Origin of the sequence: Streptomyces sp. NPDC093111, from assembly GCF_040683955.1 — a bacterium.
Lineage (GTDB): Bacteria > Actinomycetota > Actinomycetes > Streptomycetales > Streptomycetaceae > Streptomyces.
Genome location: NZ_JBFBNW010000008.1, coordinates 1 through 389719, shown reverse-complemented (window position 1 = coordinate 389719; position 389719 = coordinate 1). Strand labels below are relative to the sequence as shown.

At 72.8% G+C, this 389719-nt stretch carries 361 protein-coding genes, 4 pseudogenes and 1 riboswitch; of the genes and pseudogenes, 218 read left to right on the top strand and 147 right to left on the bottom strand.

The window, feature by feature from the left end; all coding sequences use genetic code 11:
- Positions 1 to 137: 137 nt before the first annotated feature.
- The 3 genes from AB0Q96_RS16920 to AB0Q96_RS16910 are packed head-to-tail and all read right to left on the bottom strand — an operon-like array spanning position 138 to position 1436.
- Positions 138 to 347 (bottom strand): hypothetical protein, encoded by a 210-nt coding sequence (locus AB0Q96_RS16920; RefSeq protein WP_365326032.1) that lies wholly within the window; start codon positions 345 to 347, stop codon positions 138 to 140.
- Positions 341 to 1084 (bottom strand): hypothetical protein, encoded by a 744-nt coding sequence (locus tag AB0Q96_RS16915; protein ID WP_365326029.1) that lies wholly within the window; start codon positions 1082 to 1084, stop codon positions 341 to 343. Before AB0Q96_RS16915 ends, AB0Q96_RS16920 begins: the two co-directional genes overlap by 7 nt.
- Positions 1077 to 1436 carry a WhiB family transcriptional regulator gene (locus AB0Q96_RS16910; RefSeq protein WP_365326027.1) on the bottom strand — a complete coding sequence of 120 codons (360 nt, stop codon included), beginning with the start codon at positions 1434 to 1436 and terminating at the stop codon, positions 1077 to 1079. The genes AB0Q96_RS16915 and AB0Q96_RS16910 overlap by 8 nt, the downstream gene beginning before the upstream one ends.
- A 244-nt stretch (positions 1437 to 1680) precedes the next feature.
- On the opposite strand from AB0Q96_RS16910, the gene AB0Q96_RS16905 reads away from it, so the two are divergent.
- The 6 genes from AB0Q96_RS16905 (at position 1681) to AB0Q96_RS16880 (ending at position 9632) form a co-directional block, all read left to right on the top strand.
- Positions 1681 to 2130, top strand: coding sequence for a helix-turn-helix transcriptional regulator (locus AB0Q96_RS16905; RefSeq protein ID WP_365326025.1), 450 nt, complete (start codon positions 1681 to 1683; stop codon positions 2128 to 2130).
- A 312-nt stretch (positions 2131 to 2442) separates the two neighbouring features.
- Entirely contained in the window at positions 2443 to 2814 is a 372-nt protein-coding gene (rpsL, locus tag AB0Q96_RS16900; protein WP_003948652.1) for a 30S ribosomal protein S12, read from the top strand.
- 2 nt (positions 2815 to 2816) lie between these two features.
- A complete protein-coding gene (gene rpsG / locus AB0Q96_RS16895) occupies positions 2817 to 3287 on the top strand; it encodes a 30S ribosomal protein S7 (protein WP_329423203.1) in 471 nt (156 codons plus the stop codon).
- A gap of 39 nt (positions 3288 to 3326) precedes the next feature.
- A complete protein-coding gene (fusA, locus tag AB0Q96_RS16890; protein ID WP_365326023.1) occupies positions 3327 to 5453 on the top strand; it encodes an elongation factor G in 2127 nt (708 codons plus the stop codon).
- 150 nt (positions 5454 to 5603) lie between these two features.
- On the top strand, positions 5604 to 6797 hold the full coding sequence (gene tuf, locus AB0Q96_RS16885; RefSeq protein ID WP_046908240.1) for an elongation factor Tu: 1194 nt from the start codon (positions 5604 to 5606) through the stop codon (positions 6795 to 6797).
- Between the two features lie 180 nt (positions 6798 to 6977).
- Positions 6978 to 9632, top strand: coding sequence for an N-acetylmuramoyl-L-alanine amidase (locus tag AB0Q96_RS16880; RefSeq protein ID WP_365326021.1), 2655 nt, complete (start codon positions 6978 to 6980; stop codon positions 9630 to 9632).
- A 60-nt stretch (positions 9633 to 9692) separates the two neighbouring features.
- Here AB0Q96_RS16880 and AB0Q96_RS16875 read toward each other — a convergent pair whose 3' ends face one another.
- Entirely contained in the window at positions 9693 to 11666 is a 1974-nt protein-coding gene (locus AB0Q96_RS16875) for a PIG-L family deacetylase (protein WP_365326077.1), read from the bottom strand.
- 224 nt (positions 11667 to 11890) lie between these two features.
- Here AB0Q96_RS16875 and AB0Q96_RS16870 point away from each other — a divergent pair, with 224 nt between their 5' ends.
- From AB0Q96_RS16870 to truA, 32 genes are all read left to right on the top strand, one after another.
- Entirely contained in the window at positions 11891 to 13087 is a 1197-nt protein-coding gene (locus tag AB0Q96_RS16870) for a hypothetical protein (protein WP_365326019.1), read from the top strand.
- 463 nt (positions 13088 to 13550) lie between these two features.
- Entirely contained in the window at positions 13551 to 13859 is a 309-nt protein-coding gene (gene rpsJ / locus AB0Q96_RS16865; RefSeq protein WP_003948644.1) for a 30S ribosomal protein S10, read from the top strand.
- A gap of 11 nt (positions 13860 to 13870) precedes the next feature.
- A complete protein-coding gene (gene rplC, locus AB0Q96_RS16860; RefSeq protein ID WP_329423208.1) occupies positions 13871 to 14515 on the top strand; it encodes a 50S ribosomal protein L3 in 645 nt (214 codons plus the stop codon).
- 7 nt (positions 14516 to 14522) lie between these two features.
- A complete protein-coding gene (rplD, locus tag AB0Q96_RS16855) occupies positions 14523 to 15173 on the top strand; it encodes a 50S ribosomal protein L4 (protein WP_365326017.1) in 651 nt (216 codons plus the stop codon).
- On the top strand, positions 15173 to 15496 hold the full coding sequence (gene rplW, locus AB0Q96_RS16850) for a 50S ribosomal protein L23 (protein ID WP_024755407.1): 324 nt from the start codon (positions 15173 to 15175) through the stop codon (positions 15494 to 15496). The genes rplD and rplW overlap by 1 nt, the downstream gene beginning before the upstream one ends.
- Before the next feature lie 40 nt (positions 15497 to 15536).
- Complete coding sequence (gene rplB / locus AB0Q96_RS16845; protein ID WP_329423211.1) at positions 15537 to 16373, top strand: 50S ribosomal protein L2; 837 nt, start codon at positions 15537 to 15539, stop codon at positions 16371 to 16373.
- Positions 16374 to 16385: 12 nt separating this feature from the next.
- A complete protein-coding gene (gene rpsS, locus AB0Q96_RS16840) occupies positions 16386 to 16667 on the top strand; it encodes a 30S ribosomal protein S19 (RefSeq protein WP_015035577.1) in 282 nt (93 codons plus the stop codon).
- A 42-nt stretch (positions 16668 to 16709) separates the two neighbouring features.
- Entirely contained in the window at positions 16710 to 17057 is a 348-nt protein-coding gene (gene rplV, locus AB0Q96_RS16835; RefSeq protein WP_004571827.1) for a 50S ribosomal protein L22, read from the top strand.
- A complete protein-coding gene (gene rpsC, locus AB0Q96_RS16830; RefSeq protein ID WP_046908247.1) occupies positions 17057 to 17890 on the top strand; it encodes a 30S ribosomal protein S3 in 834 nt (277 codons plus the stop codon). The genes rplV and rpsC overlap by 1 nt, the downstream gene beginning before the upstream one ends.
- 5 nt (positions 17891 to 17895) lie before the next feature.
- A complete protein-coding gene (gene rplP / locus AB0Q96_RS16825) occupies positions 17896 to 18315 on the top strand; it encodes a 50S ribosomal protein L16 (protein WP_015035580.1) in 420 nt (139 codons plus the stop codon).
- A complete protein-coding gene (gene rpmC, locus AB0Q96_RS16820) occupies positions 18315 to 18539 on the top strand; it encodes a 50S ribosomal protein L29 (RefSeq protein WP_046908248.1) in 225 nt (74 codons plus the stop codon). The genes rplP and rpmC overlap by 1 nt, the downstream gene beginning before the upstream one ends.
- Positions 18539 to 18820 (top strand): 30S ribosomal protein S17, encoded by a 282-nt coding sequence (rpsQ, locus tag AB0Q96_RS16815; RefSeq protein ID WP_046908249.1) that lies wholly within the window; start codon positions 18539 to 18541, stop codon positions 18818 to 18820. Before rpmC ends, rpsQ begins: the two co-directional genes overlap by 1 nt.
- Before the next feature lie 98 nt (positions 18821 to 18918).
- On the top strand, positions 18919 to 19287 hold the full coding sequence (rplN, locus tag AB0Q96_RS16810) for a 50S ribosomal protein L14 (protein ID WP_003956455.1): 369 nt from the start codon (positions 18919 to 18921) through the stop codon (positions 19285 to 19287).
- A 2-nt stretch (positions 19288 to 19289) separates the two neighbouring features.
- Positions 19290 to 19601, top strand: coding sequence for a 50S ribosomal protein L24 (rplX, locus tag AB0Q96_RS16805; protein WP_329423212.1), 312 nt, complete (start codon positions 19290 to 19292; stop codon positions 19599 to 19601).
- Positions 19598 to 20155, top strand: coding sequence for a 50S ribosomal protein L5 (gene rplE, locus AB0Q96_RS16800; RefSeq protein ID WP_329428483.1), 558 nt, complete (start codon positions 19598 to 19600; stop codon positions 20153 to 20155). The genes rplX and rplE overlap by 4 nt, the downstream gene beginning before the upstream one ends.
- 5 nt (positions 20156 to 20160) lie before the next feature.
- The gene (locus AB0Q96_RS16795; RefSeq protein WP_003948630.1) at positions 20161 to 20346 is read left to right on the top strand and encodes a type Z 30S ribosomal protein S14; all 186 of its coding nucleotides are present in this window, start codon (positions 20161 to 20163) and stop codon (positions 20344 to 20346) included.
- Between the two features lie 223 nt (positions 20347 to 20569).
- Positions 20570 to 20968 carry a 30S ribosomal protein S8 gene (rpsH, locus tag AB0Q96_RS16790; RefSeq protein ID WP_015035585.1) on the top strand — a complete coding sequence of 133 codons (399 nt, stop codon included), beginning with the start codon at positions 20570 to 20572 and terminating at the stop codon, positions 20966 to 20968.
- A gap of 21 nt (positions 20969 to 20989) precedes the next feature.
- Positions 20990 to 21529 carry a 50S ribosomal protein L6 gene (gene rplF / locus AB0Q96_RS16785; protein ID WP_329423213.1) on the top strand — a complete coding sequence of 180 codons (540 nt, stop codon included), beginning with the start codon at positions 20990 to 20992 and terminating at the stop codon, positions 21527 to 21529.
- A 3-nt stretch (positions 21530 to 21532) separates the two neighbouring features.
- Positions 21533 to 21916, top strand: coding sequence for a 50S ribosomal protein L18 (rplR, locus tag AB0Q96_RS16780; RefSeq protein WP_329423214.1), 384 nt, complete (start codon positions 21533 to 21535; stop codon positions 21914 to 21916).
- A 45-nt stretch (positions 21917 to 21961) separates the two neighbouring features.
- Positions 21962 to 22564, top strand: a complete 603-nt coding sequence (gene rpsE / locus AB0Q96_RS16775) for a 30S ribosomal protein S5 (RefSeq protein ID WP_135332562.1) — start codon at positions 21962 to 21964, stop codon at positions 22562 to 22564.
- Positions 22564 to 22746: a 50S ribosomal protein L30 gene (gene rpmD, locus AB0Q96_RS16770; RefSeq protein ID WP_005313525.1), complete on the top strand. Its 183-nt coding sequence runs from the start codon at positions 22564 to 22566 to the stop codon at positions 22744 to 22746. Before rpsE ends, rpmD begins: the two co-directional genes overlap by 1 nt.
- A 1-nt stretch (position 22747) precedes the next feature.
- Positions 22748 to 23203: a 50S ribosomal protein L15 gene (rplO, locus tag AB0Q96_RS16765; protein WP_365326011.1), complete on the top strand. Its 456-nt coding sequence runs from the start codon at positions 22748 to 22750 to the stop codon at positions 23201 to 23203.
- A 214-nt stretch (positions 23204 to 23417) separates the two neighbouring features.
- The gene (gene secY / locus AB0Q96_RS16760) at positions 23418 to 24737 is read left to right on the top strand and encodes a preprotein translocase subunit SecY (protein ID WP_365326009.1); all 1320 of its coding nucleotides are present in this window, start codon (positions 23418 to 23420) and stop codon (positions 24735 to 24737) included.
- Positions 24737 to 25384: an adenylate kinase gene (locus AB0Q96_RS16755; protein WP_365326007.1), complete on the top strand. Its 648-nt coding sequence runs from the start codon at positions 24737 to 24739 to the stop codon at positions 25382 to 25384. The genes secY and AB0Q96_RS16755 overlap by 1 nt, the downstream gene beginning before the upstream one ends.
- A gap of 104 nt (positions 25385 to 25488) precedes the next feature.
- Positions 25489 to 26340, top strand: a complete 852-nt coding sequence (gene map, locus AB0Q96_RS16750; RefSeq protein WP_365326005.1) for a type I methionyl aminopeptidase — start codon at positions 25489 to 25491, stop codon at positions 26338 to 26340.
- A 173-nt stretch (positions 26341 to 26513) separates the two neighbouring features.
- A complete protein-coding gene (gene infA, locus AB0Q96_RS16745) occupies positions 26514 to 26735 on the top strand; it encodes a translation initiation factor IF-1 (protein ID WP_003956442.1) in 222 nt (73 codons plus the stop codon).
- Between the two features lie 63 nt (positions 26736 to 26798).
- The gene (gene rpmJ, locus AB0Q96_RS16740; protein ID WP_003956441.1) at positions 26799 to 26912 is read left to right on the top strand and encodes a 50S ribosomal protein L36; all 114 of its coding nucleotides are present in this window, start codon (positions 26799 to 26801) and stop codon (positions 26910 to 26912) included.
- A 206-nt stretch (positions 26913 to 27118) separates the two neighbouring features.
- Positions 27119 to 27499 (top strand): 30S ribosomal protein S13, encoded by a 381-nt coding sequence (gene rpsM, locus AB0Q96_RS16735; protein WP_030214048.1) that lies wholly within the window; start codon positions 27119 to 27121, stop codon positions 27497 to 27499.
- A 66-nt stretch (positions 27500 to 27565) separates the two neighbouring features.
- Positions 27566 to 27970 (top strand): 30S ribosomal protein S11, encoded by a 405-nt coding sequence (gene rpsK, locus AB0Q96_RS16730; protein WP_003956432.1) that lies wholly within the window; start codon positions 27566 to 27568, stop codon positions 27968 to 27970.
- A gap of 140 nt (positions 27971 to 28110) precedes the next feature.
- The gene (locus AB0Q96_RS16725) at positions 28111 to 29133 is read left to right on the top strand and encodes a DNA-directed RNA polymerase subunit alpha (protein WP_361166044.1); all 1023 of its coding nucleotides are present in this window, start codon (positions 28111 to 28113) and stop codon (positions 29131 to 29133) included.
- 204 nt (positions 29134 to 29337) lie between these two features.
- Positions 29338 to 29802: a 50S ribosomal protein L17 gene (gene rplQ / locus AB0Q96_RS16720; protein ID WP_015035596.1), complete on the top strand. Its 465-nt coding sequence runs from the start codon at positions 29338 to 29340 to the stop codon at positions 29800 to 29802.
- A gap of 81 nt (positions 29803 to 29883) precedes the next feature.
- Positions 29884 to 30741: a tRNA pseudouridine(38-40) synthase TruA gene (gene truA / locus AB0Q96_RS16715; RefSeq protein ID WP_365326002.1), complete on the top strand. Its 858-nt coding sequence runs from the start codon at positions 29884 to 29886 to the stop codon at positions 30739 to 30741.
- On the opposite strand, the gene AB0Q96_RS16710 is transcribed toward truA, so the two are convergent.
- A complete protein-coding gene (locus tag AB0Q96_RS16710) occupies positions 30712 to 31707 on the bottom strand; it encodes a hypothetical protein (RefSeq protein ID WP_365326000.1) in 996 nt (331 codons plus the stop codon). The genes truA and AB0Q96_RS16710 overlap by 30 nt on opposite strands.
- A 56-nt stretch (positions 31708 to 31763) precedes the next feature.
- Here AB0Q96_RS16710 and AB0Q96_RS16705 point away from each other — a divergent pair, with 56 nt between their 5' ends.
- The 4 genes from AB0Q96_RS16705 to glmM all read left to right on the top strand — a co-directional run bounded on the left by AB0Q96_RS16705 (position 31764) and on the right by glmM (position 36110).
- Positions 31764 to 33386, top strand: a complete 1623-nt coding sequence (locus AB0Q96_RS16705) for an ATP-binding cassette domain-containing protein (RefSeq protein WP_365325998.1) — start codon at positions 31764 to 31766, stop codon at positions 33384 to 33386.
- A 226-nt stretch (positions 33387 to 33612) separates the two neighbouring features.
- Complete coding sequence (gene rplM, locus AB0Q96_RS16700; RefSeq protein WP_365325996.1) at positions 33613 to 34056, top strand: 50S ribosomal protein L13; 444 nt, start codon at positions 33613 to 33615, stop codon at positions 34054 to 34056.
- A 44-nt stretch (positions 34057 to 34100) separates the two neighbouring features.
- Positions 34101 to 34613: a 30S ribosomal protein S9 gene (rpsI, locus tag AB0Q96_RS16695; RefSeq protein WP_030750225.1), complete on the top strand. Its 513-nt coding sequence runs from the start codon at positions 34101 to 34103 to the stop codon at positions 34611 to 34613.
- A gap of 138 nt (positions 34614 to 34751) precedes the next feature.
- A complete protein-coding gene (gene glmM, locus AB0Q96_RS16690) occupies positions 34752 to 36110 on the top strand; it encodes a phosphoglucosamine mutase (RefSeq protein ID WP_365325994.1) in 1359 nt (452 codons plus the stop codon).
- Between the two features lie 128 nt (positions 36111 to 36238).
- On the opposite strand, the gene AB0Q96_RS16685 is transcribed toward glmM, so the two are convergent.
- Positions 36239 to 37216: a DUF389 domain-containing protein gene (locus tag AB0Q96_RS16685; protein ID WP_365325992.1), complete on the bottom strand. Its 978-nt coding sequence runs from the start codon at positions 37214 to 37216 to the stop codon at positions 36239 to 36241.
- Between the two features lie 2 nt (positions 37217 to 37218).
- Positions 37219 to 38220 carry a type I pantothenate kinase gene (coaA, locus tag AB0Q96_RS16680; protein ID WP_365325990.1) on the bottom strand — a complete coding sequence of 334 codons (1002 nt, stop codon included), beginning with the start codon at positions 38218 to 38220 and terminating at the stop codon, positions 37219 to 37221.
- A 104-nt stretch (positions 38221 to 38324) separates the two neighbouring features.
- On the opposite strand from coaA, the gene AB0Q96_RS16675 reads away from it, so the two are divergent.
- The 9 genes from AB0Q96_RS16675 (at position 38325) to AB0Q96_RS16635 (ending at position 47226) form a co-directional block, all read left to right on the top strand.
- Positions 38325 to 39068, top strand: coding sequence for a hypothetical protein (locus tag AB0Q96_RS16675; RefSeq protein ID WP_365325988.1), 744 nt, complete (start codon positions 38325 to 38327; stop codon positions 39066 to 39068).
- Positions 39069 to 39108: 40 nt separating this feature from the next.
- Positions 39109 to 40956 carry a glutamine--fructose-6-phosphate transaminase (isomerizing) gene (glmS, locus tag AB0Q96_RS16670; RefSeq protein ID WP_365325986.1) on the top strand — a complete coding sequence of 616 codons (1848 nt, stop codon included), beginning with the start codon at positions 39109 to 39111 and terminating at the stop codon, positions 40954 to 40956.
- Positions 40957 to 40964: 8 nt separating this feature from the next.
- Complete coding sequence (locus AB0Q96_RS16665) at positions 40965 to 41333, top strand: holo-ACP synthase (RefSeq protein WP_365325984.1); 369 nt, start codon at positions 40965 to 40967, stop codon at positions 41331 to 41333.
- 115 nt (positions 41334 to 41448) lie between these two features.
- On the top strand, positions 41449 to 42888 hold the full coding sequence (locus tag AB0Q96_RS16660; RefSeq protein ID WP_365325982.1) for an NAD(P)H-hydrate dehydratase: 1440 nt from the start codon (positions 41449 to 41451) through the stop codon (positions 42886 to 42888).
- 359 nt (positions 42889 to 43247) lie between these two features.
- Positions 43248 to 44066: a L,D-transpeptidase family protein gene (locus AB0Q96_RS16655; RefSeq protein WP_365325980.1), complete on the top strand. Its 819-nt coding sequence runs from the start codon at positions 43248 to 43250 to the stop codon at positions 44064 to 44066.
- 32 nt (positions 44067 to 44098) lie between these two features.
- On the top strand, positions 44099 to 45247 hold the full coding sequence (gene alr, locus AB0Q96_RS16650; RefSeq protein WP_365325978.1) for an alanine racemase: 1149 nt from the start codon (positions 44099 to 44101) through the stop codon (positions 45245 to 45247).
- Between the two features lie 16 nt (positions 45248 to 45263).
- Entirely contained in the window at positions 45264 to 46400 is a 1137-nt protein-coding gene (locus AB0Q96_RS16645) for an alpha/beta hydrolase (protein WP_365325976.1), read from the top strand.
- 44 nt (positions 46401 to 46444) lie between these two features.
- Positions 46445 to 46948 carry a tRNA (adenosine(37)-N6)-threonylcarbamoyltransferase complex ATPase subunit type 1 TsaE gene (gene tsaE / locus AB0Q96_RS16640; RefSeq protein WP_365325974.1) on the top strand — a complete coding sequence of 168 codons (504 nt, stop codon included), beginning with the start codon at positions 46445 to 46447 and terminating at the stop codon, positions 46946 to 46948.
- A 110-nt stretch (positions 46949 to 47058) separates the two neighbouring features.
- On the top strand, positions 47059 to 47226 hold the full coding sequence (locus AB0Q96_RS16635) for a hypothetical protein (RefSeq protein ID WP_365325972.1): 168 nt from the start codon (positions 47059 to 47061) through the stop codon (positions 47224 to 47226).
- 143 nt (positions 47227 to 47369) lie between these two features.
- Here the strand turns inward: AB0Q96_RS16635 and AB0Q96_RS16630 are convergent, their stop codons facing one another.
- The gene (locus AB0Q96_RS16630) at positions 47370 to 47915 is read right to left on the bottom strand and encodes a L,D-transpeptidase (RefSeq protein WP_365326075.1); all 546 of its coding nucleotides are present in this window, start codon (positions 47913 to 47915) and stop codon (positions 47370 to 47372) included.
- A 144-nt stretch (positions 47916 to 48059) separates the two neighbouring features.
- Between AB0Q96_RS16630 and tsaB the strand changes: the two genes are divergently transcribed.
- The 8 genes from tsaB (at position 48060) to AB0Q96_RS16590 (ending at position 53952) form a co-directional block, all read left to right on the top strand.
- Positions 48060 to 48716, top strand: a complete 657-nt coding sequence (gene tsaB / locus AB0Q96_RS16625) for a tRNA (adenosine(37)-N6)-threonylcarbamoyltransferase complex dimerization subunit type 1 TsaB (RefSeq protein ID WP_365325970.1) — start codon at positions 48060 to 48062, stop codon at positions 48714 to 48716.
- A 20-nt stretch (positions 48717 to 48736) separates the two neighbouring features.
- Entirely contained in the window at positions 48737 to 49216 is a 480-nt protein-coding gene (gene rimI / locus AB0Q96_RS16620; RefSeq protein WP_365326073.1) for a ribosomal protein S18-alanine N-acetyltransferase, read from the top strand.
- Positions 49206 to 50321: a tRNA (adenosine(37)-N6)-threonylcarbamoyltransferase complex transferase subunit TsaD gene (gene tsaD / locus AB0Q96_RS16615; protein WP_365325968.1), complete on the top strand. Its 1116-nt coding sequence runs from the start codon at positions 49206 to 49208 to the stop codon at positions 50319 to 50321. Before rimI ends, tsaD begins: the two co-directional genes overlap by 11 nt.
- A 14-nt stretch (positions 50322 to 50335) precedes the next feature.
- Entirely contained in the window at positions 50336 to 50596 is a 261-nt protein-coding gene (locus tag AB0Q96_RS16610; protein WP_365326071.1) for a hypothetical protein, read from the top strand.
- A gap of 37 nt (positions 50597 to 50633) precedes the next feature.
- Positions 50634 to 51479 (top strand): polysaccharide deacetylase family protein, encoded by an 846-nt coding sequence (locus AB0Q96_RS16605; RefSeq protein ID WP_365325966.1) that lies wholly within the window; start codon positions 50634 to 50636, stop codon positions 51477 to 51479.
- Between the two features lie 97 nt (positions 51480 to 51576).
- Positions 51577 to 51942 (top strand): YciI family protein, encoded by a 366-nt coding sequence (locus tag AB0Q96_RS16600; RefSeq protein WP_365325965.1) that lies wholly within the window; start codon positions 51577 to 51579, stop codon positions 51940 to 51942.
- Positions 51943 to 52022: 80 nt separating this feature from the next.
- A complete protein-coding gene (locus tag AB0Q96_RS16595; protein WP_365325963.1) occupies positions 52023 to 53273 on the top strand; it encodes a sigma-70 family RNA polymerase sigma factor in 1251 nt (416 codons plus the stop codon).
- A gap of 10 nt (positions 53274 to 53283) precedes the next feature.
- Positions 53284 to 53952, top strand: a complete 669-nt coding sequence (locus AB0Q96_RS16590) for a hypothetical protein (protein ID WP_365325961.1) — start codon at positions 53284 to 53286, stop codon at positions 53950 to 53952.
- Here AB0Q96_RS16590 and AB0Q96_RS16585 read toward each other — a convergent pair.
- On the bottom strand, positions 53897 to 55081 hold the full coding sequence (locus AB0Q96_RS16585) for a class I SAM-dependent methyltransferase (protein WP_365325959.1): 1185 nt from the start codon (positions 55079 to 55081) through the stop codon (positions 53897 to 53899). The genes AB0Q96_RS16590 and AB0Q96_RS16585 overlap by 56 nt on opposite strands.
- A gap of 101 nt (positions 55082 to 55182) precedes the next feature.
- Here AB0Q96_RS16585 and AB0Q96_RS16580 point away from each other — a divergent pair, with 101 nt between their 5' ends.
- The 4 genes from AB0Q96_RS16580 (at position 55183) to groL (ending at position 58633) form a co-directional block, all read left to right on the top strand.
- Positions 55183 to 56106 carry a polysaccharide deacetylase family protein gene (locus tag AB0Q96_RS16580; protein WP_365325957.1) on the top strand — a complete coding sequence of 308 codons (924 nt, stop codon included), beginning with the start codon at positions 55183 to 55185 and terminating at the stop codon, positions 56104 to 56106.
- Positions 56103 to 56405, top strand: coding sequence for a hypothetical protein (locus AB0Q96_RS16575; protein ID WP_365325955.1), 303 nt, complete (start codon positions 56103 to 56105; stop codon positions 56403 to 56405). The genes AB0Q96_RS16580 and AB0Q96_RS16575 overlap by 4 nt, the downstream gene beginning before the upstream one ends.
- 174 nt (positions 56406 to 56579) lie before the next feature.
- Positions 56580 to 56888, top strand: coding sequence for a co-chaperone GroES (groES, locus tag AB0Q96_RS16570; protein ID WP_329423246.1), 309 nt, complete (start codon positions 56580 to 56582; stop codon positions 56886 to 56888).
- A gap of 116 nt (positions 56889 to 57004) precedes the next feature.
- Positions 57005 to 58633, top strand: a complete 1629-nt coding sequence (groL, locus tag AB0Q96_RS16565; RefSeq protein WP_365325953.1) for a chaperonin GroEL — start codon at positions 57005 to 57007, stop codon at positions 58631 to 58633.
- Positions 58634 to 58973: 340 nt separating this feature from the next.
- Here the strand turns inward: groL and AB0Q96_RS16560 are convergent, their stop codons facing one another.
- Positions 58974 to 59672, bottom strand: coding sequence for an ester cyclase (locus AB0Q96_RS16560; RefSeq protein WP_365325951.1), 699 nt, complete (start codon positions 59670 to 59672; stop codon positions 58974 to 58976).
- 73 nt (positions 59673 to 59745) lie between these two features.
- Here AB0Q96_RS16560 and AB0Q96_RS16555 point away from each other — a divergent pair, with 73 nt between their 5' ends.
- Positions 59746 to 63195, top strand: a complete 3450-nt coding sequence (locus AB0Q96_RS16555; protein WP_365325949.1) for a hypothetical protein — start codon at positions 59746 to 59748, stop codon at positions 63193 to 63195.
- Between the two features lie 8 nt (positions 63196 to 63203).
- Here the strand turns inward: AB0Q96_RS16555 and AB0Q96_RS16550 are convergent, their stop codons facing one another.
- The 5 genes from AB0Q96_RS16550 to AB0Q96_RS16530 all read right to left on the bottom strand — a co-directional run bounded on the left by AB0Q96_RS16550 (position 63204) and on the right by AB0Q96_RS16530 (position 68545).
- The gene (locus AB0Q96_RS16550) at positions 63204 to 64223 is read right to left on the bottom strand and encodes a hydroxyacid dehydrogenase (RefSeq protein WP_365325947.1); all 1020 of its coding nucleotides are present in this window, start codon (positions 64221 to 64223) and stop codon (positions 63204 to 63206) included.
- A gap of 17 nt (positions 64224 to 64240) precedes the next feature.
- Entirely contained in the window at positions 64241 to 65095 is an 855-nt protein-coding gene (locus AB0Q96_RS16545; protein WP_365325945.1) for a carbohydrate ABC transporter permease, read from the bottom strand.
- The gene (locus AB0Q96_RS16540; RefSeq protein ID WP_365325943.1) at positions 65092 to 65994 is read right to left on the bottom strand and encodes a sugar ABC transporter permease; all 903 of its coding nucleotides are present in this window, start codon (positions 65992 to 65994) and stop codon (positions 65092 to 65094) included. Before AB0Q96_RS16540 ends, AB0Q96_RS16545 begins: the two co-directional genes overlap by 4 nt.
- 4 nt (positions 65995 to 65998) lie before the next feature.
- A complete protein-coding gene (locus AB0Q96_RS16535; protein WP_365325941.1) occupies positions 65999 to 67327 on the bottom strand; it encodes a sugar ABC transporter substrate-binding protein in 1329 nt (442 codons plus the stop codon).
- A 114-nt stretch (positions 67328 to 67441) separates the two neighbouring features.
- On the bottom strand, positions 67442 to 68545 hold the full coding sequence (locus AB0Q96_RS16530) for a substrate-binding domain-containing protein (RefSeq protein ID WP_365325939.1): 1104 nt from the start codon (positions 68543 to 68545) through the stop codon (positions 67442 to 67444).
- A 190-nt stretch (positions 68546 to 68735) separates the two neighbouring features.
- Between AB0Q96_RS16530 and AB0Q96_RS16525 the strand changes: the two genes are divergently transcribed.
- Positions 68736 to 70595, top strand: a complete 1860-nt coding sequence (locus AB0Q96_RS16525) for a DUF2264 domain-containing protein (protein WP_365325937.1) — start codon at positions 68736 to 68738, stop codon at positions 70593 to 70595.
- A complete protein-coding gene (locus AB0Q96_RS16520; RefSeq protein WP_365325936.1) occupies positions 70592 to 72124 on the top strand; it encodes a right-handed parallel beta-helix repeat-containing protein in 1533 nt (510 codons plus the stop codon). Before AB0Q96_RS16525 ends, AB0Q96_RS16520 begins: the two co-directional genes overlap by 4 nt.
- A gap of 109 nt (positions 72125 to 72233) precedes the next feature.
- Here AB0Q96_RS16520 and AB0Q96_RS16515 read toward each other — a convergent pair whose 3' ends face one another.
- On the bottom strand, positions 72234 to 73007 hold the full coding sequence (locus tag AB0Q96_RS16515; protein ID WP_365325933.1) for an SDR family oxidoreductase: 774 nt from the start codon (positions 73005 to 73007) through the stop codon (positions 72234 to 72236).
- Between the two features lie 125 nt (positions 73008 to 73132).
- A complete protein-coding gene (locus AB0Q96_RS16510; RefSeq protein ID WP_365325930.1) occupies positions 73133 to 73798 on the bottom strand; it encodes an MOSC domain-containing protein in 666 nt (221 codons plus the stop codon).
- A gap of 87 nt (positions 73799 to 73885) precedes the next feature.
- Between AB0Q96_RS16510 and AB0Q96_RS16505 the strand changes: the two genes are divergently transcribed.
- On the top strand, positions 73886 to 74806 hold the full coding sequence (locus AB0Q96_RS16505) for a LysR family transcriptional regulator (RefSeq protein WP_365325928.1): 921 nt from the start codon (positions 73886 to 73888) through the stop codon (positions 74804 to 74806).
- A gap of 445 nt (positions 74807 to 75251) precedes the next feature.
- Here AB0Q96_RS16505 and AB0Q96_RS16500 read toward each other — a convergent pair whose 3' ends face one another.
- On the bottom strand, positions 75252 to 75599 hold the full coding sequence (locus tag AB0Q96_RS16500; RefSeq protein WP_329423259.1) for a WhiB family transcriptional regulator: 348 nt from the start codon (positions 75597 to 75599) through the stop codon (positions 75252 to 75254).
- A gap of 462 nt (positions 75600 to 76061) precedes the next feature.
- On the opposite strand from AB0Q96_RS16500, the gene AB0Q96_RS16495 reads away from it, so the two are divergent.
- From AB0Q96_RS16495 to AB0Q96_RS16480, 4 genes are all read left to right on the top strand, one after another.
- The gene (locus AB0Q96_RS16495) at positions 76062 to 76673 is read left to right on the top strand and encodes a response regulator transcription factor (protein WP_003948568.1); all 612 of its coding nucleotides are present in this window, start codon (positions 76062 to 76064) and stop codon (positions 76671 to 76673) included.
- 246 nt (positions 76674 to 76919) lie between these two features.
- On the top strand, positions 76920 to 77522 hold the full coding sequence (locus AB0Q96_RS16490; protein WP_046908296.1) for a sigma-70 family RNA polymerase sigma factor: 603 nt from the start codon (positions 76920 to 76922) through the stop codon (positions 77520 to 77522).
- 139 nt (positions 77523 to 77661) lie between these two features.
- Positions 77662 to 79161 (top strand): IMP dehydrogenase, encoded by a 1500-nt coding sequence (gene guaB / locus AB0Q96_RS16485; protein WP_365325925.1) that lies wholly within the window; start codon positions 77662 to 77664, stop codon positions 79159 to 79161.
- 129 nt (positions 79162 to 79290) lie between these two features.
- Positions 79291 to 80415: a GuaB3 family IMP dehydrogenase-related protein gene (locus tag AB0Q96_RS16480; RefSeq protein WP_365325923.1), complete on the top strand. Its 1125-nt coding sequence runs from the start codon at positions 79291 to 79293 to the stop codon at positions 80413 to 80415.
- 74 nt (positions 80416 to 80489) lie between these two features.
- Here AB0Q96_RS16480 and AB0Q96_RS16475 read toward each other — a convergent pair whose 3' ends face one another.
- Complete coding sequence (locus AB0Q96_RS16475) at positions 80490 to 81731, bottom strand: nucleotide sugar dehydrogenase (RefSeq protein WP_365325921.1); 1242 nt, start codon at positions 81729 to 81731, stop codon at positions 80490 to 80492.
- 302 nt (positions 81732 to 82033) lie between these two features.
- Here AB0Q96_RS16475 and AB0Q96_RS16470 point away from each other — a divergent pair, with 302 nt between their 5' ends.
- The 6 genes from AB0Q96_RS16470 to AB0Q96_RS16445 all read left to right on the top strand — a co-directional run bounded on the left by AB0Q96_RS16470 (position 82034) and on the right by AB0Q96_RS16445 (position 94908).
- The gene (locus tag AB0Q96_RS16470; RefSeq protein WP_365325919.1) at positions 82034 to 83740 is read left to right on the top strand and encodes a glycerol-3-phosphate dehydrogenase/oxidase; all 1707 of its coding nucleotides are present in this window, start codon (positions 82034 to 82036) and stop codon (positions 83738 to 83740) included.
- 152 nt (positions 83741 to 83892) lie between these two features.
- The gene (locus tag AB0Q96_RS16465; protein ID WP_365325917.1) at positions 83893 to 86130 is read left to right on the top strand and encodes a serine/threonine-protein kinase; all 2238 of its coding nucleotides are present in this window, start codon (positions 83893 to 83895) and stop codon (positions 86128 to 86130) included.
- A gap of 75 nt (positions 86131 to 86205) precedes the next feature.
- Positions 86206 to 89469, top strand: a complete 3264-nt coding sequence (locus tag AB0Q96_RS16460) for a protein kinase (protein WP_365325915.1) — start codon at positions 86206 to 86208, stop codon at positions 89467 to 89469.
- A 143-nt stretch (positions 89470 to 89612) separates the two neighbouring features.
- Positions 89613 to 91301: a protein kinase gene (locus tag AB0Q96_RS16455; protein WP_365325913.1), complete on the top strand. Its 1689-nt coding sequence runs from the start codon at positions 89613 to 89615 to the stop codon at positions 91299 to 91301.
- Between the two features lie 104 nt (positions 91302 to 91405).
- Positions 91406 to 93034 carry a succinic semialdehyde dehydrogenase gene (locus AB0Q96_RS16450; protein ID WP_365325911.1) on the top strand — a complete coding sequence of 543 codons (1629 nt, stop codon included), beginning with the start codon at positions 91406 to 91408 and terminating at the stop codon, positions 93032 to 93034.
- Positions 93035 to 93084: 50 nt separating this feature from the next.
- Entirely contained in the window at positions 93085 to 94908 is a 1824-nt protein-coding gene (locus AB0Q96_RS16445) for a GMC family oxidoreductase (protein ID WP_365325909.1), read from the top strand.
- Positions 94909 to 95523: 615 nt separating this feature from the next.
- Here AB0Q96_RS16445 and AB0Q96_RS16440 read toward each other — a convergent pair.
- Positions 95524 to 95880 (bottom strand): chorismate mutase, encoded by a 357-nt coding sequence (locus AB0Q96_RS16440; RefSeq protein ID WP_365325907.1) that lies wholly within the window; start codon positions 95878 to 95880, stop codon positions 95524 to 95526.
- A 323-nt stretch (positions 95881 to 96203) separates the two neighbouring features.
- Between AB0Q96_RS16440 and guaA the strand changes: the two genes are divergently transcribed.
- The 4 genes from guaA to AB0Q96_RS16420 all read left to right on the top strand — a co-directional run bounded on the left by guaA (position 96204) and on the right by AB0Q96_RS16420 (position 100925).
- Entirely contained in the window at positions 96204 to 97796 is a 1593-nt protein-coding gene (guaA, locus tag AB0Q96_RS16435; protein WP_365325905.1) for a glutamine-hydrolyzing GMP synthase, read from the top strand.
- Between the two features lie 188 nt (positions 97797 to 97984).
- Positions 97985 to 98773, top strand: coding sequence for a class II aldolase/adducin family protein (locus AB0Q96_RS16430; protein WP_365325903.1), 789 nt, complete (start codon positions 97985 to 97987; stop codon positions 98771 to 98773).
- Positions 98774 to 98912: 139 nt separating this feature from the next.
- Positions 98913 to 100151 (top strand): hypothetical protein, encoded by a 1239-nt coding sequence (locus AB0Q96_RS16425; protein ID WP_365325901.1) that lies wholly within the window; start codon positions 98913 to 98915, stop codon positions 100149 to 100151.
- 324 nt (positions 100152 to 100475) lie between these two features.
- Entirely contained in the window at positions 100476 to 100925 is a 450-nt protein-coding gene (locus tag AB0Q96_RS16420) for a DoxX family protein (protein WP_365326070.1), read from the top strand.
- On the opposite strand, the gene AB0Q96_RS16415 is transcribed toward AB0Q96_RS16420, so the two are convergent.
- Positions 100835 to 101095 carry a hypothetical protein gene (locus tag AB0Q96_RS16415; protein ID WP_365325899.1) on the bottom strand — a complete coding sequence of 87 codons (261 nt, stop codon included), beginning with the start codon at positions 101093 to 101095 and terminating at the stop codon, positions 100835 to 100837. The two genes, AB0Q96_RS16420 and AB0Q96_RS16415, sit on opposite strands and share 91 nt — an antisense overlap.
- The gene (locus AB0Q96_RS16410; protein WP_365325897.1) at positions 101082 to 102554 is read right to left on the bottom strand and encodes a PspC domain-containing protein; all 1473 of its coding nucleotides are present in this window, start codon (positions 102552 to 102554) and stop codon (positions 101082 to 101084) included. The genes AB0Q96_RS16415 and AB0Q96_RS16410 overlap by 14 nt, the downstream gene beginning before the upstream one ends.
- A 167-nt stretch (positions 102555 to 102721) precedes the next feature.
- Here AB0Q96_RS16410 and AB0Q96_RS16405 point away from each other — a divergent pair, with 167 nt between their 5' ends.
- Entirely contained in the window at positions 102722 to 103990 is a 1269-nt protein-coding gene (locus AB0Q96_RS16405) for a PspC domain-containing protein (protein ID WP_365325895.1), read from the top strand.
- Positions 103987 to 104697, top strand: coding sequence for a response regulator transcription factor (locus tag AB0Q96_RS16400; RefSeq protein WP_365325893.1), 711 nt, complete (start codon positions 103987 to 103989; stop codon positions 104695 to 104697). The genes AB0Q96_RS16405 and AB0Q96_RS16400 overlap by 4 nt, the downstream gene beginning before the upstream one ends.
- A 38-nt stretch (positions 104698 to 104735) precedes the next feature.
- On the opposite strand, the gene AB0Q96_RS16395 is transcribed toward AB0Q96_RS16400, so the two are convergent.
- Positions 104736 to 105824 carry an NlpC/P60 family protein gene (locus tag AB0Q96_RS16395; protein ID WP_365325891.1) on the bottom strand — a complete coding sequence of 363 codons (1089 nt, stop codon included), beginning with the start codon at positions 105822 to 105824 and terminating at the stop codon, positions 104736 to 104738.
- Between the two features lie 341 nt (positions 105825 to 106165).
- Between AB0Q96_RS16395 and AB0Q96_RS16390 the strand changes: the two genes are divergently transcribed.
- Both AB0Q96_RS16390 and pcrA read left to right on the top strand, forming a co-directional pair.
- Entirely contained in the window at positions 106166 to 106519 is a 354-nt protein-coding gene (locus AB0Q96_RS16390; RefSeq protein ID WP_365325889.1) for a hypothetical protein, read from the top strand.
- A gap of 158 nt (positions 106520 to 106677) precedes the next feature.
- Complete coding sequence (pcrA, locus tag AB0Q96_RS16385) at positions 106678 to 109128, top strand: DNA helicase PcrA (protein WP_365325887.1); 2451 nt, start codon at positions 106678 to 106680, stop codon at positions 109126 to 109128.
- Positions 109129 to 109191: 63 nt separating this feature from the next.
- Here the strand turns inward: pcrA and AB0Q96_RS16380 are convergent, their stop codons facing one another.
- Both AB0Q96_RS16380 and AB0Q96_RS16375 read right to left on the bottom strand, forming a co-directional pair.
- Positions 109192 to 110799: a M23 family metallopeptidase gene (locus AB0Q96_RS16380; protein ID WP_365325885.1), complete on the bottom strand. Its 1608-nt coding sequence runs from the start codon at positions 110797 to 110799 to the stop codon at positions 109192 to 109194.
- A gap of 198 nt (positions 110800 to 110997) precedes the next feature.
- Positions 110998 to 111855: an alpha/beta fold hydrolase gene (locus tag AB0Q96_RS16375; protein WP_365325883.1), complete on the bottom strand. Its 858-nt coding sequence runs from the start codon at positions 111853 to 111855 to the stop codon at positions 110998 to 111000.
- Between the two features lie 224 nt (positions 111856 to 112079).
- On the opposite strand from AB0Q96_RS16375, the gene AB0Q96_RS16370 reads away from it, so the two are divergent.
- Complete coding sequence (locus AB0Q96_RS16370) at positions 112080 to 112487, top strand: cobalamin B12-binding domain-containing protein (protein ID WP_365325881.1); 408 nt, start codon at positions 112080 to 112082, stop codon at positions 112485 to 112487.
- Positions 112488 to 112604: 117 nt separating this feature from the next.
- Here the strand turns inward: AB0Q96_RS16370 and AB0Q96_RS16365 are convergent, their stop codons facing one another.
- Both AB0Q96_RS16365 and AB0Q96_RS16360 read right to left on the bottom strand, forming a co-directional pair.
- Complete coding sequence (locus AB0Q96_RS16365; protein ID WP_365325879.1) at positions 112605 to 114197, bottom strand: DUF5691 domain-containing protein; 1593 nt, start codon at positions 114195 to 114197, stop codon at positions 112605 to 112607.
- Between the two features lie 50 nt (positions 114198 to 114247).
- On the bottom strand, positions 114248 to 115597 hold the full coding sequence (locus tag AB0Q96_RS16360; RefSeq protein WP_365325876.1) for an SWIM zinc finger family protein: 1350 nt from the start codon (positions 115595 to 115597) through the stop codon (positions 114248 to 114250).
- A 138-nt stretch (positions 115598 to 115735) separates the two neighbouring features.
- Between AB0Q96_RS16360 and AB0Q96_RS16355 the strand changes: the two genes are divergently transcribed.
- From AB0Q96_RS16355 to sucD, 5 genes are all read left to right on the top strand, one after another.
- Positions 115736 to 116869, top strand: coding sequence for an AAA family ATPase (locus AB0Q96_RS16355; protein WP_365325874.1), 1134 nt, complete (start codon positions 115736 to 115738; stop codon positions 116867 to 116869).
- Positions 116866 to 119220 (top strand): DUF5682 family protein, encoded by a 2355-nt coding sequence (locus tag AB0Q96_RS16350; RefSeq protein ID WP_365325872.1) that lies wholly within the window; start codon positions 116866 to 116868, stop codon positions 119218 to 119220. The genes AB0Q96_RS16355 and AB0Q96_RS16350 overlap by 4 nt, the downstream gene beginning before the upstream one ends.
- Positions 119217 to 120386, top strand: coding sequence for a VWA domain-containing protein (locus AB0Q96_RS16345; protein WP_365325870.1), 1170 nt, complete (start codon positions 119217 to 119219; stop codon positions 120384 to 120386). Before AB0Q96_RS16350 ends, AB0Q96_RS16345 begins: the two co-directional genes overlap by 4 nt.
- A 406-nt stretch (positions 120387 to 120792) precedes the next feature.
- A complete protein-coding gene (gene sucC, locus AB0Q96_RS16340) occupies positions 120793 to 121971 on the top strand; it encodes an ADP-forming succinate--CoA ligase subunit beta (protein ID WP_365325868.1) in 1179 nt (392 codons plus the stop codon).
- Between the two features lie 17 nt (positions 121972 to 121988).
- Positions 121989 to 122873, top strand: a complete 885-nt coding sequence (gene sucD / locus AB0Q96_RS16335; RefSeq protein WP_361166264.1) for a succinate--CoA ligase subunit alpha — start codon at positions 121989 to 121991, stop codon at positions 122871 to 122873.
- Between the two features lie 118 nt (positions 122874 to 122991).
- On the opposite strand, the gene AB0Q96_RS16330 is transcribed toward sucD, so the two are convergent.
- The gene (locus tag AB0Q96_RS16330; RefSeq protein WP_365325866.1) at positions 122992 to 124395 is read right to left on the bottom strand and encodes a sigma factor-like helix-turn-helix DNA-binding protein; all 1404 of its coding nucleotides are present in this window, start codon (positions 124393 to 124395) and stop codon (positions 122992 to 122994) included.
- A gap of 120 nt (positions 124396 to 124515) precedes the next feature.
- Here AB0Q96_RS16330 and AB0Q96_RS16325 point away from each other — a divergent pair, with 120 nt between their 5' ends.
- Positions 124516 to 126174 (top strand): DUF6350 family protein, encoded by a 1659-nt coding sequence (locus AB0Q96_RS16325; protein ID WP_365325864.1) that lies wholly within the window; start codon positions 124516 to 124518, stop codon positions 126172 to 126174.
- Between the two features lie 47 nt (positions 126175 to 126221).
- Here the strand turns inward: AB0Q96_RS16325 and AB0Q96_RS16320 are convergent, their stop codons facing one another.
- Positions 126222 to 126908, bottom strand: a complete 687-nt coding sequence (locus tag AB0Q96_RS16320) for a hypothetical protein (RefSeq protein WP_365325861.1) — start codon at positions 126906 to 126908, stop codon at positions 126222 to 126224.
- Between the two features lie 249 nt (positions 126909 to 127157).
- On the opposite strand from AB0Q96_RS16320, the gene purN reads away from it, so the two are divergent.
- Together purN and purH are read left to right on the top strand one after the other, a co-directional pair.
- Positions 127158 to 127784 (top strand): phosphoribosylglycinamide formyltransferase, encoded by a 627-nt coding sequence (gene purN, locus AB0Q96_RS16315; protein WP_365325859.1) that lies wholly within the window; start codon positions 127158 to 127160, stop codon positions 127782 to 127784.
- Positions 127762 to 129324, top strand: coding sequence for a bifunctional phosphoribosylaminoimidazolecarboxamide formyltransferase/IMP cyclohydrolase (purH, locus tag AB0Q96_RS16310; RefSeq protein WP_365325857.1), 1563 nt, complete (start codon positions 127762 to 127764; stop codon positions 129322 to 129324). The genes purN and purH overlap by 23 nt, the downstream gene beginning before the upstream one ends.
- Before the next feature lie 119 nt (positions 129325 to 129443).
- Here the strand turns inward: purH and AB0Q96_RS16305 are convergent, their stop codons facing one another.
- The 5 genes from AB0Q96_RS16305 to AB0Q96_RS16285 form a co-directional block, all read right to left on the bottom strand.
- Positions 129444 to 130742 (bottom strand): ABC transporter permease, encoded by a 1299-nt coding sequence (locus AB0Q96_RS16305; RefSeq protein WP_365325855.1) that lies wholly within the window; start codon positions 130740 to 130742, stop codon positions 129444 to 129446.
- On the bottom strand, positions 130732 to 131427 hold the full coding sequence (locus AB0Q96_RS16300; RefSeq protein WP_365325853.1) for an ABC transporter ATP-binding protein: 696 nt from the start codon (positions 131425 to 131427) through the stop codon (positions 130732 to 130734). Before AB0Q96_RS16300 ends, AB0Q96_RS16305 begins: the two co-directional genes overlap by 11 nt.
- Positions 131420 to 132772 (bottom strand): hypothetical protein, encoded by a 1353-nt coding sequence (locus tag AB0Q96_RS16295; RefSeq protein ID WP_365325851.1) that lies wholly within the window; start codon positions 132770 to 132772, stop codon positions 131420 to 131422. The genes AB0Q96_RS16300 and AB0Q96_RS16295 overlap by 8 nt, the downstream gene beginning before the upstream one ends.
- A 1-nt stretch (position 132773) precedes the next feature.
- Complete coding sequence (locus AB0Q96_RS16290; protein ID WP_365325849.1) at positions 132774 to 133790, bottom strand: hypothetical protein; 1017 nt, start codon at positions 133788 to 133790, stop codon at positions 132774 to 132776.
- Between the two features lie 162 nt (positions 133791 to 133952).
- Positions 133953 to 134336 (bottom strand): peptidase inhibitor family I36 protein, encoded by a 384-nt coding sequence (locus AB0Q96_RS16285; RefSeq protein WP_365325847.1) that lies wholly within the window; start codon positions 134334 to 134336, stop codon positions 133953 to 133955.
- A gap of 381 nt (positions 134337 to 134717) precedes the next feature.
- On the opposite strand from AB0Q96_RS16285, the gene AB0Q96_RS16280 reads away from it, so the two are divergent.
- Positions 134718 to 136142: a DUF2079 domain-containing protein gene (locus AB0Q96_RS16280; protein WP_365326068.1), complete on the top strand. Its 1425-nt coding sequence runs from the start codon at positions 134718 to 134720 to the stop codon at positions 136140 to 136142.
- A gap of 80 nt (positions 136143 to 136222) precedes the next feature.
- On the opposite strand, the gene AB0Q96_RS16275 is transcribed toward AB0Q96_RS16280, so the two are convergent.
- Entirely contained in the window at positions 136223 to 136813 is a 591-nt protein-coding gene (locus tag AB0Q96_RS16275; protein ID WP_365325845.1) for a DUF4064 domain-containing protein, read from the bottom strand.
- Between the two features lie 237 nt (positions 136814 to 137050).
- Between AB0Q96_RS16275 and AB0Q96_RS16270 the strand changes: the two genes are divergently transcribed.
- From AB0Q96_RS16270 to AB0Q96_RS16245, 6 genes are all read left to right on the top strand, one after another.
- The gene (locus tag AB0Q96_RS16270; protein ID WP_365325843.1) at positions 137051 to 137911 is read left to right on the top strand and encodes a bifunctional methylenetetrahydrofolate dehydrogenase/methenyltetrahydrofolate cyclohydrolase; all 861 of its coding nucleotides are present in this window, start codon (positions 137051 to 137053) and stop codon (positions 137909 to 137911) included.
- Positions 137912 to 137913: 2 nt separating this feature from the next.
- Positions 137914 to 138597, top strand: coding sequence for a DUF3017 domain-containing protein (locus tag AB0Q96_RS16265; RefSeq protein WP_365325841.1), 684 nt, complete (start codon positions 137914 to 137916; stop codon positions 138595 to 138597).
- Positions 138598 to 138908: 311 nt separating this feature from the next.
- Entirely contained in the window at positions 138909 to 139898 is a 990-nt protein-coding gene (locus tag AB0Q96_RS16260; RefSeq protein WP_365325839.1) for a malate dehydrogenase, read from the top strand.
- A 157-nt stretch (positions 139899 to 140055) separates the two neighbouring features.
- Positions 140056 to 141792 carry a hypothetical protein gene (locus AB0Q96_RS16255; protein WP_365325837.1) on the top strand — a complete coding sequence of 579 codons (1737 nt, stop codon included), beginning with the start codon at positions 140056 to 140058 and terminating at the stop codon, positions 141790 to 141792.
- The gene (locus AB0Q96_RS16250; RefSeq protein WP_365325834.1) at positions 141785 to 142186 is read left to right on the top strand and encodes a hypothetical protein; all 402 of its coding nucleotides are present in this window, start codon (positions 141785 to 141787) and stop codon (positions 142184 to 142186) included. Before AB0Q96_RS16255 ends, AB0Q96_RS16250 begins: the two co-directional genes overlap by 8 nt.
- 1 nt (position 142187) lies before the next feature.
- Positions 142188 to 143075, top strand: a complete 888-nt coding sequence (locus tag AB0Q96_RS16245; protein WP_365325832.1) for a serine/arginine repetitive matrix protein 2 — start codon at positions 142188 to 142190, stop codon at positions 143073 to 143075.
- Here AB0Q96_RS16245 and AB0Q96_RS16240 read toward each other — a convergent pair.
- Complete coding sequence (locus AB0Q96_RS16240; RefSeq protein WP_365325830.1) at positions 143065 to 143790, bottom strand: isocitrate lyase/phosphoenolpyruvate mutase family protein; 726 nt, start codon at positions 143788 to 143790, stop codon at positions 143065 to 143067. The two genes, AB0Q96_RS16245 and AB0Q96_RS16240, sit on opposite strands and share 11 nt — an antisense overlap.
- Complete coding sequence (locus AB0Q96_RS16235; RefSeq protein WP_365325828.1) at positions 143787 to 144299, bottom strand: carboxymuconolactone decarboxylase family protein; 513 nt, start codon at positions 144297 to 144299, stop codon at positions 143787 to 143789. The genes AB0Q96_RS16240 and AB0Q96_RS16235 overlap by 4 nt, the downstream gene beginning before the upstream one ends.
- Before the next feature lie 47 nt (positions 144300 to 144346).
- Between AB0Q96_RS16235 and AB0Q96_RS16230 the strand changes: the two genes are divergently transcribed.
- Complete coding sequence (locus tag AB0Q96_RS16230) at positions 144347 to 145753, top strand: PLP-dependent aminotransferase family protein (RefSeq protein ID WP_365325826.1); 1407 nt, start codon at positions 144347 to 144349, stop codon at positions 145751 to 145753.
- Positions 145754 to 145795: 42 nt separating this feature from the next.
- On the opposite strand, the gene AB0Q96_RS16225 is transcribed toward AB0Q96_RS16230, so the two are convergent.
- Complete coding sequence (locus tag AB0Q96_RS16225; protein ID WP_365326066.1) at positions 145796 to 146635, bottom strand: hypothetical protein; 840 nt, start codon at positions 146633 to 146635, stop codon at positions 145796 to 145798.
- Between the two features lie 111 nt (positions 146636 to 146746).
- On the opposite strand from AB0Q96_RS16225, the gene AB0Q96_RS16220 reads away from it, so the two are divergent.
- Positions 146747 to 147046 carry a hypothetical protein gene (locus AB0Q96_RS16220; protein ID WP_365325824.1) on the top strand — a complete coding sequence of 100 codons (300 nt, stop codon included), beginning with the start codon at positions 146747 to 146749 and terminating at the stop codon, positions 147044 to 147046.
- Between the two features lie 7 nt (positions 147047 to 147053).
- Positions 147054 to 148271, top strand: coding sequence for a glutathionylspermidine synthase family protein (locus AB0Q96_RS16215; protein WP_365325822.1), 1218 nt, complete (start codon positions 147054 to 147056; stop codon positions 148269 to 148271).
- On the opposite strand, the gene AB0Q96_RS16210 is transcribed toward AB0Q96_RS16215, so the two are convergent.
- Both AB0Q96_RS16210 and rocD read right to left on the bottom strand, forming a co-directional pair.
- The gene (locus AB0Q96_RS16210; protein ID WP_365325820.1) at positions 148256 to 148954 is read right to left on the bottom strand and encodes a polysaccharide deacetylase family protein; all 699 of its coding nucleotides are present in this window, start codon (positions 148952 to 148954) and stop codon (positions 148256 to 148258) included. The genes AB0Q96_RS16215 and AB0Q96_RS16210 overlap by 16 nt on opposite strands.
- Positions 148955 to 149202: 248 nt before the next feature.
- Entirely contained in the window at positions 149203 to 150411 is a 1209-nt protein-coding gene (gene rocD, locus AB0Q96_RS16205; protein WP_365325818.1) for an ornithine--oxo-acid transaminase, read from the bottom strand.
- A gap of 109 nt (positions 150412 to 150520) precedes the next feature.
- A riboswitch (ZMP/ZTP riboswitch) is annotated at positions 150521 to 150611 on the top strand.
- A gap of 78 nt (positions 150612 to 150689) precedes the next feature.
- On the opposite strand from rocD, the gene glyA reads away from it, so the two are divergent.
- From glyA to AB0Q96_RS16190, 3 genes are all read left to right on the top strand, one after another.
- On the top strand, positions 150690 to 151997 hold the full coding sequence (glyA, locus tag AB0Q96_RS16200) for a serine hydroxymethyltransferase (protein WP_365325816.1): 1308 nt from the start codon (positions 150690 to 150692) through the stop codon (positions 151995 to 151997).
- A 207-nt stretch (positions 151998 to 152204) separates the two neighbouring features.
- A complete protein-coding gene (gene trpS / locus AB0Q96_RS16195; RefSeq protein ID WP_365325814.1) occupies positions 152205 to 153218 on the top strand; it encodes a tryptophan--tRNA ligase in 1014 nt (337 codons plus the stop codon).
- A 95-nt stretch (positions 153219 to 153313) separates the two neighbouring features.
- The gene (locus AB0Q96_RS16190; RefSeq protein ID WP_365325812.1) at positions 153314 to 153910 is read left to right on the top strand and encodes a 2'-5' RNA ligase family protein; all 597 of its coding nucleotides are present in this window, start codon (positions 153314 to 153316) and stop codon (positions 153908 to 153910) included.
- Between the two features lie 64 nt (positions 153911 to 153974).
- On the opposite strand, the gene AB0Q96_RS16185 is transcribed toward AB0Q96_RS16190, so the two are convergent.
- Together AB0Q96_RS16185 and AB0Q96_RS16180 are read right to left on the bottom strand one after the other, a co-directional pair.
- Positions 153975 to 154730 carry a decaprenylphospho-beta-D-erythro-pentofuranosid-2-ulose 2-reductase gene (locus AB0Q96_RS16185; RefSeq protein WP_365326064.1) on the bottom strand — a complete coding sequence of 252 codons (756 nt, stop codon included), beginning with the start codon at positions 154728 to 154730 and terminating at the stop codon, positions 153975 to 153977.
- A 98-nt stretch (positions 154731 to 154828) separates the two neighbouring features.
- On the bottom strand, positions 154829 to 156178 hold the full coding sequence (locus AB0Q96_RS16180; RefSeq protein WP_365326062.1) for an FAD-binding oxidoreductase: 1350 nt from the start codon (positions 156176 to 156178) through the stop codon (positions 154829 to 154831).
- Positions 156179 to 156453: 275 nt separating this feature from the next.
- Here AB0Q96_RS16180 and AB0Q96_RS16175 point away from each other — a divergent pair, with 275 nt between their 5' ends.
- The 4 genes from AB0Q96_RS16175 to AB0Q96_RS16160 all read left to right on the top strand — a co-directional run bounded on the left by AB0Q96_RS16175 (position 156454) and on the right by AB0Q96_RS16160 (position 159534).
- On the top strand, positions 156454 to 156993 hold the full coding sequence (locus AB0Q96_RS16175) for a phosphatase PAP2 family protein (protein WP_365325810.1): 540 nt from the start codon (positions 156454 to 156456) through the stop codon (positions 156991 to 156993).
- Between the two features lie 56 nt (positions 156994 to 157049).
- Complete coding sequence (locus AB0Q96_RS16170; RefSeq protein WP_365325808.1) at positions 157050 to 158009, top strand: decaprenyl-phosphate phosphoribosyltransferase; 960 nt, start codon at positions 157050 to 157052, stop codon at positions 158007 to 158009.
- 119 nt (positions 158010 to 158128) lie between these two features.
- A complete protein-coding gene (locus AB0Q96_RS16165; protein WP_365326060.1) occupies positions 158129 to 158554 on the top strand; it encodes a GtrA family protein in 426 nt (141 codons plus the stop codon).
- Positions 158542 to 159534, top strand: coding sequence for a YihY/virulence factor BrkB family protein (locus tag AB0Q96_RS16160; protein WP_365325806.1), 993 nt, complete (start codon positions 158542 to 158544; stop codon positions 159532 to 159534). The genes AB0Q96_RS16165 and AB0Q96_RS16160 overlap by 13 nt, the downstream gene beginning before the upstream one ends.
- Before the next feature lie 307 nt (positions 159535 to 159841).
- Here AB0Q96_RS16160 and AB0Q96_RS16155 read toward each other — a convergent pair.
- The 3 genes and pseudogenes from AB0Q96_RS16155 to AB0Q96_RS16145 all read right to left on the bottom strand — a co-directional run.
- Positions 159842 to 160612, bottom strand: a pseudogene (locus AB0Q96_RS16155) (D-alanyl-D-alanine carboxypeptidase); the annotation flags it as partial.
- A gap of 397 nt (positions 160613 to 161009) precedes the next feature.
- Positions 161010 to 161306, bottom strand: coding sequence for a hypothetical protein (locus tag AB0Q96_RS16150; protein WP_365325804.1), 297 nt, complete (start codon positions 161304 to 161306; stop codon positions 161010 to 161012).
- A 39-nt stretch (positions 161307 to 161345) separates the two neighbouring features.
- Positions 161346 to 161582, bottom strand: a complete 237-nt coding sequence (locus AB0Q96_RS16145) for a hypothetical protein (protein ID WP_365325802.1) — start codon at positions 161580 to 161582, stop codon at positions 161346 to 161348.
- 152 nt (positions 161583 to 161734) lie between these two features.
- Here AB0Q96_RS16145 and AB0Q96_RS16140 point away from each other — a divergent pair, with 152 nt between their 5' ends.
- The 4 genes from AB0Q96_RS16140 to AB0Q96_RS16125 all read left to right on the top strand — a co-directional run bounded on the left by AB0Q96_RS16140 (position 161735) and on the right by AB0Q96_RS16125 (position 166549).
- Positions 161735 to 163078: a metallophosphoesterase gene (locus AB0Q96_RS16140; protein WP_365325800.1), complete on the top strand. Its 1344-nt coding sequence runs from the start codon at positions 161735 to 161737 to the stop codon at positions 163076 to 163078.
- Positions 163079 to 163314: 236 nt separating this feature from the next.
- Positions 163315 to 164874: an ABC transporter substrate-binding protein gene (locus AB0Q96_RS16135; protein ID WP_365325798.1), complete on the top strand. Its 1560-nt coding sequence runs from the start codon at positions 163315 to 163317 to the stop codon at positions 164872 to 164874.
- Between the two features lie 302 nt (positions 164875 to 165176).
- A complete protein-coding gene (locus AB0Q96_RS16130; protein WP_365325796.1) occupies positions 165177 to 165683 on the top strand; it encodes a SigE family RNA polymerase sigma factor in 507 nt (168 codons plus the stop codon).
- Positions 165684 to 165733: 50 nt separating this feature from the next.
- Positions 165734 to 166549 (top strand): hypothetical protein, encoded by an 816-nt coding sequence (locus AB0Q96_RS16125; RefSeq protein WP_365325795.1) that lies wholly within the window; start codon positions 165734 to 165736, stop codon positions 166547 to 166549.
- 74 nt (positions 166550 to 166623) lie between these two features.
- On the opposite strand, the gene AB0Q96_RS16120 is transcribed toward AB0Q96_RS16125, so the two are convergent.
- Both AB0Q96_RS16120 and AB0Q96_RS16115 read right to left on the bottom strand, forming a co-directional pair.
- Positions 166624 to 167403 (bottom strand): TetR family transcriptional regulator, encoded by a 780-nt coding sequence (locus AB0Q96_RS16120; protein ID WP_365325793.1) that lies wholly within the window; start codon positions 167401 to 167403, stop codon positions 166624 to 166626.
- Between the two features lie 11 nt (positions 167404 to 167414).
- Complete coding sequence (locus tag AB0Q96_RS16115; RefSeq protein ID WP_365325791.1) at positions 167415 to 168674, bottom strand: MFS transporter; 1260 nt, start codon at positions 168672 to 168674, stop codon at positions 167415 to 167417.
- Positions 168675 to 168761: 87 nt separating this feature from the next.
- On the opposite strand from AB0Q96_RS16115, the gene AB0Q96_RS16110 reads away from it, so the two are divergent.
- On the top strand, positions 168762 to 169289 hold the full coding sequence (locus AB0Q96_RS16110; RefSeq protein ID WP_365325789.1) for a MarR family transcriptional regulator: 528 nt from the start codon (positions 168762 to 168764) through the stop codon (positions 169287 to 169289).
- Between the two features lie 19 nt (positions 169290 to 169308).
- Here AB0Q96_RS16110 and AB0Q96_RS16105 read toward each other — a convergent pair whose 3' ends face one another.
- The 6 genes from AB0Q96_RS16105 to AB0Q96_RS16080 all read right to left on the bottom strand — a co-directional run bounded on the left by AB0Q96_RS16105 (position 169309) and on the right by AB0Q96_RS16080 (position 174039).
- Positions 169309 to 169797 (bottom strand): hypothetical protein, encoded by a 489-nt coding sequence (locus AB0Q96_RS16105; RefSeq protein WP_365325787.1) that lies wholly within the window; start codon positions 169795 to 169797, stop codon positions 169309 to 169311.
- 88 nt (positions 169798 to 169885) lie between these two features.
- Positions 169886 to 170644 (bottom strand): succinate dehydrogenase iron-sulfur subunit, encoded by a 759-nt coding sequence (locus AB0Q96_RS16100; RefSeq protein ID WP_329423332.1) that lies wholly within the window; start codon positions 170642 to 170644, stop codon positions 169886 to 169888.
- Complete coding sequence (gene sdhA / locus AB0Q96_RS16095; RefSeq protein ID WP_365325785.1) at positions 170644 to 172398, bottom strand: succinate dehydrogenase flavoprotein subunit; 1755 nt, start codon at positions 172396 to 172398, stop codon at positions 170644 to 170646. The genes AB0Q96_RS16100 and sdhA overlap by 1 nt, the downstream gene beginning before the upstream one ends.
- 24 nt (positions 172399 to 172422) lie before the next feature.
- Positions 172423 to 172896 carry a succinate dehydrogenase hydrophobic membrane anchor subunit gene (locus tag AB0Q96_RS16090; RefSeq protein WP_351664634.1) on the bottom strand — a complete coding sequence of 158 codons (474 nt, stop codon included), beginning with the start codon at positions 172894 to 172896 and terminating at the stop codon, positions 172423 to 172425.
- A gap of 8 nt (positions 172897 to 172904) precedes the next feature.
- Positions 172905 to 173285 (bottom strand): succinate dehydrogenase, cytochrome b556 subunit, encoded by a 381-nt coding sequence (sdhC, locus tag AB0Q96_RS16085; RefSeq protein ID WP_123954581.1) that lies wholly within the window; start codon positions 173283 to 173285, stop codon positions 172905 to 172907.
- A 247-nt stretch (positions 173286 to 173532) separates the two neighbouring features.
- On the bottom strand, positions 173533 to 174039 hold the full coding sequence (locus AB0Q96_RS16080) for a 2-oxo-4-hydroxy-4-carboxy-5-ureidoimidazoline decarboxylase (RefSeq protein WP_365326058.1): 507 nt from the start codon (positions 174037 to 174039) through the stop codon (positions 173533 to 173535).
- A gap of 210 nt (positions 174040 to 174249) precedes the next feature.
- On the opposite strand from AB0Q96_RS16080, the gene AB0Q96_RS16075 reads away from it, so the two are divergent.
- The 3 genes from AB0Q96_RS16075 (at position 174250) to AB0Q96_RS16065 (ending at position 177258) form a co-directional block, all read left to right on the top strand.
- Positions 174250 to 175869 (top strand): glycoside hydrolase family 20 protein, encoded by a 1620-nt coding sequence (locus AB0Q96_RS16075; RefSeq protein ID WP_365325782.1) that lies wholly within the window; start codon positions 174250 to 174252, stop codon positions 175867 to 175869.
- 138 nt (positions 175870 to 176007) lie between these two features.
- Entirely contained in the window at positions 176008 to 176652 is a 645-nt protein-coding gene (locus AB0Q96_RS16070) for a DUF4328 domain-containing protein (RefSeq protein WP_365325780.1), read from the top strand.
- A 69-nt stretch (positions 176653 to 176721) separates the two neighbouring features.
- The gene (locus AB0Q96_RS16065) at positions 176722 to 177258 is read left to right on the top strand and encodes a hypothetical protein (protein WP_365325779.1); all 537 of its coding nucleotides are present in this window, start codon (positions 176722 to 176724) and stop codon (positions 177256 to 177258) included.
- A gap of 11 nt (positions 177259 to 177269) precedes the next feature.
- Here the strand turns inward: AB0Q96_RS16065 and AB0Q96_RS16060 are convergent, their stop codons facing one another.
- Positions 177270 to 178010, bottom strand: a complete 741-nt coding sequence (locus AB0Q96_RS16060; protein ID WP_365325777.1) for a Clp protease N-terminal domain-containing protein — start codon at positions 178008 to 178010, stop codon at positions 177270 to 177272.
- 546 nt (positions 178011 to 178556) lie between these two features.
- Between AB0Q96_RS16060 and AB0Q96_RS16055 the strand changes: the two genes are divergently transcribed.
- Both AB0Q96_RS16055 and AB0Q96_RS16050 read left to right on the top strand, forming a co-directional pair.
- Positions 178557 to 179246, top strand: coding sequence for an RNA polymerase sigma factor (locus tag AB0Q96_RS16055; RefSeq protein WP_365326056.1), 690 nt, complete (start codon positions 178557 to 178559; stop codon positions 179244 to 179246).
- The gene (locus AB0Q96_RS16050; RefSeq protein WP_365325776.1) at positions 179246 to 180343 is read left to right on the top strand and encodes a hypothetical protein; all 1098 of its coding nucleotides are present in this window, start codon (positions 179246 to 179248) and stop codon (positions 180341 to 180343) included. Before AB0Q96_RS16055 ends, AB0Q96_RS16050 begins: the two co-directional genes overlap by 1 nt.
- A gap of 171 nt (positions 180344 to 180514) precedes the next feature.
- On the opposite strand, the gene AB0Q96_RS16045 is transcribed toward AB0Q96_RS16050, so the two are convergent.
- A complete protein-coding gene (locus tag AB0Q96_RS16045; protein WP_365325774.1) occupies positions 180515 to 181408 on the bottom strand; it encodes a L,D-transpeptidase family protein in 894 nt (297 codons plus the stop codon).
- A 199-nt stretch (positions 181409 to 181607) separates the two neighbouring features.
- On the opposite strand from AB0Q96_RS16045, the gene AB0Q96_RS16040 reads away from it, so the two are divergent.
- The 3 genes from AB0Q96_RS16040 to AB0Q96_RS16030 are packed head-to-tail and all read left to right on the top strand — an operon-like array spanning position 181608 to position 184771.
- Positions 181608 to 183188: a methylmalonyl-CoA mutase family protein gene (locus tag AB0Q96_RS16040; RefSeq protein ID WP_365325772.1), complete on the top strand. Its 1581-nt coding sequence runs from the start codon at positions 181608 to 181610 to the stop codon at positions 183186 to 183188.
- 59 nt (positions 183189 to 183247) lie between these two features.
- Positions 183248 to 183901 (top strand): leucine efflux protein LeuE, encoded by a 654-nt coding sequence (gene leuE / locus AB0Q96_RS16035; RefSeq protein ID WP_365325770.1) that lies wholly within the window; start codon positions 183248 to 183250, stop codon positions 183899 to 183901.
- A gap of 48 nt (positions 183902 to 183949) precedes the next feature.
- On the top strand, positions 183950 to 184771 hold the full coding sequence (locus AB0Q96_RS16030; RefSeq protein WP_365325768.1) for a MerR family transcriptional regulator: 822 nt from the start codon (positions 183950 to 183952) through the stop codon (positions 184769 to 184771).
- Positions 184772 to 184799: 28 nt separating this feature from the next.
- Here AB0Q96_RS16030 and AB0Q96_RS16025 read toward each other — a convergent pair whose 3' ends face one another.
- Both AB0Q96_RS16025 and AB0Q96_RS16020 read right to left on the bottom strand, forming a co-directional pair.
- On the bottom strand, positions 184800 to 186104 hold the full coding sequence (locus AB0Q96_RS16025; RefSeq protein WP_365325766.1) for an alpha-2,8-polysialyltransferase family protein: 1305 nt from the start codon (positions 186102 to 186104) through the stop codon (positions 184800 to 184802).
- On the bottom strand, positions 186101 to 187147 hold the full coding sequence (locus tag AB0Q96_RS16020) for a glycosyltransferase family 2 protein (RefSeq protein ID WP_365325764.1): 1047 nt from the start codon (positions 187145 to 187147) through the stop codon (positions 186101 to 186103). Before AB0Q96_RS16020 ends, AB0Q96_RS16025 begins: the two co-directional genes overlap by 4 nt.
- A gap of 198 nt (positions 187148 to 187345) precedes the next feature.
- Here AB0Q96_RS16020 and AB0Q96_RS16015 point away from each other — a divergent pair, with 198 nt between their 5' ends.
- The 12 genes from AB0Q96_RS16015 (at position 187346) to AB0Q96_RS15960 (ending at position 201544) form a co-directional block, all read left to right on the top strand.
- Entirely contained in the window at positions 187346 to 188638 is a 1293-nt protein-coding gene (locus tag AB0Q96_RS16015) for a DUF6716 putative glycosyltransferase (RefSeq protein WP_365325762.1), read from the top strand.
- Positions 188638 to 189843 carry an acylneuraminate cytidylyltransferase gene (locus AB0Q96_RS16010; protein ID WP_365325760.1) on the top strand — a complete coding sequence of 402 codons (1206 nt, stop codon included), beginning with the start codon at positions 188638 to 188640 and terminating at the stop codon, positions 189841 to 189843. Before AB0Q96_RS16015 ends, AB0Q96_RS16010 begins: the two co-directional genes overlap by 1 nt.
- 51 nt (positions 189844 to 189894) lie before the next feature.
- Positions 189895 to 190788, top strand: coding sequence for an N-acetylneuraminate synthase family protein (locus AB0Q96_RS16005; RefSeq protein ID WP_365325758.1), 894 nt, complete (start codon positions 189895 to 189897; stop codon positions 190786 to 190788).
- Entirely contained in the window at positions 190785 to 191972 is a 1188-nt protein-coding gene (locus tag AB0Q96_RS16000; RefSeq protein WP_365325756.1) for a hypothetical protein, read from the top strand. Before AB0Q96_RS16005 ends, AB0Q96_RS16000 begins: the two co-directional genes overlap by 4 nt.
- A 116-nt stretch (positions 191973 to 192088) precedes the next feature.
- Positions 192089 to 193321, top strand: a complete 1233-nt coding sequence (locus tag AB0Q96_RS15995) for a M20 family metallopeptidase (RefSeq protein WP_365325754.1) — start codon at positions 192089 to 192091, stop codon at positions 193319 to 193321.
- A 321-nt stretch (positions 193322 to 193642) separates the two neighbouring features.
- Positions 193643 to 194701: a BMP family ABC transporter substrate-binding protein gene (locus AB0Q96_RS15990; RefSeq protein ID WP_365325752.1), complete on the top strand. Its 1059-nt coding sequence runs from the start codon at positions 193643 to 193645 to the stop codon at positions 194699 to 194701.
- A 291-nt stretch (positions 194702 to 194992) separates the two neighbouring features.
- Positions 194993 to 196705 (top strand): ABC transporter ATP-binding protein, encoded by a 1713-nt coding sequence (locus AB0Q96_RS15985; protein ID WP_365325750.1) that lies wholly within the window; start codon positions 194993 to 194995, stop codon positions 196703 to 196705.
- Positions 196702 to 197820 (top strand): ABC transporter permease, encoded by a 1119-nt coding sequence (locus tag AB0Q96_RS15980; protein ID WP_365325748.1) that lies wholly within the window; start codon positions 196702 to 196704, stop codon positions 197818 to 197820. The genes AB0Q96_RS15985 and AB0Q96_RS15980 overlap by 4 nt, the downstream gene beginning before the upstream one ends.
- Positions 197817 to 199079: an ABC transporter permease gene (locus AB0Q96_RS15975; protein ID WP_365325746.1), complete on the top strand. Its 1263-nt coding sequence runs from the start codon at positions 197817 to 197819 to the stop codon at positions 199077 to 199079. The genes AB0Q96_RS15980 and AB0Q96_RS15975 overlap by 4 nt, the downstream gene beginning before the upstream one ends.
- Positions 199076 to 199480, top strand: a complete 405-nt coding sequence (locus AB0Q96_RS15970; RefSeq protein WP_365325744.1) for a cytidine deaminase — start codon at positions 199076 to 199078, stop codon at positions 199478 to 199480. Before AB0Q96_RS15975 ends, AB0Q96_RS15970 begins: the two co-directional genes overlap by 4 nt.
- Before the next feature lie 91 nt (positions 199481 to 199571).
- The gene (locus AB0Q96_RS15965) at positions 199572 to 200849 is read left to right on the top strand and encodes a thymidine phosphorylase (protein WP_365325742.1); all 1278 of its coding nucleotides are present in this window, start codon (positions 199572 to 199574) and stop codon (positions 200847 to 200849) included.
- A gap of 116 nt (positions 200850 to 200965) precedes the next feature.
- On the top strand, positions 200966 to 201544 hold the full coding sequence (locus AB0Q96_RS15960; protein ID WP_365325740.1) for a Uma2 family endonuclease: 579 nt from the start codon (positions 200966 to 200968) through the stop codon (positions 201542 to 201544).
- Here AB0Q96_RS15960 and AB0Q96_RS15955 read toward each other — a convergent pair.
- Positions 201537 to 202187, bottom strand: coding sequence for an HAD family hydrolase (locus AB0Q96_RS15955; RefSeq protein WP_365325738.1), 651 nt, complete (start codon positions 202185 to 202187; stop codon positions 201537 to 201539). The genes AB0Q96_RS15960 and AB0Q96_RS15955 overlap by 8 nt on opposite strands.
- Positions 202188 to 202211: 24 nt before the next feature.
- Here AB0Q96_RS15955 and AB0Q96_RS15950 point away from each other — a divergent pair, with 24 nt between their 5' ends.
- On the top strand, positions 202212 to 202517 hold the full coding sequence (locus tag AB0Q96_RS15950) for an STAS domain-containing protein (RefSeq protein WP_365325736.1): 306 nt from the start codon (positions 202212 to 202214) through the stop codon (positions 202515 to 202517).
- A gap of 3 nt (positions 202518 to 202520) precedes the next feature.
- On the opposite strand, the gene AB0Q96_RS15945 is transcribed toward AB0Q96_RS15950, so the two are convergent.
- The 3 genes from AB0Q96_RS15945 to AB0Q96_RS15935 form a co-directional block, all read right to left on the bottom strand.
- Entirely contained in the window at positions 202521 to 203480 is a 960-nt protein-coding gene (locus tag AB0Q96_RS15945) for a sigma-70 family RNA polymerase sigma factor (protein ID WP_365325734.1), read from the bottom strand.
- A 96-nt stretch (positions 203481 to 203576) separates the two neighbouring features.
- On the bottom strand, positions 203577 to 204272 hold the full coding sequence (locus AB0Q96_RS15940; RefSeq protein WP_365325731.1) for a L,D-transpeptidase: 696 nt from the start codon (positions 204270 to 204272) through the stop codon (positions 203577 to 203579).
- A 67-nt stretch (positions 204273 to 204339) separates the two neighbouring features.
- Positions 204340 to 205611, bottom strand: coding sequence for an MFS transporter (locus tag AB0Q96_RS15935; RefSeq protein WP_365325729.1), 1272 nt, complete (start codon positions 205609 to 205611; stop codon positions 204340 to 204342).
- A 62-nt stretch (positions 205612 to 205673) separates the two neighbouring features.
- On the opposite strand from AB0Q96_RS15935, the gene AB0Q96_RS15930 reads away from it, so the two are divergent.
- The gene (locus tag AB0Q96_RS15930) at positions 205674 to 206627 is read left to right on the top strand and encodes a LysR family transcriptional regulator (RefSeq protein WP_365325727.1); all 954 of its coding nucleotides are present in this window, start codon (positions 205674 to 205676) and stop codon (positions 206625 to 206627) included.
- Positions 206628 to 206685: 58 nt separating this feature from the next.
- Here AB0Q96_RS15930 and AB0Q96_RS15925 read toward each other — a convergent pair whose 3' ends face one another.
- Both AB0Q96_RS15925 and AB0Q96_RS15920 read right to left on the bottom strand, forming a co-directional pair.
- Entirely contained in the window at positions 206686 to 207459 is a 774-nt protein-coding gene (locus AB0Q96_RS15925) for an alpha/beta hydrolase (RefSeq protein ID WP_365325725.1), read from the bottom strand.
- A 98-nt stretch (positions 207460 to 207557) separates the two neighbouring features.
- Entirely contained in the window at positions 207558 to 208376 is an 819-nt protein-coding gene (locus tag AB0Q96_RS15920) for a GNAT family N-acetyltransferase (protein ID WP_365325724.1), read from the bottom strand.
- A gap of 105 nt (positions 208377 to 208481) precedes the next feature.
- Here AB0Q96_RS15920 and AB0Q96_RS15915 point away from each other — a divergent pair, with 105 nt between their 5' ends.
- Together AB0Q96_RS15915 and AB0Q96_RS15910 are read left to right on the top strand one after the other, a co-directional pair.
- The gene (locus AB0Q96_RS15915; RefSeq protein WP_365325722.1) at positions 208482 to 209636 is read left to right on the top strand and encodes an adenosine deaminase; all 1155 of its coding nucleotides are present in this window, start codon (positions 208482 to 208484) and stop codon (positions 209634 to 209636) included.
- A 141-nt stretch (positions 209637 to 209777) separates the two neighbouring features.
- Complete coding sequence (locus AB0Q96_RS15910; RefSeq protein WP_365325720.1) at positions 209778 to 210227, top strand: hypothetical protein; 450 nt, start codon at positions 209778 to 209780, stop codon at positions 210225 to 210227.
- 84 nt (positions 210228 to 210311) lie between these two features.
- On the opposite strand, the gene AB0Q96_RS15905 is transcribed toward AB0Q96_RS15910, so the two are convergent.
- The 5 genes from AB0Q96_RS15905 to afsQ1 form a co-directional block, all read right to left on the bottom strand.
- Positions 210312 to 210512 (bottom strand): PspC domain-containing protein, encoded by a 201-nt coding sequence (locus AB0Q96_RS15905; RefSeq protein WP_365325718.1) that lies wholly within the window; start codon positions 210510 to 210512, stop codon positions 210312 to 210314.
- Between the two features lie 91 nt (positions 210513 to 210603).
- Positions 210604 to 211119 (bottom strand): VanZ family protein, encoded by a 516-nt coding sequence (locus tag AB0Q96_RS15900; RefSeq protein WP_365325716.1) that lies wholly within the window; start codon positions 211117 to 211119, stop codon positions 210604 to 210606.
- Between the two features lie 154 nt (positions 211120 to 211273).
- Positions 211274 to 211855: a hypothetical protein gene (locus AB0Q96_RS15895; protein WP_365326054.1), complete on the bottom strand. Its 582-nt coding sequence runs from the start codon at positions 211853 to 211855 to the stop codon at positions 211274 to 211276.
- Positions 211856 to 211911: 56 nt separating this feature from the next.
- A complete protein-coding gene (locus tag AB0Q96_RS15890; protein WP_365325714.1) occupies positions 211912 to 213606 on the bottom strand; it encodes a HAMP domain-containing sensor histidine kinase in 1695 nt (564 codons plus the stop codon).
- Complete coding sequence (gene afsQ1, locus AB0Q96_RS15885) at positions 213603 to 214280, bottom strand: response regulator transcription factor (protein WP_205628185.1); 678 nt, start codon at positions 214278 to 214280, stop codon at positions 213603 to 213605. Before afsQ1 ends, AB0Q96_RS15890 begins: the two co-directional genes overlap by 4 nt.
- Before the next feature lie 169 nt (positions 214281 to 214449).
- On the opposite strand from afsQ1, the gene AB0Q96_RS15880 reads away from it, so the two are divergent.
- Entirely contained in the window at positions 214450 to 215172 is a 723-nt protein-coding gene (locus tag AB0Q96_RS15880) for a SigE family RNA polymerase sigma factor (protein ID WP_365325712.1), read from the top strand.
- Between the two features lie 178 nt (positions 215173 to 215350).
- On the opposite strand, the gene AB0Q96_RS15875 is transcribed toward AB0Q96_RS15880, so the two are convergent.
- Positions 215351 to 216046, bottom strand: a complete 696-nt coding sequence (locus tag AB0Q96_RS15875) for a uridine kinase (RefSeq protein WP_365325710.1) — start codon at positions 216044 to 216046, stop codon at positions 215351 to 215353.
- Positions 216047 to 216098: 52 nt separating this feature from the next.
- Here AB0Q96_RS15875 and AB0Q96_RS15870 point away from each other — a divergent pair, with 52 nt between their 5' ends.
- Positions 216099 to 216500, top strand: a complete 402-nt coding sequence (locus AB0Q96_RS15870) for a hypothetical protein (RefSeq protein WP_365325708.1) — start codon at positions 216099 to 216101, stop codon at positions 216498 to 216500.
- Positions 216501 to 216696: 196 nt separating this feature from the next.
- Here AB0Q96_RS15870 and AB0Q96_RS15865 read toward each other — a convergent pair whose 3' ends face one another.
- From AB0Q96_RS15865 to deoC, 3 genes are read right to left on the bottom strand one after another with little or no spacing between them, the layout of a single operon-like run.
- The gene (locus tag AB0Q96_RS15865) at positions 216697 to 217590 is read right to left on the bottom strand and encodes an aldehyde dehydrogenase family protein (protein ID WP_365325706.1); all 894 of its coding nucleotides are present in this window, start codon (positions 217588 to 217590) and stop codon (positions 216697 to 216699) included.
- Positions 217583 to 219019 carry an aldehyde dehydrogenase family protein gene (locus AB0Q96_RS15860; RefSeq protein WP_365325704.1) on the bottom strand — a complete coding sequence of 479 codons (1437 nt, stop codon included), beginning with the start codon at positions 219017 to 219019 and terminating at the stop codon, positions 217583 to 217585. Before AB0Q96_RS15860 ends, AB0Q96_RS15865 begins: the two co-directional genes overlap by 8 nt.
- 5 nt (positions 219020 to 219024) lie before the next feature.
- On the bottom strand, positions 219025 to 219984 hold the full coding sequence (deoC, locus tag AB0Q96_RS15855; protein ID WP_365325702.1) for a deoxyribose-phosphate aldolase: 960 nt from the start codon (positions 219982 to 219984) through the stop codon (positions 219025 to 219027).
- A 263-nt stretch (positions 219985 to 220247) separates the two neighbouring features.
- On the opposite strand from deoC, the gene AB0Q96_RS15850 reads away from it, so the two are divergent.
- The 3 genes from AB0Q96_RS15850 to AB0Q96_RS15840 all read left to right on the top strand — a co-directional run bounded on the left by AB0Q96_RS15850 (position 220248) and on the right by AB0Q96_RS15840 (position 222836).
- Complete coding sequence (locus tag AB0Q96_RS15850) at positions 220248 to 221423, top strand: hypothetical protein (protein ID WP_365325700.1); 1176 nt, start codon at positions 220248 to 220250, stop codon at positions 221421 to 221423.
- A 110-nt stretch (positions 221424 to 221533) separates the two neighbouring features.
- Entirely contained in the window at positions 221534 to 222154 is a 621-nt protein-coding gene (locus AB0Q96_RS15845; protein WP_365325699.1) for a class F sortase, read from the top strand.
- Positions 222155 to 222188: 34 nt separating this feature from the next.
- Positions 222189 to 222836 carry a PH domain-containing protein gene (locus AB0Q96_RS15840; protein ID WP_365325697.1) on the top strand — a complete coding sequence of 216 codons (648 nt, stop codon included), beginning with the start codon at positions 222189 to 222191 and terminating at the stop codon, positions 222834 to 222836.
- A gap of 99 nt (positions 222837 to 222935) precedes the next feature.
- On the opposite strand, the gene AB0Q96_RS15835 is transcribed toward AB0Q96_RS15840, so the two are convergent.
- From AB0Q96_RS15835 to AB0Q96_RS15815, 5 genes are all read right to left on the bottom strand, one after another.
- Positions 222936 to 226265 (bottom strand): FlgD immunoglobulin-like domain containing protein, encoded by a 3330-nt coding sequence (locus AB0Q96_RS15835; protein WP_365325695.1) that lies wholly within the window; start codon positions 226263 to 226265, stop codon positions 222936 to 222938.
- Positions 226266 to 226503: 238 nt separating this feature from the next.
- A complete protein-coding gene (locus AB0Q96_RS15830; RefSeq protein ID WP_365326052.1) occupies positions 226504 to 227619 on the bottom strand; it encodes a hypothetical protein in 1116 nt (371 codons plus the stop codon).
- 252 nt (positions 227620 to 227871) lie between these two features.
- On the bottom strand, positions 227872 to 229527 hold the full coding sequence (locus tag AB0Q96_RS15825; RefSeq protein WP_365325694.1) for a phospho-sugar mutase: 1656 nt from the start codon (positions 229525 to 229527) through the stop codon (positions 227872 to 227874).
- A 134-nt stretch (positions 229528 to 229661) separates the two neighbouring features.
- Positions 229662 to 230465: a purine-nucleoside phosphorylase gene (locus AB0Q96_RS15820; RefSeq protein WP_365325693.1), complete on the bottom strand. Its 804-nt coding sequence runs from the start codon at positions 230463 to 230465 to the stop codon at positions 229662 to 229664.
- Between the two features lie 219 nt (positions 230466 to 230684).
- The gene (locus tag AB0Q96_RS15815; protein WP_046908459.1) at positions 230685 to 231122 is read right to left on the bottom strand and encodes a gamma-glutamylcyclotransferase; all 438 of its coding nucleotides are present in this window, start codon (positions 231120 to 231122) and stop codon (positions 230685 to 230687) included.
- Positions 231123 to 231373: 251 nt separating this feature from the next.
- Here AB0Q96_RS15815 and AB0Q96_RS15810 point away from each other — a divergent pair, with 251 nt between their 5' ends.
- Positions 231374 to 232813 (top strand): NAD(P)H-quinone dehydrogenase, encoded by a 1440-nt coding sequence (locus AB0Q96_RS15810; protein WP_365325692.1) that lies wholly within the window; start codon positions 231374 to 231376, stop codon positions 232811 to 232813.
- Between the two features lie 222 nt (positions 232814 to 233035).
- Positions 233036 to 234013 (top strand): DeoR/GlpR family DNA-binding transcription regulator, encoded by a 978-nt coding sequence (locus AB0Q96_RS15805; RefSeq protein ID WP_365325690.1) that lies wholly within the window; start codon positions 233036 to 233038, stop codon positions 234011 to 234013.
- A 41-nt stretch (positions 234014 to 234054) separates the two neighbouring features.
- On the opposite strand, the gene AB0Q96_RS15800 is transcribed toward AB0Q96_RS15805, so the two are convergent.
- Entirely contained in the window at positions 234055 to 234600 is a 546-nt protein-coding gene (locus tag AB0Q96_RS15800; protein ID WP_365325688.1) for a helix-turn-helix domain-containing protein, read from the bottom strand.
- 99 nt (positions 234601 to 234699) lie between these two features.
- A complete protein-coding gene (locus AB0Q96_RS15795; protein ID WP_365325686.1) occupies positions 234700 to 236454 on the bottom strand; it encodes a biotin carboxylase N-terminal domain-containing protein in 1755 nt (584 codons plus the stop codon).
- Positions 236455 to 236827: 373 nt separating this feature from the next.
- Between AB0Q96_RS15795 and AB0Q96_RS15790 the strand changes: the two genes are divergently transcribed.
- Positions 236828 to 237253, top strand: a complete 426-nt coding sequence (locus AB0Q96_RS15790; protein WP_365325684.1) for a hypothetical protein — start codon at positions 236828 to 236830, stop codon at positions 237251 to 237253.
- Here AB0Q96_RS15790 and AB0Q96_RS15785 read toward each other — a convergent pair.
- From AB0Q96_RS15785 to AB0Q96_RS15765, 5 genes are all read right to left on the bottom strand, one after another.
- Positions 237192 to 241316, bottom strand: coding sequence for a caspase family protein (locus AB0Q96_RS15785; RefSeq protein WP_365325682.1), 4125 nt, complete (start codon positions 241314 to 241316; stop codon positions 237192 to 237194). The two genes, AB0Q96_RS15790 and AB0Q96_RS15785, sit on opposite strands and share 62 nt — an antisense overlap.
- Positions 241313 to 242215: an antibiotic ABC transporter ATP-binding protein gene (locus AB0Q96_RS15780; protein WP_365325680.1), complete on the bottom strand. Its 903-nt coding sequence runs from the start codon at positions 242213 to 242215 to the stop codon at positions 241313 to 241315. Before AB0Q96_RS15780 ends, AB0Q96_RS15785 begins: the two co-directional genes overlap by 4 nt.
- 25 nt (positions 242216 to 242240) lie before the next feature.
- Positions 242241 to 242846 carry a nucleoside triphosphate pyrophosphatase gene (locus AB0Q96_RS15775; RefSeq protein WP_365325678.1) on the bottom strand — a complete coding sequence of 202 codons (606 nt, stop codon included), beginning with the start codon at positions 242844 to 242846 and terminating at the stop codon, positions 242241 to 242243.
- Between the two features lie 22 nt (positions 242847 to 242868).
- A complete protein-coding gene (locus tag AB0Q96_RS15770; RefSeq protein ID WP_329423388.1) occupies positions 242869 to 242997 on the bottom strand; it encodes a hypothetical protein in 129 nt (42 codons plus the stop codon).
- A 70-nt stretch (positions 242998 to 243067) separates the two neighbouring features.
- Positions 243068 to 243727 carry a TetR/AcrR family transcriptional regulator gene (locus AB0Q96_RS15765; protein ID WP_365325676.1) on the bottom strand — a complete coding sequence of 220 codons (660 nt, stop codon included), beginning with the start codon at positions 243725 to 243727 and terminating at the stop codon, positions 243068 to 243070.
- Between the two features lie 152 nt (positions 243728 to 243879).
- Between AB0Q96_RS15765 and AB0Q96_RS15760 the strand changes: the two genes are divergently transcribed.
- Positions 243880 to 245229 (top strand): MFS transporter, encoded by a 1350-nt coding sequence (locus AB0Q96_RS15760; RefSeq protein ID WP_365326051.1) that lies wholly within the window; start codon positions 243880 to 243882, stop codon positions 245227 to 245229.
- A gap of 133 nt (positions 245230 to 245362) precedes the next feature.
- Here the strand turns inward: AB0Q96_RS15760 and AB0Q96_RS15755 are convergent, their stop codons facing one another.
- Together AB0Q96_RS15755 and AB0Q96_RS15750 are read right to left on the bottom strand one after the other, a co-directional pair.
- Entirely contained in the window at positions 245363 to 245575 is a 213-nt protein-coding gene (locus AB0Q96_RS15755) for an acyl-CoA carboxylase epsilon subunit (protein ID WP_365325674.1), read from the bottom strand.
- Positions 245576 to 245595: 20 nt separating this feature from the next.
- Complete coding sequence (locus AB0Q96_RS15750) at positions 245596 to 247197, bottom strand: acyl-CoA carboxylase subunit beta (protein ID WP_365325672.1); 1602 nt, start codon at positions 247195 to 247197, stop codon at positions 245596 to 245598.
- Between the two features lie 134 nt (positions 247198 to 247331).
- On the opposite strand from AB0Q96_RS15750, the gene AB0Q96_RS15745 reads away from it, so the two are divergent.
- The 5 genes from AB0Q96_RS15745 to AB0Q96_RS15725 all read left to right on the top strand — a co-directional run bounded on the left by AB0Q96_RS15745 (position 247332) and on the right by AB0Q96_RS15725 (position 252811).
- The gene (locus tag AB0Q96_RS15745) at positions 247332 to 248183 is read left to right on the top strand and encodes a biotin--[acetyl-CoA-carboxylase] ligase (RefSeq protein WP_365325670.1); all 852 of its coding nucleotides are present in this window, start codon (positions 247332 to 247334) and stop codon (positions 248181 to 248183) included.
- Between the two features lie 181 nt (positions 248184 to 248364).
- Entirely contained in the window at positions 248365 to 249678 is a 1314-nt protein-coding gene (locus tag AB0Q96_RS15740; RefSeq protein WP_365325668.1) for an adenylate/guanylate cyclase domain-containing protein, read from the top strand.
- Between the two features lie 40 nt (positions 249679 to 249718).
- Positions 249719 to 250516 carry an enoyl-CoA hydratase-related protein gene (locus tag AB0Q96_RS15735; protein ID WP_365325665.1) on the top strand — a complete coding sequence of 266 codons (798 nt, stop codon included), beginning with the start codon at positions 249719 to 249721 and terminating at the stop codon, positions 250514 to 250516.
- 87 nt (positions 250517 to 250603) lie between these two features.
- Positions 250604 to 251719, top strand: a complete 1116-nt coding sequence (locus AB0Q96_RS15730) for a GGDEF domain-containing protein (RefSeq protein WP_365325663.1) — start codon at positions 250604 to 250606, stop codon at positions 251717 to 251719.
- Positions 251720 to 251881: 162 nt separating this feature from the next.
- A complete protein-coding gene (locus tag AB0Q96_RS15725) occupies positions 251882 to 252811 on the top strand; it encodes an NmrA/HSCARG family protein (RefSeq protein WP_365325661.1) in 930 nt (309 codons plus the stop codon).
- A 22-nt stretch (positions 252812 to 252833) separates the two neighbouring features.
- On the opposite strand, the gene AB0Q96_RS15720 is transcribed toward AB0Q96_RS15725, so the two are convergent.
- A complete protein-coding gene (locus AB0Q96_RS15720) occupies positions 252834 to 253727 on the bottom strand; it encodes a hypothetical protein (RefSeq protein ID WP_365325659.1) in 894 nt (297 codons plus the stop codon).
- Between the two features lie 394 nt (positions 253728 to 254121).
- Between AB0Q96_RS15720 and hutH the strand changes: the two genes are divergently transcribed.
- Positions 254122 to 255663 carry a histidine ammonia-lyase gene (gene hutH, locus AB0Q96_RS15715; RefSeq protein ID WP_365326049.1) on the top strand — a complete coding sequence of 514 codons (1542 nt, stop codon included), beginning with the start codon at positions 254122 to 254124 and terminating at the stop codon, positions 255661 to 255663.
- Between the two features lie 85 nt (positions 255664 to 255748).
- On the opposite strand, the gene AB0Q96_RS15710 is transcribed toward hutH, so the two are convergent.
- The gene (locus AB0Q96_RS15710) at positions 255749 to 256036 is read right to left on the bottom strand and encodes a hypothetical protein (RefSeq protein ID WP_365325657.1); all 288 of its coding nucleotides are present in this window, start codon (positions 256034 to 256036) and stop codon (positions 255749 to 255751) included.
- 109 nt (positions 256037 to 256145) lie between these two features.
- Here AB0Q96_RS15710 and AB0Q96_RS15705 point away from each other — a divergent pair, with 109 nt between their 5' ends.
- Positions 256146 to 256553 (top strand): hypothetical protein, encoded by a 408-nt coding sequence (locus AB0Q96_RS15705; RefSeq protein ID WP_365325655.1) that lies wholly within the window; start codon positions 256146 to 256148, stop codon positions 256551 to 256553.
- Positions 256554 to 256744: 191 nt separating this feature from the next.
- Positions 256745 to 258010, top strand: coding sequence for an Ig-like domain-containing protein (locus AB0Q96_RS15700; protein WP_365325653.1), 1266 nt, complete (start codon positions 256745 to 256747; stop codon positions 258008 to 258010).
- Between the two features lie 99 nt (positions 258011 to 258109).
- Here the strand turns inward: AB0Q96_RS15700 and AB0Q96_RS15695 are convergent, their stop codons facing one another.
- Positions 258110 to 258973 carry a helix-turn-helix transcriptional regulator gene (locus AB0Q96_RS15695; RefSeq protein WP_365325651.1) on the bottom strand — a complete coding sequence of 288 codons (864 nt, stop codon included), beginning with the start codon at positions 258971 to 258973 and terminating at the stop codon, positions 258110 to 258112.
- Between the two features lie 129 nt (positions 258974 to 259102).
- On the opposite strand from AB0Q96_RS15695, the gene AB0Q96_RS15690 reads away from it, so the two are divergent.
- From AB0Q96_RS15690 to AB0Q96_RS15675, 4 genes are all read left to right on the top strand, one after another.
- Positions 259103 to 260146 carry an NAD(P)-dependent alcohol dehydrogenase gene (locus AB0Q96_RS15690; protein ID WP_365325649.1) on the top strand — a complete coding sequence of 348 codons (1044 nt, stop codon included), beginning with the start codon at positions 259103 to 259105 and terminating at the stop codon, positions 260144 to 260146.
- A gap of 74 nt (positions 260147 to 260220) precedes the next feature.
- Entirely contained in the window at positions 260221 to 260571 is a 351-nt protein-coding gene (locus AB0Q96_RS15685; RefSeq protein ID WP_365325647.1) for a DUF1330 domain-containing protein, read from the top strand.
- Positions 260572 to 260757: 186 nt separating this feature from the next.
- Positions 260758 to 261183 carry a hypothetical protein gene (locus AB0Q96_RS15680; protein WP_365325645.1) on the top strand — a complete coding sequence of 142 codons (426 nt, stop codon included), beginning with the start codon at positions 260758 to 260760 and terminating at the stop codon, positions 261181 to 261183.
- 84 nt (positions 261184 to 261267) lie between these two features.
- Positions 261268 to 262608, top strand: coding sequence for a VanZ family protein (locus AB0Q96_RS15675; RefSeq protein WP_365325644.1), 1341 nt, complete (start codon positions 261268 to 261270; stop codon positions 262606 to 262608).
- Positions 262609 to 262699: 91 nt separating this feature from the next.
- Here AB0Q96_RS15675 and msrA read toward each other — a convergent pair whose 3' ends face one another.
- Together msrA and AB0Q96_RS15665 are read right to left on the bottom strand one after the other, a co-directional pair.
- A complete protein-coding gene (gene msrA, locus AB0Q96_RS15670) occupies positions 262700 to 263359 on the bottom strand; it encodes a peptide-methionine (S)-S-oxide reductase MsrA (RefSeq protein WP_365325642.1) in 660 nt (219 codons plus the stop codon).
- Positions 263360 to 263466: 107 nt separating this feature from the next.
- Positions 263467 to 264573 (bottom strand): hypothetical protein, encoded by a 1107-nt coding sequence (locus AB0Q96_RS15665; protein WP_365325640.1) that lies wholly within the window; start codon positions 264571 to 264573, stop codon positions 263467 to 263469.
- Between the two features lie 72 nt (positions 264574 to 264645).
- Between AB0Q96_RS15665 and AB0Q96_RS15660 the strand changes: the two genes are divergently transcribed.
- Positions 264646 to 265800, top strand: a complete 1155-nt coding sequence (locus AB0Q96_RS15660; protein WP_365325638.1) for a cystathionine gamma-synthase — start codon at positions 264646 to 264648, stop codon at positions 265798 to 265800.
- Between the two features lie 112 nt (positions 265801 to 265912).
- Here AB0Q96_RS15660 and AB0Q96_RS15655 read toward each other — a convergent pair whose 3' ends face one another.
- The 3 genes from AB0Q96_RS15655 to AB0Q96_RS15645 are packed head-to-tail and all read right to left on the bottom strand — an operon-like array spanning position 265913 to position 267175.
- Positions 265913 to 266164, bottom strand: coding sequence for a hypothetical protein (locus AB0Q96_RS15655; protein ID WP_365325636.1), 252 nt, complete (start codon positions 266162 to 266164; stop codon positions 265913 to 265915).
- Positions 266161 to 266616: a sigma factor-like helix-turn-helix DNA-binding protein gene (locus tag AB0Q96_RS15650; RefSeq protein ID WP_365325634.1), complete on the bottom strand. Its 456-nt coding sequence runs from the start codon at positions 266614 to 266616 to the stop codon at positions 266161 to 266163. The genes AB0Q96_RS15655 and AB0Q96_RS15650 overlap by 4 nt, the downstream gene beginning before the upstream one ends.
- Before the next feature lie 31 nt (positions 266617 to 266647).
- Entirely contained in the window at positions 266648 to 267175 is a 528-nt protein-coding gene (locus AB0Q96_RS15645; RefSeq protein WP_365325631.1) for a MarR family transcriptional regulator, read from the bottom strand.
- 169 nt (positions 267176 to 267344) lie between these two features.
- Between AB0Q96_RS15645 and ilvA the strand changes: the two genes are divergently transcribed.
- Positions 267345 to 268577: a threonine ammonia-lyase gene (ilvA, locus tag AB0Q96_RS15640; protein WP_365325629.1), complete on the top strand. Its 1233-nt coding sequence runs from the start codon at positions 267345 to 267347 to the stop codon at positions 268575 to 268577.
- Positions 268578 to 268671: 94 nt separating this feature from the next.
- On the opposite strand, the gene AB0Q96_RS15635 is transcribed toward ilvA, so the two are convergent.
- Positions 268672 to 270870, bottom strand: a complete 2199-nt coding sequence (locus AB0Q96_RS15635) for a DUF4157 domain-containing protein (RefSeq protein ID WP_365326047.1) — start codon at positions 270868 to 270870, stop codon at positions 268672 to 268674.
- A 437-nt stretch (positions 270871 to 271307) separates the two neighbouring features.
- On the opposite strand from AB0Q96_RS15635, the gene AB0Q96_RS15630 reads away from it, so the two are divergent.
- Both AB0Q96_RS15630 and AB0Q96_RS15625 read left to right on the top strand, forming a co-directional pair.
- Complete coding sequence (locus AB0Q96_RS15630; protein WP_365325627.1) at positions 271308 to 272393, top strand: ATP-binding cassette domain-containing protein; 1086 nt, start codon at positions 271308 to 271310, stop codon at positions 272391 to 272393.
- Positions 272394 to 272398: 5 nt separating this feature from the next.
- Positions 272399 to 273247 (top strand): ABC transporter permease, encoded by an 849-nt coding sequence (locus tag AB0Q96_RS15625; protein ID WP_365326045.1) that lies wholly within the window; start codon positions 272399 to 272401, stop codon positions 273245 to 273247.
- Between the two features lie 25 nt (positions 273248 to 273272).
- Here AB0Q96_RS15625 and AB0Q96_RS15620 read toward each other — a convergent pair whose 3' ends face one another.
- From AB0Q96_RS15620 to AB0Q96_RS15605, 4 genes are all read right to left on the bottom strand, one after another.
- Positions 273273 to 275564, bottom strand: a complete 2292-nt coding sequence (locus tag AB0Q96_RS15620) for a protein kinase (protein WP_365325625.1) — start codon at positions 275562 to 275564, stop codon at positions 273273 to 273275.
- A 23-nt stretch (positions 275565 to 275587) separates the two neighbouring features.
- The gene (locus tag AB0Q96_RS15615; RefSeq protein ID WP_365325623.1) at positions 275588 to 277999 is read right to left on the bottom strand and encodes a PQQ-binding-like beta-propeller repeat protein; all 2412 of its coding nucleotides are present in this window, start codon (positions 277997 to 277999) and stop codon (positions 275588 to 275590) included.
- Between the two features lie 100 nt (positions 278000 to 278099).
- Positions 278100 to 278597, bottom strand: coding sequence for a transcription elongation factor GreA (gene greA / locus AB0Q96_RS15610; RefSeq protein ID WP_365325622.1), 498 nt, complete (start codon positions 278595 to 278597; stop codon positions 278100 to 278102).
- A gap of 190 nt (positions 278598 to 278787) precedes the next feature.
- Complete coding sequence (locus tag AB0Q96_RS15605; protein WP_365325620.1) at positions 278788 to 279189, bottom strand: DUF4307 domain-containing protein; 402 nt, start codon at positions 279187 to 279189, stop codon at positions 278788 to 278790.
- Between the two features lie 111 nt (positions 279190 to 279300).
- Here AB0Q96_RS15605 and mca point away from each other — a divergent pair, with 111 nt between their 5' ends.
- Positions 279301 to 280182 carry a mycothiol conjugate amidase Mca gene (mca, locus tag AB0Q96_RS15600; RefSeq protein WP_365325618.1) on the top strand — a complete coding sequence of 294 codons (882 nt, stop codon included), beginning with the start codon at positions 279301 to 279303 and terminating at the stop codon, positions 280180 to 280182.
- Between the two features lies 1 nt (position 280183).
- On the top strand, positions 280184 to 280417 hold the full coding sequence (locus AB0Q96_RS15595; RefSeq protein WP_365325617.1) for a hypothetical protein: 234 nt from the start codon (positions 280184 to 280186) through the stop codon (positions 280415 to 280417).
- A gap of 57 nt (positions 280418 to 280474) precedes the next feature.
- Here the strand turns inward: AB0Q96_RS15595 and AB0Q96_RS15590 are convergent, their stop codons facing one another.
- The 4 genes from AB0Q96_RS15590 to AB0Q96_RS15575 all read right to left on the bottom strand — a co-directional run bounded on the left by AB0Q96_RS15590 (position 280475) and on the right by AB0Q96_RS15575 (position 288554).
- The gene (locus AB0Q96_RS15590; protein ID WP_365325615.1) at positions 280475 to 281446 is read right to left on the bottom strand and encodes a hypothetical protein; all 972 of its coding nucleotides are present in this window, start codon (positions 281444 to 281446) and stop codon (positions 280475 to 280477) included.
- Complete coding sequence (locus tag AB0Q96_RS15585; protein WP_365325613.1) at positions 281443 to 282747, bottom strand: CHAT domain-containing protein; 1305 nt, start codon at positions 282745 to 282747, stop codon at positions 281443 to 281445. The genes AB0Q96_RS15590 and AB0Q96_RS15585 overlap by 4 nt, the downstream gene beginning before the upstream one ends.
- Before the next feature lie 21 nt (positions 282748 to 282768).
- Entirely contained in the window at positions 282769 to 285285 is a 2517-nt protein-coding gene (locus AB0Q96_RS15580) for a tetratricopeptide repeat protein (protein ID WP_365326043.1), read from the bottom strand.
- A gap of 95 nt (positions 285286 to 285380) precedes the next feature.
- Positions 285381 to 288554, bottom strand: a complete 3174-nt coding sequence (locus AB0Q96_RS15575) for a tetratricopeptide repeat protein (RefSeq protein ID WP_365325611.1) — start codon at positions 288552 to 288554, stop codon at positions 285381 to 285383.
- Positions 288555 to 288847: 293 nt separating this feature from the next.
- On the opposite strand from AB0Q96_RS15575, the gene AB0Q96_RS15570 reads away from it, so the two are divergent.
- The gene (locus AB0Q96_RS15570; RefSeq protein WP_362472959.1) at positions 288848 to 289243 is read left to right on the top strand and encodes a rodlin; all 396 of its coding nucleotides are present in this window, start codon (positions 288848 to 288850) and stop codon (positions 289241 to 289243) included.
- A 155-nt stretch (positions 289244 to 289398) separates the two neighbouring features.
- Positions 289399 to 291432, top strand: coding sequence for a thioredoxin domain-containing protein (locus AB0Q96_RS15565; RefSeq protein ID WP_365325609.1), 2034 nt, complete (start codon positions 289399 to 289401; stop codon positions 291430 to 291432).
- A gap of 27 nt (positions 291433 to 291459) precedes the next feature.
- Here AB0Q96_RS15565 and AB0Q96_RS15560 read toward each other — a convergent pair whose 3' ends face one another.
- Complete coding sequence (locus AB0Q96_RS15560) at positions 291460 to 292476, bottom strand: LCP family protein (RefSeq protein ID WP_365325607.1); 1017 nt, start codon at positions 292474 to 292476, stop codon at positions 291460 to 291462.
- Between the two features lie 476 nt (positions 292477 to 292952).
- Between AB0Q96_RS15560 and AB0Q96_RS15555 the strand changes: the two genes are divergently transcribed.
- Entirely contained in the window at positions 292953 to 293186 is a 234-nt protein-coding gene (locus tag AB0Q96_RS15555; protein ID WP_365325605.1) for a chaplin, read from the top strand.
- Between the two features lie 71 nt (positions 293187 to 293257).
- Here AB0Q96_RS15555 and AB0Q96_RS15550 read toward each other — a convergent pair whose 3' ends face one another.
- Complete coding sequence (locus AB0Q96_RS15550) at positions 293258 to 294514, bottom strand: FAD-dependent oxidoreductase (RefSeq protein WP_365325603.1); 1257 nt, start codon at positions 294512 to 294514, stop codon at positions 293258 to 293260.
- Between the two features lie 180 nt (positions 294515 to 294694).
- Positions 294695 to 296008 carry an ATP-grasp domain-containing protein gene (locus AB0Q96_RS15545; protein WP_365325602.1) on the bottom strand — a complete coding sequence of 438 codons (1314 nt, stop codon included), beginning with the start codon at positions 296006 to 296008 and terminating at the stop codon, positions 294695 to 294697.
- Positions 296009 to 296171: 163 nt separating this feature from the next.
- On the opposite strand from AB0Q96_RS15545, the pseudogene AB0Q96_RS15540 reads away from it, so the two are divergent.
- Positions 296172 to 297290: pseudogene (locus AB0Q96_RS15540) on the top strand (glycosyl hydrolase); the annotation flags it as partial.
- Positions 297291 to 297905: 615 nt separating this feature from the next.
- Here the strand turns inward: AB0Q96_RS15540 and AB0Q96_RS15535 are convergent.
- From AB0Q96_RS15535 to AB0Q96_RS15495, 9 genes are all read right to left on the bottom strand, one after another.
- Positions 297906 to 299048, bottom strand: a complete 1143-nt coding sequence (locus tag AB0Q96_RS15535; protein ID WP_365325600.1) for a GNAT family N-acetyltransferase — start codon at positions 299046 to 299048, stop codon at positions 297906 to 297908.
- Entirely contained in the window at positions 299045 to 299692 is a 648-nt protein-coding gene (locus AB0Q96_RS15530; protein WP_365325598.1) for a lipopolysaccharide biosynthesis protein, read from the bottom strand. Before AB0Q96_RS15530 ends, AB0Q96_RS15535 begins: the two co-directional genes overlap by 4 nt.
- A gap of 12 nt (positions 299693 to 299704) precedes the next feature.
- Complete coding sequence (locus tag AB0Q96_RS15525) at positions 299705 to 300841, bottom strand: glycosyltransferase (protein ID WP_365326041.1); 1137 nt, start codon at positions 300839 to 300841, stop codon at positions 299705 to 299707.
- An 8-nt stretch (positions 300842 to 300849) separates the two neighbouring features.
- Positions 300850 to 301641: a polysaccharide deacetylase family protein gene (locus tag AB0Q96_RS15520; protein ID WP_365325596.1), complete on the bottom strand. Its 792-nt coding sequence runs from the start codon at positions 301639 to 301641 to the stop codon at positions 300850 to 300852.
- On the bottom strand, positions 301556 to 303355 hold the full coding sequence (locus AB0Q96_RS15515) for a lipid II flippase MurJ (RefSeq protein ID WP_365326039.1): 1800 nt from the start codon (positions 303353 to 303355) through the stop codon (positions 301556 to 301558). Before AB0Q96_RS15515 ends, AB0Q96_RS15520 begins: the two co-directional genes overlap by 86 nt.
- Positions 303356 to 304112: 757 nt before the next feature.
- Positions 304113 to 305444 (bottom strand): O-antigen ligase family protein, encoded by a 1332-nt coding sequence (locus AB0Q96_RS15510; protein ID WP_365325594.1) that lies wholly within the window; start codon positions 305442 to 305444, stop codon positions 304113 to 304115.
- Between the two features lie 2 nt (positions 305445 to 305446).
- Positions 305447 to 306883, bottom strand: a complete 1437-nt coding sequence (locus tag AB0Q96_RS15505) for a sugar transferase (protein ID WP_365325592.1) — start codon at positions 306881 to 306883, stop codon at positions 305447 to 305449.
- Positions 306880 to 307989: a glycosyltransferase family 4 protein gene (locus tag AB0Q96_RS15500; protein ID WP_365325590.1), complete on the bottom strand. Its 1110-nt coding sequence runs from the start codon at positions 307987 to 307989 to the stop codon at positions 306880 to 306882. The genes AB0Q96_RS15505 and AB0Q96_RS15500 overlap by 4 nt, the downstream gene beginning before the upstream one ends.
- A gap of 1 nt (position 307990) precedes the next feature.
- A complete protein-coding gene (locus tag AB0Q96_RS15495) occupies positions 307991 to 309079 on the bottom strand; it encodes a DUF3344 domain-containing protein (protein ID WP_365325588.1) in 1089 nt (362 codons plus the stop codon).
- Between the two features lie 400 nt (positions 309080 to 309479).
- Here AB0Q96_RS15495 and AB0Q96_RS15490 point away from each other — a divergent pair, with 400 nt between their 5' ends.
- The 5 genes from AB0Q96_RS15490 to AB0Q96_RS15470 all read left to right on the top strand — a co-directional run bounded on the left by AB0Q96_RS15490 (position 309480) and on the right by AB0Q96_RS15470 (position 313066).
- The gene (locus tag AB0Q96_RS15490; RefSeq protein ID WP_365325586.1) at positions 309480 to 309719 is read left to right on the top strand and encodes a chaplin; all 240 of its coding nucleotides are present in this window, start codon (positions 309480 to 309482) and stop codon (positions 309717 to 309719) included.
- A gap of 522 nt (positions 309720 to 310241) precedes the next feature.
- On the top strand, positions 310242 to 310508 hold the full coding sequence (locus tag AB0Q96_RS15485) for a hypothetical protein (RefSeq protein ID WP_365325584.1): 267 nt from the start codon (positions 310242 to 310244) through the stop codon (positions 310506 to 310508).
- A 251-nt stretch (positions 310509 to 310759) separates the two neighbouring features.
- A complete protein-coding gene (locus AB0Q96_RS15480; protein WP_365325582.1) occupies positions 310760 to 311872 on the top strand; it encodes an LPXTG cell wall anchor domain-containing protein in 1113 nt (370 codons plus the stop codon).
- Positions 311873 to 312003: 131 nt separating this feature from the next.
- On the top strand, positions 312004 to 312498 hold the full coding sequence (locus AB0Q96_RS15475; RefSeq protein WP_365325580.1) for a hypothetical protein: 495 nt from the start codon (positions 312004 to 312006) through the stop codon (positions 312496 to 312498).
- A 295-nt stretch (positions 312499 to 312793) separates the two neighbouring features.
- Positions 312794 to 313066 (top strand): chaplin, encoded by a 273-nt coding sequence (locus AB0Q96_RS15470; protein WP_365325578.1) that lies wholly within the window; start codon positions 312794 to 312796, stop codon positions 313064 to 313066.
- A gap of 49 nt (positions 313067 to 313115) precedes the next feature.
- Here AB0Q96_RS15470 and AB0Q96_RS15465 read toward each other — a convergent pair whose 3' ends face one another.
- Both AB0Q96_RS15465 and AB0Q96_RS15460 read right to left on the bottom strand, forming a co-directional pair.
- The gene (locus tag AB0Q96_RS15465; protein WP_365325576.1) at positions 313116 to 313982 is read right to left on the bottom strand and encodes a tyrosinase family protein; all 867 of its coding nucleotides are present in this window, start codon (positions 313980 to 313982) and stop codon (positions 313116 to 313118) included.
- Positions 313966 to 314403, bottom strand: a complete 438-nt coding sequence (locus AB0Q96_RS15460) for a tyrosinase family oxidase copper chaperone (RefSeq protein WP_365325574.1) — start codon at positions 314401 to 314403, stop codon at positions 313966 to 313968. Before AB0Q96_RS15460 ends, AB0Q96_RS15465 begins: the two co-directional genes overlap by 17 nt.
- A gap of 149 nt (positions 314404 to 314552) precedes the next feature.
- On the opposite strand from AB0Q96_RS15460, the gene AB0Q96_RS15455 reads away from it, so the two are divergent.
- From AB0Q96_RS15455 to AB0Q96_RS15445, 3 genes are read left to right on the top strand one after another with little or no spacing between them, the layout of a single operon-like run.
- Entirely contained in the window at positions 314553 to 315056 is a 504-nt protein-coding gene (locus tag AB0Q96_RS15455; protein WP_365325572.1) for a DUF5949 family protein, read from the top strand.
- A gap of 19 nt (positions 315057 to 315075) precedes the next feature.
- Entirely contained in the window at positions 315076 to 315723 is a 648-nt protein-coding gene (locus AB0Q96_RS15450) for a vitamin K epoxide reductase family protein (RefSeq protein WP_365325570.1), read from the top strand.
- Between the two features lies 1 nt (position 315724).
- Positions 315725 to 316759, top strand: a complete 1035-nt coding sequence (locus AB0Q96_RS15445; protein WP_365325569.1) for a glycosyl hydrolase — start codon at positions 315725 to 315727, stop codon at positions 316757 to 316759.
- Here AB0Q96_RS15445 and AB0Q96_RS15440 read toward each other — a convergent pair.
- Both AB0Q96_RS15440 and AB0Q96_RS15435 read right to left on the bottom strand, forming a co-directional pair.
- Positions 316713 to 317345, bottom strand: a complete 633-nt coding sequence (locus AB0Q96_RS15440; protein WP_365325567.1) for a TetR family transcriptional regulator — start codon at positions 317343 to 317345, stop codon at positions 316713 to 316715. The genes AB0Q96_RS15445 and AB0Q96_RS15440 overlap by 47 nt on opposite strands.
- Positions 317346 to 317363: 18 nt before the next feature.
- Positions 317364 to 318056, bottom strand: a complete 693-nt coding sequence (locus AB0Q96_RS15435) for a hemolysin III family protein (RefSeq protein WP_365325565.1) — start codon at positions 318054 to 318056, stop codon at positions 317364 to 317366.
- A gap of 211 nt (positions 318057 to 318267) precedes the next feature.
- On the opposite strand from AB0Q96_RS15435, the gene AB0Q96_RS15430 reads away from it, so the two are divergent.
- Positions 318268 to 320091, top strand: coding sequence for a phosphoenolpyruvate carboxykinase (GTP) (locus AB0Q96_RS15430; protein ID WP_365325563.1), 1824 nt, complete (start codon positions 318268 to 318270; stop codon positions 320089 to 320091).
- Between the two features lie 150 nt (positions 320092 to 320241).
- On the opposite strand, the gene AB0Q96_RS15425 is transcribed toward AB0Q96_RS15430, so the two are convergent.
- The 6 genes from AB0Q96_RS15425 to AB0Q96_RS15400 form a co-directional block, all read right to left on the bottom strand.
- The gene (locus AB0Q96_RS15425; RefSeq protein ID WP_365325561.1) at positions 320242 to 320832 is read right to left on the bottom strand and encodes a hypothetical protein; all 591 of its coding nucleotides are present in this window, start codon (positions 320830 to 320832) and stop codon (positions 320242 to 320244) included.
- Positions 320819 to 322423 (bottom strand): VWA domain-containing protein, encoded by a 1605-nt coding sequence (locus AB0Q96_RS15420; protein WP_365325559.1) that lies wholly within the window; start codon positions 322421 to 322423, stop codon positions 320819 to 320821. Before AB0Q96_RS15420 ends, AB0Q96_RS15425 begins: the two co-directional genes overlap by 14 nt.
- Positions 322420 to 323610 (bottom strand): toxic anion resistance protein, encoded by a 1191-nt coding sequence (locus AB0Q96_RS15415; protein WP_365325557.1) that lies wholly within the window; start codon positions 323608 to 323610, stop codon positions 322420 to 322422. The genes AB0Q96_RS15420 and AB0Q96_RS15415 overlap by 4 nt, the downstream gene beginning before the upstream one ends.
- Positions 323607 to 324737 (bottom strand): hypothetical protein, encoded by a 1131-nt coding sequence (locus tag AB0Q96_RS15410; RefSeq protein ID WP_365325555.1) that lies wholly within the window; start codon positions 324735 to 324737, stop codon positions 323607 to 323609. The genes AB0Q96_RS15415 and AB0Q96_RS15410 overlap by 4 nt, the downstream gene beginning before the upstream one ends.
- A 138-nt stretch (positions 324738 to 324875) precedes the next feature.
- The gene (locus AB0Q96_RS15405) at positions 324876 to 325268 is read right to left on the bottom strand and encodes a hypothetical protein (protein WP_365325553.1); all 393 of its coding nucleotides are present in this window, start codon (positions 325266 to 325268) and stop codon (positions 324876 to 324878) included.
- A gap of 104 nt (positions 325269 to 325372) precedes the next feature.
- Positions 325373 to 326584, bottom strand: a complete 1212-nt coding sequence (locus tag AB0Q96_RS15400) for a pyridoxal phosphate-dependent aminotransferase (RefSeq protein WP_365325551.1) — start codon at positions 326582 to 326584, stop codon at positions 325373 to 325375.
- A 120-nt stretch (positions 326585 to 326704) separates the two neighbouring features.
- On the opposite strand from AB0Q96_RS15400, the gene mptB reads away from it, so the two are divergent.
- Positions 326705 to 328198 (top strand): polyprenol phosphomannose-dependent alpha 1,6 mannosyltransferase MptB, encoded by a 1494-nt coding sequence (gene mptB / locus AB0Q96_RS15395; protein WP_365325549.1) that lies wholly within the window; start codon positions 326705 to 326707, stop codon positions 328196 to 328198.
- 56 nt (positions 328199 to 328254) lie between these two features.
- Here mptB and AB0Q96_RS15390 read toward each other — a convergent pair whose 3' ends face one another.
- Both AB0Q96_RS15390 and AB0Q96_RS15385 read right to left on the bottom strand, forming a co-directional pair.
- Positions 328255 to 329829, bottom strand: a complete 1575-nt coding sequence (locus AB0Q96_RS15390) for a D-aminoacylase (RefSeq protein ID WP_365325547.1) — start codon at positions 329827 to 329829, stop codon at positions 328255 to 328257.
- Positions 329830 to 329845: 16 nt separating this feature from the next.
- Positions 329846 to 331111 carry an alanine racemase gene (locus tag AB0Q96_RS15385; RefSeq protein WP_365325545.1) on the bottom strand — a complete coding sequence of 422 codons (1266 nt, stop codon included), beginning with the start codon at positions 331109 to 331111 and terminating at the stop codon, positions 329846 to 329848.
- A 164-nt stretch (positions 331112 to 331275) separates the two neighbouring features.
- Here AB0Q96_RS15385 and AB0Q96_RS15380 point away from each other — a divergent pair, with 164 nt between their 5' ends.
- The 5 genes from AB0Q96_RS15380 to AB0Q96_RS15360 all read left to right on the top strand — a co-directional run bounded on the left by AB0Q96_RS15380 (position 331276) and on the right by AB0Q96_RS15360 (position 335753).
- Positions 331276 to 332400, top strand: a complete 1125-nt coding sequence (locus AB0Q96_RS15380) for a sugar kinase (RefSeq protein WP_365325543.1) — start codon at positions 331276 to 331278, stop codon at positions 332398 to 332400.
- Entirely contained in the window at positions 332397 to 333155 is a 759-nt protein-coding gene (locus tag AB0Q96_RS15375) for an IclR family transcriptional regulator (RefSeq protein ID WP_365325541.1), read from the top strand. The genes AB0Q96_RS15380 and AB0Q96_RS15375 overlap by 4 nt, the downstream gene beginning before the upstream one ends.
- Positions 333156 to 333168: 13 nt before the next feature.
- Positions 333169 to 333579 carry a RidA family protein gene (locus AB0Q96_RS15370; protein WP_365325539.1) on the top strand — a complete coding sequence of 137 codons (411 nt, stop codon included), beginning with the start codon at positions 333169 to 333171 and terminating at the stop codon, positions 333577 to 333579.
- Positions 333580 to 333690: 111 nt separating this feature from the next.
- Entirely contained in the window at positions 333691 to 335157 is a 1467-nt protein-coding gene (locus tag AB0Q96_RS15365; RefSeq protein WP_365325537.1) for a gluconate:H+ symporter, read from the top strand.
- Between the two features lie 47 nt (positions 335158 to 335204).
- Positions 335205 to 335753: a hypothetical protein gene (locus tag AB0Q96_RS15360; RefSeq protein ID WP_365325536.1), complete on the top strand. Its 549-nt coding sequence runs from the start codon at positions 335205 to 335207 to the stop codon at positions 335751 to 335753.
- Between the two features lie 51 nt (positions 335754 to 335804).
- Here the strand turns inward: AB0Q96_RS15360 and AB0Q96_RS15355 are convergent, their stop codons facing one another.
- Together AB0Q96_RS15355 and AB0Q96_RS15350 are read right to left on the bottom strand one after the other, a co-directional pair.
- A complete protein-coding gene (locus AB0Q96_RS15355) occupies positions 335805 to 337154 on the bottom strand; it encodes a M14 family metallopeptidase (RefSeq protein ID WP_365325534.1) in 1350 nt (449 codons plus the stop codon).
- 226 nt (positions 337155 to 337380) lie between these two features.
- The gene (locus AB0Q96_RS15350) at positions 337381 to 339039 is read right to left on the bottom strand and encodes a glycosyl hydrolase family 18 protein (RefSeq protein ID WP_365326036.1); all 1659 of its coding nucleotides are present in this window, start codon (positions 339037 to 339039) and stop codon (positions 337381 to 337383) included.
- 360 nt (positions 339040 to 339399) lie between these two features.
- On the opposite strand from AB0Q96_RS15350, the gene AB0Q96_RS15345 reads away from it, so the two are divergent.
- The 14 genes and pseudogenes from AB0Q96_RS15345 (at position 339400) to AB0Q96_RS15280 (ending at position 349271) form a co-directional block, all read left to right on the top strand.
- Complete coding sequence (locus tag AB0Q96_RS15345) at positions 339400 to 340260, top strand: hypothetical protein (RefSeq protein WP_365325532.1); 861 nt, start codon at positions 339400 to 339402, stop codon at positions 340258 to 340260.
- A gap of 80 nt (positions 340261 to 340340) precedes the next feature.
- A complete protein-coding gene (cpaB, locus tag AB0Q96_RS15340; RefSeq protein WP_365325530.1) occupies positions 340341 to 341045 on the top strand; it encodes a Flp pilus assembly protein CpaB in 705 nt (234 codons plus the stop codon).
- Between the two features lie 8 nt (positions 341046 to 341053).
- Positions 341054 to 342307 carry an AAA family ATPase gene (locus AB0Q96_RS15335; protein ID WP_365325528.1) on the top strand — a complete coding sequence of 418 codons (1254 nt, stop codon included), beginning with the start codon at positions 341054 to 341056 and terminating at the stop codon, positions 342305 to 342307.
- 1 nt (position 342308) lies between these two features.
- A complete protein-coding gene (locus AB0Q96_RS15330) occupies positions 342309 to 342677 on the top strand; it encodes a TadE/TadG family type IV pilus assembly protein (protein WP_365325526.1) in 369 nt (122 codons plus the stop codon).
- Between the two features lie 30 nt (positions 342678 to 342707).
- Positions 342708 to 342839, top strand: a pseudogene (locus tag AB0Q96_RS15325) (pentapeptide repeat-containing protein); the annotation flags it as partial.
- A 47-nt stretch (positions 342840 to 342886) separates the two neighbouring features.
- Positions 342887 to 343243 carry a TadE/TadG family type IV pilus assembly protein gene (locus AB0Q96_RS15320; protein WP_365325524.1) on the top strand — a complete coding sequence of 119 codons (357 nt, stop codon included), beginning with the start codon at positions 342887 to 342889 and terminating at the stop codon, positions 343241 to 343243.
- Entirely contained in the window at positions 343240 to 344583 is a 1344-nt protein-coding gene (locus AB0Q96_RS15315; protein ID WP_365325522.1) for a CpaF family protein, read from the top strand. The genes AB0Q96_RS15320 and AB0Q96_RS15315 overlap by 4 nt, the downstream gene beginning before the upstream one ends.
- Before the next feature lie 15 nt (positions 344584 to 344598).
- On the top strand, positions 344599 to 345543 hold the full coding sequence (locus AB0Q96_RS15310; RefSeq protein WP_365325519.1) for a type II secretion system F family protein: 945 nt from the start codon (positions 344599 to 344601) through the stop codon (positions 345541 to 345543).
- 12 nt (positions 345544 to 345555) lie between these two features.
- On the top strand, positions 345556 to 346443 hold the full coding sequence (locus AB0Q96_RS15305) for a DUF5936 domain-containing protein (RefSeq protein ID WP_365325517.1): 888 nt from the start codon (positions 345556 to 345558) through the stop codon (positions 346441 to 346443).
- Positions 346444 to 346451: 8 nt separating this feature from the next.
- The gene (locus AB0Q96_RS15300; protein ID WP_365325515.1) at positions 346452 to 347042 is read left to right on the top strand and encodes a response regulator transcription factor; all 591 of its coding nucleotides are present in this window, start codon (positions 346452 to 346454) and stop codon (positions 347040 to 347042) included.
- 90 nt (positions 347043 to 347132) lie between these two features.
- Positions 347133 to 347342: a Flp family type IVb pilin gene (locus AB0Q96_RS15295; protein WP_365325513.1), complete on the top strand. Its 210-nt coding sequence runs from the start codon at positions 347133 to 347135 to the stop codon at positions 347340 to 347342.
- A 38-nt stretch (positions 347343 to 347380) separates the two neighbouring features.
- Positions 347381 to 348022: pseudogene (locus AB0Q96_RS15290) on the top strand (pilus assembly protein TadG-related protein); the annotation flags it as partial.
- A gap of 72 nt (positions 348023 to 348094) precedes the next feature.
- The gene (locus tag AB0Q96_RS15285; RefSeq protein ID WP_365325511.1) at positions 348095 to 348631 is read left to right on the top strand and encodes a hypothetical protein; all 537 of its coding nucleotides are present in this window, start codon (positions 348095 to 348097) and stop codon (positions 348629 to 348631) included.
- A 10-nt stretch (positions 348632 to 348641) separates the two neighbouring features.
- A complete protein-coding gene (locus tag AB0Q96_RS15280; protein WP_365325509.1) occupies positions 348642 to 349271 on the top strand; it encodes an OmpA family protein in 630 nt (209 codons plus the stop codon).
- Here the strand turns inward: AB0Q96_RS15280 and AB0Q96_RS15275 are convergent, their stop codons facing one another.
- A complete protein-coding gene (locus tag AB0Q96_RS15275) occupies positions 349272 to 350213 on the bottom strand; it encodes a hypothetical protein (protein WP_365325507.1) in 942 nt (313 codons plus the stop codon).
- Positions 350214 to 350382: 169 nt separating this feature from the next.
- On the opposite strand from AB0Q96_RS15275, the gene AB0Q96_RS15270 reads away from it, so the two are divergent.
- Positions 350383 to 350739 carry a hypothetical protein gene (locus AB0Q96_RS15270; RefSeq protein WP_365325506.1) on the top strand — a complete coding sequence of 119 codons (357 nt, stop codon included), beginning with the start codon at positions 350383 to 350385 and terminating at the stop codon, positions 350737 to 350739.
- A gap of 63 nt (positions 350740 to 350802) precedes the next feature.
- Positions 350803 to 351900 carry a glycosyltransferase family 39 protein gene (locus tag AB0Q96_RS15265; RefSeq protein ID WP_365325504.1) on the top strand — a complete coding sequence of 366 codons (1098 nt, stop codon included), beginning with the start codon at positions 350803 to 350805 and terminating at the stop codon, positions 351898 to 351900.
- Here AB0Q96_RS15265 and AB0Q96_RS15260 read toward each other — a convergent pair.
- On the bottom strand, positions 351861 to 352220 hold the full coding sequence (locus AB0Q96_RS15260; protein WP_365326034.1) for a DUF192 domain-containing protein: 360 nt from the start codon (positions 352218 to 352220) through the stop codon (positions 351861 to 351863). The two genes, AB0Q96_RS15265 and AB0Q96_RS15260, sit on opposite strands and share 40 nt — an antisense overlap.
- 155 nt (positions 352221 to 352375) lie before the next feature.
- On the opposite strand from AB0Q96_RS15260, the gene AB0Q96_RS15255 reads away from it, so the two are divergent.
- Together AB0Q96_RS15255 and AB0Q96_RS15250 are read left to right on the top strand one after the other, a co-directional pair.
- Positions 352376 to 353122, top strand: coding sequence for a prepilin peptidase (locus AB0Q96_RS15255; RefSeq protein WP_365325502.1), 747 nt, complete (start codon positions 352376 to 352378; stop codon positions 353120 to 353122).
- A 25-nt stretch (positions 353123 to 353147) separates the two neighbouring features.
- On the top strand, positions 353148 to 354674 hold the full coding sequence (locus tag AB0Q96_RS15250; protein WP_365325500.1) for a DUF2079 domain-containing protein: 1527 nt from the start codon (positions 353148 to 353150) through the stop codon (positions 354672 to 354674).
- A gap of 268 nt (positions 354675 to 354942) precedes the next feature.
- Here the strand turns inward: AB0Q96_RS15250 and mgrA are convergent, their stop codons facing one another.
- Positions 354943 to 355980: an L-glyceraldehyde 3-phosphate reductase gene (gene mgrA, locus AB0Q96_RS15245; RefSeq protein WP_365325498.1), complete on the bottom strand. Its 1038-nt coding sequence runs from the start codon at positions 355978 to 355980 to the stop codon at positions 354943 to 354945.
- A gap of 110 nt (positions 355981 to 356090) precedes the next feature.
- On the opposite strand from mgrA, the gene AB0Q96_RS15240 reads away from it, so the two are divergent.
- From AB0Q96_RS15240 to AB0Q96_RS15220, 5 genes are all read left to right on the top strand, one after another.
- On the top strand, positions 356091 to 356852 hold the full coding sequence (locus AB0Q96_RS15240) for an isoprenyl transferase (protein WP_365325496.1): 762 nt from the start codon (positions 356091 to 356093) through the stop codon (positions 356850 to 356852).
- A gap of 338 nt (positions 356853 to 357190) precedes the next feature.
- Complete coding sequence (locus AB0Q96_RS15235) at positions 357191 to 358513, top strand: PhoH family protein (RefSeq protein WP_365325494.1); 1323 nt, start codon at positions 357191 to 357193, stop codon at positions 358511 to 358513.
- Positions 358514 to 358855: 342 nt separating this feature from the next.
- A complete protein-coding gene (locus AB0Q96_RS15230; RefSeq protein WP_365325492.1) occupies positions 358856 to 359566 on the top strand; it encodes a transglycosylase SLT domain-containing protein in 711 nt (236 codons plus the stop codon).
- Positions 359567 to 359662: 96 nt separating this feature from the next.
- Complete coding sequence (locus tag AB0Q96_RS15225; protein WP_365325490.1) at positions 359663 to 361144, top strand: AI-2E family transporter; 1482 nt, start codon at positions 359663 to 359665, stop codon at positions 361142 to 361144.
- Positions 361141 to 361830, top strand: coding sequence for a hypothetical protein (locus AB0Q96_RS15220; RefSeq protein WP_365325488.1), 690 nt, complete (start codon positions 361141 to 361143; stop codon positions 361828 to 361830). The genes AB0Q96_RS15225 and AB0Q96_RS15220 overlap by 4 nt, the downstream gene beginning before the upstream one ends.
- 63 nt (positions 361831 to 361893) lie before the next feature.
- Here AB0Q96_RS15220 and AB0Q96_RS15215 read toward each other — a convergent pair whose 3' ends face one another.
- Together AB0Q96_RS15215 and AB0Q96_RS15210 are read right to left on the bottom strand one after the other, a co-directional pair.
- Positions 361894 to 362427, bottom strand: coding sequence for an alkyl hydroperoxide reductase (locus tag AB0Q96_RS15215; RefSeq protein ID WP_365325486.1), 534 nt, complete (start codon positions 362425 to 362427; stop codon positions 361894 to 361896).
- A gap of 2 nt (positions 362428 to 362429) precedes the next feature.
- On the bottom strand, positions 362430 to 362984 hold the full coding sequence (locus tag AB0Q96_RS15210; protein WP_046909806.1) for a peroxiredoxin: 555 nt from the start codon (positions 362982 to 362984) through the stop codon (positions 362430 to 362432).
- Positions 362985 to 363136: 152 nt separating this feature from the next.
- Between AB0Q96_RS15210 and AB0Q96_RS15205 the strand changes: the two genes are divergently transcribed.
- Positions 363137 to 364072, top strand: a complete 936-nt coding sequence (locus tag AB0Q96_RS15205; protein WP_365325484.1) for a LysR substrate-binding domain-containing protein — start codon at positions 363137 to 363139, stop codon at positions 364070 to 364072.
- A 29-nt stretch (positions 364073 to 364101) separates the two neighbouring features.
- Here the strand turns inward: AB0Q96_RS15205 and AB0Q96_RS15200 are convergent, their stop codons facing one another.
- From AB0Q96_RS15200 to AB0Q96_RS15190, 3 genes are read right to left on the bottom strand one after another with little or no spacing between them, the layout of a single operon-like run.
- Complete coding sequence (locus AB0Q96_RS15200; RefSeq protein WP_365325482.1) at positions 364102 to 366447, bottom strand: FtsX-like permease family protein; 2346 nt, start codon at positions 366445 to 366447, stop codon at positions 364102 to 364104.
- Entirely contained in the window at positions 366444 to 367127 is a 684-nt protein-coding gene (locus tag AB0Q96_RS15195; RefSeq protein ID WP_365325480.1) for an ABC transporter ATP-binding protein, read from the bottom strand. The genes AB0Q96_RS15200 and AB0Q96_RS15195 overlap by 4 nt, the downstream gene beginning before the upstream one ends.
- The gene (locus AB0Q96_RS15190) at positions 367124 to 367648 is read right to left on the bottom strand and encodes a PadR family transcriptional regulator (RefSeq protein ID WP_046909803.1); all 525 of its coding nucleotides are present in this window, start codon (positions 367646 to 367648) and stop codon (positions 367124 to 367126) included. Before AB0Q96_RS15190 ends, AB0Q96_RS15195 begins: the two co-directional genes overlap by 4 nt.
- A gap of 229 nt (positions 367649 to 367877) precedes the next feature.
- Here AB0Q96_RS15190 and AB0Q96_RS15185 point away from each other — a divergent pair, with 229 nt between their 5' ends.
- Positions 367878 to 370067: a transglycosylase domain-containing protein gene (locus tag AB0Q96_RS15185; RefSeq protein ID WP_365325478.1), complete on the top strand. Its 2190-nt coding sequence runs from the start codon at positions 367878 to 367880 to the stop codon at positions 370065 to 370067.
- A gap of 73 nt (positions 370068 to 370140) precedes the next feature.
- On the opposite strand, the gene AB0Q96_RS15180 is transcribed toward AB0Q96_RS15185, so the two are convergent.
- The 3 genes from AB0Q96_RS15180 to AB0Q96_RS15170 form a co-directional block, all read right to left on the bottom strand.
- The gene (locus AB0Q96_RS15180) at positions 370141 to 372003 is read right to left on the bottom strand and encodes an ATP-binding SpoIIE family protein phosphatase (protein ID WP_365325476.1); all 1863 of its coding nucleotides are present in this window, start codon (positions 372001 to 372003) and stop codon (positions 370141 to 370143) included.
- 348 nt (positions 372004 to 372351) lie between these two features.
- Complete coding sequence (locus AB0Q96_RS15175; protein WP_365325475.1) at positions 372352 to 373017, bottom strand: DUF402 domain-containing protein; 666 nt, start codon at positions 373015 to 373017, stop codon at positions 372352 to 372354.
- 184 nt (positions 373018 to 373201) lie between these two features.
- Positions 373202 to 374602 (bottom strand): class II fumarate hydratase, encoded by a 1401-nt coding sequence (locus AB0Q96_RS15170; protein WP_365325473.1) that lies wholly within the window; start codon positions 374600 to 374602, stop codon positions 373202 to 373204.
- Positions 374603 to 374745: 143 nt separating this feature from the next.
- On the opposite strand from AB0Q96_RS15170, the gene AB0Q96_RS15165 reads away from it, so the two are divergent.
- Positions 374746 to 376302: a ricin-type beta-trefoil lectin domain protein gene (locus AB0Q96_RS15165; RefSeq protein ID WP_365325471.1), complete on the top strand. Its 1557-nt coding sequence runs from the start codon at positions 374746 to 374748 to the stop codon at positions 376300 to 376302.
- A 207-nt stretch (positions 376303 to 376509) separates the two neighbouring features.
- Positions 376510 to 377013 carry a dirigent protein gene (locus AB0Q96_RS15160; RefSeq protein WP_365325469.1) on the top strand — a complete coding sequence of 168 codons (504 nt, stop codon included), beginning with the start codon at positions 376510 to 376512 and terminating at the stop codon, positions 377011 to 377013.
- Between the two features lie 25 nt (positions 377014 to 377038).
- Here the strand turns inward: AB0Q96_RS15160 and AB0Q96_RS15155 are convergent, their stop codons facing one another.
- Together AB0Q96_RS15155 and AB0Q96_RS15150 are read right to left on the bottom strand one after the other, a co-directional pair.
- Positions 377039 to 377671, bottom strand: coding sequence for an HAD family acid phosphatase (locus AB0Q96_RS15155; protein WP_365325467.1), 633 nt, complete (start codon positions 377669 to 377671; stop codon positions 377039 to 377041).
- A gap of 207 nt (positions 377672 to 377878) precedes the next feature.
- Positions 377879 to 379549, bottom strand: coding sequence for a fumarate hydratase (locus tag AB0Q96_RS15150; RefSeq protein ID WP_365325466.1), 1671 nt, complete (start codon positions 379547 to 379549; stop codon positions 377879 to 377881).
- A 220-nt stretch (positions 379550 to 379769) separates the two neighbouring features.
- On the opposite strand from AB0Q96_RS15150, the gene AB0Q96_RS15145 reads away from it, so the two are divergent.
- Positions 379770 to 380480: a DUF1707 domain-containing protein gene (locus AB0Q96_RS15145; RefSeq protein ID WP_365325464.1), complete on the top strand. Its 711-nt coding sequence runs from the start codon at positions 379770 to 379772 to the stop codon at positions 380478 to 380480.
- 407 nt (positions 380481 to 380887) lie between these two features.
- Positions 380888 to 381256 carry a WhiB family transcriptional regulator gene (locus tag AB0Q96_RS15140; RefSeq protein WP_365325462.1) on the top strand — a complete coding sequence of 123 codons (369 nt, stop codon included), beginning with the start codon at positions 380888 to 380890 and terminating at the stop codon, positions 381254 to 381256.
- A gap of 108 nt (positions 381257 to 381364) precedes the next feature.
- Here the strand turns inward: AB0Q96_RS15140 and glpX are convergent, their stop codons facing one another.
- Complete coding sequence (gene glpX, locus AB0Q96_RS15135) at positions 381365 to 382396, bottom strand: class II fructose-bisphosphatase (RefSeq protein ID WP_365325460.1); 1032 nt, start codon at positions 382394 to 382396, stop codon at positions 381365 to 381367.
- 117 nt (positions 382397 to 382513) lie between these two features.
- Here glpX and AB0Q96_RS15130 point away from each other — a divergent pair, with 117 nt between their 5' ends.
- Positions 382514 to 383047: a DUF4245 domain-containing protein gene (locus AB0Q96_RS15130; protein ID WP_365325458.1), complete on the top strand. Its 534-nt coding sequence runs from the start codon at positions 382514 to 382516 to the stop codon at positions 383045 to 383047.
- 108 nt (positions 383048 to 383155) lie between these two features.
- On the opposite strand, the gene AB0Q96_RS15125 is transcribed toward AB0Q96_RS15130, so the two are convergent.
- The 4 genes from AB0Q96_RS15125 to AB0Q96_RS15110 all read right to left on the bottom strand — a co-directional run bounded on the left by AB0Q96_RS15125 (position 383156) and on the right by AB0Q96_RS15110 (position 387596).
- Positions 383156 to 383749 (bottom strand): malonic semialdehyde reductase, encoded by a 594-nt coding sequence (locus tag AB0Q96_RS15125; RefSeq protein WP_365325456.1) that lies wholly within the window; start codon positions 383747 to 383749, stop codon positions 383156 to 383158.
- A 133-nt stretch (positions 383750 to 383882) separates the two neighbouring features.
- Positions 383883 to 384140 (bottom strand): exodeoxyribonuclease VII small subunit, encoded by a 258-nt coding sequence (locus AB0Q96_RS15120; RefSeq protein WP_365325454.1) that lies wholly within the window; start codon positions 384138 to 384140, stop codon positions 383883 to 383885.
- Between the two features lie 644 nt (positions 384141 to 384784).
- Entirely contained in the window at positions 384785 to 385996 is a 1212-nt protein-coding gene (xseA, locus tag AB0Q96_RS15115; protein WP_365325453.1) for an exodeoxyribonuclease VII large subunit, read from the bottom strand.
- Positions 385997 to 386228: 232 nt separating this feature from the next.
- Positions 386229 to 387596 carry an APC family permease gene (locus AB0Q96_RS15110; protein ID WP_365325452.1) on the bottom strand — a complete coding sequence of 456 codons (1368 nt, stop codon included), beginning with the start codon at positions 387594 to 387596 and terminating at the stop codon, positions 386229 to 386231.
- A gap of 54 nt (positions 387597 to 387650) precedes the next feature.
- On the opposite strand from AB0Q96_RS15110, the gene AB0Q96_RS15105 reads away from it, so the two are divergent.
- Both AB0Q96_RS15105 and ppgK read left to right on the top strand, forming a co-directional pair.
- Positions 387651 to 388670 carry a 4-hydroxy-3-methylbut-2-enyl diphosphate reductase gene (locus AB0Q96_RS15105; protein ID WP_365325450.1) on the top strand — a complete coding sequence of 340 codons (1020 nt, stop codon included), beginning with the start codon at positions 387651 to 387653 and terminating at the stop codon, positions 388668 to 388670.
- A 30-nt stretch (positions 388671 to 388700) separates the two neighbouring features.
- Complete coding sequence (gene ppgK, locus AB0Q96_RS15100; protein WP_365325448.1) at positions 388701 to 389447, top strand: polyphosphate--glucose phosphotransferase; 747 nt, start codon at positions 388701 to 388703, stop codon at positions 389445 to 389447.
- The last annotated feature ends 272 nt before the right edge of the window (positions 389448 to 389719 follow it).

Here is a 389719-nt window from a genome sequence, read left to right as displayed (position 1 = left end):
CTTTTTGGGGGCTGGGTTGGGGGGGGTACCCCGTCACCCCGGCCCCCCCCGCCAAACCCCTCCGCCCCGTGTCTCGGGTCGAGACACGGGGCGCTTCGGCGTTCCCGGGGGGCCGGGGCTCCGGGGGTCCGGGGCTTTCAGGCGGTACGTGGGCGGCGGCGGGCCGCTCGTTCGGCGGCGAAGACGTCCTCCAGGCGGAACAGCTGGGCCCGGCCGGCCCTGCCCGCGGCCACCAGGTGGCCCAGCTGGACCCACTTGCGGATCGTCGCCGGGGCGACCCCCGCCTCCACGGCGGCGAGCGGGCCCGGGATCAGCGCCGGCAGGGAAAGCGCGGTCGAGCTCAGCATGAGGTCTCCTTCGTGTCGTCCATCGCCGCTTCGATCTCGTCCGTCCGCGCGCCCGACGCGTCCGCCAGCTCCGCCCACGCGTCCTCCGGCCACAGGTGCCGGTAGGCCGGGTCGTCCTGGCAACCGCAGGCCCCGTCCGTGCACAGGCAGGCCGGGTTCACGCACAGCACCGCCCGCCGGTCCGGGAAGGCCCGCAGCGACACCGAGTCGCACCAGGGGCAGCGCCCCGACACCCGGACGACGGTCTCCGCGTCGCCCAGCGTCCGCGCGCAGCGGCGGGCCATCCGGCGGATCTCGTCCCGCACGTGCCGGGCCAGCACCGGGTGGGCGGCGATCGTGTCGAGCGTGCCGGTGACCCGGCGCAGGCGCTCCACGACGCCCGCCCGCCGCGGCCGGGGCAGTCCGAGCCGGGCGCAGACGGCCTCCTCCAGCTCCACCACGCCGTCGGTGATGTCGCGGATCGCGTCGGAGATGTGCAGCCGGATCGGGGCGGCGCCGTGGCCCGGTACGGAGAGGCCGTGCCGCTGTTCGAGCAGCAGTGCCTCGCGGCGCTCGGCGCGGATCAGCTCGTCCCGCCCCGGGTGGGGGGCGGTGGGCGCGGTCCCGGCGGGGGAGCGGCGGCCGGGGGCGAGCTCCTCGGCGAGCTCGGGGAACTGGCGGGCGAGGGAGGCGGTCCAGAGCACGATGTCCCGCACCACGCGCTCGTCGGCGGGGCCGCCGGTCGCGTGCTCAGCCACGGTCGCCTCCGGCGAGGGCGGCGCCGGCGGCGTCCAGGGCGGCGTGGTCGGTGAGGGCGGCGAGGGCGGTGCCGGCGGTCGGCTCGGCGGCGGCGTCCGCCGGGGCCGGCTCGCCGCGGCGGCGGCGGGGCTTCACCGGGCGTCCGTTGCGCCACAGGCGGCCGGCGCAGACGCCGTCGAACCAGCTCTCGGCGGGGGCGACGGCCGTCTCGCACTCGCGGCGGACGGGGCAGGCGGCGCAGGCGCGCAGGGCCGGGGCCGCCTCTTTGCCGCGGCGTGAGAACACGACGGACGGGGAGAGGTCGGCACACGCGGCGGCGGCCTGCCATGGGGAGGAGTCGTACTGGTGCAAGGAGGTTCTCCACGTTCCGGGGCCCCAGACGCCCCTGGGGCCGGTGGGGCCCCTGGGACTCAGGAGGCCGACGAGTGCGGCGGCGAGAACACTGACATGTTGCGTGCGAGCTCGCAACTACCTTTGTGGGGGCCCCTTCACCGATTCGACACGATTGCGTGCCCGAAAGCACGTAATTCCGTGCGCGCAAGCACGCTAAAGTGAGGGGCCCGAAAGGTGGGGGAGTTAAGGGAGCGGTACACACATGAGCACTCAAGGGCTCGACGCGTTCGCAGGCTGGGTCGAGCGGCTGATGCGAGCGCGCGGCTACGACATCGACAGCCCCCGCGGCGGAGGGAAGTCCCGGATCGCGGACGAGGCCGGAGTGCACCGTGCCGCCGTGACCCGGCTGCTGCAGCGGCAGAGCATGCCCGACCTGGAGACCATGCGCAGGATCGCCCCGCTCCTCGGGGTCTCCGTCCGTGACATGCTCATCCGGTCCGGCCGGGTCACCCCCGAGGAGCTGCCGCTCGCGGAGGACCTCCTGGCGCCGAACGACTGGCAGCCGACCATGGAGGACTTCGCCCGCTGGCTCGGTGTCCCCGACGAGCGGATGGACGTCTTCGTGAAGGTCGTCACGCAGTTCCTGGAGCCCGACGCGGAGGGCTCCGACGTGCGCGGCGCGGGCGAGTCCCGCCGTGCCGCCCAGGACTGACCCGCGCGCCCGCCGCCCCGTCGTGCCGCCTGCCCGTCCGGGTGACGCCCGCCCGTGTCGCCCGGACCGGCCTGCGCGTGGGCATTTGTTTTGACCGGAGTCCATGCGATAGGTACGCTCATGCCTTGTGCCTGGGGTGTGCCCGGACTCGTATGCGTGTCTTCAACCGCAGACCGAGTCCGACATCGGCCGCCGCAATCAGCGCCCCTCTCCGCCTCTGGCGGGGGGTCGCTGGATTCGACACACCCGACCGCGTGGGTCGGCGATGTTCCAGGTTAGTTTTACCGACGGCACACAGAAACCGGAGAAGTAGTGCCTACGATCCAGCAGCTGGTCCGTAAGGGCCGGCAGGACAAGGTCGAGAAGAACAAGACGCCCGCACTCGAGGGTTCCCCTCAGCGCCGCGGCGTCTGCACGCGTGTGTTCACGACCACCCCGAAGAAGCCGAACTCGGCCCTCCGTAAGGTCGCGCGTGTGCGTCTGACCTCGGGCATCGAGGTCACGGCCTACATCCCGGGTGAGGGCCACAACCTGCAGGAGCACTCGATCGTGCTCGTCCGCGGTGGCCGCGTGAAGGACCTGCCGGGTGTTCGTTACAAGATCATCCGCGGTTCCCTCGACACGCAGGGCGTCAAGAACCGTAAGCAGGCTCGCAGCCGCTACGGCGCCAAGAAGGAGAAGTAAGAATGCCTCGTAAGGGCCCCGCCCCGAAGCGCCCGGTCATCATCGACCCGGTCTACAGCTCTCCTCTTGTCACCTCGCTGATCAACAAGATCCTGCTGGACGGCAAGCGTTCCACCGCCGAGCGCATCGTGTACGGCGCCATGGAGGGCCTCCGCGAGAAGACCGGTGCTGACCCGGTCGTCACGCTGAAGCGCGCTCTCGAGAACGTCAAGCCGTCCCTCGAGGTCAAGTCCCGCCGTGTCGGTGGCGCCACCTACCAGGTGCCGATCGAGGTCAAGCCGGGCCGCGCGTCCACGCTGGCCCTCCGCTGGCTCGTCGGTTACTCCCGCGCCCGTCGCGAGAAGACCATGACCGAGCGCCTCATGAACGAGCTCCTCGACGCCTCGAACGGCCTCGGTGCTGCGGTCAAGAAGCGCGAGGACACGCACAAGATGGCCGAGTCCAACAAGGCCTTCGCGCACTACCGCTGGTAGTCGCAACCCACATCGAGACCGAGAGAAGACTGAGCCGATATGGCTACCACTTCGCTTGACCTTGCCAAGGTGCGCAACATCGGCATCATGGCGCACATCGACGCGGGCAAGACGACCACCACCGAGCGGATCCTGTTCTACACCGGCGTCTCGTACAAGATCGGTGAGGTCCACGACGGCGCTGCCACGATGGACTGGATGGAGCAGGAGCAGGAGCGTGGCATCACGATCACCTCTGCTGCCACCACCTGCCACTGGCCGCTCGAGGACGTCGATCACACGATCAACATCATCGACACGCCGGGCCACGTCGACTTCACCGTCGAGGTGGAGCGTTCGCTCCGCGTGCTCGACGGTGCTGTCACCGTGTTCGACGGCGTGGCCGGCGTCGAGCCCCAGTCCGAGACCGTCTGGCGTCAGGCGGACCGCTACGGCGTTCCGCGTATCTGCTTCGTCAACAAGCTCGACCGGACCGGTGCCGAGTTCTTCCGCTGCGTCGACATGATCGTGGACCGCCTCGGCGCGACCCCGATCGTCATGCAGCTCCCGATCGGCGCCGAGATGGACTTCCAGGGCGTCGTCGACCTCGTCCGCATGAAGGCGCTCGTCTGGTCCGCCGAGGCCAGCAAGGGCGAGATGTACGACGTCGTCGACATCCCGGCCACGCACACCGAGCTCGCCGAGGAGTGGCGCGGCAAGCTCATCGAGGCCGTCGCCGAGAACGACGAGGAGCTCATGGAGCTCTTCCTCGAGGGCACCGAGCCCACCGAGGAGCAGCTCTACGCCGCGATCCGTCGCATCACCATTGCCTCGGGCAAGGGTGGCGAGACCACGGTCACCCCGGTGTTCTGTGGCACCGCGTTCAAGAACAAGGGTGTTCAGCCCCTGCTCGACGCGGTCGTTCGCTACCTCCCGTCCCCCCTCGACGTCGAGGCCATCGAGGGCCACGACGTCAAGGACGCCGAGCTCGTCGTGAAGCGCAAGCCTTCCGACGACGAGCCGCTGTCGGCCCTCGCGTTCAAGATCGCGAGCGACCCGCACCTCGGCAAGCTCACCTTCGTCCGGATCTACTCCGGTCGCCTGGAGGCCGGCACCGCGGTGCTGAACTCCGTCAAGGGCAAGAAGGAGCGCATCGGCAAGATCTACCGCATGCACGCGAACAAGCGTGAGGAGATCGACTCGGTGGGCGCCGGCGACATCGTCGCCGTCATGGGCCTCAAGCAGACCACCACCGGTGAGACGCTGTGTGACGACAAGAACCCGGTCATCCTGGAGTCCATGGACTTCCCGGCGCCGGTCATTCAGGTCGCCATCGAGCCCAAGTCCAAGGGTGACCAGGAGAAGCTGGGTGTAGCCATCCAGCGTCTCGCGGAGGAGGACCCCTCCTTCCAGGTCCACTCGGACGAGGAGACCGGCCAGACCATCATCGGTGGTATGGGCGAGCTTCACCTCGACATCCTCGTCGACCGCATGCGTCGCGAGTTCAAGGTCGAGGCGAACGTCGGCAAGCCGCAGGTCGCGTACCGCGAGACGATCCGCAAGGCCGTCGAGCGACTGGACTACACCCACAAGAAGCAGACCGGTGGTACCGGTCAGTTCGCCAAGGTGCAGATCGCGATCGAGCCCATCGAGGGTGGCGACGCCTCGTACGAGTTCGTGAACAAGGTCACCGGTGGCCGCATCCCGAAGGAGTACATCCCTTCGGTCGACGCCGGTGCGCAGGAGGCCATGCAGTTCGGCATCCTGGCCGGCTACGAGATGACTGGCGTCCGCGTCATCCTTCTCGACGGTGGCTACCACGAGGTCGACTCCTCCGAGCTCGCGTTCAAGATCGCCGGTTCGCAGGCCTTCAAGGAGGCCGCGCGCAAGGCCTCCCCGGTCATCCTCGAGCCCATGATGTCCGTCGAGGTCACCACGCCCGAGGACTACATGGGTGAGGTCATCGGCGACATCAACTCCCGCCGTGGCCAGATCCAGGCCATGGAGGAGCGCAGCGGCGCTCGCGTCGTGAAGGGCCTCGTGCCCCTCTCGGAGATGTTCGGCTACGTCGGAGACCTCCGCAGCAAGACCTCGGGTCGCGCAAGCTACTCGATGCAGTTCGACTCCTACGCCGAGGTTCCGCGGAACGTCGCCGAGGAGATCATCGCGAAGGCCAAGGGCGAGTAACTCTCCCGAGTTCACGCTTTAGGCTTGACACCAGTCGCCGGGGTTTCGCCCCGGAACCCGGAGGAACGGGCCCCGGCGACTGGCATCCCAGCAAAGATCACCTGGCGCCGATGAAGCAAGGCGTACAGAACCACTCCGCAGGAGGATCAAGTGGCGAAGGCAAAGTTCGAGCGGACTAAGCCGCACGTCAACATCGGCACCATCGGTCACATCGACCACGGTAAGACGACCCTCACGGCCGCCATTACCAAGGTGCTGCACGACGCGTACCCGGACCTGAACGAGGCCTCGGCCTTCGACCAGATCGACAAGGCTCCCGAGGAGCGCCAGCGCGGTATCACGATCTCGATCGCGCACGTCGAGTACCAGACCGAGTCGCGTCACTACGCGCACGTCGACTGCCCCGGTCACGCGGACTACATCAAGAACATGATCACGGGTGCCGCGCAGATGGACGGCGCCATCCTCGTGGTCGCCGCCACCGACGGCCCGATGCCGCAGACCAAGGAGCACGTGCTCCTGGCCCGCCAGGTCGGCGTTCCGTACATCGTCGTCGCCCTGAACAAGGCCGACATGGTGGACGACGAGGAGATCCTGGAGCTCGTCGAGCTCGAGGTTCGTGAGCTCCTCACCGAGTACGAGTTCCCGGGCGACGACCTGCCGGTCGTCCGCGTCTCGGCGCTCAAGGCGCTCGAGGGCGACAAGGAGTGGGGCGAGAAGCTGCTCGGCCTCATGCACGCCGTCGACGAGGCCATCCCGCAGCCCGAGCGTGACGTCGACAAGCCGTTCCTGATGCCGATCGAGGACGTCTTCACGATCACCGGTCGTGGCACCGTCGTCACCGGTCGTATCGAGCGTGGTGTCCTCAAGGTCAACGAGACCGTCGACATCATCGGCATCAAGACCGAGAAGACCACCACCACGGTCACCGGCATCGAGATGTTCCGCAAGCTGCTCGACGAGGGCCAGGCCGGTGAGAACGTCGGTCTGCTCCTCCGTGGCATCAAGCGCGAGGACGTCGAGCGCGGCCAGGTCATCATCAAGCCCGGTTCGGTCACGCCGCACACCGAGTTCGAGGCCCAGGCCTACATCCTGTCGAAGGACGAGGGTGGCCGTCACACCCCGTTCTTCAACAACTACCGCCCGCAGTTCTACTTCCGTACCACGGACGTGACCGGCGTCGTGACCCTCCCCGAGGGCACCGAGATGGTCATGCCGGGCGACAACACCGCCATGTCGGTCGCGCTGATCCAGCCGATCGCCATGGAGGAGGGCCTCAAGTTCGCCATCCGTGAGGGTGGCCGGACCGTCGGCGCCGGCCAGGTCGTCAAGATCACCAAGTAAGTTCTCACGAACTTCGGTGGTTTGACCTGGTAGCTCGACAGAGCTGCTCGGAAGGGCCCCGCACCGCTTCGGCGGCGCGGGGCCCTTCTGCGTACCCACCCCGGTGGCAGCCGCAAACCTGACGTCCCGTAGCATGCGCCGTTCAGCCGTGTCATGGGCACATACAGGGGTGGAGACGACTTGAGTTCGGGACGTGGAGTACGTCGCAAACAGAGCAAGCGGGTACGTCGTACGGCGATCGCGGCGGGTCTCGCCGCGGCGACGGTGCTGGGGTTCCAGGCCGCCGCGAACGGCGCCGTGTTCGGCGAGGAGGGCCCCACGCCCAACCCGCCCAGCGTCTACAGCGCCACGGGGGAGGAGACCGGACCCGTCAAGAGCGAGGTCCAGAAGCTCGCTCTGACCGACAAGGGTCACGGCGAAGCCGTCCTGTCCCAGCGTGACACCCAGCGCTTCGGCCTCCTCGGCGTGTCCTGGACGGACCCCGAGGCGAAGATCAAGGGCAAGATCCAGGCCCGCTCCCGCGACGCCGAGACCGGCGCGTGGACCGAGTGGATGGACCTGGAGCCCTACCCCGCGCTGCTCGACGGCAAGCGGGCCGGCGCCCGCGGTTCCACCGAGCCCGTCTGGGTCGGTGCCTCCGACGGCGCCGAGGTCCGGGTCACCGACGGTGCCGCCAGCGGCATCCTCCCGGCCGGCCTCCGGCTGGACCTGGTCGACCCCGGTGCGCCCGCGAAGGCCGCCACCGGCGACCTGAACGCGGAGACCGCCGCCTTCAAGGCCGACGTCCCGCCGACCCCGACCGGCCCCGAGTCGACGGCCCCGCGGCCGACGATCGTCAGCCGCGCCGAGTGGGGCGCCGACGAGTCGCTGAACAACGAGGGCCCGATCTACCTGCCCGGCGGGAAGATCAAGGCCGCGTTCGTGCACCACACGACGGACGCGGACTACGACTGCGCCCAGTCCGCCGCCCTGGTCAGGGCGATCCACGTGTACCACGTGAAGACCAACGGCTGGCGCGACCTCGGCTACAACTTCCTCGTCGACAAGTGCGGCACGATCTTCGAGGGCCGCCAGGGCGGCGTCGACCAGCCGGTCCTGGGCGCGCACACCTACGGCTGGAACTCCGAGTCGACCAGCGTCTCCATCATGGGCGACTACACCAGCAAGGCCGCGCCCGAGGCCGCGCTGATCTCGGCGTCCAAGGTCATCGCGTACAAGCTGGGCCAGTACGGCGTCGACCCGGGCGGCAAGGCCACGCTGACCGCCGGTGCCACGCAGAACAACTTCTTCGGCGAGAAGTTCACCCTCGGCCAGACGTACAGCTTCGACGCCGTCTCCGGGCACCGCAACGGCTTCAACACCCAGTGCCCCGGCAACATGCTGTACCCGCAGCTGCCGCAGATCCGGGCGTTCGCCACCGGCTCCGTCGCCGGCCTCAAGGTCGACTCGCTCACCGGCGGCGCCACCGCGGTCGGCAGCGGCTACGAGACCCCCGGGCCGGTCACCGTGAACTGGTCGACCAGCACCGCGCCGAACAGCCTCATCAGCAAGTTCGAGGTCCTCGTCGACGGCCAGGTCGCCACCACGAGCTGGGGTCACATCCGCAGCTCCGCGCTGAACGTCAGCGGCTACGGCGACCACAGCGTCGCCGTCCGCGCCACGCACACCTCCGGCAAGGTCACGACCTCGGCCCCGGTCACCGTGACGGTGCCCGGTCCGAAGACGTACAAGCCGCTCACGCCCACCCGCCTGATGGACACCCGCTCCGGGCTCGGCGTGGCCAAGGCCAAGGTCGGTCCGGCCGGCGAGGTCACCCTCCAGGTCGCCGGCCAGGGCGGCGTCCCGGCCACCGGCGTCGGCGCCGTCGTGCTCAACGTGACCGCGACCGGTCCGACCGCGACCAGCTTCGTCTCCGTGTACCCGAACGGGACGGCCCGCACCAGCGCGTCGAACCTGAACTTCACCGCGGGCAAGACGATCCCGAACCTGGTCGTCGTGCCCGTCGTCGACGGCAAGGTGAAGTTCTACAACCACGCCGGCTCGGTCGACCTGCTCGCCGACGTCACCGGCTACTACGCCAAGGACACCAGCGGCTCGACCCACGTGAACCTCGGCCCGCTGCGGCTGATGGACACGCGGTACGGCACCGGCGTCGCCAAGGCGAAGGTCGGCCCGGACAGCACCGTCGACCTCCAGGTCGCCGGCGTCAGCGGCGTCCCGGCCGACAAGGTCACCGCCGTGGTCCTGAACGTGACCGCGACCAACCCGACCGCGGGCAGCTTCGTGTCGGTCTTCCCGCACGGCACCGCCCGCACCAGCGCGTCGAACCTGAACTTCACCGCCGGCCAGACGATCCCGAACCTGGTGGTCGTGCCCGTCGTCGACGGCAAGGTCAGCTTCTACAACAAGTTCGGCACGGTGGACCTGCTCGCCGACATCACCGGCTACTTCACGTCGGAGAACACCGGCGCCTCGCACATCAACCTGGGCCCGAAGCGCCTGATGGACACCCGCTCCGGCCTCGGTGTCCGCAAGGGCGCCATCGGCGCGGACAGCTTCGTCACGCTCGACGTGGCGGGCGTGCAGGGCGTCCCGGCGACCGGCGTCACGGCCGTCGTCCTCAACGTGACGGCGACCAACCCGACCTCGGGCAGCTTCGTCTCCGTCTACCCGGACGGCACCGAGCGCACCAGCGCCTCGAACCTGAACTTCACCTCCGGCCTGACCATTCCCAACCTGGTGGTCGTGCCCGTCGTCAACGGCAAGGTGAACTTCTACAACAGGTCCGGCTCGGTCGACCTGCTCGCCGACATCACGGGCTACTTCACCAAGTGACCTGAGAACGGCTCGCGTTGAGGGCCCGTCTCCCTTCGGGGAGGCGGGCCCTCGGCGTTGCTACGGACGCCACACCCAGGGCCGCGCGTCCGCCCCGAGGCCGACCACCGCCCCCTCGTGCGGCACCGCGTCGCCGACCGGTGCGGGACCTCCCGTACGGGTGTGCGGACGCCCCGCGCGGTACAGCTGGACCCGGTGGTCCTGGTCCCGGCCCACCAGCACCGGGCCGCCGGGGCCCGGCTCGGCGGACAGCAGGCCGTAGCCGTCGAAGAGGGGGGCGGTGCCGCTCGTCGCGCGCAGCCGGGCCTCCGCCGGGCGCCGGTAGAACACCTGGACGCCGCCCGGGGCCGGGACCGCGGCCACCGGGTCGCCGGCGAGCGGGAGCGGGGCCGCGGGGGAGCCGTCGATCCAGTGGCGTACGGCGTCCCGGCCGGCCGCCAGGACGTGCACGCGGCCGTCGGCGCCGGTCAGCGCCGTCAGACCGTCCTGGAGCTCGCCCCGCGCCGGGAGCGCCCGCCACGGACCCCAGGCGCCGTCGGCGGCCCGTACCCGGGTGGCGACGCCCTGCTCGGCGTCCCGCACGAAGAGGTGGACCCGCCCGTCGGGCGCGGTGACGGCCACCGGCGCGCCGATCCGGCGCCCGAGGTCGTCGCCGCGCTCCGGATTGCCGAGGCCCCGCCAGGCGAGGAACGGGCCGCCGGGGGAGCGCTGCTCCAGGACGACGAGCTCGCGCCGGTTCGGGCCGCCGCGGCCGGCGAGGGCGGCGAAGCGCACGCCGAAGAGCAGCACCCGGCCGTCCCGGAGCACCGTCCGGGCCAGGGCGGGCGCCAGCGGGCCGCCGCCCAGGTCCTCGGGCGCGCCGAGGCGGCCGGAGCCGGGGGCCGTCTCGCGCCAGCGGACCGCGCGCAGCCCGAGGACGCCGTACGCGGCGAGCCGCCCGTCCGGTTCGGTGGTGACGGCGGGCGCGGGGGCGGGCCAGCGGTAGTGGGTGGAGCGCACCCAGCCCTTCTTGTTGGTGAGGGGCCGGTCGCCGCCGACGCCGTAGTCGCCGCAGCCGGAGGGGTTGCCGCACTCCCAGGAGGGGTCGCCGCCGTAGGGGACGAGGTGGGCGGCCTTCTCGGCGAGGACCCGCGGCGGGAGGTTCTTGGGCCAGTGCCGGTTGTAGTAGCCGCGGAAGGCGGTGACGGTGAACGCCGGGACGGGCCCGCCGCCGGCGGTGGCGTCGGCGACCCGGCGCAGCAGCGCCGCCCAGGTGAAGCAGGCGACGGCGGTGTGGTCGCCGTGGTCGGAGTAGCCGGGCTGCTCGCTGTCCCGCTTGCGGGTGGCCTCGTCGCTGTGCTGGAGGTCCGGGTCCGGGTCGAGGGTGTGCACGACGGTGGGCCGGTACGTGGCCAGGAGCCCGGCGAGGACCTCGGTCAGGCCGTCGTGGTCGTAGCGGTCGGTGCGGGTCAGGGGGGAGTCCGCGGACAGCTGGGTGCGCAGTTCGAGGGCGCGGTCCTCCCAGAGCGCGGGGAGCGCCATGTAACGGCGGGAGGTGTGCATGGGCAGGTTGAGGAAGACCAGCTCGACCCGGCGCCCGTCGTGCGCGAGGGTGTCGACCTCGGCCCGCCGCCCGCCGGCGAGCGTGGAGATTCGTTTCTCCCACGGGGTGAACCGGTCCGCACCGAGCGCTTCCGCGTACGCCTGCCGCAGGCCCTGGTGGCGGGCGGAGGAGTAGGCGGCCCGGTCGGGAGGGGTCTCGGGCATGCCCTTGATCCGGTTGACGCCGGTGTGCTCGCCCGCCGTGACGTACACGGAGACGACCGGGACCCCGGCGTCGAGCAGCCGCTGGGTGTCGGGGTTCATGAAGTACAGGTCGTCGTCCGGGTGCGCGGCGAACTGCATCAGCAGCGCCCCGCCGTCCCGCGCGGCCACCGGCAGCCCCGGCTTCGGGTCCGCGCTCCGCTCGATGCGCGGTCGCGGCGGTACGGAACACCCCGCGGCCGTCGCGGCGGCGACCGCCACCGCACCCGCGAGAACACCGCGCCGCGCCACTCTTCTGCTGTCCACCGGTCGTACGTCCCCCGTGCGTCGTGCTGCGGTACCGGGCCTCGTGCGTCCGACTAGACGGTTATCCGACGACCCGGGTTCTACGGTAAGCGGCCGGATGCGGTCACGAACTGATCAAGAGGCGCTGACCAGGCTTTTCCGCCCGTCCGGCGGCGTGAGAGCGTCCGGATCGCAGGACGAGACGCAGCAGCACCCGGGGTGGGAAGCACATGAGTGAGAAGCCGTCGGTCTCCGACGAGGAATGGGCCTCGTTCGTCGAGGGCGCGCGCGAGCAGGGGCTCGGGACTCCGGAGCAGGAGAAGCTCCTGAGGAAGGCCAGGCCGCCGAAGCGGGAGAAGCCGCCCAAGCCCCCGAAGCCCCCGAAGACACAGAAGCGGTCGAAGCGCGAGGAGCCCGCGGGCTGGCGCACCGGGCCCGCCTGGCAGGAGATGAACGGCACCGCCCGCCGCCGGGGCCGGGCCAAGGCCGCGCTCGGCATCACCCTGGTGGCCGCGCTCGCGCTGGTCGCCGTACGCCCCCAGCTGCTGACCGAGCACCTCCCGGAGGGCGTGACCTCCGCACTGCCGTCCAGCTGGACCGACCGCCCCGAGGACACCACCCCGCTCGCGGCCGAGACGGCCCGCCCGACCGCCGCGCCGGACGCGGTGGACCCGCACCGGCCGACCTTGAAGGAGCCCTTCAGGGGCTCCCCGGCGCTGCGCTGGGCCGACGGGGCGGCGGGGATCGAGCTGCCGCCGGCGAAGGCGGTGGGCGGCCTCTCGCGGGCGCAGGTGACGGCGGCGCTCCAGCGGACCAGGAGCTATCTGATCGAGACCAACCTCGACACCGGCACCCTCAGGGGCGAGCGCCCGGCGGCCGCGATCGCGCTGGTCGAGCCGCGGCAGAAGGAGCTGCACGGCTGGTTCGAGGACGCGCTGCGCAAGCCGACGGAGAAGCTGGACCCGCTGTTCTGGTTCACCCGCTTCGGCCCCGAGGTCCGCCCGGTGGGCCAGGTGGTCAAGACGCGGGGGCACCTGACCTTCGCGGCCGGCGACCGGCCCGGCATGGTCGTGATCAAGGCCGACTACAGCTTCGTGTACCCCTTGGTGAAGTCCCGCCCCGGCGCCGACGAGGTCGCGCGCACGATCGTCCGCCGCACGCTGGAGATGGGCGTCTACCAGCCCGGCCGGTGGCAGGTCACGCCGGGCGCGCTGACCCTGATCGACACGACGTACGACGTCGCCAACAGCTCCTGCACGATCGACGACGGGTTCCTGCACCCGCAGTTCGACGAGGACGCCCCGGACCCGGGGCGGGGCCCGACCGGCGAGGCGGTGGACCCGTACGACCGGAGCGTCGCCCCGAGGCGGGCCGGCGGGAAGGACGCCCCCGCGCAGGCCGAGTGCGGGCGGGCCACCCGCACCTGAGGCGGCCGTCCCGGGGTACCCGCGGGGACGCGACCCCTCCCGTCGTGCCCCTGCGTGTACCCCGACGTGACGTGGGGTACAGTCTTCGCCGCCGATTGGCGGCGGGATGGCCTCGTATGGCAGACTGTCGGGGTTGCTCGGTTGAGTGCCGATGCTGCGCGCCTCCCGCCGGGAGGACCGGAAGCGAGTCCCACAGTACTCGTCGCCCCCCTGGGGCGGACGTACGGGAATCTTCCGGGAAGTGCCAGCGGGGCCTCCACCAGGCACCCGGTGGGTGTTCCACCCCCGCCTCGCGGTCCATGGCCCGCACCCCCTTGGTTGGGAATTCCTCTGGGAATTCTTCGTAGAGGGAGTGCGACACGCCCGACCGCGTGGGTCGGAGGAGGAGCGGTGTTCTCGCGAGAGGGCACAGCCGCCCGGGTTCCAGAGCGTTTACGACAGAGAACAGGACTACTGAGTAGCCATGGCGGGACAGAAGATCCGCATCCGGCTCAAGGCCTACGACCACGAGGTCATCGACTCCTCGGCGAAGAAGATCGTCGAGACGGTGACGCGCACTGGTGCGTCGGTCGCGGGCCCGGTGCCGCTGCCCACTGAGAAGAACGTGTACTGCGTCATCAAGTCGCCGCACAAGTACAAGGACTCGCGCGAGCACTTCGAGATGCGCACGCACAAGCGCCTCATCGACATCCTCGACCCCACGCCGAAGACGGTTGACTCGCTCATGCGCCTCGACCTCCCGGCGGGCGTTGACATCGAGATCAAGCTCTGAGGGCGCGCGAGATGGCTAAGAACATCAAGGGCATCCTGGGCGAGAAGCTCGGCATGACGCAGGTCTGGGACGAGAACAACCGGGTCGTCCCGGTGACCGTCGTCAAGGCCGGCCCGAATGTCGTGACCCAGGTCCGCACGAACGACAACGACGGCTACGAGTCGGTCCAGATCGCCTTCGGCGAGATCGACCCGCGCAAGGTGAACAAGCCCCTCAAGGGTCACTTCGCCAAGGCCGACGTCACCCCGCGCCGCCACCTGGTGGAGCTCCGTACCGCTGACGCCTCCGAGTACACGCTCGGCCAGGAGATCACCGCTGAGCTCTTCGAGGCCGGCGTGAAGGTCGACGTCACCGGTAAGAGCAAGGGCAAGGGCTTCGCCGGTGTCATGAAGCGCCACAACTTCCGTGGTGGCAAGGCTTCTCACGGTGCCCACCGCGTGCACCGCAAGCCTGGTTCGATCGGTGGCTGCGCCACTCCGGGCCGCGTCTTCAAGGGCATGCGCATGGCCGGCCGTATGGGCAACGAGCGCGTGACCACCCAGAACCTGACCGTCCACGCCGTTGACGCGGAAAAGGGACTGCTGCTCATCAAGGGCGCCGTTCCCGGCCCGAACGGTGGCCTCGTCCTGGTCCGCACCGCGGCCAAGGGGGTTTGAGGAACCGATGAGCACCATTGACATCCTGTCGCCCTCCGGCGACAAGGCCGGCACCGTCGAGCTCCCCGCGGAGATCTTCGGCGCGAAGGTCAGCGTCCCGCTGATCCACCAGGTCGTCGTCGCGCAGCTGGCCGCGGCCCGTCAGGGCACGCACAAGGTCAAGTCCCGTGGCGAGGTCCGTGGTGGTGGCCGCAAGCCGTACCGCCAGAAGGGCACCGGCCGCGCCCGTCAGGGCTCGACCCGCGCGCCGCAGTTCGCCGGTGGTGGCGTCGTGCACGGTCCCGTGCCGCGTGACTACTCGCAGCGGACCCCGAAGAAGATGAAGGCCGCCGCCCTCCGCGGTGCCCTCTCGGACCGCGCGACCCACTCCCGCATCCACGTCGTCACCGACGTGGTCGAGGGTGGCGTCTCCACCAAGGCCGCGAAGACGCTGTTCGGCAAGATCTCGGAGCGCAAGAACCTGCTCCTGGTCGTCGAGCGCTCCGACGAGGCCGCGTGGCTGTCCGCCCGCAACCTGCCCCAGGTGCACATCCTGGAGCCGGGCCAGCTCAACACGTACGACGTGATCGTCTCCGACGACGTGGTCTTCACCAAGGCCGCCTTCGAGTCCTTCGTGTCTGGCCCCCAGACCGCTGAGACCGAAGGGAGCGACGCCTGATGACTGAGGCCGTCGTCACCAGCAAGACCTTCTCGGACCCGCGCGACATTCTCGTCAAGCCGGTCGTCTCGGAGAAGAGCTACGCTCTGCTGGACGAGAACAAGTACACGTTCATCGTCGCGCCTGGCTCCAACAAGACCCAGATCAAGCAGGCCGTCGAGGCGGTCTTCTCGGTCAAGGTCACCGGGGTCAACACGATCAACCGCCAGGGTAAGCGCAAGCGCACCAAGGCCGGTTTCGGCAAGCGCAAGGACACCAAGCGCGCCATCGTGACCCTTGCTGAGGGCAACCGTATCGACATCTTCGGCGGTCCGACCGCCTAAGGGCGGTCTGGATCGTCCGGAATCGGACGAGGACTGAGAAATGGGAATCCGCAAGTACAAGCCGACTACGCCGGGCCGTCGTGGCTCCTCCGTAGCCGACTTCGTCGAGATCACGCGGTCCACGCCGGAGAAGTCGCTGGTTCGCCCCCTGCACAGCAAGGGCGGCCGTAACAACACCGGTCGGATCACCGTTCGCCACCAGGGTGGTGGACACAAGCGCGCCTACCGTCTGATCGACTTCCGTCGTCACGACAAGGACGGCGTGCCGGCCAAGGTCGCGCACATCGAGTACGACCCGAACCGCACCGCGCGCATCGCGCTGCTCCACTACGCGGACGGCGAGAAGCGCTACATCATCGCCCCCAAGGGTCTGACGCAGGGTGACCGCGTCGAGAACGGCCCGGGCGCGGACATCAAGCCCGGTAACAACCTGGCCCTCCGCAACATCCCGGTCGGTACCACGATCCACGCGATCGAGCTCCGCCCCGGTGGCGGCGCCAAGTTCGCGCGTTCCGCTGGTGCCTCCGTGCAGCTGCTGGCGAAGGAGGGCACGATGGCCCACCTTCGTATGCCGTCCGGTGAGATCCGTCTCGTCGACGCCCGCTGCCGCGCCACCATCGGCGAGGTCGGCAACGCCGAGCAGTCGAACATCAACTGGGGCAAGGCCGGCCGTAAGCGCTGGCTGGGCGTTCGCCCGACCGTCCGCGGTGTGGCGATGAACCCGGTTGACCACCCGCACGGTGGTGGTGAGGGCAAGACCTCCGGTGGTCGCCACCCGGTCTCCCCGTGGGGTCAGAAGGAGGGTCGTACTCGTTCGCCGAAGAAGGCTTCGAACAAGTACATCGTCCGCCGCCGCAAGACGAACAAGAAGCGCTAGGAGCGGGTTTAGATGCCGCGCAGTCTCAAGAAGGGACCCTTCGTCGACGGCCACCTCGTCAAGAAGGTGGACGCCCAGAACGAAGCCGGTACCAAGAACGTCATCAAGACCTGGTCCCGTCGCTCGATGATCATCCCGGCCATGCTCGGCCACACGATCGCGGTGCACAACGGCAAGACCCACATTCCGGTGTTTGTCACCGAGTCGATGGTCGGCCACAAGCTCGGCGAGTTCTCGCCGACGCGCACCTTCCGGGGTCACGTGAAGGACGACCGGAAGTCGAAGCGCCGCTAGTAGCGGGGTGGAATGACCATGACAGACACTGGAAGGACAACCATGGAAGCCAGGGCCCAGGCGCGGTACATCCGCGTCACGCCCATGAAGGCCCGCCGCGTGGTGGACCTTATCCGTGGCATGGACGCCACGGAGGCTCAGGCGGTCCTGCGTTTCGCCCCGCAGGCCGCGAGCGTGCCGGTTGGCAAGGTGCTGGACAGCGCCATTGCCAACGCCGCGCACAACTACGACCACACCGACGCCTCTTCGCTGGTCATCAGCGAGGCGTACGTGGATGAGGGCCCGACCCTGAAGCGGTTCCGTCCGCGTGCTCAGGGCCGTGCCTACCGGATCCGTAAGCGGACCAGCCACATCACCGTGGTCGTCAGCAGCAAGGAAGGAACCCGGTAATGGGCCAGAAGGTTAACCCGCATGGGTTCCGGCTCGGCATCACCACGGACTTCAAGTCCCGGTGGTACGCCGACAAGCTGTACAAGGACTACGTCAAGGAAGACGTCGCCATCCGTCGGATGCTGACGTCCGGCATGGAGCGCGCCGGCATCTCGAAGGTTGAGATCGAGCGCACCCGTGACCGCGTCCGCGTGGACATCCACACGGCTCGCCCGGGCATCGTCATCGGTCGCCGCGGCGCCGAGGCCGACAAGATCCGTGGCCAGCTGGAGAAGCTGACCGGCAAGCAGGTCCAGCTGAACATCCTCGAGGTCAAGAACCCCGAGATGGACGCTCAGCTGGTGGCCCAGGCCGTCGCCGAGCAGCTGTCCTCCCGCGTCTCCTTCCGTCGCGCCATGCGTAAGAGCATGCAGGGCACGATGAAGGCCGGCGCCAAGGGCATCAAGATCCAGTGTGGTGGCCGTCTCGGCGGCGCCGAGATGTCCCGCTCGGAGTTCTACCGCGAGGGCCGTGTGCCCCTGCACACGCTCCGCGCGAACGTCGACTACGGCTTCTTCGAGGCCAAGACGACCTTCGGCCGCATCGGTGTGAAGGTCTGGATCTACAAGGGCGACGTCAAGAACATCGCCGAGGTCCGCGCCGAGAACGCTGCTGCCCGCGCTGGCAACCGCCCGGCCCGTGGCGGCGCTGACCGTCCGGCCGGCCGCGGTGGCCGCGGTGGCGAGCGTGGCGGTCGCGGTCGCAAGCCGCAGCAGGCTCAGGCTGCCGAGGCCCCCAAGGCCGACGCTCCCGCCGCCGCTCCGGCTGCTGAGAGCACCGGAACGGAGGCCTGACCGAAATGCTGATCCCCCGTAGGGTCAAGCACCGCAAGCAGCACCACCCCAAGCGCTCTGGCATGAGCAAGGGTGGCACGCAGGTTGCGTTCGGCGAGTACGGCATTCAGGCCCTCACGCCGGCGTACGTGACCAACCGTCAGATCGAGGCCGCGCGTATCGCGATGACCCGCCACATCAAGCGTGGCGGCAAGGTCTGGATCAACATCTACCCGGACCGCCCGCTCACGAAGAAGCCTGCCGAGACCCGCATGGGTTCCGGTAAGGGTTCGCCGGAGTGGTGGATCGCGAACGTCAAGCCCGGTCGGGTGATGTTCGAGCTGTCCTACCCGAACGAGAAGATCGCGCGTGAGGCTCTGACTCGTGCGGCTCACAAGCTGCCGATGAAGTGCAAGATCGTTAAGCGCGAGGCAGGTGAGCTGTGATGTCGGCCGGTACCAAGGCGTCCGAGCTGCGCGAGCTGGGCAACGAGGAGCTTGTCGCCAAGCTCCGCGAGGCCAAGGAAGAGCTGTTCAACCTCCGCTTCCAGGCGGCGACGGGCCAGCTCGAGAACCACGGCCGGCTCAAGTCCGTCCGTAAGGACATCGCCCGGATCTACACCCTGATGCGCGAGCGTGAGCTGGGCATCGAGACGGTGGAGAACGTCTGATGAGCGAGAACAACGTGACTGAGAAGACCGAGCGCAACGCTCGCAAGGTCCGCGAGGGCCTCGTCGTCAGCGACAAGATGGACAAGACCGTCGTCGTCGCTGTCGAGGACCGCGTGAAGCACGCGCTGTACGGCAAGGTCATCCGCCGTACGAACAAGCTCAAGGCTCACGACGAGCAGAACGCTGCGGGCGTCGGCGACCGTGTCCTCCTCATGGAGACGCGCAAGCTGTCCGCCTCGAAGCACTGGCGCGTCATCGAGATCCTCGAGAAGGCCAAGTAAGCACCTGAGGATTCCCTCAGGTTCGTTCCGCCAGGCTCCGCCGGGGGCCGAGTGATCGGCCCCTGGCGGGGAACCGGCAGACAAATCAGGAGATAGACGTGATCCAGCAGGAGTCGCGACTGCGTGTCGCCGACAACACTGGTGCCAAGGAGATCCTTTGCATCCGTGTTCTCGGTGGCTCGGGTCGCCGCTACGCGGGCATCGGTGACGTCATCGTCGCCACCGTCAAGGACGCGATCCCCGGTGGCAACGTGAAGAAGGGTGACGTCGTCAAGGCGGTCATCGTTCGCACCGTCAAGGAGCGCCGCCGCCAGGACGGCTCGTACATCCGCTTCGACGAGAACGCCGCCGTCATTCTGAAGAACGACGGCGACCCTCGCGGCACCCGTATCTTCGGCCCGGTGGGCCGTGAGCTGCGCGAGAAGAAGTTCATGAAGATCATCTCGCTCGCGCCGGAGGTGCTGTAAGCATGAAGATCAAGAAGGGCGACCTGGTCCAGGTCATCACCGGTAAGGACAAGGGCAAGCAGGGCAAGGTCATCACGGCCTTCCCTACTGAGAACCGCGTCCTGGTCGAGGGTGTCAACCGGGTCAAGAAGCACACCAAGGCCGGCCCCTCGCAGGCCGGCGGCATCGTGACGACCGAGGCTCCGGTCCACGTCTCCAACGTCCAGCTGGTCGTGGAGAAGGACGGCAAGAAGGTCGTCACGCGTGTCGGTTACCGCTTCGACGACGAGGGCAACAAGATCCGCGTTGCCAAGCGGACGGGTGAGGACATCTGATGGCTACCACCACTCCGCGTCTCAAGACGAAGTACCGCGAGGAGATCGCGGGCAAGCTGCACGACGAGTTCAAGTACGAGAACGTCATGCAGATCCCCGGCCTCGTGAAGATCGTGGTCAACATGGGTGTCGGCGACGCCGCCCGTGACTCGAAGCTCATGGACGGTGCCGTCCGTGACCTGACCACCATCACCGGTCAGAAGCCGGCCGTCACCAAGGCCCGCAAGTCCATCGCGCAGTTCAAGCTGCGCGAGGGTCAGCCGATCGGTGCGCACGTCACCCTCCGTGGCGACCGCATGTGGGAGTTCCTGGACCGCACCCTGTCGCTCGCGCTTCCGCGCATCCGCGACTTCCGCGGCCTGTCCCCGAAGCAGTTCGACGGCCGTGGCAACTACACCTTCGGTCTCACGGAGCAGGTCATGTTCCACGAGATCGACCAGGACAAGATCGACCGTACCCGGGGTATGGACATCACCGTGGTCACCACGGCGACCAACGACGACGAGGGCCGCGCGCTTCTCCGTCACCTCGGCTTCCCGTTCAAGGAGGCGTAAGCGAGATGGCGAAGAAGGCTCTTATCGCGAAGGCTGCCCGCAAGCCCAAGTTCGGCGTGCGGGGTTACACCCGCTGCCAGCGCTGCGGCCGCCCTCACTCCGTGTACCGCAAGTTCGGCCTGTGCCGCGTGTGCCTTCGTGAGATGGCTCACCGTGGCGAGCTGCCGGGCGTGACCAAGAGCTCCTGGTAATTCCCCTTCGCCCTTTGGGCGTTGGTGAATGACCGGAGTCTCTCGGTAAGCACTGGGTTGGCGGCCGTCCGGCCCCGCATGGCTTAGGCTAGTGGGGTTGGGCGTCCGCCGCCCGTACGACTTACTACGCCGTAGGTCCCCGCGCCGCACCCGTCCCGCCCCTGTGTGGGGAGAGGGATGGCGCATACAGGAAACCCCGGCGAGAGAGGCCGAAGGCCAATTCATGACCATGACTGATCCGATCGCGGACATGCTGACTCGTCTGCGTAACGCGAACTCGGCATACCACGACTCCGTGACGATGCCGCACAGCAAGATCAAGTCTCACATCGCGGAAATCCTCCAGCAGGAGGGCTTCATCACGGGCTGGAAGGTCGAGGACGCCGAGGTCGGCAAGAACCTCGTCCTCGAGCTCAAGTTCGGTCCGAACCGTGAGCGCTCCATCGCGGGCATCAAGCGGATCTCGAAGCCCGGCCTCCGGGTTTACGCGAAGTCCACCAACCTGCCGAAGGTTCTCGGCGGCCTGGGCGTGGCGATCATCTCCACGTCCCACGGCCTCCTGACCGGCCAGCAGGCAGGCAAGAAGGGCGTAGGTGGGGAAGTCCTCGCCTACGTCTGGTAGTCGGGAACGGAGGAATAGCTAATGTCGCGTATTGGCAAGCTGCCTATCCAGGTTCCCGCCGGCGTGGACGTCACCATCGAGGGCCGCACGGTCACGGTGAAGGGTTCCAAGGGCACCCTGAGCCACACCGTCGCCGCGCCGATCGAGATCGTTAAGGGCGAGGACGGCGTTCTCAACGTCACCCGTCCGAACGACGAGCGTCAGAACAAGGCCCTTCACGGCCTGTCCCGCACGCTGGTGGCCAACATGATCACCGGTGTGACCCAGGGTTACGTCAAGGCGCTCGAGATCAGCGGTGTCGGTTACCGCGTGGCCGCGAAGGGCTCCGGTCTGGAGTTCCAGCTCGGCTACAGCCACCCGATCATGATCGAGGCGCCCGAGGGCATCTCGTTCAAGGTCGAGTCGCCGACCAAGTTCGCGGTCGAGGGCATCGACAAGCAGAAGGTCGGCGAGGTCGCCGCCAACATCCGCAAGCTGCGCAAGCCCGACCCGTACAAGGCCAAGGGCGTCAAGTACGCGGGCGAGGTCATCCGCCGCAAGGTCGGAAAGGCTGGTAAGTAAGCCATGGCATACGGTGTGAAGATCGCCAAGGGCGACGCTTACAAGCGCGCTGCCAAGGCGCGCCGTCACCTGCGCATCCGCAAGCACGTGTCGGGTACGGCGGAGCGTCCGCGCCTCGTCGTGACGCGTTCCAACCGCGGTATCACCGCTCAGGTCATCGACGACCTCAAGGGCCACACCCTTGCGTCCGCGTCGAACCTGGACGCGTCGATCCGTGGCGGCGAGGGTGACAAGTCCGCGCAGGCCAAGCAGGTCGGCGCCCTGGTCGCTGAGCGCGCCAAGGCCGCCGGTGTCGAGACCGTCGTGTTCGACCGTGGTGGCAACAGGTACGCCGGGCGCATTGCCGCTCTGGCTGACGCCGCCCGCGAAGCCGGGCTGAAGTTCTAAGCCCCGGTTCCGGGACTAACGGACGTAACAGAGAGAGGTAATCCAATGGCTGGACCCCAGCGCCGCGGAAGCGGTGCCGGTGGCGGCGAGCGGCGGGACCGGAAGGGCCGCGACGGTGGCGCTGCCGCCGAGAAGACCGCGTACGTTGAGCGCGTTGTCGCGATCAACCGCGTCGCCAAGGTAGTCAAGGGTGGTCGCCGCTTCAGCTTCACCGCGCTGGTCGTGGTGGGCGACGGTGACGGCACCGTGGGTGTCGGTTACGGCAAGGCCAAGGAGGTGCCGGCCGCCATCGCCAAGGGTGTTGAGGAGGCCAAGAAGCACTTCTTCAAGGTCCCCCGTATCCAGGGCACCATCCCGCACCCGATCCAGGGCGAGAAGGCCGCGGGCGTCGTCCTGCTCAAGCCGGCTTCCCCCGGTACCGGCGTTATCGCCGGTGGCCCGGTGCGTGCCGTGCTCGAGTGCGCCGGCGTTCACGACATCCTGTCGAAGTCGCTCGGCTCCGACAACGCGATCAACATCGTGCACGCGACCGTGGCGGCCCTCAAGGGCCTGCAGCGTCCCGAGGAGATCGCGGCTCGCCGTGGTCTGCCCCTCGAGGACGTCGCCCCCGCGGCTCTGCTTCGTGCGCGTGCCGGGGCGGGTGCCTGATGGCCCGCCTCAAGATCACGCAGACGAAGTCGTACATCGGCAGCAAGCAGAACCACCGCGACACGCTGCGTTCGCTCGGGCTCAAGCGCCTGAACGACGTGGTTGTCAAGGAGGACCGCCCCGAGTTCCGCGGCATGGTGCACACCGTCCGCCACCTCGTGACGGTCGAGGAGGTTGACTGACATGGCGGAGACCAACCCGCTGAAGGCCCACAACCTCCGTCCCGCCCCCGGCGCCAAGACCGCGAAGACCCGTGTGGGTCGTGGTGAGGCGTCGAAGGGTAAGACGGCCGGTCGTGGTACCAAGGGCACCAAGGCCCGTTACCAGGTTCCGGAGCGCTTCGAGGGTGGCCAGATGCCCCTCCACATGCGCCTCCCGAAGCTCAAGGGCTTCAAGAACCCGTTCCGCACCGAGTACCAGGTCGTGAACCTGGACAAGCTGGCCGCGCTCTACCCGCAGGGTGGCGAGGTCACGGTGGCCGATCTGGTCGCCAAGGGTGCGGTTCGTAAGAACCAGCTCGTCAAGGTGCTCGGCGCCGGCGAGGTCTCCGTGGCGCTGCAGGTGACGGTCGACGCCGTCTCCGGCTCCGCCAAGGAGAAGATCGCCGCTGCCGGCGGCACTGTCACCGAGCTCGTCTGAGACGACTCGATGGCCTGAACATCCGACCGGGGATGCCTCTCAAAAGGGGCATCCCCGGTTGGTCGTTCCTAGGGGGCCATAGTCGCCGGTAAGGTGGCGTCCACTGTCTAGAGTGCGTGCGGTATGCCCGCGGGTTTCTCCGGACGGATTCATATTCGTCGAACCTCAAGACCGTCACCTCTGACGCACGCGCGCGGGGGTCGCAGGAGGCACCGTGCTCACCGCGTTCGCCCGGGCGTTCAAGACGCCCGACCTGCGCAAGAAGCTGCTCTTCACGCTGGGCATCATCGTGCTGTACCGCCTCGGGGCACACATCCCCGTGCCGGGCGTCAGCTACGAGGCCGTGCAGCAGTGTGTGGACCAGGCGAAGCAGGGCAACAACAGCCTGTTCGGCCTGGTCAACATGTTCAGTGGCGGGGCGCTGCTGCAGATCACCATCTTCGCGCTCGGCATCATGCCGTACATCACGGCGAGCATCATCCTGCAGCTGCTGACCGTCGTCATCCCGCGCCTGGAAGCCCTCAAGAAGGAGGGGCAGTCCGGCACCGCCAAGATCACGCAGTACACGCGTTATCTGACGGTCGCCCTCGCCATCCTCCAGGGCACCGGCCTCGTCGCCACCGCTCGGACGGGCGCGCTCTTCAGCGGCTGCTCCGTCGCGAACCAGGTGGTCCCCGACCAGTCGATCTTCACTACCGCCACCATGGTCATCACGATGACCGCCGGCACCGGTGTGGTCATGTGGCTCGGTGAGCTCATCACCGACCGCGGCATCGGCAACGGCATGTCCATCCTGATGTTCATCTCGATCGCCGCCGGCTTCCCCGGTGCCCTCTGGGCCATCAAGGAGAGCGGCAAGCTCGCCAAGGGCTGGATCGAGTTCGGCACCGTCATCATCATCGGCTTCGTCATGGTCGCCCTCGTCGTCTTCGTCGAGCAGGCCCAGCGCCGCATCCCGGTGCAGTACGCGAAGCGCATGATCGGCCGGAGGTCGTACGGCGGTACGTCCACGTACATCCCGCTCAAGGTGAACCAGGCAGGTGTGATTCCTGTCATCTTCGCCTCGTCGCTGCTCTACATCCCGGCGCTGGTCGCGCAGTTCTCGAACTCGACCGCCGGGTGGAAGACCTGGATCGAAGCCCACTTCGTCAAGGGTGACCACCCCTACTACATCGCCGCGTACTTCCTCCTGATCGTGTTCTTCGCCTTCTTCTACGTGGCGATCTCGTTCAACCCCGAGGAAGTTGCCGACAACATGAAGAAGTATGGTGGCTTCATCCCGGGTATCCGGGCCGGTCGTCCTACTGCCGAGTACCTGAGCTACGTGCTCAACAGGATCACTTGGCCGGGCTCGCTGTATCTGGGTCTGATCGCTCTTGTGCCGACGATGGCGTTGGCAGGCTTCGGTGGCGCCAATGCCAACTTCCCGTTCGGCGGGACGAGCATCCTCATCATCGTGGGTGTGGGTCTTGAGACCGTGAAGCAGATCGAGAGCCAGCTCCAGCAGCGCAATTACGAAGGGTTCCTCCGCTGATGCGAATCGTCCTCGTCGGACCGCCCGGGGCCGGCAAGGGAACGCAGGCCGCGTTCCTTGCCAAGAACCTGGACATCCCGCACATCTCCACGGGTGACCTGTTCCGTGCCAACATCTCGCAGGGCACCGAGCTGGGCCTGAAGGCGAAGGCGTTCATGGACGCCGGTGACCTCGTCCCGGACGAGGTGACCATCGGGATGGCCAAGGACCGCATGGAGCAGGCCGACGCCGTCAACGGCTTCCTGCTCGACGGGTTCCCGCGCAACGTGGCCCAGGCCGAGGCTCTGGACGCTGTCCTGAAGGCCGAGGACATGCAGCTGGACGCGGTCCTGGACCTGGAGGTCCCCGAGGACGAGGTCGTGAAGCGGATCGCGGGTCGCCGCATCTGCCGCAACGACTCTTCGCACGTGTTCCACGTGTCGTACAACGCGCCGAAGGCCGAGGGCGTCTGCGACGCCTGCGGCGGCGAGCTGTACCAGCGCGACGACGACTCCGAGGAGACCGTCCGCCGGCGCCTGGAGGTCTACCACACGCAGACCGAGCCGATCATCGACTACTACCGGGCGCAGAACCTGGTCGTGACGATCTCCGCGCTCGGCAAGGTGGACGACGTCACGGCGCGGGCGATGGACGCGCTGAAGAAGTAACCCACGGTTCGTGCGATACGGCCGCGGTGCCCTTCCGGGGTGCCGCGGCCGTATCGTTGTTCTGTCCCGTACACGCAGTACTCGCAAGGAAGGCCCCCGTCACGATGGTGCAGATCAAGACCCCCGAGCAGATCGCGAAGATGCGCGAGGCGGGACTGGTCGTCGCGGCCATCCACGCGGCCACCCGTGAGGCGGCGGTGCCCGGCGCGACCACCCGGGACCTGGACGAGGTCGCCCGCAAGGTGATCGCCGACCATGGCGCCAAGTCGAACTTCCTCGGGTACGGCGGCTTCCCCGCCACGATCTGTACCTCGGTCAACGAGGTCGTCGTCCACGGCATCCCCGACGAGAAGACCGTCCTGAAGGACGGGGACATCATCTCGATCGACGCTGGCGCGATCATCGACGGCTGGCACGGCGACGCGGCCTACACGGCCTTCGTGGGCACCGGGCACGCGCCCGAGCTGGTCGAGCTCTCCCGGGTGACCGAGGAGTCGATGTGGGCCGGTATCGCGGCCATGAAGCTGGGCAACCGGCTCGTGGACATCTCGAAGGCCATCGAGACGTACATCAAGCGCCAGCCGCGGCCGGCCGTCGGTGACCACAGCCTCGGCCGCTACGGGATCATCGAGGACTACGGCGGCCACGGCATCGGCACCGAGATGCACATGGACCCGCACCTGCTGAACTACGTCGCCCGCAAGCGCGGCAAGGGCCCGAAGCTGGTCCCCGGCCTCTGCCTGGCGATCGAGCCGATGGTCTCGCTCGGCACCCCGCGGACCGAGGTCCTCTCCGACGACTGGACGGTCATCACGACCGACGGCACCTGGTCCTCGCACTGGGAGCACTCGATCGCCCTGACCGAGGAGGGGCCTCTGGTCCTGACCGCGGTCGACGGCGGCAAGGCCAAGCTGGCGGAGCTGGGTGTCGTCGCGGCGCCCGATCCGCTGGCGTAGCAAGGGCGGGGGCGCTTTGTGCGTCCCTGCGTAACGATCTTCTGCGGTGGGCAGACTTCCCGGATTCGTCTTTTGGAAGGCCCTGACGTAGACTGATGCGTCGGCTCTCGTGTACCCGTGTGTCCGCACCCGGAGCGAGAGTCGATCAAGGTAGCCGATTCGAAAGGCGAAGCGTGGCCAAGAAGCAAGGTGCCATCGAAATCGAGGGCACCGTGATCGAGTCCCTCCCGAACGCCATGTTCAAGGTGGAGCTCCAGAACGGTCACAAGGTCCTCGCGCACATCTCCGGCAAGATGCGGATGCACTACATCCGAATCCTCCCGGACGACCGGGTCGTCGTGGAGCTCTCTCCGTACGACCTGACGCGTGGCCGGATCGTCTACCGGTACAAGTAGATCTTGCCCGCACCCGCGCGTCTGCGCGGGTCGTGAGCACTGACCCGGAGAACCTCACATCCCATGAAGGTCAAGCCGAGCGTCAAGAAGATCTGCGACAAGTGCAAGGTGATCCGCCGCCACGGCCGGGTCATGGTCATCTGCGACAACCTGCGCCACAAGCAGCGCCAGGGCTGACGCACGCCGACCGACCTGCATTTCGCAGTCTTCGCGCGACGCATAGCAACACGTACATACGCAGAGCCCGTCGGGCCGTGATCGCACGGTTGACGACACCTCCGGCGGGGGCCGGGGACCCGGTTCGTACCACTTCCCTGGAAACAGGGCGGTCGGCGATCGGGAGCGGTTCTGCAGCAGACCCCCGAGAACACAGGAGCCATTGAATGGCACGCGTTTCCGGTGTTGACATCCCGCGCGAAAAGCGCGTGGTGGTCGCACTCACCTACGTCTTCGGCATCGGGCGTACCCGGTCCGAGGAGATTCTCGCCGCGACCGGCGTGAACCCGTCCACCCGTGTCCGCGAGCTTGCCGAGGAAGACCTCGTCAAGATCCGCGAGTACGTGGACGCCAACCTCCAGACCGAGGGTGACCTCCGTCGCGAGATCGCCGCCGACATCCGCCGCAAGGTCGAGATCGGCTGCTACCAGGGTCTGCGCCACCGTCGTGGCCTGCCCGTCCGCGGCCAGCGCACCAGCACGAACGCTCGTACCCGCAAGGGCCCGCGTCGCGCCATCGCCGGCAAGAAGAAGCCGGGCAAGAAGTAGTCCTCAGCGGACGCTTGACCAAGCGGTCTTCGCTGTAGGACCGACCACCTCCCGTAGGAGTAAGAGATGCCCCCCAAGGGTCGTCAGGGCGCTGCCAAGAAGGTGCGCCGCAAGGAAAAGAAGAACGTCGCTCACGGGCACGCCCACATCAAGAGCACGTTCAACAACACGATCGTCTCGATCACGGACCCCTCGGGCAACGTGATCTCCTGGGCCTCCGCCGGCCACGTCGGCTTCAAGGGCTCGCGCAAGTCCACCCCCTTCGCCGCGCAGATGGCCGCCGAGTCGGCCGCCCGCCGCGCGCAGGAGCACGGCATGCGCAAGGTCGACGTCTTCGTCAAGGGTCCCGGCTCCGGCCGTGAGACCGCGATCCGCTCCCTCCAGGCCACCGGCCTCGAGGTCGGCTCGATCCAGGACGTCACCCCCACCCCGCACAACGGCTGCCGTCCGCCGAAGCGCCGCCGCGTCTGACGCAGCGACGCCTGTGCGTCTTTGAGTGTCCGGGCGGTACGACCCCGTAAAGGGGACGTGCCGCCCGTACCCTTGGCTGTACCTCGCAGTACCTGTCGGACGTCAAATAGTGGGCGTCCACAAACGAAGGAAACGAAGACATGCTTATCGCTCAGCGTCCTTCGCTGACCGAAGAGGTCGTCGACGAGTTCCGCTCCCGGTTCGTCATCGAGCCGCTGGAGCCGGGCTTCGGCTACACCCTCGGCAACTCTCTCCGCCGCACCCTCCTCTCGTCGATCCCCGGCGCTGCTGTCACCAGCATCCGTGTCGACGGTGTCCTGCACGAGTTCACCACCGTGCCGGGCGTCAAGGAGGACGTCACCGACCTCATCCTGAACATCAAGCAGCTGGTCGTCTCCTCGGAGCACGACGAGCCGGTCGTGATGTACCTGCGCAAGCAGGGTCCGGGTCTGGTCACCGCCGCCGACATCGCGCCCCCGGCCGGTGTCGAGGTGCACAACGCCGACCTCGTCCTCGCCACGCTCAACGGCAAGGGCAAGCTGGAGATGGAGCTGACCGTCGAGCGCGGTCGCGGCTACGTCTCCTCCGTGCAGAACAAGCAGGTGGGCCAGGAGATCGGTCGCATCCCGATCGACTCCATCTACTCGCCGGTGCTGAAGGTCACGTACAAGGTCGAGGCGACCCGTGTCGAGCAGCGCACCGACTTCGACAAGCTGATCGTCGACGTCGAGACCAAGCAGGCCATGCGCCCGCGCGACGCCATGGCGTCCGCCGGCAAGACCCTGGTCGAGCTGTTCGGTCTGGCGCGCGAGCTCAACATCGACGCCGAGGGCATCGACATGGGCCCGTCCCCCACGGACGCCGCCCTGGCCGCCGACCTCGCGCTGCCGATCGAGGAGCTCGAGCTCACCGTTCGTTCGTACAACTGCCTCAAGCGCGAGGGCATCCACTCCGTGGGTGAGCTCGTGGCGCGTTCCGAGGCCGACCTGCTCGACATCCGCAACTTCGGTGCGAAGTCGATCGACGAGGTCAAGGCGAAGCTGGCCGGCATGGGCCTGGCCCTCAAGGACAGCCCGCCCGGATTCGACCCGACCGCCGCCGCCGACGCCTTCGGCGCCGACGACGACGCGGACGCGGGCTTCGTCGAGACCGAGCAGTACTAAGAGCTCGGACCTCACGGTCCGTACCCGGGCGCGGGTGCGCTGTGCTTGATCGCGCCCACACGGCGGAGCCGTAGATCGACTCCGCCCCGCGCCCCTTCCGGGGCGCCCCTTCGGGGCGTCTCCGGATCTCCGACGGGTGACCGCCCGCTCGGACACTGACCCCGGTACCTCATACGGCCAGGGCAGACACCAAGGAGAATCACCATGCCGCGTCCCGCGAAGGGTGCCCGCCTCGGCGGTTCCGCCGCTCACGAGAAGCTGCTGCTCGCCAACCTGGCGAAGTCGCTGTTCGAGCACGGCCGCATCACGACGACCGAGGCCAAGGCCCGTCGCCTGCGTCCCGTCGCCGAGCGCCTCATCACCAAGGCGAAGAAGGGCGACATCCACAACCGTCGCCTGGTGCTGCAGACGATCACCGACAAGGGCATCGTCCACACCCTCTTCACCGAGATCGCCCCGCGCTACTCGGAGCGTCCGGGTGGTTACACCCGTATCACCAAGATCGGCAACCGTCGTGGCGACAACGCCCCGATGGCCGTGATCGAGCTGGTCGAGGGCGAGATCGCCAAGAAGGCGACCGTCGCCGAGGCCGAGGCCGCCACCGTGCGCGCCGTCAAGGAGGCCGACGCGGCCGCCGAGGCTCCGGCCGAGGAGTCGAAGGACGCGTAAGCGTCTTCCGGCATTTCTCGTGGACGGGTCCGCACCCCTTGGGGTGCGGGCCCGTTCCCGTGTGTTTGAGAGGATTTCCGCGTGAGCGATGACGTACAGCCCGGTTTCGTACGGGTACGGCTGGACCTTTCGTACGACGGCAAGGACTTCTCCGGCTGGGCCAAGCAGGCCCAGGGGCGGCGCACCGTGCAGGGCGACATCGAGGACGCCCTGAGGACGGTCACCCGCTCCCAGGAGACGTACGAGCTCACCGTCGCCGGCCGCACCGACTCGGGTGTGCACGCCCGGGGCCAGGTCGCCCACGTCGATCTGCCCGTCGCGCTGTGGGAGGAGCACCACGACAAGCTGCTGCGGCGGCTCGCGGGGCGCCTCTCGCACGATGTGCGGGTGTGGAGGGTGTCCGAGGCCCCGGAGGGCTTCAACGCGCGTTTCTCGGCGATCTGGCGCCGCTACGCCTACCGCGTCACCGACAACCCCGGCGGCGTCGACCCGCTGCTGCGCGGGCACGTCCTGTGGCACGACTGGGCCCTCGACATGGACGCCATGAACGCCGCCGCCGAGCGGCTCGTCGGCGAGCACGACTTCGCCGCCTACTGCAAGCGGCGGGAGGGCGCCACCACCATCCGCACGCTCCAGGAGCTGCGCTGGGAGCAGCGCCCGGACGGGGTGCTGGAGGCCACGGTGAAGGCCGACGCCTTCTGCCACAACATGGTCCGCTCGCTGGTCGGCGCGCTGCTCTTCGTGGGCGACGGGCACCGGCCGGTGGAGTGGCCCGGCAAGGTGCTCGCCGCGGGCGTGCGGGACTCGGCCGTGCACGTCGTACGGCCGCACGGCCTCACCCTCGAAGAGGTCGGCTACCCGGCCGACGACCAGCTCGCCGCCCGCAACAAGGAGGCGCGCAACAAGCGCTCACTCCCCGGGAGCGCCGGCTGCTGCTGAGGCCTGGGCGCGGCCCCGGGCGTAGATCTGGTTGAAGGTGAAGGTGCCGAGGTCGTCGGCGGCCTGGAAGACCGGCTTGTCGCCGGTGGTGACCTTCTTGCCGCTGGTGAAGCCGGTCTGGGTGAGGTAGACGTACCGGCCGACCGCGTTGGTGCGGCGCAGGCAGACGGTCTGGTGGCAGAAGTCGCCGACGCCGGAGCCGGTGAGCGGCGCGATGCCGCCGCTCGCCTGCTTCTTCGCCTTGAGCGCCTGGTCGTCGGTGGGGAAGACGGCGACGCCGACGGTGACGGCGACGCCGTCCCGCACGTACGTGGCGCGGATCACCCGGGTGCAGCCGTTGGCCTTCAGGACGGAGCCGAGTCGGCCCTGGGTGACGGCCGCGCAGTTCGTCGTCGAGGCGGTCGCGCCCTTCTGGTACGGGCGCCCGCTCATGGTCAGCTTCTTGCCCGGGAAGAGGCCCTCGGCGCTCAGCGGCGCCTTGTCCTTCTTCGCGTCGTCGAGGAAGTCCATCGGGTTCGGCGGGGGCAGCGGGGCGACCGAGGAGAAGGTCGGCGCGGGGCCGGCGGAGTGGCTGGGGGCGGCGGAGCCGGTCGCGGTGATCGGCCTGTTCGTGGCCTCGTTGTTCTTCTTGTTGGTCAGGACCACGGAGGTGGCGACGACCGCGCCCACGGCGACCACGGCGAGGGCGCCGCCGCCTATCAGCAGGCCGCGCCTGCGCTTGTTACGGGCGGCCGAGGCGTCGGCGAGGGCGCCCCAGTCCGGGGTGTGGCCCTGCTGGGCCCCCGGGAAGGGATTCGGCTGCTGCGGCACCTGCTGCGGCACCTGCTGGGGCTGCGGGCCCGGCTGCCAGGGCCCCTGGGCGCCCCCCTGCGGCCCGTTCTGCCACGCCTGCGGCGGCGGCTGCTGTCCGTACGGCTGCTGCTGTTCCGGGCCCTGCTGCGGCCACTGTGGTCCCCCGAAGCTCATGCCGCGCATCCTAATCCGCTTGGGATCGGACGGGTGGGGCGGTGACAATGCCCCTCATGGGACATGTCGAGGCCGCGCATCTGGAGTACTACCTTCCGGACGGGAGGGTCCTGCTCGGGGACGCCTCCTTCCGGGTCGGAGAGGGCGCCGTCGTCGCCCTGGTCGGGGCCAACGGCGCCGGCAAGACGACCTTGCTGAGGATGATCGCCGGCGAGCTCCAGCCGCACGGCGGCACCGTCACCGTGAGCGGCGGGCTCGGCGTCATGCCGCAGTTCGTGGGCTCCGTGCGGGACGAGTCCACCGTCCGTGACCTGCTGGTCTCGGTGGCGCCCGCGCGCATCAAGGCCGCCGCGAAGGCGGTCGACGAGGCCGAGCACCGGATCATGACCGTCGACGACGAGGCCGCGCAGATGGCGTACGCGCAGGCCCTCAGCGACTGGGCCGAGGTCCACGGCTACGAGTTCGAGACCCTCTGGGACATCTGCACGACGGCCGCGATGGGCGTCCCGTACGACAAGGCGCAGTTCCGCCAGGTGCGCACGCTCAGCGGCGGCGAGCAGAAGCGGCTGGTCCTGGAGTACCTGCTGCGCGGCAACGACGAGGTGCTGCTGCTCGACGAGCCGGACAACTATCTGGACGTCCCCGGCAAGCGCTGGCTGGAGGAGCGGCTGCGGGAGACCCGCAAGACCGTGCTCTTCATCTCCCACGACCGGGAGCTGCTCTCCCGGGGCGCGCAGAAGATCGTGGCCGTCGAGCCGGGCCCGGCCGGGTCCGACGTGTGGGTGCACGGCGGTGGCTTCGACACCTTCCACGAGGCGCGGCGGGAGCGGTTCGCCCGCTTCGAGGAGCTCAAGCGGCGCTGGGAGGAGAAGCACGCCCAGCTGAAGAAGCTGGTGGTCAACCTGCGGCAGGCGGCCGCGGTCAGCCACGAGATGGCCTCGCGCTACGCGGCCGCGCAGACCCGGCTGAGGAAGTTCGAGGAGGCCGGCCCGCCGCCGGAGCCGCCGCGCGAGCAGGACATCCGGATGCGGCTGCGCGGCGGACGCACCGGCGTGCGGGCCTTCACGGCGGAGAACCTGGAGCTCACCGGCCTGATGAAGCCGTTCTCGCTGGAGGTCTTCTACGGGGAGCGGGTCGCGGTCCTGGGCTCGAACGGCTCCGGCAAGTCGCACTTCCTGCGGCTGCTGGCCGGCGACCCCTCGGTGGCCCACACGGGGACGTGGAAGCTGGGCGCGCGGGTCGTGCCCGGGCACTTCGCGCAGACCCACGCCCACCCGGAGCTCTTCGGCCGCCCGCTCGTCGACATCCTGTGGTCGGAGCACGCCAAGGACCGCGGCGCGGCGATGTCGATGCTGCGCCGCTACGAGCTGGAGGGCCAGGGCGACCAGCCCTTCGACAAGCTCTCCGGCGGTCAGCAGGCCCGTTTCCAGATCCTTCTCCTGGAGCTGGCCGGCACCACGGCCCTGCTCCTGGACGAGCCGACGGACAACCTGGACCTGGAGTCGGCGGAGGCCCTGCAGGACGGGCTGGAGTCGTACGACGGGACGGTGCTGGCGGTGACCCACGACCGGTGGTTCGCGAAGAGCTTCGACCGGTTCCTGGTGTTCGGCTCCGACGGCGTGGTGCGCGAGACGACGGAGCCGGTGTGGGACGAGCGCCGGGTCGACCGGGCGCGGTGACCTGGGGTCCCGCCGCGTTTTGACCCGTCGGGGGTCGCGCGGGTACCGTTGCGCTTTGTTGTGCGTATTGGCTTCGTCGTTCTCACGCGAAGGGCCGCTACGCAGGTTCCCTGGAGCAGTTACCAGTGGCTCGCATACGGGCGGTGTCCCGGCAGTGCAGGCCCCAGCTGCATGATCGCTTCAGGTGTGTCTGGACTCCATCCACTGAAGAAGCGAAGGCTACGAAGTGCGTACGTTTAGCCCCAAGCCCGGCGATGTCACTCGCCAGTGGCACATCATCGACGCGCAGGACATCGTCCTGGGCCGTCTGGCGACCACGGCTGCGAACCTCCTGCGAGGCAAGCACAAGCCGGTCTACGCCCCCCACATGGACATGGGCGACTTCGTCATCATCATCAACGCCGACAAGGTTCACCTGTCCGGCAACAAGAAGACCCAGAAGCTGGCGTACCGCCACTCCGGCTACCCGGGTGGTCTGCGCTCCGTCCGCTACGACGAGCTGCTGGCCAAGAACCCCGAGAAGGCCGTCGAGAAGGCCATCAAGGGCATGATCCCCAAGAACACCCTGGGCCGTCAGATGCTCTCGAAGCTGAAGGTCTACGCGGGCGAGAACCACCCGCACGCTGCCCAGCAGCCGGTCCCGTTCGAGATCACCCAGGTCGCGCAGTAGTTCCGGCCACACCCCCTAAGAACGAAAGAAATCTGAGGAGCATCGTGGCCGAGACCACCCCCGAGACCCCCGTCGACGAGTTCGAGGGCGTCGAGGAGTACACCACCGAGACCGAGATCGTCGAGGGTGACTACACCTCCGAGTCCCTCGCGTCCCGCTTCGGCGACCCGCAGCCGGCCGCCGGCCTGGGCCGTCGCAAGAACGCCATCGCCCGCGTCCGGATCGTTCCGGGCACCGGCAAGTGGAAGATCAACGGTCGCACCCTTGAGGACTACTTCCCCAACAAGGTGCACCAGCAGGAAGTCAACGAGCCCTTCAAGGTGCTCGAGCTCGACAACCGCTACGACGTCATCGCCCGCATCGCGGGTGGCGGCGTGTCCGGCCAGGCCGGCGCCCTGCGCCTCGGCGTGGCCCGTGCGCTGAACGAGGCGGACGTCGAGAACAACCGCCCGGCGCTGAAGAAGGCCGGCTTCCTCTCCCGCGACGACCGTGCGGTCGAGCGCAAGAAGGCCGGTCTCAAGAAGGCCCGTAAGGCTCCGCAGTACAGCAAGCGTTAATCGCCTGCTCGGTCTGCTTGTACGTACGCCCCGGCGGCACTGTCCGTGCCGCCGGGGCGTACGGCTTTTTCACACCTTGGTTTCATATTCTTGGGCAGGACCCCGGACACCCTGGGCACGTACTTTCGGAGGACAGCTGTGGGACGACTCTTCGGCACGGACGGGGTCCGCGGTGTGGCCAACGCCGACCTGACGGCGGAGCTGGCGCTCGGCCTGTCGGTCGCGGCCGCGCACGTGCTCGCCGAGGCGGGCAGCTTCGAGGGCCATCGGGCGACCGCCGTGGTCGGGCGGGACCCGCGGGCCTCGGGGGAGTTCCTGGAGGCCGCGGTCGTCGCGGGCCTCGCCAGCGCGGGCGTCGACGTCCTGCGCGTCGGCGTGCTGCCGACCCCCGCCGTGGCGTACCTCACCGGCGCCCTCGGCGCCGACCTCGGCGTGATGCTGTCGGCCTCGCACAACGCCATGCCCGACAACGGCATCAAGTTCTTCGCGCGCGGCGGGCACAAGCTGGCCGACGAGCTGGAGGACCGGATCGAGTCCGTCTACGAGGAGCACCGCACCGGCGCCCCGTGGGACCGTCCGACCGGCTCCGGCGTCGGCCGGGTCCGCGAGTACGACGAGGGCTTCGACAAGTACGTCGCCCACCTCATCGCCGTCCTCCCCAACCGGCTCGACGGGCTGAAGATCGTCCTCGACGAGGCGCACGGCGCCGCGGCCCGCGTCTCGCCCGAGGCCTTCTCCCGGGCCGGCGCCACCGTCGTCACCATCGGCGCCGAGCCGGACGGCCTCAACATCAACGACGGCTGCGGCTCCACCCACCTGGGCCTGCTGAAGGCCGCCGTCGTCGAGCACGGCGCCGACCTCGGCATCGCGCACGACGGCGACGCCGACCGCTGCCTGGCCGTGGACGCGACCGGCGCCGAGGTCGACGGCGACCAGATCCTCGCCGTGCTCGCGCTCGCCATGCGCGAGGCGGGCACGCTGCGCGGCGACACCGTCGTCGGCACCGTCATGTCGAACCTCGGCTTCAAGCTGGCCATGGAGCGCGAGGGCCTCGCCCTCGTCCAGACCGCGGTCGGCGACCGCTACGTCCTGGAGTCCATGAAGGAGCACGGCTACGCGCTCGGCGGCGAGCAGTCCGGCCACGTCATCGTGCTCGACCACGCGACCACCGGCGACGGCACCCTCACCGGCCTCATGCTGGCGGCCCGGATCGCGGCCACCGGCAGGTCCCTCGCCGAGCTCGCCGCCGTCATGGAGCGGCTGCCGCAGGTCCTGGTCAACGTGCCCGACGTCGACAAGTCCCGGGTCGGCACCTCGGCCGAGCTGGCCAACGCCGTCGCCGACGCCGAGCGCGAGCTCGGCTCCACCGGCCGCGTGCTGCTGCGCTCCTCCGGCACCGAGCCGCTGGTACGCGTCATGGTCGAGGCCGCCGACATCGAGCAGGCCCGCTCGGTGGCGGGCCGGCTCGCGGACGTCGTGAAGTCGGCGCTCGGCTAGACCCGCTGACGGGCCGTCCGGCGACGGGCGGCCCGCCCCCTGACACCCCGTCGGCCCCCGCCCCCGGTTCTCCGGAGCGGGGGCCGACGCCGTGTCGGCCGGGGCCGCCACCGGCCCCGGACACCGTGTCAGCCGGTGCCGCCGCCCACCCCGTTGCCGGGGGTCCTCGCCTTGCGCACCCACCGCCCGCGCTGGGTGCGCCACAGCAGCACCTGCCCGACGAGGGTGACCGTGCCCGCGAGGATGATGCCGGTCAGGTTCAGCGCCAGCTGCTCGACCGAGCCCCACATCTGCGCGTACTGCCCGTAGCTGAGCGCCACGGCCGCGTTCGCGCCGGCCGGCACGGTGGTCACGGAGATCGCGACGCCGATCAGCGCGCCCGACTTCGTCGAGGTGAGCGAGAGGGTGCCCGCCGCGCCCGCGAGGAGGGCGACGACGAAGGAGAACGGGTCCGGCTTCCAGATGAAGCCCGTGTTCACCCGGGGCGCGTCCAGCTTCTCCACGCTGAACAGGCCGAGCGCGTCCATCCCGAGGCTGAAGACGGTCGTCGCGACGATCGCCGCCGCGAAGCCGACGACCAGCGCGTACGAGGAGCGCAGCACCAGCCGGGCGGAGCGCCGCACGATCCCCGTGCAGATGCCGGCGAGCGGGCCGAACTCCGGGCCGACGGCCATCGCGCCCACGATCAGGATCGCGTTGTCGAGGACCACACCGCAGGCCGCGATCATCGTCGCCAGGATCATGAACGCGCTGTAGGTGATGGTGAGGGTCGACTCCTCGTGGGTGGCGTCGGTCAGCTGCTCCCAGATGACCGCGTCCGCGGCCTGCCCGGGGGCCTCCTCCTCGGCGGCGGTCGCGCGGTTCGACAGCGAGAGGTCGATGTCCTGGACGGCGATCGACCCGTCCTGATCGATCTTCAGGTCCCGCATGCCGTGGATGAGTTCCTGGCCGGCCTCGCGCGCCACGTCGCACATCACGACGTCCCCGGCCGGTTCCCGGGCGGCGCCCGGCAGGACCACCACGTGGGTGGTCCCCACCGTCCGGTCGATGAGGGCGACGGCCGCCGCTGTGCGGTCGGCCGGGACGATCATGCGAAGGTGCAGCATCCTCAGAGCTTACGGAGGCTCAGCCGCTGCACCTTGTGATCGGGGCCCTTGCGCACCACGAGCGTCGCCCGGCCGCGGGTGGGGGCCACGTTCTCCAGCAGGTTCACCTTGTTGATGGTCCGCCACATCGTGCGGGCGTAGTCCAGGGCCTCGTCCTCGGAGACCCGGGTGTAGCGCTGGAAGTACGAGGACGGGTCCTGGAACGCGGTGTCGCGCAGCTTGCGGAAGCGGTTGAGGTACCAGCGCTCGATGTCCTCCGGGCGCGCGTCCACGTACACGGAGAAGTCGAAGTAGTCCGCGAGCCCGACCCGGGTGCGCCCGTCCTTGCCGGGCAGGGCCGGCTGGAGGACGTTGATCCCCTCGACGATGAGGATGTCGGGGCGGCGCACGACGAGCCGCTCGCCCGGCACCCGGTCGTAGATCAGGTGCGAGTAGACGGGCGCGGTGACCTCCTCCTTGCCCGCCTTGATGTCCGCGACGAACCGGGTCAGCGCCCTGCGGTCGTACGACTCGGGGAAGCCCTTCCGGGACATCAGCCCGCGGGCCTTGAGCTCCTCCATCGGGTACAGGAACCCGTCGGTGGTCACCAGCTCCACCCGCGGGTGCTCGGGCCAGCGCGCGAGCAGCGCCTGGAGCAGGCGCGCCACGGTCGACTTGCCGACCGCGACGGATCCGGCGACCCCTATGACGAACGGGGTGCCGCGCTGCTCGGCCCGCTCCCCGAGGAAGGTGTTGAGAGCCCCGCGCAGCCCGCTGGTGGCCTGCACGTACAGGTTGAGCAGGCGCGACAGCGGCAGGTAGACGTCCCGTACCTCGTCGAGGTCGATGACGTCGCCGAGTCCGCGCAGCCGCTCGACCTCCTCGGCGGTGAGCGGCAGCGGGGTCTTGTCCCGCAGCGCGCTCCACTCGGCCCGAGTGAGATCGACGTACGGCGTCTGCTCGGCCCCCCGCCTGGCTCCGTTGCCGGCGGGACCGTTCGGGCTTCGTGGCGGCGAAGTGATCACCCCGCCATTGTCCTGGGTGCGGGGCGGCCGTGGGGGGTGGGGTGGGTCACGCGCCGCACGGGTTGTGGGCCGCGGTCCCGGGCCGTGATCATTCGGTCATGCGCATGCCTGTACGTACCGCCCTCACCGCCGCCACCGCCGCCTCCCTGGCCCTTCTCCTCACCGCCTGCTCGGGAGACGCGGGGGACGGGAAGCCGAAGGGGGACAACGACGCCTCCGCGTCCGCCGCCGCCAAGCCCGACGTCAAGGCGCTGACCGCGGCGCAGCTGGACAAGCTGGTCGTCGCGCAGGCGGACCTCGCGGGCTACCTGGTGCAGAAGACGGACGCGGCGGACGTCGTGAACGGCGGGGACGTCGGTGCCGACAAGGCGGCCTGCGAGCCGCTCGCCGAGGCCATGTCCGCGGTGGCCCCCGGCACCCCCGGGGCGAGCGTGCAGCGCAAGGCCGTCCAGGCGAAGAAGGCGACCGGGGGCTCCCCGGCCGACATCCGGAACGCGCTCGGCGCCCCGGCGACCGCGATCACCCTCGGCTCGTACGCGGGGGAGGGCGCCCAGCAGGCCCTCTCCTCGCTCAAGGCGGCCGGGGACGCCTGCGGCGCCGGGTTCACCATCAGCGCCAGCGGGGAGAAGACGAAGGTCGACCGGGTCACCCCGGAGCCGCTGACCGCGGGCGACGAGGCGGTGGCCTTCACCGTGATCAGCGAGATGGAGGGAAAGCCCTTCGTGAGCACGCTGGCCGTCTTCCGCAAGGGCAACAACCTCGCCGCGTTCTCCACCATCAGCCTGACCGGCAAGGTCAAGGAGCTGCCGCAGGACGTCGTCGACGCGCAGGCGGCCAAGCTGCGCTGAGTCCGGCCGGTGGGAGCCGTTCCGCCGTAGGCTGCGCGGTATGTGCGGAATCGTTGGCTATGTGGGCGGACAGTCGGCACTCGACGTCGTGATCGCCGGTCTCAAGAGGCTCGAATACCGGGGCTACGACTCGGCCGGGGTCGCGGTGCTCTCCGACGGGGGGCTCGCCGCGGCGAAGAAGGCCGGCAAGCTGGTCAATCTGGAGAAGGAGCTGGTGGACCGCCCGCTGTCGAGCGGCTCCACCGGCATCGGCCACACCCGCTGGGCCACCCATGGCGGGCCCACCGACGCCAACGCGCACCCGCACCTCGACAACGCGGGCCGGGTCGCCGTCGTCCACAACGGCATCATCGAGAACTTCGCCGTGCTGCGCACCGAGCTGGCCGAGCGCGGCCACCGCCTCACCTCCGAGACGGACACCGAGGTCGTCGCCCACCTGCTCGCCGAGGAGTTCTCCTCCGTCGGCGACCTCGCCGAGGCCATGCGGCTGGTGTGCAAGCGCCTCGACGGGGCCTTCACCCTGGTCGCCGTCCACGCCGACCAGCCGGACGTCGTGGTCGGCGCCCGGCGCAACTCCCCGCTGGTCGTCGGCGTCGGCGAGGGCGAGAACTTCCTCGCCTCCGACGTCTCCGCCTTCATCGCGCACACCCGCTCCGCCATCGAACTCGGCCAGGACCAGGTCGTCGAGCTCACCCGCGAGGGCGTCACCGTCACCGACTTCGACGGCGCCCCCGCCGACGTGCGCGCGTTCCACGTCGACTGGGACGCCTCCGCCGCCGAGAAGGGCGGCTACGCCTCCTTCATGCTCAAGGAGATCGCCGAGCAGCCCAAGGCCGTCGCCGACACCCTGCTCGGCCGGATCGACCCCGAGGGGCGGCTGCGCCTCGACGAGGTGCGCATCCCCGACGCCGTGCTCCGCGAGGCCGACAAGATCGTCATCATCGCCTGCGGCACCGCCTTCCACGCCGGCCTCATCGCCAAGTACGCGATCGAGCACTGGACCCGGATCCCCTGCGAGGTGGAGCTGGCCAGCGAGTTCCGCTACCGCGACCCGATCCTCGGGCAGCGCACCCTGGTCGTCGCGATCTCCCAGTCCGGCGAGACCATGGACACCCTCATGGCGCTGCGGCACGCGCGCGAGCAGGGCGCCAAGGTGCTCGCCGTGTGCAACACCAACGGCTCGACCATCCCCAGGGAGTCGGACGCCGTGCTCTACACGCACGCCGGACCCGAGGTCGCCGTCGCCTCCACCAAGGCCTTCCTCACCCAGCTCGTCGCCTGCTACCTCCTCGCGCTCTACCTCGGCCAGGTACGCGGCACCAAGTGGGGCGACGAGATCCACGCCGTCGTCCGCGAGCTGGCCCGGATCGCCGACGAGGTCGAGCGGGTCCTGGAGACGATGGAGCCGGTCCGCGCCCTCGCCCGCTCGCTGGCCGACCGGGACACCGTGCTGTTCCTCGGCCGGCACGTCGGCTACCCCGTGGCCCTCGAAGGCGCCCTGAAGCTGAAGGAACTCGCGTACATGCACGCGGAGGGCTTCGCCGCCGGCGAGCTCAAGCACGGCCCGATCGCCCTGATCGAGGAGGGCCTGCCGGTGGTGGTGGTCGTGCCGTCCCCGCGGGGCCGGTCCGTCCTGCACGACAAGATCGTCTCCAACATCCAGGAGATCCGGGCCCGGGGCGCCCGGACGATCGTGATCGCCGAGGAGGGCGACGAGGCCGTCGTCCCGTACGCCGACCATCTCATCCGCATCCCGGCTACGCCTACGCTTCTCCAGCCGCTGGTCTCCACGGTGCCCCTCCAGGTCTTCGCCTGCGAACTGGCGACGGCCCGGGGCAACGAGGTCGACCAGCCGCGCAACCTGGCCAAATCCGTGACAGTGGAGTGAGTGGACAGATGATCATCGGGGTGGGGATCGACGTGGCCGAGATCGACCGCTTCGCGGCGTCGATCGAACGGACGCCGGGGCTGCTCTCACGCCTCTTCGTCGAGCGCGAGCTGCTGCTGCCCAGCGGAGAACGGCGGGGGAACGCCTCGCTGGCGGTCCGGTTCGCCGCCAAGGAGGCCCTCGCGAAGGCGCTCGGCGCGCCGGCGGGGCTGCACTGGACCGACGCCGAGGTGTACGTCGAGCAGACCGGGCAGCCACGGCTGCGGGTCCGCGGGACGGTCGCCGCGCGGGCCGCCGAACTCGGCGTCCGGCACTGGCACGTCTCGCTCAGCCACGACGCGGGCGTCGCCTCGGCGGTGGTGATCGCGGAGGGCTAGCGCCTCTCGCGGCCTGCCCCCGGGGCGGACGGGAGCCTGACGACGGGCCCCGGCGGCGCCCGCCACGCCGGACCGAGGGTGGCGGGCCGGGCGCCGAGCGGACAGGGTGGGTGCCATGCGTACCGCTCATCGTGTGGAGACCGTACGGGCCGCCGAGGCCGAACTGATGGCCCGCCTTCCGGAGGGCACGCTCATGCTGCGGGCCGCCGCCGGGCTCGCCGCCGCCTGCTGCGCGCTGCTGCCCCGGGTGTACGGGGCGAGGGTCGTGCTCCTCGTCGGGAGCGGCGACAACGGCGGCGACGCCCTGTACGCCGGGGCCCGGCTCGCCCGGCGCGGGGCCGGGGTGACGGCCGTCCTGCTCGGGGCGCGGGCCCACGAGGGCGGGCTCGCCGCGCTGCGGGCGGCCGGCGGACGGGTCGTCGGCGAGCACGACGACCCCTACGACGTGCTGGCCGTCGCCGACCTCGTCCTCGACGGGATCACCGGCATCGGCGGGCGGGGCGGGCTGCGCCCCGACACGGTGCCCGTGGCCCGGGCGGCCCGCGGCTCCGACGCGGTGGTCGTCGCCGTCGACCTGCCGAGCGGCGTCGACGCGGACACCGGCGAGGTCACGGGGGAGGCGCTGCGGGCCGACGCGACCGTCGCCTTCGGCACGTACAAGCCGGGGCTGCTGATCGACCCGGCGCGGGAGTACGCGGGCGCGCTGCGGCTCGTCGACATCGGGCTCGGCGCGACCCTGCCCTCGGTCCCCGACCTGGAGGCGCTCCAGCACCAGGACCTGGCGCGGATGCTGCCGGTGCCCGGGGCGGAGAGCGACAAGTACCGGCGCGGGGTCGTCGGCCTCGTCGCCGGTTCCGCCCGCTACCCCGGCGCCGCCGTCCTCGCCGTCGAGGGCGCGCTGCGCGGCGGCGCGGGCGCCGTCCGGTACGTGGGCCCGGCCGGCGAGGCGGTGATCGCCGCCCGCCCCGAGACGCTGGTGCACGCGGGGCCCCCGGCGAAGGCGGGCCGCGTCCAGGCCTGGGTCGTCGGGCCCGGGCTCGGCGACGGGCCGGGCGTCGCCGAGGTGCTGGCGACGGACGTCCCCGTCCTGGTCGACGCGGACGGCCTGCGGGACCTGTCCCCGGAGGTGGTGCGGGCCCGCCCCGCCGCCACCCTCCTCACCCCGCACGCGGGCGAGGCGGCGGCGCTGCTCGGCGTCGCCCGCGAGGAGGTGGAGGCGGGGCGGCTCGCGGCGGTCCGCGAGCTGGCGGCCCGGTTCGGCGCGACGGTCCTGCTGAAGGGCTCGACGACGCTGGTGTGCGGGGCGGGCGGCGCGGGACCGGTCCGGGTGAACCCCACCGGGACGTCCTGGCTCGCGACGGCGGGCAGCGGCGACGTGCTGTCCGGCCTCGCCGGCTCGCTGCTGGCCGCCGGCCTGCCCGCCCTGGAGGCCGCCTCGGCCGCCGCCTACCTGCACGGCCTCGCCGCCCGCCGCGCCTCGCGGGGCGCCCCGGTCACGGCGGGCGACGTGGCGGCGGCGCTGCCGGGGGCCTGGCGGGACGTCACGGGGGGCTGAACGGGGCCTCCGGCGGACGAGGCTTCTCCGGCGGACGGGGCCTCCGGCGGACGGGACCGCGGGCGAACGGGGCCTCCGGCGGACGGGGCCTCCGGCGGACGGGGCCTCCGGCGAACGGGACCGCGGGCGAACGGGGCTTCCGGCGGACGGTGCATCCGGCGAACGGGACCTCCGGCGGACGGCTCCCGCGGGCAACCGGTCCCGCGGCGGCTCCCGGCGGCTCCCGGCGGTGGGGCGCGCCCGCGCCGCCACTCGGCGGAACGTGTGGGGCCGCAGGTGGTGCACCGCAGGCGCGGGCGGGCGGGGCGGCGTGGGATGGGCGGGTGACCAGATGGAGAAGGCGCCGGCGAGGCGTCACCGTGTTGTTGTTCGCCCTGGCCCTCGTGGTGCCGTCGCCCGCGCTCGCCGACGCGCCGGAGGGCGGTGAGGACCTGTTGCCGGGCGGGGTCGGCGCCGCGCGGGCCGAGTACCCGATGGACACGCCCGACCAGGTGTTGCCGCCGCTTCGGCCGGACGGGGAGACGCCGGTGCCCGAGCCCGGGGAGGAGGTGGACGAGCTCGTCGAGTTCCTGCCGCGCGCCGCCGCCGGGGCCGCCTGCACCGCGAAGGCCGGGCCCCATCAGCGGCGGGTGGAACGGCTGCTGCGGCTGAAGGCCGACGGGAAGCAGTCCGCGGCGGACTGCCGGGCCATCCGGGCGTTCCAGCGGGTCCAGAAGATCAAGCCGGCCACCGGGTACGCGGGGCCGGTGACCTGGGGCCGGGCCGAGCTGCTCGCCGCCCGCGCGAACCCCAACGCCGCCGGGAGGTGCCCGGTGCGCGCGTACCCCGTCGCCTGCGTCGACCTCGACCGCGAGCTGATGTGGGTGCAGAAGGGGAAGCGGGTCACGTACGCGGTGGTCAACGTGCGCAGCGGGCGGGCCGGATACCGGACGCGGACCGGCTGGCACACGGTCTACTGGCGCCACCGGGACCACTGGTCGTCGATCTACCGCACGCCCATGCCGTACTCCCAGTTCTTCAGCGGCGGCCAGGCCTTCCACGCCGTCTACGGGCAGATCGCCACGCCCACCGGCAGCCGCGGCTGCGTGAATCTGAGCAACGCCCACGCGAAGAAGCTGTGGGGCGTCCTGCGCAAGGGCGACCGGGTCTACGTGTGGGGCAGACGGCCGGAAGGCTGAGCGGGCCCGGGGACCTGAGAGACTGGGCGGCGATGACTGAGACACCACCGCCCCGCCGGGCCCGCGCCGAGATCGACCTCGGCGCGCTGCGCGCGAACGTCCGCGCGCTGCGCGCCAGGGTCGCCCCGCACGTTCAGATCATGGCCGTGGTCAAGGCCGACGCGTACGGGCACGGGGCCCTGCCCTGTGCCCGCGCCGCCGTCGAGGCCGGCGCGACCTGGGTCGGGACGGCGACTCCGCACGAGGCGCTCGCGCTGCGCGCCGCCGGTCTGACGGACGTGCGGATCATGTGCTGGCTGTGGACGCCGGGCGACCCGTGGGCCAAGGGCATCGAGGCCGGGCTCGACATGTCGGTGAGCGGCATGTGGGCGCTGGCCGAGGTCGTCGAGGCGGCCCGGGAGACCGGCCGCCGGGCCAGGATCCAGCTCAAGGCCGACACGGGCCTCGGGCGCAACGGCTGCCAGCCCGCCGACTGGCCGGAGCTGGTCACCGAGGCGCTGAAGGCGGAGGCGCAGGGGCTGGTCAAGGTGACCGGACTCTGGTCGCACTTCGCGTGCGCCGACGAGCCGGGGCATCCGTCGATCGCCGCCCAGCTCGACCTGTTCCGCACCATGCTGGACTTCGCCGAGAAGGCGGGCGTCGCGCCCGAGGTGCGGCACATCGCCAACTCGCCGGCCACCCTCACGCTCCCCGAGACCCACTTCGACCTGGTGCGCCCCGGCATCGCCATGTACGGCGTCTCGCCCGCGCCCGAGGTCGGCACCTCCGCCGAGCTGGGACTGCGGCCGGTGATGAGCCTCAAGGCGAGCGTCGCCCTGGTCAAGGACGTGCCGGGCGGCCACGGGGTGTCCTACGGGCACCACTACACGACCCCCGGCGACACCACCCTCGGGCTCGTCCCGCTGGGGTACGCGGACGGCATCCCGCGGCACGCCTCCGGGCGCGGCCCGGTGCTCGTCGACGGCAGGGTCCGCACCGTGGCCGGACGGGTCGCCATGGACCAGTTCGTGGTGGACCTCGGCGGCGACCGGCCGGAGCCCGGTACCGAGGCGGTGCTGTTCGGGCCCGGCGACCGGGGCGAGCCGACGGCCCAGGACTGGGCCGACGCCGCCGACACCATCGCGTACGAGATCGTCACCCGGATCGGCGCGCGCGTCCCGCGCGTCTACCTGGGCGCGTAAGAGGGGCGGGGCGGCCGTGGGCGAGGAGACCTGGCGGCGGGCCGGCTGGGCCGGTGCCGCGATAGGGGTGCTCGCGGCCGGGGCCGCCGCCGGTGTCGCGGTGGAGCGGCTGACCGTCGGGCGTTCCGTACGGGAGAAGGCGCGGCTCGCGCTGGACGCCGAGGGGCCCTACGGGGCGCTGCGCGGCGCCCCGGGGTGGGCGGTCGCCGACGATTCCACGCGCCTGTACTTCGAGGTCGACGAGGTCGAGGGCGACGCGCCCGCGCCGCGCAGACGGCGCCTGTTCGGGCGGAAGGAGCCCGCGCCGGTCACCGTCGTCCTCAGCCACGGCTACTGCCTCAACCAGGACTCCTGGCACTTCCAGCGGGCCGCGCTGCGCGGTCTGGTCCGCACCGTGTACTGGGACCAGCGCAGCCACGGACGGTCCGGCCGCGGGGTCGAGCAGGCCGGTCCCGACGGCGTGCCCGTCTCCATCGACCGGCTGGGGAGCGACCTCAAGGCCGTCATCGACGCCGCCGCCCCTGAGGGTCCGCTGGTGCTGGTCGGGCACTCGATGGGCGGGATGACGATGATGGCGCTGGCCGACCGGTACCCCGAGCTGGTGCGCGAGCGGGTGGTCGGCGCCGCCTTCGTGGGGACCTCGGCCGGGAAGCTGGACGAGATCAGCTACGGGCTGCCGATGGCCGGGGTGAACGCCGTGCGCCGGGTGCTGCCCGGGGTGCTGCGGGCGCTCGGCTCGCAGGCGGAGCTGGTGGAGCGGGGGCGGCGGGCCACCGCCGACCTGTTCGCCGGGCTCATCAAGAAGTACTCGTTCTCGTCGAAGGACGTGGACCCGGCGGTCGTCCGCTTCGCGGAACGGATGATCGAGTCGACCCCGATCGACGTGGTCGCCGAGTTCTATCCGGCGTTCGTCGAGCACGACAAGGCGGCGGCGCTGGCGGCCTTCCGCGAGCTGCCGGTGCTCGCCCTGGCCGGCGACCGCGACCTGGTCACGCCCAGCTCGCACACCGAGGCCATCGCCGACCTGCTGCCGGACGCGGAGCTGGTCATCGTGCCGGACGCCGGGCACCTGGTGATGCTGGAGCACCCGGAGGCGGTCACCGACCGGCTCGCCGACCTCCTCGGGCGGGTGGGGGCGGTCGCCGTCGGCTGACGGGTCGGCGGAGGGGGCGCCGCCGGGTGGGTAGGTTGGCGGACATGGACACTCCGCACATCCAGGCCACCCTCGACGTCGACTCGCCCGAGCGCATGCAGGAGCTCGGCCGCCGCCTGGCGAAACTGCTGCGCCCCGGCGACCTCGTGATGCTGACCGGCGAGCTCGGCGCCGGGAAGACCACGCTCACCCGCGGTCTCGGCGAGGGCCTGGGCGTCCGCGGGGCCGTGACCTCGCCGACCTTCGTCATCGCGCGCGTCCACCCCTCGCTGGTCGGCGGCCCCGCGCTGGTCCACGTCGACGCGTACCGCCTGGGCGGCGGCCTCGACGAGATGGAGGACCTGGACCTCGACGTCTCGCTGCCCGACTCGGTGGTGGTCGTGGAGTGGGGCGACGGCAAGGTCGAGGAGCTGACGGACGACCGGCTGCACGTGCTGATCCACCGGGTGGTCGGCGCGACCGAGGACACCGCCGACGACGACCGCCGGACCGTGGTGCTCCACGGGATCGGCGCCCGGTGGGCCGACGAGGACCTGCTGCTGGGCTGAACGTACGTAGGTTCCGACAACGTGTCGGGAAAATGTTGCGTCAGTGCTCCGCGCCGTGGTCACATGGACTCACGAGCTGGTTAGGTGTACCTAACCTACGGGAGGCATTCATGGCGACGCCGGAGCACGCCGTTCGGATCGAGCGCACCGCGGACGGCGTCTCGATGAGAGACCTGCTGGCCTCCTGCGCCGCGGCCAGCGCCGTCTCGACACCGCCGCGCGAGCCCGAGGCGACGACCGACGCCCAGGAGCCCCCGGTCCGCGAGGAAGCCGCTTAGGCGGTACGGGCGGGGGGCGGCGGCAGCGGCATCCGCAGGCGGAGGGGCGCGCCAGGGCTTCGGCAGGGGTCGCGTCAGGGCTGAGTCAGGGCTGCGGGAGGAGTCGCGTCAGGGCCGCGCCAGCGCCCCGCGAAGGGGTCGCGTCAGGCGACGACGACGATCTTCGCGCCGATCACCGCGAACGCCCACAGCGCGTCGCCGTCCGCCCGCTTCATCCGCACGCCGCCGGTCTTCTTCGACGGGTCCGGCTTCGGCGTCGAGCCGTCCACCGCCGCGCTGAAGCCGACCGACACGTCCTGGACGGTCGCGAACCGCACCACGTGCTCGATCTGCACGCCGTCCGAGCCGCGCACCGCGCCGGAGCGCGAGGTCACCGCGTACACGCCGGGCGGCGGCGAGACCGTGCTGGGCATCACCGAGAAGGTGTGGGTGACCTGGTTCTTCTCGTCCACCAGCCACACCCGGTGGTCGGCGAGGGCGTAGACCACGCGCTCGCCCTTGCCGGAGGCGGCGGGCAGCGCCAGCGGGTCCTTCGGCGGCGGCTTCGGCCTGCCGCTCGTGGTGGCCGAGGGGGCCGAGCTCGGGGTCTGCGGCCTGGCCGCCAGATCGGCGGCCGACGGCGCGGCGGCCGAGGCCTGGTAGGCGAGGAAGCCGATCACGGCCACGGCGGCCGCGGTGAGCCCGGCCACGAATCCCGAGCTGCTCCTTGCCACCGCGTGCCCACCTTCTGTCGTACCTACGTATCGGTGCCTGACCGTAGCAGCCGCCGCCCCGCACCAGCCGGGCGCCGTACGCCGGACACGCCCTGCGCTCCGGCGCCGTAGGCTGTTCGCGTGCTCTTGCTCGCCATGGATACCGCCACCCCCGCCGTCACCGTCGCCCTGCACGACGGCGACTCCGTCGTCGCCGAGTCGAGTCAGGTCGACGCCCGCCGGCACGGGGAGCTGCTGCTGCCCGCCGTCGACCGGGTCCTGAGGCAGGCCGGGCTGACGCTGGACGCGGTGACCGGACTCGTGGTCGGCGTCGGCCCCGGCCCGTACACCGGTCTGCGCGTCGGCCTCGTCACCGCCGCCTCCTTCTCCTCCGCGCTCGGCGTGCCGGTGCACGGCCTGTGCACCCTCGACGGACTCGCGTACGCCTCCGGCATCGAGGGGCCGTTCGCCGTCGCGACGGACGCGCGCCGCAAGGAGGTCTACTGGGCGCGCTACGCCGACGCCCGCACCCGGGTGACCGACGCGGCCGTCGACCGGCCCGCCGACATCGCCGAGCAGCTCGCCGGAGTGCCCGTGGTCGGCGCCGGCGCCCGGCTGTACCCGGAGGCGTTCCCCGACGCCCGCGACCCCGAGCACCAGTCCGCCGCCGCGCTCGCCGCCCTCGCGGCCGAGCGGCTCGCCGCGGGCGGGGACGGCTTCCTCGACCCGCTGCCGATGTACCTGCGCCGCCCCGACGCGCAGGTCCCCAAGAACTACAAGGTGGTCACGCCGAAGTGAGCGGCGTGGCACTGCGCGAGATGCGCTGGTGGGACATCGGCCCCGTGCTCACCCTGGAGGCCGAGCTGTTCCCCGAGGACGCCTGGTCCGCGGGGATGTTCTGGTCGGAGCTCGCGCACTCCCGCGGCCCGCGCGCGACCCGCCGCTACGTGGTGGCCGAGTCCACCGAGGGCGGCACCGGCCGGATCGTCGGGTACGCGGGACTCGCCGCGGCCGGCGGGCTGGGCGACGTCCAGACCATCGCCGTCGCCCGCGACCAGTGGGGCAGCGGCCTCGGCGGGCGCCTCCTCACCGATCTGCTCCAGCACGCCACGGCCTTCGAGTGCGACGAGGTCCTGCTCGAAGTGCGCGTGGACAACACCCGGGCCCAGAAGCTCTACGAGCGCTTCGGCTTCGAGCCCATCGGTTTCCGGCGCGGCTACTACCAGCCCGGAAACGTGGACGCGCTCGTGATGCGACTGACCGTTCAAGGAACTGAGACTGATTCTGATGGCTGCTGACGAACCGCTCGTGCTCGGCATCGAGACCTCCTGCGACGAGACCGGCGTCGGCATCGTCCACGGGACCACCCTCCTCGCGGACGCCGTCGCTTCCAGCGTCGACACCCACGCCCGCTTCGGCGGCGTCGTGCCCGAGATCGCCTCCCGCGCCCACCTGGAGGCGATGGTCCCGACGATCGAGCGCGCCCTGAAGGAGGCCGGCGTCTCCCCGAAGGACCTCGACGGCATCGCCGTCACCGCGGGCCCCGGCCTCGCGGGCGCGCTGCTCGTCGGCGTCTCGGCGGCCAAGGCGTACGCGTACGCCCTCGGCAAGCCGCTCTACGGCGTCAACCACCTCGCCTCGCACATCTGCGTCGACCAGCTGGAGCACGGCCGGCTGCCGGAGCCGACGATGGCCCTGCTGGTCTCCGGCGGGCACTCCTCGCTGCTGCTGTCCTCGGACATCACCTCCGACGTGCGTCCGCTGGGCGCGACCATCGACGACGCCGCCGGCGAGGCCTTCGACAAGATCGCCCGCGTGCTCGACCTCGGCTTCCCCGGCGGACCGGTCATCGACCGGCTGGCCCGGGAGGGCGACCCGAAGGCGATCGCCTTCCCGCGCGGCCTGTCCGGTGCCAAGGACCCCGCGTACGACTTCTCCTTCTCCGGTCTGAAGACCGCCGTGGCCCGCTGGATCGAGGCCAAGCGGAACGCCGGCGAGGACGTGCCCGTACGGGACGTCGCCGCGTCCTTCCAGGAGGCCGTCGTCGACGTGCTCACCCGCAAGGCCGTACGGGCCTGCAAGGACGAGGGCGTCGACCACCTCATGATCGGCGGCGGCGTGGCCGCGAACTCGCGGCTGCGGGCGCTCGCCCAGGAGCGCTGCGAGCGGGCCGGCATCCGGCTGCGGGTGCCGCGGCCGGGCCTGTGCACCGACAACGGCGCGATGGTCGCGGCCCTCGGCGCCGAGATGGTCGCCCGCAACCGGCCGGCCTCCGACCTGGAGCTGTCCGCCGACTCCTCGCTGCCGGTGACGGACCCGCACGTACCGGGGGCGCACGCCCACGACCACGTGCACGACCACGATCACGTGCACGAGGTCAGCAAGGAGAACCTGTACCCGTGACCACGGTGACCCTCATGTGGGAGGCCCGCGCCGCCGAGGGGCGCGGCGCCGAGCTGCTCGCCTGGGCGCGGACCCGGGAGCTGCCGGCCGTGCCGCTGCGCCGCGAGACCTTCCGCGCGGCGCAGGACCGGGTGCTGGTGCTGACCTGGTGGGAGACGGCGGACGGCCCGGAGGCGGAGCTCCCCGAGCTGCCGGAGCCGGACGCGGGGCTGGTCACCCGTCCGGTGCACCGCTGGCGCTTCGAATCGATCGAATCGATCGAATCCGCGACATAGGGGCAACCGTTCGAACGGTTCGCGCATCACACAGCGTGTGAAGAAGACGATCGCGCTGTGGGCGGCGCTGACCGCCGTGGCCCTGCTCGCCACGACCGGCTGCACGACGACGGCCGACGCGGAGAGCCCCGCCGCCGGCACCGGCACGGTGACACCCTCGGCGTCGGCGTCGGCAGGGACCTCGCAGGCGCCCGACGCCCGGGCCGCCGCGTACCGCAAATGGGGCCTCAAGCCCCTCCCGGCCCCGCCCGCCCCACCCGCGAAGAAGCCGGTGACCCGCGGGCCCGGCGGGCCCGTGCCCGTGGTCAGCGACATCCCCACCCGCGAGAAGATCGTCTTCCTGACCATCGACGACGGCGCCGAGAAGGACCCCGAGTTCGTCGCGATGATGCGCGACCTCCGGATCCCCGTCACGATGTTCCTCACCGACGCGGCCATCCGCACCGACTACCGCTACTTCGCCCCGCTCGTCGCGCAGGGCCACGGCGTCGCCAACCACACCCTCAGCCACCCCAACCTGCGCACCCTCTCCGAGGACGCCCAGCGCCGGGAGATCTGCGGCCAGCAGGAGAAGCTGACCAAGGAGTACGGGAAGCGGCCGCGCCTCTTCCGCCCGCCCTACGGCAACTGGAACGAGTCCACCCGCGCCGCCGCCGCCCAATGCGGGATCGACGCGATCGTGCTGTGGCGCGAGTCCATGCAGATCAAGAACATGCAGTACCAGCGCGGCGACAAGAAGCTGCACCCCGGCGACATCATCCTGGCCCACTTCCGCGGCCCGTCCGAGCTCAAGGGCACCTCGATGACCGAGATGACGGCCAACCTGCTCCGCCACATCCAGGAGCAGGGGTACACGGTGGCGCGCCTGGAGGACTACCTCTGAGAAAAAGAACCGGCCCGTTGTCGATGCGGCCGGCTCCCGTTCGACGTATGAGTGTGAAGGCGGGGAACGGCCCCGCCACCGCACCCGAGGAGCCACCATGCCCCGCTACCTCTCCCTCGTCCGCATCGAGGAGAACACCATCGACATGGCGTCCGCCGACCCCGGCTTCGAGCAGCGCATGGGCGCCCTCTTCGAGGAGATCACCAAGGCCGGCGTCATGCTGGACACGGCCGGTCTCAAGCCCACCTCCGAGAGCACCCGGGTCTCCTGGCAGGACGGGAAGCTGTCGTACACCGACGGCCCCTTCACCGAGACCAAGGAGGTCGTCGGCGGCTACGCCATGATGCAGTGCAAGGACATGGCCGAGGCGATCGAGTGGGGCAAGCGCTTCCTGGAGGTCCACCCGCCGGAGTGGACCGTGGGCCTGGAGATCCGCGAGGTCGAGGAGATGCCGGGCGGCTGAACCACCGCGACCGGCCGCGGTCGGCGGCGGTTGGCCGTGGTTGGCCGTGGTTGTCAGTGGGCTGTGCTGTCATGTGAGGCGTGACGGCACAGACGGTCGAGGAGACCCTGGACACGGTCTTCCGGATGGAGTCCGCCCGGATCATCGCCACCGTGGCGCGGATCGTCCGGGACGTCGGGATCGCCGAGGAGATCGCGCAGGACGCGCTGGTCGCCGCCCTTGAGCAGTGGCCGCGGGCGGGCGTCCCGGACCGGCCGGGCGCCTGGCTGACGGCCACCGCCAAGCACCGCGCCGTCGACCTCGTACGCCGCCGCGAGACGTACGCCCGCAAGCTCGCGGAAGCCGGCCGCGAGCTGACCGAGGAGGCGTACGACCCCGAGCCCTCGGGCCCCGGGGACATCGACGACGACCTGCTGCGGCTGGTCTTCACCACCTGCCACCCGGTGCTCTCCGCCGACGCCCGCACCGCGCTCACCCTCCGCCTGCTCGGCGGGCTGCGCACGGACGAGATCGCCCGCGCCTTCCTCGTCCCGGAGGCCACGGTCGCCGCGCGCGTCACCCGCGCCAAACGGACCCTCGCCCGCTCCGGCGTCACGTTCGAGGTCCCCTACGGGGAGGACCGGGCGGCCCGCCTCGGCTCCGTCCTGGAGGTCATCTACCTGATCTTCAACGAGGGGTACGCGGCGACCGCGGGCGACGACCTGCTGCGCCCCGCCCTGTGCGAGGACGCGCTGCGGCTGGCCCGGGTGCTCGCCGCGCTGATGCCCCGGGAGGGCGAGGTCCACGGCCTGGCCGCCCTGCTGGAGATCCAGGCATCCCGGACGGCGGCCAGGACGGGACCCGACGGACAGCCCGTGCTCCTCGCCGACCAGGACCGGCGGCGCTGGGACCGGCTGCTGATCCGGCGCGGCTACGCGGCCCTGGGACGGGCCGTCGAGGCGGACGGCGCCACCGGCCCGTACGCCCTCCAGGCCGCCATCGCCGCCTGCCACGCGCGCGCGACGCGGTACGAGGAGACGGACTGGGCGACCATCGCCGCGCTCTACCGGCGGCTCGCCGCCGTCGCCCCTTCCCCGGTCGTCGAGCTGAACCGGGCGGTCGCCGTGTCGATGGCCGAGGGCCCGGAGGCGGGCCTCGCGCTCGTCGACGCCCTCGCCGCCGCCCCGGCCCTCGACCGCTACCACCTGCTGCCCAGCGTCCGCGGCGACCTGCTGGCCCGGCTCGGCCGGCAGGCGGAGGCGCGGGCCGAGTTCGCGCGGGCGGCCGAGCTCACGCGCAACGAGCGGGAGCGGGCGCTGCTGCTCAAGCGGGCGGCCGGAGCCGCCGGTTAAGCTCCCCGGCATGTCCCCCCGCACCCCGCTTCCGCCGCCCCCGCCACCCGTCGAGATACGGAACTGGCCCGACCGGGAGGCGCGGCTGGCCGACCGGGCGCTGGCCATGGACGAGCTGGCGCGCCGGCTGCTCGGCGGCGGCCGGCTCGTGCTGTTCCTGGTCTGGTTCGGGATGCTCCAGCTGGGCTGGTCGTTGGTGGGCGTGCCGCTGGTGTCCTTCGGCGGCGCCGGCGGGGTGGCGGACCCGATCAGCATGCTGCTCGCGCTGTTCTGCGGGGCCGCCGGGATCGCCGTGCTCGTCCCAGCCGTGTGGCTGACCGTGCGCAGCCTGCGCCGCGACCGGGTGGCGCGCGAGCGGCTGGCGGGCTGGGCCGCCATCGACCGGCACGGGCCCTCCGACGCGCGGCTGCGCCTGCCGCTGCTGAGCGCGAGCTGGCTGGTGCTCTCCTTCGCGCTGTGCGCGGTCGGCCTCTGGACCGCCTTCGCCGTCCCGCTCAACACCGGCCCGGACGACGGCGGTTACGGCGCCGTCGCCTACGGCATGGGCGCCGCCCTCATCCTGTGGATCACCGGCCTGACCGGCCTCGCCAAGGCCGTCGGGCACTACCGCATGGCCGTCCGCCTCACCGGCCGGCCGGGCGCCCGATCAGCATCGTCGGAGCTCCCGCGACCCGAGTGAGCAACACCGTCGCGGAGTGGGGACCCTTGGGCTTCACCCTGCGGCGGATCTCCTCGGGCTCGACGGCGGAGCCGCGCTTCTTCACGGTCAGCGTGCCGACCTCGCGCTCACGCAGCAGGGCCTTCAACTTCTTCAGGTTGAAGGGGAGTTCGTCGGTGATCTCGTAGGCGGCGGCGTACGGCGTCGGGGTCAGCGCGTCGGCCGTGACGTACGCGATGGTCGGGTCGATCAGCCCGCCGTCCAGCTCCCGCGCCACCTCCGCGACCAGATGGGCGCGGATGACGGCACCGTCCGGCTCGTAGAGGTAGCGGCCGACGGGCCGGACCGCCGGGTCGGGCAGGGTGCCGCCGGTGAGGGTCGCCCCGCCGGGCAGCAGGGTCGCGCGGCGGGCGCCGGGCTCGGTGCCGAACCAGAGCACGGCCTCCTTCACGTCCCCGCCGTCCGAGATCCACTCCGCCTCGGCCTCCTCGGGCACCGCCTCGTGCGGGATGCCCGGGGCGATCTTCAGGGCCGCGTGCGGCGCCTTGCGGGCCGCCTCGACCGCCCAGGACAGCGGCGGCGAGTAGCCCTCCGGGTCGAAGATCCGGCCCCGGCCGCCGCGCCGCGCCGGGTCGACGAAGACGGCGTCGTACGGGGAGGTGTCGATCTCCGTCACGTCCGCGCAGCGCACCTCGATCAGGCCGTCGAGGCCGAGCGCCGCCGCGTTGGCGCGGGCCGCCTCGGCGGTGAGCGGGTCGCGGTCGACGGCGAGCACCGAGATCCCGGCCCGGGCGAGCGCGAGCGCGTCGCCGCCGATGCCGGAGCAGAGGTCCGCGACGCCGCGCACGCCGAGCTCCTTGAGGCGGGCCGCCCGGTAGGCGCCGACGGTGGCCCGGGTGGACTGCTCGACGCCGTTGGGCGTGAAGTACATGCGGTACGCGTCCTCGGCGCCGAACTTCGCCACCGCCCGCTGCCGCAGCCGGGCCTGGCCGAGCGCCGCCGAGACCAGTTCGGCGGGGTGGTCGCGGCGCAGCCGGGAGGCGACCGCCAGCTCCTGGGCGGGGTCGTAGTCGCGCAGGGCGGCGAGGAGGGCCTGCCCCTCGGGGGCGAGCAGGGCGGCGAAGGAGGCGAGGTCGGTCACCCGTCCCATTCTGGGGGGCGCGGGAGGTGTGGGCCGCCCGGGGGACCGTGCGGGCGGCGCCGGTGGTGTCGGGGCCCGGGAGGGCCTCGGCGCTGACAGGATGCGGCGCCATGCAGCTAGTACGACAAAAGGCCCAGAATCGCACCTTCCGCTCCGTGCGCGTGGTCGGCGCCGCCCTCCTCGTGGCCGCCCTCGGCTCCGCCTGCGCGGGCCCCGGCGCCGACGGGGAGTCCGCGCCGCCGAAGCCCGCCGCCGGCCGGCCGGGCGCGCAGAACGCGGCCGGCGCCCTGAACGCCTACGTCGAGCGGGTCCGGGCGGCACGGGCCGCCCGGGTGGCCGCCGCCAAGAAGTGGGGGCTGGCCCAGCCGCCGCTCGAAGCGCCGGCGCCGCCCGCCGTGAAGCCGAAGATCACCACCCGCAAGGGCTTCGAGACCGACGGCGAGGGGCTGCCGCCGGTCTTCACCACCGTGCCGACCAAGCAGAAGGTGGTCTTCCTGACCATCGACGACGGCGCCGAGAAGGACCCCGCGCTGCTGCGGATGATGAGCGAGCTGAAGATCCCGTACAGCGCGTTCCTCAGCGACTACCTGGTCAAGGAGGACTACGGCTACTTCCGCACGATGCGCGACTCCGGCGTCTCCCTGCACAACCACACCCTCCACCACCGCTATCTGCCCGGGCTCGACTACGCCGACCAGAAGCGCGAGATCTGCGGCATGCAGGACGTCATGCAGAAGCAGTTCGGCAAGCGGCCGGAGCTCTTCCGTCCGCCGTACGGCAACTACAACGAGGACACCCTGCGCGCGGCCGGGAGCTGCGGGGTCAAGGCCGTACCGCTGTGGGCCTCCGAGGCGTTCCCCGACCACATGGAGTGGCGCGAGTGGGACCGGGACCTGCACCCCGGCGACATCGTCCTCACCCACTTCCGCGGCAAGGAGGACTGGAAGGGCTCCATGCCGGACATGATCCGCCAGGTCATGAAGACGATCACGGCGAAGGGGTACGCGGTGGCCAGGCTGGAGGACTACGTATGAGCCGGGCGCGCCGGCTGGCAGCCGCCCTGGCCCTGACCGGCGCGCTGTTCTCCCTGACCGCCTGCGCGTCCTCGGCCGACCCGATCGACCCGATCGAACGGCTGGGCCGCAAGGCGGCGGAGAAGGTCTCGCCCCGGGCGCCCCGGGTGCCGCATCCGCCGCACCGGCCGCGCGCGGCCCGGGGGCCGACGGCCGCTCCGTCCGGCTCCGCGGTCCCGGTGAGACCCCTCGCACGGAACCGCGGGCTCCGTCCGCGCGTTCTTCCCGACGTGCCCTCCGCTCACGCCACGGGGTCGTGAATTGGCACTCCGCTTGACCGAGTGCTAATCGCGGTCATAGTCTCGGCTCTGGCACTCCCCACTGGAGAGTGCCAACGCAGCGACAGGCAGGTCCGGCACCCGCGACGACGGATCGACCTGGTCGCCACCTCAGACAGTTAACCCCGTGAGATCTCCGAAGGGGGAGGTCGGATCGTGACGACCACCAGCTCCAAGGTTGCCATCAAGCCGCTCGAGGACCGCATCGTGGTCCAGCCGCTCGACGCCGAGCAGACCACGGCCTCCGGCCTGGTCATCCCGGACACCGCGAAGGAGAAGCCCCAGGAGGGCGTCGTCCTCGCCGTGGGCCCGGGCCGTTTCGAGAACGGCGAGCGCCTGCCGCTCGACGTCCAGGTCGGCGACGTGGTGCTCTACAGCAAGTACGGCGGCACCGAGGTCAAGTACAACGGTGACGAGTACCTCGTCCTCTCGGCTCGCGACGTGCTCGCGATCATCGAGAAGTAGTCCACCGAAGCACCTGTAAAGCAGACGCTTCACGCCGCGCCCCTGACCCCCTGGTTTCTCCGGGCGTTCAGGGGCGCGGTTTTTTCCACGATTTCCGAGAGGGCTGAACCGCTTCCATGGCGAAGATCCTGAAGTTCGACGAGGACGCCCGTCGCGCCCTTGAGCGCGGCGTCAACAAGCTGGCCGACACGGTGAAGGTGACGATCGGCCCCAAGGGCCGCAACGTCGTCATCGACAAGAAGTTCGGCGCCCCCACCATCACCAACGACGGTGTCACGATCGCCCGCGAGGTCGAGATCGAGGACCCGTACGAGAACCTCGGCGCCCAGCTCGTGAAGGAGGTGGCGACCAAGACCAACGACATCGCGGGTGACGGCACCACCACCGCCACCGTGCTCGCCCAGGCGCTCGTCCGCGAGGGCCTGCGCAACGTCGCCGCCGGCGCCTCCCCGGCCGCCCTGAAGAAGGGCATCGACGCCGCGGTCAAGGCCGTGTCCGAGGAGCTCCTCGCGACCGCCCGCCCGATCGAGGACAAGTCCGACATCGCCGCCGTCGCCGCGCTCTCCGCGCAGGACCAGCAGGTCGGCGAGCTCATCGCCGAGGCGATGGACAAGGTCGGCAAGGACGGTGTCATCACCGTCGAGGAGTCCAACACCTTCGGCCTGGAGCTGGAGTTCACCGAGGGCATGGCCTTCGACAAGGGCTACCTCTCGCCGTACATGGTCTCCGACCAGGAGCGTATGGAGGCCGTCCTCGACGACCCGTACATCCTGATCAACCAGGGCAAGATCTCCTCCATCCAGGACCTCCTGCCGCTGCTGGAGAAGGTCATCCAGGCCGGCAGCTCGAAGCCGCTGCTGATCATCGCCGAGGACGTCGAGGGCGAGGCGCTCTCCACCCTCGTCGTCAACAAGATCCGTGGCACCTTCAACGCCGTCGCCGTCAAGGCGCCCGGCTTCGGTGACCGCCGCAAGGCGATGCTCCAGGACATGGCCACCCTCACCGGTGCCACGGTCATCTCCGAGGAGGTCGGCCTCAAGCTCGACCAGGCCGGTCTGGACGTGCTGGGCACCGCCCGCCGCGTGACCGTCTCCAAGGACGACACCACGATCGTGGACGGCGCCGGCTCCTCCGAGGACGTCCTCGGCCGCGTCAACCAGATCAAGGCCGAGATCGAGTCCACGGACTCCGACTGGGACCGCGAGAAGCTGCAGGAGCGCCTCGCGAAGCTGGCCGGCGGCGTGTGCGTGATCAAGGTCGGCGCCGCCACCGAGGTGGAGCTGAAGGAGAAGAAGCACCGTCTCGAGGACGCCATCTCCGCGACCCGCGCCGCGGTCGAGGAGGGCATCGTCTCCGGCGGTGGCTCCGCGCTCGTCCACGCCGTCAAGGTCCTCGAGGGCAACCTCGACAAGACCGGCGACGAGGCCACCGGTGTCGCGGTCGTCCGCCGCGCCGCCGTCGAGCCGCTGCGCTGGATCGCCGAGAACGCCGGCCTCGAGGGCTACGTCATCACCTCGAAGGTCGCCGAGCTCGACAAGGGCCAGGGCTTCAACGCCGCCACCGGCGAGTACGGCGACCTGGTCAAGGCCGGCGTCATCGACCCGGTGAAGGTCACGCGCTCCGCCCTGGAGAACGCCGCCTCGATCGCCTCCCTGCTCCTCACGACCGAGACCCTGGTCGTCGAGAAGAAGGAAGAGGAGCCGGCGGACGCGGGCCACGGCCACGGCCACGGTCACTCGCACTGACGCACCGAGGAGCCGACGCGCTGAACCACTGACGCGCTGAAGCACCGACGTCACCGAGGCCCGGTGCCCCCGTCGCGGGGGCACCGGGCCTCGGCGCGTCCGGCGCGTCCGGCAGCGAAGTCCGGCGCGTCCCGGCGGCGAAGCCCGGCGTGCCCGGTGCGTCCCGGCAGAGCCCGGCGTCCCGGCGGCGAAGCCCCGCGCGTCCGGTGCGTCCTGGCAGAGCCTGGCGCGTCCCGGCAGCGGAGCCCGGCGCGTCCCGGCGGCGGAGCCCGGCGCGTCCCGGCGGCGGAGCCCGGCGCGTCCGGCAAGGCCCGGCCAAGCCCGGTGGCGTCCGGCCGCCCTACGCCTCCACGGCCCCGAGCTGACCCATCAGCCCGAGCATGTCGTACTGCCACCACCCCGCGACGGCCTTCCCGTCCTCCCGGAAGCGCTGGATCAGCGTGCCGGTCATCTCCACCGCGATCCCGCTCGGCTGGAGCCCCATGAAGTCGCCGGTGTGGGTCCCGTTCCAGGTCCACCGGGTGCACACCCGGTCACCCTCGGCGATCTGGTCCTCGACCGTGAACGCGAAGTCGAAGCCGCCCCGCCACGCCTCCACCTCGCGGCGCACCGCGTCCATGCCGATGGCGTCCACCGGGTTGGACGGATCGTGGTCGTGATACCCCTCGGCGATCACCCCGTCCAGCAGCGCCACGTCCTCCCCGCCGCCGAGCAGCGCGAGGAAACGGCGCGAGTTCCCCTTGTACAGGGCCTCGTCGCGAACCACGTCCAGATCGGTGAAGGTCGGCATCTCGTCGCAGAGCGCCACCATCTCCCGGAAGATCCGGTCGGTCTCCGGAAGCTGCGAGTTGCGCATGGCCACGTCGTACGAGGGGAACTCGACGATCTCCACCACATGGGAGGCGTCGGAGCGGTCCGTGCCGACGATGCTGTGGGTGGCGGTGCGCTTGCCCTTGGTCTGTTCGACCCATTCGTCCATGAGCCGGTTCAGGTCGTCGATCCGGCTGGTCTTGCAGTCGATTATCTGTACGAAACTCATGACGCCTCCCGGGCCGGGACGGACCCTTCCAGTCTAGGTCCGCCCGCCCCCGGTGCCCTGGCAGCATGGGGCCATGCGCGCCATGGGGGAGGAACCGGGGGAGCGGCCGGTCACCGTCGAGAACGGCACGGGGGTCGTGGTCGTCGGGGACGGGAACCGGGTCGTGGTGGGCGCGGCGCCGCCGGTCCGGTCCGCGTACGAGAAGCAGGTCGAGCTCCTCGCCCCGGCCGAACTCGTCGACCGCGAGGGCGAACTGGCGGAGCTCGCCGCCTTCTGCCGGGCGGACGGCCCCGGTTACCTGTGGTGGCGGGCGGACGCGTGGGCCGGCAAGACGGCGTTGACGGCCTGGTTCGCCCTGCACCCGCCGCCGGGCGTGCGGATCGTCCCCTTCTTCGTCACCGCCCGCTGGGCCGCCCAGAACGACGCGGCGGCCTACCTGGACGTGGTCCTGGAACAGCTCGCCGAACTGGCCGCCGAGCCGCTGCCCGCCCTCCTCACCGCCGCCACCCGTCAGGCCCACCTGCTGCGCCTGTACGGAACGGCCGCCCGCGCCTGCGCGGCGCGCGGTGAACGGCTCGTGCTCCTCGTCGACGGCCTCGACGAGGACCGGGGCGTCACCACCGGGCCGGACGCCCACTCGATCGCCGCCCTCCTCCCGTACGACCTGCCGGTCATCGCCACCGGCCGCCTCAACCCGCCGCTCCCGGCCGACGTCCCCGACACCCACCCGCTGCGCGACCCGGAGGCCGTCCGCTTCCTTGCCCCCTCCCCGTCCGCCCGCGCGATCCGGGTGGAGGCGGAACGCGAGCTGAAGCACCTCCTGACGGCGGGCGGCCTGCCGTACGACCTGCTGGGCCTGCTCACCGCGGCGGGCGGCGGCCTCACGGCGGACGACCTCGCGGAGCTCACCGACGACGTGCCGTACCGGATCCGCGACCTGCTCCGTACCGGCCCCGGCCGCACCTTCGCCCCGGCCGGCCCCGCCTACCTCCTCGCCCACGAGGAACTCGCCGCCCAGGCCCGGGAGATGCTGGGCACACGAGAACTGGACCGCTTCCGGGACCGGTTGCACGCCTGGGCGGAGGACTGGCGGGACCGCGGCTGGCCGGAGGGGACGCCGGAGTACCTGCTGCGGGGGTACGGGGCGATGCTGCGGGCGGCGGGGGACGTGGACCGGCTGGTGTCCTGCGCCCTCGACGCCGTACGGCACGACCGGCTGCTTGCGGCGACCGGCGGCGACGGGGCGGCCCTCGACGAGGTGCGGGGGGCGTCGGAGGCGCTCCTCGGCCGGGCGGCGGTGCCGGGTGCCCTCGGCTCCCTGCTGCGGCTCGGGCTGCGGCGCGCGGCCCTGCGGAACCGGAACGGCCAGATCCCGGCGGAGCTGCCGGCCGCGTGGGCGGAGCTGGGCGAACCGGACCGGGCGCTGGCCCTCGCGCGGGGCCTCGATCCGGCGAACCGGGTCGACGCGCTGTGCGCGCTCGCGGAACCGCCGGGCGGCGGTCCCGACGCCGCCGGGCGAGTGCGGGCCCTCCTCTCGGAGGCGGAGGCGGTGGCCCGCGAGACCCGCGAGGCCGAACGCACCTTCGCGCTCTGGACGGTCGGGGCCGCCTGGATCCGGGCGGGGGAGACGGACCGGGCGGCGGATGTGCTGCGGGCCCTGCCGGAGGGCATCCCGCGGCACCGCCCCGGACTCGACCTGATCGGGCTGTGGGCCGCGACGGGTGCGTTCGAACGGGTGCTGGACGCGGTGCGCGGCGAGCGGGACCGGCGCACCCATGACGAGGGCCTGGCGACCCTCTGCGGCGCCCTCGCGGCGGCGGGCCGCGCGACCGAGGCGCTGGAGCTGGCCCGTGCGGCCCCGGGCCGGGGGCGGGCGCTCGCCCTGATCCGGATCGCGGGCGCGTCGCGCGGCGCCGGGCCAGGGCCCGACCGGGCCGCGGACCTGCTGGTCGGGGAAGGGCTGGCGGCCGTCGGGTGGAAGGAGCTCGACCGGGACAGCCGTTTCGCGGGCGAACTGGTCGCCGCCCTCGTGGCGAGCGGCGCGGCCGGGCATGCCGAGCGGCTGGTGGCCGAGGCGCAGGGCCGGTGGGAGGCGCGGGACCGGCAGCGCCCTGCGGACGGCATCCTGCCCGCGGCCATGCGGTCGGCCCTGGCGCTCGGCCTCGTGGCGGGGGGCGATCCGGACCGCGCCGAGGCGCTGGCGCGCGACCTGCGCGCGGTGCACGACCGGGAGCAGGTCCTGACGGCGCTCGCCGAGCACTGGGCCCGGGCGGGCGCCGTCGAGCGCATCGAACCCCTGCTCGCCGAGGTGTCCGACGGGGTCCGTCGCCTCCGGGTGGCGAGGGCGCTCGTCGAGGCCCTGGTCGGGGCCGGGCGGTGCGAGGAAGCGGAGGCACTGGCGTGGCGGGAGGCGGCGGCGGGCGACCGGCGGGCGTTCGTGCTCAAGGTGGGTCTGGTGCGCGCCCTCACCGCCGCCGGTCGGAGGGACCGGGCGGCGGAACTGCTCGGCCGGATCGAGGCGGAGAGCCGGGCGCCCCGCCCGGATGAGGCCGCCTGGGTGCTCGGCTCCGTCGCGGAGGCGCTCGCGCTGAGCGGCCGGCGGGAGGCGGCCCATCGGCTCACCGAGGGGCTGGTGGCCGGGACCGTGGTGGAGCGCCGGGTGCTGCGGGTGGTGCGGGGACTGGTCGCCGCCGGCCGGTACGAGGAGGCGGCGGGGGCGGCCCGCGGGGCCCGGTCCAACCAGCGGGACCACCTCCTCGACCTGATCGCCCGGTGCCGGAGCGCGCGCGGACCCCGGGAACTGGCCGAGGAGTTCGACCGGCCGGTGCCCGGCCGGGGCTGCGTGCGGGTCGAGATACGGGAGGAGGCGCCGCGCCCGCTGCCCGCGCCGCTGGAGGGGGCCTCGCCCCGGCAGGCGGAGGGGGCGGCGGCCGCCGCCCGCGCGCTGCACGGGGCGGGTCGCCACCGGGAGGCCGTCGCCGAACTGACCCGTGCCGTGGCCGCCATGCGCTGGGTGCTGCGCACCACGCTCGCGCCGCTGCCCGCCGTGGTCGGGGCCCAGCGGGAGCTGGGCGGGGCGGGGGTGACGGAGCTCCTGGACGAGGCGGAGGCGTACCTGCGGTACTTGTCCGGCAGGCGCGAGACCGCGTTCCTGGCCCGGGCGTGCGTCGCCGGCGGGTTGCCCCACCGGGCCGTGACCCTGGTCGGCGGGTCCGGCCCGCCGGATCTCGGGCGGGACGCCGACGACGCGCTCGACCTCGTCAAGGTGCTGGCGAGGGCGGGGGAGCACGACCGCGCGGAGCGGCTGCTCGCCGAACTCGCCCCGCTCGGCACGCTGTGCACCCCCGCGTACACCGTGCTGGCCGTCGAGCACCCCGACCCCGTGCGGGCCCGCGCGTTCGCCGCCCTCGCCCTGCACCTGGGGCCCTGGTACGAGGCCCTGCCGGCCGTGCTGGCGCGGGAGCCGGGGGCGGTGGGTCTGGTCGTGGCGGAGGGGGAGCGGCTGCGGGGCCTGCTGCGCTAGGCCGGCGGTCAGGCCGACCGCTGGAGGTCGGAGGCCCGTACCTCCTCCGCGAAGGGCTCCCCCCGCCCGTACCGCGCCACCTCCTCGATCGCCTGGTCCGCCATCCGGTGCAGCTCGTTGCCGAGGGAGCCGGCGACGTGCGGGGTGAGGAGGACGTTGGGGAGGGTCCACAGGGGGGAGTCGGGGGCGGGGAGTTCGGGGTCGGTGACGTCGAGGACGGCGTGCAGGCGGCCCGAGCTCAGGTGGGGGAGGAGGGCGGTCTCGTCGACGAGGGAGCCGCGGGCGGTGTTGATGAGGGTGGTGCCGTCGGGCATCGCGGCGAGCTGGGCGGGGCCCAGCATGTGGTGGGTGGCGGGGAGTTGGGGGGCGTGGACGGAGACGACGGTGGAGCGGGCGCAGAGTTCGTCGAGGGGGACGAGTGTCACGCCGGGCGGCGGGGCCGTCGCGTACGGGTCGTAGAGCAGGATCTCGAAGTCGAAGGGGCGCAGGAGGTCGATGACCCGGCGGCCGATGCGGGAGGCGCCGATGATGCCGACGGTGCGGCGGTGGTTGCCCCAGCCGGTCGACTCGTCGAGCCAGGCCTGGTCGGTGCGCAGCTCGGCGTACTGCTGGGCGGAGCGCAGGACCCGTTTCCCGGCGAAGAGGATCGCGGCGAGCGTGTACTCGGCGACGGGCAGGGCGTTGGCGGCGGCGGCCGAGGTGACCCGGAGGCCGCGGGTCCAGCAGGCGTCGGTGATGTGGTGTTTGACCGAGCCGGCGGCGTGGACGACGCCCTTCAGGCGGGGGGCGCGGGCCAGGACGTCGGCGGTGAGGGGGGTGGTGCCCCAGCAGGTGAGGAGGAGTTCGGCTTCGGCGAGGGCGGCGGCCACCTCGGGCGAGGGGTCGGCGAGGTCGTGGGCGACGAGCCGCGGGTCGGTGCGGGTGAGTGCGGCGAGGCGGTCGCGGTGGGCGTCGGTGAGGAGGCGTTCGGCGATGCCGGGGCCCATCGCGAGGAGGAGGGCGGGGCGGTTGTCGGTGGTGTGGTGCATCGTGGGATCTGTGCTCCTCACTTGACGCTGCCGGCGGTCAGGCCCGCTTTCCAGTGGCGCTGGAGGGAGACGAAGGCGACGACGAGGGGGACGACGGCGAGCAGGGATCCGGTGACGACGAGGGGGTAGAAGTCGGGTTCGGCGTGGGCGTTGCTGTTCCAGGAGTAGAGGCCGAGGCTCAGCGGGAACAGCTTCTGGTCGGAGAGCATCACGAGGGGGAGGAAGAAGTTGTTCCAGATCGCGGTGAACTGGAAGAGGAAGACGGTCACGAAGCCGGGCATGACCATGGGCAGGCCGATGGACCAGAAGATGCGCAGTTCGCCGGCCCCGTCGATGCGGGCGGCTTCGAGGGCCTCGTCGGGGATGTGGCCGGCGCTGAAGACGCGGGCGAGGTAGACCCCGAAGGGGTTGACGAGGACGGGCAGGAGCACGGCCCCGTAGGTGTTGACGAGGCCCACTTCGCTGGCGAGCAGGTACATGGGCAGGGCGAGCGCGGTGGTGGGGACGAGCACGCCCAGCAGGACGACGCCGAACAGCTTCTCCTTGCCGGGGAAGGCGTACTTGTCGAAGGCGTATCCCGCGGCGACGCTGATCAGGGAGCAGGCGAGGGCGCCGAAGCCGGCGTAGAGCAGGCTGTTCAGGTACCAGTGGAAGTAGACGCCGTCGTTGTAGTCGGCGAGGCGGGTGAGGTTGCCGCCGAGGTCGAAGCCCTCGAAGGAGAAGGCGTTTCCGGCGAGGAGCCCGCCGGCGTCCTTGGTGGCGGCGGTGAGCAGCCAGACGAGCGGGAAGAACATGTAGCCGGCGGCGAGGACGAGGGCGCCGTTGACGGCGGTCTTCGACAGCCAGACGGAGGGCGTGCGGGGCGTGCTCATGCGGCCTTTCCCTTCCGGCGGCCGCCGCGACGGCCGGTGAGGCGCGTGACGGCGAAGGAGAGCAGGGCGGCGGTCAGGGCGAGCAGGACGGAGGCGGCCGCGGCGAGGCCGTAGTCGTTGCGGTCGAAGGCCGCGGTGTACGCGTACATGGTGGGCGTCCAGGTGGAGGTGACGGCGGATCCGGTGCCCTTGTTGAGGATCAGCGGTTCGGTGAAGAGCTGGAGCGAGCCGATGACGGTGAAGAGGGCGACCATCGCCAGGGAGGCCCTGATCAGGGGGAGTTTGATGGAGAAGGCGATCCGCCAGGCGCCGGCGCCGTCGACGGTGGCGGCCTCCAGGACGGAGCGGTCGATGGCCTGGAGGGCGGCGTAGAAGATCACCATGTTGTAGCCGAGCCACTCCCACAGCGCGATGTTGACGACGGAGGGGAGGGCTCCGTCGGGGGAGAAGAAGTCGAAGCCGACGCCGCCGGCCTCCATGGCCTGGACGACCGGGCTGAGCTGGGGGGTGTACAGGTAGACCCAGATCAGCGCGGCGATGATGCCGGGGACGGCGTGCGGCAGGAACAGCGCGAGCTGGAAGAAGCGGCGGGCGCGGGCGAGCGCCGAGTCGAGCAGCAGGGCGAGGCCGAGGGCCCCGGCGAGCAGCAGCGGGATGTAGAGCAGGCAGTATCCGAGCAGCACGCCGAAGCCTTCGAGGAAGGCCCGGTCACCCAGCGCCGCGGTGTAGTTGTCGAGTCCGCTGAAGACGGTCTCGGCGCCGCCGAAGCCGAGCCCCGACTGCTTCTCGGTGAAGAGGCTGAGCCAGACCGCGTATCCGATCGGCACCACCATCACCAGGGTGAACAGCAGGAAGAACGGGGTCAGCAGGGTCGCCGCGGCGCGGGTGCGGGCCTTCACCGGATCAGCCCTCGACCTTCAGTCCGCGCTTGGTGAGCTCGGCGACGGTGGCGTCGTGGCCGGCCTTGATCGCGTCGGTGATGCCGGGACCGCCCTGGGTGATCTTGCCGAACCGGTCCTTGATGGTGGTGTTGGTGGTGCCGGTGGTCGGTCCCCAGGCCCAGCCGGGGGCGATGGAGGCGCCGGACTTCTCGAAGAGGGCGTAGATGTCCTGGCCGCCGTAGTAGCTCGCGTCGAAGACCTGCTTGGCGACCGGGCGCAGCGCGGTGGCGGCGGGGAAGGCGCTGGAGGTGCCGGAGGCGATGCGGGCCTTCACGCCGGCCTCGGTGGTGGACATCCACTCGGCGAACTCGACGGCCGCGGCCTTCTTCGCGCTGCCCTTGGTGACGGCGAAGGAGGTGCCGCCGAGCATGCCGCTGGCGGGGGTGCCGTCCCAGTTCGGCATGGGGGCGACGGCCCACTTGCCGCTCTGCTCGGGCAGGGTGCCCTTGAGGACGCCCGCGCCCCAGGAGGCGCCGAGGTAGCCGATGGTGGTGCCGTTCTTCAGGGAGCCGGTCCACTCGGGGCTGAAGGAGGCGTTCTTGTGGACGAGGTCGGCGTCGAGGAGGCCCTGCCAGTAGGCGGCGACCTTGGTGGTGGCGGCGTCGGTGGTGTCGATCTTCCAGGTGTCGTTCTCGGCCTTGAACCACTGGGCGCCGGCCTGCCAGGCCATGGCCTCGAAGGTGGTCGGGTCGTCGGGGAAGAAGGTGGCGATCCGGGCCTTGGCGTCGGCCTTCTTCACCTTCTCGGCGGCGGACCTGAACTGGTCCCAGGTCGTGGGGACGGCGACCTGGTACTTGGCGAAGAGGTCCTTCCGGTAGAAGAACGCCTGCGGGGCGGCGTCGAAGGGCACCGCCCAGCTCTTGCCGCCGAGGGTGGTCAGCTGCACGGCCTGCGGCAGCAGCTTGGCGCGGTCCTGTTCGGTGAACTCGTCGCCGATGTCCTGGAGGGCCCCGGAGGAGACGAACTCGGGGAGCGAGGAGTACTCGATGGAGACCAGGTCGGGGGCGTTGCCCGCCTTCACGGCGTTGGAGATCTTGGCGTAGCCGCCGGCGGTGCCGGAGGGGATCTCCTCGAAGTTCACCTTGATGTTCTGGTGGGAGGCGTTGAACGCGTCGACCACGTCCTTGGAGCCCTTGGCCCAGCCCCAGAAGGTGAGGGTCACGGGTCCGGTGGGCTTGGCCGCGGAGTCGTCGCCCCCGCCGCCGCAGGCCGTGAGGACGGCGAGGGCGGTGGCGGTGACGGTGGCGGCTATGAGGTGGGTGGTTCGTCGACCAAGGGGCCTACGGGGCACGGGACGGCTCCTGACACGGCGGCACGGACGGGGTTGGCCGTGATCCTGTGACCGTTCATGACCGAAGTCAAGAGCGAAAGATTGAATGATCGAAAATAGATCAGAATCAATAGGTCAGAACCCGGTGCCGGCGGACGCCCCGCAGGAGGACCGCACCCGCAGGCTCGGCAGCAGGCTCAGATGCCGCCGCGCCTCCTCCTCGCCGGCCTCCCCGCCCGCCTCCGACACGCGCTCCACCAGCAGCTCCATGGCGTGCCGGCCCACCTGCCGCTTGGGCGGGGCGACCGCCGTCAGCGGGGTGTCGGCGAGCGCGGCGACCTCGTCGTCGTACGCGATCAGGGCCAGGTCCTCCGGCACCCGCACCCCCAGCTCGGCCAGCCGCTGCACCACCTGGATCGCGTCCACGTCGTTGTGCACCAGGGCCGCGCTCGCCCGCCCCGACCCCACCGCCTCGTGCAGGGCCCGCACCGCCCGCTCGAAGCCCTCGGGATCGCGCTCGGCCGGTACGGAGTCGATCACCGTGTGCGGCGCCTCCAGGCCCAGCGTGCGCAGCGCCTCGGCGTATCCCGCGCGCACCGCGAGCGCCGTCGGGCTGTCCCCGCGCGCCACCAGCAGTGGCGTCGCGTGGCCGAGTCCGAGCAGGTGGCGCAGGGCGAGCAGCACCCCGTGGGCGTGGTCCGACACCACCCGGTCCAGGCCGTCGAGCGGGGTGCCCGGGTCGGCCCGGCGCTCCAGGAGCACGGCGGGCACCGGCAGTTCGGCCAGCCAGTCCCCGTACGCGAGCCGGTCCTCCGGGCCCCGCCAGCCCGGCGCGACCAGCACGCCCTCGGCGCCCGCCGCGAGCAGGCCCTCGGTGCGCGCCCGGTCCTCCTCGGGCCGGTAGTCCGAGATCCGCAGGATCAGCCGGGCGCCGGCCCGGGCCGCGGCCTCGTGGGCGCCCCGGATGACCTCGGCGAAGTAGTACGTGGCGGAGGGCGCGAGCAGTCCCAGCACCAGACCCCCGCCGGCCCGCGGACCCGCCGGGCCCTGGCCGCGGGGCCAGGAGACCTGGCCGTGCACCCGGTCCAGCAGGCCCCGGGCGGCCAGTGCCTCGACGTCCCGGCGCGCGGTGACGGGGGAGACCCCGAGCAGTCCGGCCAGGTCGGAGACGCGGGCCGTGCCGCGCTCGCGCACCAGGGCCAGCAGTCGGTCGTGTCGTTCGGCAGCACTCTCGCGCACGGTGCGGTTCCCCTCGGTTCCCCTGGCGGTGGTGGTCGTTCCCCGACCTTAGAGCAGCACGGCCCCGAATGATCGAACGGAGGGAGTTTCGATCATTCGCTCCACATCCCCTTGACGTTCGATCGAAGCGTCTTCAGGATTCCGGGCGACGCCGCCGTCCCCTCCGCAGCACGGAATCCCAGGGAGCATCATGCCCACGCCACCCGAGAACCGTGAGCTCAGCCCGTACACCGGCTGGACCCGGGCCCACTGGGAGACCACGGCCGACGACCTCCTGCTCGCCGTACGTCCGTACGCCTCGCCCCGCGCCGCCCTCATCGGCCTCCCGGGCCCCCGCCCCAGCTGGTCCGGCCCCCGCTCCGACGGCCTGGAGGGCTACGCCCGCACCTTCCTCCTCGCCGCCCTGCGCACCGCGCACGGCGACGACCCCCACGGACACCTCGACCGCTACGCCGAAGGACTCGCCGCCGGCACCGAGCGGCCCGGCACCACGGACCCCGACTTCTGGCCCCGCCCGGCCGACACCCGGCAGGCCGTCGTCGAATCCGCCTCCGTCGCCCTCGCCCTGCGCCTGACCCGCCGCCACCTCTGGGACCGCCTCGACACCCGCGTCCGCGAACGCGTCGTCGACTGGCTGCTCCCCGCCCTCGGCCCCTCGCCCGTCGACAACAACTGGTGGCTCTTCGGACTCACCGTCGCCGGCTTCCTCCAGGACGCGGGCATCGAGACCGACCGCGCCGCCGCCACCGTCGACCGCGCCCTCGAACGCATCGAGCACTGGTACCTCGGCGACGGCTGGTACAGCGACGGCGACAACCGCGCCTTCGACCACTACAACCCCTGGGCCCTGCACTTCTACCCCGTCCTGCACGCCCACCTCGCCGGCGACCGCGCCCTGCTCGACCGCTACGGCCCCCGGCTGCGCGCCCAGCTCGACGCCCACGTCCACCTCTTCGACGGCAACGGCGCCCCCCTCCCGTACGGCAGGTCCCTGACCTACCGCTTCGCCGCGGCCGCCGCCCCCTGGCTGGGCACCCTCACCGGACACACCCCGCTCACCCCCGGCGCGACCCGCCGCCTCGCCTCCGGCAGCCTCCGCCACTTCCTCGACCGCGGCGCCACCGACGCCCGCGGCCTGCTCACCCTCGGCTGGCACGGCCCCTACGAGCCGGTCCTGCAGAGCTACTCGGGCCCCGGCTCCCCCTACTGGGCCGCCAAGGGCTTCCTCGGCCTGCTGCTCCCCGACGGCCACCCCGCCTGGACCGACCCCGAGGAAGCCCTCCCGGCCGAACGCGCCGACACCGTACGGGCCTTCGGCCCCACCGGGCTCCTCGTCCAGACCACCGCCGCCGACGGGCTGGTCCGCCTCCACAACCACGGCAGCAACCACGTGGGAGACCCCGGCACCGACGACCCCGGCTACTCCCGCCACGCCTACTCCACCCGTACCGGCCCCACCCACGCCCCCGACCCCGCCGACAACCACTTCGCCCTGCTCGACGCCGCCGGCCGGGCCACCCGCCGCGGCCCCGTCACCCCGCTCGGCACCGGCCCCGACCGGGCCCTCTCCCGGCACACCCCGCTGCCCGGCGACCCCAGTGACACCGGCGACCCCAGCGAGCCCTGCGCCCCCGGCGTTCAGGTCCTGTCCGCCGTCCTCGTCCACGGCCGCGCGGAGGTCCGCGCCCACCTCGTCCTCGGCGCCCCCGAGGGAACCCCCGTACGGCAGACCGGCTGGGCCGTCCACCCGGGCGGCCCCGCCTCCCAGCTCCACCCCGTCCACGGCTACGCCCCCGACGTCACCGAACTCCCCACCGGCGACACCCTCCAGGGCCCGGGCCCCACCCGTACCCCCGCCCTGCACGGCACCACCAGCGGCCCCGCGACCCTCTTCGTCGCCCTCGCCTCCCTCACCGCCGAAGCCGACCCCGCCCCCGTCGCCACCCTCGCGAACGTCCAGGTCGACGACGCCCGCACCCTGCGCGTGACCTGGCAGAACGGCACCACCGCCCGCCTCGCCCTCGACGCCCCCGACCCGGAGGACCAGTGACCCAGCGCCGTACCCGCGCGGCCCTCGCCGCCGCCGCCCTGGCACTACCGCTCCTGACCACCGTCCCCGCCGCGGCCGCCCCGCGCACCGGCGACCGCCACTACGTCGACTGCTCGGCCACCGGCCCCGGCGACGGCAGCGTCCGACGCCCCTGGACCACCCTGGCCGCGGCCAACGCCCACCCCTACGGACCCGGCGACCGCCTCCTCCTCAAGCGCGGCACCACCTGCACCGGCACCCTCGCCCCCCAGGGCGCGGGCGCACCCGGAGCCCCCTTCACCATCGCCGACTACGGCGACGCGCCCGGCCGCGCGGTCGTCGACGGCAACGGCGCCCACGACGCCGTCCTCCTCGCCAACACCCGGTACCTCCGGCTCACCCGCCTGGAGATCACCAACGCCGCCGCCCCCGGCACCGAACGCAACGGCGTCCGCCTGCGCCTGGCGGACTACGGCGCCGCCCAGGGCATCACCCTCGACCACCTCTCCCTCCACGACATACGCGGCGGCGACGCCAAGACCCTCACCGGCTCCAGCGCCATCCACGTCGCGGTCGAGGGCACCACGGTCCCCAGCTGGTACGACGGCCTCGACATCGGCCACAACGACATCCGTGACGTCGACCGCGAGGGGATCTACTTCAAGTCCCGCTTCTCCAAGCGCGACCTGGTCGGGAACCAGCAGGACCCGGTCGCCTTCCCCGGCGCCTGGACCCCCAACCTCCGCGTCCGCGTCCACCACAACACCCTGACCTCGATCGCCGGCGACGGCATCAAGATCGACACCACCAGCGGCGCCCGCGTCGACCACAACCGCGTCGACGGCTTCCAGCTGCGCTCCAAGGCGGCCAACGCCGGCATCTGGACCTTCAACACCGACGACACGACCGTCGAGTACAACGAGGTCTCAGGCGGCGGCAACACCAAGGACGGCATGTCCTTCGACGCCGACGGCGCCTCCAAGGGGACCGTCTTCCAGTACAACCACAGCCACGACAACGCCGGCGGCTTCCTGCTGATCTGCCCCTACAGCGGCGCCCAGACCCTCGACACCGTCGTCCGCTACAACCTCAGCGTCGACGACGGAGCCCGCCTCATCCAGAACTGCTGGGGCCCCATCCTCAACACCCGTATCTACAACAACACCTTCGTCAACCGGACGACCGTCCCCGCCCACCTCGTCCAGGACGACGCGGGCAGCCCCGCCACCACCCGCCACGAACTCGCCCTCACCAACAACCTCTTCGTCAACGAGGGCACCCCCGGCGGCTACGCCTTCAAGAACCCCACCCCGGGCCTGGCCTTCTCGAACAACCTCTTCCACGGCATCACCATGACCCGCCCCAACCCGGGCGGCCTGACCGCGGACCCCCTGCTCAACCCCGACCTGACGCTGGCCCCCGGCTCCCCGGCCCGGTCCGCCGGCACCCCCGTCGAGGACAACGGCGGCAGGGACTGGTTCGGGAACGACGTGTCGGCGACATCGCCCCCGAACATCGGGGCGTACGAGGGCCCGGGCGAGAACCGGTAAACCGGGGAGGCCCCTGCCCGGACCCCGAATCGGACCCCGACTCGGACCCCGACTCGGACCCCGACTCGGACCCAGGTCCGGGCCCCGACCCGGACCTCTGTCCGGGCCCCTACTCGGGCCCGTACTTGCGCCCCGCCCGGGAGGACACCCCGCCCAGCAGCCCGCGCGGAGCCAGCTTCACCACACCCATCAGGGCCTTGTAACGGGGATCGGGGATGGACAGCGTCCGCCCCCGGGCCAGATCGGCGAGCGCCGCGGAGACCAGCTTGTCCGCGTCGAGCCACATCCAGCCCGGGATGTTGTCCGTCCCCATCCCCGCCCGCTGGTGGAACTCCGTCCGCACGAACCCCGGGCACAGCGCCATCAGCCGCACCCCGCTGCCCGCGAGGTCCCGCGCCGCGCCCTGCGTGAACTGCACGACCCACGCCTTCGACGCCCCGTAGGTGCCGCGCGGCAGGAACGCCGCCACCGAGGCCACGTTCACCACCCCGCCGCGCCCGCGGGCCCGCATCGCCTTCGACGCCGCCGAGGTCAGCCGCAGCACCGCCTCGCAGTGCACCTTCAGCATCTTCAGCTCGTCGTCCATGGAGACTTCCAGGAACCGGCCCTTGTTGCCGAACCCGGCGTTGTTCACCAGGAGGTCCACCGGCTGCTTGGCGTCCGAGAGCCGCGCCACCACGGCCTCGATCCCCTCCTCCTCGGAGAGGTCGGCCGCCAGCACCTCCGCCTCGATCCCGTGCCGGTCGTGCAGCTCCGTGGCCTGGTCCCGAAGCCGCTTCACGTCGCGCGCCACGAGCACCACGTCATGCCCGTCCGCGGCCAGCCGCCGGGCGAAGGCGGCGCCGATGCCGGCGGTCGCTCCCGTAATCAGTGCAGTCGTCATACGCGGCACGTTAACCCGCGCCGTGTGGAGGCCGTGTGGGGGAACGGGCCCGTACTTCCCCCGCACCTCGCCCCGTCCCGGTCGCCGCCCCGATGGGCGTCCGACTCCCCGTCCTACTCCCCGTCCTACTCCCCGTACTTCTCCGCGTAGTTCCGCGCCAGCGCCAGCAGCCCCGACTCCATCCACTCGGCCGCCACCAGGGTGCCCGGCAGCTGGGAGCGGTCGGTGGTCGCGGCGTGGTGGAGGCGGGTGATGGTGATGGGGTGGGCGGGGCGGTGGATGACGGTGATGGGGTCGCCCGCGCGGATCTCGCCCGGTTCGATCACGCGGAGCAGGGCGCCGGGTCCCGCCGCCGACTGGTTGAGGCGGCGGACCCAGGCGTCCTCCTGGACGAAGCCGGCGAAGGTGCGGCAGGGGATGCGGCCGCCGGTGACCTCCAGGACGAGGTCGGGGCCGATCCGCCAGCGCTCGCCGATGAGGGCGCCGTTCACGTCGAGGCCGCGGGTGGTGAGGTTCTCGCCGAACGAGCCGGGGGGCAGCGGGCGGCCGAGCTCGCGCTCCCAGGACTCCATGTCCTCGCGCGCGAAGGCGTGCACGGCCCGGTCGGCGCCGCCGTGGAAGCGCAGGTCGCACACGGCGTCCCCGGCGACGCCACTGGACCCGCCGGGCACCGGGGCGGCGACCCGTACGGGGCCGTCGACCGGGCGCTTGTCGATGCCGGTCAGGCCCGCGGGGGCGTTGGTGTAGTCGACGGCCTTGGGGCGTCCCACGTTCACGCTCAGGAGTTCCATGGGGGGCAGCCTAGGTCGGGTGACGGCATCCTCAAAGGTCAGTGCGGAAATTCTGCGTCGTACCCAAGGAGGGCTTATGCTAGGCGCATGATCGAGGCCCGCCACCTCCGCGTCCTGCGCGCCGTCGCCGCCACCGGCTCCTTCTCCGCCGCCGCCCGCGAACTGGGCTGCACCCAGCCCGCGGTGAGCCAGCAGATGAAGGCCCTGGAGAGCTCCGCCGGCACGCCCCTGCTGATCCGCACCGGCCGCGAGATGCGCCTCACCCAGGCGGGCGAGGCCCTGGTGCGGCACGCCTCCGGGATCCTGGCCGGGCTGACCGCCGCCGAGGAGGAGGTCGCGGCCATCGCCGGGCTGCGGGCCGGACGGGTGCGGCTCGTCTCGTTCCCCAGCGGCAGCTCCACCCTCGTCCCCACCGCCCTCGCGGCCCTGCGCGCCGCGCACCCCGGCACCCGGGTCTCCCTCGTGGAGGCCGAGCCGCCGCGCTCGGTGGAGATGCTGCGCGAGGGCGACTGCGACGTGGCCCTCGCCTTCCGGTACGGGGCGGGCCCGGACGCCTGGGACGACCTGGTGGTCCGCCCGCTCCTCGCCGACCGGCTCGTCGGCCTGGTGCCCGCCGGGCACCGGCTGGCCGGGGCGGAGTCGGTGGCCATCGGCGAGCTGGCCGAGGACCCGTGGATCGCGGGCTGCCCGCGCTGCCGCCGCCAGCTGGTGGACGTCTGCCGGGAGGCCGGCTTCACCCCGCGGATCGACTTCGCCACCGACGACTACCCGGCCGTGATCGGCCTGGTGGGCGCGGGCCTCGGCGTCGCCGTCCTGCCGCAGCTCGCCATCGAGTCCGTACGGCCCAAGGGCGCCGTCACCGTCACGGTGGAGCCCGCCGTGGAGCGCGAGATCGTGGCGCTCACCCTTCCGGACCTGGCCCAGGTCCCGGCCGTCGCGGCCACCCTGGACGAGCTGACCCGGGCCTCGGACCGCGCCGCCGAGCGCCCGGCGGCGACACACGCCTAGCCCGCCTGGGCCGTACGAGTGAAGCCGGGGCGCCGCCGTACGGGTGGTCCGCACGCCGCCGTACGGGGGACCTCGGTACGGGACGGGGGACGCCGTCCGGATGAACCGGGTCCGGCCGTACGAGTGCGGGCGCACGCCCGTAGGGGTGAGTGCGCTGGGCCGGACGGGTGAGAGCCCCGCGCCCGTGCGGGTGAGGGCGGCGGTATCGGTCGGACGAGCGCGTGCCGAAGGCGTGCGGTACACGCCCGCCGTCCGGGTCACGGGCCGGGCCCGCGGCCTCTCCCGTGGCCGTGCCGCGCGGCGGGCGCGCGGGGCGGCGCGACGCGGCGCGGTCGCCGGGGCCGCACGCCCCCGGGCCGCGTGCGGCGCGGTTCCCGGGGCCGGGTGGGGGCCGGCCCGCTCGGTGTCGTCCGGTTGTGCCGAGTCGTAGTGCAGAAACGTTACTTCAGGCGTGACCCACGCCTGCCGTGCTCGTGTGGGACGCCCGCGCGGTGGCGGACGTCGTGACCAGGCGATTGCGGGCTCGACCCATGAGCTCTTCGCGTTCGTCCTCGGTGAGGCCGCCCCAGACGCCGTAGGGCTCCCGTACGGCGAGCGCGTGTGCCGCGCACTCCGCGCGTACCGGGCACCGCATGCAGACCTCTTTCGCCGAGTTCTCGCGCGCACTCCGTGCCGCGCCGCGCTCTCCCTCGGGGTGGAAGAACAGGGAGCTGTCGACCCCGCGGCAGGCCGCGAGCAGTTGCCAGTCCCACAGATCGGCGTTGGGTCCGGGAAGGCGGGAGAAATCTGCCATTGCGCTAGTCCCCTTGAAACCGTGTCGAACGGATTGGTGGGCGGGTTGTGGCTGGCTGATCGACGGGGCCCTTCGTCCCCCGTCGGATGTCGCGTACCCGCTCTCGCGGGTTCGATCCGACCGTACAACTACTGTCTAAGTAGATGTAAATATGACTCATTGCGAATCTAGCCACAGACACCGCGAAAAGGGAAGAAAACCCGCTAAATGGGGCATACCTTCGGGTGAAGGACGGATGACCTGCGACGCTCTCCTCCGCGTACGGGCCCTCACGTAGAGTGCCGAAGGCGGCCGTCCGACCCGTAACTCTTTCGAGTGACCGTCGTTGAGAGTGCGGAGGCGGTTGAAGGAACAAGCGCTCGGACAGATGTCCGGGGGTGTCAACCGCACAGGTGACGATACGTACCAGCCCTGGAGGCTCAAGGTGACGCGCTTCAGCTGCGAGAGCCACGGAGGTCAGGCATGACTTCCGTCCTCGTCTGCGATGACTCCCCGCTTGCCCGAGAGGCGCTTCGGCGGGCGGTCGCGACCGTGCCCGGCGTCGAGCGCGTGACCACCGCGGCCAACGGCGAGGAAGTCCTCCGCCGCTGGGGAGCGGACCGCTCGGACCTGATTCTGATGGACGTGCGCATGCCCGGCCTGGGCGGCGTGGAGACCGTCCGCCGGCTGCTCTCCGCGGACCCCGGCGCCCGCATCATCATGCTCACCGTCGCCGAGGACCTGGACGGTGTCGCGCTCGCGGTCGCCGCGGGTGCCCGTGGCTATCTGCACAAGGACGCCTCGCGCGCCGAGCTGCGGGCCACCGTCACCCAGGCCCTCGCCGACCCGACCTGGCGGCTGGCCCCGCGCCGGCTGCGCTCGGCCGAGATGGGCGCCGCGCCCACCCTCACCGCCCGCGAGATCCAGGTGCTCGAAGGCATGAGCCACGGCCGGTCCAACGCGGAGATCGGGCGCGAGCTCTTCCTCTCCGAGGACACGGTGAAGACGCACGCGCGCAGGCTGTTCAAGAAGCTGGGCGCCTCCGACCGGGCGCACGCCGTCGCGCTCGGATTCCGCTGGGGCCTGGTGCGCTGACCTGCGGCCATCGGCCGCATCCCCGTCCGCCGAGCGGCGGACGGGGTGGGCTTGTGTCACTTCTCCGCGGAATGCCGCATCCTTGATGGTGTGGAGTTCCTCGGGGACGAGACGAACGAGCCAGCGGACAACGAGCGGAAGGGGAGGGCGCAGGAGATGAGTGCCGGCGCACCTGCTCATAACGCTTCGGTGCACAACTACGGACGCGGTGCCGCGAACGGGCAGGCGTCAAGGCACCATGGAGCGATGCGCGACGACGAGACCATGGGGTCCCCCGTGCCCGCAGGGCAGGGGGAGATCGGTGCACTCGTTCACCGTGCCGTCGAGGGGGACCAGCAGGCGACGCACGACCTCCTCGCGCGCGTGCACCCCCTTGCCCTGCGCTACTGCCGTACGCGGCTGAACCGGCTGCCCGGTGACGCCCGTCACTTCGTGGAGGACCTGGCCCAGGAGGTCTGCGTCGCCGTCCTGATGGCGCTGCCGCGCTACAAGGACACGGGCAGGCCCTTCGAGGCCTTCGTCTTCGCGATCGCCGGCCACAAGGTCGCCGACCTGCAGCGGGCCGCCATGCGGCACCCGGGTTCGACGGCCGTGCCCTCCGACGAGATGCCCGAGCGGCCGGACGACTCGCTCGGGCCCGAGGAGCGGGCGCTCCTCAGCGACGACGCCGAATGGGCCAAGAAGCTGCTCGCCAACCTCCCGGAGAACCAGCGCGAGCTGCTCGTCCTCCGGGTGGCCGTCGGACTGACCGCCGAGGAGACCGGGCAGATGCTCGGGATGTCCCCGGGCGCGGTCCGGGTGGCCCAGCACCGTGCGCTGAGCCGGCTGCGGGCGTTGGCCGAGCAGTAAGGGTTCGGAGGGGCGGGTGTCCCTCACGTACACGTGCGAACGTCCAAAGCTGCTCGCTGATCTTGATCGTGGAATGAGACACGGCTGCGGCCCGTTAGCATGGACATCCGCACCGATCAAGGCCATTGGGGAAGGTGTCATGACCAACATCGACGGAGTGCCCGAGAAATTCGCGACACTCGGGCTGACCTACGACGATGTACTGCTGCTGCCGGGCGCGTCCGACATGGCGCCCGACCAGATCGACACCTCTTCGTACATCTCGCGGAACGTCCGGGTGAACATCCCGCTGCTCTCCGCCGCGATGGACAAGGTCACCGAGGCCCGGATGGCCATCGCCATGGCCCGTCAGGGCGGCGTCGGCGTCCTGCACCGCAACCTCTCCATCGCCGACCAGGCCAACCAGGTCGACCTGGTGAAGCGCTCCGAGTCCGGCATGGTGACCGACCCGATCACCGTGCACCCGGACGCCACGCTCGCCGAGGCCGACGCGATCTGCGCCAAGTTCCGCATCAGCGGCGTCCCGGTCACCGACCCGGCGGGCAAGCTGCTCGGCATCGTGACCAACCGTGACATGGCCTTCGAGTCGGACCGCAGCCGCCAGGTGCGCGAGGTCATGACCCCGATGCCGCTGGTCACGGGCAAGGTCGGCATCTCCGGCGTGGACGCCATGGAGCTGCTGCGCCGCCACAAGATCGAGAAGCTGCCGCTGGTCGACGAGGCCGGGCTGCTCAAGGGCCTCATCACGGTCAAGGACTTCGTCAAGGCCGAGAAGTACCCGAACGCCGCCAAGGACAAGGGCGGCCGGCTGCTCGTCGGCGCGGCCGTCGGCGTCGCCGGCGACTCGTACGAGCGCGCGCAGGCCCTGATCGAGGCGGGCGCCGACTTCATCGTCGTCGACACCGCGCACGGTCACTCCCGGCTGGTCGGCGACATGATCGCCAAGATCAAGTCGAACTCCTCGGTCGACGTCATCGGCGGCAACGTCGCCACCCGCGACGGCGCCCAGTCGCTCGTCGACGCCGGTGCGGACGGCATCAAGGTCGGTGTCGGCCCCGGCTCCATCTGCACCACCCGCGTGGTCGCCGGCATCGGCGTCCCGCAGGTCACGGCCATCTACGAGGCCTCCCTCGCCGCCAAGGCGGCCGGCATCCCGGTCATCGGCGACGGTGGCCTGCAGTACTCCGGCGACATCGCGAAGGCGCTCGTCGCCGGTGCCGACACGGTGATGCTCGGCTCGCTGCTCGCGGGCTGCGAGGAGTCCCCGGGCGAGCTGCTCTTCATCAACGGCAAGCAGTTCAAGTCGTACCGCGGCATGGGCTCGCTGGGCGCCATGCAGACCCGCGGCGACCGCAAGTCCTTCTCCAAGGACCGCTACTTCCAGGAGGGCGTCGCCTCCGACGAGCAGCTGATCCCCGAGGGCATCGAGGGCCAGGTGCCCTACCGCGGCCCGCTCGCCTCGGTCGTGCACCAGCTGACCGGTGGTCTGCGTCAGTCGATGTTCTACGTCGGCGGCCGCACGGTCCCGGAGCTTCAGCAGAACGGCCGGTTCGTCCGGATCACCTCGGCGGGCCTCAAGGAGAGCCACCCGCACGACATCCAGATGACCGTCGAGGCGCCGAACTACAGCCGTAAGTAAGCAGCCGTACGTAACGCAGCGCGATCCACGGATCCCCAGGGGGTGGTTCCGGCATATGGCCGGAGCCGCCCCTTCGGCGTGTGTCGGGGATACTGGTAGGCGCAGACCAAGAGGGAAAGGCCACACAACGTGACTGAGATCGAGATCGGGCGCGGCAAGCGCGGCCGCAGGGCGTACGCGTTCGACGACATCGCCGTCGTACCGAGCCGGCGCACCCGGGACCCGAAGGAGGTCTCGATCGCCTGGCAGATCGACGCCTACCGCTTCGAGCTCCCGTTCCTGGCCGCTCCCATGGACTCGGTCGTCTCGCCGCAGACCGCCATCCGCATCGGCGAGCTCGGCGGCCTGGGCGTGCTGAACCTCGAGGGCCTGTGGACCCGCTACGAGGACCCGCAGCCGCTGCTCGACGAGATCGCCGAGATGGACGAGGACACCGCGACCCGGCGTCTGCAGGAGATCTACGCGGCTCCGATCAAGGAGGAGCTGATCGGGCAGCGCATCAAGGAGGTGCGCGACGCGGGTGTGGTCACCGCCGCCGCGCTCTCCCCGCAGCGCACCGCGCAGTTCTCCAAGGCCGTGGTCGACGCCGGCGTGGACATCTTCGTCATCCGCGGCACGACCGTCTCCGCCGAGCACGTCTCCGGCGCGGCCGAGCCGCTGAACCTCAAGCAGTTCATCTACGAGCTCGACGTCCCGGTCATCGTCGGCGGCTGCGCCACGTACACCGCGGCCCTGCACCTGATGCGCACCGGCGCGGCGGGTGTCCTGGTCGGCTTCGGCGGCGGCGCCGCGCACACCACGCGCAACGTGCTCGGCATCCAGGTCCCGATGGCCACCGCCGTCGCCGACGTGGCCGCGGCCCGCCGCGACTACATGGACGAGTCCGGCGGCCGGTACGTGCACGTGATCGCCGACGGCGGCGTGGGCTGGTCCGGCGACCTGCCGAAGGCGATCGCCTGCGGCGCCGACGCGGTCATGATGGGCTCCCCGCTGGCCCGTGCCACGGACGCGCCCGGCAAGGGCCACCACTGGGGCATGGAGGCCGTCCACGAGGACGTGCCGCGCGGCAAGCTGGTCGACCTGGGCATCGTCGGCACCACCGAGGAGGTCCTCACGGGCCCGTCGCACACTCCGGACGGCTCGATGAACTTCTTCGGCGCCCTGCGCCGCGCGATGGCCACCACGGGCTACAGCGAGCTCAAGGAGTTCCAGCGCGTCGAGGTGACGGTCGCGGACGCGCAGCACAAGCGCTGACCCGAAGCCCGTACGGGCAGGCGGTACGTACGCGAGGGGCCCCGCACCGGGTGGTGCGGGGCCCCTCGCGCCGTTCACAGCCGGTGCGCGGCGCCCCCCGGAGTGGCGCCCCGGGTGTCGAGGAGCAGCTGTGCCTTCACGGACAGGCCCTGGAGGTCGTACGTGCGGTGGTGCTGGAGCAGGATCGTCAGGTCGGCGTGGGCGGCGGCCTCGTAGAGGGAGTCGGCGCGGGGGACCGGCAGGTCGCGGACGCGCCAGTCGGGGACGTGCGGGTCGTGGTAGCTGACGGCGGCGCCCAGGTCCATCAGGCGGCGGGCGATCTCGTCGGCGGGGGAGCCCTGCCGGTCGGCGAGGTCGGGTTTGTAGGTGACGCCGAGCAGGAGGATCCGGGCGCCGCGGGCGGACTTGCCGTGTTCGTTGAGGAGGGTCGCGCAGCGCTGGACGACGTACTGCGGCATGCGCTCGTTGACCTGGCCGGCGAGTTCGACCAGGCGCAGCGGGCGGTGGGCGCCGATGGTGTCCACGGGGACGCCGTGGCCGCCGACGCCGGGGCCGGGGCGGAAGGCCTGGAAGCCGAAGGGCTTGGTCTCGGCGCAGCGGATGACGTCCCAGAGGTCGACGCCGAGTTCGTGGCAGAGCACGGCCATCTCGTTGACGAGGGCGATGTTGACGTGCCGGAAGTTGGTCTCCAGGAGTTTCACGGTCTCGGCCTCGCGCGGGCCGCGGGCGCGGACCACCTTGTCGGTGAGGCGGCCGTAGAACGCGGCGGCGGACTCGGTGCAGGCGGGGGTCAGCCCGCCGATGACCCTGGGGGTGCCGGCGAAGCCGTGGGTGCGGTTGCCGGGGTCGAGGCGGCCGGGGGAGTAGGCCAGGTGGAAGTCGCGCCCGGCGCGCAGTCCGGAGCCCGTTTCGAGGAGCTCGCGGAAGGGCCCTTCGGTGGTGCCGGGGGGTACGGGGGACTCCAGGAGGACCGTCGTGTGGGGGCGCAGCCGGGCGGCGAGGGCGCGGGCGGCGTCGGTGACGGCGGTGAGGTCGAGGGCGCCGTCCGGTCCCGGCGGGGTGGGTGCGCAGACGACGGCGGTGCGGACCCGGCCGAGCTCGGCGGGGTCGGCGGCGGGGCGGAAGCCCGCGGCGAGCATCCGGCGGATCTCGGCGGCGGTGAGGGAGCCGTCGACGGGGGGCCGTCCGGCGGCGAGTTCGGCGACGGGGCGGGGGTCGGTGTCGTAGCCGACGGTGCCGACGCCGGCCGTGGTGGCCGCCTGGGCGAGGGGGAGACCGTGGTGGCCGAGGCCGATGACGGCGAGATCAGCGGGCATGGAGGTGGGCCGTCCTTCCCTGGTGCCGGAGGGGGTGTGAGGCCGGGGCCGCTAGGGCCTGTCTGGTGGATCAGGGCCGGACAGGCCCTAGCCGGAGGGGACACGACGCGCAAGCCCTGTGGACAGAACGGGGCGAGCGCAATGTCAGACTAGGCGTAAATATGACCGATATGCGGCATTGTGGAGCCGAAGATCGCGAGTGTTATCCACAGGCCGCGGTTCAGGCGGTGGCTGAAGTCGCGGGGCCGGTCCAGAATCGAAGCCGTGAGCCCGACCACACAGGGGGACGACGGGAGGCAGCGGTGAGGACAGCGACACTGGGACCCGCCGAGCGCACGGCGGCGCTCGCGGCGATGGCCGAGCGCGAGCTGGACGTGCTGGTCGTCGGCGCCGGAGTCGTCGGCGCGGGCACCGCGCTCGACGCGGTCACCCGAGGACTCTCCACCGGCCTCGTCGAGGCGCGCGACTGGGCCTCCGGCACCTCCAGCCGCTCCAGCAAGCTGATCCACGGCGGCCTGCGCTATCTGGAGATGCTCGACTTCGCCCTCGTCCGCGAGGCCCTGAAGGAGCGCGGCCTGCTCCTCGAACGGCTCGCGCCCCACCTGGTCAAGCCCGTCCCGTTCCTCTACCCGCTCCAGCACAAGGGCTGGGAGCGCTGGTACGCCGGCTCGGGCGTCGCGCTGTACGACGCGATGTCCGTCTCCTCGGGCCACGGGCGCGGCCTGCCCGTCCACCGCCACCTCAGCCGCGGCCGCGCCCTGCGGGTGGCGCCCTGCCTCAAGAAGGACGCCCTCGTCGGCGCCCTCCAGTACTACGACGCCCAGATGGACGACGCCCGCTTCGTCACCACCCTCGTCCGCACCGCCGCGAGCTACGGGGCACAGGTCGCCAGCCGGGCCCGCGTCGTCGGCTTCCTGCGCGAGGGCGAGCGGGTGGTCGGCGCCCGCGTCCAGGACGTCGAGACCGGCGGGGAGTACGCGATCCGGGCCCGCCAGATCGTCAACGCCACCGGCGTGTGGACGGACGACACCCAGGCCCTCATCGGCGAACGCGGCCAGTTCCACGTCCGCGCCTCCAAGGGCATCCACCTCGTCGTGCCCAAGGACCGCATCCACTCCACCACCGGACTCATCCTGCGCACCGAGAAGTCCGTGCTGTTCGTCATCCCCTGGGGCCGCCACTGGATCATCGGCACCACCGACACCGACTGGGACCTCGACAAGGCCCACCCCGCCGCCTCCAGCGCCGACATCGACTACCTCCTGGAGCACGTGAACGGGGTCCTCGCCACCCCGCTGAGCCGCGACGACGTCCAGGGCGTCTACGCGGGCCTGCGCCCGCTGCTCGCCGGCGAGTCCGACGCCACCAGCAAACTCTCCCGCGAACACACCGTCGCCCACCCCGTCCCCGGCCTCGTCGTCGTCGCCGGAGGCAAGTACACGACCTACCGGGTGATGGCGAAGGACGCCGTCGACGAGGCCGTCCACGGCCTCGACAAGCGGGTCGCCGCCTGCGTCACCGAGGACACCCCGCTCATCGGCGCCGAGGGCTACCGCGCCCTGTGGAACGCGCGCGCCGGGATCGCCGCCCGCGCCGGACTGCACGTGGCCCGGGTGGAGCATCTCCTCAACCGCTACGGCTCCCTGACGGAGGAGATCCTCGACCTGATCGCCGCCGACCCCTCGCTCGGCGCGCCACTGCCCGCCGCCGAGGACTACCTGCGCGCCGAGGTCGTCTACGCGGCCTCCCACGAAGGCGCCCGCCACCTCGACGACGTCCTCACCCGGCGCACCCGCATCTCCATCGAGACCTTCGACCGGGGCACCCGCAGCGCCCGCGAGTGCGCCGGACTCATGGCGACGGTCCTCGGCTGGGACGCGCACCAGGTCGACAAGGAGGTCGAGCACTACGAGAAGAGGGTCCAGGCGGAACGCGAATCGCAGCGCCAGCCCGACGACCTGACGGCGGACGCGGCCAGGCTGGGGGCGCCCGACATCGTGCCGCTCTGACCGGCGCGGGCACGGGAATGCTTCTCGGAGTACGGACCCGGGGGAGGCATCGGTCCCGGAGTGAGGGACAATGAGCTCTCTTCCAGGGCGGGTTGCCGCATCGTGCGGGAGCGGCGGACGCGGGCGCAGATCAGGGATCGACGAGGGGACGCATGTCGGAGGCGGAGCAGTCGCGGGACACGGGGCAGGACCCCCGACGGGACGCCCCTGCGGGGGCCGCCACCGACGGCGACCGGGGCGCGGTTCCGGCCGCGCGCACGGCGGACCGGGACGGGGCGGCACCGGGCGGGACGCGGGACGCGTCACCGGACGCCGAGGGCACGGAGCGGGACTCCGCGTCCGGGGCCGCGGCGGCGTCCGGGGCCCGGAGCGGAACCGGCGCGCGGACCGGAGCCGACCTGACCAAGAAGCCGGCGGCCACGGGCACCCCGGCCGCGAGCGGGTCGACCGACGGGGCCGCGCCGGCCACCGGCTTCGGCGCGGACGTCGCCGACGTCGACGCGAAGCGCGCCGCCGGAACGGCCGGGCGCACCGGCGGTGCTGACGCGGCGTCCACCGAAGGACGGCTGCTCGCCGGGCGCTACCGCCTCGGCGTCGTCCTCGGCCGCGGCGGCATGGGCACCGTGTGGCGGGCGGTCGACGAGACGCTCGGACGGACCGTCGCCGTCAAGGAGCTGCGCTTCCCCACCAGCATCGACGACGACGAGAAGCGACGCCTCATCACCCGGACCCTGCGCGAGGCCAAGGCCATCGCCCGGATCCGCAACAACGGCGCCGTGACCGTCTACGACGTGGTCGACGAGGACGACCGGCCGTGGATCGTCATGGAGCTCATCGAGGGCAAGTCCCTCGCCGACGCCGTCCGCGAGGACGGCACCCTCACCCCGCGCCGCGCCGCCGAGGTCGGCCTCGCCATCCTCGACGTGCTGCGCTCCGCGCACCGCGAGGGCATCCTGCACCGCGACGTGAAGCCGTCCAACGTGCTGATCGCCGAGGACGGCCGGGTCGTCCTCACCGACTTCGGCATCGCCCAGGTCGAGGGCGACCCCTCGATCACCTCCACCGGCATGCTCGTCGGCGCCCCCTCGTACATCTCGCCCGAGCGGGCCCGCGGCCACAAGCCCGGCCCGGCCGCCGACCTCTGGTCGCTCGGCGGACTCCTGTACGCCGCCGTCGAGGGCAGCCCGCCCTACGACAAGGGCTCCGCCATCGCCACGCTCACCGCGGTGATGACCGAGCCGGTCGACCCGCCGAAGAACGCGGGCCCCGGGCTGGAGCAGGTCATCTACGGCCTGCTCGCCAAGGACCCCGACCAGCGGCTCGACGACGCCGGAGCCCGGGTGCTGCTGCGCGCCGTCCTCGACGCGCCCGAGGCCCCGCCCGAGCCGTCCCCCGAGGCGACCAGGATCGTCCCGCTGCCGCCGATCCCCGAGCGCCCGCCGCTGGCCCCGCCGACGCCCGCCCGGGAGAAGACCGGCGAGGCCGCCGACCGCATGCGCGGCGCCCTGAAGTCCGTACGGAACGCGGCGTCCGCGCCGAAGCCGGAGCCCGAGCGCCGCACCGGCGCCGGAGTGCCCGACCGGCCCGCGCAGGCCCGCGCCTCGCTCACCGACGTCGTCCCGCGCCGCACCCTCGTGATCATCGGCGCGGTCGTGCTCGCCGCCCTGCTCGGCACGATCCTGTACGTCGCCCTCGGCGGCGGCCAGGACGGCGCCACCGACAACGGCAAGGGCAAGGGCACCGGAGGCACGACGGCCTCGGCCGGATCCACGGCCGGCGGCGGCAGCGACCCGAGCACCGACACCGGCACCTCGGGCGGCGACCCGGACCAGCAGGGCGGCGGCGACAAGCCCACCGGCGACACCGCCGGCCGGAACGGCACCACGCCGAGCGGCACGCCCGGCGGCGACAAGCCGGCCGGCCCGCAGCTGCCCGCCGGCTACGTGATGGTGACCAACGGCCGCTTCCACTTCCAGATGGCGATGCCCTCCTCCTTCAAGCTGGCCGCCATCGCGGGCCAGAACTCGGGCGGCATCTTCCACGCCGGCGGCAGCGGCTTCCCGCGCGTCCAGGTCGACTTCAACGACAGCCCCCGCGACGACGCCGCCAGCGCCTGGCGCGCCGCCGTCGCCGCGGTGGCCGCGTCGAGCAACGGCTACAAGCACATCGCCATCCGCCCGGTCGAGTACAAGGGGTATCCGACCGTCGCCGACTGGGAGTTCGAGCGCAACCAGAACGGCATGCGGATCCGGATACTCAACCGCGGCTTCAAGGTCGACGCCGGACACGGCTACTCGATCATGATCAGTTGCAAGGCCGACGCGTGGGACGCGGCGGACTGCAAGACGCTGCGCGAGACCGCGTTCGCCACGTTCAGCCCCAAGGATTGACCGGCGCACGTATCGTGAAAGGCCCCGGGCCCGGAGTCCGGGGCACGGGGGACGGCGGGCGCGGGGGGAGGCGTCATGGACGAGTACGCGGGAAGGGTGCTGGCGGACCGTTATCGCCTGCCCGTGCCGCCGGCCGACGCGTACGACCTCGTCGAGACGCGCGCCTTCGACACCTACAGCGGACAGGAAGTCCGGATGCGGCAGGTGCCGCTGCCGGAGATCGTCGACGCCGAACTCGTCGGCGACGAACCGTACGCCGCACCCGGCCGGGCGACCCGACGCCCCGCCGACCCCGGCGTCCGCCGCGCCCTGGAGGCCGCCCAGGCCGCCGCGCAGATACCCGACCACCCCCGCCTCGACCAGGTCTTCGACGTGTTCGCCGAGGCGGGCTCGCTCTGGATAGTGAGCGAGTTCGTGACGGCCACCCCGCTCTCCGAACTCCTCGCCGACGCACCGCTGAGCCCCTACCGGGCCGCCGAGATCGGCTCCGACCTGCTCACCGCCCTGCGCGCCCTGCACGCCCACGGCTGGACCCACCGGAACGTCACCCCGCGCACGGTCCTGGTCTGCGAGGACGGCCGCGTCGTCCTGACCGGCCTCGCCGCCGGCGCCGCCGAGGAAGCCCTCTGCGGCTACGCCCCGGTCCCCTTCCCCGACGACGAGGAACCGTCCTTCGGCCCGCGCCCCGCGGCCCGTGAGGACGAGGGCGCCTATGACGACGGCGACGACGCACACGACGAGCACGACGCGGCCGACGGCGAGGCCGACGGCCCGTACGAGGCCGAGTACGGGGACGCGTACGAGGACCGGGACGGCCACCTGATCGAGGACCTGGCCGGAGACCCGGCCGAGGATCTGGCCGAGGGTCAGGACGGGGGCGGGGGAGCGGGATACGGGCCGCAGGCGTACGCGACCGAGGAGTACGAGCCGGGGCCGTACGTCGCCGAGGCCACCGGCTCCGGGGACCACCGGGCCGAGCTCTACGGGGCGGGCCCCGCCTACGCGACCGGTGTCCCCTGGGAGCCCGTGCCGGCCTACGAGCCCGCGCCCGTCCACGAGCCGGAGGCGCTTCCGCCGGGCGGGTACGAGGCCGCCGGGTCCGGCTTCGGCGCCGAGGCGGACTCCGTCTCCGGGGCCCCTGACGCCCAGGACCCCGACCGGGACCAGGGCCACGACCCGGACCGTGATCAGGACCCGCGCCCCTCGTTCTACGGCCCCGAGCCCACCGGCACCCCCTACGGCCCCGGCGAGGGTGCGGGCGCCCGGCCCGAGCCGCCCGCCGCGCCCGTCGTGCCCGCGCCCGCCACGCCGTCCGCCGCGGAGGTGCGCGCGGCCCGGGCCGGGGCCATCGCCGCGTACCGGGCGGGAGCCCGCGCCGCCGCCCGGCTCGGCGAGACCGGGGCGCTGCCCGTCCAACGCCAGGCCGCGTCGACGCCTCCGGCCGACCTCCCGGCCGAGCCCCCCGCCGATCCGCCCACCGAACCCCTGCCCACGCAGCCTCCCGGCCCGTCCGGCACCTCCGGCCCGTCCGACACTTCCGGCCCGCCCGGCCCTCCCGCCGTGTATCCCGCGCCGCAGTGGTGGTCGCGTACGGACGACGACGATGACGACGACGAGGACGACGGCGACGACGAGACGGGCGGGGTGTACGGCGGGACGCCGCCGCCGCGCGCGTACCTCTCGGGGACCTGGAGCGACGGCCCGCACGCCTCTCGCGACAGCTCCCGCCCCGTCCCGGCGGGCGGCGGCCCGCTGCCCGCGCTCCCCGCCGGGTACACGGCGGCGGCCCCCGCGCCCGTGCCCGCGCCCGCCCCGGGCGCCCCGACGGGCGGAGTCCCGGCGTACCGCGGCCCGGTGACCCGGCTCGCGGCCGAGCGGGCCCGCCAGGCGCGGATCGCGGTCATCGGCGCCGTCACCGAGCGCTGGGCGCCCGAACAGGCGGGCCCGGTCCACGAGCACTGGCGGCTCGCCCCGCCGATCGGTCCGGCCACCGACCTGTGGGCGCTGGGCGCGCTGCTCTACCGGGCCGTCCAGGGGCACGCCCCGTACCCGGAGGACAGCGCCGCCGAGTTGGTGCAGCTGGTCTGTTCCGAGCCCCCGGCCTTCGCCGAGGAGTGCGGTCCGCTGCGCCCGGTCGTGGAGTCGCTGCTGCACCAGGACCCGACCGAGCGCCCCGACGTCGAGGTGCTGAGCGGCTGGCTGCGCTCGCTGGTGCGCTCGGCGCCCGAACCGGAGGCCGGGCTCGGTGTCGCGGCGCCGCCGTCCCCCGACGCGACCCGGCTGCCCATCGTGCGCCGCCGTGGCGAGTTGGTGCGCCGGCGGCGCGGGGGCGGCGCGGCGGGTGGCCGCCACCGGCACGCGAAGGGTGCCGTCCCGCGCCAGGGCCGCCGTCACGAGGACGCCCACACCGCCCACGAGCCGCTGGACGCCCAGCAGCCTCCGTACCCGTATCCGGACGAGACCGGGTCCGGCTTCCCGTCCGGCTTCCGGAACGACTTCGGGAGCGCCCACCAGGACGCCCACCAGGACGCCCACCGCAACGACCAACGGCACGAGTACCGCGGTGACCACCCCGAGGACGACTTCCGCGAGGAGATCCCCCAGCGCGCCGCGCGCCGCCCCGCCGCCCCGCGCGGCTCGGGCGCCCCGCGCTCGCTCGGGCGGATCCTGCTGGTCCTGATCCTCCTGCTGCTGGCCGGAGCCATCGCGTACGCCGTGCTGTTCATGCCCGGCGAAGGCGAGGGGAAGAACCCGACGGCGACGCCGCCCCCGGCCGGCAGCACCACCCCGCCGCCCGCGTCGACGAAGCCGGCCAGCCCGTCGGCCACCCCCTCCGCCAAGCCGTCCAGCGTCCCGCCGCCGACGTCCGCCACCGCCCCCGCGCTCGACGCCGGGTACGTGCTGCGCAAGGACACCGAGGGCTTCGAGGTCGGCGTGCCGCGCGACTGGCGGCGCAGCCCGATCAACGACGCCGGGCAAGTGCGCTACACGGGCGGCGACTTCACGCTGATCGTGGTCCCGGGCCGGGACACCGTCCGGGCGAACGGCGCCGACCCCATGGCGTACCAGCGCACGAAGGAGCGCGAGCTCCAGCCCTGGCGGGACTCCTCGTGGTCCGGCGCCTCGGGGCTGCGCCGTATCGACATCGGCCGACAGGCCATGGCGGTGGGGCAGTTCACCTGGCAGGACAGCACCGGCCGGGAGGTGTTCGTGCGCAATCTGGCGCTGATCGACCGGGGCCGCTACCACGTCGTCCAGGTCATCGGTCCGGAGAACGAGCGGGACAAGGTGTCCGAGATCTACGACCAGGCGGTGAAGGCGTACCGGGCGACCCGCTGATCGAACCGCCGGGCGAGGGGAGGAACGAACCGCCGAGTCCCCGACGCCCCGCCGGTCACAGTGTTGTTCCACAAGCCGCCCCGAGGTTCCGCGCCCCGCACCCCCCTCCGTAACCTTGCTTCCGAGCAAACAGGCGGGGGCACGTGGAACATTCTGAGAGCACCGGCACCGGACTTCTGCTCGCCGGCCGCTATCGGCTGGGCGAGTCCATCGGGCGCGGCGGCATGGGCAAGGTCTGGCGCGCCCATGACGAGGTGCTGCACCGCGTGGTGGCCGTCAAGGAGTTGACGGCTGGCCGGTTCGTGGCCGAGGCCGATCGGCTGGTTCTGCACGCCCGGACGCAGAAGGAGGCGCGCGCCGCGGCCCGGATCACCCACCCGGGCGTGGTCACCGTGCACGACGTCCTGGAGCACGACGACCGCCCGTGGATCGTCATGCAGTACGTGGACGGGCCCTCGTTGGCCGACGCGGCCAAGGAGACCGGCACGATCGAGCCGCGCGAGGCGGCCCGGATCGGCCTGCACGTCCTGGGCGCGCTGCGGGCCGCGCACGCCGCCGGTGTGCTGCACCGTGACGTGAAGCCCGGCAACGTGCTGCTCGCCCGCGACGGACGCGTCCTGATCACCGATTTCGGGATCGCGGCGATCGAAGGCGATTCGTCCATCACTCGGACGGGTGAACTCGTCGGCTCCATCGACTATCTGGCGCCCGAACGGGTGCAGGGCGGTGACCCGGGTCCCGCCTCCGACCTGTGGTCGCTGGGCGCCACGCTGTACACGGCGGTGGAGGGCGGTTCGCCGTTCCGCCGTAGCTCGCCGATCAGCACCATGCAGGCCGTGGTGACGGAGGAGCCGCCGTACCCCGAGAAGGCCGGGCCGCTCGCGCCGGTCATCGTGGCGCTGCTGCGCAAGGACCCGGCGCACCGCCCGCGCGCGGACGAGGCCGAGCGGATGCTGCTCGACGCGATGGAGGGGCGTTCGCCGCAGGCCGCGCAGGCGTACGTGCCGACGCAGCGGGTCCAGGCGGAGGAGCTGGTCGCCGCCTCCCCGTCGACGACCGCGCAGCTGCCGACGCCGTACGACGACCCGGCGGCCGACCCCGTTCCCGCGTCGGCCGGGCGGCCCGCTGCCTCCTCCGCGGGCGCCACCGTTCCCGGGCTGCCGACCGGCTCCTCCGGCGGCCGGGGCCGCTGGCGGGCGACGCTGCTCGCGGCCGTGGTCGCGGGGCTGCTCGCGGGCGGCGCGGTCTTCGCGGCGATGACCCACATGGGCGGCGGCGGGGACAAGAAGACCGACACCCCGGTCACCCAGGCGACGGGCAAGGACGGCAAGGCCGGCAAGGACGGCAAGGATCCGGCCAAGGGCGGGGTCCCGGCCGGCTGGCAGCGGGTCGAGGACCCGGAGGGCTTCAGCCTCGTCGTCCCCGAGGGCTGGAAGCGCCGGATGGACGGCGACCAGATCGACTACACGCCGGACGACGGCCGCCACCGCATCCGCGTCAGCATCGACCGGTCGCCCGACTTCGAGAACCCGTACATGCACATGCTCGATCTGGAGAAGATCGTGGCCAGGCGGGCGGAGTACCAGCGGGTCCGGCTGACCCAGAACACCTTCCGCGACCAGGTGGATTCCGCCATCTGGGAGTTCACCTGGATCGAGAAGCAGACCCACCCGGGCCCCCGCCACGCCATCGACCAGGTGTACTACGACGACGACGGCGTCGAGTACGCCCTGTACATGGCGTCGCCGGAGGAGAGCTGGGAGCGGACCCGCGAGCAGTTCGACATCGTGAAGAAGTACTGGCGGGCCCCGGGCGACGCCGTAAGCCCCTGATCAGGACTTATGTGCCAGCAATCGCTGGCGCGGTTGTGAGTACCCGGTGAAAACGCGTTACTGACGGGTACCCAAAGGCGGGAATGCGGCCTACCCTCGGGCTCATGACGGACTCGCAGGCGCTCACCACAGCGGCCCCCGCCCCCCTCGGTACCAACCCCGTCGCCCCCGCGCCCGCAGGGGCGCGCACGGCCGCCGACGTGGTCACGCCCGAGCTGGTCGCCCGGCTCACCCGCGGGGTCGCGGGCTCCGGCCGTACCGCCAACCACACCCCCTTCACCGGGGCGAAGCTGGCGGACCTGCCCGAGTCCACCCCCGAGGACGTCGCCGCGGCCTTCGCGCGCGCCCGCGCCGCCCAGGGCGCCTGGGCCGCCACGCCCGTCAAGGTCCGCGCGGCCGTGCTGCTCCGCTTCCACGACCTGATCCTCCAGCGCCAGGGCGAGATCCTCGACCTGATCCAGCTGGAGACCGGCAAGGCGCGCCTGCACGGCCACGAGGAGGTGCAGTCGGTCGCCGTCGCCGCCCGCCACTACGGCCGCAAGGCCCCCGCGTACCTGCGGCCCAAGCACCACACGGGCGTCGTGCCCACCCTCACCAAGGTCACCGAGCTGCGCCAGCCGCGCGGGGTCGTCGGCCAGATCGCGCCCTGGAACTACCCGCTGGAGCTGTCCGTCGGCGACGCGCTGCCCGCCTTCGTCGCCGGCAACGCCGTCGTGATGAAGCCGGACACCGAGACCGCGCTGACCGCCCTGTGGGCCCGCGACCTGCTGATCGAGGCCGGTCTGCCCGCCGAGGTCTTCCAGGTCGTCATCGGCGAGGGCCCGGTCGTCGGCCCCGAGGTCGTCCGCCACGCCGACTACGTGTCCTTCACCGGCTCCACCCGGACCGGCCGTGAGGTCGCCCAGGGCGCCGCGGCCCGGCTCATCGGCGTCACCCTGGAGCTCGGCGGCAAGAACGCCATGATCGTCCTCAAGGACGCCGACATCGAGAAGGCCGCCGCGGGCGCCGTCCGCGCCTGCTTCTCCTCCGCGGGCCAGCTCTGCATCTCCATCGAGCGCCTGTACGTCCACGAGTCGGTCGCCGACGCCTTCCTGGACCGCTTCGCCGCCCGCACCAGGGCCATGCGGCTCGGCAACTCCCTCGCCTACGGCTCCGACATGGGCTCCCTCGTCGGCGAGCGGCAGCTGGAGACCGTCACCCGGCACGTCGACGAGGCCGTCGCCAAGGGCGCCAAGCTGATCGCCGGCGGCGTCGCCCGCCCCGACATCGGCCCCCTCTTCTACGAGCCGACCATCCTCGACGGCGTCGAGGCCCCGATGGCCGTGTGCACCGAGGAGACCTTCGGACCGGTCGTCTCGATCTACCGCTTCACCGACGAGGACGAGGTCGTCGACCGGGCCAACGGCACCCCGTACGGCCTGAACTCCTCCGTGTGGACCACCGACTCCCGCCGCGGCCACGCCGTCGCCGCCCGGCTGCGCACCGGCACCGTCAACATCAACGAGGGCTACGCGCCCGCGTACGGCAGCGTCCGCGCCCCCATGGGCGGCATGAAGGACTCCGGCCTCGGCCGCCGCCACGGCTCCGAGGGCATCCTCAAGTTCACCGAGGCGCAGACCGTCGCCCAGCAGCGGCTGATGCCGCTCGCCCCGTCCTTCGGGATGGACGACGAGAAGTACGCGGCCTTCATGAGCACCTCCCTGAAGGTGATGAAGGCCCTGCGCCTGCGCTGACCGCACCCCGTCCGAGTCCCCTTCGCAGTCCTTTTCGTCCGAGGAGAGCCATGACCGCGGTACCCCCTGCCCAGAACCAGGCCGAGGACGGTTCGTCCGACGACGCGTACGACTACGACGTCGTCGTCGTCGGCTCCGGTTTCGGCGGGTCGGTCACCGCCCTGCGCCTGACCGAGAAGGGCTACCGGGTCGGTGTCCTGGAGGCCGGCCGCCGCTTCACCCGGGCGACCCTCCCGAAGAACTCCTGGGACCTGAAGAACTTCCTCTGGGCCCCCACGCTCGGCCTGTACGGCATCCAGCGCATCCACCTGCTCGGCAACGTCATGGTGCTCGCGGGCGCGGGCGTCGGCGGCGGCTCGCTCAACTACGCCAACACCCTGTACGAGCCGCTCGCGCCGTTCTTCGAGGACCCGCAGTGGAAGGACATCACCGACTGGCGGGACGAGCTCACCCCGTACTACGACCAGGCCAAGCGGATGCTGGGCGTCCGGCTCAACCCGACGATGACCCCCTCCGACGTGCACCTCAAGGCCACCGCCCAGGCCATGGGCATCGGCGACACCTTCCACATGGCCCCGGTCGGGGTGTTCTTCGGGGACGGCAAGGACGCGGCCGGCGCGGAGCGGGCGAAGGCGAAGCCCGGCGGCGAGGTCGCCGACCCGTACTTCGGCGGCGCGGGCCCCTCCCGCAGGGCCTGCACCGAGTGCGGCGAGTGCATGACCGGCTGCCGCCACGGCGCCAAGAACACCCTCAACGAGAACTACCTCTACCTCGCCGAGAAGGCCGGCGCGGTCGTCCACCCGATGACCTCGGTCGTCGCCCTCACCGAGGACTCGCGCGGCGGCTACGCCGTGAAGACCCTGCCCACCGACAACCGCAAGAAGGGCGCCGGCCGCACCTTCACCGCCCGCCGGGTGGTCGTCGCGGCCGGCACGTACGGCACCCAGACCCTGCTGCACCGGATGAAGGACACCGGCCTGCTGCCCCGGATCCCGGACCGGCTCGGCGAGCTCACCCGGACCAATTCGGAGGCGCTGGTCGGCTCGCAGACCACCGACCGCCGCTACCGCAGGCGGCACGGCAAGGACCGGGTCGACTTCACCCGGGGCGTCGCGATCACGTCCTCGATCCACCCGGACGAGAACACCCACATCGAGCCGGTCCGCTACGGCAAGGGCTCCAACTCCATGGGCGGCCTCACCGTCCTCCAGGTGCCCTACGGCGCGCACCGGGTCCGCAACTGGCTCGCCGAGATCGTCAAGCACCCCTCGCTGGCCGTGCGCTCGCTCTCCAACCGGCGCTGGTCGGAGCGGACCATCATCGGCCTGGTCATGCAGTCCCTGGACAACTCGCTGACCACCTTCCGCAAGCCCGGCGGCCTCGGCAAGGGCCTGCTCACCGCCCGCCAGGGCCACGGCGCGCCCAACCCGACGCAGATCGAGGCGGCCACCCGGGCCGCCGCCCTGATGGCCGAGGAGATCAACGGCTTCGCCGGTTCCAACATCGGCGAGCTGATGGGCACCCCGCTCACCGCGCACTTCCTGGGCGGCTGCCCGATCGGCGCGGACGCGGAGTCGGGCGTCATCGACCCGTACCACCGCCTCTACGGGCACCCGGGCATCTCCGTCGTCGACGGCGCGGCCGTCTCCGCGAACCTCGGCGTCAACCCGTCGCTGACGATCACGGCGCAGGCGGAGCGGGCCATGTCGTTCTGGCCGAACAAGGGCGAGGAGGACCGGCGGCCGCGTCAGGGCGAGGCGTACGTGCGGCTGGCCGCCGTCGAGCCCAAGTCCCCGGCGGTCCCGGCGGAGGCGTTCGGCGCGCTCAGGCTGCCGTTCCTGGGGATGCCGGCGATGCCGCCGAAGCAGGACTGAGGAAGGTTCCAGATCAGTGGAAAGGGCGCTGCACCCCCCTCCGAGTGCAGCGCCCCTCCAGTTTCTGGGTGGTGCTGCATAGATGACCGGTGACCTGGGGGATTGGTTGTAGCGTTCTCACCCGATCTTTATGTGACGCGCGTCACGTATTCCGGGGCCGGGCAACGCAGGGGCCCCGCGTCGCGATTCCGGTCGCGGTCGCGGGGCCCCTGGGGAATGCGGCGCCGGGGGGAGTGGAGTGCGCCGCTGCGGAGGAAAGCGGAGGGTGTGGACGGTGCGGGGAGGGGACGGTGTGGGGAGGGGACGGTGTGGGGGTCTCGGATCGGTGGTGCCGGTTGCGGCCGACCCCGGGCGTCCCCGGGGCCGACCGCCCTTGATGGGTGACCGGGCTGCTGTCCCCTGCCGTCCGGTCACATGCGCTGGCGCGAGGTCCCACGACGTACCAGCGGTACGTCACACGCCCCAGCGAAGCCACGCGTGGTCTTCTTCGGGCCCGCCCCTGGCTGGCACGGACAACACGCCCAACGAAGCGGCGCCCGGCCCGGTCACGCGCCGTACGGGTGAGGACGCGACCGAACTCGGGTGCGGGGGTGCACCCCCGGGCGTCCGCGCCGGTCAGATGCGGCCCCGGCACAGCTCCAGCATCGTCATCGCGAGCGCGGTGCCCGGCTTGCCCAGCGCGTCGCGGTAGTGGGCGAGGACCTCCATCTCGCGGGCCAGGTTCACCCGGCGCCCGCCGGAGGAGATCCGGGCCTCCTGGATCACGGCCGAGACGGCCACCCGTTCCTGGATCAGCCCGATGATCCGGTCGTCGAGCGTGTCGATGCGCTCCCGGGCGTCGCCGATCAGCACGGCGGCCTCGTCGGTGCGGGCCCCGGTCCTCTCGGTCGGGGTCAGGGTGGTGGGGGCCGGGGTGGTCGGGGCGGCGGCCGGGGCGACGGTCCGGGTGGCGGTCTGGGTCGTGGCGGTCATGTCGGGGCTCCTGGAGGTGTCGGGAGGCCCCGGGCGCTACGGCCCGGAAACGACAGACGCCCCGGGCCTTGTCGGCCCGGGGCGCCTGGGAAGTCGCTTGTCAGTTGCTCAAGCAGCACGACCATGGCAGCCGGTGGGCCGGTTGCCATAGGTAAAGACGTACGTCGTGAGCTTGCGCATGGGGACAGTATGGACCCCTTTGCGAGCGGCGGGGCAATCCGGGTTCGGATGGTGAGACGAAAACCGGCCGTGGCTCGCCGGTAGAATCGACAAATAACCCCCCCCTTCGGGGGAACCGCTCCTACCGCCGGAAGGCCGCCGTAGTGTCATCAGCGACCCCCGCTGCCGCGCCCGACGTCACCAACCCGGACGTAGTCCTCGTTGTCGACTTCGGCGCCCAGTACGCCCAGCTCATCGCCCGCCGCGTCCGTGAGGCCCGGGTCTACAGCGAGATCGTCCCGTCCACCATGCCGGTGGCCGAGATGCTGGCCAAGAACCCGAAGGCGATCATCCTCTCCGGCGGCCCCTCCTCGGTGTACGCCGAGAACGCCCCGCGCCTCGACCGCGCGATCTTCGAGGCCGGAGTCCCCGTCTTCGGCATGTGCTACGGCTTCCAGCTGATGGCGACCGTCCTCGGCGGCACCGTCGACAACACGGGCGCCCGCGAGTACGGCCGTACGCCGCTGCACGTCTCCAAGGCCGGCTCGACCCTCTTCGAGGGCACCCCGGTCGAGCAGTCGGTGTGGATGTCGCACGGCGACGCCTGCTCCGCCGCCCCCGAGGGCTTCACCGTCACCGCGTCCACCGACGTCGTGCCCGTCGCCGCCTTCGAGAACGACGAGAAGAAGCTGTACGGCGTCCAGTACCACCCCGAGGTGCTGCACTCCACGCACGGCCAGCAGATCCTGGAGCACTTCCTCTACCGCGGCGCCGGCATCGAGCCCAGCTGGACCACCGGCAACGTCATCGAGGAGCAGGTCGCGGCCATCCGCGCCCAGGTCGGCTCCAAGCGCGCCATCTGCGGCCTCTCCGGCGGTGTCGACTCCGCCGTGGCCGCCGCGCTCGTGCAGAAGGCCATCGGCTCGCAGCTCACCTGCGTCTACGTCGACCACGGCCTCATGCGCAAGGGCGAGACCGAGCAGGTCGAGAAGGACTTCGTGGCCGCCACCGGCGCCAAGCTGGTGGTCGTCGACGCGCAGGAGCGCTTCCTCGACGCGCTCGCCGGCGTCTCCGACCCGGAGACCAAGCGGAAGATCATCGGCCGCGAGTTCATCCGCGTCTTCGAGCAGGCCCAGCTGGAGATCCTCCAGGAGGAGGGACCCGAGGTCGCCTTCCTCGTCCAGGGCACGCTCTACCCGGACATCGTCGAGTCCGGCGGCGGCACCGGCACGGCCAACATCAAGTCCCACCACAACGTGGGCGGCCTGCCCGACGACATCGAGTTCGAGCTCGTCGAGCCGCTGCGCCAGCTGTTCAAGGACGAGGTCCGGATGGTCGGCCAGGAGCTCGGCCTGCCGGAGGAGATCGTCCAGCGCCAGCCGTTCCCCGGCCCCGGCCTCGGCATCCGCATCGTCGGCGAGGTCACCAAGGAGCGCCTGGACCTGCTGCGCGACGCCGACGCCATCGCCCGCGAGGAGCTGACGTCCGCCGGTCTCGACCGCGAGATCTGGCAGTGCCCGGTCGTGCTGCTCGCCGACGTCCGCTCCGTCGGCGTCCAGGGCGACGGCCGCACCTACGGCCACCCGATCGTGCTGCGCCCGGTCTCCTCCGAGGACGCCATGACCGCGGACTGGTCGCGCCTGCCCTACGAGGTGCTGGCCCGCATCTCCACCCGGATCACCAACGAGGTCGCCGACGTCAACCGCGTCGTCCTCGACGTGACCAGCAAGCCGCCGGGCACCATCGAGTGGGAGTGACCCCACCCGGCGCGTGAGCGCGTGAGGAGCGAGCCTCCTCGTGGCCCGCGCGTGAGCCCGTGAGACCGCCGTCCCTGTACGTCAGGGGCGGCGGTTTCGCTTTGACCCGTACGTGAGGGGGGCGGCGGTTTCGCTTTGACCCGTACGGGCTCTGGTGACTTGTGGGAGCGGGCGTTACCTTCCGGCGCATGACCCAGATACCGGCGCCCGTCCCCGTCGAGCAGCTCCATTTCGCCATGCCGCCCGTCCACGCGACGGCCGCCGAGGAGCGCGCCCACCGCAAGCAGCGGCTCGCCGCCGCGCTCCGGGTCTTCGGGCGGCTCGGGTACGAGGAGGGGGTCTCCGGGCACATCACCGCCCGCGACCCGGAGCATCCCGACTGCTTCTGGGTGAACCCCTTCGGCGCCCCCTTCGCCGAACTCACCGCGAGCGACCTGATCCTGGTCGACGGCGGCGGACGGGTCGTCCACGGCGTCCACCACGTCAACCAGGCCGCGTTCACCACGCACGCCGAGGTCCACCGGGCCCGCCCCGACGTCGTCGCCGTCGCCCACACCCACTCCCTGAACGGGCGGGCGCTCGCCGCCCTCGGCGAGCTGATCGACCCGATCACCCAGGAGTCCTGCGCCTTCTACCAGGACCACGTCCTCTACGACGCCTACACCGGCGTCACCGTCGACCCCGAGGAGAGCCGGCGCGTCGCGGTCGCCCTCGGGCCCTTCAAGGCGATGGTGCTGCGCAACCACGGGCTGCTCACCGTGGGTTCCTCCGTGGACGCGGCGGCCTGGTGGTTCATCGCCATGGAGCGCTGCGCCCAGGTCCAGCTGGCCGCGCGGGCGGCGGGCAAGCCGGTCCTGATCGACCACCGGGACGCCGTCGCCACCCGGGAGCAGCTCGGCAGCGATCTGGTGGCCTGGATCAACTACCAGCCGCTGTGGCGCCGGATCAGCCGCGCGGAGCCCGAACTCCTGTCGTAGAAGGTGCCTTTACGTCAATGTGATGACTCTTCAATCACTCCCGTGCGGGGTGTGCACAGCCCTCCGGGCAGGTGGTCGGTGCGGCACAATTCCCAAGAATCAACTGCCAGTTGACGAAGACAGGGAAGTGGGCGGCGCCGTGGCGGTGCAAGAGGCCAGACAGTGCGGGGCGGATGCGGACGGCGGCGGCTGTCCGCACTGCGAGGGGTCCGGGCACCGGCGTGCCGTCGCCGCCTTCCTCGCGCGCCGCGACGAACTCGCCACGGGCCACGGTGTGCCGGCCGCCCTCGCCCACTCGCCGGTCGCCTCCCGCCAGTGGGTCTCCGACGAACTCGCCCAGTCCGCCCGCACCGTCACCGCACGGGGCCGGGAGGCCGGCGCGGCCCGGCTCGGCCGGGTGTACCGCGGCACCCTCGGCGCCGTGTGGGGCGCCGTGCTCGCCCTGCTCCTCGGCCAGGCCCTCACCGCCGTCGGCACGGGCTGGACCGGGACCCGCACGGCCGCGCTCGGCGCCGCCGTCCTGCCCGCCCTCGCCCTCACCGCGGCGGCCGGGCTGCACCGGCACCGGGGCGGGGTCCTCGCCCCGCTCGTCGGCGAGGACCGGCGCTACTCCACCTCCCGCACCGTCGCCGCCTGCTGGCTCCTCCTCTGCGTCTTCGCCGTGCTCCAGCTCTCCCTCCTGCTGGCCGCCGGGGCCCCGGGGGTGGACCTCGGGCTGCGGCGCGGCGCCGGGCTGCTGGCCGTCTTCGCCCTCGTCTCGGGCGTGACCGTCACCGCCCGGCTGGTCGTGTCGCTGCGCGTCGCGGCCCGGCGCCTGCAGAAGGTGCGCGCCGACCGGCCGCGCCCCGCCGACCTGCTCTGCGACGACGACGGCCACGCCAGCCTCGCCGACGTCCAGTACGTCCTGGTGTCCGGCGCCGTGCTGCTCCTGGCCGCCGTCCGGCTCGGCCGCACGCCCGACCGGCTGCCCGAACTGCCCTGGGCCCTGGTCCTCCTCCTCGCCGTCTCCGCCGCGGTCTACCTCGCCGGCAAGTGCGCGGAGGGCGGCCGGCCGAAGGTCTTCTCGGTGGTCCGGGCCCGCGAGGCGGGCGACCTGGACGCCCCGATCAGGACCGGCGACGACATCGAGATCCGCGGCTCCGGCTTCGTGCCGCCCGGGGCGGCCGGACCCGAGCCGCTGACCCGGCTGGTCGTCCGGATCGGCGCCGTCCACGCCCACGTCCCGCTCGTCCCGGTCCCCGGCGGCTTCGCCAACCCGGCCGACACCGCCCTGACCGTGCCGCTGCCCGCCGACGTCGAGCCCGGCCGGGTCGAGGTGTCGGTCGTGACGGCCGCCGGCGTCGAGACCAACCGGGTCACGATCGACGTCGTCGACTGAGCCCCCCTGCCCGCCCACAGGGAATCCGGGGAGAATCGTTCCTCGGACCTTGTGGTGCGAACAGTGGCGTGGGGCGTGGAGAGGCGGCCGGAGATGACGGGACGGGCGGACGACGGAACGACGGGTCAGGGCGGCGCCCCGGGTACGGGGTCGGGGGACGGGCCGGGGTCGGGGTCGGGCCTGGGCCGGGTCCCCGGCTTCGGCGGGACGGGTGGCTCCGGTCGGGCCGACGGCTTCGGCGGGGTCGGTGGCTCCGACGGCTTCGGTGGGGTCGGTGGCTTCGGTGGGGCCGACGGATTCGGCCGGGACGGCGGCTGGAAGGCCATCGCCTCGCGGTACGCGCTCGTTCCGCTGCGGATCTTCCTCGGCGTCACCTTCGTCTACGCCGGGCTCGACAAGCTGACCACCGCCGGCTTCCTCGCCGACACCGGCCCCGGCTCGATCGGCGAGGTCATGCGGGGCGTCCGGGACACCTCCGCCCTGCCGGCCCTCGTCGACCTGGCGCTCAAGAGCCCCGTCGGCTTCGGCTACGCCATCGCGCTCGGCGAACTGCTGGTCGGCCTCGGGGCCCTCTTCGGCCTGTACACCCGGGTCGCCGCGCTCGGCGGGGCGCTGATCTCGCTGAGCCTCTGGCTGACCGTGAGCTGGCAAGTCAACCCGTACTACCTCGGCAACGACCTCGCCTATCTGATGTCCTGGCTTCCGCTGCTGCTCGCCGGGGCCTCCGTGCTCTCGCTCGACTCGCTGCTCTCCGCGCGCCGGCGTATCCCGTAGGCGATCCAGGTCGTGAGCGCGGCGACCCCGAGGGCGGAGCCCAGGACCGGGAACACCGCGTACCAGGGGACCGACCAGCGCCCGGCCGCGTCGCCCGCGTAGAGCGCCGCCAGGGCCAGGGCGGCGAGGCCCAGGACCAGCCGGCCGGGGCGGAACTCATGAACCAGCACGGATGACCTCCACCTGTCCGAGCCCGACCTTCAGGAAGAGGTCGATGGTGCCGCCCGGGGTGACCCCCGGCGACGGCGGGAACGTCCGGGTCTCGTCGAGGTCCGGGGCGATGTCGATGTCGTCGGGCGAGCGCGAGTGCGCGGGCTGCGGGGACGGGGGTGCCGGCGGGGACGGCTGCAGGGACGCCGACGGCGCGGGGGCCGTGGGCCGCGCAGGGGACGCGGAGGGCGCCGGCGGGGCCGTGGGCGCCCCCGGCTCCAGCAGGTGGAGGTCGCCGAGGCCCGCCTGGGCCCGCACCTTCAGCGTCACGTTCCTCGGGACGATCACCTTCAGCCGTCCCGCGCCGACCTCGCCCTGTGTCACCACCGTCGTCCCGGCGGGAACGGCCAGGCCCGACAGGTCCAGCGTGCCGACCCCGAGGCCCAGCTCGTAGCGCGGCTGCACGGCCGCGACGCTCGCCGGGCGCCAGGTCTCCCGGATCCACTCGGTCGAGATCTCCTTCGGCAGCGACGAGGCCGCCGCGAGCAGTCCCGCCGTCACGAGCGTGAGGAACACCGTGCCGAAGCCGGTCCTGCCGATCAGGCTGCTGACGACCAGGCCGAGGCCGAACACCGCCAGCGCTGCGACCAGGCCGATCTGCAGGCTGGTGCCCAGCGGATGCCCGTGCCACGAGAGGCCCGTGCCGAGGCCGCCCGCCACCAGGGCGAGCAGGAACACCAGCCCGCCGATGGACGGCGGACTCGGCCGCACCCGCGTCGAGGGCGTGGGCCGTTCGGGCGCGGCGCGCGGCGGGCCCCACTGGCTGCCGGGCGTCGGCACCACCCCGTCGATCTTGCCGTCCTCGTCGAGGATGCCGTGCGGCCCCCACATGTAGCCGATGGCGACCTTCCCGGTCGAGCCGTCCTTCACGATCGGGTCGCGCCACCAGGACGGGAACTCCACCAGCGGCGGGGCCTTCGTCTCGGGCGGGGCCTCGGCGACCGCGAGCGCGGCGGCGGCGTCTATCCGGCCGCCCTCCTCGGCGGTCGCGGCGACCGAGGGGCGCCGCTGCGACCACACCGCCGCGCCGCTCACCGCCACCGACAGGACCAGCGCGAACGCCAGCGTCCCGCCGTTGTGCAGCATCGACAGGAAGATGCCGCAGCCCACCAGGGCCGTCAGCACCGCCGTCAGCGAGGAGCCGGACACCCGGCCGGTCAGCAGCCGGCGCCCCTCGCTCTCCTCCTCGCCCGCGAGCGGGACCAGCAGCCACGCGAAGCCGTAGACGAGCAGCCCGACGCCGCCGGTCACCGCGAGCACGCCCAGCGCGATCCGGAAGACCACCGGGTCGAGGTCGAAGTGCCGGCCGAGACCGCCGCACACGCCGGCCACCACCTTCTGCCCGCGCGACCTGCGCAGGGGCGGGGCGGCCTCGGCCGGCGGCGGGGCCTCGTGGTGCGAGGGCGTCGAACTCGTCATGGGTCCATGGTGACGGCCCGTGACGCCCGGCGGCACCGGGACCGACCCTGCCTTGACCCTGATCTTCCGCGGGCCCCGGACCCCACCGTGACCCCGAGACGGTTCGGGGGCCGATATCCGGGCGGACCCTGATGCCCGGGGCGGGCCGGACGTGTGACGATCAGTGCATGTCCGCAGCCGCCCGTGTCGCAGAGACCGACGAACCGCCCGTCCGCAGGCTCTACCGGAGCGCCGACGGCCGGTGGCTCGGCGGTGTCGCGCGCGGTCTCGCCGGACATCTCGGGCTGCCCGTGATCTGGGTCCGCGCGTTCTTCGTGGCCCTGCTCCTCACCGACGGCCTGGGCGCCCTGCTGTACGCGGTGTTCTGGATCGTCGTCCCGCTCGGCGTCGGCGGCCGGGCCGCGCCCCGGCCCGTCTTCGAGACCACCGCGGACGGCCGCAGACGCCTCCGCAAGCCCGACAAGGGCCAGGTCTTCGCCCTGGTCGCGCTGGCGATCGGCATCTCCACGTTCATCGGCAGCATCAACGTCGACAAGCAGGCCGGGCGCTACGTCTGGCCCTCGCTGCTGATCGGCATCGGCGTCGTCCTGGTCTGGCGGCAGGCGGACAACGCCCGCCGGGCCAGCTGGACCGACCCCGGCCGCAGGAGACGGGTCCTCCAGCTCGTCCGCGGCCTCGTCGGCGTCGCGCTGGTCGGCACGGGCCTCGCGGTCTTCCTCGTGGTCCGCGGCTCCGTCGCCCAGCTCGGGACGGCGCTCACCGCCGCCGTCGCGGTCCTCACCGGCATCGCGCTGCTCGCCGGGCCCTGGCTGGTGCGCATGTCGCAGGACCTCAACGAGGAGCGCACGCTGCGCATCCGCGCCCAGGAGCGCGCCGAGGTCGCGGCCCACGTCCACGACTCCGTCCTGCACACCCTGACCCTGATCCAGCGCAACGCCGACGACCCGGGCGAGGTCCGCCGGCTGGCCCGCGCCCAGGAGCGGGAGCTGCGCAACTGGCTGTACAAGCCGGAGGGCACCGGCAAGGACGAGGACGAGGAGCCGGCCACCGTCGCGGAGGCGGTCAAGCGGGCCGCCGCCGAGGTCGAGGACAAGCACGGCGTGCCGCTGGAGGTCGTGGTCGTCGGCGACTGCCCCCTCGACGAGAAGCTGGGCGCACAGATGCAGGCCGCGCGCGAGGCGATGGTCAACGCCGCCAAGTACGGTGGCGAGGGCGGGGCCGTGCAGGTCTTCGCGGAGGTCGAGGGCCGGACGGTCTTCGTCTCGGTGAAGGACCGCGGTCCCGGCTTCGACCTGGACGCGGTCCCCGACGACCGCATGGGCGTACGAGAATCGATCATCGGCCGGATGCAGCGCAACGGCGGATCGGCGCGGCTGAGGTCCGTGCCGGGCGGGGGCACCGAAGTGGAGCTCGAGATGGAGAGGGCGGACGGATGAGCGACGGGACCGGGACCGGGAGCGGGGCGGCGGAGCGGGGGACGGAGCGCCGGGTGCGGGTCGTGCTCGTCGACGACCACCGGATGTTCCGCACGGGGGTCCAGGCCGAGATCGGCCGGACCGAGGTGACGGGTGTCGAGGTGGTCGGCGAGGCCGCCGACGTCGACCAGGCGGTGACGGTGATCACCGCCACCCGCCCCGAGGTCGTCCTGCTCGACGTGCACCTGCCGGGCGGCGGCGGCGTCGAGGTGCTGCGCCGCTGCGCCGCGCTGATGGCGGCGGCCGAGGACCCGGTGCGCTTCCTGGCGCTCTCGGTCTCCGACGCGGCCGAGGACGTCATCGGCGTCATCCGTGGCGGCGCCCGCGGCTACGTCACCAAGACGATCACCGGCACCGACCTGGTCGACTCGGTCTTCCGGGTCCAGGAGGGCGACGCCGTCTTCTCCCCGCGGCTCGCGGGCTTCGTCCTCGACGCCTTCGCCTCGACGGACGCGCCGCCGGTGGACGAGGACCTGGACCGGCTGACGCAGCGGGAGCGGGAGGTGCTGCGGCTGATCGCCCGCGGCTACGCGTACAAGGAGATCGCCAAGCAGCTCTTCATCTCGGTGAAGACGGTCGAGTCCCACGTCTCGGCGGTGCTGCGCAAGCTCCAGCTCTCCAACCGGCACGAGCTGACCCGTTGGGCGACCGCCCGCCGCCTCGTCTAGCCCCCCACCCGGCCGCCCATCCGGCCCCACCCGGCCGCTCAGCCCACCCGGGTCGCTCCCGCGAACGGCATCTCGTCGATGGGGGCGATCCGGACCGGGGCGCCCGGCCGGGGGGCGTGGATCATCTGGCCGCCGCCGATGTAGAGGCCGACGTGGCTGATCCCGGAGTAGAAGAAGATCAGGTCGCCCGGGGCCAGCTCGGAGCGGGAGACCCGGCTGCCGGCGTTGATCTGGGTGTAGGTGGTGCGCGGGAGCGAGACGCCGGCCGCGCGCCAGGCCGCCTGGGTGAGGCCGGAGCAGTCGTAGGCGGAGGGCCCGGTCGCTCCCCACACGTAGGGCTTGCCCAGCTGGGCCTGGGCGAAGGCGATGGCCTCGGCCGCGCGCGTGGTGGGCGCCGTGAGGGGCCCGCGGATCGCCGAGGAGCGGTCGGCCCTGGCCACCGTCGCGGAGCCGCCGGGGGCACTGTCGGCCCCGCCGTGCCCGCCGGCGGCGACGGCCGCCTCGTAACGGGCCCGTTCCTCGGCGGTGAGCCGGTCGAGCAGGGTCCGCGCGGCGCTCAGCTTGCCCTGCACGGTCGCCTTCTGGCGCCGCAGCTCCGCCTCCTGCGCCCGCAGCTCCCGCAGCCGCCCCTCGGCCTCGCCGCGCAGCTGCCGTACGGCCGCGAGCTCACGCCGTACGGCGGTGACGGCCGCGGCCTGCCGGTCCCCGGCCTTCTCGGCGAGCGCGGCCCGCTCCAGGTACTGGTCGGGGTCGGAGGTGAGGGCGAGCTGGAGGGCGGGGTCGAGTCCGCCGGAGCGGTACTGCGCGGCGGCGACGGCGCCCAGCGCGTCCCGGGACCGGTTCAGCCGCTCGGTCCTGCGGGCCGCCTCGCCGCGCAGCCGGTCGAAGGCGGCCCGGGCCCGGTCCACCTTCTCCTTCGCCCCGTTGTACTTCTCGGTGGCGGCCTCGGCCTGTTCGTAGAGCCGGTCGACCTCGGTCTTGACCTGCGCGGGGGTCGGCCGCGGCGCGGCGTGCCCGGAGCCCTCGAAGACGGTCGCGGTCGCCGCGGAGGCGAGGGCCAGCGTGACGGCCGTGCGGGCCGCCGGGCCGCCGAAGGGGGACTGCTTGGGCTTGCGGTGCGCTGCCACGAGGGCGGGTCACATCCTCTCCCTGTGGGGGACGCTGCCCGCCGGGGCCGGCGACGGTCCGCACAGGGGGACGGACCGCCGCCGGTCTTTCTCGGCGGGGGTGACCGGCAGCCGCCGGAGTGGCGGAGGTGGGGAGCCGGCCACCTGGGGCAGGACGCTAAACCTGGCCGCCGTACGGCTGCGGGGAGTTGACCGCTATTGGCATCAGTTGATGTGTTCCGACTGTTTCTTTTCGCACTGGGACGTGCTCGGGCGGTGCTCGCGGCGGGCGCTGACCGAAGTCCGGGACAAGGTGGACCCGCCCGGAGGCCGGTGCTATGGCCCCGGTTAGGCTCCGCCTCATGGACGCCCTCATCAATGTCTTCGTCGCCCTGCACATCATCGGGATCGCCAGCCTCCTCGGCGGCTTCCTCACCCAGATGAAGGCGATGGGCGCGGGCACCGCCCGCTTCGTACCGGCGATGCTGCACGGCGCCCTGACGATGCTCGTCACCGGTATCGCCCTCGTCGGGCTCAACCAGGCCGACGACCACACGGTCAACAACCTCAAGGTCGGCATCAAGCTGGCCATCCTCGTGGTGATCCTCGGCCTGGTCTACGTCAAGCGCGACGAGGAGAAGGTCGACAAGGCCCTCTTCGGCGCCGTCGGCGGCCTCACCATGGCGAACATCTTCATCGCCACCCTCTGGGTCTGACCCGCAGCGGCAGCCGCAGTCGGCCCCGGCCCGGGCCCGGCCCCGGTGCCAGCCCCGGCCCGATACCCGCCCGCCGGGGCGCTCGCCCTCCGTGCTTCTCCGGTCACTTCCGGAGGCGGCAGCGGACTGTCGGTCCGGCGTCCTAGACTCGTGAGGCGATGAGCAGCCTCTTTGACGACAGTTTCCTGGCGAGCCTCCAGAACCACTCTTCGGAGGAGCCCCCGCCCCCGCCCGAGGACCACGAGCCCGGCGCCCCGGCCGCGGAGGAGGTCCCGCACGCCCTCTTCGGGGAGCACTGGGACGCGCCCCCGCCCGAGCGGGAGGCGTACTACCGCGACGGCGCCCACCGGCCCGTCGTGGACGCCGCCGCGCTCCTGGACGGGCTCAACGAGCAGCAGCGCGCCGCCGTCGTGCACACGGACACCCCGCTGCTCATCGTCGCCGGCGCCGGCTCGGGCAAGACCCGGGTGCTCACCCACCGCATCGCCCACCTCCTGGGCTCGCGGCACGTCCACCCCGGCCAGATACTCGCGATCACCTTCACCAACAAGGCCGCCGGCGAGATGAAGGAGCGCGTCGAGCAGCTCGTCGGCCCGCGCGCCAACGCCATGTGGGTCATGACCTTCCACAGCGCGTGCGTGCGCATCCTGCGCCGCGAGTCGAAGAAGCTGGGCTTCACCTCGTCCTTCTCGATCTACGACGCCGCCGACTCCAAGCGCCTGATGGCGCTGGTCTGCCGCGACCTGGACCTCGACCCGAAGAAGTTCCCGCCGAAGTCCTTCAGCGCCAAGATCTCCAACCTGAAGAACGAGCTGATCGACGAGGAGACCTTCGCGGATCAGGCCGCTGATGGTTTCGAGAAGACGCTCGCCCAGGCGTACCGGATGTACCAGAGCCGGCTGCGCGAGGCCAACGCGCTGGACTTCGACGACATCATCATGACGACGGTCCACCTGCTCCAGGCGTTCCCGGACGTCGCCGAGCACTACCGCCGCCGCTTCCGGCACGTCCTCGTCGACGAGTACCAGGACACCAACCACGCCCAGTACACCCTGGTCCGCGAGCTCGTCGGCACCGGGTACGAGGACCTCGGCCCGGCCGAGCTGTGCGTGGTCGGCGACGCCGACCAGTCGATCTACGCCTTCCGCGGCGCGACCATCCGCAACATCCTCCAGTTCGAGGAGGACTACCCGGACGCGACGACGATCCTCCTGGAGCAGAACTACCGCTCCACCCAGACGATCCTCTCCGCCGCCAACGCGGTCATCGAGCGCAACGAGTCCCGCCGCCCGAAGAACCTGTGGACCAACGCGGGCGCCGGCGCGCAGATCACCGGCTACGTCGCGGACACCGAGCACGACGAGGCGCAGTTCGTCGCCGACGAGATCGACCGGCTCACCGACACCGGCGCGGCCAAGGCGGGCGACGTCGCCGTCTTCTACCGCACCAACGCCCAGTCCCGCGTCTTCGAAGAGATCTTCATCCGCGTCGGACTGCCCTACAAGGTCGTCGGCGGCGTGCGCTTCTACGAGCGCAAGGAGGTCCGCGACGTCCTCGCCTACCTGCGCGTCCTCGCCAACCCCGAGGACACCGTGCCGCTGCGCCGCATCCTCAACGTCCCCAAGCGGGGCATCGGCGACCGCGCCGAGGCGATGATCGACGCCCTCTCGCTGCGCGAGAAGATCACCTTCCCGCAGGCGCTCAAGCGCGTCGACGAGGCGTACGGGATGGCGGCCCGCTCCTCCAACGCCGTGAAGCGCTTCAACACGCTCATGGAGGAGCTGCGCACCATCGCCGAGTCGGGCGCCGGCCCGGCCGTCGTCCTGGAGGCGGTCCTGGAGCGGACGGGGTACCTGGCCGAGCTCCAGGCCTCCACCGACCCGCAGGACGAGACCCGCATCGAGAACCTCCAGGAACTCGCCGCGGTGGCCCTGGAGTTCGAGCAGGAGCGCGGCGAAGAGCCCGCCACCCTCGCCGAGTTCCTGGAGAAGGTCGCCCTCGTCGCCGACTCCGACCAGATCCCCGACGAGGACGAGGAGGGCTCCGGGGTCATCACCCTGATGACCCTGCACACCGCCAAGGGCCTTGAGTTCCCGGTGGTGTTCCTCACGGGCATGGAGGACGGCGTCTTCCCGCACATGCGGGCGCTCGGCCAGACCAAGGAGCTTGAGGAGGAACGCCGCCTCGCCTACGTGGGCATCACCCGCGCCCGCGAGCGGCTCTACCTCACCCGCTCCTCGATGCGCAGCGCCTGGGGCCAGCCCTCGTACAACCCGGCCTCGCGCTTCCTGGAGGAGATCCCCGCCGCGTACCTGGAGTGGAAGCGGACCGGCCCCATGGCCAAGCCCGCCGGGCCGACCTCGGGGATCACCTCCTCGCTGTCCTCCTCCCGCTCCCGCTCCGGCCCCTCGGGCTTCGCCACCCGGCGGACCAGCGACAAGCCGGTGATCTCGCTCAAGGTCGGCGACCGCGTCACCCACGACCAGTTCGGTCTGGGCACGGTCATGGGCGTCACGGGCGTGGGCGCGGACGCTCAGGCCACGATCGACTTCGGCGACGAGAAGCCGAAGCGCCTCCTGCTGCGGTACGCGCCGGTCGAGAAGCTGTAGGGCTCACGGAAAGGGGCCCCTGCCGGATGTCGGCGGGGGCCCCTTCCTCGTACGCGGGTGGTGTCAGCCGGTCGGGTCGAGACCGCGCTGGAGCAGCCAGGGCAGCGGGTCGATCGCCGCGCCGCCGCTCGGCCGGACCTCGAAGTGGAGGTGCGGGCCGGTGGAGTTGCCGGAGTTGCCGGAGTACGCGATGACCTCGCCGGCCTTGACCTTGCCGGAGCGGATCTTGGTGCTGCTGAGGTGGCAGTACCAGGTCTCGGTGCCGTCCTCCATGGTCACGATCGCCATGTTGCCGTAGGCGCTGTTCCACTGGGTGCGCACGGTGCCGTCGGTCGCGGCCATCACCGGGGTGCCGTACTGCACCGGGAAGTCGATGCCGGTGTGCACGGACATCCAGTTGACGCCGGACTGGCCGAAGCGGGCGCTGAGCTGGTGCAGCTTGACCGGAAGGAGGAACTTCGGCCGCAGGGCCTCCTTGCGGGCCGCCTCCTCCTCGCGCTTCTTCTTGTCCGCCTCCTGGCGCGCCCGCAGGTCGATGCGCTCCTGGGTGCGGCTGGCGCGGTCGCCGAAGTCGCGGGCGTCGGCGCTGAGCGCGGCGAGCTGGGTGTCCAGCTTGTTGTTGGCGGCGACCTGCTTGACGGAGGCCGGGTCGGCGGCGGCGAGGGCGACCGTGTCGTCCTTCGTGTCCGCGCCGGGGTCGGTGAGCCCGCCGACCGAGGCGGCGGCGATGCCGGCGACGCCCATCACACAGGCGGACGGGACGGCGACCGTCAGGAGCGCGGACCGCTTGGCGGGCGTACGGCGCCGGCCGCGGCCGCCGCCATTGGTGGAGCGGCGCGCGGGGCGGGCGGCGACGGGCGGGAGCTCGTCGGCGGCACCCTCGGGGAGGACTTCGAGGCCGATCATCGTCTCGGCGTCGTGGAAGGCGTGGAACTCGGGCTCCGGCTCCCCTTCGGCCGCCTCCGCGTCCGCGTCCGCCTCGGCCTCGGGACCGAGGTCGTACACGGGGACCTGCGTGGTCTCGGTGTACGCGGGGACCTGGACGGTCTCGGAGTACGCGGGGTACGCGTCGAGGTCGAACTCGAACTCGGCGGTGTGCTCGGGGCCCGGCGAGTACTGCTGGGGGACGACCGGCTCGGGCGTCGCGGCCTGCTCCCAGGCGGGCGCGTCGGCCGCGTCGGAGAGGGTGCCCGTGGCGGTCACGGCGGTCAGGTCGTAGCCGCCGGTCTCGAAGCCCGGCGTCGTCCACTGGCCGGTGGTGTCGTACGAGGCGAAGGCGGCGGCCTCGTACGGGGCGGCCTGCTGGGCCTCGGTCCAGGCGGTGGCGTCCCACTGGCCGGTGGTGGCGTACGAGCCGTGGGAGCCGGTGTCCCACTGCCCGGTGTGGCCGCTCTGGTCGGTGTGACCGGCGTAGCCGCCGTACCCGTGCGGTTCGGGCTGCCCGGCGTACTCGGTGTGCCCGGTGTACTGGGCGTGTCCGGCGTACTCGGTGTGCTCGGCGTACCCGGTGTGCCCGGTGTGCCCGGTGTGCTCGCCGTACGTGCTCTGACCTGCGCTGTGACCTGCTGCGTAACCGGCGTCGTAGCTGCCGAACAGTGGGTCGACGGTGAAGCTCCCGGTGGTCTGGGCACCGTCCGTGACGTACCCGGCGTGGGGATGCTGGTCGTTCACCAACAACTTCTCTCTCGCCTCGACAGCAGGGGGTCAAGCAGTGGCGTGACTGTACCCGGCGGTATGCGCGCCCGACAATCTTCCGCGGGTTTCGAGCCGCCAGGAAACGGGCAATCGGCCGTCTTTCGGCGGGTAGCGGAGACAGCTTTGGCCCTGTGTTCGAGAAGCGTTCGAAGGGCGGGGCCCGGGGGGCGTCCGTCAGGCCACCGAGCTCTCCCCGGGCGCGGCACCCGCGGCTCCCGCGGCTCCCGGGGCCGGGCCGTCGGCGTCCAGCGCGTCGAGGACGCCGGCCGCGACCGTCGGGTGCACGGGCAGCGCGAGATGGCCGATCCCGCTCACCCGCACGTTGTGGACGATCAGGTCCGGGTGGTCCAGGCGGGCCGTCTCGACCGGCACCATCACCTGGTCCAGCTCGCTCCAGAAGCTCACGAAGCGGGTACGGACGCCCGGCGCGGGCCCGGCCAGCTCGCGCAGCACCTCCGAACCCGGCCGCATCTGGCGCACCAGCGGGTGCGCGTCGGCCAGCGGCACGAAGGTGGTGCCGGAGTGCGGGGTGCCCAGCATGACGAGCGTCCGCACCCGGGCGTCACCGCCGAGCCGCTGTACGTAATAACGCCCGATCAGACCGCCCAGGCTGTGCCCCACGAGGTCGACCTCGTGGTGGCCGGTCCGGTCCCGGATGTCCGCCACCCGGCGCCCGAGCAGCTCGGCGGCGGTCCGCAGGTCGCCGGTGAGCGGGGAGTAGTCGAGCGACTCGACGCAGTCCCGGCCGTGCCGGGCCAGGACGCGGCGGAGCAGGACGAAGACCGAGCGGTTGTCAGCGAAGCCGTGCAGCAGCACGACCGGGCGGCCGGTGACGGCTCCTCCGGCACTCCCGGCGCCTCCGTCACCCGCGTCACCTGTGTCACCCGTGGCGGGTCCGGCGGCCACCGGGCGGCGCGGATGACGTTCGGCGACGAGCCCGGAGGGGTAGAGGACCAGGTGTCCGGCGAGGACCGCCAGCTCCAGAGCGGCGGCCTTCACCCGGTCGGCGACGTCGGTGGGGGTGAGCTCCATCGTCGGCCTCCGTCCCGGGACGGAGGTGCGCCGCACCTCCGTGCCGTGCGGCTGGCGGCGCGGTGATCCGGCGACCCCGTGGCGGCTCCTTCGCGGAGCGAACGATGTCCCACGTGTGATTTCCCCCTCGCTGTCCACCGTGAAACGGCCGCTTGCGGGATGCTGGCGATAACGTTCGTTCACTTTCCCGCGGCCAGGCGCGGGGGTCGCATGTGGAGGCACTGATGGGTGTGACCGGTCCGATCCGAGTGGTGGTGGCCAAGCCGGGTCTCGACGGCCACGATCGCGGGGCCAAGGTGATCGCGCGGGCGCTGCGCGACGCCGGTATGGAGGTCATCTACACGGGGCTCCACCAGACGCCCGAGCAGATCGTGGACACCGCGATCCAGGAGGACGCCGACGCGATCGGCCTCTCCATCCTCTCGGGCGCGCACAACACGCTGTTCGCGAAGGTGCTGGAGCTGCTGAAGGAGCGCGACGCGGAGGACATCAAGGTCTTCGGCGGCGGCATCATCCCCGAGGCGGACATCGCGCCGCTGAAGGAGAAGGGCGTGGCCGAGATCTTCACCCCGGGCGCGACGACCGGCTCGATCGTGGCGTGGGTCAACGCGAACGTCCGCGTGGCGGCGTAACGACACCACGGGACCCGAGACCCGGGTACGACCCGGGTACGAGAAGGGCGGGCGGCGCGCGGGACGCGCCGCCCGCCCTTCTCGCACCCGTGGTCCCGTACTTCGGGTTTCGTGCCCTCAGGTCTCCGTCAGTTCCGCGTGCATCGCCGCCCGTAGTTCCAGTGTCGCCACGAGTCGCTGGAATGCCTCCGACCAGTAGCCGCCGGCGCCCGGGGACGCGTCCTCCGGCTCGGCCGGGAGGGTGGTGAGCGCGGCGAGCTGCGGTGCGGCCTCGGGGGAGAGGCACCGCTCGGCGAGGCCCATCACCCCGCTGAAGCTCCACGGGTAGCTACCCGCGTCCCGGGCGATGTCCAGGGCGTCGACCACCGCCCGACCCAGCGCCCCCGCCCACGGCACCGTGCACACCCCGAGCAGCTGGAACGCCTCCGACAGGCCGTGCGCCGCTATGAACGAGGCCACCCAGTGGGCCCGCTCCTGCTGCGGGAGCGTCGACAGCAGCTTGGCCCGCTCCGCGAGCGAGGACGTGCCGGGGCCGGTGGCCTGCGGGGCCGCCGGGGCGCCCAGCAGGGCCCGCGACCACTCCGCGTCCCGCTGCCGCACCGCCGCCCGGCACCAGGCCGCGTGCAGCTCGGCCTGCCAGTCGTCGGCGACCGGCAGCGCCACGATCTCCTCGGGCCGCCGCCCCCCGAACCGGGCCGGCCAGCAGCCCAGCGGCGCGGCCTCGACGAGCTGGCCGAGCCACCAGGAACGCTCGCCCCGGCCGGTCGGCGGCGTGGCCGTCACCCCGTCGTGCTGCATGCCCGCGTCGCACTCGTGCGGCGCCTCCACGACGATCGCCGTCGCCCCCTGCGTACGGTCCAGCGACACGCACGACGCGGCCCGCTCCGCCATCCGCCCGGCCAGCGCCGACCCCGGCAGCGCCGAGAGCAGCTCGGCGCCCGTCGCGCGCACATTGCGGCTGCGGTCCGCGAGGGCCGCCTCCAGGAACTCCTCGTCCGCCCCCGACAGACCCGCGCGCAGCGAGTCCAGGAACATCAGCCGGTCCTCCGCCCGCTCGGTCGCCCAGGTCGAGGCCAGCAGCGCGCGCCCGGCCGCCGCGTCCCGCGCCCGCACCGCGGTCAGCAAGGCCACCCGCTCCGCGAACAGGCCCTCCTCCCACAGGGCCGACACGGCCTCAGCGTCCCCCGGGTCGGGCAGCGCGCCACCGCCGCCCGCACCGCGCAGCGCGAACTTCCACTCCGGGTTGAGCCGGGCCAGCCACAGCCCCCGGGGCCCGGCGAAGGCCAGCGCCTGGGGCCGCAGATCGGTCCGGGCGCGGGCCGCGTCGAGCAGCGCGGGCAGGGCCGCCGCCGGGGCGCGGTAGCCCCGCTCGTGCGCGGCGGCCAGCCACTGCGGCAGCAGCTCCGTCAGATCGGGCGTCGCCCCGCGCCGCCCCCCGGACGGCGCGGGCGCGGCCCGGCCGGCGAGCAGCCGGGCCAGCCGGCGCCGGGCCGCCTCGGGCAGCGGTCTGCGCCCGTCCTCCGGCGCGGCCTCCAGTGGTGGCGCGGCGGGACCGGGCCGCAGCCCCGCCCGGCGCCGTACGGTGTGCACGGCGGCGGCGTCGAGCAGCGCGACGGGCGCCGCCTCCCCGGAGGCACTCCCGTACGGTCTGCGGTCGGTGCCCAGCAGCGCCGACGTGACGAGCTCTTCCCAGGCGTCCTTGGCCACCATGGCCTCCTCCAGAAGTGGGTTCCGAGACGGATCGGGGCGGGTGCCGGGCGTCAGACCAGCGGCACCGTCTCCCCTGGGGCGTCCCCGGACCAGGCGGCCAGCGGGGTGAAGCCCTGGTGCCCGCACTCGCCGAAGACCGTGAGCGGCGCGCCGCCCGACAGGGCCACCAGACGCCACAGGCCCGGCCGGTCCTGGGCGGCGCGGGTCAGCGGCACCGCCTCCCGCTCCGCGCCCCGGGCGTCCGCCAGCTGCCAGCCGTACTCCGCGCGGGCCGGCACGACACCGGCCAGGGTCACCGGCCAGGCGTCCAGCCATGGATCGTCGCGCAGCGCCCGCCCGTACGCCGTGAGGGCCGCGCCGACCGTCCCGCCGCGCGGCGGGGGACCGGACGGCGCGGGGACGCCGAACTGCTCGACCAGCTCCGCGCGCAGCCCGCCGCCGCCCTCGTGGGGCCGCAACTCCGCGTCGAGCACCGCCCCGACGGGGAAGGCGAGCTGCGGGGCGCGGCCCCCCGCGCCGAAGGAGAGCAGCAGGGCCGTGCGCCCGCTCGCCTCCCCGTGCAGCCAGATCCGCCGGGTCGTCAGCCGGGTGTCCGCCGCGTCGTACTGCGCGAGGACCAGCCAGCGGTCCCGCAGCACCGGGCCGTCCGGCGGGACCGTCAGCCCCACCCGGGTCCGCACGGTCGCCGCCAGCGGGCCGGGCAGCCGGTCGGCCGACAGCCAGGCCCGGTCCAGGAGATGGGTCAGCGCGCACTCCTCCAGGAGCCGCACCGGCCAGCCGGGACCCGAGCCCGCCACCGCCCCCAGCTCCCGCACCCGGCCCGCGAGGCCCGGCGCCTGCGCGTCGACCATGCGGGCCGCGGTCTCCTCCCACAGCGCGGGCCCCGACCGCTCCGCCGCGGCGAGCCCCCCGCGCAGCAGATCGGCCAGCCGCTGCTCCAACTCCCGCGCCCCCGCGCTGATCCGGGCCGCCCGCCGCTCGGCGCGGCGGCGCGCCGCCTCCGGGTCGGCGGGACCCGGCTCCACGGTGGTCCTGGCCGTCTCCGCCCGGTCCCGCCGGCCCGCCAGCCAGGTCTCGGCCCACTCGGGCGCCCCGGCGGCGTCCGGGTCCCGCGGCACGTCGCCGCCGGACCAGAGCAGCAGCAGCCCCAGCGCGTGCTTGCACGGGAACTTCCGGCTCGGGCAACTGCACTGGTACGCCGGGCCCGTGGTGTCCACGACCGTCCGGTACGGCGTGCTGCCGCTGCCCTTGCACAGGCCCCAGACGGCCCCGTGGCCGCCGCTGCCCGCGCCGGACCACGGACCGGCCGTGCCCAGCTTGCTTCCCGCTCTGCGTGAGGCTTCGTCAGGAGCCAGTGCCAGCACCTGATCAGCCGTCCAGAGCGCCCCCTGATCGTCCATGGGAACGACCGTACGACCCTCCACTGACAAACACCCTCACCTGCGGATTCCACGGCCGGTCCGACCGCCGGGGCCGATTGTCAGTGGCATGGTGCACCGTGGTTCGCACAGCAGGTCGAACGATCTGGAGGGGGACCCATGACCCTGCCCGAAACCACCACGGACACCGCCGCGCGCACCGCCGGTACCGCCGGCGAGGTGCTGCGGCCGCACGCCGAGGACGCCTTCGGCCATGAACTCGCCGCGCTCGCCGCCGCCGACGACCGGCCGCGCCCCACCCGCTGGCGGCTCTCGCCGTGGGCCGTCGCCACCTATCTCCTCGGCGGCACGCTGCCCGACGGCACCGTCATCACACCCAAGTACGTCGGCCCGCGCCGCATCGTCGAGGTCGCCGTCACCACCCTCGCCACCGACCGGGCCCTGCTGCTGCTCGGCGTGCCCGGCACCGCCAAGACCTGGGTCTCCGAGCACCTGGCCGCCGCCGTCAGCGGCGACTCCACCCTGCTCGTCCAGGGCACCGCCGGCACCCCCGAGGAAGCCATCCGGTACGGCTGGAACTACGCCCGGCTGCTCGCCCACGGCCCCAGCCGCGACGCGCTCGTGCCCAGCCCCGTCATGCGCGCCATGGCCCAGGGCATGACCGCCCGGGTCGAGGAGCTCACCCGCATCCCCGCCGACGTCCAGGACACCCTCATCACGGTGCTCTCCGAGAAGACCCTGCCGATCCCCGAGCTGGGCCAGGAGGTGCAGGCCGTCGGCGGCTTCAACCTCATCGCCACCGCCAACGACCGCGACCGGGGCGTCAACGAGCTGTCCAGCGCCCTGCGCCGCCGCTTCAACACCGTCGTGCTGCCGCTGCCCGCCACCCCCGACGCCGAGGTCGACATCGTGGCCCGGCGGGTCGACCAGATCGGGCGCTCCCTCGACCTGCCCGCCGTGCCCGAGGGCGTCGAGGAGATCCGCCGGGTCGTCACCGTCTTCCGCGAACTGCGCGACGGGGTCACCACCGACGGCCGCACCAGGCTCAAGTCCCCCTCCGGGACCCTCTCCACGGCCGAGGCGATCTCCGTCGTCACCGGCGGCCTCGCCCTCGCCGCGCACTTCGGCGACGGCGTGCTCCGCCCCGCCGACGTCGCCGCCGGCCTCCTCGGCGCCGTCGTCCGCGACCCGGCCGCCGACCGCGTCGTGTGGCAGGAGTACCTGGAGACCGTCGTCCGCGAGAGAGACGGCTGGAAGGACCTCTACCGCGCCTGCCGCGAGGTGACGGCGTGACCCGACCCGACGCCCCGCCGGGGCCCGCGCCCGGGCCCCTCCTGCTCGGGGTGCGGCACCACGGGCCCGGGTCCGCCCGGGCGGTGGCCGCGGCCCTGGAGGCGGGGCGGCCCAAGGCCGTCCTGATCGAGGGCCCGCCCGAGGCCGACGCGCTCGTCGCGCTCGCCGCCGACGAGGGGATGCGGCCGCCCGTCGCGCTGCTCGCGCACGCCGTGGACGACCCGGGACGCGCCGCGTTCTGGCCGATGGCCGAGTTCTCGCCCGAGTGGGTCGCCCTGCGCTGGGCCCTCGACCACGGCGCCGAGGTCCGCTTCGTCGACCTGCCCGCCGCCCACACCCTCGCCGCCCCCGAACCGGCCGCGGAGGAGGACGGCAGGGGCCAGGGCCTGCGCGTCGACCCCGTCGCCGAGCTGGCCCGCGCCGCCGGGTACGACGACGCCGAGCGCTGGTGGGAGGACGTGGTCGAACTGCGCGGCACCACCGACCCGTTCGCACCCTTCGACGCCCTCGCCGAGGCCATGGGCGCCCTGCGCGAGGCGTACGGACACGGCGGACACCCGCGCGACCTGGTGCGCGAGGCGCACATGCGGCTGCGGCTGCGCGCCGCGCGCAAGGAGTACGGCGACGACCTCGCCGTCGTCTGCGGCGCCTGGCACGTGCCCGCGCTGCGCCGCGCGACCACCGTCACCGCCGACCGGGCCCTCCTGAAGGGACTGCCCAAGGTCAGGACCGAGCTCACCTGGGTGCCCTGGACCCACCGCCGGCTCGCCCGGCGCTCCGGCTACGGCGCGGGCATCGACGCGCCCGGCTGGTACGCGCACCTGTTCACCGCCCCCGACCGCCCGCTCGAACGGTGGATGACCAAGGTCGCCGGGCTGCTGCGGGCCGAGGACCTGGCGGTCTCCCCCGCCCACGTCATCGAGGCCGTCCGCCTCGCCGACACCCTCGCCGCGATGCGCGGACGCCCGCTCGCCGGACTCGGCGAGACCACCGACGCCGTCCGGGCCGTGATGTGCGACGGCTCCGACGTCCCCCTCGACCTGGTCCGCGACCGGCTCGTCGTCGGCGACGTCCTCGGCGCCGTCCCGGACGCCGCCCCCGCCGTGCCGCTCCAGCGCGACCTCGCCCGGCTCCAGCGCGGCCTGCGCCTCAAGCCGGAGGCCGAGCCGCGCGAGCTGGAGCTCGACCTCCGCAAGGACAACGACGCCGCCCGCAGCCGGCTGCTCCACCGGCTCCGGCTGCTCGGCGTCGACTGGGGAACCCCCGCCGCGGGCCGCGCCTCCACCGGCACCTTCCGGGAGAGCTGGCGGCTGCGCTGGGAGCCCGAGCTGCACGTGCAGGTCGCCGAGGCCGGCGTGTGGGGCACCACCGTCGAGGCCGCCGCCACCGCCCGGGCCGAGGCCCGCGCCGGGGCCGCCCGGGACCTCGCCGCGCTCACCGCCCTCGCCGAGCAGTGCCTCCTCGCCGGGCTCGCCGACGCCCTGCCCGCCGTCCTCGGCGCGCTCGCCGACCGCGCCGCGCTCGACACCGACGTCGCCCACCTCGCCCAGGCGCTGCCCGCCCTCGCCCGCTCCCTCCGCTACGGCGACGTGCGCGCCACCGACACCACCGCGCTCCGCGAGGTCGCCGCCGGACTCGCCGAGCGCATATGCGTCGGCTTCCCACCGGCCTGCACCGGCCTCGACACGGACGCGGCCACCGAGATGCGCGCCCACCTGGACGACGTCCACACAGCGATCGCCCTTCTCCCGGCCGCTCCCCGGCCGGACGTACCCGGGCCGGGCGCCCCTCTCCCGTACACCCCCCAGCCCGACACCCCCCAGCCCCCCGCCGGCCCCCCCGCCGCCGAGCGCTGGGTCGGGGTCCTGCGGCGGCTCGCCGGGCGGGAGCGGGTGCCGGGGGTGCTGCGAGGGCGGGCCACGCGGCTGTTGCTCGACGAGGGGCGGCTTCCGGAGGACGAGGCGGCTCGGCTCATGGGGCTCGCGCTGTCGCCCGGCACCCCGCCCGCCGACGCCGCCGCCTGGATCGAGGGCTTCGTCGGCGGGGCCTCCGGCGGGGGGCTGCTCCTCGTCCACGACGAGCGGCTGCTCGCCCTCGTCGACGGCTGGCTCGGCGGCGTACCGGCCGACGCGTTCACCGACGTGCTGCCCCTGCTGCGGCGCACGTTCTCCGCGTACGAGCCCGGGGTGCGCCGCACCCTGGGCGAGCTCGCCGCCCGCGGCCCCTCGGCCGGCGGCCCCACCCCGGCCACCGCCACGGCCCCCGGCTTCGCCACCGACCCCGACCAGGAGCGCGCCGACGGCGTCCTGCCCCTGCTGCACCTCATCCTCGGCACGGAGGCCCCCGCATGACCCTCAGCCCCGACCGGCAGGGACCCGACGGCGAGCGCCTGCGCCGCTGGCGGCTCGTCCTCGGCGGCGGCGCGGCCGACGGCACCGGCCACGCCCTCTCCGGCACCGACGCCGCCATGGACGGCGCCCTCACCGCGCTCTACGACCGGAGGAAGGGGGAGGGGGACGCCGGCCGTGACCGTTCGGCGGGGCTCGGCGGCTCCGCGCCCTCCGTCGCCCGCTGGCTCGGCGACATCCGGACGTACTTCCCCAGCTCCGTCGTCCAGGTCATGCAGCGCGACGCGATCGACCGGCTCGGACTGGCCACGCTCCTCCTGGAGCCCGAGATGCTGGAGGCCGTCGAGGCGGACGTCCACCTCGTCGGCACCCTGCTCTCCCTCAACAAGGCGATGCCGGAGACCACCAAGGAGACCGCGCGGGCCGTCGTCCGCAAGGTCGTCGACGACCTGGAGAGGCGCCTCGCGACCCGCACCCGCGCCACCCTCACCGGCGCGCTGGACCGCTCGGCCCGGATCAGCCGGCCCCGCCACCGGGACATCGACTGGGACCGCACCATCCGCGCCAACCTCAGGAACTACCTCCCCGAGCACCGCACGGTCGTGCCCGAACGGCTCGTCGGCCACGGCCGGGCCGCGCAGTCGGTGAAGAAGGAGGTCGTCCTCTGCGTCGACCAGTCCGGCTCCATGGCCGCCTCCGTCGTCCACGCCTCCGTCTTCGGCGCCGTCCTCGCCTCGATGCGCGCGCTCGCCACCCGCCTGGTCGTCTTCGACACCGCCGTCGTCGACCTCACCGACCGGCTCGACGACCCCGTCGACGTCCTCTTCGGCACCCAGCTCGGCGGCGGCACGGACATCAACCGGGCGCTCGCCTACTGCCAGTCCAGGATCACCCGCCCCGCCGACACCGTCCTCGTCCTCATCAGCGACCTCTACGAGGGCGGCATCCGCGACGAGATGCTGAAGCGGGTCGCCGCGATGAAGGCCTCCGGAGTGCAGTTCGTGTCCCTGCTGGCCCTCTCCGACGAGGGCGCGCCGGCCTACGACCGGGAGCACGCCGCCGCGCTCGCCGCGCTCGGCGTCCCCGCCTTCGCCTGCACCCCCGACCTCTTCCCGGAGATCATGGCCGCCGCCCTGGAGAAGCGCCCGCTCCCGGTACCCGAGCCCTGACCGGGCCGGGGGACGAGCTGCGGAATCCGTCGTGCGTGTGCCACCCGGACGGGTGCCCGGGAGCCGATTGAGGTCCATATCACAGTCGCCTCCCGGCGCCCCTCACCTCGCGCCCCGGCGCGCCGTGAGGGGCGCAACCCCCGCTCCCCGCCTGCCACAAGGGGGTACGGGGCACCCGCCGCCCCCTCCACGGAACGCCCCCTGGCCCCTACGTTCTGTGACCCGTATCACCGCTCCGTTGTGATCTGCGATTTAGGGACCAACGTCCCACGGGGATAACCTGCGAGACGGACATGCCGCGTCCACGGACACCGTGTACGCCTCCCTAGTGACAGCGCAGTCACGTTGCCCTTCGCGGCACGCCCACGCAGACAACGAACCGCGATCATCTAGAAAAGGGACGCGCGTGGACCTGTTCGAGTACCAGGCGAGGGACCTCTTCGCCAAGCACGGTGTACCGGTGCTGGCCGGTGAAGTCATCGACACGCCGGAGGCGGCGCGCGAGGCCACCGAGCGGCTTGGCGGAAAGTCGGTCGTCAAGGCGCAGGTGAAGGTCGGCGGCCGCGGCAAGGCCGGCGGCGTCAAGCTGGCCGCCACCCCGGACGAGGCCGTCGCCCGCGCGACGGACATCCTGGGCATGGACATCAAGGGCCACACGGTCCACAAGGTGATGATCGCCGAGCTGTCCCCGGAGATCGAGGCCGAGTACTACGTCTCGTACCTCCTCGACCGCACCAACCGCACCTTCCTGGCCATGGCCTCGGTGCAGGGCGGCATGGACATCGAGGAGGTCGCGGAGAAGACCCCCGAGGCCCTCGCGAAGGTCCCGGTCAACGCCAACGACGGCGTCACCCTGGAGAAGGCCCGCGAGATCGTCGCCCAGGCCAAGTTCCCGGCCGAGGTCGCCGAGAACATCGCCGAGGTCCTGGTCACCCTGTGGGACACCTTCGTCGCCGAGGACGCGCTCCTCGTCGAGGTCAACCCGCTGGTGAAGACCAAGGACGGCCGCATCCTGGCCCTCGACGGCAAGGTGTCCCTCGACGAGAACGCCGACTTCCGTCAGCCCGAGCACGAGGCGCTCGAGGACAAGGCCGCAGCCAACCCGCTCGAGGCTGCTGCCAAGGCCAAGGGCCTCAACTACGTGAAGCTCGACGGCTCCGTCGGCATCATCGGCAACGGCGCCGGCCTGGTCATGTCGACCCTGGACGTCGTCGCGTACGCCGGTGAGAACCACGGCGGCGTGAAGCCGGCCAACTTCCTCGACATCGGTGGCGGCGCCTCCGCCGAGGTCATGGCGAACGGCCTGGAGATCATCCTGGGCGACGCGGACGTCAAGTCCGTGTTCGTCAACGTCTTCGGTGGCATCACCGCCTGTGACGAGGTCGCCAACGGCATCGTCCAGGCCCTGGAGCTTCTCGCCTCGAAGGGCGAAGAGGTCACCAAGCCGCTCGTCGTGCGACTCGACGGCAACAACGCCGAGCTGGGTCGCAAGATCCTGTCGGACGCCAACCACCCGCTGGTTCAGCGCGTGGACACCATGGACGGTGCGGCCGACAAGGCCGCCGAGCTCGCGGCTGCGAAGTAAGGGACGAGGACACAGCCATGGCTATCTTCCTCAACAAGGACAGCAAGGTCATCGTCCAGGGCATGACCGGTGCCACGGGCATGAAGCACACCAAGCTCATGCTGGGTGACGGCACCAACATCGTCGGTGGCGTGAACCCGCGCAAGGCCGGCACCTCCGTCGACTTCGACGGCACCGAGATCCCGGTCTTCGGCACCGTCGCCGAGGCGATGAAGGAGACCGGCGCCAACGTCTCGGTCCTCTTCGTCCCGCCGGCCTTCGCCAAGGCCGCCGTGGTCGAGGCGATCGACGCCGAGATCCCGCTCGCCGTGGTCATCACCGAGGGCATCGCCGTCCACGACTCCGCCGCGTTCTACGCGTACGCCGTGGAGAAGGGCAACAAGACCCGCCTCATCGGCCCGAACTGCCCCGGTCTCATCACCCCGGGCCAGTCCAACGCCGGCATCATCCCGGGCGACATCACGAAGCCGGGCCGCATCGGCCTGGTCTCGAAGTCCGGCACGCTGACGTACCAGATGATGTACGAGCTCCGTGACCTCGGCTTCTCCTCCGCCGTCGGCATCGGTGGCGACCCGGTCATCGGCACCACGCACATCGACGCCCTGGCGGCCTTCGAGGCCGACCCGGACACCGACCTGATCGTCATGATCGGCGAGATCGGCGGCGACGCCGAGGAGCGTGCGGCCGACTACATCAAGGCCAACGTCACCAAGCCGGTCGTCGGCTACGTCGCGGGCTTCACCGCGCCCGAGGGCAAGACCATGGGCCACGCCGGCGCCATCGTCTCCGGCTCCTCCGGCACCGCCCAGGCGAAGAAGGAGGCCCTGGAGGCCGCGGGCGTCAAGGTCGGCAAGACCCCGACCGAGACGGCCAAGCTGGCGCGCGCGATCCTCGCGGGCTGAATCCAGGCACAGGCACAGCGGTAGGCGGCCGGTCCGGCCGGCCCGACCGCACGCGAGCGGGCCCCGCCCCTCCCGGGACAACCGGGTGGGGGCGGGGCCCGCTCGTTTCCGCGCGGCGTTACTCCGCCCGGGGGATCAGCCGCTCCGGGCCGGGGTTCGGCTCGGACCGCAGCCGGTCGCGCAGCTCCTTGTCCTCCGGGCCCAGCTTCTGCGGGCCGCCGCGGACCGGGACGCCCTCGACGATCTCGCCGGGCGCGTTCACCGGGATGTAGTGGGTCGGCGCCGTCGACACGGTGAAGGCCGTGACGCAGATCAGCGCCGCCGTCACCCCGAAGACGGCCCTGGTCAGCAGCCGGCTCCGCCGCTCGCTGCCGCTGCGCACACTGCGCGCCGCGGGCAGCGTCGCCGTCGGCGCCTCCTCGACGAGGGCGCTCAGCCGCTGTTGCAGGGCCTCGGGGTCGGCCAGTCCGGGGACCCGCTGCCCGATGACGGTCCGGGCGTGCAGCAGCCGGTTCCCGGCCGCCGGGGTGCTGGCCTCGGTCTCGGCCGCCGTCTCGGGCAGGTCGAGGCCGAGCCCGTCGTACAGCAGGACGGTCCGCCGGTACGGGGCCGGCAGCTCCAGGAGCGCCGTGAGCAGGGCGCGCCGGGACGCCTCGGTCGGCGCGGAGTCCGGGTGCCGGTGGCGGCGCCGGAAGCGGTGCCAGGGGGAGAGCGCGTACTCGTACGCGGCGGCCCGCACCCAGCCGACCGGGTCCCGGTCGACGGCGACCTCCGGCCAGTGCTGCCAGGCGTGGTGGAAGGCCTGCTCGACGGCCTCGCGGGAGAGGCCGCGGCGCCCGGTGAGCAGGTAGGTCTGGTGGACGAGGCCGGGCGCGGCGTACGCGTACAGCGCGTCGAACGCCTCCTCGGGCGTGAGCCCGGGCCCGACGGCCTCGGGTGTGAGCCCGGGCCCGACCTCCTCGGGCGTGAGCCCGGGCCCGGCCGCCGGCGGAGCACCGGTGTCCGGCGCGTCGGTGTCCGGCACGTCGGTGTCCGGTCGCCGGTCCGCGGCCGGCTGCGGAGCCGGTTTCAGTCGCTCCTGGCGGGACGCGGGGGATTCGGCCGTTCGGGTGTCCCGAAGGGCCTGGCGGGACGCGGCGGGCGGGGCGGCGGGTGCCGTGGCGGGTGCCGCCTTCGCCGTCGGTGCCGGGGTCTTCGCCGTGGGCGCCGGAGCCGGTGCCGGTGACTTGGGCGGCCGGGCCGGGCCCTTGGCGGCCGGGCGGGGCCGGGTGCCGGCGGGGGCCGGCCGGGCGGGCTGCTCCGTACGGGGCGTGGTGGGCTCCTCGTACACGCCGAGCAGCTTCGCGTACGCCTCGCGCTTGCGTCCCCTGGGGGCGCTGCGGCCGGTCTCCCAGGAGCGGACGGTGGCACGGGTGACGCCCATGGCCTCCGCGACCTGCTCCTCGCTCAAGGAGAGGGCCTCGCGCAGGCGCCGCTGCTCCTTGGGGGAGGGCAGCGAGACGGTCGGGCTCGTGGGGCTCATCGGTGTCGACCTCCCGCGATGCAGCCGGTGCGGCTCTGGGCCGAAAAGTACATAAACGTATCTTGAGCGACACAACGGCCATTCGCCTGTTACGCGAGCAAACCGCGTGTCGCTGGCAGCATGGGCCCCGTGACGCAAGTGACCGAGCACCGCCCGCCGTTGTCACCCGACGCCCCGACCCAAAGGGCCCGTACCGCCGCCCTGGCCACGGCTTTCGTGCGCGGCGGGGTCGCCGCGGGCCTCGGGCTCGGCGCGCTCGCCGTCCTCGTGACGGCGGCCTGGATCGCCTCCCCGTTCCCGGACAGCGGCCCCGGCGGGGCCCTGCACGCCGCCGCCGGCCTCTGGCTGCTGGCCCACGGGACCGACCTGCTCCGCACCGACACGACGAGCGGGGTCCCCGCGCCCCTCGGCGTCACCCCGCTGCTGCTCACGGCCCTGCCGCTGTGGCTGGCGCACCGGGCCGCCCGGGACACCCTGGACGCCGACGACGGGCGCCCCGCGCCCTCCACGGCGGGCGCCGTGGCCGCCGTGTCGGGGGGATACCTGCTGGTCGCGGCCGTGGTCGTGGTCTACACGGAGAGCGGAACCCTGCCCGCCGACCTGCTCACCGCCGGGGTGTGGACGCCGCTGTCCGTCCTGGCCGCCGCCACCGCGGGCGCCTGGACCGCGCACGGCAGGCCGCTGCCGGGCCGGCCGGAGACCGTCGTGGCCCTGCGCGCCGCCGGACGCGCCCTGGCCGTCCTGCTGGGCGGAGGCGCCGCCCTCGCGGCGGCCTCGCTGCTCTGGCACGCAGGCGACGCCCGGGCCTCCCTCGACGCCCTCGCGGGCGAGTGGTCCGGGCGGGCGGCGGTCCTGCTGCTGGGCCTGGCGCTGCTGCCGAACGCGGTCGTGTGGGGCATGGCGTACGGCCTCGGCCCCGGCTTCTGCGTCGGTACGGGCGCCCTGGTCACCCCGCTCGGCTTCGCCGGCACCCCCGCCCTGCCCGACTTCCCGCTGCTCGCCGCGCTGCCCGCCGAGGGCCGGGGCACGTGGCTGCACTGGACGGCCGCGGCGGTCCCGGTCGCCGCCGTGCTGCTGCTCGGGCACCGGGTGGGGCGCGCGGCCCGCGCCTGGCCGGTCCGCGAGGCGGTCCAGGCCGCGCTCCTCGCCTCCTGGGCGTGCGGGGCGGCGGTGGCGCTGCTCGCGGCGGCGGCCGGCGGCCCGCTCGGCGCGGGGCGGCTGGCCTCCTTCGGCCCGGTGGGCTGGCAGGCGGGCGCGGCGGCGGTGCTGTGGGGCTCGGCGCTCGGCGTGCCGACGGCGCTGGCCGTACGGTCCTGGGGCCTGCGCCGTCGTGGGCGCGGCGCGGCGGCCCTGGCGGCGGCCAAGGGCGTACCGGTCGCGGCCGGAGCGGCGGTCCTCGCCCTGCTGCCGCTGCCCCTGCCCGTACCGGCCGAGGCGGCGCAGGACCCCCGGGGCGCCGGCGCGGGCCCGGAGTCCGACGACCCCGCCGGCCCGGCGGACGCCACCCGGTCCGCCGAGGGCACGGCCGGCACCGCCCCGCTGGGCGCGCTCGCCGCCCTGGACGCGCTGGAGGCCATGGACGACCTCGCCGGTCTCGCCGACCTGGACGAGCGCGCGGGCGACGGCGCGTACGGCTTCCTGCCGGCCGCCTGGGAACCCCCGGCGGAGCCCGCCTGGGAACCCCCGGCGGAGCCCGCCGGGGGGCCGCCGTCCGCGTCCCCGGCCCCAGCCTCAGCCCCGGAACAGGGCCCGGAACGGGGCCCGGAAGCCGCCTCCTGACCGCTCCCCGCGCGCGCGACCGGGGCGGCTCCCCTGCTCCTTACCAGCTACTCCCGCACCCCGAAGGTGTCCTGCAGCGGCTTCGGCAGCAGGTCGTTGCAGGCCAGCTGGGCCTGCTTGGTCAGGGCGTCGTCGCGGCACTCGTAGAAGTCCCGGTAGACGAGGTGCATCGCGAAGCCGCTCGCGACGATCGCCAGCGCCACCGCGGAGGCGGCCAGGCCGCTGATCGCCGCCGTCCGCTTCGAGCGGGCCGCGCCGGCCGCCGCCGCGACCTGGACGGGCGTCGGCGGGGCGTCGGTGCCCTCCGGGGCCTTCACCCGCGTGCGCAGGGCGCTGATCGACCAGTACAGGCCGAGGGCGCCGAGCAGCAGGGCCAGCTCCGGGATGTTGAAGATCGCGAAGAAGAACGCCCACATGCCCGAGAGCACCGCGTACCGCGCCCGCCGCTGCGCCGGGTCGGTCGGATCCCAGCGCAGGCCGGGGCCCTGACCGCTCTCGGGCCCGCCCGGTCCGCCGCCCTGCCCGCCCGAGGGCTGCTCCGGGCGTCGGCCCCAGCCGTCGGAGGAACGCCCCGGCTGGCTGCTGCTCCAGCCCGGACCGGACGTCGGACCGTCCGCCGGGCCGTCGGAGGAGTCCGAGCCCTCTGGGCGCCGCGGCTGCCACGGCTGGTCCGGCTGCCCCTCCGGCGGCGGCGCGAACGGGTTGTTGTCGTTCGTGGACTGGCGATCCGGCATGTGCTGGACGTCTTCCCTCTGTCTGTCGTGCGCGGGTGTGGCCTGCTGTCGCGTGGCTTCGGGGTGCTGTGGCGTGGCTGTGGCGTGTCGTCGGACCTTGACGCTACCCTCCGGCCCCGCCCCCGTCCCGTGGGGGCCGTCCGGTGTGCCGGTATCGTTGCTGACGGCCGAGCCCTTCGTAGGGTTCCCCGTATCGCGGGATGCGATTCGTTCGTACGACCGCACAAACACCACGGAAAGAGTGACCCAGTGGCTGCCGCCCGCCTCGTCGTCCTGGTCTCCGGCTCCGGCACGAACCTCCAGGCCCTGCTCGACGCCATCGCGGCCGACCCCGAGGGGTACGGCGCCGAGGTCGTCGCCGTCGGGGCCGACCGCGACGGGATCGCCGGCCTGGAGCGGGCCGGGAAGGCCGGGCTGCCCACCTTCGTCTGCCGGGTCAAGGACCACGGCAGCCGCGAGGAGTGGGACCGGGCGCTCACCGAGGCCACCGCGGCGTACGAGCCGGACCTCGTCGTCTCGGCCGGATTCATGAAGATCGTCGGCAAGGAGTTCCTCGCCCGCTTCGGCGGCCGCGTGGTGAACACCCACCCGGCGCTGCTCCCCAGTTTTCCCGGTGCCCACGGGGTGCGCGACGCCCTCGCCTACGGGGCGAAGGTCACCGGATGCACCGTCCACTTCGTCGACGACGGCGTCGACACCGGCCCGATCATCGCCCAGGGCGTGGTCGAGGTGCGGGACGAGGACGATGAGGCCGCGCTCCACGAGCGCATCAAGGACGTCGAGCGCTCGCTGCTCGTCGAGGTCGTGGGGCGCCTCGCCCGCAACGGCTACAGCATTGAGGGACGAAAGGTTCATGTCGGTGAACGACACCGTTAAGCCCATCCGCCGCGCGCTGGTCAGCGTCTACGACAAGACGGGGCTCGAAGAGCTGGCCCGTGGACTGCACGAGGCCGGGGTCGAGCTCGTCTCCACCGGCTCCACCGCCTCGAAGATCGCCGCGGCCGGCGTCCCGGTCACCAAGGTCGAGGAGCTCACCGGCTTCCCCGAGTGCCTGGACGGCCGCGTCAAGACCCTCCACCCGCGCGTGCACGCCGGCATCCTCGCCGACCTGCGCCTGGAGTCCCACCGCGAGCAGCTGGCCGAGCTGGGCGTCGAGCCCTTCGACCTGGTCGTCGTGAACCTGTACCCGTTCCGCGAGACCGTCGCGTCCGGCGCCACCCCGGACGAGTGCGTCGAGCAGATCGACATCGGCGGCCCCTCCATGGTCCGCGCCGCCGCCAAGAACCACCCGTCCGTGGCCATCGTCACCGAGCCCGCCGCCTACGGCGCGGTCCTCGACGCGGTCAAGGAGGGCGGCTTCACGCTGGGCCAGCGCAAGCGCTTCGCCGCCCTGGCCTTCCAGCACACCGCCGCGTACGACGTGGCCGTGGCCTCCTGGTTCGCCGACGACTACGCGGCTGCCGACGACAGCGGCTTCCCCGACTTCCTGGGCGCCACCTACACGCGCAAGAACGTCCTGCGCTACGGCGAGAACCCGCACCAGGGCGCCGCGCTCTACGTCGACGGTACGGGCGGCCTCGCCGAGGCCGAGCAGCTGCACGGCAAGGAGATGTCCTACAACAACTACACGGACACCGACGCCGCGCGCCGGGCCGCGTACGACCACGCCGAGCCGTGCGTCGCGATCATCAAGCACGCCAACCCGTGCGGCATCGCGATCGGCGCGGACGTCGCCGAGGCGCACCGCAAGGCGCACGCCTGCGACCCGCTCTCCGCGTTCGGCGGCGTCATCGCCGTCAACCGCCCGGTGTCGGTCGCGATGGCCGAGCAGGTCGCCGAGATCTTCACCGAGGTCATCGTCGCCCCGGCGTACGAGGACGGCGCGGTCGAGGTCCTGGCCAAGAAGAAGAACATCCGCGTGCTGCGCGCCGACGGCGCCCCGGCCAACCCGGTCGAGGTCAAGCCCGTGGACGGCGGTGCCCTGCTCCAGGTCACCGACCGCCTGCAGGCCGAGGGCGACGACCCGGCGCACTGGACCCTCGCCACCGGCGACGCGCTCTCCGCCGAGGAGCTCGCCGAGCTCGCCTTCGCCTGGAAGGCCTGCCGCGCGGTCAAGTCCAACGCGATCCTGCTCGCCAAGGGCGGCGCCTCGGTCGGCGTCGGCATGGGCCAGGTCAACCGCGTCGACTCCGCGAAGCTGGCCGTCGAGCGGGCCGGCGAGGAGCGCGCACGCGGCTCGTACGCCGCCTCCGACGCGTTCTTCCCGTTCCCGGACGGCCTGGAGATCCTCACGGCCGCGGGCGTGAAGGCGGTCGTGCAGCCGGGCGGTTCGGTCCGCGACGAGCTGGTCGTCGAGGCGGCGGCGAAGGCCGGCGTGACGATGTACTTCACGGGGACGCGCCACTTCTTCCACTGAGCACTGAGCACTGAGCACGGCGCATTGAGCACCGCGCGCTGAACAGTGAGTGGTGAGGGCCCGCCGGTACGCGACGCGTACCGGCGGGCCCTCGTCGTGCGGGGCGGCGCCTCCGCCGCTCACCCCCGCAGCGTCTCCGCCGGGGCCACCCGGGCCGCCGCGAGGGCCGGGTAGACGCCGGCCAGCATGCCGACCGCGAGGCCCAGGAGGGGCCCCGCCGCCGTCAGGCGGGGGTCGAGGACCACGAGCCAGCCCTTCGCGAGGGCGGTGCCGGCCGTCACGTCCACGCCGACGGCCGTGCCGAGCACCCCGCCGACCAGCCCGAGCAGCCCGCACTCCACGAGGAACTGCGCCGCCACCGCCGCCCGGCCCGCGCCGACCGCCCGCCGCAGGCCGATCTCGGAGCGCCGCTCGACGACCGAGACGTACGTGGTGTTGCTGACGCCCAGCGCGCCGATCAGCAGCGACACCCCCGCCAGGCCCAGGAACAGGGCCCGGGTCTCGCTCTCCACGCCGCCGCGGAAGCTGCCCAGGTCGGCGGGGACGATCGAGGCCAGCCGACCGGGGCCCTCGGGGTAGAGCGCGAGGGGTGCCTCCAGGCCGACCTGCTGGGCCGCGCCGAGTTCGGTGCGCAGCACGGCCTCGGTGGGGCCGAAGACCAGCCGCCCGCCCTCCTTGCCGCCGGCCGCGTCGGCGCCGGACGGCGGCTGGGGGCGGGCCAGCACCCCGCCGTCGCCCGCGCAGTTCGCGTACGGGACGACGACGCTGCCGGTGAGCCGGGTCTCGCCGGCCGGGGCGCGGAAGGTGCCGATCACGGTGAACGGGCGGCCCGCGACGTAGACCGCCGGCGCGGCCTCCGGGTCCTGTTCCAGCAGGGCGTCCAGGCCGAGGGCCTTGGCGGCGACGGTGTCCACGACGGCGACCGCGTCCCCGCGCGCGTCGTGCCCGGCGTCGGGGAGCCGCCCGGAGCGGGCGGTCACCCCGAGGGCGGCGAGCGCCCCGTCGTCGGCGGCCAGCACCCGCAGCTCCTGCGGGGTGGCCCGGTCGAAGCGGGGGTCGAGCGCCGAGACGGCGGGCCGTTCGTCGGCGGCGCAGAGCAGGCCCGCCGACCGTACGCCGTTGAGCTTCCTGGCCCGGGCCACCGCCGCCGGGCCGGGCCGGGCGGCCTCGTTGTGGAAGCGGACCGTCACGGCCGTCGCCTTGAGCGCGTCGAAGCGCCCGGACACGGCGTCCGCCGCGCTCGCCGTGATGCCGGTGGTGGCGAGGGCGGCGGCGATGCCGAGGGCGATCCCGAGGACGGTGAGCAGCGAGCGCAGCCGGCGCCCGAGCACGGCGTACACGGCCTGGACGGCGATGTCCGTGAACGTCGTACCGGCCCCGGCGCGCCCGCCCCGCCCCCGGCGCCGCTCAGCCGACAACGCGGCCGTCCACGACCCGCAGCTCCCGGTCGGCCCGTTCGGCCACGTCCCGTTCGTGGGTGACGACGACCACCGTCCGCTCGGGGGTGACCAGTTCGCGCAGCAGGTCCATCACCTGGCTCGTGTTGGCGGAGTCCAGGTTGCCGGTCGGCTCGTCGCACAGCAGGACCGACGGCTGGTGCACGACGGCCCTGGCGAGCGCGACCCGCTGGCGTTCGCCGCCGGACAGCGTCGTCGGCCGGGCCGCGATCCGGTGCCCGAGACCGACCGAGCGCAGCGCCCGCTCGGCGAGTTCGCGGCGCTCGGCGCGCGGGTGGCGGGTGTGCACCAGCGGCAGCTGCACGTTGCGCAGACAGCTCAGGTACGGCACGAGGTGGAAGGACTGGAAGACGAAGCCGAGCCGGGTGGCCCGCAGCCGGGTCCGCTCCCGCTCGCCGAGCGTGCGGACGTCGACGCCGTCCATCGCGTACCGGCCGCCGGTGGCGGTGTCGAGCAGGCCGAGGATGTTGAGCAGGGTCGACTTCCCGGAGCCGGAGGGGCCGGTGAGGGCGACCATCTCGCCGGTGCTGATCTCCAGCGTCGCGTCGACCAGGGCGGTCACCGGGCGGGCCGCCGGGTACGTCTTGGAGACGCCCGCCATGGAGATCACCACCCGCCGCGCGTCCGGTGAGGAGGCGTCAGCCAAGGCCGGCCTCCCGGTACGCGTAGCCGACGAGCAGCGGCGCCCCCGCCTTGAGGACCGGGTCGGTGAAGGTCACGGCCGCCCGGCCGCCGACGGTGAGGGCCACCTCGACGGGTACGTGCCGGCGCCGGTCGCCGCTCTGGAGGACGGTCACCGAGACCACCCCGGCGGGGTCGGTCCACAGCGCGGAGACCGGGACGACGAGCGCGTCCGGCGGGCTGGTGCGGCGGACCACCTCGACCGTGACGGAGCTGCCGAGCGCGCCGTCGGGGACGCTGCCGCCGATGTCGAAGTACGCGGTCCGCGCGGTGCCGCCGGTGCTCAGCCGGTCGTACGAGCCCGTCAGACGCCCCTTGCCGAGCCCGCCCCCCTCACCGCGCGCCTCGGCGCGGGTGCCCCGGGGCAGCGCGGTCAGGTCGGGCAGGTCCGCCTCGGTGACGGGGACCCTGACCTGCCAGTGGCCGCCGGTGACGGTGAACAGCGCCTCGGCGGCGCCCGTCCCGACCCGGCCGGGCACGTCGCCGACGACGGCGGGCAGCGAACCCAGGTACGTCACCTCGGACATGGGGAGGGTGACGACGGTACGGGCGGAGGGCGGCGGCGCGGACGACCCGCCACCGGAGTCGGAGCCGGAGCCCTTCCCGGTCCCGGTCCCTGTCCCACTCCCCGTCCCACTCCCCGTCCCGCTTCCCCCGCTCCCCGTCTCGCTTCCCCCGCTCCCCGTCCCGCCGTCCGTGGCCGCGCCGCCGTCGGGAGTCCCGCTCCCCGTCCCGCCCTCGGGGCCGAGCTGGGCCCGGTAGCCCGCCCTGCGGTACAGGCGCTTCAGGTCGCGGGCGGTCCGGTCGTCGAAGGTGCCGGTCACGGGGGTCCCGTACAGCTGCTCCAGGGCCTGCTGGAGCTGGCGCACGTCGGGGCCCTCCATGCCCTCGGTCAGGTCGCGGTACGCGGGGAACGCGCCCTCCAGGAGGAAGAGCGGGCGGCCCGAGATCTCCGCGGCCACGGCCCCGTTCGCCAGGCGCTGTCCGGGTCTCAGGGAGAGCCGGGTGACGACCTGCCGGGCCGCGCCCGCGCCGGAGTCGGGGCCCTTCACGGTCAGGGTGCTGCTGCGGGTCAGGGTGCCGTCCCAGCGCTTGCGGTCGACCAGGGGGCCGGCCTCGGCGGGCACGGTGACCTGGGAGCGCGGCGGCGCGGCGGCCGAGGAGGCGCGCTGTGCGGGGGTGCGGGCCTGGGAGGCGGCGATCCAGGCGCCGCCGCTCGCGGCGAGCGCGAGGACCAGACCGGCCGCGCCGGCCACCCGGCCCCAGCGGCGCTTCGGGGGGCCGGCGGGGGCCGCGTCCGTGCCGTCCATCTCAGGACTCCAGCATTTTCTGGGCCTTCTTCTGAGCCTCGTTCAGAATCTGCTGGTAGGCGACGAGATCGGGTTCGTTCTTCACGTACAGCGCGGTCAGGGATTTCTGGTAGGCGGACCGCCAGAAAGTGTCGTACCTGGCGGAGTCGGCGCATCGCGCGTCGGCTTTCGCCTGGGCGATCTCCTTTTTCCTTCCGGATTCCACGGCGGCGGCGTCCAAGGTCTTTCCGGCGTCCTTTCCGCCGTAATAGCCCTTGGCCTTCTTGATGGCCTCGGTCGGCGATTTCATTCCGCCGTATCCGGCCTTCTCCATGCAGCCGGCCCAGGTGCCGACGGCCTTCAGGAAGGCGTCGGAACTCTCGGCCTGCCGGCCGGCCTCGTGGCGCATGCCGTTGTCGGTGAGCCACATGAGGCGCAGGTACTTGGGCATGTCGCCGTAGAGGGCCTTGCGGGTCTCGCCGATGCAACCGCCGCTCGGCGAGGAGAACTTGCCCTCGCCGGTCTCGTAGCTGACGAGCTGGTCGGGGTCGCCGTTCTTGGCGACGGTGTAGCGCCGCTTCTCGCTGTCCGGCAGGTCCGCCCACGGGCCCGGCCTGTCGCTGGTCGAGTCCTGGGGGGCGGCGGTGTCGCCGCCCGCGTCCGGGGCGGCGCCGTAGCCGTGCCGCGCGGCCTCCCGGGCGGTGGGGGAGACCCGGCCCTCGGGGGCGTCGGAGCCGCTGTCGGCGGCCATCGGCGCGGGGTCCGGCGGGTGCACCGTGAAGCCCTTGGAGACCATGCACCTGCGGGTGAGCTGGAGCTCCATCGCGCCGACCTGGCGGGAGAGCTCCTTGGCCGAGTCGAAGGCCGAGGTGGCCTTGGCGGCACTGGCCGCGTCGGGTGCGGACACCCCGCCGCGGGTGGCGTCGGGACCGGCCTGCGGGCCGTCGTCCGGGCCGGCCTCCGGGCCCGATCCGCAGCCGGTGAGCAGGGCGAGGGCGGCGGCGGCCAGGGTGGCGCCGATCCGATGACGGGGGTGCATGCGGGTCCCTTCGGAGGGTCCTGCCGGTCCGGCGGCGCTGCCGGGCGGGCCCTTTCGGGCGGTCCTGCCGAGCGGTCGTGCCGGGCGGTATGGTGGCGGCGGGATGCCTCCCCCTCCTGCGATGAGGGGGAGGCATCCTGTGTGTTCACCGCTGACGTGACGTCAGCACCAGCCGGTGCCGTCGTACTTGTGCGAGCGGCCGTTGTCGTTCTGCGAGCTGCCGCCGGCGCCGAGCTGGTAGCCGGGGTTGAAGCAGGTGTTCACGGTGGAGTAGTTGGCGTAGGCGTACACCTTCACCGTGACGCTCCACTTGTTCATCCAGGAGCTGTCGTTGTCGTAGATCGCGGACTGGTCGGACCAGTTGGAGTCCGCGCCGCTGAAGCGGTACATCGGGTAGTTCTGGTTGAACTCCTGCGCCTGGTAGACGCAGAAGTAGCCGTCGTAACAGTTGCGGTCGACCGCCGAGGCCGGGGACGTGACGGCCATCGTCAGGCCGGCCGCGGCGGAAACGCCCAGGAGTGCGGAGATCATTCTGCGCTTGACCATGTGCTCTTCCTTTCACGTGGAGTGTCGGGAGAAACGGGTCGTGCGGTCGAGGAAGCTAGCACAGCAGTGGCGGCCCCTGTTCGGAACTGTTTGCTCCGAAGGACGAGTTCGGGCCAGCAGGGCCGAAATACGCCAGAAATATTCGAGATCGACCATCCGATTCCGGTCATGACCATTCCGTGTGCGATGCATCCGGTCGGGGCCCGCACCAGCGTCAATTCCTCCCCGCTTCGGCGATCATGAGCGTGGAGCACTGAATTCCGTACGGAGTCAATGTGATTTGGGTCACATCGGGTCATTCTTTAGGGGACTCTGGTCTAATGGGTTGCTCTTTTGTCGGCGGTCCCTGGGGGCGCGGTGTTGGATGTCCGGAACGGATCCCTGGCGGAGCCCTCCGCCCCCGAGGCGGGCGGCGCACCGCCGGACGGGCTCGCGGTGGCGCCCCTGCGCCCGTACGCGATCCTCGCGGGCGTGCTGTGCGCCCTCTACTTCCTGTACTCCTGGGTCCAGTACACGCAGTTCCGCAACCCGTCCTGGGATCTCGGGATCTTCGAGCAGTCGGTCCGGGCCTACGCCGAGCTGCGCGCCCCGATCGTCGACATCAAGGGCCCCGGCTTCCTCATACTCGGGGACCACTTCAGCCCGGTGACCGCGCTCCTCGCGCCGCTCTACTGGGTCTGGTCCTCCCCCCTCGCCCTGCTCTTCGCGCAGGCGGCGCTCTTCGCCGCCTCCGCCGCCGTCGTCGGCCGCACCGCCCAGCAGGTGCTCGGCAGCCGGGCGGCCGGCATCGGCCTCACCGTGGCGTACGGGCTCTCCTGGGGCCTCCAGGAGGCGGTCAAGTCCGACTTCCACGAGATAGCCTTCGCGGTCCCGCTGCTCGCCCTCACCTGCCGGGCCCTGCTCCTCGGCCGCTGGACCGCCGCGGCCGCCTGGGCCGTGCCGCTGGTCTTCGTCAAGGAGGACATGGGGCTCACCGTCGCCATGGTCGGCGCGGTCCTCTTCGTGAAGGGGCAGAAGCGGCTCGGCGCCGCGCTGGCCGGTTTCGGGGTGGCGTTCTTCGCGCTCACCGTGCTCGTCCTCATCCCGGCCGCCAGCAGGGTCGGCCAGTACGACTACTGGGCCAAGATCGAGAAGACCGGTGAGGGCGCGGACGTCTCCCTCCTCGACTCGGTCCTCGGCGCCTTCGGTCCCGGCGACAAGTGGGAGATGGTCTTCTTCCTCGTCGGCATCACCGGCTTCCTCGCCCTGCGCTCCCCGCTGATGCTGCTCGTCCTGCCGACGCTCGCCTGGCGCTTCCTCTCCCAGGACCCCAACCACTGGGGCATGATCTGGCACTACAGCGCCCTCCTCATGCCCGTCGTCTTCCTGGCCCTGGTCGACGCGGTCCGCGCGGTGCGCAGCTCGCCGCGCCCCTGGCTCGTCGCGTACGGGAAGGTCGTCGTCCCCGTCGTCACCGCGATCGCCGTCGTGCACGCCATGGACCTGCCGCTGCGCGAGCTGCTCCGCTCCGAGACCTACCGCACCGACGCCCGCACCCTGGACGCGCGCCGCGCGGTGGCCGCGGTGCCGGAGGGGACCAGTGTCGAGACGAACGTGACGCTCATGGCGCACCTCACCGCGGACCACAAGGTCTACTGGGTCGGCGGGGCGACCGGCGTCAGCCCCGACTACCTCGCCCTCGACCTCGACTCCGGCTGGTCCCAGCCCATCACCGACCCGGTCCAGCTGGCCTCCCAGCTCCACCCGGAGGCGCGCTACGCGGTCGCCGCGCAGTCGGGGCAGTTCGTGGTCCTGAAGCGGAGCTAGCCGCCCCCGTACGCCGAAGGGGCCCGGTTCCGTCCTGGAACCGGGCCCCTTCGCCGTACGGGGATCCGTACGGCCATGGATCAGTACTGCTGGCGCTGGCGGTTGAACCAGGCCGAGCCGTCGCCCTTGGCGCACATCACGATGATGACGATGCCCAGCGCGAGGCTGACCACGCCGAGCGGCAGCGAGAAGACGCTGAACAGCACGATGAAGGCCGCGTACACGATGGCGCAGATGCGCACGCCGTTGCCGCCGGACTTGAACTTGGCGGCGAGGACCATGCCGAGCACGGCGAAGATGATCGAGAAGATGCCGACGCCGATCATCAGGCCCTGGCCCAGGCTGGCGAAGGCCTCCGCGTCGGCGGTGGACGCGCCGGACTTCTCCAGCTCGCTGTTGAGCGCGAAGGAGAAGCCGATCGCGGCGAGGCCGCCGATCAGGTTGAGGCCGCCGATGACCCAGAGCATCACGCGGGCCGCCTTCACCCCGCCCGGCATCTCGACCGGGCCGGCCGGGAAGCCGCCGTACTGGTTGACCGGCGGGGCGGCCGGGTAGCCGTAGCCCTGCTGCGGCGGGACGCCCTGGGGGGTCTGCTGCGGGTAGCCGTAGCCGGGCTGCTGGCCGCCCTGGGGCTGCTGTCCGTAAGGGTTGTTCGGGTCGCCGAAGCTCATCGAGGGGTTCCTCCGTGTAAAGACGTGCGGGGACGACGCGGTCCGCGCGGAGGAAGTTGCACCACGTGTTTCACCACATATGAGCGGTTTTGCCCCCCGGCACTGCCCGCGGCACTGCGCGGATCATCGTCGTCAATACGTCGACTGCTTGTCCAGTCGATACGCAGCGGAGTTGTGCAAGTGCAACCATCGGTTCCGAATTGGAAACGGCGGGGGGTCATCCGGGAGGATGGCCGCATGAGCGCCCAGATTCTCGACGGCAAGGCCACCGCAGCCGCGATCAAGTCCGATCTGACCGCCCGTGTGGCGGCCCTCAAGGAGCGGGGCGTCACGCCCGGTCTCGGCACCGTCCTGGTCGGCGACGACCCGGGCAGCCAGAAGTACGTCGCCGGCAAGCACCGCGACTGCGCGCAGGTCGGCCTCGCCTCCATCCAGCGCGAACTGCCCGCCACCGCCACGCAGGAGGAGATCGAGGCCGTCGTCCGGGAGCTCAACGAGGACCCCGAGTGCACGGGTTACATCGTCCAGCTGCCGCTGCCCAAGGGCATCGACGAGAACCGCATCCTGGAACTGATGGACCCGGCCAAGGACGCCGACGGCCTGCACCCGACCAACCTCGGCCGGCTGGTCCTCAACGAGCCCGCCCCGCTGCCCTGCACGCCGTACGGCATCGTCCGGCTGCTGCGCGAGCACGGCGTGGAGATCAACGGCGCCGAGGTCGTGGTCGTCGGCCGCGGCGTCACCATCGGACGTCCGATGCCGCTGCTGCTGACCCGCCGCTCCGAGAACGCGACGGTCACCCAGTGCCACACCGGCACCCGCGACCTCTCCGCGCACCTGCGCCGGGCCGACATCATCGTCGCCGCGGCCGGCGTACCGCACCTGATCAAGCCGGAGGACGTGAAGCCGGGCGCCGCCGTCCTCGACGTCGGCGTCTCCCGCAACGGCGAGGGCAAGATCCTCGGCGACGTCGACCCCGGTGTCGCCGAGGTCGCCGGCTGGATCTCGCCGAACCCCGGCGGCGTCGGCCCGATGACCCGCGCCCAGCTCCTCGTCAACGTCGTCGAGGCCGCCGAGCGCGCGGCCGGGGTGCTCTGACCGTGCCGCCCGCCGGCACCCCGAAGGAGCCGACCGGGGCAGCGGACCCGCAGACCGCGCCCCAGGCGGACGCGCTTCCGGTGGAGGACACCCCGCCGGCGCCCGGCGACTCGGCGTCCACCGACGCCACGCCGGACGCCCCGGCCTCCGCGGACGCCGCACCCGGCGACGCCACGCCCGGCGTCGACGCCACCCCCGGCACCGACGCCACGCCCGGCGTCGACGCCACCCCCGGCACCGACGCCACGCCCGGCGTCGACGCGACGTCCGCCGACTCCGCGCCCGTCTCCCGCCGCCACCCCCGCGCGACGCTCACCACCGGGACCACGCGCCCCGAGGGCGGCGGCCGGGCGGCGCCCGGGGACGCCTCGGCGCCGGCGCGTCAGTGGCCGCTGCTGACCGTGCTCGGGCTGGCCGCGCTCGGGCTGCTGATCGTGGGCACCGACCTGTTCCCGCAGGCGTTCCGGGTCGGCACGCTCCTCGTCGGCGTCGCGCTGCTGACCGGCGCGGTGCTGCGGCGCACGCTGCCGTCGGTGGGCATGCTGGCGGTCCGCTCCCGGTTCACCGACATGATCACGTACGGGGTGATGGGCGGGCTGATCGTGCTGCTCGCGCTCATGGTGCAGCCGCAGCCCTGGCTGAAGATCCCGTTCCTGGAGGACATCCTCCACCTCACGGTGACGTAGCCGCCCCGCACCACCGCACGCACCACGGCGCCCGTCCTCTCCCCCGAGGGAGGACGGGCGCCGCTGTGATCAAGGGTCATGTACGCGCCAACACCGTTCAAGGGCCGCCGGACCGTTGTGGCACGGAAGTGACCGTTCCGGTACGTGGGTGGCAGTGAGCCGTCCCACAAGGGGTCGGGGATTCCGAAGGGCCCGGGTCGGATAGCCTGGCCGACGGATATCTCTTCACGTCGAGACAAGGATCGATCAAGAGGGGTATCCCGCACCCGGGGCAGGGACCCCCCACCGCCAGCTGTCTTACGGAGATCGCCATGACCCGCACTCCCGTGAATGTCACCGTGACCGGCGCGGCCGGCCAGATCGGCTACGCGCTGCTCTTCCGCATCGCCTCCGGCCACCTGCTCGGCGCGGACGTGCCGGTCAAGCTCCGCCTCCTGGAGATCCCGCAGGGCGTCAAGGCCGCCGAGGGCACCGCGATGGAGCTCGACGACTGCGCCTTCCCGCTGCTCAAGGGCATCGACATCTTCGACAACCCGAACGCGGGCTTCGAGGGCGCCAACATCGGCCTGCTCGTCGGCGCGCGTCCGCGTGGCCCGGGCATGGAGCGCGGCGACCTGCTCGCCGCCAACGGCGGCATCTTCAAGCCGCAGGGCGAGGCCATCGCCGCCCACGCCGCCGACGACGTCAAGATCCTGGTCGTCGGCAACCCGGCCAACACCAACGCCCTGATCGCCCAGTCGGCCGCCAAGGGCGTCCCGGCCGAGCGCTTCACCGCGATGACCCGCCTGGACCACAACCGCGCCCTGACGCAGCTGGCCCAGAAGACCGGCTCCTCGGTCACGGACATCAAGCGCCTCACCATCTGGGGCAACCACTCCGCGACCCAGTACCCGGACATCTTCCACGCGGAGATCGCCGGCAAGAACGCCGCCGACGTCGTCAACGACGAGGCGTGGCTGGCCGACACCTTCATCCCGACCGTCGCCAAGCGCGGCGCCGCGATCATCGACGCCCGTGGCGCCTCCTCGGCCGCCTCGGCCGCCAACGCCGCCATCGACCACGTCCACACCTGGGTCAACGGCACCGCCGAGGGCAACTGGACCTCCATGGGCGTCCCGTCGGACGGCTCCTACGGCGTCCCGGAGGGCCTGATCTCCTCCTTCCCCGTCACCTGCAAGGACGGCAACTACGAGATCGTCCAGGGCCTGGAGATCAACGAGTTCTCCCGCACCCGCATCGACGCCTCCGTCAAGGAGCTCTCCGAGGAGCGCGACGCGGTCCGCGAGCTCGGCCTCATCTGATCCGAATCTGATCCGATCGGGCCCACCCGGTCCTTTCGCACCCCGACGCCCCCGGCCCATTCGGCCGGGGGCGCCGTGCGTTCTATGCTGTCCCCTCGCGCGGCCCGGTCGCCAAATCCGCCGCGCGCACGCGCAGTTCGACACCATCGGGGGAACCATGGCGCAGGCGTTCGTACCTCAGCAGCCCGGACCACCACCCGCCGCGGACCCACGCCCCGCACCCGCCGCGAGCGAGGCCACCCGGCTGCTGTGCGCCGGGACCTACCTCGACGACCGGTTCCGCGACACCGTCATCGACGAGCTCTACGTCCACGAGGAGCGCGTCGCCGCGCCCTCCCTCGGCATCGACGCGGCCCGCGTCCTCGCCCACGCCCTGCGCGCCCGCCGCATCGAACTCGGCTGGGCCGCCGCGATCCTGGCCCTGTGGATCATCGCCTTCCCGGTGACCAAGGGCCTGGTCATGCTCTTCGTCCTGCCCTTCCTGCTGCTCGGGATCGCCCGCTGGGTCCGCGGCCGTTCGGCCCGCGCGCCCTTCTACCGGACCGTCTCCGCCTTCCTGCTGCGCTGGTACGGACGGCTCACCCTGATCCAGTCCGTCCTGCTCCTCCTCGTCCTGGCGCTCGCCGGCGAGGAGACCCGCTGGGAGCTCCTCGGCGGCCTCGGCGAGTGGGGCGAGGTCTTCGGCCTCGTCCTCAGCGGCGCCGCCCAGGAGATGTGGGGCATCGGGCGCCTGGAGGTCTGGCTCACGATCGCCGTCCCGCTGCTGCTCGCCTGGGCGGTGGCCACCCAGCGCGGCCAGTTCGCCCGGTCGCTCACCGGCGAGCTGTCGCGGGACCACTTCGCGAACCTCGCGGCGGACCCGGCGGAGCAGGCCCAGGGCGCCCGCTTCCGGCGGCTGCGCGACCGGATCAGGATCGAACAGCACTCCCGGCTCGTGATGTACCGCTCCGAAAACCCGTTCTGCGGCGCGGGCGAACCGTACGAGCCCTGGTCGCTCTCCGTCGAGCTGCGCCCCCGCAAGAACCTGGAGGGCACGGCGCCGGAACCGCTCGACAACAGCGCGATCATGCGGCACATCGTGCCGCTCGTGGAGGCCCTGCGGGTGCCGTCCCCGCACAGCACCCCGGAGATCACCGCCGCCGTACGGGACCGGCTGCGCGAGCTGGAGATCGACGAGGTCGTCCACCTGCCCGTCGACGGCCTGAAGGCGGCGCGGGGCGCCGTCCCGTACACGCCCGAGTTCTTCGAGCTGCACCGTTCCGCCGCCATCGAGGAGGGCGGCGAACCCCGCCGGCACTTCCTGCGGATCAGGGTCGGCGGCTGGGGCGAGGAGATCGTCACCACCGTGTTCGTACGGGTCCACACCCAGGGCGGCATGCTCATGCTGGAGGTCGCCCCGCACGTCCTGCGGCCGGTCGCCCCGCTGTACCGGTACGCCGACCGGGTCGCCCACCGCTACCGCCACAACCACCACTTCGGCAAGGCCGTCTGGGCGCTCGGCCAGGCCCCGAGCTCGGCGGGCCAGGCCCTGATCACGATCGGCCGGGCCCTCGCCCACCTGTGGCGGCAGAGCACCGGCGGGCACGCGGGAGCCCTGCCCGAGGGGCCGCGGCTCTCGGTCCGCGAGCTCGGCTCCGACGACGAGGCGTCCCTCTTCCAGGAGATGGACGTCAGCCGCTACCTGAAGAGCATCCAGGACCGGGTGGCGAACGGGGTGACCGTGGCGCTGCGTCAGGCCGGTTACGAGACCGCCGAGTTCGAGCAGAAGATCGTGCACGTCGCCGAGGGCGGCACGTTCATCGAGAACACCAAGGGGAACGTCACCATCGGCGACCACAACACGGTCACCAGCAAGACCTTCACCACGACGAAGACCGGAGGCGACCGTGGCTGACCAGGATCAGGACCGGGGCCAGGGCCGGAACAGGCCCGTGGCGGGCGGCATCAGCATCACCAACACCCAGGGCAACGTCACCATCGGCGACCAGAACACCGTGTCGTACACGGTGCAGGGCACCGAGCCCGCGCGCGACCCCGCGCAGGAGGAGCTGCTCCAGGCCATCCGCAGGCTCCGCGGCGACCTCGGCGGGGTCGTCGCCTCCGAGCAGACGACCGCCCTCGACGCCGAACTCTCCGACGCCGAGGACGAGATCGAGGGCACGGGCTCCGCCGGCCCGGGCCGGCTCACCCGGCTCCGCCAGGCCCTGACCGACGCCGGTGCCGTGACCGGCATCCTCGCCTCGGGCGTCGCCGTCGGCCAGGCCGTCGCCGCCCTGCTCGGAGCGTGAGATGAGCGGGTACGGGGGAGAGGTGCGCTGGAACGACGAGAAGCAGAGCTGGGAGACGGTCACCGGACCCCCCGCCCCCCGGCCGTCCCCGCCCGCGGCGCAGCCGGCGCCGCTCCGGATCCAGCCCGTCCAGCCCCTGCCGGGCCAGCCGCCGCTGCCCCCGACGTACGACCCGACCGTGGGCCTCGACCCCGGTCCGGCCTCCCCGCCCGGCGCCTTCGCGCCCCCGGCGCCCGGCCGGTCGCGGAACGCGGTGGTCGCCGGGGTCGTGGTCGCGGTGCTGGCCGCCGGGGGCGTCGGCAGCTGGCTGGTGTGGGGCCGCGACGGCGACCCGAAGGGGGCGGCGGGTTCGCCGGGCACCTCGGTCAGTGCGCCCGCCGATCCGGGGCGGACCTCGGACCCGGCCTCCGCCTCGCCGTCCGACTCGCCCTCGCCGTCGGACAGTTCGGCGCCCATGGACGACATGCCGCCGCCCGGCTTCCGTGCGGTCGAGGACCCGGAGGGCTTCGTCATCGCCGTCCCCGAGGGCTGGAGCAGGACCTCCTCCAAGGAGGGCGTCTTCTACCACTCGCCCGACGGGAAGAGCCTGTTCCAGATCTTCACCCTCGCCGCCCCGGACACCACACCGTACGAATCGCTCCAGCAGACCTCCCGGACCCTCGCCGGGAACCCGGGGTACGCGGAGATCTCGCTGGAGCGGACCGGCGAGGGCGACACCGCGGAACTGGTGTACGCGTACGACCGGCAGGAGGGCCGCCGCAAGGTGGTCGACCGGGCGTTCACCGGCACCGACGGGCGCCAGCACGCGATCCTGGTCGCGGGCCCGGAGACCGACTGGCCCAAGCAGCGCGAGGACCTGACCATCGCCCTGCAGTTCTTCAGGCCGTGAGCAGCTCCGCCGCGAGCTCCTTCGTCCCGGCGAGGGTGCGAAGGAGCAGGCCCTGCCCGAAGGTGATCCGGGTGGCGCCGAGCCGGCCGAGCTCGGCGAACGACGGATCGCCGGGCCGGGCGAGGAAGTTGAGCGGCCCCTCGACCCCGGCGGCCCGCAGCCGGGGCAGGTCCTCGGCCGGGGCGAGGATCGGGAAGACGCAGTCCGCGCCCGCCGCCGTGTAGAGGCGGGCGCGCGCGGCGGCCTCGTCGAGGGTCCCGCCGTGGAGGTACGTGTCCACCCGGGCGTTCAGGAACAGCCCGGGCCCGGCCTCCGCCCGTACCTCCGCGAGCCGTTCGGCCTGTTCGCGGGGGTCGCGCGGGCCGTCCGTACGGTCGGAGTCCTCCAGGTTGAGGCCGACGGCGCCGGTCTCCAGGACCCGGGCGACCAGCTCGTTCGCGGAGAGGCCGTAGCCCCCCTCCAGGTCGGCGGTGACCGGGACGGAGACCGCCCGGACGATCCGGGTCACGGCCGCGAACATCTCGTCGGCCGGGGTCCGCCCGTCCTCGTGGCCCAGCACGGCGGCGATGCCCGCGCTCGGCGTGGCCAGGGCGGGGAACCCGGCCTCCTCGAAGACCCGCGCGGAGGCGGCGTCCCACGGCCCCGGCAGGACCAGGGGAAGCCCGCCGGCCGGGACGCCGGTGTGCAGCGCCCGCAGCTCCTCGACGCGGCTCACCGCTTGTGCGCCCCGGCGGTGTAGTGGCCCGGGGCCATGCGGGTGCTGACGCCGATCCGGTTCCAGGAGTTGATGACCGTGATGGCGCCGATGAGGTGCGCGAGCTCGGTCTCGTCGAAGTGCTCGGCGGCCCGCGCGTACACCTCGTCGGCCACGAAGCCGTCGGTGAGGACGGTGACCGCCTCGGTGAGGCCGAGGGCGGCCAGCTCGCGCTCGGTGTAGAAGTGCCGCGACTCGCGCCACGCGGAGAGCTGGACGATCCGCTGCACGGTCTCGCCGGCCGCGATCGCGTCCTTCGTGTGCATGTCGAGGCAGAAGCCGCAGTTGTTGATCTGCGAGGAGCGGATCTTGATCAGCTCGTACAGGGTGGGGTCGACGTGCTTCGCGGCGGCGATCTCCAGGCCGACCATGGCCTTGTAGAACTCCGGGTGGAGCTTGGCGAACGCGAGGCGGGGGGCGTGCTCGTGGGCGTAGGCGGTCTTCTCGGCGGGCTGTGTCGTGGTCGTCATGAGATTCACCGTACGGGCCGGATGGTGCCCGGGTATGGTCCATTTCCATGGCAAACGAGTGGGCCACTTTCGGGTCCGACCTGCATCTGGAACTGGGCGGACAGGGCCTGCGCGACGGCCTCATGCACGCGCTGCGGGAGGCGGTGCGCAGCGGGCGCCTGGAGGCGGGGGTGCGACTGCCCTCCTCCCGCTCCCTCGCGGCCGACCTGGGGGTGGCCCGCAACACCGTCGCCGACGCGTACGCGGAGCTCGTCGCGGAGGGCTGGCTGACCGCCCGGCAGGGCTCGGGCACCCGGGTGGCCCGCCGCTCGGTGCCGCGCCGCCCGGTGCAGTCCCGGGCCGCCACGGCCCTCCACTCCGCGCCCGGCAAACCCACGTACAACCTGCGCCCCGGCACCCCCGACCTCGCCTCCTTCCCGCGCGCCGACTGGCTGAAGGCCGCCCGCAAGGCACTGACGACCGCACCGAACGAGGCCTTCGGCTACGGGGACCCGCGCGGCCGGATCGAGCTGCGCACGGTGCTCGCCGAGTACCTGGCCCGGGCGCGGGGCGTGTACGCGCGGCCCGAGCGGATCGTGGTCTGCTCCGGGTTCGTGCACGGCCTGATGCTGATGGGGCAGGTGCTGAAGGCGCGGCGGGTGCGGGAGGTGGCGGTCGAGGCGTACGGGCTGGACGTCCACTGGGACATCCTGGCCGGGGCGGGCCTGCGCATCCCCGGGCTGCCCTTCGACGAGCGCGGCACCCGCACGGAGGGGCTGGCCGCGATGGCCGGGGTGGGGGCGGTCCTGATGACCCCCGCGCACCAGTTCCCCATGGGCGGCGCGCTCCAGCCGGACCGGCGGGCGGCGGCGGTCGACTGGGCGCGGGCGTCCGGGGGCCTGATCCTGGAGGACGACTACGACGGGGAGTTCCGCTACGACCGCCAGCCGGTCGGCGCCCTCCAGGGCCTCGACCCGGAGCGGGTCGTCTACCTCGGCACCGCGAGCAAGTCGCTGGCGCCGGGGCTGCGGCTGGCCTGGATGGTGCTGCCGGAGCACCTGGTCGGCGAGGTGACGGAGGCGAAGGGGGCGGTGGACTGGGTGTCGAGCGTGACGGACCAGCTGACCTTCGCGGAGTTCCTGGGCTCGGGGGCGTACGACCGGCATGTGCGCGCCATGCGGCTGCGCTACCGGCGGCGCCGCGACCAGCTCGTCGACGCGGTGGCGGCGCGGTCGCCGGGGACGCGGATCAGCGGGATCGCGGCCGGGCTGCACGCGGTCCTCGAACTCCCGCCGGGCACCGAACGCTCGGTCACCCAGGCCGCCGCCTTCCAGGGCCTCGCCCTCCAGGGCATCAACCGCTTCCGCCACCCGGACACGCCGCCGACGGCCGACGCGCTGATCGTGGGCTACGGGACACCGACGGACAGCGGGTGGACGGGAGCGCTGGAGGCGCTGTGCAGGGTGCTGCCGTAGCGCTCTACGGGTCGCACGACGGCTCACGCCACCGCTCCCGGCTCATCCCACCGCTTCGGGCGCGGCCTCCGGTGCGGCCGGGGCCTCGCCGAAGCGGGCCAGGGTGAGGGAGCCGGCGATCGCGACGGCGAAGCCGAGGACGGCGAGCCAGCCGTAGCCCTCGCGGGTCTGGTCCCCGAGCCACACGACGCCCACCAGCGCGGGCCCGATGGTCTCGCCGAGCACCAGTCCCGCCGTCGCGGTGGTCACCGACCCGCGGTGCAGCGCGGAGGTCAGCAGCAGGAACGCCGCCCCGCCGCCGACGAGCAGCGCGTACAGCGCCGGGTTGGTGAGGTCGACCGAGTCGATCAGCCGGACCGCGACCTCGACGACGCCGAAGCCGAAGCCGGCCGCGAGGCCCAGGGTGAGGGCGCGGGGCCGCTCCGGCAGCCGCCCCGCGGCCGCGCCGACGGCGAGGACGGCGAAGGCGGCGACGAGCAGCCCCCATTGGAGGGTCGCCGAGTCGGTCCCGTCGTGCCCTTCGCGCCCGGACGCGAGGGCCAGCATGGCGAGCCCGAGGCAGACCACGCCGACCGCCGTCCACTCGATCCGCCGCAGCCGTACGTTCAGCACGCGGGAGGCGATCACCGCCGTCACGGCGAGGCTGGCCGCGAGCGAGGCCCCCACCGCGTAGATCGGCAGGGTCCGCAGGGCGACGATCTGGAGGACGAAGCCGAGGCCGTCCAGGCCGAGCCCGGCCACGTACCGCCACTGGCGCAGGGCCCGCCACAGCAGCGTCACGTCGACGCCGCCGCCCGTGCCGGGCTCGGCGGCCCGGGCGCCGAGCGCCTGAAGTACCGACGCGGCCCCGAAGCAGAGCGCGGATCCGAGCGCACACACCATCCCAAGAAGCACGAAAGGGACTCTAGTGCGAGCGGGAGCGGAGGGCCGCACCGGCCGGGCCTACACTGTGCGATCGCAACAGACATCGGGGAGAGCAGGGGAGGACGGGCCATGCGCAGGCTGAGGTCGGGCACGGTGATACTCGGCGGCGTGAGCGTGCTGGCGGCGACCCTGACGGCGTGCGGTTCGGAGCCGGACCGCCGCTGCATCGACCCGGTGACGTACAAGGAGCTGCCGGACTACAAGTGCGAATCCGGCGGCGGCTCCGGCAACGGCAGCACCACGTCCACGGGCCGCTACTACTACGGCGGCGCGGTCAGCAGCGGCAAGGTGAGCGGCGGCAGCTTCGACCGGGCGGCCGTCGACTCGGGCGGCTTCGGCGGCCACCACTCCGGCTCCGGCGGCGGCTGATCCCGGCGTGGAACGCCATCGCGTCGAGCCCCGCCCCGACTGGCAGCGGACCGTCGAGGAACAGGGTCTGATCTACCCCCTGACCCGCTACCCGGACGACTCGCTCCGCCCGTACTGGGACGAGAGCGCCTACTACTCCTTCAGCCTGCCCGAGGTGGAGGCGCTGGAGGAGGTCGTCGAGGAGCTGCACGCGATGTGCCTGGCCGCGGCGGCGCACATCGTGGCGCGGGACCGGTTCGCCGAACTCGGCATCACCGACCCGCGGCTCGCCGGGCTGGTCGCCGAGTCCTGGCGCCGCCGGGCCGAACTCCCCACCATCTACGGCAGGTTCGACCTCCGCTACGACGGCACGGGCCCGGCGAAGATGCTGGAGTACAACGCCGACACCCCGACCTCCCTGGTGGAGGCGGCGAGCCCGCAGTGGTTCTGGATGGAGGAGCGCTTCCCCGGCGCCGACCAGTGGAACTCCCTCCACGAACGCCTCGTCGAGGCGTGGCGGAGCCAGGCGCACCTGCTTCCCCCGGGCAGCCCGGTGCACTTCGTGCACACCGACGGCGACGAGCTCGGCGAGGACCTGATGACGGTCGCGTACCTGCGCGAGACCGCCCAGCAGGCGGGCCTCGACACGGCGGCGCTCTCGGTCGAGCGGATCGGCTGGGACCGGATCTCGGGCCGCTTCGTCGACGACCGGCTGCGTTTCATCCGCGCCTGCTTCAAGCTCTATCCGTGGGAGTGGCTGGCCACGGACCGGTTCGGCCCGCACGTCCTCGACACGCTGGACAACGGCGGGGGCACCGGCAGCACCTGCTGGATCGAGCCGGCGTGGAAGATGCTGCTCTCCAACAAGGCCCTCCTCGCGATCCTGTGGGAGCTCCACCCGGGCCACCCCAACCTGCTGCCCGCCTACCTCGACGGCCCCCGCGAACTCGCCGCCGCCACCGGCTACGTGGCCAAGCCGCTGCTGGGCCGCGAGGGCGCCGGCGTCACCGTCCACCGGCCGGGCGAGGCGCCCGTCGTACGGGACGAACCCTGCTGCTACCAGGAGCTGGCCCCGCTGCCGGACTTCGACGGCAACCGGGTGGTGCTCGGCGCGTGGACGGTGGGCGACGCGTCGGCGGGCCTGGGAATCCGCGAGTCGTCGGGCCTGATCACGGACGAGTACGCCCGCTTCGTCCCGCACGTGATTCTTCAGGACCCCCTGACGGAGCCCTACTCGGCGACGTAGTCCCGCAACGGCGCGGGCTGGAGTCCGGCGGCGTCGGCGAGGTCCAGGGCCCGCCGCAGATCCTCCTCCAGCGTCTCGTTGAAGTGCAGCAGGATGATGTCGCCGGCCTTCAGTCGGGGGGTGGGCGGCGTCCACTGGCCCCAGGTGGTCAGGTCGTACGTCCAGGTCACGACGGCCTTGGCGCCGCAGGCGCGGGCGGTGGTCCGGGTGGTGGCGTCGTACACCCCGTACGGCGGACGCAGCAGCCGCGGCCCGTCCCCGAACTGGGCGAGGTGCTGGTCGCGCGCCCCGCAGACCTCGGCCTTCTGCCCGGCGGCGTCGAGGGTGGTGAGGTCGGGATGGTTGACGGTGTGGTTCTCGACGCGGGACCGCCCCTGGTCGAGCAGGGTGTGGAAGTAGCCGGAGTCGTACGAGTAGGCGCCCGGCAGCAGGAAGAGGGACGCGGGCACCCGCCGGTCGAGCAGCAGCTTCGCGGCGGCGGGGTCGTGGTACCAGCCGTCGTCGATGGTGATGAAGACGACGGGATCACGGGTCTCCACGTGGGAGACGACCGGGACGGGCTCGGGCCAGCCCGCGAGCGGGGCGGCCTGGGCGGGGGAGCCGCCGAGGCCGCCGAAGAGCGCGAGGGGAACGAGCGCGGCGAGCGCACCACGCAGGGCACGGCTCAGACGAGGTCTGGACATGGCGAAATCATTGGCCTAGACCAACTGGGGTGTCAATGCCGGGAGTTGCACCAAAAGGGGATCCGACGACGACGGCGGGAGGGGGCCGGGGCCGGAGGGTGGGGGTGTCCGGACGTGGCGGCGCCCGTAACGAGCGCAGCGAAGTGAAGGTCGCAGTCCGGACACCCCCACCCGGAGGCCCCGGCCCCCGGCGAACAGAGAGTCCGTCCACTCACCCCCCACCCCCCACCCCCCACCCCCCCCGCCACTCACCCCCCGGCGAGCACCTCCCGCAACTGCTGAAGCCCCCAGTCCAGATCCTCCTTGCTGATCACCAGCGGCGGAGCGATCCGAATGGTCGACCCGTGGGTGTCCTTGACGAGCACCCCCCGCCCCATCAGCCGCTCGGAGATCTCCCGCCCGGTACCCCGGGAGGCCACGATGTCGACCCCGGCCCAGAGCCCGCGCCCGCGCACCGTCTCCACCGCGCCGCCGCCCACGAGCAGCCCGAGCTCCGCGTGCAGGTGCTCGCCGAGCTCGGTGGCCCGCTGCTGGTACTCGCCGGTCTCCAGCATGGCGATGACCTCAAGGGCCACCGCGCAGGCCAGCGGGTTGCCGCCGAAGGTCGACCCGTGCTCACCCGGCCGGAACACCCCGAGCACGTCCCGGTCGGCGACGACCGCCGAGACGGGCACCACGCCGCCCCCGAGCGCCTTGCCGAGGATGTAGACGTCCGGCACGACGCCCTCGTGCTCGCACGCGAAGGTCCGCCCGGTCCGGCCGAGGCCGGACTGGATCTCGTCGGCCATGAACAGCACGTTCCGCCGGGCCGTCAGCTCCCGCACCCCGCGCAGGTACCCGGCCGGCGGGACGAGCACCCCGGCCTCGCCCTGGATCGGCTCCAGCAGGACCGCCACCGTGTTCTCGGTGACCGCCGCCTCCAGGGCGGTGAGGTCCCCGTACGGGACGATCTCGAACCCCGGCGTGTACGGCCCGAAGTGGTCCCGGGCCTCGTGGTCCGTGGAGAAGCTGACGATCGTCGTGGTGCGCCCGTGGAAGTTGTTCCCCGCGACGACGATCTTCGCGTGCCCGTCCGGCACGCCCTTCACCTCGTACCCCCACTTCCGGGCCGTCTTCACCGCCGTCTCGACGGCCTCGGCGCCGGTGTTCATCGGCAGCACCGCGTCCTTGCCGCACAGCGCGGCCAGCCGCGTGCAGAACGCGCCGAACCGGTCGTGGTGGAAGGCCCGCGAGGTGAGCGTCAACCGGTCCAGCTGCGCCCGCGCCGCGTCCAGGAGGCGTGGGTTGCCGTGCCCGAAGTTGAGGGCCGAGTACCCGGCGAGCATGTCGAGGTAGCGGCGCCCCTCGACATCGGTCAGCCACGCGCCTTCGGCGGAGGCGACGACCACGGGCAGGGGGTGGTAGTTGTGGGCGCTGTGCGCGTCCGCGGCTGCGATCTCGTCTTGCGTTCTCGACACGGGATCTCCGATCGTCCTGCGGCCAGGGGCGGGTGTGGCTCCCTTTTCTTATCGTCGCTCGCATGCCGGACGGGGAAACCTGCGCTGACGGCGCGCCCGCTAGGCTGGAAACACGCGTGGCGACTGGCGTACGGGGAAGCGACCCCGGGGGAGCCTCGCGCGGCAGACCACACGAGGTGCCGCCCGCCTGGGCATCACGGGAACCGACCGGGTCCCGTGTGGCGCCGCACGCGCGAGCCGCGACGCTCCGGGACCGTCCCCCGACCCAGGAGCGAAAGATGACCACGCCAGCCACCCCCACCCCGGCCCCCACCTCCACCTCCACCTCCTCCCGGCACCCCGCGCTGACGGCCGCCGACCCCGACCTGGCCGCCCTGGTCGGCGCGGAGGAACGCCTCCAGGCGGAGACCCTGCGCCTCATCCCGAGCGAGAACTACGTCTCCGCCGCCGTCCTGGAAGCCTCCGGGACGGTGCTGCAGAACAAGTACAGCGAGGGCTACCCGGGCCGCCGCTACTACGAGGGCCAGCAGAACATCGACCGGATCGAGACCCTGGCCGTCGACCGCGCCAAGGCCCTGTTCGGCGTGGAGCACGCGAACGTGCAGCCGTACTCGGGCTCGCCGGCGAACCTCGCCGTGTACCTGGCCTTCGCGCGGCCGGGGGACACCGTGATGGGCATGGCCCTGCCGATGGGCGGCCACCTGACCCACGGCTGGGGCGTCTCCGCGACGGGCACGTGGTTCCGGGGCGTCCAGTACGGCGTACGCCACGAGGACGGGCTGATCGACTTCGACCAGGTGCGCGAGCTCGCCCTCAAGGAGCGCCCGAAGGTGATCTTCTGCGGCGGCACGGCGCTGCCCCGCACGATCGACTTCGCGGCCTTCGGGGAGATCGCGAGGGAGGCCGGCGCGGTGCTAGTCGCGGACGTCGCCCACATCGCGGGCCTGATCGCGGGCGGCGCGCACCCGTCCCCGGTGCCGTACGCCGACGTGATCTCCACGACCACCCACAAGACCCTGCGCGGCCCGCGCGGCGCCATGCTGATGTCCCGGGAGGAGCACGCGAAGGCCCTCGACAAGGCGGTCTTCCCGGGCCTCCAGGGCGGCCCGCACAACCAGACCACCGCCGCGATCGCGGTGGCCCTGCGGGAGGCGGCCCAGCCCTCCTTCCGCACCTACGCGCACGCGGTCGTCGCCAACGCCAAGGCGCTCGCCGAGGCGCTGCTGGCCCGCGGCTTCGACCTGGTCTCGGGCGGTACGGACAACCACCTGATCCTGATGGACCTCACGCCCAAGGAGGTCCCCGGCAAGATCGCGGCGAAGGCCCTGGACCGGGCGGGCATCGTCGTGAACTACAACACCGTCCCGTACGACACGCGCAAGCCCTTCGACCCCTCCGGCATCCGCATCGGCACCCCTTCCCTCACCTCCCGCGGCCTGGACACCTCGCACATGCCGCGGATCGCGGAGTGGATCGACCGGGCCGTCACCGCGGCGGGCAAGGGCGACGAGGCCACCCTGACGTCCGTACGCGCCGAGGTCGCCGACCTGATGTCCGCGTACCCGGCCCCGGGCCTGCCGGCCTAGTCGGGCGGCCCGGCCCCGGGCCTGCCGGCCTGGTCGCGCGGCCTCGGCGCCGCGGCGGTCCCGGCACGGACCACCGGACGGCGGCCGCCCCGGAAGGGGCGGCCGCCGTCGTCGCGCTCCGCGTACGGCGCGCGACGTGTGTTCCTCGTCTCACAGGGCCCGATGCCACGTCCGGTTCCGGGTGGCGCACCTGAGAGAATGATGGGCATGGCCTCTGACAGTCCTCGTGTGCTCTCCGGAATCCAGCCCACCGCCGGCTCGTTCCACCTCGGCAACTACCTCGGCGCGGTCCGCCAGTGGGTGGCGCTGCAGGAGTCCCACGACGCCTTCTACATGGTGGTGGACCTGCACGCGATCACGGTCCCGCAGGATCCCGCCGCGCTGCGCGCCAACACCCGGCTCGCCGCCGCCCAGCTGCTCGCCGCGGGCCTGGACCCGGAGCGGTGCACGCTCTTCGTGCAGAGTCACGTGCCCGAGCACGCGCAGCTCGCCTGGGTGATGAACTGCCTCACCGGCTTCGGCGAGGCCTCCCGCATGACGCAGTTCAAGGACAAGTCCGCCAAGCAGGGCGCGGGCAACGCGAGCGTCGGCCTCTTTACGTACCCGATCCTCCAGGTCGCGGACATCCTGCTCTACCAGGCCCACCAGGTCCCGGTCGGCGAGGACCAGCGCCAGCACATCGAGCTGACCCGTGACCTCGCGGAGCGGTTCAACGGGCGCTTCGGCGAGACGTTCACGATCCCGGCGCCGTACATCCTCAAGGAGACGGCGAAGATCTACGACCTGCAGGACCCGTCGATCAAGATGAGCAAGTCGGCGTCGACGCCGAAGGGTCTGATCAACCTGCTCGACGACCCGAAGACGACGGCGAAGAAGGTCAAGAGCGCCGTCACGGACACCGACACGGTGATCCGCTTCGACCCGGAGCACAAGGCCGGCGTCTCCAACCTGCTCACCATCATGTCCGTGCTCACCTCCACGTCGGTCGCCGACCTGGAGAAGAGCTACGAGGGCAAGATGTACGGCGCCCTGAAGACCGACCTGGCCGAGGTCATGGTGGACTTCGTCACGCCGTTCCGGACCCGTACGCAGGAATACCTGGACGACCCGGAGACGCTGGACTCGGTCCTGGCCAAGGGCGCGGAGAAGGCCCGCGCCGTCGCCGCGGAGACGCTGGCGCAGGCCTACGACCGGCTGGGCTTCCTGCCCGCGAAGCACTGAGTCCTAGGACCCTGGCCACGAGGGTGGTGCAGGCCGCACACTGGCGCCTGCACCACTCGTGCACATTTGCTCGACGGACGACGGAGGAGAACGACGTGGGGACCGTAACGCTCGGCGTTTCGATCGCGGTCCCGGAGCCTCACGGCAGCCGCCTTCAGGAGCGGCGCGCGGGCTTCGGGGATCCCGCCGCGCACGGCATCCCCACCCACGTCACCCTGCTCCCGCCGACCGAGGTGGCCGAGGAGCGGCTGCCGGAGATCGCGGCGCACCTGGCCGGGATCGCGGCCGGCAGCGAGCCCTTCGCGATGCGTCTGGAGGGCACCGGGACGTTCCGCCCGCTCTCCCCGGTCGTCTTCGTCAAGCTGGTCGAGGGCACCCCGTCCTGCGACCGCCTCCAGGAGCTGGTCCGCGACGCGTCGGGCCCGGTCCCGCGCGAGCTGCAGTTCCCGTACCACCCGCACGTCACCGTCGCCCACGGCATCTCCGAGGAGGCGATGGACCGGGCGTACACGGAGCTCGCCGGCTACGCGGCGGAGTGGGTCTGCCGCTCCTTCGCGCTGTACGAGCAGGGCGCGGACGGCGTGTGGCGCAAGCTGTGCGACTACGAGTTCGGCAGCGGCCGCACGGTGTCGGCGGTCCCGTCCCAGAGCGGCAGCCCGATCGAGGCCCCGGCGGCGACCCCGGCGGTCTGATCCGGGGCGGGAGCCCGTGGCGCGGCCCGTACCGCGCCCCGGCCCCCGCCCCCCCGTATGACCGTCACACCGGCAGCCGCCGGAAGACCCCCCGCGGCACGTGCCGCAGCGCCGACATCACCACGCGCAGGCTGCCCGGCACCCACACGGTCTCCGAGCGGCGCCGCAGTCCCAGTTCGATCGCCGTCGCGACCGCCTCGGGCGTGGTCGCGAGCGGGGCCGCCGCCAGGCCCTCGGTCATCTTGGAGCGGACGAAGCCGGGGCGTACGACCATCACCTGCACCCCGGTGCCGTGCATCGCGTCCCCGAGGCCCTGCGCGAAGGCGTCGAGCCCGGCCTTGGACGAGCCGTAGATGAAGTTGGCCCGCCGGGCCCGCTCCCCGGCCACGGACGAGAGCACCACCAGCGAACCGTGTCCCTGCGCCTGGAGCGCCTGCGCGCAGACGAGGCCGGCCGAGACGGCGCCGGTGTAGTTGGTCTGGGCGACCCGTACGGCGGCCAGCGGGTCGGACTCGTCGCGCGCCTGGTCGCCGAGGACGCCGAAGGCGAGCAGCACCATGTCGATGTCGCCCTCGGTGAACAGCTTGCCGAGCCGTTCCTCGTGCGACTCGGTGTCGAGCGCGTCGAAGGGCACGGTGTGCACCACGGCGCCGAGCACGCGCAGCGAGTCCGCGGCGGCGGCGAGGGCGGGGGACGGGCGCCCGGCGAGCCAGACGACGCGGGTGCGGCGGGCGATCAGCCGGCGCGCGGTGGCCAGGCCGATCTCGGAGGTGCCGCCGAGAACGAGCAGGGACTGCGGGGCGCCGAAGGCGTCCTTCATGGCGTTCACGCTCCTCAAGGGACGAGTCGTAGGGGACGAGGACAAGAGACGAGACAGGGAAGAGCCGGGGGAAGAGCCAGGGGCGGACGGGGGCGGGGTCACAGACCCAGGCGGCGGGACAGGTCCGACACGAACACGCCCGTGGGGTCGAGCCGCGCCCGCAGCTCGCGGAAGTCGTCGAGCCTCGGGTACATCGCGGCGAGCAGCTCGGGCCGCAGCCGTGCGTCCTTGGCGAGGTAGACCCGGCCGCCCGCGCCGACGACCAGCTCGTCGAGCTCGTCGAGGAAGGCGCCGAGGCCGCTGAGCGAGGCCGGGATGTCGAGGGCCAGGGTCCAGCCGGGCAGCGGGAAGGAGAGCCAGCCGGGGTCGGACTCGCCGAAGCGTTTCAGGACGGCGAGGAAGGACGGGCAGCGGCGGCTGGCGATCCGCTGGACGACCCGGCGGAGGGTCTCCTCCTGCCCGTACCCGACGACGAACTGGTACTGCACGAAGCCGCCGCGCCCGTAGACCCGGTTCCAGTGCGGGACCCCGTCGAGGGGGTGGAAGAAGGAGGTCAGCCGCTGGAGCCGGCCGGTGGAGCGGCGGGGCGCCTTGCGGTACCAGAGCTCGTTGAAGAGGCCGACGGTGTGCCGGCCGAGCAGCCCCTCGGGGACGTACGCGGGGGCGCCGGGCAGCTGTCCGGGCCGGAAGGCGAGCGGGTCGCGGCGGGCCCGGAGCGGCAGGGCGTCGTACGGGGCGTGGTCGCCGCGGGTGAGGACGGCGCGGCCGGTCGCGGCGCCGCGGGCGAGCAGGTCGATCCAGGCGACGGAGTAGCGGTGCAGGTGGTCGGTGGCGTTCAGCCGGTCCATCAGGTCGTCGAGGTCGGTGGCGCGTTCGGTGTCGACGGCCATCAGCGAGGTCGCGACGGGCAGCAGCCGGAGCGTGACGGAGAGGATCACCCCGGTCAGGCCCATGCCGCCGGCGGTCGCGTCGAAGAGGGGCTGTCCGGGCGTGACGGTGTGCACGAGGCCGTCGGCGGTGAGCAGGTCGAGGGAGACGACGTGGCGGGAGAAGGAGCCGGAGACGTGGTGGTTCTTGCCGTGGATGTCGGCGCCGACCGCCCCGCCGACGGTGACGTAGCGGGTGCCGGGGGTGACGGGCACGAACCAGCCGAGCGGCAGCAGCACCTCCATGAGGTGGTGCAGGCTGACGCCCGCGTCGCAGACGGCCAGTCCGGCCTCGGCGTCGATGGCGCGGATCCGGGCGAGGCCGGTCATGTCGAGGACGGAGCCGCCGGCGTTCTGGGCGGCGTCGCCGTAGGCCCGGCCGAGTCCGCGGGCGATCGACCCCCGGGCGCCGCAGGCGCGGACGGCGGCGGCGGCCTCCTCGTACGTGCGGGGGCGGATGACGCGCGCGAGGGTGGGGGCGGTGCGGCCCCACCCGGTGAGGGTGTCGACATCGGCCGGGATGCCGGCGGGGACGCCGACGGGGACCGTGGGGACGTCGGCGGGGACATCGACGGCGATGCCGGTCGGGATGTCGGCGGGGATGTCGGTGGGGATGTCCGTCTCGGCAGCCATGGAGGTGACGGTATCGCCGTGAGTGTCGCTTATGCCGGGATTGGTGGGCGGTTCGTCGAAATGGGTGATTAAACGAGTGTCAGGAAAGCGTCCCGCCCCGTACGCGGCCTCCGCGCGTCAGAGTCGCCCCTGGCCGACGGCGAACCGGGGAGGCGACGAGACGCATGCGATACGGGGACTGGGCCGAGACCGACCACCGGGTCCTGGCCGCCGTACACGCGCAGGGGCGCAGGCCCGCCGTGGCCGCGGCCGCCCGCGCGCTCTCCTTCGGCGGCGAACACGGCGCGGTGTGGCTCGCCGCCGGACTCGCCGGCGCCGCCCTGGACCGGCCGCACCGCGCCGGCTGGCTGCGCGGCACGGCCCTGATCGCGGCGGCGCACCTCGCCAGCATGGGCGTCAAACGGGTCGTACGGCGCCCCAGGCCGCGCCCCGAGGAGTACCCGCCGCTCGTCCGCACCGCCGGCCGGCACTCCTTCCCCAGCTCCCACGCGGCCTCGGCCGCCGCGGCGGCCGTCGCCTTCGCCGCCCTCGGCCCGGCCACCCGCACCGTCGCCGTGCCGGCCGCCGCCGCGATGTGCCTCTCCCGCCTCGTCGCCGGCGTCCACTACCCGACCGACATCGCCGCCGGAGCCCTCCTCGGCGCCGCCACGGTGACGGTCGCCCGGACCTGGCTGACCTCCACCCCGGGAGGCCCCCGTGCCTGACCCCACCACGGCCCCGCCCGCCCGCGCCGGGCGGCGCCGCACCCCGGGAGGCCCCCGTGCCTGACCCCACCACCGGCACCGCGGTCCTCGTCCCGCCCGCCGCCGCGCGCCCGGTCCCCGCCCGCCCCGGCGCCCTCGCCGTCGCCCGGGGGGTCGTCCGGACCGCCCGGCCCCGGCAGTGGGTCAAGAACGCGCTCGTCGTCGCCGCGCCCGTCGCCGCCGGGCAGCTCGTCTCCTGGCCCGTCGGCGGGCGGCTCGCCCTGGTCTTCGCGCTGTTCACGGCCGCCGCCTCCGCCGTGTACCTGGTCAACGACGCCCGCGACGCCGCCGCCGACCGCGCCCACCCGGTGAAACGGCACCGCCCCGTCGCCGCCGGCCTCGTCCCCGTACCCCTCGCGTACGTGACGGGCGCCCTGCTCGGGCTCGGCGCGGCCGTCGCGAGCGCCCTGGTGTGCAACGCCATGACGGCGCTGCTCCTGACCGCGTACCTGGTGATGCAACTCGCCTACTGCGTACGCCTCAAGCACGTCCTCGTCGTCGACCTCGCGGTCGTCTCCACCGGCTTCCTGATGCGGGCGATGATCGGCGGGATCGCGCTCGGGATCCCGCTCTCCCGCTGGTTCCTGATCACCACCGGCTTCGGCGCGCTGTTCATGGTCGCGGCCAAGCGCTACTCGGAAGCCGTGCAGATGGAGGACGCCCAGGGCGCCACCCGCGCGCTGCTCACCCAGTACACGACCGGCTACCTGCGCTTCGTCTGGCAGCTGGCCGCCGGGGTGGCCGTCCTCGGCTACTGCCTGTGGGCGCTGGAGAGCGGCGGTGTCGCCAACGGCTCGCTGCTGCCCTGGCGCCAGCTCTCCGTGGTCGCCTTCATCCTGGCCGTCCTGCGGTACGCCGTCTTCGCCGACCGCGGCACCGCCGGCGAGCCGGAGGACGTCGTCCTGCGCGACCGGCCGCTCGCCGTCATCGGCCTGGTCTGGGCCGCGATGTACGGGATGGCGGTCGTCGACCTGTGAAGGGGAGGGACGTGAGGGGCGTGGGTTGCGCGAGGGGCGCGGGTGGCTCGGGCAGCACGGGGGACGCAGGGGGCGCAGGGGACGCAGGGGGCACGGGCAGCGCGGGTACTCGCCACGAGCTGCTGGGCTTCGCGGTCTCCGGCGCCGCCGCCTACGCGGCCGACCTCGCCGTCTTCCTCGCCCTGCACGGCACCCTCGGCCCGGTCGCCGCCAAGTCGGCCTCGTTCCTGGCCGGTTGCACGGTCGCCTACCTGGGCAACGCGTTCGGCACCTACCGCCGCCGCACCGTCGGAGCCCGCGAGTACGCGGCGTTCTTCGGCGTGAACCTGGCCGGCGCGGGCGTCCAGCTGCTCTGCCTCGGGGTCTCCCACTACGGCCTCGGGCTCACCTCCGCGCGGGCCGACACGGTGTCAGGACTCGGTGTCGGCATGGCGCTCGCCACCTGTCTGCGATTCTGGGGCAACCGGACGTGGGTGTTCCGAGCCGAGACCACCGCATCCGTACCGTCCACCGAGGGAGGGTCGCGCACGACATGGACTGGCTGACCGGACTGCCCGTCATCGGCCCCTGGGTCGTCCGCCTGATGAAGACCCACGCCTGGCACGCGTACGAGCTCCTGGACGAGGTCCGCTGGGCCCGGCTCGCCGCCGCGATCACCTTCCTCAGCTTCCTCGCCCTCTTCCCGCTGATCACCGTCGCCGCCGCGATCGGCGCCGCGCTGCTCAGCACCGAACAGCTCGACAAGATCGAGAACAAGATCGCCGACCAGGTCCCCGGCATCTCCGACCAGCTCGACATCGGCGGCCTCGTCGACAACGCCGGCACCATCGGTCTCGTCGCCGGCGCCGTGCTGCTCTTCATGGGCATCGGCTGGGTCGGCTCGATGCGCGAATGCCTGCGCTCGGTCTGGGGCCTCGACGGCGTAGACGAGGGCAACCCCTTCGCGCGCAAGGGCAAGGACACGCTGGTCCTGCTCGGCCTCGGCGGCGTCGGGCTCTGCTCGCTCGCCGCGTCCTGGCTCGGGTCGACCGCCGTGGGCTGGAGCGCCGACCGGCTCGGCATCGAGAACACCGGGGCGGGCGGCACCCTGCTCCAGGCCGCCGCCCTGATCATCGCGATCGGCGCGGACTTCCTGCTCCTGGCGTACATGCTCACGCTGCTGCCGGGCGTCGAACCGAGGCGCCGCGACCTGGTCGTCGCGGCGCTCCTCGGGGCGGTCGGCTTCGAGCTGCTGAAACTGCTGCTCGGCGGCTATATGAAGGGCGTCGCGGCGAAGTCGATGTACGGGGCCTTCGGCGTGCCGGTGGCCCTGCTGCTGTGGATCAACTTCACCGCGAAACTGCTGCTGTTCTGCGCGGCCTGGACGGCTACGGGTTCACGCTCTCGTCCACCGGAGCGGGAACCGGCTCCTTCCGGCCCCGAGAGCCCTTCCCAGCCCTCCGACGCCCCGGAGCGGCCCCCGACTCCGGCCCGGCCCCCGACTCCCGGCGGCGGGCGGAACCCGCGAGCGGCCAGCGCCGGTTGACCAGGAAGACGGCACCCGCGAGGAGCACCAGCACCCCGCCGGCCACGGCGAGCGCGATGCCCACGCCGCCCGAGTGCTCCTGGGCGGCGGCGGCCTTCTCGACGCCCGTGGGGGCGTTCTTGCCGGGGGCGGGCGCCGTGCCGTCGGAACCCGCGCCGGCCGACGCGCCCGTGTCCGTACGCGCCGACTTCGGCGGCACCAGCTCACCCACCGGCGTCACCTTGCCGGAGGCCGCGAAGCCCCAGTCGAGCAGCCGGGCGGTCTCCTTGTAGACCGCGTGCTGCTCCTTGGAGGACGGGTTCATGACCGTGACGAGCAGCACCCGGCCGTTGCGCTCGGCGACGCCCGTGAAGGTCGCGCCCGCGTGCGTGGTGTTGCCGTTCTTGACGCCGGCGATGCCCTGGTAGGCGGGGACGCCGATGTCACCGGTCAGCAGCCGGTTGGTGTTCTGGATCTCGAAGGTCTCCCGCTTCTTGCCGGGCTTCTGCTCCCCGGGGAAGGCGGCCCGCGGGGTCGCCGCGTACTCCCGGAAGTCGGCCTTCTGCATGCCGCTGCGGGCGATGAGGGTGAGGTCGTACGCGGAGGAGACCTGGCCCGGGGCGTCGTAACCGTCCGGCGTGACGACATGGGTGTCGAGCGCCTGGAGGTCGGCGGCGTGCTCGTTCATGTCGCGCACGGTCTGCGGGACGCCGTTGTTCATCGCGGCCAGCACGTGGACGGCGTCGTTGCCGGAGCGCAGGAAGACGCCGAGCCACAGGTCGTGGACGCTGTACGTCTGCTTCTCCTTGATCCCCACCAGGCTGGAGCCCGCGCCCATGCCGGCCAGGTCCTGCGGCGTGACCGTGTGGTTCTCGGTCTTGGGGAACTTCGGCAGCACGGTGTCCGCGAAGAGCATCTTCAGCGTGGAGGCGGGGGCCAGCGGCCAGTGCGCGTTGTGCGCGGCGAGCACCTGCCCGCTCTCCGCGTCCGCCACCACCCACGACCGCGCGCTGACGTCCTTGGGCAGCACCGGGGCACCCGCCCCCAGCTGCACCTGCGTACCCGGCCGGGACAGCAGCGCACCGCCGACACTGGACATGACGATGGGCGGTTTGGGCTGCTTGTCCTTCTCGTCCGCATGCGCGGGAGCCGAGGCGAGCAGCGGGAGCAGTGCGGCGGCGGCAGTCACCGTCACGGCGACCTTCGCGGTCATCTTCGATGCGGACACGATCGAGAACGTACATCCCCGGAACCGCGTTCCGAGAACCGCGGGGCGGTTCGCCCAGACTCGTCCACCCGTCCGCAGGCCCGCCTCCTGGTTCCCGCTCGCCGTGGGCGCGTGGAGCTGCTTCATCTGGATCGCTTTCTGCAGGTGGCCGGCCGGCTGAGCCGCCACGGCCGGAGGGGGAGGTCGCTCGCGCCTACCAAGACGGCGGAATCGCCGCGCGGGATCCATGCCCGGCCCTTCGGCGTGTGAAGACCTCGTGCCCGCCGGGTCAGCCCGTGGGGCGGCGGCGGGCACGGAGCAGCCGGACGCCCTTGCCGGTCATGGCGACCGTCATGAGCGCGAAGCCGGCGAGGGCGAGCCAGAGCCAGGACTCCGCCACCTGCAGCATCAGCACCAGACCGGCGAGGATCAGCATGCCGCCGAGGGTGTCCACCAGGTCGAGCCGCGCCTTGGCGACGGCCGCGGGGTCCGGCCCGCGCAGCCCGCGCAGGGTGGGGGTGAGGGAGAGGACCTGCAGGACGAGCAGGCCGAGGGCTATCCAGGCGAACCAGTCGGGTATGTCCACGCGGCGGACTGTACCGCCGGTGATCCACTCGTGGTGACGCTATTTCCGGCCCGCGCGGACACCCCGGAGGCCGATCGTGCCGACCACGGTGCCGAGGACGAAGGACGTGACGGCCAGCAGCAGGTGGACCCAGAAGTAGGCGGTCGGGTCGCCCGCGTCGTCGAAGGCGAGGCCGCTGCCGTCCTTCCAGAGGTTCTTCGCGAAGGTCACCCAGATCACCCAGGACCAGGCGCCGAACGCGAGCAGGAACCAGGAGGCGCGGCGGCTGAGCTTCATCGGGTGTCCTTCGGGGTGGGGTGGACTTGCCCTGCCAGTATCGAACGGGCCCGTGGCGGGCTCGCGACAGGGTCTCTGTACGCTCGCGGCCGACGCGGGTATCGCGGACATCGCGGGCCGGCGCGGACAAGCGGACAAGGGGTACGTGGGGCGTGGTCGTCGTCTTCCTGCTGGTGTTGGTCGTGGTCCTCGGTCTGCTCGGTGCGGTCCACTGGTACGTGTGGCGGCGCCTGGTGCGCGATCTGACGGTCCCGGGCGGGCTCGCCCGGCGGGCCGGCACGGTCGCGGCCGTCGTTCTGCCGCTGCTCTCCCTCGGCGCCCTGGTCTCGGGCCGCGCGGGCGCTCCGTTCGGACTCCAGCAGGCATTCGCCTGGCCCGGGTTCCTGTGGCTGGCCCTGCTTCTGTACCTCACCCTCGCCCTGGCGGTGACGGAGCCGCTGAGGCCGCTGCTGCGGCGGGTGCTGGCGCGGCGGACCGGGACGGAGACGGGGACGGAGACGGGGACGGAGACGGGGACGGGGACCGGGGCGGGGGTGGTCGGGACGCCGGTGCCGGTGCCGGTGTCGGCGCCGGTGTCGGCCGCGGGCGCGGACCCGGGCGCGCGGACGGCGGCCTCGGACGGATCCACTGCTCGGCCGCAGGCCCCACAGCCCCCGGCCGCCCCCGACCTCTCCCGTCGTCTCTTCGTCAACCGGGTCGTCTCCGGCACCGCCGCCGCCGTCGCCGTAGGGACGGTCGGGGTCGGGACGTACGGGGTGTTGCGGGGGCCGCGGGTGAAGCGGGTCACGGTGCCGTTGGCGAAGTTGCCTCGGGGGGCGCACGGGTACCGGATCGCGGTGGTGTCCGACATTCATCTCGGGCCGATCCTGGGGCGGGCCCACACGCAGCGGATCGTCGACACGATCAACGCCACCCAGCCGGACCTCGTCGCCGTCGTGGGCGACCTGGTCGACGGCACCGTCCAGGACCTCGGGCCCGCCGCCGAGCCGCTCGCGCGGCTGCGTGCCCGGGACGGGTCGTTCTTCGTGACGGGCAACCACGAGTACTTCTCGGGCGCCGACGCCTGGGTCGACCACGTCCGTGAGCTCGGGCTGCACCCGTTGCGCAACGCCCGCGTCGAGATCGGGGCCGGGTTCGACCTCGCCGGGGTGGACGACGTCGCGGGGGAGAGCGAGGGCCACGGGCCGGACTTCGGCAGGGCGCTCGGGGACCGGGACCGGGCGCGTACCGCCGTGCTGCTCGCGCACCAGCCGATCGTCATCGACGACGCCGTCCGCCACGGCGTCGACCTCCAGCTCTCCGGCCACACCCACGGCGGTCAGCTGTGGCCCGGCAACTACCTCGCCGAGCTGGCTAACCCGACCGTCGCGGGCCTCGAACGCTACGGCGACACCCAGCTCTACGTCTCGCGCGGCGCGGGTGCCTGGGGTCCGCCGGTGCGGGTCGGGGCGCCCTCGGACATCACCGTCGTGGAGCTGGCGTCCCGTCAGGCGTGAGGGCGGGGAGGCGGGGAGAGCGGCGGGCGGGAATGGTGCAGATGTGACGGAGCGCGCCGTTACGGATACGTACCGCTCCGTCCGCTCCGTCCCTTAATTCCCTTCATCCCGGACATATGTGTGCCGTGTGAATGTTTACTCTTCCACTTGTGAAATCCGTGTGATTGGCTGACGCCATCGCGACAGGCCGGGCGCCGTCGTGACAGGGGTGGGAACAAATAAAGGAAGCACGTCTCATGCGGTCGTCCGTCCGTCTGCGGATTCTGATCACTTGTGGAGTTCTGGTGGCCGCCGGGGTTGGAGGGTGGCAACTTCTGCCCTCCGATGACGTGCGGACGGAGCCGATCACCGTCGGCACCACCGACAAGGTGACCTCGCTCGACCCGGCCGGCGCCTACGACGCCGGCTCCTGGGCGATGTACAGCAACGTCTTCCAGTCGCTGCTGACCTTCAAGCCCGGTTTCACCACTCCGGTCCCGGACGCCGCCGAGAGCTGCAAGTTCGTCGGCACGAAGCTGACGACGTACCAGTGCACGCTCCGCAACGACCTCACCTTCGCCAACGGGCGCAAGATCACCGGTGAGGACGTGCGCTTCTCCTTCGAGCGGATGCTGGGCATCAAGACGGACGTCGGTCCGCAGCCCCTCTTCCCGACCCTGAAGAGCGTCGTGGCCGACGGACAGAAGGTCACCTTCAACCTCAGCGGCCGGGACGCGACCTTCCCGCTGAAGCTGGCGACGGGTGCCGGTTCGATCGTCGACCGCACCGCGTACCCGGAGAAGACGCTGCGCACGGGCACCACGGTGGACGGCTCGGGGCCGTACGTCCTCAAGGAGTACAAGCCCGGCGAGAGCGCCCGCCTTGAGCCGAACCCGAACTACCGGGGCGCCATCACCAAGACCGGCCGCACGGTCGTCGTGAAGTACTTCAAGCAGTCCGGGGAGCTGGCCGCCGCCTGGAAGGCCAAGCAGGTGGACGTGACGCACCGGCAGATGCCGCCGGCCTTCATCAACACGCTGAAGGAAGCGACGAAGGACGGCACCCGGATCACCGAGGCCGCCAGCGCCGAGATCCGCAACCTCAACTTCAACGTCCGGCCCGGCTCCCCGATGGCGAAGAAGGCCGTACGGCAGGCCGTCGCCGCCGTCATCGACCGCCCGGCCATCACCACCGGCACCTACCAGAGCACCGTCGAGCCGCTCTACTCCCTCATCCCGCAGGGCTTCGTCGGCCACAGCACGGCCTTCTACGACGTCACCCCGGAGCCGGACAAGGCCAAGGCCAAGCGCCTGCTGAAGGCCGCGGACATCGACACCCCGGTGAAGTTCACCCTCGGGCACAGCGAGGACGCCACCTACGACGCCGAGGCCGCCGAGCTGAAGAAGCAGCTGGAGGAGACCGGCCTGTTCGAGGTCGAGCTCGTCGCCACCGACTGGCAGTCCTTCCAGAAGGGGTACGCGAAGGGCGCGTACGACGCGTACACCGTCGGCTGGCTCCCCGACTACCCGGACTCCGACAACTTCACCGGCCCGCTCGTCGGCACCGCCAACACCCTGCACAACGGCTTCTCCAACAAGCGGATCGACACCCTGATCGCCGCCACGCAGCAGTTCAGCGACCGCTCCCGGGCCACCGGCGACTTCCGGGACATCCAGGCCGAGGTGGCCGACGACGTGCCGCTGGTGCCGCTGTGGCAGAAGAAGGACTACGTCCTGTCGACCGAGGACGTCTCCGGCTCGCAGTTCCTCTCGGACGGCACCGGCAGCTGGCGCCTGTGGGAGCTCGGCTGGATCTAGCCGACCCCTTCCCGAACCGAACCAACCCGCCTCAGGGCCTGTCCACCGGACGGGCCCTGAGGCGTTTCCCGGCTCCCGCGAAAAAGTCGCCGATCCCGCACGACATCCCGCCGCCCCGCGTAGTCATGAGGGGTATGCACGGGGAACTTGGAGCAGTCCGAACAAGCAGACCAATCGCATCGACCGCGTCGAGTGCCTCGACCACGTCGAGAACATCGATCGCATCGATCACCTCGATCCGCGGCGGCCGACGTGGCCGAGTCGTCGGATCCATCGGAACAACCGGAACGGGCGGACAGCGCGTGACATCAGCACAGGAGGACGCCTACCTGGAGTTCGTGGCCGAAAGGGCGCGGGCCCTCTACCGCTCCGCGTACGTCCTCGCCGCCGGTGACGCGCACCTCGCCGAGGACCTGGTCCAGGAGACGCTGAGCCGGGTGTACGTGCACTGGAAGCGGGTGGCCCGCGCGGACAGCCCGGCGGCCTACGCGCAGACGGTGCTGGTCCGCACCTTCCTCAGCCTGCGGCGCCGCCGCAGCACCGGCGAGCGCCCCGTCGGGCAGCTTCCCGACCGCGGGGACGCCGGCCCGGACACCGCGCTCCGGCTCACCCTGCTGGACGCGCTCCACCAGCTGCCGCCGCGCGACCGGGCGGTGCTCCTGCTGCGTTACTGGGAGGACCGCAGCATCGAGGAGACCGCCCGCATGCTCCGGACCAGCAACAGCGCGGTCCGCTCCCAGGGCACCCGGGCCCTCGCGCGGGTCCGCGCGCTGCTCGGCGACAGCCTGTCCGACCTGGTCCCGCGCTGAACAGCGCCGTCCGACCACCCCTCACCGACGTCACAGAAGGCGACACCACCATGCCGTTCGAAGCAGACCTCTCGCACGCCCTGGACCGCACGACCGACTCCCTCGACCCCGATCTCACCGCGCTCACGGACGGGGCCGTCGCCCGCGGACGGAGCCGCCGGCGCCGCCGTACCGCCGGTCTCGTCGCCGGGGTGGGCGCCTGCGCCGCCGTCGCGGTGGCCGGCCTGGTGATCCCCGGCGCGCTCGCCGGATCCCGCTCCGACGGGCCCGGCATGGAGACGGTGGCGCTGGCGATGCCCCGTTCCGCGATCAGCGGCGACCAGATGATCAAGGCCCTGGAGAAGACCTTCCCCGGGGGCAGGTTCAGCCGGGTGACCGGGCAGAGCAACAACCCCTCGGACCCGTCGGCCGGTTACGTGGCCATGGCCGGCCTGGTCGTCGACGACGGGCACGGCGCCGCGAGCGTCGGCGTCTCGGCCGTGCGGCTCAAGCTGCCGCTGCCCGGGGCCGACGGCGACGGGCTGAGCTGCGAGCGGGAGCAGACGCCGCCGCGCGCCGAGGGCGACACCTGCGCGATGAGCGAGCTGCCGAGCAGCGCGGCGCTTCCCGGAGGGGCCCTGGTGATGTCGGAGCGGATCGCGGCCGAGCACCCGGCCGGTCCCCACACCGCGCACCGCTGGACGGTGACGGTGACGGTGAAGTCGACCGGCGCCCAGGTGCAGATGGTGCAGTGGAACAGCCTCGGCGGCGGCGTCGGCGCCGATCTGCCGAAGCCGACCCGCACCGCGCCGCCGCTGACCGAGCAGCAGGCGGTGAAGGCCCTCACCGGCGCCGCCTGGGCCCCGATCCTCGGCGCGGTCGCCTGACCGCCGCAGTCTGACCGCCCGGGCCTGACACCGCCAGGTCCGGCAGCGATCGAGCCCGGACCCCGCCGCAGCCGCTAGCCGCCCTTGGAGGCCCGCCTCGGCTTGCCCGAGGCGGCCATCCCGGCGGCCGTCGGCATCATGTCGGCGAGCAGCTCGTGGGTCTCCTTCACCAGCGGGCGCAGGATCCGGAAGCGGGAGAGCTGGATGGCCCGGGCGGTGACGGGGGAGAGGCGCTCGACGAGGCGGCGGCTGTTGGCGGCGCCCTCGGAGCGGTCGTACACCCAGAACAGCACCAGGCCCATCTGCTGGAGCCACAGCAACTGGGGTAGCGCCTCGGCCAGTTCGGGGTCGACCTTGACCGAGGCCCCGGAGATGACCCGGCGGTGCACCTCGATCGCCGCCTCGCGCGGGCCCTCCGACTCGGGCGAGAAGGGGCTGAGCGGGCTGTCCGGGTCGGCGGCGTTCTTGAAGAACTGGGAGGCGAACTCCTGGTAGGGCTCGGCGATGTCGAGCCAGGCGAGCAGCACGCCGCGGATCCGGGCTGTCAGATCCTTCTCGCCGCTCTCCAGGATGGGCTCGACGGCGGCCTGGTGCTCCTCGGCGATCCGGTCGTAGAAGCCCTGGACCAGGTGTTCCTTGGAGGAGAAGTAGTAGTACGCGTTGCCGACGGAGACCCCGGCCTCCTGCGCGATGACCCGCATCGTCGTCTTGTCGTACCCGCGTTCCTTGAACAGCCGGAGCGCGGTCTCCAGGATGAGCGCGCGGGTCTGCTCGCTCTTGGGCGCCTTGGCGGGCTTCTCCGCCGCCTGCCCGCCCACGGGCCTGCCCTGCTTCTCTTCACTCGCGTCCGTCACAGGGCCTGAGCCTAGTCGGCCGTACCGGAAGCCCCGAACCGGCGTACGCCCGGCACGAGCCCGGTCCCCAGACAGCACCCGCCGACCACCACGGCGGCGGCCAGCAGCGGGACCTCCGGGCCCCAGGCGTCGGCGGCGAGCGGCGCGAGGGCGTACCCGAGCGGCATCGCGGCGAGCGAGAGGAGCCAGTCGTACGAGGTGACGCGGGCCAGCGCGTGGGCGGGCACCGCCCGTTGGACCGCCGTCTCCCAGATGGGGCCGAGGAAGCCGAGCCCGGCCTGGGCGAGCCCGTACGCGGCGATGGTGAGGGGCGCGGGGGCGGCCACCGCGAGGAGGACCAGGGGCAGCGCGTACGTGGCGAGGGCGAGGTTGGCGGTGAGGACCGGGCGCCGGGGCCGGAGCCGGTCGGCGACCACGGAGCCGAGGAGCAGTCCGACGGCGCCGACCTGGAGGAGCAGGACCCAGGCGGTCTTGCCGCCGAGCCGGTCGAGGGCGACGGCCGGGCCGAGGGTCATGAGGACGGCGGCGGCGCCGTTCCAGGCGCTGTGGCCGATGAGGCTGGTCCAGTACCAGTCGCGGGTGCGGACCTCGTGCCAGCCCTCCCTGAGGTCGGCGAGCAGCGCGCGGCGGGGGACGGTGACCCGTGCGACGCGTACGGCGCACAGCAGGGCGGCGCTGACGGCGAAGCTGGCCGCGTCCAGGACGAACGCCCAGCCGGGGCCGACGGTCCAGATCAGCGCGCCGGCGAGGGCGGGGCCGCCGACGCGGCTCGCGCTGTGGGCGATGCCCATGGCGGCGTTGGCCCGCTGGAGTGCCTCCGGGGCCACCGTGCCCTTGATGAGCGGCGCGCTGGTCGGCATCGCGAACGCCCCGGCGGCGCCGCCGGCCACCTCGACGGCGGCGATCACCCAGAGGGTGGGTGAGCCGCTCAACAGCTGGATGCCGACGAGGAGTTGGGTGGCGCAGCGGACGAGGTCCATGGCGAGGGCGACGGTGCGGGCGTCGAAGCGGTCGCCCACCACGCCGCCGAGCGGCAGCAGGAGCAGCTTGGGCACCATCGAGCAGGCGAGGACCAGGGCGAGGGCTGCGGTGGAGCCGGTGGCCTCCAGGACGGCGAGGGCGAGTGCGGCGGGGATGACGGCGTCGCCGAGGAGGGAGAGCGTGCGGCCGGCGAAGAGCAGCCGGAAGGAGCGGGTGCGCAGGGGGTGCGGGGCGGACGGGGTGGACGGGGTGGACGAGGGAGCGGGCGGGGCGGTGCTGGGCAGGGGCATGCCAGGCAGAGTATTTCGTCGCCGAATATTTCGTCAACGAAATACTTCGTCCGTCGGGTGTCCCGCCTCCGGACGTACGATCACCCCATGGCACCCACCGAGGAACCGCGCGACTGGACCGACGAGCACGTGGCCCGGTGGCAGCCCGTACTGCCCGACCTCGATCCGGTCGTCGAAGGCGCGGTCACCCGGATGAAGAAGCTCTCCGTCCACCTGCGCCGGGTCCGCGAGCAGTCCCTCGCCGACTTCGACCTCGAACGCCACGAGTTCGACACCCTCCACAAGCTGGCCGGCCGCGGCGGCAGCGCCGCCCCCTCCGAGCTCGCCCAGGACCTCGACCTGGCCCCCGCCTCCGTCACCGGCCGCCTCGACGCCCTGGAGAAGCGGGGCCTCGTCCGCCGCACCCAGTCCACGACCGACCGGCGCCGGGTCGTCGTCGAGCTCACCCCGGCCGGCCACGAGACCTGGCTCGGCGCCATGGACGTCCTGGGCCACGAGGAGTACCGCCTCCTCGGCACCCTCACCGCCGAGGAACGCACCCAGCTCAACGACCTGCTCCGCCGCGTCATGCTCGTCGCCGAGGAGAACGCCGGCGTGGAGCCCTGGCACGGCTAGACCGGAAGCCCGGCCGGGATCAGATGCTCAGCGAGCGCGCGTAGTTCAGCTGGCCCATGACCCAGTGGAGGGTCTCCGGGCCGGTCGCCGGGATCATCGTCGAGTGGTACCGGCCGCCGCTGGTCACCGTGACCTGGACGAAGCCGGTCGTCTGCTTCTCCTTCATCAGCAGGAACAGCAGGCCCAGGAAGCAGAAGACGAAGAACACCACCGCGAGGACGATGCCCGCGGTCGAGATCTTCTCCTCGGTCCGCGACATGTCCATCACGTTCCACGCCGCGCCCTTGAGCGGCATGGGCCCGGCCGGGGTGATGATCTGGTCCCCGACGACGGTGATGTCGCCCAGCGTGAGCTGCGGCCCCGGCGCGTGCTGCGGCGGCACCGGCGGTGGCACCGGCACCCCCGCCGGCAGCGTCGGCTGCTGCGGATACCCGTATCCCGGCGCCCCGGACTGCCCGCCGGGCCCCCACTCGTACTCCCCGGACTTGTAAGGGTTCGGCTCGCTCATCAGTCCCCGTCCTCCACACGCGAAAAAGCCCGCTCCTGCACGTCGCAGCGTACAGAAGCGGGCTCTCCCGCAGTGCGGGGACCAGGGGTCAGAAGCGGCGGGTGATGAGCGCGCGCTTCACTTCCTGGATCGCCTTCGTGACCTCGATGCCACGCGGGCAGGCGTCCGTGCAGTTGAACGTCGTGCGGCAGCGCCACACGCCGTCCTTGTCGTTCAGGATCTCCAGGCGCTGCTCGCCCGCCTCGTCACGCGAGTCGAAGATGAAGCGGTGCGCGTTGACGATCGCGGCCGGACCGAAGTACTGGCCGTCGTTCCAGAAGACCGGGCAGGACGACGTGCACGCGGCGCACAGGATGCACTTGGTGGTGTCGTCGAAGCGCTCGCGGTCCTCGGCGGACTGCAGGCGCTCGCGGGTCGGCTCGTTGCCCTTGGTGACCAGGAACGGCATGACGTCCCGGTACGCCTGGAAGAAGGGGTCCATGTCGACGACAAGGTCCTTCAGCACCGTCAGGCCCTTGATGGCCTCGACCGTGATCGGCTTCTCGGGGTTGATGTCCTTGATCAGCGTCTTGCAGGCGAGCCTGTTCTTGCCGTTGATCCGCATCGCGTCCGAGCCGCAGATGCCGTGCGCGCACGAGCGACGGAAGGTCAGCGTGCCGTCGACGTCCCACTTGATCTTGTGAAGGGCGTCGAGCACACGCTCCTTCGGGTCGATCTCGATCTGGAAGTCCTCCCAGACCGCGGCGTCCGACACCTCGGGGTTGAAGCGGCGGATCCGCATCGTGACCGTGATGTACGGGGAGGCGGCGGACTCCGCCTCGACCTTGTCCAGTACGGGGGTAGCCATCAGTACTTACGCTCCATCGGCTGGTAGCGGGTCTGGACGACCGGCTTGTAGTCGAGACGGACGGTCTCGGAGCCGTCCTCGCCGACCTCGCGGTACGCCATGGTGTGGCGCATGAAGTTGACGTCGTCGCGGTTCGGGTAGTCCTCGCGGTAGTGACCGCCGCGGGACTCCTTGCGCGCCAGGGCCGAGACGGCCATGACCTCGGCCAGTTCGAGCAGGTTGCCCAGCTCGATGGCCTCCAGCAGGTCCGTGTTGAAGCGCTTGCCCTTGTCCTGGATGGACACGTTCTCGTAGCGCTCGCGCAGCTCGGCGATCTTCTCGACGGCCGTCTTGATGGTCTGCTCCGTACGGAACACCATCACGTTGGCGTCCATCGTCTCCTGGAGCTCACGGCGGATGTCGGCGACCCGCTCGTGGCCCGTGGAGTTGCGCAGCTTCTCGATCTGCGCGACGACGAGGGCCTCGGGGTCCTCCGGCAGCTCGACGTAGTCGGCCTTGGCGGAGTACTCGGCGGCGGCGATGCCGGAGCGCTTGCCGAAGACGTTGATGTCGAGCAGCGAGTTGGTGCCCAGACGGTTGGCGCCGTGCACGGAGACGCAGGCGACCTCGCCGGCCGCGTACAGGCCCGGGACGACGGTGGTGTTGTCCGACAGGACCTCACCCTCGACGTTGGTCGGGATGCCGCCCATGGCGTAGTGCGCGGTGGGCTGGATCGGGATCGGGTCCGTGTAGGGCTCGATGCCGAGGTAGGTGCGCGCGAACTCCGTGATGTCGGGCAGCTTGGCGTCCAGCTGCTCCGGCGGGAGGTGCGTCAGGTCCAGGTAGACGTGGTCGCCCTCGGGACCGCAGCCGCGGCCCTCGCGGATCTCCGTGTAGATGGAGCGGGAGACGACGTCACGGGACGCGAGGTCCTTCATGACCGGCGCGTACTTCTCCATGAAGCGCTCGCCGTCCTTGTTGCGCAGGATGCCGCCCTCACCGCGGGCGCCCTCCGTGAGCAGGATGCCCATGCGCCAGATGCCCGTCGGGTGGAACTGGAAGAACTCCATGTCCTCCAGCGGCAGCCCGCGGCGGTAGCACGCGGCCTGGCCGTCACCGGTCAGGGTGTGGGCGTTGGACGTCACCTTGAAGAACTTGCCGGTGCCGCCGGAGGCGTAGATCACGGCCTTCGCCTGGAAGACGTGGATCTCGCCGGTGGCCAGCTCGTACGCGACGACGCCGGCCGACTTCTTGACCCCGTCCTCCTCGACGATGAGCTGGTCCAGGACGTAGAACTCGTTGAAGAACTCCACGCCCTCCTTGACGCAGTTCTGGTACAGCGTCTGGAGGATCATGTGGCCGGTGCGGTCCGCGGCGTAGCAGGACCGGCGGACCGGGGCCTCGCCGTGGTTGCGCGAGTGACCGCCGAAGCGGCGCTGGTCGATGGTGCCGTTCGGGGTGCGGTTGAACGGCAGGCCCATCTTCTCCAGGTCGAGGACGGCGTCGATGGCCTCCTTCGCCAGGATCTCGGCGGCGTCCTGGTCGACCAGGTAGTCACCGCCCTTGACCGTGTCGAAGGTGTGCCACTCCCAGTTGTCCTCCTCCACGTTCGCCAGCGCGGCGGCCATGCCGCCCTGCGCGGCGCCCGTGTGGGAGCGGGTGGGGTAGAGCTTCGTCAGCACGGCGGTGCGGCTGCGCTTCGTCGCCTCGATGGCGGCGCGCATGCCGGCGCCGCCGGCGCCGACGATGACGGTGTCGTACTTGTGGATCTTCATGACGTGGTTACCTCAGCCCCGTGCCTAGCGGATGTTCGGGTCGAAGGTGAAGATCACCAGCGTGCCCAGAAGGATGGTGAACACCGTGGCGGTGTACAGCAGGCCCTTCAGCCACAGACGCGTGTTGGCGCGCTCCGCGTAGTCGTTGATGACCGTGCGGAGGCCGTTGGCGCCGTGCAGCATCGCGAGCCACAGCATCAGCAGGTCCCAGACCTGCCAGAACGGGGACGCCCAGCGGCCGGCCACGAAGGCGAAGCCGATCTTGGAGACGCCGCCGTCCAGGAAGAGCTGGATCAGCAGGTGGCCGAGGACCAGGACGACGAGGACGACACCCGAGAGGCGCATGAAGAGCCACGCGGCCATCTCGAAGTTGCCCCGGGTCGCCCGCGGGGTCTTGCCCGTGCGCTTGCGGGGGGCCTCGATGTACGGGGCCGGGTTGTCCACGTCGTAGGCAGCGCCCTCGACGGGACCGATGGCGGAAGTGGTGTCAGCAGACATGTCTGGCGTCAGCTCCCGAACAGTTCACGTGCGGCGTGGCCGAGGACGGGGTACAGGGAGCCCGCCATCAGGACGACCCAGATGCCCACGACGGTCCAGAGCATCTGCTTCTGGTAGCGCGGGCCCTTGGACCAGAAGTCCACGGCGATGACACGGAGACCGTTCAGCGCGTGGAAGAGGATGGCGGCGACGAGGCCGTACTCGAGGAGTGCGACGATCGGCGTCTTGTACGTCGCCACGACATCGTCGTACGCCTCGGGGGAGACGCGGACGAGAGCGGTGTCAAGGACGTGTACGAACAGGAAGAAGAAGATGAGGACGCCGGTGACTCGATGAGCCACCCAGGACCACATTCCTTCCCGGCCGCGGTACAGCGTTCCAGCCGGCACGGAAAAACCCTCCGGGAGCGGGGATCGGGGCCGGCCGGCTTCTCTGTCGGTCTGGCCCGGCCGGGTACGGTCCACCGGCCCCGGTCATCGTAGCGACGACTTGTCGGTTCGCTCGCGCGGGGTCCATAGGTGTGATCAAACAGGCACGGACGGACTATCGCCCGAGCCGTCAGGCGGCCCCGTATCGCCGCATTTGGGGCGCTTGTGGAGGAATCGCGGGCCCCTCGCGGCCGGATCGCGGACGGAGTCAGCCGCCCAGGACCGAACGGGTGAGCCGGGAGCGGGCGAGCCGGCGCAGTTCCTCGGCGGCGACCACCCGCTCCTCCTCCCTTTCGTTGCCGAGACGTGACCGGATTCCGGCGAGGACCCGGTCCAGCCGCTCGCCGGCCGGGACCCCGTCCAGGCTGATCAGGAAGGCGTGCCCGAAGCCGCTCTCGTACGCGGCGTGCGCGGCCCGCAGCGCCGTCCGCGCGGCCGGCGGGGCGTCCGGGTGCGGCAGCGCCGCGGTCTCGTGGGAGAGCGCCTCGTCCAGGTCCGGCACCGACAGGTCGTATCCGGCCTCGTCGGCGGCGGCGAGCAGCGCGTCGAGGTCCGGGTACGGGCGGTGCGCGGCCACCCGTTCGGCCCAGCGCCGGCTGCCGCAGCAGCGCAGCAGCAGGGCCTCGGCGAGGGCGTGCGGGGCCGCGTTGAAGCCGGTGAGGCCCGCGGGGTGCCAGTGACGCGCCGCCTGGGCAGGTATGGCGGGGGAGCCCAGGGTCCGGGAGGGTGCGTGAGTGTCGCTGGTGCTGGTCAGCGGTGACTCCGGGAGCGAAAGCCGTGGGGTGGATGTGACGCCACGCTATCGGCGGGACGGGGGAAGTGTCCGACGGATGCGCGAATTTCACCTGGACGAGTGGTTTCGGGCCGGGCGGCGACAGAAGGCCCGGGATGCCATGAATCGCGTGGTGAGGGAGGATTCCGAGTGATGCGGTACTCCATACGGGGGCCCCTCCGGGGCCCCGCACTCCTGGCGGCCGCGGTGGCGCTGGCCACCGCGACGGCCTGCTCCGGCGGTTCCGGCGGCGGTCCGCCCGCCGCCTCCGGCACGGGCACCACGGCCTCCGCCGCCACCACGCCCCCGCCGCCCCCGCCGCCGAGCCCGACGCCCACGCGGACGTACCCGCTCTCCACGGCCCCGCTCACGATCCCGGCGGTCCGCTCCCACCAGGCGGCCCGCGGGCCCGGCTGGAAGCCCGGAGCGGACACCGGCGTCGTCGTCGCCGCGAAGGACGAGGGCGCCCTCGCCGACGAGGCCCGGCTGATCGCGGGCGAGCTGCGCGTCCCGTACCGCGGCACCGCCGCCGCCCGCCCCGGTGACGTGTCCCTCGCCCTCGGCGGGCAGGGCGCCGCCGAGTCGTACACCCTCGCCGTCCAGGGCGGCGGGGTCCGGATCACCGGACCCGACCAGGCGGGCGTGTTCTACGGCACCCGCACGCTCAAGCAGTCCGTCAGGTCCACCGGGGCGATACCCGAGGGCGTGATCACGGACGCCCCGGCGAAGCCGCAGCGCGGGCTGATGGTCGACATCGCCCGCAAGTACTTCTCGGCCGGCTGGATCGAGGCCCGGGTCCGCGAGATGGCCGACCTGAAGCTGAACCAGCTCGGGCTGCACTTCTCCGACGACCAGGGCTTCCGCATCGCCTCCGACAGCCACCCCGAGATCGTCTCGGCCAAGCACCTGAGCAAGGCCGAGGTGCGGCGGATCGTGGACCTCGCGGCGAGCCTGCACATCACCGTCGTCCCCGAGATCGACTCGCCCGGACACCTCGGCGCGGTCATCGACGCGCACCCGGACCTCCAGCTCGTCAGCGCCACCGGGCGCACCCCGCGCGGTGCCGTCGACATCTCGAAGCCGGCCGCCGCGCGGATCGTCGACGAGCTGCTGCGCGAGTACACCGGCCTCTTCCCCGGCGCCTACTGGCATCTGGGCGGCGACGAGTACGTGGCCCTGATGTCGAAGAACCCCGAGGCGAGCTACCCGCAGCTGGCCCGCGCCGCGACCGCGAGGTTCGGCGCCTCGGCCCGGGTCCAGGACCTCGCCACCGGCTGGCTGAACGACCGCGCGGCGGTGGTGCGGCCCACCGGAAAGGCCCTGCGCGCCTGGAACGACGGCTTCTACACCGGCGGGGTCGTCGCCGCCGACAAGGACCTCCAGGTCGCCTACTGGACGGGCAAGGAGATCGGTGCCCGCCCGCCCGTCCCGTATCTGAGCGCGGGCCGCAAGGTGCTCAACTACAACGACGAGTACCTCTATTACGTGCTCGGCCAGCCCAACGACTTCACGTACCCCACCGGCCGCCGCATCTACGAGCAGTGGACGCCGCTGGTGCTGCGCGGCACCGCGCCGGTGCCCGCCCGCTACGACCCGCAGATCCTCGGCGGCAGCTTCGCGGTCTGGTGCGACCTCGCGGGCGCGCAGACCCAGGCGCAGGTGGCCGACGGCATCCGGATGCCGCTGACGGCGACGGCGCAGAAGCTGTGGGACGCCCGGAAACCGGCGCTGACCTGGGACCGCTTCCAGGCGCTCGCGGGCCGGGTGCGCTGACGTACTCAGTCCCGACCAGGTGTTCTGCCCGTGGACGCCGGTCCGCCCGGTCACGTACGGTCCACCCGCTGCGGCCGTCCGGCCGCGCCGGCGTCTCGGGGAGGGGCGCCGCACGCCCCCGGGGGGATCCGCACACCCATGCTCCGCAATCCCAATGGTCTGTCCATCGCCGTCGTGTCGCTGCTCGGCGCCGCCGCCGTCGCCGACGTCGGCAGCCTGATCGCCACCTCCGCCATGCGCGCGGAGCTCACCGGCCCGCTGGCGGACCACCCCGACCCGGCGGGGTACGCGGGCACCCTGGGCGCGGCGGCCGTCTGGACGGCGCAGGGACTGCTGCTGCTCGCGACGGCGGTGGTCTTCATCGTGTGGATGTTCCGGGTACGGGGCAACGCCGACGTCTGGGCCCCGGACCTCCAGCGCCGTGCCAAGGGCTGGATGATCGCCGGCTGGGTCGTCCCGATCGTCTCGTTCTGGTTCCCGCGCGGGCTGATCGTGGACATCTGGCGGGCCAGCCGCGCCGAGCCGTACGGGCCGGACCGCCGGGGCGAGTTCGTCCTGATCAACCTCTGGTGGCTGTTCTTCCTGGTCGGGCGGATCACGGCCGAGGTCGGCGCCCGGATGTTCGACGGCCCCGCGACCGTGGACGCGCTCGTCGAGGCCACCGGGTGGATCCTCGCGGGCGACGCGCTCGACATCGTCGCCGCCGTCCTCGCGATCCTGCTCGTGCGACGTCTCACCTCTATGCAGCACCTCAAGGCGAATGGCATGATTCCGGCCGCGTAGTGACGGAAAAGCGCCGCACGACGCAGTAGGGGAAGTACTGCGTCCGCATCGGGTGGCGAGGAGGCGTCCATGACGTCGGCGACGAGCACGGGCCTGCTGGAACTGATCGGCCAGGCCGACGAACGCGGCCTGGCCGCCGCCGGTCTCGCCTGCCTGGACCGCTGCCTTCCGCTGCTCGCGCCCGAGGGCGCCGACGCGCTGCGGCCCGTCTGGGCCGCCGTCGCGCGCGGCGACGCCGGGGCGTGGGGCGAGGCGGTCGGCGGGGCCCGGACCGCGTTGAAGGACGCGGGCGGCGCGGAGGCGGACGCCGGCGGGATCGTCGCCATGGTCCGCGCGATGCTCGACGGCCTCCCCGAGGAGTGGGCCGCGGGGCCGCTGCGGGAATGGGCCGGACGCTGCTCCGCCGTCGCGCTGACCGTGCACCGGCTGCACGACGCGAACGACGACGGAGGCGGCCCGCTCCACGCGGGCGAACTCCGCCGCCAGCGGGCCGTCCTCGAATCCGTCGCCCACGGCCCGACCGGACTGCGCCGGGCGCGTGAGCTGTCGGCCGAGGGCGGCCGGGTGCTGCGGGCGGTCGTCGCGCGCCAGGCCCGTACCGTCTGAGCCGGCCCGGGCTACACCCCCTCGATCCGCACCGACGCGAGGGCCTCGGTGATCTGCCGCTCGGCCTCCGCCTTGTCGAGGCCGAGACCGGCGAGCGGGCCCTTGCCGTCCTCGAACTCCAGCAGCGCCAGCAGGATGTGCTCGGTGCCGACGTAGTTGTGGCCCAGTCGCAGGGCCTCCCGGAAGGTGAGCTCCAGGACCTTCTTGGCCTCGGCGTCGAACGGGATGAGCGCGGGCCGCTCCTCCGCCGCCGGCGGCAGCGTCGGGGTGAGGGCCGCGCGGAGCGCGTCGGGCGTGACGCCCTGGCGGGTGATCCAGACGGTGGCGAGGCCCTCGGGCTCGGCGAGCAGGCCGAGCGTGAGGTGGGCGGGGGTGATCCGGTCGTTGTGGGCGTTGTTGGCCTCGTTCTGGGAGCCCACCACGACGTTCCGGGCGCGGGGCGTGAAGCGGCTGAAGCCCGCGTTCGGGTCCATCGTGGCCGCGTCGCCCTCCTTGCCGTCCTTGGGGACGAAGCGCTTCTGGGCGGCCTGCCGGGTGACGCCCATGCTCTTGCCGATGTCGGTCCAGGAGGCGCCCGCGCGCCGGGCCTGGTCCACGAAGTGGCCGATGAGGTGGTCGGCGACCTCGCCGAGGTGGTCCGCCGCGATGACCGCTCCGGAGAGCTGGTCGAGGGCGTCCGGGTGGGACTTCTTGATCGCCGCGATCAGTTCGTCGAGTCGCACGGGGTTGTTCACGCCGAGTGGATTCGTCATGAGTGCAACCCTAGGTTGACAGTCCAGGGGGTGTCAACGGTCGGTTGACAGTCGATGGGTAAAGGAGTGGGCAAGGGGGGAGGGCGAGAGGCGGGGCGGGAGGCGCGGGCGGGAGGCCGCGGCCGGGAGGGACCGGCCGGGAAGGGCCGGCCGGGAAGGACCGGCCGGGAAGGACCGGCCGGGAAGGACCGGCCGGGAGGCGCGGGCGAAACGAAAAAGGCGCCCTCGAAGAGCGCCCGGATAGGAAGACGACCGGGGCCGCCACCCCCCACAGGAGAGGCCCCGGTCGTCGTCCGCGGAGCCGCAGCACGGCCCCGTACTCCTAACAGCGCCGCCCCCACGATTTCTGTCACACCCGGGGCGCGCTCCCCTCCGTATCCCCTCGCATCCCGGTCACACCCCGCCGTCTCCGACAGAAGTTGCAGGTTGTACAAAGAGCGGACCCGCGTGGACGCGGCGCCCGAAAAGGACGTAGCGTTCTGCTGCGCCCGGGCGGCGCGCGGCGACGACCAGCCGCGATGGCGCGACGACGAACAGGTGTGGGGAGTGCTGGGGGACGACGCGGAGCTGACCGCCGCAGTGCTCGCCGCGCAGGACGGCGACGAGGACGCCTTCCGCACCGTCTACCGCGCGGTGCACCCCCGGCTCCTCGGCTACATACGCACGCTGGTCGGCGAGGCCGACGCCGAGGACGTCGCCTCGGAGAGCTGGCTCCAGATATCCCGCGACCTCGACCGCTTCGGCGGCGACGCCGACCGCTTCCGGGGCTGGGCCGCCCGCATCGCCCGCAACCGCGCCCTCGACCACATCCGGATGCGCGGTCGCCGCCCCGCGATCGGCGGCGACGAGACCGAACTCGCCGACAAGCCCGCCGACTCCGACACCGCCGGCGAGGCCCTGGAAGCCCTGGCCACCGGCCGCACCATGGACCTCATCGCCCAGCTCCCGCAGGACCAGGCCGAGGCCGTCGTCCTGCGCGTCGTCGTCGGCCTGGACGCCAAGAGCGCCGCCGACACCCTCGGCAAGCGCCCCGGCGCCGTCCGCACCGCCGCCCACCGCGGCCTCAAGAAACTGGCCGAACTCCTCGGCGCGGCCGGTGCCGCGGACCCCGAGGACCCCGAGGCCGACCCCGCCGCCCCGCTGGACGGCGTCCCTCCGCAGCGCGGCCGGCGCCCGGGGGCGACGGCCCCCGGCGGTGTGACGCAATCGCGCGCGCGGACGCAGAAGGACATGTGATGGCCGACGAGCGGTACCAGTGGCTCGACCAGGAGGCCGCGGAGCGGCTGCTGCGCGGAGAGCCGGTCGATCCCGCCGACGACGCGGCCCGTGCGCACGCCCGGCTCCTCGCGCGGGCCCTCGAATCGGCCCGCACCCCCCTCGCCGTCCCCGGCCCGGACGGCGAACTCCCCGGCGAGGCCGCGGCCCTGGCCGCCTTCCGCAAGGACACCGCCGAGCGCGCCGCCGCGGCCACCGCCGCCCGCTTCGCGCCGGCCACCGGGCCCGCCGCCCCCGAACTCGGCACCCTGCGCATCGCCCCCGCCCCCTCCGGGCACCGCTGGGGCCGCTCCCTGCGCTACGGCCTGGCCGCCGCGCTCGCCGCCGTCACCGTCGGCGGGGTCGCCGTCGCCGCAGGCACGGGCATGCTGCCGCTCACCGGCGAGCCCGCGCCCGCCCGTTCCGTGAGCGCCGCCGGCACCCCGGAGGGCTCCAGTGCCACCGGGCCCGCCGTCCTCGGATCGCCCACCGGCGGCGCCGGCTCGGCGATCCCCTCCGTACCGCTGGATCGCGAGAGCGGCACCGCCACTCCCGGCGCGACCGGCGGCCCGGCGACCGCCACGGCCGGACCCGACGGCGGCTCCCCGTCCCCGGGCCGGACCACGGGCGGCCGGAGCGAGGACGAGGACAGCGAGCGCCGGAAGACCCTGAAGGCCTGCCGCGAGTTCCAGCAGGGCAAGCTGGCCGACAGCGGGCGGCAGCGGCTCCTCGGCGCGCTCAAGAACGGCGAGACCGTCAAGCGCTACTGCACCCGCGTCCTCTCCGGCGCCCCCGCCACCGGCACCACCCCCTCCGGCGACGGCGGCAACGGCGGCTCCGGCAACGGCGGCGATACGAACGGCGGCTCCGGCTCGGACGGCGACGACAACGGCGACCGAGGCGGCGACAAGCACCACCCCGACGCCCCGGGCAAGCCCGGCGGAAAGCCAGGAACGAAGCCCGGCGGAAAGCCCGGCGCGAAGCCCGGCGGCGACGGGAACGGCAACGGGAACGCCCACGGCGACGGCGACGGCAAGAGCGACGAGCGCGGCGACGGAAAGCCCGGCCGGCACGGCTAGCCCGACCGGGTGTGACACTTTTCGACCCGCCGGCGCTGTACTGAATGAGCCGACTGGTCATCGGCGAGCGCAACGAGCCGGGGTTCCCCCCGTACCTTCGGCTCAGCGCACCGGCGCGGGTGGGACACGTTCCCCCGGTCCCACCCGCGCCCCTTCCTCCTCAGCCCTCGGCTACCAGTGCACGACGACCTTGTCGCCCACCTTCACCTGGTCGAACAGCTCCGAGAGCTTCGCCTTGTCCCGCACGTTGACGCAGCCGTGCGAGGCGCCCGCGTAGCCCCGGGCGGCGAAGTCCGCCGAGTAGTGCACCGCCTGGCCCCGGCTGAAGAACATCGCGTACGGCATGGGCGTGTGGTAGATCGTCGACGTCCACTTCCGCGCCTTCCACTCGACCGTGAACAGGCCCTCGCGGGTCGGCGTGTTCTCCGAGCCGAAGCGCACGTCCATCGACGAGACGACCTTGCCGTCGATCATCCAGGCCAGCGTCCGGCTCTCCTTGCTGATGCACAGCACCCGCCCGGTCAGGCAGCGCGGGTCCGGGGCGTCCAGCTTGTTGGTGGTGGACGGCTTCAGCTCGTCGGCGGTCGGCTTGTGCGTCATCGCGAGCAGCTTCTGCCAGGTCGCCTCGTCGACCGAGCCGGTCTGCGGCAGCCCCCGCTTCTTCTGGAAGGCGGTCACCGCGCCCGCGGTCATCGTCCCGTAGAAGCCGGTGGGCGCCCGGTCGAAGTAGCCGGCCTGCCGCAGCCGCGCCTGGAGCTCGCGGACCTGCTCGTTCTCGTCACCGTCACCCATCAGCGCCTTCGGCGCGGGGGTCCCGTCGGTGGCGGAGGGGGACGAGGGCTTGCCGTCCGACGACGGGTCCGACGACGGCTTCGAGGACGGGTCCGAGGACGGGGCCGACGAGCTCGCCGGGGGAGTGTCCGTCACCGCGGCCGGCGGCGCCGCCGAGCCGCCGCCACCCCCGCCCGCACCCTGCGGCCCGCAGCCCGCGACGAGCGCGACGGCTGCCACGCCCAGCGCCACTCGGCGCAGCACCACACCGCGTATGACGGACGATCGCTTCATTGGAGCCCCCCGGGAAAGTCGTGTGTACCCAAGGGATGATTCCCAGCCGCGCGCGGTTGCGCACGTGACCGAATCGAGACGGGCATGCTGTGAGGAAGGTCCCAGCGGGCTGCTCTCCTCCCTGTCGTACGGCCGGGGTTACAGTCCGTCGCGTCGGGACCGTACCGCTGAGTAGCAAGCTGATCGGGAGGCACACCACATGGCGCGCGAGTCGGAGTCGGGGCTGCCCATCGAACCGGTCTACGGACCGGACGCCCTGGACGGATGGGACCCCGCCGAGAAGCTGGGCGAGCCGGGCGCCTACCCCTTCACCCGCGGCGTGTACCCCTCGATGTACACCGGGCGGCCCTGGACCATGCGCCAGTACGCCGGTTTCGGCACCGCCGTCGAGTCCAACGCCCGCTACAAGCAGCTCATCGCCAACGGCACGACGGGCCTGTCCGTCGCCTTCGACCTGCCCACCCAGATGGGCCACGACTCCGACGCGCCGCTGGCCCACGGCGAGGTCGGCAAGGTCGGCGTCGCCATCGACTCGATCGACGACATGCGGGTCCTCTTCGACGGCATCCCGCTCGACCAGGTCTCGACGTCGATGACCATCAACGCCCCCGCCGCGCTGCTGCTCGTGCTCTACCAGCTCGTCGGCGAGGAACAGGGCGTCCCGGCCGACCGGCTGACCGGCACCATCCAGAACGACGTGCTCAAGGAGTACATCGCCCGCGGCACGTACATCTTCCCGCCCAAGCCCTCGCTGCGGCTGATCGCGGACACCTTCCAGTACTGCAAGGCCGAGATCCCGAAGTGGAACACCATCTCGATCTCCGGCTACCACATGGCCGAGGCCGGCGCCTCGCCCGCGCAGGAGATCGCGTTCACGCTCGCCGACGGCATCGCGTACGTCCGCACCGCCGTCGCCGCCGGCATGGACGTGGACGACTTCGCCCCCCGGCTCTCCTTCTTCTTCGTCGCCCGGACGACGATCCTGGAGGAGGTCGCCAAGTTCCGCGCCGCCCGCCGGATCTGGGCCCGGGTGATGAAGGAGGAGTTCGGCGCGAAGAACCCCAAGTCGCTGATGCTCCGCTTCCACACCCAGACCGCCGGCGTGCAGCTCACCGCGCAGCAGCCCGAGGTCAACCTGGTCCGGGTCGCCGTCCAGGGCCTGGCCGCCGTCCTCGGCGGCACCCAGTCCCTGCACACCAACTCCTTCGACGAGGCCATCGCGCTGCCCACCGACAAGTCGGCCCGCCTCGCGCTGCGCACCCAGCAGGTCCTCGCGTACGAGACGGACGTCACCGCCACCGTCGACCCCTTCGCCGGCTCCTACGTCGTCGAGCGGATGACGGACGAGGTGGAGGCCGCGGCCCTGGAGCTGATGACGAAGGTGGAGGACCTGGGCGGCGCCGTCGAGGCGATCGAACGCGGCTTCCAGAAGGGCGAGATCGAGCGCTCCGCGTACCGGATCGCGCAGGAGACCGACAGCGGCGAGCGGGTCGTCGTCGGCGTCAACCGCTACACCGTCGAGGTCGAGGAGCCCTACGAGCCGCTGCGCGTCGACCCGGCGATCGAGGCCCAGCAGGCGGCCCGGCTGGCCCGGCTCCGCGCCGAGCGCGACCAGGCGGCCGTGGACGCGGCCCTGACCGAGCTGCGGAAGGCCGCCGAGGGGACGGACAACGTCCTCTACCCGATGCGGACCGCCCTGAAGGCGCGGGCCACCGTCGGCGAGGTCTGCGACGCGCTGCGCGCGGTCTGGGGCACGTACGTCCCCACCGACGCCTTCTGATCTTCCGGCATGCGGAACCCCGAGGCGGATCCTCGCACCCATGTGCGAGGATCCGCCTCATGCTGGGTGTCACCGATCTACCGACCTATCTCGCGGGTCTCGTCCTCATCATTCTCCTGCCGGGGCCGAACTCGCTGTACGTGCTGTCCGTCGCCGCCCGCAAGGGCACCCGGACCGGATACAAGGCCGCCGCCGGAGTCTTCACCGGCGACGCGGTCCTCATGACGCTGGCCGCCCTCGGCGCGGCCTCGCTGCTCCAGACCACGCCCCTGCTCTTCATGATCGTGAAGTACGCGGGCGCCGGCTACCTGGCGTGGATGGCGTACGGGATGCTGCGCTCCGCCCTCGCGATGTGGCGCACCCGGCACGAGACCGCCGCCGAGGCCGCCGCCGAGCCGGACGCGGGCCCGGCCGAGCGCCCGTACCGGAGGGCGCTGGTCATCAGCCTCCTCAACCCCAAGGCGATCCTCTTCCTGATCTCCTTCTTCGTGCAGTTCGTGGACCCGTCCTACGCCTACCCGGCGTTGTCCTTCCTGGTCCTCGGCACCCTGCTCCAGGCCGGCAGCTTCCTCTACCTGACCACCCTCATCTTCGGCGGCACCCGCCTGGCCGCCGCCTTCCGCCGCCGCAAGCGCCTTTCGGCCGGTGCCACGACCGCCGCGGGCGCCCTCTTCCTCGGCTTCGCGGTGAAGCTGTCGACGGCCGGCGCCTGACCACGGCTTGACCCTCACACCGTGTGAGGCCGTTCTCTCAGGGACATCATGTTCGCCATCGGAGACTTCGCCCGGCACGGGCGGGTGTCGGTCCGGATGCTGCGTCACTACGACGCCATCGGACTGCTGCACCCGGCCCGGGTCGACCCGCACAGCGGCTACCGCTTCTACGAGGCGGGGCAGCTCGCCCGGCTCAACCGCGTCATCGCGCTCAAGGACCTCGGCTTCACGCTCGACCAGGTGCAGTCGATCCTGGACGAGCAGGTGGGCGCGGAGGAGCTGCGCGGGATGCTGCGGCTGCGGCAGGCCGAGCTGGAAGCGGCCCTGGAGCAGGCGCGGGCCCGGCTCGCCCAGGTCGGATCGAGGCTCCGAGCCATCGAGAGCGAGGGACGCATGTCCACGCAGGACGTCGTCGTCAAGAAGGTCCCGGCCGTGCGGATCGCGGAGCTGAGCGCGGTCGCGGCCAGTTTCGAGCCGGAGCACATCACGCCCGTCATCGGGCCGCTGTACGAGGAGCTGTGCGGGCGGCTGGAGGGCGCCGGGGTCACCGGCTTCGGGCCCGGCATCGCCTACTACGAGGACGCAGGCCGGGGCGACGGCTCGGTCGTCGTGCACGCCGCGATGACGGTGCCGGAGGGCACCGCCGTCGACGGGGTGGAGGTGCTGGTGCTGCCCGGCATCGAGGAGGCGGCGACGGTCGTGCACCGGGGGCCGATGGAGAACCTGCTGCCGACCGTGCAGACCCTGGCCACCTGGATCGACACCCACGGCTACACCTCCACCGGCTACGCCCGCGAGCTGTACCTGGAGTCCCCGGAGGACCGCACGAAGTGGGTGACGGAGTTCCAGGAGCCGGTCGCCCGGGCCTGACCGGTGGCGGCGGGCCCCGGGCGGGCGGCTAGCCGCCCAGGGCCCGCCGCTTCAGCTTGAGGGCGCGGCGGGCCAGCCGGCGGATCTTCGGGTGGCGGGGGACCGGGAGGCCGCCCGGGAGGCCCAGGGAGGTGAGGCGGCGGCGGGTGAAGTGGTACCGGGTGCGGGCCGCCGACGGGCCCGACAGGTGCCGCACCGCCGCTTCCCGCAGGTCCGCCCGTACCTTCGGCTGCATCGCGAAGCCGACCGCGGCGACCAGGCCCGTCAGCTCCTCCGCGCTCAGCGGGGCGGTCTCCTCCCCGTCCTCCAGGGCTGGGACGAGCGCGTCCACCAGGGCCACCGGGATCCGGTTGCTGTTCTGGTACGGGGTGAGCCGGGCCAGCAGGGGCCGGGTGCCGACGCGGGCGGTGGGGATCCCGTAGAAGGCGCTCGCGGTGAGCAGCGCCGTCGAGAAGCAGCCCACCACCAGCGCGGGCCGCAGCTCCCGGTACAGCACCTCGGCGAGCACCGGCCGGTCCAGGACGGTCAGTTCGGCGCCGAGCGCCTCCGCCTCCCGGACCAGGGCCCGCGACCAGGCGTCGGGGGCCGTGGGGTGCGGCTTGAAGACGAGCCGCCGGTGGCCGAGGGCGACGGCGCCGCGCACCATCCGCAGGTGCAGCTCGCCCTCCTCCTCGGGGGTGAGGAGGGAGAGCGCCGCGAGGTACTGGCCGAGCAGCAGCGCGGGGCCCTCCTGGGCGGCGGCGGGCCCGGCCAGCTCCTCGACGACCTTGGTGAACGCCTCGGTCGGCACGGTCTCGGCGACGGCGCCGAACTCGGCGAGCAGCAGCGGGGCGAGGTCCGGCACCAGGTCGAGGTGGAGGAGCCGGCGCACCCGCTCGCCGACCAGCGGGTCGATCTTGTTGCGGGTCGGCCCGTAGCTCATCAGGCCGTCCGCGTAGACGTGGAGGGCGGCGTCCGGGAAGAGCTGGGCGATCGTCAGCGCGGGCGCCACCTGGAGGGACTCCAGGACGAGTTCGACCCGGTCGGTGCCGAGCCCCCACAGCAGCCGCAGGTGGCGCTGGAGCAGGGGCAGGTCGTCGGGGCGGGGCGTCCAGCCGCCGGGGTGCAGCGGCTCGATCGTCGCGTTCCAGTCCAGGACGGCGTCGAAACGGCCGCGCAGCCGCTCGAAGCCGGGCATCCGGTCGAGCGGGGTGGCGGTCTCGGGGACCGCGGCGTTGGTGGTGACCAGCAGCAGCCGCCGGTCGGCGGGGCGGAAGCAGCCGCTGTCGAGGGCGGCGGCGAGGGTGGCCGCGCCGTAGAGGGTGGAGGCACAGAAGATCTGGGTGGTACTCACGCGGCACCCGCCTCCTTCACGGCCGGGGCGGAGGGGGCGGAGGGGGCGGAGGGGGCGGCCGGGCTGGAGGGAGCGGCCGGGTCCGACGGGCGGCGGCGCTTCAGGCGGCGCAGGGCGCTCGCCCGGTCGTCGCCCATCGCGGTGAGCGCCTCGCCGAGGACGTCCTGGGGGAGGCGCCGCAGCGCCCCCGCGCTCATCGACCGCAATTTCCGCGCCACTTCCGGTTCGAATTTGGCCATGTTCCCGATGTGATGGGAAATCACCGCGCAATAGGTGCGGACAGCCTTCGGGAGAAGCCGGTCCGCATCCGGATCGCCCATTGTTTCCTCGATCACCTGGTCGAATGCGCGAATGAAATCGAGCTGCCGTACGTCGCCGATCTGAGTGAGCGAGGTGGCGACCCCACGCCGGTAGAAGATTCCCAGCTCACCGGTGACGGCGAAGGATTCCGCCGCACGGTGCAGCCGCCAGATCCACGGCCGGTCCTCGGCCGTCCGCAGCCCGTGCGTGAAGTGCAGCAGCCCCCGGTCGAGCAGCCGCCGGTGGTACATCCCGGCCCAGGCGTACGGGTAGTCCACCGAGGTCGTCCGGTCCGCCGGCAGGATCGCGTCCCGCGGCCGCAGCACCTCGCCGCGCCGCCCCACCGGCACCCGCCGCACCGACCGGTTCCGGCCGGTGACCCGGACGTGGTCGGTGCGCAGGAAGTCGCAGCCGAGCCCGTCCAGGGTGCCCACGAGCCGCTCGTAGCAGCCGGGGGCCACCCAGTCGTCACCGTCCAGGAAGGCCAGGTACTCGCCGCGGGCCGCGTCGAGTCCGGTGTTCCGGGCGGTCGCGAGACCCTCGTTGCGCGCGTGCCGGATCAGCACCGCCCCCGGGATCTCGCGCGCGGCCCGGTCCAGGAGCTCCGCGGTCCCGTCGGTCGAACAGTCGTCGACCAGCAGGAACTCGAAGTCCTCGCGGGCGTTGGCGCGCAGGCTTCTGAGGGCGTCGGGGGCATATGTCTGCACGTTGTAGAACGGCACGACGACGGAGAGCTTGACCACACGGCCGACGCTAGGCGCCGCCCCGGCATTCGTCCTGACCGCCAGAGGGATGCCCGGTGAACACAAAGCGGCGGGCCCCTTAACCACCCGGACCCGATCCCCTTTCTGTCCGTTTCCCGCAATGCGTCATGGTGCTGTTAACCATTTGTTGTGGCCCAGTTGGGCCGCGAATCCCCCGGCCCTCCTAGCGTCCTCGACGTGCCATCACGTACCGATCGAGCGGCGCGCGTCGCCGTACTCGCCGACTCCGACACCCGGTGGAAATGGGGCGTGCTCACCGCACGCAGAATCACCACCGGAAGCGCCGGGAACACCGCATCCGAAGGCCCCACGGGATTCGTCCTGCGCGGCAGGGCCACCCCCACCGCACGGCAGCTCGCCGAGACCGGTGTGTCGGACGTGGCCCCGCGCGAGGTCACCGGCGCGGAGTTCCTGCGCGAGGTGCGCGACGGCGCCTACGACGTGGTCGTCCTCGCCCTCGTCGGCGGCACCGTCCGGGCCGTGCTCCAGGGCCTCGCGGAACTCTCCCCGGCCCGCCGCCCGGTCATCGTCACCGGCTATGTCGGGGTCGTCTACGAGAAGCTGGCCGACGGACTGCTGCTGCGCCACGGCGCCGACGTCGTCCTCGCCAACTCCCGGCACGACGCCGAGCGCTTCCGCGCCGTGTACGAGGGGGTCGGCGCCGACCCGGGCTCGGTCGTGGAGGCCGCCCTGCCCTTCCTCGGCGGCGCCCCGTACGCCCCCGAGCCCGGCCGCGACACCCTGGTCTTCGCCGCCCAGCCCTCCGTGCCCGTCACCAAGGCCGAACGCGCCTACGTGCTGCGCCGGCTCGTCGAGCACGCCCGGCTGCACCCGGACCGCGAGGTGCTCCTGAAGCTGCGCTCCAAGCCCGGCGAACACACCACGCACCTGGAGGAGTTCCCGTACCAGAAGCTGGTGCGCGAGCTGTCCGTGCCGGCCAACTTCCGCCTCGTGTACGGGCACATGGGCGAGGTCCTGGACCGCACCGACCTGCTGGTCACCGTCTCCTCGACGGCCGCCCTCGAAGCCCTGCACCGGCGGATCCCCACCGCGATCCTCACCGACCTCGGCGTGCGCGAGGCGCTCGGCAACCACCACTTCATCGGCTCGGGCCTGCTCAGCTCCTTCGACCGCCTCGACGCCCGGGCCGTACCGCGCCCCGACGAGAAGTGGCTGGCCCGCCAGGGCGTCGCCGCCGACGCCCCGTACGAGAGGGCCTTCGACGCCGCCCGCGCCCGGGTCGCCGAACTGCTCGACGGGCCCCCGCTGCCGCCGCCCGCCCCGTATTACACGCCCGAGACCGCGGGCGGCTACCTGCCGACCGTCCTCGCCCGCCACCGGCTCGACCTCACCGCGCCCGAGCCCCGCGAGAGCGGGGTGCGCCGGATCGTCCGCGAGGCCGCGCGCGGCGCCTACCGCCACGGCGTGCAGCGCGTGGCCCCCGTCATCCGCCGTCTGGGAGAGATCTGATGACACCGCCGACGCCGACCGTCCTCGCCGTGATCCCCGCCCGGGGCGGCTCCAAGGGCGTCCCCGGCAAGAACCTGGCCACCGTCGCGGGACTGCCGCTGGTCGCCCGCGCCGTCCGCGCCTGCCTCGCCGCCCCCCGCGTCACCGACGTCGTCGTCTCCACCGACGACCCGGGCATCGCCGACGCCGCCCGCTCCTTCGGCGCGGAGGCGGTGCGCCGCCCCGCCGCCCTCTCCGACGACACCGCCACCAGCGAATCGGCCGTCCTGCACGCCATGGACGCCTTCGAGGCCACCACCGGCCGCCGCCCCGACGTCGTCCTGCTCGTCCAGTGCACGAGCCCCTTCCTCACCCCGGACGAGGTCGACGGCACGGCCGCGAGGATCACCTCCGGCGCGGCCGACACGGCCTTCACCGCCGCCCCCTCGCACGGCTTCCTGTGGCGGGAGGAGCCGGAGGGCCCCGACGGCGCGACCGCCACCGGCGTCAACCACGACAAGGCGCACCGCCCCCGCCGCCAGGACCGCACGCCCGAGTACCTGGAGACCGGCGCCGTGTACGCGATGGCCGCCGAGGGCTTCCGCACCCACCGGCACCGCTTCTTCGGCCGCACCGCCCTCGTCGTCGCCGACCCCGCCCGGGTCCTGGAGATCGACGACCCGCACGACCTGGCCCGCGCCCGCGCCCTCGCCGCGCTCCTCGACACCACGGCCGCCCCGACCTTCGACGACGTCGACGCGGTGGTCCTCGACTTCGACGGCACCCAGACCGACGACCGCGTCCACATCGACGCCGACGGACGCGAGTTCGTCTCCGTCCACCGCGGCGACGGCCTCGGCATCGCCGCCCTGCGCCGGGCCGGCCTCCCGCTGCTCATCCTGTCCAGCGAGCAGAACCCCGTCGTCGCCGCCCGCGCCCGCAAGCTGCGCGTCCCCGTGCTGCACGGCGTGGACCGCAAGGACCTCGCCCTCAAGCAGTGGTGCGACGAGCAGGGCATCGACCCGCAGCGGGTGCTCTACGCCGGCAACGACGTCAACGACCTGCCCTGCTTCCACCTCGTCGGCTGGCCCGTCGCGGTGGGCAGCGCCCACGACTCCGTACGGGCCGCCGCCCGCGCGGTCACCGAGACCCCCGGCGGCTTCGGAGCGATCCGCGAGATCGCCGCCTGGCTCCTCGGACCCGAGCTCCACACCCCCGCACGCTGATCCCCCCGATCCCCCGATCCCCCGATCACCCGATCACCCGAAGGAACCCTCATGAGCACCCGCCTCCGCACCCTCGGCAGCAAGACCGCCGGCCCGGGCCACTCCGTCTACATCACGGGCGAGATCGGCATCAACCACAACGGCGACCTGAACAACGCCTTCGCGCTCATCGACGCGGCCGCCGAGGCCGGCTGCGACGCCGTCAAGTTCCAGAAGCGCACCCCCGAGATCTGCACACCGCGCGACCAGTGGGACATCGAGCGCGACACCCCCTGGGGCCGGATGACCTACATCGACTACCGCCACCGCGTGGAGTTCGGCGAGGACGAGTACCGCGCCATCGACGAGCACTGCGAGAAGCGCGGCATCGAGTGGTTCGCCTCCCCGTGGGACACCGAGGCCGTCGCCTTCCTGGAGAAGTTCGACGTCCCCGCCCACAAGGTGGCCTCCGCCTCCCTCACCGACGACGAGCTGCTGCGCGAACTGCGCGCCACCGGCCGCACGGTGATCCTCTCCACCGGCATGTCCACCCCGAAGCAGATCCGGCACGCCGTCGAGGTCCTGGGCAGCGACAACATCCTGCTCTGCCACGCCACCTCGACCTACCCGGCCAAGGCCGAGGAGCTCAACCTGCGCGTCATCCAGACGCTCCAGGAGGAGTACCCCAACGTCCCGATCGGCTACTCCGGCCACGAGACCGGCCTCCAGACCACGCTCGCCGCGGTCGCCCTCGGCGCCACCTTCGTCGAGCGCCACATCACCCTCGACCGCGCCATGTGGGGCTCCGACCAGGCCGCCTCCGTCGAGCCGCAGGGCCTCCAGCGCCTGGTCCGCGACATCCGCACCATCGAGGCCGCCCTCGGCGACGGCGTCAAGAAGGTCTACGAGTCGGAGCTCGGCCCGATGAAGAAGCTCCGCCGGGTCCAGGGGCTCGTCGCCGCATGACCGGGCAGCTGGCGTTCGTCGAGAGCCCGGTCCAGCTTCTGAACGTCCTGGAATGGGCCCACACCGCGGCCCTCCAGGACCCGCCCCGCCTCCAGGCGGTGCCACCCCAGCCGACCCGCCGCGCCCCCGTGCCGGCGACCGGCGACCGGGACGGCACCCGGCCCGGCGGCCAGGACGGCGGCCGGGCCGGTGCGCCCGTCCCGCCCGTCCCGGCCGCCGGTCCGGGCCGCACCGGCCCCGGCGACCTCACCGTCGTCGTCCTCTCACCCACCGACCCCATGTCCCGCGGCCAGTTGCGCCGGATGGCCCAGCTCGCCCGGGACGAGGGCATCACCGTGAAGTGGCAGGACGCCCGCCAGGGCCGGGGGGCCGTCGTCCGGACGCTCCGGGAGCTCGCCGGGCCGCTGCGCTCGGCGGACCGGGTGATCATCGGGGACCCGTTCTCGCGCTACGTCCAGCTGCTGCTCACCCTCTTCGGCCCCCGCCGGGTCACCGTCGTCGACGACGGCACCGCCACCATGGAGTTCGCCGCCCAACTGGCGCGCGGCGAACGCCTGGTGCGCTGGCACCGGCGGGGCAGCCGGGGCCCGCGCGAACTGGTGCTCGCCCCGGTGACCTCGATGGCCCGCCGCAAGCTGGCCCCCGGCCGGCACCGCACGGTGGAGATCTTCACCTCGCTGCCGGTCGAGCCGCCGCCGGGCACCACCGTGCTCGCCAACGACTTCTCCTGGACCCGGTCCCGGTTCGGCCCGCCCCGGCTGACCCGCGGCGCCGACCTGGTCGGCACCTCGCTCGTGGAGACCGGCGTCGTCGACCCCGACGAGTACCTGCGGGCCGTGACCGTGCTGGCCCGCACCCACGGCGCCACCCGCTACTTCGCGCACCGCCGCGAGAGCGCCGAGAAGCTGCACCGGGTCGCGGTGGAGACCGGCCTGGAGGTGGTCCGCCCCGATCTGCCGCTGGAACTGATCGCGCGTCGCGGCCCCATCGGGCGTACGGTCGTCAGCTTCCCGTCCACGGTCGTGCACACCCTGCCGCTGGCCCTGGCCGGCACGGGGGTGAAGGTGGCCGTCTGCGAGATCGCCCCCGAGTGGCTGCGGGAGAACGCCTCACCGCGCGCCCAGGGCTTCCTCGCGGGGGTCGCCGGGACCGCGACCCGCACCGAAAGGCTCGAATTCGGGTAAGCGTACCCACAGAGGGTGACCACCATGCCTGCGGAACCGGGATTCTTTCCCCTAACGGGCTGAACTTTTCGTGATCAACGGGCAGTTGATCTTTCTTGGGGCCTATCCTTCAAAAGGTGAACCAGTTGAAGTCCCGTGAGCCCGGCCCCGACGCGGCGCCCGCAACGCTGCCCGGAACGCTGTCCGACCCCCTGCGCGGCGAACTGATCGCGTTCCGCAGGGACTTGCACATGCACCCCGAGCTCGGCAAACAGGAGTTCCGGACCACCGCGGCGATCAAGGAGCGCCTGGAGGCGGCCGGCCTCGCGCCACGGGTGCTGGCCACCGGCACCGGCCTGATCTGCGACATCGGCACCCCGGGTCCGGGGCGGGCCATGCTGGCGATCCGCGCCGACATCGACGCGCTCCCCATCCCCGACACCAAGTCCGTGGCCTACCGCTCCACCGTGCCCGACCGCGCCCACGCCTGCGGCCACGACGTCCACACCACCGCCGTCCTGGGCGCCGGACTCGTCCTTGCCGAGCTGGACCGGCAGGGCCGCCTCCCGGCCCCCGTGCGGCTGATCTTCCAGCCCGCCGAGGAGGTCCTGCCCGGCGGCGCCGCCGACGCGATCGACTGCGGCGTCCTGGACGGCGTCGGCCGGATCATCGCCGTGCACTGCGACCCGAGGGTCGACGCCGGACGGATCGGGCTGCGCGCCGGGCCCATCACCTCCGCCTGCGACCGCCTGGAGGTCACCCTCGACGGCCCCGGCGGCCACACCGCCCGCCCGCACCTGACCACCGACCTGGTCACCGCCGTCGCCCGGGTCGCCGCCGACGTGCCCGCGGTGCTCGCCCGCCGGGTCGACGCCCGCTCCGGCCTCTCCCTCACCTGGGGCCGCATCGAGGCCGGCCACGCCCCCAACGTCATCCCGCAGCACGCCGAGCTCTCCGGCACCGTCCGCTGCCTCGACCTGCCGTCCTGGCGGGACGCCCCGGACCTGGTGCACGCGGCGATCGACGAGGTCGCGACCCTGCACCGGGCCAAGTCGAGCGTCGAGTACGTCCGCGGCGTCCCCCCGGTCGTCAATGACGTGATCGTCACCGAACTGCTCCGCGACGCCATGGCCGCCCGGCTCGGCCCGTCCTCGGTCGAGGACACCGAGCAGTCCCTCGGCGGCGAGGACTTCTCCTGGTACCTGGAGCACGTCCCCGGCGCCATGGCCCGGCTCGGCGTCCGGGTCCCCGGCGACACCCGGGTGCGCGACCTGCACGCCGGCGACTTCGACGTGGACGAGCGGGCCATCACGGTCGGGGTGGAGCTCTTCACGGCGGCGGCCCTGCTCGACGCGGACACCCGGAGCTGACGCCCGCGTCCGAGCCGACACCCGATGTTCACAGAAGCGCCGAATACCGGACTTTAAGTACGACTTAATGGCCGGCCGGACGTCGTTCCTCCGTCCGGCCGAGTCCTCGGCGTGTCGATCCGGGGCCCGGCCCGCATACTCGTACCAGCGTGTATGACGGGCCGTATCGGGCCGGATGCCGGGGGTTGCGAGTTGGCCGGTTCGCGTCGATCCGATAACGACTCATGAACGGGTCTTTAACTGACATCTACGCGCGTTACGATCGCCGCGAAACCAGCGCCGGAAGAGGCGCTTTCGGTCAGTCTCGAAGGGACCCTCCTCTTGCGCCGGATCACCAGGATCACCACGGTAGGCATCGCCTCCGCGGCCCTCGCCCTGTCCGCCACCGCCTGTGGCAAGTCGTCGACGGACGCCGGTTCGAGCCCCAGCTCCTCCGCCGGTGCCACCAAGGCCGCCATCGCGTACGACATCGGCGGCCGCGGTGACCAGTCCTTCAACGACGCCGCCTACGAGGGCCTGAAGAAGGCCGAGAGCGAGCTCGGCGTCAAGGGTGCCGAGGCCGAGCCGTCCGAGGGCGAGGGCGACGCCGACAAGGTGCAGCGCCTGACCGCTCTGGCCCGCGCCGGGAACAACCCGGTCATCGGCGTCGGCTTCGCCTACGCCCCGGCCATCGAGAAGGTCGCCAAGGCCTACCCGAAGACCACCTTCGGCCTCATCGACGACACGTCGAAGACCGGCCCGAACATCGCCAACCTCGTCTTCAACGAGGAGCAGGGCTCCTACCTGGCCGGCGTCGCCGCCGCCAAGGCGTCCAAGACCGGCAAGGTCGGCTTCATCGGCGGTGTCGAGGTTCCGCTGATCAAGAAGTTCGAGGCGGGCTTCGTCCAGGGCGTCAAGGCCACCAACCCCAAGGCCACGGTGCTCACCCAGTACCTGACCCAGCCGCCGAACTTCGACGGCTTCTCGAAGCCCGACCTCGGCAAGGCCGCCGCGCAGGGCCAGCTCGACAAGGGCGCCGACGTGATCTACGCGGCCGCCGGTCTCGCCGGCTCCGGCGCGATCGAGGCCACCTCGAAGGCCGGCAAGTGGGCCATCGGCGTCGACTCCGACCAGTACAACCAGAAGGGTCTGGCCGCCTACAAGGACAGCATCCTCACCTCGGTCACCAAGGACGTCTCGGACTCCGTCTTCAACCTGATCAAGTCGGTCAAGGACGGCAAGCCGCAGACCGGTGAGATCCGCTACGGCCTCGCCACGGACGGCGTCGGCCTGGCCGACTCCAACCCGGCCTACAAGAAGATGACCGACCTCATCGCCGCTGTCGACCAGGCGAAGAAGGACATCGTCGACGGCAAGATCACGGTCAAGACCACGCCGTAACGGCACCCAGGTCACGACCTGAGTCCGCGGGCCCGGTCCCAGTGGCATCCCACTGGGACCGGGCCTCGGGCCCTGCCGCCGAGGTGGCGTCTGCCGCGCGGCGCCTGGCACGCGCATCTGCCGCGTTGGAGGCGACAGCCATGGCTCCGCCATTGTCTGTCGCCTCCGCCTTGCAGCTGCACGCGCCAGACACCGCGCGGCCCGCCCTCCGGGCGGACGACGCCACCTCGGCGGCAGGACCCGCCCCATTCCCGTACGGGTTTTCAATTTTCGGCAGCGCTACGCGTGTAGATGTCACACCGGCACGATAACTTCGCCCCGCCCTGCCCCTCCGCTCCCGCTCCTTCCGGCCAAGGAGAGTGCGCCATCAACGCGTCCAGCCCCCCTGCCGTAGAACTCCACGGCATCACCAAGCGGTTCCCCGGCGTCGTCGCCAACAAGGACATCGCCATCACCGTCCGCAAGGGCACCGTGCATGCCCTCATCGGCGAGAACGGTGCCGGCAAGTCCACCCTGATGAAGATCCTCTACGGCATGCAGAAGCCGGACGAGGGCACCATCGCCATCGATGGCGAGCAGGTCTCGTTCGCGAGCCCCGCCGACGCCATCGCGCGCGGCATCGGCATGGTGCACCAGCACTTCATGCTCGCCGACAACCTCACGGTCCTGGAGAACGTCGTCCTCGGCGGCGAGAAGCTCTACGGCATCGGCGCCAAGGCCCGCCGGAAGATCCAGGAGATCTCCGACGCGTACGGCCTCGGCGTCCGCCCCGACGTGCTCGTCGAGGACCTCGGTGTCGCCGACCGCCAGCGCGTGGAGATCCTCAAGGTCCTCTACCGAGGCGCCAAGATCCTCATCCTCGACGAGCCGACCGCGGTCCTCGTGCCGCAGGAGGTCGACGCGCTCTTCGACAACCTGCGCGAGCTCAAGTCCGAGGGCCTCACCGTCATCTTCATCTCGCACAAGCTGGGCGAGGTCCTGAAGGTCGCGGACGACATCACCGTCATCCGCCGCGGCACCACGGTCGGCACCGCCGACCCGAAGACCGCCACCACCAAGCAGCTCGCCGAGCTGATGGTCGGCACCGAGCTGCCCTCGCCGGAGACCCGCGAGTCGACGGTGACGGACGTGCCGATGCTGCGGGTGGAGGGGCTGACCCTGGTCGAGACCGGTGTCACGATCGTCCCGCAGGAGTCCTCCGCCCGGATCATCTCGCCGCTCGACACCTACGTGCACGAGACGGCCGAGGTCGGCCGCAAGCTGCTCGACGACGTCTCGCTGACCATCCACAAGGGCGAGATCCTGGGCATCGCCGGCGTCGAGGGCAACGGCCAGACCGAGCTCATCGAGGCCCTGATGGGCATGAACAGCCCCGACGCGGGCGTCATCAGCCTCGACGGGACCGACATCTCCAAGGTCTCGGTGCGCAAGCGCCGCGAGGGCGGCATCGGCTACATCCCCGAGGACCGGCACCGTCACGGCCTGCTCCTGGAGGCCCCGCTCTGGGAGAACCGGATCCTCGGTCACGTCTCCGAGGCGCCCAACTCCAAGCGCGGCATCCTCGACCCGAAGGCCGCCCGCAAGGACACCGAGCGGATCGTGCGCGAGTACGACGTGCGCACCCCGGGCATCGAGGTCACCGCGGCCTCCCTCTCCGGCGGCAACCAGCAGAAGCTGATCGTCGGCCGCGAGATGAGCCACAACCCCAAGTTCCTGATCGCCGCCCACCCCACCCGCGGTGTGGACGTCGGCGCCCAGGCGCAGATCTGGGACGCGATCCGCGACGCCCGCCGCGAGGGCCTGGCGGTGCTGCTGATCTCCGCCGACCTGGACGAGCTGATCGGCCTGTCCGACACGCTCCGCGTCATGTACCGCGGCAAGCTGGTCGCCGACGCCGACCCCGCCACCATCACGCCCGAGGAGCTGGGGTCCGCCATGACCGGCGCGGCCACCGGCCACCTCGAAGGCGCCGAAGAGCACCCCGAAGACGGTGACGCCCGATGATGAAAATCGACAAGGACAAGCTGATCATCGGGGCCGCGGGCCCCGTGCTCGCCCTGGTCACCTCGTTCGTCCTCACCGTGCTGGTGCTGCTCGCCACGGGCCTCGACCCGATCGAGCCGATCCGGCTGATGATCGAGAACGCCGGGTACTCGGACATCCAGGTCCTGATCGTCAACCAGACGGGGATCTACTACCTGGCGGCCCTGGCGGTGGCCGTCGGCTTCCGGATGAACCTCTTCAACATCGGCGTCGACGGGCAGTACCGCCTCGCCGCGATGGTGTCCGCCGTGGTCGGCGCCTCCATCGAGCTGCCCGGCCCGCTGCACATCCTGGTGATCGTGCTGGTCGCGGCCCTCACGGGTGCTGCCTGGGCCGGTATCGCGGGCATCCTGAAGACCACCCGCGGGGTCTCCGAGGTCGTCTCGACGATCATGCTCAACGCGATCACCACCGCCCTGGTGGCCTGGCTGATCCTGCCGAAGAACTTCGGCGTCCAGCCGGCCGGCTCCAACAACCTCACCACCGGTGACATCGCCGAGTCCGGCTGGTTCCCGGGCATCGACATGGGCGAGGGCAACGGCACGATCTACGGCTTCACCTTCGTCGCGCTCGCGCTCGGCGTCGTCTACTGGTTCGCGCTCAACCGCACCAAGTTCGGCTTCGACCTGCGCGCCACCGGCGCCAGCGAGTCCGCCGCGCAGGCCAGCGGCGTCGACGCCAAGAAGATGATCCTCACCACGATGCTGATCTCGGGCGGTCTGGCCGGTCTGTCCGGCATGCCGACGCTGCTCGGCGAGACCCACACGTACAGCCTCGACTTCCCGGTCGGCGTCGGCTTCACCGCCATCGCCATCGCCCTGCTCGGCCGCAACCACCCGGTCGGCATCCTCTTCGCGGCCCTCCTGTTCGCGTTCCTGGACAAGGCGTCGAGCTCGCTCGACACCGCCGGGTTCCCGAAGGAGATCACCCAGATCATGCAGGGCATCATCGTGATCGCCGTGGTCGTCTCCTACGAGCTCGTCCGCCGTTACGGCCTCCGCCGCCAGCAGCAGAAGGTCGGCGAGCAGCTCGCCGCCGGCGGTGCCATCAAGACCGACAAGGAGGTGGCGGCATGAGCACCGGCACCGTTGCCAAGCCGAGCGCCGCGCCCCGCAGCGCCGGGCGCCGCAAGCTGACCTGGCCCTGGATCCTGCTGATCGTCGCGGGCGGTCTCGCCCTCTTCTCGCTGGTCCGGGTCATCTCCGGGGCCGACGACCTGACCTCCGTCGGCCAGGTCTCCGGCGCGCTCCAGCTCGCCGTGCCGATCGGTCTCGCCGGTCTCGGCGGTCTGTGGGCCGAGCGCGCGGGCGTCGTCAACATCGGTCTCGAAGGCATGATGATCCTGGGCACCTGGTTCGGTGCCTGGGCCGGCTACCAGTGGGGTCCGTGGACCGGCGTCCTCGTCGGCGTCCTCGGCGGCGCCATCGGCGGCCTGCTGCACGCGATCATCACCGTGACGTTCAACGTCAACCACATCGTCTCCGGTGTGGCGATCAACATCCTCGCGGTGGGCTTCACCCGCTACCTGTCGAACTTCACGTTCGCCGAGGCCGAGGGCGGCTCCTCCAAGCAGTCCCCGCGCATCGACCAGATCACCCAGATCACGATCCCAGGGTTGTCGGACTGGCTGCAGGACCTCCAGCAGAAGCACTGGTTCCTGATCTCCGACATCGCCGGCATCCTCGGCGGTCTGGTCACCAACCTGTCGCTGCTGACCGTGGTCGCCATCCTGCTGATCCCGGCCACCTGGTGGCTGCTGTGGCGCACCTCCTTCGGCCTGCGCCTGCGCTCCTGCGGTGAGAACCCGGTCGCGGCGGAGTCGCTGGGCGTCAACGTCTACAAGTACAAGTACATCGCCGTCACCGTCTCCGGCGGTCTGGCCGGCCTCGGCGGCGCGTTCCTCGCGATCGTCGCCACCGGCATCTACCAGGAGGGCCAGACCGGCGGCCGCGGTTACATCGGTCTCGCCGCGATGATCTTCGGCAACTGGATGCCGGGCGGCATGGCGATGGGTGCCGGCCTGTTCGGCTTCACCGACAGCCTCAAGCTGCGCGGCGGCGCCGAGAACGTCCACGCGCTGCTGCTGCTGGTCGCGCTGCTCCTGGTGATCGCCATGCTGTGGCAGCTGTACAAGAAGAAGTACGTGGTCGCGGCGATCTCCGCCGCCTTCGCCGCCGGCTTCTTCCTCTGGTACGCGCTCACCGACGAGGTCCCGAGCCAGTTCGTGGACGCCGCGCCGTACGTCACCACGCTGCTCGTGCTGGCCCTGTCGGCACAGCGGCTGCGGATGCCCAAGGCGGACGGTCTGCCGTACCGGAAGGGCCAGGGCAAGTGACGCCCGTCCTCCCGGAGGCCGACTGGGAGGCCCTGCGGGTGGTCGCCCGCGAGGCGATGTCCCGGGCGTACGCCCCGTACTCGGGCTACCCGGTCGGTGCGGCGGCGCTCGTGGACGACGGGCGGGTGGTCTCCGGCTGCAACGTGGAGAACGCCTCGTTCGGTCTCGGGCTGTGCGCCGAGTGCGGCCTGGTGTCGCAGCTCCAGGCGACCGGGGGCGGCCGGCTGACGCACTTCGTGTGCGTGGACGGCAGCGGCGGCCCGCTGGTGCCGTGCGGTCGCTGCCGGCAGCTGCTGTACGAGTTCGGGGGACCCGAACTCGTCCTGGAGACGCCCGCCGGCCTCACCACGCTGGCGGAGATGCTGCCGCAGGCCTTCGGCCCGGACCACCTGAGCAAGTAGTACGACGGAGCGGCCCTTCCGCCACCATGGAGGGGCCGCTCCGGCCTTCCCACCCGTATCACCTTCTATGCGCGTAGAAAGAGGCTCCACCATGGACGTCATCTCCGTCATCCGCACGAAGCGGGACAAGGGCGAGCTGAGCCCCGAGCAGATCGACTGGGTCATCGACGCCTACACCCGCGGTGAGGTCGCCGACGAGCAGATGTCCGCCCTGGCCATGGCCATCCTGCTCAACGGCATGAACCGGGACGAGATCGCCCGCTGGACCGCGGCGATGATCGCCAGCGGCGAGCGCATGGAGTTCTCCGCCCTCTCCCGGCCCACCGCCGACAAGCACTCCACCGGCGGCGTCGGCGACAAGATCACCCTGCCGCTGGCCCCGCTGGTCGCCGCCTGCGGCGCGGCCGTGCCGCAGCTCTCCGGCCGGGGCCTCGGCCACACCGGCGGCACCCTCGACAAGCTGGAGTCCATCCCGGGCTGGCGGGCGCTGCTCTCCAACGAGGAGATGCTGCACGTCCTCGACACCACCGGCGCGGTCATCTGCGCGGCGGGCGACGGCCTGGCCCCCGCGGACAAGAAGCTCTACGCGCTCCGCGACGTGACCGGCACGGTGGAGGCCATCCCGCTGATCGCCTCCTCGATCATGTCGAAGAAGATCGCCGAGGGCACCGGCTCCCTCGTCCTCGACGTGAAGGTCGGCACCGGCGCCTTCATGAAGAACATCGAGGACGCCCGTGAGCTGGCCTCCACGATGGTGCAGCTCGGCACCGACAGCGGCGTGCGGACGGTCGCGCTGCTCACCGACATGTCGACCCCGCTCGGCCTCACCGCGGGCAACGCCCTGGAGGTCCGCGAGTCCGTCGAGGTCCTCGCCGGCGGCGGCCCCCGGGACGTCGTCGACCTCACCCTCGCCCTCGCCCGCGAGATGCTGACCGCGGCCGGCATCAAGGACGCCGACCCGGCGAAGGCCCTCGCGGACGGCTCCGCGATGGACGTCTGGCGCCGCATGATCGCCGCCCAGGGCGGCGACCCGGACGCGACCCTCCCGGTCGCCCGCGAGCAGCACGTCGTCACCGCCCCGTCCTCCGGCGTCCTGACCCGTCTCGACGCCTACGACATCGGCATCGCCGCCTGGCGCCTGGGCGCCGGCCGCGCCCGCAAGGAGGACCCGGTGCAGGCCGGCGCGGGCGTCGAGCTCCACGCCAAGCCGGGCGACACGGTCACGGCGGGCCAGCCCCTGCTGACCCTCCACACGGACACCCCGGAGAAGTTCGACTACGCCCTGAAGTCCCTGACCGCCGCCTGGGACATCGCCCCGACCGGCACCCCGTTCACGGCGAACCCGATCGTGCTGGACCGCATCGCGTAACCAGGAGATCGCCTCTGGCATGTGCCAGCGACACCTTCGGGTGAACGGGACCGGTGGACCCCCGCCGGTCCCGTTCGGCATGCTGGGATCGGTGACGACCGATTGAGGAGCACACCGTGAGCGCACTCGCCGTTGATGCCGGGCAGGGCTGGGACGATGTCCTCCGCCTCTGGCACGAGATGGACTGGCCCGAGGGCTGCAAGGTGGAGATCATCGAGGGGATCATCACCGTGGCACCGTCACCCGCCAACCATCACAACAGCATCGCCGACAAAATCCAGCGGCGCTTGTACGGCGTGATTCCCGAGGACTGGGGCATCTACCAGACCCTGGCGGTCGCCGTCCCCGCCCGGTCGGGAATGTACGTCCCCGACCTGCTGGTGGCGCCCGAGGCCGTTCTGAGCGAGCCCGGCCACTACATCCCGGCCGCGTCGGCCGAGCTCGTCGTCGAGATCACCTCGCAGTCGAACGCCAATCACGACCGCGTCGCGAAGGCCGCGGGCTACGCGACGGCCGGAGTGCCGTTCTACCTGCTGGTTGACCGGTGGGCACCCGGCGGTCCGACCGTCACGCTCTACGGGGAGCCGAAGGGCGACGTCTACCGCATCCTGCGCGCGGTCCCGTTCGGCGAGGAGATCCGTCTCCCCGCCCCCTTCGGCCTCACCCTCGACACCTCCGACTTCCCCGTCAGCTGAACAGCAGCCCCGGCAGCTTCCGCATGTCGTCGAAGACGACCGTGCCCGGGCCCGTCAGGCGGTCGGGGCGGGTGAGGCCGCCGGCGTAGCCGAAGGCGCGCATGCCGGCGGCGCGGGCGGCCTGGACGCCGTACGGGCTGTCCTCGACGACGGCGCAGCGCTCGGGCGGGACGCCCATGGTGGTGGCGGCGTGCAGGAAGAGGTCGGGGGCCGGCTTCGGGTGGGGGACGTGGCGGGCGCTGAAGAGGCGGTCCTCGAAGCGGTCGAGGAGGCCGGTGCGGGTGAGGTTGGCGCGGATGCTCTCGGGGCTGCCGTTGGAGGCGAGGCAGAACGGGACGTCGAGGGCGTCCAGGACGTCCGTGATGCCCTCGACCAGGGTCAGCTCCGCGTCCAGCGCCTCCTCGTAGCGGTGCCGGAAGGCGTGCTGCCAGTCCGGGGCCAGGGTGCGGCCGGCCCGCTCCTCGACGAGCGCGGTGAGGCCCTTGTGGGAGACGCCGATGAACAGGTCCGCCATCTCGGTCTCGGTGAACTCCGCGCCCACCTCGGCGAAGACCTCCCGGTCCACCCGGCAGTAGACGCGCTCGCTGTCGACCAGAACGCCGTCACAGTCGAAGATCACCAGTTCGACACGATCATGAGTCATGGGCCGACCCTAAGGGGCGGCGCGATGAGTTCCGGCGGTGGCGGCGGTCTGCCTGGTGTGGACATCCCTCGCACTCTCGAACTGCGGCTCACGGCGCGCACCGATCCGGACGAGCTCGGGCGGCTCTGCGCCCTGCTTGCCGCCGCTGCGCCCACCGACGTGGTCTGCGAGCTCGGCGGCCTCGGCCGCCGGGCCGACCTCGGCGTCGTCGACGTCCTGGCCCGGCTGCGGCTGGCCGCCCGGCGGCACGGGCACCGGCTCACCTTCCGGGGAGCCGGGCCCGAGCTGCGCTCCGTACTCGGCCTGGTCGGCCTCGGCGGGCTGCTGTGAGGGCTAGCCCTCCAGCCGCGGCGGCAGGTCGAACAGCGGGAACCAGCGCTTGGTGTCCAGGAAGAAGTCCATCCCGCCGATCTTCCCGTCGTGCAGCTGGAGCACGATCAGCGCCCACGGGGCGAAACCGCCCTCCGGGTCCGGGTGGTAGTGCGCGAAGGCCGGCGAGCCGTTCGCCACGGTCGCCACCAGCTTCGAGCCCCGGCAGACCTCGCCGACCCCGAGCATCCAGCCCACGATGTCCTCGTGGCCGCGCAGCCACAGGTCGTAGGGCGGCATGGACATCGTCGCGTCCTCGTGGAGGAGCGCGGTCAGCGCCTGCATGTCGTAGCCCTCGAAGGCCGCCACGTACCGGTCCAGGAGCGCCTTCTGCTCCTCGTCCAGCGGATCCGCCGCGTCCGAGGTGGCCGGCGCCTGCTCGGCCAGCGTCGCCCGGGCCCGCTGGAGCGCGCTGTTGACCGAGGCGACGCTCGTGTCGAGCAGCTCGGACACCTCGCTCGCCTTCCACGCGAGGACCTCGCGCAGGATCAGCACCGCCCGCTGCTTCGGCGGCAGGTGCTGGAGCGCCGCCACGAACGCGAGCCGCACGGTCTCCCGGGAGACCGCGGTCTCCGCCGGGTCGGCCACCGAGGGCAGCACCCGCCCGTCCGGCACCGGCTCCAGCCAGGTGATCTCGGGGCGCTCGTTGAGCCGGGCCTGTGCCACCGGCGTCGGATCCGTCAGGTCCATCGGACGGGCCCGGCGGTTGCCCGCGTTGAGGGAGTCGAGGCAGACGTTGGTGGCGATCCGGTAGAGCCAGGAGCGCAGCGAGGAACGCCCCTCGAAGGAGTCGAGCGCGCGCCAGGCGCGCACCATGGTGTCCTGCACCGCGTCCTCGGCCTCGAAGGCGGAGCCCAGCATCCGGTAGCAGTAACCCGTCAGCTCCGTACGGTACTTCTCCAGGTCATCGGTCAGCACGTCCATCGGATCCACCCCACTCGCCCCTCACCGGCCGCCGGGTTTCGGGACCGATGAGGGGAAGCTATCGCAGGGCACCGACAACGCGCGGGCCTTCCGGGGTCACGTGCCCGGCTTGCGCCCGTACACGTACACGTCGTCGCCGTTCCTGAGCAGGCTCCAGTACGCCTTGGCGTCGGCGGTCCGCATGTTCACGCAGCCGCCCGAACCCGGCGGGTTCCACATGGACTTGGTGGTCGAGTGGAAGGCCTGCCCGCCGTCGAAGAACTGGGCGTACGGCATCGACACGTTGTAGAGCGTCGACCAGTGGTTGACGCTGCGCCAGTAGATCTTCTTCGCGCCGGTACGGGTCGGCGTGCTCGCCTTGCCGGTGCGCACGGGCACCGGGCCGTACTTCAGCCGGGCGCCGTCCTGGATCCAGGTGAGCTGCCGGGTCAGGTCGACGCAGGCGATCCGGCCCTTGTTCGTCGGACAGGCGCGGTCCTTGTTGGGATTGGTCCCGGCCGCGCGCTGCGCCAGCATGGTCGACATCGTGCGCCAGGTGACCGTCCCGGCGTACCCCTGCGCCGGGGTGATCCCGTGCTTGGCCTGGAAGGACTGGGTCGCCTTGCAGTCGGCGAGCGACTGGCGCCCGTCGACCGGCCGGCCCAGGAACTTCTCCACCTGCTTCTGGTACGGGCCGGTCGTCACGTTGCAGGACGCCGCCGCCGCGGGCGCGGTGCCGAGCGCCACCGTGGTGGGCACCACCAGCGCCGTGACCGCCAGGCCGATGCCGGCCCTTCTCCGTATCGTGCTCATGATCGTCAACTCCCCCTCGAGTCCTGTCCTTTACGACGCTCGGGGGAGTCGAACAGTTGCAGCGGGGTCAGCAGGCGACGCGCAGCCGGCCGGCCTCGATCCGGCGGGCCTCGACGCGCGCGCTGTGCGAGCCGTAGAGGGTGACCGACACGACGCCGAGCACCGCCACCAGACCGATCAGGACCGTCCCGGCCCAGCCGCCCGCGTGGAAGGCGATCGCGCCGAGCGTGCCGCCCACGCTGCTGCCGAGGTAGTACGCGGACTGGTAGAGCGCCGAGGCCTGCGCGCGGCCCGTCTTCGCCGTGCGGCTCACCGAGGAGGAGGCGACCGCGTGCCCGGCAAAGAATCCGGCGGTGATCAGCACCAGGCCCGCGAGGACGGCGGGCAGCGCGTCGGCGAGCGAGAGCAGCAGCCCCGCCGCCGTGGTGGAGACGGCCAGGTACAGCGCCCCGCGGCGGCCCATCCGGCCGACCAGCCGGCCCGCGGCGGCCGAGGAGACCGTGCCGACCAGGTAGACCAGGAAGATCGAGCCGATCACGCCCTGCGGGAGCGAGAACGGCGCCTCGACCAGCCGGTAGCCGATCACCGTGTACACGGCGCCGAACACCGTCATGAACAGCGCGCCGATGACGTAGAGCCGCATCAGCAGCGGGTCCGCGAGGTGCCCCCGGACGGTCCGGCCGAGCGCCCTCGGGTTCAGCGAACCGGGGCTGAAGTGCCGGGCCTTGGGCAGCAGCGCCCGGAAGGCGATCGCGCAGACCACGGCCAGCAGGCCGACGGCCGCCAGACCGGCCCGCCAGCCCCACATCTGCGCGACCCAGCCGGTGACGATCCGCCCGCTCATGCCGCCGATGGAGTTGCCCGCCACGAACAGGCCGATCGCGGCGATCAGTGCCTTCGGCCGCACCTCCTCGGCGAGGAAGGCCATCGCCGAGGCCGGCACGCCGGCCAGCGCCGCGCCCTGCACCGCGCGCAGCGCGACCAGGCTCTCCAGGCTGGGGGCGAGCGGGACGAGGAGTCCGACGACGACGGCGACCGCGAGCGAGGCCGTCATCATCGAGCGCCGCCCGAAGCGCTCGGACAGGGCGCTGAGGGGGAGGACGCACAGGGCGAGCGCGCCGGTCGCGGCGGAGACCGTCCAGGAGGCGGCCGACGCGGTGGCGCCGAACTCGGCCGAGACGGCCGGGAGGAGGGCCTGGGTGGAGTAGAGGAGGGCGAAGGTGGCCACTCCCGCGGCGAACAGCGCGAGGCTCATCCGGCGGTAGCCGGGGGCACCGGGGGAGAGGCGGGTATCGGCGGCCGGGCTGGTGGCGGCCGCCTTGGTACTGGCGGAAGGCATGCCTCGAACGTAGGACGCCCCGGTTCATGCGTCCAATGCACGGAACTGCTGTAATCGTTCCCATGCTGCATGAGTACAGGTCACAGCCTCGCCTGTCACCGAACAGTAACGAAGAAGACATGGGACTGCTGCTCGCGCCGCGGCTCGCGTACTTCGCCGCCGTCGCCCGGCACGAGCACGTGACCCGGGCCGCCGCCGAGATGGGCGTCCCCCAGTCGACCCTGTCCCGGGCGGTGGTCCGGCTGGAGGAGGACCTCGGGGTCGCGCTGTTCGCCCGCCGCGGGCGCACGGTCTCGCTCACCCCGGCCGGCCGCCGCTTCCTCGCCTCCGCCGAGCGGGCCCTCGCCGAGGTCGAGAAGGCCGCCGACTCGGTACGGGCCGACGCCGACCCCACCGCCGGGCGGGTCGCCTTCGGCTTCCTGCACACCATGGGCTCCGAGACCGTGCCCGGCCTCCTGCGCGCCTTCCGGGTCGACCACCCCCGGGTCCGCTTCACCCTGGTGCAGAACTACGGCGAGGCGATGCTCGAACGGCTCCGCGCCGGCGAGCTCGACCTGTGCCTGACCTCGCCCGTGCCGGACGCGCCCGACCTGGTCGGCCGTCGCCTCGACGAGCAGCGGCTGCGGCTCGTCGTCCCCGACGACCACCGCCTCGCGGGCCGCAAGCGCATCCGCCTGGCCGAGGCCGCCGACGAGACCTTCGTGACCCTGGAACCCGGGTACGGGCTGCGCCGCATCACCGACGACCTGTGCGCCCAGGCCGGGTTCACGCCCCGGATCGCCTTCGAGGGCGAGGAGGCCGAGACCCTGCGCGGTCTGGTCGCCGCGGGCCTCGGCGTCGCCCTGCTGCCGCCGCCGGCGGTCGCCCGCCCGGGCGTCGTCGAGCTGGGCGTGACCTCCCCGCGGGCGGTCCGCGAGATCGGCGTGGCCTGGCTCGACGGCCACCCGGACACGCCGCCGGTGGCCGCCTTCAAGAAGTTCCTGCTGAGCCAGCGGGGCAGCCTGCTGCCCGAGTGACGGCGGGGGCGGGGCAGCGGGGCGGCGGCCCGGACGGGCCGGGGCCGCCCGGCGGGCCCTACCGCAGCGAGCGTCCGAAGCCCGCCGCCAGCGGCATCCGCAGCCCCAGCGGCGGCGGCGCGGCCATCGCGTCCGCGAGCGGCCGGCTCTGCGGGTGCGCGAAGAGCGTGGACAGGACGAAGTCGGTTGCCAGGGCGCCGACTTCGTCGTGGTACTGGCGCAGCGCGTGCCCGTCGGCGTGCACCTCGAAGCGGCAGGTGTCCCGGTTGGACTTCTTGGCCCGCTCGGCGAAGCGGTAGGACAGCTCGGGGTCGGTCCGGGCGTCGTTCGTCCCGTGCACGATCAGCACCCGCCGCCCGACGAGCTGCCGCACCGGCTCCGGCTCGGCCGCCCGGTCCTCCTCGGGCAGCCAGGGCGCGAGCGCCAGGACCGCCGTCACCGCCGTGTGCCCGGCCGCGCGCAGGGCCGCCCGGGCCCCCATCCCGCGGCCCAGGAGGCAGACCGGGACGTCGCCGTAGCGCCGTACCGCCTCGGACACCGCCCAGGAGGCGTCCTCGGCCAGCTGGGCGTCCGTGCCGTTCCAGCCGCGGCCCCGGTAGCGGACCACGTGCGCGACCAGGCCGTCGGCCCGGCCCGCGCGGGCCAGCCGGCGGGCCAGCGGCAGTGCCGTCGCGTGGGCGAGGGGCGAGGGGCCCCGTGCGGAGGAGGTCTCGCCGTCCGGGAGCAGCAGGACCACCCCGCCGGCCTCGGTGACCGGGGTCGTCGCTCCTGCGGGCCGCCCGAGCCGGGGTCTCCGGGAGCCGGCCGTCCCTACGAGTGCGTAGTGCGCCATGGCAGAACAGTCTCAGAAGCCGAGGTGTACGCCATCCGTACGCGCGGTCACTGTTACGTATCGTCCGGCGTGCCCTCCCGGGCGAACGGGCGCCCGCCTCACGTCCGTTCGAAGCAGTGCACGCTGCCGACCGGCACGAAGCCGCGCCGCGCGTACCAGTGGCGCGGCCAGTCGTCGGCCAGCGCGACGAGGAAGGTGGTGGTGCAGCCGGCCTCGGCGCCCATCCGCAGCGCGGTGTCCAGGACGACGCCCGCGTGGCCCTGCCCCAGGTGGGCGGCGGCCGTCACCAGGTCCTCGATCTGGGCGACGCCGACGGCCGGGTCCAGATACAGGTCGGCCCAGGAGGCCGGCTCGCCGAACTCGTCGTGCGAGGCGAGGAATCGCACGTCGGGGGCGCCCCGGCGGCGGGCCGCGCGCCGCTCCACCAGGGTGTGGATCACCTCGTCCGGGACGTCCGGCAGGAACCGCCGCTGGCTCTCGGTGAGCGCCCCGCGCAGCGCCGGAAGCTCCACCTCGCGGGCCCCGCCGCGCTCGGGCGGCGGGCCGGTGTGCCGCATCACGACCGTGCGGGTGAGGGTGTACCCGGCCCGGGTCAGCGGCGGCGCGCACGCGTCCCCGGTCGCCGCGTCCAGCACGTACACCGCCCGGTGCGCGAGCGGGGCCAGGGCCGCGTCCACGTGCCCGGGCAGCGCCTCGGGGTCGGTCGGGCCGTCGATCAGGACGTGGTTGTTGCCGTAGGACAGCGCGTACGTGTCGTCGAGCGCGGCGAAGCCGCCGGGCACCGGCAGGGTCCGCTCGGCCTGCCGCCGGGTGAACGCGGACAGGAAGGCGTGGATCCGGCGCAGTTCGGCGGCGGCGTCGGCGGTGTCGGCCGCCTCGGAGTCGGGGGTCCCGGGTGCGGGCGCTTCGGCTGGCATACCGCCAGGCTAGGCGGCCGGGCCGCCCTTCCGCACCGGAAATTCGGGCCGGGCGAAAGGCGCGGAAGGGGCGCGCTCTACGCGCGTAGGCGCTACAGTGCGGAAATGACGAGCCAGATCCCCAGTACCCCCGCCGCGGACCAGATCCGCCGTGCCCCGAAGGTGCTTCTCCACGACCACCTCGACGGTGGTCTGCGCCCCGGCACGATCATCGAACTCGCCCGCGCCCAGGGCTACGAGAGCCTTCCCGAGACCGAGCCCGACAAGCTGGGCGTCTGGTTCCGGGAGGCCGCCGACTCCGGCTCCCTGGAGCGCTACCTGGAGACCTTCGCGCACACCTGCGCCGTCATGCAGACCCGCGAGGCCCTGGTCCGCGTGGCCGCCGAGTGCGCCGTCGACCTCGCCGAGGACGGCGTCGTCTACGCCGAGGTCCGCTACGCCCCCGAGCAGCACCTGGAGGGCGGTCTCACCCTCGAAGAGGTCGTCGAGGCGGTCAACGAGGGCTTCCGCGAGGGTGAGCGCCTGGCCAGGGAGAACGGGCACCGCATCCGCGTCGGCGCCCTGCTCACCGCGATGCGGCACGCCGCCCGCGCCCTGGAGATCGCCGAACTCGCCAACCGCTACCGGGACACCGGGGTCGTCGGCTTCGACATCGCGGGCGCCGAGGCGGGCTTCCCGCCCACCCGGCACCTCGACGCCTTCGAGTACCTGAAGCGGGAGAACAACCACTTCACCATCCACGCGGGCGAGGCGTTCGGGCTGCCGTCGATCTGGCAGGCCCTCCAGTGGTGCGGCGCCGACCGGCTCGGCCACGGGGTGCGGATCATCGACGACATCGAGGTCGCCGAGGACGGCTCGGTCACCCTCGGCCGGCTCGCCGCGTACGTGCGGGACAAGCGCATCCCGCTGGAGATGTGCCCCACGTCCAACCTGCAGACCGGCGCCGCCGACTCGTACAAGGAGCACCCCATCGGGCTGCTCCGCAAGCTGCACTTCCGGGCCACCGTCAACACCGACAACCGCCTGATGAGCGGCACCAGCATGAGCCGGGAATTCGAATTCCTTGTCGAGGCATTCGACTACACGCTCGACGACATGCAGTGGTTCACGGTCAATGCGATGAAATCAGCGTTCATTCCTTTCGATGAACGCCTCGCAATGATCAACGACGTGATCAAGCCCGGTTACGCCGAGCTGAAGTCCGAATGGCTGTTCCAGCAGACGGCCACGACCAGCGAGTCTTCCCGCCAGGCGAGCTGAACGCTTTCCCCAGGATGATCATCGGAGCGGCCGGGCCCACCACGCCCGGCCGCCTTTCGGTGTTTGCGGCCGGGGCTTTCGCTGATTAGTTTGCGTAGCCACTCTGCATTCCCCACTGAGATTCCTGAGGAAGATTTTCTGATGAAGCAGTCTGCCGCCAAGACGCTCGGTGTCGCCGCTCTCGGTGCCGCTTTCGCCGCTGCCGCCGCCGGCACGGCCTCCGCCGCGCCCTCGCTGCCGCTCGGCACCGACGCGCTCGGCACGGTCACCAGCATCGTGCCGCTCGGCGAAGACGTGACCGACCTCCCCTCCGGCGTCGCCGAGACCCTCGGGGCCGGCCAGGGCGCCCTCAACGTCGGTGCCGAGCAGGGTGTCGGGACGCTCCCGCAGATCACCGACCAGGCCGGCAAGGCCCTCCCGCCGGTCACCGAGCAGGCCACCAAGGTCCCCATGGACGGGGTGCAGACCGGCCTCGCCCACACCCCCGCCGGCCAGCTCACCGGCCTCCTCGGCGGCCTCCCGGTCGGCCAGCTCACCGGCGGTCTGCCCACCGGCGGTCTGCCCACCGGTGCCCTCGGCCTGCCGGTCTGATCCCTCCCGGATCACCCCGTACGACGCCAGAGGGCGCCCCTCCCGGACCGGGAGGGGCGCCCTCAGGCGTATCAGGCGATCCGCCTACCAGGCGGTGCTCGGCGACTTCTCCGCCGGCAGCAGCACCCACAGCGCCAGGTAGAGCAGGAACTGCGGGCCGGGCAGCAGGCACGACACCAGGAAGATCAGGCGCATCGTTCCCGAGGAGATGCCGAAGCGCCGTGCCAGCGCCGCGCACACTCCGCCGATCATGCGTCCGTCTCGGGGGCGGACAAGTGCGGCCATGGTGGGCTCCTTCGGAGTCTCGCGGGGGCCGTTTCGTCGGGCCCCCGATGTGACTCCATCCTCGCCCGGGGCCCGGGGACAAAGCGTCGGTCTACGGGGCGATCCCGACCCTGGGAATCGTCGGGGTCGCCCCCTGGGGGGAACGCCCCCGTCTCCTCCCGGAGGAGGACCGCGCCCCCGACCTGCGGCGGAGACGGGCCCGCCCGGCCGGGACCACGAGCAGATGGGCCAGCGCCACGCCCGCGGTGTTCAGGAGCACCGAGTCCACGTCCACGACCTGCCCCGGCACCGCCGTCTGCAACAGCTCGATCGCCGTCGACAGGAGCGCCCCCGCCGCCGTCGTACGCGTCAGCGACGCCCACGGGGACACGGAGAGCCGCCCGTCGGCCATCGGCAGCAGCACCCCGAGCGGGGCCAGGAGCAGCAGCCCCCCGGCGATCCGCCGGGCCGCCTCGGCCGGGCCGAGCGCCAGATCGATCCTGATCCCGGCCAGTGGGGTCAGGTTCGGCGCGGTCACCCAGGCCACGTCGCGTGGGCGGAGCGCCACCCAGGCGACGAAGAGCAGATGAGCGAGGAGGAGGGCGAACCCCGCCGCACGCACGACCACGGCGGCACTGCCGCCCGAACTGTCGGAATCAACCGAACCTTGACGCTGCACGCCCCCCAAGACGCGCACCCCGGCGGAATCGGTTCCGCCACCCCGAAGACCGAGGTCAGGGACGCACCGGAGCCCGATGAGGAAGCCGGGGCCGGGAGCGGGCTCAGGAAGCGGTCGGGACCGGCGTCCCAGAAGGACCCGTCGGCCCGGACGGCAGCGTCGGCACCGTCGAGTCCGGGCGTTCCTTCAGCTCCTGGGTGCACCGGTAGCGGCGCGGCTCGTACGCGCCGGGGCCGCCGAGCACCACCGTGTCGCCGCCCGCGCCCGCCGCGCTCTCCGCGAAGGTGCACACGATCTGCGCGAACGCCGTCGGCGGCAGGTCCTCGGGCTGGCGGCTCAGCCGCAGGGCGCCCTTCGGGTCGCCCCGGTGGCCGGCGGTCACCTGGAGCGGGCCCTTCACGGCCGTGGCGAACCCGGCCTGCCGCTCGTCGTCCGACGGCTCGCTCTCCAGCTGGGCGAGGAGCGCCGAGGCCGTGCGGACGGGATCGCCGACGGCCTTCTCCTCCGGCAGCGGCGAGCGGCGGTCCACCCGCTCCAGCTGCGCCCCGCACAGCAGGTACACGCGCAGCGGCACGCCCTGCGTGCCCGCCACCCGCGTCTCACCGCGCACGTCGCACGGCACCCGCGAGGGCGCCGCGCCCGCGTCGACCGGCACCGAGGTCGTCCGGATCCCGCAGCCGGACATGAGCCCGGCGGCCACGGCCACGCCCGCCGCTATCAGGGCACCCGTACGGTGACGTCTCAACGCTCCTCCACCTCGCCCTGGCTGCTGCGGGTCTGCAGCTCGCGCGCGATCCCGGAGCCGTCCCGGGGCAGCCGCAGCACGAACACCGCGCCGTCCACCCGGCCTTCCTCGTCCGTCGAGTTGGCGGCGCTGATCGAACCGCCGTGGATCAGCGCGTTCTCCATGGCGATCGACAGGCCGAGGCCACTGCCCTCGGACCGCGGCCGGGAGGCGCTCGCCTTGTAGAAGCGGTCGAAGACGTGCGGCAGGACCTCCACGGGGATGCCGGGCCCGTGGTCGCGCACCGCGATCACCAGGTCCTCACCGGGCTCGCCACGCTCGCCGTCCTCGTCCCAGTCGTCCCTGTCGTCCCTGTCGCCCCTGCCGTCCCTGTGGTCCCGACCGTCCCTACCGTCGCCCTCGCGGTCCCCGGCGGTCCCGGCGCCCCCACCGGCCGGGCCGGCCCCGCCGTCCTCGCCGTGCTCGGGCACCTCGGTCCGCACCGAGACCCGCACCGGCGAACCGCCGTGCTTGAGCGCGTTGCCGATCAGGTTGGCCAGGATCACGTCGAGCCGGCGCGGGTCGAGCCGCGCCACGATCCCGCGCTCGGCGTCCAGGTCCACCGCGTCCAGCCAGGCCCGCGCGTCGATGCACGCGGTGATCTGGTCGGCGATGTCCACGTCGTCGAGGACGAGCCGCGCGGTGCCCGCGTCGAAGCGGGTCACCTCCATCAGGTTCTCCACCAGGTCGTTCAGCCGCCGGGTCTCGCTGACCACCAGCGCCACCGCCGGGGCGATCATCGGGTCGAGGGTGTCCTGCTCGTCCTCCAGGACCTCGGTGACGGCCGTCAGCGCGGTCAGCGGGGTGCGCAGCTCGTGCGACATGTCGGCGACGAAGCGCCGGCTCGCCTCGTCCCGGGCGCTCATGTCCGCGACCCGCTTCTGCAGCGATTCGGCGGCGCCGTTGAACGTACGCGAGAGATCGGCCAGTTCGTCGGTGCCGGAGACCTGGAGGCGGGTGTCGAGCTTGCCCTCGCCGAGCTGCCGGGCGGCCTCGCCGAGCCGCTGCACCGGCCGCAGCACGGTCGCGGCGGCGACCTGCGCGAGCAGCACCGAGCCGATCACCGCGAGTCCGGTGGCGATCCCGAGGGACCAGGACAGGGAGTTGAGGTCGGCCTTCTCCGCGGCGAGCGACTTGAACATGTAGCCGGTCGGCCCGCCGCCGTCGATCTTCGTCCCGCCGACCAGGAACGGCGTCGAGCCGCGCTGCGTCCGCTGCCAGAACAGGTGGTACGGGAAGTCGTTGACGTCCGTCACCGGCCGCTTGGTCTCCACCGCGGTCTGCAGCGGACGCGGCACGTCGGCGAGGGTGAACGCGTCCGGGTCGGAGGCGCCGACGATCGGCTTGCCCGCGTCGCGCTCCCCGATGAGCAGCACGCTGTAGCCGGCGCTGCCGCTCGCCATCTGCTCGGCGGTGCGCCGCAGCTCCTCCTCGGTGGGCCGGGTCGGCAGCGTCGCTGCCCGGTTCTGCATCTCCTGGCGGAAGTCGTTGAGCGCCCCGTTCTGGGTGCGCGTGAGCACCGCCTCGCGGTTCAGCCAGTACGCGATGCCGGAGGCGGCCGCGGCGGCGGTGAGCGCGACGAGGGCGAACACGACGACGAGCCGGAGCCGCAGGCTGGTGAGCCGGAGCCCCGCGATGATCCCCTTGCTCACGCAGGGACGTCCAGCCGGTACCCGACGCCCCGCACCGTGCGGATCAGGGTCGGCGAGGACGGCACGTCCTCGACCTTGGCGCGCAGCCGCTGCACACAGGCGTCCACCAGGCGCGAGTCGCCGAGGTAGTCGTGCTCCCACACGAGCCGCAGCAACTGCTGGCGCGACAGGGCCTGTCCGGGCCGCCGGCTCAGCTCCAGGAGCAGCCGCAGCTCGGTCGGGGTGAGCTGGAGGTCCTCGCCGTTCTTCGTGACGGTCATCGCCGAGCGGTCGATGACCAGCGAGCCGAAGCTGGCCGAGTCGGTGGACTCCCGCTCGCCGCGCCGCAGCACGGCCCGGATCCGGGCGTCGAGCACCCGGCCCTGGACGGGCTTCACCACGTAGTCGTCGGCTCCGGACTCCAGGCCCACGACCACGTCGATGTCGTCGCTGCGGGCCGTGAGCAGGATGATCGGCAGCTGGTCCGTCCGCCGGATCCGGCGGCACACCTCGAAACCGTCGATGCCGGGCAGCATCACGTCCAGCACGACCAGGTCGGGCCGCTGTTCCTTCAGCAGCTTCAGACCGTCCTCTCCCGTCGCCGCGGTGGCCACACGGTGGCCCTGGCGGGACAGGGAGAGTTCGAGGGCCGTGCGGATGGCGTCGTCGTCCTCGATCAGCAACAGGAAAGGCACGGACTCATTCTGTCCCATCGGCCGTCCGAGTTCGACCGTCCGGCCGGGCCGCCGTGCGACCCCCCGCCTGTGACACGCCTGTGACAGTCGGGGGACACCGCGATGAAGTGGGCCGGGCAGGCTTTTCCCCATCAAGGACCTACGGACTCCGAACGACGGGGGGCGCGGAATGAACGCACTGCACAGCACCACCTCAAGCGCAGTTGTCACGCGCCTCCACGACGTCACGCGGAGCACCGAGAAGTCCGGCGCGGTGAACGGACGGGGGTGCGTTCGCAGCGTCGGGCGTCAGCACAAGGCGCCGTACATGGTCGCCGTGGCTGACGGGGCAGCGGTGTACGGGGAGGTCACGGGGGAGCGCTCCGGCTGTTCGGAGGCCGAGTTCACGGCCTACGTCCAGGAGCGCCGGGCCTCCCTGTACGCCACCGCCTACCACCTGACCGGTGACCGGTTCGAGGCCGAGGACCTGCTGCAGAGCGCGCTGTTCTCCACGTACCGGGCCTGGGACCGGATCAGCGACAAGGCCGCGGTCGGCGGCTACCTGCGGCGCACCATGACCAACCTGCACATCAGCGCCTGGCGCCGGCGCAAGCTCAACGAGTACCCGACCGAGGAGCTCCCGGAGACGGTGGGCGAGACGGACGCGATGCGGGGCACCGAGCTGCGCGCGGTCCTGTGGCAGGCCCTGGCCCGGCTGCCCGAGCTCCAGCGCACGATGCTGGTGCTGCGCTACTACGAGGGCCGCACGGATCCGGAGATCGCGGCGATCCTGGACATCAGTGTCGGCACGGTGAAGTCGAGCATCTGGCGCTCGCTGCGAAGGCTGCGCGAGGACGAGGTGCTGAGCTTCGGCCGTGACGAGGAGGAGTCCTTCGGGCAGCTTGTCGCCTGAAGGCGGTACGGGGGACCACGGGGGAGAACGGGGGACCGTACGGGGGTGACCGGGCAACCGGGCAACGGGGTAACGGGGGAAATACGGCGAGGGCCGGACAGGATCGGGGGATCCTGTCCGGCCCTCGGCGCGTTCGGGACGCGGGCGACCGGGCGACCGGGCCGACTCGGCCGACCGGTCAGCGGGTCGCGGGGGTGCGGCAGCGGCCGGCCGCTGCGGCGGCCAGGCGGCCCAGGGCCTCGTCCTTGCCGCAGGGGTGGGCGCCCAGGGAGGTCTGGCGGGCGACGATCGCGCGTTCGGCGCGCATCAGGCGCCAGCCGCGGCGCAGCAGGAAGGGCACCGACTTGCGGCCCTCCCTCAGGTCGCGCAGCAGCCGGCGGCGGAAGGTGGTCGACGGACGGCCGCGCAGGCAGAGCGCGTCGGCGAGGACGCCGAGTTCCCGGCAGCGCTCCACGATGTCGGCGGCGAAGATCCCCTCCGCGACGAACAGCGGGGTCCGCTCGATGTCCAGCGTCTCGTGGTCCACGCGCGAGCTGGTGGCGATGTCGTACACCGGGACGGCGGTCCGGCCGCTGCGGCAGAGCTCGACGATCGCGGCGACCGCCGCGTCCCCGTCCCAGGAGCGTGGGGAGTCCCAGTCGATGTCCGTGCTGTCCTCGACCAGCGGCAGCGTGGGGTCGTCGGCCTCCTTGTAGAAGTCGTCGAGGCGCAGCACCGGCAGGCCGGTGAGGGCGGCGAGGGACGACTTGCCGGAGCCTGAGGGGCCCGTGAGCAGGACGACACGGGTCGGGATCGGTTGGGAACTCACGGGACACCAGTGTGAACCATTACCCCGTAAAGGGGACCACCGAGGCGGCCCGTTGGTATCGAGCATCACACCTCCACTACTGTCTGTGCCCGCGCGATCACTCCACGGAAGGATCTTCATGGCACGCCACGCAGAACCCAGGACCTCCCGCCGCAGCGCCCTGCTGAGGGCCGGACTCACCGTCACGGCGGCCGGCGCGGCGGTGCTCGGCGCCGGCGCCGCGGGGGCCCAGGCCGCGGCCCCGCTGCCGCTCCCGGTCGACTCGCTGAGCCGGACGGACCTCGCGGCCGCCGGGTCGGGCGCCGTCGAGGGCGTCGGCCAGGGCCTCGCCCCGCTGACCCGCCTCCAGCTCGACCCGCTCGCCAACACCGGCGTCGACCCGCTCGACAACGGACTCGGCACCCAGGTCGCCGACTTCAAGCCGGTCGGCACCAACCTGCTCACCGACCACGTCACGAAGGGCGGGGCGGTGGCCGACCTCCCGGCCGTCGGGCCGCTGACCCAGGGGCTGCTTCCGTAGCGACCGGTCCGGCGGGCCCGGCGGACCCGGCGGGTCCCACGGGCGCCTCGGGCGCGGCCTCGGGGGCCGCGCGGGGGCGACCCGGCGGGACCCGGCGGGATCTCCCGTACGGGACGCCGGTCCGGGTACGGCGACGGCCCCCGGGGTGTCCCCGGGGGCCGTCGCGCGCGGTGCGGGCCGTGCCTGGCGGCCGTGCCTAGTACGCGGAGCCGCTCGCGCCCAGCGAACCCGTCGGGTGCCAGACGGTCTTCGTCTCCAGGAACGCGGTCATGCGGTCCGTGCCCGGGGACGCGGTGAAGTCCTCGGTGCGCGGGCGCAGGACGCGCTTCAGGTTGTCCGCCGCCGCGATCTCCAGCTCCACGGCCAGCCCGGCGTCCGCGCCGGTCAGGTCGATCGCGTTGACGTCCTGGTGGGCCGCCAGGTGCGGGCCCATCTCGGCGGCCCTGCCGGAGAGCAGGTTGACCACGCCGCCCGGCAGGTCGGAGGTGGCCAGCACCTCGCCCAGGGACAGCGCGGGCAGCGGGGCCTTCTCGCTGGTGACGACGACCGCCGTGTTGCCGGTCGCGATGACCGGGGCGATCACCGAGACCAGGCCGAGGAAGGACGACTCCTGCGGGGCGATCACGGTGACGACACCGGTCGGCTCCGGGGTCGACAGGTTGAAGTACGGGCCCGCCACCGGGTTGGCGCCGCCGACGACCTGGGCGATCTTGTCGGTCCAGCCCGCGTACCAGACCCAGCGGTCGATCGCCGCGTCCACGACGGCCGCGGCCTTCGACTTGGACAGGCCCTCGGCCTCGCCGACCTCGCGCGCGAACTGGTCCCGGCGGCCCTCCAGCATCTCGGCCACGCGGTACAGGATCTGGCCCCGGTTGTAGGCCGTCGCGCCCGCCCAGCCGCCGAAGGCCTTGCGGGCGGCGACGACCGCGTCACGGGCGTCCTTGCGGGAGGAGAGCGGCGCGTTGGCCACCCAGTTGCCCTTGGAGTCCGACACCTCGTACACCCGGCCGCTCTCGGAACGGGGGAACTTGCCCCCGACGTACAGCTTGTAGGTCTTGAAGACGCTCAGCCGCGTCGACGACTCAGACATCGAGGTAGGCCTCCAGACCGTGACGGCCGCCCTCGCGGCCGAAGCCCGACTCCTTGTAGCCGCCGAAGGGCGAGGTCGGGTCGAACTTGTTGAACGTGTTGGCCCAGACGACCCCGGCGCGGAGCTTGTTGGCGACCGCGAGGATCCGCGAGCCCTTCTCCGTCCAGATGCCCGCCGACAGGCCGTACTGGCTGTTGTTGGCCTTGGCGACGGCCTCGTCGGGGGTGCGGAAGGTCAGCACCGACAGGACCGGGCCGAAGATCTCGTCGCGGGCCACCGTGTGCGCCTGCGTGACGCCGGTGAAGAGCGTCGGGGCGAACCAGTAGCCGGCCGACGGGATCTCGCAGGCGGCGGACCAGCGCTCGGCGCCCTCCGCCTCGCCGCGCTCGACGAGCGAGGTGATCCGGGCCAGCTGCTCCGCGGAGTTGATCGCGCCGATGTCGGTGTTCTTGTCGAGCGGGTCGCCGAGGCGCAGGGTGCTCAGGCGCCGCTTGAGCGAGTCCAGCAGCTCGTCGTGGATCGACTCCTGGACCAGCAGGCGGGAGCCTGCGCAGCAGACCTGGCCCTGGTTGAAGAAGATGCCGTTGACGATGCCCTCGACGGCCTGGTCGATCGGGGCGTCGTCGAAGACGATGTTGGCGCCCTTGCCGCCCAGCTCCAGGGTGAGCTTCTTGTCCGTGCCCGCCACCGACTTGGCGATGGCCCGGCCGACCGCGGTCGAACCGGTGAAGGCGACCTTGTTCACGTCCGGGTGCTCGACCAGGGCCGCGCCCGTGTCGCCGTACCCGGGAAGGATGTTGACGACGCCCTTGGGCAGGCCCGCCTGGCGGCAGATGTCCGCGAAGAACAGGGCGGACAGCGGGGTCGTCTCGGCCGGCTTCAGGACGACCGTGTTGCCGGTCGCGAGGGCCGGGGCGATCTTCCACGCCAGCATGAGCAGCGGGAAGTTCCACGGGATGACCTGGCCGGCCACGCCCAGCGGGCGCGGGTCCGCGCCGTAGCCGGCGTGGTCCAGCTTGTCGGCCCAGCCCGCGTAGTAGAAGAAGTGCGCGGCGACCAGAGGGAGGTCCGCGTCGCGGGTCTCCTTGATCGGCTTGCCGTTGTCCAGGGTCTCCAGGACGGCCAGCTCGCGGCTGCGCTCCTGGATGATCCGGGCGATCCGGAAGAGGTACTTGGCGCGCTCGGAGCCGGGCAGCGCCGACCACTTCTCGAAGGCCTTCCGCGCCGCCTTCACCGCGCGGTCCACGTCCGCGGCGCCCGCCTGGGCGACCTCGGACAGGACCTCCTCGGTGGACGGGGAGACGGTCTTGAAGACCCTGCCGTCGGCCGCCTCGACGAACTCGCCGTCGATGAAGAGGCCGTAGGAGGGCGCGATGTCGACGACGGACCGGGACTCGGGCGCCGGCGCGTACTCGAATGCAGATGCCATGTTGATCAGTCCACCGTCACGTAATCGGGGCCGGAGTAGCGGCCGGTCGCCAGCTTCTGACGCTGCATCAGCAGGTCGTTCAGCAGGCTGGAGGCACCGAAGCGGAACCAGTGGTTGTCCAGCCAGTCCTCGCCGACGGTCTCGTTGACCAGGACCAGGAACTTGATGGCTTCCTTCGTGTTGCGGATGCCGCCCGCGGGCTTCACGCCGATCTGGACGCCGGTCTGCGCGCGGAAGTCGCGCACGGCCTCCAGCATCAGGAGCGTGTTGGCGGGGGTGGCGTTGACCGCGACCTTGCCGGTCGAGGTCTTGATGAAGTCCGCGCCGGCCATCATGCCGAGCCAGGAGGCGCGGCGGATGTTGTCGTACGTGGAGAGCTCGCCCGTCTCGAAGATCACCTTCAGGCGCGCGCGGTCGCCGCACTCCGCCTTGATCGCGGCGATCTGCTCGTAGACCTTCAGGTAGTGGCCGGCGAGGAAGGCGCCACGGTCGATGACCATGTCGATCTCGTCGGCGCCCGCGGCGATGGCGTCGGCCGTGTCGGCCAGCTTCACCGGCAGCGCGGCGCGCCCGGCCGGGAAGGCGGTGGCGACCGAGGCGACCTTGACGCCGGAGCCCGCGACGGCGGCCTTGGCGGTGGCCACCATGTCGGGGTAGACGCAGACGGCGGCCGTCGTCGGGGTGCCGCGGTCGGTCGGATCGGGGTTGACGGCCTTGGCGGCGAGCGCCCGGACCTTGCCCGGGGTGTCCGCGCCTTCGAGCGTCGTCAGGTCGATCATGGAGATGGCCAGGTCGATGGCGTAGGCCTTGGCCGTGGTCTTGATCGAGCGGGTACCGAGGGACGCGGCGCGCGCCTCCAGGCCGACGGCGTCGACGCCGGGCAGCCCGTGGAGGAAACGGCGCAGCGTGCTGTCGGACGCGGTCACGTCGGCGAAAGCGTGTGCTGCGGTTGCAGTGGTGGGCATGGTCACCAGTCGAGCATATCTACGCGCGTAGCGGCCTGTACAGGGGGCCGCTCGGACGAGCGTGCGAAAGCGCAGGTGGGTGCGGGGGAGGGGTGGGGCGGGTGAGGTCTGTCACATGCCTGTGACATGGAGCGGACAAGTCCAGAACCGCAGGTCAATAGCGTTTCTTCCGCAGCCAGCGAGAACTCAACGGACACCCGAACGAGACGTCAGCGGCATGCGGCTCTTCCCACCCGACCTGTTCTGACTTCACGGGAGTCGTTATGCGCACCGCCCTCCGCACCGCCGTCGCCACCGCCCTCCTCACGGGCCTGGCGATCACCCCGGCCCTCGCCGCCGGGACCGCCTTCGCCGCGGACGGCCCCGCGGCCACCGCGGAGAGCGGGACGCTCGTCCGGACCGAGACCCTCGCCGACGGCACCGTCGTCAAGATCTACAAGCTGGGCCCGGCGCGGTACCGCGCCGACAGCTCCGTGCGCGGCGAGTCGGTCGGCTCCGTGCACGCCGACGGGCGCCCGGGCGCGGGCAACAACAACGGCGCGTTCCTCGTCCTCTTCGAGGACGGCCGCACGCTCTCGTGGGCGGGCGACAACGCCTACAGCACCCCGCTCGGCCTGTACCGGCTGGCCGACGGCACCGTCCTGGAGCTCGGCAAGAACCCGAAGGACGGGCGCCTGGGCCTCCAGCTGATCGAGAACGGCAAGGGCCGCGGCTTCACCTACACCCACGACCCGGTCCGCACGGTGTGGACGTACGGGAAGGCCGTCGTCGTCCTCGGGACCGGCGGCGGCGAGTTCGCCGCGTACATCCCGGGTTCGGCCAAGCAGGCCGCCCCGGTCTACCTCGGCGCCACGACCGACCCGAAGCCCAACCCCACCCCGCCGCCGGCCGAGATCGTCAGCGGGCCGACCCTCACCTCGATCTGCACCATGACGGAGGACATCCGCTCCTCCTTCGGCAACGGCTGGCGCGTCACCCTCACCAACGACTCCACGAAGGGCCCCACGGCCGTCCTCAAGGACGCCAAGGGCAAGACCGTCGCCAAGGTCGACCGCGCGCACCCCCTCGACACCGTCAACGGCCTGAAGATCGAGCGCGGCGGCACCCTCACCCCGCGCTTCGGGCAGCGGACCCAGGGCGGCGACATGCCGTACCGCTGGAACGACTTCCCGAAGGTCCCCAAGGGCTGCGTGCAGCCGACCTCCGGGGCCAAGCCCACCCCCACCCCCGCGCCCACGCACGCGGCGGGCACGGGCACGGGCACCCAGGGGGGTCAGACCTCCGTCGTGCCCAAGGGCGGGGTCGCCGCCGGTGCCGAGATCGGCAGCGTCGAGCAGGCCAACGACACCGCGCTGCTCGCCTCCGGCGCCGGTGCCGCCGTGGTCGTCGCCGGGCTCGGCCTCACCGTCCTGCGCCGCCGCGCCATCACCCGCGGCTGACCCGGTCCGTACACCCCACTCCGTCCACCTCACCCCGTACACCCCACACCCCTCGGCGGGCCGCCCCTCCTCCTCGGCGGCCCGCCGCACCCCGCTCCCGGAGCACGCCCATGAACCGCCGCCCCCTCCTGCTGACCCTCGCCGTGGCCGCCGCCGCGCTCGCGGGCTGTGCCGCGCCCGCCGGGGCGCCCCAGGGGCCCGTCGTCCCGGCCCCGCGGGTCACCGCGACCGCCGCGCCCGCGCCGGCCGCGCAGCTCGCCACCGCTCCGATGCCCCGCTCCGAGCCCGTACGGGTACGGGTGCCCGCCGCCGGCGTCGACGCCGGGCCGCTGCTGAGCCTCGGCCTCAACCCGGACGGCACGGTCCAGGTGCCCTCGGTCGCCCAGGCCGACCGGATCGGCTGGTACGACAAGGGCGTCACGCCCGGCGAGACCGGCCCCGCCGTCCTGATCGGCCACTTCGACACCGCCGAGGGGCCCGCCGTGCTCCAGGACGTGGCGAGGATCCGCGTCGGCGACCGCATCACCGTCACCCGCGCCGACGGCACCGACGCCGTCTTCCGGGTGCGCGAGCTGGAGCAGGTCGACAAGCGGGCCTTCCCGACCCGGAAGGTGTACGGGGACACCCGGCGGCCCGAGCTTCGGCTGATCACCTGCGGCGGCGAGCTGGTCGACGGGCACCGCCCCGACAACATCGTCGTGTACGCCGATCTGCTCACCCGAGCCGCGTGAGCCGAACGGGGACCGCTGAGGCAGAATCGGCCCCATGACGACCCCCGAGCCGCCTGCCGAGCCCTCCTCCGAGCCCGCCCACGCCGACCGCGTCTTCCGGTCCTCCCTGGGCATCGCGGGCGGGGTCACCCTGCTCGTCCTCGCCGCGCTCCTCGGCGGCGACTCGCTGTTCCGCGGCGAGGGCCGCGTCCCGTGGATGGCGCTCGCCGGGCTGGTGCTGGTGGTCCCGCTGATCGTCGCCTTCACGATCCGGCCGGCCGTCTTCGCCAACGACGAGCGGCTGCGGATCCGCAACCCGTTCCGGACCATCGTGCTGCCCTGGGGCGCGGTCGCCGACATCCGCGCCAGCTACTCCAGCGAGGTCTTCACGCAGGACGGCGACAAGTACCAGCTGTGGGCCATCCCCGTCTCCCTGCGCCAGCGCAAGCGCGCCGCCCGCCAGGCCGCCCGCGCCTCCCAGGACGACCCGCACGGCCGCTCGTCGGTCACCGCCGACGTCACCGACTCCAAGGCGCGGGTCGCCCCCGCCGACCAGACCGTCGCCGACCTGCGCGAGCTGGCCGAGCGCCGCGGCGGGAGCCCCGAGGCGCAGGGCGAGCCGCAGGTCCGCTGGGCGTACGAGATCCTCGCGCCCGCGGCGGCCGGACTCGTGCTGCTCGTCGTGCTGTCCGTGACCGGCTGAGACCGCGTTCGGCGGATCCGTACACCCGAACGGCCGAGGGCCGGGTGCGCACCTCACGGTGCGCACCCGGCCCTCGGGTCTTTCCCACGGCCGCTGGGATCAGGGGCCGTAGTACCCGGCGACGTCGGCGAGGAGGTCGACGCTGCCGTTGCGGTTGTAGAAGGTGACCTTGCCGTCCTGGACGGGGACCACGACGAGGTTCGGGACCGTCTGTCCGGCGACCACGTTCAGGTTCGACGCGCTGGTGCGGGTCGTGCCGTACGGGTAGACGGAGACGAAGGTCGACGCCGTCGGGTTGGTGGCCGTGACGTTGAGGACGACGGCCGTGACGCCGGTGGCGGGGACGCCGCCCTTGCCCGCGACCGTCAGGGTGACCGTCTTGTCCGCGCCGACCTTCGCCTTGGCGACGCCGGTGCCGTTGCGGGTGTCCATCAGCCGGGCCGGGGTCACCGGCTCGTAGAGGGAGCCCGTGGTGCCGCTGGTGTAGTACCCGGCGACGTCGGCGAGGAGGTCGACGCTGCCGTTGCGGTTGTAGAAGGTGACCTTGCCGTCCTGGACGGGGACCACGACGAGGTTCGGGACCGTCTGTCCGGCGACCACGTTCAGGTTCGACGCGCTGGTGCGGGTCGTCCCGTACGGGTAGACGGAGACGAACGTCGACGCCGTCGGGTTCGTCGCCGTCACGTTGAGGACGACGGCGGTCACGCCCTCGGCGGGGACGCCGCCCCGGCCCGCGACCGTCAGGGAGACGGTCTTGTCCGCGCCGACCTTCGCCCTGGCGACGCCGGTGCCGTCGCGGGTGTCCATCAGGCGGGTCGGCGTCACCGGCTCGTACAGCGAGCCCTTGCCCGACAGCGTGTAGTACCCGGCGACGTCGGCCAGCAGGTCGAGCGAGCCGTTGCGGTTGTAGAAGGTGACCTTGCCGTCCTTGACGGGGACCACGACCAGGTTCGGGACGGTCCGGCCGGCGACCACGTTCAGGTTCGACGCGCTGGTGCGGGTCGTCCCGTACGGGTACGCCGAGACGAACGTCGACGCCGTGGCGTTGGTCGCCGTCACGTTGAGGACCACGGCCGAGACGCCCTTCGCGGGCACCCCGCCCCGGCCCGCGACCGTCAGGGTGACCGTCTTGCCCGCGCCGACCTTCGCCTTGGCGACACCGGTGCCGGAGCGGGTGTCCATCACGCGCGTCGGCGTCACCGGCTCGTACCGCCCGGTGGCCAGCGTGGACTGCCCGCGCACGAGCGCCACGTCGCCGGTCCGGGTGAGCGCCGGGCCCACGCCGTCCGCCGGGGCGGCCGTCAGGGTCCAGGCGTACAGGCCGTCCGGCAGCGCGTTCCCGGCCGTGTCCTTCCCGTCCCAGTCGGGCTTCACGAGGCCGCGGGTCTCGCCGCCCTCAAGGGTGCGCACGACCGTGCCGGCGCTGTCGCGGAGCTCCGTCCGCCAGGAGGCGGCGGGCTTGTTCAGCCACCACTTCGCGGCCCAGGTCGGCTTGGCCGCCCTGCGGTCCACGAGCGTGGTCTCCTCGGCGTCCAGGAGCCGCAGCGGCGAGGCCGGGACGCCGGTCGGCACGACGTGGATGGCCTGCTCGGCGTCCACGAGGCTCACGTGGCCGCCGAAGCGGTCGACCGTCCAGCCGTAGTCCGGCCGGGAGTCGGCCACGGTCCCGACCGCGCGGGTCGCGCCGCCGCCGCGCAGCGGGGTGACGGAGACCGTGCCGCCCTTCTCGTGGGCGAGGTAGCCGTCGCCGAGCAGGGCGTTGGTGTGCGCGGGCAGGGAGACGTTCGCGAGGGTGTCCAGGTTCTTCACGCCGGAGCTCGCCGCGCACTTCCAGTACGCGAAGGAGCCCACGACCTGGAGCCCGGTGAGGTCGCAGCCGGCCAGCTTCACCGGGGGGCGCTTCGTCGTACCGGTGCGCACGTCGACCGCGTCGACGGTGCCCGTGGCGGTCGACTCGGTCCACAGGGTGTCGCCGTCCAGCGCGGTCCGCCGGTCGCCCAGCGCGCGGCTGAACACCACCTTGTCGGCGTCGACGTCGAGCACCTGGCGCAGCACCGAAGGGCCCGTGTTCGCGCGCTGGAGGTACGAGATGTAGCGGCCCGAGACCTGGTACTCGCTGTTCCAGGCGGGGCTGGCCCGGGTCCACTGGCGCTCGTCCATGCCCTGGTCCTCGGAGACCGTGTACAGGTCGCCGGGGTACGCGAAGAAGACGAGCCGCCCGTCGCCGCTGGGCGTCACGGGGACGCACCCGGGCAGGCACATGCCCGGGACCGGGCTCTCGTGCTCGAATCCCCGGTCGGTCTTCGGGCCCGCGGCGAGCTCGCCGCTCAGGGTGAGGCTCCGGCTGGTCACCCGGCCGTACATGTCGTCGAGGCCGGAGTTCTCGGCGGCGTACAGCCGGCCCTGGGCGACGGCGAGCCGCCGGGTCTGGTCGATCCGGTCCGGGGTGGCGTACACCCGGGTGAGGACCGGCGCCGCCCCGCCCCCGGGGAAGGCGACCTTGTGGACCGCGGGCTGCTTGTCCGCGCCCGTGACCGTGGCGAGGACGCCGCCGTCCGGGGTGGCGGCGACCTCGGCCGCGTCGAAGGCCGGCCGGGGCTCGCCGCCCGCGATCGGGTACAGCGCGTACGGGTCGTCGCCGTCCTGGTGCTTCGTCGGCACCAGGAAGTCCTGGCCCACCAGGGCCGCGGGCGCCTCGGGCACCGCGGTCTCCGCGGTGGGCGCGGTGAGGCCGCCGGTCAGGTCCCAGACGCTCGCCCGCTTGGTGCCCGCGTCGTAGCTGACGGCGCGGGTCCCGTAGACGTCCGGCGCGTAGCCGGTGACGTTGTACGGGATCGAGGTGGGCCGCACGACCGGGTCGGCGAACGGGACCCAGCCGAGGCGCGTCGTGCCGTTCAGGGAGTAGGCCACGAAGAAGCCCTGCCCGTTGCCGCCCCGGCCGGCCCGGAGCGAGACGGTGGAGATCCAGGCCGAGCCCGCCGGGGCGAGCACCTTCACGTCCTTCTGGACGCCGTTCTCGACCGACAGGACGTGGATGGCCTTGTCCTCGCCGTTGGTGAGGACCCTGCCGCCCTGGACGCTCGCGACGTACTGCCGCTGCGGGATGGTCACGGTCCGCTCGGGGCCGCCGGGCCCGTCCTGGAGCACGACCCTGTCGTTGTACTGGCGCGCGATGATGTCGCCGCCGCCGCCCTGCAGGGCGTACGAGCGGTCGGCGGGGAAGCGGGTGGCCTTCCCGCCCGCGTACGGCACCCAGGCGAAGCCGGTGGAGTCCTCGTGGAGGAATCCGGTGGTCCCGGCGTAGCGCAGCTTGCCCGGGTTCGCGGAGTGCTCCGCCGGAATGGTCAGCGGTGCCTGTGCCGTGGGTGCCTCCGCCGCGACCGCCGTCCCCCCGGCGAGCGGTGCGAGCGAGGCGACGGCCGCCGTCACGGCGACCGCGGTCGCCGTCAGACGTCTGCCGCCGGCGGTCCCTCGGGACCGTCCTGATCGTGTGTCACGCAAAGTGTCCCCCCTCAGAGTCACTAGTGGTTCACGTGTCAACCTCCCGAGGTTAAAACCTCCTTCTCCGTTCGAACCCCAGGGCGATCGTCACAACCTCGTCCCTGTTCGTCACAGTTCTGTGACAGGCCCGCGCGGGGGCTCGCGGTGGCGCTCCGGGGCCCGTACCTCACGGCGGACCCGGCCACACCAGCAGCATGTAGCCCCCCAGCCACGCCGAGGACAGGGCCGCTCCCGTCAGCACCAGGACCGCCGCCGTGCGCCGCGCGCGGGCCAGCGCCAGGGCCACCGGCAGGAGCAGCGGGAAACCCGGCAGGAGGAAGCGGGCGCGCGGGAAATAGACACCGCCGCTCCCCAGGACGACCAGCAGCAGCACCCCCGAGAAGACCAGCAGCGGCAGCGGCTGCCGGTCCGCCACGCACAGCAGGAACAGGCCCGCCGACCCCACCAGGACCAGCGAGACCACCACCAGGAACAGCTGCGGATGACGGGAGTAGACCAGCAGCCCGCGCAGCTCCCGCAGGGTGCCCGCGCCGCCGTCCCACTCGTTCGTCCACAGCCGCTGCACCGCGAAGTACCCGTCCCAGCGGCCCAGCCGCACCCCGACCCAGGCCACGTAGCCGAGCCAGCCCAGCGGAGCCGCGAGGGCGGCCGGCAGCGCCCGGCGCTCACCGCCCCGGACCGAGAGCAGCGCCGCCGCCGACACCGCCGCCGCCACCGCGACCCCGGTCGGCCGGGTCAGCCCCGCCGCCACCGCGAGCCCCGCCGCCCAAGCCCAGCGGCCGGTCAGGACGGCGTACAGCGCCCAGGCCGCGAGCGCCGTGAACAGCGACTCGGTGTAGCCCATCCACTGCACCACCGCGACCGGCAGTGCCCCCCACAGCACCGCCAGGACCGTGCCCGCGCGGCGCCCGTGCAGCCGGTCGCCGACGGCGAACACCCCCCAGGCGGCGACCAGCGAGAACCCCCACGCCAGCAGCAGCCCGACGGAGGCGCGCGAGCCCGGGGTGACCCCCGCGACGGCCTTGATCAGCAGCGGGAACAGCGGGAAGAACGCCAGGTTGTTGTGGTTGGTACGGGTGCCGAGCTCGGCGTCGTAGCCGTGGTCGGCGATCCCCAGGTACCAGTGCGAATCCCAGGAGGTCGCCAGCGTCGGCCACACCCCGTGCCCCTTGAGGTGCGCCCAGCGGGCCAGCACCAGCAGGCCGAGCAGCCGCACGGCCAGGTAGCCGAGCAGCGCCGGGGCCGCGCGCCGCAGCAGACCGGGCAGCCGCCCGCCCGGCACGGGAGCCGGGCCGCGCGCGGCGGGGACGGTACGGCGGGGGCGGGGGCGGGAGCCCAGCTGGGACGGCAGGGGGGACACCGGGTCACCCTCGCCCCGGGCGCCCGGACCCGGAACAGGCGTTACGTCACCTGCCGTACCCGGTTCACCCGAAGGGGGAGTCACCGCGCGCTCCCCCCCGGGGGAACGCCGGAGGGCCCGTACGGAAACGATTCCGTACGGGCCCTCCCCATGCTGCCGCGAGGCGCCGGGCCGCTACAGGCCGGCGGCCTCCGCCAGGTCCTTCTTGATCGCGGCCAGCACGTCGGCGCCGGTCGCGCGGGCCGCCGCGAGACCGCTCGCGTCGGCGACCGGGACCACGACCTCCAGGTAGCACTTGATCTTCGGCTCGGTGCCGGACGGGCGGACGATCACCCGGGCCTTGTAGTCGCCCTCCAGGTGGTAGCGCAGACCGTCGGTCGGCGGCAGCGCCTCCGTGCCCTTCGTCAGGTCCTCCGCCGACACCACCGTCAGGCCCGCGAGGCGCACCGGCGGCTTCGCGCGCAGCGCCGCCATCGCGTCGGCGATGACGCTCAGGTCCTCCACGCGCACCGACAGCTGGTCCGTGGCGTGCAGCCCGTGGGCCACCGCCAGGTCGTCCAGCAGGTCGGTCAGCGTGCGGTCCCGCTCCTTGAGCTCCGAGGCCAGCTCGGCGACGAGCAGCGCCGCCGTGATGCCGTCCTTGTCGCGGACGCCCTCCGGGTCGACGCAGTAGCCCAGCGCCTCCTCGTACCCGTACCGCAGGCCCTCGACGCGGGCGATCCACTTGAAGCCGGTCAGCGTCTCCTCGTACCCGACGCCCGCCGCCTCCGCGATCCGGCCCAGCAGCGAGGACGACACGATCGACTCGGCGAACACGCCCGTGGCGCCCTTGTGCACCAGGTGCGCCGCGAGCAGCGAGCCCACCTCGTCGCCGCGCAGCATCCGCCAGCCGCCCTCGACGGACGCGTCCGGCACGGCCACCGCGCAGCGGTCGGCGTCCGGGTCGTTGGCGATCACGATGTCGGGGTCCACGGCCCGGGCCGCCTCGAAGGCGAGGTCCATGGCACCCGGCTCCTCCGGGTTGGGGAACGCGACCGTCGGGAACGCCGGGTCCGGCTCCGCCTGCGCCGCGACCAGCGCCGGCGGCGGGAAGCCGTGCCGGGCGAAGGCCGCCGTCAGGACGTCCTTGCCGACGCCGTGCATGGCCGTGTAGACGGTCCGCACGGTACGGGGGGAGCCGGGGGTCAGCACGGCGTCGGTACGCGCCAGGTACGCCTCCAGGACCTCGTCGCCGAGGGTCTCCCAGCCGTCCTCCGGACGGGGCACGTCGGCCAGCGCGCGCACCGCGTCGATCTCGGCGGCGATCTCCACGTCGGCGGGCGGCGTGATCTGCGAGCCGTCGCCCAGGTACACCTTGTAGCCGTTGTCGCGCGGCGGGTTGTGGCTCGCGGTCACCTCGACACCCGCGACGGCGCCCAGATGCCTTATCGCGTACGCCAGGACGGGCGTCGGCAGCGGGCGCGGCAGCAGCGCGGCGCGCAGCCCGGCGCCGGTCATCACGGCGGCCGTGTCGCGGGCGAAGTCGGCGGACTTGTACCGGGCGTCGTAGCCGACGACGACGAGGCCGCCGCTCTCCCCCTTCGCCTTGAGGTACGCGGCGAGTCCGGCGGCCGCGCGGATGACCACGGCGCGGTTCATCCGCATCGGGCCGGCGCCCAGCTCGCCGCGGAGGCCGGCGGTGCCGAACTGGAGCCGGCCGGCGAAGCGCTCGGTGAGCTCGTCGACGGCCCCGCGCTCCAGGAGGGCGCCGAGCTCCTCACGGGTCTCCGGGTCGGGGTCCTCGGCGAGCCACGCCTGGGCCCGGGCGAGGAGGTCGTCCTGCGTCGTCACGGTGGTGTGCCTTTCGGAGGTGTGCGGCGGGGCGGAGGGGCGGGCGGTTCCCTTCCCCACCCCGCCCCTTCCCGAACTCGGGCCGGCCTCCGGGGCGGGGCCCCGGTCCGGGAAGCGGCGGGTCGGGGACGAACTCAGATCCGGTCCAGGACCCGCGTCAGCAGCTCGCCCATGCGGGCGGCCGAGTCGCGCCCCGCCTGGAGTACTTCCTCGTGGTTCAGCGGCTCGCCCGAGAGGCCCGCGGCCAGGTTGGTGACCAGGGAGATGCCCAGGACCTCGGCGCCGGCCTCACGGGCCGCGATGGCCTCCAGGACGGTGGACATGCCGACCAGGTCGCCGCCCATGACGCGGACCATGTTGATCTCGGCCGGGGTCTCGTAGTGCGGGCCGGGGAACTGGACGTAGACGCCCTCCTCCAGCGTCTCGTCGACCTCCTTGCACAGCGCGCGCAGCCGCGGCGAGTACAGGTCGGTGAGGTCGACGAAGTTCGCGCCGACGATCGGCGAGGCGGCCGTCAGGTTGAGGTGGTCGCTGATCAGGACCGGCTGGCCGGGGCGCATGCCCTCGCGCAGACCGCCGCAGCCGTTGGTCAGGACGACGGTCTTGCAGCCCGCGGCGACGGCGGTGCGGACGCCGTGGACGACCGAGGCGACGCCGCGGCCCTCGTAGTAGTGGGTGCGGCCGAGGAAGACCAGGACGCGCTTCTCGCCGATCTTGTACGAGCGGACCTTGCCGCCGTGGCCCTCGACGGCCGGCGGCGGGAAGCCGGGCAGCTCGGTGACGGGGAACTCGGCCTCGGGGGCGCCCAGCGCGTCGACGGCCGGCGCCCAGCCGGAGCCCATGACCAGGACGACGTCGTGGTTCTCGACTCCGGTCAGCTCGCGAAGGCGCGTGGCAGCGGCCTCGGCGGCCTCGTACGGGGTGGCAGTTGCGTTCACTGGCTCTCTCGCCTCGGGGAGGGGGGTCCGAGGGGAGCCCCGGACGGATTTGCTACGCGCAGCAGCCTAGCCGGAGAATCCCTACGCGCGTAGATGACGTTGCGGACGGACCTGCGATCGTTGTCTTGTCGTTTCCGACGAACGTCTTTCGGCCCGCGCGCCCGCGAAGCTCCGAGGAACCGCCCCGCGGCGGCGCCGGGCGCCCCGCGCCGCCGGGCCTCAGCACGGGCGCTTGCGCAGCTCCATCACGTAGTCGTGCGGCGCGCCGGCCGACTCCGCCGCGTCGGCGACCTCGCCCAGGTAGCGGGCGGACGGCAGCCCGCCCTCGTACGCGTTGAGCACGTACACCCAGGCCGGCTCCTCGCCGTCCAGGGTGTGCACCCGCACCCGCATCCGCCGGTAGATGTCGAGGCCGACGCCCTCCCAGCGGTCCAGCGAGTCCTCGTCCATGGGCGCGATGTCGTACAGGGCGACGAAGACCTGAGAGCGCGGCGCCTCCACGATCGTGGCCAGCGCACCCTCCCAGCCCATCTGCTCCCCGCCGAAGGTCAGACGCCAGCCGTTCAGCCAGCCGGTGCCGCGCAGCGGCGAGTGCGGTGCGCGGCGCGTCATGAGCCGCGCGTCGAGGTTGCCGGCGTAGGCGGCGTAGAGCGACATGGGACCGAGGGTACGGGAGGGGGCGGGGTGGATGACGAAGTCCGTGGTAGGGGCCCTGCCCGGGTGGGCTTCCGGCGGCGCCAGGAGGTGCGCCGGGGGCGCGACGACCCGCCGGTACGCCCCCGGCGCGTGGCTCCCCGTCGCGTACGGGACAATGGGGTACGCACTTGAAGCGTGCGGGACAATGGCGTACGCACTGCAGCCCAGCGGGGGACCCCCCGGCAGAACGAGAGCGCGAGGCGTAGATCCCAGTGACCCGGATCGTGATCATCGGCGGCGGACCCGGCGGCTACGAGGCAGCTCTCGTGGGCGCCCAACTCGGCGCGGAGGTGACCGTCGTCGACTGCGACGGTCTCGGCGGCGCGTCGGTCCTCACCGACTGCGTCCCCTCCAAGACCCTGATCGCCACCGCGGAGGTGATGACGACCTTCGACTCCTCGTACGAGGAGCTGGGCATCATCGTCGCGGACGACACCCCGCACCTGGAGCAGGCGGCCCGGGTGGTCGGCGTCGACCTGGGGAAGGTCAACCGACGGGTGAAGCGCCTCGCGCTCGCCCAGTCGCACGACATCACCGCCTCCGTGACCCGGGCCGGCGCCCGGGTGCTGCGCGGTCGCGGCCGGCTCTCCGGCCGGCAGGCCATGGACGGCTCCCGCCAGGTGATCGTGACCGCCGCCGACGGCAGCGAGGAGACGATCACCGCCGACGCGGTCCTGATCGCCACCGGCGGCCACCCGCGCGAGCTGCCCGACGCCAAGCCGGACGGCGAGCGGATCCTGAACTGGACCCAGGTCTACGACCTCAAGGAGCTCCCCGAGGAGCTGATCGTGGTCGGCTCCGGCGTCACCGGCGCCGAGTTCGCCGGCGCCTACCAGGCGCTCGGCTCCCGGGTCACCCTGGTCTCCTCCCGCGACCGCGTGCTGCCGGGCGAGGACCCCGACGCCGCCGCCGTCCTGGAGGACGTGTTCCGCCGCCGCGGCATGAACGTCATGGCCCGCTCCCGCGCGGAGTCCGCCAAGCGGGTCGGCGACCGCGTCGAGGTCACCCTCTCGGACGGCCGGGTCATCTCCGGCACGCACTGCCTCATGGCCGTCGGCGCCATCCCGAACTCGGCCGGAATGGGCCTGGAGGAGGCCGGCGTCCGGCTCAAGGACTCCGGCCACATCTGGACCGACAAGGTCTCCCGCACCTCCGCCCCCGGCGTGTACGCGGCCGGCGACGTCACCGGCGTCTTCGCGCTCGCCTCGGTCGCCGCCATGCAGGGCCGCATCGCCATGTACCACTTCCTGGGCGACGCGGTGGCCCCGCTCAACCTGAAGACGGTCTCCTCGAACGTCTTCACCGACCCGGAGATCGCCACCGTCGGCTACACCCAGGCCGACGTGGACGCGGGCAAGATCGACGCCCGGGCCGTCAAGCTGCCGCTGCTGCGCAACCCCCGCGCGAAGATGCAGGGCATCCGGGACGGCTTCGTCAAGATCTTCTGCCGTCCGGGCACCGGCATCGTGGTCGGCGGCTGTGTCGTCGCGCCCCGTGCGAGCGAGCTGATCCACCCGATCTCGATCGCGGTCGACAACAATCTGACCGTCGAACAGATCGCAAATGCTTTCACCGTGTACCCCTCCCTGTCGGGCTCGATCGCGGAAGTGGCACGGCAGTTGCACACCCGAAAGACGGCGGGCGAGGCGTAACACCCCCTCGCCGGTCCGCTCCGGCACGCTCCGGCACCGCTCCCGCCTGCGGGAACGGTTCGCCGAGTCGGACAACCCCCGGCAAGGCGGGGCATAGCCCAGACATAAAGCTGATCAACGGCGGGGCCTCCCATACCACTTGGAGGCCCCGCTTGTGTGCATCTTCTGCAATTCGGCGCATACTGCTGAAAAGTATCGGCCGCTCACGTTACTGTCAGTTTCGTGTTCGCTGCAGAACGTCGCCAGTTGATCCTCGAAATGGTGCGGGCCAATGGAGCCGTGTCGCTCCGTGAGCTCGCCCGCGTCGTCCAGACCTCAGAAGTGACCGTACGGCGAGACGTGCGGGCATTGGAGGCAGAAGGACTCCTCGACCGCCGCCACGGCGGTGCGGTGCTGCCGGGCGGATTCACGCGCGAATCCGGCTTCCCGCAGAAATCCCATCTCGCGACCGCCGAGAAGACCGCCATCGCCGACATGGCGGCGAGCCTCGTCGACGAGGGCGAGGCCATCGTCGTCGGAGCGGGAACCACCACCCAGGAGCTGGCCCGCCGGCTCGCCCGGGTGCCCGGGCTCACCGTCGTCACCAACTCGCTGCTCGTCGCCCAGGCCCTCGCCCACGCCAACCGGGTGGAGGTCGTCATGACCGGCGGCACCCTGCGCGGCTCCAACTACGCGCTCGTGGGCAGCGGGGCCGAGCAGTCGCTCCAGGGGCTGCGGGTCTCCCGCGCCTTCCTGTCCGGAAGCGGGCTGACCGCCGAGCGCGGCCTGTCCACCTCCAACATGCTCTCCGCGAGCGTGGACCGGGCGCTGGTGCAGGCGGCGGCGGAGGTGGTGGTCCTCGCCGACCACACCAAGCTGGGCACCGACACCATGTTCCAGACGGTGCCGACCGACGTGATCACCCGCCTGGTCACCGACGAGCCCCCCGCCCACGACGAGCGGGCCGCCACCGAGCTCCAGGCCCTGGCCGACCAGGGCGTGCAGATCGCGGTGGCCGGCACGGGCGCGGCGCACGGGGGCGACCAGCACCCCCCGGGCGGTCGCCCGCGCCGTGACGTCCCGCTCCCGGGGCAGCGCGGCCGGGTGCCGGCGGGGCAGTTCCGGGGCGGTCCCGGTGGCCCGGGCGGTCCCGGCGGTCTCGGGGGCGAGGTGCTCGCGCCGGAACGGCCGGTGCGGGTCGCGGACCTGCGGCGGCGCTGAGCGGGGCGGGGTCCGCGAGGGCCCCGGCCGCCCCGTACCGCTCAGCTCCTGATGCCCCGCAGCGTCAGCGTGAGCAGCCGGTCCGCCAACTCCGGATCCTCCGGCGAGCGTTCGGCGGCCAGGGCGATGGCGTTGGTGAGCTGCATCAGGTCGCCGACCGACACGTCCGCGCGCACCACGTCCGCCTCCTGTGCGCGGGCGAGCAGGCGCAGGCCCGCCGCCCGGAGCGGCTCGCTGCACTCGGCGAGCGCCGAACTCCGGTCCTGTGACGCGGACATGAGCGCGATCGCCAGGCCGCGGTACTCGCCCGCGTGGGCGATCAGGGCGCGCAGCCAGGCCACCAGCGCCGTGCCCGGCTCGGGGGCGTCGGCGAGGTCCGCCGAGTGGCGCAGGAGGGCGGCCAGGGCGTCCTGGAAGACGGCGCCGAGCAGCGCCTCCCGGTTGGGGAAGTGCCGGTACAGGGTGCCGATGCCGACCCCGGCGCGGCGGGCGATGTCCTCCAGGGACGCGTCCGTCCCGTGTGCGGCGAACGCGGCGCGGGCCTCGGCGAGCAGCCGCTCGTGGTTCCGGCGCGCGTCGGCACGCATCCGTACTCCTCACTGCCTGGGGACCGGGTCGCGAAGGGCCCGCAGGCGGTCGACGCCTGCGGGCCCTTCGTACCGTACCCCGGTGTCCGGGGCCCCGGTTCAGTCCTTGATCTCGCAGATCGCGGCGCCGGAGGTGATCGAGGCGCCGACCTCGGCGGCCAGGCCCTTGACGGTGCCGGAGCGGTGCGCGTTCAGCGGCTGCTCCATCTTCATGGCCTCCAGGACGACGATCAGGTCGCCCTCCTTGACCTCCTGGCCCTCCTCGACGGCCACCTTGACGATGGTGCCCTGCATCGGGGACGCGAGGGTGTCGCCGGAGGCGGTCGGGCCGGACTTCTTCGCGGCGCGGCGCTTCGGCTTGGCGCCGGCGGCGAGACCGGTGCGGGCCAGCGTCATGCCGAGCGAGGACGGCAGGGAGACCTCGAGACGCTTGCCGCCGACCTCGACGACGATCGTCTCGCGACCGCTCTCGTCCTCGTCGGCCTCGGCGCCCGCCGGGGCGAAGGGCTTGATCTCGTTGACGAACTCGGTCTCGATCCACCGGGTGTGGATGCGGAACGGGTCGGCGGTGAACGCCGGGTCGACCACGACGGCCCGGTGGAACGGGATGGCGGTCGCCATGCCCTCCACCTTGAACTCGGCGAGCGCGCGGGCGGCGCGCTGGAGCGCCTGCTCGCGGGTGGCGCCGGTGACGATCAGCTTCGCGAGCAGCGAGTCCCACGCCGGGCCGATGACCGAGCCGGACTCGACACCGGCGTCCAGCCGGACGCCCGGGCCGGTGGGCGCGGCGAAGGTGGTGACGGTGCCGGGGGCCGGGAGGAAGTTGCGGCCCGGGTCCTCGCCGTTGATGCGGAACTCGAAGGAGTGACCGCGGATCTCCGGGTCGCCGTAACCGAGCTCCTCGCCGTCGGCGATCCGGAACATCTCGCGGACCAGGTCGAGACCGGTGACCTCTTCGGTGACCGGGTGTTCGACCTGGAGGCGGGTGTTGACCTCCAGGAAGGAGATCGTGCCGTCGACGCCGACCAGGAACTCGACCGTGCCGGCGCCGACGTAGCCGGCCTCCTTCAGGATGGCCTTGGACGCCGCGTACAGCTCGGCGTTCTGAGCCTCCGACAGGAACGGGGCCGGGGCCTCCTCGACCAGCTTCTGGTGCCGGCGCTGGAGGGAGCAGTCACGGGTCGAGACGACGACCACGTTGCCGTGCGAGTCGGCGAGGCACTGGGTCTCGACGTGCCGCGGCTTGTCCAGGTAGCGCTCGACGAAGCACTCGCCGCGCCCGAAGGCGGCGACGGCCTCGCGGACGGCGGAGTCGTAGAGCTCCGGCACCTCTTCGAGGGTGCGGGCGACCTTCAGACCGCGGCCACCGCCACCGAAGGCGGCCTTGATCGCGATCGGCAGGCCGTGCTCCCGGGCGAAGGCGACGACCTCGTCGGCGCCCGAGACCGGGTCCGGGGTGCCGGCGACCAGCGGGGCACCGGCGCGCTGCGCGATGTGGCGCGCCGCGACCTTGTCGCCGAGGTCGCGGATGGCCTGCGGCGGCGGGCCGATCCAGATGAGGCCGGCGTCGAGGACGGCCTGGGCGAACTCGGCGTTCTCGGAAAGGAATCCGTAGCCCGGGTGGATCGCGTCGGCGCCGGAGTCCGCGGCCGCCTGGAGCACCTTGCCCATGTCCAGGTAACTGGTGGCCGGGGTGTCACCGCCCAGGGCGAACGCCTCGTCGGCCGCGCGGACGTGCAGAGCGTCCCGGTCCGGATCGGCGTAGACGGCTACGCTGGCGATCCCGGCGTCCCGGCAGGCCCGGGCGACGCGGACAGCGATTTCGCCACGGTTGGCGATGAGCACCTTGCGCACGATGGCTCCCTCCTTGAAACAAGCTGAGTTTAGGGACTGCCGACACGGCCTTTCGACCCGTCCCCAGTGGTGAGCTTGCCCACACGGAGCGTGATACGGGGCCTGCTCGGGTCGTGAAATCCCTTGTCGCACCACGGTACGCAGGGTTTCTTTACGGCACAGTAGCTCCGAGGTGTGGCGCAGGTCTCTGTTCGCCCGACCAGTCGCCAAATGGGTTTCTTTGTGGAGTCCCTACGAATGGCTCCCTCATTCTTTGCCGGCGCGCCGCCGTTCCGCTCCACGGCACGAACCCTTGTCCAGGGTTTTACCGGCCAGTAGCCTTCGCTCTGTCGTACGTACCGGAGGTAACAGCCGTACTCAGGGGGTGGCCGAGGTGGCCCGCAGACCGATAGCGCTCGTGACGGCCGCGGTGCTCTTCCTCGAAGCACCCGGAATCGTCGCCTTCAACGCCGTGATGGCCCGTTTCGTGAAAGCCCAGTCGATGTCCCTCGACGGGCTGCATCCGGACGCGATGTACGCCGGCACCTGGGCCCTCGGCCTCGGCTCCGGCGCCCTCCTCGTCCTCTGCGGCCTCGTCCCCCTCGTCGCCGCGATCCGCGACCGCCGCCCCGGCCGCGCGGGCCGCGCCCTGCTCATCGGCTGCGCGGTCGTCCACGGCGTCCTCGGCGCGGTGACGGTCGGTCTCATGGGCTGGCTCGCCTTCGCCTTCATGATGCTGGTCGTCGCCCTGATCGTGCTCACGCTGGTGGCGTACGGGGAGCCCAGGGCGGCCGAGGAGGGGGCGCCGGCTCCCGCGTGAGGACGAGGACGTCGCCGCTCATGCCGACGAGGAGCTCGTCGTCGTGGACGGCGAGCGCCTCGGCCGGGACCGGCAGGCTGATCGTCTCGACGAGGTGTCCGGTCGTCAGGTCGTGGATCCGCACCGTCCGCTGCCACGTGGCGACCAGGGCGTGCGGCCGGCCGTCGAGGGCGGCGCAGCGCACGAGGCTCACGTGCGGACCGTGCCCCAGGCGCAGGACCTCGGTCCGGGTCGTCAGGTCCCAGACGCGCACGGCACCCGCGGCGTCCCCTACGACGGCGACCGGACGCCCGCCGAGCTCGGCGCAGTCGACCGCCGTCACCCGCGCGTGGTGCCCGGTCAGCCTGCCCAGCCGCCGCTCGGTCCGCGCGTCGCTCAGGGTGAGCGAACCGTCCCGCTCCCCGGCGACCAGCACCTGACGTCCGCCCAGGGAGGTCAGGGCCAGCGCCCGATGGGCGACGTCGGGGCCATGCGCGGAGAGCACGCGCTTCCCGGCCCGGTCGAGGTCCCACCGGATCACCCGGTCGGCGCCGACGACCGCGTGGAGCCCGTCGCCCGTCCGGAACGCCACGAGCCCGCTCAGCAGGCCGTCCTCGTCGCTGCGCCCGCCGGCCGTCACCTCCCCGCGTCCCGCCAGGTCCCACAGGGTCACTCCGCCGTCCGCCGAAGCGGTCACCATCCGGGCCGGTGAACCCGGCACGGGCGCGAGCGCGGTGAACGCCGTGTGGGTGCCCGTCAGCACCCCGCGAGGGGTGCCCTCCCGGAGGTCCCACAGGCGCACGCTCCCCTCGTAGCCGGCGGTCACGGCGCAGGAGGCGCCGTCCAGTTCGGTGACGGCGGCCCCGTACACCGTGTACCGGTGTCCGGCCGGGGCGGTTCCGTGCCGCGGCCGGTCGTCCAGGTCCCAGACCCGCAGGTTCGTGTCGGTCAGGGACACCGCGTGGGGCCGCCCGTCCACGGTGTGGCACGAGACCTGCTCGGCCAGGCCCGCGTGGCCCGTCAGCCGGAGGTGCTCCGTGCCGTCCGCCAGGTCCCAGACGCGCACCGTCTGGTCGTCGCAGGCGGCCACCAGGTGAGGGCGCCCGCGCAGGTCCGTCGTGGTCAGACCGAAGATCTGGTCGTACGCGGGAACCGTCAGGGAGCGCCGTGAGCCCTCGTCGAGGTCCCAGACCGTGAGCGTGTTCCCGGCGTCCCGGCTCACCAGGTGGGGCCGTCCGTCGAGCGTCGGGCAGGTGACGGCGAAGACCGCCGCGCCCGCGCGCAGGGGCGGGCGCCGCCGGCCGGTGACGAGGTCGACCAGGGTGATCACACCACTCCTGATCGGGACCAGCACGACGTGCGGACGCCCGTCCAGGACGGTCCACGCCCGGACCTGGACGTCGACGTCCTCGGGCTCCCGGGGGTACCGCACGAGCGTGTGCGCCCCCGACGCCAGATCGACGACGACCAGCTCGCCCGGGTCCCGCACGCCCACGAGGTGCGCCCGGCCCTCGTGTTCGACGCACAGGACCTCGCGGCCCGACAGGCCGGGCACGTCCGGGAACCGGCGCGCGGTGAGCGTGGTCAGGTCCCACAGGACGAGGCCGCCGGAGCGGTCCGCCGCCACCGCGCGGGCGCGGCCGTCGAGCTCGCAGAACGCGGCCAGCGACGCGGCGCCCTCGGAGGGCACCGTCCGGTGCGCACCCGTGCCCAGGTTCCACAGGTGGAGCTCGCCCGGGGTGGTGACGCCCACGGCGTGCCACTGCCCGTCGATCTCCACGCAGCTCGTCGCCTCCAGCGTGGCCTGCGTGTGGAACGACCCCACCAACGCCGTGTGCACCTCCGACCCGGTGGCCCACCGGGGCCGCCACGTCCGTGTCCGCGCCAGCTCGCCCGCCGCCTCGCGCTCCCCGAAGCGGGCCGCGTCCACCGCGAGGACGTCCCGGCGGCCCGGCTCGTCCAGGAGGCGGTGGACGTCGGACGAGGCGCGGTACACCGAGCGCCACAGCCGGCCCCGCGGGGTCCGTACGGAGGCCAGCGCGCGGAGCAGTTCGGGCGGGTGGGCGTGGACCAGGTACTCGGGGTCGGCGAGGAGGCCGTCCAGGGAGCCGCCCGCCGCCGCGTGGGTCGCGAGGTGCTCGCGGACGTACGGGTGGGCCGCCGGCCAGTCGCGCAGGCCGGTGAGCGGGTCGTCCGGCACGCCCGCGAGGAGCGCGGCGGCGAGGGCGCGGTGGGCGTCGGCGCCGGGGCCCGCCTCGGCGCGCAGCCATTCGGCCATCGTCTCGTGGAAGAGGCGGTACGCGGAGCCCGCCGGGGTGGCCGTCTCCACGAGGTAGGCGCCCGCGTGCGCGTGCAGCCAGCGCAGGTCGTCCTGGGCGCAGGGCAGCCCCGACAGGGCCTCGGCCAGCGGGGCCCACAGCGTGGACCAGGGCAGGCCCGCGCCCTGCGCGTACGCGAGCGGGCGCAGCAGCCGTTCGACGCGCGGCCGGTCCGGGCCGAAGCGGGCCAGGTACGCGGCGAAGGCCTGCCCGGCCTCGTCGGGCAGCTCCCGCTCCCAGCCGGGGCCCGAGGTGTCGGCCGCGAGCTGGCCGTCGACGAGGGCGCGGGCGGTCATCCGGGCCACCAGGAACGAGTGGCCGGCGCGCGCCGCGATGCCCCGGGCCACCGTGGCGGCCTCGTCCGGGCGGTCCCGGTAGGGGGAGCGGGTGTCCGGGTCGCCCTCGGCGAGCAGCAGCTTGGCCGCGTAGGTGGCGACGTCCTCGGGGGTGGTGAACGCGGGCGCGTCGAGGTCGATCACCTCGACCGCGGGGCCGAGCGCGGCCAGCAGCGGGCGGCGGGTGCCGACGACGAGCCGGACGGCGGGCAGCGAGCTCAGGGGGCGCAGCAGCTCCCGGGCGATCCGCAGGCCCTCGTCGGCGTGGCCCGCCGGGCCGGCCTCGTCGAGGGCGTCGACCAGGACGGTGACGGGCACGGTGCGCCGGCCGAGGGCCCCCAGGACCTCGTCGCGGCCGGTGCCGGGCAGGCGGAGCGCGGCGGCGAGGTCGGCGCTCAGGTCTTCGAGGGCGGCGCGGCGGGCGTGCAGGGGCACGAGCGCGCCGTGTTCCTCGGCGCGCAGCAGCCGGCCGAGGAGGGCGGACTTGCCGGAGCCGGGGTCGCCGGTGACGACGCGGGCCCGCCGGTCGTGCGCGTCGGCGGTCAGCCAGGAGGTGAGGGCGGTCAGGGCCCGGGTGCGGCCGGTGAAGTGGTCGCCGGGTTCGCCGGTGTGCTCGACGCCCCGGCCGCGGGCCTCGAAGTGTCCGTGGGTCGCGCGGCGCAGCCGGTCCAGGGTCTCGACGTCGAGCGCGTCGGCCGGCAGGCCCGCGATGTGGGCCCGGTTGCGGAAGAAGGGGTCGTGGCCGTCGCTGTCGACGGTGGAGTGGCTGACGCGTTGCGGCACCCGGCGCTCGGCGAGGTGCCGGTTGACGCGTTCGGTGACCTCGCGGACGCCCAGGAACTCCTGGTGGGCGCCGGCCCGGGGGTGGTTCAGGACGGTGGCGAGGGCGTCGACGAAGACGTTCTCGCGGGCGCGTTCCTTGCCGCGGGCGGTGGCGAGCATCCAGCGGCCGGCCGGTCCCCGCCGGGTGTGGGCGAGTTCGGTGGCGAGGGCGGCGATCTCGCTCGCGCCGGCCCCGGCGAAGCAGGTGTCGAGGACGACGAGGACGTGTCCGGCCTCGCCGAGCAGCAGGGGGCGGGCCAGGTCCTCGGCGGCGAGCGCGGCCGAGTAGCGGCCGGGCCGGGCGGTGGAGCCGAGCAGGTAGTGGCGGTCGGCGGCCTTGGCGCCGTGCCCGGCGAAGTAGACGACCACGATGTCCTCGGGGCCCGGATCGGTGTCGTGCGCCCAGTCCTCGACGGCCTCCTGGATCGCGGCGGCGGTCGGGTCGGCGGCGAGCGGGTCGAGCGCCGTCTCGTACCCCATGGGCAGCAGCAGTTCCCGGAGCCGCCGTACGTCCTCGGGGACGCCCGGCAGGTCGGGGATGCCGGGGTCGGCGTACGCGGAGACGCCGATGGTGAGGAGGAAGCGCCGGCCCCCGGGGGCCACGCTCACCCGAGCCCTCGTGCGATCGCCGTGCCCGTCCTCGGCGCCGACAGGTAGCGGGCCAGGTCGTGCATCCGGGTGCCGTTGTCGATCCGCTGGTCGGACACGCCGGGGCCGAAGCGGGGCGCGAGGCGGTCGGGGAGGGCGACGAGGTCGCCGCGGTCGGCGAGGTTGGTCCAGCGGCGGATCCCGCCGGGCCATCCGGCGGTGCCGTCCACCGGTGCCGGGACCAGCCGGTCGAAGACGATCCCGCGCAGGCCGAGCGGGGAGCCGAGGGTGACGAGGTCGGTGACGGGCAGGTCCGGGCGGGCGCACAGCGTCTCGTACGCGACGACCGAGCCGAGCGAGTGGGCGACGAGGACCCGGGTGTCGGGGCCGACGGCGGCGGCGACCCGGTCCTGGGCCGCCGCCCGCAGCGCGGGCTCGGTGAGGTAGCGGCGGACCTGCCGCAGAGCGAGGACGAGCAGCCGGTCGGAGACCCGGCCGAAGAAGCGGGTGCCGGCGAGGGCGTCGAGGGCGGCCCGGACCCGCTCGACGCGCAGCGCGCGGGAGGCGACGTGGCCGAGCACGCCGCGCGTCCCGGCGGGTTCCCCGGCGCCTGCCGCGCGCTCCTCGCCGTCCGCGTCCGTGTCTTCTGCGGCCTCCGCGGCCTGTCGCCACGCGTCGAGCAGTTCGGCCTCCAGCCCCTCCTCGACGTCCCACTCGTCCCAGGGCGGCAGGTCGTCGGAGCGGGTGCCCGGCTCGGTGAACAGGTCGCCGTAGAAGGCGCAGGCGATGTCCTCGGCGGTCGGCGCCGGGGAGCCGGCGAGCAGGACGCCGTCCCGGAGCGCGGGCACGACGTCCCGGCGCATCTGTTCGGGACCCAGGAACTCCTGGCCTATCCCGTGGACCACGACGACCCGCGCCATGTCGGCTCCCCCCCTGCTCGCGGGCTCAGGCCCAGAGATCGGTGATCGAGACGTCCAGCTTGCCGAGCAGGGTGCGCAGCAGGGGCAGGGACAGGCCGATCACGTTGCCGGGGTCGCCGTCGATGCCGTCGATGAAGGGGGCCGAGCGGCCGTCGAGGGTGAACGCGCCCGCCACGTGCAGGGGTTCGCCGCTGGCGACGTACGCGGCGATCTCCTCGTCGCTCGGGTTCCCGAAGCGGACGACGGTGGAGGCGGTGGCCGACTCGTAGCGCTTGGTCGTCGTGTCGTACACGCAGTGGCCGGTCTGGAGGATGCCGACCCGGCCGCGCATCGCCTTCCAGCGGGCGGTGGCCTCCTCGGCGTCGGCGGGCTTGCCGAGGGCCCGGTCGTCCAGCTCCAGGACCGAGTCGCAGCCGATCACGAGCGCGCCGGCGGCCTCGGGGCGGGCGGCGACGTGGGCGGCCTTGGCCTCGGCGAGGGCGAGGGCCAGCTCGGCCGGGGTCGGGGCGTGCGTCTTGTCCTCGTCGACGCCGCTCACGATCACCTCGGGGGCGAGCCCGGCCTGGCGGAGCAGCCCCAGGCGGGCGGGGGAGGCGGAGGCGAGGACGACACGGCGGCGTTCAGCAGTCATGGGGGCAGCGTATCGAGCGCTCTCAGCGGGCGCCGAGCACGAACATCAGCAGCACCATCGCGAGCCCGAGCAGCACGCCGGCGCGGCGGAGCATGGCCTGCATGTCGCGCATGTCCTTCGGCGGCTCGTTCTTCGGGTCGGACCAGAGCATGGTCCCGATCCTGCGGCCCGCGGGGCCTGGGCGCCTGAGTACGGGTACTCAAGCGCCCCGCGTCGAAGGACTAGTCCGTGCCGGGGCCGGTGGTGGCCCGCGCGGTGAAGACGCCGGCCGCCGCCGCGGCGAGGGCCGCCGCGACCGCCCGCTCCGCGTCGGCCCCGGTGAGCTCCTCGCGGGTGACGGCGAAGCGGTAGTAGAGCGGGGCGGAGACGGCGCGGAGGAGTTCCGGGGCGTCGGTGTCCGGCGGGAGTTCACCGCGCTCCTGCGCCCGCGTCACGACCGGCGCCCAGTCCGCGAGCCGGGTGCGGTAGAAGCCGTTGAGGGCCCGCGCGCACTCCTCGTCGCAGGCCGCCGCGGCGATCACGGCGCGGAAGACGGCGCCCATCCGCGGGTCGGTGAGGGTGCGGTGCACGAGCTCCGCGTTGGCCCGCAGGTCGCCCGCGAGGCCGCCGGTGTCGGCGGCGGGCACGGACCGCTCGGCCATGTCGTGCAGGAGGTCGGCGACGAGGCCGACGGGGGAGCCCCAGCGGCGGTAGACGGTGGTCTTGCCGACGCCGGCGCTCGCCGCGATCTGGTCCATGTTCAGGGTGTGGAAGGCGGCGCCCGCGAGGGCGTCCTCGGTGGCGTCGAGGACCGCGCGGCGCACCTTCGCGGTACGGCCTCCGGGGCGCACGGTGCCGGGCACGGCCGACGGGCTCTCGCTCAAACGGGTCTCCTGTTCCATTAACGCTTTCGACTCTGCTAGTGTCGCCCACATCTTAACGGAACTGTCATCCCATTAAGGGGTCCCCGGTCATGGTTTCCCTCGACAGCCCTGCCTCCGCTCCCGCCCCCGCCTCTGCTCCTGGCGCCGTCGCCGCCCCGGGGGAGCGCCGCATGGACGGGCGGATGCGGCTCGTCCTCCTCGTGCTCCTGGTCTCCCAGTTCATGCTGGCCGTCGACTTCTCGATCCTGAACGTCGCCCTGCCCGTCATCGGCCAGGGGCTCGGCTTCAGCCTCGGCGGCCTCCAGTGGATCGCCACCGCCTTCGCCCTCGCCGCCGCCGGGTTCACCCTCCTGTTCGGGCGCGTCGCCGACCTCGTCGGCCGCCGCCGGGTCTTCCTCGGCGGCATGGGCGTCCTCGGGATCGCCTCCCTGGCCGGCGGGCTCGCCACCGGCCCCGAGGTCCTGATGGCCGCCCGCGTCGCCCAGGGGCTCGCCACCGCCGCCGTCACCCCGGCCGGGCTCTCGCTGCTGACCTCCTCGTTCCCCGAAGGGCCGCTGCGCGCCAAGGCGCTCGGCCTCAACGGGGCCCTCATGTCCGCGGGGTTCACCACCGGTGCCGTCCTCGGCGGGGTCCTCACCGACCTGCTCTCCTGGCGCTGGGCCTTCTTCGTCAACGTGCCCGTCGCCCTCGCCGTGCTGCTCGTCGCCCCCGCCGTCCTCAAGGAGAGCCGCCCGGCCGCCCGGCCCCGGCTCGACGTGCCCGGCGCGATCACCGTCACCGGCGGACTCCTCGCCCTCGTCTACGGGCTCACCGCCGCCGGCGAGCACGGCTGGAGCGACCCGGCCGTCCTTGCCGCCCTCGCCGCCGCCCTCGTCCTGCTGGCCGCCTTCCCGCTGGTGGAGCGGCGGGCCGCCGCTCCCCTCGTGCCCGTCCGGGTGCTCGGGCGCCGCACCGTCGTCTGGGGCAACCTCGCCGGACTCGTCGCCTTCGCCACCGAGACCTCGCTGGTCTTCCTGATGACCCTGCACCTCCAGGACGTCCTGGGCTTCTCCCCGCTCGCCGCGGGCCTCTCCTTCGGCGTGCTGGGCGCGGGCACGGTGCTCGGCGGACTGTTCGCCGCCCGCTTCATCGGCCGCTGGTCCGCCCGTACCGCGCTGATCGCCGGCGGGGTGCTCCAGGCCGCCGCGACCCTCTCGCTCGTGGCGCTCGGCGACGACCGGGGCATGTACGGGCTGCTGCTCGCCGGCACCTTCGCCGGCGGCGTCGGCAACATGCTCGCCATCGTCGGCTTCATGGTCACCGCCACCTCCGGACTGCCCGACGCCGAACAGGGCATGGCCACCGGCATCGCCACCATGACCCAGCAGGTCGGCATCACGCTCGGCACCCCCGTCATGAGCGCCGTCGTCGTCACCTCGGCCGCCCTCCCCGACGGCATCGGGCGGGCCGTCCTCGTCAACGCGGCCGTGGTCCTCGCCGGGGCGCTCGCCTCGGCACTGTTCCTGCGGCGCCGGTCGTAGGGCCCGCCGCCGCCCGCGCACGGCGAAGGCCGGACCTCCACCTCGGAGGTCCGGCCCAGGCCGTACATGCATGCATGTATGTGTATATGTACGCGTGTGTACCTATGTGTACGTATATCCCCGGGTCCGGCTGTCAGACCGGCCAGTAGGACCGCGCCCACGAGCGCGGGCCCGGCCGGTGGCGCACGCCGAGGGCGATGCGCGCCGGGTCCGACCAGCCCTCCGGGGCTCCCGGGCCGCCGCCCGCGGCGGCGGCCGCCGCCGTGGCCGCGGCCCGGGCCTGGACCACCGCCAGTGCGGCGGCCAGCTCCTCGGGTGTCGGATTGCCTCGTACGACCTTGATCATCGTCTTGTCCCTCCCAGCGCCTAGAGCGGGATGTTGCCGTGCTTCTTCGGGGGCAGGGATTCCCGCTTCGTCCGCAGCTGACGCAGACCCTTCACGATCTGCGGGCGCGTGTCGGACGGCAGGATCACCCCGTCGATGTAACCGCGCTCGGCGGCGATGTACGGGTTGAGCAGCGCGTCCTCGTACTCCTGGATCAGTCGCGCCCGCTCCGCGTCCGCCGTGCCGGCCTGCTCGGCCTCGGCGATCGTGCGGCGGTGCAGGATGTTGACCGCGCCCTGCGCGCCCATGACGGCGATCTGCGCGGTCGGCCAGGCCAGGTTGAGGTCGGCGCCCAGGTGCTTGGAGCCCATGACGTCGTACGCGCCGCCGAAGGCCTTGCGGGTGATGACGGTGATCAGCGGCACGGTCGCCTCGGCGTACGCGTAGATCAGCTTCGCGCCGCGCCGGATGATGCCGCCGTACTCCTGGTCCACGCCCGGCAGGAAGCCCGGCACGTCGACGAAGGTCAGCACCGGGATGTTGAAGGCGTCGCAGGTGCGCACGAAGCGCGCGGCCTTCTCGCTCGCGTTGATGTCGAGGCAACCGGCGAACTGCATCGGCTGGTTGGCGACCACGCCGACCGGGAAGCCCTCGACGCGGCCGAAGCCGGTCAGGATGTTCGGCGCGAACAGCGCCTGGGTCTCCAGGAACTCGCCGTCGTCGAGGACGTGCTCGATCACCGTGTGCATGTCGTACGGCTGGTTCGCCGAGTCCGGGATGAGGGTGTCGAGCGCGCGGTCCTCGTCCGTGGCCTCGGTCTCCGCGGTCTCCGGGAAGGCCGGCGCCTCGGAGAGGTTGTTCGAAGGGAGGTAGGACAGAAGGGACTTGACGTACTCGATCGCGTCCTTCTCGTCGCCCGCCATGTGGTGCGCGACGCCCGAGGTGGTGTTGTGGGTGCGGGCGCCGCCCAGCTCCTCGAAGCCGACGTCCTCGCCGGTCACCGTCTTGATGACGTCCGGGCCCGTGATGAACATGTGCGAGGTCTGGTCCACCATCACCGTGAAGTCGGTGATCGCGGGCGAGTAGACCGCGCCGCCCGCGCACGGGCCGACGACCAGCGAGATCTGCGGGATCACACCGGAGGCGTGCGTGTTGCGGCGGAAGATCTCGCCGTACATGCCGAGCGCGCTCACCCCCTCCTGGATGCGGGCGCCGCCGGAGTCGTTGATGCCGATGACCGGGCAGCCGGTCTTCAGCGCGAAGTCCATCACCTTGATGATCTTCTGGCCGTAGACCTCGCCGAGGGCGCCGCCGAAGACGGTGAAGTCCTGCGAGAACACGGCCACCGGACGCCCGTCGACCGTGCCGTAGCCGGTCACGACGCCGTCACCGTACGGACGGTTCTTCTCCAGGCCGAAGTTGGTGGAGCGGTGCCGGGCCAGCTCGTCCAGCTCCACGAACGAACCTTCGTCGAGCAGCAGTGCGATCCGCTCGCGCGCGGTCAGCTTTCCCTTCGCGTGCTGCTTCTCGACCGCCCGTTCGGAACCGGCGTGGGTGGCCTCGCCTGTCCGGCGCTTCAGGTCCGCGATCTTGCCCGCGGTCGTGTGAATGTCGATCTGGTCGTGCTCTGCCGGCTCGGACATCGGGATGCGGCTCCCTGCCTGGTCACGGGGGGTTCGTTGACTACGAATGGGCTACTGCTGGGCTACTGACCCGTAGCGTATCGGCGCCGATACGGTTCGGCAGTGCGGCGTTTGCCACACCTACGCTGGCTTGCATGACGTCCTCCCAAGGCTCCGCGGGACGCTGGTCCGACCTCGACCGGCCGCCGCTCAACGCGCCCGCCCTGCGCCACGCGCTCGTCCTCCCCGACGGGCTGTGGACCTCCCTCGACGTGGTCGAGTCCACCGGCTCCACCAACTCCGACCTCGCCGCCCGCGCCGACGAACTCCCCGAAGGCGCGGTCCTCGTCGCCGAGGAACAGACCTCCGGCCGCGGCCGGCTCGACCGCAGCTGGACCGCCCCCGCCCGCTCCGGCCTCTTCTTCTCCGTGCTGCTCAAGCCGGACGTGCCCGTGCACCGCTGGGGCTGGCTCCCGCTGCTCACCGGTGTCGCCGCCGCGAGCGGCCTCGGCAAGGCCGCCGGCGCGGACCTGACCCTCAAGTGGCCCAACGACCTGCTGGTGCGCGTCGCGGGGGAGGAGCGCAAGACCGGCGGCATCCTCGCCGAGCGGGCCGGCGCGGACGGCGTCGTCATCGGCCTCGGCGTCAACGTCAGCCTGCGCCCCGACGAGCTGCCCGTCCCCACGGCCGGCTCGCTCCTCCTCGGCAACGCCGTCTCCACCGACCGCGACACCCTGCTGCGGGCCGTCCTGCGCTCGCTGGAGCAGTGGTACGGGGACTGGGTGCGGGCCGCGGGCGACCCGGGCGTCTCCGGGCTCCTGGAGGCGTACGAGGCGCAGTGCGCCACCCTGGGCCGCCGGGTCCGCGCCGACCTGCCGGGCGAGCGGATGCTGGAGGGCGACGCCGTCGGGGTCGACGGCGACGGGCGCCTGGTCGTCGCCACCGAGGGCGGCGGCACCGAGGCGGTCGCGGCCGGCGACATCGTCCACCTGCGCGCGGCCGGCTGACCCGGGCGCGGGAGCGCGGCGCGTCCGAACCGGTCGGTCACCCCCGGTGGCGGCCGGTTCGGGCGTGAGCCAGCACACACCTGTCGTATCGTGGAGCCCGATTCGTGGGGCGCGATCGTGGAGCGCAGTCCACGCGACAGAACGGCAGGACAGTGGGCAGGGAACGGGCAGGAGGCGGCCGGTGACCGTCGACGACGCGAACAGCGGCGGCGTGGCCGAACCAGCCGGACCCTCCGCGACGGAGGGTCCCTCCGGAACGACCCCCGGGACGCCTTCCGGCACCCCTTCGGGGGGCACGTCCGGGAGCTCGTCCGGGACCTCGTCCAAGCCGCGGGCCGGCTCCGCCGACGCCGCCGGAGCACCCGAGGCCGCACCCGCGCCCGCGCCGGAGCCGTCCTCGGCGTACCCCACCCCCCACCACGTCGTCGACCACACCGTCGAACCGACCGACGACCCCCTCGCGATCCGCCTGGAACAGCTCATCCTGGGCGCCGACCGCCGCTACACCCCCTTCCAGGCCGCCCGCACCGCCGGCGTCTCCATGGAGCTCGCCTCCCGCTTCTGGCGCGCCATGGGCTTCGCCGACATCGGCCAGGCCAAGGCGCTCACCGAGGCCGACGTCCTCGCGCTGCGCCGCCTCGCCGGCCTCGTCGAGGCCGGGCTGCTCAGCGAGCCGATGGCCGTCCAGGTCGCCCGGTCCACCGGGCAGACCACCGCCCGGCTGGCCGAATGGCAGATCGACTCCTTCCTGGAGGGCCTGACCGAGCCGCCCGAGCCCGGCATGACCCGCACCGAGGTCACGTACCCCCTGGTCGAGCTGCTCCTGCCCGAGCTGGAGGAGTTCCTGATCTACGTGTGGCGCCGCCAGCTCGCCGCCGCCACCGGCCGGGTCGTGCAGGCCGCCGACGACGAGGAGATGGTCGACCGGCGGCTCGCGGTCGGCTTCGCGGACCTCGTCGGCTTCACCCGGCTCACCCGGCGCCTGGAGGAGGAGGAGCTCGGCGAGCTCGTCGAGGCCTTCGAGACCACCTGCGCCGACCTGGTCGCCGCGCACGGCGGCCGGCTCATCAAGACCCTCGGCGACGAGGTCCTGTACGCCGCCGACGACGCCGGCACCGCCGCCGAGATCGCGCTGCGCCTCATCGAGACGCTCAGCCACGACGAGACCATGCCCGCGCTGCGCGTCGGCATCGCCTTCGGCACCGTGACGACCCGGATGGGCGACGTCTTCGGCACCACGGTCAACCTGGCCAGCCGGCTCACGTCGATAGCGCCCAAGGACGCCGTCCTGGTCGACAGCGCCCTCGCCGAGGAGCTGACCAGGACCGGAGAGGCGCCCGTCTCCGAGACGGGGGCGGCCGAGGAGGCCGCCCGCGCGGAGAAGGAGGGCGAGCGCGCCCCCACGTACCGCTTCGCGCTCCAGCCGATGTGGCAGCGCCCGGTCCGCGGACTCGGCGTCGTGGAGCCCTGGCTGCTGGGGCGCCGCCCGACCTAGGATCCCGGTGAACAGTCGTTAACCGGGAGGGTGTGCGGTCATGGCCGAGCAGTCCGAGCAGCGCTTTGGTGAGTTCGTCGCGGTCCGTAAGGAGGGATACGTCGCCGAGCTGGTCCTCGACCGGCCCAAGGCGATGAACGCGGTCTCCTCCGAGATGGCCCGCTCCCTCGGCGCCGCCTGCGCCGCGCTCGCCGCCGATCCGTCCGTGCGGGTCACCGTGCTGACCTCCTCGAACGACCGGGCCTTCTGCGTCGGCGCCGACCTCAAGGAGCGCAACTCCTTCAGCGACGCCGAGCTGGTCCGGCAGCGGCCCACCGCCCGCGCCGCCTACACCGGCGTCCTGGAACTGCCCATGCCGACCGTCGCGGCCGTGCACGGCTTCGCCCTCGGCGGCGGCTTCGAGCTGGCGCTCGCCTGCGACGTGATCGTCGCCGACGCGACCGCCGTGGTCGGACTGCCCGAGGTCTCCGTGGGCGTCATCCCCGGCGGCGGCGGTACGCAGCTGCTGCCGCGCCGGGTGGGCGCGGCCCGCGCGGCCGAGCTGGTCTTCACGGCCCGCCGGGTCGAGGCCGCCGAGGCGCGCGAGCTGGGCCTGGTGGACCTCCTGGAGGAGGACGCCCGGACGGCGGCCCTGGAGCTCGCCGGCCGGATCGCGGCCAACTCGCCGGTCGGCCTGCGCGCCGCCAAGAAGGCCATGCGGCTCGGCCAGGGCCTGGACCTGCGGGCGGGCCTGGAGGTCGAGGACGCGGCCTGGCGCTCGGTGGCCTTCTCGGGCGACCGGGCGGAGGGCGTGGCGGCGTTCAACGAGAAGCGGAAGCCGAACTGGCCGGGAGAGTAGCGGGCGAATCGTCCCTATTTTCACTATATGTAACTTTCTGTGACGTCTCGAAGGGGAAAACAGATCATTCCTCCCTAAGCTGGAGGAATGGGTGAGGATGTGCGGTTGCGGGCCGTGGTGGCGCTGGCTCAGGCGATGGCGGCGGCGCACACTCCGCGGGAGTCCTGGCGGGCCGCGGCGCTGGGCGCCTGCGAGGCGCTCGGCGGCAGCTTCGCGGCGCTCTCGGTCTGGGAGCGGGACCACGGGCGGCTGAGGGTCCTGGTGAACGCCGGGGAGCGGGCCGCGGGCGAGGAGGAGTTCCCGGACTCGGAGACGTATCCCGTGCACCAGTTCCCGGAGATCACGGAGTTCCTGCACGAGCGGTGGGCGGGCGGCGGGGAGCCCGACGCCTGGGTGGAGACCGCCGACGACCAGGTGCCGACCGGCCGGGTCAGCGGGCTGCGGCGGCGCGGGCGCGGCTGCTGCGTCGTCGCGCCGATCGTGCTGCACGGACGGGCCTGGGGCGAGCTGTACGTGGCGCGCCGGGCCGGGGAGCTGCGCTTCGACCGGGACGACGCGGACTTCGCGACGGTGCTCGCCGCGGTGGTCGCGGCGGGGGTCGCGCAGTCGGAGCGCCTGGAGGAGGTCCGGAAGCTGGCCTTCACGGACCCGCTGACCGGCCTCGCCAACCGGCGGGCGGTGGACACCCGCCTGGACGAGGCGATCGAGCGCTATCGGATCGACGGCTCGGTGGTGAGCCTGGTGGTCTGTGACCTGAATGGTCTGAAACGAGTCAACGACACGCACGGCCACGCGGTCGGAGACCGCCTGCTGGAACGATTCGGCTCCGTACTGTCACGGTGCGGGGCGCGCCTCTCGGGGTCGCTGGCGGCCCGCCTGGGCGGCGACGAGTTCTGCCTGGTCTCGGTCGGCCCCAGTGCCGACGAGGTGGTGGGCGTCGCCGAGGAGCTGTGCGTGCGGGCCGCCGAGCTGGAACTGGGCGAGGGCGTCGCCTGCGGGGTCGCGTCGACCGGCGACCCGATCGGCCCGCTGAAGTCGGCCCGCCGGCTCTTCCGCCTCGCCGACGCGGCGCAGTACCAGGCGAAGGCCGCCCGCTCGGTGAAGCCCGTGGTGGCGGGCCGCGACGGCACCGTCATCCGCCTCGCGGACGCGCCGCCGGGGGCGCGGGACCGCCGCCGCTTCAGGGACGCGCCGCCGGTGTAGGCGGGAGCCGGCGGGCGGGACCTCGACGGTGGTGCCGGCCTGGCCGTCGGCGATGCCCCGGACGCGGGGGCGCCCCCGCCCCAAAAACCCCTGCGCGGCGCAGACGACTGGGCTAATGTCTGCACACAACAAAGATTGCGCCACACAGCGAATGGAAGGCCCATGCCCCCGACCACCCCCACCACCCCGACCGCCCCGACCACCCCCACCACGCCCTTGACCGTCGCCGTCACCGGCGCCACCGGCGCCCAGGGCGGCGCCACCGCGCGCGCCCTGCTCGCCGCCGGTCACCACGTCCGCGCCCTCACCCGCGACCCCGCCTCGCCCGCCGCCGAGGCGCTGGCCGCGCTGGGCGCCGAGCTCCGCCGCGCCGACTTCGACGCCCGCGACTCGCTCGACGCGGCGCTCTCCGGAGCGGACGCGCTCTTCGCGGTCACCACCCCGTTCGGCACCGACACCGCGACCGAGGTGCGCCAGGGCAGGACGCTCGTCGATGCGGCCGTGGACGCCGGTGTCGGCCACACGGTCCTCACCTCCGCCGCCCACGCCGACCGCGCCACCGGCATCCCGCACTACGACAGCAAGCACGAGATCGAGCGGTACCTCCGGGCCTCGGGCCTCCCGTGGACGGTGATCGCCCCGGCGGCCTTCATGGACAACTACGTCACAGGCTGGACCCTGGAAGGCCTGCGCGACGGCTCGTTCCTCTGGCCCATGCCGTCCGGGACACGGCTCACCCTCATCTCCGCCGCCGACATCGGTGCCTTCGCGGCCCTGGTCATCGGCCGTCGCGGGGACTTCGCCGGCCGCCGCGTCGACATCGCTTCCGACGAGCTGACGCCCGAGGCGATCGCGGCCGTCCTCGCCGCCGCGACGGGCCGCCCGATCGGCCATCACGAGGTCCCGCTCTTCGTGGTGCGCCGTCACTCCACCGACCTGGCCGCGATGTTCGGGTACTTCGACACGCACGGCCTCGCCGTCGACGTCGCCGCCCTGCGCCGGGCCTACCCCGAGGTCGGCTGGACCACGTTCGCCGACTGGGCGGCCGTCCAGGACTGGACCGCCCTGCTGGCCGAGGGGGTGCGCGCGTGAAGCCGATCGGCCACCGGCCGGCCTACGGGAGGGTGGCGCCCTCCGCCCGGCAGAACCAGCACAGCGTCTCGTCCGCGACGGGCCGGAACAGCGTCGCCTGCACGTGAGCGCCCTCGCACTCGCGCATCCCGGCCAGCCGGGACGGCGTGGGCGGTGCGGCCTGTCGTACGGGCGGCACGTCGCGCAGCAGATAGCGGACGAGGCCGCCGGGCCGCTGCACCGGGATTCCGGCGGCGGGCAGGCCGCGCAGGATGTGCTCGTGGACGGCGGCGGAGGTGTGCCCGGCGGCCAGCCAGCCGGCGGCGAGCCGCGCCAACTCCTCCCGCATGCCCGGGGGGACGTGCCGCAGGGCGGGGGAGAGCAGCGGCAGGACGCCGACGAGCGCGCGGGCCTCTTCCGGCACGTCCGGGCCCGAGGCCTCCGGGCCCGAGGCCTCCGGGCCCGGGGCCTCCGGTGCGGCCGCCGGGGCGGGCGGACGGTAGGAGGTGTTCTCTCCGTGGTCTTTTCTTGGATGACCGCCGGTCGGCCGGGGGGTCGGAGCACCGGCCGTCGGAATCCGGGGACTCGGCGCGACCTGCGCGGACGCCGGTGACCGCCCCAGCAGCTTGACGGCCTGAGCCTCGCTCAAGGGCACGTTGGAGACGAGCTGTTGCGTCACCCACCGCCCGCCGGGCCCCTGCACCCGCCGCTCGTGGATGAACCCCTCCGCCTTCAGCTGCCGCTTCGCCCGGGTGAACGCGCATGCCCCGATCCGGGCACGTTCGGCACTCCGCGACAACGACTCGCGCGCGCCCTCGGGTAGGGAGAGCTGCCAGGTCAGGAGCCGTACGGCATCGGAGCCGAGGCGAGGATGGCGGATGATCTCGTGCGAGAACTGGGTGAAGCCGCGAGAGGGCGCGATAAAGTTCCGGTACATCACGGTGGAGGTCTCAATCCACTAGTGGTCTAGGCCCTCGTCGACGGTTGCACCCGTCACGAGGGCCGATTTATGGCAACCGTATCGTACGGAGAGTCGCCGAACGGACGCTCTGCGTGAATATGCCTCGTGAGGGTGACGCGACCGTCCCGGGCGCCAATCGGGCGCGCTTTCCGTGCCGTTGAGGAGGCCGTCGCACTCTTCGGGCGGGTCCTGGTGGAGGTCGAGCGCGCGCCCCGGCCGTCCTCGCGCGGCAGACTGGGAGTCCCGTGGGAACCCCGCCGGGAAGTCGGCTGGTGATCGTCTCCTCTGTAAGGGTCTGGCGGCCCCAGGACCGGTGACCCTTCCCCTAGTGACAGGTCGCTCTTCAATCCGTAGGGTGCTGAATATGGATATGCAGACTGTCGTCCTTGGGACGTCCGGCACCACCCCGCAGGACGTCATCGACGTCGCCCGCCACGGCGCGCGCGTCGAGCTGTCGTCCGAGGCCGTCCAGGCGCTCGCCGCCGCGCGGGCCACCGTGGACGCGCTCGCCGCGAAGCCGGAGCCGGTCTACGGCGTCTCCACCGGGTTCGGCGCCCTCGCCACCCGGCACATCGGGCACGAGCTGCGCGCCCAGCTGCAGCGCAACATCGTGCGCTCGCACGCCGCCGGCATGGGGCCGCACGTCGAGCGCGAGGTCGTGCGCGCGCTGATGTTCCTGCGGCTCAAGACCGTCGCCTCCGGCCACACCGGCGTCCGCCCCGAGGTCGCGCAGACCATGGCCGACGTGCTCAACGCCGGCATCACCCCCGTCGTGCACGAGTACGGCTCCCTCGGCTGCTCCGGCGACCTCGCGCCGCTCTCGCACTGCGCCCTGGCCCTCATGGGCGAGGGTGACGCCGAGGGCCCCGACGGTGTCGTCAAGCCGGCCGGCGAGCTGCTCGCCGCCGCCGGCATCGCGCCCGTCGAGCTCAAGGAGAAGGAGGGCCTCGCCCTCCTCAACGGCACCGACGGCATGCTCGGCATGCTGATCATGGCCCTCGCCGACCTCGACACCCTCTACAAGTCGGCCGACATCACCGCGGCCCTCTCCCTGGAGGCCCTCCTCGGCACCGAGAAGGTGCTGGAGCCCGAGCTGCACGCCATCCGCCCGCACCCGGGCCAGGCCGCCTCCGCCGCCAACATGCTCGCCGTGCTCAAGGGCTCCGAGCTCACCGGCCACTTCCAGAGCGGCGAGGCCCCCCGCGTCCAGGACGCCTACTCGGTGCGCTGCGCCCCGCAGGTCGCCGGCGCCGGCCGCGACACCATGGCGCACGCCCGCCTGGTCGCCGAGCGCGAGCTCGCCGCCGCCGTCGACAACCCGGTGGTCCTGGGCAACGGCGAGGTCCGCTCCAACGGCAACTTCCACGGCGCCCCCGTCGCGTACGTCCTCGACTTCCTCGCGATCGCCGCCGCCGACCTCGGCTCCATCGCCGAGCGCCGCACCGACCGGCTCCTCGACAAGAACCGCTCGCACGGCCTGCCGGCCTTCCTCGCCGACGACGCCGGCGTCGACTCCGGCCTGATGATCGCCCAGTACACGCAGGCCGCCCTGGTCAGCGAGATGAAGCGGCTCGCCGTCCCGGCCTCCGCCGACTCCATCCCGTCCTCGGCCATGCAGGAGGACCACGTCTCCATGGGCTGGTCCGCCGCCCGCAAGCTGCGCACCGCGATCGGCAACCTCAACCGGATCATCGCCGTCGAGATGTACGCCGCCACCCGCGGCATCGAGCTCCGCCACGGCCTGACCCCGGCCCCCGCCTCCGCCGCCGCCATCGAGGCGCTCCGCGCCGCCGGTGTCGCCGGTCCCGGCCCGGACCGCTTCCTCGCCCCCGACCTGGCCGCCGCCGACGCCTTCGTACGGGCCGGCGCCCTCGTCGCCGCCGTCGAGCCCGTCACCGGCCCGCTCCAGTAAGCGACGGCAGCAGGCACGCAGGCAGAAGGCGGAAGGGCCGCCCCGGACTTCCCGGGGCGGCCCTTCCGCGCGTACGCGCGCGCCGTCAGGAGGCCCGGCCGCCCCGGCGCATCGCCAAGGTCACGAAGCCCGCCCCGACGCCCAGGAAGGCCGTCCCGCCGAGCAGGTACGGCGTGGTGTCGAAGCTGCCGGTCTCCGCGAGTCTCGGGTCCTGGTCCCCGCCGGAGCCGTCGGAGACGTCGGAGGAGGACGAGCTGGAGATGCTCCCCGGAAGCCGCTCGTCCGTGGCGTTCGCCGACGGGACGAACCACAGGGCGCAGAGAAGTGTCCCCGCGGCGGTGGCGGTGAGCAGCGGGCGTCGTGCGACGGACACGGTGTGGTGATCCCCCTTGCGGAAACCGCGAATTGGCAGGTGAGGAGATGCTAATGAACACACCGGGTCGTGCGAAAGCCGAGGCCCTCCGGCGTTCTACGCTCCGGCCATGAGCACTTCCGAGACATCACGCTATGTACGGCTTCGGGTCGACCTGGTCCTGGAGGTCGACGCACCCGCCACGCTCACCCGGGCCGCCGTCGGCCGGATCGACGGCGACGAGTTCATGCCGGAGGAGGAGCGGGTGCACGCCCGGGCCGCCGTCGCGGACGACAGCGCCGAGGCCCTCGCCTACCTCGTCGAGCCCTACGACCTGGTCGGCACCGTCCCCGGCGTCGAGATGGTGCAGGCGTCCTGGAGCAGCGAGGAGATCGAATACGACCCCGATGCCATGGAGTGGGACCTCGACGACGAAGATGGGGGGCTGGGAGAGGAAGCCACCGACGAGGCCGAGGCCGAGGACGAGGCCGAGGACAGGGACGAGGACGTGGTCCAGGACGCGGGACACCGCGGCTGACCTCCGCGCCACGCTCCGCAGGGCCTCGGGACGGTGGCGTCCCGGGGCCCTGTGCCCGTACCGGTACCGGTACGGGAACCGGATGCTCCGCCCCTGCGTGTCGGACAGTGGTGTTGCCCACAAAGCCCCGCTTGCGGAACCGCGGGGGCGCTGATGGGTGTTTCAGTAGGAAGTCAGGGTAGGCGGCGACAATGGAGATGCGTGTGATGACGGACGGCAAGCGTCGTAAGAGCCTGGCCGCGGCGGCGGCGGTGCTCGGCGGCGTGCTGGTGCTCACGGCGTGCAACGACGGCGACAAGGGCGGCAGCGCAGCCGACGCCTCACAGAACGCGCAGGCCCAGGTCGACGAGGCAGCCGCGCAGAAGACCTCCAAGGCGCAGATCACCATCTCGCCGAAGAACGGTGCCCAGAACGCGTCGATCAACAACGACGCCAAGGTCACCGTCGCCGAGGGCAAGCTGACGGACGTCTCCATGACGTCCGCCGAGGGCGCCAAGGTCGAGGGCCAGATATCCGCCGACGGCCTCAGCTGGAAGCCGACCGGGCCGCTCAAGCGCGCCACGGTCTACAAGATCGCGGCGACCGCCCAGGACACCGCCGGCCTCGAGGCGCACGAGAACTCCTCGTTCACCACGGTCTCGCAGGCCAACAGCTTCATCGGCAACTTCACGCCGGAGGACGGCTCCGTCGTCGGCGTCGGCATGCCGGTCTCGATCAACTTCAACAAGGGGATCACCGACAAGAAGGCCGTCCAGGGCGGCATCAGCGTCTCCTCCAGCACCGGCCAGGAGATCGTCGGCCACTGGTTCAACTCGCAGCGGCTCGACTTCCGCCCCGAGAAGTACTGGACCGAGAACTCGACCGTCACCCTGAAGCTGGACCTCGACGGCGTCGAGGGCGCGAAGGGCGTCTTCGGCGTCCAGCAGAAGACGATCACGTTCAAGATCGGGCGCAACCAGGTCTCCACGGTCGACGTGTCCACCAAGACGATGACCGTCAAGCAGGACGGCCAGACGATCAAGACGATCCCGATCTCCGCCGGCTCCCCGGAGAACACCACCTACAACGGTGAGATGGTGATCTCCGAGAAGTTCAAGGAGACCCGGATGAACGGCGCCACCGTCGGCTTCACCGACTCCGACGGCAAGGGCGAGTACGACATCAAGGACGTGCCGCACGCCATGCGCCTGTCCACCTCGGGCACCTTCATCCACGGCAACTACTGGGGCTCCCGCTCCATCTTCGGCTCCGTGAACACCAGCCACGGCTGCGTGGGCCTCGCCGACACCAAGGGCGCCGGCGACCCCAACCAGCAGGCCGCCTGGTTCTACGACCGGTCGATCGTCGGCGACGTCGTCATCGTCAAGAACTCCAAGGACAAGACGATCGCTCCCGACAACGGCCTCAACGGCTGGAACATGAGCTGGTCGGCGTGGAAGGCCGGCTCCGCCGTCTGACCCGCACACAGCGAGCGACGCGGCCCCCTCCTCGGACCCGAGGAGGGGGCCGCGTCGTCACGAGGGGGGCAGGGGGGGCGGCCCGCCTCCCTCCCTCCCTCACTTCCGTACGTCGGCGTGCTCGTCCACGCCCCACTGCGCCAGCAGCCGCAGCGCGTCCGCCGAGGGCGTCCCCGGCTCCGCGTGGTACGTGACCAGCATCAGGTCCGGGTCGTCGCCCGAGACCTTCAGCGACTCGTACGCCAGGGTCATCTCGCCCACCAGCGGATGCCGCACCCGCTTCGTCCCGTGCCCCTTGTCGGTCACCGTGTGCGCCGCCCACAGCGAGCGGAACTCCTCGCTCCTGACCGACAGTTCGCCGACCAGCGCGAGCAGCTCCTGGTCGTCCGGGTGCAGCCCCGCGTACAGCCGGAGCACGCTCACCACCTCGACGGCCTTGCACTCCCAGTCGACGTACAGATCGCGCGCGTTCGGGTCGAGGAAGACCAGCCGGGCCATGTTCCGCTCGCGCGGTTCCCAGGCGGCGAAGTCGCCCATCAGGGCCCGCGCCATCCGGTTCCAGGCCAGGATGTCGCCCCGCCGCCCCAGCACGAAGGCCGGGACGCCGTCCATCGAGTCGAGCAGCTGCGTGAGACCCGGCCGCACCTTCTGCGGGCGGGCGGCGGCCTTCTGCCGCTTCTTCACCGTCGGCTTCGCCAGATGCGTGAGATGCGCCCGCTCGGTGTCGCTGAGCCGCAGCGCCCGCGCGATCGAATCGAGCACCTCCATGGACACGTTGCGCCCGTTGCCCTGCTCAAGGCGGGTGTAGTACGCCACCGACACCCCGGCCAGCTGCGCCAGCTCCTCCCGCCGCAGCCCCGGCACCCGCCGGTGCCGCCCGAACTCGGGCAGCCCCACGTCCTGCGGCTTCAGCCGGGCACGGCGGGAGCGGAGGAATTCGCTGAGTTCGGAACTGAGGTCCATACGTCCCCAGTATTCCCGCTCCGGCCCGCGAAGGCGCCGGTGTGCCTGACCCTGCCAGTGGTAGGCACGTTGGACGTAGGCAGAACAGTGGTCTGGGCGCGGTCGTTCGACTCGGGCAGGCTTACCGCCATGACCACGAACGTTTCCGCATACGCAGCGCCCGCCGCCAACGCCCCGCTGGAGCGCACCACCGTGCCGCGCCGGGCCGTCGGCGAGCACGACGTCCTCATCGAGATCAAGTACGCCGGCATCTGCCACTCCGACATCCACCAGGCCCGCAACGGCTGGGGCGAGGGCATCTTCCCCATGGTGCCGGGCCACGAGATCGCCGGAATCGTCACCGAGGTCGGCCCCGGAGTCACCCGGCACCAGGTCGGCGACCGCGTCGGCGTCGGCTGCTTCGTCGACTCCTGCCGCACCTGCGAGTACTGCGAGCGCGGCCTGGAGCAGTACTGCGTGACCGGCGGCACCGGCACGTACAACGCCCTCGACAAGGACGGCGAGCCCACCTACGGCGGCTACTCCAGCCACATCGTCGTCGACGAGAACTACACCCTGCGCATCCCCGAGGGCATCGCGCTCGACGCCGCCGCGCCGCTGCTGTGCGCCGGCATCACCCTCTACTCGCCGCTCGCCCACTGGCAGGCCGGCCCCGGCAAGAAGGTCGCCATCGTCGGCCTCGGCGGCCTCGGCCACATGGGCGTCAAGATCGCCCACGCGCTCGGCGCCGAGGTGACGGTGCTCAGCCAGTCCCTGAAGAAGCAGGAGGACGGCCGGAAGCTGGGCGCCGACCACTTCTACGCCACCAGCGACCCGGAGACCTTCACGAAGCTGGCCGGCACCTTCGACCTGGTCATCTCCACCGTCTCCGCACCCCTCGACTTCGACGCCTACCTGCGCCTGGTCAAGACCGACGGCGCGCTGGTCAACGTCGGCGCCCCCGAGGAGCCGGTCAAGGTCAGCCTGTTCTCCCTCATCGGCGGCCGCAAGACGCTGGCCGGCTCGATGATCGGCAGCATCGCCGAGACCCAGGAGATGCTCGACTTCTGCGCCGAGCACGGCCTGGGCTCGGAGATCGAGGTGATACCCGCCGAGCAGATCAACGAGGCGTACGAGCGGGTCATCGCCTCCGACGTGCGCTACCGCTTCGTGATCGACGCGTCGACGATCTGACCCGCGCCACACGGGCCCGGGCATGACGTCCGGGGTAATCGACCCCGTACGCCATGCCCCGGCACGCTGTCCCCATGACCGCGTACGCGATAGGAAACCTGCACCCGAAGCCCGTCCTCGACGAGGAGGTCTTCGTCTACATGGAGCGCATCCAGGACACCCTGGACCCCTTCGGCGGACACTTCCTCGTCCACGGCGCCCCCGAGCGCGAGGTCCGCGAGGGCACCTGGCCCGGCGCCCTCGTGATCATCGGCTTCCCGACGTACGAGAACGCCCGCGGCTGGTACGACTCCACGGCCTACCAGGCCCTGATCCCGCTGCGCGCCCGCCACATGACCGGCGACGTCCTGCTGATCGACGGCGTACCCGAGGGCTACGCGACGGCCGACACGGCGGCGCTGCTGCGGGCGGCGGCGTCGGAGTGAGGTGTCTCCGGGAGCCGCCGCGCCCGCGCCGAAGCGTCGTTGTTCCGGGCCTTCGCCCAACGGCTTGATATCACTCACGATCTGACGGACTAGATCTGCGGTCTTTGCTCGTGGCTTTGCTCGACCACAAGATCCGACTGCCACCCCCGACCGGCCAGAAGACCCATCTGCCTACGGAAGGTCGACATGCGGATCAAGGCATCGAGCATCGCTGCAGTCGCCGCACTGGCGCTGATTCCCGTCCTGGGCGGCGCCGCTCTCGCCACAGCGGGCGGGACAGGAGCGCAGGCGCTCAACTGTCCCGGCTCCGGCGACGTCACTCCCGGGGACAAGTGCACGACCTTGAGCAATGGCGTTCTCATGATCAACGAGACGAGTACCGGCTCGTACGTCGGGCTGCAGTATTACAAGTCCGGCGGCTCTGCCGTGACCGCCCGCCTCGGATATCTGCGGCAGGGCGTGAACCGCTGGGGCGGCTGGCAGTCGATGACGGCCGTCAACACGTACGACGCGCAGTGGAGCGGCCTTTCGGGCGGGTGCTACCCGACGAACGGCCTGCTGAACACGAGCGGTGGGGCGACCTACCAGACGCCGGCGGCTGATCCCTGCTGATTTCCTGCTTTCGGTGGCTCACGCGCCGCGCGTGAGCCACCGGACACGTTCCGGGCTCACGTTCACCGCAAAGAGAGTGGTCAGGTGCTGTACGCCGTCTTCAACGGGCACGGGATGTTCATCGCCCTGGCGACCTTGCTGTCGGTCACGGTCGGCTTCGTCGTGCACAGGTCAGCACCGCCCGGGGCCGAGCGGCGCGCATTGAAGGGGTTGTTCGCGGCGTCGGTGACCGCCGTGGTGAGCCTGACGCTCTGGTCGACCGGATCGCCTGTTCACCAGCCGCGGATGTGCGTGGTCAACCGCGACCTCGTCGAGCCGTTCACGACGGACCAGGGGCTGCTCAACGCGGGGCTCTTCCTTCCGGTCGGGCTGCTGGGCGTCCTGGCGACCCGGAAGGTTCTCGGCAGCGTCGCCTTCGGGGTCCTGCTCACCTTCTCGATCGAGACCCTGCAGGGTTCGCTGACCTTCCTCGGACGGGGCTGCGATTCCAGTGACCTGGTGATGAACTCCCTGGGAGTGGTCACCGGCGCCCTCGCGGGCTGGGCCGTCACCGCCTTCGAGAGGCCGCGGGCCGGTCTCCTCCACCCTTGGCGGGCCCGGAGCACGTACGCGGCCATGTCCACGGTCGCCGCGCTCGCCCTCGTCTGGGGTGTCGCGATCGAGCCGCAGGTCGTGGACCGTACGCTCGGGATCGGGCGGGCGGACGCGGCACAGGAGGCCGCGATCCGGGCGGTCGTCGACGCGTCCTTCGACGGGTACTACAAGGTCAGCGGTGTCGACTTCGCGTCCGGGCCGGACGGTACGGGCACGGTCATGGCGCAGTTCTCCGGGGGCGGGTCCGCCGAGCTCCGCTGGCCCGGCCGCGACACCTTCCAGGCGTACCTCGACATGACGAGCACGGGCCGGCCCAGCGGGTATCCGCTGCCCGGTGCCACGGCGTCCCCCGTCGACGAGCGGCAGGCCCAGGAGGTCGCCCGCGCGTACGCCGCTCGCCATGCCGCCTGGGGAGTGCGGGACGCGCGGCCGAGGACCACGAAGGTCGACGAGGCCGCCGAGCTCGGCTGGATGACGAGCTGGCGTCGGTACGACGCGAACGGCGTCCTCATGCCCATGCGGCTCGACGTCCAGGTCGACCGGGGCGGCCTCGTCACCCAGATCGTCATGACGAACATTCCGGACCCCCGCCTGTCCTCCCCGCGGGTGCGGAAGAAGGACGCGGTCGAGGCCCTCCTGACCGCGAACGAACGGGACGGAGGCAAGGGGGACGGAGCGGAGCTACTCCGGCCGGCCGCCACCGCCGTGCTGCTGGCGATGCGGGACAACGGGACCTGGATCCCGGCCTGGCGCATCGAGGTGCCGGGGAACCAGCCCGTCAACGGCTCCGTGAACGCCCTGACCGGCGCCGTGATCGACGAGGGCCGGTAGGGCGAGCGGCAGGGGCGCCGAGCACGCCTCGGCGCCGGCCTCCGGGCCGTACCCGCGAGGCCGGACGCTCGACCGAGGACGGCCGCCGGGACTACTCCGCCGACGCCACCCCGATCGGGCACGACACGCCCGTGCCGCCGATCCCGCAGTAGCCGGCCGGGTTCTTGTCCAGGTACTGCTGGTGGTAGCCCTCGGCCGGGTAGAAGGGGCGGCCTTCGGCCGGGAGGAGTTCTGTGCTGATCGTGCCGTAGCCGGAGCCGGTCAGGACCTGCTGGTAGGCCGCGCGGGAGGCTTCGGCGGTCGTTGCCTGCTCGGGGGAGTGGGTGTAGACGGCCGAGCGGTACTGGGTGCCGACGTCGTTGCCCTGGCGGAAGCCCTGGGTCGGGTTGTGCGACTCCCAGAACAGCTTCAGGAGCTGCTCGTAGGTGACCTTCGACGGGTCGAAGACCACCCGGACGACCTCGGTGTGGCCGGTGAGGCCCGAGCAGACCTCCTCGTACACCGGGTTCGGCGTCGGGCCGCCCTGGTAACCGACGAGGGTCGTCCAGACGCCCTCGGTCTGCCAGAACTTGCGCTCGGCCCCCCAGAAGCAGCCCAGGCCGAAGTCCGCGACCTCCAGGCCCTCCGGGTACGGGCCGAGGAGCGGGGTGCCGAGGACGGTGTGGCGCTCCGGGACCGCGAACTCGGGCTCGGGGCGGCCGCGCAGGGCCTGGTCGGCGGTGGGGAGGACGGGGGTGCGGGACAGGAACATGCGGCATCTCTCCTCGACGGGGGCTCTGTGGACAACGCCGGGGGCCTCCGGCGGATTCCCGCCGGAGGCCCCGGAAGCACCGTGGGGAAGGGGCGTACCCCGTGCCCCTAGTGCGCCAGCGTCGCCGGGCTCCCGCCGTTCGACTCGTAGCCGGCCACCGCCAGGTTCCGGTACACCGTGTACTCCAGCGCCGGGTCCCCGCTCAGCGTCCACGGCAGCGCGCCCACGTAGCCGTCCACGCGGACCAGCAGGCGCATCGCCTCCTCCCAGCGCTCCGCGCGCACCAGGAAGTGCACGAGGAGGTGGCGGACGTGCGCCAGCATCGGGTCGTCGGCGCGGGCCGAGTGCACCGCGTACAGGGCGCCCTCCATGGCCTTCGACACCACCGCCGTGCGGTAGTAGTCCTGCACGATCACGAGGTCCGGCTGGTGCTCGAAGACCGCGAACAGGGGCAGCGCGGCCAGCAGCGAGCCGTGCGGGGCGCGGGCCGCCGCCGTGGTCGCGAAGTGGTCGGCCTCCTCGCGCGAGCCGTGCCACTTCTCGCACCAGTAGTGCAGCGCCGCCAGATGCGCCCCCATGTGCTGCGGCGCCCGGTCGATGACCTTCGCCCACACCTGGTCGAACTGCTCGTGGGTGTCGCCGAGCCCCCGCGCGACCGCCAGCTCCGAGATGTACGGCACGGGGTCGCCCGGCGCGAGCAGCGCCGCCTGACCGCACGCGGCCCGCGCCTCCTCCAGGATGATCCGGAAGTCGTCGGTGCCGGCCGCCGAGGACCGCCACGCCTGCTGCACCAGGAACTCCGCGTACACCTGCGCGCAGCCCGGGTCCTTGGGCGCCTCGGCCCGCCAGGACCGCAGCCACGCCCCGCCGACGCCGGGCCGCTCGGCCAGTTCCAGGGAGGCGGCGCCCGCGAAGGCCTGGACCCGCTGCCAGCGCGTCTCGCCCTCCTTCGCGGTGCCCTTCAGGAGCTGCGAGGCGGCCCGCCAGTCCTGCGTCGCCTGCACGACGTCGAGCACGTCGAGGAGGTCGCGGTCGGCGCCGGGCAGTCGTACGTCCTGCTGTTCCTGCCGGAGGAAGCCGTACGCCTCCGGGTCCGCCGCGTCGGGGGCGCCGGGCGCCACCTGCCGGATGCCGCCGCCTCGCCGGCGCAGCACATAGGGGCCCAGGACGCCGAAGAGCAGCCCGAGCGCGATCAGGAACCACAGAATCTCCATGCGTCCATTGTCCAGGACACCCGGTGAGACATACGGCGGCGGCGGGCGCCCTCCGGCACTACGCTCCTGACCATGAGCGACCAGCACTCTCACCAGAGCTTCGAGACCCGCGCCATCCACGCGGGCAACACCGCCGACCCGCTGACCGGCGCGGTCGTCCCGCCCATCTACCAGGTGTCCACCTACAAGCAGGACGGTGTGGGCGGGCTCCGCGGCGGCTACGAGTACAGCCGCAGCGCCAACCCGACCCGTACCGCCCTGGAGGAGAACCTGGCGGCGCTGGAGGGCGGCCGGCGCGGCCTCGCCTTCGCCTCCGGGCTCGCCGCCGAGGACTGCCTGCTGCGCACCCTCCTCGCCCCGGGCGACCACGTGGTCATCCCCAACGACGCGTACGGCGGCACCTTCCGCCTCTTCGCGAAGGTCGTCCAGCGCTGGGGCGTGGACTTCTCCGTCGCGAACACCTCCGACGTCGAGTCGGTGCGCGCCGCGATCAACGAGCGTACGAAGCTGATCTGGGTCGAGACCCCCTCGAACCCGCTGCTCGGCATCACCGACATCGAGGCCGTCGCGGGCGTCGCCCGTCAGGCCGGCGTGAAGCTGGTCGTCGACAACACCTTCGCCTCGCCGTACCTCCAGCAGCCGCTGGCGCTCGGCGCGGACGTCGTCGTGCACTCCCTCACCAAGTACATGGGCGGCCACTCCGACGTCGTCGGCGGCGCCCTGGTGACGGCCGACGCGGAGCTCGGCGAGGAGCTGGCGTACCACCAGAACGCGATGGGCGCGGTGGCCGGTCCGTTCGACTCGTGGATCGTGCTGCGCGGCATCAAGACGCTCGCCGTCCGGATGGACCGGCACGCCGAGAACGCCGCCAAGGTCGTCGAGATGCTGACCCAGCACCCGAAGGTCACCCAGGTCCTCTACCCGGGTCTGCCGGAGCACCCGGGCCACGAGATCGCGGCGAAGCAGATGCGCAACTTCGGCGGCATGATCTCGTTCCGCGTCGAGGGCGGCGAGGAGGCGGCGGTCGAGGTCTGCAACCGTGCCGAGCTGTTCACCCTGGGCGAGTCCCTCGGCGGCGTCGAGTCGCTGATCGAGCACCCGGGCCGGATGACCCACGCGAGCGTCGCGGGCTCGGCCCTGGAGGTCCCGGCGGACCTGATCCGCCTCTCCGTCGGCATCGAGAACGTCGACGACCTGATCGCCGACCTGCGCAAGGCGCTGGGCTAGCAGCCGACGGCGCCGGGCGGCACCGGGCAGCAGCGGGCGGTGTCGGGCGACACCGAGCAGCACCGGGCCGCACCCGACCGGACCGTGCCCCAGGGCGCGGTCCGGTCCGGGGTCACCAGCCTTCCAGCGGCGGGGTCGTCCCGGCCGGCGGGACCTCCCAGGGCCGGACCATCGAGGCCCAGACGACGAAGGCGCAGACCGCCAGGGCGAGCAGCGTCCACCAGAGGTGGCGCATCGCCCGGCCCCGGTGCAGCAGCCGTACGCCGCGGGCCGTGGCCCGGGCGGCGAGGTCGCCCGGCACGTGCGGGTGCGTGGCCTCCAGCATCCGGCGGACCTCGTCCTCCTTGTGCTCGTGCCGGTTCACGACGCCGCCCGCAGGGCCGACACGGAGCGGGCGCAGACGGCCCGCACCCGCTCCTCGGGCAGTCCGAGCAGCGCCGCGGTCTGCTCCTCGGCCACCCCCTCGTACAGCCTGAGCACCACGATCAGGCGTTCCTGCGGGGTGAGCGCGGAGAGCACCCCGCCCAGGCCGCGGTGGTGCCGCCAGGCGGTGCGGGCGAAGCGGGTGGCGAGATCGGCGCGGGTGACGTCGTACGGGTCCTCGCCGCGCAGCCGGTCCCACTGGGCGTAGGTGTGGGCGAGGGCGGCCGTCAGCAGGGCCTGGGCGCGCGGGTTGCGGTGCGCGGGTTCGGTGGTGAGCAGGGTCGCGGTGTGCAGCAGCCGGCCCGCCGCCCCGGCGACGAACGCGTGGAACTCCCGGGTGCGGTAGGCGCCTTCGCCGCTGTGGCCGTTGTGGCCGGTTCTCCGCTCACGCACCTCCTCATATGAGGCCAGCGCGCGCCCGGGGTCAAGACTCCGGCGCGGACTCCGCCGGGGCGGCGGCCTCCTGGACGACGGGCAGGCCCGACTGGCGTGCGGAGAGCGCCGAGTTGAAGCGCGTCAGCAGGGTGCAGAAGGAGTCGCGTTCGTCGGGCGTCCACCCGTCGGTGACCTCGGCCATCAGCTGCCGGCGGGAGACCCGGACCTCCTCCAGGCGGGCCTGTCCGCGCGGGGAGAGCTGGAGCACGACGGCGCGTCCGTCCTCGGGGTGGGAGGTGCGCTTGACCAGGCCGGTGTCGACGAGCGGGGCGACCTGGCGGGTGACCGTGGAGGAGTCGATGCCCATGCCGGCGGCGAGCGCCTTGACGCCCATGGGTCCCTCCTGGTCGAGCCGGTTGAGCAGCAGGTACGCGGCGCGGTCCATGGAGTTGCGGAGCTGCCCGGTACCGCCGAGCCGGGTCTGTTCGGCCCGCCGCGCGAAGACGGCCACCTGGTGCTGGAGGGCGTCGAGGAGACCGGGGTCAAGCTCAGTCGTCATGTCCTGAGATGTGGGCATGGCTGTGGGGGCTCTCTCGTGCGGTGGTCGGTTGGTGGGGGACACAGTACGCGGACCTGCCGGGGTCCGTACCGGCACTGCGCGATCCGGATGCGAACAGCCTCCCGGCCGGGCGGGACACGGGTTCTCCGGGCGGCCACGTACCGCTTGAACTGCGAAACTTGATGTCATGAGCTTCCGTACGCCAGACCCCTTTCAACGCCTGATCCTCGACGACGTGCGCGGCGCGCAGAAGATGCTCGCCGGGGTGGCCCGGATGACCGCGCTGGAGGGCAGCCGGCACCTGTCGGCGCTGGTCGGGGCGCCGGTGCACCTGAAGTGCGAGAACCTCCAGCGGACCGGTTCGTTCAAGCTGCGCGGGGCGTACGTGCGGATCGCGGGGCTGCGGCCGGAGCAGCGGGCGGCGGGCGTGGTGGCCGCGTCGGCGGGCAACCACGCGCAGGGCGTCGCGCTGGCCTCCTCGCTGCTCGGGGTGCACGCCACGGTCTTCATGCCGGTCGGCGCCCCGCTGCCGAAGGTGGCGGCGACCCGCGAGTACGGGGCGGACGTGCGGCTGCACGGGCACGTCGTCGACGAGACGCTGGCGGCGGCCGAGGAGTACGCGCGGAAGACCGGCGCGGTCTTCATCCACCCCTTCGACCACCTCGACGTCATCGCGGGTCAGGGCACGGTCGGCCTGGAGATCCTGGAGCAGTGCCCCGAGGTCCGGACGATCCTGGTGGGCGTCGGCGGCGGTGGCCTGGTGGCCGGGATCGGCCTCGCGGTGAAGTCGCTGCGGCCCGACGTGCGGGTGATCGGCGTGCAGGCGGAGGGCGCCGCGGCCTATCCGCCCTCGCTGGCCGCCGGGCATCCGGTGGCGGTCGAGTCGCCGGTGACGATAGCGGACGGGATCCGGGTGGGGCGCCCCGGCGACGTGCCGTTCGAGATCGTCAGGGAGTACGTGGACGAGGTCCGCACCGTCTCGGAGGACGAGCTCGCCTCGGCGCTGCTGCTCTGCCTGGAGCGGGCGAAGCTGGTGGTGGAGCCGGCCGGCGCGAGCCCGGTGGCGGCGCTGCTGTCCGATCCGCGCGCGTTCGGGCGGGGCCCGGTGGTGGCCGTGCTGTCCGGCGGCAACGTCGACCCGCTCCTGATGCAGCGGGTCCTGCGGCACGGCATGGTCGCCGGAGGCCGCTACCTGAGCCTGCGGGTACGGGTCACGGACCGGCCGGGCGCGCTGGCGACGCTGCTCGCGGTGCTGACCGTGGTGGACGCCAACGTCCTGGACGTGGGCCACGTACGGACCGATCCGCGCCTGGGGCTCACGGAGGTGGAGGTCGAACTGCACCTGGAGACGAAGGGCCCCGAGCACTGCGCGGAGGTGGAGGTGGCGCTGCGGGAGGCGGGGTACACGGTGCTGGGGTGAGGCGGGGCGGGGAGGGACGGGGCGGGACGGGACGGGAGTGCCTGGGGTGGCCCGAGGGGCCCCGGGGGTGCGGGGGCACCCCCGGGGGCTGTCGCTACACCAGGCGGCGGTAGCTGCGGATCTTGTTCGCCGCGGCTTCGTTCCCGAGGCCGGTCACGGTCTCGATGACCTGGTCCAGGCGCGGTCCGATGTGCATCGTCCTCCCCTCGGCGACGGCCGTCGCCGCGCTGCTCAGGGCCAGCGCGTGCTCATGGAGGGCCTGGTTCGCCGTGGTGCTCGCGACGTTCTGCAACTCCGTGAGGACGGTGCTCAGGACCAGGGGCAGCTTCCCCTTGCTCCCTCCGGCCGGATACGGGGTCGAGCGGCTGCGCTCGTTCATCCGCTGGAGGGCCGTACGGCCGGCCTGGCACAGCTGGGCTATCCCCCTGGCGTAGTCCACGGGAGCCGGGGCGACGGGCGGCGCGACGGGCGCCGGGGCCTCGATGGTGGGCAGCGGTCCGGCGTGGTCCGTGGCCTGCTGAGCGCCGGTGAGCGCCTCCGTGGACCAGTCCTTGAGCAGACCGGCGTCCTGCTCCAGCTCGTCGAAGCTGACCTTCTTGCGCCCGAACCTGCGCAGTTCCAGCGGGACGATGGGGATGCCGCCCACCTTCTCCTGCTTCGCCTTCGCGTCGCTCAGCACCGTCATGGCGCCGAACGCGTCGGTCTGGTGGACCTGGTCGGCGGTGCCGACGCGCCTGCGCAGGGAGGTCTGGGCGTACTTGCGGCCCTTCTCGGCCACCGGTCCCGTGCCCCATTCGTCGACGGGGAGTCCGTAGCACTCACTGAAGACACCCATGACGAGGGCGTAGTTCGCGTCCAGGAACGCCCTGGCCGGCTCCGGCAGGAACCCGCCGACGGTCTTGAGGTTGACCCGGGAGAGGACCGCGGTCTTGTTCTTGCCCAGGGTCAGTCTCTGGTCGGTGCGCTCCTGCTCGGCCAGGTCGCCGACGGCGGCCAGCTGGGTGTAGAAGAGGGCGGCGAAGCCCCGCAGTTGCTCGGCGGCCGTCGTCGGCCGGACGGCTCCGTCCACGTCCATGCCGTCCCCGCCGCCGAGGAAGAGGTCGGCCACCTGCCGACCGAAGTCGAGGCTCTTGGAGAGGTGGATCTCCGCCTTCGAGTTGGGCGAGATACGGGTCTTCGTGCCGCCCGCGTTGCCCGGTTCCGGGTGGGTCAGCATGTGGTGGAAGAAGCCGGCCATGCCGTGCAGGGGGACGCCCACGGTCTGATGGGCGAACAGGCCGTCCCCGGCCCCCGGTTCGCCCCGCGTCTCGCGGTGCGGGCGTTCGGGAGCCGCCCGGAGCGTGTTCCCGACCAGCCCGGTCTCGTCGTGCGTGTACTCCGGTCCGGGGTAGAGGTTCGTGAGGGTCTTCTCCGCGTCCGTCGAGCCGGGCCCGGGGCCGTAGAGCCTGCTGTGCATGTCCCTGAGGGTGGCCATCATCTCGCCGGCGTCGCCGTGCCGGGTCTCTCCCGGCAGGACGTTCATCGGCGGGGTGACGAATTCCGCGTTCGTGTACTGGCCGCCGGGGGCGTTCCGCTTGTCGCCCACCATCTTCACGCCGTTCTGGTGCGTGACGAGGATGGGGCCCGACACGTCCACCTCCTGGCCCTGGGCGTCGTACCCCTTGACGTTGCTGCCGTCCGCTCGTGACACGGGCCGGTCGGTCTCGATCTCCAGGCCGATGGCGCGCTGGACGTCGACCGCCGCTCCGGCGGGGCGGTCCGGCGCCACGGCCTCCGGGGCGTCGCCCGCGCCCACGGCGGGTGCCGGGCGGCCGAGCGCCTGCCGCGCGTTGGCCTCGGCTTCCCGTTCGAAGCGGTCCGAGGGGTCGGAGACCTTCAGGCCCGCCCCGTTGTCGGTGCCGGCCACCGGGCCCTGGCGCTGCTGGATGACGTGGGTGAGTTCGTGGGCGAGGGTGTGCCGGTCGGTGCCGCCGTCGCCGATGACGACGTGGCTGCCGCTGGTGTAGGCGCGGGCGCCGACCTCGGCGGCGGAGGCGCGGGCGGCGGAGTCGGTGTGGAGCCGTACGTCGGAGAAGTCCGCGCCGAGCCGGGCCTCCATGTCGGTCCGGGTGGCCTCGTCCAGCGGGCGCCCCGGCGCCCGGAGCACCTCGTGCACGGCGGACCGCTGCACCGTGGGCTGCTGGTGTCCGCAGCCGGCGCCGTGCTCGTGCCGCTCCTGGGCCCAGGGGTGGCCGGCCTGGCGGAGGAGCTGCACGACGGCCGCGTTGCCCGCCGTGCCGAGCAGGCCGGGCAGTGCGGGCGGCGAGGTCTCCCGGGCCCGCGCGGTCCCGCCGGCCCGCGTCCCGTCGGCCTCCGTCCGGTCCGGCCGGCGGGCGCCGCCCGCCCTGTCGTCGTTCGGGGTCCGCACGGGCCCCCCTTCCTCTTCGGCGTCGGCGTGGACTTCCTGAGTACCCGGCGGGCGGCCGCCGTTTCGAGGTGCGGGCGGGCAGAACCGGGGGCTGATCGGGCAGGGCGTCCACAGCGCTTGTGTATCGCGATGTATCGCGTTAGCGTGTGGCCCGGGTCACATATTCGCTGGGCGCTGCCCGCCCGGCGTCTCTAGACTTGGACGGAAAAGCTCGAATCCGGCCATGACCGACAACCGAATCCCGTCCGGCCGAGACCGACAGCCGCATCCCGTCCGGTCATGGCCGACAGTCGAATCCCGCCAAACTCGCTGGGAGAACCCACATGCCAGGCGCGATCCACGCCGAGGGTCTGGTGAAGACCTTCGGTGACGTACGAGCTCTCGACGGGGTGGACCTGGACGTGCCCGAGGGCACCGTCCTGGGCCTCCTCGGCCCCAACGGCGCGGGGAAGACCACCGCGGTGCGCGTGCTCACCACCCTGCTCCAGCCCGACAGCGGCACGGCCCTCGTCGCCGGGATCGACGTGCTCAAGCATCCCAACGAGGTCCGCCGCAACATCGGCCTCTCCGGCCAGTTCGCCGCCGTCGACGAGTATCTGACGGGCCGGGAGAACCTCCAGATGGTCGGCCAGCTCTACCAGTTGAGCGGCAAGGCCGCCAAGGCCCGGGCCGGCGAGCTCCTGGAGCGGTTCCACCTGGCCGACGCCGCCGACCGCCCCGCGAAGACCTACTCCGGCGGCATGCGGCGCCGGCTCGACCTGGCCGCCGCCCTCGTCGTCTCCCCGCCGGTCATGTTCATGGACGAGCCCACCACGGGCCTCGACCCGCGCAACCGCCAAGGGCTGTGGGAGGTCATCCAGGAGCTCGTCGCCGGCGGTACGACCCTCCTCCTCACCACGCAGTATCTGGAGGAGGCCGACCACCTGGCCCACGACATCTGCGTCATCGACCACGGCAAGGTCATCGCACGCGGCACCTCCGACCAGCTCAAGGCCCAGACCGGCGGCGAGCGCGTCGAAGTCGTCGTCCACGCCCGCGAGATGATCCCGCCGGCCCGCGAGGTCCTCGCGCGCTACGGCCTGGCCGGCATCGGCCACGGCGAGATATCCGTGGAGGACCACACCCGCAAGCTGACCGTCCCGGTCGCCGGCGGCGCGAAGCTGCTCGCCGAGGTCATCCGCGACCTGGACGCGGTCGGCGTCGAGATCGACGACATCGGCCTGCGCCGCCCCACCCTCGACGACGTCTTCCTCTCCCTCACCGGCCACACGGCCGAGCGGTCCGAAGACGAGAACGGCGAGAACGGCGGGAACGGCGGCAGCGGCGGGAGTGGCGGTCAGGGCGGGGGCGGCAGAGGCGCGCGGGGCGACCGCGACGACCGCGACAAGGTGACGGAGGCGGCCACGTGACCACCCTGACCGAGACCCCGGCCCCGGCCAAGGCGCGCGGCGGCGTCTCCCAGTCGATCCACGACTCGCTCGTCGTCACCAAGCGCAACCTGATCCGGATGATGCGCATCCCCGAGATGATCATCTTCGGTCTGATCCAGCCCGTGATGTTCGTGATCCTCTTCACGTACGTCTTCGGCGGCTCCATGCAGATCGGCAGCACCACCGACCCGAACGTCTACAAGAACTTCCTGATGGCGGGCATCTTCGCCCAGACGGTCACCTTCGCCACGGCCGGCGCGGGCGCGGGCATCGCCGACGACATGCACAAGGGCCTCATCGACCGCTTCCGCTCCCTGCCCATGGCCCGGGGCGCGGTGCTCACCGGCCGCACCCTCGCCGACCTGGTGCAGACGGCGCTGACCCTGCTCGTCCTCGCGATCGTCGCCCTGATCATCGGCTGGCGCCCCGGGTACGCGGCACCGACCAACTTCCTGAAGGTCATGGCCGGTTTCGGCCTGCTGCTCCTGCTCGGCTACGCCTTCACCTGGATCGGGGCCCTGATCGGCCTGTCCGTGCGCACCCCGGAGGCGGCGACGTCCGGCGGACTGATCTGGCTCTTCCCGGTGACCTTCATCTCCAACGCGTTCGTGGACACCAGCAAGCTGCCCGGCTGGCTCCAGCCCATCGCGGAGTGGAACCCGTTCAGCGCCACCGTGCAGGCCTGCCGCAAACTGTTCGGCGATCCGGGCCTCTCCCCGTCCGACGCCTGGCCCATGCAGAACCCGGTGTGGGCGTCGCTGATCTACTCGATCCTCATCGTCGTCGTCTTCCGGACGCTGTCGGTGCGCAAGTACCGGTCGGCGACGGCGTGAGCCGGGGCGGGCCGGACCGGCCGGATCAGGGGGCGTAACCGGAGACGACCAGGCCGTCGGAGAGGGCCACGAACACCGCCCCTCCGGCGGCCAGGACGCTCGCCGAGCCGCTGGAGACCGCGATCGCCGCCTGCGGTTCGGTGAACGCGGCGCTCCTGGCGCCGGAGTCCGCGGACGCCTTCCCCGCGGGCAGCGAGTGGACGTTGGTGCCGTTCACGGTGAGGAGCCGGTCGCCCGAGAAGAAGACCCGCTCGCCCTCCACCGACTTCCGCCACCGCTCGGCGCCCGTCCCCAGGTCGTAGGTGTACAGGTCCTTGCCGTCGGCCAGCGCCACGACCCCCTGCGCGCTCACCGCCGGCGCCCCCGCGGTCCGCACCCCCTCGCCGAGGGTCCGCACCCGCTCCAGGGTCCGCGCGTCGAGCACCGTCACGCCGTCCCCCGAGCCCTCGCACAGCACGCTGTCCCGGTGCACGGTGACGGCGTAGCAGCCGTACGCGTCCGAGCCGCGCGCCGTCTCCTTACCGTCCCGGGCGGCCAGGGCCAGCACCCGCCCGTTGCCGGGCACGAAGACCGAGCCGCCGGACACGACGGGCCGCTCCGGCAGGACGTCGAGCCGCCGCCGCCACAGCTCCGTGCCGCCGTCACCCGGCCGCACGGCGGTCACGAGGCCCGAGCTCTCGTCGGCCGTGCCGATGTACGAGGTGACGAGCACCCCGTCGTGCAGATCGGTGCCCTTCACCGCCCAGCCGCCCTCCGGCAGCCCCCGCTTCCACCGCTCCGCCCCGTCCTTCAGGCCGTACGCGGTGACCCCGTCGCCGCCGGTGACGGCCACCAGGTCGCCGACGACCGCCGGGTACTGCGGGGCCGTGCGCGGCGCGGCGCCCCGCCCCGGCTTCGACCACAGCACCGTGCCGTCGGCCGCGGAGAGCGCCGACACCGCGCCGCCCGGGCCCGAGCAGACCAGCACCTCGGGGGAGAGGGCGCAGGCCCCCGCCTCCACGCCGAGCCGCCGCGCCCACGGGGACCAGCCCGCCGGACGCGAGGAGCGCTGGGAGCCGACCGTCCCGTAGTCGCCGCCGTGGCCCTCGCCGCCGTACGGCAGGACGACCTGGCTCAGCGTGCGCGGGGCGGCGGGACCGGAGGTCCCAGCCGACGGCGAGCCGCTCCCGGACGGCCCCTGGCCGACCGAGCCGCCCGAACCGCCTGGCTCGCCGCCCCGGTTGAGGAACACGACCCCCGCCGCACCCACCACGGCCACCGCCACCGCGACCGCCGCGACCCGCCCCCAGGGCCGCCGCCGGGGCGCGGGCCCGGCCGACTCGGCGGGCCGGTGTCCGATCGCCGTCGGCGAGTACGGCACCACCGGCCCGAGGGTCGGCAGATCCGCCACTCCCGCGCCCGAAGCGGCCTCCTCGCCGACCCGCCGCGCGGCCTCCCCGTACGCGGCGAGCAGCGACAGCACCCCGCCCGGCCACGGGAACGCCTCCGGCACCTCCGGGCCGCCCAGCAGCCCCACCAGCTCCGCGGCCGACGGCCGCTCCGCCGGATCGAGCCGCAGGCACCGTTCCACGACCGGCCGCAACTCGGCAGGGACGCCGTCCAGTTCGGCCTCGGCCCGGCTGATGCGGTAGATCACCGCCGCCAGCTCGTCGTCGTGGAAGGGCCCCCGCCCGCTCGCCGCGAACGCGAGCACCGCGCCCAGGCAGAACACGTCCGACGCGGGCACCACCGCCCGGCTGCCGATCAGATGCTCCGGCGACATGAACCCGGGCGAGCCGACCACCAGACCCGTCGAGGTCAGCGCCGTCGCCTCGAAGGCCTGCGCGATGCCGAAGTCGATCAGCTTCGGGCCGCCCGCGCCGAGCAGCACGTTCGCCGGCTTCAGGTCCCGGTGCAGCACCTTCGCGCGGTGCACCGCGTCCAAGGCCCGCGCCAGCGTGGCCCCGAGCGCCCGCACCGCCGCCACCGGCAGCGCTCCGGACCGTACGACCGCCTCCGCGAGCGAGGGGCCCGGCACGTACTCGGTCGCCAGCCACGGCGCCGGCGCGTCGGCGTCCGCGGCCACCAGCCGCGCCGCGTACGGGCTGTCCACCGCCCGCGCCGCCGTGATCTCGCGCCGGAACCGGGTCCGGAAGTCCCCGTCGACCTCCAGGTCCTCCCGTACGGTCTTCACGGCGACCATCCGGTACGGATCGGCCGTCGGCTCGTCCGCCCGGCAGGCCAGATGGACCTCGCCCATGCCGCCCGCGCCGAGCCGGGCCAGCAGGCGGTACGGGCCGATGAGCCGCGGGGGCCCGGCGGGGAGTGCTTCCAGCACGGGAACGCGCCTTTCCGGTGGGGCTAGCGGGGGAGTGCGACGGAGGTGACGTCGCCCTTGTCGTACACGATGTAGGCGATGCCGCCGACGGGGACCACCTGGGGGGCGCGGAGCATCCTGGCGTAGATGTTGCCCCAGGCCGGGTCGTACCCGGGGTCCTTGACGCGCGCGCCCGGCGCCCCCGACACCGCCGTGACCGTCCGCCCGAGGGGCTTCCCGTCCTTGCCGAGCCGCACGGTGTACAGCGAGGCGAGGTCGGCGTACACGAGCCGGTCGCCCGCGAGCAGCGGCGTCGACCAGGCCTGGGACAGCCCGTCGGGCGCCGGGGTCGCCGGGTAGACGGCGAGCTTCCTGCCGTCGCGCGGGTCGGAGACCGTCAGCCCGCCCTTCTCGCCGTCGAGCCGGACCGCCGTCCGCTCGGTGACGACCGCCGGGTCCGGGCCCGCTTCGGGCGCCGGGAGGGACTTCAGCGAGGCGAGGGTCGTCGCGTCGAGCAGGTGGGCGCCGACCGGCGTACCGGCACTGTGGGAGACGTCGACGCAGTACGCGTACGCCCCGAACACCTTGATCTCCTCGCAGGTGCGCGCGTCGTCGTCGACCTGCCCGCGCACCGCACCGGTCTTCCCGTCGTACGCGATCAGACCGCCGTCGCTGAGCGCGTACAGGAGGCCCTTGGCGTAGGCGACGGGCTCGAAGTCCCGGATGTCGGAGCGGGGGATGTCGGAGTTGGTGAGCGCCTTGGTCCACAGCCGGCGGCCGTCGGCGAGGGAGTAGGCGAGCAGGCTGACGTGGTCCGTGTTCTCCTGCCCCTTCTCGGTCAGCGCGGCGACGAAGACCATGCCGTCGGCGACGACCGGACGGCTGCCCTCGCCCTGCTGCGCCCAGGCGTCCTTCTCCCACCTCACCGCGCCCGTGCGCGCGTCCCGGACCTGGACCCGCTCGCCGTACGCGAGCACGACGGCACCGTCGTGGACGAGGGGCCGGGCCGCCTCCTGGGCGATGAAGACGCCGCCGGTGGGGCTGATGTAGCTCATCTGCGGGGCGTTCTCGTCGTTCGGCTTCGCCTGCCACAGCGGCTTGCCGTCCGCCGGGTCCAGCGCCTCGAAGGTCCCGTCCGTCGTCCGGCACACCAGCACCCGCTCGTTGCCCGAGCAGCCGAACGCCGGCGCCGTCAGCTTCGCCCGCCACGTCTTCCAGCCGGCGGGCCGCTGGGCGGCGTTCTGCGGGACGACCCCGGAGGCGTCGGCCAGCCCCTGGTCGTCGACGCCGGGGACGCGCGGCCCGGAGACGGGCGCCTTCGGCCCGGCCGTGACCGGCTTCCGCGGCTCCTTCGGCTCGGGCCACAGCAGATACGCGCCGAGCCCGCCGCCCAGGACCGCGAGGGCCACCACGGCCGCGAGCAGCCCCCTGCGGCGCCGCCTCGGGGCCGGCGGGGCGACGGCCGGGCCGGTGGGTGCGACGGTGGGGGCGAAGTGGAGTCCGGGCGGCCCGGAGGTGACGACGGGACCGGTCGCCGGGACCTCCAGGAGCGGGCCGCCCGCGGCGACGAGCTGGGCGAGCTCCGTGCCGTACTCGCCGATGTGCTCGCGCACGGGCACCGGCCACGGCGGCGCCTGCCGCTCGCCGCCCAGGAGCCCGACGAGGGCCTCCGGCGTGGGCCGGGCCGCCGGGTCCGCCGCCAGACAGGCGGCGACGAGCTCCCGCAGCTCCTCGGGCAGCCGCTCCAGGTCGGCCTCGGCCTGCGACACCCGGTACAGGACGGCGGCGAGGGGCCCGTCGCCGAAGGGGTCCTCGCCGGTCGCCGCGTAGCAGAGCAGCGAGCCGAGGCAGAAGACGTCCGAGGCGGCGGTCACCGTGCGGGCGCCGGCGACGTGCTCGGGCGACATGAAGGCGGGCGTGCCGACCATGAGCCCGGTCGCGGTCATGGTGGTGGCGCCGTGCGCGCGGGCGATGCCGAAGTCGATCAGGCGCGGGCCGTCGACGGCGAGCATGACGTTGCCCGGCTTGAGGTCGCGGTGCAGCACCCCGGCCGCGTGCAGGTCGGCGAGGGCCCGGGCGATGCGCGCGCCGAGGGCCCGGACGGCCGGGACGGGCAGCGGGCCGGAGCGGCGGACGGCCTGGGAGAGGCTGGGGCCCGCGACGTACGCGGTGGCCAGCCAGGGCACCTCGGCGTCGGCGTCCCCGCCTACGGGCGCGGCGGCGTGCGCGCTGCGGACCAGGCCCGCGATCCGGATCTCGCGGCGGAAGCGGTCGCGGAAGGCGGGGTCGCCCGCGAAGTCGCGCCGTACGGTCTTGACGGCGAAGAACTCCCCGGAGGTGTCGAGCCGGGCGAGATAGACCTCGCCCATGCCGCCGGCGCCGAGCCGGGCCAGCACCTCGTAGGGTCCGATCCGCCGCGGCGCGCCCTCGCGCAATGCTCCCAGCACCTGCCCCATCCCCCTTGAGTGGCCTGATGCGGACGATCATTGCATGGGCATGACGAAGGGCCGGTCCCTTCTCGGGGGACCGGCCCTTCGCCGCGCGCGGTGGGGCGGCTCAGCTGCTGTACGGCTTGGCGGTGAGGATCTTCACCATGGCCATCTTGCCGTTCGGCAGCTCGTACTCGGCGTCGTCGCCGGCCTTCTTGCCGTTGACGCCGATGCCCAGCGGGGACTGCGGCGAGTACGTCTCGATGTCGTCGCTCGCGTACTCGCGGGAGGCGAGCAGGAAGGTCATCGTGTCGTCCTCGTCGCCGTCGAAGGCGATCGTCACGACCATGCCCGGCTCGACGATGCCGTCGTCCGCGGGGGCCTCGCCGACCTTGGCGTTCTGCAGGAGCTGCGTGAGCTGGCGGACCCGGAGCTCCTGCTTGCCCTGCTCCTCCTTGGCCGCGTGGTACCCGCCGTTCTCGCGCAGGTCGCCCTCCTCGCGCGCCGCGGCGATCTTGGCGGCGATCTCGGTACGCGCGGGACCAGACAGGTACTCAAGCTCGTCCTTGAGCTTGTTGTACGCCTCCTGGGTGAGCCAGGTGACGTTCTCGCTGGTCTGGGTCACAGGTGCTCCTCGTAGGTACTGGGAATACAAAGCATCGCCCTACACGGAAAGGATGCGCCTTCCCGGGTGGGCGAAACCACGAGCCTAACAATGAGTGGCGAAAAGCGGGAGGACATAAACCATCAAGATGGCGTCGCCCCAGGTCACCGTGGTGACCCGCCCGAGCTCGTCCCGGGCTCCCTACCCACCGCTACCGCGCCGTACACCCCAGCAGCTCGGCGTTGGTCGCCTTCGCGGTCGTGCGGATCGAGTAGACCTTGTCGAGGCGGCCGCCGGCCTCCTCGACCGGGACGTCCTTGCGGCCGACCTCGGCGCCGTCCTCGGAGCGGGAGCGCAGCGTGCAGACGCCCGTGGCGTCGGCGTCCTTGCGGATCTCCAGGTGGACCTGGACCTCGGTGTCGCTCACCACGTCGAACTTGATCATCTCGGCGCTGATCTTCGTGCCGCCGACGTAGTGCCAGCCGAACCAGCCGATCATGGCCAGGAACAGGGTGCCGAGCACGGCGCCGACGATCTTGAGCTTCCGGTCGGCGCGCTCGTCCGCGGAGCGGCCGTAGCGCCCCTCGGGCAGCTGCTCTCGCACCGCGCTCATGCTCGTTCCTTTCGCCGCCGGAGCCCCCCGGCCGGGGGCCCGGAATTTTCCCTCCCCCGATTCCGTCACTATAGAGACCTCCCTAGGCGACGAATCACTGAGGATCGACTCTTGACTGAGCAGCTGCGACTGATGGCCGTTCACGCCCACCCCGACGACGAGTCGAGCAAGGGCGCGGCGACGATGGCCAAGTATGTGTCCGAGGGGGTGGAGGTCCTCGTGGTGACCTGCACGGGCGGCGAGCGCGGCTCGATCCTGAACCCGAAGCTCCAGGGCGACCCCTACATCGAGGCGAACATCGACGAGGTCCGCCGCAAGGAGATGGACGAGGCCCGCGAGATCCTCGGCGTCGGCCAGGACTGGCTGGGCTTCGTCGACTCGGGCCTGCCCGAGGGCGACCCGCTGCCGCCGCTGCCGGAGGGCTGCTTCGCCCTCGCGGACGTGGACCACGCGGCCGGCGAGCTGGTCCGCCGGATCCGCTCCTTCCGTCCGCAGGTCATCACGACCTACGACGAGAACGGCGGCTACCCGCACCCCGACCACATCATGACCCACAAGATCACGATGGTGGCCTTCGACGGCGCGACCGACACCGAGAAGTACCCCGAGGCCGAGTTCGGCCGGGCCTTCCAGCCGCAGAAGCTCTACTACAACCAGGGCTTCAACCGCCCCCGCACGGAGGCCCTGCACAACGCCCTCCTGGCGCGCGGCCTGGAGTCGCCGTACGGGGACTGGCTCAAGCGCTGGGACGAGTTCGGCGGCAAGCCGCGCAACCTCACCACCCACGTCCCCTGCGCGGACTTCTTCGAGACCCGCGACAAGGCGCTCATCGCCCACCGCACCCAGATCGACCCCGACGGCGGCTGGTTCCGGGTCCCGATGGACATCCAGAAGGAGGTCTGGCCGACCGAGGAGTACGAGCTCAGCAAGTCCCTCGTCGCCACTTCCCTCCCCGAGCAAGATCTCTTCGCGGGCATCCGCGACAATGCCTAGCATGAGCGCACACCTGGCAATGACCCAGCTTGTCCCCTTCGCCGCCGGAGAGCTGGACAAGAACAAGGTGACCCCCGGCGTCCTCGGGTTCGTCGTCTTCGCCGTGCTCGCGCTGGCCGTCTGGGGACTGATGAAGTCGATGAACCGCCACATGCACAAGATCGACTTCACCGAGACCCCCGACCCGGCCACCGCGGGCCCCGCCACCCCCGCCACGGGCCCGGCGGACAAGTAACCGCACGCACCCGCACGGGCTCCGGCATGGCCGGGGCCCGTACGGGTGTTGCCGGGGTCAGGGCCGGCAGTGGTCGGCCAGCGACAGCAGCAGATGCGCCGACTCCGCCCGCAGGTGGTCGGAGTGCGCCCCGGCCGGTCCGCGCCCCGCCACGAACACCTCGCCCGCGTCCACGCTCACGAACCGGTGGTCGAGCGCGGCACGCGGATACGCGGCGTCCACCGGCCTCATCCGGATCGCCGAGACCGGCTCCGGCGCGGTGCCGATGCCCTGGCTGCCGATGCCGCGACGCTTCTCGGCCAGCCGGTGCCAGATCCCGGTGGCCCAGTCCCGCTCCGCGTACGTGGCGACCACGGGGCCGCGCAGCGGCGCCTCGGCCAGCGCCGTGAACGTGGTCGCGAAGGCGTCCCGGGGCGCGGCCATCTGGAACAGCAGCATGCTGTCGACGGTGAACGGCCGGTTCGCCGGACCCTGCCGGGACCATCCGAGCGTCGCCCCCGAGGCCCCGTCGGCCGCCCACTGCACGGCCTCGCACAGGAAACGGCAGCCGAAGGAGTGCCCGACCAGGTGCAAGGACTGCCCGCCCCGGGTGGCGAGCACCGGCGCCCCGTCCGTATCGCCGCGCCACGCGTCGAGATATCCCAGAAGCTGTCCCACGACCCGGGCGGCATGCCCTTCGGGCGCCCTGGCCGCGGAATGGGCCCGGTCCCGTGTCGTGCGGTACCCCTCCCGCGACGGCCAGCGGACCAGGACGGTCCAGGGCGCGAAGTCGCCGCTCAGCCGGGGATACAGGGACGCGCGCGCCGCGAACTGCTCGCCCACGAGCGCGCTCAGCCGCCGCGCGGCCGCGAGCGCGGACTCCGGCCTGGTCTTCCAGCCGTGCACGTAGACGAACACGTCGGTGGCCCACGCGGGCGGTGTGAGGACCTCGGCGAAGTGGTCGCCGATCCGCCCGGCCGGGACGGGCACGCCGGCGTCGAGGAGCCAGCCGGTCCCGTCGAGGTCGACCACCTGGACGTCCGCGCTCATACCGCGACTCCCTGTTCCTGATCGGTGGCGGCCAGCGGGGCCCGTGCGAGCCGCGTGTCCATGCCGCAGTGCAGCGCGTAGGCGAGACCGAGCGGATTGAGGTGCTCGTCCGCGAAGGCCCGCGCGAGCGCGTGGGCGATCTGCCCGGCCGTCTCCCGCCCGCCGAGATAGCGGTCGAAGAAGGCGTACGCGTACTCCGCGGCGAACACCTGGGGCATCTCGATCAGCGGCCCCAGCACCCCGCGCGCACCGTGCTCGATGAGCGCGCGGCCGAGGAACGCACGGTCCGCCTCGCCCGCCGGTACCCCGGCATGACACGCGTTGAGCAGGACGAACGGCTGGAACGGCGTGTCCTCACCGAACCGGCGCCGCCGTTCCCGTACGAGATGGGCGTCGACGATCCGGGTGTCGCTCAGCCGCACGGCGAGCCCGGGCGGCTCCGGCCCGTCGGCGTGGAAGGCGCCGTGGCACCAGAAGTACATGACCTGGTCGCCGAGCGCCGGATCCGACAGGGCGGCGGCCAGCTCGACGCCCTGGGTGCGCTCCACGAACGTGGTGTCCTGCGCGAGCAGGGCGGCCACCTCGGAGGCCCGGGTGGCCTTGTGCCGGTCGATGCCGGTGTCGTGGTTGAGGCTCACCACGGGAAGAGCCGCCGGGGCCGGACGTTCGCCGAGCCAGGGGTAGGAACCGCCGGTCTGCTCGATCTGGTGCCGGTAGCCGAGGAACCGGTCGAAGAGCCCCGGCGGCCCGTCGGCCGGCGCGGGCAGGTCCTCCGGGCGCAGACACATCAGCGTCCAGGGCACGAACAGGTCCGAGTCGAACCGGATCCGCAGCCCCTCGTCGGCGAGCACCGAGGACAGGAACTCCCGGAACAACCGGACCTGGTGCCCCTCGCCCTCCAGGAGCGTCCCGTACAGCAGCTCGCAGCCGCTGTGCGCCAGCTCGTCGAGGACGGGCCGGAGCTCGTCGAGCGGCTCGGAGGTCAGGTCGGTCAGGGTGGCGTACGGCTGCTCGGGGCGTCCCGGCACCGGGCGGCCGTCGGGGCTCGGCGGCCGGTGGTCGACGAACACCTCCTTCCACAGCCTGGCCAGCCGGGCCGCCGCGGCCTTGACCTTCGCGGGCTTCACGGGCAGGTCGGCCTTGTGCTCGGTGCCCTGCAGGGCCGGGACGCCCGGCCCGTACAGCCGGGCCCGGATCCGGTCGTCCCCGCACAGGTCGAAGGCGACGGTCACATCGGGTCTCGGCGCGGCGAGGCCGCCGAGCAGCGTGAAGCGGCGGCTCGGGTCCTGGACGACGCGCACGGGCAACTCGGTGGGCAACGGTCACGCCCCCCAGACGTGTTCGGGATGCGGAGCGGCCGAGAGGTCCTCACCGTCGGCGTCCACGATGTCGATCTCGGTCTCCACCTGCTGCAACACCGTCCCGGTCGCCTCGTCCGCGATCGTGAACCGGATCCGGTGCAGCCCGGGCCGTCGCGGCGCGAACCGGAACTCGGCCCCGAGCCCGGGATCCGGCGACGGCCGCACGAGCGCGGTGACGGGCTCGACGGCGCAGCCGGTGAGAGGGGTGGCGACGACGGACAGCCAGGGGAGGGATTCCCGCCTGCCGGCCCAGGGGTGGCCGGCGGCGGGGACGACGCGGAGCCGGACGACGGTGCCGGGGCCGTCGAGGAGGGTCAGGCTCACGTGACAGGCGCCGCCGAAAGGATCGGTGTCGGAGAGGAGGACGGTGTCGCGGGTGCGATCGGGGACGAGGAGCAGGACCGGGTCGGGCCGGCGCCAGGTCCGGATCTGCCGGGACACGTCCGACCGGGTCACCTGGCCGCAGTCCTCCAGGGCGGCCAGGACATCCCTGGGTGCCGCTCCGCGCGGCTCGGCCAGCGCCGCACGGAAGTACGCGCCCCACAGCATGCCCAGCCGGTCCCGGAGGCGGGAGAATGCCTCGATCGCGGAGACGAGGTGCCCGGCACCGTCCCGCGCGCCGAGTGCCGCCAGCTCCAGCTCCGACCACGCGGTGCCGTGCGGGCAACCGGCCGTCAGGAACAACGCGGCCGCGTCCCGGAAGTACAGGCCGGCCGTGTCGTGGTCTCCCGCGTCGCGCCTCATGAGCCCCAGCCGATGCAGGGTCCAGGCCCACCCGAAGGTGTCGGGCAGGCCGCGGAAGCGCGTGAGGGCCTTCGCCAGTTCAGCCTCCGCGATGCCGAGCATCCCGCGCCTCGCCATGGCGAGGCCCATGTAGTGGTGGGTCCAGGCCTCGCCCCGGGCGTCCTCCACGGCGCGATGCTGCTCCAGCGCCACGCGGAAGCGGCGCATCGCCTCGTCGGCCTTCGACTGCTGAAGGAGAGCGCGCCCCTCCTGAAGAGTGATCCACGCACCGACGCGGTACCGGTCCTGGGCGACGACACCGTCGGCGGCGTCCCGCAGGATGCCCGTGGCCCACTCCGGCTCACCGAGGAGCAGATGGGCCCGAGCCCGTTCGATCTGGCGCCAGACGAGGACACGGCCCCCTTCCTGCGCGTCGGCGGGGCCTTCCCGGAGCATCCGGGCCGCTTCGGCCGGATACCCCTGGTCGGTCAGGACCGACGCCCGGATCGTCGTCAGCTGGAACCCGTCCGCCCCGCTGGCCCGTTCGGCCTCGGAGAGCAGCGTCAGGCCTTCGTCGAGACGGCCCGTCTCATGCGCGAGGAGACCCTCCTCCGGGCCGGGGAACCGCGTGTCGAGCTCCACGCCCGCGCGTTCCATCCGGCCCACCTCGCGGGCCGCCGCCGCGCACGCGGGAGCCACGAACTGCTGGGTGTTGGCGGGGGTGCGCACGCCATGGGCGGCGAGCCACTTGAGCGCGACCACCTGGTGGTGGAGGAGCCGCACGGCCGCGAGCCTGCCGACTTTGTCGTCGTCCAGGACGTCGACGTTCCGGCAGGCGAGATCCAGGTACTCGTCGCCCAGCCGCTGCCGTTGCGGGGCGCCGGTGATGTCCACGCTCGCCAGCCGGACGCGCATGAGCAGCGACTGGTCCCGTGGCGTGTCCGACACCCCCAGGGCGTCGCTCACGGCCGATGGCAGCACGTACGTGCCGGCACCCGCGTTCCAGGCGAGCCCGGACGAGAGGAGGAAGGAGAGGGCGTGCTCGTCGAGCTGGCCGAGCGTCTCCCTCGAGAACCGCTCCAGCCCCCACCTCCTGAGCGTCCACAGGGCCTGCCGCGTCCCAGGAGGCAGATCGTCGAGCGCCGCGCGCACCAGCGCGGCGGGGTGCGGCGGCAGCGGCCCGTCCCGCCAGGCCGCCATCCGCGCCAGGGCCGGCATGCCTCCCGTGGCGGCCAGGACGGCCCCCGCCTCCGAGGGCGGCCGCCCCGCCACCACCGCGCACGACTCGGCGTCCAGCGGCCTCACCTGATGGGCCCGGCACCCCGGCAGCGTCTCCCAACCCGAGGTCGCGCGCGACGTGAACACCACGGTGACCTGAGTCTCCGCGAACACTCCGAGCAGCTGCTCGGCCGCCTGCGGCGCGGGAATGTCGTCGAACACGACCACTCTTCCCGGGAGTTCGAACAGGCGCGCGCGGACGGCGTCCCAGACGGCCGGGTAGGAGGCGTCCTCCGCCGCCATCAGATCCACCAGCGCCCGCCGCGACGCGCCCAACTGCCCGAAGAGCCGGACCAGCGTGACATCGGCCCAGGCGGACCAGTGCTGGTGGTGGACACCGTCGCGGGACAGGTCCTCGGCGATCCGGCGGGCCAGCTCCGTCTTCCCGACCCCCGCCTCCCCGTACAGCACCAGCGCCCGCGGCCCTCCCGGCCGCCGGAGCTCGTCGCGCAACCGCGCCCGTTCCTCTCCCCGCACGAAGGAGCCGTCCTCCACGCGAGCCCCCTCCCGCCGCCCCGCACCGCTCAACCACCCAGCATCGCAGCCCCGTTCGCACGGGTACAAGGACGCATTCAGCCCACCTCCACCGACACCCCCATCACCTCCCGCGCCTGCCGCCCCGGCACCATGCCCAGGTCCCAGGCCTGCCAGCCCGTGTCGCGCGGGGTGCCGCGCTTCAGGATCAGGGCGTACGCCTCGGCGCAGTCGTCCAGGCGGGGGTCGCGGGACGGGTGGCGGGTGGTGGTGAGGGCGGTGAGTTCCTCGCGGGCGCGGTCGGGGTCCGGGAGGAGGGTGCAGCGCAGGAAGCGGGCCCAGTCGGTGCCGCGGTGGTCGCCGTACGTGGCGAACAGGCGGGTGGCCTCCTCGCACAGGTCCAGGGCCTGCGCGGTGCGGTTGTTGCCGGCGTCCACGATCGCCAGCTCCAGGCAGGTCCACGCCTCACCGTGGGCGACGCCGATGCGGCGGAAGTCCGCGCGGGCGTCCATCAGGAGCTGGCGGGCGAAGCCGGAGTTGCGGAGGTTGCCGGTCTGGGCGGCCCGCTGGTCACGGGTGACCCGGCCCGAGTGGTGGCGGGCGCACGCCAGGCCGTACACGTCCCGCATCCGCGAGAACATCGTCCGGGCCCGCTCCAGCTCCCGTACCGCCTGGTCCCGGTCGCCCCGCTCCTCCAGGGCGTGCCCCAGGTAGTAGAGGGTCCACGCCTCGCCGCGGGCGTCCTCCTGCTCCCGGTGCCGGGACAGCGCCTGCCGCAGCCCCTCGACCGCGGGCGCCACGTCCCCGTCGACCAGCCGGGCCCGCGCCAGCTGGGTCAGCGCCCAGGCCTGACCGCGCCCGTCGTGGGTGCGCCCGTACCGGTCCAGCGCCAGCCGCAGCTCGTCCTCGGCCCGCGCCACCTCGCCCGTCCGCAGGAACACCTGGCCCAGCTGGAAGTGGGCCCAGGCCTCCCCGTGCAGCGACTCGCTCTCCCGGTGCAGGGCCAGCGCCCGGTCGAGGAGCGTCAGGGCCTCCGCCAGGTTGGCGCGGTCCCGCTCCACCGCCGCCAGCGCGTGCAGCGTCCAGCCCCGGTCCGCGGCCAGCGACTCCGGTTCCTGGAGGACCAGCGCCTCCCGCAGCCGCGCCGCCGCCTCCGCCAGGTTGCCCTGGTGGTGGAGGGTGATGCCGAGCGAGCACAGCGCGAGCGCCGCCCCGGCGTCCTGATGGGCCTCCTGATAGAGGGAGACGACCGAGGTGAGCGTCGTGCGGGCCTTGTCCAGCTCGCCCAGCTGGCGGGCCGCGATACCGGTCCGCCACTGGACGGAGCGGGACAGCAGCCCCTGCCCCACGGCGTCCGTCAGCTCGTTGATCTCGCCCAGCCGGTACAGGTCGCCGCGCAGCAGGCAGTAGTCGCACAGCGCGCCGAGCAGGTCCAGCACCGTCTGCTGGTCCACGCCCTCCGCGTGCCGCAGCGTCGCCGTGATGAAGCTGGACTCCTCGTCCAGCCAGCGCAGCGCCGCGTCCAGCGAACCGAAGCCGTGCCCGCCGAAGCGGTCGGCGCGGGTCGACATCTTCCCGTCGACCATGCGGATCACCGCGTCCGCCAGCTCCGCGTAGTTGCGGATCAGACGTTCCTGCGCGGCCGCGATCTCCGCCTGGTCCTCCTCCTCCACCAGCCGCGCCGCCGCGAACCCGCGCACCGCGTCGTGCAGCCGGTACCGCTCCCCGCGCACGTGGTCGAGCAGTCCGGCCGCCGCGAGCTCCCGCAGCAGCCGCGCCCCCTCCGCGCCCGGCGCGCCGAGCAGCGCCCCCGCGGCCGCCGCCCCCAGCGAGGCCCGCCCCGCCAGCGGCAGCCGGCGCAGCAGCCGCCGCCCGTCCTCGTCGAGGCCCGCCGCGTACCCGGCGGCCAGCGCCCGCTCCACCGGACCGGCGTCCGCGCCGGCCGCGCCGAGCAGGTCGACGACCGTGTGCGGGGCCCGCCCGTCGAGCAGCGCCCCCGCCGCCCGCAGCGCCAGCGGCAGACCGCCGCACAACTCCCGCGCCCGCGCGAGCCCCTCCGCGTCGTACGGCTCCCCGGCGCCCTCCGCCGCGCCCAGGAGCTCCTCCGCGCCCGCCTCGTCCAGCGCCGTCACCGGCAGCGCGTGCACCGTGGCCGGCACGTCGGCGCCGAGGTCCAGCGGGGTGCGGCAGGTCACCAGGACCAGGCTGTCCGAACGCTCCGGCAGCAGCGTCCGCACCTGCGCCGCGTCGACCGCGTCGTCCAGGACCACCGTCACCGGAAGCCCCGTCAGATGCTGGTGGTACAGCTCCGCGAGCCGCCGCACCTGCTGCTCCGCCGACGCGCGCTCCCGGAACAGCAGCTGCTCGCGCGGCGCGCCCAGCCGGTTCAGCAGGTGCAGCAGCGCCTCCCGGGTGGCGAGCGGCTTCTCGCCGCGCGTCGCTCCGCCCCGCAGGTCCACCACGCACGCCCCGCGGAACTGGTCGCGCAGCGCGTGCGCCGCCCGCACCGCCAGCGTCGTACGGCCCGAGCCGGGTATCCCGTGCAGCATCACCACCGTCGGCCGGGTCGTCGTCGACGCCCGCCCCGCCTGCACCCACCGGGTGATCTCCGCCAGCTCGGCCCGCCGCCCCGCGAACGGCCCGGCCGGCTCCGGCAGATGCCCGAAGGACTGCTCCAGGACGGTACGCCGCCGGGCCGCCGCGCTGCGGTCCGCGCCCCGCAGCCGCTCGACCACCTTCTGCGGCGGCTGCCCCGCCGTGCCGAGCAGCACCCGCTGCTGCTCCAGGAAGGGCCGTACGCCCCGGGTCTCCAGCGCCGTCAGCCACCGCAGCCGCAGCTGCTCCACCCCGCCCGGCCGGCCGAGGTCCCCGGCCCTGCGGTGCGCCGCCGCCCGGCGTCCGGCGCCCGCCTTCAGGGCGGTCGCCGCCGCTCCGGCCACCGCCACCACGGCGCCCGCGCCGAACGCGGTGCCGGCGCCGGTGCCCAGCGCCAGGTCGCCGCCGACCGCGGCGGCCGCGGCGACGGCCGTGACCACCGCGGGTGTTCCGAGCCCGGCGGGGGGAGCGGCGGCCGCCGATCCCCTCTCCCTTTCCTCCAGGGCCCGCAGGTAGTCCGCGTACTCCTCCGCCGCCGAGGCCGCCAGCGTGTCCAGCGCGGCCCGGCCCCGGGCGAGCAGCGCGTCCTGGTCGACGCGGCCCCCGGAACGCCGCACCTCCTCCGCCACGGCCCGTTCCCACAGTCGCTCGGCCTCGCTCCGGTGGCTGTCCCGCATGCGCGTCCCCCTTCGCCCGCCGGAAGATCCGGCCCGAACAGTCCGAGGACAAGTGTCCTGCGGGACGCCCGCCGGCGCGAGGGAGTGGTGCGAAAGCCCAGTGACCGCAAGGGAATCGGGCTCCGGCGCCGATCATCCGAACGGCTGCGCGTCGACCTCCCGTCCGATGGCGTTCATGTGCTGAATACCGCGTCCGGGTGACGCCCCGGAACCAATCCCACCCGAGGCAGTTGATCAGGTCGCTTCGGTCAACGGAGCAGTTCCGGGCCATCGAGCTCAAGAAGGAAGATCTCGTGATCAAGAAGGTTCTTGCCACCGCTGCGGTTGCCGCCTCCGTCGTGGGCATGGGTGCGTCGACGGCCATGGCTGCCGGCAACGACGGCGGCAGCGCCAACATCATCGGCAACCAGTCGAAGCAGTCCATCGGCAGCAACTCCACCGGTGGCTACATGAGCCCGAACTTCGGCCTCATCAACGGCGGCGTCCTGCACTGCTTCGATGTCCAGAAGATCGAGGCGCAGGTCCCGATCGGCGCCCTCATCGGTGTTCCGATCGCGGTCCAGGACGTCCTGGGCAACCCGATCTCGAACCAGACCTGCACCCAGAACTCCGTGCAGCAGAAGGGCGACGACGCTCTGTCGCACATCCTGGGCGAGGTCCTCTCCCAGAACGGGAACGTCGGCGGCTGACGCCTGCCTCTCGTGTGAAGCGGCCCCGTTCCTCGCATTCGACCTGCGAGGAACGGGGCTCGCTTCGCAGTATCGGTGCCCCGTTCGCTTTCCGCCCACTCGTGGCGCGCGGGCGGGCTCCTTCGTATGGGCCCCCGATGCGCAAGGATGGGGACATGCCGAACAGACTGGCCCATGAGACCTCCCCGTACCTCCTCCAGCACGCCGACAACCCCGTCGACTGGTGGCCCTGGTCGGCGGATGCCTTCGAGGAGGCCCGGCGCCGCGATGTGCCGGTGCTGCTCAGCGTCGGCTACAGCTCCTGCCACTGGTGCCATGTGATGGCCCATGAGTCCTTCGAGGACGTCGAGACGGCGGCGCTGGTCAACGAGCGGTTCGTCGCCGTGAAGGTGGACCGTGAGGAGCGGCCGGACGTCGACGCCGTCTACATGGAGGCGGTCCAGGCGGCCACCGGTCAGGGTGGGTGGCCGATGACGGTGTTCCTCACGCCGGACGCCGAGCCCTTCTACTTCGGTACCTACTTCCCGCCCGAGCCCCGGCACGGCATGCCGTCCTTCCCCGAGGTCCTCGACGGTGTCGCGCAGGCGTGGGCCGAGCGCCGCGGCGAGGTCGCCGAGGTCGCCGCGCGGATCGTGAAGGACCTCGCGGGCCGCTCCCTCGCCCACGGTGGCGACGGCGTTCCCGGTGAGCCCGAGCTCGCGCAGGCCCTGCTCGGCCTCACCCGTGAGTACGACGCGAAGGCGGGCGGGTTCGGCGGGGCGCCCAAGTTCCCGCCGTCGATGGTGCTGGAGTTCCTGCTGCGCCACCATGCCCGCACGGGGGCCGAGGGCGCCCTCCAGATGGCCGTGGACACCTGCGAGGCGATGGCCCGCGGCGGCATCTACGACCAGCTGGGCGGCGGCTTCGCCCGCTACGCCGTCGACCGGGACTGGGTCGTGCCGCACTTCGAGAAGATGCTGTACGACAACGCGCTGCTCTGCCGGGTGTACGCCCACCTGTGGCGGGCCACCGGCAGCGACCTCGCGCGCCGGGTCGCCCTGGAGACCGCCGACTTCATGGTCCGCGAACTGCGCACCCCCGAGGGCGGTTTCGCCTCCGCGCTCGACGCCGACAGCGCCGCCGGGGACGGATCGGGCCGGCACGTCGAGGGCGCCTACTACGCCTGGACCCCGGAGCAGCTCGCCGACGCCCTCGGCGCGGACGACGCCGCGTACGCCGCCCGCTACTTCGGCGTTACCGAGGAGGGCACCTTCGAGCACGGCTCGTCCGTCCTCCAGCTCCCGCAGGACGCCGGGGTCGCCGACGGCGAGCGGATCGCCTCGATCAGGGAGCGGCTGCTGGCCGCCCGCGAGGAGCGGGCCCGCCCCGGCCGCGACGACAAGATCGTCGCCGCCTGGAACGGCCTCGCCATCGCCGCCCTCGCCGAGACCGGCGCCCTGCTCGACCGGCCCGACCTGGTCGAGCGCGCCACCGAGGCCGCCGACCTGCTGGTCCGCCTCCACCTCGACGACACCGCCCGCCTCACCCGTACCTCCAAGGACGGCCACGCCGGGGCCAACGCCGGGGTCCTGGAGGACTACGCCGACGTCGCCGAGGGCTTCCTCGCGCTCGCCTCCGTCACCGGCGAGGGCGTCTGGCTGGAGTTCGCCGGCTTCCTCCTCGACATCGTCCTCGACCAGTTCACCGCCGAGGGCGGCGCGCTGTACGACACGGCGCACGACGCCGAGCCGCTGATCCGGCGCCCCCAGGACCCCACCGACAACGCGACCCCGTCCGGCTGGACCGCCGCCGCCGGAGCGCTGCTCTCGTACGCGGCGCACACCGGCTCCGAGCCGCACCGGACAGCCGCCGAGGCGGCCCTCGGCGTGGTCAAGGCGCTCGGGCCGCGCGCGCCCCGCTTCATCGGCTGGGGTCTGGCCGTCGCCGAGGCCCTGCTCGACGGGCCGCGCGAGATCGCCGTGGTCGGCGCCCGCGACGACGACACCTTCCGGGCCCTGTGCCGGACCGCCCTCGGCGCCACCACCCCCGGCGCGGTCCTTGCCTTCGGCCCGCCCGACAGCGCGGAGTTCCCGCTGCTCAAGGACCGTCCGCTGGTGGCCGAGGGCGCCGCCGCGTACGTCTGCCGGCACTTCGCCTGCGAGGCGCCGACGACGGACCCGGCCGAGCTGGCCCGCGCGCTGACCCGCTGAGCGTCGCCGCCCAGCGGGTCGGGGGTGTCAGTCGCAGAGCAGGGACTTGCCTCCCGCGGGCCTGTACTCGCCCAGCGGGGTCTGACTCTGCGGCTTGGGCTTGGGCTTCGGCAGCGGTTTGTCGGCGCGCATCTTCGCGAAGATGTCGTCGGCGTACGGCACGTCCCACGAGATCGTCGCGCCGACGTCGGGGATGAGCGGGTTGATCTTCTTGATCGGCACGGTGGCGAACTCGGTCCGCTCCGGCCCGAGGTTCCGCAGCCGGGCCGCCAGCGTCAGCAGCTCCGGCGCGCTGATCGCCCGCTCCGCCTGCGCCTTGCCGCGCAGGGTCTCGGCGAACCAGCGCATCCAGTCCGGGTCCCGGTACAGGTGGGCGCGGACCTCCCGCAGTGTGTTGGCCACGAAGTGGTGCTGCTTCTTGATCCGTCCGAAGTCCGCCTGGCCGTCGGCCTTGCGCGAGCGGACGTACTGGAGTGCCTCCCCGCCGTGGACCTTGCGGGTGCCGGGCTTGAGGTCGAGGCCGGTGGCCGGGTCCTTCAAGTGCTTCCTGGTGCAGATCGGCACGCCCTCGACGACGTTCACCGTGTCCATGAACCGCCGGAAGTCGATCTCCAGGTAGCGGTGCACCGGGGTCTTGGTCATCGCCTCGACCATCTCGATGGCGAAGGACGGGCCGCCCTCCCTCCAGGCGGCGTTGAGCTTGGCCTGGTGCGGCGGGTGCAGCTCGCCGGTCTCCCGGTCGCGGTGCTCGGGGAACTCGGTGAGCGAGTCGCGCGGCAGGCTCACCACGCTGACCCGGTCGTTCCTGGCGGAGACGTGGACGAGCATCATCACGTCGCTGCACCGGCAGTCGTGGTTGCCGATGTGGTACTTGATCCGCTCCTCCGGGGTGACGCGCGCACGCGCGTCGATCCCGACGACGAGGATGTTGAGACCTCCCTTGGGGGACGGCAGGTCGGCGGGTGCCAGCGCGAGCGAGCCGGTACCGAGCGCGACCAGGGCCGTGGACAGGAGCAGCAGGCGTCCTGGGCGGGGGAATTTCATGGAGAAACGTTAAATCGGACGTATTCGCACACAGGTACGCGACGCGACGTGGAGCGTGCGAATCACTCTCCTGCGGAGGCTGTGTCATGATGCCGGGACCACACCGGAAGGAGCGAATATGACGCCCGAACCCGGGAAATGGGAACGGATGGCCTTCATTCCGAAGAGCCGATATATGGCCGACCCGCCACTGGTCGACCGGGAGCCGTTCCCTCTCTACTCCTCGCTGGCCAGGCAGTGGATGCAAGCCGGTCGCGCGGTGCCGGGAGTTCCGGACCGAGAATGGGAACGGCTCACCCGTACGCCGATCTGGCCGCGGTGAGCAGCGAGCGGCGTGCGGTGATTCGACGCATTCGGGGGAAGCGAATGAGTGAATGACGGAAGTCCGACGATAAGCCGGTTTCCTTTCCGGGGCAGGTTCGTTGGGGAGTGTGCAGCGGAGAACGGTCTTCGCCGTAGGAAAGGATCCAGACGAAATGAACTGCAAGAAGGCTGCCGCCGTCGTCGCCGGTCTGATCATGGCCCTGGGTGCCGCCACCCCCGCGATGGCCGACGCCGGCGCCGAGGGCGTCGCCATCGGTTCGCCGGGTGTCCTCTCGGGCAACGTGGTCCAGGTCCCGATCCACGTGCCGATCAACGTCTGCGGCAACAGCGTGAACGTCATCGGCATCCTGAACCCGACCGCGTTCAACACCTGCATCAACGCCTGACGTCCACGTCACGGCCACGGGCCGGCCCCCGGGAGCGTCCACCACGCTCCCGGGGGCCGGCCTCCGTCGTGTCAGCGGCCGGCGGCCACCGCCTCGGCGCCCGAACGCGGCCGGCCCACCCGGCCCCCGCCGGCCCGCAGCCGCTGCCGCACGCCCCTCACGAGCCGCCCGGCCGTGTAGCCCGCGCCGAACACGAACCGCATCGACGGACCGTACGAGGGTGCCGTGAGCAGTCCGGCCAGGAAGAGGCCCGGCCGGGACGACTCGAACAGCGCCCCCACCTCGGGCGCCCCGCCGAGCCCGACCCGGCGCAGCCCGTCCCGCAGCTCGGGCGCGAGCACGCCCGCCCGGTCCAGGCTGGGCACGAAACCGGTGGCCGCGATGACGTGGTCCGTCTCCACCACGGAGGCCCCGTCCCGCCCCGCCACGTCGAGCCGCAGCCGCTCGTCACCGGTCACGGTCGCCGCCGTGACCCGCTGCCCCAGGCGCACGTCCCCGACCGCGCCGAACCGCTCGCGCAGCCACCAGGCGCCGGCCGGACCGAGCGCCGAGTCGAAGATCCGCTCGCGGGTGCCGGCGGGCAGCCGCCGGAAGATCCCGGGGGTGTCCGCGTACAGCCGGTTCTGCCAGCCGCAGCCGAGCCCCGTGTGCGGGGCCCGGAACGTCTGCCAGGCGCCCCGGTCGAGCGCCGGCGGCAGCGTGTTCCAGTTCAGCCGCCCCGAACGGGCCAGGACGCGTACGGTGGCGCCCTGTTCGGTGAGGATCGCGGCGGTCTCCAGGGCGGCCTGCCCGGCGCCGATCACCGTGACGTCCCGGCCCGCGAAGCCGTCCAGCTCGCCGTGGTGGCTGGAGTGGGTGACGTACCGGCGGGGCAGTCCGCGCAGCGGCCCGGGGACCTCCATGAAGGGCAGCACGCCGACGGCGAGCGCGACCGTGCGGGCGCGGAAGGTCTCGCCGTCCTCCGCCGTCACCTCGAAGCCCTCGCCGCCGGGGCCGGGCGCGACGCGCGAGATCAGGCGCTCGTCCAGCGCGGGCACCGCCTGGCGGGCGAACCAGTCGCCGTACGCGGCGAAGAAGCCGACCGGCAGCGGCACCCCGTGCTCGGCGCGGATGCCCTGGGTGGCGGCGTAGGCGTCGAGCCCGTACGAACCCCGCGGGTCGGAGAGGTGGGAGGCCCACGGCTCGGACTTGAGGAACATCGCGGAGGGCATGGCGTGCCAGGACTCCATGGGGCGGCCGAAGACCCGCAGCCTCAGCCCGTGCGCCGCCGCGTGGGCGGCCACGGAGAGGCCGTAGGGTCCCGCGCCCACAATCACCAGGTCGTACATCGTGTGTTCCGCCTTCGTCGATCCGGCCGTGAGGACGCCGGGGGTGTGTCGTGGGTGTGTCGGGGGGCTTGGTGAGGGGTGGGGGGTGGGGGGGCCGGGGGCTTGGTGGGGCGGGGCCGGCCGGTCCGTCCGCTTGGTCCGCCCCGGGTGGCCCCGGGTCGGTGCTGGGTCGGTGTCGGGTCAGCGCTGGGTCACCTGGTCGGTGCGGTTGCGGGCCGACGGCGGCGAGCCGATGCCGGCCGGCCGCCGGGTCCGTCCGGCCCGCAGGGCCCGACGGAGTGTCAGCAGGCCCTTGCGCAGGGCGTGGGAGCACCAGGCGCGCACCATCGCGAAGGCAGGGGCGAGGTCGTCGGTGGCGAACCAGGCCGCCTCGAACCGTTCGGCGAGCGGTCGCGAGGCGCCGGGCTCGGCGGCGTACCGGCGGCGCGGCGAGGCCAGGAAGGACAGGGCCGCGTAGTTCTCCACGACGAAGCGGCGTCCGTACGCGGGGGCGTGCACCGGGACCGTACGGCCGGTGAGGTCGAGGTGCATCGCGCGGACCACGTCGAGCCCGTCCCGGTCGGCGAAGAGCCGGAACTGGGCGCCGGGCCGGGGGTTGAAGTCCAGTAGGTGGTAGGCGCCGGTCGCCCGGTCGAGCCGGAAGTCCAGGTCGCACACGCCCCGGTAGCCGAGCGCGGCGAGCAGCTCGCGGGCCATCGTGTCGACGGCCGGGTTCGCGCTCCAGCGGCCGACGGCGGTCAGCCCGGCGCCGTCGGGCCAGGAGCGCTCCTTGCGGCCGGTGGCCCCGGTCGAGCAGCCGCCCCGGGAGTCCACGTACCCGTGGAAGAACCAGTCGAGGTCCCGGCCGGCCGGCAGCAGCTCCTGGAGCAGCAGCCGGCTGCCGGCCTGCGGGGTGCGCGCGAACAGCTCACGGACCTCGGACAGCGAGCCGACGATCGAGGTGCTGCGCAGCCCGCCGCCGGGCGGCAGCAGCCACGGGCGGCTCCACTTGGCGATCACCGGAAGCCCCAGCGACCAGGCCATGGCGGCGGCCTCCTCGGCGCTGGTGGGCAGTTCGGTACGGGGGTGGGGGAGCGACAGGGCGCGGCAGGTCTCGGCGAGCTGGGCCTTGTCGGCGACCCTGGCGAGCTGCTCGGGCGACTGGTCGGGCAGCAGGTAGCGCCCGGCGAGCTCGGGGCGGCACTCGGCGAGGGACAGGGCGGTGATGTCGTCGAGGGGCACCAGGACCGCGGGGTGCGCCGAGGAGCCGGGCAGCCGGTCCGCGACGCGCAGCAGCAGCCGGGTGAGTTCGGCCGGGGACGGCTCGGCGGGGCGGACGTGGGCGCCGTGGAGGTAGCGCGACCGGACCACCGGACTGGCGAGCGACTCGACCACCGCGTGGACCGGGACGCCCGCCCGTCCGAGGGACCGCGCGGCGCCGAGCGTGCCGTGATGAAAGGGGTTCGGGTCGAGCCGCACAAGGACCGCGGGGACGCGGCTGTCAAAACTCGGCACGGCATGTCCTTAGTCTCGAGTGCCCCCAACTGGGGGATGAAGAATCCTCTAATGGACTATTGATCAGATCCAAGCCGAGTTCTCGGTCGGCTCATTAGGAATACTTTCGGAGTATCAGATTGACGGTCCATCAAGTGGCGCGTGAGAAGACGAAGGAGCTGCCATGGCAGACCGAAAGCGACGGACGTCGAGAACCTGGCTGGGGGTGTTCACCGCCGGTCTCCTCGCATCAGGTTCTGTCGTGCTGTCGTCTCCCGCTCGCGCCGCCGAATCCGTAACGACCCGGGACCCCCAACCGACTCTGTCCGGGGCGATGGGGGCCTTCCTGGAATCCGGTCCGCTCGGGGTGGCCCGGATCGCGCAGCTGGAGCGGTGGCTCGGCGGCCACGAGCTCCGGGTCGGCCACACGTACCTCCCCGGCGACGTCTGGTCGAACATCGAGGGCCCGCCCGGCTTCCTCGACGCCTGGGCGGACTGGCGCAACCAGCGCACCGACCGCCTGTTCGTCCTGAACGTGCCGATGCTGGAGCGCAACGAGGCCGGCGTCTCCGACTACGAGGTGCGCCGCCAGCTGCAGTTGGGCGCCGCCGGCTACTACGACCACCACTTCCGCAAGCTGGCCGAGCGGCTGGTCGACCTGGGCGCCCCGGACACGGTCGTCGTCCTCGGCTGGGAGATGAACGGCACGACGTACACCAGCCGGTGCGCGCCGGATCCGGCCTCCTGGAAGAAGTACTGGAACCGCATCGTCACCGCGATGCGCTCCGTGCCCGGACAGACCTTCCGCTTCGACTTCAACCCGAGCCGGGGCAAGGACGCCGTTCCGTGGACGGAGTGCTACCCCGGTGACGACACGGTCGACGTCATCGGCATGGACTCGTACGACCAGCCGGCCGGTTCGAGTTTCGACCAGCACGTGAGCGAGCCCTACGGGCTTCAGGCGCAGGTCGATTTCGCGGCCGAGCACGGAAAGCGGATCTCCTATCCGGAATGGGGCCTGTTCCGGAACGGAGACAACCCCGAGTACATGCGGCGCATGCTCGAATGGATGAAGCAGCACAAGCCGCTGTATCACACGATCACCGATTACTGCCCGCACGGCGTCTGGCAGTGCGACGACAATCCGAAGTCCTCACAGGTGTTCCGGCAGACGCTGTACGGGGTCGACCCGACCGAGCCGACCGAGCCGACGGACCCGGTCGACCCGACGGAGCCCACGGAGCCGACGGACCCGACGGACCCCACCGATCCGACGGAGCCCACCGAGCCCACCGAGCCGACACATCCGACGGATCCCGTGGACCCGACGGACCCCGTGGAGCCGACGGATCCGACGGATCCGACGATTCCGGTGCCGAGGCCCGAGCCGAAGCCGGAACCCAAGCCCGAGCCGAAGCCTGACCCCAAGCCTGACCCGAAGCCGGATCCGACGATTCCGGTGCCGAAGCCCGAGCCGAAGCCTGACCCCAAGCCGGAGCCCAAGCCGGATCCGACGATTCCCGTGCCCAAGCCCGAGCCGAAGCCTGACCCGAAGCCGGAGCCCAAGCCGGATCCGACAATTCCGGTGCCGAAGCCCGAACCGAAGCCCGAACCGAAGCCGGAACCCAAGCCCGAACCGAAGCCGGAACCCAAGCCCGAGCCCAAGCCCGACCCCAAGCCCACCTGCTGGACCGTGAACCTCGGTTCATGGGTCGAGAGTTGGATCGGCGGGCCGGTGTGCGTCCCCAAGGACTCCTGGAAGGAGTCCGTGAAGGAGTCCGTGAAGGACACGGTGAAGGACTCCGTGAAGGACTCGACCAGCTGGACGAACGGCCTCGGTGTCGACTGGAAGGGCGCCCTGAAGGGGGTCTGGCCCTTCTGACCGGTCGGTGAGGGGGCCGCGCGGCGGCGGAGGAGCTCATCCTCCGCCGCCGTTCGGCGTCCGGCCGGGCAGCCGGCCCAGCGCGCGTCCCAGCCACTCCCGCTCCCGCGCCTGCCGGGCCGCCCAGCGCCGCCCCGACGCCGCGCCCGCGCGCAGCCACAACAGCGGGGCCGCGCTCCGGCCGCCCAGCAGGAGGCGCTGGTTGGGGACCGTCTCGGGGCGCCAGTGGTGCTTGTACGGTTCGGTGCCGCGCAGCATGCTCAGCGTCGCCCGGCCGCTCGCGCTGGTCTCCCGGGCCCCGTGCCGCAGCAGCATCGTCGCCACGTCGACCTTGCGGGCGCGCAGCGCGGGATCGGCGCCGTACAGGTAGCCGCCCGCGAGCCGCCGCGACATGAGGGTGAGGTCGGCCGCCACCACGTCCCCGGCGAGCCGGAACTCGGTGACCATCGCGTCGCCGCACTCGACCATCGGCCGCACCGCCCGCGTCAGGTGCTGGGCGAACCGCTCGCTGGTGTGCTCGACGGTCACCCCCCGCCCCTGCCACTGGAGCTGGTGCAGCGTCAGCAGGCGTTCCAGGGCGGCCGGGACCTCGGGCGCGGGCACGATGTGCTCGTCGATGCCGAGCGCGTCCAGCTTGCGCAGCTTCGCCCGTACCCGCTGGGCCTTGCCCGAGGGGATGCGTTCGAGCAGGGCCTCCATCGGGACGGCCGGCAGCTCCAGGCAGAGGGAGTCCGCGAGCCGTCGCCGCGGGCCGCGCCACGCCTCGAAGACCCGCTCGGCCGCGGCCCCGGGCCGTACCTCGCGCAGGTCGATCAGCGTGCCGCGCGCCACGCCGGCCAAGGCTTCGGCGAGCGCGGGCACCGCGTCCGGGCAGCCGTCGTCGAGGAGCACGTCGGTGAAGTCGGTGATGGTGCCGCCGAGCTGGGTGAGCACCGGCAGCGGCCCCGCGGCCCGCATCAGCGGCGCCGCCGCGACCAGCGTGCCGTCCGCCCGCCGGACCAGGACCACCCGCAGCGCGCCCGGCCTGCCGTACGACAGCCACCAGGAATGCAGCCACGCGTGGGACTGGAACGGCGTCGCCGTCGCGCACCGGGCGTACAGCGCCGCCCACTCCGGGCCGAGCCGGCCGAACTCCGCGCCGTCCCGGCAGACCTCGGCGTACAGGGATCTGCCGCTCACACCGCCTCCGGTTCCGGCTGCGCCGCCACGGCCGGCCCCGGCACCGAGGCGCCCTGCCGCGAGTGGCGGGCCTCGGCCCGCGCGGCCCGCTTCGGCCGGACCAGCAGGACCAGGCCGCCGAGCAGCCCGCCCGCGCAGGCGCCGACCAGCGCCGACAGGGGCGCCGACGGGGACACCGGCGCGACCGGCTTCGTCGCCCGGGAGAACTGGACCACCTTCACGCCCGTGTTCGAGGCGACGTGCGAGCTGTCGAGGACCAGCGCGCGGGCCACCCCGTCGGCCATCGACATGGCCTGCGCGGGCTTCGCCGAGCGGGCCGTGATCGAGATCATCGGCGCGTCCGGCGAGGTCGCGGCCTGCACACTGGACCGCAGCGTGGCCGCGGAGACGCCCGCCCACACCTGGGCGTCGCCGGTCACCGCGATGTCGGTGGCGACCCGCCCGTACGCCTGGGCGAAGCCGAGCGCCGAGGCCGGGTCGGACTTCTCCGAGGGGACGACGATGACGTAGCTGGTCGCCGCGTACTGCGGGGCCTTCAGGACGCCGTAGCCGCCGCCGAGGACCGCGCCGGCGAGCGCGGCGGCCGGCAGCACCATCCAGCGGGCGGGGGTGAGGAGGGAGGATCGTGGCGGGGTCGTGGTCATGGTGCTCAGCTCTCACTTCACGGGAAGAGGGGTGCCGCGGACGGCCTGGTCGTACAGGGACAGCAACTGCCGGGCGCTGTGCGCGATGTCGTAGTGGCGGGCGGCCGCCGGCTGCGGCAGCCGCCCGGCCGGGGCGTCCCGCAGCTCGCGCAGGGCGCCGATCAGCTCGGGCACGGACTCGCCGATCCGGCGGGCGCCGGGCGCCGCGCCCGCCGGCAGGTCGTCGATCGCGGGACAGGCCACGTACCGCACCGGCAGTCCCGCCGCCAGCGCCTCGACGACCGCGAGCCCGAAGGTCTCGTCGGGGGAGGTGGACACGAACACGTCCATCGCGGCGAGCAGCGACGGCAGATCGGGCCGCCCGCCCGCCGGACCGGCCGGCGGGTCCGCGAACGCCCCCGCGAGCAGCACCCGGTCGGCGGCCCCGCACTCCTCGGCCACCCGCAGCAGCTCCGCCCGCCGCTCGCCCTCGCCGACGAGCAGCAGTCGTGCCTCCGGCACCGAGGCCACCGCCCGTACCAGCCGGTCGAACCGCTTCCCGGGCGCCAGCCGCCCCACCCCGCCCACCACGAACGCGTCGGCGGGCAGGCCGAGCACCGCCCGGGTCATGGCCCGGGCCCGCGGGTCGTGGGCGAAGCGGCCCGTCTCGATGCCGTTCGGCACCACCCGGATACGGGACGGGGCCACGCCCCACCGGGCCAGGCGGCGGGCGACGCTCGGCGAGACGGCGACCGTGGAGGTGCCGAGCCGCTCGGACGCCAGGTACAGCGCCCGCGTCCCGGCCGACAGCGGGCGCCCCTCGATCTGGGCCTCGCCCAGGGAGTGCTCGGTCGCGATGACGGAGCGGACCCCGGCCAGCCGGGCCGCCGCCCGGCCGTACACGCAGGCCCGGTACAGATGGGTGTGGACGAGGTCGTAACCGCCCTGCCGGATCAGCCGGGTCAGCCGGGGCAGCGCGCCCAGGTCCCGGTTGCCGGTCATGCCCAGGTGGGTGACCGGGGTGCCGTCCGCCTCGATGCCCTCGGCGACCGCCCCCGGGTTGGTCAGCGTCACCACCCGCCCGCGCACCGGCAGATGGCGCAGCAGCAGCCGCAGCTGCTGCTCGGCGCCGCCGATGCCCAGGCCGGTGATCACATGCAGCACCTTCAGCTCCGCGCTCACGACAGGACGGCCCCGGCCGGCCCGCCCTGCGCGGGGAGCACGTCGGCGGGCCGCCGGCGGCGCAGCGGGTGCAGGGCCCGTTTGGCGGTGAGCCGCCAGGAGGTGTCGGCCTCGCCGACGTGCACCCGCGGCAGGGCGAACGCGCCGCTCAGCGGGCCGGGGTCGATCGCGCAGGCGTGCCGGTAGCCGGCCCTGCGGACGGCGCGCACGACCCGGGCGTCGACCTTCCCGTACGGGTAGCAGAAGCCGTCCACCGGGTCGCCGGTGATGTCCTCGATGAGCTCCCGGCTGTGCCGGGTCTCCGCGACGAGGCCCGCGTCGTCGCGGTCCGCCAGGGCCACCAGGTCGACATGGCGCAGGCCGTGCGAGCCGATCTCCATGCCGGCGGCGGCGGCCCGCCGGATGCCGTCCTCGTCGAGCAGCGGCTTGCGCGGGCCCAGCACGTCCCAGGCGTTGTCGCCGCCGAGCCGCCCGGGCAGCACGTACACGGTGGCGGTGAAGCCGTGCCGGCGCAGCAGCGGCACCGCCGATTCGAGGAAGTCGGCGTAGCCGTCGTCGAAGGTCAGTCCCACCAGCCCGCGGGCCCGTCCCTCGGCCGCCGCCGCGAGCAGCTCCCGTACGGACACCCCGCGCAGCCCGTGGTCGCCCAGCCAGTGCAGCTGCCGGGCGAAGCGCACGGGCGAGACGGTCACCTGGTACGGATCATCGGGGCTGTCCGCGATCGAGTGGTACATCGCCACCCACAGGGGTGGCTCCGGCAGCAGTCGACGCAGCACGTCGGCGGGCATGGGGGGTCCTTCGGCAGGCGGATCGGGGGAGGGGCGGAATCTCGGGCGCCTTCGCGGCGCACGCGACGAACAGCAGGAACACGCCGATCACCACGAGCGCGGCGACGGCGACGGCGAGCACGGGCGGGCCGATCGCGACGGAGCACAGCCAGCCGGCGCCGGTGGCCCAGGCGCCCGCGGTGGTGAGCCGCAGCAGGCCCTCTCCGAGGTGGCGCACGTCGATCGGCACGGACTGCCGGTGCGCGCCGAGCAGCAGCATCACGGCGGTCACGGTGATGCCGAGCGCGTTGGCGCCGGCGATGCCGGCGGCGCCCCACAGGTGGGCGCCGACCGTCCCGGCCAGCCCGGTGGCGGCGAGCCCGGCGCCCATGGCGGCGGCCGGGTACCAGAGCGGGCGGGCGGCGGAGAAGTAGCAGCGGACCAGCGCGCCGACCATGGTCTGGCCGAGCAGGCCGAGCGCGTACACCCGCATGACGAGGGCGGTCGAGGCGGTGTCGGAGGCGTCGAACGCGCCGCGCTGGAAGAGGAGTCCGACGATCTGCGGCGCGGCTGCGATGACCGTCGACGCGCCGACGAGGACGACGACCGCGGCGAGCAGCAGGTCCCGCTCGACGCGGCGGCGGGCCGCCTCCGCGTCACCGGCCGCGAGGGCGCGGGCGATGACGGGGAAGCTGACCGTGCACAGCATCAGGGAGAGGATCATCGGCATCTGCGCGACCTTCTGCGCGTAGTTCAGATGCGAGATGGCGCCGGCCGGGAGCGGCGAGGCGAGGAAGCGCTCGATGAGGATCTGCGACTGGCGGGTGAGCGCGAAGACGATGACCGGCGCGATCATCCCGAGCACGAGGAGCCGCCCGTCGCTGGCCGGCACCGGCACCGGCTCCTCCTTCGGCACCGGCCGGGTGCGCAGTTCCCGCACCAGTGAGGGCGCCTGGAGCAGCACCATCAGGACGCCGCCGACGGCGACGCCCGCGGCGGCGGCGCGTACCCCGAACGGCTCGCGCAGGACCAGGATCGTGCCGATGATGCCGACGTTGTACGCCACGTAGATGGCGGCCGGCGGCAGGAACGAGCCGTGCGCGCGCAGGGCGGCCGAGCAGTATCCGGCGAGCGCGAACGACAGCACGCAGGTCGCCGTCAGGCGGGTGCAGTCGACGGCGAGCCGCGGGTCCGGGAGCCCCGGTGCCAGCGCGGACACCAGTAGCGGGGCGGTGGCGACGAGCAGCGCGGAGACGGCGGCGACGGCCAGGACGAGCCGGGGCAGCGTGGTCCGTACGAGGGCCCGGACCGGGTCCCCGAACAGGCTGCCCGAGCGGCGGGCCAGGGCGCGGGAGAACGCGGGCACCAGGATCAGCGCCATCGCGTCCTCGATGAGCAGCGTCGACGCGAACTCCGGCACCGTCCACGCCACGAGGAACGCGTCGGTCTCGGTGCCCGCCCCGAAGTACCGCGCCAGGATCTGGTCCCGTACGAGACCGAGGACCGCCCCGACGGCCGTGAGGGCCGCCGTCACGAACGCGGCCCGGAGCAGGAAGCGACCGGAGGACGGGGACGCCGAGGACGGGGGCGGTGGCGGGGTCTTGCGGCGTGCGTGGCGGCCGGTGCCCGTCGCCGGGGGGGCGGCCGGCGCCGACCGGGGCGTCCAGCCCCGCTCGCCGCCCGCCGTCGGGTCGGGCCGGGCGGCGGGTTCGAGCGGCCGGGCGCCGCCGGCCAGCGGCCGGCCGCCCAGCAGCGCGGTCCGCCCGTCGTGCTCCGGCAGGGGAGCCGTCTCGTGCCCGGGCCTGCGCGGTCCCCGCGTCCCGGACGGTGCCCGGTGCGCGGGACCGCCCGCGCGGACCGCCCGCCCGGCGACCGTGGCGGCCCGCGCCGCCGGAGTCCCGGCCAGGGCCCGCGCCCCGTGCCCGCGCGCCACGGCCGCGTGCCGCCGCGCCTCGGCCCCGGCGGGGCCGTCCTGCGGCAGTCCGCAGAGCAGGTCCAGGGTGTCGTCGACCGAACCACCGGCCGCCCAGGGGTCGGAGAACCCGCCCCCGGTGCCGCCGTGCGTGCCCGGAGCCCCGGGCAGAGCACCGCCGAACCCGCCGGGTGTCGCCGGGCCGGCCGGGAACCCCGTACCGGATCCGCCGGTCCCCGCCGCCCCGCCCGGGAAGCCCGTACCGGACCCGCCGGGCATCGCCGGGCCGGCCCAGGGCGCGGCCGTCCCGCCGGGCCGTGTGGCCGGACCCGCGGGGGGTCCGGTCACACCGCCCGGCGGCGGCCCGCACAGCGGGTCGCCCGAAGGGCCGTGCGTCCAGGGGTCGTGGGGGGCGGGCGCGGCCGGACCTCCCGCGGGTACGGGCGGGAACGGGCCGGCCTCGGGCGGGAGCCAGGTCGTCGTGGCGTCGCCCGGGGGCGTGCCGGGGTCCCGCGCGCCGGAGAGGGGGGCGGGCGGGACCGGGGGGGTGTCCGTCGGGTCCGGGGGATCGGACCACGGGTCACGCACGGCGCACCTCCGCCAGCGACCACCACGCGGCCAGGCCGAGGACGACCGACATGAGCACCGTGGAGGGGCCGCCGATGTCCGCGTAGAAGAAGTCGATGAGCTGCCAGGACAGCACGCCGACCGCGACCAGCGCGCAGTCCGCGCCCATCCGGCGCCGCCGCAGGGCCGCCACCAGGAGGGCCGCCCAGCTGCCCGCGAGGGCGAGCAGACCGATCAGGCCCTGCTCGCTCAGGACCAGCAGGTACATGTTGTGCGGGGACAGCAGCGGCTGGCGCTGGAAGACGGCGCCCGCGCCGGCGGTGTCGCTGCCGGAGGACAGCGCGAGCGAGGCGTTCGAGTCGCGGTACGCGGGGAAGCCCTTCAGGCCCACGCCGGTCAGCGGCTCGCTGCGCCACATCCGGCCGGCCGCCGCCCACATCGTGTAGCGGTCGGTCACCGACTGGTCGGGCGCCCCCGCGACCTGGGTGATGCTGGTGACCCGTTCCTTCACCATCTCCGAGCCGATGCCGAGCCCGCCGACCAGGACGACGCCCAGCGCGCCCGCCACGAGCGCGACCCGCCCGGCCCGTCGCAGGCCCGACAGGAGCAGTTGCAGCACGCAGGTCAGCACGGTCGCGATCCACGCGCCCCGGCTGAAGGAGAGGACGAGCGGCAGGAAGAGCAGCCCGGCGCAGACCAGTGCCGCGGTACGGGCCCGGCCGGCGGTGCCGCCCAGCGCGAGGCCGGTCGCGATGACGAGGCCGTACGCGACGACCGTCGCCATGCCCATCACGTCGGTCGCCCCGAAGGTGCCGACCGCGCGGATGTCCTCGCCCTGGTAGGAGGCGCCGGTGCCGGTCAGGAACTGCACGACGCCCACCGCGCCCTGCAGCAGCCCCAGACCGACCAGTGCCCACGCCACCACGGCGAAGTCCCGCCGGTCGCGGATCATCAGGAGCACGGCGGCCGGGACCAGCACGAAGATCTGTACGTAGCGGGCGACGCCCGGCAGGCTGGCGCCCGGGTCGTTCGAGGTGATCGCGGCCAGGCAGATGCCGAGCACGGGCAGCCCGAGGACGACGGCCGCCGCCCGGCTCAGCGGCCGGGCCCCGGAACGCGCCACCCGCACCAGGCAGACGAGGACGAGCAGCCCCGACGCCGCGTCGGCGACGGTGCCCGTACCGCCCGTGCCCCCTTGGGCGCCACCCCCGCCGCCCGGCACGAGCAGCAGGGCGATCACGGCGAGCACCGGGGACAGCGCCCCGGCCCTGCGGACCCAGTCCCGTACCCCGGAGCCGGCCGGGGAGGTACGCCCGGTCCCCGGCAGCGAAACGGCCGTCGCCATCGTCAGCTCCCCGTCGGTCGCACGAGCCCGGCCGCCGTGCGCAGCAGGATGCACACGTCCTGCCAGAGCGACCAGTGGTCGATGTAGTGGTTGTCGAAGCGGCAGCGGTCCTCGATCGAGGTGTCGCCGCGCAGGCCGTGCACCTGGGCGAGGCCGGTGAGCCCGACCGGCATCCGGTGCCGGGCCGCGTAGCCCGCGTGGACCCGGCTGAACTGGGCGACGAAGTACGGCCGTTCGGGTCGCGGCCCGACCAGGCTCATGTCGCCGCGCAGCACGTTCCACAGCTGCGGCAGCTCGTCCAGCGAGGTCTTGCGGAGGAAGTGGCCGGCGGCGCTCATCCGGTGGTCGTCGGCGACGCTCCACCGGGTCGCCGACTCCGTCTCGTCGGACGGGCGCAGCGTACGGAACTTGAGCAGCGTGAACAGGCGCCCGTTCTGGCCCACCCGCTCCTGCCGGAACAGCACCCCCGGCCCGTCCGCGAGCCGCACCGCGAGCGCGCACATCAGCAGCACCGGCAGCGCGACCGCGAGGGCCGGGGCGGACAGCGCCACGTCCAGGGCCCGCTTCGCGGTCAGCCCGCGCCGCTCGGAGACCGGCACCAGCCGGTGGCTGCCGTACCCCCACAGGTGGTCGCCCATCGCCCCCTGCCGCGGCTCGCCGCCGACCCGCCAGGTGGAGCAGCCGTAGTGCTGGAAGAGCGTCACGAGCCCGCCGTCCTCGGTGAGGAAGACGGCGTCCCGGACGGTGTTCTGGATGACCGCACGGTGGATCTCCTCGGTCGTGGTGAGCACCGGGAGCCCCCGCTCGCCGTCCGCCCGCCCGGCGACCAGGCCCACCGGCCGGATGCCGTACTCGGGGTGCTGCCCGAGCGCCGCGGCGAACCGGCGCGCCGCTCCCGGCGCCCCGACCACGAGTGCCGACCGCGGGTGCGCCCGGGCCGTCCGCCGCCGCCGCGCGTGCACGAGACCGCGCACCGTGACCACGGCCGCGACGTGCGTGCCGTACGCGCCGCACAGCCGCAGCGGGCCGATCGCGGACCCCGGGGCGTACGCGGCGACCGCGGCGGCCGTCACACACCAGGCGACTCCGGCGCGGGAGGCCAGCGCGGGCAGGTCGTCCAGCGCCCCGGTGAGCACGGCGCCCGGCCGGTACAGACCGGCCCGGCCGTCGAGCAGCACGACGAGGCCGGCGACCAGCAGCGACAGCTCCCAGCGCCGGTGCGCCGGGGACAGCGCGCAGACCGCGAGGAGGACGGCGACGGTGTCGGCCGCCAGCAGCGGCACGGTGGCGGACCGGACCCGGACCCGGACCGGGCGCCGCGGCGCCAGGGCCAGCCGGTCGGAGCCGGGGCGCGGCGACGTCAGGGAGGCGAGGCCCGCGAAGGGCGCCGTGGGCCACGGGCCCGGCGACGGAGGGACGCTGGTGCTTTCGGTAGTCACTGCGCAATCGGCTCTCTGTGCTGCGTGCACCGCACTCCGGCCACTTCGCGGTAGAGCTCCGCGACGGCCGCGCCGGTGCGCCGCACATCGAAACTGCTGAGTACGTGCTCGCGGGCCTCCCGGCCCAGCGAGCGCCGCAGCCCGGGCTCGCCCAGCAGGCGGCCGAGCGCGGCGGCGAGGGCGGCCGGGTCCCCGGGCGGGACCAGGCACAGCTCCTCATGACCGGGCGGCAGGCTCTCGCGCGCGCCGTCCACGTCGCCGACCACCACGGGCCGTCCGCTGGCCATCGCCTCCAGGGGTGCGAGCGCCATGCCCTCCCAGCGGGAGGGCAGGACGACGAGGTCGGCGGCCCGGTACCAGGGCGCGGTGTCGGCGACGGCGCCGGTGAAGCGCACCGAGGGCCCGGCGGCGGCCCGCAGCCGTTCCCCGTCGGGGCCGTCGCCGACCAGCACGAGCCGGGCGTCCGGCACGGCGGCGAGCACCTCGGGCCAGGCGGCGAGCAGCACGTCCTGGCCCTTCTGCCGGCAGAGCCGGCCCACGCACACGACGAGCGGCCCGGCCGCGTCGCGCGCGGCGGGCTCCTCGTCGGCGGGCGCGAAACGGCCCGCGTCCACCCCGTTGTGGATCACCGAACAGGGCGCCCGCACCCCGGCCGCCTCGCCGGTGCGCCGTTCGGCCTCGCTGACGCAGACGATCCGGGCCGTCCAGCGGGCGGCCCAGCGCTCCCAGCGCCGGGCGAGCGTCGCGGTCGTCCCCTCGACGGCCTCGAAGGACCAGGCGTGCGGCTGATACACCGTCGGGACCCGTCCGCGCAACGCGAGCCGGGCGCACAGCCCGGCCTTGGCGCTGTGCGCGTGGACCAGCGAGGGCCGCACGGCACGGACGAGCCGGCCGAGCTCCCGGGTCTCCCGTACGGTCCCGGGGCCGGGGTCCCGGCCCGCCCGCCAGGCGTACGTGGCGGCGCCCTCGGCCCGTACGGCCGCGGCGAGTCCGGTGCCGGGCGGACAGGCCACGGCGACCCGCAGCCCGTCCGCCAGCTGTGCGCGGACCAGGTCGGTGACGACCCGGGCGACCCCGCCGTCGCCCGGCTGGACCGCGTGCAGCACGTCAGCGCCGGGCGTCGGCCCGCCGGACGTCCGCCTGGAGGAAGAGCGCCCCGAGCCAGACGGTGTCCGTCCGGCTGCCGACGCGGATGTGGAAACGATCGGCCCCATGGCGCAGCGCCCCCCGCAGATCGAAGACGTCGGAGTCGTACCCCAGGGTGTTCTGATGAGCGGGCAGTCGTTCCATCCGACTTTTTCCCGCGTCCGTGATGCTGGAGTTCATCACGTCGTCCGCGGAATTCGCGGAATCGGAGAGCCTGCTCCGCCTGACGGTCTTGGCCCGTTCGGATTCCACCGCGAGGTAATCCCCGGAAGTCCCGCGGTCACCGTCATAGGCGACCAGTCCGAGCAGGCCGCCCGCCCCCTGGGGAATGCGGTCCTTGCCGAGCGCGAGTGGGATTCGCAGCTCGGGGTTCTTCGGACCGAGTGTTTCGAAGCCGTCCCATACGGCCAGTCGGCGCAGCGGCTCGTCGGCCTTCTCGTACGCGGCGACCAGGGTCCAGCCACCCCATCCGCCGACGGCCGAACGGCCCATCGCCACGTTGACCTGGGCGACGGTCCACAGGCCCGACCGGGACGACCGGACCAGATCGGTGACGTCGGCGGAGGCCTGGAAGGCGTCGGCGCCGTGGGCGGTGCGGTGACCGGTGGTGGTGTCGGCGAGCAGCGCCTTGTAGCGGCCGCCGGGCTCGGCGATCAGCACCCGCCCGTTGTCCTTGGGCGGCTTCTGCTCGCCGACGCGCAGGTTGCCGCCCCAGTACAGGCGGGCCCAGCTGACCCGGGCCCCGTCGGGGACCCGGAGCTCGGCACTGCTCGAGTTGTAGGTGTTGGCGTCGTCGTCGACGTCCACGTACCCCATCGTGGCGCCGTCGTTGGCCGACTCGGTGCCCAGGGTGCCCTTGGCCGAGGCGTTGGCGGCCCGGACGATGCCGCCGTGCTGGACGGCCTGGTACCGCGGGGCGAAGGCGAGTCGGGTGGCTTCCGTCGGCGGGGGCGCGACGGCGGACGCGGCCGGGAGCGCGGCGGAGAGGGCCGCGCACGACACGGCGCAGAGCACGCCCCGGCGTACGGCATGAACCGCTGAATTCCGCATACAGGTTCTCCGCTTTGATGAGAGAAGGAAGGGAAGACCCGTGTAGACCGGGAGAGAGGAAGGTGTCGTCCGCGCAAAATGCAAGAACGCGTGACGGGACCGGAAGCAACGTTCGGGAACGTTATAACCCCCACGGCGGGCGATAGTAAGCATTAGATGCTCGCAAACGCGAACTTCCGTACCCTTACGGCCGGTTCGTCGTTGTGCGTGTTGCCCCTTTTCAGGTCCGGTCACTCGAATGACCCTCCTATGGCCCAAAGATCGGTTGAACGTCACCCGTTCGGGAGAGCAACCGATGAATTGCCTGGGCGTTGTTGAAGGAGCCGGGCTGAACCGTCCGCGCCGACCTCGCAGTCGCAGCAGTTCCCGTCGCTTCCCATCGATCGAGGAGATCCTCTTCATGTCCCGTATCGCGAAGGCCGTCGTCCTGTCCCTCGGTGCCGCCGCCGCCGTCGCCGGCACCGCCGGTGTCGCCGCCGCCGACGCCGGTGCCGAGGCCGCGGCCGTGGGCTCCCCGGGCGTGCTGTCCGGCAACGTCGTCCAGGTCCCGGTGCACATCCCGGTCAACGTCTGCGGCAACACCGTCAACGTGATCGGCCTGCTGAACCCGGCCTTCGGCAACACCTGCATCAACGCCTGATCTCGCACGCCGGATCGTGGTCCTTCCGAGGCCGGCGCGCCGCCCCCGCCAGGGGTGGCGCGCCGGCCTTTCGCCGTCTGCTCACTGGGTGGTGACTCGTTCGGACGCACCCCTGTGCGCCGTCCGGTGCAACGGCGTACGCCCCTGGGAGGGGCAGGCCGGGAACGGGATTCACCCGAACGGAGACGTGGCGCTCGGTAGTTCTGCGGTCGCGGACCGCTATACCCGCAGGCACGGTGGCGGGGGAGTCGTCCCGCCCGCGAGGGGAGCGAACGCGTGTACGCCTCCCGGCCGCGCGTCGTCCCGCCGTCGGATCTGCCGCCCGTAGGTCGGTCCATCGGTAAATAACACCGGCCGCATCATTCGGGTGCAGTGTCGAGAAATCCCCCCTCCCGGAGTTTCCGGGGAGCGCACGCCTCGTTACAGAAGGCAGAACGACGCACGGGAATCTCTCAAGAAGCCTGTGCGGCAAGTGAGTTGCTTGCGCCGACACATGTACGCCAGAAGGAAGGACCCTCATTCATGAAGCCCACCAAGGTCGCCGCGGTCATCGCCGGTTCCGTCATGGCCCTGGGTGTCGCCGCGCCCGCGATGGCCGCGGAGTCGATGGTGCCCTCCAGCCTGGACGGTGGCCTCGGATCGCTGACCAGCTCCGGTCTGAAGTCGGACGCGCTCAGCAGCACCACGGACGGCTCGCCCGTCCAGAAGGTGACCGAGGCCGCGGGTCAGCTGAACAAGGCGAGCAAGGGTGCGACCGGCCTCCTCGGCGGCCTTCCGCTCGGCGGCTGACCGGCTGACGGACAGTCAAGCCACTGTGCTGTGACGGGCCCTGGCGGACCTTCCCCGCCAGGGCTTTCGGCTGCCCTGCCCTTGGGTCCGATTGAATGATTTTCGGATCATGTGTCGCGTCGGGTCGATCGCGCGCGGTGCCGGCTTCATACGCTCTCGCCATCCCCACGCAGACGGACGGCGGGGAACGCGGGCCGGTCGGAGCGAGGGGGGATCCTCGCCGGCTCCTCCTTTCCCAGAGGAAGAGCGGAATGCGACCCATCATCACCAGGAAAATGCTCACCATGGCGGCGGCCACCGGCCTGCTCTCGCTCACCGGCGGCTTCGCCCTCGCGGCGAACTCCGCCCTCGCCGCGGGGGACGCGCCCGGACCCGGCGCGGGGACCCACGGCCGGATGCCCGCCGCGGCCGAGGTCTGCGGCGACCACGCGCACCTCGGGTCCATGGGCGCCGCCGTCGCCGACCTGTGCGCCAAGGCGGTCCACTCCGCCGCCGACGACCCCGGCGGCTACGGGGACGACGGGCAGGGCGGCTACGGCGACGAGGGCAACCCGCCCGGTGACCACCCGACTCCGCCGGGGGACCACCCGACCCCGCCGGAGGACCACCCGACCCCGCCGGAGGATCACCCGACTCCGCCGGGGGACCACCCGACCCCGCCCGGTGACCACCCGACCCCGCCCGGCGGCGAGACGACCCCGCCGCCCACCCACCCGGACGAGCCGGGCGACTGCGAGTACGGCCACTCCGGTCCGGACTGCGGCCCCGGCACCCCGCCGCCGACCCACCCGGACGAGCCGGGCTGCGAGGACGGCGAGACCGGGCCCTGGTGCGAGCCGGGCGGCGGGACGACCCCGCCGCCGACCAACCCCGACGAGCCGGGCTGCGAGCCGGGTGACACCGGGCCGGGCTGCGAGGAGCCCGGCTGCGAGCACGGCGGGACCGGCCCGGAGTGCGGCCCCACCACGCCGCCGGCCACCACACCGCCCGCCACCACTCCTCCGGCCACCACGCCGCCCGCCAGCACCCCGCCGCCCACCAACCCCGACGAGCCGGGCTGCGAGGACGGCGAGACCGGCCCGGACTGTGTTCCCACCACTCCTCCGGCCACCACGCCGCCCGCCAGCACCCCGCCGCCCACCAACCCCGACGAGCCGGGCTGCGAGGACGGCGAGACCAGCCCGGACTGTGTTCCCACCACGCCGCCCGGCACGCCCGGTCACCCCAGCGGGCACCCGCACCTCCCCGACACCGGCGGCGACTCCGCCGCCCTCATGGGGGCCGCCGCGATCAGCGCCGCCCTCCTCGTCGGCGGCAGCGTGATGTACCTGCGCGGCGGCCGGCTGGTCCGCGGCCGGCACTGAACCGCCCGAGCGGCACGCCGCGCTGACGCCACGTCAACCAGGGTCCTCACCGGTCACCGGTGAGGACCCCCGGCGTTGCTGCACTCAGGGGAATTGCGTCACGTTCCCCGCCCGGAACTCGTTTGCAGGACATGAATCTGCGATCTCACGTCGGCCTGGGTCTCCTGGCCACCGCCCTCGCGTCCGCGGCCCTGTCGACTCCCGCCGTCGCCGACGCGCCCGTGGTGGTCCCGCTCCAGGGCCTCGACCCGGTGATCCCGATGGACGCCCCCACCATCGAGACCGGCGTCCCCACGCCCGTACCGGGCGCGCCCACCGGCTTCCACGAGGGCGTCGGCAGCCTGCCGGACCTCACCCTGCCCCGCATCCCGCTCGACAGCACCCTGTCGAGGACCGACATCGCCGCCCCGCTGCCCGAGGTGCTCAGGGGCAGCGAGCCCGGCACGGCCGAGCTCTCCAGCCCCCGGGCGGAGATGAAGGCCGTCACCCCCGGCGCCACCGTCGGCAACGCCCTCCGCACCCCGCAGGCCGGCGGGATGCTCCCGGGGCTCACGGCGCCCGAGGTGGGCCTCCTCACCCCCGCGCTGAACGGCGCGCTGGACCCGCAGCTGGGCCTGGCGCCGTAGCCGGCCGGACGGCGTTCGTTTGTACGACCTTTGATCCGGCGGGTGAAGACACGATTCTTCCCGCCACCCGAGGGATCTCCGCTCGTTGCAGGTGAAGGCTTGTCGCATGGCCGCGGCCCGCGGGTCCCGGTCCGTCCCGTCGTATCCGACGGCGGGCGGACGGGTGATCTGCGGGCCATTTCCCCCGATGTGGTTTCCGTTCGGCTCAATGGCCGTGACCTGCAAGCCATTTCGGCGTTGAAGAACCACGTGACCGTGATTCTCGCGGTCGCATTCCACGTTCAAGGAGTTCTTGATGTCTCGCATCGCGAAGGCTGCCGCTGTCCTCGCCGGCACGGGCGCCGTTGCCCTCAGCGGAGCCGGCCTGGCCGTCGCCGACTCCGGCGCCGAGGCCGTCGCCGCCCACTCCCCCGGCGTCGCCTCCGGCAACGTCGTGCAGGTCCCGGTCCACGTGCCGATCAACCTCTGCGGCAACAGCGTCAGCGTCATCGGCCTGCTGAACCCGACCTTCGGCAACCAGTGCGCGAACGTCGACGGTCACCACGGTGACGGCGGCTACGGCGGCTGAACCCCGGCCCCGACAGCGTCCCCCCGGCCCGAGGGCCGGGGGGACGCTGTCATGCGTAGCGGTAGACGCCGCTGTGGTCGAGCAGCTCCGCCGGGGTCACGTTCCACGGGCCGAGCCGCTCGTTCAGCGAGGCGACCCGCCGGTACTGCGGATCGCCCAGCGGCGGCGGGTCCTTCGGCAGATAGCCCGCCCCCGGATTGCGCTGCTGCCAGCGCGACCAGAGCAGGTCGACGAAGGCGTGGTGCAGCCAGAACACCGGGTCGTTGACCGAGGCCCCGCCCAGCATCATCCCGCCCACCCAGCGGTGCACCCGGTTGTGCACCCGGAAGCGCTCGTTGCCCTGACCGCCGGACCAGCCCTCCATCCGGTTGCGGAAGCCGGACGCGCTGGTCGAGTTCCACGGCGCCACGTCGTACGCCCGCTCGCCCATGACCTCCTCGACCTGCGCGGCCGTCGGCAGCCCGATCGGATCGCGCGGGCGCCCGAAGTCGCGGGTCAGGAAATTGCCCTCGGTCATGTTCTGCCGGACCGTCCAGCGGCCGCCCGCGTACGCGAAGGGGCCGGTCATCACCTGGAAGTCGCCCCGGCGCCCGTTGCCGCCCATGAAGTCGTCGCTCCACAGGGAGGCGGCCGGGGTGCTGTCGCGGGTCCAGTCCCAGTACGGCACGGTCACCGCCGGGTCGATCAGGCGCAGCGCCCGCTCGAACTCCAGCAGGAACTTGCGGTGCCAGGGTAGGAAACTGGGGCACATGTGCGCCTCGCGCCGCTTGCCCTCGCCGTCGGCGACGTAGTGGTCGATGTGGGTGCGGACGAAGTCGTCGTACTTCCCGGTCCGCTTGAGTTCGAGGACGGCGGCGACGAACCGCTTCCGCTCGGCACTCGTCAGATCGCGCTGGTTCTTACGCGTGTACGCCACGCGGGCTCCCTCCCGGATGGGCGCCGTGGGCGGCGGCGAGCCGGGAGAGCGGGGCGGACCCCAGCTCGTCCACGGCCGCGCGGACGGCCGCCAGCGGCGTCGGACAGGACTCGTAGTGGTCGATCGGGGTGACATAGCCGCCGTCGGCGCAGCGCATCAGATGGAGCGGCCGGCCGTCGACGAGGGCCAGCGGTTCGCCGCCCGGACCCGGACGGCCCTGGATGCGCCGTCCGGCGTACATCTCGTCGAAGGCGACGCCGACGGCGGCGGCCGGGCCGGGGCCGGGGCCCGCGGCGAGCGGGCCGGAGCCGGTGGGCCGGTCCCGGCCCGTCGTGCCGATCCGGGCCAGCGCGCCGCCCGTGAAGGCGGTGACGGCCAGCGCGAAGAGGGACCGCAACGCGGTGCGGCGCGGGACGATCATGAGCGATCTCCTGAGGTCGGCTGATGCCCTCTGGGCACAACGATGTAAACCGCGCTTCGTTGCGCCGGAAAGGCCGACGGAGGGAATGTCGGCCGAATGAGTGAATTCGGCGGAGGGCAAAGGGTGTTCGTCCCCTAGCATCCGGATCCATGACCACTTCCAACGTCCTGCCGACGGAGCACAGCGCCCATACGATGGGCACGCTCACCGTCATCTCGTGGACCCTCGGGCCCACCGACGACATGCCCGCGACCCCTTTCCTGATGGTCTATTCGCTCGGTGACGGCGAGCACGGCCGGGAGGCCGGCGAGGCGGAGCTGCGGGCGACCCTGGAGGGCATGGGCGTGCCGATCGGCGGCATCGTCGTCGACGCCGGCCAGGAGCGGGGGATCGGCGCGCACCTGCTCGTCGAGGCGGAGCGGGCCGTGCTCACCCTGCCGTTCATGAACGCGCAGTGCCCGGTGTCGGCGGACTGGCAGGCGGCGGCGTACGAGACGGGTCACGTCATCGTGAAGGTGCCGGTCGTGCCGTGGGCGGACGCGGAGCCGGGCGCGCCGGTGGACGAGGAGCGCCTCAAGGCGTTCATCTCCGCCGACGAGGTCGTGCGGAACTCGGGCCACGTCGCGGTGCCGGTGAGCCGGATCCAGGGCTGAGCGGAGAGGGGGCGGCGTCATGGCGACGGTGAACGTACGGGGAGCGGTACCGGAGCAGCGGCAGCGGGAGGGCGAGCGGACGGGCGGAGCGGGGTACGGCGCGAGCCGGGCCTTCGCCTGGATGCTCATGGTGACGGGCGCGGCGGGCGTGCTGGCCGGCTGGGTCATCACGATCGACAAGTTCAAGCTCCTGGAGGACCCGGGCTTCCAGCCGGGGTGCAGCCTCAACCCGGTCGTCTCCTGCGGCAACATCATGAAGAGCGAGCAGGCCGCGGTGTTCGGGTTCCCGAACCCGATGCTGGGGCTCGCCACGTACGCCGTGGTCGCCGCCGTGGGCGCCGGGATCCTGGCCGGCGCCCGCTACCGGGGCTGGTTCTGGCTCGCGCTCAACGCGGGGATGCTGTTCGGGGTCGGCTTCTGCACCTGGCTGATGTACCAGTCGCTGTACGAGATCAACTCGCTGTGCCTGTGGTGCTGTCTGGCCTGGTGCGCCACGATCACCATGTTCTGGTACGTCACCGCGCTCAACGTGCGGGAGGGGACGCTGCCCGCGCCGGCCGCCGTGAAGGGCTTCTTCGGGGAGTTCGCCTTCGCGCCGCCGGTGCTGCACATCGGGATCATCGGGATGCTGATCCTGACCCGCTGGTGGGAGTTCTGGACCAGCTGACGTGCACCCTTCCTCCTCCTGGCCGCGAGTGGCGCTGACGCTGCTGCTCGCGGCCGCGTTCGTGTTCCTGCTGCCGTACGAGCGGCTCGCGCCGGGCGGCCGGCCGGCCGGGGAGCGGGCGGCGCCGTCCGAGCCGCCGCGACCGCTGTCCGGGGTCCCGTCCGGGTTCTTCACCGGCTCCGACGAGGCCGGGGTGCGCCGGATCGCCGGGGTGGAGCGGTGGCTCGGCGGGGCGCCGCTGGACGTCGGGCACACCTATCTGCCGGGCGACCGCTGGTCCAACATCGAGGGGCATCCCGCGCTGTTCGAGCCGTGGGCGCACTGGAAGGAGGAGCGGCCGGGGCGCCTGTTCGTGCTGAACGTGCCGCTCCTGGACCGCAGCGAGGCGGGCCTGGACGACGGGCAGGTGCGGGACGGGCTGCGGCGCGGGGCGGCCGGGGAGTTCGACGGGCACTTCCGGACGCTGGGGGAGCGGCTGGTGCGGTACCGGCTCGGGGACGCGGTGCTGGTGCTGGGCTGGGAGATGAACGGGACGACGTACAGCCATCGCTGCGGGCCCGACCCGGAGGCGTGGAAGGCGTACTGGCGGCGGGTGGTGGGGGTGCTGCGCGAGGTGCCGGGGCAGCGGTTCCGCTTCGACTTCACGCCGAGCCGGGGGCTCGACGCCATCGCCTGGCCGCGCTGCTACCCGGGCGACGCCCACGTCGACATCCTCGGCCTGGACGCGTACGACCAGCCGGCCGGGCTCTCCTTCGAGGAGCAGGTCACCGAGGAGTACGGGCTGGCGCACCACGCCGCCTTCGCGGCGGCGCACGGCAAGCCGGTCTCGTTCCCCGAGTGGGGGCTGTTCCGCAACGGCGACAACCCGGCGTACGTGCGGGGGATGCTCGACTGGTTCGCGCGGCGGCGGCCGGTGTACCAGACCTTCACCGACTACTGCCCGCACGGCGTGTGGGGCTGTGCGCGCAACCCCGCGTCGGGTGAGGTGCTCAGGGGCGCGCTGGGCCGGGCGGGCGGAGGGTCAGCCCGGCCTTGAGGATGTCGACGGTCCGGTCGAGGAGCGCGATCAGGTCGTCGCCCCGGCCGTGTTCGGCCCAGTGCAGGGTGGCCTCGCGCAGGGCGCCGAGGACGGCCGCGGTGAAGACCCGTACCTCCAGGTCGTCGGGGTCGCGGCCGGTGCGCTGGGCGACGGCCCGGGAGAGCCGGCGGGCGCTCTCGGCGGTGGTCTCGGTGAGCCGGGCGCGGATCGCGGGGACCTCCGTCAGGAGGCGGGCGCGCAGCCGGGTCTCGGCCGGTTCGTGGGTGAGGGCGGTCGTGACGGCTTCGACGACGACCGCCCGCAGCGACTCCAGCGGCTCCTCGCCGGGCGGACGGGCGAGCAGCCGGGCTTCGAGCAGCGTGTCCTGGGCCTCGGTGAGGAGGATGTCCTCCTTCACCGGGAAGTAGCGCACGACGGTGGAGGGGGAGACCTCGGCCGCCGCCGCGATCTGCTCGATGGTGGTGGCCTCGTACCCCTGCTCGGTGACGAGCCGGAGGGTGGCGCGGCGGATCGCGGCGCGGGTCCTGAGCTTCTTGCGCTCGCGCAGGCCTGGGCGCTCGGGGGTGACGGGCATGGCCGTCATTGTGCCTGGTCAGGCAGGTCAGGCGTGCTGGTACGCGACGAGCGAGATGCCCACGTAGTGGACGATGAACGCGGCGAGGGTGAGGGAGTGGAAGACCTCGTGGAAGCCGAACCAGCGGGGTGAGGGGTTGGGCCGCTTGATGCCGTAGATGACCCCGCCCGCGCTGTAGAGCAGGCCGCCGACGATCACCAGGACCAGGACGGCGATGCCGCCGGTGCGCATGAAGTCGGGCAGGAAGAAGACGGCGGCCCAGCCCATCGCGATGTAGCAGGGCGTGTACAGCCAGCGAGGGGCGCCGACCCAGAAGACCCGGAAGGCGATGCCGGCGGCGGCGGCCGCCCAGACCGCCCACATGAGCGGGCGGCCGGTGGAGTCCGGCAGGAGCAGCAGGGTCAGCGGCGTGTAGGTGCCCGCGATGATGAGGAAGATGTTGGCGTGGTCGAGGCGCCGCAGCACGGCCTCGCCGCGCGGGCCCCAGTTGCCCCGGTGGTACAGGGCGCTGATGCCGAAGAGCAGGCAGGCCGTGAGGACGTAGATCCCGCAGGCGATCCGGGCCCTCGGCGAGTCCGAGAGGGCGACCAGGACGAGGCCCGCGACGATCACCGCGGGGAACATCCCGGCGTGCAGCCAGCCCCTGAGTCGCGGCTTGAGCGGGAGCGGCAGCGGCGGGCGCTGCTCCGTGGACGTGAGGTCCGGCGTGGCTGCTGTCATGGCACCGAATGCTACCTACGCCCCCGTAGGTACCGGATACGTGTGGGGGCGTTTGAGTGGCGATGCTCACGTGTGAGGCCCTCTGGACATATGGGCGGTAGCATCGGATGATCAAATGAGTGCGGTCGGCACCGGATGAGCGCCTACGACGCATCCGGGTCGCAGCCCCCAAGGGGCATACATCTTAAAAACCCCTCAACAAGGAGCAATCGTGGCGCGCGACAACGCGGCTCCCTCCACCGTCCCCACCCAGCACAAGGAACTGATCTCGTGGGTCAACGAGATCGCCGAGATCACTCAGCCCGACCGTGTCGTCTGGTGCGACGGGTCCGAGGCGGAGTACGAGCGCCTGTGCGAGGAGCTCGTCTCCAAGGGGACCTTCAAGAAGCTGGACCCGGTCAAGCGGCCGAACTCGTACTACGCGGCCTCCGACCCGACCGACGTCGCGCGCGTCGAGGACCGGACCTTCATCTGCTCCGAGAAGGAGGAGGACGCGGGCCCGACCAACCACTGGAAGGCTCCCGCGGAGATGAAGGACATCTTCGCCGGTGAGAAGGGCATCTTCCGCGGCTCGATGAAGGGCCGGACGATGTACGTCGTCCCGTTCTGCATGGGCCCCGTCGGCTCCCCGCTCTCCGCCATCGGCGTCGAGATCACCGACTCCGCGTACGTCGCGGTCTCCATGCGCACGATGACCCGCATGGGACAGGCCGTCCTCGACGAGCTCGGCACCGACGGCTTCTTCGTGAAGGCCGTCCACACCCTCGGCGCCCCGCTCGCCGAGGGCGAGGCCGACGTTCCGTGGCCGTGCAACTCCACCAAGTACATCTCGCACTTCCCCGAGACCCGCGAGATCTGGTCCTTCGGCTCGGGCTACGGCGGCAACGCGCTGCTCGGCAAGAAGTGCTACGCGCTCCGCATCGCCTCCGTCATGGCGCGTGACGAGGGCTGGCTCGCCGAGCACATGCTCATCCTCAAGCTCACGCCGCCGCAGGGCGAGGCCAAGTACGTGGCCGCCGCCTTCCCGTCGGCCTGCGGCAAGACCAACCTCGCCATGCTGGAGCCCACGATCTCCGGCTGGACGGTCGAGACCATCGGCGACGACATCGCCTGGATGCGCTTCGGCGAGGACGGCCGCCTCTACGCGATCAACCCCGAGGCCGGCTTCTTCGGCGTCGCGCCCGGCACCGGCGAGCACACCAACGCCAACGCCATGAAGACCCTCTGGGGCAACTCGGTCTTCACCAACGTCGCGCTCACCGACGACGGCGACGTCTGGTGGGAGGGCATGACCGAGCAGGCGCCCGCGCACCTGACCGACTGGAAGGGCAACGACTGGACGCCGGAGTCCGAGACCCCGGCCGCCCACCCGAACGCCCGCTTCACCGTCCCGGCCGGCCAGTGCCCGACGATCGCCCCCGAGTGGGAGGACGTCAAGGGCGTCCCGATCTCCGCGATCCTCTTCGGTGGCCGCCGCGCCTCCGCGGTGCCGCTGGTGACCGAGTCCTTCGACTGGAACCACGGTGTCTTCCTCGGCGCCAACGTCGCCTCCGAGAAGACCGCCGCCGCCGAGGGCAAGGTCGGCGAGCTGCGCCGCGACCCCTTCGCCATGCTGCCGTTCTGCGGCTACAACATGGGCGACTACATGGCGCACTGGGTCAAGGTGGGTGCCGACAAGGACCAGGCGAAGCTGCCGAAGATCTACTACGTGAACTGGTTCCGCAAGAACGACGCGGGCAAGTTCGTGTGGCCCGGCTTCGGCGAGAACAGCCGCGTCCTCAAGTGGATCGTCGAGCGCCTGGAGGGCAAGGCCGAGGGCGTCGAGACCCCGATCGGCATCCTGCCGACCCGGGAGTCCCTCGACACCGAAGGACTGGACCTGCCCGAGGCCGACCTGGACTTCCTGCTCACCGTCGACAAGGACGTGTGGCGCGAGGAGGCCGCCCTGGTCCCCGCGCACCTGGAGACCTTCGGGGAGCACACCCCGAAGGAGCTGTGGGACGAGTACCGCGCGCTCGTCGAGCGCCTGGGCTGAGCCCGTAGCGGTACACCCGAGACTCGTGGTGGGCTGCCCCGAAACACCGCCCTGACCAGTGGGGTCACGACGGTCCACCACGACGCAACCGGCCCCCGGAGCCCCCTCACGGCTGCGGGGGCCGGCGCACGTCCCGGCCCGGGACGCCGGCTACCGGCCCCGGTCCTCCAGATAGCGCGTGTGGGTCTCCTGGCGCCGGGCCTCCGCCTCGTGCAGGGCGCCCGCGATCGCCTCCGCCTCGCCGTGCAGCGCGGCCAGCTGCCGCTCCAGGTGCCGCTCCGGCGGCTCCTTGCCCGGCACCGCCCGGGTCCACCACCGGCTCCGCACGAACGCGTCGACGGCCTCCGGCACGTCCTGGCGCACCGCCCGGCCCAGCACCCGCAGATGCCCGGGGTCGCTCACCCAGCCCGGTTCCAGCAGGGCGCCGAGCAGGGTGTCCAGCTCCGTCAGACGCCCGTGCGCGGCCGGCGGCAGCTCCACCTCGGCGAGGTACTCCCGCAGCGTCGCCAGGTCCGCCCGCAGCGCGTCCAGCTGCTCCGCCGGGTCCGGGAAGGCGGGGGCCGCCGGGCGGTCCGGCGGGGCGATCAGGGCGCCCGCCCCGTACAGGCCGGCGACGACCAGCGGCCACAGCGGGCCGGCCGCGCCGGTCAGCGTGACGCCCACCCCGGCCAGGCCGCCCACGCAGCCGGTGAGGTTCTTGCGGGACTCGGCGTACCGCAGCAGCCGCTCACTGATAGCCACGGATCTCCTCGAAGGCTCCGTCGAGCGAGCCGTGGGTCGCGTCGAAGAGACGGCCGCCGGTGAGCCCGGCGATGTGGTCGAGCGCGGACCGGTCGGAGTCGCCGAAGAGGATCGGGAAGACCGGGGTGCGCTTCTGGGCGGGGGTGAGCGTGTCCGCGTAGAAGCGGTCGAAGGCGGCGGCCGGGTCGCCGTCGGTGTTCTCGCCGTCCGTCATCAGCACGATCGAGGTGAACGCGCCGTCCGAGGCGTCGGCGCCGAGCTGCCCGTACGCCTCCTTCAGGCTGGAGTAGATCGCCGTGCCGCCGGAGGCCGACAGCCGGCCCGCGTCGGCGCGGATCGCGTCGAGCGCGCCCTTCGGGGCGGCCGGGTCGACCGTGCGGGTGGTGACCTCGGAGCGCTTCACCGACGACCCGAACGGCATCAGCGTGACCTCCTCGCGGTCCCGGAAGTCGCCGGTCAGCTCCGCGAGCGCCGACTTCAGCCGGTCGAGCCGCTCGCCCTCCATCGAGCCGGAGGTGTCCAGGACGTAGACCGTACGGGAGGGGCGGCGCAGGGTGTTGTCGTACGCGTCGAGCAGCCCGTCGGCGACCGAACGGCTGCCGGGGAAGGGCAGTTCGCGGCGCGGGTCGCTCGACAGCCGGGGCGCCGGGGCCACCCCGGGCACGACCGGGCGGCGCAGGGTGCGCTCGGTGATCAGGCGCTGGACGGCCGGGGTGCGCAGCTGTGCGGCGAGCCGGCGGGCCGCGTCCTTGGCCTCCGGGCGGGCGGCGGTCAGCGAGGTCAGCGGGTAGTCCGCGGTGACCACCCCGTCGGCGGGGCGGATCACGGTGAGGTCGCCGGGCATCGAGAGCAGCACCGACTCGTAGTTGACCAGCGCGTCGACGTCGCCCCGGCGGGCGTAGGCGGTGGCGAGCCAGCCGGAGGATCCGGAGGTCAGCTTCTGGCCGGCGAAGAACTCCTTCAGCTTCGGGGTGGCCGCCTTCACGTCCCGGTCGGTGAGCGCGGACTGCGCGCCGGACAGGCCGGAGGCCACCGAGACCAGCGCGGAGAAGCCGGAGTTGGAGCGCAGCGGGTCCGTCATGCCGTAGCTGAGCTTCTTGTCGGCGACGGCCCGGTGGATCTGCGCCCAGGTGACGTTCTTCGGGTCCCAGCCGAGCCGGGCGGCGACGCCGGGCCGTACGCCGAGCGCGACCGGGGAGGTCATGACCGGCGTCTCGCCGGTGATCCGCCGGGCGGTGTCGGGGCGCAGCCGCAGGTAGTCGTTGGACGACAGCCACACCGCGTCGAACTCCCGGTCGGCCTCGCCGGACGCGATCCGCCCGACGGCGTCGAGGGTCCCGGCGTACGTCGGCCGCACGGTGACGCCGGTCGCCTTGCGCACCTCCTCCAGTACGGGTGCCATGTCGGCGAGTTCGGAGGAGGCGAGCACCCGCAGGGTGCCGGGGCGGTACTCCCGCTGGTCCCCGTCGGGGCCGTGGTCGGGCGGGTCGGGCACGCCGCAGCCGGTGGCGAGCAGGGCGAGGGAGAGGACGCCCACGACGGCGCCGACGGCACGGGCGGCGGTGCGGGCGGCGGTGCGGGCGGCTCTCATCCGCGGCCCCCTTCGAGGATCCCGGCGCGCCCGTCCGAGGCGCGGGTGCGCTCCAAGTGGGCGCTCGCCGTGCGTAGTTCATTGGTGAGCGCGTCGACGGTCTGGGCCATCGACTCGGTCGCGCGGACCTTGTACGTGTCGATCGCGTCGAGCGTCGAGTAGATCTGCTGGAAGGCGGTGCGCACGGTGTCCAGGCCGACCGCGGGCTCGGCGGCCAGCCGCTGGATGTCGCCGGACTGGCCGGCGAGGGCGCTCGCGTTGCCCTGGATGAGCCGCTCGGTGGTGCCGCGCAGCGCGGTGACCTGCTCGGTGACCTTCTTCTGGTGCTCCAGCGCGGAGGCCAGCATCACCGCGATCCGCAGCGCCGTGACGGTCGTCGTCGACGCCCGCTCCACGCCCTTGATCAGCTCGTCGTTGTTGCGGCGCACCATGTCCATCGCGAGGTAGCCCTGGGCGCAGACGGCGAGCTGGGTCAGCAGGTCCTGGTGCTTCTGCCGGACCGGGAAGAGCACGTCGGCGCGGAGCGCGTCCGCCTGCGCCGGGTCGGTGGTCAGCGCGACCCGCTCCTCGACGGCCGCGTCGAGCGCCTCGGTGAGCACCGCGTACTCCTGGAGGCGGCCCATGGTCTCCCAGAGCCGGGCCCGCTCGGTCTGCAGGGCCGCGTTGTCGCGGCGCAGTTCGTCCTGGCCGCCGTCCAGGGCGGCCAGGATCCGGTCGAGGGTGGCCTTCGAGGAGGCGTACTTCGCGATGTGGTCGCGCACCCGGTTGCCGCCGGGCAGCTTGGACAGCAGGCTCCGGACGCCCTTGGCGGGGGTGTCGCGCGGGTCCAGGTCCTCGACGGTGCGCCGCAGCGCGACGAGCGAGTCGCCGACCCGGGCCTGCGGGTCGCCGCCGGCCGTGCCGAGCGAGCGGACGGTGCGGTCCAGCATCCGGTTGGACTGCTGGGAGGCGGTGCGCAGTTCGCCGCCGCCGAGCGCCGTGATCTCCCCGATCCGGCCGGTGAACTCGGGGGAGCGGGCGTCGAGTCCGGCGAGCGAGCCGACGTACTCGTCGGCGCGCCGGGCCATCTCGGTGCGGACCGCGTCGTCGACCGGGACGAGCGTCTTCGCCTGCTCGGCGCGGACCGGCGGAACCGGCTCGGGCGGGGTCAGGACGAGCGGGCTGTCCGGGCTCGTGGGTGTGGTCATGCGGTGTCCCCCTGGTCGCGGGCCCGCAGCGCCATCCGGTGCAGCACCTGGGAGGTGGGCACGGGCGCCTGGCGGATTCCGGTGAGCTTCTGGTCGAGATAGCCGGTGAGGCCGGCGGTGGCGGCGGTGAACTCGGCCGGGGCGCCCTGCGGGCGGAAGCCGTGGCGGACCGCCAGCCGGCGCAGCTCCGGGTCGGTGGAGAGGAGCTCGCCGAGGGTCCGGCCGCCGTCGGTGAGCGGGACGAGCGTGTGGTCGCTGCTGACGGTGGTGTCCGGGTAGAGGACGACGAGGTCGCCGGCCCAGCCGGCCGGCGGCTGGGCGATCAGCTGGGCGGCGACCTGGGACTCGTAGACGAGGACCAGCGGGTTGCCGACGCCGCTGACGAAGTCCCGGAAGGGCGCGTCGGAACTGGACTGCTGGGCGCCCTGCACCTGGATCAGCTTGCGCAGCAGCGGGGCGGTGCGGTCCACGGCGGCCTTGTCCCCGGCGACCCGGCCGCCGTCGGCGACGTAGCTGGCGGCGGCCAGGTAGAGCGCGCCGGAGTTGGAGGCCAGCGGGTCGGTGGAGGTGACGAACAGGGTGCCGCTCAGTTCGGCGTGCCCGGCGGAGCCCTTGAGCTGCTGCCAGGTCCGGTCGGCGCGGGCGGCGGCGAGGTAGGGCTCCATGCGCAGGGTGCCGGTGTGGCCGCCGGGCGCGAGCGTGGCGAGCCCGTTGCCGGCGAGCACCTGGGCGGCGGCGCCGTGCGCGACGACGACCAGCGGCGAGTAGAAGGGGCGCAGCGGGGTGCCGGTCGCCTTCGTCCTGGCCTTGATCTCGTCGGCGGGCGCCTTGGCGGACGGGAACGCGAAGTCGTAGCCCTTGAGGGGCAGTCGCTCCATGTCCCAGGACCCGGAGGTCTCCGTCCGTACGGTGAGGCCCTTGGCGGCAAGGGCCTTCACGACCTCGGGATCGGCGAAGAACTCCGCCTTCTCCGACCCGATCACTCCTCGCACGGTCTTCGTTGCCGTGCCCTTGTCGTCCCGGTCGCCGTCGGTCACGAGGACCACGGCCACGCCGCCCAGGAGCAGGACGGCGAGGACGATTCCCAGAATGCGTCTCACGCGGGCAGCGTGCTCGCGGAAACCCACATTCCAGGGGGAGTCGGGTGTACGGCGGGTGAAGCGGTGATCCCGGTAGGGAACCGGACGGGTGACGTCCGGGTCGGGTGGTGCCGGGGTGGGTGGCACCCGGTCCGCGCGGTGTCGTGGCCGCGCGGACCGGGGCCGTCAGGGGGCGCCGACCAGGGTTTCCCCGGGGAGCGCCGCGGTGTGCGCGTCCATGCGCTCGGCGGCGAGGATCGCGGCGGCCGTGTCGGCCCGGGAGGCGGCGACGACCAGGGCGCGGCCCGCGAGGGCGTGTGCCCTGCGGTGCAGCGCCTCGGCGGGGGAGCCGCTGAGGCCCGCGTGCCGCGCGGGGGGCGCGCCGCGGAGCCGGGCGACCTGCCGGGCGATCAGCTCGCCGGCCTCGCCGTCGCCGAGCTCGTCGGTGACGGCGAGCAGGGCGGCGAGGTGTCCGGCGAGCTGGATGTCCAGCTCTTCCTCGCGGGAGCGGTGCGGGTACGCGTTCCGGTCGTCGTCGGCCATCCGGTGGACCGACTTGGTGCGGATCGGTTCGTACATGGGACGGCCTCCTGGTTGCTCTGGAGGCATCCTAGCTTAGATTCAATCTAAAGTTGAGTGCTGTCCGGATCGGGGCGCTGGTGGCGCGCTCCGGAGCGGCCGGGCTAGTGCTGGCTGTAGCCGTCCAGGAAGGTGCCGATCCGGGTCACCGCGTCCGCCAGGTCCGGGGCGGCGGGCAGGGTGACGATCCGGAAGTGGTCGGGCTCGTGCCAGTTGAAGCCCGTCCCGTGCACGACCATGATCTTCTCGGCCCGCAGCAGGTCCAGGACCATCTGCCGGTCGTCCTTGATCTTGTAGACGTTCGGGTCGAGGCGCGGGAACAGGTACAGCGCGCCCTTCGGCTTCACGCAGGTCACGCCCGGGATCCGGGTCAGCAGCTCGTACGCGGTGTCCCGCTGCTCGAGCAGCCGCCCGCCCGGCAGGACCAGGTCCTCGATGGACTGGCGCCCCTGGAGCGCGGCGGCCACCGCGTGCTGGGCCGGCATGTTGGCGCACAGGCGCATGTTGGCGAGGATCGTCAGGCCCTCGATGTACGAGGTGGCGTGCCCCTTCGGGCCGCAGACCGCCAGCCAGCCGGAGCGGAAGCCCGCGACCCGGTAGTTCTTGCTCATCCCGTTGAAGGTGAGGACCAGCAGGTCGGGGGCGATCGCGGCGGTCGGGGTGTGCGTGGCGCCGTCGTAGAGGATCTTGTCGTAGATCTCGTCGGAGCAGATCACCAGCTTGTGGCGGCGGGCGATCTCGGTCAGCGAGCGGAGCATCTCGTCGTCGTAGACGGCGCCCGTCGGATTGTTCGGGTTGATGATCACGATCGCCTTGGTGCGGTCGGTGATCTTGCGCTCGATGTCGGCCAGGTCCGGCATCCAGTCCGCCTGCTCGTCGCAGCGGTAGTGCACGGCCGTACCGCCCGCGAGCGAGACCGAGGCCGTCCACAGCGGATAGTCCGGAGCCGGAACGAGGACCTCGTCGCCGTCGTCGAGCAGTGCCTGCATCGACATCTGGATCAGCTCGGAGACGCCGTTGCCGAGGTAGATGTCCTCGACGGAGAGCGGGATGCCCTTGGTCTCGTAGTGGCTCATCACCGCGCGGCGGGCGGACAGCAGGCCCTTCGCGTCGCCGTAGCCGTGGGCGTCGGCGAGGTTGCGCAGCACGTCCTCGAGGATGGCCGGCGGGCACTCGAAGCCGAAGGCGGCCGGGTTGCCGGTGTTGAGCTTGAGGATGCGGTGACCCGCGGCCTCGAGTCGCATCGCCTCTTCGAGCACCGGACCCCGGATCTCGTAACAGACGTTGGACAGCTTCGTGGACTGGATCACCTGCATGACGAGAGCTTACGGCGGGGCCGGTCGGCGCGCTCCGTGTTCTGTGCCACGTCGGGCGTTCGGGCGACGGAGCGGGCGCCCGTTCGGGCGAGGCGCGGCGCGCGGGTAGGTTGGTCCGTCATGTGGGTTTTCAGCACCGCCGGATGCCGGTGGCTCGGCGCGGCCGGATCGCTCGCCGTCACGCTCGGCGGATGGGCGGCCGGCACCCTGCCGGTACGCGGCGGCTGGGGCCTGTGGGAGCCGCGCGGCTCCACGCCCACCGTGGCCGGCGCGATCCTCGCGTACCTCGGACTGACCCTGCTGGTCGCGGCCTGGTGGCAGTACGGGCGGCTGCTGCGGGCCGGCGCCGACGGGCGCGTCGGCGTCACCCTCGGCTGGTGGGCGGCGCCCCTGCTGCTCGCGCCGCCGCTGTACAGCGCCGACGTGTACAGCTACATCGCCCAGGGCGCGATGGTCCTCGAAGGACACGACGTGTACGGGGCGGGGCCCTCCGTCCTCGCCCCCGGCGAGCTCGGCCACGACGCCGCGGCCAGCGTCGGCGGGCACTGGACCGACACCCCCGCGCCCTACGGACCCGTCTTCCTCGTCCTCGCCCAGGCCGTCGTGAAACTCACCGGCGGGTCGGTCGTCCCCGCCGTCCTCGGCATGCGGCTCGTCGCCCTCGGCGCGCTCGCCCTGATCGTCTGGGCCGTACGGGGCCTCTCCGACGGGCGCCCCGGGGCGCTCTGGCTCGCCGCGCTCAACCCGCTGCTCCTCGTCCACGTCGTCGGCGGCCTGCACAACGACGGGCTCATGATCGGCCTCATGCTCGGCGGCGTGCTGCTCGCCGTGCGGGGGCGGTGGGTGGCCGGCAGCGTGCTCGTCGGCCTCGCGGTCATGGTCAAGTCGCCGGCCGCGGTGGCGCTGCTGTTCGTGGGGATCATCGTCGCGCGCCGGTGCGGCGGGGGCGTGCGCGGGGCCCTGAAGGGGCTGCTGCCCGGGGTGGTCGCCGCGGGGGTCGCGGCGCTCGCGACCGTGGCGGCCGGGACGGGCTTCGGCTGGCTCCGCACCCAGAGCGTGGCCGGCACCATCCACACGGCGCTCTCCGTCACCAGCGACCTCGGCCTCGGCCTGGGCCTGCTCGTCGCGGACGACCCGGAACCGGTGAAGGCGGTCGTCCAGCAGGCCGGGCTGGTGGTGGCGGTGGGGATCATCGCGGTGCTGGGGTGGCGCGCGTGGAAGGGACGGCTCGATCCGACGCTGGGCCTGGGGATGTCCCTGGTGGCGCTGGTGGTGCTGTCGCCGATGGTGCAGCCGTGGTACCTGCTGTGGGGGATGTGCGGGATCGCGGCGGCGGGGGCCTGGGACGGGGTGTGGGGGCGGTGCCTCGCGGTGGCCTCGGCGGGCCTGGTCTACGAGACGGCGCCGTCCGGGCACACGCCGGCGTACGGGTTCGCGCTGATGGCGGTGGCGGCGGTCGCGGCCGCCGTGCTCCTCCGCCGGGACACCCTCCCCCGGACGGAGCCCGGGGGAGGGCGGGCCCACGGGACGGCGCCCGCGCAGGCGCCCGCGCCCCCCGTTCCCGCACCGCGCCGGAGCCGCGCCGGAGGGCGACGGACGGGCACGGGAGCCTAGGCCGTCTCTTCCGGATCCTGCCGGGCTCGGCAAGGCGCGCGGGGGGCGTAGCCGTGTCAGCGGCTTCGTACGGATCGGCCCGCCAGGGTGTCCGTCCGCTTGCCGTCCTCGATGACGAAGCGGCCGTCGATCAGGACGTGCGGGATGCCCGTCGGGAGGGTGCGGGGGGCGTCGTACGTGGCGCCCGAGGCGATCGTGGCGGGGTCGAAGAGGGTCAGGTCGGCGCGGTAGCCCTCGCGGACCAGGCCGCGGTCGGGGAGGCGGAGGCGCGCGGCGGGGCGGGAGGTGAGGTGGGCGACGCACTCCTCCAGGGAGAGGACGGACTCCTCGCGCACGTACCGGCCCAGGTACTCCGGGAAGGTGCCGTACGCCCGGGGGTGGGGCTTGGAGCCCTGGAGGATGCCGTCGGAGCCGCCCGTGTGCACCCGGTGGCGCATGATCGCGCGGACGTTCTCCTCGTGCCCCACGTGCTGGAGGATCGTCGTGCCCAGCCGGTCGTCCAGGAGGAGGCGGCGGGCGGTGGGCCAGTCGGGGACGCGGGTGCCAATGTGAGGAGCGAGGACGGGGTTCGTCACGCCCGAGATCTCGATCGTGTGCCAGTCGACGGGGACGCCGTGGCAGCCGTCCGAGCCGATCTCCTCCAGATGGTGCCGGATCCGTTCGGCCGTGGTGTCGTCGGCGAGCCGGGCGAGCAGCGCCTCGGGGCCGCCCTCGTGGGCCCAGCTGGGGAGCACGGCCGCCAGGGTCGTGCAGCCGGGCGTGTACGGGTACGTGTCGAGGGAGATGTCCGCGCCGGCGGCCAGCGCCTCGTCGAGCAGGGCGAGGAGCTCCGGCGCCCGCCCCTCGTTGACGCCGAAGTTCATCGTGGCGTGGGCCAGGTGCAGGGCGCAGCCCGCGTCCCGGGTGAGCCGGACCATCTCCCCGTACGCCTCCAGGGCGCCCGCCCCGTAGGAGCGGTGGTGCGGGCAGTAGTAGCCGTCGTACCCGGCGACGACCCGGCACAGCTCGGTGAGCTCGGCGTCGGGCGCGTACATCCCCGGCGTGTAGGTGAGGCCCGAGGACATGCCCACCGCGCCCTGCTCCATGCCCTCGGCGACCAGCTGCCGCATGCGGTTCAGCTCGGCCTCCGTGGCGGGGCGGTCGTCCCAGCCGACCGCGTACATCCGGACGGTGCCCTGCGGGATCAGGTAGGCCGCGTTGACGGCGACGCCCCGGTCGAGGCGGTCCAGGTACTCGCCCACCGTGCGCCAGTCGAAGTCGATGTCCGAGCCGTCGCCGTTCCAGCCGGTGATGGCCCGGCGCACCTCGGCGAGGGTGCGGTCGTCGACCGGGGCGTACGACAGGCCGTCCTGGCCCAGGACCTCCAGGGTCACGCCCTGCGCGGCCTTCGCGCTGTGGTCCGGGTCCCGCAGCAGGGCCAGGTCGCTGTGGGCGTGCATGTCGATGAAGCCGGGCGACAGGACGAGGCCCTCGGCGTCCATGACGCGCCGGGCGGTGGGGCGCTGGCAGCCGGCCGCCGCGCCCTCCTTGACGATCGCGGCGATCCGGCCGTCGGAGAGGGCGACGTCGGCGCGGTAGGACGACGCGCCGCTGCCGTCGACGACCTCGGCGTCACGCAGGACGAGATCCATGGCGGGCTCCCCGGTCCTAGAAGAAGGTGCGGATGTAGTCGACGACCGTGCCGTCCGCCTCCACGAGCGGGATCAGCTGCCACTTGTCGAAGATCGTGCACGGGTGGGACAGGCCCATCCCGACCCAGTCGCCGACCTCCACGTCCGCCCCCGGCCCGGTGTCCAGCCAGGCGTGCTGGTCGGACAGGGCGGTGACGGTGATGCCCTCGGCCGGGCGGATCTCGCCGGTGCGCCCGTCGCGCACGGCCTGCGCCTCGGGCAGGTGCAGGTCGTACGCGGCGTCGCGCTTGCCCGCGTTGGTGAAGGCCTGCGTGGGGGTGGGGCGGGAGACGACCTGGGACCAGAGCCGGAACGCGGGCTGGAGCGCGCCCTCCTCGGGGACCCGGTTGAAGGGCGTCCGCGCGCGGTACTGGCCGTCGTCGTGGGAGACGTACGCGCCGGAGCGCAGCAGCTTCAGGACGGGGCGGGAGAGGTCCGGGATGCCCTCGAAGACCTCGGCGACCGCGTCGAACCACTCGCTGCCGCCCGCGCTGACGACGATCTCCGGCAGCTCGGGCGCGAACCGGCCCGCCTTGTCGAAGGCCGCCGCGAGTGCCACCAGCCGGTGCAGCCAGGCGCGGACCAGGCCGGCGTCGGCCTGCGGCATCGTGGCCTCGTACCCCGCCACGCCCACCAGGCGCAGCCGGTCCGTGGCGGCGACCGCGTCGGCGACGGCCTCGCACTCGGCCTCGGTCCGCGCGCCCGTGCGCCCCGCCTCGGCCGCGCCCAGCTCGACCACGACGTCGACGGCCCGCCGGGCGCCCGCCGCGCGCAGGGCCTCGTCCATCAGCTCGACGCCGCGGACGGAGTCGACGTAGCAGACGAAGCGGAAGTCCGGGTCGGCGTCGAGCTCGGCGGCCAGCCAGCGCAGGGCGGCGGCGTCGACGAGCTCGTTGGCGAGGAAGATCGCGGGCACGCCGTGGGCGCGGTAGACGCGGGCCTGGTGGGGGACGGCGGCCGTGATGCCCCAGGCGCCGTGCGCGAGCTGGCGGTCGAAGAGCTGCGGGGCCATCGAGGTCTTGCCGTGCGGCGCGAAGGCGAGGCCGTGGCGCTCCGCGTACTCCTCCAGGAGGCGCAGGTTGTGCTCGACGGACTCGGCGGAGAGGGCGAGGACGGGGGTGGTGAAGCCGCCGGTGAAGAGGTTGCGGCGCTCGGCGGCCAGCTCCCGGACGGTCAGTCCGTGGGCGTCCGGCGGCAGGGCCTTGAAGCGGTGGTCGACGACCTCGTTCGCCAGGTCCGGCATGGTTCCTCCTCCTTGAGGGTTCCTGCGCAGGATGCGGGCCGGTTGCATCATATGCAACGCCCGTTGCGCATATCGCTTAAGGCTGTCTAACATCCGGGCCAACGCCAGGTCAATGGACCAGGCCCCGAACCGCCCCCGCCGCACCAGCCTGAAGGAGCCCGAAGGTGACCGGAACCCCGCCCCCCGTGGACGATGCGCCGGACGTCGTCTGCCTCGGCGAGTCCATGGTCACCTTCCTGCCCGACCGGACCGGGCGCCTCGCCGACGTGCCCTCCTTCACCCGCGCCATCGGCGGCGCCGAATCCAACGTCGCCTGCGCTCTCGCCGCCGCCGGACACCGCGCGAAATGGGTCGGACGGGTCGGACGGGACGGCTTCGGCGACCACCTGGTCGAGGCGATCGGCGCGCACGGCGTCGACGTCTCCGGCGTGCGCCGCGACCCGCGCCGCCCGACCGGCGTCTACTTCCGCACCGCCACCGACCGGGCGAGCGACGCGCACGAGGTCGTCTACTACCGGGCCGGGTCCGCCGCCTCCGCGATGTCGCCGGACACCGTCCCGTACGCCGACGTCGCCGACGGACGGATCCTCCACCTCTCCGGCATCACCGCCGCGCTGTCCGAGCCCTGCCTGGCCCTCGTGCGCGAACTGACCGCGCCCCGCCCCGGGCGCCCGCTGGTCTCCTTCGACGTCAACTTCCGGCCCGGCCTGTGGGCCGACCCGGCCGCCGGCGGCCGGGTGCTGCTGGAACTGTCCCGGCGGGCCGACCTCGTCTTCGTCGGCGAGGACGAGGCCGAGGCGGCGTGGGGGGTGGGCGAGCCGGAAGCGATCCGGGCGCTGCTCCCGGAGCCCGCCGCGCTCGTGGTGAAGCGGGGCGGGGAGGGCGCGGTCCTGTTCGAGCGCCGCGCCGGCTCCTCCCCCACCCCGCGCCTTCCCGAACCGGGGACTCCGCCCCCGGACCCCCGCGCCTCGAACGCCGGCGGGGCCGGCCCCGGCGACCACGTCGTGCACGTCCCCGCCCCCCGCGTCGACATCGTCGCGCCCGTCGGAGCCGGGGACGCCTTCGCCGCCGGGTTCCTCTCCGGGGTCCTGCGCGACCTCGGGCCGGCCGCCCGCCTGCGGCACGGGCACCTGACGGCCGCCGCCGCGCTGACCGTGCCCGGCGACCTCGCCGTGCCGCCCCGGCGCGCCCGTGCCGACCGCCTCGCCGGACTCGACGACGCGGCCTGGGGGAGACTGCACCTCGGCCCCGGGTGGACGGGGGACGACCAGGAGGTACGCACACCATGAGCCAGACCGTCGACCGCGCGCTCAGCATCCTGCCGTTGCTCGCGCAGGGGCCCGCCGACCTCGGACAGGTCGCCGACCGGCTCGGCGTGCACAAGTCCACCGCGCTGCGCCTGCTGCGCACCCTCCACGAGCACGGCCTCGTCCACCGGCAGCAGGACCAGCGCTACCGGCTCGGCGCCCGGCTCTTCGCCCTCGCCCAGGAAGCCATCGAGAACCTCGACATCCGCGAGATCGCCCACCCCCACCTCGCCGCCCTCAACGAGCGGATCGGGCACACCGTCCACCTCGCCGTCCGCGAGGAGGGCGAGGTGCTCTACATCGACAAGGTCGAGAGCCGCTACCCGGTGCGCATGTACTCGCGGATCGGCAAGCCGGTCGCCCTCACCGTCGCCGCCGTCGCCAAACTGCTCCTCGCCGACCTGTCCGAGCCCGAGCGGCGCGCCCTCGCCGCCAAGCTGGACTACCCCCTGTACACGCCCCGTTCGACGCCCAACGCAGCCGCCTTCCTCAAGGAGCTGGCGACCGTACGCGAACAGGGCTGGGCCACCGACCTCGGTGGCCACGAGGAGTCGATCAACTGCGTCGCCGCGCCCATCCGCGGCGCCGACGGACGCGTCGTCGCCGCCATGTCGGTCTCCGCGCCGAACGTGGTGGTCACCGCGGAGGAACTCCTCACCCTCCTCCCGCTGGTGCGCCGCACCGCCGAGGACATCAGCCGCGACTACTCCGGAACCGCCCCCAGGAAAGACAGTTAGGAACAGGAACCGCATGACCGAGAAGATCGCCCTCGTCCCCGCCACCCACACCGCCCCGCCCGCCAAGTTCTCCCACGGCGTCAAGAAGGGCAACATCCTCCAGGTCGCCGGCCAGGTCGGCTTCCTGCCCGCCGTCGAGGGGCAGCCCCCGACGCCGGCCGGCCCGACCCTGCGCGAGCAGACCCTCCAGACCTTCGCCAACGTCAAGGCGATCCTGGAGGAGGGCGGCGCCACCTGGGACGACGTGATGATGATGCGCGTCTACCTCACGGACGTCGACCACTTCGCCGAGATGAACGCGATCTACAACGCGTACTTCGAGGAGCAGGGCCTCAAGGCCCCCGCCTCGGCCCGCACCACGGTCTACGTCGGCCTGCCCAAGGGCCTGCTCATCGAGATCGACGCGCTGGCGGTCCTGAGCTGATCCCGCCACCCCACCGCCCGTTCCCCGGCACGGCGTTCACCCCCGGAACGCCGTGCCGCGCTCCACCCTGCCCGGAATCGAGACACGCACCCCAGAACCGAGGTCCCCCGAATGAGCCTCACCCTCCTCGCCGCCGAAGCACCCCCCGCCCCTCCCCACACCGGCGGCCTGCTGCTCCTGATACCCGGCACGGCGGGACTGCTCGCCGTCGCCGCGCTCGGCATCGCCCTGCTGCTCGTCCTCATCATCAAGGTGCGGCTCCAGCCCTTCGTCGCGCTGCTCGCCGTCTCCCTCGCCGTCGGCCTCGCGGCCGGCCTGTCGGTCACCGAACTCTTCGGCACCGTCCAGAAGTCCGCCGCCACCTCCGTCATCGAGAACGGCATGGGCGGCATCCTCGGCCACGTCGCCATCATCATCGGCCTCGGCACCATGCTCGGCGCGATCCTCGAAGTCTCCGGCGGCGCCGAGGTGCTGAGCGGGCGTCTGCTCGCCCTCTTCGGCGAGAAGCGCGCCCCGCTCGCGATGGGCCTCACCGGCCTCATCTTCGGCATCCCGGTCTTCTTCGACGTCGGCATCTTCGTCCTCGCGCCGATCGTCTACGCCGCCGCCAAGCAGTCCGGAAAATCGATCCTGCTGTACTGCATGCCGCTGCTCGCCGGCCTGTCCATGACCCACGCCTTCCTGCCGCCGCACCCCGGCCCGGTCGCCGCCGCCGGACTGCTGCACGTCTCGCTCGGCTGGGTCATCCTCATGGGCGTCGTCGTCGGCGTCCCCGCCGTCCTCGCCGCCTGGGCGTACGCCGCCTGGATCGGCCGCCGGGTCTTCGTCGAGGTCCCGCAGGACATGGTGGACGCCGCCGAGGAGGCCCGGCGGCAGGTGGCCGGCACACGCGCGGACGGCGCCGAGGCACCCGTACCGCTGGCCACCGTCCTGTTCATCATCGGTACGCCGCTGGTGCTCATCCTCGCCGCGACCTTCTCCTCGATCGCGCTCGACCCCTCCACCCTCCGCTCGGTGATCGAGTTCTTCGGCAACCCGTTCGCCGCCCTGACGATCGCCCTGCTCCTCGCGTACTACCTGCTCGGCATCCGGCGCGGCTGGAGCCGCACGTCCCTGGAGCAGGTGTCCACGTCCTCCCTCAAGCCGGTCGGCAACATCCTGCTCGTGGTCGGCGCGGGCGGCGTCTTCGGCGCCGTCCTCAAGGCCAGCGGGGTCGCCCAGGCCCTCTCCGACACCTTCGACGGCTTCGGCCTGCCGGTGATCGTGCTGGCCTATCTGATCTCCCTGGTGCTGCGCGTCGCCCAGGGCTCGGCCACCGTCGCCATCGTCACCACGGCCGGCATCGTGCTCCCGCTGGTCGAGGGCGGCGGGCACTCCCAGGCCTTCCTCGCCCTGGTCATCATGGCGATCTCGGCCGGCTCGATCTTCGCCTCGCACGTCAACGACGGGGGCTTCTGGATGGTCTCCAAGTACTTCGGCATCTCGGAACGGGACACCCTGAAGTCCTGGACGGTGCTGGAATCGGTGCTGTCCCTGGCCGGGTTCGCGGTGGCCGCGGCGCTGAGCCTGGCCGTGTAGCCGGGGTCGCCCGCCCCGCTCACAGCAACATCGTCCATACTTCCCGCGTGGAGAAGAGCACAGGACCCAGCAGCATTCCGCCCCTCCAAGGCGCCGCGGCCGATCCGGCGTTCGTCCCCGGCATCACGGGGCCACGCCCGGACGACGACGAGGCGGTGGTGACGGGAACGGCGGTGGACGTCGAGGCCGATGACGCCGACGACGCCGACGACGCCGAAGACACCGACGACGCCGAAGACACCGACGACGCCGTAGTCGAGGACGCCGTGCCGGAGAAGGGCGAGGCGGCCGACGAGGCCGACGGCGTCTCCGACGGGCCGGTCTTCGAGGCCGCCGACCGGCGGGCCCGGATCGTCGCCGACGGCGACGGCGTGCGGCTGAGCCTCGACGAGGAGAGCTGCGACTTCCGCTGGGACGAGATCGGCGCGGTCGAGACCGCGTCGGGGCGCTTCGGCAAGCGGTTCACCGTCACCGTGCACACCCCTGACCGGCGCTGGTACCCGATCGAGATCGACGCACCGGCCAGGGGGCACATCACGGAGTGGGAGTCCCAGCTCGACGCCGTGCTGGACGCCTACTTCGACGAGAACGCGTAGCCGTACGGCTCACGTCGTGCGGCTCACGTCGTGCGGCTCACTTCGTGCAGCTCACGTCGTGCAGTACTGCGCGGCCTTGCCGATCGAGCGGTACATGCAGTCGCTGTTCTCCAGGAGCTGCAGGACGGCGTCCCGGTTGCGGCTGGTCTCCCGCTCGATCACCTCGTCGGGCGGGTAGAAGCCGCCGCTCCAGGAGTCGGTCGGGTACATCTCGAAGGTGTAGCTGAAGATCTTGTGCGCGCCCCAGAGGTAGTCGTCGATCGACCCGTCGGTGATGTACAGGTCGCTGGACTGCTCGGGGGTGTAGCCGTTGCTCGTGGCCATCTTCTTGCCGACCGTGGCGAAGGCGTCGCGGTCGTCCTGGGTCATGCCCGGGGCGGTGTCCGCGTTGGTCCAGCCGAACGGCCACAGGACCAGTTCGCTGTAGGTGTGGAAGTCGATGCCGGTCCTGATCTGCTGCTTGCCGCCGACGACCCGGGAGCGGACGAAGTCGGCGACGACCTTCACCTCGGGCGCGGACTCGGGCGCCGTGCCGCGGTAGGTCTCGGAGCTCTTGGAGCCGGAGGAGCCGCCGCAGCAGCCCCACTTGTAGTCCCAGTTGCGGTTGAGGTCCGTACCGACGTACGAGGAGCCGGAGTTGGGCTGGCGGTTCTTGCGCCAGCTGCGGTAGGAGCCGGTGGCGATGTCGTACTCGCCGCCGTCCGGGTTGAGGTCGGGGACGATCCAGATCTCGCGGTCGTTCACCATGCTGGTGATCCGGGGGTCGGTGCCGTACCCGGCGCCCAGCTCCCGCAGCAGGTAGAGCGCCATCTCGACGGTCAGGTGCTCGCGGGCGTGCTGGTGGTGCGTGAAGAGGACCTCGGGCTCGTTCTCGTCGGTGGCGACGTTGTCGCTGACCTTGATGGCGATGATGTCGCGGCCGCCGTACGTCTTGCCGATCACCCGCTTGTTCATGATGGCCGGGTAGGCGGCGAGCCGCTGGTCGATCTCGGCGTTCATCTCCGCGTAGTTGTGGTACTTCGCGTCGGCGGAGGGGAAGTCGAGCGGGCCCAGGGCGCTGGTGGCGGACGCGCCCCGGTCGGGCGGGGCGGGCAGGGCGACGGCGCGGTAGCCGAGGCTCTTGAGGTGGGCCGCCTGCCGGGCGTCGGCGCTGACCACGACATGGCCGGCGTCGACCTCGTCGATGGAGACGCCGGTGGCGGTGAGGGCGGAGCGTTCGGCGGCGGTGGCGGGTCCGGCGATCTCGTACTGCCGGATCACCTCGTCCCCGGCGCGGGTGGCGGCGGTCGGTGCCGGGTCGGCCCCGGCAGGTGTCGCGAGGGCGGAGATCGGCGCCGCGAGGGCGAGCGCCAGGAGGCCCGCGAGTGCGGCGGACCTTCCTCCGCGGATACGAAGTCGCATGCTGTCTCCTGGGTGGGGAGTGTGGGGGAGTGCGACAGACGGACGTGCGGTAGCTGACATCGTGCGGCTGTGACATGGACCGGTCAAGCAGTGGAGTTCGGCCACATTCTTCCGGCCCCGGACCCGGGAAACGGCGCAGCGCCGCCGGGGGAGCGGCGGCGCTGCGGGGGATTCCCCCGAAAGGGGGGAGGGGGAGACGCGAGGGGAGGTGCGGGGAGGTGCGGGGTTACGGGAGGCCGTGGACGTGCGGGCCGACCGCGTTCGACCAGGCGTTGCCCGCCGTGGCGTCCCAGTTGGTGGACCAGGTCATCGCGCCGCGGATGTTCGGGTAGGTCTGGGCGGGCTTGAAGGCGCCGCAGCCGGTGCCCTTGGCGAGGCAGTCCAGCGCGTTCTTCACGATCTGCGGGTCGACGTAGCCGCTGCCCGCGCCGCGGGTCGAGGCGGGGACGCCGAAGCCGATCTGGGAGGCGTCGAGGCCGCCCTGGAGCTGGATGCAGGCGAGCGCGGTGAGGAAGTCCACCGAGCCCTGGCTGTAGACCTTGCCGTCGCAGCCGAGCATCGCACCGCTGTTGTAGTACTGCATGTTGACCACCGTGAGGATGTCCTTCACGGCGAGCGCGGTCTTGAAGTACTCGGTGCCGGTCGACTGCATGTCGATGGTCTGCGGGGCCATCGTGAGCACGAGCGACGATCCGGCCTTGGCGGAGAGCTGGCGCAGCGCCTTGGTCAGGTACGTGGAGTTGATGCCGTGCTCGAGGTCGATGTCGACGCCGTTGAAGCCGTACTCCTGCATCAGGGCGTACGCGCTGTCGGCGAAGGCGGTCGCGGAGGCGTCACTGTTGATGGTGACGTTCCCCTTCTCGCCGCCGACCGAGAGGATGACGGACTTGCCGGCCGCCTTCTTCGCGGCGACGTCGGCCTTGAAGTCGGCGACGGAGGCGTAGCCGACGGCCGGGTCGAGGTTGAAGGTGAGCTGCCCGGCGGTGGTGGTGGCGTCGGCGAAGGAGACGGCGATGATGTCGTACTGCGCCTGGACGTCCCGCAGCTTCTGCTTGGCGGCGCCGTTGTCGAAGTTCTGCCAGTAGCCGGTCAGCGCGTGCTTGGGCACGGCCGGGCCGGGGCCGGGGTCGGTGACCTGCGCGGTCTTCACGGAGACGGCGGCCGACCTGGCGGACTCGCCGGCGGCGTTGGTCGCGGAGACCTGGAACTGGTACGTCGTGTTGGCGGTCAGGCCGGTGACGGTGGCCGAGGAGCTGTTGACCGTGGTCGCGAGGGCGCCGTCCTTGTAGACCTTGTAGCCGGTCGCGTTGGAGACCGCGCCCCAGCTCAGCGGGACGGACGAGGAGGTGGGCGTGCCCGCGGCGAGGCCGGCCGGGGCGGCCGGGATCGTCGGCGTCGGGTCGGTGCCGCCGCCCCCGTCGGGCCCGAAGACGCTCACGTCGTCGACGGAGTACGCGGCCGTGCCGTACCAGCCGTGCGTGTACACCTGCACCGAGGTGGTGTTCGCCCCGGTGGTGAAGGTGGTGGTCAGCTGCTTCCAGCCCGCGCTGTCCGGGGTCCAGGTGGAGACGTCGGTGGTGCCGGTGCCGGCCGCGCCGAGGTACGCGTAACCGCCCTGCACCCAGGCGCTCAGGGTGTACGTGGAGCTCGGCTTGACCGTCACGGTCTGGGTGCACTTGGCGTTGTCGAGGCCGGCCGGGGCGGCCCGCAGGGCGCCGGCCCCGGTGCGGACCGGCGAGGAGACGACGGCGCCGCTGCCCGCGGAACAGGACCAGTTGGCGAGGCCGTTCTCGAAGCCGGCGTTCTTGGCCACGTTGACGTCCGCTGCCTGCGCGACGCCGGTACCGCCGACGAACACGAGCCCGGCGCCGACGGCGAGCGCCAGTGCGGCTCTGGTGGTGCGGTCCACTTGCTGCCTCCGGGGGGAGTGGGGGAGTGGGGGAGTGGGGGAGTGGGGATCGGGGGGAGGGGAGGAGGCCGTACGCCTTCGTACGGAGGTGCGGAACGGTGGCCACCGTCGGGGGAACAAGCTGGTCCAGACCAATCGGCTTGTCAAGACCTCTGGCGGGAACCGCAGTTCAGGACCGCCCGCGCCGGAGCGGCCGTGCGGGGTGTCCACCGGCCGAGAAAGTGACGGAGCTTGAAGGATTGTCTGTTCACCACCCCGGGGGACGTGGATAAAGTGCAGGGGCGTGACGCTGCGAACGCAGCAGGTAGTGGTCAGTGAGGGATCGGGGGAGCCCGCGTGCCGACAGCGATTGCGGTCACCAGCCCCGATCTGGTGTTGCCGCCCACCGATCCGCAGACACCCCCCGCCGCCGTCCTGCCCGGCCCCGCGACCCGCCCGCTCGACGCCGCCCTCGCCGACGTCCAGCTCCTGCTCGAACGCCACGGGCACGTGATCGTCGTCTGCCCCGCCTCGGCACCCGCCGCGACCGAACGGCGCCTGCACACCGTCCGCTCGCTGCTCGAATCCGACCGGATCGCGATCGTCAGGACCGCCCTGCCGCCGCTCGGCGCCGCCGTCCTCGTCCGCCAGCTGCGCCAGCTCTCCGGCTGCGACTTCAGCCCCGGCGTCCTCGCCTCCGCCGCCCGGCTGCTTACCCACTACGTGTACGCGGGCGCCGTCCTCGGCTCCGTCGCCAAACTGGACCGCGTCCCCGTCGGCCTCACCTCGCACGTCAAGGGCTGGCTCCCCGGCGCCCAGTTCGGCGTCCTCGCCGGACCCGTCCCCGCACTCGTACGGATCGGATCCGGCGGCGGCCCCGACACGCTCACCGGGCCCGAGTTCACCACCGACCTCGTGCTCGCCCGCGGCCAGCTCCAGACCGACTGGCCCACCACCGCCCTCGCCCCGCGCTGGCAGGTCCGCGCCGTCCAGGAGACCGCGCTGCCCGAGTCCTCGCCCCGCTGGTGGGGCACGCCCAAGCTGGTCGAGTTCGCCGCCCACCTCGCCGACCTGCCCGTCCTGCACCAACTGGTCTCCTCCGTACGGCGGGAGACCTGCCACTGGTGCCGGATGGAGCTCATCGGCGACCGCTGCGGCTTCTGCGCCGCCCCGCTGTCCACGGCCGAACCGACCGCGGCAACCGCCCCGACCCGCTAGCCCCGTGAACCCGCCCGCCCCGCCGGCTCCCGCCCGTCCCGTAACCAGAGCCCCACGTCCACGATCGAGGTAGTACGGCCATGAACTCCCGCCAGCGCCGTGGTGTCATCCTGCTGCTGCTCTCCGTCCTGTGCGCCCTCGGTGCCTTCGCCGGGGTGCTCTCCGTGATCAGCGACGTGAACTCCAAGGTCGGACCCGAGGTCACCGCGTACCGCGTCAAGGACGACATCCAGCCGTACACCCCGCTCGGCGCGGGCCGGTTCGAGAAGATCACGATGCCCGAGCGCTGGCTGCCGGCCACCGCCGTCACCGACCTCGCTCAGACCGAGGGCAAGATCGCCGTCACCACCCTCAAGGCCGGCTCGCTGCTCCAGAGCGACATGATCGTCAAGCGCCCCGCGCTCGAACCGGGCCAGCAGGAGATCGCCATCATGATCGACGCCGCCACCGGAGTGGCCGGCAAGATCACCCCCGGGGCCACCGTCAACATCTACGCCACCTTCGCCGGCGAACGCGGCGGCCAGGCCGCCCAGTCCAAGATGATCGTCGCCGGCGCCCGGGTCATCGACGTCGGCGAACTCACCGCCCTCACCCCCGACCGCGAGGACCGCAACCGGGCCACCGAGGCCGTCCCGATCACCTTCGCGCTCTCCACCGTCGACACCCAGCGCGTCGCCTACGCCGAGTCCTTCGCGCAGCACGTCCGCCTCGCCCTCGTCGCGCCCGGCGGCGGCAACGCGCCCGACGCCCGCGACCGCACCTACACGCTCGACAAGGACAAGTGAGGCCCCGCATGACCACCAGGATCCTGCCGGCGGTCGGCGACCCGGACGCGGCCCGCGCGGTCACCACCCTCATCGGCCAGCTCCCCGACGCCGAACCCGCCGGCCCCGTCGCCGACTCCACCCAGCTCGTCGACACCCTGGCCCGCCTCGCCGCCGAGTCCCTCGACGAACTCCCCGAGGTCGTCCTCGTCCACGAACGGATCGGGCCCGTACCGGCGCTGGAGCTGATCCGCGAGGTCGCCCTGCGCTTCCCCGCCGTCGGCGTCGTCCTCATCACCGCCGACGCCAGCCCCGTACTGTTCTCCGCCGCCATGGACTCCGGCGCCCGCGGCCTCGTCACCCTCCCCCTCGGCTACGAGGAACTGGCCAGCCGCGTCCAGGCCGCCGCCCAGTGGTCCACCGGCGTCCGCCGCCACCTCGGCGGCGGCACCGAGGCCCTCACCGGACCCGGCGGCCGGGTCGTCACCGTCAGCGGCGCCAAGGGCGGCGTCGGCACCACCGTCACCGCCGTCCACCTCGCCCTCGCCGCCCGCGCCTCCGGCCACACCGTCGCCCTCGTCGACATGGACCTCCAGGGCGGCGACATCGCCTCCTACCTCGACGTCCAGTTCCGCCGCTCGCTCGCCGACCTCGCCGCCGTCGACGACATCTCGCCCCGGGTCCTCCAGGACGCCGTGTTCGTCCACGAGACCGGCGTCAGCCTGCTCCTCGCCCCGGCCGAGGGCGAACGCGCCGAGGAGGTCACCGACCGGTCCGCGCGCCAGATCGTCAGCGCCCTGCGCAGCCGCTACGAGATCGTCGTCATCGACTGCGGCAGCCACCTCGACGGGGCCGGGGCCGCCGCCGTCGAGATGGCCGACACCGCCCTCCTCGTCGCCACCCCCGACGTGGTGGCCGTCCGCGCCGCCAAGCGGGCCGTACGGATGTGGGACCGGCTCCAGGTGCGCAAGCCCGAGGAGACCACCCTGCTCGTCAACCGGTACCAGCGGACCAGCGAGATCCAGCCGCCGCTCGTCCAGAAGATCACCGGCACCCGCATCGCGGGCGCCACCGTCCCCGCCCACTTCAAGGAACTCGCCGCCGTCGTCGACGCGGGCCGGCTGCACGACCTGGACGCCCGCTCCACCGTCAAGCAGGCGCTGTGGGCGCTCGCCGGCGAGCTCGGCCTCGTGAAGGCCGGCGGACCCTCCCACGGCAAGGAGCTCGTACGGGGCGGGGAGCGCGGCGCCCTCGGGCTGCGGCGGCGCGGGGCGGGGCGCTGACATGAGACGCACCGAGCGGGACGACAGGGGACAGGTGGCCGTCGAGTTCGTCGGCATGCTGCCCCTGATCCTGCTCACCCTCGTGCTGCTCTGGCAGTGCGTCCTGATCGGCTACACCTTCACCCTCGCCGGCAACGCGGCCGACGAGGCGGCCCGCGCCGAAGCCGTCGGCGACGACTGCGCCGCGGCGGCCGAGCGGCACCTGGACGGCGCCTGGGCCGCCGGCGCCTCGGCCGACTGCGGCCGGGACGGCGGAATGGTCCGGGCCACGGTCAAGCTGCGCGTGCCCGTGCTCTTCCCGGGCGCGATCAGCTTCCCCTTCGACGTGACCGCCGAGGCCGGGGCCGTATGGGAGGGGGATCCGCGATGAGGCGTCCGCGGGGACGGGACCGGGACGGGTGTGACCGGGACGGGTGTGACCGGGACGGACGTGACCGGGACGGACGTGACCGGGACGGACGTGACCGGGACGGACGTGACCGGGACGGACGTGACCGGGACGGACGTGACCGGGACGGACGCGACCCGGACCGACGCGACCCGGACCGACGCGACCCGGGCCGACGTGACCGGGGCCAGGTGGCCATCGAGTACCTCGGCTTCCTGCCGATCCTCCTCCTCGTCGGCCTCGTCGGCGTGCAGTTCGGCGTCGCCGCGTACGCCGCCCAGCAGGCCGGCACGGGTGCGCGGGCGGCGGCCCGGGCCGCCGGCGTCGACGACCCCGACTCCGTACCGGCCCCCGCCGCCGCGGGGAAGGCGGCGATGAGCGGCTGGATCGCCGGCCGCAGCGGCGTGGAGGTCTCCCACGGCGCGGACACCGTCTCCGTGACCGTCACCGTCAAGGTCCCCTCGCTCATCCCCTTCACACACTTCGACGACGTGTCGAGAACCGCCGTCATGCCCCTGCCCGACGCCCCCCAGGAGGACCGGCCATGAGCCTGAGGTCCCGTATCGGCCACCCCGAGGAGACCGGCGCCGGCGGCGGCCGGGAGGACGGACACCTCGTCGCGTCCTTCCGCGCCAAACTCCTGGAGGAGATCGACCTCACCGAGATGTCCGCGCTCGCCGCCGCCGAGCGCCGGGCGCGCCTGGAACGGGTGCTCGGGCACATCATCAGCCGCGAGGGCCCCGTCCTGTCCACGGCCGAACGCGCCCAGCTGATCCGCCGGGTGGTCGACGAGGCACTCGGACTCGGCGTGCTCGAACCGCTCCTCGAAGACGCGTCCATCACCGAGATCATGGTCAACGGCCCCGACCAGATCTACATCGAACGGGCCGGACGCGTCGAACTGCTGCCGCTGCGCTTCGCCTCGCACGAGCAGCTGATGCAGACCATCGAGCGGATCGTGTCGACCGTCAACCGGCGCGTCGACGAGTCCAACCCGATGGTCGACGCCCGGCTCCCCTCCGGCGAGCGCGTCAACGTCATCATCCCGCCGCTCTCCCTCACCGGCGCCACCCTCACCATCCGCCGCTTCCCCCGCGCGTACACCCTGCACGAGATGGTCGGCCTCGGCTCGCTCGACGAGCAGATGCTGCTGCTGCTCTCCGGCCTCGTCCAGGCGAAGTTCAACATCATCGTCTCCGGCGCCACCGGCACCGGGAAGACCACACTGCTCAACGCCCTGTCCGGGCTGATCCCCGACAGCGAGCGGGTCATCACCATCGAGGACTCGGCCGAACTCCAGCTCCAGCAGTCCCACGTCATCCGCCTGGAGGCGCGCCCGCCCAACATCGAGGGCCGCGGCGCCGTCACCATCCGCGACCTGGTCCGCAACTCGCTGCGGATGCGCCCCGACCGGATCGTGGTCGGCGAGGTCCGCGGCGGCGAGACCCTCGACATGCTCCAGGCGATGTCCACCGGCCACGACGGCTCGCTCGCCACCGTCCACGCCAACTCGGCCGAGGACGCCCTCATGCGCCTCCAGACCCTGGCCTCCATGTCGGAGGTCAAGGTCCCCTTCGAGGCGCTGCGCGACCAGATCAACAGCGCCGTCGACGTCCTCGTGCAGCTCACCCGCCACCCCGACGGCACCCGGCGGATCACCGAGATCGCGATCCTCGCCTCCGACGGGCGCGAGCGCTACCTCCTCGCCACCGTCTGCGCCTTCCGGGCCCAGCCGCTCGCCGCCGACGGGCGGGTGTACGGGGAGTTCGCGTACCACCCGCTGCCGCGCCGGGTCGCCCAGCGGCTCTACATGGCCGGGCAGCCCGTCCCGCAGGCCTTCGGGGTGGCCGCGCACGACACGCACCTGGCCGTGCGGGAAGCGAAGTAGGGAAGGAAGACCGACGTGAATCCGACTCTGCTGACCGCGGGCGTGGCGCTGATCTGCTGCGTCCTGGCCGTGCTCGGCATCCACACGTACGCGAGCGGCGCCGCCCAGCGGGCCGCGCTGATCGCCCGCCTGTCCCAGACCGGCGAGGGCGGCGAAGGCGGTACGGGAGGCCGGCGCCGCCCCTTCCGGGGCATCGACCGCCGGGTCCGCCGCACCCGCTTCGGGCGCAAGCTGGAACTGCGCATCTCGGCGACGGGACTCGACGTCACCCCGGGCGAGTTCGTGGTCTCCATGACCGCCACCGTCGTCGTCCTGTGGATCGCCGGCCAGGCCCTGCTGTCCCCCTTCTTCGGCCCGATCTGCGGCTTCCTCGGCGTGTGGGTGGCGATGGGCTTCCTCAACTGGCAGCGCCAGAAGCGCATCGAGAAGTTCATCAACCAGCTCCCCGAGCTCTCCCGCATCCTCGCCAACGCCACCCAGGCGGGACTGGCCCTGCGGATGGCGCTCTCGCTGGCCGCCGACGAGCTGGAGGCCCCGGCCGGCGACGAACTGGCGAAGGTCGCCCAGCAGCTCGCCGTCGGCACCTCCGTCGACGACGCCCTCGGTGAACTCGCCGAACGCCTGCCGTCCCGCGAACTCGTCGTCCTGGTCACCACCCTGGTCCTCGCCAACCGGGCCGGCGGCACCGTCGTCTCCTCCCTGCGCAACCTCACCGAGACGCTGGAGGAGCGCAAGGAGACCCGCCGCGAGGTCCGCACCCAGCTGTCGCAGGTGAGCCTCACGGCGTACGCGGTGCCGGTCATCGGCGTCGGCTCGCTGCTGCTCATCGACAACATGCAGCCCGGCGCGCTGGACCGGATGACGGGCTCGGGCATGGGGCAGCTCGCCGTGGTGATCGCCGTCGCGCTCTACGGGGTGGGCTTCGTCGCGATCCGCCGCTTCTCGAAGATCGACGTGTAGGGGCGTGTGACCGTGGACCTGCTGCTGGCCCTCCTCGCGGGGCTCTCCGTCGCCGGCGCCTGCTACGGCGTCCGCCTGTACCGCGCGGACGTCAAGCTGCCCTCCGACCTCCAGCTCGCCCTGGAGGTCGGCGCCACCCGCACCGGCGCCGTCGACTCGCTCGTCGACCGCCTCGGCATGCGCTGGTCGCCGGCCGTGCTGCGGCTCATGGGCCCCAAGCGGGTCGGCTCGGTACGCCGCCGGATCGACCTCGCCGGCAACCCCGGCGGCCTCACGATCGACCGGTACGGGGCCCGGCGCGCCGTCTACGGCTTCCTCGGGGTGCTCGGCGGCCTGCTGATGCTGGCCAGGGGCTCGTTCCTCGTCGCGGTGCTCCTCTTCGCGTTCGGCGCGTTCTGGACCGAGGTCGGCATCTGGTCCGCGGTCCGCATCCGCAAGGACCAGATCGAGCGCACCCTCCCCGACTTCCTCGACGTCCTCGCCGTCGTCGTCTCCGCCGGGCTCGGCTTCCGGCAGGCGCTCGAACGCGTCGCCGAGAAGTACGAGGGGCCGTGGGCCGACGAACTGCGCATCACCCTGCGCCAGATGGACATGGGCGTCAGCCGCCGGCAGGCCTTCGACGAGCTGCGGCGGCGCAACGACTCGGAGCAGGTCGCGCAGTTCGTCACCGCGCTCCAGCAGGGCGAGGAGCTGGGCGCTCCGATCATCGACACCCTCATCCAGATCGCCAACGACATGCGGCGCACCGACGCGCAGAACGCGCGGCGCAAGGCGGCGAAGGCGGTCCCCAAGGCGACGATGGTGATCACGACCCTGATGGTCCCGGCGACGATGATCCTGCTGGGGGCGGGCCTGTTCCTCGGCACGGGCACCGACTTCGGCTCGATCACGGGCGAATGAGGACCGCGATGAGAGTCCTGGTGGCGAGCGCGAACCCGGTCGTACGAGCCGGCCTCACGGCCCTCCTGGCCCCCCGCGCCGACCTCCGCGTCGTCGCGGAGACCCCCGACCCCCACGACACCCTCCCGACCGCCCGCCGCACCACCCCGGACCTGATCCTCCTGGACGCCCCCGGCCCCCTCCCCGCCCTGCCGCCCCTGACCTCGGTGGCCCCCGTCCTCCTCCTCGCCCACCCCGGCCAGCACCTCCCCGAGGGCGTGACCTCCCTGGTCCACGGCGCGTTCACCCTGGACGAGCTCTTACGGACCATGCGTGCGACTGCACACACTGGCGCGGGCTCAACTGTCTCGAATATATTGCGCTTCAGAAATCCAGCTTCGCGAGTGCAATCAGATGTGGGACGGTTCGGTCTGAGTGTGAGGGAGGCGGAGGTGATGGACCTGATCGCGTCGGGCATGACCAACCAGCAGATCGCCGCCACCTGCTTCATCACCGAGAAGACCGTCAAGAACCACATCAACCGCATCTTCGCCAAACTCGACAGCACCACCCGCGGCGAAGCCATCGCCTCCTGGCTCGGCACGAGGACGGCGTCATGACTACCCACCGTGATTGGGCCTACGGACCCTGTGAACACCCCACCCTCCCGGCGTACCCTGCCCGCGTCGCCGGACACGGAGGGGAACACCATGAACGACGCACTGCTGAAGCTGCTGACCAAGGCCCGGGTACAGAGCGGGAGTTGGTCCAGGAGGCGTGGGGACCGGGGGCAGACGGCGGTGGAGTACCTGGGGATCATCGTGGTGGTGGTGGCGATCGTGGTCGCGATCACGGGCACGGACATCGGGTCCACGATCAAGGCGGCCATCACGAACAAGATCGCCGAACTGACCAAGTAGGGCCGTCGGGCCGGGACCCGGAGGCGGGGCAGGCCTTCCCGGTGTACATCACCGTGGTGGCGGCGCTCCTCTTCCTCGCGTTCGTGTACTTCGCCGTGGGGCAGGCGGCGGCCGTACGCAACACCGGGCAGACGGCCGCGGACGCGGCGGCGCTCGCCGCGGCCCAGGACGCCAGGGAACAGCTCAGGGAGGGCTGGCTCGACGTGATCCTCGATCCCGCCGAATGGGCCGGGTACCTGCGCGGCGAGGAGTACGACACGGTCTCCGCCTGCCGGTACGCGGCGGTGCTCGCGCAGAGGAACGACGCCGAGCTCTGGGGCGACCGGTGCGTTCCGCTGTCGGGCGAGGAGGGGTTCCGCGTGACGATCCGCACCCTGGGCACCGTGGGCGACTCGGTCGTCCCGGGCACGGCGGACCGGCACTCCTCGGCGACGGCGACCGCCGTGCTGGAACCCCGCTGCTTCTTCGACCCCCCGGCCCCCACGGCACCGCCCACGACCCCGCCCCCCACGAACCCGTCCCCGACGGGCACGGCCACCCCCGAACCCACCCCCACCCCGAGCCCTGAACCGGAGCCGATCACCGGCCTGTTCTGCGACGGCGTCGAGTGGACGATCGACCCGGAGCACCCGAGGCTGCCCGACGCGGCCGAGCTCTTTACCGTCCGACTGGTCGACTGACGAGCGAAGGACCTTGTTCTCATGAGAGTGCGGCACGCAACGAAGGCCGGCAGAGGAGTGGCCGCGGCGGCCATGGCTGCCGGACTGATCCTCGGCCTCGCGGGCTGCGGCGGCGAGGGGAAGCAGCCTTCGCAGGACAAGCCGAAGGCGACCACGGGGGCTCCCCGGGACACGTCGAGCGGGAACACGCAGCCGCAGTCCGAGGAGCCGGCCGAGCCGATCGGCGTCCTCAAGGGCCCGGAGGGCTTCGAGCTGGCGATCACCTCCGCCGAACGGGACGCGGGCGGATTCCTCACCGTCAAGGGCTCGCTGAAGAACACCTCGGAGAAGGGCCGCGCCGTTCCCGTGGGCACGCGGGGCGACGAGACGGAGGTCCTCAAGCACGGCAACTCCCTGGGCGGGGCCACGCTCGTGGACACCCAGGGGAAGAAGCGCTACTACGTGCTGCGCGACACGGACGGGCGGCCCCTGACCACCACCGGACTGGACATCCTCGGCGCCGGGGAATCGGCCGCGGTCTTCATGCAGTTCCCCGCCCCACCCGCCGCCACCACCGAGGTCTCCCTCCAGCTCCCCACCTTCGACCCCGCCACCATCAAGCTCTCCTGAGGGCGCAGCCATGACGACGACACCCCGCCGACTCGCCGCTCTCACCACCACCCTGGTCCTGCTGTCCGGCACCGCGGGTGCCGTCGGCACGGCTCGGGCCGACGATCCGCCCGGATCGACCTCCAGCGCCTCCCCGCCGCCCCCGATCGACGCGAACTCGCCCGCGCTCATGCTCCCGGACGGCGCCACCCTCGCCCCCGCGAAGATCCTCGACATCAAGCAGATCGTCGAGGAACAGGGCGGCGAGCAGCGCCGCGAGGACACCAACGTCGACGTGACCTTCGCGCTCCAGGCAGAGGTGCTGTTCGCGAAGGACAGCGCCAAGCTGGGCCCCGCCGCCACCGCCCGCATCGCCGCCATCGCCGCGGAGGTCAACAAGCAGGGCTCCGGCCGGGTCCGGGTCTTCGGGTTCACCGACAACCTCGGCTCGTACGAGCACGGCCTGAAGCTCTCCAAGGCCCGCGCCGACGCCGTCCAGCTGGAACTGGCGAAGAACCTCGACCCGGGGACGACCTTCGACATCCGCGGCTACAGCGAGGACTACCCGATCGCCGACAACGCCACCGAGGAGGGACGCAAGAAGAACCGCCGCGTCGAGGTGTCCTTCCCGCGCACCTCGGGCCCGGGCGGCCCCGGGTAGTCACGGCCCGCCCAGCGCCGCCAGCGCCTCGTGGATCGTGCTCGTCATGCGGTCCGGGCGGGTGAAGACCTCGTGGGCCGTGAAGCGGAGGACGCGGCGGATGTCCGGGCAGTTCTGGAGGGCGTTGAAGCGGTGGACGTCGCGTTCGTGGGACTGGCGGGTGCTGTGGAAGGCGAAGCCTTCGATCTCGACGGCCAGGCCCTCGGCGCGGAAGTAGAAGTCCGGGTGCAGGGGGCGGCCCGCGGGGGTGTGGAGGGTGGGCTGGATCTCGGGGTGGAGGCCCGCGTCGCGCATGCGGAGGCGGGCGACCGTCTCGGCGGGGGAGCCCGAACCGGCGTGGGCCAGCCGCAGTCGGCGCCGGGCCAGCGGAGCGCCCGGGCGGTGGGGTGCCGCGAGCTCCGCCGCCAGCCGCTCCCGGTCGACGACCGGGTCCCGGCGCAGGCCCGCCACGAAGCGGCGGGAGAGCGCCGAGTCCGCGACGACGACCGCCGCCTCGCGGGTGCCGGCGGCCCGTATCAGGTCGGCGACCGTCCGGGCCGGGCTCGTCACCCGCAGGCCGCGCCGGACCACCCAGTCACGGTCCGTCAGAAAGGAGCTCCGGTGCACTCGGATCCAGCCACCGGAGGATCCGGCTCCGCGGGTGGTGAAGTGGAGAGGAGCCGAGGCTTCCGGCGGGTCCGTGCCGTGCGCGAGGAGTTCGACGCGGTGCAGGGTCGCGGCCGTGCGGTGGCTGCACACCAGGCCGGGGCGGAGCAGCTGGACCGCCGCCGCCCGCACCCTCCAGTCCACCTCCTTCCCCGGGACCGCCCACGCGCCCCTGCAGATCCGCTGCCAGCCGTCCCCGCGCAGCCGTCCGTCCAGCCGGCCCCGCGGCCAGCCCGCGGCGAGCGCCCACGCCGTGAGGAGCACCCCGCCCCGGGCGAGTGTCACCAACTCGTACATACGCGCAAGGATCCACGGATGGGGGATCATTCGCACCCCCTGTGGAAAACCCGGCATAAGACGTCGTCAGGAAAGCGCAAAAGTGACGGGACGGGGCACTTCAGGAGGCGCATGCTGGTCGGAAGAGCAACAGCTACAGAGCGCTTTCGAAGTCCGAAATGGGCAGCCGATGACGACCACGACCCCGAGTGTCCAACTGGTCAGCGACCTCGTCGCCCGGATCCCCGAGTTCCGTGACGCGTACGAGTCGCACGTCTTCACCCAGGGCGGTGTCCTGCCGCACGTCTTCTTCTGGGACGTGGTCCAGGGCACGGTCAGCTCCTTCCTGGAGGACCAGGACCGCTGGCGACGCACCCTGGACTTCCTGGAGGAGCAGTGCTGCCGGGGCGTCCTCGGCATCGACGAGGTGATCACCACCTCGTTCCTGGGCGACCTGCCCGCCCCGCCGGAGCCCGGCCACGAGATCGCGGGGCAGCTCGGTCCGGTCCTGTCGGCACGGTTCGTGAGGATCCGGCCCCTCGGCTGAGCCGCACCGGCGCCGGTGCGGCCCCCCGGCGGGGCCGGGTCGGCGCCGGACATAATCGATCGCATGTCCCGCACCGCCCCCGCCCCGCCCTGGGCCGCCCTCGGCGGCTATGCCGCCACCCGTCTGATCGGTCTCGCCGCGCTCGCCGTCGTCGCGGCGGCCACCGGCAAGGACGGGCTGCACCGGCTCATGGGGCGCTGGGACGCCGTCTGGTACAGCAGGATCGCCGAGCACGGCTACGGCTACCAGGTCACCCTGCCCGACGGCAGCGTCCACGCCGACCTCGCCTTCTTCCCGCTCTTCCCCGCCCTCGAACGGGCCGTCTCCGCCGTCCTGCCCGTCGACGTGCCCACCGCGGGACTGCTCGTCTCCTGGGCCGCCTCGCTCGCCGCCGCCTGGGGCATCTACGAGGTCGGCGCCCACGTCGCCGGGAAGCGCGCCGGGATCGTGCTCGCCGTCCTGTGGGGCGTGTACCCGACGGCGTTCGTGCAGTCGATGGCGTACACGGAGACGCTCTTCACCGCCCTCGCCGCCTGGTCGGTCCTCGCCGTGCTGCGCGGGCGCTGGATCCTCGCGGGCGCGCTCTGCGTACTCGCCGGGCTCACCCGGCCGACCGCCGCCGCGCTGATCGCCGCGATCGGGATCACCGCCCTGGTCACGGTCGTACGGGAGCGCCGGCTGCGGGCCCCGGTCGTCGCGGGCGCGCTGCTCGCGCCGCTCGGCTGGCTCGCGTACATCGTCTACGTCGGCGTCCGGCAGGGCGGCGCGACGGCCTACTTCGACGTCCAGGCCGCCTGGGGCAACTCCATCGACGGCGGCGTCGCCCTGGCCCGCTTCATCGCCGGGCTGCCCTGGCCCGCCGCCCTCGGCCTGTGCGCCGCGCTCGGTCTGCTCGGCTGGCTGGTCGTCCTGTGCGTGCGGCAGCGGCAGCCGCTCCCGCTGCTCGTCTACACGGTCACCGTCGTCGTGATCTCCCTGGTCGGCGCCGCGTACTTCGGCTCCCGGCCGCGCCTGATGATGCCCGCGTTCGGCCTGCTCCTGCCGCCCGCCGCGGCCCTGGCCCGGCTCCGGCCCCGCACCGCCGTGCCGGTCCTCGCCGTGCTGGCCCTCGCCTCGGGCGTCTACGGGGCGTTCACGCTGCTCGGCTCCGGGCCGCCCTGACGGTCCACCGCGACCCGTACGCCCCGGCGCAGCCCCCAGTCCGCCATCGCGCCGCCCGCCGCCTCCAGGACGTGCCGGCCGCGCGGGCGGATCATGCCCAGCCGGCCGGGCCGCATCGTCACCACGTCGAGGACGGTCAGCGAACGGTCCAGATAGGCGACGTCGATGGTGAAGCGCATGCCGAAGGTGTGCACGCTGTTGGTCGGCGTGATGAGCAGCGCGCCCGCGATCCCGTCCCGGCCGAGCAGCCCCCGCCGCCGGGCCTTGTAGGAAGCGGCGATCTCCAAAGGCACCGCCCCGCCGCCCGGCGTGACCAGCAGCCCGGCCCCGTCCCGCCAGGCCGCCCCCCTCCGGCCCCCGCGCGCACCTCCCGCGCCTCCCGCGCCTCCCGTGCTTCGTCCCGTACTCCCGCTCCGCCCCATGCCGCCGACCCTAGGGCCTGCGGGCTCTCCGCCCCAGGCCCTAGGGTCGGGCCGTGGACGCCGCCTGGATCACCCTCGTCTGTGCCGCCGCCCTGTGGGGCGCCGCCGTCGGCCGTCTCGTGCCCCGGGCCGCGTACCGGCTCTCCGTCGCGGCGGACGAGCCCTGGCGCGACCGCTGCCCCGCCGGGCACTCCTTCGCGGGTCCGGCGCGCGGCTGGCTGGGCGGGCCGGGGCGGGCCGGGTGCGCCACCACCCCCGCCCCGCTGACCGCGCCGCTGCTCACGGCGCTGGCCTGCGCCGCGCTCGCCGCGGCGGCCGGCGGGCCGCGGCCCGAGCTGCTGGTCTGGCTGCTCGTCGCGCCCGTCGGCACCCTGCTCGCCTGGGTGGACGTGCGCGTGCACCGGCTGCCCGACCGGCTGACCCTGCCGCTGGCCGGGGCGCTGCCCCTGCTGCTCGCGGTGGCCGCGCTCCTCCCGTACGCGGCGGGGTCCTGGGTCCACGCCCTGCTGGGCGCGCTCGTCCTCGGCGGCGGCTATCTGCTGCTCTTCCTGATCCACCCGGACGGCATGGGCTTCGGCGACGTGAAACTGGCCGTCCCGCTCGGCGCCGCGCTCGGCTGGTACGGCTGGGGCGTGCTGTTCGCGGGGGCGTTCGCGGGCTTCCTGCTCGGCTCGCTGTACGGCCTCGGGCTCGTGCTGGCCCGGCGGGCCGGCCGGGGGTCCGCGATCCCCTTCGGGCCCTTCATGCTCGGCGGCGCCCTCCTCGGCCTGCTCCTCGGCGCGTTCACCGCCACCCCTTGAAGGCACCGCCCTAGCATCACCGCACATGCGGACAATCGTTGAGAAACCGGCATCAGGTACGTACGGTCCGGAGCGTCCCGCCCCCACCCCCTGGTACCGCCGCCCCGCCGCCCTGCCCTGGGCCTGGGCCCTCGCCCTCTGCCTGCTCTACGCGACCGTCGCCGTACGCCGCCACCAGCTCATGCGCACCACCGGATACGACCTCGGCATCTTCGAACAGGCCGTCCGCGCCTACGCCGAACTCCGCGCCCCCGTCGCCCCCTTGCGCGGCGAGGGCTTCAACCTCCTCGGCGACCACTTCCACCCCCTGCTCGCCGCCCTCGCCCCGCTCTACCGCCTCTGGCCCTCGCCCCTCACCCTGCTCCTCGCCCAGTCCGCCCTGCTCGCGCTCGCCGTCGTCCCGCTCGCCCGCTGGGCCGACCGCGCGCTCGGCCGCCGGGCCGCCCACGCCGTCGCCGCCGCGTACGGGCTGAGCTGGGGCGTCGCCTCCGCCGCCGCCTTCGACTTCCACGAGGTCACCCTCGCCGTGCCGCTGCTCGCCTTCTCCCTGGAGGCGCTCGGCCGGCGGCGCTGGCGGACCGCCGTCGGCTGGGCGGCACCGCTGCTCCTGGTCAAGGAGGACCTGGGCCTCACCCTCGCCGCCGTCGGCGGGTACGTCGCCGTCCGGGGCCGCGCCGACCGGGGCGCGCTCCGGCTCGGCCTCGGCACCGTCGCCGCCGGCCTGCTCGGCTCGTTCCTGGAGATCAAGGTCCTGCTGCCGGCCCTCGCCCCGACCGGCGACTACGCCCACGGCGGCAACCTCGCGGCGGCCCACGGCTCGCTCCTCGGCGCCCTCGCCCACGCCCCGCTCGACCTGCTGCGCCCCGAGACCAAGGCGACCACCCTCGTGCTGGTCCTCGCCCCGTCCGCGCTGCTCGCCCTGCGCTCCCCGCTCACGCTGATCGCGCTGCCCACCCTCGCCTGGCGGATGGCCTCGGAGAACGGCTTCCACTGGGGGACCGCCTTCCACTACAGCGCGATCCTCATGCCCGTCGTCCTCGCCGGACTCGTCGACGTCCTCGGCCGCGAGGACAACCGGCGCACCGTCCGCGCCTCGCTGGCCACGGTGCTCGCCGTGACCGCCGTCCTGCTGCCCTCGTTCCCGCTGGCCCAGCTCGCCCAACGGGCCACCTGGCACACCACCGGGCACCTGCGGGCCGCCCGCGCGCTGCTCGACGAGATCCCCGACGGGGCCACCGTCGCCGCGTCCAACCGGCTCGCCCCGCAGCTCACCTCGCGCTGCACCGTCGTCCTCTTCCCGACCTTCCCGGTCGGCGGGCGCCTGTACGCGTACCCCCGCGAGGACCTGCCGCCGCCCACCGCCGAGTGGATCATCCACGACAGCGAGGCCCCGGAGGCATGGCCGTACCCGCCGGGCCACTGGCCCTACCCGCTGCCCCAGCAGCTCGCCGAGCTCCGGGCCGCGCAGCGCGAGCACGGTTACGAGCTGGTCGCCCGCCGTGACGGCCTCACCCTGCTGCACCGCGTACGGGCCCCGCGCACCCCGTCCTGACCTGCGCCGCCGCGTCAACCGGGCGACTCGGGGCGGGGGTCCCCCGTCGGAGGTACCGATTCCGCCGCCGCGCCCGGGCGCAAACCCGCCACCGGGCCGTACGCCCCTTGTGCCGCTTGGCCTCCGGAGAATCCGCGACGCGCCGGTCGGCACGGGTGGCGCGCGGCACGACTAATGAAGGGTTATGGTGGAAACCCCCCCTCGGGCCGGTCCGTATCCCCCCCACGGACCGGCCCGTTTTTCTTTTCCCGCCGCCCTCGGGGGCGGGTCAGCCCCGGCCGGCCCAGATGTTGGTGCCCTCGGTGTCGACGGCGAAGGAGTCGATCTCCTTCAGCTCCTCCTCCGTCAGCGGCGCCCCGGCGAGGGCCGCGACGTTCTCCTCCAGCTGGGCCACGCTGGACGCGCCGATCAGCGCCGAGGTCATCCGCTCGTCCCGCAGCACCCAGGCCAGCGCGAGCTGCGCGAGCGACTGCCCGCGCCGCTCGGCGATGTCCGCCAGGCCGCGCAGGCGGCGCAGCACCTCGCCGGAGAGCAGGTTCGGGTCGAGGGACTTGCCCTGGGTGGCCCGGGAACCCTCCGGGATGCCCTTCAGGTACTTGTTGGTGAGCAGCCCCTGCGCCAGCGGCACGAAGGAGATGCAGCCCATGCCGGCCGCCTCCAGCGTGTCGAGGAGGCCGTCGTCCTCCGTCCAGCGGTTGATCATCGAGTACGAGGGCTGGTGGATCAGGGCCGGGACGCCCATCTCCTTGAGGATCCGCGCCGCCTCGGCGGTCTGCTCGGCGGTGTACGAGGAGACGCCGACGTACAGCGCCTTGCCCTGCTGGACGGCGGAGGCGAGCGCCCCCATCGTCTCCTCCAGCGGGGTGTGCGGGTCGAAGCGGTGCGAGTAGAAGATGTCGACGTAGTCGAGGCCCATCCGCTTCAGGGAGGCGTCGAGCGAGGACATCAGGTACTTGCGGGAGCCCCACTCGCCGTACGGGCCGGGGTGCATCTCGTAGCCGGCCTTCGTCGAGACGATCAGCTCGTCCCGGTAGGGCGTGAAGTCCTGCGCGAAGATCTTGCCGAAGTTCAGCTCGGCGGAGCCGGGCGGCGGCCCGTAGTTGTTCGCCAGGTCGAAGTGGGTCACGCCCAGGTCGAAGGCGCGGCGCAGGATGGCCCGCTGAGAGTCGAGGGTGCGGTCGTCGCCGAAGTTGTGCCACAGGCCGAGGGAGACGGCGGGCAGCTTGAGTCCGCTGCGGCCGGTGCGTCGGTACTCCATGGAGTCGTAGCGGTTCGTGGCGGCGCGGTACAGGGGGGAATCAGTCACGTATCTCTCCTTATCACGGACTTGTGACAGTCCCGGGCTGGGAGCCCGTGACCCGTGCGCAGTAATGTGGCGGCTTCGGGGGGCCGACGCTCATGGAGGGGTAAAGAACGGTGAACCTGCGTGACCTGGTGTACGGGCTGTACGCACGCCGGGTGGAAGGCCGACTCGACCACGCCCAGGTGCCCAAGCACATCGGTGTCATCCTCGACGGCAACCGACGCTGGGCCAAGGCCGCCGGCGGCACCCCCGAGCAGGGTCACAAGGCCGGCGCGGACAAGATCCAGGAACTGCTCGGCTGGTGCTCCGAGACGGACGTCGAGGTCGTCACCCTCTGGATGCTCTCCACCGACAACCTGAGCCGCCCGGAGGAGCAGCTGGTCCCGCTGCTCGCGATCATCGAGGACGCGGTCCGGGCCCTGGCCTCCGACGGCCGCTGGCGGGTGCACCACGTGGGCACCATGGACCTCCTGCCCGCCCGCACCCAGTCCGTGCTGAAGGAGGCCGAGCAGGCCACCCACGACAACACGGGGATACTCGTGAACGTCGCGGTGGGCTACGGCGGCCGCCAGGAGATCGCGGACGCGGTCCGCTCGCTGCTCCTGGAGCACGCGGACAAGGGCACCAGCTTCGAGGAGCTCGCCGAGATCGTCGACGTCGAGCACATCTCCGAGCACCTCTACACCCGCGGCCAGCCCGACCCGGACCTGGTGATCCGCACCAGCGGCGAGCAGCGCCTGTCCGGATTCATGCTGTGGCAGAGCGCCCACTCGGAGTACTACTTCTGCGAGGTGCACTGGCCGGCCTTCCGCAAGGTCGACTTCCTGCGCGCGCTGCGCGACTACGCGGCCCGGCACCGCCGCTTCGGTTCCTGAGACCTCCTGAGGCCCCCGAAGACCCCCCGGAACCACCGGCACCCCTGGTCGTCCCCCGTCACCCCTTGTTCATGAACACGCCGTCATATGCCATGGCATGACGGCGTGTGTTCGAGGGCATATCCCTGGTGAAGTGAGCGGCACGGAGACCGCCACCCGGGAGGCCCTTTGCACCAGGACGACCGTGCAGGAGATGCGCGGACGAAGCGGAGGGCCGGAGCTCGGCCCGCGCATCGCGGCCTGAGCCCGGTCCCATTCCGCAGCGACGGCGGTTCCCCCGTGAGCGGAGCCGCCGCACCCCGACCTCACAGGGGTGCTCGAAGGGGGTCTGTCCTTCCGTGGTGACCAGCACTAAGCGCCGCTTGTCCGACAGGCGCACCTATGTTCTCGACACCAGCGTCCTGCTGGCCGACCCGAGCGCGATGTCCCGCTTCGACGAGCACGAGGTCGTGCTCCCGATCGTCGTGGTCACCGAGCTGGAGGCCAAGAGGCACCACCCCGAGCTCGGCTACTTCGCCCGGCAGGCCCTGCGCCTCCTGGACGACTTCCGGGTCCGGTACGGACGCCTCGACTCCCCGCTCCCCATCGGGGACCTGGGCGGCACGCTCCGCGTCGAACTCAACCACTCGGACCCCGGCGTCCTGCCGGCCGGCTACCGGCTGGGGGACAACGACTCCCGGATCCTCGCGGTCGCGCGCAACCTGCAGGCGGAGGGGTACGACGTCACGGTCGTCTCCAAGGACCTGCCGCTGCGCATCAAGGCGTCCTCGGTCGGCCTCCTCGCCGAGGAGTACCGGGCGGAACTCGCCATCACGGACTCCGGCTGGACCGGGATGTCCGAGCTGGCCCTCTCCGCGGACCAGGTCGACACCCTGTACGAGCAGGAGACGCTGTACGTGCCCGAGGCGGCCGAGCTGCCCGTGCACACCGGCCTGGTCCTCCAGTCCGAGCGCGGCAAGGCGCTCGGCCGGGTCGCGGCCGACGGCGGCATCCGGCTGGTGCGGGGCGACCGGGAGGTCTTCGGGATCCGCGGCCGCAGCGCCGAGCAGCGGATCGCGCTGGACCTGCTGCTCGACCCGGACGTCGGCATCGTCTCGATGGGCGGCCGGGCCGGCACCGGCAAGTCGGCCCTCGCGCTCTGCGCGGGCCTGGAGGCGGTCCTGGAGCGCCGTCAGCACCAGAAGGTGATGGTCTTCCGTCCGCTGTACGCGGTCGGCGGCCAGGAGCTCGGCTATCTGCCGGGCACCGAGGCCGAGAAGATGAGCCCCTGGGCCCAGGCGGTCTTCGACACCCTCTCGTCCGTGGCGGGGCGCGAGGTGATCGAGGAGGTGCTCGGCCGGGGCATGCTGGAGGTGCTCCCGCTCACCCACATCCGGGGCCGCTCGCTGCACGACGCGTTCGTCATCGTGGACGAGGCCCAGTCCCTGGAGCGGAACGTGCTGTTGACCGTTCTGTCCCGGATCGGGGCGAACTCCCGGGTCGTCCTCACCCACGACGTCGCCCAGCGCGACAACCTGCGGGTCGGGCGGTACGACGGAGTCGTCGCCGTGGTCGAGAAATTGAAGGGGCATCCGCTCTTCGCGCACGTCACGCTCACCCGCTCCGAGCGCTCGCAGATCGCCGCGCTCGTGACCGAAATGCTGGAGGACGGGCAGATCTGACCTGAATCGCACCGCAGTTGGCGCCGCCCGGCAAAGCGTAGGAGCTTAGCCGGGCGGCGCCGCGTTGTCCGCTGTATCGCCCAAATGCCGTGCACCTGTTCAGGTGTGAGCTTTCACACGCAGTCGGGAATTGCCTTGCGGTGTCGGTGTCCGGCAAAGTCTTGCTTCCGTCAGGCCCCGCATACGGCACACGTGCACCCTCAGGGGTGCGGCACCACACAACTCAACAGCCGTCAGCCGTATGCCGCCCACAGCACCACGGGCCCGTGTCTTCTGTGACCCAGCAGTTCGGAGACCAGCGCCAGGGGCACGATTTCGCCCGCTTGGTCACCTGCGCGGGCGATGCTGGAAGGAAACCGTGTGAGCCGGATCTCGGTCCGGGGATTCGCGGTGGCTTCGGCCACTGCGGTCACCACCGTCGGCGCCGTCGTCGGCGTCGCCTCGGGCAATGCCGCGCAGCCCGCCGACGACAACTTCGAGGCCACCGCGGCCGACACCACGCTGCTCGCGGACATTCCCGCGGGTGAGCAGGCCCGCGTACAGGTCTCCTCCCTCTCTGAGCAGGCCGACGTCCAGGCCGCCGCCGCCGACTCCCTCGTGCGCAAGTCCGCCGAGGAAGCCGCCCGCGTGCAGGCCGCCAAGGACGCCGAGGCGAAGAAGAAGGCCGCCGACAAGGCCGAGAAGGAGCGCAAGGAAGAGGCCGAGCGGGCCAGCCGCTCCTCTCTCCGCGACGCGAGCAGCTTCTCCGCCCAGGGCTCCTACAGCGTCTCCGAGGTCAAGGCGATGGCTCGCCAGATGATCCCGGCCGACCAGTTCCAGTGCTTCAGCAACATCGTGGACCACGAGTCCGGGTGGAACTACCGGGCCGTCAACGCGGGCTCGGGCGCCTACGGCCTGGTCCAGGCGCTCCCCGGCTCCAAGATGTCCACGGCCGGCGCCGACTGGCAGACCAACCCCGCCACCCAGATCAAGTGGGGCCTGAGCTACATGGACGGCCGCTACGGCAGCCCGTGCGGCGCCTGGTCGTTCTGGCAGGCAAACCGCTGGTACTAGTACCGGCCGCTCAACTTCGCGCAGCCCCTCGCCGTCCTACGGTGGGGGGCTGCGTGCGTGTAGGTTCGGGGATTCGGAGGGGGAGAGGGAAAGAGCATGTCGAGACTGCCAGGATGGCTGAACCGGCTGGGCGCGAGCTTCAGCCGCATGGGCGAGCGCCTTGACGAGCGCCGCGCGGAGGCCGAACGCGAGGATCCGCTGGGCCCGCCGTACGTCGTCCCGGACGTCCCGGCGTACGCCCCCGCGCCCGCCGCCGCGCCCGCTCCCGTGGCCGCCGCCGTGGCCGTCGCGGACCCGGTCGCGCACCCGCGCCCCCGCACGGACAAGGGCGCCGACGGCACCGGGGACTCCGGGCCGGACCCGGAGACCGCCGCGGCCTCGGCCGCCTCCGTCCCGGCACCGCCCGCCTACGCGCCCGCCGTCGCCGCCCGGCCCGACCCCGTCGCCGCGATCCCGTGGGGCATGCGGGTCGCCGCCGAGGCCGGCTGGCGGCTGCTCGTCCTGGCCGGCACGGTCTGGGTGCTGATGAAGGTGATCAGCTCCGTCCAGCTGGTCGTGCTCGCCTTCGTCGCCGCCCTCCTCATCACCGCGCTGCTCCAGCCCATCGTCGTCCTGCTGCGCCGCAAGGGCCTGCCCCGAGGTCTGGCCACCGCCGTCACCGCCGTCTCCGGCTTCGTCGTGATGGGCCTGGTCGGCTGGTTCGTGGTCTGGCAGGTGATGGACAACATCGACAACCTGTCCGACCAGGTCAGGGCGGGCATCGACGACCTCAAGCGCTGGCTGCTCGCCAGCCCGTTCCACGTCACCGAGTCGCAGATCAACGACATCGCGAAGAACCTCAGCGACACCATCGGCGCCAACGCCGAGCAGATCACCTCCGCCGGACTCCAGGGCGTGACCGTGATCGTCGAGGCGATGACCGGCATCCTGCTCGCCATGTTCTCCACCCTCTTCCTCCTCTACGACGGGAAGAAGGTCTGGGAGTGGACGCTGAAGCTGGTGCCCGCGCAGGCCAGGCCCGGCGTCGCCGGAGCCGGCCCGCGGGCCTGGCGCACCCTCACCGCGTACGTCCGCGGCACGGTGCTCGTCGCCCTGATCGACGCCGTCTTCATCGGCCTCGGGCTCTACTTCCTCGACGTGCCGATGGCCGTGCCGCTCGCCGTCTTCATCTTCCTCTTCGCCTTCATCCCGATGGTCGGCGCCGTGCTCTCCGGCGCCCTCGCGGTCGTCGTCGCGCTCGTCACCAACGGGGTGTTCACCGCCCTCATGGTGATCGTGGTGGTGCTCGCCGTGCAGCAGATCGAGGGCCACGTCCTCCAGCCGTTCATCCTCGGCCGGGCCGTGCGGGTGCACCCCCTGGCGGTGGTCCTCGCGGTCGCGGCCGGCGGACTGACCGCCGGCATCGGCGGCGCCGTCGTCGCCGTCCCGCTGGTCGCCGTCTCCAACACGGTGGTCGGCTACCTGCGCGCGTACAGCCACGAACAGGCCCTGCGCGCCTCGCCCGAGCCGCGCGGCGCCACCGCCCACGAGGTCGCGCCCACCCCCGCGCCGGGGGCGGCCGGGCGGGTGGACGGATGATCTCGGAGCCGGAGCTCGTCGGCGGTACGGAGTTCCCGGCCGCCCTGGAGCCCCTCCCGGCCGAGCCGAAGCGGTCCGGGCCCCGGCGGCCCTGGCTGTGGGCGCTCGGCGGGGCGGTCGCCGCCTCCGCGGTGTGGACCGGCGGACTCGTCGCGTACGACCGGCAGGAGGACGGGCGCGGACCGGACCTGAAGGGGTACCGGGCCGAGGAGGACCCCTGCGGGAAGGCCCGGCTGCCCGGACTCAGCTCGTCCTTCGGACGCAAGTCGGAGTCGACCAACCCGCTCGTCCTGGACCACCCCAACCTGTTCCGGGCGGAGTGCGTGGTCACCCTGGCCGCCGAGCCCGTCCCGTACCAGCTCGCCGTCACGTACACCCTGCACCGGGTCACCGACCCGCGCCCGGAGTTCGAGGCCCGGATGAACGACCCCTTCCAGGGCATCGGGGACCGCGTCTCCGGGGCCGGCCAGGTCGCCTACCTCAAGGACGACAACGACGGCGGCCAGCTGGAGCTGCACGTCCTCGACGGGCAGGCGGTGATCGAGTTCTCGCTTTCCCCGGTCATCACGTACCAGGAGGGGGTCGCGGAGCAGAAGGTGCCGCCCCGGCTGGACCCGGCCGCGACCCGCACCTTCCTCCTGGAGGACATGAACGCGCTGACGGGCGCGCTCCGGGCGAAGGAATGACGGAAGGGCCCTGGGGCGTGCTGCGCCCCAGGGCCCTTCTCGTCGTACGCGCGGAGTCCGGACCTACTCGGCCAGGACCGCCTCGGCGTCCAGCGTGACGCCGACCGCCTGGATGACCGCGGCGATCTTCACGGCCTCCTGGATCGTCTCGCGGTCGACACCGGCCTTGCGCAGGACCTGCTCGTGCGAGTCCAGGCACTGACCGCAGCCGTTGATCGCGGAGACCGCCAGCGACCACAGCTCGAAGTCGACCTTGTCGACGCCCGGGTTGCCGATGACGTTCATCCGCAGACCGGCGCGCATCGTCCCGTACTCCGGGTCCGACAGCAGGTGCCGGGTCCGGTAGAAGACGTTGTTCATCGCCATGATCGCGGCGGCCGACTTCGCGGCCTGGTACGCCTCGGGCTTCAGGTTGGCCTGGGCCTCGGGCTCCAGCTCCTTGAGCACCTTCGGCGAACGCGAGGCGATCGCGCACGCGAGGACCGTGCCCCACAGCTGCTGCTGCGGGAGCTCGCTGTTGCCGATGACCGAGCCGAGGTTCAGCTTGAGGTCCTTGGCGAAGTCCGGGACGGCGGCCTTCAGCTCATCGAGCGCCATGCTCACTCACCGGCCAGGAGCGCGCCGGCGTCGAGGGTGTCCTCACCCTTGTTCCAGTTGCACGGGCACAGCTCGTCGGTCTGCAGGGCGTCCAGGACCCGCAGGACCTCCTTGGGGTTACGGCCCACGGAGCCGGCCGTCACCATGGTGAACTGGATCTCGTTGTTCGGGTCCACGATGAAGACGGCGCGCTGGGCGAAGCCGTCCTCGCCGCGCACGCCGCAGTCGCTCATGAGCTCGTGCTTCGAGTCGGCGAGCATCGGGAAGGGCAGGTCACGCAGGTCGGCGTGGTCCTTGCGCCAGGCGTGGTGCACGAACTCGGAGTCGCCGGAGACGCCGAGGATCTGGGCGTCACGGTCGGCGAACTCGTCGTTCAGCTTGCCGAAGGCGGCGATCTCGGTGGGGCAGACGAAGGTGAAGTCCTTCGGCCAGAAGAACACCACGCGCCACTTGCCCTCGTAGGACTTGTGGTCGATCTGCTCGAACTCCTTGCCGCTCTCCAGCGACACGCAGGCGGTCAGGTCGTAGGTGGGGAACTGGTCACCGACAGTGAGCACGCGCTCTCCTTGCAGTTCGGAAGGGTCCCTTTTGAGGTCTTCCGTGAGGGGTTGGACGGATCCCCAGCATGGCACGGAGTGCATTGATCAGTGAAATAGCTAGACTGGCTCAAGTTGATCGAAGGTGGTTATCAGTGATTCCGGCCCGGCGCGTGAAACAACCCAGCCTGTCCCAGCTCAGAGCCTTCGCAGCGGTCGCGGAGCACCTCCACTTCCGCGACGCGGCGGCGGCCATCGGGATGAGCCAGCCCGCCCTCTCGGGCGCGGTGTCGGCTCTCGAAGAGGCACTCGGTGTCCAGCTCCTCGAGCGTACGACGCGCAAGGTACTGCTCTCGCCCGCGGGGGAGCGGCTCGCGGTCCGGGCCGGTGCCGTGCTCGACGCGGTCGGCGAGCTGATGGAGGAGGCCGAGGCGGCCCAGGCCCCGTTCACGGGGGTGCTGCGGCTCGGGGTCATCCCGACGGTCGCGCCGTACCTGCTGCCGACCGTGCTGCGCCTGGTCCACACCCGCTATCCGGAGCTCGACCTCCAGGTGCACGAGGAGCAGACCTCCTCGCTGCTCGACGGGCTGGCCGCCGGACGGCTCGACCTGCTGCTGCTCGCGGTGCCGCTGGGTGCCCCCGGAGTCACCGAACTCCCGCTGTTCGACGAGGACTTCGTCCTGGTCGCCCCCGAGGGGCATCCGCTCGCCGGGCGCGCCGACATCCCCCGCGAGGCGCTCAGGGAGCTCAAGCTGCTGCTCCTGGACGAGGGGCACTGTCTGCGCGACCAGGCCCTCGACATCTGCCGCGAGGCCGGGCGCACCGAGGGGGCGCCGGTCACCACCACCGCGGCCGGCCTCTCGACGCTGGTCCAGCTGGTCGCGGGCGGGCTCGGCGTGACCCTGCTGCCGCGCACCGCGGTCACGGTCGAGACGGCCCGCAACACGGCCCTGCACACCGGCTGCTTCGCCGCCCCGGCGCCGTCCCGCCGGATCGCGCTCGCCATGCGCACGGGCGCGGCCCGCCAGTCCGAGTTCGGACAACTGGCGGGCGCGCTGCGCGAGGCGATGCGACGCCTTCCGGTACGGGTGGTGGGCGCGGAGACCTGAGGCCCCGCGCCCCGCCCGTACCCCGCGGGCTACTCCGTCCGGAGCCCGTCGGCCCGCATCAGGCGCCACAGCAGCGGCAGGCTGAGCAGGGTCACCGCGGCGATCAGCGCCGCGCCGACACCGGCCACCGGCAGGAAGATCCACCAGTCCTCGACCTGCTTGTCGATCATCTTCAGCAGGGCCGCGCCGAGGCCGAGTCCGCCGACCACCGCGAGGGCGAGCCCGAGGACGATCGGCACGGTCGTCTGCCACAGCACCGACCAGCCCAGCGTGCTGCGCCGGGTGCCGAAGGCGACCAGCGAGGACAGCAGCCGCCGGCGTTCGCGCAGCTGTTCCAGGGTGGTGACCAGGAGCGAGGCCGCCACGAGGAGCATGGTCAGCGTGGCGCCGACCAGGATCCCGGTGCGGACGCTCGCGTACTGGGCGTCGCGCTCCATGTTCTGGAGGGTGTCGACGCGGGTCAACGGATCGAGTGCGGCGACCGCGTTGCGCACGTACTCGGGCGCGTCCGGCACATCCGGATCGACCCGGATCATCGCGTTGACCCCGGGGGATTCGAGCCGGGCGGCGTCGATCGCCTTCGGAGTGGCGAGCACCCCGAAGGCCATCATGCCCATGGGGTCGCGCCGCGCGTCCACCGTGCGGGCGGTGGCGGGGATGCGCCAGGTGGGCGGCGGTCCGCCCTTGGGCTGCCGTTCGCGCAGGGCCACCAGGGCACCCGCCCTCGCGGTCCCGGTCACCCAGGCGTCCTCGGGGCCCTCCTTGCCGTGCGCGAGGGCGATGAACACGTCGCCGTCCACGCAGGAGGGCAGGACGGCGAGCTCCTTCAGGGAGGCGCAGTCGCCGACGGAGACCGAGGTGATGGAGCCGCTCTCCTCGCCCTTGGGCGGCGGTCCGGCCCGCCACAGGTTGGACTCGATGACCCCGGTGACCCCGGTGACGCCCTTCGTCGCGGCCAGCTTGTCGATCATCCGCCGCGCCGCGTCGCCGTCGTGGGCGCGGACCCTGGTCTGGATCTGGGCCCGGGCGGTGTCCATGTTGGTGGGGCGCATGAAGTCGTTCTGCATCGCCTGGAACAGCATCAGCAGGGCGATCGCCCCGGTCGCCGCGACGACGATGCCGCTGACCGTGCGGGCGGCGGCGCTGCTGCTCAGCTGGAGCCGGCGCACGGCCAGCTGCCAGGCGACCGGACCGCCGTGCAGCCGCTTCACCAGGGCTTCCACCAGCCAGGGCAGCAGGGTGGTGAGCCCGATCAGGGACAGGGTGGTGCCGCCGGCGACCCAGACCGTGTCGATCTGCGTCTGCTCGATCCGCACGCCCGAGACGGAGGGCACCAGGAGCGCCGCCCCGGCCAGCACGAGGACCAGCCGCCAGGCGAGGCGGCGGGGCCGCGGGACGGCGGTCCTGACGACGCCGAGCGGCTCGATCGCGACCTCGCGCAGCGCGAAGAGGGTGACCGCGACGGCGGCGACCGGCACCGCGCCGATGACCAGCGCGGCCAGCCACGGCAGCGGGGACACGTCGGACGGGAAGGCGTTGACGTCCCAGAACCTCACCGTGCCGGCGAACTGCCGGGCTACGGCGAACAGGACGGCGCCGAAGCCGAGGCCGAGCAGCGCGCCCGCGAGGGACTCGCCGGCCGCGATCCGCCGGGTCATCGCGTTGTCCGCGCCGACCAGCCGCAGCGCCGCGAGGCGCCGGTCGCGCTGTTCGCCGCCGAAGCGGACGGCGGTGGCGATGAAGACCAGCACCGGCAGCAGCAGCACCACGCAGCCGATGACGACGAGCAGGAGCAGGAAGGCGTTCGCCGGCTCCTCGGGCACCGACCAGCCGTAGGTCCTGCCGCGGCCGTCGTAGTTGTCCGTGGTCAGCGTCGCGCTGCCGGCCACGTACCGCAGCTCCGCCGGGCCGATCAGTCCGGCCTCGCCCAGGGTGCCGACGGTCCGGTACGGGATCCGCTCGCGCAGCAGCGCCCCCTCGGGGGAGCCGAGCAGGTCGGCGAGGGCGGGCGAGACCAGCATCTCGCCCGGGCCCGGCATCGCGGCGGCGCCGGGCGGCAGCGCGGGGCGCCCGCCCTCGGGCCGGAGGAGCAGGCCGGTGACGGCCTCGCCCCGGTACTCGGTCCGGTGGCCCACGTGCAGAAAGGTGTCGGGGCCCGGCTTGGCGACCTCGTAGCTCGCGTCGGGCACCCGGGCGGACTCCCGTACCTCCCGCTGGAAGAGCATGTTCGGCAGCGAGGCGGCGACCAGCAGCAGGGCCACGCCGCATCCGATGCCGGTCGCCGTCAGGGCCGTACGGATCCAGCCGCCGCGCCCGCCGGTGACGGCGAAGCGCGCGCCGAGCGCCAGGTCGCGCGCCCAGGTGCGCAGGTTCATGCCGCCCACTCCGTGTCCCGTACGGAGCCGTCGCGGACCACGACCTCGCGGTCGGAGTAGGCGGCGACCCGGGCCTCGTGGGTGACCAGGACGACGGCGGCACCGGTGTCCCGGGAGGCGTCGGTGAGCAGCCGCATCACCCGCTCGCCGTTGAGCGAGTCGAGCGCGCCGGTCGGCTCGTCGGCGAAGATCACCCGCGGGGCGGTGACGAGGGCGCGGGCCACGGCGACCCGCTGGCCCTGGCCGCCGGATATCTCGCCGGGGCGCTTGCCGGCCACCTCCTCGACCTCCAGGCGGGTCAGCCAGGTGCGCGCCTTCTCCTCGGCGCTCCTGCGGCGCTCGCCGTTCAGGCGCAGCGGCAGGGCGACGTTCTCGACGCAGGTGAGCTCGGGGACCAGCTGGCCGAACTGGAAGACGAAGCCGAAGTCGGCGCGGCGCAAGGCGCTGCGCCGGGTGTCGCTGAGGGCGGTCAGCTCGCGCCCGTCGTAGTGGATGGTCCCGGCGTCGGGGCGGACGATGCCGGCGAGGCAGTGCAGCAGGGTGGACTTGCCGGAGCCGGAGGGGCCCATCACGGCGACGACCTCCCCGGCCCGCAGGGTGAAGTCGGCCCCGGCGAGCGCGGGCGTCGGGCCGTACGCCTTGTCGATCCCGCTCGCCCGCAGCAGCGGCTCGGCGGTCATCGGCGGACCTCCTCGGCGAGCCGGTCGAGACGGGCGGCGGTCAGTTCCAGCCAGCGCAGGTCGGCTTCCAGGTGGAACAGGGCGTGGTCGCAGATCAGCTGGTCCGCGAGGTCGCCGTCCTTCTTGCGCCGGGTGAGCTCGCGCATCAGGCGCAGGTGCTCGGTGCGCTGGACGTCGAGGAGCTCGGCGGCCCCGCGTCCGGTGAGCAGGGCGAGGACGACCTTGGTGTAGAGCGTCGACTGGAGGTAGGGCTCGGGCTTCTCGGGGGTGGCCAGCCAGGCGGCGACATCGGTGATGCCTGCCTCGGTGATGGCGTACCGCTTGCGCTCGGGGCCGCCGCCGGCCTCGATGCCGTCGACCTCGACGAGACCGTTCTTCAGGAGCCGGGACATGGTCGAGTAGACCTGCCCGTAGTGCAGCGGCCGGTCGTGGCCGAACCGCTCGTCGAAGGCGCGCTTGAGGTCGTAGCCGTGGCGCGGGCCGGACTCCAGGAGTCCCAGCAGGGTGTGACCGATGGACATGGCGCCACTGTACATGTCGTGTATACGCACGATGTATAGCCCTGGTCGCACCCCGGTGCGCGCGGACTGTGACCGGCGGCACACAACCATCCGGCGCTCTGGAGCGTCGGTTCCGTCGGGAGCAGGTGCTGATTCTCACGTCCGGAAAGTACGGATCGATCGGCCTTTGTCTCCATGGGCGGTGTTAGCTTTCTGAGCTGATTCCACGACGAGCGGAGCGACGGAAGACATGGGCCGAACGAGCAAGGACCAGGCGAAGAAGGGCGGGCGCATACGTCGGCTCTTCACCTGGAAGAAACTCCTGGGCACGTTCTTCGTGGGATGCCTGCTCGTCATGGGCGCCTTCTACGCGGTCTACCTGATGGTCCCGGTGCCGACCGCCAACGCCGACGCGACGCTGCAGAGCAACGTCTACAAGTACTCCAACGGCAAGGTCATGGCCCGCACGGGCAAGATCAACCGTGAGATCGTCGGCCTGGAGAAGGTCCCCCAGGACGTCCAGCGGGCCTTCGTCGCCGCCGAGAACAAGACCTTCTACAAGGACAACGGCGTCGACATCAAGGGCACCGTCCGCGCCGCGTGGAACACCCTCACCGGCAAGGGCAAGCAGGGTGGTTCGACGATCACCCAGCAGTACGTGAAGAACTACTACTTGAGCCAGGACCAGACGGCCACCCGCAAGCTCAAGGAAATGGTCATCGCCATCAAGGTGGACCAGAACATGCAGAAGCCCGAGATCCTCGCCGGGTACATGAACACCAGCTACTACGGCCGCAACGCCTACGGCATCCAGGCCGCCGCCCAGGCGTACTACGGCGTCGACGCAGCCAAGCTGAACGCCGCCCAGGGCGCCTACCTCGCCTCCCTGCTCCAGGCCCCCAGCCAGTACGACTGGACCTCCGCGAGCACCGAGGGCCGCAAGCTCGTCGAGCAGCGCTGGAACTACGTCCTCGACAACATGGTCGAGGAGGGCTGGCTCGACTCCGGCAAGCGCGCCGGCATGAAGTTCCCCGTCCCGCAGAAGCCCAAGGCCCCCAAGGGCATGAGCGGCCAGAGCGGCTACATCGTCGAGGCCGCCAACCAGGAGCTGATGCGCCAGGGCGTCAGCGAGGAGGACCTGAAGGCCGGCGGCTGGACGATCACCCTCAACATCGACGAGAAGAAGCAGAAGGCGCTCGTCCGGGCCGTCGACAAGCAGCTCGAGGACAAGCTGGACCGCAAGGACAGCAAGAAGCAGGCGAGCGTCCAGGCCGGCGCCACCTCCGTCGACCCGAAGACCGGCGCGGTCGTCGCCCTCTACGGCGGCATCGGCGCCACCGAGCACTGGACGAACAACGCCACCCGGCGCGACTACCAGCCCGCCTCGACCTTCAAGCCGCTCGTGCTGGCCTCCGCGCTCGACAACGACGCCGTGACCCAGGACGGGCGCAAGATCGGCCTCGGCACGATCTACGACGGCACCAGCAAGCGCGCGGTGGTCGGCAGCTCCATCCCGTTCAACCCGGAGAACGAGGACAACCAGAGCTACGGCCCGGTCAGCGTCCAGAAGGCCACCAACAGCTCGATCAACTCGGTCTACGCCCAGATGATCGTCGACGTCGGCCCCACCAAGGCCAAGCAGACCGCGATCGGCCTCGGCATGAAGGACGGCGTCGACTTCGGCGCCACCCCGTCGATGTCGCTCGGCGTCATGGGCGCCTCCACCATGGACATGGCCGGCGCCTACGCCACCCTCGACAACCACGGCGTCAAGGTCACCCCGACCCTCGTGAAGTCCGCCGAGCACAAGGACCGCACGGCCGAACCCGTGAAGTCCATCGGTGACCGGGTGATCAGCCGCGAGGCCGCCGACACCACCACCAAGGCCATGCAGGGCGTCGTCCGGTCCGGCTCCGGCTTCCGCGCCGCCGGCGACTACGCCGCGGCCGGCAAGACCGGCACCTCCGAGAACAACCGCTCGGCCTGGTTCGTCGGCTACACCCCCGAGCTGGTCACCGCCGTCGGCCTGTTCGGCGAGGACGCCAAGGGCAACCAGGTCACCCTGACCGACACCATCAACCCGGGCCGCGCCAACGGTGGCCGCACCCCCGCGCAGATCTGGGGCGCCTACACCACCGACGCGCTCGGCGGCGGCTCCGACGCCTCCTTCGACCTGAAGACCGACGGCACCTCCGGCGGCGACGGCACCGCGCCGACGCCGACCGAGACGGCCACCGGGTCGCCCACGCCGACCACGACGCCCAGCGACGAGGCCACCACGCCGACCCAGCCGCCGACGTCCACCGCCACCACGCCGACCCAGCCGCCCACCTCGACGGCCACGACGCCGCCCACGCCGCCGCCGACGAAGACGGACGAGCCGACGACCGAGCCGCCGCCGGACGGCAACGGAGCCTCCGACGGCCGACCGGGCCAGTGAGACAAGGCGACGGCCGGGCCCCCCGCACAGGGGCCCGGCCGTCGCCTTTCTCGTACCGTCTCCGCGCGCCGGGTCAGCGCGTGGCCAGCTCGAACCAGACCACCTTGCCGCCGGAGAGCCGGGTCGCGCCCCACCGCCGGGCCAGCCGGTTCACCAGGAACAGGCCGCGCCCGCCCTCGTCGGTGTCCCGGGCCCGCCGCTGCCGGGGCAGCTGCGGCGAGTCGTCGCCCACCTCGCAGCGCAGCACGTCGGTACGGAGCAGGCGCAGCGTCACCGGACGCTCCGCGTACCGCACCGCGTTGGTCACCACCTCGCTGATGAGCAGCTCCACCGAGTCCGAGAGCTCCTCCAGACCCCAGCGCTCCAGGGCCCGCCGGGCGAGCCGCCGGGCCCGGCCCGGGGCCGCGTCCTCCGGTTCCAGGAACCAGTACGCCACGTCGCTCGGCGCGATCCCGTCGAAGCGGGCCGCGAGCAGCGCGATGTCGTCGTCCCGGTCGCCCGGACCCAGCATGTCGAGCACGTCGTCGCAGAGCGCCTCCAACGGAGGCGAGTGGTCGGGGCCGGTGAGCTGGGCGGTCGCCGCGAGCCGCTCCCGCAGCTGCTCGATCCCGGTCCACACGTCCCGCAGCCGGGACTCCACCAGGCCGTCCGTGTACAGCAGCAGCGTGGCCCCGGCCGGCGCGTCCAGCTCCACCGCCTCGAAGTCCACCCCGCCGACGCCGATCGGCGCGCCCGGCGGCACCCGGAGCACCTCGGCCCGGCCGCCCAGGTGCAGCAGTATGGGCGGCGGGTGGCCCGCGTTGGCGATGGTGATCCGGTGCGAGACCGGGTCGTACACCGCGTACATGCAGGTGGCCATCCGGTTCTCGCCGAGCCGCTGGGCCTGCTCGTCCAGGTGGTGCAGCACCTCCTGCGGGGGCAGGTCAAGCCCGGCCAGGGTCTGCGCCGTCGTGCGCAGCTGGCCCATGATCGCCGCCGAGGTCATGGAGTGGCCCATGACGTCGCCGACGACCAGCGCCACCCGGCTGCCGGGCAGCGGGATCGCGTCGTACCAGTCGCCGCCCACCCGGGCCGTCTCGGCCGCCGGCAGGTAGCGCGAGGCGAGGCGTACGCCGGTCGGCTGCGGCAGCGAGTCCGGCAGCATGGTGCGCTGGAGCTCGTCCGCGATGTACGCCTCACGCCCGTACAGCACGGCCTTGTCGATGCCGAGCGCCGTGTGGGTCGCCAGCTGGGCGGCCACCAGCAGGTCGTTCGGCTCGAAGCCGCCGCGCTCGGGGCGGCGCAGGAACACGGCCGCGCCGATCACGCGGCGCCGGCCGCGCAGCGGCGCGAGTATGGCCCGGTGCCCGCCGGGCACCGGGTGGTCCGGACCGAGGAGCTCCGGCAGCGCCGCCCGGGCCGCCGCGGAGTCGCCGGGCACCGGCCGCACCCCGCGCAGCACCTCGGCCAGCGCGCTGCCCGAGCGGACCTCGCACAGCTCGGCCGCGGGGGTCGGGTCCGGGTCGGGGACGAGGACCAGCTCCTCGCCCTCCAGGTCCGTTAAGCGCAGCCGGTCGGTGCGGCGCAGCCGCAGCACGAAGGGCTCCGCCGGGCGCTCGTCGCCCACCGGCAGCGGGTCGCGGAGGTAGACGAGGATCGCGTCGGAGAAGGTCGGCACGGTCGCCCGGCACAGACCGAGGACGATCTCGTCCAGGTCGAGGCCGCGCGCGATCCGCCGGGTCGCGGCGCCCACGAACCGCAGCCGGTCGCCCTCGCGCCGGGCCGCGGCGGCACCGTCCGCGCCGTTGCCGCTGCCGCCGCCGGGGGAGGGTGCGGGCACCGCGACGGCGGCCGCTGCCGCCGCCGTCGCCGCCGTCTCCTGACGGGGGCGAGCGCTTTCCTGCGGCCGGGCGGCCATCGCCTTGCGGCCTTCGTGGGAGGTGGGATGCTCCGTCACGCCTGGGATTCCGTCCGTCCGGGCCGGTGGTGCGCTGCACTCGCTCTTCTCGCCGATGCCGCGCCTTCGGCAGGGCTAAACCCTCGGCGCGCGGTGGATGTGAACGCCGTGCGGGAAGGGGTGGCGAAGGGGGTGCGGACACCCGGGCGCACGTCGGGCACTGCTCTCCCCCTCATGAGGACCTCATGGATGACTTGTGGTCAGTTCCTGCGCCGTGCTGAGTGATTGACGTCCCGTTCGGGTGGGGCGTCGGATGGTGCTTCGGGCGGTACTGCGGGTAGGACGCCGATGATCGACTGCTTGCGGAGGACGATCCTACGGTTGCACCCGGGGGGCGCATCAAGGGTCTCATGGCACCGTGTGCGCCGGGGTGCGATCCCAGTCGGCCGGCAGCGGGGGCACGGGCCATGCGGGGTCCGGGCGCCAGTCCTCCCAGCCGTCGCGGAACGGTGCTCCCCAGGAGCGGATCAGTTCGACGGCGGAACGGCCCGCCGCCTTGACGCGCGCGGCTTGCGCCGGGTCCATCAGACCGGCCCGCTGGGCCTGGGCGAACTCGTCCTCGTCCCGCCACAGCCAGCTGCGGTCGGGGTAGACGGAGATGTCGAGGAAGTGGTCCTCGGAGTCGACGCCGCCGGACCAACGGGTCCGGGGCTCCTCCAGGTTCACGTACCAGCTGCGGAAGCGCCAGCCCCGCTCCCAGAACAGCCAGACGGACCACGGCTCCTTCGGCGCGGCCAGCTTGAGGACGCCGGTGCCGAACCAGTGCGCCCGTACGGTGGTGCGCGGCGCCGTGTACCGGGTGGCCAGCGGCTCCTCGTGCACGGGGGTGCCGTCGGTCAGGACCGGCTTGACGCATTCGGTGCCCGGCGCCATCCACACCGCGAGCAGCTCCGGGGTGTCCCGCACGACGGTCACCGGGCGGCAGATGTGCACGTCGCCGGTGCCGTTGTCGCGGTAGCGCCAGAGGATGTGATCCCCAGGCGCCCAGTGCTGGGGGCGGCCGGATCCTGTCATGCGCAGATCTTAGGGGCGCGCCCCCGGCACCGCTGCGGCGAAGGTCACGGAAGGGCCGGCCGTAGGCGAGAACGGGTCAGCGGCGGGCCCCGCGGCCCACCGGGGCGGGGCCGGGGGGCCTCAGGGACCGTACGGGGGCGGCTCGGGCACGGTCAGGGGCGAGCCGCGGGCGGGTCAGGGGCGGTCAGGGGCGGGTCATGCGCAGGACGTCGAGGGCCTCGTCGAGCTGCTCCAGGGTGAGGTCGCCCCGCTCCACGTACCCGGAGTCCAGGACCACTTCGCGGATGGTCCTGCGCTCGGCCAGCGACTTCTTGGCGACCTTGGCGGCCTCCTCGTAGCCGATGTACTTGTTCAGCGGGGTGACCACCGACGGCGAGGACTCGGCGTACTCGCGGGCCCGCTCCACGTTGGCGGTGATGCCGTCGACGGTGCGGTCGGCGAGCAGCCGGGAGGCGTTGGCGAGCAGCCGGACCGACTCCAGGAGGTTCTTGGCCATCACCGGGAGCATGACGTTGAGCTCGAAGTTCCCGGCCGCGCCCGCGACCGCCACCGTGGTGTCGTTTCCGGTCACCTGGGCGGCGACCATCAGGACCGCCTCGGGGATCACCGGGTTCACCTTGCCCGGCATGATCGACGAGCCGGGCTGGAGGTCCGGCAGGTTGATCTCGGCGAGCCCGGTACGCGGTCCCGAGGACATCCAGCGCAGATCGTTGGCGATCTTCGTGAGGGAGACCGCGATGGTCCTGAGCTGGCCGGACGTCTCCACCAGGCCGTCCCGTGCGCCCTGGGCCTCGAAGTGGTCGCGGGCCTCGGTGAGCGGCAGTCCGGTGGCCCGGGCGACCTCGGCGATGACGGCGGCCGAGAAGCCGGGCGGGGTGTTGATGCCGGTGCCCACGGCCGTGCCGCCCAGGGGGAGTTCGGCGAGCCGGGGGAGTGCGGAGCGCAGCCGCTCCACGCCGTACCTCACCTGGGCCGCGTAGCCGCCGAACTCCTGGCCCAGGGTCACCGGGGTGGCGTCCATGAGATGGGTGCGGCCGGACTTCACGACCTCCGCGAATTCGGCCGATTTCCGCTCCAGGGACTCCGCCAGACGGGCGAGTGCCGGGATCAGGTCGTGGGTGACGGCGGCGGTGGCGGCGATGTGGATCGAGGACGGGAAGACGTCGTTGGAGGACTGCGAGGCGTTGACGTGGTCGTTGGGGTGCACCTCCCGGCCCTCCGGCAGGCGCTCGCCGGCGAGGGTGGCGAGCACCTCGTTGGTGTTCATGTTCGACGAGGTGCCGGAGCCGGTCTGGAAGACGTCCACGGGGAACTGCTCGTCCCAGCGCCCCTCGGCGACCTCCTCCGCCGCCTCCTGGATCGCCTCCGCGACCTCCTGGTCGAGCACGCCGAGTTCGGCGTTGACCTTGGCGGCGGCGGCCTTGATCCGGGCCAGCGCCGCGATGTGGGCGCGCTCCAGCCGCTGGCCGCTGACCGGGAAGTTCTCCACCGCGCGCTGGGTCTGGGCCCGCCACTTCGCGTGGGCGGGGACGCGGACCTCGCCCATGGAGTCGTGCTCGATCCGGTAACCGGCTTCGTCGTTCATCTTCGTCATCCTCCTGGCTGCGCTGGTCGGGGGTGACCTCCCGAACCCCCGCGAAAAACATGAGCACTTGTCTTGTTCGACGTATTCCCAAGACGCTTACCGGCCAGTAAAAACCGTGGGTAACCCCACTTCCAGGAGGCGCAATGAGGCGCACCAGGTACAGACTCCGCTGGCCGATCGCGGCCGTCGCCGCTGCGGCGGCGGCCCTCGGCAGCATGACGGCCGCCACGCCCGCCGGCGCGGCCGACACGAGCAACACGAGCAATACGAGTAACACGGCCAACACGGTCCAGATCGCCTCCGTACCGCTCCCGCCGGAGCTGGAGGCCGTCCGGGCCGCCGAGGCGACGAAGATCTACGGCAGCCCGGAGGAGCGCCCGCTCGCCCAGCGCAAGTCCGGTCTCATCTCCCTCGGCGACAGCGAGATCTCCGGCGAGGGCGTCGGCAACTACGAGTCGCCGACCAACGGCCCCAGCAACTGGTGCCACCGCTCGCCCGACGCCGCCATCCACCGCACCGGGATCCCCGCGGACCTCACGTTCAACGTGGCCTGCTCCGGCGCGTACACCGGCAACATCCGCATCGGCGGCGCGAAGCAGTACGCGGACGAGCTCGTCCAGAGCGACAACCTGGCCGTCAAGGCGCGCAACACCCGCATCAAGATGGTGCTCCTGGTCGCCGGAGCCAACGACGACCTCCAGTTCGGCCCCGTCATGACCGACTGCGTCCAGCGCTATCTGCTCCTCCAGGGCGCCTGCGAGCCCAAGTACGCCCCCGGCTGGCAGTCCCGTGTCGACGGGCTCGTCCCCAAGGTCGAGCAGACCGTCCGCGACCTGCGGACCGTCATGCGCGACGCCGGGTACGCAGACGCCGACTACAAGCTGGTCCTGATGGGCTACCCGAGCCCCATCGGACCGGACTTCGGCGACAACCCGAACTTCCCCGGCAAGCTGGCCTGCGGCGGCCTCGGCTACGACTCCGACACCAAGTGGGGCCGCAACACCGCCGTCCCGGCCTTCGAGCGCGGCATGCGCAAGGCCGCGGCCGACACCGGCGCCGTCTTCCTGGACAACTCGCGGCTCTTCCACGGCCATGAGGTCTGCATGGAGGACACCTGGGCCCGGGGCCTCTACATCGACCTCTCCAAGCCCGGCACCCCGGACGAGAACTCCGTCCGCCAGTCCTTCCACCCCAACTACCGGGGCCACGGCGCCTTCGCGTCCTGCCTGACCCAGATCTACGGCTCCGGCCTGCGCGAGGCGAGCTGCGCGGACGTCGACTCCAGCGGCACCCCGACGCTCTTCCCGCTGGCCTGGGACGACGCGTACAAGCCGCTGACCAACGCGGCCACCGGCAACTGCCTGGACGTCAACGCGTCCGAGTCGGCCAACGGCACCGCGGTGCTCGGCTGGGACTGCCACGGCGGCAAGAACCAGACCTGGTGGTACGACTCCGCCCGCCGCACCGTCCACACCGGGCTCACCCAGGACCGCTGCCTGGACGTCCCCGGCGCGAACTACTCGGCCGGCGCCGCGCTCATCGTGTGGAACTGCCACGGCGGCGCCAACCAGAAGTTCGTCCGTGACGGCGACACCGTGCGCCCGGCCGCGGCGACCGGCCTGTGCCTGACCCAGGGCGCGGCGAAGGAGGCGATCCGGCTGCAGAACTGCACCGGCTCGGCCAACCAGCGCTTCGTCTGACCGGCGCTTCGTTTGACCCGCGCTCGTTCCGGCCGGGGCCTCGTCCGACCCGAGCCCGTCCGACCCGCGCGTACGCGAGCAGGGCCCCGGCCACCGAGAGGGGTGGCCGGGGCCCCGCGCGTTTCGCCCGAGTGGGCGAATCCGTGGCGTCCGTCGGACAATGTGAAGCGGGCTCGGGGAGAACAGCCACCTCGCGGGAGGCAGCACATGATCCGCAGCTCCAGGAGGATGGGCGCGCTCGGCGTCTGCACGGTCGCCGTCCTCGCCCTCGGTCCGGTCGCCCCGGCCTCGGCCGACACCGTCGACGGCTTCGAGTTCACCCTGTACGCCAAGCAGGTCGCCGGGCCGTCTCCGGGCGCGAGCATGCCGGCGCCCAAGGTGGGGGACACCATGGCCTTCGCCGACGACCTCTACAAGACCAAGGACGACGGCGGCGACAAGGTCGGCCGGGACGGCGTCGTCTGCGCCGTGGTGCGCACCGGGGACCCGATGGACCTCCAGTGCGTGGGCACCGTCGTGCTGAACGGCGGCCCCGGCGGGACGCTCGCGCTGCAGACCCTCGCCGCCGTCGACCCCAACGACCAGGCGCCGCCCGCCCTGGACATCGCGATCACCGGTGGCACCGGCGACTTCAAGAACGCGCGCGGCTGGGTCCGCTCCACCCCGGACGGCGACTGGTCGAAGATGGACTTCCACGTCGCCACCCGCTGAGGCCCGCCCGGCGGCGGGACGCCCGCTAGGACAACTTGCCGCCGTAGTCCGGCAGCTTGAACGTGCGCTCGGCGTGGCCGCCGACCAGGTCGGTCGTGTTGTTGCCGATGTTCGCGATGATCGTGTAGCCCTTCGCCTCGATCTCCGCGCGCTTCTCCGTCTTGTACGCGCTGACCTCGGCGAACAGATCGGGCAGGGACCGCACGTACAGCCCGTCGACCGGGTAGCCGGCCCGCTTCAGGTTCCAGTCGGTGAGGGACTGGACGATGCCCGGCCGGGCCGTCACGAAGAAGACGGCGACCCCCCGCTCGTGGGCGTCCCGGACCAGCGCCCGGACGTCGGCGATCGCGGGGGTCGGCAGCTCCCAGAAGGGGTGGAAGTCCGTCTCCAGGGAGGAGTTGTCGATGTCGAGGACGATCGCCTGCTTCTCGCGGCCGGCGTCCGCGGTCCGCTCCTCGATGTAGGGGCGCGCCTCGGCCACCACGGCGGCCACGTCGCGGCGCCAGGTCGTGTAGTCGACGTGCTTGACGGCGGCGGTCGACGTCAGGTGGGTGTCCGGGTCCGCCGCGGAGGCGGCGGGCGCGACGCCGACGACGAGGAAGGCGGTGGTCAGGGCGACGGCGGCGGTGGCCGAGGCCGTGGTCTTGGCGGAGGGCATGGGGGCTCCCGAGGGGTCGACCGGCTCAATGGTTGACATGCTCGCGGCCAATACTGACCAGTAAGTGACGCCAGGGCTACCGGTCGGTAGCCACTTTCTGAGCGGAGACCGACGAGGGACCCGCGGCAGCCCCCCCCCGGGAACGACGACGCCCCCCGGTCCTCCAGGACCGAGGGGCGCCGTGCCGTGCCGGGGGAGGCGCGGAGGTCAGCCGAGACCCGGGCCGCGCACCGGGATGTGCGTGAAGGTCGGCTCCGGCGCCGGGTTCTGGAAGAAGTCGTTGCCCTTGTCGTCCACCACGATGAACGCCGGGAAGTCCTCGACCTCGATCTTCCAGACCGCCTCCATGCCGAGCTCCTCGTACTCGACGACCTCGACCTTCTTGATGCAGTCCTGCGCGAGCCGCGCCGCCGGGCCGCCGATCGAGCCCAGGTAGAAGCCGCCGTGCGCGCCGCACGCGTCCGTGACCTGCTTGCTCCGGTTGCCCTTGGCCAGCATGACCTTCGAGCCGCCCGCCGCCTGGAACTGCTCCACGTACGAGTCCATCCGGCCGGCCGTCGTCGGACCGAAGGAGCCGGAGGCGTAGCCCTCGGGGGTCTTCGCCGGGCCCGCGTAGTACACCGGGTGGTCCTTCAGGTACTGCGGCATCTCCTCGCCCGCGTCGAGCCGCTCCTTGATCTTGGCGTGCGCGATGTCGCGCGCCACGACCAGCGGGCCGTTCAGCGAGAGGCGGGTCTTCACCGGGTACTTGGTCAGCTCGGCGAGGATCTCGTCCATCGGCTGGTTCAGGTCGATCGTGACGACGTCGCTCTCCTCGGAGAGGTGCTCGTCGGTCGTCTCCGGCAGGAAGCGCGCCGGGTCGGTCTCCAGCTGCTCCAGGAAGACGCCCTCGGCGGTGATCTTCGCGACCGCCTGGCGGTCGGCCGAGCAGGACACGGCGATGGCGACGGGCAGCGAGGCGCCGTGCCGGGGGAGCCGGACCACGCGCACGTCGTGGCAGAAGTACTTGCCGCCGAACTGCGCGCCGATGCCGATCTTCTGCGTCAGCTCGAAGACCTTCTCCTCCAGCTCCTTGTCCCGGAAACCGTGGCCCGTGGCGGCGTCGCCCTCGGTGGGCAGCTCGTCCAGGTAGTGCGCGGAGGCGTACTTGGCCGTCTTCAGCGCGAACTCGGCGCTCGTGCCGCCGACCACGATCGCCAGGTGGTACGGCGGGCAGGCGGCCGTACCGAGCGAACGGATCTTCTCCTCCAGGAACTTCATCATGCTCGCCTCGTTGAGGACGGCCTTCGTCTCCTGGTAGAGGAAGGACTTGTTGGCGGAGCCGCCGCCCTTGGCCATGAAGAGGAACTTGTACGCGCCGCCGTCGGTCGCGTACAGCTCGATCTGCGCGGGCAGGTTCGAGCCGGTGTTCTTCTCCTCCCACATGGTCACCGGGGCCATCTGCGAGTAGCGCAGGTTCAGCTTGGTGTACGCGTCGAAGACGCCCTTGGACAGCGCCTCCTCGTCACGGCCCGAGGTCAGGACGTTCTGGCCGCGCTTGCCCATCACGATCGCGGTGCCGGTGTCCTGGCACATGGGCAGGACACCCGCGGCGGCGATGTTCGCGTTCTTCAGGAGGTCGAGCGCGACGAACTTGTCGTTGCCCGACGCCTCCGGGTCGTCGATGATCTTCCGCAGCTGGGCCAGGTGGGCCGGGCGCAGGAAGTGCTGGATGTCGTGGACGGCCTCGGCGGCCAGCCGGCGCAGGGCCTCCGGCTCGACCTTGAGGAACGTACGGCCGTCGGCCTCGAAGGTGGAGACACCGTCGGCGGTCACCAGGCGGTAGGGCGTGGTGTCCTCTCCCAGGGGGAGCAGATCGGAGTACGCAAACTCAGGCATGACGGCGGCCATTCCTCACTCGGCAGACAGCTGCGCCGCCTCCGTTGGCGGCGCGCCCTCCAGCGTATGACGCGGGCGCGGCGCGGATCCTGTGAGGTAAGGCTCACTAGCCGCCCGGACCACTCCACGATGGCGCGTTCCGGACCCTCGGGGCGCCTTGTCCACAGGACACGGCTCCCTCCCCTGGTCGCGATCTATCGCGTTTCGCTAGGCTGAGGCCGTGGACCTCGAAAAGCAGCCCCAGCAGCCGGTCGCTCCCGCCGAGCCCGCCCCCGCGCCCCGGCCCGCCTACGCGGATCCGGAAGGGTCGCTGCGGGCCTCGGACGCCGACCGGGACCGGATCGCGGACATCCTCAGGGACGCCCTCGCCGAGGGACGGATCGACGCCGAGGAGCACTCGGACCGCATCGACTCCGTCTACCGCGCCAAGACCGTGGGCGAGCTGGAGCCACTGGTGCGCGACCTGCCCGCGGCCCGGTCCGGGTCCGCGCCGGCCGCCGCCCCGCTGTACGGCCCCGAGGAGACGGACGGCCCCGCCGACAACCTGATCGCGGTCTTCTCCAGCACCACCCGCAAGGGCCGCTGGCGGGTCGGCCGCAAGACCAACGCCTTCTCGCTCTTCGGCAACATCGAGATCGACCTGACCGAGGCGATCTTCGCCCAGCGCCTCACCACCATCAACGCCACCTCGATCTTCGGCAACGTGGAGGTCCGCGTCCCGGAGAACATCAGCCTGCGCGGCAGCGGCACCGGCATCTTCGGCAACTTCGAGGTCGTGACCCTGGAGAGCGTCGACCCGCAGGCCCCCCTCGTGGTCGTCAACGGCTACGCCGTCTTCGGCAACGTCGAGGCCAAGCCCAAGCGCGGCAAGTGGATCACCGACCTGCAGAGCCGCGTCCAGGACAAGCTGCGCAAGCACCTCGACGGCTGACGGCGGGGGTTCACGAGGGCTGACGACGGGGGCCCTGACGGCTGGACGCGGGGGTCCCCGGCGGCTGACGACGAGGGTCCCCGGCGGCTGACGCGGGCGGCCCTCGACGGCTGCTGACCGGGTTCCGCTCCGAGGCGGTCTCGGGGCTTCCGCCGGGCTTTCGCGGGGCTTCCGCCGGGCTTTCGCGGGGCTTCCGCCGGGCTTTCGCGGGGCTTCCGCGGGCCTTCCGTTCCTCGACGGTCTCAGGGCTTCCGCAGGTTCCCCCGTGCCGCGATCCCGGGTGACCGGAATTCGTCGCCCGGTGTCCGCGCTGCGGAACTCGGGGGCACGCAGTGCATAGGCACGCGCACAGCGGGTAGGGCTGGTGCATCGTCGCTCGCTCGCGAAGCCGTCGTCAGGAGTAGACCGTGCTGCCCATGCCGCATCAGCCCCTCCAGGTCGCCGCCGTGCCGTCCCAGCGGGTCCCCGCTCGGGAGGACGAGGCCGGCCCCTGGCACGCGGAGGCGGTGTGCCGCCGGGACGAGGCGGGACTGTTCTTCGCCCCGTCCAAGGAACCCACCGCCGCCCGGCTCTCCCGCGAGGAGGCCGCCAAGCGGGTCTGCGCCCGCTGTCCCGTGATGGTCGCGTGCCGCGAGCACGCACTGCTCCAGCCCGAGCCGTACGGGGTGTGGGGCGGGCTCACCGCCGCCGAGCGCCGTGTCGTCCTCGCCCGGCGCCGCCGCCGCGAGGTCGAGCTCAGGAAGGCCGCCACCGAGGGCATCGCGCAGGCCGGCTGACGGGTCCGTCGCCCGTACGGGAAGGGGCGCCCCCACCGCACATGGGGGCGCCCCTCTTCGTACCGTCGTCGCGTCGGCCGTCGCGGCCGGCGGCCGTCCGGCCGCGTGCTACTTCGCGCGGTCGAAGTCGATCTTGCTGTACGCGCGCAGCTTCGAGAGCCGGTGCGTGGAGTCGATCTGGCGGATCGTGCCGGACTTCGAGCGCATGACGAGCGACTGGGTGGTCGCCGTCTCGGCGCGGTAGCGCACCCCGCGCAGGATCTCGCCGTCGGTGATGCCGGTGGCGACGAAGAAGACGTTCTCGCCGGAGACCAGGTCGTTCGTGGAGAGCACCCGGTCCAGGTCGTGGCCGGCGTCGAGGGCCTTCTGGCGCTCGGCCTCGTCCTTGGGCCACAGCTTGCCCTGGATGACGCCGCCGAGGCACTTTATGGCGCAGGCGGAGATGATGCCCTCGGGGGTGCCGCCGATGCCCATGAGCATGTCGACGCCGGTGCCCTCGCGGACGGCCATGATCGAACCGGCGACGTCGCCGTCCGAGATGAACTTGATCCGGGCGCCGGTCTCGCGGATCTCCTTGACGATGCCCTCGTGCCGCGGGCGGTCCAGGATGACGACCGTGATGTCCTCGGGGGAGGAGTTCTTGGCCTTGGCGACCCGGCGGATGTTGACCGAGACGGGGGCGTTGATGTCGACGAAGTCGGCGGCCTCGGGGCCGGTGACCAGCTTGTCCATGTAGAAGACCGCGGACGGGTCGAACATGGTGCCGCGGTCGGCGGCGGCCAGCACGGCGATGGCGTTCGGCATGCCCTTGGCGTTCAGGGTGGTGCCGTCGATCGGGTCGACCGCGATGTCGACCTCGGCGCCGGTGCCGTCGCCGACCCGCTCGCCGTTGAACAGCATCGGGGCTTCGTCCTTCTCGCCCTCGCCGATGACGACGACGCCGTTCATCGAGACGGTGGAGATCAGGGTCCGCATGGCGTTCACCGCGGCGCCGTCCGCGCCGATCTTGTCACCGCGGCCGACCCAGCGGCCGGCGGCCATGGCGGCCGCCTCGGTGACACGGACCAGTTCGAGGGCGAGGTTGCGGTCGGGGGCCTCGGGAGAGACCTCCAGTTCGGGCGGGAGGTGGTGCTCGGTCATCGGAGCGCACCTTTCTGTACGGCGACGGCCGGATAAAAGAGGGTGCTGCGACTCTATCGTCAGGTCGACAAAATGAGCAGAGGGGCCCACGTATGAGCACAACACCATGATGCGACCATGGGGGGCGTGGCAGGTATGCGAGGCAGGCAGACGGTACGAGGGATGTTCCAGTCCCTCGGGGTGATCATGGTCGCGGCGGGCGTGATGTATCTCTTCATCCCGCACGACGACAAGGCGGACCCGGTCCCGACGAAGGACTACCGGGTCGAGCTCCTGACGGCCCAGCGGGCGGCGCCGTACCCGGTGCTGGCCCCCCAGGGCCTCGGTGACGACTGGCGCGCGACGGTCGTTTCGTACAAGCGGGAGAACCACGACGCGTGGCAGCTCGGCTTCCTGGACCCGGACACCCAGTACGTGGCGATCCACCAGTCGACCGAGGAGGCGCGCAAGTACGTGCCCGACGTCACGCAGCAGGCGAAGAACTCCGGCAGGACGCAGACGGTCGCCGGGAAGGTCTGGCAGCGCTGGGAGGGCCCGCGGTACGACGCCCTGGTGCGGACCGAGAACGGCGCGACGACCGTCGTGACCGGCACCGCGTCGTTCGACCGCCTCGCGCAGATGGCGGGCGCGTTGCAGGGCAAGAAGGCATAGCCGCGCCGGTACCGGACGCGGACAGCGGACGGCGGACAGCGGACATACGAAGAGAACCCCCCGGGCGCTGGGCGCCCGGGGGGTTCTCGTTGTCCGGATCCGAAGGGATCAGACGGTGGTGATGACGTCCTCGATGGCGAGGCGCGGCTGGCGCGGGAACGGGGAGGCGTCCTCGCCCGGCTTGCCGATGTTGATGACCATCAGCGGGCTGTGGTCGGCGTCCAGGAACTCCTTCTGGACACCGGCGAAGTCGAGACCGGTCATCGGGCCGGCGGCCAGGCCGGCGGCGCGGACGCCGATGATGAAGTACGCGGCCTGCAGGGCGCCGTTCAGCAGAGCGGACTGCTCGCGGACCGGACGCTCGGAGAAGAAGAGGTCCTTGGCCTGCGGGAAGTGCGGCATCAGGGCCGGGAGCTCCTCGTGGAACTCGTTGTCCGCGGAGAGGATCGCGACCAGCGGGGCGGCGGCGGTCTTGGGCTGGTTGCCCTCGGACATGTGCTTCACCAGGCGCTCGCGGGCCTCGGGGGAGCGGACCAGCGTGATGCGCAGCGGCGTCTGGTTGAAGGCGGTGGGGCCGTACTTGACCAGGTCGTAGATCGCCTGGACCTGCTCCTCGGTCACCGGCTCGTCGGTGAACGTGTTGGCGGTGCGGGCCTCACGGAAGAGGAGGTCCTGGGCGGTGGGGTCAAGGGCGAGAGACATGCTGCGTACCTTCCGGGGTGTACGGGGCTATGGCTCGACAGTACGCCCAAGGTAGGTGAAACTTCAACAATCCTATCCGGATAGTGATCCGCTTCACAGGTCGAGTCTACATCGACGCCTCCGCGACCGATGCCTACTCGTCCCCGGAGCCGTCGGCACCCGCCGGGGACCCCTCCGGCCGCTCCGCGGCGAGCGAGGCGTCCAGACGGGCGCGAGCCCCCTCCAGCCAATGCCGGCACACCTTCGCCAGCTCCTCGCCACGCTCCCAGAGCGCCAGGGACTCCTCCAGCGTCGTACCGCCCGCCTCCAGCCGCCGCACGACCTCGATGAGCTCGTCGCGCGCCTGTTCGTAGCCGAGTGCAGTCTCTTCCGCGCCCGTACGTGCCACCATGCCAACCACCCTTGTCTGTCAGATCCTTGACGTTCTTCTGTACTTCCCGACACTTCTCTGACCCTCCGGGGAGGGCGGGGCCGGTCCGGAGCGGCCGGTTCGGAGCGGCCGGGGCCGGTCCGGGGGAGGCCGGACGACATCCGGTCGAGCCGGAGCGAGCGGGGGTGCGGTCCGGTCGAGCCGGACGGCATCCGGGCTCGCTCGGACGGCATCCAGCCGTGCCCGGGACGGGATCCCGTCGGGCCCGGCACGGTATCCCGTCGAGCCTGGACGACATCTGGTCGAGCCGGAGTGCCGTCCCCCCTTGAGCCCGGATGCGGTCCGGTTGAGCCGGCGTGCCGTCCCCCAGGCCCTGAGGCGGTCCGGCCGCGTCGGGAGGCGGTCCGGGTGCCTTCGAGCATGGTCCGGCCGAGGCAGGTGCGCTCCGGATCGGGCCGGGGTGCGCTCCGGATCGGGTCCGGGTGCGCTCCGGCCGGGGCCGGATGCGGTCCCGCCGGTCCGGATGCACGCCGTCGGCGGACGGGTGCGGTCCGGCTGCCGACGAGGGCGTTCCGGTCGCGTCGGGAAACGTTCCGGCCGCGTCGGGAAACGCTCCGGTCGCCCGCGTACGCGCTCCGGGCGCCGCACGGAGCGCTCCGGCCGGCTCAGGGTGCCGTCCGGCGCACCGAGAACTCGCCCGCGGCCACCCGGGCCCGCAGCTCCTCGTCCACCGCCACCTCCGCCGGGTCCCGGACCACCGACCCGTCCGCCCGCTGCAGCACCGCGTACCCCCGCTCCATCGTCGCCGCCGGCGACAGCGCACGGACCCGGGCCCGCGTGTGCGACAACTCCGACTCGGCCCGGTCCAGCAGATGCCCGAAGGTCCGCCGGCCCCGCGCGAGCAGCGCCCCGACCTCGTCCTCGCGGACCTCCACCATCCGCTGCGGGTGCTCCATCACCGGCCGCGCCAGCGCGTGCGCGAGCCCCCGCTCCTCCCGGTCCAGCAGCCCCCGCAGGGACCGCAGCGCCCGGTCCCGCAGGCCCTGCACCCGGTCCAGCTCCTCGCCCACGTCCGGCACCACCTTCTTGGCGGCGTCCGTCGGCGTCGACGCCCGCAGGTCCGCGACCAGGTCCAGCAGCGGCGAGTCCGGTTCGTGCCCGATCGCCGACACCACCGGCGTACGGCACTCGGCCACCGCCCGGACCAGCTGCTCGTCCGAGAACGGCAGCAGATCCTCGACGCTGCCACCGCCCCGCGCCACGATGATCACGTCCACGCCCTCGTGCGCGTCCAGCTCCCGCACCGCCGCCACCACCTGGGGGACGGCCTTCACGCCCTGCACCGCCACGTTCCGCACCTCGAAGCGCACGGCGGGCCAGCGCCGCCGCGCGTTCTCCAGCACGTCCCGCTCGGCCGCCGAGGCCCGCCCGACCACCAGACCCACCAACTGCGGCAGGAACGGCAGCGGCTTCTTCCGGTCCAGGGCGAACAGCCCCTCCGCGCCCAGGCTCCGCTTCAGCTGCTCCAGCCGGGCCAGCAGCTCGCCGATCCCGACCGGCTTGATCTCCACCGCCCGCAGCGACAGCTGCCCGCGCGGCGCGTACCACTCCGGCTTCGCGTGCACCACGACCCGGGCGCCCTCCGAGACGACGTCGGCGACGGCGTCGAAGACCTGCCGGTAACAGGTGACGTTGATCGAGATGTCGTACGAGGGATCCCGCAGCGTCAGGAACACGACGCCGGCCCCCGGCCGCCGCGACAACTGCGTGATCTGCCCCTCGACCCAGATCGCCCCCAGCCGGTCGATCCACCCCCCGATGAGCCGGGAGACCTCCCCGACGGGCAGCGGCGCTTCCGCGGACGTGTTCAGACCCATGAGCCGAGCGTAACGGGGAGGTCGGACAGACGGGCCGCGTGCCGTGCGGCCGCCCCGTGCGGCCCGTCCCCGCGCGCGCACCGCCCCACTCTCGTACCCCCGCATCCTCCGTACCCCGTCGCCCACCCCGCCGGTACGGCGCCGACCGGCACGGCGCGGCGTCGATCGGCACGGCGTCGTACGGCACTACGCCCGCCGGCACCCCACGCCCGCCCCGCCGAGCCCCGCCCCGTCACACACCCCGCCGCGGCCCCTGCACCGCCAGCACCACCAGGCCGACACCCAGCCAGATCACGCCCACCACCTGCGCCGCCGGCGACGCCTCCACGATCACCGCGATCAGGATCGCGGCGCCCAGCAACGGCGCCACCACATGCCGGAACCAGTGCGGCGGCCCCTCCATGCGCCGCACCGCGAACCAGCCGATCACGCTCGCGTGCAACAGCACGAACGCCGTCAGCGCGCCCACGTCCACGACCGACACCAGATGGTCCAGCCCGTCGTCCCGCCGCGCCGCCCACACCGCGGCGATCATCGTCACCGTCGCCGACACCAGCAGCGCCACCCGCGGCACCCCCGCGTCCGTACGCGCCAACACGTGCGGCAACCGCCGGTCGCGGCCCATCGCGAACAGCAGCCGCCCGCCCGCCGCCTGCCCGGCCAGCGCCGCGAACGCCGCCCCGATCGCCTTCGACACCGCCACCAGATCGTGCAGCCAGTCGCCGACGGCCGCGTCCACCGCGTCGTAGAAGGCCGAACCCTGCGCCGCCGGATCCGCCGCCAGCTCCTTGGACGAGAGCGGTTCGAGCAGCGCGATCAGCCAGGTCTGCGCCACGAACAGCACACCGGCGAGCGCCAGACAGAACAGCACCGCCCGCGCCACCTTCGCCGACCCCCCGGTCACCTCCTCCGCGAAGGAGGCGATCGCGTCGAACCCCAGGTACGACAGGACCGCCACCGACACCGCCCCCAGCACCGCCGCCGCCGAGAACCCGGCGTCACCCGTGAGCGGCGACCACCAGTCGCGCTGCGCCCCGTCCCGTACGAGCACGACCACCGCCGAGACCACGAAGACCAGCAGGACCACGATCTCCATGGCCAGCACCGCGAAGCCGACCCGGGCCGCCGCCCGCACCCCCCACAGGTTGAGCACGGTCGTCACGACGACCGCGATCGCCGTCCACACCCAGCGGTCCACCTCCGGGACCAGCGCCTCCATGGCGATCCCCGCGAACAGGTACGCGACGGCCGGGATCAGCAGGTAGTCGAGCATCGCCATCCACCCGGCGATGAACCCCGGCCCCTCCCCGAGCCCCTTCCGCGCATACGCGAACACGGACCCGGCCTGCGGCGCGACCCGCACCATCTGCGCGTAACTCAGCGCCGTGAACGCCATGGCGACGGTCGCCACCAGGTACACCAGTGCGACCGCGCCGTGTGATTTCGCGTCGAGTGTGCCGAAGACGCCGACCGGCGCCATCGGGGCGATGAACAGCAGTCCGTACACGACGAGATCGCGGAACCCGAGGTTCCTGCGCAGCCCCGTGTGCTCCGCGACCTGCGCTTCCTCCCCTGCCTGCCCCCGCGCGTCCTCAGCCATGGCGCCAGTCTCGGCCACCGCACCGCTCCAAACGCTGACCGACGCGGCCTTACGATGGGACGCATGACTGCAACGCCCGCGTCGACGCCCGCGACGAACCGCCCGAAGCGTGTCCTGCTCGCCGCTCCCCGCGGCTACTGCGCGGGTGTGGACCGTGCCGTGATCGCCGTGGAGAAGGCCCTGGAGCAGTACGGGGCCCCGATCTACGTCCGCCACGAGATCGTCCACAACAAGTACGTCGTGCAGACCCTGGAGCGGAAGGGCGCGATCTTCGTCGACCAGGCGACCGAGGTGCCGCCGGGCAACATCGTGATGTTCTCCGCGCACGGCGTCGCCCCCACCGTCCACGAGGAGGCCCGCCAGGGCCGGCTCGCCACCATCGACGCCACCTGCCCGCTGGTGACGAAGGTGCACAAGGAAGCCGTCCGCTTCGCCAACGAGGACTTCGACATCCTCCTCATCGGCCACGAGGGCCACGAGGAGGTCATCGGCACCTCCGGCGAGGCCCCCGACCACATCCAGCTCGTCGACGGCCCCGAGGACGTCGCCAAGGTCGAGGTCCGCGACCCCTCCCGGGTCGTCTGGCTCTCCCAGACCACGCTCTCGGTCGACGAGACCATGGAGACGGTGGACGCGCTGAAGGAGAAGTTCCCGCAGCTGATCTCGCCGCCCTCCGACGACATCTGCTACGCCACGCAGAACCGCCAGATCGCGATCAAGGAGCTCGCCGGCCAGGCCGAGCTCGTCATCGTCGTCGGCTCCAAGAACTCCTCGAACTCCATCCGCATGGTCGAGGTCGCCAAGCAGTCCGGCGCCCCCGCCGCGTACCTCGTCGACTTCGCCAGCGAGATCGACGAGGCCTGGCTGGAGGGCGTCACCAGCGTCGGCCTCTCCTCCGGCGCCTCCGTCCCCGACGTCCTGGTCCAGGAAGTCCTGGAGTGGCTGTCCGAGCGCGGCTACGCCGACGTGGAGATCGTCAAGACGGCCGACGAGTCGCTGACCTTCTCGCTCCCCAAGGAGCTGCGCAACAAGGACCTGCGCGCCGCGGCGGCGGCCCTGCTCGAAAACGAGTGACGCAGGGCTCCGGCCCGTAACGTTGGGTCCATGAACGTCTTCGGAGTGGACATCGGCGGCTCGGGCATCAAGGGAGCCCCCGTCGACCTGGACCGCGGCGACCTGACCGAGCCGCGCCACAAGGTACTGACCCCGCAGCCCGCCACGCCCGACGACGTGGCGGGCTGCGTCGCGGAGGTCGTGGCGCACTTCGGCTGGCAGGGCCCGGTCGGCGTCACCTTCCCCGGCGTGGTGACCGGCTCCACCATCCGCACGGCGGCCAACGTGGACAAGTCCTGGATCGGCGTCGACGCGGGCAGGCTGCTCGGCGACCGGCTCGGCGGGCTCCCGGTCACGGTCCTCAACGACGCCGACGCCGCCGGCATCGCCGAGATGTCCTTCGGCGCCGGCCGCGGCCGCCAGGGCACCGTCATCCTCCTCACCCTCGGCACCGGCATCGGCTCCGCCGTCTTCGTCGACGGCCGGCTCGTCCCCAACACCGAGCTCGGCCACCTGGAGCTCAAGGGCCACGACGCCGAGAAGCGCGCCTCGTCGAAGGCCCGCGAGGACGAGGACCTCACCTGGGAGCACTGGGCCACGCGACGGGTGCAGAAGTACCTGGCGCACGTGGAGATGCTGTTCTCGCCGGAACTCTTCATCATCGGCGGCGGCGTCAGCCGCAAGGCCGACAAGTTCCTGCCGCTGATCGAGGGCATCAAGGCGGAGATCGTCCCGGCGGAGCTGCAGAACAACGCGGGGATCGTGGGGGCGGGGATGGCGGCGGGCTCGACCGGCTGACCGCCGCCTGGGCTGATCGCCGCCTGGGCTGGCTTCCGTCCGGGGTGGCCTCCGCGCGGGGTGGCCTCCGTCCGGGCTGACCACCGCCCGGGTCGGCCACCGCGCGGGTTGGCCGCTGTCCAGCCTGGCCTCCGCCTGGCCTCCGTCCGGCCTGGCCGCCCTCCGGTGGTCCGACGGGGGCCGGTACCTCCGCGGGGGCAGGGGTGTCCGGACTGCGACCTTCACTTCGCTTCGCTCGTTACGGGCGCCGCCACGTCCGGACACCCCTGCCC

What these genes read in the sequence shown, in the direction of transcription:
- AB0Q96_RS16920 (WP_365326032.1), bottom strand. Translation starts at nt 347, where the DNA reads ATGCTGAGCTCGACCGCGCTTTCCCTGCCGGCGCTGATCCCGGGCCCG.
- AB0Q96_RS16905 (WP_365326025.1), top strand. Translation starts at nt 1,681, where the DNA reads ATGAGCACTCAAGGGCTCGACGCGTTCGCAGGCTGGGTCGAGCGGCTG.
- rpsG (WP_329423203.1), top strand. Translation starts at nt 2,817, where the DNA reads ATGCCTCGTAAGGGCCCCGCCCCGAAGCGCCCGGTCATCATCGACCCG.
- fusA (WP_365326023.1), top strand. Translation starts at nt 3,327, where the DNA reads ATGGCTACCACTTCGCTTGACCTTGCCAAGGTGCGCAACATCGGCATC.
- AB0Q96_RS16870 (WP_365326019.1), top strand. Translation starts at nt 11,891, where the DNA reads ATGAGTGAGAAGCCGTCGGTCTCCGACGAGGAATGGGCCTCGTTCGTC.
- rpsJ (WP_003948644.1), top strand. Translation starts at nt 13,551, where the DNA reads ATGGCGGGACAGAAGATCCGCATCCGGCTCAAGGCCTACGACCACGAG.
- rplC (WP_329423208.1), top strand. Translation starts at nt 13,871, where the DNA reads ATGGCTAAGAACATCAAGGGCATCCTGGGCGAGAAGCTCGGCATGACG.
- rplD (WP_365326017.1), top strand. Translation starts at nt 14,523, where the DNA reads ATGAGCACCATTGACATCCTGTCGCCCTCCGGCGACAAGGCCGGCACC.
- rplW (WP_024755407.1), top strand. Translation starts at nt 15,173, where the DNA reads ATGACTGAGGCCGTCGTCACCAGCAAGACCTTCTCGGACCCGCGCGAC.
- rplB (WP_329423211.1), top strand. Translation starts at nt 15,537, where the DNA reads ATGGGAATCCGCAAGTACAAGCCGACTACGCCGGGCCGTCGTGGCTCC.
- rpsS (WP_015035577.1), top strand. Translation starts at nt 16,386, where the DNA reads ATGCCGCGCAGTCTCAAGAAGGGACCCTTCGTCGACGGCCACCTCGTC.
- rplV (WP_004571827.1), top strand. Translation starts at nt 16,710, where the DNA reads ATGGAAGCCAGGGCCCAGGCGCGGTACATCCGCGTCACGCCCATGAAG.
- rpsC (WP_046908247.1), top strand. Translation starts at nt 17,057, where the DNA reads ATGGGCCAGAAGGTTAACCCGCATGGGTTCCGGCTCGGCATCACCACG.
- rplP (WP_015035580.1), top strand. Translation starts at nt 17,896, where the DNA reads ATGCTGATCCCCCGTAGGGTCAAGCACCGCAAGCAGCACCACCCCAAG.
- rpmC (WP_046908248.1), top strand. Translation starts at nt 18,315, where the DNA reads ATGTCGGCCGGTACCAAGGCGTCCGAGCTGCGCGAGCTGGGCAACGAG.
- rpsQ (WP_046908249.1), top strand. Translation starts at nt 18,539, where the DNA reads ATGAGCGAGAACAACGTGACTGAGAAGACCGAGCGCAACGCTCGCAAG.
- rplX (WP_329423212.1), top strand. Translation starts at nt 19,290, where the DNA reads ATGAAGATCAAGAAGGGCGACCTGGTCCAGGTCATCACCGGTAAGGAC.
- AB0Q96_RS16795 (WP_003948630.1), top strand. Translation starts at nt 20,161, where the DNA reads ATGGCGAAGAAGGCTCTTATCGCGAAGGCTGCCCGCAAGCCCAAGTTC.
- rpsH (WP_015035585.1), top strand. Translation starts at nt 20,570, where the DNA reads ATGACCATGACTGATCCGATCGCGGACATGCTGACTCGTCTGCGTAAC.
- rplF (WP_329423213.1), top strand. Translation starts at nt 20,990, where the DNA reads ATGTCGCGTATTGGCAAGCTGCCTATCCAGGTTCCCGCCGGCGTGGAC.
- rplR (WP_329423214.1), top strand. Translation starts at nt 21,533, where the DNA reads ATGGCATACGGTGTGAAGATCGCCAAGGGCGACGCTTACAAGCGCGCT.
- rpsE (WP_135332562.1), top strand. Translation starts at nt 21,962, where the DNA reads ATGGCTGGACCCCAGCGCCGCGGAAGCGGTGCCGGTGGCGGCGAGCGG.
- rpmD (WP_005313525.1), top strand. Translation starts at nt 22,564, where the DNA reads ATGGCCCGCCTCAAGATCACGCAGACGAAGTCGTACATCGGCAGCAAG.
- rplO (WP_365326011.1), top strand. Translation starts at nt 22,748, where the DNA reads ATGGCGGAGACCAACCCGCTGAAGGCCCACAACCTCCGTCCCGCCCCC.
- AB0Q96_RS16755 (WP_365326007.1), top strand. Translation starts at nt 24,737, where the DNA reads ATGCGAATCGTCCTCGTCGGACCGCCCGGGGCCGGCAAGGGAACGCAG.
- map (WP_365326005.1), top strand. Translation starts at nt 25,489, where the DNA reads ATGGTGCAGATCAAGACCCCCGAGCAGATCGCGAAGATGCGCGAGGCG.
- rpmJ (WP_003956441.1), top strand. Translation starts at nt 26,799, where the DNA reads ATGAAGGTCAAGCCGAGCGTCAAGAAGATCTGCGACAAGTGCAAGGTG.
- rpsM (WP_030214048.1), top strand. Translation starts at nt 27,119, where the DNA reads ATGGCACGCGTTTCCGGTGTTGACATCCCGCGCGAAAAGCGCGTGGTG.
- rpsK (WP_003956432.1), top strand. Translation starts at nt 27,566, where the DNA reads ATGCCCCCCAAGGGTCGTCAGGGCGCTGCCAAGAAGGTGCGCCGCAAG.
- AB0Q96_RS16725 (WP_361166044.1), top strand. Translation starts at nt 28,111, where the DNA reads ATGCTTATCGCTCAGCGTCCTTCGCTGACCGAAGAGGTCGTCGACGAG.
- rplQ (WP_015035596.1), top strand. Translation starts at nt 29,338, where the DNA reads ATGCCGCGTCCCGCGAAGGGTGCCCGCCTCGGCGGTTCCGCCGCTCAC.
- AB0Q96_RS16710 (WP_365326000.1), bottom strand. Translation starts at nt 31,707, where the DNA reads ATGAGCTTCGGGGGACCACAGTGGCCGCAGCAGGGCCCGGAACAGCAG.
- AB0Q96_RS16705 (WP_365325998.1), top strand. Translation starts at nt 31,764, where the DNA reads ATGGGACATGTCGAGGCCGCGCATCTGGAGTACTACCTTCCGGACGGG.
- AB0Q96_RS16685 (WP_365325992.1), bottom strand. Translation starts at nt 37,216, where the DNA reads ATGCTGCACCTTCGCATGATCGTCCCGGCCGACCGCACAGCGGCGGCC.
- AB0Q96_RS16675 (WP_365325988.1), top strand. Translation starts at nt 38,325, where the DNA reads ATGCCTGTACGTACCGCCCTCACCGCCGCCACCGCCGCCTCCCTGGCC.
- glmS (WP_365325986.1), top strand. Translation starts at nt 39,109, where the DNA reads ATGTGCGGAATCGTTGGCTATGTGGGCGGACAGTCGGCACTCGACGTC.
- AB0Q96_RS16665 (WP_365325984.1), top strand. Translation starts at nt 40,965, where the DNA reads ATGATCATCGGGGTGGGGATCGACGTGGCCGAGATCGACCGCTTCGCG.
- AB0Q96_RS16660 (WP_365325982.1), top strand. Translation starts at nt 41,449, where the DNA reads ATGCGTACCGCTCATCGTGTGGAGACCGTACGGGCCGCCGAGGCCGAA.
- alr (WP_365325978.1), top strand. Translation starts at nt 44,099, where the DNA reads ATGACTGAGACACCACCGCCCCGCCGGGCCCGCGCCGAGATCGACCTC.
- tsaE (WP_365325974.1), top strand. Translation starts at nt 46,445, where the DNA reads ATGGACACTCCGCACATCCAGGCCACCCTCGACGTCGACTCGCCCGAG.
- AB0Q96_RS16635 (WP_365325972.1), top strand. Translation starts at nt 47,059, where the DNA reads ATGGCGACGCCGGAGCACGCCGTTCGGATCGAGCGCACCGCGGACGGC.
- rimI (WP_365326073.1), top strand. Translation starts at nt 48,737, where the DNA reads ATGCGCTGGTGGGACATCGGCCCCGTGCTCACCCTGGAGGCCGAGCTG.
- tsaD (WP_365325968.1), top strand. Translation starts at nt 49,206, where the DNA reads ATGGCTGCTGACGAACCGCTCGTGCTCGGCATCGAGACCTCCTGCGAC.
- AB0Q96_RS16610 (WP_365326071.1), top strand. Translation starts at nt 50,336, where the DNA reads ATGTGGGAGGCCCGCGCCGCCGAGGGGCGCGGCGCCGAGCTGCTCGCC.
- AB0Q96_RS16600 (WP_365325965.1), top strand. Translation starts at nt 51,577, where the DNA reads ATGCCCCGCTACCTCTCCCTCGTCCGCATCGAGGAGAACACCATCGAC.
- AB0Q96_RS16590 (WP_365325961.1), top strand. Translation starts at nt 53,284, where the DNA reads ATGTCCCCCCGCACCCCGCTTCCGCCGCCCCCGCCACCCGTCGAGATA.
- AB0Q96_RS16585 (WP_365325959.1), bottom strand. Translation starts at nt 55,081, where the DNA reads ATGGGACGGGTGACCGACCTCGCCTCCTTCGCCGCCCTGCTCGCCCCC.
- AB0Q96_RS16580 (WP_365325957.1), top strand. Translation starts at nt 55,183, where the DNA reads ATGCAGCTAGTACGACAAAAGGCCCAGAATCGCACCTTCCGCTCCGTG.
- AB0Q96_RS16575 (WP_365325955.1), top strand. Translation starts at nt 56,103, where the DNA reads ATGAGCCGGGCGCGCCGGCTGGCAGCCGCCCTGGCCCTGACCGGCGCG.
- groL (WP_365325953.1), top strand. Translation starts at nt 57,005, where the DNA reads ATGGCGAAGATCCTGAAGTTCGACGAGGACGCCCGTCGCGCCCTTGAG.
- AB0Q96_RS16560 (WP_365325951.1), bottom strand. Translation starts at nt 59,672, where the DNA reads ATGAGTTTCGTACAGATAATCGACTGCAAGACCAGCCGGATCGACGAC.
- AB0Q96_RS16555 (WP_365325949.1), top strand. Translation starts at nt 59,746, where the DNA reads ATGCGCGCCATGGGGGAGGAACCGGGGGAGCGGCCGGTCACCGTCGAG.
- AB0Q96_RS16550 (WP_365325947.1), bottom strand. Translation starts at nt 64,223, where the DNA reads ATGCACCACACCACCGACAACCGCCCCGCCCTCCTCCTCGCGATGGGC.
- AB0Q96_RS16545 (WP_365325945.1), bottom strand. Translation starts at nt 65,095, where the DNA reads ATGAGCACGCCCCGCACGCCCTCCGTCTGGCTGTCGAAGACCGCCGTC.
- AB0Q96_RS16525 (WP_365325937.1), top strand. Translation starts at nt 68,736, where the DNA reads ATGCCCACGCCACCCGAGAACCGTGAGCTCAGCCCGTACACCGGCTGG.
- AB0Q96_RS16515 (WP_365325933.1), bottom strand. Translation starts at nt 73,007, where the DNA reads ATGACGACTGCACTGATTACGGGAGCGACCGCCGGCATCGGCGCCGCC.
- AB0Q96_RS16510 (WP_365325930.1), bottom strand. Translation starts at nt 73,798, where the DNA reads ATGGAACTCCTGAGCGTGAACGTGGGACGCCCCAAGGCCGTCGACTAC.
- AB0Q96_RS16505 (WP_365325928.1), top strand. Translation starts at nt 73,886, where the DNA reads ATGATCGAGGCCCGCCACCTCCGCGTCCTGCGCGCCGTCGCCGCCACC.
- AB0Q96_RS16500 (WP_329423259.1), bottom strand. Translation starts at nt 75,599, where the DNA reads ATGGCAGATTTCTCCCGCCTTCCCGGACCCAACGCCGATCTGTGGGAC.
- AB0Q96_RS16495 (WP_003948568.1), top strand. Translation starts at nt 76,062, where the DNA reads ATGACTTCCGTCCTCGTCTGCGATGACTCCCCGCTTGCCCGAGAGGCG.
- AB0Q96_RS16490 (WP_046908296.1), top strand. Translation starts at nt 76,920, where the DNA reads ATGCGCGACGACGAGACCATGGGGTCCCCCGTGCCCGCAGGGCAGGGG.
- guaB (WP_365325925.1), top strand. Translation starts at nt 77,662, where the DNA reads ATGACCAACATCGACGGAGTGCCCGAGAAATTCGCGACACTCGGGCTG.
- AB0Q96_RS16475 (WP_365325921.1), bottom strand. Translation starts at nt 81,731, where the DNA reads ATGCCCGCTGATCTCGCCGTCATCGGCCTCGGCCACCACGGTCTCCCC.
- AB0Q96_RS16465 (WP_365325917.1), top strand. Translation starts at nt 83,893, where the DNA reads ATGTCGGAGGCGGAGCAGTCGCGGGACACGGGGCAGGACCCCCGACGG.
- AB0Q96_RS16460 (WP_365325915.1), top strand. Translation starts at nt 86,206, where the DNA reads ATGGACGAGTACGCGGGAAGGGTGCTGGCGGACCGTTATCGCCTGCCC.
- AB0Q96_RS16450 (WP_365325911.1), top strand. Translation starts at nt 91,406, where the DNA reads ATGACGGACTCGCAGGCGCTCACCACAGCGGCCCCCGCCCCCCTCGGT.
- AB0Q96_RS16445 (WP_365325909.1), top strand. Translation starts at nt 93,085, where the DNA reads ATGACCGCGGTACCCCCTGCCCAGAACCAGGCCGAGGACGGTTCGTCC.
- AB0Q96_RS16440 (WP_365325907.1), bottom strand. Translation starts at nt 95,880, where the DNA reads ATGACCGCCACGACCCAGACCGCCACCCGGACCGTCGCCCCGGCCGCC.
- AB0Q96_RS16430 (WP_365325903.1), top strand. Translation starts at nt 97,985, where the DNA reads ATGACCCAGATACCGGCGCCCGTCCCCGTCGAGCAGCTCCATTTCGCC.
- AB0Q96_RS16410 (WP_365325897.1), bottom strand. Translation starts at nt 102,554, where the DNA reads ATGACGAGTTCGACGCCCTCGCACCACGAGGCCCCGCCGCCGGCCGAG.
- AB0Q96_RS16405 (WP_365325895.1), top strand. Translation starts at nt 102,722, where the DNA reads ATGTCCGCAGCCGCCCGTGTCGCAGAGACCGACGAACCGCCCGTCCGC.
- AB0Q96_RS16400 (WP_365325893.1), top strand. Translation starts at nt 103,987, where the DNA reads ATGAGCGACGGGACCGGGACCGGGAGCGGGGCGGCGGAGCGGGGGACG.
- AB0Q96_RS16390 (WP_365325889.1), top strand. Translation starts at nt 106,166, where the DNA reads ATGGACGCCCTCATCAATGTCTTCGTCGCCCTGCACATCATCGGGATC.
- pcrA (WP_365325887.1), top strand. Translation starts at nt 106,678, where the DNA reads ATGAGCAGCCTCTTTGACGACAGTTTCCTGGCGAGCCTCCAGAACCAC.
- AB0Q96_RS16375 (WP_365325883.1), bottom strand. Translation starts at nt 111,855, where the DNA reads ATGGAGCTCACCCCCACCGACGTCGCCGACCGGGTGAAGGCCGCCGCT.
- AB0Q96_RS16370 (WP_365325881.1), top strand. Translation starts at nt 112,080, where the DNA reads ATGGGTGTGACCGGTCCGATCCGAGTGGTGGTGGCCAAGCCGGGTCTC.
- AB0Q96_RS16365 (WP_365325879.1), bottom strand. Translation starts at nt 114,197, where the DNA reads ATGGTGGCCAAGGACGCCTGGGAAGAGCTCGTCACGTCGGCGCTGCTG.
- AB0Q96_RS16360 (WP_365325876.1), bottom strand. Translation starts at nt 115,597, where the DNA reads ATGGACGATCAGGGGGCGCTCTGGACGGCTGATCAGGTGCTGGCACTG.
- AB0Q96_RS16355 (WP_365325874.1), top strand. Translation starts at nt 115,736, where the DNA reads ATGACCCTGCCCGAAACCACCACGGACACCGCCGCGCGCACCGCCGGT.
- AB0Q96_RS16345 (WP_365325870.1), top strand. Translation starts at nt 119,217, where the DNA reads ATGACCCTCAGCCCCGACCGGCAGGGACCCGACGGCGAGCGCCTGCGC.
- sucD (WP_361166264.1), top strand. Translation starts at nt 121,989, where the DNA reads ATGGCTATCTTCCTCAACAAGGACAGCAAGGTCATCGTCCAGGGCATG.
- AB0Q96_RS16330 (WP_365325866.1), bottom strand. Translation starts at nt 124,395, where the DNA reads ATGAGCCCCACGAGCCCGACCGTCTCGCTGCCCTCCCCCAAGGAGCAG.
- AB0Q96_RS16325 (WP_365325864.1), top strand. Translation starts at nt 124,516, where the DNA reads ATGGGCCCCGTGACGCAAGTGACCGAGCACCGCCCGCCGTTGTCACCC.
- AB0Q96_RS16320 (WP_365325861.1), bottom strand. Translation starts at nt 126,908, where the DNA reads ATGCCGGATCGCCAGTCCACGAACGACAACAACCCGTTCGCGCCGCCG.
- purH (WP_365325857.1), top strand. Translation starts at nt 127,762, where the DNA reads ATGTCGGTGAACGACACCGTTAAGCCCATCCGCCGCGCGCTGGTCAGC.
- AB0Q96_RS16295 (WP_365325851.1), bottom strand. Translation starts at nt 132,772, where the DNA reads ATGGACGGCACGGACGCGGCCCCCGCCGGCCCCCCGAAGCGCCGCTGG.
- AB0Q96_RS16290 (WP_365325849.1), bottom strand. Translation starts at nt 133,790, where the DNA reads ATGCACCCCCGTCATCGGATCGGCGCCACCCTGGCCGCCGCCGCCCTC.
- AB0Q96_RS16285 (WP_365325847.1), bottom strand. Translation starts at nt 134,336, where the DNA reads ATGGTCAAGCGCAGAATGATCTCCGCACTCCTGGGCGTTTCCGCCGCG.
- AB0Q96_RS16275 (WP_365325845.1), bottom strand. Translation starts at nt 136,813, where the DNA reads ATGAGCTTCGGCGACCCGAACAACCCTTACGGACAGCAGCCCCAGGGC.
- AB0Q96_RS16270 (WP_365325843.1), top strand. Translation starts at nt 137,051, where the DNA reads ATGAGCGCCCAGATTCTCGACGGCAAGGCCACCGCAGCCGCGATCAAG.
- AB0Q96_RS16260 (WP_365325839.1), top strand. Translation starts at nt 138,909, where the DNA reads ATGACCCGCACTCCCGTGAATGTCACCGTGACCGGCGCGGCCGGCCAG.
- AB0Q96_RS16255 (WP_365325837.1), top strand. Translation starts at nt 140,056, where the DNA reads ATGGCGCAGGCGTTCGTACCTCAGCAGCCCGGACCACCACCCGCCGCG.
- AB0Q96_RS16245 (WP_365325832.1), top strand. Translation starts at nt 142,188, where the DNA reads ATGAGCGGGTACGGGGGAGAGGTGCGCTGGAACGACGAGAAGCAGAGC.
- AB0Q96_RS16235 (WP_365325828.1), bottom strand. Translation starts at nt 144,299, where the DNA reads ATGACGACCACGACACAGCCCGCCGAGAAGACCGCCTACGCCCACGAG.
- AB0Q96_RS16230 (WP_365325826.1), top strand. Translation starts at nt 144,347, where the DNA reads ATGGCAAACGAGTGGGCCACTTTCGGGTCCGACCTGCATCTGGAACTG.
- AB0Q96_RS16225 (WP_365326066.1), bottom strand. Translation starts at nt 146,635, where the DNA reads ATGGTGTGTGCGCTCGGATCCGCGCTCTGCTTCGGGGCCGCGTCGGTA.
- AB0Q96_RS16220 (WP_365325824.1), top strand. Translation starts at nt 146,747, where the DNA reads ATGCGCAGGCTGAGGTCGGGCACGGTGATACTCGGCGGCGTGAGCGTG.
- AB0Q96_RS16210 (WP_365325820.1), bottom strand. Translation starts at nt 148,954, where the DNA reads ATGTCCAGACCTCGTCTGAGCCGTGCCCTGCGTGGTGCGCTCGCCGCG.
- glyA (WP_365325816.1), top strand. Translation starts at nt 150,690, where the DNA reads ATGACCACGCCAGCCACCCCCACCCCGGCCCCCACCTCCACCTCCACC.
- trpS (WP_365325814.1), top strand. Translation starts at nt 152,205, where the DNA reads ATGGCCTCTGACAGTCCTCGTGTGCTCTCCGGAATCCAGCCCACCGCC.
- AB0Q96_RS16185 (WP_365326064.1), bottom strand. Translation starts at nt 154,730, where the DNA reads ATGAAGGACGCCTTCGGCGCCCCGCAGTCCCTGCTCGTTCTCGGCGGC.
- AB0Q96_RS16175 (WP_365325810.1), top strand. Translation starts at nt 156,454, where the DNA reads ATGCGATACGGGGACTGGGCCGAGACCGACCACCGGGTCCTGGCCGCC.
- AB0Q96_RS16160 (WP_365325806.1), top strand. Translation starts at nt 158,542, where the DNA reads ATGGACTGGCTGACCGGACTGCCCGTCATCGGCCCCTGGGTCGTCCGC.
- AB0Q96_RS16145 (WP_365325802.1), bottom strand. Translation starts at nt 161,582, where the DNA reads ATGAAGCTCAGCCGCCGCGCCTCCTGGTTCCTGCTCGCGTTCGGCGCC.
- AB0Q96_RS16135 (WP_365325798.1), top strand. Translation starts at nt 163,315, where the DNA reads ATGCGGTCGTCCGTCCGTCTGCGGATTCTGATCACTTGTGGAGTTCTG.
- AB0Q96_RS16125 (WP_365325795.1), top strand. Translation starts at nt 165,734, where the DNA reads ATGCCGTTCGAAGCAGACCTCTCGCACGCCCTGGACCGCACGACCGAC.
- AB0Q96_RS16115 (WP_365325791.1), bottom strand. Translation starts at nt 168,674, where the DNA reads ATGCCCCTGCCCAGCACCGCCCCGCCCGCTCCCTCGTCCACCCCGTCC.
- AB0Q96_RS16110 (WP_365325789.1), top strand. Translation starts at nt 168,762, where the DNA reads ATGGCACCCACCGAGGAACCGCGCGACTGGACCGACGAGCACGTGGCC.
- AB0Q96_RS16105 (WP_365325787.1), bottom strand. Translation starts at nt 169,797, where the DNA reads ATGAGCGAGCCGAACCCTTACAAGTCCGGGGAGTACGAGTGGGGGCCC.
- AB0Q96_RS16100 (WP_329423332.1), bottom strand. Translation starts at nt 170,644, where the DNA reads ATGGCTACCCCCGTACTGGACAAGGTCGAGGCGGAGTCCGCCGCCTCC.
- sdhA (WP_365325785.1), bottom strand. Translation starts at nt 172,398, where the DNA reads ATGAAGATCCACAAGTACGACACCGTCATCGTCGGCGCCGGCGGCGCC.
- AB0Q96_RS16090 (WP_351664634.1), bottom strand. Translation starts at nt 172,896, where the DNA reads ATGTCTGCTGACACCACTTCCGCCATCGGTCCCGTCGAGGGCGCTGCC.
- AB0Q96_RS16075 (WP_365325782.1), top strand. Translation starts at nt 174,250, where the DNA reads ATGCGGTACTCCATACGGGGGCCCCTCCGGGGCCCCGCACTCCTGGCG.
- AB0Q96_RS16070 (WP_365325780.1), top strand. Translation starts at nt 176,008, where the DNA reads ATGCTCCGCAATCCCAATGGTCTGTCCATCGCCGTCGTGTCGCTGCTC.
- AB0Q96_RS16065 (WP_365325779.1), top strand. Translation starts at nt 176,722, where the DNA reads ATGACGTCGGCGACGAGCACGGGCCTGCTGGAACTGATCGGCCAGGCC.
- AB0Q96_RS16060 (WP_365325777.1), bottom strand. Translation starts at nt 178,010, where the DNA reads ATGACGAATCCACTCGGCGTGAACAACCCCGTGCGACTCGACGAACTG.
- AB0Q96_RS16050 (WP_365325776.1), top strand. Translation starts at nt 179,246, where the DNA reads ATGGCCGACGAGCGGTACCAGTGGCTCGACCAGGAGGCCGCGGAGCGG.
- AB0Q96_RS16045 (WP_365325774.1), bottom strand. Translation starts at nt 181,408, where the DNA reads ATGAAGCGATCGTCCGTCATACGCGGTGTGGTGCTGCGCCGAGTGGCG.
- AB0Q96_RS16040 (WP_365325772.1), top strand. Translation starts at nt 181,608, where the DNA reads ATGGCGCGCGAGTCGGAGTCGGGGCTGCCCATCGAACCGGTCTACGGA.
- leuE (WP_365325770.1), top strand. Translation starts at nt 183,248, where the DNA reads ATGCTGGGTGTCACCGATCTACCGACCTATCTCGCGGGTCTCGTCCTC.
- AB0Q96_RS16030 (WP_365325768.1), top strand. Translation starts at nt 183,950, where the DNA reads ATGTTCGCCATCGGAGACTTCGCCCGGCACGGGCGGGTGTCGGTCCGG.
- AB0Q96_RS16010 (WP_365325760.1), top strand. Translation starts at nt 188,638, where the DNA reads ATGACACCGCCGACGCCGACCGTCCTCGCCGTGATCCCCGCCCGGGGC.
- AB0Q96_RS16005 (WP_365325758.1), top strand. Translation starts at nt 189,895, where the DNA reads ATGAGCACCCGCCTCCGCACCCTCGGCAGCAAGACCGCCGGCCCGGGC.
- AB0Q96_RS16000 (WP_365325756.1), top strand. Translation starts at nt 190,785, where the DNA reads ATGACCGGGCAGCTGGCGTTCGTCGAGAGCCCGGTCCAGCTTCTGAAC.
- AB0Q96_RS15985 (WP_365325750.1), top strand. Translation starts at nt 194,993, where the DNA reads ATGTCACACCGGCACGATAACTTCGCCCCGCCCTGCCCCTCCGCTCCC.
- AB0Q96_RS15980 (WP_365325748.1), top strand. Translation starts at nt 196,702, where the DNA reads ATGATGAAAATCGACAAGGACAAGCTGATCATCGGGGCCGCGGGCCCC.
- AB0Q96_RS15975 (WP_365325746.1), top strand. Translation starts at nt 197,817, where the DNA reads ATGAGCACCGGCACCGTTGCCAAGCCGAGCGCCGCGCCCCGCAGCGCC.
- AB0Q96_RS15965 (WP_365325742.1), top strand. Translation starts at nt 199,572, where the DNA reads ATGGACGTCATCTCCGTCATCCGCACGAAGCGGGACAAGGGCGAGCTG.
- AB0Q96_RS15955 (WP_365325738.1), bottom strand. Translation starts at nt 202,187, where the DNA reads ATGACTCATGATCGTGTCGAACTGGTGATCTTCGACTGTGACGGCGTT.
- AB0Q96_RS15950 (WP_365325736.1), top strand. Translation starts at nt 202,212, where the DNA reads ATGAGTTCCGGCGGTGGCGGCGGTCTGCCTGGTGTGGACATCCCTCGC.
- AB0Q96_RS15945 (WP_365325734.1), bottom strand. Translation starts at nt 203,480, where the DNA reads ATGGACGTGCTGACCGATGACCTGGAGAAGTACCGTACGGAGCTGACG.
- AB0Q96_RS15940 (WP_365325731.1), bottom strand. Translation starts at nt 204,272, where the DNA reads ATGAGCACGATACGGAGAAGGGCCGGCATCGGCCTGGCGGTCACGGCG.
- AB0Q96_RS15935 (WP_365325729.1), bottom strand. Translation starts at nt 205,611, where the DNA reads ATGCCTTCCGCCAGTACCAAGGCGGCCGCCACCAGCCCGGCCGCCGAT.
- AB0Q96_RS15930 (WP_365325727.1), top strand. Translation starts at nt 205,674, where the DNA reads ATGCTGCATGAGTACAGGTCACAGCCTCGCCTGTCACCGAACAGTAAC.
- AB0Q96_RS15925 (WP_365325725.1), bottom strand. Translation starts at nt 207,459, where the DNA reads ATGGCGCACTACGCACTCGTAGGGACGGCCGGCTCCCGGAGACCCCGG.
- AB0Q96_RS15920 (WP_365325724.1), bottom strand. Translation starts at nt 208,376, where the DNA reads ATGCCAGCCGAAGCGCCCGCACCCGGGACCCCCGACTCCGAGGCGGCC.
- AB0Q96_RS15915 (WP_365325722.1), top strand. Translation starts at nt 208,482, where the DNA reads ATGACGAGCCAGATCCCCAGTACCCCCGCCGCGGACCAGATCCGCCGT.
- AB0Q96_RS15910 (WP_365325720.1), top strand. Translation starts at nt 209,778, where the DNA reads ATGAAGCAGTCTGCCGCCAAGACGCTCGGTGTCGCCGCTCTCGGTGCC.
- AB0Q96_RS15905 (WP_365325718.1), bottom strand. Translation starts at nt 210,512, where the DNA reads ATGGCCGCACTTGTCCGCCCCCGAGACGGACGCATGATCGGCGGAGTG.
- AB0Q96_RS15895 (WP_365326054.1), bottom strand. Translation starts at nt 211,855, where the DNA reads ATGTCCGGCTGCGGGATCCGGACGACCTCGGTGCCGGTCGACGCGGGC.
- AB0Q96_RS15880 (WP_365325712.1), top strand. Translation starts at nt 214,450, where the DNA reads ATGAACGCACTGCACAGCACCACCTCAAGCGCAGTTGTCACGCGCCTC.
- AB0Q96_RS15875 (WP_365325710.1), bottom strand. Translation starts at nt 216,046, where the DNA reads ATGCTCGATACCAACGGGCCGCCTCGGTGGTCCCCTTTACGGGGTAAT.
- AB0Q96_RS15870 (WP_365325708.1), top strand. Translation starts at nt 216,099, where the DNA reads ATGGCACGCCACGCAGAACCCAGGACCTCCCGCCGCAGCGCCCTGCTG.
- AB0Q96_RS15865 (WP_365325706.1), bottom strand. Translation starts at nt 217,590, where the DNA reads ATGTCTGAGTCGTCGACGCGGCTGAGCGTCTTCAAGACCTACAAGCTG.
- AB0Q96_RS15860 (WP_365325704.1), bottom strand. Translation starts at nt 219,019, where the DNA reads ATGGCATCTGCATTCGAGTACGCGCCGGCGCCCGAGTCCCGGTCCGTC.
- deoC (WP_365325702.1), bottom strand. Translation starts at nt 219,984, where the DNA reads ATGCCCACCACTGCAACCGCAGCACACGCTTTCGCCGACGTGACCGCG.
- AB0Q96_RS15850 (WP_365325700.1), top strand. Translation starts at nt 220,248, where the DNA reads ATGCGCACCGCCCTCCGCACCGCCGTCGCCACCGCCCTCCTCACGGGC.
- AB0Q96_RS15845 (WP_365325699.1), top strand. Translation starts at nt 221,534, where the DNA reads ATGAACCGCCGCCCCCTCCTGCTGACCCTCGCCGTGGCCGCCGCCGCG.
- AB0Q96_RS15840 (WP_365325697.1), top strand. Translation starts at nt 222,189, where the DNA reads ATGACGACCCCCGAGCCGCCTGCCGAGCCCTCCTCCGAGCCCGCCCAC.
- AB0Q96_RS15815 (WP_046908459.1), bottom strand. Translation starts at nt 231,122, where the DNA reads ATGTCGCTCTACGCCGCCTACGCCGGCAACCTCGACGCGCGGCTCATG.
- AB0Q96_RS15800 (WP_365325688.1), bottom strand. Translation starts at nt 234,600, where the DNA reads ATGCGTGCCGACGCGCGCCGGAACCACGAGCGGCTGCTCGCCGAGGCC.
- AB0Q96_RS15780 (WP_365325680.1), bottom strand. Translation starts at nt 242,215, where the DNA reads ATGGCGCGGGTCGTCGTGGTCCACGGGATAGGCCAGGAGTTCCTGGGT.
- AB0Q96_RS15775 (WP_365325678.1), bottom strand. Translation starts at nt 242,846, where the DNA reads ATGACTGCTGAACGCCGCCGTGTCGTCCTCGCCTCCGCCTCCCCCGCC.
- AB0Q96_RS15770 (WP_329423388.1), bottom strand. Translation starts at nt 242,997, where the DNA reads ATGCTCTGGTCCGACCCGAAGAACGAGCCGCCGAAGGACATGCGCGAC.
- AB0Q96_RS15765 (WP_365325676.1), bottom strand. Translation starts at nt 243,727, where the DNA reads ATGGAACAGGAGACCCGTTTGAGCGAGAGCCCGTCGGCCGTGCCCGGC.
- AB0Q96_RS15760 (WP_365326051.1), top strand. Translation starts at nt 243,880, where the DNA reads ATGGACGGGCGGATGCGGCTCGTCCTCCTCGTGCTCCTGGTCTCCCAG.
- AB0Q96_RS15755 (WP_365325674.1), bottom strand. Translation starts at nt 245,575, where the DNA reads ATGATCAAGGTCGTACGAGGCAATCCGACACCCGAGGAGCTGGCCGCC.
- AB0Q96_RS15750 (WP_365325672.1), bottom strand. Translation starts at nt 247,197, where the DNA reads ATGTCCGAGCCGGCAGAGCACGACCAGATCGACATTCACACGACCGCG.
- AB0Q96_RS15745 (WP_365325670.1), top strand. Translation starts at nt 247,332, where the DNA reads ATGACGTCCTCCCAAGGCTCCGCGGGACGCTGGTCCGACCTCGACCGG.
- AB0Q96_RS15735 (WP_365325665.1), top strand. Translation starts at nt 249,719, where the DNA reads ATGGCCGAGCAGTCCGAGCAGCGCTTTGGTGAGTTCGTCGCGGTCCGT.
- AB0Q96_RS15730 (WP_365325663.1), top strand. Translation starts at nt 250,604, where the DNA reads ATGGGTGAGGATGTGCGGTTGCGGGCCGTGGTGGCGCTGGCTCAGGCG.
- AB0Q96_RS15725 (WP_365325661.1), top strand. Translation starts at nt 251,882, where the DNA reads ATGCCCCCGACCACCCCCACCACCCCGACCGCCCCGACCACCCCCACC.
- AB0Q96_RS15720 (WP_365325659.1), bottom strand. Translation starts at nt 253,727, where the DNA reads ATGTACCGGAACTTTATCGCGCCCTCTCGCGGCTTCACCCAGTTCTCG.
- hutH (WP_365326049.1), top strand. Translation starts at nt 254,122, where the DNA reads ATGCAGACTGTCGTCCTTGGGACGTCCGGCACCACCCCGCAGGACGTC.
- AB0Q96_RS15705 (WP_365325655.1), top strand. Translation starts at nt 256,146, where the DNA reads ATGAGCACTTCCGAGACATCACGCTATGTACGGCTTCGGGTCGACCTG.
- AB0Q96_RS15700 (WP_365325653.1), top strand. Translation starts at nt 256,745, where the DNA reads ATGGAGATGCGTGTGATGACGGACGGCAAGCGTCGTAAGAGCCTGGCC.
- AB0Q96_RS15695 (WP_365325651.1), bottom strand. Translation starts at nt 258,973, where the DNA reads ATGGACCTCAGTTCCGAACTCAGCGAATTCCTCCGCTCCCGCCGTGCC.
- AB0Q96_RS15690 (WP_365325649.1), top strand. Translation starts at nt 259,103, where the DNA reads ATGACCACGAACGTTTCCGCATACGCAGCGCCCGCCGCCAACGCCCCG.
- AB0Q96_RS15685 (WP_365325647.1), top strand. Translation starts at nt 260,221, where the DNA reads ATGACCGCGTACGCGATAGGAAACCTGCACCCGAAGCCCGTCCTCGAC.
- AB0Q96_RS15680 (WP_365325645.1), top strand. Translation starts at nt 260,758, where the DNA reads ATGCGGATCAAGGCATCGAGCATCGCTGCAGTCGCCGCACTGGCGCTG.
- msrA (WP_365325642.1), bottom strand. Translation starts at nt 263,359, where the DNA reads ATGTTCCTGTCCCGCACCCCCGTCCTCCCCACCGCCGACCAGGCCCTG.
- AB0Q96_RS15665 (WP_365325640.1), bottom strand. Translation starts at nt 264,573, where the DNA reads ATGGAGATTCTGTGGTTCCTGATCGCGCTCGGGCTGCTCTTCGGCGTC.
- AB0Q96_RS15660 (WP_365325638.1), top strand. Translation starts at nt 264,646, where the DNA reads ATGAGCGACCAGCACTCTCACCAGAGCTTCGAGACCCGCGCCATCCAC.
- AB0Q96_RS15645 (WP_365325631.1), bottom strand. Translation starts at nt 267,175, where the DNA reads ATGCCCACATCTCAGGACATGACGACTGAGCTTGACCCCGGTCTCCTC.
- ilvA (WP_365325629.1), top strand. Translation starts at nt 267,345, where the DNA reads ATGAGCTTCCGTACGCCAGACCCCTTTCAACGCCTGATCCTCGACGAC.
- AB0Q96_RS15630 (WP_365325627.1), top strand. Translation starts at nt 271,308, where the DNA reads ATGCCAGGCGCGATCCACGCCGAGGGTCTGGTGAAGACCTTCGGTGAC.
- AB0Q96_RS15615 (WP_365325623.1), bottom strand. Translation starts at nt 277,999, where the DNA reads ATGGGGCAGGTGCTGGGAGCATTGCGCGAGGGCGCGCCGCGGCGGATC.
- AB0Q96_RS15605 (WP_365325620.1), bottom strand. Translation starts at nt 279,189, where the DNA reads ATGAGCGCGGTGCGAGAGCAGCTGCCCGAGGGGCGCTACGGCCGCTCC.
- AB0Q96_RS15595 (WP_365325617.1), top strand. Translation starts at nt 280,184, where the DNA reads ATGAGCGCACACCTGGCAATGACCCAGCTTGTCCCCTTCGCCGCCGGA.
- AB0Q96_RS15590 (WP_365325615.1), bottom strand. Translation starts at nt 281,446, where the DNA reads ATGAGCGCGGACGTCCAGGTGGTCGACCTCGACGGGACCGGCTGGCTC.
- AB0Q96_RS15575 (WP_365325611.1), bottom strand. Translation starts at nt 288,554, where the DNA reads ATGCGGGACAGCCACCGGAGCGAGGCCGAGCGACTGTGGGAACGGGCC.
- AB0Q96_RS15565 (WP_365325609.1), top strand. Translation starts at nt 289,399, where the DNA reads ATGCCGAACAGACTGGCCCATGAGACCTCCCCGTACCTCCTCCAGCAC.
- AB0Q96_RS15560 (WP_365325607.1), bottom strand. Translation starts at nt 292,476, where the DNA reads ATGAAATTCCCCCGCCCAGGACGCCTGCTGCTCCTGTCCACGGCCCTG.
- AB0Q96_RS15555 (WP_365325605.1), top strand. Translation starts at nt 292,953, where the DNA reads ATGAACTGCAAGAAGGCTGCCGCCGTCGTCGCCGGTCTGATCATGGCC.
- AB0Q96_RS15550 (WP_365325603.1), bottom strand. Translation starts at nt 294,514, where the DNA reads ATGTACGACCTGGTGATTGTGGGCGCGGGACCCTACGGCCTCTCCGTG.
- AB0Q96_RS15530 (WP_365325598.1), bottom strand. Translation starts at nt 299,692, where the DNA reads ATGACCACGACCCCGCCACGATCCTCCCTCCTCACCCCCGCCCGCTGG.
- AB0Q96_RS15520 (WP_365325596.1), bottom strand. Translation starts at nt 301,641, where the DNA reads ATGCCCGCCGACGTGCTGCGTCGACTGCTGCCGGAGCCACCCCTGTGG.
- AB0Q96_RS15510 (WP_365325594.1), bottom strand. Translation starts at nt 305,444, where the DNA reads ATGGCGACGGCCGTTTCGCTGCCGGGGACCGGGCGTACCTCCCCGGCC.
- AB0Q96_RS15495 (WP_365325588.1), bottom strand. Translation starts at nt 309,079, where the DNA reads ATGCGGAATTCAGCGGTTCATGCCGTACGCCGGGGCGTGCTCTGCGCC.
- AB0Q96_RS15490 (WP_365325586.1), top strand. Translation starts at nt 309,480, where the DNA reads ATGTCCCGTATCGCGAAGGCCGTCGTCCTGTCCCTCGGTGCCGCCGCC.
- AB0Q96_RS15485 (WP_365325584.1), top strand. Translation starts at nt 310,242, where the DNA reads ATGAAGCCCACCAAGGTCGCCGCGGTCATCGCCGGTTCCGTCATGGCC.
- AB0Q96_RS15480 (WP_365325582.1), top strand. Translation starts at nt 310,760, where the DNA reads ATGCGACCCATCATCACCAGGAAAATGCTCACCATGGCGGCGGCCACC.
- AB0Q96_RS15475 (WP_365325580.1), top strand. Translation starts at nt 312,004, where the DNA reads ATGAATCTGCGATCTCACGTCGGCCTGGGTCTCCTGGCCACCGCCCTC.
- AB0Q96_RS15470 (WP_365325578.1), top strand. Translation starts at nt 312,794, where the DNA reads ATGTCTCGCATCGCGAAGGCTGCCGCTGTCCTCGCCGGCACGGGCGCC.
- AB0Q96_RS15460 (WP_365325574.1), bottom strand. Translation starts at nt 314,403, where the DNA reads ATGATCGTCCCGCGCCGCACCGCGTTGCGGTCCCTCTTCGCGCTGGCC.
- AB0Q96_RS15455 (WP_365325572.1), top strand. Translation starts at nt 314,553, where the DNA reads ATGACCACTTCCAACGTCCTGCCGACGGAGCACAGCGCCCATACGATG.
- AB0Q96_RS15450 (WP_365325570.1), top strand. Translation starts at nt 315,076, where the DNA reads ATGGCGACGGTGAACGTACGGGGAGCGGTACCGGAGCAGCGGCAGCGG.
- AB0Q96_RS15440 (WP_365325567.1), bottom strand. Translation starts at nt 317,345, where the DNA reads ATGACGGCCATGCCCGTCACCCCCGAGCGCCCAGGCCTGCGCGAGCGC.
- AB0Q96_RS15435 (WP_365325565.1), bottom strand. Translation starts at nt 318,056, where the DNA reads ATGACAGCAGCCACGCCGGACCTCACGTCCACGGAGCAGCGCCCGCCG.
- AB0Q96_RS15420 (WP_365325559.1), bottom strand. Translation starts at nt 322,423, where the DNA reads ATGAGAGCCGCCCGCACCGCCGCCCGCACCGCCGCCCGTGCCGTCGGC.
- AB0Q96_RS15415 (WP_365325557.1), bottom strand. Translation starts at nt 323,610, where the DNA reads ATGACCACACCCACGAGCCCGGACAGCCCGCTCGTCCTGACCCCGCCC.
- AB0Q96_RS15405 (WP_365325553.1), bottom strand. Translation starts at nt 325,268, where the DNA reads ATGTACGAACCGATCCGCACCAAGTCGGTCCACCGGATGGCCGACGAC.
- AB0Q96_RS15400 (WP_365325551.1), bottom strand. Translation starts at nt 326,584, where the DNA reads ATGCAGGTGATCCAGTCCACGAAGCTGTCCAACGTCTGTTACGAGATC.
- mptB (WP_365325549.1), top strand. Translation starts at nt 326,705, where the DNA reads ATGTGGGTTTTCAGCACCGCCGGATGCCGGTGGCTCGGCGCGGCCGGA.
- AB0Q96_RS15390 (WP_365325547.1), bottom strand. Translation starts at nt 329,829, where the DNA reads ATGGATCTCGTCCTGCGTGACGCCGAGGTCGTCGACGGCAGCGGCGCG.
- AB0Q96_RS15385 (WP_365325545.1), bottom strand. Translation starts at nt 331,111, where the DNA reads ATGCCGGACCTGGCGAACGAGGTCGTCGACCACCGCTTCAAGGCCCTG.
- AB0Q96_RS15375 (WP_365325541.1), top strand. Translation starts at nt 332,397, where the DNA reads ATGAGCCAGACCGTCGACCGCGCGCTCAGCATCCTGCCGTTGCTCGCG.
- AB0Q96_RS15370 (WP_365325539.1), top strand. Translation starts at nt 333,169, where the DNA reads ATGACCGAGAAGATCGCCCTCGTCCCCGCCACCCACACCGCCCCGCCC.
- AB0Q96_RS15365 (WP_365325537.1), top strand. Translation starts at nt 333,691, where the DNA reads ATGAGCCTCACCCTCCTCGCCGCCGAAGCACCCCCCGCCCCTCCCCAC.
- AB0Q96_RS15355 (WP_365325534.1), bottom strand. Translation starts at nt 337,154, where the DNA reads ATGCGACTTCGTATCCGCGGAGGAAGGTCCGCCGCACTCGCGGGCCTC.
- cpaB (WP_365325530.1), top strand. Translation starts at nt 340,341, where the DNA reads ATGAACTCCCGCCAGCGCCGTGGTGTCATCCTGCTGCTGCTCTCCGTC.
- AB0Q96_RS15335 (WP_365325528.1), top strand. Translation starts at nt 341,054, where the DNA reads ATGACCACCAGGATCCTGCCGGCGGTCGGCGACCCGGACGCGGCCCGC.
- AB0Q96_RS15330 (WP_365325526.1), top strand. Translation starts at nt 342,309, where the DNA reads ATGAGACGCACCGAGCGGGACGACAGGGGACAGGTGGCCGTCGAGTTC.
- AB0Q96_RS15315 (WP_365325522.1), top strand. Translation starts at nt 343,240, where the DNA reads ATGAGCCTGAGGTCCCGTATCGGCCACCCCGAGGAGACCGGCGCCGGC.
- AB0Q96_RS15300 (WP_365325515.1), top strand. Translation starts at nt 346,452, where the DNA reads ATGAGAGTCCTGGTGGCGAGCGCGAACCCGGTCGTACGAGCCGGCCTC.
- AB0Q96_RS15295 (WP_365325513.1), top strand. Translation starts at nt 347,133, where the DNA reads ATGAACGACGCACTGCTGAAGCTGCTGACCAAGGCCCGGGTACAGAGC.
- AB0Q96_RS15285 (WP_365325511.1), top strand. Translation starts at nt 348,095, where the DNA reads ATGGCTGCCGGACTGATCCTCGGCCTCGCGGGCTGCGGCGGCGAGGGG.
- AB0Q96_RS15280 (WP_365325509.1), top strand. Translation starts at nt 348,642, where the DNA reads ATGACGACGACACCCCGCCGACTCGCCGCTCTCACCACCACCCTGGTC.
- AB0Q96_RS15275 (WP_365325507.1), bottom strand. Translation starts at nt 350,213, where the DNA reads ATGTACGAGTTGGTGACACTCGCCCGGGGCGGGGTGCTCCTCACGGCG.
- AB0Q96_RS15270 (WP_365325506.1), top strand. Translation starts at nt 350,383, where the DNA reads ATGACGACCACGACCCCGAGTGTCCAACTGGTCAGCGACCTCGTCGCC.
- AB0Q96_RS15265 (WP_365325504.1), top strand. Translation starts at nt 350,803, where the DNA reads ATGTCCCGCACCGCCCCCGCCCCGCCCTGGGCCGCCCTCGGCGGCTAT.
- AB0Q96_RS15250 (WP_365325500.1), top strand. Translation starts at nt 353,148, where the DNA reads ATGCGGACAATCGTTGAGAAACCGGCATCAGGTACGTACGGTCCGGAG.
- AB0Q96_RS15230 (WP_365325492.1), top strand. Translation starts at nt 358,856, where the DNA reads ATGCTGGAAGGAAACCGTGTGAGCCGGATCTCGGTCCGGGGATTCGCG.
- AB0Q96_RS15225 (WP_365325490.1), top strand. Translation starts at nt 359,663, where the DNA reads ATGTCGAGACTGCCAGGATGGCTGAACCGGCTGGGCGCGAGCTTCAGC.
- AB0Q96_RS15220 (WP_365325488.1), top strand. Translation starts at nt 361,141, where the DNA reads ATGATCTCGGAGCCGGAGCTCGTCGGCGGTACGGAGTTCCCGGCCGCC.
- AB0Q96_RS15215 (WP_365325486.1), bottom strand. Translation starts at nt 362,427, where the DNA reads ATGGCGCTCGATGAGCTGAAGGCCGCCGTCCCGGACTTCGCCAAGGAC.
- AB0Q96_RS15200 (WP_365325482.1), bottom strand. Translation starts at nt 366,447, where the DNA reads ATGAACCTGCGCACCTGGGCGCGCGACCTGGCGCTCGGCGCGCGCTTC.
- AB0Q96_RS15195 (WP_365325480.1), bottom strand. Translation starts at nt 367,127, where the DNA reads ATGACCGCCGAGCCGCTGCTGCGGGCGAGCGGGATCGACAAGGCGTAC.
- AB0Q96_RS15190 (WP_046909803.1), bottom strand. Translation starts at nt 367,648, where the DNA reads ATGTCCATCGGTCACACCCTGCTGGGACTCCTGGAGTCCGGCCCGCGC.
- AB0Q96_RS15185 (WP_365325478.1), top strand. Translation starts at nt 367,878, where the DNA reads ATGGGCCGAACGAGCAAGGACCAGGCGAAGAAGGGCGGGCGCATACGT.
- AB0Q96_RS15175 (WP_365325475.1), bottom strand. Translation starts at nt 373,017, where the DNA reads ATGACAGGATCCGGCCGCCCCCAGCACTGGGCGCCTGGGGATCACATC.
- AB0Q96_RS15170 (WP_365325473.1), bottom strand. Translation starts at nt 374,602, where the DNA reads ATGAACGACGAAGCCGGTTACCGGATCGAGCACGACTCCATGGGCGAG.
- AB0Q96_RS15165 (WP_365325471.1), top strand. Translation starts at nt 374,746, where the DNA reads ATGAGGCGCACCAGGTACAGACTCCGCTGGCCGATCGCGGCCGTCGCC.
- AB0Q96_RS15160 (WP_365325469.1), top strand. Translation starts at nt 376,510, where the DNA reads ATGATCCGCAGCTCCAGGAGGATGGGCGCGCTCGGCGTCTGCACGGTC.
- AB0Q96_RS15155 (WP_365325467.1), bottom strand. Translation starts at nt 377,671, where the DNA reads ATGCCCTCCGCCAAGACCACGGCCTCGGCCACCGCCGCCGTCGCCCTG.
- AB0Q96_RS15150 (WP_365325466.1), bottom strand. Translation starts at nt 379,549, where the DNA reads ATGCCTGAGTTTGCGTACTCCGATCTGCTCCCCCTGGGAGAGGACACC.
- glpX (WP_365325460.1), bottom strand. Translation starts at nt 382,396, where the DNA reads ATGACCGAGCACCACCTCCCGCCCGAACTGGAGGTCTCTCCCGAGGCC.
- AB0Q96_RS15130 (WP_365325458.1), top strand. Translation starts at nt 382,514, where the DNA reads ATGGGGGGCGTGGCAGGTATGCGAGGCAGGCAGACGGTACGAGGGATG.
- AB0Q96_RS15125 (WP_365325456.1), bottom strand. Translation starts at nt 383,749, where the DNA reads ATGTCTCTCGCCCTTGACCCCACCGCCCAGGACCTCCTCTTCCGTGAG.
- AB0Q96_RS15120 (WP_365325454.1), bottom strand. Translation starts at nt 384,140, where the DNA reads ATGGTGGCACGTACGGGCGCGGAAGAGACTGCACTCGGCTACGAACAG.
- xseA (WP_365325453.1), bottom strand. Translation starts at nt 385,996, where the DNA reads ATGGGTCTGAACACGTCCGCGGAAGCGCCGCTGCCCGTCGGGGAGGTC.
- AB0Q96_RS15110 (WP_365325452.1), bottom strand. Translation starts at nt 387,596, where the DNA reads ATGGCTGAGGACGCGCGGGGGCAGGCAGGGGAGGAAGCGCAGGTCGCG.
- AB0Q96_RS15105 (WP_365325450.1), top strand. Translation starts at nt 387,651, where the DNA reads ATGGGACGCATGACTGCAACGCCCGCGTCGACGCCCGCGACGAACCGC.
- ppgK (WP_365325448.1), top strand. Translation starts at nt 388,701, where the DNA reads ATGAACGTCTTCGGAGTGGACATCGGCGGCTCGGGCATCAAGGGAGCC.